383 protein-coding genes, 7 tRNA genes, 3 other RNA genes and 20 pseudogenes (1 of these 413 only partly in view) are annotated in these 461,373 nt (G+C 36.0%); 243 read left to right on the forward strand and 170 right to left on the reverse strand.

Features of this window, described 5'->3' with window-relative positions:
- Positions 1-670: 670 nt before the first annotated feature.
- From dnaA to cyoD, 7 genes are all read left to right on the forward strand, one after another.
- Positions 671-2,245: a chromosomal replication initiator protein DnaA gene (dnaA, locus tag Bra60_RS00005; protein WP_078688216.1), complete on the forward strand. Its 1,575-nt coding sequence runs from the start codon at positions 671-673 to the stop codon at positions 2,243-2,245.
- Positions 2,246-2,455: 210 nt separating this feature from the next.
- Entirely contained in the window at positions 2,456-3,577 is a 1,122-nt protein-coding gene (gene dnaN, locus Bra60_RS00010; protein ID WP_078673497.1) for a DNA polymerase III subunit beta, read from the forward strand.
- Positions 3,578-3,589: 12 nt separating this feature from the next.
- Positions 3,590-4,741 carry a DNA replication/repair protein RecF gene (recF, locus tag Bra60_RS00015; protein ID WP_236823920.1) on the forward strand — a complete coding sequence of 384 codons (1,152 nt, stop codon included), beginning with the start codon at positions 3,590-3,592 and terminating at the stop codon, positions 4,739-4,741.
- Positions 4,742-5,341: 600 nt separating this feature from the next.
- Positions 5,342-6,313, forward strand: coding sequence for a ubiquinol oxidase subunit II (cyoA, locus tag Bra60_RS00020; protein ID WP_078688217.1), 972 nt, complete (start codon positions 5,342-5,344; stop codon positions 6,311-6,313).
- A gap of 78 nt (positions 6,314-6,391) precedes the next feature.
- Positions 6,392-8,410: a cytochrome o ubiquinol oxidase subunit I gene (cyoB, locus tag Bra60_RS00025; protein WP_078688218.1), complete on the forward strand. Its 2,019-nt coding sequence runs from the start codon at positions 6,392-6,394 to the stop codon at positions 8,408-8,410.
- Entirely contained in the window at positions 8,407-9,078 is a 672-nt protein-coding gene (locus Bra60_RS00030) for a cytochrome (ubi)quinol oxidase subunit III (protein ID WP_078688219.1), read from the forward strand. The genes cyoB and Bra60_RS00030 overlap by 4 nt, the downstream gene beginning before the upstream one ends.
- Complete coding sequence (gene cyoD / locus Bra60_RS00035) at positions 9,078-9,560, forward strand: cytochrome o ubiquinol oxidase subunit IV (protein ID WP_078688220.1); 483 nt, start codon at positions 9,078-9,080, stop codon at positions 9,558-9,560. Before Bra60_RS00030 ends, cyoD begins: the two co-directional genes overlap by 1 nt.
- Positions 9,561-9,746: 186 nt before the next feature.
- Here cyoD and fabI read toward each other — a convergent pair whose 3' ends face one another.
- The 3 genes from fabI to fabA are packed head-to-tail and all read right to left on the reverse strand — an operon-like array spanning position 9,747 to position 12,423.
- Positions 9,747-10,586 carry an enoyl-ACP reductase FabI gene (fabI, locus tag Bra60_RS00040; protein ID WP_078673500.1) on the reverse strand — a complete coding sequence of 280 codons (840 nt, stop codon included), beginning with the start codon at positions 10,584-10,586 and terminating at the stop codon, positions 9,747-9,749.
- Positions 10,587-10,634: 48 nt separating this feature from the next.
- Positions 10,635-11,855 (reverse strand): beta-ketoacyl-ACP synthase I, encoded by a 1,221-nt coding sequence (gene fabB, locus Bra60_RS00045; RefSeq protein ID WP_078688221.1) that lies wholly within the window; start codon positions 11,853-11,855, stop codon positions 10,635-10,637.
- A 58-nt stretch (positions 11,856-11,913) separates the two neighbouring features.
- Entirely contained in the window at positions 11,914-12,423 is a 510-nt protein-coding gene (gene fabA, locus Bra60_RS00050; RefSeq protein ID WP_078688222.1) for a 3-hydroxyacyl-[acyl-carrier-protein] dehydratase FabA, read from the reverse strand.
- A gap of 221 nt (positions 12,424-12,644) precedes the next feature.
- On the opposite strand from fabA, the gene irrA reads away from it, so the two are divergent.
- The gene (gene irrA, locus Bra60_RS00055; RefSeq protein ID WP_236823921.1) at positions 12,645-13,139 is read left to right on the forward strand and encodes an iron response transcriptional regulator IrrA; all 495 of its coding nucleotides are present in this window, start codon (positions 12,645-12,647) and stop codon (positions 13,137-13,139) included.
- A 61-nt stretch (positions 13,140-13,200) separates the two neighbouring features.
- Here irrA and Bra60_RS00060 read toward each other — a convergent pair.
- A pseudogene (locus tag Bra60_RS00060) lies at positions 13,201-13,757 on the reverse strand (SH3 domain-containing protein).
- Between the two features lie 622 nt (positions 13,758-14,379).
- Here Bra60_RS00060 and Bra60_RS00065 point away from each other — a divergent pair.
- Complete coding sequence (locus Bra60_RS00065) at positions 14,380-17,280, forward strand: autotransporter outer membrane beta-barrel domain-containing protein (RefSeq protein WP_078688224.1); 2,901 nt, start codon at positions 14,380-14,382, stop codon at positions 17,278-17,280.
- Positions 17,281-17,763: 483 nt separating this feature from the next.
- On the opposite strand, the gene Bra60_RS00075 is transcribed toward Bra60_RS00065, so the two are convergent.
- The 4 genes from Bra60_RS00075 to Bra60_RS00090 form a co-directional block, all read right to left on the reverse strand.
- Complete coding sequence (locus Bra60_RS00075) at positions 17,764-18,606, reverse strand: C40 family peptidase (protein WP_078688226.1); 843 nt, start codon at positions 18,604-18,606, stop codon at positions 17,764-17,766.
- A 109-nt stretch (positions 18,607-18,715) separates the two neighbouring features.
- Positions 18,716-20,089, reverse strand: a complete 1,374-nt coding sequence (locus Bra60_RS00080) for a leucyl aminopeptidase family protein (RefSeq protein ID WP_078688227.1) — start codon at positions 20,087-20,089, stop codon at positions 18,716-18,718.
- Between the two features lie 13 nt (positions 20,090-20,102).
- Positions 20,103-21,101 carry a type I pantothenate kinase gene (gene coaA / locus Bra60_RS00085; RefSeq protein ID WP_078688228.1) on the reverse strand — a complete coding sequence of 333 codons (999 nt, stop codon included), beginning with the start codon at positions 21,099-21,101 and terminating at the stop codon, positions 20,103-20,105.
- Between the two features lie 110 nt (positions 21,102-21,211).
- Positions 21,212-22,201, reverse strand: a complete 990-nt coding sequence (locus tag Bra60_RS00090; RefSeq protein WP_078689010.1) for an asparaginase — start codon at positions 22,199-22,201, stop codon at positions 21,212-21,214.
- Between the two features lie 211 nt (positions 22,202-22,412).
- Here Bra60_RS00090 and hslV point away from each other — a divergent pair, with 211 nt between their 5' ends.
- Positions 22,413-22,994 carry an ATP-dependent protease subunit HslV gene (gene hslV, locus Bra60_RS00095; protein ID WP_035005574.1) on the forward strand — a complete coding sequence of 194 codons (582 nt, stop codon included), beginning with the start codon at positions 22,413-22,415 and terminating at the stop codon, positions 22,992-22,994.
- Positions 22,995-24,302 carry an ATP-dependent protease ATPase subunit HslU gene (hslU, locus tag Bra60_RS00100; RefSeq protein WP_078697970.1) on the forward strand — a complete coding sequence of 436 codons (1,308 nt, stop codon included), beginning with the start codon at positions 22,995-22,997 and terminating at the stop codon, positions 24,300-24,302.
- A 20-nt stretch (positions 24,303-24,322) separates the two neighbouring features.
- Here the strand turns inward: hslU and Bra60_RS00105 are convergent, their stop codons facing one another.
- The 3 genes from Bra60_RS00105 to rpsO form a co-directional block, all read right to left on the reverse strand.
- Entirely contained in the window at positions 24,323-25,321 is a 999-nt protein-coding gene (locus tag Bra60_RS00105) for a class I SAM-dependent methyltransferase (protein ID WP_078697971.1), read from the reverse strand.
- A gap of 72 nt (positions 25,322-25,393) precedes the next feature.
- A complete protein-coding gene (pnp, locus tag Bra60_RS00110; RefSeq protein ID WP_078688231.1) occupies positions 25,394-27,595 on the reverse strand; it encodes a polyribonucleotide nucleotidyltransferase in 2,202 nt (733 codons plus the stop codon).
- Between the two features lie 227 nt (positions 27,596-27,822).
- On the reverse strand, positions 27,823-28,092 hold the full coding sequence (rpsO, locus tag Bra60_RS00115; protein ID WP_078688232.1) for a 30S ribosomal protein S15: 270 nt from the start codon (positions 28,090-28,092) through the stop codon (positions 27,823-27,825).
- Positions 28,093-28,404: 312 nt separating this feature from the next.
- On the opposite strand from rpsO, the gene Bra60_RS00120 reads away from it, so the two are divergent.
- Positions 28,405-30,027, forward strand: a complete 1,623-nt coding sequence (locus Bra60_RS00120) for an MFS transporter (RefSeq protein ID WP_078688233.1) — start codon at positions 28,405-28,407, stop codon at positions 30,025-30,027.
- Between the two features lie 102 nt (positions 30,028-30,129).
- Here Bra60_RS00120 and truB read toward each other — a convergent pair whose 3' ends face one another.
- The 23 genes from truB to Bra60_RS00230 form a co-directional block, all read right to left on the reverse strand.
- The gene (truB, locus tag Bra60_RS00125) at positions 30,130-31,089 is read right to left on the reverse strand and encodes a tRNA pseudouridine(55) synthase TruB (protein WP_078688234.1); all 960 of its coding nucleotides are present in this window, start codon (positions 31,087-31,089) and stop codon (positions 30,130-30,132) included.
- Positions 31,086-31,502, reverse strand: coding sequence for a 30S ribosome-binding factor RbfA (rbfA, locus tag Bra60_RS00130; RefSeq protein ID WP_035005589.1), 417 nt, complete (start codon positions 31,500-31,502; stop codon positions 31,086-31,088). The genes truB and rbfA overlap by 4 nt, the downstream gene beginning before the upstream one ends.
- A 125-nt stretch (positions 31,503-31,627) precedes the next feature.
- On the reverse strand, positions 31,628-34,171 hold the full coding sequence (infB, locus tag Bra60_RS00135) for a translation initiation factor IF-2 (RefSeq protein ID WP_078688235.1): 2,544 nt from the start codon (positions 34,169-34,171) through the stop codon (positions 31,628-31,630).
- Positions 34,168-34,803: an RNA-binding protein gene (locus Bra60_RS00140; RefSeq protein WP_035005592.1), complete on the reverse strand. Its 636-nt coding sequence runs from the start codon at positions 34,801-34,803 to the stop codon at positions 34,168-34,170. The genes infB and Bra60_RS00140 overlap by 4 nt, the downstream gene beginning before the upstream one ends.
- Positions 34,804-36,417 (reverse strand): transcription termination factor NusA, encoded by a 1,614-nt coding sequence (nusA, locus tag Bra60_RS00145; protein WP_078688236.1) that lies wholly within the window; start codon positions 36,415-36,417, stop codon positions 34,804-34,806. It abuts the gene before it with no gap.
- Positions 36,418-36,466: 49 nt separating this feature from the next.
- A complete protein-coding gene (gene rimP / locus Bra60_RS00150) occupies positions 36,467-37,093 on the reverse strand; it encodes a ribosome maturation factor RimP (RefSeq protein WP_078689011.1) in 627 nt (208 codons plus the stop codon).
- A 145-nt stretch (positions 37,094-37,238) separates the two neighbouring features.
- A complete protein-coding gene (locus Bra60_RS00155) occupies positions 37,239-37,940 on the reverse strand; it encodes a tRNA (guanine(46)-N(7))-methyltransferase TrmB (protein WP_078688237.1) in 702 nt (233 codons plus the stop codon).
- A complete protein-coding gene (gene metK, locus Bra60_RS00160) occupies positions 37,937-39,205 on the reverse strand; it encodes a methionine adenosyltransferase (RefSeq protein WP_078688238.1) in 1,269 nt (422 codons plus the stop codon). Before metK ends, Bra60_RS00155 begins: the two co-directional genes overlap by 4 nt.
- Positions 39,206-39,320: 115 nt before the next feature.
- Entirely contained in the window at positions 39,321-39,734 is a 414-nt protein-coding gene (locus tag Bra60_RS00165) for a helix-turn-helix domain-containing protein (RefSeq protein ID WP_035005602.1), read from the reverse strand.
- Positions 39,735-39,876: 142 nt separating this feature from the next.
- A complete protein-coding gene (lnt, locus tag Bra60_RS00170) occupies positions 39,877-41,472 on the reverse strand; it encodes an apolipoprotein N-acyltransferase (RefSeq protein ID WP_078697972.1) in 1,596 nt (531 codons plus the stop codon).
- 3 nt (positions 41,473-41,475) lie between these two features.
- Positions 41,476-42,498, reverse strand: a complete 1,023-nt coding sequence (locus Bra60_RS00175) for a hemolysin family protein (protein WP_078688239.1) — start codon at positions 42,496-42,498, stop codon at positions 41,476-41,478.
- 101 nt (positions 42,499-42,599) lie between these two features.
- A complete protein-coding gene (gene ybeY, locus Bra60_RS00180) occupies positions 42,600-43,076 on the reverse strand; it encodes an rRNA maturation RNase YbeY (protein WP_035005607.1) in 477 nt (158 codons plus the stop codon).
- On the reverse strand, positions 43,073-44,197 hold the full coding sequence (locus Bra60_RS00185) for a PhoH family protein (protein ID WP_078688240.1): 1,125 nt from the start codon (positions 44,195-44,197) through the stop codon (positions 43,073-43,075). The genes ybeY and Bra60_RS00185 overlap by 4 nt, the downstream gene beginning before the upstream one ends.
- 112 nt (positions 44,198-44,309) lie before the next feature.
- Positions 44,310-45,692, reverse strand: a complete 1,383-nt coding sequence (gene miaB / locus Bra60_RS00190) for a tRNA (N6-isopentenyl adenosine(37)-C2)-methylthiotransferase MiaB (protein WP_078697973.1) — start codon at positions 45,690-45,692, stop codon at positions 44,310-44,312.
- A 31-nt stretch (positions 45,693-45,723) separates the two neighbouring features.
- A complete protein-coding gene (gene rimI, locus Bra60_RS00195; RefSeq protein ID WP_035005611.1) occupies positions 45,724-46,215 on the reverse strand; it encodes a ribosomal protein S18-alanine N-acetyltransferase in 492 nt (163 codons plus the stop codon).
- A complete protein-coding gene (tsaB, locus tag Bra60_RS00200) occupies positions 46,215-46,898 on the reverse strand; it encodes a tRNA (adenosine(37)-N6)-threonylcarbamoyltransferase complex dimerization subunit type 1 TsaB (protein ID WP_078673514.1) in 684 nt (227 codons plus the stop codon). The genes rimI and tsaB overlap by 1 nt, the downstream gene beginning before the upstream one ends.
- A gap of 241 nt (positions 46,899-47,139) precedes the next feature.
- The gene (locus Bra60_RS00205; RefSeq protein ID WP_078688242.1) at positions 47,140-48,141 is read right to left on the reverse strand and encodes a YeiH family protein; all 1,002 of its coding nucleotides are present in this window, start codon (positions 48,139-48,141) and stop codon (positions 47,140-47,142) included.
- 119 nt (positions 48,142-48,260) lie between these two features.
- The gene (gene recR, locus Bra60_RS07190; RefSeq protein ID WP_194284815.1) at positions 48,261-48,866 is read right to left on the reverse strand and encodes a recombination mediator RecR; all 606 of its coding nucleotides are present in this window, start codon (positions 48,864-48,866) and stop codon (positions 48,261-48,263) included.
- A gap of 36 nt (positions 48,867-48,902) precedes the next feature.
- Positions 48,903-49,226, reverse strand: a complete 324-nt coding sequence (locus Bra60_RS07195) for a YbaB/EbfC family nucleoid-associated protein (RefSeq protein WP_194285021.1) — start codon at positions 49,224-49,226, stop codon at positions 48,903-48,905.
- Between the two features lie 14 nt (positions 49,227-49,240).
- Positions 49,241-51,121 (reverse strand): DNA polymerase III subunit gamma/tau, encoded by a 1,881-nt coding sequence (locus Bra60_RS00215; protein WP_236823983.1) that lies wholly within the window; start codon positions 51,119-51,121, stop codon positions 49,241-49,243.
- A gap of 303 nt (positions 51,122-51,424) precedes the next feature.
- An RNA gene (gene ffs / locus Bra60_RS00220) (signal recognition particle sRNA small type) lies at positions 51,425-51,522 on the reverse strand.
- 170 nt (positions 51,523-51,692) lie between these two features.
- Positions 51,693-52,097 carry a hypothetical protein gene (locus tag Bra60_RS00225; RefSeq protein WP_078688244.1) on the reverse strand — a complete coding sequence of 135 codons (405 nt, stop codon included), beginning with the start codon at positions 52,095-52,097 and terminating at the stop codon, positions 51,693-51,695.
- A 147-nt stretch (positions 52,098-52,244) separates the two neighbouring features.
- On the reverse strand, positions 52,245-52,976 hold the full coding sequence (locus Bra60_RS00230; RefSeq protein WP_035005622.1) for a 3-deoxy-manno-octulosonate cytidylyltransferase: 732 nt from the start codon (positions 52,974-52,976) through the stop codon (positions 52,245-52,247).
- 108 nt (positions 52,977-53,084) lie between these two features.
- Here Bra60_RS00230 and Bra60_RS00235 point away from each other — a divergent pair, with 108 nt between their 5' ends.
- From Bra60_RS00235 to Bra60_RS00250, 4 genes and pseudogenes are all read left to right on the forward strand, one after another.
- Positions 53,085-53,624: a c-type cytochrome gene (locus Bra60_RS00235; RefSeq protein ID WP_078697975.1), complete on the forward strand. Its 540-nt coding sequence runs from the start codon at positions 53,085-53,087 to the stop codon at positions 53,622-53,624.
- Between the two features lie 134 nt (positions 53,625-53,758).
- Positions 53,759-54,879, forward strand: a pseudogene (locus Bra60_RS00240) (microcin C ABC transporter permease YejB).
- A complete protein-coding gene (locus tag Bra60_RS00245; RefSeq protein WP_078697976.1) occupies positions 54,879-56,018 on the forward strand; it encodes an ABC transporter permease in 1,140 nt (379 codons plus the stop codon). The pseudogene Bra60_RS00240 and the gene Bra60_RS00245 overlap by 1 nt, the downstream one beginning before the upstream one ends.
- Positions 56,018-57,628: an ABC transporter ATP-binding protein gene (locus Bra60_RS00250; protein ID WP_078688246.1), complete on the forward strand. Its 1,611-nt coding sequence runs from the start codon at positions 56,018-56,020 to the stop codon at positions 57,626-57,628. The genes Bra60_RS00245 and Bra60_RS00250 overlap by 1 nt, the downstream gene beginning before the upstream one ends.
- Here Bra60_RS00250 and Bra60_RS00255 read toward each other — a convergent pair.
- Entirely contained in the window at positions 57,574-58,362 is a 789-nt protein-coding gene (locus Bra60_RS00255) for a molybdopterin-synthase adenylyltransferase MoeB (RefSeq protein ID WP_078673519.1), read from the reverse strand. The two genes, Bra60_RS00250 and Bra60_RS00255, sit on opposite strands and share 55 nt — an antisense overlap.
- Positions 58,363-58,450: 88 nt before the next feature.
- On the opposite strand from Bra60_RS00255, the pseudogene gshB reads away from it, so the two are divergent.
- The 17 genes and pseudogenes from gshB (at position 58,451) to Bra60_RS00340 (ending at position 78,703) form a co-directional block, all read left to right on the forward strand.
- Positions 58,451-59,388 (forward strand): annotated as a pseudogene (gshB, locus tag Bra60_RS00260) (glutathione synthase).
- A gap of 101 nt (positions 59,389-59,489) precedes the next feature.
- Positions 59,490-60,536, forward strand: coding sequence for a PstS family phosphate ABC transporter substrate-binding protein (locus Bra60_RS00265; protein ID WP_078688248.1), 1,047 nt, complete (start codon positions 59,490-59,492; stop codon positions 60,534-60,536).
- A gap of 62 nt (positions 60,537-60,598) precedes the next feature.
- On the forward strand, positions 60,599-62,047 hold the full coding sequence (gene pstC, locus Bra60_RS00270; RefSeq protein ID WP_078688249.1) for a phosphate ABC transporter permease subunit PstC: 1,449 nt from the start codon (positions 60,599-60,601) through the stop codon (positions 62,045-62,047).
- Complete coding sequence (gene pstA, locus Bra60_RS00275; protein ID WP_078688250.1) at positions 62,044-63,336, forward strand: phosphate ABC transporter permease PstA; 1,293 nt, start codon at positions 62,044-62,046, stop codon at positions 63,334-63,336. The genes pstC and pstA overlap by 4 nt, the downstream gene beginning before the upstream one ends.
- Positions 63,337-63,378: 42 nt before the next feature.
- Complete coding sequence (gene pstB, locus Bra60_RS00280; RefSeq protein ID WP_035005638.1) at positions 63,379-64,137, forward strand: phosphate ABC transporter ATP-binding protein PstB; 759 nt, start codon at positions 63,379-63,381, stop codon at positions 64,135-64,137.
- A 27-nt stretch (positions 64,138-64,164) separates the two neighbouring features.
- Complete coding sequence (phoU, locus tag Bra60_RS00285) at positions 64,165-64,881, forward strand: phosphate signaling complex protein PhoU (RefSeq protein ID WP_078688251.1); 717 nt, start codon at positions 64,165-64,167, stop codon at positions 64,879-64,881.
- Positions 64,882-65,319: 438 nt separating this feature from the next.
- Positions 65,320-66,168 carry a cell wall hydrolase gene (locus Bra60_RS00290; RefSeq protein WP_078697977.1) on the forward strand — a complete coding sequence of 283 codons (849 nt, stop codon included), beginning with the start codon at positions 65,320-65,322 and terminating at the stop codon, positions 66,166-66,168.
- Positions 66,169-66,199: 31 nt separating this feature from the next.
- Entirely contained in the window at positions 66,200-67,447 is a 1,248-nt protein-coding gene (locus Bra60_RS00295) for an aminopeptidase (RefSeq protein WP_078697978.1), read from the forward strand.
- A gap of 29 nt (positions 67,448-67,476) precedes the next feature.
- Positions 67,477-68,352 carry a bifunctional DNA-formamidopyrimidine glycosylase/DNA-(apurinic or apyrimidinic site) lyase gene (mutM, locus tag Bra60_RS00300; RefSeq protein WP_035005644.1) on the forward strand — a complete coding sequence of 292 codons (876 nt, stop codon included), beginning with the start codon at positions 67,477-67,479 and terminating at the stop codon, positions 68,350-68,352.
- Between the two features lie 75 nt (positions 68,353-68,427).
- Positions 68,428-69,843 carry a dipeptidase gene (locus Bra60_RS00305; protein ID WP_078689012.1) on the forward strand — a complete coding sequence of 472 codons (1,416 nt, stop codon included), beginning with the start codon at positions 68,428-68,430 and terminating at the stop codon, positions 69,841-69,843.
- Positions 69,815-70,435 (forward strand): ribonuclease D, encoded by a 621-nt coding sequence (locus Bra60_RS00310; RefSeq protein WP_035005646.1) that lies wholly within the window; start codon positions 69,815-69,817, stop codon positions 70,433-70,435. The genes Bra60_RS00305 and Bra60_RS00310 overlap by 29 nt, the downstream gene beginning before the upstream one ends.
- Before the next feature lie 640 nt (positions 70,436-71,075).
- Positions 71,076-71,399, forward strand: coding sequence for a hypothetical protein (locus tag Bra60_RS00315; protein ID WP_153300864.1), 324 nt, complete (start codon positions 71,076-71,078; stop codon positions 71,397-71,399).
- Between the two features lie 374 nt (positions 71,400-71,773).
- Entirely contained in the window at positions 71,774-72,667 is an 894-nt protein-coding gene (locus Bra60_RS00320; protein WP_078697979.1) for an outer membrane protein, read from the forward strand.
- Positions 72,668-72,903: 236 nt separating this feature from the next.
- On the forward strand, positions 72,904-73,692 hold the full coding sequence (locus Bra60_RS00325) for an outer membrane protein (RefSeq protein WP_078688256.1): 789 nt from the start codon (positions 72,904-72,906) through the stop codon (positions 73,690-73,692).
- A 136-nt stretch (positions 73,693-73,828) separates the two neighbouring features.
- Positions 73,829-74,749 (forward strand): outer membrane beta-barrel protein, encoded by a 921-nt coding sequence (locus Bra60_RS00330; protein ID WP_078697980.1) that lies wholly within the window; start codon positions 73,829-73,831, stop codon positions 74,747-74,749.
- A 245-nt stretch (positions 74,750-74,994) separates the two neighbouring features.
- Positions 74,995-77,910 carry an isoleucine--tRNA ligase gene (gene ileS, locus Bra60_RS00335; protein ID WP_078697981.1) on the forward strand — a complete coding sequence of 972 codons (2,916 nt, stop codon included), beginning with the start codon at positions 74,995-74,997 and terminating at the stop codon, positions 77,908-77,910.
- Between the two features lie 226 nt (positions 77,911-78,136).
- Positions 78,137-78,703, forward strand: a complete 567-nt coding sequence (locus Bra60_RS00340; RefSeq protein WP_078688259.1) for a hypothetical protein — start codon at positions 78,137-78,139, stop codon at positions 78,701-78,703.
- 117 nt (positions 78,704-78,820) lie between these two features.
- On the opposite strand, the gene Bra60_RS00345 is transcribed toward Bra60_RS00340, so the two are convergent.
- The gene (locus tag Bra60_RS00345; protein WP_078688260.1) at positions 78,821-79,273 is read right to left on the reverse strand and encodes a nucleoside deaminase; all 453 of its coding nucleotides are present in this window, start codon (positions 79,271-79,273) and stop codon (positions 78,821-78,823) included.
- Between the two features lie 273 nt (positions 79,274-79,546).
- On the opposite strand from Bra60_RS00345, the gene Bra60_RS00350 reads away from it, so the two are divergent.
- From Bra60_RS00350 to lpxK, 9 genes are all read left to right on the forward strand, one after another.
- Positions 79,547-80,926: a pseudouridine synthase gene (locus tag Bra60_RS00350; protein ID WP_078689013.1), complete on the forward strand. Its 1,380-nt coding sequence runs from the start codon at positions 79,547-79,549 to the stop codon at positions 80,924-80,926.
- A 1-nt stretch (position 80,927) separates the two neighbouring features.
- Entirely contained in the window at positions 80,928-81,485 is a 558-nt protein-coding gene (gene rsmD, locus Bra60_RS00355; protein WP_035005657.1) for a 16S rRNA (guanine(966)-N(2))-methyltransferase RsmD, read from the forward strand.
- A 390-nt stretch (positions 81,486-81,875) separates the two neighbouring features.
- Positions 81,876-82,718 (forward strand): patatin-like phospholipase family protein, encoded by an 843-nt coding sequence (locus Bra60_RS00360; protein ID WP_078688261.1) that lies wholly within the window; start codon positions 81,876-81,878, stop codon positions 82,716-82,718.
- 90 nt (positions 82,719-82,808) lie between these two features.
- Complete coding sequence (locus Bra60_RS00365; protein WP_078688262.1) at positions 82,809-84,137, forward strand: TldD/PmbA family protein; 1,329 nt, start codon at positions 82,809-82,811, stop codon at positions 84,135-84,137.
- On the forward strand, positions 84,124-84,927 hold the full coding sequence (locus Bra60_RS00370) for a 3'(2'),5'-bisphosphate nucleotidase CysQ (RefSeq protein WP_078688263.1): 804 nt from the start codon (positions 84,124-84,126) through the stop codon (positions 84,925-84,927). The genes Bra60_RS00365 and Bra60_RS00370 overlap by 14 nt, the downstream gene beginning before the upstream one ends.
- Before the next feature lie 44 nt (positions 84,928-84,971).
- A complete protein-coding gene (locus tag Bra60_RS00375) occupies positions 84,972-85,217 on the forward strand; it encodes a DUF4170 domain-containing protein (protein WP_035005662.1) in 246 nt (81 codons plus the stop codon).
- A gap of 75 nt (positions 85,218-85,292) precedes the next feature.
- A complete protein-coding gene (locus tag Bra60_RS00380) occupies positions 85,293-86,048 on the forward strand; it encodes a lysophospholipid acyltransferase family protein (protein ID WP_035005663.1) in 756 nt (251 codons plus the stop codon).
- A gap of 10 nt (positions 86,049-86,058) precedes the next feature.
- Positions 86,059-87,369 (forward strand): lipid IV(A) 3-deoxy-D-manno-octulosonic acid transferase, encoded by a 1,311-nt coding sequence (waaA, locus tag Bra60_RS00385; protein WP_035006648.1) that lies wholly within the window; start codon positions 86,059-86,061, stop codon positions 87,367-87,369.
- Positions 87,370-87,371: 2 nt separating this feature from the next.
- Positions 87,372-88,394 (forward strand): tetraacyldisaccharide 4'-kinase, encoded by a 1,023-nt coding sequence (lpxK, locus tag Bra60_RS00390; RefSeq protein WP_078673533.1) that lies wholly within the window; start codon positions 87,372-87,374, stop codon positions 88,392-88,394.
- A 44-nt stretch (positions 88,395-88,438) separates the two neighbouring features.
- Here the strand turns inward: lpxK and Bra60_RS00395 are convergent, their stop codons facing one another.
- Positions 88,439-88,672 (reverse strand): DUF2093 domain-containing protein, encoded by a 234-nt coding sequence (locus tag Bra60_RS00395; protein ID WP_035005667.1) that lies wholly within the window; start codon positions 88,670-88,672, stop codon positions 88,439-88,441.
- Between the two features lie 119 nt (positions 88,673-88,791).
- The gene (gene mutL / locus Bra60_RS00400; protein WP_078688264.1) at positions 88,792-90,630 is read right to left on the reverse strand and encodes a DNA mismatch repair endonuclease MutL; all 1,839 of its coding nucleotides are present in this window, start codon (positions 90,628-90,630) and stop codon (positions 88,792-88,794) included.
- A gap of 326 nt (positions 90,631-90,956) precedes the next feature.
- Between mutL and Bra60_RS00405 the strand changes: the two genes are divergently transcribed.
- Both Bra60_RS00405 and lldD read left to right on the forward strand, forming a co-directional pair.
- On the forward strand, positions 90,957-92,045 hold the full coding sequence (locus Bra60_RS00405) for a 2'-deoxycytidine 5'-triphosphate deaminase (protein WP_078688265.1): 1,089 nt from the start codon (positions 90,957-90,959) through the stop codon (positions 92,043-92,045).
- A gap of 89 nt (positions 92,046-92,134) precedes the next feature.
- On the forward strand, positions 92,135-93,313 hold the full coding sequence (gene lldD / locus Bra60_RS00410; RefSeq protein ID WP_078688266.1) for an FMN-dependent L-lactate dehydrogenase LldD: 1,179 nt from the start codon (positions 92,135-92,137) through the stop codon (positions 93,311-93,313).
- Positions 93,314-93,887: 574 nt separating this feature from the next.
- On the opposite strand, the pseudogene Bra60_RS00415 reads toward lldD, so the two are convergent.
- The 5 genes and pseudogenes from Bra60_RS00415 to Bra60_RS00435 form a co-directional block, all read right to left on the reverse strand.
- Positions 93,888-94,441, reverse strand: a pseudogene (locus Bra60_RS00415) (biotin transporter BioY).
- Positions 94,442-94,445: 4 nt separating this feature from the next.
- Positions 94,446-95,068 (reverse strand): annotated as a pseudogene (locus Bra60_RS00420) (energy-coupling factor transporter transmembrane component T family protein).
- Positions 95,065-95,742: an energy-coupling factor ABC transporter ATP-binding protein gene (locus Bra60_RS00425; protein ID WP_078688268.1), complete on the reverse strand. Its 678-nt coding sequence runs from the start codon at positions 95,740-95,742 to the stop codon at positions 95,065-95,067. The pseudogene Bra60_RS00420 and the gene Bra60_RS00425 overlap by 4 nt, the downstream one beginning before the upstream one ends.
- A gap of 37 nt (positions 95,743-95,779) precedes the next feature.
- Entirely contained in the window at positions 95,780-97,213 is a 1,434-nt protein-coding gene (locus Bra60_RS00430) for an amino acid permease (protein ID WP_078688269.1), read from the reverse strand.
- Between the two features lie 774 nt (positions 97,214-97,987).
- Positions 97,988-98,194: a SlyX family protein gene (locus Bra60_RS00435; protein ID WP_035005680.1), complete on the reverse strand. Its 207-nt coding sequence runs from the start codon at positions 98,192-98,194 to the stop codon at positions 97,988-97,990.
- Positions 98,195-98,660: 466 nt separating this feature from the next.
- Here Bra60_RS00435 and Bra60_RS00440 point away from each other — a divergent pair.
- From Bra60_RS00440 to Bra60_RS07375, 3 genes are all read left to right on the forward strand, one after another.
- Positions 98,661-98,736: transfer RNA gene (locus Bra60_RS00440), tRNA-Thr, on the forward strand.
- Between the two features lie 1,571 nt (positions 98,737-100,307).
- On the forward strand, positions 100,308-100,751 hold the full coding sequence (locus tag Bra60_RS00450; protein WP_078673538.1) for a type II toxin-antitoxin system HicB family antitoxin: 444 nt from the start codon (positions 100,308-100,310) through the stop codon (positions 100,749-100,751).
- A gap of 537 nt (positions 100,752-101,288) precedes the next feature.
- Positions 101,289-101,669 (forward strand): hypothetical protein, encoded by a 381-nt coding sequence (locus Bra60_RS07375; RefSeq protein ID WP_236823922.1) that lies wholly within the window; start codon positions 101,289-101,291, stop codon positions 101,667-101,669.
- 200 nt (positions 101,670-101,869) lie between these two features.
- Here the strand turns inward: Bra60_RS07375 and Bra60_RS00460 are convergent, their stop codons facing one another.
- Together Bra60_RS00460 and Bra60_RS07700 are read right to left on the reverse strand one after the other, a co-directional pair.
- Positions 101,870-102,331: a hypothetical protein gene (locus tag Bra60_RS00460; RefSeq protein WP_236823923.1), complete on the reverse strand. Its 462-nt coding sequence runs from the start codon at positions 102,329-102,331 to the stop codon at positions 101,870-101,872.
- Between the two features lie 853 nt (positions 102,332-103,184).
- Entirely contained in the window at positions 103,185-103,394 is a 210-nt protein-coding gene (locus Bra60_RS07700; RefSeq protein WP_335617765.1) for a hypothetical protein, read from the reverse strand.
- A 104-nt stretch (positions 103,395-103,498) separates the two neighbouring features.
- Here Bra60_RS07700 and Bra60_RS00475 point away from each other — a divergent pair, with 104 nt between their 5' ends.
- Together Bra60_RS00475 and Bra60_RS00480 are read left to right on the forward strand one after the other, a co-directional pair.
- A complete protein-coding gene (locus tag Bra60_RS00475; protein WP_078698200.1) occupies positions 103,499-104,149 on the forward strand; it encodes a lysozyme in 651 nt (216 codons plus the stop codon).
- A gap of 29 nt (positions 104,150-104,178) precedes the next feature.
- Positions 104,179-104,370: a hypothetical protein gene (locus Bra60_RS00480; protein ID WP_371326059.1), complete on the forward strand. Its 192-nt coding sequence runs from the start codon at positions 104,179-104,181 to the stop codon at positions 104,368-104,370.
- 295 nt (positions 104,371-104,665) lie between these two features.
- Here the strand turns inward: Bra60_RS00480 and Bra60_RS00490 are convergent.
- Positions 104,666-104,741: transfer RNA gene (locus Bra60_RS00490), tRNA-Phe, on the reverse strand.
- A gap of 751 nt (positions 104,742-105,492) precedes the next feature.
- Here Bra60_RS00490 and Bra60_RS00495 point away from each other — a divergent pair.
- Positions 105,493-106,782, forward strand: a complete 1,290-nt coding sequence (locus Bra60_RS00495; protein ID WP_035005682.1) for an adenylosuccinate synthase — start codon at positions 105,493-105,495, stop codon at positions 106,780-106,782.
- 221 nt (positions 106,783-107,003) lie between these two features.
- On the forward strand, positions 107,004-108,437 hold the full coding sequence (locus tag Bra60_RS00500; protein ID WP_078688272.1) for a hypothetical protein: 1,434 nt from the start codon (positions 107,004-107,006) through the stop codon (positions 108,435-108,437).
- A 79-nt stretch (positions 108,438-108,516) separates the two neighbouring features.
- Here the strand turns inward: Bra60_RS00500 and rpoH are convergent, their stop codons facing one another.
- The 3 genes from rpoH to Bra60_RS00515 all read right to left on the reverse strand — a co-directional run bounded on the left by rpoH (position 108,517) and on the right by Bra60_RS00515 (position 112,060).
- Positions 108,517-109,434: an RNA polymerase sigma factor RpoH gene (rpoH, locus tag Bra60_RS00505; protein WP_078688273.1), complete on the reverse strand. Its 918-nt coding sequence runs from the start codon at positions 109,432-109,434 to the stop codon at positions 108,517-108,519.
- A gap of 156 nt (positions 109,435-109,590) precedes the next feature.
- Positions 109,591-110,592, reverse strand: coding sequence for an RluA family pseudouridine synthase (locus Bra60_RS00510; RefSeq protein ID WP_194284817.1), 1,002 nt, complete (start codon positions 110,590-110,592; stop codon positions 109,591-109,593).
- 37 nt (positions 110,593-110,629) lie between these two features.
- Positions 110,630-112,060, reverse strand: a complete 1,431-nt coding sequence (locus Bra60_RS00515; RefSeq protein WP_078688275.1) for an aldehyde dehydrogenase family protein — start codon at positions 112,058-112,060, stop codon at positions 110,630-110,632.
- Positions 112,061-112,329: 269 nt separating this feature from the next.
- Here Bra60_RS00515 and Bra60_RS00520 point away from each other — a divergent pair, with 269 nt between their 5' ends.
- Positions 112,330-114,906, forward strand: a complete 2,577-nt coding sequence (locus Bra60_RS00520; protein WP_078697982.1) for a DNA translocase FtsK — start codon at positions 112,330-112,332, stop codon at positions 114,904-114,906.
- 437 nt (positions 114,907-115,343) lie between these two features.
- Here the strand turns inward: Bra60_RS00520 and mscL are convergent, their stop codons facing one another.
- Complete coding sequence (gene mscL / locus Bra60_RS00525) at positions 115,344-115,757, reverse strand: large conductance mechanosensitive channel protein MscL (protein ID WP_035005692.1); 414 nt, start codon at positions 115,755-115,757, stop codon at positions 115,344-115,346.
- A 431-nt stretch (positions 115,758-116,188) separates the two neighbouring features.
- Here mscL and Bra60_RS00530 point away from each other — a divergent pair, with 431 nt between their 5' ends.
- The 5 genes from Bra60_RS00530 (at position 116,189) to pgl (ending at position 121,687) form a co-directional block, all read left to right on the forward strand.
- Positions 116,189-117,277, forward strand: a complete 1,089-nt coding sequence (locus tag Bra60_RS00530) for a quinone-dependent dihydroorotate dehydrogenase (protein ID WP_078688277.1) — start codon at positions 116,189-116,191, stop codon at positions 117,275-117,277.
- A 102-nt stretch (positions 117,278-117,379) separates the two neighbouring features.
- A tRNA-His gene (locus Bra60_RS00535) sits at positions 117,380-117,456 on the forward strand.
- A 202-nt stretch (positions 117,457-117,658) separates the two neighbouring features.
- A complete protein-coding gene (locus tag Bra60_RS00540; RefSeq protein ID WP_078688278.1) occupies positions 117,659-119,062 on the forward strand; it encodes a glutamine synthetase family protein in 1,404 nt (467 codons plus the stop codon).
- An 11-nt stretch (positions 119,063-119,073) separates the two neighbouring features.
- Positions 119,074-120,357: an NAD(P)/FAD-dependent oxidoreductase gene (locus tag Bra60_RS00545; RefSeq protein ID WP_078688279.1), complete on the forward strand. Its 1,284-nt coding sequence runs from the start codon at positions 119,074-119,076 to the stop codon at positions 120,355-120,357.
- 607 nt (positions 120,358-120,964) lie between these two features.
- Entirely contained in the window at positions 120,965-121,687 is a 723-nt protein-coding gene (gene pgl, locus Bra60_RS00550) for a 6-phosphogluconolactonase (protein ID WP_078673547.1), read from the forward strand.
- A gap of 535 nt (positions 121,688-122,222) precedes the next feature.
- On the opposite strand, the gene folD is transcribed toward pgl, so the two are convergent.
- Complete coding sequence (gene folD / locus Bra60_RS00555) at positions 122,223-123,122, reverse strand: bifunctional methylenetetrahydrofolate dehydrogenase/methenyltetrahydrofolate cyclohydrolase FolD (RefSeq protein ID WP_078688280.1); 900 nt, start codon at positions 123,120-123,122, stop codon at positions 122,223-122,225.
- Positions 123,123-123,445: 323 nt separating this feature from the next.
- Here folD and Bra60_RS00560 point away from each other — a divergent pair, with 323 nt between their 5' ends.
- From Bra60_RS00560 to Bra60_RS00570, 3 genes are all read left to right on the forward strand, one after another.
- Positions 123,446-125,338 (forward strand): AsmA family protein, encoded by a 1,893-nt coding sequence (locus Bra60_RS00560; RefSeq protein WP_078688281.1) that lies wholly within the window; start codon positions 123,446-123,448, stop codon positions 125,336-125,338.
- 484 nt (positions 125,339-125,822) lie between these two features.
- On the forward strand, positions 125,823-126,599 hold the full coding sequence (locus Bra60_RS00565) for a 16S rRNA (uracil(1498)-N(3))-methyltransferase (protein ID WP_078697983.1): 777 nt from the start codon (positions 125,823-125,825) through the stop codon (positions 126,597-126,599).
- A gap of 33 nt (positions 126,600-126,632) precedes the next feature.
- A complete protein-coding gene (locus Bra60_RS00570) occupies positions 126,633-128,006 on the forward strand; it encodes a glutamate--cysteine ligase (RefSeq protein WP_078697984.1) in 1,374 nt (457 codons plus the stop codon).
- A 356-nt stretch (positions 128,007-128,362) separates the two neighbouring features.
- On the opposite strand, the gene rpsU is transcribed toward Bra60_RS00570, so the two are convergent.
- Positions 128,363-128,596, reverse strand: coding sequence for a 30S ribosomal protein S21 (gene rpsU, locus Bra60_RS00575; protein WP_035005704.1), 234 nt, complete (start codon positions 128,594-128,596; stop codon positions 128,363-128,365).
- Positions 128,597-130,029: 1,433 nt separating this feature from the next.
- Between rpsU and Bra60_RS00580 the strand changes: the two genes are divergently transcribed.
- Complete coding sequence (locus tag Bra60_RS00580) at positions 130,030-131,958, forward strand: BID domain-containing T4SS effector (RefSeq protein ID WP_153300957.1); 1,929 nt, start codon at positions 130,030-130,032, stop codon at positions 131,956-131,958.
- A gap of 267 nt (positions 131,959-132,225) precedes the next feature.
- On the opposite strand, the gene Bra60_RS00585 is transcribed toward Bra60_RS00580, so the two are convergent.
- Positions 132,226-132,302 (reverse strand) — tRNA-Arg (locus Bra60_RS00585).
- Positions 132,303-132,700: 398 nt separating this feature from the next.
- Here Bra60_RS00585 and Bra60_RS00590 point away from each other — a divergent pair.
- The 3 genes from Bra60_RS00590 (at position 132,701) to pgi (ending at position 138,811) form a co-directional block, all read left to right on the forward strand.
- Positions 132,701-133,807 (forward strand): efflux RND transporter periplasmic adaptor subunit, encoded by a 1,107-nt coding sequence (locus Bra60_RS00590; protein ID WP_153300866.1) that lies wholly within the window; start codon positions 132,701-132,703, stop codon positions 133,805-133,807.
- Positions 133,808-133,840: 33 nt separating this feature from the next.
- Positions 133,841-136,975 carry an efflux RND transporter permease subunit gene (locus Bra60_RS00595; RefSeq protein WP_078688285.1) on the forward strand — a complete coding sequence of 1,045 codons (3,135 nt, stop codon included), beginning with the start codon at positions 133,841-133,843 and terminating at the stop codon, positions 136,973-136,975.
- 189 nt (positions 136,976-137,164) lie between these two features.
- Positions 137,165-138,811, forward strand: coding sequence for a glucose-6-phosphate isomerase (pgi, locus tag Bra60_RS00600; protein ID WP_078688286.1), 1,647 nt, complete (start codon positions 137,165-137,167; stop codon positions 138,809-138,811).
- 213 nt (positions 138,812-139,024) lie between these two features.
- Here pgi and Bra60_RS00605 read toward each other — a convergent pair whose 3' ends face one another.
- On the reverse strand, positions 139,025-139,891 hold the full coding sequence (locus Bra60_RS00605) for a YopJ/AvrA family T3SS effector serine/threonine acetyltransferase (RefSeq protein WP_078697985.1): 867 nt from the start codon (positions 139,889-139,891) through the stop codon (positions 139,025-139,027).
- A 1,292-nt stretch (positions 139,892-141,183) separates the two neighbouring features.
- The gene (locus Bra60_RS00610; RefSeq protein ID WP_078697986.1) at positions 141,184-142,491 is read right to left on the reverse strand and encodes a YopJ/AvrA family T3SS effector serine/threonine acetyltransferase; all 1,308 of its coding nucleotides are present in this window, start codon (positions 142,489-142,491) and stop codon (positions 141,184-141,186) included.
- A gap of 149 nt (positions 142,492-142,640) precedes the next feature.
- Here Bra60_RS00610 and Bra60_RS07385 point away from each other — a divergent pair, with 149 nt between their 5' ends.
- The 6 genes from Bra60_RS07385 (at position 142,641) to Bra60_RS00635 (ending at position 146,230) form a co-directional block, all read left to right on the forward strand.
- Positions 142,641-143,039 (forward strand): helix-turn-helix domain-containing protein, encoded by a 399-nt coding sequence (locus Bra60_RS07385; protein WP_236823924.1) that lies wholly within the window; start codon positions 142,641-142,643, stop codon positions 143,037-143,039.
- Positions 143,040-143,270: 231 nt separating this feature from the next.
- On the forward strand, positions 143,271-143,663 hold the full coding sequence (repC, locus tag Bra60_RS07390) for a replication initiation protein RepC (protein ID WP_236823925.1): 393 nt from the start codon (positions 143,271-143,273) through the stop codon (positions 143,661-143,663).
- 109 nt (positions 143,664-143,772) lie between these two features.
- Complete coding sequence (locus Bra60_RS00620) at positions 143,773-144,078, forward strand: hypothetical protein (protein WP_078688289.1); 306 nt, start codon at positions 143,773-143,775, stop codon at positions 144,076-144,078.
- A gap of 70 nt (positions 144,079-144,148) precedes the next feature.
- Positions 144,149-144,604: a hypothetical protein gene (locus tag Bra60_RS00625; RefSeq protein WP_236823926.1), complete on the forward strand. Its 456-nt coding sequence runs from the start codon at positions 144,149-144,151 to the stop codon at positions 144,602-144,604.
- Positions 144,605-145,166: 562 nt separating this feature from the next.
- Positions 145,167-145,850, forward strand: a complete 684-nt coding sequence (locus tag Bra60_RS00630) for a ParA family protein (RefSeq protein WP_078688290.1) — start codon at positions 145,167-145,169, stop codon at positions 145,848-145,850.
- Complete coding sequence (locus Bra60_RS00635) at positions 145,847-146,230, forward strand: hypothetical protein (protein WP_078688291.1); 384 nt, start codon at positions 145,847-145,849, stop codon at positions 146,228-146,230. Before Bra60_RS00630 ends, Bra60_RS00635 begins: the two co-directional genes overlap by 4 nt.
- A 38-nt stretch (positions 146,231-146,268) precedes the next feature.
- Here Bra60_RS00635 and Bra60_RS07705 read toward each other — a convergent pair.
- From Bra60_RS07705 to Bra60_RS00650, 3 genes and pseudogenes are all read right to left on the reverse strand, one after another.
- Positions 146,269-146,583: pseudogene (locus Bra60_RS07705) on the reverse strand (HigA family addiction module antitoxin).
- Positions 146,584-146,688: 105 nt separating this feature from the next.
- Positions 146,689-147,045: a helix-turn-helix domain-containing protein gene (locus Bra60_RS00645; protein WP_078688292.1), complete on the reverse strand. Its 357-nt coding sequence runs from the start codon at positions 147,043-147,045 to the stop codon at positions 146,689-146,691.
- A complete protein-coding gene (locus Bra60_RS00650) occupies positions 147,042-147,356 on the reverse strand; it encodes a type II toxin-antitoxin system HigB family toxin (RefSeq protein ID WP_078688293.1) in 315 nt (104 codons plus the stop codon). The genes Bra60_RS00645 and Bra60_RS00650 overlap by 4 nt, the downstream gene beginning before the upstream one ends.
- A 160-nt stretch (positions 147,357-147,516) precedes the next feature.
- Here Bra60_RS00650 and Bra60_RS00655 point away from each other — a divergent pair, with 160 nt between their 5' ends.
- From Bra60_RS00655 to Bra60_RS00665, 3 genes are all read left to right on the forward strand, one after another.
- The gene (locus Bra60_RS00655) at positions 147,517-148,158 is read left to right on the forward strand and encodes a recombinase family protein (RefSeq protein ID WP_078688294.1); all 642 of its coding nucleotides are present in this window, start codon (positions 147,517-147,519) and stop codon (positions 148,156-148,158) included.
- 69 nt (positions 148,159-148,227) lie between these two features.
- Positions 148,228-148,533 (forward strand): hypothetical protein, encoded by a 306-nt coding sequence (locus Bra60_RS00660; protein ID WP_078688295.1) that lies wholly within the window; start codon positions 148,228-148,230, stop codon positions 148,531-148,533.
- A 106-nt stretch (positions 148,534-148,639) separates the two neighbouring features.
- Positions 148,640-149,074: a hypothetical protein gene (locus tag Bra60_RS00665; protein ID WP_371326060.1), complete on the forward strand. Its 435-nt coding sequence runs from the start codon at positions 148,640-148,642 to the stop codon at positions 149,072-149,074.
- 229 nt (positions 149,075-149,303) lie between these two features.
- Here the strand turns inward: Bra60_RS00665 and Bra60_RS07400 are convergent, their stop codons facing one another.
- Genes Bra60_RS07400 through Bra60_RS07200 form a run of 4 tightly spaced genes read right to left on the reverse strand, consistent with a single transcriptional unit; the run spans position 149,304 to position 150,691 of the window.
- Complete coding sequence (locus Bra60_RS07400) at positions 149,304-149,522, reverse strand: hypothetical protein (RefSeq protein ID WP_236823929.1); 219 nt, start codon at positions 149,520-149,522, stop codon at positions 149,304-149,306.
- Position 149,523: 1 nt separating this feature from the next.
- Positions 149,524-149,868, reverse strand: coding sequence for a hypothetical protein (locus tag Bra60_RS07405; protein WP_236823930.1), 345 nt, complete (start codon positions 149,866-149,868; stop codon positions 149,524-149,526).
- Positions 149,869-149,900: 32 nt separating this feature from the next.
- Positions 149,901-150,248: a nucleotide-binding protein gene (locus Bra60_RS07410; protein ID WP_236823931.1), complete on the reverse strand. Its 348-nt coding sequence runs from the start codon at positions 150,246-150,248 to the stop codon at positions 149,901-149,903.
- Positions 150,245-150,691 (reverse strand): hypothetical protein, encoded by a 447-nt coding sequence (locus Bra60_RS07200; protein WP_194284818.1) that lies wholly within the window; start codon positions 150,689-150,691, stop codon positions 150,245-150,247. The genes Bra60_RS07410 and Bra60_RS07200 overlap by 4 nt, the downstream gene beginning before the upstream one ends.
- Before the next feature lie 81 nt (positions 150,692-150,772).
- Between Bra60_RS07200 and Bra60_RS00685 the strand changes: the two genes are divergently transcribed.
- From Bra60_RS00685 to Bra60_RS00860, 54 genes and pseudogenes are all read left to right on the forward strand, one after another.
- Positions 150,773-151,102 (forward strand): DUF6290 family protein, encoded by a 330-nt coding sequence (locus tag Bra60_RS00685; RefSeq protein ID WP_078697987.1) that lies wholly within the window; start codon positions 150,773-150,775, stop codon positions 151,100-151,102.
- Positions 151,099-151,848 carry a TraI/MobA(P) family conjugative relaxase gene (traI, locus tag Bra60_RS07415; RefSeq protein WP_236823932.1) on the forward strand — a complete coding sequence of 250 codons (750 nt, stop codon included), beginning with the start codon at positions 151,099-151,101 and terminating at the stop codon, positions 151,846-151,848. The genes Bra60_RS00685 and traI overlap by 4 nt, the downstream gene beginning before the upstream one ends.
- A 2-nt stretch (positions 151,849-151,850) precedes the next feature.
- Positions 151,851-151,934, forward strand: coding sequence for a hypothetical protein (locus Bra60_RS07720; protein WP_371326061.1), 84 nt, complete (start codon positions 151,851-151,853; stop codon positions 151,932-151,934).
- Between the two features lie 244 nt (positions 151,935-152,178).
- A complete protein-coding gene (locus tag Bra60_RS07420; protein WP_236823933.1) occupies positions 152,179-152,676 on the forward strand; it encodes an LPD7 domain-containing protein in 498 nt (165 codons plus the stop codon).
- A 465-nt stretch (positions 152,677-153,141) separates the two neighbouring features.
- Positions 153,142-153,435, forward strand: coding sequence for a VirB8/TrbF family protein (locus tag Bra60_RS07640; RefSeq protein ID WP_250638147.1), 294 nt, complete (start codon positions 153,142-153,144; stop codon positions 153,433-153,435).
- The gene (locus Bra60_RS07645; protein ID WP_250638148.1) at positions 153,432-153,818 is read left to right on the forward strand and encodes a type IV secretion system protein; all 387 of its coding nucleotides are present in this window, start codon (positions 153,432-153,434) and stop codon (positions 153,816-153,818) included. Before Bra60_RS07640 ends, Bra60_RS07645 begins: the two co-directional genes overlap by 4 nt.
- A 46-nt stretch (positions 153,819-153,864) precedes the next feature.
- Positions 153,865-154,116: a hypothetical protein gene (locus Bra60_RS07425; protein ID WP_236823934.1), complete on the forward strand. Its 252-nt coding sequence runs from the start codon at positions 153,865-153,867 to the stop codon at positions 154,114-154,116.
- Between the two features lie 12 nt (positions 154,117-154,128).
- Positions 154,129-154,728 (forward strand): TrbG/VirB9 family P-type conjugative transfer protein, encoded by a 600-nt coding sequence (locus Bra60_RS07430; RefSeq protein ID WP_257787867.1) that lies wholly within the window; start codon positions 154,129-154,131, stop codon positions 154,726-154,728.
- Positions 154,729-155,067 (forward strand): hypothetical protein, encoded by a 339-nt coding sequence (locus Bra60_RS00705; RefSeq protein WP_236823935.1) that lies wholly within the window; start codon positions 154,729-154,731, stop codon positions 155,065-155,067.
- 10 nt (positions 155,068-155,077) lie between these two features.
- Positions 155,078-155,209: a hypothetical protein gene (locus tag Bra60_RS07665; RefSeq protein WP_257787864.1), complete on the forward strand. Its 132-nt coding sequence runs from the start codon at positions 155,078-155,080 to the stop codon at positions 155,207-155,209.
- Positions 155,206-156,021, forward strand: a complete 816-nt coding sequence (locus Bra60_RS07435) for a hypothetical protein (protein ID WP_194285022.1) — start codon at positions 155,206-155,208, stop codon at positions 156,019-156,021. Before Bra60_RS07665 ends, Bra60_RS07435 begins: the two co-directional genes overlap by 4 nt.
- A 5-nt stretch (positions 156,022-156,026) precedes the next feature.
- Positions 156,027-156,278 (forward strand): TrbI/VirB10 family protein, encoded by a 252-nt coding sequence (locus tag Bra60_RS07650; protein ID WP_250638149.1) that lies wholly within the window; start codon positions 156,027-156,029, stop codon positions 156,276-156,278.
- Positions 156,241-156,501 (forward strand): TrbI/VirB10 family protein, encoded by a 261-nt coding sequence (locus Bra60_RS07655; protein WP_194285030.1) that lies wholly within the window; start codon positions 156,241-156,243, stop codon positions 156,499-156,501. The genes Bra60_RS07650 and Bra60_RS07655 overlap by 38 nt, the downstream gene beginning before the upstream one ends.
- 286 nt (positions 156,502-156,787) lie before the next feature.
- Entirely contained in the window at positions 156,788-157,039 is a 252-nt protein-coding gene (locus Bra60_RS00715) for an AbrB/MazE/SpoVT family DNA-binding domain-containing protein (protein WP_078688296.1), read from the forward strand.
- Positions 157,036-157,432 (forward strand): annotated as a pseudogene (locus tag Bra60_RS00720) (type II toxin-antitoxin system VapC family toxin). The gene Bra60_RS00715 and the pseudogene Bra60_RS00720 overlap by 4 nt, the downstream one beginning before the upstream one ends.
- A 335-nt stretch (positions 157,433-157,767) precedes the next feature.
- Entirely contained in the window at positions 157,768-158,073 is a 306-nt protein-coding gene (locus Bra60_RS00725; RefSeq protein ID WP_078688297.1) for a hypothetical protein, read from the forward strand.
- A 25-nt stretch (positions 158,074-158,098) separates the two neighbouring features.
- Entirely contained in the window at positions 158,099-158,623 is a 525-nt protein-coding gene (locus tag Bra60_RS00730) for a hypothetical protein (RefSeq protein WP_078698202.1), read from the forward strand.
- 92 nt (positions 158,624-158,715) lie between these two features.
- Positions 158,716-159,852, forward strand: a complete 1,137-nt coding sequence (locus tag Bra60_RS07445; protein WP_236823936.1) for a type IV secretory system conjugative DNA transfer family protein — start codon at positions 158,716-158,718, stop codon at positions 159,850-159,852.
- 58 nt (positions 159,853-159,910) lie between these two features.
- A complete protein-coding gene (locus tag Bra60_RS07450; protein ID WP_236823937.1) occupies positions 159,911-160,363 on the forward strand; it encodes a type IV secretory system conjugative DNA transfer family protein in 453 nt (150 codons plus the stop codon).
- Complete coding sequence (locus Bra60_RS07455; protein WP_236823938.1) at positions 160,353-160,508, forward strand: hypothetical protein; 156 nt, start codon at positions 160,353-160,355, stop codon at positions 160,506-160,508. Before Bra60_RS07450 ends, Bra60_RS07455 begins: the two co-directional genes overlap by 11 nt.
- Before the next feature lie 538 nt (positions 160,509-161,046).
- Positions 161,047-161,151, forward strand: coding sequence for a S26 family signal peptidase (locus tag Bra60_RS07460; protein WP_236823939.1), 105 nt, complete (start codon positions 161,047-161,049; stop codon positions 161,149-161,151).
- Between the two features lie 14 nt (positions 161,152-161,165).
- Complete coding sequence (locus Bra60_RS00745) at positions 161,166-161,381, forward strand: conjugal transfer protein TraD (RefSeq protein WP_236823940.1); 216 nt, start codon at positions 161,166-161,168, stop codon at positions 161,379-161,381.
- Positions 161,378-161,725, forward strand: a complete 348-nt coding sequence (locus Bra60_RS07465) for an ArdC-like ssDNA-binding domain-containing protein (RefSeq protein ID WP_236823941.1) — start codon at positions 161,378-161,380, stop codon at positions 161,723-161,725. The genes Bra60_RS00745 and Bra60_RS07465 overlap by 4 nt, the downstream gene beginning before the upstream one ends.
- Positions 161,614-162,051, forward strand: a complete 438-nt coding sequence (locus Bra60_RS07470; protein WP_236823942.1) for a zincin-like metallopeptidase domain-containing protein — start codon at positions 161,614-161,616, stop codon at positions 162,049-162,051. Before Bra60_RS07465 ends, Bra60_RS07470 begins: the two co-directional genes overlap by 112 nt.
- Positions 162,048-162,338, forward strand: coding sequence for a DUF5710 domain-containing protein (locus Bra60_RS07475; protein WP_236823943.1), 291 nt, complete (start codon positions 162,048-162,050; stop codon positions 162,336-162,338). The genes Bra60_RS07470 and Bra60_RS07475 overlap by 4 nt, the downstream gene beginning before the upstream one ends.
- A gap of 165 nt (positions 162,339-162,503) precedes the next feature.
- Positions 162,504-163,802: a toprim domain-containing protein gene (locus Bra60_RS07480; RefSeq protein WP_236823944.1), complete on the forward strand. Its 1,299-nt coding sequence runs from the start codon at positions 162,504-162,506 to the stop codon at positions 163,800-163,802.
- A 63-nt stretch (positions 163,803-163,865) separates the two neighbouring features.
- The gene (locus Bra60_RS00755; RefSeq protein ID WP_078688299.1) at positions 163,866-164,171 is read left to right on the forward strand and encodes a hypothetical protein; all 306 of its coding nucleotides are present in this window, start codon (positions 163,866-163,868) and stop codon (positions 164,169-164,171) included.
- Positions 164,172-164,603: 432 nt separating this feature from the next.
- Entirely contained in the window at positions 164,604-165,422 is an 819-nt protein-coding gene (gene trbB, locus Bra60_RS00760; protein ID WP_236823945.1) for a P-type conjugative transfer ATPase TrbB, read from the forward strand.
- Between the two features lie 102 nt (positions 165,423-165,524).
- The gene (locus tag Bra60_RS00765) at positions 165,525-165,923 is read left to right on the forward strand and encodes a TrbC/VirB2 family protein (protein ID WP_236823946.1); all 399 of its coding nucleotides are present in this window, start codon (positions 165,525-165,527) and stop codon (positions 165,921-165,923) included.
- Positions 165,923-166,228 (forward strand): conjugal transfer protein TrbD, encoded by a 306-nt coding sequence (gene trbD, locus Bra60_RS00770; protein WP_078688301.1) that lies wholly within the window; start codon positions 165,923-165,925, stop codon positions 166,226-166,228. Before Bra60_RS00765 ends, trbD begins: the two co-directional genes overlap by 1 nt.
- Positions 166,228-166,446 (forward strand): hypothetical protein, encoded by a 219-nt coding sequence (locus Bra60_RS07485; protein WP_236823947.1) that lies wholly within the window; start codon positions 166,228-166,230, stop codon positions 166,444-166,446. The genes trbD and Bra60_RS07485 overlap by 1 nt, the downstream gene beginning before the upstream one ends.
- 9 nt (positions 166,447-166,455) lie before the next feature.
- The gene (locus Bra60_RS07490; protein WP_236823948.1) at positions 166,456-167,616 is read left to right on the forward strand and encodes a hypothetical protein; all 1,161 of its coding nucleotides are present in this window, start codon (positions 166,456-166,458) and stop codon (positions 167,614-167,616) included.
- A gap of 140 nt (positions 167,617-167,756) precedes the next feature.
- On the forward strand, positions 167,757-168,287 hold the full coding sequence (locus tag Bra60_RS07495) for a hypothetical protein (RefSeq protein WP_236823949.1): 531 nt from the start codon (positions 167,757-167,759) through the stop codon (positions 168,285-168,287).
- Positions 168,271-168,459, forward strand: coding sequence for a hypothetical protein (locus Bra60_RS07500; RefSeq protein WP_235692193.1), 189 nt, complete (start codon positions 168,271-168,273; stop codon positions 168,457-168,459). Before Bra60_RS07495 ends, Bra60_RS07500 begins: the two co-directional genes overlap by 17 nt.
- Positions 168,460-168,473: 14 nt before the next feature.
- Complete coding sequence (locus Bra60_RS07505; RefSeq protein ID WP_235692192.1) at positions 168,474-168,671, forward strand: hypothetical protein; 198 nt, start codon at positions 168,474-168,476, stop codon at positions 168,669-168,671.
- A gap of 424 nt (positions 168,672-169,095) precedes the next feature.
- A complete protein-coding gene (locus tag Bra60_RS07510) occupies positions 169,096-174,816 on the forward strand; it encodes a Vomp family autotransporter (protein ID WP_078697988.1) in 5,721 nt (1,906 codons plus the stop codon).
- A gap of 633 nt (positions 174,817-175,449) precedes the next feature.
- A complete protein-coding gene (locus tag Bra60_RS07095; RefSeq protein ID WP_153300829.1) occupies positions 175,450-175,623 on the forward strand; it encodes a hypothetical protein in 174 nt (57 codons plus the stop codon).
- Positions 175,624-176,654: 1,031 nt separating this feature from the next.
- Positions 176,655-193,397, forward strand: a complete 16,743-nt coding sequence (locus tag Bra60_RS07520; RefSeq protein ID WP_236823950.1) for a YadA-like family protein — start codon at positions 176,655-176,657, stop codon at positions 193,395-193,397.
- A 493-nt stretch (positions 193,398-193,890) separates the two neighbouring features.
- A complete protein-coding gene (locus Bra60_RS00790) occupies positions 193,891-203,163 on the forward strand; it encodes a YadA-like family protein (protein ID WP_078697990.1) in 9,273 nt (3,090 codons plus the stop codon).
- 17 nt (positions 203,164-203,180) lie between these two features.
- The gene (locus Bra60_RS00795; protein WP_078688305.1) at positions 203,181-203,753 is read left to right on the forward strand and encodes an invasion associated locus B family protein; all 573 of its coding nucleotides are present in this window, start codon (positions 203,181-203,183) and stop codon (positions 203,751-203,753) included.
- A gap of 548 nt (positions 203,754-204,301) precedes the next feature.
- Positions 204,302-204,472, forward strand: coding sequence for a hypothetical protein (locus tag Bra60_RS07100; RefSeq protein ID WP_153300868.1), 171 nt, complete (start codon positions 204,302-204,304; stop codon positions 204,470-204,472).
- Positions 204,473-204,999: 527 nt separating this feature from the next.
- Complete coding sequence (locus Bra60_RS00800; RefSeq protein ID WP_035006307.1) at positions 205,000-205,722, forward strand: RlmE family RNA methyltransferase; 723 nt, start codon at positions 205,000-205,002, stop codon at positions 205,720-205,722.
- Positions 205,723-205,887: 165 nt separating this feature from the next.
- The gene (obgE, locus tag Bra60_RS00805) at positions 205,888-206,901 is read left to right on the forward strand and encodes a GTPase ObgE (RefSeq protein ID WP_078688306.1); all 1,014 of its coding nucleotides are present in this window, start codon (positions 205,888-205,890) and stop codon (positions 206,899-206,901) included.
- 9 nt (positions 206,902-206,910) lie between these two features.
- A complete protein-coding gene (gene proB, locus Bra60_RS00810) occupies positions 206,911-208,050 on the forward strand; it encodes a glutamate 5-kinase (RefSeq protein ID WP_371326052.1) in 1,140 nt (379 codons plus the stop codon).
- Positions 208,051-208,088: 38 nt separating this feature from the next.
- Positions 208,089-209,345, forward strand: coding sequence for a glutamate-5-semialdehyde dehydrogenase (locus Bra60_RS00815; protein ID WP_078697991.1), 1,257 nt, complete (start codon positions 208,089-208,091; stop codon positions 209,343-209,345).
- A 29-nt stretch (positions 209,346-209,374) separates the two neighbouring features.
- Entirely contained in the window at positions 209,375-209,968 is a 594-nt protein-coding gene (locus tag Bra60_RS00820) for a nicotinate-nucleotide adenylyltransferase (protein ID WP_078698203.1), read from the forward strand.
- A 69-nt stretch (positions 209,969-210,037) separates the two neighbouring features.
- Positions 210,038-210,481: a ribosome silencing factor gene (gene rsfS / locus Bra60_RS00825; protein ID WP_078688309.1), complete on the forward strand. Its 444-nt coding sequence runs from the start codon at positions 210,038-210,040 to the stop codon at positions 210,479-210,481.
- Position 210,482: 1 nt separating this feature from the next.
- A complete protein-coding gene (gene rlmH / locus Bra60_RS00830) occupies positions 210,483-210,965 on the forward strand; it encodes a 23S rRNA (pseudouridine(1915)-N(3))-methyltransferase RlmH (protein ID WP_078688310.1) in 483 nt (160 codons plus the stop codon).
- Positions 210,966-211,119: 154 nt separating this feature from the next.
- Positions 211,120-212,340, forward strand: coding sequence for a murein hydrolase activator EnvC family protein (locus tag Bra60_RS00835; RefSeq protein ID WP_335617766.1), 1,221 nt, complete (start codon positions 211,120-211,122; stop codon positions 212,338-212,340).
- Complete coding sequence (locus Bra60_RS00840) at positions 212,330-213,640, forward strand: S41 family peptidase (RefSeq protein WP_078697992.1); 1,311 nt, start codon at positions 212,330-212,332, stop codon at positions 213,638-213,640. The genes Bra60_RS00835 and Bra60_RS00840 overlap by 11 nt, the downstream gene beginning before the upstream one ends.
- A 29-nt stretch (positions 213,641-213,669) precedes the next feature.
- A complete protein-coding gene (locus tag Bra60_RS00845; RefSeq protein WP_371326053.1) occupies positions 213,670-214,221 on the forward strand; it encodes an RNA pyrophosphohydrolase in 552 nt (183 codons plus the stop codon).
- A gap of 107 nt (positions 214,222-214,328) precedes the next feature.
- Positions 214,329-214,886, forward strand: a complete 558-nt coding sequence (locus tag Bra60_RS00850) for an invasion associated locus B family protein (protein WP_078688314.1) — start codon at positions 214,329-214,331, stop codon at positions 214,884-214,886.
- A 336-nt stretch (positions 214,887-215,222) separates the two neighbouring features.
- Positions 215,223-215,516 carry a YggT family protein gene (locus Bra60_RS00855; RefSeq protein WP_035006297.1) on the forward strand — a complete coding sequence of 98 codons (294 nt, stop codon included), beginning with the start codon at positions 215,223-215,225 and terminating at the stop codon, positions 215,514-215,516.
- 30 nt (positions 215,517-215,546) lie between these two features.
- Positions 215,547-215,852 (forward strand): DUF167 domain-containing protein, encoded by a 306-nt coding sequence (locus Bra60_RS00860; RefSeq protein ID WP_078688315.1) that lies wholly within the window; start codon positions 215,547-215,549, stop codon positions 215,850-215,852.
- A 53-nt stretch (positions 215,853-215,905) separates the two neighbouring features.
- On the opposite strand, the gene ppa is transcribed toward Bra60_RS00860, so the two are convergent.
- The 3 genes from ppa to mgtE all read right to left on the reverse strand — a co-directional run bounded on the left by ppa (position 215,906) and on the right by mgtE (position 219,867).
- The gene (gene ppa / locus Bra60_RS00865) at positions 215,906-216,448 is read right to left on the reverse strand and encodes an inorganic diphosphatase (RefSeq protein ID WP_078688316.1); all 543 of its coding nucleotides are present in this window, start codon (positions 216,446-216,448) and stop codon (positions 215,906-215,908) included.
- A gap of 67 nt (positions 216,449-216,515) precedes the next feature.
- Positions 216,516-218,339, reverse strand: a complete 1,824-nt coding sequence (gene typA, locus Bra60_RS00870; RefSeq protein ID WP_078673574.1) for a translational GTPase TypA — start codon at positions 218,337-218,339, stop codon at positions 216,516-216,518.
- Between the two features lie 148 nt (positions 218,340-218,487).
- Positions 218,488-219,867 (reverse strand): magnesium transporter, encoded by a 1,380-nt coding sequence (gene mgtE, locus Bra60_RS00875; protein WP_078688317.1) that lies wholly within the window; start codon positions 219,865-219,867, stop codon positions 218,488-218,490.
- A gap of 315 nt (positions 219,868-220,182) precedes the next feature.
- Between mgtE and Bra60_RS00880 the strand changes: the two genes are divergently transcribed.
- Entirely contained in the window at positions 220,183-222,201 is a 2,019-nt protein-coding gene (locus tag Bra60_RS00880; RefSeq protein WP_078688318.1) for a M3 family metallopeptidase, read from the forward strand.
- A gap of 439 nt (positions 222,202-222,640) precedes the next feature.
- Here Bra60_RS00880 and Bra60_RS00885 read toward each other — a convergent pair whose 3' ends face one another.
- Positions 222,641-223,897: a lytic murein transglycosylase gene (locus Bra60_RS00885; RefSeq protein ID WP_078688319.1), complete on the reverse strand. Its 1,257-nt coding sequence runs from the start codon at positions 223,895-223,897 to the stop codon at positions 222,641-222,643.
- Positions 223,898-224,151: 254 nt separating this feature from the next.
- Here Bra60_RS00885 and galU point away from each other — a divergent pair, with 254 nt between their 5' ends.
- Both galU and Bra60_RS00895 read left to right on the forward strand, forming a co-directional pair.
- A complete protein-coding gene (gene galU / locus Bra60_RS00890) occupies positions 224,152-225,042 on the forward strand; it encodes a UTP--glucose-1-phosphate uridylyltransferase GalU (protein ID WP_078689021.1) in 891 nt (296 codons plus the stop codon).
- 39 nt (positions 225,043-225,081) lie between these two features.
- Entirely contained in the window at positions 225,082-226,077 is a 996-nt protein-coding gene (locus tag Bra60_RS00895; protein ID WP_078688320.1) for a KpsF/GutQ family sugar-phosphate isomerase, read from the forward strand.
- A gap of 242 nt (positions 226,078-226,319) precedes the next feature.
- On the opposite strand, the gene Bra60_RS00900 is transcribed toward Bra60_RS00895, so the two are convergent.
- Positions 226,320-226,694, reverse strand: coding sequence for a hypothetical protein (locus tag Bra60_RS00900; protein ID WP_035006288.1), 375 nt, complete (start codon positions 226,692-226,694; stop codon positions 226,320-226,322).
- Between the two features lie 212 nt (positions 226,695-226,906).
- Here Bra60_RS00900 and Bra60_RS00905 point away from each other — a divergent pair, with 212 nt between their 5' ends.
- The 3 genes from Bra60_RS00905 (at position 226,907) to guaB (ending at position 231,848) form a co-directional block, all read left to right on the forward strand.
- Positions 226,907-228,289, forward strand: coding sequence for a sigma-54-dependent transcriptional regulator (locus tag Bra60_RS00905; protein WP_078697993.1), 1,383 nt, complete (start codon positions 226,907-226,909; stop codon positions 228,287-228,289).
- Positions 228,290-228,628: 339 nt separating this feature from the next.
- Positions 228,629-230,200, forward strand: a complete 1,572-nt coding sequence (locus Bra60_RS00910) for a phospholipase D family protein (protein ID WP_035006286.1) — start codon at positions 228,629-228,631, stop codon at positions 230,198-230,200.
- Positions 230,201-230,348: 148 nt separating this feature from the next.
- Complete coding sequence (gene guaB / locus Bra60_RS00915) at positions 230,349-231,848, forward strand: IMP dehydrogenase (RefSeq protein WP_035006285.1); 1,500 nt, start codon at positions 230,349-230,351, stop codon at positions 231,846-231,848.
- 165 nt (positions 231,849-232,013) lie between these two features.
- Here the strand turns inward: guaB and Bra60_RS07340 are convergent, their stop codons facing one another.
- Both Bra60_RS07340 and Bra60_RS00920 read right to left on the reverse strand, forming a co-directional pair.
- Positions 232,014-232,163: a hypothetical protein gene (locus Bra60_RS07340; RefSeq protein WP_194284820.1), complete on the reverse strand. Its 150-nt coding sequence runs from the start codon at positions 232,161-232,163 to the stop codon at positions 232,014-232,016.
- 249 nt (positions 232,164-232,412) lie between these two features.
- Positions 232,413-233,279, reverse strand: coding sequence for a universal stress protein (locus Bra60_RS00920; protein ID WP_078688322.1), 867 nt, complete (start codon positions 233,277-233,279; stop codon positions 232,413-232,415).
- Between the two features lie 243 nt (positions 233,280-233,522).
- Between Bra60_RS00920 and Bra60_RS00925 the strand changes: the two genes are divergently transcribed.
- The 3 genes from Bra60_RS00925 to Bra60_RS00935 all read left to right on the forward strand — a co-directional run bounded on the left by Bra60_RS00925 (position 233,523) and on the right by Bra60_RS00935 (position 237,377).
- Complete coding sequence (locus Bra60_RS00925; protein ID WP_078697994.1) at positions 233,523-234,809, forward strand: RsmB/NOP family class I SAM-dependent RNA methyltransferase; 1,287 nt, start codon at positions 233,523-233,525, stop codon at positions 234,807-234,809.
- Between the two features lie 125 nt (positions 234,810-234,934).
- Entirely contained in the window at positions 234,935-236,491 is a 1,557-nt protein-coding gene (gene guaA, locus Bra60_RS00930) for a glutamine-hydrolyzing GMP synthase (protein WP_078688324.1), read from the forward strand.
- 163 nt (positions 236,492-236,654) lie between these two features.
- A complete protein-coding gene (locus tag Bra60_RS00935) occupies positions 236,655-237,377 on the forward strand; it encodes a glycerophosphodiester phosphodiesterase (RefSeq protein ID WP_078688325.1) in 723 nt (240 codons plus the stop codon).
- A gap of 57 nt (positions 237,378-237,434) precedes the next feature.
- Here the strand turns inward: Bra60_RS00935 and Bra60_RS00940 are convergent, their stop codons facing one another.
- The 7 genes from Bra60_RS00940 to Bra60_RS00970 all read right to left on the reverse strand — a co-directional run bounded on the left by Bra60_RS00940 (position 237,435) and on the right by Bra60_RS00970 (position 244,519).
- Complete coding sequence (locus tag Bra60_RS00940; RefSeq protein WP_035006280.1) at positions 237,435-238,472, reverse strand: sn-glycerol-3-phosphate import ATP-binding protein UgpC; 1,038 nt, start codon at positions 238,470-238,472, stop codon at positions 237,435-237,437.
- A 2-nt stretch (positions 238,473-238,474) separates the two neighbouring features.
- Entirely contained in the window at positions 238,475-239,326 is an 852-nt protein-coding gene (gene ugpE / locus Bra60_RS00945; protein WP_078688326.1) for a sn-glycerol-3-phosphate ABC transporter permease UgpE, read from the reverse strand.
- A 10-nt stretch (positions 239,327-239,336) separates the two neighbouring features.
- Positions 239,337-240,221, reverse strand: coding sequence for a sn-glycerol-3-phosphate ABC transporter permease UgpA (ugpA, locus tag Bra60_RS00950; RefSeq protein WP_035006278.1), 885 nt, complete (start codon positions 240,219-240,221; stop codon positions 239,337-239,339).
- Positions 240,222-240,319: 98 nt separating this feature from the next.
- Positions 240,320-241,645 carry a sn-glycerol-3-phosphate ABC transporter substrate-binding protein UgpB gene (gene ugpB / locus Bra60_RS00955; RefSeq protein WP_078688327.1) on the reverse strand — a complete coding sequence of 442 codons (1,326 nt, stop codon included), beginning with the start codon at positions 241,643-241,645 and terminating at the stop codon, positions 240,320-240,322.
- Positions 241,646-241,968: 323 nt separating this feature from the next.
- Complete coding sequence (locus tag Bra60_RS00960; protein ID WP_035006276.1) at positions 241,969-242,880, reverse strand: metal ABC transporter solute-binding protein, Zn/Mn family; 912 nt, start codon at positions 242,878-242,880, stop codon at positions 241,969-241,971.
- Entirely contained in the window at positions 242,873-243,763 is an 891-nt protein-coding gene (locus Bra60_RS00965) for a metal ABC transporter permease (protein WP_035006275.1), read from the reverse strand. Before Bra60_RS00965 ends, Bra60_RS00960 begins: the two co-directional genes overlap by 8 nt.
- Positions 243,764-243,778: 15 nt before the next feature.
- Positions 243,779-244,519 (reverse strand): ABC transporter ATP-binding protein, encoded by a 741-nt coding sequence (locus Bra60_RS00970; protein ID WP_078697995.1) that lies wholly within the window; start codon positions 244,517-244,519, stop codon positions 243,779-243,781.
- 699 nt (positions 244,520-245,218) lie between these two features.
- Here Bra60_RS00970 and nrdH point away from each other — a divergent pair.
- The 4 genes from nrdH to nrdF are packed head-to-tail and all read left to right on the forward strand — an operon-like array spanning position 245,219 to position 248,956.
- Entirely contained in the window at positions 245,219-245,440 is a 222-nt protein-coding gene (nrdH, locus tag Bra60_RS00975) for a glutaredoxin-like protein NrdH (protein ID WP_035006273.1), read from the forward strand.
- A complete protein-coding gene (nrdI, locus tag Bra60_RS00980; protein ID WP_035006272.1) occupies positions 245,440-245,838 on the forward strand; it encodes a class Ib ribonucleoside-diphosphate reductase assembly flavoprotein NrdI in 399 nt (132 codons plus the stop codon). The genes nrdH and nrdI overlap by 1 nt, the downstream gene beginning before the upstream one ends.
- Positions 245,820-247,970, forward strand: a complete 2,151-nt coding sequence (nrdE, locus tag Bra60_RS00985; RefSeq protein ID WP_078688329.1) for a class 1b ribonucleoside-diphosphate reductase subunit alpha — start codon at positions 245,820-245,822, stop codon at positions 247,968-247,970. The genes nrdI and nrdE overlap by 19 nt, the downstream gene beginning before the upstream one ends.
- Before the next feature lie 11 nt (positions 247,971-247,981).
- A complete protein-coding gene (nrdF, locus tag Bra60_RS00990; RefSeq protein ID WP_035006270.1) occupies positions 247,982-248,956 on the forward strand; it encodes a class 1b ribonucleoside-diphosphate reductase subunit beta in 975 nt (324 codons plus the stop codon).
- On the opposite strand, the gene prmC is transcribed toward nrdF, so the two are convergent.
- The 4 genes from prmC to secA form a co-directional block, all read right to left on the reverse strand.
- A complete protein-coding gene (prmC, locus tag Bra60_RS00995) occupies positions 248,953-249,819 on the reverse strand; it encodes a peptide chain release factor N(5)-glutamine methyltransferase (RefSeq protein ID WP_078673588.1) in 867 nt (288 codons plus the stop codon). The two genes, nrdF and prmC, sit on opposite strands and share 4 nt — an antisense overlap.
- The gene (gene prfA, locus Bra60_RS01000) at positions 249,816-250,895 is read right to left on the reverse strand and encodes a peptide chain release factor 1 (protein WP_035006268.1); all 1,080 of its coding nucleotides are present in this window, start codon (positions 250,893-250,895) and stop codon (positions 249,816-249,818) included. Before prfA ends, prmC begins: the two co-directional genes overlap by 4 nt.
- Before the next feature lie 184 nt (positions 250,896-251,079).
- A complete protein-coding gene (locus Bra60_RS01005) occupies positions 251,080-251,493 on the reverse strand; it encodes a Fur family transcriptional regulator (RefSeq protein ID WP_078697996.1) in 414 nt (137 codons plus the stop codon).
- A 16-nt stretch (positions 251,494-251,509) separates the two neighbouring features.
- A complete protein-coding gene (gene secA / locus Bra60_RS01010) occupies positions 251,510-254,224 on the reverse strand; it encodes a preprotein translocase subunit SecA (protein ID WP_078697997.1) in 2,715 nt (904 codons plus the stop codon).
- A 407-nt stretch (positions 254,225-254,631) separates the two neighbouring features.
- On the opposite strand from secA, the gene Bra60_RS01015 reads away from it, so the two are divergent.
- The 4 genes from Bra60_RS01015 to Bra60_RS01030 all read left to right on the forward strand — a co-directional run bounded on the left by Bra60_RS01015 (position 254,632) and on the right by Bra60_RS01030 (position 259,097).
- Positions 254,632-255,585, forward strand: coding sequence for a peptidylprolyl isomerase (locus Bra60_RS01015; RefSeq protein ID WP_035006265.1), 954 nt, complete (start codon positions 254,632-254,634; stop codon positions 255,583-255,585).
- A gap of 79 nt (positions 255,586-255,664) precedes the next feature.
- Positions 255,665-256,903, forward strand: coding sequence for a bifunctional glutamate N-acetyltransferase/amino-acid acetyltransferase ArgJ (gene argJ / locus Bra60_RS01020; protein ID WP_078688333.1), 1,239 nt, complete (start codon positions 255,665-255,667; stop codon positions 256,901-256,903).
- 132 nt (positions 256,904-257,035) lie between these two features.
- Positions 257,036-257,449 (forward strand): 8-oxo-dGTP diphosphatase MutT, encoded by a 414-nt coding sequence (gene mutT / locus Bra60_RS01025; protein WP_035006710.1) that lies wholly within the window; start codon positions 257,036-257,038, stop codon positions 257,447-257,449.
- A gap of 292 nt (positions 257,450-257,741) precedes the next feature.
- Positions 257,742-259,097, forward strand: a complete 1,356-nt coding sequence (locus Bra60_RS01030) for a cation:dicarboxylate symporter family transporter (RefSeq protein WP_078697998.1) — start codon at positions 257,742-257,744, stop codon at positions 259,095-259,097.
- A 1,174-nt stretch (positions 259,098-260,271) separates the two neighbouring features.
- Here Bra60_RS01030 and Bra60_RS01035 read toward each other — a convergent pair.
- The 8 genes from Bra60_RS01035 to Bra60_RS01070 all read right to left on the reverse strand — a co-directional run bounded on the left by Bra60_RS01035 (position 260,272) and on the right by Bra60_RS01070 (position 267,717).
- Positions 260,272-260,766 (reverse strand): F0F1 ATP synthase subunit B, encoded by a 495-nt coding sequence (locus tag Bra60_RS01035; RefSeq protein ID WP_035006261.1) that lies wholly within the window; start codon positions 260,764-260,766, stop codon positions 260,272-260,274.
- Between the two features lie 11 nt (positions 260,767-260,777).
- Positions 260,778-261,323, reverse strand: a complete 546-nt coding sequence (locus tag Bra60_RS01040) for a F0F1 ATP synthase subunit B (protein WP_236823968.1) — start codon at positions 261,321-261,323, stop codon at positions 260,778-260,780.
- Between the two features lie 227 nt (positions 261,324-261,550).
- The gene (locus tag Bra60_RS01045; RefSeq protein WP_006589457.1) at positions 261,551-261,781 is read right to left on the reverse strand and encodes a F0F1 ATP synthase subunit C; all 231 of its coding nucleotides are present in this window, start codon (positions 261,779-261,781) and stop codon (positions 261,551-261,553) included.
- Between the two features lie 54 nt (positions 261,782-261,835).
- The gene (locus Bra60_RS01050) at positions 261,836-262,594 is read right to left on the reverse strand and encodes a F0F1 ATP synthase subunit A (RefSeq protein WP_078697999.1); all 759 of its coding nucleotides are present in this window, start codon (positions 262,592-262,594) and stop codon (positions 261,836-261,838) included.
- A gap of 2 nt (positions 262,595-262,596) precedes the next feature.
- On the reverse strand, positions 262,597-263,022 hold the full coding sequence (locus Bra60_RS01055) for an AtpZ/AtpI family protein (protein WP_078673594.1): 426 nt from the start codon (positions 263,020-263,022) through the stop codon (positions 262,597-262,599).
- A 278-nt stretch (positions 263,023-263,300) separates the two neighbouring features.
- A complete protein-coding gene (gene der, locus Bra60_RS01060) occupies positions 263,301-264,734 on the reverse strand; it encodes a ribosome biogenesis GTPase Der (protein WP_078688337.1) in 1,434 nt (477 codons plus the stop codon).
- 4 nt (positions 264,735-264,738) lie between these two features.
- Positions 264,739-265,410, reverse strand: a complete 672-nt coding sequence (locus tag Bra60_RS01065; RefSeq protein ID WP_078688338.1) for a DUF2659 family protein — start codon at positions 265,408-265,410, stop codon at positions 264,739-264,741.
- Between the two features lie 534 nt (positions 265,411-265,944).
- A complete protein-coding gene (locus Bra60_RS01070; RefSeq protein ID WP_078673597.1) occupies positions 265,945-267,717 on the reverse strand; it encodes an SLC13 family permease in 1,773 nt (590 codons plus the stop codon).
- Positions 267,718-268,077: 360 nt separating this feature from the next.
- On the opposite strand from Bra60_RS01070, the gene Bra60_RS01075 reads away from it, so the two are divergent.
- Both Bra60_RS01075 and nhaA read left to right on the forward strand, forming a co-directional pair.
- Positions 268,078-269,784: a hypothetical protein gene (locus Bra60_RS01075; RefSeq protein ID WP_078688339.1), complete on the forward strand. Its 1,707-nt coding sequence runs from the start codon at positions 268,078-268,080 to the stop codon at positions 269,782-269,784.
- Positions 269,785-269,934: 150 nt separating this feature from the next.
- Positions 269,935-271,284: a Na+/H+ antiporter NhaA gene (gene nhaA / locus Bra60_RS01080; protein ID WP_078688340.1), complete on the forward strand. Its 1,350-nt coding sequence runs from the start codon at positions 269,935-269,937 to the stop codon at positions 271,282-271,284.
- A gap of 726 nt (positions 271,285-272,010) precedes the next feature.
- Here nhaA and Bra60_RS01085 read toward each other — a convergent pair.
- Positions 272,011-273,264, reverse strand: coding sequence for an aspartate kinase (locus Bra60_RS01085; protein ID WP_078688341.1), 1,254 nt, complete (start codon positions 273,262-273,264; stop codon positions 272,011-272,013).
- 184 nt (positions 273,265-273,448) lie between these two features.
- On the opposite strand from Bra60_RS01085, the gene ubiG reads away from it, so the two are divergent.
- A complete protein-coding gene (ubiG, locus tag Bra60_RS01090; RefSeq protein ID WP_078688342.1) occupies positions 273,449-274,192 on the forward strand; it encodes a bifunctional 2-polyprenyl-6-hydroxyphenol methylase/3-demethylubiquinol 3-O-methyltransferase UbiG in 744 nt (247 codons plus the stop codon).
- 20 nt (positions 274,193-274,212) lie between these two features.
- Here ubiG and grxC read toward each other — a convergent pair whose 3' ends face one another.
- Together grxC and Bra60_RS01100 are read right to left on the reverse strand one after the other, a co-directional pair.
- Positions 274,213-274,470, reverse strand: coding sequence for a glutaredoxin 3 (grxC, locus tag Bra60_RS01095; RefSeq protein ID WP_078688343.1), 258 nt, complete (start codon positions 274,468-274,470; stop codon positions 274,213-274,215).
- A 43-nt stretch (positions 274,471-274,513) separates the two neighbouring features.
- Positions 274,514-275,257 (reverse strand): ComF family protein, encoded by a 744-nt coding sequence (locus tag Bra60_RS01100; RefSeq protein WP_236823952.1) that lies wholly within the window; start codon positions 275,255-275,257, stop codon positions 274,514-274,516.
- Positions 275,258-275,493: 236 nt separating this feature from the next.
- Here Bra60_RS01100 and Bra60_RS01105 point away from each other — a divergent pair, with 236 nt between their 5' ends.
- Positions 275,494-276,363 carry a methyltransferase domain-containing protein gene (locus tag Bra60_RS01105; RefSeq protein ID WP_078688344.1) on the forward strand — a complete coding sequence of 290 codons (870 nt, stop codon included), beginning with the start codon at positions 275,494-275,496 and terminating at the stop codon, positions 276,361-276,363.
- A gap of 232 nt (positions 276,364-276,595) precedes the next feature.
- Here Bra60_RS01105 and glyS read toward each other — a convergent pair whose 3' ends face one another.
- The 4 genes from glyS to Bra60_RS01125 form a co-directional block, all read right to left on the reverse strand.
- Positions 276,596-278,824: a glycine--tRNA ligase subunit beta gene (gene glyS / locus Bra60_RS01110; protein WP_078698000.1), complete on the reverse strand. Its 2,229-nt coding sequence runs from the start codon at positions 278,822-278,824 to the stop codon at positions 276,596-276,598.
- Complete coding sequence (locus Bra60_RS01115) at positions 278,824-279,768, reverse strand: glycine--tRNA ligase subunit alpha (protein WP_078673605.1); 945 nt, start codon at positions 279,766-279,768, stop codon at positions 278,824-278,826. The genes glyS and Bra60_RS01115 overlap by 1 nt, the downstream gene beginning before the upstream one ends.
- Before the next feature lie 44 nt (positions 279,769-279,812).
- Positions 279,813-281,489, reverse strand: a complete 1,677-nt coding sequence (locus Bra60_RS01120; RefSeq protein WP_078688346.1) for a tetratricopeptide repeat protein — start codon at positions 281,487-281,489, stop codon at positions 279,813-279,815.
- 99 nt (positions 281,490-281,588) lie between these two features.
- Entirely contained in the window at positions 281,589-282,602 is a 1,014-nt protein-coding gene (locus Bra60_RS01125; RefSeq protein WP_078688347.1) for a polyprenyl synthetase family protein, read from the reverse strand.
- Between the two features lie 213 nt (positions 282,603-282,815).
- On the opposite strand from Bra60_RS01125, the gene Bra60_RS01130 reads away from it, so the two are divergent.
- From Bra60_RS01130 to serS, 8 genes are all read left to right on the forward strand, one after another.
- Positions 282,816-283,604, forward strand: a complete 789-nt coding sequence (locus Bra60_RS01130; RefSeq protein ID WP_078688348.1) for a tRNA1(Val) (adenine(37)-N6)-methyltransferase — start codon at positions 282,816-282,818, stop codon at positions 283,602-283,604.
- An 82-nt stretch (positions 283,605-283,686) separates the two neighbouring features.
- Entirely contained in the window at positions 283,687-284,544 is an 858-nt protein-coding gene (locus Bra60_RS01135; protein WP_078688349.1) for a S49 family peptidase, read from the forward strand.
- Positions 284,545-284,786: 242 nt separating this feature from the next.
- Positions 284,787-285,695 carry a 4-(cytidine 5'-diphospho)-2-C-methyl-D-erythritol kinase gene (locus Bra60_RS01140; protein WP_035006237.1) on the forward strand — a complete coding sequence of 303 codons (909 nt, stop codon included), beginning with the start codon at positions 284,787-284,789 and terminating at the stop codon, positions 285,693-285,695.
- A 1,130-nt stretch (positions 285,696-286,825) separates the two neighbouring features.
- Positions 286,826-287,857: a beta-N-acetylhexosaminidase gene (gene nagZ / locus Bra60_RS01145; RefSeq protein WP_078689023.1), complete on the forward strand. Its 1,032-nt coding sequence runs from the start codon at positions 286,826-286,828 to the stop codon at positions 287,855-287,857.
- A gap of 205 nt (positions 287,858-288,062) precedes the next feature.
- On the forward strand, positions 288,063-288,359 hold the full coding sequence (tatA, locus tag Bra60_RS01150; protein WP_035006701.1) for a twin-arginine translocase TatA/TatE family subunit: 297 nt from the start codon (positions 288,063-288,065) through the stop codon (positions 288,357-288,359).
- A 71-nt stretch (positions 288,360-288,430) separates the two neighbouring features.
- Positions 288,431-288,874: a Sec-independent protein translocase protein TatB gene (gene tatB / locus Bra60_RS01155; RefSeq protein WP_078688350.1), complete on the forward strand. Its 444-nt coding sequence runs from the start codon at positions 288,431-288,433 to the stop codon at positions 288,872-288,874.
- The gene (gene tatC / locus Bra60_RS01160; protein WP_035006235.1) at positions 288,871-289,650 is read left to right on the forward strand and encodes a twin-arginine translocase subunit TatC; all 780 of its coding nucleotides are present in this window, start codon (positions 288,871-288,873) and stop codon (positions 289,648-289,650) included. Before tatB ends, tatC begins: the two co-directional genes overlap by 4 nt.
- A gap of 56 nt (positions 289,651-289,706) precedes the next feature.
- Positions 289,707-290,984 (forward strand): serine--tRNA ligase, encoded by a 1,278-nt coding sequence (gene serS, locus Bra60_RS01165; RefSeq protein ID WP_078688351.1) that lies wholly within the window; start codon positions 289,707-289,709, stop codon positions 290,982-290,984.
- Positions 290,985-291,319: 335 nt separating this feature from the next.
- Here serS and Bra60_RS01170 read toward each other — a convergent pair whose 3' ends face one another.
- Both Bra60_RS01170 and Bra60_RS01175 read right to left on the reverse strand, forming a co-directional pair.
- Positions 291,320-293,344, reverse strand: coding sequence for a BID domain-containing T4SS effector (locus Bra60_RS01170; protein WP_194285023.1), 2,025 nt, complete (start codon positions 293,342-293,344; stop codon positions 291,320-291,322).
- Between the two features lie 585 nt (positions 293,345-293,929).
- The gene (locus Bra60_RS01175; RefSeq protein WP_078698002.1) at positions 293,930-295,606 is read right to left on the reverse strand and encodes a BID domain-containing T4SS effector; all 1,677 of its coding nucleotides are present in this window, start codon (positions 295,604-295,606) and stop codon (positions 293,930-293,932) included.
- Between the two features lie 1,464 nt (positions 295,607-297,070).
- On the opposite strand from Bra60_RS01175, the gene Bra60_RS01180 reads away from it, so the two are divergent.
- From Bra60_RS01180 to Bra60_RS01220, 7 genes are all read left to right on the forward strand, one after another.
- Positions 297,071-297,730 (forward strand): protein-L-isoaspartate(D-aspartate) O-methyltransferase, encoded by a 660-nt coding sequence (locus tag Bra60_RS01180; protein ID WP_078688354.1) that lies wholly within the window; start codon positions 297,071-297,073, stop codon positions 297,728-297,730.
- A 164-nt stretch (positions 297,731-297,894) separates the two neighbouring features.
- Positions 297,895-299,097, forward strand: coding sequence for a M23 family metallopeptidase (locus Bra60_RS01185; RefSeq protein WP_078688355.1), 1,203 nt, complete (start codon positions 297,895-297,897; stop codon positions 299,095-299,097).
- 1,674 nt (positions 299,098-300,771) lie between these two features.
- A complete protein-coding gene (gene yajC / locus Bra60_RS01195) occupies positions 300,772-301,230 on the forward strand; it encodes a preprotein translocase subunit YajC (RefSeq protein WP_078673614.1) in 459 nt (152 codons plus the stop codon).
- A 444-nt stretch (positions 301,231-301,674) separates the two neighbouring features.
- The gene (locus Bra60_RS01200; RefSeq protein ID WP_078698003.1) at positions 301,675-302,061 is read left to right on the forward strand and encodes an Mth938-like domain-containing protein; all 387 of its coding nucleotides are present in this window, start codon (positions 301,675-301,677) and stop codon (positions 302,059-302,061) included.
- 614 nt (positions 302,062-302,675) lie between these two features.
- Positions 302,676-303,125, forward strand: coding sequence for a hypothetical protein (locus Bra60_RS01205; protein ID WP_078698004.1), 450 nt, complete (start codon positions 302,676-302,678; stop codon positions 303,123-303,125).
- A gap of 95 nt (positions 303,126-303,220) precedes the next feature.
- Entirely contained in the window at positions 303,221-304,330 is a 1,110-nt protein-coding gene (locus Bra60_RS01210; protein ID WP_078698005.1) for a N4-gp56 family major capsid protein, read from the forward strand.
- Positions 304,331-304,949: 619 nt separating this feature from the next.
- Entirely contained in the window at positions 304,950-305,810 is an 861-nt protein-coding gene (locus Bra60_RS01220) for a phytoene/squalene synthase family protein (protein WP_078688358.1), read from the forward strand.
- A 244-nt stretch (positions 305,811-306,054) separates the two neighbouring features.
- Here the strand turns inward: Bra60_RS01220 and Bra60_RS01225 are convergent, their stop codons facing one another.
- From Bra60_RS01225 to Bra60_RS01235, 3 genes are read right to left on the reverse strand one after another with little or no spacing between them, the layout of a single operon-like run.
- Positions 306,055-307,026, reverse strand: coding sequence for a WD40 repeat domain-containing protein (locus Bra60_RS01225; RefSeq protein ID WP_035006218.1), 972 nt, complete (start codon positions 307,024-307,026; stop codon positions 306,055-306,057).
- Positions 307,027-307,036: 10 nt separating this feature from the next.
- The gene (locus Bra60_RS01230; protein WP_078689024.1) at positions 307,037-308,071 is read right to left on the reverse strand and encodes a CobW family GTP-binding protein; all 1,035 of its coding nucleotides are present in this window, start codon (positions 308,069-308,071) and stop codon (positions 307,037-307,039) included.
- A gap of 11 nt (positions 308,072-308,082) precedes the next feature.
- Positions 308,083-308,826 (reverse strand): creatininase family protein, encoded by a 744-nt coding sequence (locus tag Bra60_RS01235; protein WP_078688359.1) that lies wholly within the window; start codon positions 308,824-308,826, stop codon positions 308,083-308,085.
- Between the two features lie 2,133 nt (positions 308,827-310,959).
- On the opposite strand from Bra60_RS01235, the gene Bra60_RS01240 reads away from it, so the two are divergent.
- A complete protein-coding gene (locus Bra60_RS01240) occupies positions 310,960-313,824 on the forward strand; it encodes an autotransporter outer membrane beta-barrel domain-containing protein (protein WP_194285024.1) in 2,865 nt (954 codons plus the stop codon).
- 117 nt (positions 313,825-313,941) lie between these two features.
- Here the strand turns inward: Bra60_RS01240 and Bra60_RS01245 are convergent.
- Positions 313,942-314,100: pseudogene (locus tag Bra60_RS01245) on the reverse strand (M24 family metallopeptidase C-terminal domain-containing protein); the annotation flags it as partial.
- Between the two features lie 113 nt (positions 314,101-314,213).
- Between Bra60_RS01245 and Bra60_RS01250 the strand changes: the two are divergent.
- The 5 genes from Bra60_RS01250 to Bra60_RS01260 all read left to right on the forward strand — a co-directional run bounded on the left by Bra60_RS01250 (position 314,214) and on the right by Bra60_RS01260 (position 322,112).
- A complete protein-coding gene (locus Bra60_RS01250) occupies positions 314,214-317,276 on the forward strand; it encodes an autotransporter outer membrane beta-barrel domain-containing protein (RefSeq protein ID WP_236823954.1) in 3,063 nt (1,020 codons plus the stop codon).
- A gap of 281 nt (positions 317,277-317,557) precedes the next feature.
- On the forward strand, positions 317,558-320,536 hold the full coding sequence (locus Bra60_RS01255; RefSeq protein ID WP_236823955.1) for an autotransporter outer membrane beta-barrel domain-containing protein: 2,979 nt from the start codon (positions 317,558-317,560) through the stop codon (positions 320,534-320,536).
- 97 nt (positions 320,537-320,633) lie between these two features.
- Positions 320,634-320,783 (forward strand): hypothetical protein, encoded by a 150-nt coding sequence (locus Bra60_RS07105; RefSeq protein WP_153300869.1) that lies wholly within the window; start codon positions 320,634-320,636, stop codon positions 320,781-320,783.
- Between the two features lie 148 nt (positions 320,784-320,931).
- Positions 320,932-321,087, forward strand: a complete 156-nt coding sequence (locus tag Bra60_RS07110; protein ID WP_153300824.1) for a hypothetical protein — start codon at positions 320,932-320,934, stop codon at positions 321,085-321,087.
- A gap of 722 nt (positions 321,088-321,809) precedes the next feature.
- Positions 321,810-322,112, forward strand: a complete 303-nt coding sequence (locus Bra60_RS01260) for a hypothetical protein (RefSeq protein WP_153300870.1) — start codon at positions 321,810-321,812, stop codon at positions 322,110-322,112.
- Positions 322,113-322,725: 613 nt separating this feature from the next.
- On the opposite strand, the gene Bra60_RS01265 is transcribed toward Bra60_RS01260, so the two are convergent.
- A complete protein-coding gene (locus tag Bra60_RS01265; protein WP_035006210.1) occupies positions 322,726-323,265 on the reverse strand; it encodes a helix-turn-helix domain-containing protein in 540 nt (179 codons plus the stop codon).
- A gap of 359 nt (positions 323,266-323,624) precedes the next feature.
- On the opposite strand from Bra60_RS01265, the pseudogene Bra60_RS01270 reads away from it, so the two are divergent.
- Positions 323,625-324,658, forward strand: a pseudogene (locus Bra60_RS01270) (DUF475 domain-containing protein).
- Positions 324,659-324,724: 66 nt separating this feature from the next.
- Here Bra60_RS01270 and pncA read toward each other — a convergent pair.
- Both pncA and Bra60_RS01280 read right to left on the reverse strand, forming a co-directional pair.
- Positions 324,725-325,333 (reverse strand): bifunctional nicotinamidase/pyrazinamidase, encoded by a 609-nt coding sequence (pncA, locus tag Bra60_RS01275; RefSeq protein ID WP_078688363.1) that lies wholly within the window; start codon positions 325,331-325,333, stop codon positions 324,725-324,727.
- Between the two features lie 50 nt (positions 325,334-325,383).
- Positions 325,384-325,920, reverse strand: coding sequence for a hypothetical protein (locus tag Bra60_RS01280; protein WP_078688364.1), 537 nt, complete (start codon positions 325,918-325,920; stop codon positions 325,384-325,386).
- Positions 325,921-326,062: 142 nt separating this feature from the next.
- Here Bra60_RS01280 and ettA point away from each other — a divergent pair, with 142 nt between their 5' ends.
- Entirely contained in the window at positions 326,063-327,712 is a 1,650-nt protein-coding gene (ettA, locus tag Bra60_RS01285; protein WP_078688365.1) for an energy-dependent translational throttle protein EttA, read from the forward strand.
- Here ettA and Bra60_RS01290 read toward each other — a convergent pair.
- The gene (locus Bra60_RS01290) at positions 327,702-328,058 is read right to left on the reverse strand and encodes a DUF2293 domain-containing protein (protein ID WP_078673624.1); all 357 of its coding nucleotides are present in this window, start codon (positions 328,056-328,058) and stop codon (positions 327,702-327,704) included. The two genes, ettA and Bra60_RS01290, sit on opposite strands and share 11 nt — an antisense overlap.
- A 1,203-nt stretch (positions 328,059-329,261) precedes the next feature.
- Complete coding sequence (locus Bra60_RS01300; protein ID WP_078688366.1) at positions 329,262-329,609, reverse strand: hypothetical protein; 348 nt, start codon at positions 329,607-329,609, stop codon at positions 329,262-329,264.
- A gap of 560 nt (positions 329,610-330,169) precedes the next feature.
- Between Bra60_RS01300 and Bra60_RS01305 the strand changes: the two genes are divergently transcribed.
- The 22 genes from Bra60_RS01305 (at position 330,170) to Bra60_RS01410 (ending at position 356,677) form a co-directional block, all read left to right on the forward strand.
- Positions 330,170-330,688, forward strand: a complete 519-nt coding sequence (locus Bra60_RS01305; RefSeq protein WP_078673626.1) for a lytic transglycosylase domain-containing protein — start codon at positions 330,170-330,172, stop codon at positions 330,686-330,688.
- Between the two features lie 96 nt (positions 330,689-330,784).
- An RNA gene (rnpB, locus tag Bra60_RS01310) (RNase P RNA component class A) lies at positions 330,785-331,173 on the forward strand.
- 213 nt (positions 331,174-331,386) lie between these two features.
- On the forward strand, positions 331,387-332,427 hold the full coding sequence (rsmH, locus tag Bra60_RS01315; RefSeq protein ID WP_078689027.1) for a 16S rRNA (cytosine(1402)-N(4))-methyltransferase RsmH: 1,041 nt from the start codon (positions 331,387-331,389) through the stop codon (positions 332,425-332,427).
- Complete coding sequence (gene ftsL, locus Bra60_RS01320; RefSeq protein ID WP_078688367.1) at positions 332,424-332,831, forward strand: cell division protein FtsL; 408 nt, start codon at positions 332,424-332,426, stop codon at positions 332,829-332,831. The genes rsmH and ftsL overlap by 4 nt, the downstream gene beginning before the upstream one ends.
- Positions 332,831-334,582, forward strand: coding sequence for a peptidoglycan D,D-transpeptidase FtsI family protein (locus Bra60_RS01325; protein ID WP_078698008.1), 1,752 nt, complete (start codon positions 332,831-332,833; stop codon positions 334,580-334,582). Before ftsL ends, Bra60_RS01325 begins: the two co-directional genes overlap by 1 nt.
- A 17-nt stretch (positions 334,583-334,599) precedes the next feature.
- Positions 334,600-336,054 (forward strand): UDP-N-acetylmuramoyl-L-alanyl-D-glutamate--2,6-diaminopimelate ligase, encoded by a 1,455-nt coding sequence (locus Bra60_RS01330; protein ID WP_078688368.1) that lies wholly within the window; start codon positions 334,600-334,602, stop codon positions 336,052-336,054.
- Positions 336,051-337,469, forward strand: coding sequence for a UDP-N-acetylmuramoyl-tripeptide--D-alanyl-D-alanine ligase (locus Bra60_RS01335; protein ID WP_078688369.1), 1,419 nt, complete (start codon positions 336,051-336,053; stop codon positions 337,467-337,469). Before Bra60_RS01330 ends, Bra60_RS01335 begins: the two co-directional genes overlap by 4 nt.
- Before the next feature lie 23 nt (positions 337,470-337,492).
- The gene (mraY, locus tag Bra60_RS01340; protein WP_078689028.1) at positions 337,493-338,563 is read left to right on the forward strand and encodes a phospho-N-acetylmuramoyl-pentapeptide-transferase; all 1,071 of its coding nucleotides are present in this window, start codon (positions 337,493-337,495) and stop codon (positions 338,561-338,563) included.
- A gap of 4 nt (positions 338,564-338,567) precedes the next feature.
- The gene (gene murD / locus Bra60_RS01345; RefSeq protein WP_078688370.1) at positions 338,568-339,974 is read left to right on the forward strand and encodes a UDP-N-acetylmuramoyl-L-alanine--D-glutamate ligase; all 1,407 of its coding nucleotides are present in this window, start codon (positions 338,568-338,570) and stop codon (positions 339,972-339,974) included.
- A gap of 126 nt (positions 339,975-340,100) precedes the next feature.
- Entirely contained in the window at positions 340,101-341,258 is a 1,158-nt protein-coding gene (locus Bra60_RS01350; protein ID WP_078674088.1) for an FtsW/RodA/SpoVE family cell cycle protein, read from the forward strand.
- The gene (murG, locus tag Bra60_RS01355; RefSeq protein ID WP_078688371.1) at positions 341,248-342,384 is read left to right on the forward strand and encodes an undecaprenyldiphospho-muramoylpentapeptide beta-N-acetylglucosaminyltransferase; all 1,137 of its coding nucleotides are present in this window, start codon (positions 341,248-341,250) and stop codon (positions 342,382-342,384) included. The genes Bra60_RS01350 and murG overlap by 11 nt, the downstream gene beginning before the upstream one ends.
- Positions 342,368-343,795, forward strand: coding sequence for a UDP-N-acetylmuramate--L-alanine ligase (murC, locus tag Bra60_RS01360; protein ID WP_035006186.1), 1,428 nt, complete (start codon positions 342,368-342,370; stop codon positions 343,793-343,795). Before murG ends, murC begins: the two co-directional genes overlap by 17 nt.
- Positions 343,773-344,750: a UDP-N-acetylmuramate dehydrogenase gene (gene murB / locus Bra60_RS01365; protein ID WP_078698009.1), complete on the forward strand. Its 978-nt coding sequence runs from the start codon at positions 343,773-343,775 to the stop codon at positions 344,748-344,750. Before murC ends, murB begins: the two co-directional genes overlap by 23 nt.
- A gap of 225 nt (positions 344,751-344,975) precedes the next feature.
- The gene (locus Bra60_RS01370; RefSeq protein ID WP_078688373.1) at positions 344,976-345,896 is read left to right on the forward strand and encodes a D-alanine--D-alanine ligase; all 921 of its coding nucleotides are present in this window, start codon (positions 344,976-344,978) and stop codon (positions 345,894-345,896) included.
- Complete coding sequence (locus Bra60_RS01375; protein WP_442856035.1) at positions 345,863-346,792, forward strand: cell division protein FtsQ/DivIB; 930 nt, start codon at positions 345,863-345,865, stop codon at positions 346,790-346,792. The genes Bra60_RS01370 and Bra60_RS01375 overlap by 34 nt, the downstream gene beginning before the upstream one ends.
- The gene (gene ftsA / locus Bra60_RS01380) at positions 346,789-348,084 is read left to right on the forward strand and encodes a cell division protein FtsA (RefSeq protein ID WP_078688375.1); all 1,296 of its coding nucleotides are present in this window, start codon (positions 346,789-346,791) and stop codon (positions 348,082-348,084) included. Before Bra60_RS01375 ends, ftsA begins: the two co-directional genes overlap by 4 nt.
- Before the next feature lie 66 nt (positions 348,085-348,150).
- Entirely contained in the window at positions 348,151-349,902 is a 1,752-nt protein-coding gene (gene ftsZ / locus Bra60_RS01385; RefSeq protein ID WP_078688376.1) for a cell division protein FtsZ, read from the forward strand.
- 205 nt (positions 349,903-350,107) lie between these two features.
- Positions 350,108-350,974, forward strand: a complete 867-nt coding sequence (lpxC, locus tag Bra60_RS01390; protein WP_078688377.1) for a UDP-3-O-acyl-N-acetylglucosamine deacetylase — start codon at positions 350,108-350,110, stop codon at positions 350,972-350,974.
- 156 nt (positions 350,975-351,130) lie between these two features.
- Positions 351,131-352,024, forward strand: coding sequence for an outer membrane protein assembly factor BamD (locus tag Bra60_RS01395; protein WP_035006174.1), 894 nt, complete (start codon positions 351,131-351,133; stop codon positions 352,022-352,024).
- Positions 352,025-352,030: 6 nt separating this feature from the next.
- Positions 352,031-353,698: a DNA repair protein RecN gene (gene recN, locus Bra60_RS01400; protein WP_078688378.1), complete on the forward strand. Its 1,668-nt coding sequence runs from the start codon at positions 352,031-352,033 to the stop codon at positions 353,696-353,698.
- A gap of 106 nt (positions 353,699-353,804) precedes the next feature.
- Positions 353,805-355,982, forward strand: a complete 2,178-nt coding sequence (ligA, locus tag Bra60_RS01405) for an NAD-dependent DNA ligase LigA (RefSeq protein ID WP_078688379.1) — start codon at positions 353,805-353,807, stop codon at positions 355,980-355,982.
- Positions 355,983-355,990: 8 nt separating this feature from the next.
- On the forward strand, positions 355,991-356,677 hold the full coding sequence (locus Bra60_RS01410; RefSeq protein ID WP_078698010.1) for an autotransporter outer membrane beta-barrel domain-containing protein: 687 nt from the start codon (positions 355,991-355,993) through the stop codon (positions 356,675-356,677).
- Positions 356,678-356,858: 181 nt separating this feature from the next.
- Here Bra60_RS01410 and Bra60_RS01415 read toward each other — a convergent pair whose 3' ends face one another.
- The 3 genes from Bra60_RS01415 to Bra60_RS01425 are packed head-to-tail and all read right to left on the reverse strand — an operon-like array spanning position 356,859 to position 360,173.
- On the reverse strand, positions 356,859-358,685 hold the full coding sequence (locus tag Bra60_RS01415) for an aminopeptidase P family protein (protein WP_078688381.1): 1,827 nt from the start codon (positions 358,683-358,685) through the stop codon (positions 356,859-356,861).
- Positions 358,686-358,702: 17 nt separating this feature from the next.
- Positions 358,703-359,572 (reverse strand): 50S ribosomal protein L11 methyltransferase, encoded by an 870-nt coding sequence (locus tag Bra60_RS01420; protein ID WP_078688382.1) that lies wholly within the window; start codon positions 359,570-359,572, stop codon positions 358,703-358,705.
- A gap of 1 nt (position 359,573) precedes the next feature.
- Positions 359,574-360,173, reverse strand: coding sequence for an SCO family protein (locus Bra60_RS01425; RefSeq protein WP_078698011.1), 600 nt, complete (start codon positions 360,171-360,173; stop codon positions 359,574-359,576).
- 376 nt (positions 360,174-360,549) lie between these two features.
- On the opposite strand from Bra60_RS01425, the gene Bra60_RS01430 reads away from it, so the two are divergent.
- A complete protein-coding gene (locus tag Bra60_RS01430; protein WP_236823956.1) occupies positions 360,550-363,579 on the forward strand; it encodes an autotransporter outer membrane beta-barrel domain-containing protein in 3,030 nt (1,009 codons plus the stop codon).
- 181 nt (positions 363,580-363,760) lie between these two features.
- Here the strand turns inward: Bra60_RS01430 and Bra60_RS01435 are convergent.
- Positions 363,761-364,738 (reverse strand): annotated as a pseudogene (locus Bra60_RS01435) (M24B family metallopeptidase); the annotation flags it as partial.
- A 256-nt stretch (positions 364,739-364,994) separates the two neighbouring features.
- On the opposite strand from Bra60_RS01435, the gene Bra60_RS07345 reads away from it, so the two are divergent.
- Positions 364,995-366,602, forward strand: a complete 1,608-nt coding sequence (locus Bra60_RS07345; RefSeq protein ID WP_194285025.1) for a hypothetical protein — start codon at positions 364,995-364,997, stop codon at positions 366,600-366,602.
- Between the two features lie 346 nt (positions 366,603-366,948).
- Here the strand turns inward: Bra60_RS07345 and Bra60_RS01445 are convergent, their stop codons facing one another.
- The 4 genes from Bra60_RS01445 to ssrA form a co-directional block, all read right to left on the reverse strand.
- Positions 366,949-369,396, reverse strand: a complete 2,448-nt coding sequence (locus Bra60_RS01445) for an ATP-dependent helicase (RefSeq protein WP_078688385.1) — start codon at positions 369,394-369,396, stop codon at positions 366,949-366,951.
- 347 nt (positions 369,397-369,743) lie between these two features.
- On the reverse strand, positions 369,744-369,923 hold the full coding sequence (locus Bra60_RS01450) for a DUF4169 family protein (protein ID WP_078688386.1): 180 nt from the start codon (positions 369,921-369,923) through the stop codon (positions 369,744-369,746).
- Between the two features lie 12 nt (positions 369,924-369,935).
- Entirely contained in the window at positions 369,936-370,481 is a 546-nt protein-coding gene (locus tag Bra60_RS01455) for an SspB family protein (protein WP_035006160.1), read from the reverse strand.
- 169 nt (positions 370,482-370,650) lie between these two features.
- Positions 370,651-371,010: a transfer-messenger RNA gene (gene ssrA, locus Bra60_RS01460) on the reverse strand.
- An 86-nt stretch (positions 371,011-371,096) separates the two neighbouring features.
- Between ssrA and Bra60_RS01465 the strand changes: the two genes are divergently transcribed.
- Positions 371,097-371,402 (forward strand): DUF2853 family protein, encoded by a 306-nt coding sequence (locus Bra60_RS01465; RefSeq protein ID WP_035006158.1) that lies wholly within the window; start codon positions 371,097-371,099, stop codon positions 371,400-371,402.
- Between the two features lie 79 nt (positions 371,403-371,481).
- Here Bra60_RS01465 and Bra60_RS01470 read toward each other — a convergent pair whose 3' ends face one another.
- The gene (locus tag Bra60_RS01470) at positions 371,482-372,789 is read right to left on the reverse strand and encodes an MFS family transporter (protein ID WP_035006156.1); all 1,308 of its coding nucleotides are present in this window, start codon (positions 372,787-372,789) and stop codon (positions 371,482-371,484) included.
- A gap of 182 nt (positions 372,790-372,971) precedes the next feature.
- Here Bra60_RS01470 and Bra60_RS01475 point away from each other — a divergent pair, with 182 nt between their 5' ends.
- The 12 genes from Bra60_RS01475 (at position 372,972) to Bra60_RS01530 (ending at position 388,494) form a co-directional block, all read left to right on the forward strand.
- Positions 372,972-373,766, forward strand: coding sequence for a thymidylate synthase (locus Bra60_RS01475; RefSeq protein ID WP_078688387.1), 795 nt, complete (start codon positions 372,972-372,974; stop codon positions 373,764-373,766).
- Positions 373,763-374,272, forward strand: a complete 510-nt coding sequence (locus tag Bra60_RS01480) for a dihydrofolate reductase (protein WP_035006153.1) — start codon at positions 373,763-373,765, stop codon at positions 374,270-374,272. The genes Bra60_RS01475 and Bra60_RS01480 overlap by 4 nt, the downstream gene beginning before the upstream one ends.
- A 131-nt stretch (positions 374,273-374,403) precedes the next feature.
- Positions 374,404-375,534 carry an FtsH protease activity modulator HflK gene (gene hflK, locus Bra60_RS01485; protein WP_078698012.1) on the forward strand — a complete coding sequence of 377 codons (1,131 nt, stop codon included), beginning with the start codon at positions 374,404-374,406 and terminating at the stop codon, positions 375,532-375,534.
- Positions 375,535-375,536: 2 nt separating this feature from the next.
- Positions 375,537-376,460 (forward strand): protease modulator HflC, encoded by a 924-nt coding sequence (gene hflC / locus Bra60_RS01490; protein WP_035006150.1) that lies wholly within the window; start codon positions 375,537-375,539, stop codon positions 376,458-376,460.
- A gap of 128 nt (positions 376,461-376,588) precedes the next feature.
- Complete coding sequence (locus Bra60_RS01495; protein WP_078688389.1) at positions 376,589-378,073, forward strand: Do family serine endopeptidase; 1,485 nt, start codon at positions 376,589-376,591, stop codon at positions 378,071-378,073.
- A 73-nt stretch (positions 378,074-378,146) separates the two neighbouring features.
- Positions 378,147-379,022: a tRNA (adenosine(37)-N6)-dimethylallyltransferase MiaA gene (gene miaA / locus Bra60_RS01500; protein WP_078673645.1), complete on the forward strand. Its 876-nt coding sequence runs from the start codon at positions 378,147-378,149 to the stop codon at positions 379,020-379,022.
- 276 nt (positions 379,023-379,298) lie between these two features.
- Complete coding sequence (locus Bra60_RS01505; RefSeq protein WP_078688390.1) at positions 379,299-380,420, forward strand: ATP-dependent DNA helicase; 1,122 nt, start codon at positions 379,299-379,301, stop codon at positions 380,418-380,420.
- 80 nt (positions 380,421-380,500) lie between these two features.
- Positions 380,501-381,235 (forward strand): pyridoxine 5'-phosphate synthase, encoded by a 735-nt coding sequence (locus tag Bra60_RS01510; RefSeq protein ID WP_078688391.1) that lies wholly within the window; start codon positions 380,501-380,503, stop codon positions 381,233-381,235.
- Between the two features lie 486 nt (positions 381,236-381,721).
- A complete protein-coding gene (locus tag Bra60_RS01515; protein WP_194285026.1) occupies positions 381,722-382,525 on the forward strand; it encodes an outer membrane protein in 804 nt (267 codons plus the stop codon).
- 152 nt (positions 382,526-382,677) lie between these two features.
- Positions 382,678-383,529, forward strand: a complete 852-nt coding sequence (locus tag Bra60_RS01520; protein WP_078698015.1) for a YopJ/AvrA family T3SS effector serine/threonine acetyltransferase — start codon at positions 382,678-382,680, stop codon at positions 383,527-383,529.
- Between the two features lie 413 nt (positions 383,530-383,942).
- Positions 383,943-385,568 (forward strand): BID domain-containing T4SS effector, encoded by a 1,626-nt coding sequence (locus Bra60_RS01525; protein ID WP_194285027.1) that lies wholly within the window; start codon positions 383,943-383,945, stop codon positions 385,566-385,568.
- Between the two features lie 2,074 nt (positions 385,569-387,642).
- On the forward strand, positions 387,643-388,494 hold the full coding sequence (locus Bra60_RS01530; protein WP_442856037.1) for a YopJ/AvrA family T3SS effector serine/threonine acetyltransferase: 852 nt from the start codon (positions 387,643-387,645) through the stop codon (positions 388,492-388,494).
- A gap of 1,376 nt (positions 388,495-389,870) precedes the next feature.
- Here Bra60_RS01530 and Bra60_RS01540 read toward each other — a convergent pair.
- Positions 389,871-390,551, reverse strand: a complete 681-nt coding sequence (locus Bra60_RS01540) for a lysozyme (protein WP_078698017.1) — start codon at positions 390,549-390,551, stop codon at positions 389,871-389,873.
- A 142-nt stretch (positions 390,552-390,693) separates the two neighbouring features.
- Between Bra60_RS01540 and Bra60_RS01545 the strand changes: the two genes are divergently transcribed.
- Both Bra60_RS01545 and Bra60_RS01550 read left to right on the forward strand, forming a co-directional pair.
- The gene (locus Bra60_RS01545) at positions 390,694-390,918 is read left to right on the forward strand and encodes an antitoxin MazE family protein (protein ID WP_078688397.1); all 225 of its coding nucleotides are present in this window, start codon (positions 390,694-390,696) and stop codon (positions 390,916-390,918) included.
- A complete protein-coding gene (locus Bra60_RS01550; RefSeq protein WP_078689029.1) occupies positions 390,918-391,241 on the forward strand; it encodes a type II toxin-antitoxin system PemK/MazF family toxin in 324 nt (107 codons plus the stop codon). Before Bra60_RS01545 ends, Bra60_RS01550 begins: the two co-directional genes overlap by 1 nt.
- 65 nt (positions 391,242-391,306) lie before the next feature.
- Here Bra60_RS01550 and Bra60_RS07530 read toward each other — a convergent pair.
- The 11 genes and pseudogenes from Bra60_RS07530 to Bra60_RS01605 form a co-directional block, all read right to left on the reverse strand.
- Positions 391,307-391,498: pseudogene (locus Bra60_RS07530) on the reverse strand (late control protein); the annotation flags it as partial.
- Positions 391,499-391,602: 104 nt separating this feature from the next.
- Entirely contained in the window at positions 391,603-392,025 is a 423-nt protein-coding gene (locus tag Bra60_RS01560; RefSeq protein WP_078688398.1) for a type II toxin-antitoxin system VapC family toxin, read from the reverse strand.
- On the reverse strand, positions 392,026-392,289 hold the full coding sequence (locus Bra60_RS01565; RefSeq protein WP_078688399.1) for a type II toxin-antitoxin system VapB family antitoxin: 264 nt from the start codon (positions 392,287-392,289) through the stop codon (positions 392,026-392,028). It abuts the gene before it with no gap.
- Between the two features lie 129 nt (positions 392,290-392,418).
- A complete protein-coding gene (locus Bra60_RS01570; protein WP_078688400.1) occupies positions 392,419-393,726 on the reverse strand; it encodes a contractile injection system protein, VgrG/Pvc8 family in 1,308 nt (435 codons plus the stop codon).
- Entirely contained in the window at positions 393,723-393,947 is a 225-nt protein-coding gene (locus Bra60_RS01575; protein WP_078688401.1) for a tail protein X, read from the reverse strand. Before Bra60_RS01575 ends, Bra60_RS01570 begins: the two co-directional genes overlap by 4 nt.
- Complete coding sequence (locus tag Bra60_RS01580) at positions 393,944-394,324, reverse strand: phage tail protein (protein WP_078688402.1); 381 nt, start codon at positions 394,322-394,324, stop codon at positions 393,944-393,946. The genes Bra60_RS01575 and Bra60_RS01580 overlap by 4 nt, the downstream gene beginning before the upstream one ends.
- A gap of 5 nt (positions 394,325-394,329) precedes the next feature.
- Positions 394,330-396,212: pseudogene (locus Bra60_RS01585) on the reverse strand (phage tail protein).
- Positions 396,209-396,325: a GpE family phage tail protein gene (locus Bra60_RS07670; protein WP_078688403.1), complete on the reverse strand. Its 117-nt coding sequence runs from the start codon at positions 396,323-396,325 to the stop codon at positions 396,209-396,211. The pseudogene Bra60_RS01585 and the gene Bra60_RS07670 overlap by 4 nt, the downstream one beginning before the upstream one ends.
- The gene (locus tag Bra60_RS01595) at positions 396,322-396,606 is read right to left on the reverse strand and encodes a phage tail assembly protein (RefSeq protein WP_078688404.1); all 285 of its coding nucleotides are present in this window, start codon (positions 396,604-396,606) and stop codon (positions 396,322-396,324) included. The genes Bra60_RS07670 and Bra60_RS01595 overlap by 4 nt, the downstream gene beginning before the upstream one ends.
- A 3-nt stretch (positions 396,607-396,609) precedes the next feature.
- Positions 396,610-397,116, reverse strand: a complete 507-nt coding sequence (locus Bra60_RS01600; protein WP_078688405.1) for a phage major tail tube protein — start codon at positions 397,114-397,116, stop codon at positions 396,610-396,612.
- Positions 397,116-398,507 carry a phage tail sheath subtilisin-like domain-containing protein gene (locus Bra60_RS01605; protein WP_078698018.1) on the reverse strand — a complete coding sequence of 464 codons (1,392 nt, stop codon included), beginning with the start codon at positions 398,505-398,507 and terminating at the stop codon, positions 397,116-397,118. Before Bra60_RS01605 ends, Bra60_RS01600 begins: the two co-directional genes overlap by 1 nt.
- Positions 398,508-398,902: 395 nt before the next feature.
- Here Bra60_RS01605 and Bra60_RS01615 point away from each other — a divergent pair.
- The 3 genes and pseudogenes from Bra60_RS01615 to Bra60_RS01625 form a co-directional block, all read left to right on the forward strand.
- A pseudogene (locus Bra60_RS01615) lies at positions 398,903-399,433 on the forward strand (antA/AntB antirepressor family protein); the annotation flags it as partial.
- Positions 399,394-399,597 (forward strand): annotated as a pseudogene (locus tag Bra60_RS01620) (hypothetical protein); the annotation flags it as partial. The pseudogenes Bra60_RS01615 and Bra60_RS01620, both read left to right, overlap by 40 nt.
- A 174-nt stretch (positions 399,598-399,771) precedes the next feature.
- On the forward strand, positions 399,772-400,023 hold the full coding sequence (locus Bra60_RS01625; protein ID WP_078688408.1) for a type II toxin-antitoxin system Phd/YefM family antitoxin: 252 nt from the start codon (positions 399,772-399,774) through the stop codon (positions 400,021-400,023).
- An 81-nt stretch (positions 400,024-400,104) separates the two neighbouring features.
- Here the strand turns inward: Bra60_RS01625 and Bra60_RS01630 are convergent, their stop codons facing one another.
- The 9 genes and pseudogenes from Bra60_RS01630 to Bra60_RS01670 form a co-directional block, all read right to left on the reverse strand.
- Entirely contained in the window at positions 400,105-400,401 is a 297-nt protein-coding gene (locus tag Bra60_RS01630; RefSeq protein WP_078688409.1) for a HigA family addiction module antitoxin, read from the reverse strand.
- A gap of 240 nt (positions 400,402-400,641) precedes the next feature.
- On the reverse strand, positions 400,642-400,884 hold the full coding sequence (locus Bra60_RS01635; protein WP_078688410.1) for a hypothetical protein: 243 nt from the start codon (positions 400,882-400,884) through the stop codon (positions 400,642-400,644).
- A gap of 9 nt (positions 400,885-400,893) precedes the next feature.
- A complete protein-coding gene (locus Bra60_RS01640; RefSeq protein WP_078688411.1) occupies positions 400,894-402,192 on the reverse strand; it encodes a Bgr_08870 family protein in 1,299 nt (432 codons plus the stop codon).
- 13 nt (positions 402,193-402,205) lie between these two features.
- Positions 402,206-405,360 (reverse strand): annotated as a pseudogene (locus Bra60_RS01645) (DUF4815 domain-containing protein).
- 1 nt (position 405,361) lies between these two features.
- Positions 405,362-406,468: a phage tail protein gene (locus tag Bra60_RS01650; protein ID WP_078698020.1), complete on the reverse strand. Its 1,107-nt coding sequence runs from the start codon at positions 406,466-406,468 to the stop codon at positions 405,362-405,364.
- Positions 406,468-407,292: a baseplate J/gp47 family protein gene (locus Bra60_RS01655; RefSeq protein WP_078688414.1), complete on the reverse strand. Its 825-nt coding sequence runs from the start codon at positions 407,290-407,292 to the stop codon at positions 406,468-406,470. The genes Bra60_RS01650 and Bra60_RS01655 overlap by 1 nt, the downstream gene beginning before the upstream one ends.
- A complete protein-coding gene (locus Bra60_RS01660) occupies positions 407,289-407,630 on the reverse strand; it encodes a GPW/gp25 family protein (RefSeq protein ID WP_078688415.1) in 342 nt (113 codons plus the stop codon). The genes Bra60_RS01655 and Bra60_RS01660 overlap by 4 nt, the downstream gene beginning before the upstream one ends.
- Positions 407,627-408,316, reverse strand: a complete 690-nt coding sequence (locus Bra60_RS01665) for a phage baseplate assembly protein V (RefSeq protein ID WP_078688416.1) — start codon at positions 408,314-408,316, stop codon at positions 407,627-407,629. The genes Bra60_RS01660 and Bra60_RS01665 overlap by 4 nt, the downstream gene beginning before the upstream one ends.
- Positions 408,297-408,845 carry a hypothetical protein gene (locus Bra60_RS01670; RefSeq protein ID WP_078688417.1) on the reverse strand — a complete coding sequence of 183 codons (549 nt, stop codon included), beginning with the start codon at positions 408,843-408,845 and terminating at the stop codon, positions 408,297-408,299. The genes Bra60_RS01665 and Bra60_RS01670 overlap by 20 nt, the downstream gene beginning before the upstream one ends.
- A 54-nt stretch (positions 408,846-408,899) precedes the next feature.
- Here Bra60_RS01670 and Bra60_RS01675 point away from each other — a divergent pair, with 54 nt between their 5' ends.
- Complete coding sequence (locus Bra60_RS01675) at positions 408,900-409,172, forward strand: toxin HicA (protein ID WP_078698022.1); 273 nt, start codon at positions 408,900-408,902, stop codon at positions 409,170-409,172.
- Complete coding sequence (locus Bra60_RS01680; RefSeq protein WP_004856761.1) at positions 409,162-409,479, forward strand: type II toxin-antitoxin system HicB family antitoxin; 318 nt, start codon at positions 409,162-409,164, stop codon at positions 409,477-409,479. The genes Bra60_RS01675 and Bra60_RS01680 overlap by 11 nt, the downstream gene beginning before the upstream one ends.
- A 183-nt stretch (positions 409,480-409,662) precedes the next feature.
- On the opposite strand, the pseudogene Bra60_RS01685 reads toward Bra60_RS01680, so the two are convergent.
- From Bra60_RS01685 to Bra60_RS01730, 10 genes and pseudogenes are all read right to left on the reverse strand, one after another.
- Positions 409,663-414,616, reverse strand: a pseudogene (locus Bra60_RS01685) (DEAD/DEAH box helicase).
- Positions 414,617-414,770: 154 nt separating this feature from the next.
- Complete coding sequence (locus Bra60_RS01690; protein WP_078688418.1) at positions 414,771-415,130, reverse strand: head-tail joining protein; 360 nt, start codon at positions 415,128-415,130, stop codon at positions 414,771-414,773.
- A gap of 1 nt (position 415,131) precedes the next feature.
- On the reverse strand, positions 415,132-416,208 hold the full coding sequence (locus Bra60_RS01695; protein WP_078688419.1) for a major capsid protein: 1,077 nt from the start codon (positions 416,206-416,208) through the stop codon (positions 415,132-415,134).
- 12 nt (positions 416,209-416,220) lie between these two features.
- On the reverse strand, positions 416,221-416,613 hold the full coding sequence (locus Bra60_RS01700; protein WP_194284828.1) for a head decoration protein: 393 nt from the start codon (positions 416,611-416,613) through the stop codon (positions 416,221-416,223).
- Positions 416,583-416,849: a hypothetical protein gene (locus Bra60_RS01705; RefSeq protein ID WP_078688421.1), complete on the reverse strand. Its 267-nt coding sequence runs from the start codon at positions 416,847-416,849 to the stop codon at positions 416,583-416,585. Before Bra60_RS01705 ends, Bra60_RS01700 begins: the two co-directional genes overlap by 31 nt.
- Positions 416,846-417,916 (reverse strand): S49 family peptidase, encoded by a 1,071-nt coding sequence (locus Bra60_RS01710; protein WP_078698023.1) that lies wholly within the window; start codon positions 417,914-417,916, stop codon positions 416,846-416,848. The genes Bra60_RS01705 and Bra60_RS01710 overlap by 4 nt, the downstream gene beginning before the upstream one ends.
- Positions 417,906-419,455, reverse strand: a pseudogene (locus Bra60_RS01715) (phage portal protein). The gene Bra60_RS01710 and the pseudogene Bra60_RS01715 overlap by 11 nt, the downstream one beginning before the upstream one ends.
- A gap of 8 nt (positions 419,456-419,463) precedes the next feature.
- Positions 419,464-419,712 (reverse strand): phage head-tail joining protein, encoded by a 249-nt coding sequence (locus tag Bra60_RS01720; RefSeq protein ID WP_078680032.1) that lies wholly within the window; start codon positions 419,710-419,712, stop codon positions 419,464-419,466.
- 3 nt (positions 419,713-419,715) lie between these two features.
- On the reverse strand, positions 419,716-421,662 hold the full coding sequence (locus tag Bra60_RS01725; protein WP_078698024.1) for a phage terminase large subunit family protein: 1,947 nt from the start codon (positions 421,660-421,662) through the stop codon (positions 419,716-419,718).
- Entirely contained in the window at positions 421,652-422,221 is a 570-nt protein-coding gene (locus Bra60_RS01730) for a hypothetical protein (protein WP_078688423.1), read from the reverse strand. The genes Bra60_RS01725 and Bra60_RS01730 overlap by 11 nt, the downstream gene beginning before the upstream one ends.
- Positions 422,222-422,288: 67 nt before the next feature.
- Between Bra60_RS01730 and Bra60_RS01735 the strand changes: the two are divergent.
- Together Bra60_RS01735 and Bra60_RS01740 are read left to right on the forward strand one after the other, a co-directional pair.
- A pseudogene (locus Bra60_RS01735) lies at positions 422,289-422,588 on the forward strand (type II toxin-antitoxin system RelE/ParE family toxin).
- Positions 422,589-422,604: 16 nt separating this feature from the next.
- On the forward strand, positions 422,605-422,901 hold the full coding sequence (locus tag Bra60_RS01740; protein WP_078688424.1) for a HigA family addiction module antitoxin: 297 nt from the start codon (positions 422,605-422,607) through the stop codon (positions 422,899-422,901).
- Positions 422,902-422,945: 44 nt separating this feature from the next.
- Here Bra60_RS01740 and Bra60_RS01745 read toward each other — a convergent pair.
- From Bra60_RS01745 to ssb, 10 genes and pseudogenes are all read right to left on the reverse strand, one after another.
- A pseudogene (locus Bra60_RS01745) lies at positions 422,946-423,224 on the reverse strand (hypothetical protein).
- Positions 423,221-423,952 (reverse strand): antA/AntB antirepressor family protein, encoded by a 732-nt coding sequence (locus Bra60_RS01750; protein WP_078688425.1) that lies wholly within the window; start codon positions 423,950-423,952, stop codon positions 423,221-423,223. Before Bra60_RS01750 ends, Bra60_RS01745 begins: the two are co-directional and overlap by 4 nt.
- 921 nt (positions 423,953-424,873) lie before the next feature.
- Positions 424,874-425,191, reverse strand: a complete 318-nt coding sequence (locus tag Bra60_RS01760; RefSeq protein WP_078688426.1) for a hypothetical protein — start codon at positions 425,189-425,191, stop codon at positions 424,874-424,876.
- A 571-nt stretch (positions 425,192-425,762) separates the two neighbouring features.
- Positions 425,763-426,479, reverse strand: a complete 717-nt coding sequence (locus Bra60_RS01765) for an enterotoxin A family protein (RefSeq protein WP_078688427.1) — start codon at positions 426,477-426,479, stop codon at positions 425,763-425,765.
- 228 nt (positions 426,480-426,707) lie between these two features.
- Positions 426,708-427,292 carry a hypothetical protein gene (locus Bra60_RS01770; RefSeq protein WP_078698025.1) on the reverse strand — a complete coding sequence of 195 codons (585 nt, stop codon included), beginning with the start codon at positions 427,290-427,292 and terminating at the stop codon, positions 426,708-426,710.
- The gene (locus tag Bra60_RS01775; RefSeq protein WP_078698026.1) at positions 427,289-427,615 is read right to left on the reverse strand and encodes a hypothetical protein; all 327 of its coding nucleotides are present in this window, start codon (positions 427,613-427,615) and stop codon (positions 427,289-427,291) included. Before Bra60_RS01775 ends, Bra60_RS01770 begins: the two co-directional genes overlap by 4 nt.
- A gap of 311 nt (positions 427,616-427,926) precedes the next feature.
- Complete coding sequence (locus Bra60_RS07540; protein ID WP_236823958.1) at positions 427,927-428,079, reverse strand: type II toxin-antitoxin system RelE family toxin; 153 nt, start codon at positions 428,077-428,079, stop codon at positions 427,927-427,929.
- Between the two features lie 162 nt (positions 428,080-428,241).
- The gene (gene relB, locus Bra60_RS01785; RefSeq protein WP_236823959.1) at positions 428,242-428,406 is read right to left on the reverse strand and encodes a type II toxin-antitoxin system RelB family antitoxin; all 165 of its coding nucleotides are present in this window, start codon (positions 428,404-428,406) and stop codon (positions 428,242-428,244) included.
- A gap of 77 nt (positions 428,407-428,483) precedes the next feature.
- Positions 428,484-429,025 (reverse strand): annotated as a pseudogene (locus tag Bra60_RS01790) (hypothetical protein).
- A 10-nt stretch (positions 429,026-429,035) separates the two neighbouring features.
- Complete coding sequence (ssb, locus tag Bra60_RS01795) at positions 429,036-429,488, reverse strand: single-stranded DNA-binding protein (protein WP_078688430.1); 453 nt, start codon at positions 429,486-429,488, stop codon at positions 429,036-429,038.
- A 191-nt stretch (positions 429,489-429,679) separates the two neighbouring features.
- Between ssb and Bra60_RS01800 the strand changes: the two genes are divergently transcribed.
- Genes Bra60_RS01800 through Bra60_RS01810 form a run of 3 tightly spaced genes read left to right on the forward strand, consistent with a single transcriptional unit; the run spans position 429,680 to position 430,572 of the window.
- On the forward strand, positions 429,680-429,979 hold the full coding sequence (locus tag Bra60_RS01800; protein ID WP_078688431.1) for a BrnT family toxin: 300 nt from the start codon (positions 429,680-429,682) through the stop codon (positions 429,977-429,979).
- Positions 429,957-430,262, forward strand: coding sequence for a BrnA antitoxin family protein (locus tag Bra60_RS01805; RefSeq protein ID WP_078688432.1), 306 nt, complete (start codon positions 429,957-429,959; stop codon positions 430,260-430,262). The genes Bra60_RS01800 and Bra60_RS01805 overlap by 23 nt, the downstream gene beginning before the upstream one ends.
- Positions 430,263-430,278: 16 nt before the next feature.
- Positions 430,279-430,572, forward strand: coding sequence for a HigA family addiction module antitoxin (locus tag Bra60_RS01810; protein ID WP_078688433.1), 294 nt, complete (start codon positions 430,279-430,281; stop codon positions 430,570-430,572).
- 11 nt (positions 430,573-430,583) lie between these two features.
- On the opposite strand, the gene Bra60_RS07675 is transcribed toward Bra60_RS01810, so the two are convergent.
- The 5 genes from Bra60_RS07675 to Bra60_RS01830 all read right to left on the reverse strand — a co-directional run bounded on the left by Bra60_RS07675 (position 430,584) and on the right by Bra60_RS01830 (position 433,374).
- Positions 430,584-430,718, reverse strand: coding sequence for a hypothetical protein (locus Bra60_RS07675; RefSeq protein ID WP_257787866.1), 135 nt, complete (start codon positions 430,716-430,718; stop codon positions 430,584-430,586).
- A 26-nt stretch (positions 430,719-430,744) separates the two neighbouring features.
- Positions 430,745-431,218: a hypothetical protein gene (locus Bra60_RS01815; RefSeq protein ID WP_371326057.1), complete on the reverse strand. Its 474-nt coding sequence runs from the start codon at positions 431,216-431,218 to the stop codon at positions 430,745-430,747.
- 153 nt (positions 431,219-431,371) lie between these two features.
- Positions 431,372-431,821: a hypothetical protein gene (locus Bra60_RS01820; RefSeq protein ID WP_194284829.1), complete on the reverse strand. Its 450-nt coding sequence runs from the start codon at positions 431,819-431,821 to the stop codon at positions 431,372-431,374.
- The gene (locus tag Bra60_RS01825; RefSeq protein ID WP_078698027.1) at positions 431,781-432,905 is read right to left on the reverse strand and encodes a DUF1376 domain-containing protein; all 1,125 of its coding nucleotides are present in this window, start codon (positions 432,903-432,905) and stop codon (positions 431,781-431,783) included. The genes Bra60_RS01820 and Bra60_RS01825 overlap by 41 nt, the downstream gene beginning before the upstream one ends.
- Positions 432,895-433,374 carry a crossover junction endodeoxyribonuclease RuvC gene (locus Bra60_RS01830; RefSeq protein ID WP_078698028.1) on the reverse strand — a complete coding sequence of 160 codons (480 nt, stop codon included), beginning with the start codon at positions 433,372-433,374 and terminating at the stop codon, positions 432,895-432,897. The genes Bra60_RS01825 and Bra60_RS01830 overlap by 11 nt, the downstream gene beginning before the upstream one ends.
- A gap of 128 nt (positions 433,375-433,502) precedes the next feature.
- Between Bra60_RS01830 and Bra60_RS01835 the strand changes: the two genes are divergently transcribed.
- Positions 433,503-434,351, forward strand: a complete 849-nt coding sequence (locus Bra60_RS01835; protein ID WP_236823960.1) for a hypothetical protein — start codon at positions 433,503-433,505, stop codon at positions 434,349-434,351.
- On the opposite strand, the gene Bra60_RS01840 is transcribed toward Bra60_RS01835, so the two are convergent.
- Both Bra60_RS01840 and Bra60_RS01845 read right to left on the reverse strand, forming a co-directional pair.
- Positions 434,289-434,654: a hypothetical protein gene (locus Bra60_RS01840; protein WP_078689032.1), complete on the reverse strand. Its 366-nt coding sequence runs from the start codon at positions 434,652-434,654 to the stop codon at positions 434,289-434,291. The two genes, Bra60_RS01835 and Bra60_RS01840, sit on opposite strands and share 63 nt — an antisense overlap.
- Before the next feature lie 99 nt (positions 434,655-434,753).
- Positions 434,754-435,086: a hypothetical protein gene (locus Bra60_RS01845; protein WP_078688435.1), complete on the reverse strand. Its 333-nt coding sequence runs from the start codon at positions 435,084-435,086 to the stop codon at positions 434,754-434,756.
- A gap of 94 nt (positions 435,087-435,180) precedes the next feature.
- On the opposite strand from Bra60_RS01845, the gene Bra60_RS01850 reads away from it, so the two are divergent.
- The 6 genes from Bra60_RS01850 to Bra60_RS01875 all read left to right on the forward strand — a co-directional run bounded on the left by Bra60_RS01850 (position 435,181) and on the right by Bra60_RS01875 (position 438,733).
- Positions 435,181-435,492: a transcriptional regulator gene (locus tag Bra60_RS01850; RefSeq protein ID WP_078688436.1), complete on the forward strand. Its 312-nt coding sequence runs from the start codon at positions 435,181-435,183 to the stop codon at positions 435,490-435,492.
- A gap of 192 nt (positions 435,493-435,684) precedes the next feature.
- The gene (locus Bra60_RS01855) at positions 435,685-436,065 is read left to right on the forward strand and encodes a hypothetical protein (RefSeq protein ID WP_078688437.1); all 381 of its coding nucleotides are present in this window, start codon (positions 435,685-435,687) and stop codon (positions 436,063-436,065) included.
- 71 nt (positions 436,066-436,136) lie between these two features.
- Positions 436,137-436,862, forward strand: a complete 726-nt coding sequence (locus Bra60_RS01860; RefSeq protein ID WP_078698029.1) for a phage regulatory protein/antirepressor Ant — start codon at positions 436,137-436,139, stop codon at positions 436,860-436,862.
- An 85-nt stretch (positions 436,863-436,947) separates the two neighbouring features.
- Positions 436,948-437,739, forward strand: a complete 792-nt coding sequence (gene bet / locus Bra60_RS01865) for a phage recombination protein Bet (RefSeq protein WP_078698030.1) — start codon at positions 436,948-436,950, stop codon at positions 437,737-437,739.
- Between the two features lies 1 nt (position 437,740).
- The gene (locus Bra60_RS01870; protein ID WP_078698031.1) at positions 437,741-438,388 is read left to right on the forward strand and encodes a lambda exonuclease family protein; all 648 of its coding nucleotides are present in this window, start codon (positions 437,741-437,743) and stop codon (positions 438,386-438,388) included.
- A gap of 87 nt (positions 438,389-438,475) precedes the next feature.
- Positions 438,476-438,733: a helix-turn-helix transcriptional regulator gene (locus tag Bra60_RS01875; RefSeq protein WP_078680061.1), complete on the forward strand. Its 258-nt coding sequence runs from the start codon at positions 438,476-438,478 to the stop codon at positions 438,731-438,733.
- Positions 438,734-438,927: 194 nt separating this feature from the next.
- On the opposite strand, the gene Bra60_RS01880 is transcribed toward Bra60_RS01875, so the two are convergent.
- Positions 438,928-439,013 (reverse strand) — tRNA-Leu (locus Bra60_RS01880).
- Between the two features lie 1,127 nt (positions 439,014-440,140).
- On the opposite strand from Bra60_RS01880, the gene Bra60_RS01885 reads away from it, so the two are divergent.
- Complete coding sequence (locus Bra60_RS01885; protein WP_078673654.1) at positions 440,141-440,671, forward strand: hypothetical protein; 531 nt, start codon at positions 440,141-440,143, stop codon at positions 440,669-440,671.
- Between the two features lie 265 nt (positions 440,672-440,936).
- A complete protein-coding gene (locus Bra60_RS01890) occupies positions 440,937-442,184 on the forward strand; it encodes a DEAD/DEAH box helicase (RefSeq protein ID WP_078698032.1) in 1,248 nt (415 codons plus the stop codon).
- A 758-nt stretch (positions 442,185-442,942) separates the two neighbouring features.
- On the opposite strand, the gene Bra60_RS01895 is transcribed toward Bra60_RS01890, so the two are convergent.
- Positions 442,943-443,017, reverse strand: a tRNA-Asn gene (locus tag Bra60_RS01895).
- A 183-nt stretch (positions 443,018-443,200) separates the two neighbouring features.
- On the opposite strand from Bra60_RS01895, the gene Bra60_RS01900 reads away from it, so the two are divergent.
- The 5 genes from Bra60_RS01900 to Bra60_RS01920 all read left to right on the forward strand — a co-directional run bounded on the left by Bra60_RS01900 (position 443,201) and on the right by Bra60_RS01920 (position 449,176).
- A tRNA-Cys gene (locus Bra60_RS01900) sits at positions 443,201-443,274 on the forward strand.
- A 191-nt stretch (positions 443,275-443,465) separates the two neighbouring features.
- Positions 443,466-444,140 (forward strand): protein-L-isoaspartate O-methyltransferase family protein, encoded by a 675-nt coding sequence (locus tag Bra60_RS01905; protein WP_078698033.1) that lies wholly within the window; start codon positions 443,466-443,468, stop codon positions 444,138-444,140.
- 59 nt (positions 444,141-444,199) lie between these two features.
- Positions 444,200-445,492, forward strand: a complete 1,293-nt coding sequence (locus tag Bra60_RS01910) for a TolC family outer membrane protein (RefSeq protein WP_078698034.1) — start codon at positions 444,200-444,202, stop codon at positions 445,490-445,492.
- 242 nt (positions 445,493-445,734) lie between these two features.
- Complete coding sequence (locus Bra60_RS01915; RefSeq protein ID WP_078688441.1) at positions 445,735-446,289, forward strand: DUF2497 domain-containing protein; 555 nt, start codon at positions 445,735-445,737, stop codon at positions 446,287-446,289.
- A 163-nt stretch (positions 446,290-446,452) separates the two neighbouring features.
- Positions 446,453-449,176, forward strand: a complete 2,724-nt coding sequence (locus Bra60_RS01920) for a valine--tRNA ligase (RefSeq protein ID WP_078688442.1) — start codon at positions 446,453-446,455, stop codon at positions 449,174-449,176.
- Between the two features lie 475 nt (positions 449,177-449,651).
- Here the strand turns inward: Bra60_RS01920 and Bra60_RS01925 are convergent, their stop codons facing one another.
- The 5 genes from Bra60_RS01925 to xth form a co-directional block, all read right to left on the reverse strand.
- Positions 449,652-450,398 (reverse strand): amino acid ABC transporter ATP-binding protein, encoded by a 747-nt coding sequence (locus Bra60_RS01925; RefSeq protein WP_035006097.1) that lies wholly within the window; start codon positions 450,396-450,398, stop codon positions 449,652-449,654.
- Between the two features lie 14 nt (positions 450,399-450,412).
- Positions 450,413-451,120 (reverse strand): amino acid ABC transporter permease, encoded by a 708-nt coding sequence (locus Bra60_RS01930; protein WP_078688443.1) that lies wholly within the window; start codon positions 451,118-451,120, stop codon positions 450,413-450,415.
- Between the two features lie 2 nt (positions 451,121-451,122).
- Positions 451,123-451,875, reverse strand: a complete 753-nt coding sequence (locus tag Bra60_RS01935) for an amino acid ABC transporter permease (RefSeq protein ID WP_078688444.1) — start codon at positions 451,873-451,875, stop codon at positions 451,123-451,125.
- A 140-nt stretch (positions 451,876-452,015) separates the two neighbouring features.
- The gene (locus Bra60_RS01940; RefSeq protein ID WP_078688445.1) at positions 452,016-452,921 is read right to left on the reverse strand and encodes a transporter substrate-binding domain-containing protein; all 906 of its coding nucleotides are present in this window, start codon (positions 452,919-452,921) and stop codon (positions 452,016-452,018) included.
- A gap of 125 nt (positions 452,922-453,046) precedes the next feature.
- Complete coding sequence (gene xth, locus Bra60_RS01945) at positions 453,047-453,829, reverse strand: exodeoxyribonuclease III (protein ID WP_078688446.1); 783 nt, start codon at positions 453,827-453,829, stop codon at positions 453,047-453,049.
- A gap of 453 nt (positions 453,830-454,282) precedes the next feature.
- Between xth and rpsL the strand changes: the two genes are divergently transcribed.
- The 9 genes from rpsL to rplB all read left to right on the forward strand — a co-directional run.
- A complete protein-coding gene (rpsL, locus tag Bra60_RS01950) occupies positions 454,283-454,654 on the forward strand; it encodes a 30S ribosomal protein S12 (protein ID WP_035006089.1) in 372 nt (123 codons plus the stop codon).
- Between the two features lie 21 nt (positions 454,655-454,675).
- Positions 454,676-455,146: a 30S ribosomal protein S7 gene (rpsG, locus tag Bra60_RS01955; protein ID WP_035006087.1), complete on the forward strand. Its 471-nt coding sequence runs from the start codon at positions 454,676-454,678 to the stop codon at positions 455,144-455,146.
- A 31-nt stretch (positions 455,147-455,177) separates the two neighbouring features.
- Positions 455,178-457,262, forward strand: coding sequence for an elongation factor G (gene fusA, locus Bra60_RS01960; RefSeq protein WP_078688447.1), 2,085 nt, complete (start codon positions 455,178-455,180; stop codon positions 457,260-457,262).
- A gap of 75 nt (positions 457,263-457,337) precedes the next feature.
- Positions 457,338-458,513: an elongation factor Tu gene (gene tuf, locus Bra60_RS01965; protein ID WP_035006025.1), complete on the forward strand. Its 1,176-nt coding sequence runs from the start codon at positions 457,338-457,340 to the stop codon at positions 458,511-458,513.
- Between the two features lie 67 nt (positions 458,514-458,580).
- The gene (gene rpsJ, locus Bra60_RS01970) at positions 458,581-458,889 is read left to right on the forward strand and encodes a 30S ribosomal protein S10 (RefSeq protein ID WP_007477064.1); all 309 of its coding nucleotides are present in this window, start codon (positions 458,581-458,583) and stop codon (positions 458,887-458,889) included.
- Between the two features lie 27 nt (positions 458,890-458,916).
- Positions 458,917-459,657 (forward strand): 50S ribosomal protein L3, encoded by a 741-nt coding sequence (gene rplC, locus Bra60_RS01975; RefSeq protein ID WP_078688448.1) that lies wholly within the window; start codon positions 458,917-458,919, stop codon positions 459,655-459,657.
- The gene (gene rplD, locus Bra60_RS01980; protein ID WP_078688449.1) at positions 459,657-460,277 is read left to right on the forward strand and encodes a 50S ribosomal protein L4; all 621 of its coding nucleotides are present in this window, start codon (positions 459,657-459,659) and stop codon (positions 460,275-460,277) included. The genes rplC and rplD overlap by 1 nt, the downstream gene beginning before the upstream one ends.
- Positions 460,274-460,567, forward strand: coding sequence for a 50S ribosomal protein L23 (locus Bra60_RS01985; protein WP_078688450.1), 294 nt, complete (start codon positions 460,274-460,276; stop codon positions 460,565-460,567). Before rplD ends, Bra60_RS01985 begins: the two co-directional genes overlap by 4 nt.
- A 20-nt stretch (positions 460,568-460,587) precedes the next feature.
- A protein-coding gene (gene rplB, locus Bra60_RS01990) for a 50S ribosomal protein L2 (protein WP_078673667.1) crosses the window boundary here: on the forward strand, positions 460,588-461,373 show its 5' portion. 48 nt of this gene lie beyond the right edge of the window; 786 of the gene's 834 nt are visible here — the first part of the coding sequence; the start codon lies at positions 460,588-460,590; its stop codon lies beyond the right edge, outside the window.

Consider the following 461,373-nt stretch of genomic DNA (forward strand, 5'->3'; position numbering starts at 1 on the left):
AGCATCTAAATCGGTGCTGGTTTTTTAATTCATTTTTCTCAGGAAAGTGATTTATTGATTACTTTCAAATAAGTATTGTTGTTTTTTATATTTAGGTAGTTATCCACAAGTGTTGTGGATTTCTATAGAGTCGTTTTTTGTCAAGCTTTTTTTATTTTTTATTTTTAATACATGAAATCTTTAATTATCGGTAAACTTTACAAAAAAAAAGTTATTTGAATCAATAGTCTTTCTTATTTTCTTTTTGCAAATACAAATTTATAGTCGTTTTTTATGATCTTTTGATTTCATTTTAGCCTCTTGCATTTTACCTGTGCTGTTTTGTATGTTCCTTATGAAAATTGAAAATACGCAAGGTTTACGTCAGGTAAGTGTTCTATATCATATTTTATAGAGAATGCTTTATCTTATGCTCTGTTTGTGGATGCATGTTAAGCAGTTTTTAGCGGTGTTTTTTAATTTTCATTATTGATTGTTTTCAGTTTCGGAAAGCGTATCATACAATTAAACAAGATAAATCTTATTGATCATCTTTGTTAGTAGGGTTGTACTAAGACTATCCTAAGGAGAGGATGAATAATCTTATTTGGGGAAGGGTGTGTCTCTGCTTTCGCCAGACAGATTTTAGCTGTTTGGTAGGGTGGGATTATAGTTTTTTTTGGGATAAAAAATGGTGAATAAATTGAATTCTAAAGCTAGTTCCTTTAAAAAGGTTGCAGTGGATATCCTATCGACAGAGAAAATGATAAATGAAATGATGAAGATAAAAGGGCCAGTTAGTGTTAAGTCCTCTTTAGGACCTCTAGTTTTTTCAGAGGAAGAGGGTGCTGCTGCTTTTGCACGTGTAACGGCGCAGTTAAAAGCCCAAATTGGTGTTGAGGCTTATACGAGTTGGTTTGGCCGTTTGAAACTTGCTGAGTATAATCGCAATCTTGTAAAACTTTCTGTTCCTACAGCGTTTTTACGTTCGTGGATCAATAATCATTATAGCACTCTTTTAACTACTTTATGGCAGCAGGAGAATTCAGCGATTCTTCGCGTTGAAGTTATTGTCCGAAGTATGGAACGTGTTTCAAAAGGTTTTTTATGTGGATCTAATAAAAGCTCGATTGTGATTGAGCCTGAAGAGCAACCTGTTTCTTCTTTAGTTGAGAGTTATGCCGAGCAATCAGTTAAAAGTAATCAAGAGGGTGTTTTTGGTTCTCCACTTGATTCTCGCTATACTTTTGAGAATTTTATTGAAGGTACTTCGAATCGTGTTGCTTTGGCTGCAGCGCGCTCGATTGCAGAAGGACATAAAAGTTCTTTACGCTTTAATCCCCTTTTTATTTATGCGTCTGTTGGTTTAGGAAAGACACATTTGCTTCAGGCTATTGCAGCAGCTGCGCTTAAACGTTTGACACCTGCGCGGGTTATTTATTTGACTGCTGAATATTTTATGTGGCGTTTTGCTGTGGCCATTCGTGATAATGATGCTCTTTCATTCAAAGAGCAATTGCGTGACATTGATCTTTTAATTATCGATGATATGCAATTTTTACAAGGGAAATCAATTCAACGCGAATTTTGCCATTTGCTGAATATGTTACTCGATAGTGCCAAACAAGTTATTGTGGCTGCTGATCGTCCACCAGCAGAATTAGAATCGCTTGATCTTCGTGTGCGCTCTCGTCTTCAAGGAGGTGTGGCTCTTGAAATTGAAACGCCAGATTATGAGATGCGTTTGGCAATGTTGCGCCAACGATTAAAAGTTGCACAACAAGATGATAATATGATTACAATTTCTGATGAGATTTTGGAATATATTGCTAAAACGGTTTTAGGATCAGGTCGTGATATTGAGGGAGCTTTTAACCAGTTGTTATTTCGTCAATCTTTTGAAGTTGATTTATCCTTAGAGCGAATTGATGAATTATTAGGTCATTTGACACGTTCAGGTGAATCGAAACGTATTCGAATAGAGGAAATTCAACGTACTGTTGCACGTCATTATAATGTTTCTAGGCAGGATTTATTGTCTAATCGTCGAACACGTACAATTGTGAAGCCACGGCAAGTTGCGATGTATTTGGCAAAAGTTTTAACACCTCGTTCATTACCTGAAATTGGACGTCGTTTTGGGGGGCGTGATCATACGACTGTTTTACATGCTGTACGTAAAATTGAAGATTTAGTTTGTGATGATCAAACTTTAGCTAAAGAGCTTGAGTTACTTAAGCGATTAATAGGAGAGCATGCCGCATAGTATTATAATCTTTTTCTGATTATTAATAAGATCAGAGAAGATTGATAAAAATAATAATTTTGGTTTGTATTAAATTTGTATTAAAATCTTGCTATTTTAAAAGAAGTTTATTAAAATTTGAGCATATGGCAATTGTAAGTCAATTGATTGCTTTTGGTTTATCGGATTCCTATAGTTATTTTGGATAATAAGTTATAAACAGGGATTTTTATGCGCGTTACAATTGGTCGCAGTCAGCTGCTCAAATCTCTTAGTCGTGTTCACCGTATTGTGGAGCGTCGTAATACTATTCCTATTTTATCAAATGTATTGATAGATACAAGTGATGGAAGGATGCAATTAAAAGCAACAGACCTCGATCTAGAAATCATAGAAACTTCTTCAGTCAATCTTGAACAAGCCGGGGCAATAACTGTTCCAGCACATTTGCTTTATGATATTGTTCGCAAACTTCCTGATGATAGTGATGTTATTTTAGACGTTAATGAAAATCAGGCAAGTACTATGTCTATTACCTCTGGGTGTACTAATTTTCAGTTGCAGTGTCTTCCTAAGGTAGATTTTCCGGAATCACTTCCAGGTCAGTTTAGTTGTCGCTTCTCTTTGTTAGCATCAAGATTGAAATATTTACTTGATTGTACGCAGTTTGCTATGTCTACTGAAGAGACACGTTACTACCTGAATGGTATTTATTTTCATGTCATTTATGATGATATTTTGAAGTTGCGTTTGGTTTCTACTGATGGTCATCGTTTAGCACAGGTTGATATAGAAGCACCTTCGGGAGCTGATGGCATGCCAGGTGTTATCATTCCTCGTAAAACTGTGGGAGAGTTGCAAAAACTTCTTGGGGAAGAAGCCGATAACGATGTGTGTATAGAGCTTTCAGATACAAAGATTCGTTTTTCTGTTGGGTCTGTGATTTTAACATCAAAGCTAATTGATGGAGTATTTCCAGAATATCAACGTGTTATTCCATTAGGAAATGATAAAAAGTTGATTATCAATCGGCAAGATTTTTCTGCTGCAGTTGATCGTGTCTCAACAATTTCAAGCGATCGTGGGCGTGCAGTAAAATTGACGATTGAAAAAGGGATTGTAAAGCTTGTAGTGAACAATCCTGATTCAGGGAGTGCAAAAGATCAATTGGTTGCAGATTATGTATTTGATCCCCTTGAGATAGGTTTCAATTCAAGATATCTATTGGATATTGCAGCACAACTTTCAAGTGATGAAATGATCTGTATGTTTGCTGATTCTGCGGCGCCAACATTGATTCGTGGAAATGGTGATACAAATGCGCTTTATGTGCTGATGCCTGTTCGTGTTTAAGGATAATGCGTTTTGCGAAGCAGTAGAAGCAGTATTGGCCATATACATAAAGTGGCTGTTAGACAACTGAAATTAGAAAATTATCGTAATTATTGTTCTTTAGTTCTTCATTTATTAGGTCATCATGTCGTTTTTACAGGTCGTAATGGTGCTGGCAAAACCAATCTTTTAGAAGCACTGTCTTTTCTTTCTCCTGGTCGTGGTTTGCGGCGTGCAGCTTATTCTGATATTAGTTATTCTGAGGGAAGTGGTACGGGGTTTGTTGTATTTGCGCGTCTTCAGTGTGCACTTTATGGTGAAGCAAATATTGGTACAGCTTTAGAAGTTAATGATGGTGGTAGAAAAGTACATATTAATGGTGTGAATGAAGCAAGTGATTGCTTAATGGACTATTGCCATATTAGTATATTGACACCTTCTATGGATGGGCTTTTTATAGGGCCTGCACTTGGTCGACGTCGTTTTTTAGATCGTATGGTTTTATCTATTGATTCTTCGCATGGCCGTCGTATAGTTGATTATGACAGAGTTATGCGTGCACGGAATCGTTTATTTTTAGATGGAAATAATGATCGTGTTTGGTTAGATGCTTTAGAGGTTCAAATGGCTGAACTTGCAACAGCCATTGCAGCAGCGCGGGTTGATGTTATTCAGCTTTTAAATGATACGTTTGTGCAAGTTTCTTCTTGTGTACCTTTTCCAAGAGCTTTTTTACAAGTTGATGGTTTTTTAGAAAAAGCGCTTAGAGAAATGTCTGCTATTGAAGTTGAAGAGCAATTTTTGAATCGATTGCGTAACAATCGTGCTATAGACTGTGTTGCTGGCCGGACATTAGAAGGTCCACACCGTACAGATTTACAAGTTTTTTACGCAGATAAAAATATGAACGCGACATTATGTTCAACTGGTGAACAAAAAGCTTTATTAACAGGCTTAGTTTTGTGTCATGCACGTTTAACAAGTATGATATCTAATATGACGCCTATTTTCCTTCTCGATGAAATAGCTGCTCATTTTGATTCTCACCGACGCGCTGCTTTATTTGATATTCTTGATGATTTAGGTGGGCAAGCATTTATGACAGGGACAGATCATATTTTATTTGACTCTTTAAAAGGACGGGCAGAGTTTTTTGAAATTGAAAATGGTGTTTTATTGCAATAAGCAATGTATTAATAACTTTTTATGAGCAAATAATTGAAATAAAAGGCTTATCATATCTACGATTATAATGGTTTTGAATGATCCTAATTTAAACTTTTTAGTACACATGGGCTAGAAATTTATAGCACTGCGACTTTAGAAGATAGTGAAAGATCATGTAAAGATCGAGCAGTAGGATTTATAATAACATTACACTTCTTATCAAATTATCAAAGTAATTGTGCAAATCAACTCGTAGATTGGATATAAACAGTCATTGAAGTGAGTGTCAGATTGATTATCAATTCAATTACTTATAGTTATACGTCTTTTGCAGTTTTTGATGTATTAAAAATATTTTTAGAACTCACTAGAATTAATGGGAAAAGTTCATTATTTTTACAGCAATAAATGGGGTTATTGTTGGATGCTGTTGTGAAGGATATTAGCTTATATTTAAATATATTGATAAGCATTTTAATATAGTTTAAAAGGCTAAAACTGGTTAATGGCAATAAATTTGCTTGATAATTTTTGTTTGAATAAATAAGATACATTTAAGAGACATTATTGTTGTATATTAATGAGAACTGCTAGGGGGCATGTACGGGGAAGATAGGAATGAGAGACTTTATTCAACAAATAAAGATACTCACGGTTTTATGGATGGCATTGCTTTTATCTAGTTGTAAAGTTGATGTTCTTCAGCCTGCGGGATATGTTGCGCGCCAACAGCTTATTTTAATTATTTTATGTGTTGTTGTTATGTTATGCGTTGTAATTCCAGTAATGATTGCAGTGGTTTTTTTAGCTATAAAATATCGTGCTTCGAAAACAACAGAAGATTATTTACCGGATTGGGGACACTCAAATAAAATTGAAGCTTTTATGTGGGGCATTCCAGTTATTATTGTAATGGTTTTAGGGCTATTAACAGCGCATTACACTTATAAGCTTGAACCCTCAAATGCTCTTCCTACGGATGTTGTTGGTGAAGAAAAGCCTTTGCAAGTGGATGTTGTCGCACTAGATTGGAAGTGGTTATTTATTTATCCTGAATATGGTATTGCATCGGTTAATGAAATTTATGCACCACAAGGTCGTCAAGTATTATTGCAAATAACATCAGAGAGCTCAGTTAATGCGTTCTGGGTGCCAAAACTTGGTACAGTTATTTATGCTATGCCACAGATGAATGCTAAATTACATTTAATGGCTGATAAACAAGGTGTATTCAATGGCAGCTCAGCAAATTATAGTGGTGATGGTTTTGCAAATATGCGTTTTAAATGGCATTCTGTACCATTGAATGATTTCGATAACTGGGTTGCTAAAGTTCGGGCAAATGGTCAAAAGCTTGATCGTTTATCTTATCGTCAACTTTCTGTTTCTCCTCTTATGGGTGATATTGCTGCGAAAGAGAAAGACGCTGAAGTGCGTTATTTCGCTCCTGTTGAAAAACAGCTTTATTATCGTATTGTCAATCGGTGTGTTGGTGAAAATGTCATCTGTAATGAAGATTTAATGAAGCGAGCTGCTGCTCAGACGCTTTGGGGTACACTTTGTTCAGTTTTTGATCGAAGTGCTATTTAGGAAATAGTTAATCGAGAAAGAAACCATTTTTAAATAAGGATTCTTTTCAATTAGAATTAAATTTATATAGGATAGAAAATGTTTGGAAGACTTACAGATCCTACAGCAGCTGCTTTTCATGCACTTGCGCATGAGCCAATTGTTCTTTATACGTGTATTGCAATTATTTTGGGCGGTTTAGCTGTTATTATTGCTTTAACAGTACTTGGTTGGTGGAAAGTTCTTTGGCAAAATTGGATTACGACTGTTGATCATAAACGAATTGGTATTATGTACATCATTCTCGGCATTATTATGCTTGTTCGTGGTTTTGCTGATGCAATTATGATGCGAACACATCAGGCTTTAGCGTTTGGAAGTGAAGCAGCAGGTTATTTACCTCCTGAGCATTTTGATCAGATTTTTTCAGCACATGGTGTGATTATGATTTTCTTCATGGCTACACCAATTTTATTTGGTCTTTTCAATTATCTTATACCACTTCAGATTGGTGCCCGTGATGTTGCATTTCCATTTGCGAATAATCTAGGATTTTGGATCACAGTTGCGGCAGCAGTATTAATTAATATATCTCTTGGTATTGGTAATTTTGGTCGTGGTGGTTGGTTAATGTATCCACCTTTCTCAGAATTGCAAAATAGTCCAGATACAGGAGTGGATTATTATTTATGGTCTCTTCAGCTTTCTGGTATTGCAACAACGATGGGATCAGTCAATTTTGTGGCAACCATTATCAAAATGCGTGCTCCTGGAATGACGATGATGAAAATGCCTGTTTTTTGTTGGTCTGCTTTTGTTAGTAACATTCTTATTTTAGTTATTTATCCTGTTTTAGCTGTTGCGTTTGTACTCTTGGCAGCTGACCGTTATTTAGGCATGAATTTTTTTACTAATGTTGCTGGTGGGAACCCAATGGTGTGGATTAATTATGTTTGGGTTTTTGGTCATCCAGAGGTTTATGTTTTAGTTGTGCCTGCCTTTGGAATTGTTTCGGAAATCGTCTCAACATTTTCTTCAAAGCGCCTTTTTGGTTATGCCTCAATGATATGGGCAATTGTAGTGATCTTGGTTCTTTCGCTTCTTGTTTGGGGGCATCACTTCTTTACAATGGGAGGAGGTGAAGCTGTGAACACTTTCTTTGGTATTGCTACGATGATCATAGCAGTTCCGACGGGTGTTAAAGTCTTTAATTGGTTATTGACTATGTATAAGGGGCGGATTCGTTTCGAACCTCCAATGCTTTGGTGCATGGGAATGATTTTTACGTTTGTTGGTGGCGGATTAACCGGTGTTTTGATGTCGATTGTTCCTGCTGATTGGCAGTTTCATAATTCTTTATTTTTAGTTGCTCACTTCCATCATACGATTATTGGAGGTGTTGTTTTTGCTTATTTAGCTGGGTTAGCCTTTTGGTTTCCAAAAGTTTTTGGCATTAAACCAAATCGTATATTAGGTATTGCATCTTTTTGGTGCTGGTTTATTGGTTTTTACCTTGCTTTCTTTCCAGTTTATCTCCTTGGATTAATGGGTGCTACGCGTCGTCTTCAGCATTATATTGAGCCAGGTTGGCAGCCGATGTTTATGGTTGCTGCAGTAGGTGCTTTTATTATTCTTCTTGGTATACTTTGTTTTGTATTACAAATGCTTTTAGCAATTTGGTATGGTATTAAGCATAAAGGGCGTTTGCCGGTAACATCAAATGATCCTTGGGGAGACGCACGAACACTTGAGTGGTCTATTTCTTCTCCTCCTCCTTCTTATAATTTTGCAATTATTCCAGAAGTGCAGAGTGAGGATGCCTATTGGGATATGAAAAAGAGAGGTTATCAGCGTCCAACAAGTGGGTTTGCAAAGATCCATATGCCTTCAAATACATCAGCTGGAATTATTGCAGGCTTTTTCTCATTAATTGTTGGTTTTGCTCTTGTTTGGCATATTTGGTGGCTGGTTATTTTAGGATTAGTTGGATTTGTTACAACGATTATTTATCATTCATTAATGGGTGATCATCATGGTTATTATATTTCAGCCGAAGAGGTGCAAAAAACAGAAGATATCTTCACAGCTGTTTTAGAAAAACAAGGGGTAAAAGTATGAGTGCGACAACAATGAATCATGTATGCACGGACGAACATTATCATGATCATCATAGTAGTTCAATAATGATATTTGGATTTTGGGTTTACATTCTTTCAGATTTAATTTTGTTCTCAACATTGTTTTCGAGTTTTGCTGTATTTTCTGCTTCTTATGGAGGAGGTAAAGCTGGTAATGAGTTTGTTAATTTAAACTTTGTTTTGGTTGAAACAGCAATTTTATTATTATCGTCAATTACTTATGGGTTTGCTATGGTGTATGCTCATAAGGGATCTCTTGCTAAGCTACGCGTTTGGATGGCAATTACCTTCGCGTTTGGATTATGCTTTGTTGGAATGGAAATTTATGAATTTTATGAACTGCTGAATGAGGTGTTCTATTACGATCCTAATGCTTATGCTGGTGTTGATCCTACAACAGGCATAAAATCTTTTGGGCGAAATGTTCTATCTGCTTATTGGTCAGCATTTTTTGCGTTGGTTGGTACCCATGGTCTTCATGTGAGTGTCGGTTTATTGTGGATGGTTGTAATGTTTTTTCATCTGCGTCGTAGTGGTTTGGATCAGGATAATAAAACACGTTTAACGTGTCTCTCAATTTTCTGGCATTTACTTGATATTGTTTGGGTTGGTGTCTTCACCATGGTTTATTTGCTAGGAGCACTGTAATGAGCGTGTATGATAAAAATCATGAGCCAAGTATTGGTTCTTATCTAGTTGGCTTTATTTTAGCTGTTCTTTTTACTTTAGGTTCTTTTATTCCTGTAATGTATGGATTATTAGATAGTTGGGCTATTAGTACGAAGGTTATTTATCTTATTGGGATGGCACTTATACAAATTATTGTACAAATTGTTTTCTTTTTGCATTTGAATTCTGGTCCAGATGCCAGATGGAATCTAACAGCTTTATTGTTTACAGCTGTGTGTGTTTTCATTATCATCGGTGGTACTTGGTGGGCTATATCTCATTTGAATTATAATATGATGGGCGGTTCGGGGCGTATTGTTGGACCAGATATCAATACAAATATATTAGAAGAAAAATCCATTAATGTACCAGAAACAATAGAGCAGCCCTCTAACACTTTCGAGACGATTGAACAAACTCCAGAAACAATAGAACAGCCTTCTGAGATATCAGATCAATAAAGCAACTTTTTTGAAGAGAAGAAAATCAGTAATCAATTGTTAAAACTGTTATTGTGAAGATAGAGCCTTTTAATTTTAAAGCTTATAACGTGGCTTTTTGGTTATTAAGGGGTGTTAAATACATTTTTAAAGTTTAAGGTACTTTTCAACTTTATAGTTTTTTACAATAGACGTTAGACGTTGCTGCTATTTTTCGTTGTGTGAGTTTTTATTTTCTTGAGCTTCTTCGCTTTGTTTTAGTTCTTCAAGTGTTGGCATAGACAAGACGTTATAGCCTGAATCGACATAATGAATTTCACCTGTAACACCTGATGATAAATCGGAGAGTAAGTAAAGAGCCGCATTTCCAATTTCATTAATATTTACAGTACGACGTAGAGGTGCATTACGGCGTTGGTATGAGAAGATTGCTCGTGCAGATGCAATGCCATTACCAGCTAATGTCCGAATAGGTCCAGCTGAAATTGCATTAACACGAATATTTTGAGGCCCAAAATCTGTCGCTAAATAACGCACCATAGCTTCTAAAGCTGCTTTAGCTATACCCATGACATTGTAATTAGGAACAACTCTCTGTGAAGCTCCATAAGTGAGTGTTAATAATGCACCACCATTAGGCATGAGTTTACCTGCGCGTTGAGCAATTTCAGTAAAGGAATATGCTGAAATAACCATTGTACGATTAAAATTTTCACGTGTTGTAACATCAACATAACGCCCCTTTAATTGCGTTTTATCTGAGAAACCGATAGCATGGACAACAAAATCAATAGTTTCCCACTCTTTTTCAAGATATTCAAATGCACGATTGATACTTTCAACTTTTTCAACGTCACATTCTAATAGTAATTTACAACCAAGCTTTTCTGCTAGTGGCTGGACGCGTTTTCCAAAAGCTTCTCCTTGATATGTAAGAGCCAGCTCAGCTCCTGCATTTGCTAATTGACATGCAATACCCCAAGCAATCGAATGGTCATTTGCAATTCCCATAATAAGACCTCGTTTGCCCTTCATCAAACCTTTCATATTATTCTCCATAGACTATGCTAGTTTCAATACACTAAGAGTTCCTGCTTATGTATAGCGTTGGAAAACAAGCGTTGCATTGGTACCACCAAAGCCAAAAGTATTTGATAATACGGTATTAAGTTTTTGGTTATCGAGACGTTTACGAACAATTGGCATATCGGAAAAAGCTGGATCAAGTTCTTCAATATGAGCACTTTCACAAATAAAATTATGATTCATCATCAACAGTGTATAAATTGCTTCTTGAACACCTGCTGCACCTAAAGAATGCCCAGTTAAAGATTTTGTGGCGGAGATGGGGGGACATTGGTCTCCTCCTCCAAAAATACGACGAATTGCATCTATTTCAGAGGAATCACCAACAATTGTTGCTGTTGCGTGAGGATTAATATAATCAATTTTATTTTTTATGGTTGCAAGAGCCATACGCATACATCTTTCTGCTCCTTCACCAGATGGAGAGACCATATCATGACCATCGGATGTAGCACCATAACCAACAATCTCGCCATAAATTTTAGCACCACGTGCTTTAGCTAATTCCAGTTCTTCAAGAACCAAAACACCAGCTCCACCAGCAATGACAAATCCATCACGATTAATATCGTAGGCACGTGAAGCTGTTTCTGGTGTATTATTATATTTGCTGGACATAGCACCCATAGCATCAAATAAAACAGATAATGTCCAATCCAAATCTTCGCAACCACCTGCAAAGATGCGATTTTGCTTACCGTATTGTATCATCTCATAAGCATTTCCAATACAATGATTGGATGTAGCACAAGCTGAGGAAATTGAATAATTGATCCCTTTAATTTTAAAAAAGGTTGCGAGAGTTGCTGAAGCTGTAGAACTCATTGCTTTGGGGACAACAAAAGGTCCAACGCGCTTTGGACCTTTTTGGCGTGTAAGATCAGCAGCTTCAACAATTGATCGAGTTGATGGTCCTCCAGAGCCCATAATAATACCAGTATATTCATTTGATACTTCATTAGGTTCTAAACCTGCGTCAGCAATTGCTCTATCCATAGCAATCTGATTCCACGCTGTTCCATAGCCATGGAAACGCATGGCTCGCCGATCAACAAATTCTTCTATGTCAATATTCGGTTTAGCATAGACTCTACTCCGGAAACCTAATTCAGCGTGCTTGGGTGCGTAGCAAACTCCTGATTTTGCTTCATATAAACTCGTTAAAACAGTTTGAAGCTCATTTCCAATTGCGGAGATAATACCCATTCCGGTTACAACAACTCGATGCATTCATACCTCCTTGTTTCCTATAGAGTAATAAAATACCTTTAACTTGTTGAAAGAATGTCTAACTTTCTTTAAACAAAGCGACGCGTAAATCATTGGCTTTATAGATTGTTTCTCCATCTGCTTTTAACCATCCATCTGCTATTCCTAAAACCAAATGTCCACGTCGAATACGTTTAAAATTTATTTCATATTGAAGCAATTTAGTTTGCGGAGTTACCATGCCTGATAATTTTACTTCTCCTGTTGAAATAGCACGTCCTTTTCCTAGTTCACCTAACCATCCAAGAAAAAAACCCGTCAATTGCCACATACCATCTAAACCAAGACACCCTGGCATAACAGGATCGTTGATGAAATGACAATCAAAAAACCATAAGTCTGGAGTAATGTCAAATTCAGCACAAACTACTCCTTTGTTATATTCTCCACCAGTTTCACTGATTTGAGTGATTCGGTGAATCATTAACATTGGAGGTGAAGGTAATTGTGCATTACCTTTACCAAACATTTCGCCGCGAGCGCAGCTTAAAAGCTCTTCATAAGTGTAGTGAGACTTTTGTTCAGCCATTGTTATTTCCATATTTCTTTTTTATGCCTCTATCCTAATCTACTTTTAGAGCAAATTTTCAGGAGAGGGAAATGATTTATATTATTTATGGTGAAAAAAGTTTTTTATGTTTCTTATTACAAAGGATTATCATTTAAAATATTTATTATCTTGTTTTTTCATTGTGTTTAAATTGCAAACCAAACTTGCATATGCATGTAGGAAGATTTATAATATCCTAGATGAGTACTGATGACTTGAGATTGAATAAAAAAGAACGATTTATCGGAAATCGTAAGGAAGTTGTGAATTGCCATTCGTTATCTGAGTTAAAAGAGCGTTTGCGTAAAAATGGTTTGCGGCCAACGCGCCAACGATTAGAACTGGCTAATATGATTTTTTTTCAAGGTGATTGCCATGTGACTGCTGAGGAGTTATATGAAGAGGCAGTTAAGTCCGGTGTGCCTGTGTCTTTGGCGACAGTTTATAATACTCTTCATCAGTTTACAGAAGCAGGTTTATTACGGATTATTGCTGTAGAAGGTTCGAAAACTTGGTTTGATACGAATACATCTAATCACTATCATTTCTATGTTGAGGGTGAAAATCGTATTCTTGATATTCCTTGTAATTTGGAAGGTTCTCCTATCATTGAAAATCTCCCTCAACCACCAAACGATATGGAAATTTCACATGTCGATTTAATCATTCGTTTAAGGCCAAAGAGTTCTATTTAATTTTACGGATTTCAAGGATTGTATGAAGAATAAAAATAAAATGCTGATAGTTTAAGCTTTTTTAATTTTTAATTTTTTCGTCAGGATAAATTCCCCATAATTGGGTTTGATAAAGCCAGCCACGAGCGTTACGGATGTCTAATTCACACCAGATTCCATTACATTGGCGAATAGTACCGATGATATTAGGTTCTATTTCTGCTACAATTTTCTCATTATCTCCTGGATTTTTACGTAACATGAGTCTGTGTGTTTTGTCCTTTTGCCACGGAATAGTTATTGCAGTTCGTTTTCCTGATAAGAGTGACTGGTAAATCCATCCTTCATCTCCTTCTGCATCACGGACTTTGCGCCATTGATCATATTCTTGGATAATTTCAATAGGGAGTCCCTGCTTTTGATAAGTAAAGATAACAGAATAATTATTTCCTGGCCCAACACGCATATTAACACGAGCAGATTTTATCGAAGCAAATCGTGGAAGTGGTAAACCACTAGGACCTAAATCTTGATTGAGTGTTTGCGAATGTGAAAAGGAAAGAGACCCAAATAGAAGCCCTCCTGTCATTAATATACATGATAAGAGTACAAAAAACGAAACCAAATAAAATGTTTCATATTTACACCTCTTTTTCTTCATTTATGTAATTTGCCATTTGAGATACGGAGGATAGATTCGAAACTTTATTCGAGCATGGCATACATTTGGTTAAAAAGGTCTAAATACTCCGAATATTATTATAAAAAATAGCTCAAATAGTATATAGGTTTGAAAATTTTTATGTCAGTTCAATACAATCAATCAGTCATATATTTGCTATGAAATTTTTTCTACAAAGTAGTAAAATATATGATTTTTTTCCTGTTTATGAAATGTAGTGCCACTTTAAGGCGTAGCGCTTAAATTAATATCATAAACTAGATATCTTGATATGATACAAATTCGTTTCCAAGTAAAGAGTAATGATTTTTGCATAGAAAGATGATCTAAGGTAATCGATGATATCGAGCATGAAAAAGTTTTGTTTCTTGCAAAATAAGATATCTCATTAGGAACATCTGACAATTTATTTCTTGCTTTTTATTTCTTGCTTTACATAAAATACATAACGTATTAAATAAAACACATAATGTATTAAATTAAGACAATTGCAAAGATATGATAATACACTTTTTAGTTGTTAAGATATATCTTTCGAGATGTTAATTTTGATTGGAAGGAAAAAATTGAGGCAAAATTATGCTTAAAGTTTTTAAAAATTACACTTACGTTTGTGCTTGTACAACAAGCGCCTTTTTCTTTTTACAAAATATAGATGTTAATGCGACATCTGAAATGACAGATTGTTTAGAGAGTAGTTCTTTTCTTAAATGTTCTGATGGTAAAACACATACTTTTACGAGTAAGAGTTATCAATTAAATGAGCAGAAGGGTTCTTCATTTTCTAAGGCAGTATCCGCAGAAAAATCAGGGACAGTTATTAATGCGGAGAACATTACCATTACTAACTCTAAAACAGGTGTATTTGCAAAAGAGTATGGAAAAGTTATTTTGCAGAATTCAACTATCAAGGAAGTAGCAGAAGGCCTTTCCGCTAGTGAAAATGGGGCAATTAAAATGGTGGGTGGAACAATTAATTTGAATTATTATGAGAGAAGTATAGGAGTAAGCTCGTGGAGTAGTCAAGGAATAGAGTTAGAGAATGTGAATATTACATTGAGAGAAGGGAAGGAACAGCGTGCTAATATGGGTTTATATGCTGGATGTTCCCTTAATAAGATGTGTAATGCCAAAATTACAATGACAAATGGGTCAATAGATGTTGTTGGTACAGGTGCTGTAATAGATAAGTCATCTCAGGGTGAGATTTCCTTAACTAATGTAAAAATTACAGTGAAGAGTGGTGGAAGTAATGAGTACCCTTATGATTCTTTAGGGATGTATATCGCCAATAATAACAGTAAGCTTGAAATGATAAATGGGTCAATTGATTTTACAAATGGAGTCGGGGTGCTTGTAGGAGAAAAGGGACATGCTGATTTAGATGGTGTCATAATTACTGGAAAAAACAACGATGATGAGGGAACAACAGATGATAGAGGTGGATTGTATCTAGATACAGGGGGATCTATTTTTTTAAAGGATGGGCGAGTTTCTGTTTCTAATACTTATGGTATAACAATGTATCAGTCTGTAAACAGAAATATGGTGGGAGAAAAGGTCGATATTGAAAACTCAACTATTACAGCTGAAAAATATCCAGCGATTTATATCACAAAACAAAATTCTTTAATGGAAAATTTTTATGCTCATGAGAAAATATCTATTGTTAAATTATCAAAAAATTCTAATATCTCTGGCGATCTTTTATTAAAAGCCAAGGGAGGAATTATAGAAATTCAGGCTGATCAGTCTACCCTCAAAGGGGGGGTTTCTATCGCTAACGGAGCTCTTGTAAATTTTAGTTTGAAAAATAATTCAACCTGGACTTTGACAACAAGAAAAAATAACAATTTTACAGATCAAAGGCATTTGAATAACATCGCATGGTTTATAACATCTTTAGAATTGAATCATAGTATTGTTCAGTTTGATCCACCAAAAAATTTTGTTTATCAAACACTTAATGTTGGAAAAGGATCGGGTGTTGTTTATAATGCTGTGAATGATGCAAAGCTTTACTTGAACGTTTTTATTAGTAAAGAAAATAACATTAACGACCAAAAGACTGATAGGCTTTTGATTCATGGCAATGTGTCTGGTACGACCACTGTTTACATTACTGGCCAAAATGGAAGTTCGAAAGATGATATAGGGAGGAATGGGAATACTCAGGGTATTTCGCTTATTCAGGTTTCCGGTACGGCACAAGAACATTCTTTCAAATTGGAAGGTGATTATATTACAATTGATGGTTCACCTTATCAGTATGTTCTTTCTGCTTATGGTCCAGGTTCTTCTCGTGGTCAGGCTAGTCTTGATCAAAAGTTAGTTAGTGGTAATGGAAGTAATTTTTGGGATTATCGCCTGCAGAGTAAATATATTTCTCCACGAGTACAACCATCACCACCAAAACCAGCGCCAGTACCACCGGAATCATTACCACCGGTACCGGAACCACCAACGCCATCCAAACCACAGGATCCCAGAACACCAGATTTACCTGGAAAAAGAATACCGGCGGTTGTGCCACAACTCCCAAGTTATTTGCTTTTACCTCATGCTTTATTTCATACAGGCTTGGTAGATGTAAGTAATCAACATGAACTGTTGGAAATCATACAAAATGCTTCTCATGAGCCTGATAAAAATAGAAAGACAAGCTTTTTTATCCGTGGTTATGGTAGTAACCATCATTATACTTCAAATTTATCCGTTTTTGAACATGGTTATGGAGCTGATCTTGACTATAATAATGTGACAATAGGTATTGTATTAAATACATTAGAGAGTAAACATAGTGCTTCGTCTTTTGGAGTTATGGGCAGTTATGGTCAGCTCTCTCTTCAGCCTCGTGCGGTTAAACAAAGTCAAAAGAGTGTTTTTAATAAATGGTCGGGAAAGCTTTATGCTAATTTGCATCATGATACAGGCGTTTATGCAAATGGCTTTATCTCTTATGATTTTTTTAAGGGCGATGTTGTCACTCTTTCTCGTGGAAAAACAGCAGAATTAAAAGGGGGGCTTTTGAATGCTTCTTTGATAGGCGGTCACGCAATTATAACAGGCTATAATGGTCTTATTATTGAGCCGCAGCTTCAAGTTATTTATCAGTCTCTCATGTTTGATCAAGCGCGTGATATTGATCGGTTTGATATTGATTTAGGAAGCCATGATCAATTGATAGGGCGGATTGGTGGTTGTTTAACGAAAGTTGTTTCTGCTTCCGAAAAAGCACATGTTGTTTCCTTTTATACCAAACTTCATGCTGCGCATAGTTATGAAAAGAAGCGGATAGTGCATTTTAAAGACGCTTTTCAGTTAGGTGCATTTGGTTCTACAGTTGAAACAGGGATGGGTGTTCATGCTCAATTGTCTAATACTATAACATTCCATGGCGATTTGTTATACCAACATAAATTAACCAAAGCCGGCTTTTCTGGAATTAGTGTTTCGGGTGGCTTGCGTTATCAATTTTAGCCTTTAAAGATTAGTCTTGTTTTTATTTTGAACAATTATTTGTGAGTTTCGTTAAGTTGTTTAGCCAAACTCACAGAGATTCTAATTTCCAGGAATATTTCTCTTATATCTTATGGCCATATCAAGGTGTTAACAACATATTGAATAGTAGTTTACACATTTAATTTAATGACAGCTTATGCAAAAAGATGAAATTATTTATGTTAAAAATAACTTCATTTACCCCTAAAAGAGTCTATAAATATAAGGCTTTTAATAAATTATATAGAGATAAATTAGAAATATTTCATTTTGTTTATATGATTCTTATTAAAAAAATAATCTATAATATCAAAAGATTAAATATAGAAAAATTTGTTATTAAAAGAATTATAGAGTGTATTTACAAATATTAAAAATTTAAAGTAATTCGATAAATAAAATGTTCTAAAATAGCATTTAAGATATTACGCTATTAAATTTTGTAAGATGTTATTGATGTTATTAAAGTGGTCGACGTTTTGCTACAGGATATTTGTGATTTTTAGCAATTCGTTCAACTGCTTTTTCTAAAGGTTCAACCATAACATCCATAGAATAACCATTTGCATGAATAATATTTTCATAGTCAATCATAATTGCAACATGACCTTGCCAAAAAATCAAATCACCTCGTTCAAGAGTATCAGTATCTGTTAGTGGTTTTCCTACAGTTTGCTGTTGCATACTAGTATCACGTAAAATTGCTTTCCCTGCCATCATCATAGAAAGTTGAACTAGTCCAGAGCAATCAAGACCAAAACCACTAACGCCTCCCCAAAGATAAGGTGTGCGAATAAAAGTTTGAGCAACAGTTACATAATCTTTGAACGTATGTTGAATAGGATGAAGATGAGAAGAAATAATAGCTGTTCCATTTTCAAGAATAGAATACATTGTACCACGTGTTTCAGTTACATCAACAACGGTTACTTTACTTCCCATAGACAAAGCACGTTCTACAGCCTTTTTTAAATCAGCTTGCGAATATTGGAAAGTACGAGGAACTGAAACAATATGCGTTTGTTTTATGGTTGATGTGCAAAGAATTTGTGTATCAATATAACCTACATAACCATCTTTAAGCGATTCTACCTTTGACATGGTTTCATCTTGCTCAAGGAGTAAGATTTCTTCTCCGAAGAGGCATTCTGTTTGCTTTTCGCTTTTCTTACTGTTTTCTTTAAATAGACCTGCAACAGCTGTATTAACGCGTCTTTTTTCTCCTTGGACAGAACATGGAGTTTCAAATTGCTGATTTGTGAGGATATCTTGAGATATATGCAACGGTGAATTTTTATAAGGCATTTTTTACCTCTAATGGACTAGCAGCAAATATTAATGGATCTCTTATCCAATAGAAAGAATAAAATTATAATTTGTCTAAATTATTGTACATCCTTACCAATTATTTATATCAAATTTGATCTTTGAAGAGTTTATAAAGAGCACGAATAGCTTGCGCGGTTCCACCAACAGGATAACCTGGTGTTTCTTTTGGAGACCATCCATAAAGGTCAAAATGAGCAAATTTTTCTGCTTTTTCGACAAAAGAATTTAAAAATAAAGCGGCAGTTATAGAGCCAGCAAAGTTATTTCCGGATGTATTATTAATGTCCGCAATTTGTGATGATAACATTTGTCTATAGGGTTTCCAAAGTGGCATTTGCCATAGAGGGTCAGTAATGGAATTTGCTGATTGAGAAATTTTCTGTGCCCATATTGGGTTGCTACAATAAAATGCAGGGAGATCTGGCCCTAATGCTATGCGTGCTGCTCCAGTTAAAGTAGCCATGCAAATCATGAACTGGGGGTTTTTTTCATCACCATAGGTTAAGGCATCAGCAAGAATAAGTCGGCCTTCGGCATCTGTATTGCCAACTTCAACAGTTAATCCCTTACGGCTTTGAAGGATATCACCTGGCCGGAAAGCATTAGCAGAAATGGCATTTTCAACTGCAGGAATTAAAACACGCAGACAAAAAGGAAGTTTTGCATCCATGATTAGTTTTGCTAATCCCAAAACATGCGCACTACCACCCATATCCTTTTTCATTAATAGCATATTATTGGCAGATTTAATATCTAATCCTCCGGAATCAAAAGTTACTCCTTTGCCAACCAATGTGATTTTAGGATGGTTTTCTTGTCCCCATTGTAGTTCAATGAGTCGTGGTGCAATGTTGCTTGCTCGTCCTACAGCATGAATCATTGGAAAATTTTGTACTAAAAGATCATCTCCACAAATACTTGTAACATGAGCATTATAAGTCTGCCCTAGTTGGCGTGTTGTTATTTCGAGAGTGTTAGGATCCATATCATTAGCTGGAGTATTGATAAGATCACGGACCCAAAAGACAGTTTCATAAATTCGTTTAAGTTCATCTAGATCAATTGCGTTATGTACATGGATCGATAGTGATTTAGAAGGGGATTTTTGACGATAGCGGTTAAATTGGTAACTCCCAAATGCTAATCCAAGATAGGTATTCATTTCATTTGAGGTAGTTCCTTCTAAATGCCAATGGCCAGTGGGGAGATTTTTGGGAAGGAGTCCTGTGATGAAAGGATTTTCTTGGTCACCAAGTCCAAATAAAACTTGTTTTAATTGTCCTGTTTCGTGGGGAACAAATAACATTTGTCCTGCTTTTCCAGTAAAGCCATTAACTTTCATCCATGAGGTTTTTGATGAATCAAGAGTTAAATTAGCAAAGTTTTTTGTATCAATTAAGAGGATAGGGCAGCTCTTATCAGAACGTGTAGCAGTGAAATTAATTTGATGTTGAAGCATGTGTTTATAATCCTTATAGTTTTCGAAGTGCAACATATTCAACTAAATGATTTTTTCCCTTTCGTAGAATAAGATCAGCTCGCGGTCGTGTTGGTAATATATTTTCTTGTAAATTTTTTAGATTAATTGTGTACCAAAGGTTTTCAGCAATTTTTAAGGCCTCTTCTTCATTTAACAGTGCATAACGATGAAAATAAGATTCGGGTTTTTGAAAAGCTGTTTTACGTAACTGTTTAAAACGCTCTAAATACCATTGATGGATCACTTCTGTTGCAGCATCTACATAGATTGAGAAATCAAAAAAGTCTGAAACAAAAGGTACAATTTTTCCATCTTTAGGATAATCACTAACTTGAAGCACATTAACACCTTCTACAATTAAAATATCGGGCCGGTCGATAATAATTTTTTGATTTTCTAGAACATCGTAGATCATATGCGAATAAAGCGGTGCACTAACATTACCAATGCCTGATTTTACGTCAGAAAGAAAGCGCAGTAATTTTTTAATATCATAGGAATCAGGAAATCCTTTACGATTCATACGATTTTTTGCTTGTAAAATGGCATTAGGGTAGAGAAATCCATCGGTTGTAACAAGATCAACTTTAAGACTAGATTTCCATCGTTTCATGAGTTCTTGAAGAATACGTGCGGTTGTTGATTTTCCCACCGCAACAGAACCAGAAATTCCAATAATAAAGGGTGTTTTTTTGGTATCTGCTTGATGCAAAAATATTTGACGTTTTCGGAAAAGTTCCTGTACGGCTTCAACATGGTATGATAAGAGACGCGCTAAAGAAAGATAAATACATTGCACTTCTTCTAAATCGATAGGATCATCGATTGATCGTAAGCGTTTAATTTCATCAAAAGTTAAGGTAAGCGGGGTATTTGCGCGAAATTGAGACCATTCTTGTACAGTAAAAAAAGTGTAGGGAGAATATTGATCAGAAACGTAATTGATCAAGTTATCTTCTTGATTGTTTTTGAATTGAGTAGTATCAAGCATCTTTATTGGCCAAGAGTTTTTAGATTATTTTTTAGAAATTGTCATGATTGAGAGCAGAACGACAGGCTGTCTTTTGTTTAAAAAATCATGTTTTGTTTTAAAATAGTGAATTAACTTATAGTCCAATCATTCCAGCGTGCAATGATTTGTTTTTGTGATAGATCTTCTGCCAAAAAAGCCCATAAAAGTAAACGTGCTTTTACTGCTGACAAATAGCCAGACATTAAAGCACCAGAAGAAATCATATCAATTTCTGAACCTTTATAACCGTAGGTTGTATGAGTTGTTGGACCATGATAAGAACGGCTTGCAATTATGATTGGTATTTTTTTTGCGTATTTTCGTACTATATCCGCTTCTTGAAAACTGCAGTGGCCTGAACCAAAACCTGCTATGACAAGGCCTGCATAATGTCCACTTTCAAGGCAAAATTTCATCAAGTGTGTATCAGATGATAAAGAGGAATATAGCAGCGCAACTTGATGATCATTTTTTTTAGGAGCTGTGAAAGTTGTAGGAAAAAAATTTCGATCGTTAAAATAAAAGAGTTTTCCTTCTAAAATTGTTCCTAGAATGCCTGTTAGACCTGATTGCAGCGTTTCGACTTTAACAGTATAGCTTTTTTGTACCCAGTAGGGTGAATGAATAGTATCATTCATTACAACTAGGACTCCTCTATTACGGCTTTGTGGATTAGCCGCGACGCGGGTTGCAGCCAAAAAATTAGCAGGTCCATCAGCGCTTGCTTCACAGGGTATACGCATAGCACCAGTTACAACAAGTGGTTCAGCTCTATTCCAATAAAGGGAAAGAAAAAAAGCTGTTTCTTCTAATGTGTCGGTTCCTTGCGTTAAAACAATACCATCTGCACCCATTTTAATTTGCTGTGTTGCCCATTCTATTGTTTCAAGCAGAATTTTAAAAGATAGAGATCCACTTGGTAGTTGTGCTAATGTGTAACTCTGAATATCAGCAATTTTTTCTAAATCAGGAATATTTTTTATGAGTATATCTGATGTTAAAGTCGGCTGCATTTGGCCCAAATTATTGGCTGTCATTGCAATTGTTCCACCTAATGTGCCTACTGCTATTCTTTTCATAATTTTCCCCTGTAAGAAGGCAGATTGCTTATATAAAGCAATATAACAATAATTCGAGTATACAACAATGATGTCATTTTTTATATTTTTTATATTGAGAAAAATTGAAGTGCGCTCAAGCATTGTGTTTTGCAATATATATTATTAAATAAAGGAATTAGTGATTTTATTTTATGTATGATAAAAGGGAGCCATGTTAAGGAGTTTTCTTATGACAGAGCATAAGCCTGATATTATGTATGGTACGACAATCGTAACTGTAAGAAAAGGTAATAAAGTAGTTATGGCTGGCGATGGTCAAGTTTCACTTGGACAAACAATTATGAAAAGTAATGCGCGCAAAGTTCGTCGTCTTGGGAAAAGTGGAGCAGTGATAGCTGGTTTTGCAGGTGCTACAGCAGATGCTTTCACACTATTAGAAAGATTAGAGACAAAACTTGAGCAATATCCTGATCAGCTTATGCGTGCATGTGTAGAGCTTGCAAAAGATTGGCGTACCGATCGTTATTTACGTCGTCTTGAAGCAATGATGCTTGTGGCTGATCAAAAAACTACTTTGGCGTTGACAGGTCTTGGTGATGTCTTAGAACCAGAAGATGGAGTGATGGCAATTGGTTCTGGGGGTAATTTTGCTTTGTCGGCTGCACGGGTACTGATGGACATGGACTTAGATGCAGAAACTATTGCTTCTAAAGCTATGAGTATTGCTGCTAAAATTTGTGTTTACACCAATGATAATTTTACAATAGAAACATTGGATGCTGAATTACCTCCTTTAGAGAAAGCTATTTGAATGTGTGTTGTATTTTCCCCTCGTGAAACTGTTTCTGAACTTGATCGTTTTATTATTGGACAAAATGATGCTAAGCGTTCTGTTGCTATTGCACTGCGTAATCGGTGGCGTCGACAACAGCTTGAAGGGCAGATGCGTGAAGAAGTGATGCCTAAAAATATCCTGATGATAGGGCCAACAGGTGTTGGTAAAACAGGAATAGCTCGTCGATTAGCAAAACTTTCTGGAGCTCCTTTTGTTAAAGTAGAGGCCACTAAATTTACTGAAGTGGGCTACGTGGGTCGCGATGTTGAGCAAATTATTCGTGATCTCGTTGAAATTGCAATTTCTCTTGTGCGTGAAAAAAAACGTGATGAAGTAAAAGCAAAAGCTCATTTTAATGCTGAAGAACGAGTTTTAAATGCTCTTGTAGGAAAAACCGCGAGTCCTGCTACCCGTGATAGTTTTCGTAAAAAATTGCGCGAAGGAGAATTGGATGACAAAGAAATTGAAATTGAAGTAACTGATAATAGTAATAGTGCTCCAACTTTTGATATTTCTGGTATGCCTGGTGCACAAATGGGTATTATGAATTTATCAGATATTTTTGGAAAGATGGGTGTTCGTACAAAGGTACGCAAAACGACTGTAAAGGACGCTTTTAAACCATTAATTGATGATGAATCGGAGAAACTCCTAGATCAAGATCAAATTATTCAAGAGGCACTTCGTGTTGCTGAAAATGATGGAATTGTTTTCATTGATGAAATTGATAAAATTGCAACTCGTGATGGTGGGGCAAGTGCTGCTGTTTCACGTGAAGGGGTTCAAAGGGATCTTTTGCCTTTAGTTGAAGGGACAACAATTGCGACTAAATATGGGCAAATAAAAACAGATCATATTCTTTTCATTGCTTCTGGTGCTTTTCATGTATCTAAGCCCTCTGATTTATTACCAGAGCTGCAAGGTCGTTTGCCTATCCGTGTAGAATTAAATGCTTTAACAAGGGAAGATTTACGGCGTATTCTTACTGAACCTGAAGCTAGTCTGATTAAACAATATATTGCTTTAATGGCAACAGAAGAAGTTCATTTAGAAATTACTGATGATGCAATTGATGCGTTAGCTGATATTGCTGTTGATTTAAATGCGAGGATCGAGAATATTGGCGCACGTCGTTTGCAGACGGTTATGGAGCGTGTTTTAGATGAAATTTCTTTTACGGCACCTGATAAAGCCGGTACTTCATTTAAAGTTGATGCTGATTATGTCAGAAAATCTATAGGAGAGCTTGCTTCTGATATAGATCTTTCACGTTTTGTTCTTTAGAGACCTTTGCACATAGTGATCTATCGATGTGCTTCTATGATTTTGTAGCCATGAACTTCTTCATGGATAAAAACTGTGCAGAAGAGCTTTTTTAATAGTGTTTCATAAGGTAGATGGCGATTTGCAACGAGAAGCAAGCGACCTTTAGGTTTAAGGTATTTTGCAGCATTTATAATAAAATGCTGCCCTAATGAAATGTCTGTTGTTTGTTGTGTATGAAATGGTGGATTTGAAATAATTGTATCATAAAGATTTTTTATAGGCTCATAAATAAGATCATGCCAATAAAAGCCAATCGGAAGAGAGGTTTTTATATGCTGTAGATGTTTTTTTGCTGCCTCTAAAGCGTTATAGTCGGCTTCATAAAGGTCGAGTGCAGTTAAGTTTTTGCTTACTTCAAGTGCAGTATAAGAAAGAAATCCCCAGCCCGCTCCAAAATCAGCTGTTTTTCCAAAAATGACTTTATGTAAATAAGGTATAAGTGCAGCAGACCCTGGGTCAATACGACCATGAGAAAACATACCAGAAGTAGTTTGAAATTTATTTCCAAAACTGAGTGGTGATGAGCGAAAATGAGCAATATTTTGTTTATCTATTTTTTGCGGTACTTGCAACCAGAAGATATGGCTATGATTTTTGGATAATTTTTTACTAATAGGAACAAGAGTGTTAACCCATTTCATCATTGAGGCAGAACCAGCAGTTTTTTCTCCACTAATGATGATCCATCCACCAGGTTTGACTCGTTCTAATAGATCAAGAAAACGATTTTGATTAAGATCACGATATTTACTAAGTTGTAGCAGTCCTCCATCATAGATTATGGTTTGATTTATTTGGGGGCTACATTGAAATTTAGCATTGGTAAATTTTAAAAAGTCTTGTCGCCAAGGGGTTACAATTTCAAGATTTTTTATCCATTGTTTATCAGGAATTTTAGTTAAACCAAAACCTAAAAAATATTGGTTCGAACAAGGTCTAGGGAGATCATAGCTTTCAAAAGGTAAAAATAGAGACACATTTTATTCTTTCAAAGAAATGCCTCTCCAATATTTTAGAATGGCATTTTATTTTACAGTAAGAAAATAAAATTAATCTTCTTTTTTCTTACGACGGTTTTTCTTTTCAGATCGATTCCTTTCATGAATATTACCGCCTTTTTCTGTTTCTATTGAGTCATCATGGATAAGCTCTTTTCCAGTTTGTTGATCAACGACTTTCATCGATAACCGAATTTTACCACGTTCATCGAAGCCCATTAATTTAACCCAAACCTTATCACCTTCTTTGACAATATCAGTTGTTTTTGCTACCCGTTCTACCGCGAGTTGAGAGATATGAACAAGTCCATCGCGAGAACCAAAAAAATTAACAAACGCTCCAAATTCTGCAATTTTAACAACTGTTCCTTGGTAAATAGCACCGACTTCAGGTTCATCAACAATTGAAAGGATCCAATTTTTTGCTGCTTCAATGGTTTTTAAATCAGAAGAAGCAATTTTAATTGTTCCATCATCCTCAATATTAATTTTAGCTCCAGTTTTTTCCACAATTTCTCTTATTACTTTACCACCAGAACCAATAACATCACGAATTTTATCTACAGGAATATTCATCATTTCAATACGTGGAGAAAATTCGCTGAGTTCACTACGTGCACGAGCTAAGGCCTTTGCCATTTCATTGAGAATATGGATTCGACCATCCTTAGCTTGTGCAAGTGCGATTTTCATAATCTCCTCAGTAATACCGTCAATTTTTATGTCCATTTGCAGAGAAGTAATTCCGTTTTCTGTACCTGCTACTTTGAAATCCATATCACCAAGGTGATCTTCATCCCCTAAAATATCTGATAGAACGGCAAATTGTTTACCTTCTTTAATCAAACCCATTGCAATACCAGCAACAGGGTTGGCTAAAGGAACACCTGCATCCATGAGTGCTAGTGAAGTTCCACAAACAGTTGCCATTGAAGAAGATCCATTTGATTCAGTAATTTCTGATACAGTACGAATAGTATAAGGAAATGATTCTTTTGTCGGCAACATGGGATGAATAGCACGCCACGCTAATTTACCATGACCAATTTCACGGCGGCCAGGAGAACCAATACGGCCTATTTCACCTACTGAAAAAGGTGGAAAATTGTAATGGAGAAGAAATGTTTCTTTATACATACCTGTCAAGGAATCTATATATTGCTCATCTTCTCCAGTTCCTAATGTTGCTATGACAAGTGCTTGTGTTTCACCACGAGTAAATAATGCTGATCCGTGTGTGCGAGGTAAAATACCTACTTCTGATTGAATTGAGCGAACATCTGAAAGATTTCGTCCATCAATGCGTTTTCCCGTATCAAGGATGTTTTGGCGAACAATTTTTGCTTGCAACTGTTTGAAAACAGTTGCAATCTGATCTGTATTAAATTCACAGTTTTTTTCTGTTTCTTGTGTGAATTTATTGATGACTTCTTCTTTAAGAAGATCAAGTGCAGCATGACGTTTTTGTTTATCAGTAATTGTATAAATGTCTCTGAGATCTTGTTCGACCATTTCAAGCATATCTTTTTCAAGGATAGATAGATCCTCTGGAATAAAGTCGCGGGGCTCTTTAGCAGCTACTTCGGCAAGTTTGATGATTGCATTAATTACAGGTTGAAAACTTTTTTGGCCAAACATGACAGCGTCTAACATTACATCTTCAGGTAATTCATGTGCTTCTGATTCAACCATTAGTACAGCATTTTCTGTTCCAGCAACAACGAGATCAAGTTTTGATTCAGGCATCTCGTCAATATTAGGATTAAGAATATATTGTCCATTGCAGTAACCAATACGAGCAGCGGCAATTGGGCCCATAAAAGGAATACCTGAGAGAGTTAGTGCGGCAGAAGATGCAATTATAGCAAGAATATCAGGGTTGTTTTCTAAATCATGCTGGATGACAGAAACGATTACTTGTGTATCATTTTTATAACCATCAACAAAGAGCGGGCGAATTGGACGATCAATTAACCGTGAAATTAAGGTCTCACTTTCACTTGGACGGCTTTCGCGTTTTAAATAACCTCCAGGTATTTTACCAACTGCATAGTTTTTTTCTTGATAATTAACGGTGAGCGGAAAAAAATTTTGATCTGGTTTCGGAGTTTTTGCTGAAACGACAGTTGCCAAAACAACAGTTTCACCATATGTAGCAAGAATCGCGCCATCTGCCTGACGTGCAATTTTTCCTGTTTCGAGGATAAGTGGCCGGCCGGCCCATTCAATTTCTACCTTATGGGTTTTAAACATTTTTTATCCTTAATGACCTAATATTTACATTGTGATTTTGTGTTATGTTTCAAAGTTATGGGTAATACAACAAGACATTTCTATATTTTGCATAGAGAGAAATAAATGACAGATCAAATGGAAACACCCGGCAATCTTGCTCACGATTCTTCATTAGTCTTTGATTACGAGCAGTATATTAAAGTAAAAGAGTGATTTTTCGTAAAAAAATACTCACTTACTTTTCTTCAACGGCGTAAGCCTAATCTTTCGATAAGTTTCTGATAGCGATCTTGATCAACACCTTTTAGGTAATCAAGAAGTCGGCGGCGTTGGGATACCATCTTTAAAAGACCCCGACGAGAATGATTATCTTTTTTGTGAGATTTAAAGTGGTTGGTTAAATTAGAAATGCGTTCAGAAAGAACAGCAACCTGAACTTCTGGTGAACCTGTATCACCGATTTTAGTTTTATATTCTGTAATAAGAGCTTTTTTACGCTCAGCAGTAATCGACATCGTATTGTCCTTTCAAAAAATAAGCAAAAAATACCTCTAGCCAAGATGTCGTCCAGCAAAGGCTATAAAAGAACAAGAAGAGAGAAAATCTTACTTGCTTTGATACTGATATTTGGTACTTATATAGGAAATAAAGTTAAAATACTAGCCCTTGAAGATTTTCTTTATATAAGTTTATTTTGGCAAATATTTATTTTAAGATTTTTTATGAAAGTTTCTTAAAGAATTATTATTCTAAATAGATAAGATAATAACTTTACATGATGTACTAATAGTAAAGGGACGAATGAACTGCTGATTTGGAGACAAAAGATGCAGAAGGTTTCAACATTAGAGATTTTTCATAATTCAACATTCAGAAATTTATGGGTCGCTACTCTTGTAGCGAATTTAGGTGGCCTTGTACAGGCGGTGGGAGCAAGCTGGATGATGACATTGATTAGTCCTTCTCATTTTATGGTAGGGCTTGTGCAAAGTGCTACGACATTACCTCTTGTTGTTTTTTCTCTGATGGCAGGTGCATTAGCTGACAATTTTAATCGGCGTCATATTATGCTTTTTGCTCAAATTATTATGATGATTGTTTCAATTAATTTGGTTATTTTATCTTATATGGGATTAATTACCCCCTGGCTTCTCTTATGCTTTACATTTTTGATTGGATGTGGAACCGCTTTGTATAATCCTTCTTGGCAAGCAACAATAGGGGATATTGTGAACCGAGAAAATATTTCTACTGCCGTTAGTTTGAATAGTGTTGGTTTGAATTTGATGCGCAGTGTAGGACCTTCTATTGGAGGAGCTATTATTTCTACTTTGGGTGGTATTACAACTTTTTTTGTCAATGCGCTCAGTTATATTCCTTTGATTAGCGTTTTGTTTTTGTGGAAGCCAAATTACAAGAACAATACATTACCAAGGGAGAGTTTTTTAGGAGCTATAGCAGATGGTCTCCGTTATGTAGCAATGTCTCCCAATCTTTTGAGTATTATGATAAGATCATTCCTTTTTTGTGTTGGTGCTGTTTTTGTTTTTGCGTTACTGCCAAGCGTTGTACATGAATTTTTTGAAGGGAATGCACTGTTTTATGGTACATTACTTAGTTGTTTTGGTCTGGGAGCTATTACAGCTGGCGTGATTAATTCGTTTGTACGAAGCAATTTTAAGTCAGAAATAATTGTTGCAAGTGCATTTGTTGGATTGTCCTTTTCTTGCTTTGTTTTAGCAATGAGTCGTTCGTTGTTTATAAGCCACTCTGTTTTATTTCCTGCTGGTTTATGTTGGGTTTTGGCATTATCACTCTTTAATACATCTGTACAGCTTTCTACACCACGTTGGGTTGTTGCGCGTGCTTTAGCCCTTTATCAAACTGCATCTTATGGTGGTATGGCTGTTGGAAGTGCAATCTGGGGTGTATTAGCTGAGGTTTATTCTTTAACAGTCGCTTTGAATGTTTGCGCGATATTCTTAATTTGTGGAGCTCTTGCGGGTATTAAATTTAAAATTCAAGAAATTCCTCAAATTAATTTTGAGCCGCTTGATCAATTTAGAGGGCCAGAGCTTTCATTAGATCTAGCAGGACAAAGTGGTCCAATTATGATTATGACTTATTATCAAATTAATGAAAATGATCTTGCAGAATTTCTTGAAGTTATGAGACGTTGCCGTCATATTCGACTACGTGATGGAGCACGCCAGTGGATTCTTTTGCGTGATCTTGAGAGGCCGGAATATTGGATAGAATCTTACCATATACCAACTTGGGTAGATTATTTGCGCCATAATCGCCGTTGCACAAAAGCAGATATAGAGGTTAACAAACATCTTGATAGATTAAATCGCATATCCAATAGCGTAAAGGTTCATCGCATGATTAAGTGGCAAACAGTACCAAAGATTAATGAGATACATTTAAAACTATCCAATAATCAATAATTTGAGTGTTATAAAATTGAAATATAAAATAGAAAATAGCTATTAGTGTAAAAAAACAGCCTTCTATACTGGGCTTAGCTTAGTGTTAGAAATAGCAGCTCATTAAATTGTGAAAATTCGTTTTGGTTTGAATTGATTTTTATCAATTGTACCTATAGCAAGAAGCTGATCTTTGTAAGTGACATAAACATTTTCTTCATCAATAGAGATGTTATTTTCAAATAAGGGTACTGACTTACCCACTTTTATATGCATTGCTTGAGTTTTATTGAGAGTGTAGTGTGATAGGTAATGTAATGCAGCATCTGTTTTAATCAATAACTGATCAAGTACAGAGAAATCTCTCTTCGGTAGAGTACAATTTTCATCTGCTGTTTCTTTACAAGGCATTGCAACTTTTAATTCATCCCATGTAATGAGATCATTTTCTTTAAAAGGCGTGACTTTTATACGGCGTAGGTCAGAAATATATCCATAACAACCGAGATCGTGTCCCATATCACGTGCTAAGGAACGCACATAGGTTCCTTTTCCACATGTCATTTCAAAAATAGAATGTCCTTGAGCAGTAGTATCGATAAGCTTGAGGGTTTTAATTTCTACTTGACGAGATGAAATTTCAATATTTGTACCTTTGCGTGCTAAATCATAGGCACGGTTACCAGCAATTTTAATTGCTGAAAATTTTGGAGGTTTTTGCCAAATAATACCTGTATATTTTGGTAAAAGAGCAAGAATATTTTCTTGTGTTGGGCGTATCGAAGATGTTTTAGTAATTTCACCTTCTAGATCATCTGTGGAACGCTCTTCTCCCCAGGCTACACAAAAATGATAAGTTTTGGTACCTTCCATAACATAAGGAACAGTTTTTGTTGCTTCTCCCAGCGCAATAGGCAATAAGCCAGAAGCAAGTGGATCAAGTGTCCCTGCATGTCCAGCCTTTTGTGCGTTAAAAAGCCATTTGATTTTTGAAACAGCTGCTGTCGAACTCATTCCTTTGGGTTTATCTAGGATGATCCAGCCGGAAATAGAACGACCTTTTTTTGTACGTTGTCGTGTCACGTTTTTTGATCTTTAAGTTTATCATTATGAAGATCACGCGCAACCTCAGGTGATCGGAGTAAAGTATCAATTTTTGCAAAATTATCAAAACTGTTATCGAATCGAAAACGGAGTGCAGGCATGTATTTCATTTGCCGTAACTGATGACTGATCGCTCCACGGATAAAACGACTATTTTTATTTAAAGCGCTAACGATAGCATCATGAGAAGTTTGATCGACGGTATTGAGAAAGGAAACAAAGCAAGTAGCAATTTTCAAATCTGATGACATACGCACTTCAGAGACAGAAATAACAATATTTTTAAAGGTATCATCAAGCAAAACACCTCGTTGCAATATATGAGCTATTGCGTGGCGAACCTGTTCTCCTACTCTTAATTGCCGTTGTGATGGATGTATATTTTTTACCAAAATTATAACCTTTTATATCCTGTTTTCCTTTTGTTCTCTTAAAAGATAAGAAAAGATAGAAAGATTGTATTAAGTTTAATACTTTTCTTTTTTAACTATTAGATAAAGAAAGCTCTTAGGTGACCTTATAATGTACGATTAATATGCTCGACTCGGAAAGTTTCAATAATATCACCCGCGCGAATGTCATCATAGTTTTCAAATGCCATTCCACATTCTTGACCAACTTGTACTTCACTGACTTCATCTTTGAAGCGTTTGAGTGTTTTAAGTTTTCCTTCATGAATAACGATATTGTCTCGAATTAGCCGGACGCCAGCTCCTCGTTCTATTTTTCCTTCTGTAACCCGACAACCAGCAACTTTTCCGGTTTTTGTAATGTTAAAGATTTCTAGAATTTCGGCATTACCGAGGAAGGTTTCGCGCTGTTCTGGTGATAGCAATCCTGACATAGCTGCTTTTATATCGTCAACAAGATCATAAATGATGTTATAATAACGGATTTCAATTCCTTGAATTTTAGCTGCATCTCTTGCTTGTTTATTCGCTCGAACGTTAAAGCCAATAACAGCGGATTGAGAGGCTTCAGCGAGAGAAATATCACTTTCAGTAATACCTCCAGCACCGGAGTGTACGACGCGTGCACGCACTTCCTCATTGCCTAGTGTTTCTAACGCTGAAGTGATCGCTTCAATAGATCCTTGGACATCTCCTTTGATGATAAGTGGGAATTCTTTTACACCAATAGTTTGTAATTTTGTCATCATTTGTTCAAGAGAACCACGAGAGCTAGTTTGTCGAGCTACAGCTTTGTCACGAGCTAAGTGTTGGCGGTATTCAGCTATTTCTCTTGCTTTTGCTTCATTTGTCACTACAGCAAATCGGTCACCAGCTTGTGGTGTACCTTGCATGCCTAAAATTTCAATTGGTGTAGAAGGCTCTGCTTTTTTGATATGACAACCACAATCATCAATTAAAGCACGAACACGTCCCCATTCATTGCCTGCAACAATAATGTCAGAAAGTTGTAATGTACCTTTTTGGATAAGAACAGTTGCAACAGGCCCCCGTCCTCGATCAAGTTTAGCTTCAATAACAACGCCTTCTGCTGTTCGCTCTGAGTCCGCTTTAAGATCAAGAAGCTCAGCTTGAAGAAGAATAGCTTCCAAAAGTTTATCAAGATTTTGTCCAGTTTTGGCAGAAACTTCAACTTCTAAAGTTTCACCACCCATGGCTTCAACAAAAACTTCATGTTGCAAAAGTTCTGTACGTACTTTTTGTGCGTCGGCAGTTGGTTTATCAATTTTGTTAATAGCAACAATAATGGGAACATTAGCGGCTTTTGCATGATTAATGGACTCAATTGTTTGTGGCATCACACTATCATCGGCGGCGACTACTAAAATAGCAATATCAGTTACTTGAGCACCACGAGCACGCATAGCTGTAAAAGCAGAATGTCCAGGCGTGTCGATAAAGGTAATCTTTTGACCATTTTGCTCAACTTGATAAGCACCGATATGCTGTGTAATTCCACCTGCTTCACTGGAAACAACATTGGCTTTACGAATAGCATCAAGAAGAGAAGTTTTTCCATGGTCAACATGACCCATAATGGTTACAACAGGTGGACGTGGACGCATCTTTAATGGATCATCACTGATATTGAAAATACCATCTTCTACATCAGATTCTGAAACACGTTTAACTGTATGACCAAATTCAACAGCAATGAGCTCTGCAATATCCGCATCGATGACATCACCAGGCTTCATCATTTGTCCTTGTTTCATTAAAAATTTAATAACATCAACCGAACGTTCGGTCATGCGCTGAGCGAGCTCTTGGATGGTAATGGTTTCAGGAAGAGTAACTTCACGAGAAATTTTTTCTCTTGGTTCTTGATTTTGTGCACGTTTGAATTTTTCCTGTCGACGACGCATTGCTGCTATTGAACGTCCACGTCCACTTCCTTCTTCATCCAACGCACTATGAAGAGTAAGTTTTCCTCGACGACGCTCATCAGCTCCTTTTACAACTTTAGGTGAACGCATTTCTGGTTTAGAAGAATTAGTGCGTCGGTTATGTTTGTCTTCATTATCATGATCATCTATAATACGTTTTTCTGCTATGGGTATATTTTTAAGCGGAATAGCTGCTTCTAATGCTTTTATATCTATTGCTTCGATAGATTCTGTTGAGGGGAGTGTAGAAGTATGAGTTGGAATTTGATCTGTGGTGTTCTTACTTTCTCGTAATGTTTGCTTTTCTTGATGAGTTTGTAAATGCAAACGTTCTTCACGTTCTTTGTCACGTTTTTCTTTTTCAGCTTGTTTACGTATTATTTTTTCTTGGATATGTGCTTCTTCTAAAGCACGGCGCCTCGCTTCTATTTCTGCTGATGAAAGGTTGCTCGGCGCTATAGGTTTACTGGGCGGTATTTCTTCAAATTTTGGTTTGGAGTGTTGAGCTACATGCGGTTTAGTAATAGGCTGTGGTGCTTCAGTTTTTTCGTCCGGGCGTGTAATTTTGCGTCGTTTAGTTTCGACAACCACAGCCTTTGTACGACCATGGCTGAAATTTTGTTTGATCGTACTAGTTTCTAATCCTGATCGTTTTAAGGTCAGTGTTTTTTTAGCTGTTATTTTGTCATTGTTTTTTTCACTCATTGTATTTCCTTCACGGCCTTTGCCGTTATTGCACTAAGCTTACTATATTTATCCTCACGATAGGTGATTAATTTGTATATCGTTTTGATAAATCCCTCTGCAGCTTTCGTATTCAATAAGGCAGCATGTATCACAGGATTAGTTCCAAAAGCCATACTCATTTCATCACTTGTAAATAAAGATATAACTTTTATATTCTGATTTACTTTTTTTTGTATTGCGTGGATGGCTTGTGAAATTTTGCGTTTTCCATCTTCTTTTGCTTCTTTTGCATGGAGAACAAGAATAACCTGACCGGTCCGAATAGCAGAAACAACTTTGGTTGATCCTGTAACAATAGTCCCTGCTTTTCGAGCCATAGAAAGGCTTGAAAGTGCAGCTTTTAGTAGTAATTTATCCACAATATGAGCGAGGTTTTCAGAAACCTCAACATCTGTTTTAAGATTTTTGCTAAAAGCTTTACGTTTGACTGCCTCTTCTATGATAGTGTGATGCGCAGAAACCCAAAGACCACGTCCGGGTAAATTAGCTTTAAGATCAGGGATAATTTGATTATTTGGACCAATGACAAAACGGATCAGCGCTGCTGCTGAAGCACTTTTCTTTGTCACAATACAAGTCCGCTCATTCATTTAAAATTTATCCGCATCCAAATTATCTGTTGCTTCATCTTCTACAGGATGTTGTTTAATAAGATCAGCTTGATTTATCCAACCTGCTTGCACGCGTGCTGCTAACACCATGGCTTCTGCATCTGCACGGGTAATGTCAAAGGGTGTCAAGATGCCAGGAAAATTTTGTGTTTGACCTTCTTTACATTCTCTCCATCCAACGAGATCATCAACTGCATAGCCTGCAAAATCCTCTATTGTTTTTACACCATCCTCACCTATAGCAACTAGCATAGCATTTGTTATACCAGGCAGTGTTTGCAATTCATCTGAAACACCAAGCTCTTTACGCTTTTCGTTGAATTCTTTTTCTTTACGTTCTAAATATTCACGTGCACGATTTTGGATTTCTGAAGCAGTATCATGATCGAAGCCGTCGATAGACTCTATTTCTTCAAGATTAACATAAGCGATTTCCTCAATTGAGGTGAAACCTTCTGAAGCCATAACTTGCCCAACCATTTCATCAACATCTAAAGTTTCCATGAAAAGCTTGCTACGTTCAGTGAATTCTTTATGACGATTTTCAGATTCTTCTTGTTCTGTTAGAATATCAATATTCCATCCTGTTAATTGCGAAGCTAAACGCACATTTTGTCCACGTCGACCAATTGCAAGACTAAGCTGATCACCAGGTACGACGACTTCAATACGTTCTGCATCTTCATCAAGAACAACTTTCGAAACTTCAGCGGGCTGCAGTGCATTGACGATAAATGTTGCAGCATCAGGTGACCAAGGAATAATGTCAATTTTTTCGCCTTGTAATTCTGCAACAACAGCCTGAACACGGCTTCCTCGCATTCCAACACATGCACCAACGGGATCAATTGAGCCATCGCGTGAAACAACAGCGATTTTTGCACGTGAGCCTGGATCACGAGCAACAGATTTAATTTCTATGATACCATCATAAATTTCTGGGACTTCCATAGTAAAAAGTTTTGCCATAAATTGAGGGTGTGTCCGTGAAAGGAAAACTTGTGGTCCTCTTGGTTCACGGTGTACGTCATGAACAAACGCACGAATGCGATCTCCATAATGAAAAGATTCCCGCGGAATTAATTCATCACGTCGCACGATAGCTTCTCCACGACCTATATCGACAATAACATTGCCATATTCCACACGTTTAACGGTACCAGAAATAATTTCACCAATTTTATTTTTGAATTCTTCAAATTGGTGATTACGTTCTGCATCACGTACTTTTTGCACAATAACCTGTTTAGCAGATTGTGTTGCAATGCGTCCAAAATCCATGGGAGGTAAAAGATCGGAAAGAAAATCACCGACTTTTGCGTCTTCTTTGCGTTTTAGGGCATCAGATAAAGCTATTTCAGTTGTATAATCTTCAACGACATCAACAACTTTAAGAAAACGTTGTAATTTAATTTCACCTGTTTTAGAATTGATCTCAGCACGGATGTTGGTTTCTTGTCCATAACGAGAACGTGCTGCTTTTTGAATAGCATCAGCCATTGCAGAAATGACAATTTCACGGTCAATTGACTTCTCACGTGCAACAGCATCTGCAATTTGCAGAAGTTCAAGCCTGTTAGCGCTTATAGCCATTGATTTTCTCCTTTTTTATGTCACATGAGGGCAGGGGGTCTGTTAATATTTAAGTGTTATATTTGTTTTCGTTCTTGAGAGGTTTAAGATTATCGTTCGAAATTAATTGTTTGTCTAAATCTTTATTTTTTTTCAATGTATCACGAATAAGTTCATCGGTGAGGGTCAAGTGCGCGTTAGTAATATTAGAAAAAGAAATAAATATATTTATTTCTTCTCTGTGAGCTGTTTTCTCGATATTTAAAGTAAATCCATTTTGTGTAATATCTTTAAGCTTACCACGCAATTTTTGACGTCCATCAATAACAGTGTTGGTTTCAATTTTTGCGAAATGCCCTTGCCAATGAACAAAATCAGATTTTCTTACGAGTGGGCGATCAATACCAGGAGATGAAATTTCTAAGTGATACTTGCGTTCAATAACATTTTCTATGTCAAGGAGAGGGGCAACAGCTCGACTAACTATTTCGCAATCTTCTATTGTCATGGTGCCATTAGTGCGTTCAACCATAATCTGAAGTGTTAAACCATTTAAGCCCAAAAGTTTTGTGCGAACTAACCGAAAACCTAAAGGTTTTAGTAATGGTATAATAAGAGCAGAAACACGTGCTGCAACGCCATCTTCTTCAAATAAACGCGGTTCATCAATATCACCCATTCTTTCAATTTCATTCATATGGTTCATCCAAATTGTTATCGAACTTACAATAAAAAAGAGTGGCTCCAACTGGACCACTCCTCATCATAAGGCCGAAAATCTATCTCTTTATACTCTTAAACAGAGAATTTTACAAGTTATTTATAGTAAAGCATTTTATCTTTTATTGTTTAATAAAAGTAAGGTAAGTGGGTGTTCTGCCTTCACATAGGGCTTTGGCTTCATATCGGGTGCTTGGCCATAGTGGATAGGGAATTTTCCAGTCTGTAGGTTTTTCTGCGAGCCATTCAAAACTATTGTGTTGAATACAATGATAAAGCGTCCAATTGATATAGTCATCTATATCACTAGCAAAGCGGAATTTTTTACCGGCTTTAAGAACTCGAGAAAAACGGTTTAGATTTTTTTCATTAATGAACCGTCGTTTCCAATGCTTTTTTTTAGGCCATGGGTCAGGATAAAATAAATCTATTCCATCAAGAGATTCTGTTGGTAACCAATCAAGAAAATGTGTAGCATCATCGTTATAAAGACGAAGTTGATTTTGATATTCTTTGTGCTTTTCAGTGTATGATAATATTTTTGCCATTCCATTAATAAAAGGTTCTATACCGATAAAACCAGTGCGTGGAAAATGCTTCATTTCATGGAGTAGATGTTCTCCGCTACCAAAGCCAATTTCAAGTCGAACTTCTTCCACTGGATTGGTGAATAAAGATACTAACTTTAAAGGTGCAGGTTTGCTTAAATCAATGTTAAGAGTAGGAAGAAGCGTATTTATAAGTGTAATTTGATTGTTTCGTAGCCGTTTTCCTCGTCGGCGACCAAAAAAAGCTTCACTCATACGCGTTTTATGTGTAGTCATGATATTTTAATCATTTTTTTAAGTTGTCCAACTAAATCAGTTTTTTCCCAAGAAAATGAACCATCATGCTCTGGTTTGCGTCCAAAATGGCCATAAGCTGCTGTTTTTGCGTAAATAGGTTTGTTGAGATCAAGATGCTTTCGGATGCCTGTTGGTGATAAATCCATTATTTTTGGAATTGCGGCTTCAATAGCACTTTCATCTACTTTTCCTGTTCCATGGAGGTTAAGATAAATGGACAAAGGTTCTGCAATGCCAATTGCATAGGAGAGCTGAATAGTGCATTGATCTGCTAAATCAGCTGCAACAATATTTTTAGCTAGGTAGCGTGCAGCATAAGCTGCAGAACGATCAACTTTTGTTGTATCTTTACCTGAAAAAGCCCCACCACCATGAGGTGCGGCACCACCATACGTATCCACAATAATTTTCCGTCCTGTTAATCCCGCATCACTTTTAGGACCACCAATAACAAATTTTCCTGTTGGATTAATATACCATCTGCATTGATTGGAGATTGGGATATCATGTAAAGCTTGCAAAATATAGGGTTCAACAATTGTACGGACTTTATTCGAATCCCAGCTTTCATCAAGGTGTTGTACTGAAAGGACAATAGATGTCACTTCCGCAGGTTTGCCATTTTTGTATTCTATTGTTATTTGGCTTTTAGCATCTGGTCCTAATTTACCAGTTTCTCCCTCTTTTCTATGACGGGCTATTGCAAGATGTTCTAAAATCTTATGTGCATAATAAATTGGTGCAGGCATGAGATCTGGTGTTTCACGGCAAGCATATCCAAACATAATGCCTTGATCACCTGCTCCTTCTTCACCATGACGATCAATGGCATGATCAACTCCTTGTGCGATATCAGCTGATTGAGGGCGTAAAAGAACATCAATTTTAACGGTTTTCCAATGAAAATCTTCTTGTTCGTAGCCAATAGCACGAATGACGTGACGTACAACTTTACGAAAAGGGGTAGGATTAACAATAAGAGAACCAGCCTTATCGCGTATAAATTGACCGTTTTTATCTTTTTTTAAGAGTGTATCGGGAACACGTACCTCACCAGCTATGACAACACGATTGACACTTACTAAAGTTTCACAAGCAACTCGTATTAACCATGGATTAGTTTTGGCTTTGTGAGATTCTCTGTAAACCATATCAACGATTTCATCAGAAATACGGTCACAAATTTTATCAGGATGTCCTTCCGATACCGACTCACTTGTAAAAAAATAATTTTGATGCGGCATAGGAACTCTCTCAAATAAAAAAGAAGTCAATATTTCATGTTTGGTAGACTCAAATTTGCTTTATTTGCCAATCCTATGCCAAATCGTCAATAATAATGTAAAAAAGAATATAATTTTATATCTCATCGTTATGATCTTCTTCAGAAAGAGCCTTCGCTAAATCAATAATTTTTCGGCGCACTTTAGCATCAGATATATTGGTAAAAGCACGCATTAATTGAATGCCTTCACTACTAGAACAAAAATCTATAAAATTATTATCACTTTCCGTAAAACCTTCTAAAGATTGTATACCAATTCCTTTATCAAAAAAATAGGAAACTGGAACATCCATAATTTCTGCAATTGCTTGGAGGCGGCTTGCTCCAACACGATTTGTTCCTTTTTCATATTTTTGAATTTGTTGAAAAGTAATACCTAATTTTTCACCGAGTTTTTCTTGAGTAAGACCTAATATATTACGACGCAAACGAATACGGGTTCCAACATAAATATCCATTGGATCGGGTTTTTTTCTAGTTTTGGTCATAATGCAACTCTTTATTTTCAGCGCTTTGTTTTTAAACAAACATTAGGTGCATGTGAGGTTAGTTTATTATAAATGAAAATTATATAATACTTTTCTTGACGTTACTGGTACACATAACATGATATTGTACATAAGTACTCAATCATTCAAGCTGTTTTGTAGAACCAAAACTAATACGATACAATAGCATAAGAATGAATAAGATGAAAGTAGAGAATGTTCTGTATTTATTGTTCCAAATAGTGGTAATTGGTTGTGGGATCGGTGCATCAAGTGCGCCAATAATATTATATTCAAGGGAAGAAACAATTCTTCCATAAGGATCAATAACAGCTGATATTCCATTATTTGCTGCTCTAATAAGAGGTATTCCCAATTCAATGGCACGAAGTTGCGCTTGTTGAAAATGTTGATATGGGCCAGGCGTTTTACCAAACCATGCATCATTTGTTATATTAATAATTGCTTGAGGGGGGGAACCTTTAAAAGCCGTTATATTAGGAAATATCGCTTCATAACAAATAAGTGGAAGGTAAGAAAAACCATTTGGCATCATAACGGTTCTTCGCACATTGGCAGCAGTATATCCATCAATGGTGTCAGCGAGAACATGCAATCCTACCTTTTTTAGTAAATTTTGATAGGGAAGATATTCACCAAAAGGGACGAGATGAAGTTTATCAGATATGTGAAGAATATCACCTTTGGCATCAATTACTGCAATTGTATTAAAATATTGTATTTGGGTATAAGGAGGGGAAGCATCACCGGTTCGGATGGCACCGATAATAGCCCATTGTTGGGGTTTTAGAAAAGAACCAATATGCTTTGTAAGAATAGAAGGCGTATTACTAAGAATATAAGGAAGAGAAGCTTCTGGCCATATGATAAAATCAGGCTCTGGATTTTGGCTAATAGCTGTTTTAATACTTAAGTTTAGATGAGCTGCAAATATATCGTTTCTTTTTGTATTGTTCATTTTGGTGGCTTGTTGGATAGAGGGTTGAACAATACGAACCCAATGGTTATTATTGCGGTACTCTGCTATATTCGGTGCTGTTTTCAAACGATAAAATCCAAATCCACTATGGGCTAATATAAGAAGAAAACAAAGTAAAAGCGCTGAAATTTTTTTTTCATTTGTTAATAAAACAGTTGGTAAACTATAGCATAAAATAGCAAGGATATTCATTCCATAGAGTCCTACAATCATATCTGATTGCATAAACATTGGGGTTGGCATAGCTGTATAACCGAGAGCATTCCATGGAAAACCCGTCAATAGGATAGCACGTAACCACTCTGCTAATCCGAGTGAGAAGGCTAATACAAAGAAGCGTGCTATGTTTTTTGTCCATAATAAGGAAACAATTATACCAGCAAAAAACCAATAAAAAGAAAGATAAACAGGAAGACAAAAAATAGAGAATGGTAATGCCCAAGCAAAAGAGATTGGATCTATTAATAATGCATTACTTAACCACCAAAGGCTACAAAAAAAATAACCAAAGCCAAAATTTCCAAAGGCTAGCGCATTTGTTAAAAGACGTTTTTTGTTGTTGTGGATAGTATTGATTTTATCGAGAAAAATAATGAAAATAGGAAATGTTAAAAAACAAATGGGCGTTAAATAAAAGGGGGGAAGTGCAAAAGACGTTAAAGCACCGCATAAAAAAACACATACTTGCTGTTTCCAACCAGTAATGGAAAGCAGGAGAAGGTTGAGATTCTTTAACAATAATTAGCTATCCTTATAAGATTGTTGTTCCTTAAGATTTTCATTTTCTGAGATACGAAAAATGCATAATCGTTTAATTCGACGTTTATCAGCTTCTAAAATACGGAAACGATAACCTGGTACAGTTTCAATAATTTCACCTTTTGAAGGGATGCGATCAAGAATGGAAAAGATTAAACCACCAATGGTATCCACTTCATCTCCGTATTCTCCCACGACAAAATCAGGACCAAGAGCTTTTTCCAAATCTTTTAATTCAGTCTTTGCATCAACCAACCATTTATTATCAGGTTGGCGTATGATAGCGTTATCAATATTATCATGTTCATCTTCAATATCTCCAACAACCAATTCGACAATATCTTCCATAGACACCAAACCATCTGTACCACCATATTCATCGATCACTAAAGCCATTTGTGTTCGTGTGGTTTGCATACGTGTTAATAATTTGCTTGCGAGCATAGAACGAGGTACAAAGAGAACTGTTCTAATAAGGTCTAGTTCACCGATAGGGTGTTGTAAATCTTTATGATTCAGTTGTAGAGAGTCATATTTTTGTTCATTTCGAGTAGAGCTGGTAATAAAAGAGGTTATATAATTGAGGATATCGTGGATGTGAATCATACCTCGTGGATCATCTAATGTTTCAGCGTATACAGGTATGCGTGAATGTCCAATTTTTGCAAAAAATTTAAGAGCTTCGCCGAGAGGAGTATTGATTTCCAATGCTTCTATTTCGGAACGCGGAATCATAATATTATCAACACGTGCTTCTCGTAGGCATAAAATATTATGAAGCATAGTGCGTTCTTCAGGAGAAAAAAGAGTCGTTTCCTTCTCGTTATCAGCAGCAAGTACATTAGTAAGACCATCACGTAGTGATGTATGGTTGCGTCTACGTAAAAATGAAAATAGAGAGCTTAGCAATGAATTTTTCTTTGTATAGCTTATTTTTTGTAGAGAATATTCTTCAGGATTAGAAGATATTTGAGTATTATTTTTTGTATTAATTTTATCCGCCATAGCTTTAAAAATTTTCTAAACTTTCTCAATTATAATAGCTGCGCCAATTATTTTAAATTTTATTATTTGTAAACCTAACCTTAAGTTTAACTTTTATCATTTTATAACAACTTAGTATAGGGATCTTTTATAGTTAGCTTTTGAAGTATTTCTTTTTCTAGTTTTTCCATTTGATTAGCTTCATCATTTGTTTCATGATCATAACCAAGAAGGTGGAGGATACCGTGAATGATTATATGCGTTAAGTGATCCTGAAATGATTTTTTTTCTTCTTCTGCTTCTCGCATAACAGTTTCTTGCGCAATAACGATATCACCAAGCATAAGCTTAGGATTTTGTCCAGCTTTAAGAGGAAAAGCAGGAAAGGATAAAACATTTGTGGGTTTATTGTGATTACGCCATCGTGCGTTAATTTGCGCCATATGCGTATCATCTGTAAAAAGCAGGCTGAGCTCACTCGTTATTTCATTTAATGATAAATGCTGCAATGTGGTAACTAGAGCTTTTTCAGTGATATTATAAAGCATTTTCTCATTATTCCATTTAGCACTTTCAATAGTTATATCAATAGAAATCATGAGAAATTGCACTCATTTTTTTTACGGAAAGCCTGTGAGTTGTATTGCTTTTTTTGTTCAATAGAATCACGATCATAAGCTTGAATGATGGTGGAAACAAGAGGGTGCCGTACAACATCTTTTTCATTAAAATGGATAATTTTAATATTTTCTATATCTGAAAGGATGCGAATTGCTTCCACTAAACCTGATTTTTGTCCTGCAGGCAAGTCAATTTGGCTTAAATCACCCGTTATAATCATCCGTGATCCTTCTCCAAGGCGTGTAAGGAACATTTTCATCTGCATAGGTGTAGTATTTTGTGCTTCATCGAGGATTATTGCTGAATGAGCAAGTGTTCGACCACGCATGAACGCTAGAGGAGCGATTTCTACAACTCCAGAGGCTAAAATGCGTTCTACTTTTTCAGCAGTTATCATATCATACAGAGCATCGTAAAGGGGACGTAAATAGGGATCAACTTTTTCTTTAAGATTACCGGGAAGGAAGCCAAGATGTTCTCCAGCCTCAATGGCTGGACGTGAGAGAATAATTCGTTCAATGATACCATATTTAAGAAGCATGACAGCATGAGCAACGGCAAGATATGTTTTTCCAGTGCCTGCTGGACCTATTCCAAAAATAAGTTCAGCATGTTCCATGGCACGCATATAAACGTCTTGTGTTAAAGTACGAGCATAAATTGTTTTTTTATGGGTATTAAGTTGTGCTAGTGTATGTTGTGCAGAAGGTTGAGTTATTTGAAGTTTTTCTTGTTGTTCATCGGACAAATTTGCCATAGCGATTGCACTTTCCATATCTGATAGAGTAAGCTCTGGATGTGTTTTTGCTTTTTGATAAAGCTGATCTAATACATAGTGTGCTTGTTGTACGGCAATAGCTGCTCCATAAATTAAAATTTTGTTACCGTGTGGACGGATATCAAGCTTGAGTTTTTTTTCAAGATAAGCAAGATTTTCATCAAATTTACCAAAAACTATTTTTGCAGTATTGTTGTTTTCAAATGTTAAAACAACATGGTTAGTATTGACTGTATTAGCTTTTTTAAAGATATTTGTATTTTGAGAGGGAATACCTTTTATCTTTGGACTTTGCTTCGATTTTTTGGTTGATGCTTTCAACCCTTACTCCTTATCTGTTTATATCATAGCTTTAATATAAGCACTTATCTTTAAAAGTGAAATAGCTTTTTAAGATTATATTTTTAAATAGAACTATGAAATTTCTTTAATATTAACATATGTCGGTTTTTTCACCGATGAAACTATTAGAGCTTGCATTTGTAATACGAATTTTCATAATAGTTCCAATGGAGGCTTGTGTATTTACGACAACAGGTAAAAGCCAAGGGGAGCGTCCTATCATTTGCCCAGAGTGACGACCAATTTTTTCAATAAGAACATCGGTTGTTTGACCAATTTTAGAGTGTAAGAATGTATGCTGTTGGTCGAGAAGAATGGCTTGTAAATGCTGGAGGCGAGCATTTTTGACCGTTTCATCAACGTGATTTTTCATTGTTGCACCGACTGTACCAGGTCGAGGTGAATATTTAAAAGAATAAGCCGAACTATAGCCTACTTGTTGAATAAGCTTGATAGTTTCTTCAAAATCTTCGTCAGTTTCACCCGGGAATCCTACAATGAAGTCGCCTGAAAAAGCAATATCAGGCCTTGCAGCACGGATCTTATCGATGAGATTAAGATAATGAATACTTTTATGTTGTCTATTCATCGCTTTCAGGATACGATCTGAACCTGATTGAACAGGAAGATGCAGATAAGGCATAAGTATATCAAGATCTCGATGTGCAGCAATAAGACTGTCATCCATATCGCGTGGATGACTTGTTGTATAACGTAATCGTTTTAAACCATCAATTTTAGCTAGGTGATGGAGAAGATCTCCAAGGCGCCAAGTTTTTCCATCGATACTCTGTCCATGCCATGCGTTTACATTTTGCCCAAGAAGTGTAATTTCTTTTACACCTGCTTCAACAAGTTGGTACGCTTCAGCTGTGATTTGCTTAACGGATCGGGATATTTCTGCTCCCCGTGTATAGGGAACAACGCAAAAGGTACAAAATTTATCGCAACCTTCTTGCACTGTTAAAAATGCACTAATGCCTCTTTGTCGAACAGCTTGTTTGTTATGAGGTGGTAAATGAGAAAATTTATCTTCAACGGCATAATCTGTTTCAATAACTTTTTTTCCTTGTTTGACTTGTTTTAATAGTTCCGGTAACCGATGATACATTTGTGGTCCAATGATAAAATCTACGGTTGGTGCACGTCGCAAGATTTCATTGCCTTCGGCTTGCGCAACACAACCTGTAACACCGATCATCAAAGGTTTATCATGTGTACGTCCTTGACGTATTATTTGTAAGCGACCAAGATCAGAGTAAAGTTTTTCTGCTGCTTTTTCTCGAATATGGCAGGTATTAATCAGAATAAGGTCTGCATCATTTGGTGTTTGTGTGGCAATATAACCTTGAGCACTTAAACTATCATTCATTCGCTGGCTATCATAAACATTCATTTGGCATCCATAAGTTTTAATAAAAACTTTTTTGGGGCCACTGGGAAGTATATTTTTAGAATTTGTACGATGATCCATATTGCGTTTCTAAACGTTTTTTTTTTTAATCTCAATCTATTTGCTTGAAAGTTTTTTGCATGATGATTGCATCTATGAGTCCATTGTGTGATTGATAGTAGGCTGGGCGTTTAGCAATCTTTTGAAATTTAAATCGTTTATAAAGGGCTAAGGCAGGAAGATTGGTTTCTTCTACTTCTAGAAAAAGTTTCGTTGCACGTTTACGACGAAGATGGCGAAATATGTTATCAATAAGAAAATGACCAATTTTTTGTTGACGGTTATTAGAATCAACTGCAATCGTTATAATTTCTGCTTCACCAAGAATAAGACGGCAGAGACAAAATCCTAAAATTTGATGAGATTGTCCAATGAGATGGGCTTTATAGCCAAAGATAGAATGATCTTTTAAAAAAGTCTCAAATGTTTGTTGTGTCCACGCTATAGAAAAACAATTTTTATGAATTTGATGAAGAAAAATACTATCTTTAGAGCTTAATGGTGCGATTATAAAATTTTTTTTTGTTAACAAAGATTTAGCCATTATTGTTTTCGCGGTAAAGCAAAATCAGTTTGTTGTTTTGCATCAGCATCGCGTAAGTAGAGGGGATGCGGTGGTATTGGGGGCTGTTTATTTGCAGCTAGGTATGCATAAGTTAAAACGTCTGCAGCATCACATGGAATGGAATCCAGTATAATTTTTTTGCTCATTGTATTGTTTTTAATATAGAGAGTAATAATTTCAGCAGCTGGGCCAGTAAGCATAGTGTGTTCGGATAGATCTGCGATAATATTTTCAGGAGTTTTTAGGCTGGGCATGCTTAAAGCTATAAGATTTTTGTTGAAATTTTGATGATAGAACATTCCTCTACCGGCTTCAATAACAACAGTAATAATTGATGTGATATGTTTATTAGCTACTTGTGCAGCTAATGCTTCAAGTGAGCTGACTCCAATAGCTGGAATTTCTAATGCTAAGGCCAAAGCTTTTGCTGTAGCAATGCCTACACGTATACCTGTAAATGATCCCGGTCCAATATTGACGGCAATGCGATTAATCTGATCAAGCTTAATATTTGCTTGATGAGTTAGCTGTTCGATTTGACCAATGAGTTTCTCAGCATGACCTTTGCCAATACATTGACTGATGCGTGCGATAACAGATTTATGTTGAACAAGTGCGACAGCACAATAAGTTGAAGCAGTATCTATAGCAAGAATAAGCATAAATGCTTTTTAGCGGAATATAGTAATAAATAAAAGATAAGTTTTGATTTTTAAAAATTTTCTTTATCTCTAGTGAAATATTAAAAAATAATGAGATCAGTAGGATATATAATTGTTTTGAGCTGTATTTGAGCATAGCGTATCTTTTATCACAGAAAGACAATACATGTGAAATAGGTTCAATATTTTACGTTGTTCTGTAAGCTATATTTAAGAAAGTGAAGTATTCGATGTAAATTTTTTAAAATGTTATGTGATCAAAATTAAAAAATTTTATCATAAGAATACTGAAGACACTAAGGAAAAATATAGAGGTGATTGAAGCACATATCACGCGCCATCCTGCTTTTTTTAATGAACGAATATCAACACTTAATCCTAATCCTGCCATTGAAATAATAGTGAAAAGTTGAGTAATAAAGTTGATAGGAGTAAGAGCAGTTGTAGGAATAAGTTCTGCTGAGCGTATAAGCATCATGATAATAAAGCCAATGATAAACCATGGAATGAAATTATGTAAACGTAGATGATGTCCTGGCCGAGGGTAAATGATTGCTAGAGTAAAAATGATCGGACCTAACATTAAAACTCGCACTAATTTAACAAGAGTTGCTATTTGAACACTCACAAAAGATACAGATGTTGTTGCTGCTAAAACCTGTGGAACAGCATAAACGGTCATACCTGCTAATATACCATATTGATTAAATGATAAATTAAAGAGAGGTTGTAAAGAAGGCAGAATGAAAATAATAATAGCTCCTAGGAGAGCAGTAAATGCAATTGATGCAGCCACTTCTTCACTTTTTGCATTAATAACAGGCGCAGTGGCTACAATAGCTGAATTACCACAGATAGCATTACCACAAGCGACAAGCATGGCTAAATTTTTAGAAAGTCCATAAAATCGTCCAATAATAAAACTGATAAAAATAGTAAGAAATACAATAACTATAATACCAACAAGTAAAGTCCAACCGGCGGAAAGTACTGTGTGGACACTAACGCTTGCACCTAGAAGAACAATAGCGATTTCCAGAAGTATTTTTGCGCAAAAACTTATACCTTTATCAAAATATTCTGGAAGAGAAGAACAACTACGGACAATAGAGCCTAATAAAATCGCTAAAACAAGAGTTTCAATCCATGCTTCTGCAAGGAGTTTCTTTTCTATAATTTCTAAACTATAAGCGGATGCCGATATAAGCGCACAGATTAAAATTCCTGGTCCTAAATTGACTATAAAAGATAAATTTTTGGCATTTTAGAAGTTCCCCTGCCGCGCATTATACAAAATATTGGCCTTTAAGATCCTTCTATCATAAAATTTAGGGATTATCAAAAAACGACCGAGAAATAATTTCAAAAATTAGTTCTTGCTTGTAAAGCAGCAGCTAACGTTCCATCATCGAGATAATCTAGCTCACCACCTACTGGTATTCCATGGGCAAGGCGGGTGATTTTAATGGAAAACTGGGAAAGTTGATCGGTAATATAGTGAGCTGTTGTTTGTCCTTCAACTGTAGCATTAACGGCTAAGATGATCTCTGTAATTGAATTATTAGTAACGCGGTTGATTAAAGAGGCGATGTTTAGTTCATCAGGTCCTATGCCATCTAAAGGAGACAGTCGTCCACCTAAGACATGATAACGTGCTGATAAAAATTTTGCACGTTCAAGAGCCCAGAGATCAGAAATATCTTCAACAACAATGATTATTGATTCATCACGGTGAGGATCTATACAAATTGAACAGGGATTTGTTGTGTCTACATTACCACAAACAGAACAAATTTGAACTTTATTTGCAGTTTCTTGTATTGCAGATCCTAGAGGTTCTAACAGAGTTTCTTTTTTCTTGATGAGATAGAGAGCGGCACGACGTGCTGAACGTGGTCCGAGACCTGGTATCCGTGCTAAAAGCTGAATAAGGTGTTCAATTTCGGGGCCTGCAATATGTTTAGACATACTATTATACCAAGAGATTAAAATATAATTTGTTTATCAAAACGGAAATTGAAAACCCAGTGGGATTGGCATTCCTGCAGTCACGCTTTTAGTTTTTTCTTCAATAATTACATCAATTTTACTTTTAGCGTCAGTATAGGCAGCTATCATAAGATCTTCAAGAATTTCTACGTCTTTAGGATTCATCAATGAAGTATCAATGTTTATGGCTGATATAGTATTTTGACCATTAAGAGTGATTTTGACAAGACCTCCACCTGCTATACCAGTTGCTTGCAGATTGGCCAATTCACTTTGCATTTGCTGCATTTTTGTTTGCATTTCTTTGGCTTTTTTCATTATATTCATCATATCACGCATAGGGATGAGTTTCCTTATTCATCATTTGTATTGTTATCAGTGTCAAAGATATTAGGGATTAAATCAAGATCATTTTCTTTTTTATTGAAGCGAATATCAATGATTTTTGCTCCTGGGAAAGTATTGAGGATTTTTGCAATATCAGGGTCCGTTTGTGCATCGGCAAAAAGAGATTTTTGTATAGCAACACTTTCTTCTTGTAGAGTTGGTTTTCCTCCTTCATTGACAAGAGTTATAGTCCAGTGTTTTCCAGTCCATTGGTACAGCATTTTTTTTATATCACGTTCAAGGGAGCGTGGGGCTTCTTCAGCGAGTCTTAATGTTATGTGCTGCGGTTCAAAAGAAACAGGATGAACGAATTCTTTGATCAATAATTTGAAATGTATTTCATTATGCTGGTCAGCTAGATCAACAATATCTTGCAAAGAATCTATGATGATTTTTTCTTTTGTAGCTTTTGTGTCTAATTGGGGGTCAATTTGAGATGAATTGATTATATTTTTATTAAGTTGATTCGTTTGAACATTTTCACGAGTTTCAATCTTATTACAAAAATCGATCTTTTCAGAAGTTTTAATCTTTATATATTCGGGAGAGCAACTAGATTGGTTTTGCAGTGTATCTGAAATTGGAGAGGAAGTGTAACTATGTGCAACTTCTGTTTTTATAAGATTGCTTTCATTTATTGTTTCTTGAGAAGAATGATTTTCAACAATTATAGGTGTTTTTTTTTCCTGTGTGAGTTTTGTTAAAGCTTCGTCAAGAGTTGGTAAATCAGCAATGTGGGCAAGACGAATCAATAACATTTCGGCAGCTTGAATAGGATGGGGAGCTTGATTGACTTCCTGTAGGCCTTTGAGAAGCATTTGCCAACTGCGTGAAAGAACACGAATAGAAAGTTTTTGTGAAAAATTTAAGCTTCTTGAGCGTTCCTCTTCTGTAAGTGATAAATTCTCTATTATTTCTGGTGTCAAACGTAATCGTGTAATTAGATGATTAAAATCAGCTAGTTCTGTTAGTATAACAAAAGGATCTGCACCTCTATTGTACTGATTGCGTAATTCGTGCAATGCATTAACAATATTTCCTTTCATAAGGGATTCAAAGAGATCAATAATGCGAGATTGATCCGTTAATCCTAACATGAGGCTTACTGCAGTGGCATCAACTTTACCATTACCATAAGCAATTGCTTGATCAAAAATAGATAACGCATCACGGACAGATCCTTCTGCCGCACGGGCAATCATGAATAACGCTTGATCTTGCGCTTCAACTTTTTCCAGTTGAGCAACTTTGCGTAAATGAGTGACCAAAACAGTTGTTTCAATACGCTGCAGATTAAAACGCTGACAGCGTGAAAGAATTGTAATAGGAACTTTACGGATTTCTGTCGTTGCAAAAATAAATTTCACATGTGGAGGAGGTTCTTCAAGTGTTTTTAATAGACCATTAAATGCTTGTGTTGAGAGCATATGAACTTCGTCAATAATATATATTTTATAACGTGCAGAAACGGGGCGGTAACGGATTTGTTCAATAATTTCACGAATATCGTCAATACCAGTATGCGAAGCAGCATCCATTTCTATAACATCTATATGGCGACCTTCAATAATTTGTGCGCAATGCTCACCAAGTGTATCGAATAGGGTGGTTGGTTGATCAATATCTTTGGTTTTGTAGTTAAGAGCTCGAGCTAAAATACGTGCTGTTGTGGTTTTTCCTACTCCACGAATCCCCGTTAACATCCATGCTTGTGCAATACGTCCTGTTTTAAAGGCATTATTGAGAGTACACACTATTGCTTCTTGGCCAATTAGGTCAGAGAAGTTTTGAGGTCGATATTTGCGAGCAAGAACGCGATAGGCTATTGTTGCTGGCGTATTTTCTATTAATTGTTCCAATTTTGAAGCTCTTTTTGATAAAGACTCAATAATAAAAAGAGGTAGATTAACAGAAATCTCTTTAAATATTAAGAGAGTTTTTTAATGAGTTTATTTTAAGACTAAAATTTTTTGAATTTAAGAGAGCTCAAAATTTCTCTTCTTGTGAGACAGAAATGTTATCCTAAAAGGCTAAAAATTGTAGTTGAAAACTGTTCCAACTGTTATTAAGAGACCTAAAGTAAGTTTGTATCTCATACTAAAGACCTTATTCTCCTCCAAAATCAATGTAGAGGGCCATTATTTAAAAAGTAAGGAGGTTGGCACGATGACCCGTACAAAAACTCGTTAGGGCTGCTTCTTTCCAGACCTGACCCGGTTGGCGAGCAGTTCGTCCATCACCAACCTCCCTCTATCTAGATTATCGATTTAAAATAAAAAATCAAGCAAGAACCAAAAATATGATACAGATGATTAAAATTTGTATCTGAATTTGATGAATTTTCAGGAAGCGCTATAAAAGCGTACTCACATAGAAATAAATCTTTCTTAATTTTAAAATTTTAAGGTATACTTATCCTTATTTATACAATCCTGTATCACAGTTTGTTCCTACAATTTTTTTGTCAGTTATATTTTCAAAAGTATAAGGTCTTCCTATCCAAGGGAAACCTACGTCAAGGGATTCAACATTATTAATGATAAATACTTTTTTGTTTTTGTTATGAGTTACTTGACTTGGATTTTCAGAAATAATTTTCAGATCTTCTAAGCCACGAGGATCCGTATATGTTAAACGAAATGTGGCTGCAGGATTGAGGTTTTTGCAACCATATTCCACCCCGTGTCTAAATTCCTCGTTTTTTTGAATTACAACCTTTTCATGAGGTGCAAATGTCCATTCATGTTCGCTAAATCCAGCAAAAGCATCATTACAGATCAAAATACTTACAAAAGTTAGCCCTTGAGATAGAAGTTTTTTCATTTATATATTCCCCTTTTAAGTTATTTAGAATGATCACATCTGATTGATAATACAACATTGCTTAAGTTTAAGATATACCAAAAATAATATAGCAATTAATTCTATATTTTTTTGAAAAAAGGATTGTGTTGATTATTGCAGTTAGTTTTACACTAGAATTTTACGGACTCTTTCAAGATCATTTTGTGTGTCAACACTTAAAAAAGTTGTATCGATTATCTCCACATCAATACGCATATTATTTTCTAATGCGCGTAATTGTTCAAGATTTTCACGTTGTTCAAGTGTGGAGGGTTTCAGTGTGACAAATTGTTCAAGAGCTTCACGTCGGTAAGCATATAATCCAATATGATGGTAAAAAGGTCCATCTCCATAAGGTGCTGTTGCACGAGTGAAATAAAGAGCACGAAGGCGATTGTGAGCAATTGGTGTGCCAATAATTTTCACAACATTTGGGTTGATTTTTTCATTCTCTTCAATCAGTTTCGTTCCCAATGTTGCAATATCAGTTAAATTATTTTCTAGAGGTCGTAAGGTACTTAAGATGGCATTAGGCGTGATTGTTGGCAAATCACCTTGTACATTCAAAATGGCATTATAGCGTCGTTCAGGATCAATTTTGGTTAAGGCTTCATAAATGCGATCAGATCCTGATTGATGGTGGGTACAGGTTATGATACATTCATGGCCATAAGCTGTAACGGTTTGAGCGATTTTGTCGTGATCTGTTGCAATGATAATACGCGTTAGCCCAGTTTTTTTTGCCTGTTCAGCAACATGAACGATCATAGGTTTTCCAGAAATTTCAGCGAGAGCTTTACCCGGTAAACGTGTTGATTCCATGCGAGCAGGAATAAGAATGAGTGGTTCAAGAGTCATTATAGAGTTCCAAATATTATAAATTTGATGCTTTTATAATATTGTACATGATAAGGGAAAAGCTTAAACTAAAAATAATAATAATAGAAAGATGATTTTAAAATTCTTATGAAACGATTGACCTTCATTTATTTAATGTGCGCGTGTTTATTTTTGTTGATTATTTTAGTGGGTATTTTCACGATCAGCGATATGATTTCTAATGATTCAGTGCAACATTCTTCTAAAATTACTGATAATGATAAGCTTAAAGAAACACAAAATATATCTGACAAATCTTTATTGTTGAGTGATCTTCTTAAACAAGGTGATCTTGAGAATGGACGGAAGATTTTTCGTCAGTGTGCGATCTGCCATGCTTCTAAACCTGGTGGATCTAATCGTGTTGGTCCATCACTTTGGGAGATCGTGGACCGTCCTTTTGCAAATATAAAAAATTTTTCTTATTCAAAAGTGTTACGTGCGAATTCTGATAAAAAATGGGATTTTTTTACTTTAGATCGTTATATTCAATCACCACGTCAAGCATTTCCAGGAACAATTATGTCTTTTCGTGGGATTAAAAATGATCAAGATCGTGCTGATCTTTTGCTTTATTTGCGTAGTTTATCTGATTATTCTGTTCCTCTACCAGAGGATGATGAATAAGATTAGTTAATGTTTTAAAAAACATAGGCCTAGATTTTATTTATAATTTTGTTGTTTTGAATTTGTCAAAAATCATTATTGATGCGTCATTAAAATAATATGATACGTTGTTATTGAAAAGGAAATACAAATAAATGGCAGCTTATATTATACGACGTTTTTTTTTGATTATACCAACACTTATTGGTATTTTAACAGTAACATTTATCATCGTTCAATTTACTCCAGGTGGGCCTATTGAAAATATCATTGCTCAATTACAAGGAATAGGGGGAGATGGTACAGGGCGTATAGCAGGTGGTGGAGATTTTAATTTATCTTCTGATGTTATTGCTAATGGTGCTCATGTTGGGTCATTATCGTCCGGATCTTCTCAATATCGCGGTGCACAAGGATTGGATCCAGAGTTTATCACAAAACTTGAAAAACAATTTGGTTTTGATAAGCCTCCTTTGGAACGTTATTTAACAATGCTTAGTCGCTATGTGCGTTTTGATTTTGGGGAGTCTTATATACAGGGGCGTTCAGTTATTGACCTTATTAAAGATGCATTACCTGTATCTCTTTCTCTTGGTTTTTGGCATTTATTAATTTCTTATGCTATTTCTATACCATTGGGAATTCGTAAAGCGCTCAGAGAAGGGTCTGCTTTTGATGCGTGGACAAGTACTGTTATTGTTATTGGCTATGCGATTCCAAGTTTTCTTTTTGGTATTTTTTTAATGGTTTTTTTTGCTGGGGGTCCTTTTTCGATTGGTTTCCATTGGGTCATTTAACTTCTGATAATTTTGAGACATTATCTTTTGGAGAAAAGATTTTGGATTATTTATATCATTTAGTTTTACCATTGACAGCGATGGTTATTTCTTCTTTTGCGACAACGACATTATTGACAAAAAATTGTTTTTTGGAAGAAATTCGCCAGCAATATGTTATTACCGCTCGTGCTAAGGGTTTAAGTGAGCATTCAGTTCTTTATGTCCATGTATTTCGCAATGCGATTTTGGTTATCATAGCTTGTTTTCCTGCGACTTTTATGGGATCATTTTTTAGTGGATCTTTATTAATTGAAATGCTCTATTCATTAAATGGTATAGGCCTTTTAAGTTATACGTCTATTGTTAGCCGTGATTATTCTGTTGTATTTGCTTCTCTTTATATTTTTTCGTTAATTGGTCTTATTATAAGCCTCATTTCTGATGTTGTTTATATGATGGTTGATCCACGTATTGACTTTGATAAAAAGGACTTGTGATGGAAAAGGAAAGAGACAATAGATTGTATGATGATAAATTGAAACGATGGACTTTTCTTTCTCCATTAAATGCTCGTCGTTGGCACAATTTCAAGCAGAATCGTCGCGGGTGGTGGTCGTTATGGCTCTTTTTATTTTTATGTGTTTGTTCTTTTTCAGCAGAATTTATTGCTAATGATCGTCCGATTATTGCTTCTTATAAAGGAGAGCTTCTTTTTCCTATTTTTTTTGATTATCCTGATGAAAAATTTGGTGGAAATTTGGCTAAAACTGATTTTCGTGATCCTTTTATTCAAAATGAAATAGCCCAACATGGTTGGGCATTGTGGCCAATGGTTCGTTATTCCTATAATACGGTGGTAGGGAATAAAACTGTAGCATTAGCGCCTCCTTTTTGGCTTCAAAGCAAAGAGGAGCGTTGTATTCATTATGCACAGGGAAGTGTTGATCCAGAGTGTACTATTCATCAATGGAATTGGCTTGGAACTGATGATTTAACGCGTGATATTTTTGCGCGAGTTTTATATGGTTTTCGTGTATCGATAATTTTTAGTATTCTTTTAACAGCTATTTCTGCAATTATTGGTATTACAGCTGGTGCAATTCAAGGGTATTTTGGTGGTTGGATTGATTTAATTTGTCAACGCTTGATTGAAATATGGTCTTCTGTACCATCACTTTATTTAGTGATTATTATGGCTGCAGTTTTAGCGCAGGGCTTTTGGATGCTATTGGGTGTTATGCTGCTTTTTCAATGGGTCGTATTAGTTGGTGTGGTACGGGCAGAATTTTTACGAGCACGAAATTTTACCTATATTAATGCTGCACGCGCGTTAGGCGTTCCTAATAGGATTATTATGATACGTCATTTGTTGCCTAATGCTATGATTGCTACTTTAACTTATTTGCCGTTTTTATTGACATCAGGGATTTCATTGTTAACATCGCTTGATTATTTAGGTTTTGGCCTTCCCCCTGGTTATGCTTCTTTAGGAGAGGTAATGCGGCAGGCTACCTCTAATTTAAATGCTCCTTGGATTGGTATCACAGGTTTTTTTGTTATTGCTGTGACATTGTCTTTGCTGGCATTTATTGGTGAAGCAGCTCGAGATGCTTTTGATCCACGAAAGATACAATAATGACAGAATTGCTTTCAGTCCGTGACCTTTCGGTTGCATTTTGTCAGACAGAGACAAAAAAATATATTCTTAAACAAATTTCTTTCGATGTTCGGGAAGGGGAAACAGTAGCGTTTGTTGGGGAATCAGGTTCAGGAAAGTCAATAACAGCACTCTCTATTTTACAATTATTATCTTTTTTGAAAAGGCTTGATCAATCGGGTGAAATTCTCTTTAATAATAAAGATTTAATGAAGCTGAAAGAAGAAGATTTGCGTAAAATTCGTGGCAAAGATATTGCTATGATTTTTCAAGAGCCGATGATTTCTCTTAATCCTTTACATACCGTAGAGCGTCAAATAGGTGAAGTTCTTAGAATGCATGCAGTGATTTCTGATCAAGTATTGCGCATGCACATTATTGATTTACTGAAACAAGTAGGTATTAGTGAACCACAAAAACGTTTGGATTCATTCCCTCATCAATTATCAGGGGGTCAACGACAACGTGTGATGATTGCAATGGCACTTGCGAATAATCCAAAATTATTGATTGCTGATGAGCCAACAACTGCATTGGATGTAACTGTTCAAGCACAAATTCTTGAATTATTAATACAGCTTAAAAAGCATCGCAAAATGTCAATGCTTTTTATTACGCATAATTTGTCTATTGTGCGCCGTATTGCAGATCGTGTCTACGTTATGAAGGAAGGAAAAATTGTTGAAAATGGTTCAACAAATGAAATTTTTAAAAATCCTCAACATCCTTATACCAAGCAATTATTAGCAGCGGAGCCTAAAAATCATCCTCTTCAAGCTGATAATAACGCACCTATTTTGATACAAGCTCAGAAAGTACAAGTTTGGTTTCCAATTAAAAAAGGATTGTTTCGACGGACCGTTGATTATGTAAAAGCTGTTCAGGATATCGATGTTATAATTCGTTCTGGGAAAACGCTTGGTGTTGTAGGAGAGTCGGGATCAGGAAAAACAACATTAGGACTTGCGTTGACACGAATGCTTTCTTCTAAAGGTCAAATCATTTTTGATGGTGTAGATATAAGCAATTTTAATTTTAAACAGATGCGTTCTTTGCGTCGTCATATTCAGATTGTTTTTCAAGATCCTTTTAGTTCACTTTCTCCACGGATGTCTGTCAGTGAAATTATTGCTGAGGGATTATCAATTCATGAACCTAAGCTTTCTTATTCTGATCGTAATGATCGCGTGATTGAAGCTTTGTGTGAAGTTGATCTCGATCCTAAGACCCGTTTTCGTTATCCTCATGAGTTTTCTGGTGGACAGAGACAGCGGATTGCCCTTGCGCGTGCAATTATTCTTAAACCACGCCTTATTATGCTTGATGAACCAACATCCTCTCTTGATATGAGTGCGCAGGCACAAATTGTTGATCTTTTACGTTATTTGCAACAAAAATATCATTTAGGTTATTTATTTATTAGTCATGACTTGAAAGTTGTTAAAGCGCTCGCCCATGAAGTGATTGTTATGCGTCATGGCAAAATAGTTGAATATAGTTCTGCTGATCGTATTTTTTCTTGTCCAAAAAATCCTTATACGCAAACTTTGATGTCTGCTGCATTTGCGTTAGAAGCTGATCGTTTATAGGAAATTATATCAAATTGTGCTGATAATCCGTTATAAAGAAGAAGTTTTCCTACTAAAGGTTTACCGATATTTGTGATCAATTTAATTGCTTCCATTGCTTGTAATGTACCGATAACTCCAGGCAAGGCACCGATGATTCCAGTTTCGGCACATGTCGGTGTCGTATCTGGAGCTGGTGGATTAGGAAATAAATCCCGATAGTGTGGATTATTGTCTTTATAAGGCATAAGTACTGTTAGTGAACCTTTGAATCGGTGTATAGCTCCGCTTATTAAAGGCTTAGAACATTGGGCAGCATGATCTGCAAGGAGATAGCGCGTGGAAAAATTATCGCTACCATCAATAATGATGTGATAGGCGTTAAGCAGTTGATCCACATTATTTTCATTCAGTCGAAAGTTGTATTTTTTAACTTTAACATGAGGGTTTATTGCTTTTATTGTTGTTTCTGCACTGATGGTTTTGTATTGGTTAATTGTGTTTGTGCTGTGAATAACTTGACGTTGTAAATTGGATAATGAAACAATGTCATCATCAACAATTCCAATAGTTCCAACCCCTGCTGCAGCAAGATAGAGTAAGACAGGAGCTCCAAGACCACCTACACCAATGACAAGAACACGTGCAGTTTTAAGTCTTTGTTGTCCTATTCCACCAATTTCAGGGAGGATGATATGGCGTGCGTAGCGTTCGATTTCTTCTTTACTTAATTTTTTATCACTTTCTTTTATCATAGGCTCTCTCTTGTCATAGTTTCCTTTACTGTTTAATAAATTTATGTTTGCTTGACCAGTTGGCAGTCAGCGGTAGGAGGTTTTATTAATGAAAATTGCTATTCAGATGGATCATATTGCGACGATTGAGATCCAAGGAGATACTACGTTTGCACTTGCTTTGGCAGCTCAAGAACGTGGACATTCTCTTTTCCATTATACACCGGATTCCTTATTTATACGTGATGGGTGTGTGATTGCTCGGTTAGAGCCACTAACTGTACGTGATGAAGAAGGATCTCATTACCAATTAGGTGAGTCTGTACGTACGGAATTAATGGATATGGATGTGGTTTTGTTACGACAAGATCCACCTTTTGATATGCATTATATCACTACCACTCATTTTTTAGAACGTATTCATCCTAAAACATTAGTTGTGAACGATCCAATGTGGGTGCGTAATAGTCCGGAAAAGATTTTTGTGACTGAATTCTTTGATTTAATGCCCGAGACAATCATTACAAAGGATATTGAAGAAATAAAGGCATTTAGATCTAGATTTGGCGATATCATTCTTAAGCCACTTTATGGGAATGGAGGGCGGGTGTTTTTCATTTAAAACATGACGATCGCAATTTCGCATCACTGGTCGAAATGTTTGAAAAAAGTTATAAAGAGCCTTTTATTGTGCAGCGTTATTTAGAGGGCGTACGAAGGGGAGATAAACGAATTATTTTGCTTGATGGTGAGCCAGTTGGGGCAATTAATCGAATTCCTACAGCTACCGATGTTCGTTCTAATATTCATGTTGGAGGTCATGTAGAATATATTGGTTTGACAGAACGTGATTATGAAATTTGTGCACGTATTGGCCCATCTTTAAAAAAACGTGGTTTGCTTCTTGTAGGGATTGATGTGATTGGGGACTATATAACAGAAATCAATGTTACATCTCCTACAGGAGTTCGTGAAATTAAACGCTTTGGAGGCGCAGATATCGCTTCTCTTTTTTGGGATATTGTTGAACTTAAACGCTTAAATTAAAAATGACTATAACATAGTTTATCATATGACTGATATGAATTAATTTTGTATGCTACGGTAATGCAACGATAGATCTTGAATTAAATTTAAAGGAATTATAAATGAGGAAATTGTTATCAATTGGAATAGGATTTATTTCCTCTATTATATTATTGGTTGATATTAGTTATGCTCGCAATCGAGTTCATATTGTAGGTTCATCGACAGTTTTGCCTTATGGGAAAATTGTTGCTGAGGTCTTTGGAGAAATGTACTCTGATTTTAAAGTTCCTGTTATTGAATCGGGAGGTTCAGGAGCTGGTATTAAGGAATTCTGTCGTGGTATTGGGAAGAAAACAGTTGATATTGTTCATACTTCGCGAGCAATGAAATCAGATGAATTACGATCTTGTTTTGATGCTGGCGTAAAGGATATTGAAGAAATACGTATTGGGTATGATGGCATTGTTTTTGCGACAGATATCAATGGTCCTGATTGGAAATTGCAGCCAGTAGATTTGTATAGAGCATTAGCTGCGCAGGTTATTGTGGATGGAAAATTGCAACCAAATAAATTTATGAAATGGAGTGCAGTCAATAGTGATCTTCCTGATTGGACAATTACAGCTTATATTCCTGGTGAAAAGCATGGAACTCGTGAAGTTCTTGAAGAAAAAGTGCTTTCTATTGGCTGTAAAGCCAGTGGTGCAGTTGAGCAGATGAAGGCTTTGGGAATGAGTGATAAGGCTATTAATGCTACTTGTATTGCTGTCCGTAAAGATGGAAAAGTTATTGATATCGATGGTGATTATTCTGAGACATTTGCTCGTCTTACTTCTTCTAAAACAGGAATTGGGGTTTTTGGTTTGTTTTTTTATGAAAACAATGCAGATAAACTTAAGGTTGCATCTATTAATGGTATTTATCCAACTGTTGAAACAATTTCTGATGGTACATATTTGATTGCACGTCCGTTGTTTTTCTATGTTAAGAAATTGCATTTAAACATTGTACCAGGTATGCAAGAATATGTTGATTTCTTTCTTTCTGATCAAATGATTGGTTTACATAGTCCATTAACTGAATATGGTTTAGTTCCTCTTTCTGAAAGAGAAAGACAGCTGCAACGAGACGCTTTTTCTTCTGGTAAAGTCATGGTTTTGCAGTAATTTTTTATATTGATGATGTGGAATTATTTTATGTTTCTTTTTTACAGAAATTGAAAAACAAGATGGCTATTTCTTTCATTATTTTTCTCTTGTTGACTTTTAGTATCATTGGCTTTTGCATTTCTTATATGCGAGCGCGTTGCCTTGAACGTTCAGGATTTAAGATGCATTCTCGTGCACATTATTATGGTTGGTGGACATTTTTAATAACTATTATTCCAGCTCTGATTTTTTTAATTTTTTGGAATGTTGGTAGTTCTGCTTATTTGGAATATATTGTTTCACGAGAGTTGGAAGCTCATATGGTGTCTATGATAGAAACAGATAAGCATGGGCTTATCCGCGGGTTAATCAAAATGATGCCTCACTTTAAAGGAGCTCTTACCGCTACTTTATATGAGGATGTGAGAGCTCAATTGTTAGTGCAAGGATTTGTTTTACCCGTAACAGTGCCAGATTATATATTGAAAATTACAGAGTTATGGCATTTTTTTTATGATAAATTGCAATTTATTGGTCATATTTTGTTTTCTATTATTACATTTTTCTGTTTTATTTTTGGTATTATGCAAGTTTCTCCGCGCCAACGTGCCCGTAATAAAGTTGAGCGTTTGATTATTATTGGATTGGTTTGTGCATCTACAATTGCTATTTTAACAACGGTTGGTATTGTGGTTTCTATGTTTTTTCAAACAATGAATTTCTTTCAATCTGTGTCATTATCAAATTTCTTTTTGGGGACAGTATGGGATCCCCGTTTTTCAATGAATCATGCAGAAAATAGTGTGGGACAATTTGGTTTAATACCATTATTAGCTGGTACGCTTTATATTGCTTTTATTGCTATGCTTTTTGCTGTACCTGTTGGGTTATTTGCTGCTCTTTATATGGCTGAATATGCTTCAATTCGATTACGGTCGATTGTGAAACCATTAGTAGAAGTACTTGCTGGCATCCCAACTATTGTGTACGGTTTCTTTGCTTTGAAGATTGTTGGGCCTTTTTTGCACAATCTTTCACTGTCTCTTTCTGGTGGGGTTAGTTTTATTATGGCTCAAAGTGTTTTGACGGCTGGTATTGTTATGGGAATTATGTTGATTCCTTTTGTTTCATCTTTATCAGATGATATTATTACTGCTGTTCCACGTTTTTTACGTGAAGGTTCTTATGGTTTAGGAGCAACACAATCTGAAACAATTAAAAAAGTAGTTATACCAGCTGCTCTTCCTGGGATTATGGGAGCACTTCTGTTGACTGCATCACGTGCAATTGGAGAGACAATGATTGTGGTATTGGCAGCTGGTGTTGCTGCAAATTTTACTTTTAATCCATTTGAAGCGATGACAACAATGACGGTTAAAATTGTTAATCAATTAACGGGTGATTTTGAGTTTAATTCTCCACAGACACTTGTAGCTTTTGCTTTGGGAATGACACTTTTTATTCTGACTCTTTTAATGAATATTTTAGCTCTTTATATAGTACGTAGATATCAGGAACGATATGAATGAGTGAAGCTTTTTTTTCGCATCATCGTAATATTGACCTTAAAGGTCGTTATCGAGCTGAACGCCGTTTTCGTATTTATGGTTTAAGTGCTATCTTTATTAGTTTGTTTTTTTTGGCAATTCTTTTATGGTCTATTGTTAGTCAAGGTTATACAGCTTTTTTTCAAAGTGAGATGATTTTATCAGTTTATTTGGATGAAAAAGTGATTGACCCTAGTGGTCAGCGTGAGAGTAATCCAAAGATATTAGTAACTGCTAATTATCCACTTCTTGTACAGAATGCTTTGGCAACAAAACTTGGGGTCGATCTCGATGATCAGATATCTATGCGTAATGTTAACCGTATGTTTTCGCAGAGTGTTCGTGTTCAGTTGCGTGATATAGTGGTGAAAAATCCTCATTTAATTGGAACAACGCAAAAAGTTAAAGTTTTAGCTGCGTCAGATATTGATTCAGCATATAAGGGGCAGATTAATTTACATGTACCAGAAAAAAATCGTAAAATTTCTGATCAACAGATACAATGGATGAAATATTTAATTAATGACGGTACTCTTTATAAGACTTTCAACCGTCATTTTTTTACATTTGGTGCATCAAGTCGTCCTGAGGCTTCGGGTTTAGGTGTCGCGATGATTGGTTCTCTTTATATGATGATTATTGTTTTAGTAATTTCATTGCCAATAGGGATAGCGACAGCTCTTTATCTTGAAGAATATGCACGAAAAAATAAATTCACAGATTTTATTGAAATTAATATTAATAATCTTGCTGCTGTTCCTTCGATTGTTTTTGGTCTTCTAGGACTTGCTGTTTTTATCAATTTTATGGGGATGCCGCGTTCAGCATCATTTGTTGGAGGGCTTGTTTTGGCTCTTATGACATTACCAACAATTATTATTGCTACGCGTTCTGCTTTACGAGCTGTTCCATTCTCTATTCGTGCAGGAGCTTTAGGGTTGGGTGCATCGAAGACGCAAATGGTTTTTCATCATGTGATTCCTTTAGCAGCTCCTGGTATTCTGACAGGCACAATTATTGGTTTGGCTCAAGCACTGGGTGAGACAGCGCCTTTGCTTTTGATTGGGATGGTTGCTTTTGTTGTGGATATTCCCATTACGCCAATGGATCCAGCAACAGCTTTGCCTGTTCAAATTTTTATGTGGGCAAGTGAAGCAGAGCGTTCTTTTATGGAGAAGACATCAGGTGCTATTATTATATTAATGATTTTTCTCATTTTTATGAATATTGCAGCTGTTCTTTTACGCCGGCGGTTTGAACGACGTTGGTAATTTTTGAGAGAGTTGATGCATAACACTAAGGTTGAATCGAGTATGAAGATCAAAATGCGTGGTCAAGATGTTCGTGTTTTTTATGGAAAGAAAGAAGTTATTCACGGCATTACTCTTGATATTATCGAACATCAAGTCACTGCATTAATTGGGCCTTCAGGTTGTGGAAAATCGACTTTTTTACGATGTTTTAACCGTATGAATGATACAATTGAAGGCGCCAAAGTAACAGGTTTGATTACTTTAGATGAGGAGGATATTTATACCTCACGTATTGATGTTGTAGAATTACGTGCGCGTGTTGGAATGGTTTTTCAGAAACCTAATCCTTTTCCAAAATCTATTTTTGAGAATGTTGCTTATGGACCGCGTATTCACGGTTTAGCGAAATCTCGTGTTGAATTGCAGGAGATTGTTGAAAAAAGCTTGATACAAGCGGGATTATTCGAAGAAGTGAAAGATCGCCTTCATATGCCAGGAACAAGTTTATCAGGCGGACAACAACAACGTTTATGTATTGCACGTGCTATTGCTGTAAGTCCTGAAGTTATATTGATGGATGAGCCCTGTTCAGCTCTTGATCCAATTGCAACGGCACGTATTGAAGAGCTGATCGATGCGTTGAGACAAAGTTATACAATTGTGATTGTGACACACTCTATGCAGCAGGCGGCACGTGTTTCTCAATATACGGCTATGTTTCATGTAGGGCACTTGGTAGAAGTTGGCGCAACAGAAATGATGTTTACATCACCAAAAGAGCAACAGACGCAGGATTATATTACTGGACGTTTTGGGTAAGTGAATTGAAGGGTATAAGGGACTATCATGAGTCATATTGTTCATTCTTATGATATAGAATTAGAATATTTGGAATCCAAGATTTCAGAAATGGGTCGCCATGCTGAAAGAATGATTGAACGTTCTGTGGCATCAATTGTGTGTGATGATTCTGAGTTAGCAGCTTCAGTTATTGCCGATGATTTATTTTTAGATGAAGCAGAACGTGATCTTGATGAAAAAGCGATTACCATTATTTGTAAACGCCAACCAATGGCTGTTGATTTACGTGAAATTGTTGGAGCTATCCGGATTGCTTCTGATCTTGAACGAATTGGAGATATGGCAAAAAACATTGCAAAGCGGACAGTTGCTATTTCTGAAATCCGTCAACCTGCAGCTTTTTACCGTGGGCTTGAAACGATTACAGTTTTAGCGCGCAATCAGTTAAAGGAAGTCCTTGACGCTTATAAGAGTCGTTTATTGGATCGCATTGATGCAGTACGTGAAAGTGATGATAAAATTGATGCTTTATATACGTCTCTTTTTCGTGAACTTTTGACTTATATGATGGAAGATATGCGTAATATTACAGTTTGTACACACCTACTTTTGTGCGCAAAAAATATTGAACGGATTGGTGATCATGTGACTAATATTGCTGAAACACTTCATTATATTATTACAGGCAATCATATGACATTTGGTCGTCCCCGTGATGATATGACGTATAAAGTTGGAGTGAATGAGAAGAAAACAGATTAGGTTTTTATTTTCAATGAACCAATTATTAAGGAGTGAGATAGGTTTTATTATTAACTGGCGTGCTCTATAAGATTTCTTAATCTGTTTTGAATTGCATTTGAGTTTGGTAAAACTTTTTATGTAAAAAGTTTTTTAAATGGTACTCAGGTGTGGTGTTTAGTGGTTATCAAATACTATAGTCAGTTATAGAGATATTAGTGTTTGAGGATTATTTTAAAAGCTTAAGATTAACACAATATTCATTGAATCATTTAGGCAATAAGAGATGTTTTGAATTAAGATTTTTTTATTGTTTTTTGTGTAGAAGCATTTTTTGACGATTAAATTATTAGATTATATATGTGAGCAATTAGCAATTAATTGTATATTTTTTTGATTTGTATTTAAAAATTCATTTGAATTTTAGATATTTGAAGACATAGGAATATATTGTATAAAATGAAAAAAAATCAGTGGTTTATTATTGTTCTTTGCGTTATATCATTCGTTATTGTAGGGTGCTCATCAAATCATGTGAAGCTTCAAAAAACGGACGATTATAAAAACACTAAATCAGTCGATTATCCATTAACAGAACGCCAATGTCTTATGCGTGCGATGTATTTTGAATCAAATCGTTCAAGTCGTGAAGGAATGATTGCTGTTGGAACGGTTGTTATGAACCGTGTGAATTCAAGTGCTTATCCAAAGACTATTTGTGGTGTTGTTGGCCAGCGCAAGCAATTTGCTCCCGGTGTTTTAACCCGCCCTATGCTTGAGAAGGCATCTGTTGCTCGTGTTAAAGAGGCTGCTGATGCTGTTTTACGTGGTGAGCGAGATAAGAAAAGTAAAAATGCTATGTTTTTCCACACTGCTGGTTTATCTTTTCCTTATAAGAATATGCATTATGTTCGTGTTGCGGGAGGTAACGCTTTTTATGAAAAACGTTCCCGTAATGGATCACTTCAAGTTCCGGTTAATGACCGTCCTTATGATGTTGCGTTTGCTTTTTCTCAAGAACGTTCTGATAATATGTCCAACTTTATAAACTCAAGTGTAGACAGTGGAGAAGTAAAAACAGAAGAAATACAGGAAGTACCTGTTTCAATAGAGATTGCGCAAGCAGATAAAAAGAGTTTTACACCTTTTGTTGTTGCACAGCTTGATAAAATTCCTATTCCTACATCTGCACCTCGTTATGGAGATGAGCTAAGAGAAAACACAACAATTGTGGCGTATGCTATGCCTTCACAACATCAATTAAATGCAGTTGTTGCAATGTTAGAAGAACGGTATAGAAGTCGGTAATTTTTTTCGCAGTTGAATAAGGATAAGGGTTATGCGTTTTGATCGTGATGAAATGATTTCTCCTGAAATGCTTGACCGCCTTGCAGAAGTTACAATAAAAGTAGGGCTCAATTTACAAGAAGGACAGGATCTTGTTTTGACAGCTTCAGTTACGGCTTTACCTTTGGTTCGACAGATAGCCCTTCATGCTTATAAGGCTGGTGCTGGTGTTATTACACCACTTTTTGGTGATGAGGCATTATCACTTATTCGGTTTGAAAATGCGCATTCTGCTAGTTTTGATCGTGCACCTTCTTGGCTTTATGAAGGAATGGCAAAAGCATTTGAAAATGGAGCTGCACGTTTGGCAATTGTTGGTGATAATCCATTGTTACTTTCCAACCAAGATTTGAATAAGGTTTCACGTTTGAATAAGGCCACTTCGATAGCTTATCAGCCAGCTCTGAACAAGATATCGAATTTTGCGATTAATTGGTCGATTATCGCTTATCCAACAGCGGGATGGGCTACGGCAATGTTTCCTGATTTACCTCTTGAGCAAGCAATTCAGAAATTAGCAGGAGCTATTTTTTCTGCTTCACGTGTGACACAGGATAATGCTGTAGATGCTTGGCATGCGCACAATGCCAATTTAAAGCAACGTTCATCTTGGCTTAATGATCAACGTTTTGCTGCTTTGCATTTTACCGGTCCAGGAACCGATTTAACAGTTGGTTTAGCTGATGAGCATGAATGGCATGGGGGTGCCTCGATTGCTCAAAATGGTGTTATCTGTAATCCTAATATTCCCACTGAAGAAGTATTTACAACTCCTCATGCTTATAGAGTTGATGGTTTTGTTCGTTCAACAAAGCCACTTTCCTATCAAGGAACGCTCATTGATAATATTGAAGTGCGTTTTGAAGCAGGCCGTATTGTCAATGCATCAGCTTCAAAGGGGCAAGAAGTTTTGCAAAAGGTTTTACAAAGTGATGAGGGTGCTAGTCGATTAGGTGAAGTCGCTCTTGTCCCGCATTCTTCACCTATTTCTAAGAGTGGTTTACTTTTTTATAATACATTGTTTGATGAAAATGCTGCGTGTCATATTGCTTTAGGGCAATGTTATTCTAAGTGTTTTTTAAATGGGGCAGCATTGACGCCGGAAGAGATTGCGATGCGTGGTGGGAATAAGAGTATTATTCATATTGATTGGATGATTGGATCAGATGAAATCAACATAGACGGTGTTATGCAGGATGGTACAAAAATTCCTGTATTTCGTCAGGGTGAGTGGGCTTAATTTGCACATGTGTAATCATTGGGGAGATAATGCCTGAACTTCCTGAAGTGGAAACGGTTCGCCGTGGGCTTGATCCGTTTTTAACTGGTGCAAAAATTATATCTGTTCAACTTAATCGTAAAAATTTGCGTTTTCCTTTTCCAGAAGCATTTTCTGAGCGATTAGTAGGCAGAACGATTATACAACTTAGTCGTCGCGCGAAATATTTATTATTTTCTCTTTCAAACAATGAAACGATTTTGAGTCATTTAGGTATGTCAGGATCGTGGCGTATAGAGGGTGAATTTTTAAGCAAGGAGCATTCTTCTATAAGCAAATTAGTTGAGCATGATCATTGCATTATAAATATTCGGGCAAAAGATGATAAAATTTATCGTCTCACTTATAATGATGTTCGCCGTTTTGGTTTTATGCTTTTAACAGATACAACAAAGCTTTATGAACATCCATTTTTAAGAAGGCTAGGGGTTGAGCCTATGAACAATACGCTTTCTGGTGCTTATTTAAAAAAAGCTTTTGCTAATAAAAAAACATCTCTGAAAACAGCTTTGCTTGATCAATCTATTGTTGCTGGCCTTGGGAATATTTATGTTTGTGAAGCACTTTGGCGTAGTCATTTATCACCACAGCGGAATGCATTTACATTGGCGTTAGAAGATGTACATACACTGGAATCTACAAATTTTCTTGCACAAAATATATGTAATGTGATTACTGAAGCAATTGCTTCTGGGGGGACTTCTTTACGTGATTATATGCATGCAGATAGTTCACTTGGATATTTTCAACACCATTTTTCGGTTTATGGACGTGAAGGAAAAGAATGTTTGAATTGTAGGGTACCTATTGTGCGTATTGTACAGTCAGGTCGTTCAAGCTTTTATTGTCCACAATGTCAAAAATGAAGAATGTGTCTTGCAAAATTTTATAACAAGCTTAAAGTCATATTTATAATTTTGCGAAGATTGAAAGGTTTTTTTATGCTTAATAAAGTGTTAGAGTATCTTGATAAGAATCTAGAAAAAAACCTTGAACATCTTTTTTCTCTTCTACGTTTTCAATCTATTTCTACAGATCCAGCATATAAAGATGAATGCCGTAAAACAGCTGATTGGTTGGTGGAAGATTTGAAAAGTATAGGTTTTACAGCTTCACGTCGCGATACACCTGGTCATCCAATGGTTGTTGGTCATCATCCAGGACCTTTTGATGATTGTTTGCATGTGTTATTTTATGGGCATTATGATGTACAACCAGTTGATCCATTGGATTTATGGGAAAATAATCCGTTTGAGCCTTCTTTAAAAGAACAAAATGGAAACAAGATCATCTGTGCTCGTGGTGCTTCAGATGATAAAGGCCAGCTCATGACTTTTATTGAGGCATGTCGTGCTTTTAAAGAAAAAACAAAACAGCTTCCTGTAAAGGTTACCATTTTGTTGGAAGGTGAAGAAGAAAGTGGTTCACCTTCACTTATTCCTTTTTTAAAGGAAAATGCTGATGAATTGAAGGCTGATTGTGCATTAGTTTGTGACACCTCAATGTGGGATGCGAATACACCATCTATTTCTGTGGGTCTTCGAGGAATTTTAGGAGAAGAGGTTGTCGTTACGGCTGCTAATTGTGATCTGCACTCAGGTTATTTTGGAGGCGCAGCAGCTAATCCTATTCGCATTTTAGCTAAAATTTTGGCTGGGCTTCATGATGAAAATGGTAGAGTACAACTTCCTGGATTTTATGATGGTGTAGAAGAGACGTCTTTACAGATTTTACAATCATGGGATAAACTTGGTTGTAATGCTGAGACATTTCTTAGTCCTGTTGGTCTTTCTATCTCTACTGGAGAAAAGGGACGAAGTCTTTTAGAACAAGTATGGGCTCGTCCTACAGCAGAAATTAATGGCATGAGTGGGGGATATGAGGGTGAAGGATTTAAGACGGTGATTCCTTCTCAAGCGTCTGCAAAAGTTTCTTTTCGTTTAGTGCATAAGCAGAATCCAGAAAAGATACGCCAAGCTTTTCGTAATTATGTGCGCTCTCTTATTCCTGCAGATTGCACAGTTGCATTTAAAGAACACGGTGCTTCTCCGGCGGTTCAACTTCCTTATGATTCACCTTTTATTCAAGCGGCGCAAGATGCTTTATTTCAGGAATGGGAGACACCTGCTTTGTTAACTGCTATGGGAGGATCTATTCCGATTGTCGGGGATTTTCAATCAATTTTTAATATGGAAACTATTTTAGTTGGATTTGCATTAGCTGATGATCGGATTCATTCACCTAATGAGAAATATAATTTAAAATCATTTCATAAGGGGCAACGGTCTTGGGTACGCATTCTTGCAGCCCTAGCAAACAGGAGAATAAATGGCAGAAATTCGTGTTCATCAAGGTGATTTACCAAATTTGGATAATTATTGTGTTGATTCTATTGCAATTGATACTGAAACTTTAGGATTGCAACCACACCGTGATCGTTTATGTGTGGTTCAACTTTCTTCTGGAGATGGTACTGCTGATATTATACAGATTGCTAAAGGACAAAATAGCGCTCCTAATTTAGTTACGTTGCTTGAAGATAAAACAATTACGAAAATATTTCATTTTGGGCGTTTTGATCTTGCTATTTTAGCGCATACATTTGGTGTGATGCCCGATGCTGTTTTTTGCACGAAGCTTGCTTCAAAACTGACGCGTACTTATACTGATCGTCATGGCTTGAAGGAAATTTGTAGTGAATTATTGAATGTTAATATTTCTAAACAGCAACAATCATCAGATTGGGCAGCAGATGCTTTATCTCGTGCACAAATTGAATATGCTGCATCTGATGTTTTGTATTTACACCGTTTAAAGAGTATATTTGAAGAACGTTTAAAACGTGAAGAACGCGAAGATATTGCAAAAGCGTGTTTTCAATTTTTGCCTGTAAGAGCAAAGCTTGATCTTTTGGGATGGTCAGAAGTTGATATTTTTGCGCATGTTTGAACTTTAAAATTTATTTCTAAAATTGAAAAGAAATAGTTGATCTCGTTAGTACAGAATATTTGTACGTTGCAAATCTTTCTTTACTCATTTTCCTGTATCATTTTGAGGAATATCAATTACCAATTTTACAAAAAGTAAATAGATTATATTTTTATAAAATATAATGAAATAGTAGGTTACAAATGAATCTTTTATGAAGATGAGATTTCGTATTGTTGTTAGAATTATTTTTAGGAATATGATTAGTAAGTAAATGTACTACTCAGAAAAATGAATTTGGTAAGATATTTTTCAAATTAAATTGAACTTATCAAAACCTTATTAAACTGATTATAAGATAGATACAATAAAAATACCTTCTGGTTTTCTAAGGTTATCCTTCATTTTAAGAGTCAAGCGATAACATTGAGCGTACAGAATATCATTATTCAGATTTTATTTAAAATTCAAAATTTTCTTTATTAATGATTTTTGCATTGGAAGATCTCATAAATTTTAATGTGTTATGAGAATAAATTATAGGGAGGCTTTGTTAAAGACAAGGCTTTTGTTTTTTCTGTGTTTACACCATTTTTTCATAGATATGTGTGATGAAATAGTTTATAAAATACATTTTGTATTTTTAATATGGAGATAAGTTGTGAATATGAAGTATTTTATTACAGTTTCGAGTTTTACTATGATGACAGCTGCTACGGTTCAAGGATCTGATCTTAAAGAGGAGATACCGCTTATTTCTCCAACTTTTCGTGTTAGTGAATGGAATAAAGACCCTTTACTTTTAAAAGATTCTTTTGGTCGTGTTGTCTACAGCAAGTGGGAAAAAATGATAGAACCAGTACATGTGGCTTTTGCATCGAGTGGTTCAAAAAAGTCAAAATCTAAAAAAAAGAAAAAGCCAGAGACATCTAATCATAAAAACAAAAGACCTAATTTATTTAAGCACAGTCCATTCAGTTTTTAGTTGATAAGTATACAGTTTTTACGTGTGCTTTTTTATTAGGTTTATTAGGAGATATATTTTGTTATCACTTGTTGGAAAGGCTTAGTTTTATTTCTAGTCAGTGAGAAAAGTGGCTGACTAGAACGTGTTTTTGGTGACTGAATATAACTTAAGATGTGATTTAATTATATTCATGATATTGGTGACTTCATAATAATCAATATAACTGCGATATTTTGTAATTGCGTTTTTCATTATTTATAATAACCGTAAAATAAAACCGAAAATTATATCATATAATTGTGGTTTTTTTATGTTTGTATCATTTTTACTACAGATCTTTTGAAGGAAATGTGTAACTATGTGTATATGAACATTAGCTATGGAGCAAATTTATGAATAATATGAAATGTTTAATTACAACATCTGTTGTTGCTTTGATAACAGCTTCTGCAGTGCAAGCAGCAGATATTAGAGTTCCTCAAGAAATAGGAGAAACAATTGTTGTTGCTCCAGCTTTTTCTTGGACAGGTTTTTATTTAGGTGCCCAGATTGGTGGTTTTTCTAGTAAGACTTCTTTTAGTGGCCCTGCTGATGATGATTCTAAAAAGTGGCTTCCGCTTGATAAAAAATTGTCGCCTAAGCCTTCAGGTTTCATAGGTGGTTTCTATGCAGGTTCTAATGTTGATTTAGGGAACGGTCTGATTCTAGGTGTTGATACGGATGTTGTTTTTTCTGGGCAGAAAGACACAAAAAATGACAAAGTAACATCTGAATTGGATAAAGACAATAATAACAACAACGCACCTGCAGGCGCAAAAGATAATGGAAAGCCTGAAGCAGGGAAAGAACCAGAGAAAGAACCAGAGAAAGAAAAAGACGTTAAATTTACAAAATACGATCATACTTTAAAAGCGAAGTGGGCTGGTGCTACACGCATTCGTATTGGTTTTGCTGCTGATCGTATTATGCCTTATGTTGCTGGAGGTGTTGCTTATACACAGCTCCAAGACACCTTTACAACGTTAACTGGTATAAAGAAAGTTCCTGCGCAAAAAGCTGAGGGAACAGACAAAGAAACTTTTGGTAAGAGTAATACAGTTGATGAATCAAAAACAATGATTGGCTATACTCTTGCTGCTGGTGTTGATTTTGCAATGGCTGACAACGTATTGCTCCGTGCAGAGTATCGTTACTCAGATTTTGGTAAAAAGAAATTGCATAATGACAAATTTGAAGTTAATTATAAAGCCAATGATTTCCGCGTTGGTGTAGCTTACAAATTCTAATTTATAGGCAAAATTTAAACTATAAAGAGGCTCTATCTCTGATAGGGCCTTTATTTTTTGCGAAAAGTGTTATTTGAGTTACAGATATTTAAAATAAAATGTTTTATAAAGACCAGTCTGGATTATTTGGAATTATTGGATTATTTGGAATTATTGGATTATTTGGAATTATTGGATTATTTGGAATTATTGGATTATTTGGAATTATTGGATTATTTGGAATTAGGAGATATTATATGAATATAAAACGTTTACTGGTTGCATGTAGTTGGACTTTTATTCCGGTTTCTATGGTGCAAGCAGCTGATATTATGAGACCGCATCAGTCACAGAGCCATCAGCCGGTACCGGTGATTTCCTCTTCTAACAATTTTTCTTGGACGGGTTTTTATGTAGGCGCTCAGGTTGGTGGTCTTTCAGGTGAAGCTACCTTAAGTCCTATTCAAGATAGTGTGGAGGAGGATAGCGAAGGTCAAGGATTTTCTGAAATAAAATCACCCAAACTTTCAGGTTTTATAGGGGGGATTTATGCAGGTTCGAATGTTAGTTTGAGCAAAGACCTTATTTTAGGTATTGATACAGATATGGTATGGTCTGAAAAAAAAAATACGAAAGTATTTGATGTACAGGATATGAGCATAGATATGAGCATAAAAGAAAAGTGGGCTGGTGCTGTGCGGATGCGTGTTGGTTTTGCTGTGGATCGTGTGATGCCTTATGTTTCTGGTGGTGTTTCTTATGTGCAGCTTCAAAATGTTTTTACAGCGGAGGGATTAGCTGAAGCAGTAGTAAGAGAAAGAAGGAACACTTCACCTTCTGATTCTAAGCTAAAATTCTTAGATGAAACAAAGATTCTAGTTGGTTATAGTGTTGGTGGTGGTGTTGATGTTGCAATGACTGATAATGTTATTATGCGTGCGGAGTATCGTTATTCAGACTTTGGTAAAAAGAAATTTGCGAAGGATAATGTGGATCTTAGTTATAAAACCAATGACTTCCGTGTTGGTGTAGCTTATAAATTCTAATTTACTAGAAGATTGAACTATAAGTGAAATCTCTGCTTTACAGCAGAGATTTTTTTATTGTGTTATTTTTACTACAGATTTTTAAAATTAAAACGTTATATAAAACACACTCTGAAATTTATATGGAGATAGATCTGTGAATATTAAATCTTTTTTTATTACATTGGCTATTACTTCAACTTGTATTCCTGTAGTACAAGCATCAGGAAGTGTGTCTTTTCAAGAGTCATTGTCACCAGCTTCTTTTCAATCTTCGTGGACTGGATTTTATATTGGTGGTCAGATTAGTAGTTTTTCAAGTACGGTTTCTGCAAGCTCTTTGGATTTTGAGGTTCCTCTAATAGGTGGTGCACAGAGTTCTGGACGTAATAATAAATGGGCACCAGTTGATCCGAAATTTTTGCCTAAACCCCTGGGGATGAGAGGTGGTATTTATGCAGGATCCAACGTTGATCTTGGTAATAACCTTATTGTAGGTGTTGATACGGATATAATGTGGTCCGGAAAAGAAGATAGCAGAAATTTTATCATTGATGATAATGGTATTCCAACGTATCGATCAGGTAGAGCAGGCAGTGAAACAGGTGTTAACTCTGCACGACAACCTCAAATGGAAGAGAGAGCGATACTTAATCCTATCGGAGGTTTTAGAAATAAGCGTGTAATGTATTATTATATGGCTCAAGCAAAAAATAACGCACAAACAGGTATCGTTTTTAATCACTGTTTAAAAGAAAAATGGGCTGGTGCTACACGAGTACGTATTGGTTTTGCTGCTGATCGTATTATGCCTTATATTGCTGCTGGTGTTTCTTATACGGAGCTTCAAGATACTTTATCAGTATTGGTATCTAGAAGAAACGCTGAAGCAGATGAAGAAAAGAAAATGGTTGGTTACACCTTTGGTGGTGGTTTTGATATAGCAATCGCTAAGAGTTTTATTATGCGCACTGAATACCGTTATTCAGACTTTGGCAAAAAGAAATTTGCAAAAGGAGAAGTTGAGCTTAGTTATAAAACTAATGACTTCCGTGTTGGTGTAGCTTATAAATTCTAATTTATTGAGAAATTTATATTTTTATTGCGAAAAGATTCTGCTTATGCAGGGTCTTTTTTTTGAGAGTTATTTTTTGTTTTCTTTTTTAATAGTTTCATGATAAAATTTACAATATTATGTATTCTTGATCACTGCTGAATACGAATTATTAGTCCAGACTCCTTATAGAGTGGGTAGCTATAGTTTCAGGGTTCAGGGAAATGATACAAAACTAAAATAGTAAAAGTGGACAGGAATATTTCACAATGTCTGTGAAAAATGAAGTAATAGATTACTCAAAAACTCTTTATTTGCCCAAAACTGATTTTCCTATGCGTGCAGGGTTACCACAAAAAGAGCTTGAATTAATAAGACGATGGGAAGAGATAGATCTCTATACTCAATTGCGGCAACAAGCAAAAGATCGTCCATTTTACATTCTTCATGATGGTCCACCTTATGCAAATGGCAATATTCATATTGGACATGCTTTAAACAAAGTTTTAAAGGATGTTATTGTCCGTTCGTTTCAAATGCGGGGTTTTAATGCGAATTATGTTCCTGGTTGGGACTGTCACGGACTTCCAATTGAGTGGAAAATTGAGGAAAAGTATCGCGCGCAAGGGAAAAGTAAGGATGATGTTCTTCTTAGTGAATTTCGTCAGGAATGTCGCGATTTTGCACAGTCTTGGATAACAGTTCAAAGTGAAGAATTTAAGAGACTTGGTATTATAGGAAATTTTAAAAATCCTTATACAACAATGGCATTTCATTCAGAAGCACGTATTGCTAACGAATTAATAAAATTTGCTATGTCTGATCAACTTTATTGTGGTTCAAAACCTGTGATGTGGTCTGTTGTTGAGCGTACAGCTTTGGCTGAAGCAGAAATTGAATATCATGATCATGAATCTGATGTTATCTGGGTTAAATTTCCTATTTTGGAAACGTGTTTTCATGATTTATATGATACCTATGTTGTAATTTGGACAACGACGCCATGGACAATTCCTGGTAATCGTGCGGTTAGTTATTCTTCACAAATTTCTTATGGCGTTTATCTTGTTGAAAGTGCAGAAAATGATTTTGGACCTCAAGCTGGGGAAAAGCTTCTTTTTGCTGATGCTTTAGTTGAGAATTGTGCAGCAAAAGCGAAACTTATTTTAAAACGTTTGCGTTCTGTGTGTGCTGATGAACTTAAAACTCTTATTCTTTCTCATCCGCTTAAAGGTTTGGCTGGGGGATATAACCATAAGATTGCGATGCTTGATGGCTCCCATGTGACAGAGAGTGCTGGTACAGGTTTTGTCCATACAGCACCTAGCCATGGGCGTGAGGATTTTGAAATTTGGAATGCTTATAAGTCTGTATTGGAGCAAGCTGGTATTGACACTACTATACCTTTTCCCGTTGATGATGCAGGTTTTTATACGAAGGATGCTCCTGGTTTTGGACCAGATCGTAAGGAAGGGGCTATCCGCGTTATTGATGATAATGGAAAAATGGGGAGTGCTAATAAAGAAGTTATTAATGCTTTAATGAAAGCAGGACTATTATTTGCGCGTGGTCGCTTAAAACATTCTTATCCTCATAGTTGGCGTTCAAAAAAGCCAATTATTTTTCGGAATACGCCTCAATGGTTTATTGCAATGGATAAAGACCTTGGTGATGGTTCAACCTTACGCAGCCGAGCTTTGGAAGCTGTTATGACGACACGTTTTGTTCCACCTTCCGCCCAAAATCGTTTGGCTTCTATGATTACAGATCGTCCAGATTGGGTGCTTTCTCGTCAGCGTGCTTGGGGTGTTCCAATTTGTATTTTTGTTAATGAAGATGGGCTTATTCTTAAAGATGAGCGAGTGAATAAGCGTATTTTACAAGCTTTTGAAGCAGAAGGGGCAGATGCATGGTTTGCAGAAGGGGCTCGAGAGCGTTTTTTAAATGAACGTGCCCATGAGAGTTGGGTACAAGTGTATGATATTTTGGATGTTTGGTTTGATTCTGGAGCAAGTCATAGTTTTGTGCTAGAAGATCGTGCTGACTTGAAATGGCCTGCTGATGTTTATTTTGAGGGATCTGATCAGCATCGTGGATGGTTTCAGTCTTCTCTTTTAGAAAGTTGTGGGACACGAGCTTGTTCACCCTATAAAACTGTTGTTACACATGGTTTTACTTTGGATGAGAATGGCAAAAAAATGTCTAAGTCTTTGGGCAATACGATTATGCCACAAGATATCATTAAAACATCTGGTGCTGATATTTTTCGTCTTTGGGTGATGACAACTGACTATTGGGAAGATCAGCGTTTGGGTAAAAAGATTCTTCAAACAAATGTGGATTCATATCGCAAATTGCGAAATGCAATTCGTTGGATGCTTGGTATTTTAGTGTATGATGAAGGAGAAGAAATACCCTATTGTACACTACCGGATCTTGAAAAATTGATATTGCACCGACTTTATGAACTTGATCAGTTGATTAATCGATCTTATGATGAGTTTGATTTTAAGAAAATTATGCGTGCATTATTGGATTTTTCAATTGTTGAGTTATCTGCGTTTTATTTTGATATTCGTAAAGATACTCTTTATTGTGATCCCCCTTCATCAAAAAAGCGTAAAGCTTCTTTACAAGTTATTCGTGAGATTTTTGATCGAATGGTAACATGGCTTGCTCCAATGTTACCTTTTACAATGGAGGAAGCATGGTTAGAACGTTATCCAGAAAGTTGTTCGGTGCACTTACAACAGTTTCGCCCTATACTGACAGAATGGAAAAATGAACTTTTAGCAGAACGTTGGAAAAAAATCAGACAGGTTCGTAAAGTTGTAACAGGTGCTTTAGAGATTGAGCGAGTAAATAGACGGATTGGATCATCTTTAGAAACGGCGCCTATTGTTTTTATTTCTAACCCTGTTTTATTAGAATCTTTGAACAATTTAGATATGGCAGAGATTTGTATTACCAGTGCTTTAACAATCGTTCAAGATATACCTCCTGCGGATGCTTTTATTTTGAGTGATGTTGAAGGTGTCGGTGTCTGCTCGAATAAGGCGGTGGGTACTAAATGTGCTCGATCATGGCGTTATACACAAGATGTTGGGAGTGATCCAAATTATCCTGATGTTTCTGCTCGTGATGCAGCTGCTTTGCGAGAATTACAAGCACTTGGCAAAATTTAAGAGGTTTAGCATATATCAGTAGAAGATGCTTTGAATAGGGTCATTTGAAAGGGTAGTATTCAATAAATTTAACATCACTTAGATTCTATCATTGATGAAGAGGAAATTTATGTTAGAAATGAAATGCGTTGTTTTGTCTATGAATAGGCGATTTGTGTGTTGTTGGCAGTCTCCAAAGAGTCATAATAATGTCAGTGAACTGTGCGCTTAAGGAAGTGAGTGAGCAATGAATAGATATGCAATGAAAATATTTTTAGCAAGCACGCTGAGTGTATGTTGTATATTGACGGGGTGTAATTTGTCTGCTCCTACTTATGGTACAGATAAAACGGCTTCATTACAATTTTTTGATGATATAACTAATCTTGCTTCCTTAAGATCAAAAAATAAAAATAGTCAAATTGTGATGAAACAGCGTTCAAAACTTGTCTTCCCAGAACCTAATGCACATGTAGTTTTACCTCCACCTCAGATAGATAGTACGGAGATTAATTCTCATAATGAGATGGAGGTGTCAGGACAGTTTCAGAAGAATTTGCGAGGCGGAGTGGAGGCTAATAGAGTAAATTCTCATGGTAATTCTTCAGATAAAAAATTAGTAAGAAAAGATCGTACAAATCTTGATGATCCAGAGGGTATTGTACAGCTTAATGAGAAACAACAACGTGAGGAATATTTGCGTCGGCGGAAGGAGGCTGCTGGTGGGAGTGCAAATTATCGTCGGTATCTTAGTGAGCCGCCTTTAATTTATCGTCAACCAGCAGTAACCGCACCTGCAGGGCCAAAAAGGTAAAGAACAAGAAATAAAAAAATATGTGAAAAAGGAATATCCGTTTGCCAGTAGAAAGCAATAAGGGGTTAAAAAAGGGGGATGTCGTTTAAAGATTAGAGATTCAGGTTGAAATAAAGTTTATTTTTGATGTCGTTTTTGTATAAAAAAATCTTTAAGCAATTGAGAGGCTTCTTTTTCTTTAAAACCAGAATAAACATTAGGCCTATGGTGGCAGGTTGGTTGTTGGTAGAAACGCGGTCCGTGTTCAACAGCGCCACCTTTTGAATCGCTCGTTGCATAATACAGGTTTCTTATGCGTGCAAATGAAATGGCTGCGGCACACATTGCACATGGTTCGAGTGTTACATAAATATCGCATTCAGGAATTCTTTCACTTTTGAAAATTTGACAAGCTATACGAATAACACGCATTTCTGCGTGTCCTGTAGGATCGTGTGGGTTTTTTATGTAATTACCGGCACGTGCGATGATTGTTTGACCATGTGTGATAACTGCCCCTACGGGGATTTCATCTTGTTTTTTTGCTGATTGTGCTTCTAAAAGAGCTATTTCCATGGGAGTAAGTCTCATATTATTCTTCCATTGAAGTATAAGTAACCAAAAAGCTATATTAAAGAGGTCTACGAAGTGAGCAAGCTTTTTTATTATGTCTCATTTGGTAATGAAATGGTTTCATTACATCTTAAAAATGTTAAGAGCTGCTTTAAAAGTAAATGGGACCTTAGGGATATCAAAGGATAAAATATGATGACTGACTGCACTTCTCCTTCTGTTCAGAATAAACGACATAGTATGCGTGATAAATTTTCTATACAATTTGAAAAAAATAGAAATGAAAAGAGAGTGAGTGAAAAGAGTGAAAGTGAACGAATTGCTAAAAGGTTAGCGCGTGCTGGATTAGCATCACGCCGTGACGCAGAAATGATGATTGCTGCAGGTCGTATTGTTGTTAATGGTGCAGTTGTCACTACGCCTGCTTTTAATGTTACTCGCTCTGATGTTATTATGGTTGATGGTAAGCCTTTACCTCCTATAGAACGAACGAGGCTATGGCTTTATTACAAACCAATAGGATTTGTTACGACTAATCGTGATCCTCAAGGGAGACCAACAGTATTTGATAATTTGCCAAAAGGTATGCCTCGTGTTCTTTCTGTGGGGAGGCTTGATATTAATACAGAAGGACTTTTGCTTTTAACCAATGATGGTGGTTTAGCACGTGTATTAGAACTTCCTTTAACGGGATGGGTGCGCAAATATCGGGTTCGTGCTCATGGAAAAGTTAAACAGAGTGCACTTCAAGATTTAAAGAATGGTATTGCAGTTAATGGGATTTTTTATGGTTCAATTGAAGCTTCGATTGAACGTGAGCAGGGATCAAATGTATGGCTTTCTGTAGCTTTGCGTGAAGGAAAAAATCGTGAAATCAAGAATGTTTTGGGAGCTTTAGGATTATCTGTTAATCGCTTAATTCGGGTGTCTTATGGTCCGTTTCAGTTGTCTGATTTAAAAGAAGGTGCAGTTCGTGAATTAAAAGGTCGAATGTTGCGTGATCAATTAGGAGAGCGTTTGATTATGCAAGCTAATGCGGATTTTGATGCGCCTATTTTAAAGCCTTTTTCAAATTCTGCTGTTAGTGAAAAACAAAACATTACAAAACCTCCTGTGATTAAGGATAATTGGATTGTTTCTAGCAAAGAAAATCTATCGTATGGGAAAAAAAGCAGATTTTTAGGGCACAGTCAGGTACGATTGAGTAAAAAAATTGATGAAAAATTAAGGGGTAAAGAGCAAAACAAAGGTGGGAAGGAAGAGCGTGCTTTTTTACGTTCACGTTGTTCTAATGTCTGGATGGCTCCTGGTGCTTGTCCGAAGATTGTACGTAAAAAGTCCTCTTCTGATACAGATAATTATTATGATCGTAAAAGTAATTGGGTTGGTAAGAGATCTACTGATAGAGGGAAAGAAAAACGATCAGAAAGACAAGTAGAAAAAGCTAAATGCATTAATTTTTCTAAAAAACATAGCAAAACATCCTCTGTTGAATCACGTATTTTTAGCAAGAAAGATCAATTATTAAAAAAAGAGAGAAAGGTTATTCAAGACGATCGTGATGAACATTTTTTGAATAATAAGAGGAAATCTAGGCCATTTGATAAGGCCATGAAAAAATTTAAGAAATATAATAATGGTGCAAGAGTATCTCAGCGATCTGGAGGATAAAGTGCGGGTTATCGGTGGTAAGTTTTCGGGGCGTATTTTGGCAAAACCTCTTGGTCTATCCATTCGCCCAACAACTGATCGTACGCGTGAAAGTCTTTTTAATATTCTTACGAGTCGGGAAGAAAATTTTTGGGTAAATAGGCGTGTTCTTGATCTTTTCGCTGGCACTGGTGCTTTAGGAATTGAAGCGCTTTCACGTGGAGCAAAGACCGCTGTTTTTGTTGAAAATACAATAGAGGGGCGCAGTTTAATTCAAAAGAATATTGAAACTTTAGGGTTGCAAGGCGTTGGGCGAATTTTACGCCGTGATGCAACCAAACTTGGAAATATTGGGACAATGCTTCCATTTGATGTTATTTTTGCGGATCCTCCTTATGGTTTTTCGTTGGGTGAGAAGGCTTTTATTCAAGCTCTTAAAGGAGGATGGGCAAAAACTGAAACACTTTTTATTCTTGAAGAAGCAAAAGAAGCGATTATCAATTTGCCCGATCCATTTTATTTGGATGATGAGCGTTTTTATAGTGATACAGTAATACGGATCTATAGACTTCAACAGTAATGTATATTTGAGAAATTTTTTTTATAAAGTGACACAAGATTATTCTACATAGTTTTACAATATTTCTTTATAAAGCAGTTATTCCGTTATTGCAGGATTTTTTCTGGTTTGGTTAAAGATTTTGAGGAAAAGAAAATAGCTATTTTTGCAAAAGAGTTTCATTTTGATCAATGAATAAAGATAGTGTGATTGAGGAATTGGTATTCGAGTTATCACTCAGATCACCTGGCATTATCTGAGATTAGTGGATGAACTAAAAGGAAGATAAAGAGTGCATATTTTTATTGTCGTTTCTCAAAGACTTCTATAAACATAAGAAATAGTAACCATAGAAGGCAACATTTCTTTTGTATTTACTTGGGAATTGAAGCACGCTGTAGGAGAGATAGAGTGAAAATTGGTGTGGCATTCGGTGGTGGAGGGGCTCGTGGTTTAGGTCATCTTCCAGTGATTGGGGCATTCGAAGATTTAGGCTTGAAACCAAATGTTATTGCAGGATCTTCTATTGGTTCTATTGTTGGTGCTGGTGTGGCTTCCGGAATGACAGAGACTGATTGGAAAGAGTATTTTTTATCAACTTTTTCTAACTCAAATGATATTTTAAAGCGTTTATGGTCTTTAATGCCGACGTCATGGAGAGCGCTTTGTGAATGCAGTTTCCATCTTTTTCAATTTAATTTGGAGTTAATTTTAGAAAATTTTTTACCATTGAACTTTCCGAGAGATTTTTGTGCATTAGAAATTCCTTTTTGTGCTGTAGCTTCAAATTTAAAAACAGCAGAGATGGTCATTATTCAAGAAGGAGATTTGCGTTCTGCTTTGGCAGCTTCTTCTGCTCTTCCTGGTTTATTTAGGCCTGTTTTACGCAATCATGATTTTTTGATTGATGGGGCGATTTGTAATCCAGTCCCTTTTGATTGTTTTACTGAATCAGTTGATCTTTCAATTGGTGTTGATGTTACAGGGCTTCCGATTATTGAATGTAAAAATGGACACTTTTCTGTTTCTGAAAGTCTTGTTGCTACAGGTATTATAGGACAACAAGCGCTTGTGACAGCACGTTTGCAGTGTGCAAAATTAGATCTTTTATTATGTCCTCCTGTTAATGGGATCCAAATTTTAAATTTTTTTGAAGTCAAAGAAATTTTAAAACGTGTAGAGCCGTTTCGTGAAAAAGCTAAAAGGCAAATTTCTGAATTAGTTGAAAGAAAAATGATACATAGTGGCTTATAACTTTTAACTATAAATAGACAAAAATTATATTTTTCATTTAAAATTTCTTATTAAGAATGAATAATTACTATTTAAAGGATATTTAGGAAGATGAACAAAAAACAGCTTGATAAAGCTAGTTCGTTGGTTGAAGCGGCAAAGCGTTTTGGAGCAGATGCTGCTGATGCTGTTGTTATCCACTCAAATTCTGTTTGTGTAGCAGTTCGTCTTGGCAAAGTAGAATCGACTGAAGCTTCAGAAAGTGATGATTTTACATTGAGGGTTTTTGTTGGTAAAAAAGTGGCAAGTGTTTCTGCTAATTTTGTTGTTAATCCGCAAGAATTAGCAGAACGTGTTATTGCAATGGCTAAAGCCTCGCCTGATAGTTTATTTGAAGGTTTGGCGGATAAAGAGTGTTTAGTTACTCATCCTAAAGATCTTGATCTTTTTGATCATTTTGTTCCACAAAGTCATTTTTTAACACAAGATGCTTTGCAAATGGAAGCAGCAGCCCTTGATGTAAAGGGTGTGAGCAATTCTGGCGGTGCAGCAACAGCTTATGGCAAGAATGGGTTTGTTCTTGTGAATAGTGATGGTTTTTATGGATCTTATTGTTCCAGCTATTTTTCGCGTTCTTGTAGTGCTCTTGCTGGTGAGGGAACGGAAATGGAGCGAGATTATGATTATACGACGGCTTTACATTTCTCTGATTTAGAATCAGCAGATACGGTAGGTAAAAATGCTGGATTAGGAGCAGTTCGACGTTTAGGAGCAGTTCGTGCAGAAACTGGGGTTGTGAATGTTGTTTTTGATCCACGTGTGGCTCGTGGAATTGCGGGTCATATTGCGTCTATGGTTAATGGAGCATCAATTGCTCGCAAAACAAGCCTTTTGCAAAATTTAAGGGGTGAAAGGGTTATGAAGGCGGGTATTAATGTTATGGATCAACCTTTAAGATTACGCGGAAATGCTTCTCGTCCTTTTGATGGTGAAGGGGTAGAAGGACATACACTGAATATTATTGAAAATGGTGTTTTAAAAAACTGGCTTCTTTCATCATCTTCAGCTCGTGAATTAGGACTTAAAACAAATGGCCGTGGTGTACGTTCTGCATCCCTTGTTCAGCCAGCAAGCACTAATTTTTCTATTGAACCAGGTTTAGTATCACCTCATGATATGATAAAAAGTGTGCAAAATGGTTTTTATGTTACAGAATTGTTTGGGCATGGTGTTGATTTTATTACAGGGCAATATAGTCGTGGAGCTTCTGGTTTTTGGATTGAAAATGGCGAAATCACTTATCCAGTGAGTGAAGTAACGCTAGGATCTGATCTCCTCCATATGTTAGCGCATTTAGTCCCTGCGAATGATATTGATCGACGTTATGGTACATCGGCACCGACATTATTAATTGAAGGAATGATCCTTGCAGGAAAATAATGCACATTATTATGCCGACTTAAATCTTTTGCTCGATGTTTGTTGGGAGGCAGGAGATTTAGCAATGAAGTATTTTGGATGTGAGTTCGATGTTTGGTTTAAAGATGGTAATTCACCAGTTAGTGAAGCGGATGTTGCTATAGATGTTTTTTTAAAAGAAAAACTTCTTAGTGCACGTCCGGATTATGGCTGGATTTCAGAAGAAACAGAAGATAAGAGGGGAGAAGCTATTTATAAACGCTGTTTTGTAGTTGATCCCATTGATGGGACTCGAGGTTTTCTTTCTGGAAGTATTGAGTGGTGTATTTCTGTTGCTATTATTGAGAATAATCGTCCTATTGTAGGTGTTTTACAATGTCCTGCTAAAGGTGAAATATATGCAGCTGTAACAGGGGAAGGGGCAACATTGAATGGCGTTAAGCTGCCCCTTTTAAAACCTAATATCAATCGAAAATATAGGATTTCGATTGATCGATCAATTGCGCAAAAATTACCATATGATTTTAGCAACCGAATCAGTTTGTTTCGTTATATTCCTTCTCTTGCTTACCGTATTGTTCTTATTGCTCAAGGTGAAATTGATATTGTATTGGTTCGTCCGAATTGTCATGATTGGGATATTGCTGCTGCTGATCTTGTTTTACAGGAGTGTGGTGGATGTCTTATGTCGCTTGAGGCGCCATTTATTTCTTATGGAATTGAAGCTTATCAAGATGGTTTTTTAGTTGCTGGTGAAAGTAATTGTTGTCAAAATATGATACATGTTGTTCGTCAAGCAAAGTTAGTTTAATCAAATAAAAAATCTTAAATTTTAAAACGATACGGAGGGTAAATATGGCTGAAGTCAACGAAAAGAGACAATTATTGCATCTTGTGTTTGGTGGGGAATTAAAAGATCTAAATGATAATCAATTTAGAGATCCCAGTAATTTGGATGTGGTTGGGATTTTTCCAGACTATCAATCAGCTCAGGAAGCATGGCGGGCAAAAGCGCAAAGCAGTGTAGATAATGCATTACAACGTTATTATGTTGTGCCTTTACATCAGTTTCTTGATTACTCAACAAGCGATAGATCATAAAGTTTAAATATTCAATTATTGTTTTTTATTCTACGAAAATACTACAAGATTGAGTTTGCTAATTTTAATGTCGTTATGAGAGAAGCTTTTAACAAGAAAAAAAATGGAATTTTGAAAAAAATTTGGCGGGATAATCGTCATTCATTAATGAAAACATGGTTTGTAAAAGTTTTTGTTGTATGGATTTTGACGAGCTATCTGCGCTTTGTTTATTGGACGAATCCGCGGTTAAAATGCTCAGATGATATGAGCAAAATATATAATGCTTATAATCCGTTTATTATAACCTTTTGGCATGGACGTCATATTATGGGGCCTTTTTTACGTTCTCAAGGTGAGGAAGTTATTGCTATGTTTTCTCGTTCTGCTGATGCAGAAATAAATGCACAATTGGCCCAAAAATTAGGACTTGAAATTGTTCGTGGTTCAGGGGGGCGCGGTAAAACCCAACACACTCATAAAGGAGGAGCAAAAGCATTGTTAACGCTTAAAAATGCTCTTAAATCTGGTAAAACAGCTGCTATGATTGCAGATATCTCGTGTGGAAAAGCACGTGAGTCGGGAAAAGGAATTATTTTATTAGCTAAATTATCTGGCCGTCCTATTATACCTTGTGTATATGCGTTTTCGCGAGAAAAAATTCTTGAAAAAACATGGGATAAAACTGCAATTCCACTTCCTTTTGGGCGTTCAATTGTTCTCGCAGGTGAAGCATTTTTTGTTCCTAAAGATGCAGATGATTCTTTGTTAGAAGAAAAACGTATACAATTAACAAGCATAATGAATCATTTGACAGATGAAGCTTACAGCTATCTCAAAACAAGGAAATAAGGGGTTTAAAATGATGGAGTTAAAGGCACGTGTGGCTCTTTCAATCTATCGGATAGTTGGCTTTTGTTTACACCCTGTGGTACCACTTTATTTGTTTTTTAGAGCGATGCGTGGGAAAGAAGAACGAGGACGACATAAGGAACGTTTAGGTAAAAGCAAAAAAGCACGTCCTCAAAGTCCGTTAATTTGGTTTCATGCGGCGAGTATTGGAGAAACAGTAGCTCTTTTACCACTCATTAATTACATTTTATCTTTAAAGATACAAGTATTATTGACAACATGTACTGTGACATCTTCTACTCTTGTTAAGAAATATTTTGGCAATCGATTAATTCATCAATATGCTCCATTAGATTTAGAATTAGCTGTGCGTCATTTTATTAGTCATTGGAAACCTGATTTGGCATTGATTTGTGAATCTGAGATTTGGCCTTTACGTATTAAAGAACTTGCTAAAATGCGCATTCCACAGATTTTGGTTAATGCCCGTATGTCGGAACAGTCTTTTAAAGCTTGGCACAAACGACTCTTTCTTGCTAAACATATTTTTAAACATATTGATGTGGCTATTGGCCAAAATGAAACAGATGTAACATATTATTATACACTTGGTGTAAAATCAGTTGCACTTTCTGGTAATCTTAAGGCTGAGGTGTGTCCGGTTGAGGATCAGGAATTACTTGCGCATTATTGTAAGGCTATCGGTAATCGTCCAGTTTGGGCAGCTGTTTCAACCCATGAAGGAGAAGAAAAAATTGCTTGTGAAGTTCATAAAATGCTCAAGAGTTATTTTCCAGATTTATTAACGATTATTGTTCCACGTCATCCTGAACGTTCAGAAGATATTATTAGAGTATGTGATCAAGAAGATTTGCGTTATGTTCTTAGAAATAGCAATATCGTTCCAGATATAGATACGGATATTTTATTAGGGGATACGATTGGAGAAATGGGTCTTTTTCTTCGTTTATCGAAAGTTGCTTTCATTGGTAAATCATTGTGTGACTATGGTGGGCATAATCCATTAGAGCTTGCTTTGCTTGGAGTAGCTATTTTAACAGGGCCTCATATCGCAAATTTTCAAAATACATTTGAGCGATTTTTATCCTGTGATGCGGCTTATATAGTTGAAGATACAATGCAACTTGCTGTTCAAGTGAATAAATTTTTAACAAATGAAACCTTGCGAAAAGAAGTGACCGATAAGGCTTATGAAGTAGCAACAAGTATGGCTGGTGCACTTGAGTGTACATTAAAGGTTCTTGATCCATTTTTGCAACCACTTGTGATACAGATGGGTTTAAGGCAGTGTCAAAAATAGGCATGCATATTTGTTCTCCACGCTTTTGGTGGAAAAATAAAAGCTTTTTGCGTTTTTTATTAGCACCAATTGCTGGAGTTTATGGTTATTGTGCACGATTCTGTATGGAAAGAGAGCCTCTTGCTATTGATTTGCCAGTTTTGTGTGTTGGAAATTTTACATTAGGCGGGGCAGGTAAAACACCTGTTGTTATTGCTTTTGCCCAGGTGGCTAAGGAACTTGGCTTAATACCTGGTATTGTATCACGTGGTTATGGTGGAAGAGTCAAGAAAGTACATCTCGTTGATGTTAAATGTGATAATGCATGCGATGTTGGTGATGAGTCGCTTTTACTTGCACGTCACGCTTTTGTTGCTATATCACCTGATCGTTATGCAGCAGCACAACGGCTTAAAGAAAATGGATGTAATTTTATTTTAATGGATGATGGTTTTCAAAGCCGTCGCCTTTATATGGATTATGCATTGCTTGTTGTGGATGCAATGCGTGGTTTTGGTAATAAAGCTGTTTTTCCAGCGGGACCTTTACGTGCACCATTAAAAACGCAATTATCTTTCATGGACAGCGTTTTAGTCATTGGTTGTTTGGATGAGAGTGATGAGGTAGCTCTTTTTGTTTCACGCACCGGAAAACCTTTGCGTTATGGGCATTTTAAATCACATGTTAATGATGAAGTTGCTGGAAAATCTTTTTTAGCATTTGCAGGTATTGGCAATCCAGATAAATTTTTCAAATCCATTAAAGAAATGTCTGGTCATGTTGTGCAAGCTTATTCTTATCCTGATCATTATTTTTTTACAGCTACGGATCTAAAGAATTTGGCACGGAAGGCCAAAATTCATAATCTGTGGCTAGCTACGACTGCTAAGGACTATATACGCATACAGGCTAACAATTTACATAAAATCTTAGAAAATCTTATTGTCTTTGATGTTAAAGTTGATTTTGTTCAAAGAGATTTTTGTCGTATGCTTCTTGAGGAGACTATTGCTCGTTTTAAGAAACGAAATATCACCTTTAATTGATATATTTAAAAGCATATGGATACTATTTTAGAGTTTCTTATAGGTTATTTTATGTTTTTTAGTAATTGACTAAGATATGGATTACACTCAAGTTCACGCTGATAGGATAATTCACAACTGGCATATGCTTCTTGACGCTGATGATTCCAGTATTTGAGATCATCGATAGGGATTTTTTGTCCACTAACTGCACAAATAGTATAAGTTCCATATTTAACAATTTTATAACTATTATTAAAATAATGGATTGTTGCTTCGCATTCATTATGAGAGAACATATTTTATGCGCCCTTTCTATGTATTTATGAAAAAATAATGCTGATAAAATATTATAGATATTTTATAAAGTTGAGCATAAATGAAGCAAGTAGTTTTTAGTCAAAATAGTTATGAAATTTTATTTTCTACCAAAAAGGCGTTCTATATCAGCGAGTTTAAGTTCAATATAAGTAGGACGTCCATGGTTACATGTGGCTGAATTAGGCGTTGCTTCTATTTGTCGTAAAAGTGCATTCATTTCTTCAGGATGCAAAAGACGTCCTGAACGTATTGAACTATGACAGGCCATAGTTGCTGCAACATAATCAAGCATTCCTTTTAAATTATCTATTGTGTCATATTCAGCTGCTTCATCGGCGAGATCTTTAATTAAAGCTTGGACATTAATTTCTCCTAACATCGAAGGTGTTTCGTGTACAGCGACTGCCCCAATTCCAAAGGATTCAATTCCTAATCCAAATTTTTTTAAAGCATCTTTGTGAGATAAAAGGCATGTGGCATCTTCTTCAGAGAGTTCTACAATTTCAGGAATAAGTAATAATTGTGAAGGAAGTGGCTTAGAATACAGAGCATTTTTAAGTGCTTCATAAACCAGTCTCTCATGAGCAGCATGCTGGTCTACAATGACAAGACTATCTTGAGTTTGAGCGACAATATAGTTTTTATGGATTTGCGCTCTTGCTGCCCCTAAAGGATAATGTAATTCTTCTGATGTTAGTGCATTAATTGTAGCGCGTGTATCACCACTTGGTGTGCTAAGATGCTCCATAATAGGAACCGTATCTTCTTGGAAGTCAATAGAGCTGTTTATATCTAATGGTTTATGAAATATTGATGTAAGGTTTGGATCAATATGGCGTGGTCGTGCATCATAAGAAAAAGGTTGATGCATTTTTGCAGTTTCTAAAGGTTCTGTTCGAAACATAGCCAACATGGCTTCAGAGCCTGTTGATGTAGGGCGAATGCCAGTTTGATGCAATGCTTCACGGATCGCTCCAATAATTAAACCACGAATGAGACTTGGGTCGCGAAACCGCACGTCCATTTTTGCAGGGTGTACATTAACGTCTACATCAGTGGGTGGTAAATGAATAAAAAGAATGGCTACAGCATGACGATCTCGAGCAATAACATCGGCATATGCTCCTCGGATTGCTCCCCACAGGAGTTTATCACGTACTGGACGCCCATTAACATAAGCAAATTGATGAAGGCTGTTACTGCGATTGAAAGATGGCAAACCGATAAAACCGGTTAGATGAACAGATTCACGTTTAGCATCGAGGATAAGGCTGTTTGGAGCAAATTCTTTTCCCATAATTTGTGTAATGCGTTGTAATTGCCCTTGGGTATTTTGTTCCATAGCAGGAAATTCCATGGGAGCTCGATCTATACCGGCCAGAGAAAAACGGATATGTGGAAAGGCGATTGCAATTCGTTTAATTGTATCCGTGATAGCAATTGTTTCAGAACGATCAGATTTCATAAATTTCAATCGTGCTGGTGTAACAAAAAAGAGATCACGCACTTCAACGATAGTTCCAGGATTAGCAGCAGAGGGTTTTGGTCCTTCAATTTTTCCCGCATTAACAATAATTTCAGCTGCGCTATCGGAATTTTTTGTTCGTGAGGTCAGTTTAAGTTTTGAAACAGAACCAATAGAGGGCAATGCTTCTCCACGAAAACCAAGAAAACAGATATTATGTACATCATCAGTAATTTTAGATGTACAATGCCGAGAAATTGCTAAAGTTAATTGATCTTCTGGGATACCACAACCATTGTCACTCACTCTTATCAGGCTTTTTCCACCATTTGCTATGACAATTTCGATACGACTTGCTCCTGCATCAATAGCATTTTCAATAAGCTCTTTAACAACATTAGCGGGTCGTTCAATAACTTCACCTGCTGCAATTTGATTAATAATAGTTTCGCTAAGATGACGTATAATCATATCTGAATTTTAACGAGTTTTTCTCTTATTGTATAGAATACTTTCAACTATAATAACACTATTTATCAACTTTTATGCAAAAAAAGCTGAAAATGTATTCTAAAAAATGAGTATATAGGTTGTGAGTAAAAAGTTATCTATGATGAATTCTAGAGTTTGTCCTACGGAAGAGCACTTTACCGAATGCTGTTTTATAGGTTAAAATCATTTATTACGCTTGTGAACCAAGTCGTTAAATTTAGAATAAACCATTGGTTATTTTTGAAAGGGTTTGCTCCAGTTAATAATACTGATAAAAAGGGAGAAAAAGATGGAAGGCACAACATATGATGCGCATGAATGGTATTCTTGCTGATAGTGATATACATGATTTAATTAACAATGGTATGGTTCATGCCATTGACTCTCTTGATGAGAGGCAAATACAACCTGCAAGTCTTGATTTACGTTTAGGAAATAAAGCATATCGTATACGCGCTTCTTTTATGCCAGGGCTTGATGCAACCGTTATTGATAAACTTGAACGATTAAAGTTGCATGAATTTGATTTACAAGATGGAGCGGTTTTAGAAACGGGTTGTGTTTATATCGTTCCTCTTTTAGAAAATTTAGCCTTATCAAAAGTTTTGTCTGCGGTTGCTAATCCTAAAAGTTCTACGGGGCGGTTGGATGTTTTTACGCGCGTGATTTCAGACTACGCTCAGGAATTTGATAAAATTTGTTCGGGTTATCATGGTCCACTTTATCTCGAAATTAGTCCACGAACATTTCCGATTTTGGTCCGTACGGGTTCACGCTTATCACAACTTCGATTTCGTAAAGGGTATAGTTATTTAAAAGAAGTTGAATTATATGCGTTGCATAAAAGTGAAATGCTTGTATCTGATGATACTCCTAATATTAACGATGGTGGTATTGGAATTTCCATTAATTTAGAAGGCCATGAAAATGGACTTATTGGGTATCGGGGTAAACGTCATACTGGTGTTATCGATGTTGATAAAAGCGCTGTTGCTCCTATTTTAGATTTTTGGGAACCTATTTATGATGATGGAACAAGAGAAATAGTTCTTGATCCCCATGAATTTTATATTTTAGTTTCACGAGAGGCTATTCATATTCCTCCCTTTTATGCCGCTGAAATGAAACCATTCGATCCCTTAGTGGGAGAATTTAGGGTACATTATGCAGGTTTTTTTGATCCAGGATTTGGGAGTATGGCAATAAGTAGAAAAGGAGCGCATGCAGTTTTAGAAGTAAGGAACCACGAAGTTCCGTTTATTTTAGAGCACGGGCAAATCATCGGCCGTTTGATTTATGAACATATGCTTAATCGGCCAGTGAAACTTTATGGAGATGGTATTGGATCACATTATCAAGAACAAGGGTTAAAATTATCTAAGCATTTTAAATGAGTTTAACAATATAAATTTTAACAAAATATATACAAGAGATTTGCCGTTGAAAAAATCTTTTTGTATTTTACTGGGGTAATGGTGTTACTATGATTATTTCTTCAACAGTTGATTATCGCGAAGCAGCAAAACGCCGCTTACCTTCTTTTCTATTTCACTACATTGATGGTGGTGCTTATGCTGAAGAAACAATGCGGCGTAATTGTACAGATCTTCAAGAACTTGCATTACGTCAACGGATTCTAAAGCAAGTTGGTGACGTTGATCTTTCAACGGAGATTTTGGGTCAAAAACTTGGTATGCCAATTGTACTTGCGCCTGTCGGGTTGACTGGTATGTATGCACGTCGTGGTGAAGTAAAAGCTGCACGTGCAGCTGTTGCGAAAGGTATTCCTTTCACTTTGTCCTCAGTCTCAGTTTGTCCTATTTCAGAAGTACATGCAGCAGTTGGAAAAGAATTTTGGTTTCAACTTTATGTTCTTAAGGATCGTGGGTTTATGCGGGATGTACTGGAAAGATCCTGGGCTTCTGGTGTTCGTACCTTGGTTTTTACAGTTGATATGCCAGTTCCTGGAGCACGTTATCGTGATGGTCATTCGGGGATGTCTGGGCCTTATGCTGGATTGCGACGTATTATACAGTCTATTTTTCACCCACATTGGGCTTGGAATGTTGGTGTTATGGGGCACCCACATGATCTTGGAAATGTTTCTACTTATCTTAAAAAGAAAACGACATTAAAAGATTATATTGGTTGGCTTGGTGCAAACTTTGACCCATCAATTAGTTGGGGTGATTTGCAATGGATTAGAGACTTTTGGAAAGGAAAAATGATTTTAAAAGGTATTCTTGATCCAGAGGATGCACGTGAAGCTGTACGATTTGGAGCTGATGGTATTGTTGTTTCCAATCACGGTGGGCGTCAGCTTGATGGGGTATTGTCAACAGCGCGGGCATTGCCGAAAATTGCGGATATTATAAAAGGCGATTTAACCATTTTAGTTGATTCTGGTATTCGTTCTGGCCTTGACGTAGTTCGTATGATAGCGCAAGGTGCGGATGCTGTTATGATTGGTCGTGCTTTTGTTTATGCGCTTGCCGCAGCGGGTGAGAAAGGTGTTACTCATCTCTTGGAACTTTTTTCTCAAGAAATGCGTGTGGCTATGACATTAACTGGTGTACGTACAATTAAAGAAATTACACGTGAGAATTTAGTTCGTCCAGAGAATCTAAAGGGTGATCAAGATAAGAAGAGTTTAGTGTTGTAGATTACCCAAAGTTATTTTTATTAAATACGATAAAGAGTATGACATATTGTTGTGTGATGCCCTTGTACTCTTATCAGTAATTTTTGATAAATTTTATAATGTGCCTTCAACACATTATGTTATGGTATTTTTGCAAATAGATCGATAATTTTTTCTAAAAATTAAATCTATTTAATAAAAACAATAACTTCCACAAGATAAAAAAAGATATTAATAGGTTTGTATTAATATGAAAAATATTTTATCTTTTATAAAAAATCCTGCAACTGCTCTTAAATTGGAAAAAAATTATATAATTAGCGCTACGACAAAAATCTCAGATTATAAAGATAGTCGTGTTGTAATGGAGTATGTGAATAATTTATTTAGATTGTAGAAAATTAATTCTGGAATATTGAAATTCTCATTCAAAATTTTATCCATAATTTTAAAAATAAGAATTCATTAATTCTAAGAATTAGAAGTCAAATGGCTTAAATAAATCATCAATATATTTTCATATGGTTTGGAAATATTTTAATCATTTTTTTCCGATCCTTAAGAATAAAATCCTTGCAGTTGATGTGAATGGCTATTACTTTTTTGAGGGAGTAATGAGTGGAACGGATTTTTTGACTGTAAGTGCAATAAATGACGCAATCAGAACTTTAAAAAAGTCACCTACCATAAATCCTAATGACATTGTTAAAGCTGTCAATAAAGGAATTTTAGAAATATAAACGATCCAAGATATTCCAAAGAGATAGACAACTCCAATTCCACCTATACTATTTATTATAACCAATTTTATAAAATTTAGTCGTCGCCAAAACAATTTAACCATAAGACCAATAAAGAATGCTGCAAATGGATAACCAATCATGTAGCCACCACCAGGTCCCCAAAAACACCAATGCCTCCACGTCCACCAGCCAACAGAGGTAAGCCGATAGCGACCAGAAAAAGAAATAATGCTGATGCTGCAGCGCCTCTTTTTGCTCCAAGGATAGATCCAGCTAACATTGGCCCCATAGATTGAGCAGTAATAGGAAGGCCAAGAAAAAAAGGAAGAAAAATAGGAGGAAAAAAACCTAGAACTGCATAAAGGGCGGCAAATAAAGAAATATACGTTAAATCCTTGGTTGTCACTGAATTATTTCCTTAAATACAATCGGTTATCATTAGAATCATAAGAGCGCGCATCTAATGCTTCTGCTACTTCTGATGCCATTCTTATTATTCGAATAATTAAGGGTATTGCAAGAGCTATAATGTTTATATTAAGTCCACGCGCTTTCTGTGCTTCACATATCTCATTGAATTTTTCATTAATAACTGGAATAAATCTAATTGCCATAGATAAGGCAATACTTAATTTTGATGGATTAACACCGAAACATTGAAAGAATCGAAACCCTGCTTCAATTGAAGCTATCATGTCTGAAACTTTTGTTGTGAATGAAATAAGTGACGCTAGAGAAATAAGAATAATAAAGCGCAATATAATCGCAAAACCTGTAAACCAATTATCAAAAATAGCTTGAAAAATAAATATAAAGACTAAAAATAGCCATACCGATTTAAACTGTTTTATTATTTTGTTGAAGGGAATTTTAGCTATTTTATATAATAAAGATATAAATAATAAAAAAATAAAAAAGTAGATACCGATGAAACCATAAAGATAATAGTTCCACACAGGATAAGAAGTGATAATTTAATCCCTGGTCTAAGTTGGTGGATGACTGTATCTTGAGAGATATATAAACTAATCATGACATTCTTTTCATATATTCTTTGATTGCAACCAAGGGTATATCATCAACTGCTATTTCTCCTTTATCAAAAACAAGTACTCTATCAAATTCTTTTAGGAATTCCAAATCGTGTGATACAACGATAGTTGTTTGCGGTAATTCTTTAATGGCTTGGGTAACGCGGCGTTTATTTTGTAAATCAAGAGATGTTGTTGGTTCATCAAAAACGATATAGCTTGGTTTCATTGCTACTACACTTGAGATAGCAATTAATTGTTTCTGTCCACCACTTAATAAATGAATGGCATGGTTTCTGAATGCTTGTAGGTTATAATACTGTAAAACTTCATCTACTCGTTTTTTAATTTCATCCTTACTTAATTTTAAGTTTTTAAGCCCAAAAGATAAGTCTTCTTCTACCAATGGTAATACAATTTGATTATCGGGATTTTGAAAAACAAATCCTACTTTCAGTCTTATTGCTTTTGCATCATGTTTTGTATCCAATCCATCAACATTAACAGACCCCCTTGATGGAAGTTGTAAACCATTAATAAGGCGAACAAATGTACTTTTTCCAGAACCGTTTGCACCAATAATTGCAATTCGTTTTTCCGTGAGATTTACGGTAATATTTTTCAAAACACATAAATCATCAAAAATCTGCGTTACCTTATCAAATTTTATCGCCAATGTTTATTCCAATCAATTCCTTTATATGATTTCAGAACTATCGTTTGAGTTTATATCCTAATAATAAAAGTGAACACCATATAGGAATGATAATAACTGCTAAACTCATATCAGGCATTTGTGTAGGAATATAGGATTCAATAAAGCTTATTTTTATTCCTATCATTTCAAAGAGTTGGGTAATTAACCCATTTTTTCCTAAACCACTTATAAACATAACACAAAACAATAGTGCAAGAAAAAAAAGACAAAGATAATTTGCATAAGGATAGAAACCAAACACATAAACGAAGGATTTTTCTTGACCTTTATGTGCTTTTCGAAACTTGAAATGCACAATAACAATAATAGCCCAAGTAATAGCTGCTGTTACCGTTGTAATAGCCATGATCCGCATAAAACTATTATTCGGCATAAGAACATTAATGACAATAATTGTTGCAGTACAAATTGATGAAAAAAGAATAGCAACATAAGGAACACAAGTAGCATTAAGTTTACTAAAAATATGCGGTGCATTTTTTTGCATCGCTAAACTATAAAGTATACGACCATTTGAGTAAATACCGCTATTATAGACTGAAATAGCAGCCATAATCACCACGAAATTCAAAATATGACCAGCCGCAGGGATACCTATAGTTTCAAAAATAGTTACAAAAGGACTCCCGTTTTTTTTAATCATATTCCATGGGCTTATCATCATAATTACACTTATAGAACCGATATAAAAAATGATAACACGCCACATAACTTTACGAATGGCTGATGGAATTGTTTTTTGTGGATCTGATGTTTCTCCTGCGGCAATACTAATAAGCTCTGTGCCACCAAAAGAGAACATGAGTACAGCAGTAGCAAATATAACTCCTGTTGCGCCATAAGGAAAAAAACCACCATGATTCCAAAGATAGCTGATACTGGCCTGGCTTTCACTTATCCCCGTTATAATGATAAAAGTTCCAAATACGATCATACCAATAACAGCAATAACTTTAATTAAAGCTAGAGCAAATTCAAATTCTCCGTAAAAACGTACATCTATAAGGTTAATCGATGTGACAAACAAAAGAACCAACAAAGATGATTTCCAATGATCAATCAAAATCCAGTGGTCAAGATAAAACCCAATAACTGTTAGTTCAGTCATACCAACAAGAATATAAAGAAACCAATAATTCCAACCTGTTATAAAACCAGCAAGGCATCCCCAATACTTATAAGCAAAAAAGCTAAAAGCACCTGAAGTTGGTTCTTCTGCTGACATTTCACCAAGTATTCGCATAATAAGATAGATAATGAACCCTCCAACAAGATATGCTAAAATGGTTGAAGGGCCAGCTAATTGAATAGCTTCTGTTGATCCATAGAAAAGACCTGTTCCAATAACACCTCCTAAGGCAATCATTTGAACATGACGATTTTTAAGTCTCCGTTTTAATTCATCGTGTTTTAGCTCAACATTTTTCATTATTCTGATGTATTCAACCTAAATTTTATATAAAAACAAAATACAGTTTCTACATATTTTTGTTCTAGATAAAAAATTACAATAAAAATGAATTCATGTTTATTGTCATGATAATGCAACTTTCTATTTTTTATAACTTATATCAAATATTCTATTAAAATAATAGGAATAAGATATGTTTTACTCTTTAGTTAAATTAATGACGCTTATTTTGTTACATTGACATATATGATAATTCGTTATTGATGGCGTATGTTCTATTAGCACATTAAGCTGGATTATTAAATCCATTTAGTGAAATATTGGCAGTTTCTTTTTTCAGACAGGTATTAATAGTCTCAATCAATTTATATGTAACATTGTATCATTTCTTCTATCTTCAATGCTATTCTTAATAATTTCCCAGCGTGATTTATATTTGGCATTTTGACAATAACATTCTTATATTTTAAGTTACTAACTATAAAAATCGTTTCATAGAATTGCCTGTCAATAAGGAAAATATATTCAATATTAAAGAATTTTTTTTAAGATTTATTATATTTACTCATAAAATAATTTCTCGAGCATTCACATTTTTAAAAAATAACGGAAATTGGCTGTTTTAGTAAGTCCAAATTAAAGATATTTTTTACACTACATTAAAGAAAAATTATAATAAATATAACAACAAGAATAATAATTTGATTCAGTCACTAAACAGACTTTTTAATAAAACACAAAAAATACTTTTATAATTTTGCGAGGGACGAGTATACTAATTTTACTATACTTTTACCAGTGAGGAGGGCGTTCAACAGGAATTTCGGAAGAATTTCGCTCTTCTAAATCGAGTAATCGTTTTGTTAAAGCATTTAATTTTTTAGATATTTCATCTAAACTTTTCCATTGATCAGTCACCACACAAGAAAGTTCTTCAACAAGCTTTTCTTGATGAGCTAGTTTAATCTCTAATTCTGTCATTCTATTGTCATGTGACATCGTCTTCTGACTCCATTTAACTTGATATCTCTAGGTCCAGAAATGAGGAACACTTTTCTATCCAATAATTATCATACTAGTATGCTTTGGATTGTATAAAAACACAAACACTCTTATTTTTTCCATCCAAAAAATAACTTGTCAAATAATTTTTTCACTCTTCGCAAAATTATAAACACTCTTCTAAACAGAACATTTAGCATCATTTCGTTACACAAAAATTTTACTTTCAGTCCTACTTTTGAAATTAGATATGATCATAAATTGAAGAAATATTTAATTCATTTTTAAACAACAGAAACTCAAGAAATGTAGCTTTAATCCTTTTGCTTATAAGGATTTATTGTTTTATTTTAGTAACTGTTGCATTTATGAATTATTGAAAAAATTACCTGCTTGCTTTTATATATACTTTTAGTTATTACCCTCGAATTAGCCTTTAGTTTTAAATAATGTACAAGTTTATGCCGTATTAGCTCAGTTGGTAGAGCACATCATTCGTAATGATGGGGTCGCTGGTTCGAATCCGGCATGCGGCACCATAACTTCTTTAAAAATTAAAATACAATATCTTTCCTTTAATTCGCTATTTTAGGGCTATTTTTTGCAATTTATACAATTTTACATAATTTATGCTTATTTGCTCTGTATTGTTCTTTAATTGATTATCTTGCTATATCTAATGTAGAGTATAGTCTTTAAAAAGACATCTATGTGAGGAATTTCCTTAATTTTAGTAAAATTCATGAAATCTTTACCTTATTGAAAATTGTATTCTTAGAATGCAATAAATAATTCAAACTATAAAACGTTTTATAGCTAAAAATGTGTGCAGTTCACCTCTATTTATGATTTGAATAGTTTTCTGATTAATTATTTTTCTGAAAGTATTCATGATACAGTTCATTTCTTAGTCAAAAGCTGTTGAGGCTGTTTATAGAGAATTGCATAAGATATGAAATAAATTTTAACTAAAGCTACTTATTAATTATATGGAATGTGCTTTTGTAGTCTCTTAGAGTACACTATCGATTCATATAATATAGCAAAATAGAAAGCAATTAAGATAATATTGATTGATCTGTTACGATATGTGAATAGAGGCTGCTTTTAAACTTATTAGTGAAAACCACTCTGCATTGATTTTGCAAAGGCTATTTCTGTTACTTTGGTTATGGTGGAGTATTTGAGATCGAGAAAAAAAGAGAGCTTAGCATTTATTCTAGAAGAAAATACAGAGCAAATAATAACAAATTAGGTAACATTGTATAAATCATAAGAGGTAATCTAAAAACAGACAATTAAAGAAAAATTTATATATTTCAATATACTAAAAATAAAAAATGTTATCTAAATGCGGCAGGCGGGGGTATAGCAACGGAATTCAAGTTATGTAAATATGTGTAAGAGCGTATAGATGTGTACATTTTTTAGTATTGGCGGTGAATTTTTGCGGCCTTGCAGGTTATAGAGGCTTATTTAAAAGAATTTGTTATTACTTTTTGAGCTGACGGATTTTTTACAGCTCTAGTATTAAAAGATCAATTTAAAATGATGAGCAATTACAAAGAAAGCAAATGTTAAACAAATAACAAATTGATTTATTATTAGAGAATATTCTTTTTACCAATAATTATTATAGCGTATCCCTCTCTTATTCTTCAATAGAAAAATATTATAAACAATTGAAAATAATAGTTTATTTATCTTTTTATTCTTTTCTTTTTGTTGTGTTTTTCATCGCTCTTCAAAAAATATCTTCTATAAAATGCTATATCAAACTTTTTTATTCGATTTATTATTAATTATCGAACTTTTTTGTGCGATCTTTATTTTATAAAGATGAAGGAGGATGAGTTGGAACGAGAAGTGCTGCTGAGATAATTACGTAAAGAGGCCAGAAAAGAAGTGTTCATTACAGTGAAGTTCCTGATACAGGTAAAGATCACATTATTTGGTAACTTTTGGAGACAAAATAACTGTTATAAAATCTGGTGAATTAACTCCGCTTTACGTGAAAATAATAAAAAAGAATTGGAGGTACGAGTCACTCTCTTAAGTGCTTTTATCTTTTGTTTCGAAGGTATTTCGATTACGGTGAGGAGATTTAAATATGGAATATGCTTATCAAGTAAAATTTGAAACTGATCCTGATGATAATTTTTTTGTGACTTTTCCAGATGTACCGGAAGCAATTACAGCTGGAGAAAATAGAGTTGAAGTACTAGAAAATGCTAACGAAGCTTTAGGATTAGCACTGCGTAGTTATCTTATGCGTGACCTACCTTTACCCAGACATCAGCAGTATAAAGACCTTGTAGAGGTAATGCTGGATGCATGGAATGCTCTGAAGTTCGCAGTGGCAGAATCTTTTAATGAAGCGAATATCAAAAAAACAGAATTGGCTCATCGTCTTGGCAAGAAAGAAACAGAAGCAAGACGCATTCTTGATCTAAACTATCCAACTAAACTTCAGACACTAGAGCAAACACTAACTGTTCTTGGAAAGAAAGTTGTTATTAAAACAAAGATGCTGCTTGATTTCTTTTCGACTTAAAGGCGGGTAAAATGATCTTACTTCCTTTAAACTTAGCAGCTTTTAAATAGATTCTTCTAAAACTCATATTGCTTCTACAATTAAAATTTTATAGCCCGCGCTTTTTAGTTGAATGATTCTAAAAGACACAAAATATTTTAGATATAAACCATCTACTTTGATAATCACCGAGATAACTTGAATAGCGTCTTCCACCCATAAGACTACGAACGTTGTAATTGTATTAGCTTTATGAATACCATTAAATTCCTTTCTTATAAATATGAAATAGATACAGACTCAAAATTAGTTAATACAAATTGTATTGATAAATTTTTACAGGAAGGAACTTACACTCTTACCGTTAAGAATCAATGTGCTACCTTAACAATTGAGAAACTTTCTGTAGAATCAATTACCTACTATTGAGTTTATGTTTTAACAGGAGAAGAAAGTCCTTATAATCCTGAAGTTATTGATTCCGAAAATGGTTTTCAAAGCGTTCCTAATCCGCATTCTAAAAAACAAATTGAACAAAATCAACAATATTTTGGAGTTTTGATTCCTACAAAATTCCTTCTTTTTTCTTCAAGTAAAAAGTTAAACCAATGTTTACAGTCATACTACAAAGAAAATTTCAAGGAAGAAATTAATATTTTACCTGAGCTTATTGATAAGGAAGATTTCGAAAAAAAATTGCATTCAATTAAAGAAATAAAACTAAAATATAAAAAACAAAAACAATTAGAACTTTTTGGAAAACAATCAGAAAAGTATTTAGTGGAGTTGGCTAAAAATTCTCTTGATGGGCTTCCCACTGATGATGTTACTGAAATAGAACTTATTTTAGATATCAAATTTAAAGAAGAAAATAATTTAAGGGAGTATTTGTGGAATTTTTTAAGAAAAGATAAAAAAAACCCATATTACACAAATTAAATTTTGTGGGAAATACATATGATAAGTTTGATGTAATATTTAATACTGAAAGTTTTCAGCATAAAATCTCTATTAAAGCATTTAAAGATGATAATGGCAGATATAATAAAGATTTTGTAAAAGAAGAATTAATATTTGAAATCGGAAATTTCATTGTTGCTTGATAATCGAAGACTGTAGCGTAAGGATAGATATATTTATTAAACTGCGTGTATACAACATAAGAAAAAGTACACGGCATAAAAATAATACCAAAGTACAATATTTAAATACCAAAGAGCAATATCTGAGTACCAAAGTACGGTATCTAATGAAAAAGGAAACTTGTGTTCCACATACCTAGAAATGACAGGCAAAGAAACAGTGTCTTTATAACTATTTGGGAAAATTAAAGCGATAAGCGCTAAAATTATTGTATTTAAGAGTCTGTGCATATACTGTTGTAAATCGCATGTTAGTTTCACCCAACCCGTTGTACCATCATCTTTATATTTTGGGTTATTCTGCAACTCAGAAGGAATATTAGAATTGCATAAAATTGCAAAAATAGTTGTTACTATTATTAAACCAACAGACGCAAATGTTAAAACACCCTGAATAAATTCAAGGTTTTTTGTTATTCCTGAAAAACATAAAAATATAAAAGTTATAATACCAAACAAGGCTCTTAGTTACTTATCTGTAAACATACTTATTTCCTGTGAAAAATAATGATTTCAATTTCTTAAATTATTTTCTGATAGAAGCTATAAACTAACTTTAGTTTTTTCGCGTTTGCTTTTCTTTTAATAGCAATGTCTTTTATTAAAGCCAGTTTCTTTTAGTTAACCTCATCTATGGTTTATCTATAGTTGATGATCGCTTTAAGCACTAAAATCCCCTAACCTTTCATAAAGATTAGAGAAACACTCTGTTATTTCAAAAGTACACGAAAGAACTTCATGACTAATGCAATATTTTTTACATTGATATTGGCTGTTTATGCTTTTTTAACAAATACTTTGAAATTTACACATCCTAAAATTCTTAATTTGTATTATAAGGATTCATTTAGTTTATAAATCTGATACTATATACAATTTCAGGAAAATATTATATCTTAAAAAACTTTTTAGTTACTCTTAAAAACGCATATAAAATCATAAAACAATCAGCAGTTCTCACTAATTTGCTGAAACTTCCCTTCCAAATCTACTTAAAGATATTTGCAAACTTTTTGTGAAAAATTGCAAACGCGTGTGAGCGTTCCAAAATCTTCTCTAATTGGTGCTTTTTTGTCGTATATACGAACAAGAAGTATTATATAAACATCACGTTATTCCAATGTTATGCTATCTGTCCTACTTATCCAGTCATCCAAATGGAATCTTATCCATGGCATTGCATTAGATATGTATTTCCTCTTTTTTCCTTAAATATAAAATTGCCAAAGCATCTACTTCATTATCATCTTGAAGCGTATGCTTTTGGCATATACTGTTTTCATCATCTCTTCTTTCGAGGCATTTCTTTTCCCTATTGTCTCTTTCTTACATAAGGGATATGATAATACTTACACTGCGTTGTTAAGGTTGCTAATAAGTTACCACAAACCCGTGCTGCATTTGTCCTTATACGTTGGCGTACTTCTTCAAAATACACCGCATCAATTTTTCCTGCCGTCAGCTTAATTTCATAATGCTCAATAATCCGTTTGCTATTGATGATATTGCTGACCCAAAGCAAATCCGGGTTCTTTTTTATGTTAGCCGTAGAATGGTTTATGCGACCTTAAATAAGATCATTGCTTTGATTAAAAAGGATGTTCAGCATGTTTTTTAAGCGCTTTAATGGAGCACCAAAAAGCAACAGATGAATGCTTGGAAGCCCTGCAAAAAATGATCGATGAACTGCGCTTGCAGGGTTTTCCTTCCACATTCCTCAAAAATGAACTTAAGGAATTGAATACCATACTTCCTCTCCATCATCTTTACGAAAGAAGAGCCGAAATGATGCTTTTAACTGATTTGCGTCAATATGAGCGAGCGGTAGAGAAAGCGGTTTATGTTGACTTAAGTGATGAGCAGTTTGGAGCTCTTGTTTCTTTTTGTTATAATATAGGGATTACAGCTTTCCAAAATTCTACCTTATTGAAAAAGCTTAATAAAGGCGATTACGAATCTGTCCCCATTGAATTGCAGAAATGGACAAAAGCGGGAGGCAAGCGTTTAAAGGGCTTAGTGTACCGTCGTGCAGCAGAAGCAGGATTATGGGCGAAGAGCGCTTATGTTTCGTCTAATTATCAGCTTGTTGAAAAACAAGAATCACCCAAGCTTTTAAAAGCAGAAATTCTTGCTCCTCTCATAGCTTCTTTTTCGGGAATTGCAGAATTGTTAGAAGGAAGTGGACCTGTGCAATGGGTTTTAGCAACGATTATAGTTCTTGCGTCCTGTGTGGGGTTAATCTTGATTGCTAAGCGCTTACGGGAGGAAGGTTTGTGATCGTGTGGGGAAGAAAATATTGTGTGGTGATGACGGCGGCTATAGCCGCTTTTTTTATAGCCTTAGTAAGAGCTTTTCGTTTAGGCAAGAAGACTGAACAGCAAAAACAAACAGAAACCCTTATCAAGAGAGCAATAACCCGGCTGGAAATAGAAAATGAAGTTAATAAGCAAAGTGATGGCGATGTGCGTTCTGATCTTTCTCAGTGGGTGCGGAAGTAGAAGTTTTTCTTGTATCGGTTGGTCTCCCCTGTATTTAGATCAGAAAGATCTCACTGTCATCAGTATCAACTTGGCCAAACAAATCTTGAAGCATAACAAATATGGTGAACAGCTGTGTGGATGGAAACAGGTCCAAAAAGTTAAAACACAAAGATAAAGAGATCAAAAAACAGGATTAATTTGCCATAGATTTTAGAGAAGAATCTAAAATCCTATTCCCTCACCTTTATTTTGGTATCCCTCACCTTAAAAAAGATAAATAAAATCAATAAGTTATGTGTTTCTAAAAAGCAGATGGTGCCCAGACGCGGATTCGAACCACGGACACGCGGATTTTCAGTCCGCTGCTCTACCAACTGAGCTATCTGGGCATATCTCAACAAATTCATAGAGTTCGTGAGGTTATAACATCAAAATTTTTTCTGTCTAGTCGCCAAAATAAAAATAATCTATTTTTTTAAATTTATTCTTTGGTATCTATTTCAGAATGTGAAGCTACACTATATTCTATTTTTTCATATATTAAGAGAAACATTCAAGTATCCCAAATATAAAGTGATCATCAAGATAATAAATTCAGAATAATATATAATGTAGGTTAGAAGAAAGTTTATTATTAGTATAATGAGAAATTTTTAAAAATTTTTTAAAGAGAAAATATTCTAATATTTTTTTCCTTAATGATTGATTTGTAAAAAGCCATAATAATATTATTAAGTTTAAAACTGGAACTTTAGATTTTAGGGAAGTTTGATCGTCTTTAAGTTACATTGTTTTGTTATTAGGAAAGGTTGTGGTCGGTAGTGATGATGGTTTGACCTTATCTTTAAGAAAAATTATCCAAATATGTATAATACTTTTATTGTGCAACGATTATGGTCTTTGTTATTGCTGTTGTGAATATTAGAGTATAGGCTTTTTAAAGAGTTGTGATGTGTTTGAATGAAAAGAGGTATTTTTTAATATTGACGTGCAGTCTATTTTGGTGATTTAAAAATGCTTGTTCATATGAAAATAAGCAAAAAGTTGAGATGAATAGGCACACTTGCTATAAAATTTTATTATAAAGAACCATTTGTTTTTGAACACTGGTGTTATTTTCCAAATACAACGGAGAAAGTTATGGCCAATGTAGTAGTTGTCGGCACACAATGGGGAGATGAAGGCAAGGGTAAAATCGTAGATTGGTTGTCTGAGCGGGCGGATATTGTAGTAAGATATCAAGGTGGGCACAATGCTGGTCATACATTGGTTATTGATGGGATTAGTTATAAATTATCACTGTTACCATCTGGTGTAGTTCGTGGAAAGCTATCAATTATCGGGAATGGTGTAGTTATTGATCCCCATCATTTTGTTGCAGAATTAAAAAAATTACGTGCTCAGGGTATAAAGATTACACCGGAAATTTTGCGTGTTGCTGAAAATGCTCCTTTGATTCTTTTTGTGCATCGTGATCTTGATACAGCTCGGGATAGTAATGTTTCTGGTTTGATAATTGGTACGACAAAACGTGGTATTGGTCCTGCTTATGAAGATAAAGTAGGTCGCCGTTCCATACGAGTAGTAGATTTGGCAGAGGCTGATACTTTAATGCCAAAGATTGAAAGGCTTATGGGGCATCACAATGCTTTACGTCGTGGTATGGGGGTTGCAGAAATTGATCCACAAACAATTTATGATGAATTGATGCAAGTGGCAGATGAAATTTTACCCTTTATGGAGTGTACGTGGCGTCTTTTGGATGAAAGTTATCGTATAGGGCGGCGTATTCTATTTGAAGGTGCACAGGGTGCATTATTGGATAATGATTTTGGAACTTATCCCTATGTAACCTCTTCTAATACAGTTGCTGGGCAGGCTTTTATTGGCTCTGGTTTGAGTCTTAGTTCAATTCATTATGTATTGGGTATTGCAAAGGCTTATACAACGCGTGTGGGAGAAGGACCATTTCCGACGGAAGAAATGAATAAAATTGGTGAATTTCTTGGAGAGCGCGGAAATGAATTTGGTGTTGTGACTGGTCGGAAACGTCGATGTGGTTGGTTTGATGCCGTTTTAGTGCGTCAAATGGTGACTATTGGTGGCGTCAATGGTCTTGCACTGACAAAGCTTGATGTTTTTGATGGTTTAGATGAAATTAAAGTTTGTATTGGTTATGAACTTGATGGTAAAAGAATAGATTATCTGCCATCCTCTATGGGAGCGCAAGCCCGTGTTCAGCCTATTTATGAGACATTAGAGGGTTGGAAAGAAACAACAGCGCGTGTATCAAATTTGACAGAACTACCAGCGCAAGCTATCAAATATGTGCGCTATATTGAAGAATTAATTGGTATACCAGTAGTTTTATTATCAACTAGCCCTGAGCGAAAAGATACAATCCTCATTGCTGATCCTTTTGGGGATTAAGTTTTATCTTATACCTTAATGATAGCAAAAATAAGCATCTAAGACTATATAATAGACAAGGTACAAAATAGCGTTGTTTATTTTTGTACTCATCTAGATTGCTATATCGTTTCTACTAATGTCAATTACGTTAGTTGAGGGCTAAAGTAATGAATGATTAGCGCTTTAATTTTGTAAACTGAGGAGTTTTCCTCTTAAGTTTAAGAAAGACTATACAGAATATGATAGATTTCGTTGGGATCTTAAAAAATAAAATTAATGCGCAAAAAGATATTACGCCCAGATTACGTAAACAAATTTATGAGCATGCTACTAAAACATTAGAGCATACAATCGTAAATATGAAATTGCCAAAAGAAGCAATAGCAGCGCAAAGAAGTGCTTTGCAAAGTGCTATTACGATTGTTGAAGAGGAATATTTAGCTGTTGAAAAAGAACAACTTTCTTTAATTATAGGATGGAATTGTACAGACAGAAACAGTGGTGAGAAAAATGAGCAAAGCTCTATATCATCATTAGAAAATAATGCTTCGGTTTTGGCTACAGAAAAACAGCAACAATTATCTATTCCTCATTTAGTTGATAATGAGATTTGTGATGAGGCATCTGTAATGTCAGATATACCGGATGCGGAACTTGTTAAGTTAGACGCTTTTAATGCCCATGAAAGGGATCAGAATATTAAAAAAGATATGTCTAATAATGCTCTTTTAGTGTCTACTTCGCAAGTGGATAATGCTCATATTGTGTCACATATCTTTTCGCAAGCTTTACGGCGCGCTAATCGTTCATCGCTGCAGAAGCATATTTTAGTAAGTGTTGTTTCTTTTTTTATTATTATTATTTTGTTTAGTGGTATTTTTTTTGTTAGTGGACGCATATTTATATCGGGCAATAAAAATTTGCAGGAGAAAAATATTCAAACGTCGAACGCACTACAGAAAGCAACTCAAACAAATCGAAAATTAACACAACGCTTATTAGAGGATGGAAGTGAGGTTGATGTTGGTCCAGCTGAAAGAACCGAATCTCCAAGTGCAGAAGGGACATCAACAGTTGTTGCAACTAATTTAAAATCGTTTGGGCAGGTAGGTGAGGCTGTATTATATCAAATGGCTACCAAACATGATTCAGGAAAAGCAACGACGGGTAGTGTATCATGGTCATTGATAACAGAAGATTCTGTTAAAGGGATTCAAGGAGAATTGGCTATAAGAGGTGATATTACAATTCCAGATGAAGGGTTATCATTACGGTTAACTTTACGTCGTAATACTGATGAAGCTTTGCATGCCGCTTATATTATAGATCTAATTTTTATTATTTCTGATAAATTTTCAGGACAAGCAATCAATAATATTAAATCATTGACTTTTAAGGAAAGTAGAAAATCGATCAGTCAAACTTTAGTTGGAACTGTAACTGCTAAGATTGATAATGATTTTTTCGTTTTTGCATTGGTTGGCAATCACCCGTTTCTTGATAGAAATTTACAGCTGATACGTGATCTAGATTGGTTTCATTTAGTGATAAGCGATAAAAATGGCCGTATGCATGAATTAAATTTTGCAAAAGGACCAGCAGGCCAAGCCATTTTTAAAGAGGTTATTGGAAAATGGCTTATGAAAGAAAACAATCATAAGCCTTTGATGTAAAAAACATTGAAGTTGTTCTCAACCTACTTTAAATAAATCATTTTGTAGTATGAATATACGTTATGATGCTAAGTTTCTTTTACTTTTCAAATTTATGCAAATCAACCTGATTTCGTGCTTTCTTCTGGAATAAAGCAGAGGTTTTAATGAAATTTCGTATTTTTTCAAATGCGCGCGCTTCAATCTGTCTAACGCGTTCTCTGCTAATGTTAAATTCATTTGAGAGTTCTTCTAGCGTTAGCGGATCATCTCTTAAACGGCGAGCTTTAAAAATACGTTTCTCGCGTTCATTAAGATTATCCATAGCGTGTATTAATATGGAATAACGATTCTCTAATTCATTTTGCTCAATTAAAGTTTGTTCTTGGTTATTTGAATCATCAACTAACCAGTCTTGCCATTCATAACTCTCACCTTTATTTGTAAGAAGAGGAGCATTAAGAGAAGCATCACCATTAAGTCTACGGTTCATTGATACCACTTCATCTTCTGTAACTTTTAATCGTGTTGCAATTTCTTTAACTTGTTGCGCATTGAGATCACCGTTATCAAGCATCTGAAGTTTATTTTTTAATTTACGAAGATTGAAAAAAAGACGCTTTTGATTAGCAGTCGTTCCTATTTTCACTAAACTCCATGATCGCAGAACATATTCTTGAATTGATGCTTTAATCCACCACATTGCATAAGTTGCAAGCCGAAAACCACGTTCTGGCTCGAAACGCTTAACAGCTTGCATAAGTCCAATATTTCCTTCTGAAATAACTTCTCCAATGGGTAAACCGTAACCTCGATATCCTATTGCAATTTTCGCTACAAGACGTAAGTGACTGGTTACCAATTTATGCGCTGCTTTTGGGTCATTATATTCACGATAACGCTTAGCTAACATGTATTCTTCTTGTGGCTCAAGTACTGGAAAACGGCGAATTTCTTCTAAATAACGGTTCAGACCATTATCATTTGCTGTAAATGATGGTAAATTTATATGGGCCATAGAGCACCCTCCTTTTGCATGAATTCCCTTAAAGGCGAATTTTATTTACAAACATTATACATATAACACATTTCTTTCTTTATTTACACTATTATAATTCTTGATTTTATTCGAAACTGGATATTTTATTATAAAATCTTGTAATGATTAAAGGTTTCAATTAAGTTTTTTTAAATGGTTGAGAAGGTCAGCCAGATCTTTTGGAAATGGCGAGGAAAAAGACATAATTTCACTGTTAGCTGGGTGCTCAAAGGTAAGACTAGTTGCATGGAGCGCTTGCCGATTAAACTGATCGATTGTATTTTTAATTTCAGGATCAAGAGTATTTGATTTTGTTTTAAAAGCGTTTCCGTATACTTTGTCTCCTATAAGGGGATGACCAATATGAGACATATGGACGCGAATTTGGTGTGTGCGCCCGGTTTCTAGACGACATTCTAGAAGACTAGCCAAAGATGTTGTATCATTACAGGTTCCGTATTTCTCTAATAGAGAAAAATGCGTAATAGCACGGCGAGCATGAGCATATTCACTATGAACAACAGTGCGCTTTGTTCGATCACGAGAAGAACGAGCAAGGAACGTATCAATTGTCGCAATATTGCGATTAGGAGAACCCCAAATGACAGCATGATAACGTCGGTCTAATGCGCTAGTTCGTCCATGATCAGCAAATTGTGCATTAAGGTTTCTATGGGCAAGGTCGTTTTTAGCGATAACCATAACACCGCTTGTGTCTTTATCAAGACGATGAACAATACCAGGACGCTTAATACCTCCGATACCAGATAAACTATCACGACAATGATAAATAAGTCCGTTTACTAAAGTTCCTGTCCAATTACCATTGCCAGGATGGACAACAAGACCAGCTGGTTTATTAATAACAATAATGTGATTATCTTCAAACAAAATATCAAGAACTAGAGCTTCACCTTGAGGTTGTGCCTCATTAGGAGTCGGTATTGTTAATTCAATGATTTGATTAGATTTTAATTTTGTTTTTGGTTCCTTTATTAATTGACCATCAATTTTTAAATAACCCTCGCGGATTAGAGTTTGCAAACGTGAACGTGATAATTCACCTTTATATTGTTTAGCGAGCCACTGATCAATTCGTTGTCCACGTGCGTTTTCATTCGTTATGTGTTGTGTCACTACATGATCCTCTTTTTGAGGTTTTTTATGGGATTTTTTACCAATATGAAATCGCTTTGGTATCTAAAAATTCTTCAATTCCCCAACGGCCACCTTCACGAGCACGTCCAGATTGTTTTACACCCCCAAAATAACTGCCATCAGGCAAATCGTATCCGTTAATTTCTACCATACCAGAACGTAGTTGTGTAGCAATACGTTGACATCTATTTCGGTCTTGTGATTGTATATAATTGGTGAGACCATATTCTGTATTATTGGCTAAGGTTATAGCTTCTTCCTCTGTATTAAAGGGAATAATTGAAAGAACTGGACCAAATATTTCTTCTCGGAAAATACGCATGTGCGGTTTCACATCAGCAAAGACTGTTGGCCGTACATAATAACCTCTTTTCATATTTATAGGGAGACCTGTACCACCAGCAACAAGAGTTGCTCCTTCGTCGATTCCAGATTGAATAAGCGCTTGAATTTTATCGTACTGTTGTTTTGATACTACGGGACCAATATGATTTCCTGATTGAGAACTTAGTCCTACTATTGTTTTTGCAGCAATATGTTGTGCTATTGTTACAGCTTTATTATAGATCGAATGCTCCACAAGCATACGTGTTGGTGCATTGCAGCTTTGCCCACTATTATGAAAACAGTCGTTTACGCCACGTTGAATCGCATCATCAGAAGCATCAGCAAAAATAAGATTAGCCCCTTTCCCTCCTAGTTCTAAGCAGACCCGTTTTAAGGTATCACTAGCATTTTTAGAAATAGCTTTTCCTGCTCTTGTTGAGCCAGTGAAACTAATCATTTCTAAATCTGGATGTGAAGATAAATAAGAGCCTACATTGATTCCATCACCGTTGATTAAATTAAAAACACCAGCAGGTAAAGCAGCTTCATCTAAAATTTCAGCGAAAAGCATTGCAGAAAGAGGAGCAAGTTCAGAGGGCTTTAAGATCATAGTACAGCCAGCCAATAATGCAGGAGTAACTTTTAAAGTTATTTGATTCATGGGCCAATTCCATGGTGTAATCAATCCGACAACACCAATAGGGTCATATTGCAAAACTGCATGATTACAGCCTTTTATTAAAACTTTTTGAAAAGAAAAGTCTTTGAAAGCTTTAATAAAATTGCGAATATGGTAGCTACCAGCAGCAGTTTGAGAATTTCGCGCCATATCAATAGGTGCACCCATTTCCATTGAAATAGTTTTTGCAATATTTTCAGAGCGTTTTTCGTAAATTTCTAAAACTTTTTCAATAAAGGCAAGACGTTGTTTTGGTGTAGTTGTTTTCCAATTTTGAAAAGCATTTTTGGCAGCTGTAATTGCTTTATCTACGTCTTTGATATTCCCAACACTAATAACAGCACAGATTTCCTCTGTTGATGGGTTAATAACATGAAGATCATTGTTTGTATTTGGATTTTCCCATAGACCGTTGATATAAAATTGTCTCTTATTTAACATAATCTATTTACCATTTCTTTGTCTGTAAATTATAGAATACAGTTTGCTTTTGTAACAAGAGGTTTTTCAATGAAAAGCGAACAGGTTTAAAGCATAAGAGCAGTATCACATTACCATATCAGTGAATTATATTTTTCTTTAATTAATTTCTTTTATTGCGAATTTTAAAAAATTTGACGTTTGGCAAAAGGTTATTAACCTTCATAATATAAAATTACTTATTCTCTTTGTAAAATAATTATTCTCATTTCTATAATTTGTTGGTTATCATGCGTCATTTGAAAACAAAATCTATTTCTACGTCTTGTCCTGCTGATAAAAGTGAAGAAGATGTATCAAAAAAAGATTCATCAGCGAATGTTGTTGAAATGCTTTCTTATCCTGCGGTGTGGAAAAAAGCATTTTCTCTTGGGCAGAACGTACGTTTTACCCGAACACCAGAAGTAGAGATTTTGCGTCGTCGTATAGAAACAGATCCAATTTTTGCAAAACAATTTAAAGGTTTTACGGGGAAAAAGCAGCAAAGATTTACGGATATGACGAAATTAGATAGGGTGGAAATGGAATCTCAATTGACAGAAAATGAAATAAATATTTCGTTGTCTGAAAAGAAAGCATCACTTTATTCTTCAGCTGCTTTTAAACAATTTATACAACAGACTATGGTTACGCCAATTGAAGAAAATAGAGTACATCATTCATCTGTGATAGAAGAAGAAAACGTAACCCAAAAAACAGATCATACGTTATATCTATCTGATTATTTGTCTGATGATGCATTTTTTGAGTGCGATCCTTTTATATTAGGACAAATTAATCAGAAGACTTCAAGAGAAGAAGCATTGGTTAATTTTATTCATAATAAAGATTTATTGGAGACTGATTCTGTTATTGATGAATCAATTACTGCTTTTTATCGTGTGTTTGAATTTCATCATCCTCAGCTTTGTAATATGGGTGAATCAAAAGCTTCAACAGGAGAGATCAAGGATTCTGAAAAAATTTTTGATTTGAATTATACGGAAAGTGAAGTTGTTCAAGAAATTCAAATGTGTCATGTTGAATCTTCTTTGAAAGACGAAGATAATGAAGTTATAAAGAGCCAAGATTCTTCTGTCGTTGAAGAATCTATTTATGAAGCAAACAATATAACGGATGCTGTAGCGCATAATAACTTGTCCCATGTTACTGATTGCATAACAGTAAGAGAGGATATAGTGAATGCTTCTCCAATGAGAGAAAAAGAAAGCGGACAGAAAACGACAGGTGTACCATTTCGTGGTCGTGATTCAGCTTTTGTACCAAGTTTGCATTCTGTAAACTGCGGTGCTTATGAATTTCCTCCAATTGATTTATTACAAGAGCCTGTTTTTAAGGATGGCGCAATTATTTCGCAAGAAACATTGGAGCGTAGTGCAGGGCTTTTGGAAAGTGTTTTAGAAGATTTTGGCATTAAGGGTGAAATTATTCATGTTCGCCCAGGGCCAGTGGTAACAATGTACGAATTTGAACCAGCAGCTGGGGTTAAATCATCACGTGTTATTGGCCTTTCTGATGATATTGCTCGTTCTATGTCTGCTATTTCTGCTCGTGTTGCTGTGATTCCTGGACGGAATGTTATTGGAATTGAGTTGCCAAATGCAGTTCGTGAGACTGTTTATTTGCGCGAACTAATTCAATCAAGTACTTTTGGTGATAGCGAATTTAAATTAGCTCTCGCTTTAGGGAAAGGGATTAATGGTGATCCTGTAACAGCAGAATTGGCAAAAATGCCTCATTTATTAGTTGCTGGAACGACAGGATCAGGAAAGTCAGTTGCTATTAATACAATGATTTTGTCGATTCTTTATCGACTTTCGCCAGAGCAGTGTCGTTTGATTATGGTTGATCCTAAAATGCTGGAATTATCTATTTATGATGGTATTCCGCATCTTCTAACACCTGTTGTAACTGATCCTAAAAAAGCTGTAACGGCTTTAAAATGGGTGGTTCGTGAAATGGAAGAACGTTACCGAAAAATGGCTAAATTGGGTGTACGTAATATTGATGGTTTTAATGCACGGGTTGCGCTTGCTGTGGAAAAAGGTGAGACAATTATGTGTACTGTACAGTCGGGCTTTGATAAGGAAAGTGGAGAAATACTTTATCATGAAGAAACTATGGATTTGACACAGTTGCCTTATATTGTTGTTATTGTTGATGAAATGGCGGATCTCATGATGGTAGCAGGTAAAGAGATTGAAGGCGCTATTCAACGTTTAGCACAAATGGCTCGGGCTGCTGGTATTCATCTTATTATGGCTACACAGCGCCCTTCTGTTGATGTAATTACAGGCACAATTAAGGCAAATTTTCCTACTCGTATTTCTTTTCAAGTTACATCAAAAATTGATAGTCGTACAATTTTAGGTGAACAAGGTGCTGAAACCCTTTTAGGGCAGGGAGATATGCTTCACATGGCTGGTGGTGGCCGTATTGTGCGTGTACATGGACCTTTTGTTTCTGATAAAGAAGTAGAGTCAGTTGTTGCACACCTTAAAAAGCAGGGGAAACCTGATTATTTAGCAACAGTAACAGATAGTGAGGAGGATGATAACGATTCTGAAGTTGCTGATTCTGTTTCTGAAATTGTTGCAGCAGGAAATTCTAGTGAAGATGGTGAAGAGCTTTATGTGCAAGCAGTTAAAATTGTATTGCGTGATAAAAAATGTTCAACGTCTTATATTCAGCGTCGTCTTTCAATTGGCTATAATAAAGCGGCTGCTCTTGTAGAACGAATGGAAGAGGAGGGTATTATTGGGGCTGCTAATCATGTAGGGAAACGTGAAATTTTGCTTAGTAAGTGATTTAAAAGCGATATTAATATCTTATAACTATCAGATCTATATTAGAGCTAAATGATTCATTTTTAAAAGCTCATATTTTATGGTAAATCTTCATAAGATTGAATAAAAAGTGGTAGAGTAAAAGAACTATTTGAAGATTTCAGTTTAATAAATTGTCACCCATCTATTCTTATAGAGGAAAAACAGACTTCAAAATTGTAATGAGAGATAACAGTTGCAATAGAGACGATAAGAAATTGTACGAACGATATAGCTTTATGATCAAATAGATAGTAGGCATTGTGTAAGCGCTTATTGGAACCAGTTTCGATTTTATTAGGTGCCAAATAGTGTAAAAGGGATTGGGAATCAAACTTATTATTTTAAAAACTTAATCACGGAACAAAGGTCAGAATTATTTTTCTATGTTCCATGACTAAAGAGCTATATATGTAAACTTATTTTTTATTGGCTAATAAATCGCGGATTTCTGTTAAAAGTTTTTCTTCAAGAGACATGTCTGTTGGATTTTCTGCTTCTTTTTGTTGACGGCGAATTTTATTGATACCTTTGACAAAAAGGAAAAGAACCCAAGCAATAATCAGAAAATTGATAAGAAGTGTTATAAAATTTCCATAGCTAATGGTTGCTCCTGCTTCTTTCGCAGCATTTAGGGTTGCTTGTTTTTCACCCGCGAGTTGAATAAACATATTAGAGAAGTCAATACCACCTGTGATAAGACCAATAACTGGCATAAAAATATCATTAACAATTGAATTAACTAGACCACCAAAAGCGCCTCCTATAATGACACCGATAGCTAAATCAATCATATTTCCTTTTAAGGCAAATTCTTTGAATTCTTTAAGCATTGTGTTTTCCTATTTATATTTGCGACGTATAACAATTTTAACTATCGCTTTTAATAAAAAAGAAAAGAGTAATTTTAATTTTCTTGCTCAATTATAGTGTAGATATCAACAATATTTTACAATATTCTTATGATAATGAAAATGCTCTACTAAATGTTTTATTTTACGCTAATATTAAAGATATTTTATAGTGAAATACCTATATTAAAAATCATGAAAATATGTTAGATGTATAAGTTCACTTCGATGATTTATCTGACTTTTTCAATATTTATAAGAGTAAAGTTAATCCCTTAAATTATATTGTACATTTTTGTACTATAGAGATTTATTTTATCATTTGTATGCTATTTTGTCTTTATTGGTGGTTTTTGATGTCAAAAATTTCAATAAAATGCAAAAGATAGATTTTATTGTATAAAGGCAGATTTATGGGTTTCTTTCGTTGTATTGGTCGTTCCGCTTTATTTATGTTAGATCCAGAGCGTGCGCATCATTTAGCTATTTCTGGATTAAAAAGTGGACTGGATTGTTGTCAAAAGATTTTTGATAAGCGTTTATGTGTCAATATTTTAGGACTTACTTTTGAAAATTTTATTGGCCTTGCTGCAGGCTTTGATAAAAATGCAGAAGTTGTAGATTCTATTTTACGCTTAGGGTTTGGTTTTACTGAAATTGGTACAGTTACACCAAAACCACAGGTTGGGAATCCAAAACCACGGCTTTTCCGCTTGATAGAAGATGAAGCTATTATTAATAGAATGGGTTTTAATAATGACGGATACCAAACTGTTTATCGTAAGCTTTGTGCACGGAAACGCGTTGGTGTTGTAGGAGTCAATATTGGTGCGAATAAGGATACAGTAAATAGGATTGACGATTATGTTTCTGGTATTGCTTGCTTTTACGATGTTGCTGATTATTTTGCGCTTAATGTTTCTTCACCTAATACACCAGGTTTACGTAATTTGCAGATCCGTGATAGCTTGCATTTTTTGATTCAAGCAATTTCGCAAGCGCGTAGCGAACAAAAGGAAAAACATGGATTCTCTATTCCGATTTTTTTGAAAATTGCTCCTGATTTGACGGAGAAGGAATTAGATGATGTGGCTCAAGAAATAAGTGCTTCTGATTTTGATGGTTTAATTATTTCTAACACGACTCTTTCGCGTAGGAGACTCACAGATAGCAGGTGGATTGATGAAGAAGGTGGGCTATCAGGACGTCCATTATTTGAACATTCTACTGTTGTTCTTGCAAAAATGCGTAAAAAATTAGGAAAAGATATTGCAATTATTGGTGTCGGTGGTGTGAGGGATGCACAAACAGCTTTGGAAAAAGTTAAAGCTGGTGCAGATTTGATACAAATTTATAGTGGAATGATTTATGAAGGACCAAATATTGCTGTAACCATTATGAAAGAAATTTTAAAGTTGATGCAGCAAGAGGGTGTTGATAATATAACAGCTTATCGCGATTATAATGTTGACAATTGGGCAAAATGTGCACTCTCTTTATAATAAAATTGTTGTTTTTTGATAAAAAATGTAAGTTTTGTTTAAAGGGGCTTGCAAACTCTTTTGATCTTCCGTATGTCACACAAACAAAAAGTAAGTATTTATGCGGTTGTAGCTCAGTTGGTTAGAGCGCTGGTTTGTGGCACCAGAGGTCGTAGGTTCAAATCCCACCAACCGTACCATTTTTCACTGTGTTTAGTAAAATTAAACGGTATTTTAGAAAACCGTTAGATGTATTTTCCTTGATAAGCGTTATTATGTTCTTTAAATAAAAATTAAGCTGATGCAATTTTTGCATAATATTGATTATATAAAATGATGTTATAACAAAGAGAGCTGAGTTTTTTTTGAATTGGTGTGTTATGACTGTGAAAAAGTAAACAAATGAAGAATGAAAATTGTAAGTCTATTTCTGATTTTCTTGAAAATTTACGTGGTGTAAAGGATTGGAAGCAAGTTTCACAATGGCTTGCATTTCGCAACGTAGAGGATATCGAGTGTATTACACCCGATCAAGCAGGGGTAGCACGTGGCAAGATGATGCTTTCTAAAAAGTTCACATCGGATACATCATTAGCATTACCTTCGTCTGTTTTTATGTCAACAATTTCAGGAAACTATCCAGAAGATAGCAATGGTTTTGAGTATCCAAAAGCAGACGGTGATTTACGCCTTGAGCCTGATCTTTCTACATTGACCATTGTTCCATGGGAAGAGGCTCCTACAGCACAAGTGATTTGTGATCTTATCTATCAAAATGGACAGGCTGTTGAGTATACACCGCGTAATGTTTTGAGAACAGTGATTGATTTTTATACTCGGATGGGTTTAAAGCCAGTTGTTGCACCAGAAATTGAATTTTATTTTGTACAAAAGAATCCCGATCCTGATTATCCTTTGGTATTTCCAGTTGGTCGCTCTGGGCGTGCAATTGGGGGAGGGCAAGGATATTCAATTGCTGGTGTGAATGAATTTGATGAAGTGATTGATGATATTTATCATTTTTCAGAAGCACAAGGATTAGAAATTGATACACTTATTCATGAAGAAGGGGCTGGTCAATTCGAAATTAATTTACGTCATGGTGATCCTATTGAATTAGCTGACCAAGTTTTTATGTTTAAACGAACTATCCGTGAAGCAGCACTTAAACATAATATGTATGCAACATTTATGGCAAAGCCTATCCAGGGGCAGCCAGGATCTGCTATGCATATTCATCAATCTGTGATCAATCAAGAGACAGGTGCGAATCTTTTTACAAAAGAGGATGGTGGAGAAAGTGTATATTTTCGCTACTTTATTGGTGGATTACAAAGGCATATGGCAGGAGCTCTTGTTATGCTTGCTCCTTATGTTAATTCTTATCGGCGGCTCATGCCTGGAATCTCAGCACCGGTGAATTTGCGATGGGGATATGATAATCGTACAACAGCTTTTCGTGTGCCAAGTTCTGTTCCACAAGGACGGCGTGTTGAGAATAGAATTCCTTCATCAGATGCTAATCCTTATTTGGCACTTGCAGCTTCTTTGGCTTGTGGCCTCATTGGTTTGCAACAAAAAATTGAGCCGGATAACCCAACAATAAAAACTGTAAATGCTGATAATATCGAATTACCGCGTGGTCTTATTGAAGCTGTTAATTTATTTGAACAAGATAAAGAATTGCGTGCTATTTTGGGAGATACATTTGTGAGCACTTACGCTGCTATTAAACGACAAGAATTTGAAATTTTTATGGAAGTTATTAGTCCATGGGAGCGTGAATATCTTCTGCTGAATGTTTAAGTATTTCTATTATGAGTGATTATAATCCCGTTTCTCCTGGACATTCTTGGTATGAAGATACTTTAAAAGAACGTCCTTCGTATCCATTCGTTGACGAACAAGCACAGTGTGATGTGGTTATTATTGGAGGTGGTTTTACCGGGCTTTCAGCTGCTTATCACTTAGCTAAAAATGGAGTTAGTGTTATTTTATGTGAGGCTTCACGTTTTGGCGATGGAGCTTCTGGAAGGAATGGGGGGCAATTGGGAACAGGGCAACGACAATGGGTAGAAACGTTAGAGAAAAAATACGGTTTTGAAAGAAGTAAAGCACTGTTTGATTTAGCTGAAGAAGCTAAAAAAGATATTTTTTCTTGGTGTAGTAGGCCTGATTGTAAAATTGATTTTATGATAGGGCAGCTTTCAGTTATCCATAAAAAACGTGAAATTATAACTTATCAGCAGCATGTTGAGACATTACAGCGTTATGGTTATTCTAACCTTACTTTTATGAATAAAAATGAAACCGCTGAGCGACTTGGCTCATCTTTTTATCATGGTGGTCTCTATGATGCAGAAACCGGTCATATCAATCCTTTAAAATTTGTTGTTTGGTTGGCAAAAAAAGCAAAAGAGGCTGGTGCTAAACTTTATGAAAAAACCCAAGTAACAGGGATAGAACGAAAGAGAAATCAGTATGTAGTAAGAACAGAGTTGGCGAACATTACGGCTGAGAATGTTTTATTAGCAACCAATGCCTATAAACTTGGGCTCCAACATTTTGTTGAGAAGAATATTGTTTCTATTCGCTCATATATTGGAGCGACAGAGCCATTACCAAAACATAGTTCAATTCTTTCAAACGGTGAAGCTGTAGATGATTCTCGTTTCATGGTTCGTTATTTTCGCAAAAGTATTGATAATCGCTTATTATTTGGGGGAGTAGAAAGTTATGATCATCGGTATCCGGCTAACTTAAATGAGCGTATATATCGGCAAATTATTGAAATTTATCCTCAATTACGGTCTATAAATTTAACTCATTGTTGGGGGGGGACAGTAGCTATTACAGTTGAACGTATGCCTTATGTTCGCCAAATTATGCCAGGTTTTACTTATTGTGGAGGATATTCAGGACATGGGGTTATGCTGGCCCCCTTTATAGGGAAATTATATGCTGAATGGTTGTCTGGAAAGCATGAGCGTTTTGCATATTTTCAAGATTTAAAAATTTCTTCTTTTCCAGGTGGAAAATTTTTGCGTTATCCACTTATATTTTTAGCTATGAATTGGTTTTCGTTGATGGATCGTTTTTAATTAGTCATGATTTGAAATGAAGAAAGTTAATGATTTATTTCGTGTCTATCTGCTTTGTAGTATGGTTTTTGTAAGACTATATTTATATGGTTTATGAAAAGAGGTAAGTGATAGAGAAACATTATAGTTCGTAAGATTATGATGAATAATTTTTTATAAACGAAGACAATTTTTATTTATAGATAGATAAGAATATGTCTAAATTTTCTGTGATTTTATAACTTATTTTTCATAATACTTTTCATATGCATGTAAAAAAATTCTAATCGGTTAAATAGTTATCTATAATTTGATAATGAAGGATTCAGTTTCAATAAATCTGTAGTTTTATTATATATCATGAAATCTGAATTTTCAGATGCGTTTTCTGAGAATAATTTCTAGCGTTTGTGAACGCTTATTGATTGAGGTTATATGCAAAATAAAACATTTTTTGTGCATTGTGATGAAGTTATTGGATGTTGGATTGACCCAATTCTTAAAGAATGAAAGACAATCAGCCCTTCTATGCATGAGCAAATTCTCGTTCATTGAGAGGATATTTATTTTAACTATTTTGAATGAACGTGATAGGTGCGTGTAGAATAACTTATTTGGGATGATAATAATGTATGAAATGAATATCAACCGTTTAAATTTTGAAACACCTTCTGCTTTAGCATTGGCGTTAACGGATAGGGTTGCAGCAGAGCTTAGCATCTCTATTCTTGAGCGTAAACAAGCAATTTTAGCTGTTTCTGGTGGAAAAACACCAGAGCTGTTTTTTCATTATTTGTCGAAAGTTGATATTGATTGGCAAAATGTTATTATAACTTTGGTTGATGAACGCTTTGTCCCTGTTAGCGATGAGCGTTCAAATGAGTATTGTGTACGGCGTTATTTGTTACAAAATTTTGCTGCTAAAGCACGTTTCGTAGGACTTTATCATAAAGCAGTGACTGCTGAGCTTGCGGCTTTTTCAGCGGCTAATCGTGTGAACACTTTGCCTATGCCGTTTGATGTTACTGTTTTAGGAATGGGTATTGATGGACATACTGCTTCTTTTTTTCCAGATAGTGATCGTTTAGAGCAAGCCCTTGATCTCCAATCACAAGCACTTGTTTTACCTATTTATGCTAGGAGTGCTATTGAACCAAGATTGACATTGACTTTGCCGGTTATAATTCAATCTCGTTTTATTGCTCTTCATTTTGAAGGGGCTCAAAAATATGCTTGTTTCGAAGAAGCTTGTCAAAATGGATCTGAAATGGAAATGCCTATCCGAGCAGTTTTGCAGCATGCCCGTCACCTGATTCAAGTCTACTGCTCACCTGCCGAAGATGAAATATAAGAAGTAAAAAATAATGAAAATATCGTAAAAATGAAATGCTTTTTCTGACAATTAAATATGCAAGTTAATAAGAAATAGAGATATTTTTTCAAAAACAATTTCTATGGTTAAGTAAGGTGTTTGTTAGCATTTTATGCTGGCGCTAAAATCTTCTTTAGCTTGAGATGCAAAGAAAACTTCTCTCAATGTATTATTGGTGGAAATGATTGCGCTGCAGATGATTATATATTCAAAGTATCCAACAACAATCCATCTCTTATAGCATTAAACACTTTTGATGATATTTCTGTTGTGTTGATGGAGAGCGGTAATGCGATTTTCTGTGATGTTTATAGGATTATTTAATCATTGCAGGTAATCAGGTAATTGAACGTCGGAATAATCATATCGTAAGATCTTTTAATAATAGATATAGCATAAATATACGTGCATTATATATGAATATCAGTACGCTGTGCGGCTCAAAAATATTTTCTATTATAGCATTATTAAAATATAAAATTTATTATTCATGTAATAAAGGTGCGTAAAATTTTTAGAATTCTGGTACAGGTAATTTATGGGCTCGGGCGGCAGCCTTAAGTGTATTGACCATAAGCATGGCAATGGTCATAGGGCCAACACCTCCTGGCACAGGAGTTATGGCAGTGGCTATTTTCCTAACTTCTTCAAAATCAACATCGCCAACAATATGGGGTTTCATTGTATTTTTTTCTGATGTTTCAATTCGATTAATACCAACATCGATAATAACTGCTCCTTTTTTAACCCATTCCTTTTTAATCAACCTTGGACGACCAACAGCTACTACTAAAATATCAGCACTACGGCACACTTCATCAAGATCACGGGTACGACTATGCGCAATTGTTACTGTGGCATTGACGGCTGTTAAGAGGGCCGCCATGGGTTTGCCAACAATATTAGATCGTCCGACGATGACGGCATCAAGACCGGATAAATCTTTGCCACATTTTTGTTGAATCATCATCAAGATCCCAGCTGGTGTGCAAGGAACGATTGTGTCTTCGAAGATGTTTGCTGCAAGTTTTCCTATATTTATATAGTGGAAACCATCAACATCTTTCTCGACAGCGATAGTTTGTGTTATATTGTTTGTATTGATGTGAGTAGGGAGAGGCAGTTGCACCAAAATGCCATGGATTTTAGGATCAGAATTTAATGTTTCGATAAGCTGAAGAAGCTCTTTTTCTTTTGTTTCTTTGGGCATCACATGTTTGACTGAAAGAAAGCCGCATTCTTCAGCCTTTTTACTTTTTGATGAAACATAAATTTGGCTTGCGGGGTCGTCTCCTACAATAATAACAGCGATACCAGGTTGTATTTTATAATTATTGTAGAGTTTTTCTGTCTCATTTTTAACTTTGACAAGAATGTCTTCGGCAAGTTTTTTGCCGTCAATAATATTATCCATAAGAGGGATCCTTTCGGTAAGGCTATTTGGTTTTGTATAAAGCATTTACTGATTATAAAATAGAGTTTTATAGCAATGTTTAAGTTGGAATAAAAAAAGCGGCTCAACGGTTCTTATGTGTTTTTTTAACATGATGAAGGTATTTAAAATGAATTGTTTGATGAAAAGATAATAATATCCCTGTTCCAATAAGATTTCGATAAAAATGGAAATAATTCAACTTTTAATATATATAAACAGATTTCAAGATCCTAAAAAATTTTCTGAACTTTCATTTTATTTGATTTTAGTTTGTGATAAGAACGAAAGCTTAGAGGAAAATTGTGCGCATTAAAATAATAAAATTTTTAAGTGGAATTTTTATCGCAATTGTTTTTTTAGTTGGGGCTGCAGTTATTATTGTGCCCTATATTGTATCAACAGACGCGATTCGTATCCGTTTGGCACAGGATTTAAGCGTATGGACTGGCTATAGTGTTCAATTACGTGATCTTCCAAGATTGAAAATTTTTCCTTATCCAAAAGCATTTCTTTCAGGAGTTACTTTAACACCAAAAATGGAAAGTGCTGCATCTTTAGCTGCACCTTTAATGGAAGTAGAATCGATAGAAGTTGATCTTTCTTTGGTTTCTCTTCTTTGGGGGCGTATCTCTTTTTCAGAAACACGAATTATGTATCCAAAATTTATTATGGATAAACCTGCTAAAACGATATCTGATTTTTTTGATACACTTTTGCGATCACAAGGTGCATTCGGTTTGGCAATACAGAGTGCTCGTAAAATTATTAAGCGTAATCCTGATAATCCAGATGTAGCGAGCCTTTTAAATCAACCTTTTGGACGTATTGTTATTGAAAATGGTACATTGATGTATCGTGATGATGCTTCTGTTGTAATGGAACAAATAACAGGATTAAATGCATCAATAGATTGGCCTGGATTAACACAGGCAATGCAGTTTCGTGCAAAAGCTCGTTGGCATGGAGAGCTGACCGAATTATTCATTAATGCTGATCAAGCTTTGTTGCTTTTAGCAGGAGGAAAAAGCTCACTTCAGGTGAGTTTCAATTCTGTGCGTGGTGGTATAACTTTTAAGGGACAGGCACGGTTATCTGAATATTATATTTTTGATGGGAAGGTTTCGCTGCGTTCTCCTGGTTGGGATCAGACAGTCGCATGGATTGGTGGTAATCAGCTTTGGGGGCATGGGTTAAAGATGCCTATTGTATGGGAATCTGATTTTTTAGCACAGCCGGCACATGTCCGAATGAGCAATGTTATATTTACAATGGGCACAGCAAATGCACGTGGAGCCTTAGAATTTGATTTTAAAAATCACGTACCTGTTCTCATGGGGTCTTTAGGTTTTGATAAGCTTGATTTTGATATTTTGAAATTGTTACTTTTTTGCTCTGAACAGAAAAATGAATTTTTTGATGTCGCTTTTTTAAATCGTACAGGATTAGATATACGACTTTCCGCCCCACAAGCAAAAATAGGTGGTATTGCATTAACCGATTTGGCTGCAGTAATCCAAATTAAAAATGGACATGGCATTTTTGATCTTGGAAATGTAAATATTTTTGGTGGTTCTATTCAAAGTAACATCCAGATTATTCCAGATGGTAAAAGAGCAAACATTAAAGGAAGTGCTACGGGCACTTCTGTTGATGCGCATGCTATTTCATTAGCTTTAGGACTTTTTCCACTTTTACAAGCAAAAACCAACTTCATTATGACAATGCAGATGTTTCCTGGTTGCTGGCCAAAAATTCTTACTCAGATGCAAGGGCAGTTAACATTGAATATGTTTTCTGGTCAAGTGATAGGGCATAATCTGAATGATTTGCAAAATAAACTTTCAAAAAATGAACAGTTTCTTTTAACGTATGATCAGAAGCATTCAATAGATTTTGATCGTTTGGATATTAAGGCGAAATTGTTAGATGGTACAATATCTGTAACAGAAGCATTAATGCATACTAAAGATTGGAATTTGTTTATTCATAGAGCTATAGAAACTTTTGACACTAAGAATGGACAGAATGATTTGATATTACGAGCAAAATTGCAGAAAAATAATCGTTCAGAGACTATATGCAAAGATATTGAGTGTCTCAATAATAGTCTTGTACAACCTTTAATTTTTTCATTCAGTCCCACAGAGAAAATTTTCGGTAATTTTTTCGTCAAGAAAAATATTCATGAAAATTAGTATTTTTTCATTATTAGGTGGTAATGTGAGGAATATTTAGGAAATATTGTTTTATATAAAATTTTAAGAATATACTTACGTGTCTATTTATGCTAATGTATCTACATTGTACTGAAGTGAGTAGAAATACAGTAGCCATCTTGGATAATTGCGCAAGTCTCATCTGCTCCAACTGAACTAATTCCTATAGTAACTAGAATAAAGGCTAGAATTGAGGTAATAGTGATAATAGTAGCCTTTTGAACAGACATATTTCTCTCCAATTACAAGATGGTTTATCGGTACAATACTGTTATTATTAATTATGAATTTTTATGAAACTAAAAATCGTTTAACATTTTATTTGTTCCAGCTATATCTTATAAAAGTAAAAAAATTTTATCTTTCTTTCATAATTTAGTTTTTATAGATTTTATTTTTTATTGATTATTCTTTATTGCTGCACTCTTTTGACGATTTTAAAAAGCTCTGGTAAAAACTTTTTATGCGTGCAAATTATAAATTGAAAAGACTATTTGTTCGGCAATTATTGGCTTTAAACGAAGAAATAGTAATAGAGGGGCAACAAGCTTCTTATCTTATACATGTTTTGCGTATGAAAGAAGGCGCTGAGATTTTGCTTTTTAATGGACAGGATGGTGAATGGCTTGCCAAACTTCTTTTTATTAAAAAAAAAATTGTGGTGGCTCGTCTTATACGTCAAGAGAGGTTGCAGCCAATACATTCGGATCTTTTTTATTGCTTTGCTCCCCTTAAGCATATGCGTTTGGATTATGTGATACAAAAAGCTGTAGAAATGGGGGTATCTGTTTTATATCCCGTTATAACCCATCACACACAAGTTACTCGTATTAATATGGCCCGTATTGAGGCCAATATTATAGAAGCTTCTGAACAATGCGGTATTTTATCTTTGCCAAAATGTGCACCTGCTGTATCATTAGAAACATTTTTAGAAAATTGGGATAAAACGCATGCTTTATTTTTTTGTGATGAATTGAACGAATCGTATAATCTAATTCCTCTTTTAAGAAAGCATGGAACAAAGCCTTTGGGCGTTCTTATTGGTCCAGAAGGTGGTTTTAGTGAAGAGGAGCGAGTTTTTTTAAAGAAATATCCTTTTGTATTTTCTGTATCATTAGGCCCGCGTATTTTGCGTGCTGACACCGCAGCTGTTGCTGCACTAACTCTTGTTAATGCTACGATGGGGATTGGTCAATTGGTCAAGAGACTTGCAATATCATTCAAAACAATTCATTGAAATAGTATACTTAGATAATAGGATAAATAATTTATGGCACTTGATACAACTGATGAAAGTGAAATTAACGGCTTAGATTCTTTAGTCCGTTATTTCGAAGAGGGCTGTAAAACAGAGGATGATTGGTGTATCGGTACAGAACATGAAAAGTTTCCATTTTATTTAGATAGTTTGCGTCCTGTTCCATATGAAGGCGCAAGAGGAATCCGAGTGTTATTGGAAAAAATGCAAGGAGCTTTAGGATGGGAGGCTATTTTAGATGAAGGGAATATTATTGGAATCCTAGGATCAGTAGATCAAGGCGCTATTTCTTTAGAACCTGGGGGACAGTTTGAGTTATCTGGGGCACCCCTGAAAACAGTTGGTCATACTTACTGTGAAGTTATGAAGCATTTAGAGCTTCTCAAAAAAATTTCACAGCCGCTAGGTATTGGTTTTTTAGGTATGGGAGCTAGTCCAAAATGGACATTGGATGAAACACCAAGAATGCCCAAATCACGTTACCAAATTATGACCAATTATATGCCAAAAGTTGGTCATAACGGTCTTGATATGATGTATAGAACAGCAACTATTCAGGTGAATCTTGATTTTTCATCTGAGACTGATATGCGACGCAAAATGCAAGTAGCAATGAAGTTACAATCTATTGCAACAGCATTATTTGCTAGCTCCCCTTTTACTGAGGGGCGCCCGAATGGTTTTTTATCTTGGCGTTCTCATATTTGGCATAATACTGATAATCAGAGAACAGGAATACTCCCTTTCGTATTTTCTGAGTATTTTGGTTTTTCTGATTACGTTGAATGGGCACTTGATATACCAATGTATTTCGTTGTGCGTGATGGGCATTATTATGATTGTACGCATATAACTTTTCGCCAATTTATGAATGGAGCTTTAAGAAGGCAGATTGCGAATTTTGCACCGACGATAGGAGATTGGATTAATCATTTATCGACTTTATTTCCAGAAGTACGGTTAAAACGCTTTTTGGAAATGAGAGGCGCTGATGGTGGTTCTTTACAGCATATTTGTGCATTATCTGCTTTTTGGGTTGGTCTTCTTTATGATAGTGAGGCACTAAATGAAGCAGAGGCTTTGACGAAAGATTGGTGCTTTGAAGAAGTTTTAGAAATGTATACACGCGTTGCTAAAGAGGGGCTAAAAACACCTTTTCGTCAGACTATAATTTTAGAATTAGCACGTCATGCCCTTGCTATTTCACGTAAAGGTTTAAAAAATCGCCATCAGTATGATATTGACGGTTTTGATGAGACAGATTTTCTAGCTCCTTTGGAGGAAGTGGTAGCAATGGGAAGAACAAATGCTGATAAATTTTTATCTAATTATCACTCTATTTGGGGTAGGTCTGTGGAGCCAGTATTCTTAGAGTATGCTTATTAAATTATTTAAAATCAAAAAGCTCTTTTTGTTAATAATCTACATAGTATAATTATTATTTTTTATATTTAGTTTCAGCACAGCCTTATATCTGAACGATTCAGATTTATATGTATAATGTTCATATAAAAAATAGGGATATAAAACTCTACCGACACAAAGAATCATAAAGAATACTTTGCATATAGTTACTTTGTCCTATAAGATGAGTGTAATGATCTCCTAAAAAATAACCAAATTATTTTATAATACTTAGCCATTAAAATAAAACAGTTTGCATTACAAAAGCAGTTACGCACAAACTCCCACACCTATTTATGTTTCAGTTAAACCACTGTATTATATCAATAAAAATAGGCTTATCGCGCAGAACAAGTACGACTGCCACTGATCAGCCCTTCTCTTTGTGCATGTTTACGAGCAAGTTTACGTGTGCGGCGAATAGCCTCTGCTTTTTCACGAGCACGCTTTTCTGATGGTTTTTCGTAGTATCCACGCATCTTCATTTCACGAAAGATACCTTCACGCTGCATCTTTTTTTTCAACGCACGCAATGCTTGCTCAACATTATTATCACGAACGAGTACCTGCACAACTTATCCTACTTTGTTTTAATATTAAAAATAAATAAGCAATAACCAAACTCTCTTAAAACTATTAGGTCAAAAGATCAGATATAACAAAGTATATACCATATAAATAGGATGCTTGTCTATATTGCTTTTCAAAAACTCTATTCTTTTTGCTATCATTTGCTAATGTACTTTTCTTTCTAGGGTATGACTAGGTTTGTAATACAATTTTTGTCATTTTTATCCTGATAATAACTTCATTTTATCTTAAATGATAATAATAGAAGCAATACTTTGCTATATTAACTTACATGTTGATGATATAATCATACTCTTGTTGTTCGATCAATTAGCGTTGGAGGGTCAATTCTTTTGACTGTTTTATTTGTACAAGAACAACAAGGGAGAACAGTAAACATTTTCTACGGATATAACGGCTGTTGAAAAGTTGTTTATTATTTGTTTCAATGCCATGAGTAGCTGTTGTTATGATATTGGAAAGATTGGTGGAGATTGGATCAGCATTATGATTTTGCAGATATCGGAAGGTGATAATCTGCGCATAAGAATAGATTTTAATTTGTTACGAAATTCAGATGGAGCTTACTCCAACACACTTAAGAAAAAATAGCAATTCATTATGCAATGCGGTAAATGAAACGTATGTCTAAAAATTATGTGTTAATTGGAAAATTTTGTCATGAAAGTTTAAGATAAAGAACTCATCATATTTTCCGGAATTATATGTTTTCTGGTGATCATAGGATATATCTGTATTTTTTAAGTATATGGAAGAAGTGATAGCGTAAGCACTTCTTAAATGATCGGTGACTCTTTTAAAACAATAGAACAGATCTCGGGATTATTTTGAAAATCCAAAAATAACAGATAGTGTTAAATCTCCAAGCAATAGTTAATCTAAAAACCAGTTTTATATTTGAAAAATCGTTAATAATAAGGTGATAATATCTTTTTTTCTGATCTTATATTTTAGATATTTGCTTAAAATCTATATCCAATGTTCATAAAAGTTATGTTTGCTTTGTTCTAATTTAATTGTTTTTAAAATGATTTTTTGCCAAGGCATTCATTATCTAAAAATTGATCTCTATATAATTGGTTTAGAAACAAAAGCTATTAATCATTCTAAATATATAATTAATATTTTTTATAATAAAAAACATATTGACAATAAGTTAAATGATATTTAGAACACTTTGTATTTGTTACTGTAAATAATAATCGTTAAGTTTTAAAAAAGCTGAAAGGTGTGCGCTGATCGTTTAAGGTGTGCGCTGATCGTTTAAGGTGTGCGCTGATCGTTTAAGGTGTGCGCTGATCGTTTAAGGTGTGCGCTGATCGTTTAAGGTGTGCGCTGATCGTTTAAGGTGTGCGCTGATCGTTTAAGGTGTGCGCTGATCGTTTAAGGTGTGCGCTGATCGTTTAAGGTGTGCATGGAAAAATCTCCTAGTTCTAAAGCTTTTACATCACAGAAGTACGAAAACGGAGTGATTAGTATAGGCAATAAATCGAGTACAGAGTCGATAGATATTTCTCAAGAGGAACTACGAAAGTCTGTAGAGATGTCTATCAATGTATATATGATTAAAGGGCTTTACATTCTTCCTGAGGAGTTTGCCTTTATAAAGGGGTATGTGACTGCAGCTGATAGTTTTTTACGCGATGATCTCTCATCTAGTGATTTTTCACTTAAAGATTTTTTACTTAGAGATTATTTGTTATTCAGAGATCTTACACGGAAGAAATTTAATATTCCGGTGGATAAGGTTTTGCTAAATGGCTATGTCTATGCTAATAGTTTAACGTTGAAAAATAAATATGAATTGCAGGGCATAGAGTTTCGAAATATGTGTGCCTATGATGTATCAGAAGCAGAGTACAGGCTTAAAAAAGAACCGCTACCAGAAAAGTTTGATTCATCTTATCTAAAATATCTTCATAAATGTTTGTTTGAGAAAACGTTCGAATGGGCTGGGCATACCTGTGATATTCCATTTACATTTTTAGATGGCACAGTTACCACGGTGCCAGTCAATAATAAAATTAAAGACGGTTTAGAGAGAATCGATCAAATACTAGCCGAAAAGAATAATTTGAAAGGTTTATCACATAAAGAGTTTGTTTATGAAGCATCGATGATATTTGCTTTGTTTAGTAATTTAAGACCTTTTGCAGTTGGAAATGGATGCGCACAACGGATATTTATGGAACAAATAGCCGAAGCAGCAGGGTATAGGCTTGACTTCTCGGTTGTAACAGAACGACGCATGCGATCTGCTAATAATGCTGCGTTACCACGTGGTGGCAGAGCTGTAGGCAATATCGCTCCTATGTGTCGTCTATTTGAAGATATCTCCAATCCAGAAAAAGTGGATGTTTTAAGAGAATTCTTCATGAATGTCATAAGGAATGCGGGATCTTTTGATGAGTATGCAAAGGTGACAAATAGGGTTGTTGTAGTGCCAAATGAAGGTTCTACCTATACGGGTATTTGTAAAGGTTATAGCCCAGATTCCATCATGCTCATGATAAATAATAAGTATGTTATATGCAAAAAAGATTATTTTGCACCAGAAACATTAACAGCATTACGGCTTGGTGACAAACTTACTTTTAGAGCTTCTGTGCCAGAAAACTTTGAGAATATTCTTATTCCAGAAGAAAAAGTAGCTCCTTTGACGGAAAAAGAAATTGTTGCAAGAATTGCAGGTGATATTTTCGTTCAAAAGAGTCGACAAAAAATCAAAACTTTATCAAAATCTGTCTATAAAAGCTCGAAAATATTGGATGCTGATATCAATCTTGTTAATATAGATTCAGGTTTCGGTGAACAGTATATCAGACAGAATATGAGTCTTTTTAAATATATGTCTAAATTGGCAGGTACGGAAATATTGGGCATTGACAGTCCACGGCGCAAACAAGCTAAGAAAGATTACTTTAATCTCACTCAGGAATTTGATAATTATATAAGTATTGTAGTCTCTCGTAGAGAGCACATTCTTCAAGAGCACCAAGAAAAACAAGAACGTTGTCAGCAAGCGATAAAAATACCTAGTCAAGCAGTGCAAAATATCCTTTCTATGTCTGAAGAAGATCAGATCAAAGCTTTAAATGCCAATCCCTCACTTTGCGGAGAAATTACAGGTCTTGTGGATAAAGTCAAAGATCGTCTTACATTTTGGGAGTATCAAACCCTTGATGATAGAGATTATGAGAAGCTCGCTGAAAGTGTCGGTATATCATTCAGTAGAGCACAGAAAGTCACAGAAATTATTAAGAAAGCTCAAAAAGTATGTCGGCTAACTAGAAGCAGAGCTCATGAATCGAAAAAAATGGAGCATAATCTATTACAAATATAAGATTTACATTTTTTATTTTTTTATATTCATGGAGGCAAAGCATTTGTGTAAAGTTTGTATTTATCTCGATTGTAATAATCTGAGGTACCATAATTTTTTGTTCAGTCAGTATTGGATTTATCAAAACAAAAAATAGCTCGGAAAGAACTTTCAATTTATAATGAGCTAAAAAGGAAAATGTAAGATTCTATTTCCTTACCTTTAATTACACTATCTTTAATATTTAAAAAATATAAACGAAATTAACATATTATTCACAAAACCTATTGGCGCACCCGAAGAGATTCGAACTCCTGACCCCCAGATTCGTAGTCTGGTGCTCTATCCAGCTGAGCTACGGGTGCACACTCAGTTCTTTTAGTTAGGATATGGAATTCTTAATTGTTTCATTAGCGAATTACAAGTGAAACTTGGCAAAAATAGAGATTTTTATCTATTAGTCCATTATATTCTATTAGTTTATTATATATTGTTGTTTAAATACTGTTGTAATTTTTTGATTGCTAGAAAGTTTCTCCATAATATTTATATCATTGTATCATAATAGAGTTCCAATATGAACGATAGTTAACTTGACGGTCTGATCTACGAAAGATAGTCAAGTATAGATGAGATACGTTTTTGTGCTGAAAGTTTAAGAGACACTATCTGTAATTTGGTTTTTGATAAAACTTAAATATTACACAAAATTATTTCATACAGATGTGTGTATTCATTATAAATCAAGGATAGAGGTGTCAAATTGTGGAAAAAGACTGTTCCATTAGTCCTTTTAGCTTTCGTTTTGATTATTTCTTATTGTAAATCAAAATACAGTTTAGAAAATTCTACTCATGCAGTAAATCAAGTAAAAAATGTGCCCCATAAAATACTAAAATCACCGACAAATATGTCGGCAGCGAAAGTTATTGTTGATTCTGTTCAGGTTAAAAATTTTAATGAAACGCTCAATTTAATTGGCAACGGAAAAGCTATTGCAGCAGTAGGATTAACTCCTTGGTCGGTAGGTGTTATTGATAAATTTTTTGTATCAGCTGGAGAAAAAGTGCAAGCTGGTGATTTGATTGCAAAACTTGATTCTAAAAAGGAAGAGATAGCCGCTGCAAGAGCTAAGGTACAACGTGATAATAGTGCTTTAACGCTTTCGCGTATTCTGAAGTTACGTGCTACTAATACAGCAACAGAGGTGCAAGAACTGACAGCACGCTTAGAGCTAGATAATGCAAATTTGGCTTTGCGCGATGCTGAATTAGCACTTGATCGGCGGACAATTCGTACACCAATTAATGGAATTGTTGGTATTTTACCTATTGATGTAGGGAATGCTATTGCTCTTAATACTGAAATAGCTCGTATTGAAAATAGAGAGCGCATTTTAATCGATATATGGGTACCTGAACGATATGTATCACGCATTAGCAAAGGAGATGAAGTAGTTGTATCTTTAACAACACAGCCGAATGAGACTTTCGTTGGTTATATTCATGCGATTGATAATATAGTTGACGTTGCAAGCCGTACATTTCGCGTTCAAGTTGAGATCGAAAATAAAAAAAATACACTTATGTCTGGTATGTCTTTTTCTGTGACATTTCAATTCGATAGCGGCGTATTTCCTGTTATTAATCCCCTGGCGGTTCAATGGGATAGTAAAGGGTCATTTGTATGGTGTGTAAGAGAAGATAAGGTAGAACGTATTCCAGTATCGATTATTAAGCATAAAACAGATCAAATGTTTGTAAAAGCGTTTTTAGAGAATGATGATCAAGTTGTTATACAAGGGGGGCAAACGCTTTATCCAGGTAAGAGTGTCATTGTTGAAGACTCAACAGGTTCCAACAGTAATTAAGTAATTATGAGTAATGAATAAGCGGGATGTATAATGAGTCAAGAGCTTCAAACAAAACAATTTGTAACAGAGCCAGAACAAGGTAGTATGATCGCATTATTTATTCGGAGGCCAGTTTTCACTTTTGTTGTGAATGCTATGATCATAATTACAGGACTTTCTGCATGGATGAATGTTGATGTACGCGAATTGCCCGATGTTGATATTCCAGTAACGACGATTATGACAATTTTTTCTGGTGCATCAGCAGAAACAATTGATCGTGAGATTACGAAAGTTATAGAAGATGCTGTTGCTCGTGTTTCAGGAGTTAAAACAATTTCTTCAACTTCTTCTTTTGGTCGTTCTCGTGTACAAATTAATTTTAATGTTGGTGTTGATTTAAATGTTGCAGCATCTGATATTCGTGATGCTATTTCTCGCATTACTTATTCTCTACCAAAAGATGCAGATTCACCTTTAATTATTAAAGCAGATTCAAATGCTGCTTCGATGATGTATTTAGTTGTGACTTCACCAACAATGAATATTGATGATTTAACAACGATTGTAAATGATCAAATTATTGATACGCTTTCCGCTGTTGATGGTGTTGGTGATGTGCAAGTTGATAGTGCTCGCACGAAAATTTTTCAGATTGATGTCGATCAAGTGAAGCTTGCTAGCTATGGATTGACTGTGGGTGATATTTCGCGTGTTCTTGCTGATATGACAACTGATGCTCCTGTAGGATCATTGCGCAATTCTAGACAAACCTTAATTGTACGTGCGACTGCTCGCTTGACAACACCTGAAGCTTTTGAACAAGTTATCTTAAAGCCTCATGTGAAACTTGGAGATGTTGCACGTGTTACTTTATCCCCTGATGTGGAAACAGTTATTCTTCGCGTTAATGGGAAAACAGGGATTGGGATAGGGATTGTGCGTAAAGCGCAATCCAATACTCTCAATATTTCTAAAGGTGTTCGCACGGTTCTTGAACAACTTAAAGGTGTTTTGCCTCCCTCTGTGCATATGAGTATTCTTAGTGATGATGCTATTTTTATTCAAAGTGCTCTTTATGAAGTCGAGGTTGCTTTAGCCATCGCTATATTAAGTGTTATTTTAGTTATTTTTCTTTTTCTTAGAGATATTCGTGCAACACTTATTCCTATTTTGTCTATTCCAGTTGCTCTTATAGGGACAATTGCAGCGATTTATCTTGCAGGGTTTTCATTGAATATCTTGACATTTTTAGGACTTGTTTTGGCAACGGGACTTGTTGTGGATGATGCAATTGTTGTTCTTGAGAATATTGTTCGAAGGCGTAATATGGGATTAGGATCTCGATCAGCAGCAGTAGTAGGAACACAAGAAGTATTTTTTGCTGTTTTAGCAACGACATTAACTTTAGTTGCTGTTTTTGTACCTATTTCTTTTCTTCCTGGACAGGTTGGAGGACTTTTTAGAGAATTCGGTTTTGTTTTAGCTATTTCCATTTTGCTTTCTTCAGTTGTTGCTTTGACGCTTTGTCCTATGCTTGCTTCACGCTTTCTTAAACGATATGTTGAAGACAGTAAAGAAAAAGCGCATTATTTTGCTCTTTTGGATAAATTAGGTACTTTTTTTAGCAGGAACTACGCTTATAGTTTACATAAATGTTTAGAACGTCCTTGGACTGCTGTACTGGTTTCGTTTGTTTTTGCAAGCCTTTGTCTTGGAGGCTACATGAAATTACAACAGGAATTAACACCAACAGAAGATAGAGCCGTTGTTTTTTTAGTTATTAATGGGCCACAAGGGATTTCAGTGCAATATTTGAATGAGCAGGTGAAGCAGATTGAAGAGAGCTTAGAGCCTTTGCGTGATGCTGGTGAGATTGTTAATAGTTACTCTGTTGCTGGAGTTGGTGGTTCACCTAATAGTGCTTTTCTTGTTTTGTTGCTTTCATCTTGGGATCAACGTTCTCGGAGCCAGCAAGAGATTGTAGAAGATATTAATGTGAAGGTTAAAGCATTTCCGGCAGTATTCGTATTTGCAGCTCAAGGAAATTCATTAGGAGTCCGAGGAACTGGTCAAGGATTACAATTCGCAATTCTCGGAGATAATTATACAAAATTACAATCTATTGCTGGCGAGCTGATTAAGCTTTTGCAATCTGATACGCGCTTTATTCGTCCGCGGCTTACGGTAGATGCAACACAACCACAATTTTTTATTGAAATTGATCGAGAAAAAGCTTCTGATTTAGGTATTGATATTACTAATTTGAGTAATACGCTACAAGCAATGTTAGATGGAAGAAAGATCGGTTCTATTTATGTAGATGATCATTCTTACGATGTTAAACTGACATCGCGTAAGAACCCCATTACTGATCCGTCTGATCTGGAGAATGTTTTTTTTAAAACTACAGACAATAAATATGTTCCTTTATCCGTTATTGCAAATTTGCACGAAAAAGCTATTGCACCACAGTTAAAACGAGAAAAACGTATGAGTGCAGTTGTGTTGAGTACAAATCTTGCTCCGGGTGTTTCTTTGGGAAATGCGTATCAAGCTATAGAAAATATTGCTTCTCCTTTATTAGTGGAAGGAAATTATATTATTCCTTTGGGTGAAGCTGCAACACTTAGTGAGACATCTTCTAGTTTCATGAGTGTTTTTGGTATCGCCTTTGTGATTATTCTGTTGGTTTTAGCTGCGCAGTTTGAGAGTTTTATTTCAGGTTTTATTATAATAGCTACTGTACCATTAGGACTTGGTTGTGCTGTAATTGCTATGCTTTTTAGCGGTGTTAGTCTGAATATTTATAGTCAAATTGGTTTGATTTTATTGGTGGGAGTTATGGCAAAAAATGGTATTTTAATTGTTGAATTTGCAGATCAGTTACGTGAGCAAGGTAAAAGTGTGCGTGAAGCTGTAGAAGATGCGGCAAATATTCGTCTTCGCCCAGTATGTATGACAATGATTTGCGCTATCTTAGGAGGAATTCCTTTAGTTTTAGCAAAAGGTGCTGGCGCAGAAGCACGTATAGCTTTAGGATGGGTTATTGTTGGTGGTTTAGGTCTAGCAACGATTTTTACTCTTTTTATGACGCCAGTTGTTTATCTCTTACTTGGACGTTTTGTACAACCAAAAGCAGAACAAGCTCTGCGTTTAAAAGACGATCTTAGCCACATTGACTGATTTTTTTAAGAATAAAAGGTGAATAGATTTTTAAATTTTTTATTTGAAAGATATCATTTTAGTACTTTATCTTTTTTATTTTTGCGTAGCTTTATTTTGTAAGTATGCAATAAAAAGTAAGTTGAATAGTTTTCTATCTTGTTACCATTAATGTTTAAAATTCTATTATCAATGGTTAGGGAGATATAATTGATAATTCGTAATGAAAAAGCTTTTAATGAGACTTTGAAGGCGCTAAAACAGCATCTTATAAAAGATAGGGTTTGTGATATCCGTCAACATTTTACAGAAGATGCACAACGTTTTACTCATTTTTCTTTAAAACTTGATGATTTTCTTTTTGATTTTTCAAAGTGCGGTGTAACATTTAATACTTTGCGACTTTTGGATAATCTTGCTGTTGCAACAAATGTATTAGGCTGTTGTAAAGCAATGTTTTCTGGTGAAATTATTAATAAAACAGAACAACGTTCAGCCCTTCATGTTGCATTGCGTTTTTCTGTCGATGAAATTTTTATGTTAGATGGATGCAATATTGTTCAAGATATTCAAGCTGTTTTTTCCCGCATGGAAACATTTTCTGAAATGGTCCGCGATGGAAGCTATAAGGGAAGCAGTGGTGAGAAAATACTTGATATTGTGAATATCGGTATTGGGGGCTCTGATCTTGGGCCTGCAATGGTTACGGGTGCCTTGAAGCCATATCATAATGGTCCACGTTGTCATTTTGTTTCTAACGTTGATAGCGCACATATTTCTGACACTCTTGCTAATTTAAATCCAGAAACAACGTTATTTGTTATTGCCTCTAAAACTTTTACTACAGTTGAAACAATGCTTAATGCTCGTGTTGCACGTCAATGGATTAGTGCGCATTTAGGTGAGGAAGCGATAAAAACGCATTTCGTTGCTGTATCAAGTGCAGTCGATAAAGTGATAGAATTTGGTATAGCTCCATCAAAAATTTTTAGATTTTGGGATTGGATAGGAGGGCGTTATTCAGTTTGGTCAGCAATTGGCCTTGTTATTATGTTGGCAATAGGTGGTCAGAACTTTCGTCAATTTCTCGAAGGCGCTCAGCAAATGGATCAACATTTTAAAAGTGCGTCTTTACATCAAAATATTCCTATTCGGTTTGCCCTTTTAGGATTCTGGCATCGCGTGATTTGTGGTTATACATCACGTGTTGTTGTTCCTTATGCGCAGCGTTTGGAGCGTTTGCCAGCTTATTTACAACAGCTTGATATGGAATCAAATGGCAAGCAAGTTTTTTTAGATGGTAAGCCAATGAATTTTCCAAGTGGGCCGATTGTTTGGGGGGCTTCAGGGACAAATGGACAACATGCTTTTTTTCAGTTCTTACATCAAGGAACAGATATCGTTCCTGTAGAATTTATTTTATTTGCAAAAGGGCATGAGCCAAATTTATGTCATATGCATGATATGCTGGTGGCTAATTGTTTGGCACAGTCAGCAGCTTTGATGAAGGGTCGCGATATTAAAGAGCGACAACATATTATTCATAGACCTGATAATACTGATGTGGCTAATTTAGCTCTTCATAAAAGTTGTAAAGGAAATCGACCTAGTATTATCTTGCTTCAAGATTTATTGACGCCTTTTACTCTTGGTCGTTTAATTGCACTTTATGAGCACCGTATTTTTGTTGAAGGCATTTTAATGAATATTAATTCATTTGATCAATGGGGCGTTGAATTTGGCAAAGAGCTAGCAAATGAACTATTGCCAATGATTGGTGGAGAAGGTGAAAATAATGATCACGATAGCTCAACATTAGGATTATTAGCGCATATTCAAAACAGGCGTATTAAATAAAACGTCTGAATTTGAGTATGTGCATGTGTAATAGAAAAATCTTTAATAGATTAATTATCGAATGTATAGAAATATCACTTAAAACTATAAATATTACACAACTCTTATAACGTAGCACTTATAATATCAATTTAAAACTCTCAAATACAGAAAAAATACACAAAAATTAACACTAATTTTTATGTAAATGATCAAACGTTAAAAATGACATCACTACCTCATCAAAGATTTATATTCAACAATCCTTTTTTTGTGTGCTGATACAGACATAGCTTTACCCCCTGTTACGACTACATGTCTTCCAAATCTCTCAAAAATGACTTCATTTTTTTTGTTAACGATTTCTTCTTCAGATCCAGGATTTCTTTTCACATATTGCTCAAGACGTCTGAAACCTTGCACGTGTTTATAAAAGTCGATTGGAAGATATGTATCCAACAAACCAGGAGATAAATGCACTTCCCTATCCCACCGATCACCTTTAATATTATCTCTATGTAATTTTTCTAATTTGTCAGATCGAAGATAAAGTTTTTTAGCGAGAGATAAACTAAAAATTCCACATTCAGACATACTTCGCTGAATATCCATTTCCGCCATAGAAAAATAACAGTGAGGTAATCGAGATTCCATGATTGATTGCATTTTTGCTCCCAGAATTGCTGGTAATGGAAGATCGAATCTCGCAGGTTCAAACAATATCAAAGATATCTTATTATCGATAGTTTGGTGATCAACTGTTACAAAATGAATGCTATTATCCTTTCCTCCTACGTTAATTATATATCTAGAAGACCTAATTCCATTCTCAATTGTTTTTTTGATTGATGCGACGAAATCTATAGGTTCTTTAACCAATGTAAGATTCATTTCTGGGTATTTATTATTCGCCTGCCTTATCAAGGCACGCATCATTTTAGAATCTCTTTCTATATAACTAACATCAGGCCAATAAAGATTAAAAACGTCACGTTCTAAACCTGCAATAACGTTTGTTAGCGATTCACTACTTAAATCAACATCATCTTCGGTATTAGATAAACCAACAGCACTTTTTATCGCACTCAATAATTTCCGCATTAAATCATTTCACATTATAAAAATTTTTAATAATCTTGAATGGTGTAACATTATTGTGATTACATTATGTCATAGATTAATTTTCTCTCTTTCTGAAAAAAGAAGGTAAAATTAATATTTTAAATCTAAAAAGATTTTATGATAAGTTTTGAAGAAATTTATTTCTCCATGTTAATTAGTTAACATGATTAGCAATTTTTAAAAACAGTGTTACAATCTCATCGCCAATGGAGCTATCATAACGAATTCTACTATGGACATCTTAAGCCAAAAATTCAATCTCTGTAGTTCTGAAAAATGAAAAAGCCAATGCAAATGTCATAGGAAGCTTTAAGTGTTTTATGTGGATTGTTGAAAGAAGTATGTTCAAAATAATATTTATAGGATTTATTATTTCTAGTTGCGTAGCTTGAATAATTAACAAAAGCGTAAATTTATCCTTACTTTTTATTACTAATGCTGGTATTACTTGGGATTTATGGATTTATGAAATTGATATGTTTAGGTTTTATAGGAAGCTTGATACTTGGATCATTGTTAAGTTCGGAATCTAGATCTGGATAGACAGCTTTAACAAATGGAAAGAGCTTTTTCTATCCAGATGTTATTTATCTTAATTGTTTGTTTTTGTATTCTATCCAAAGTGAAATACTCGCATGGATAGTAGTAGCCGGTAAGAGAGCTTATAGATAAGCACTTAAATATCGTTAGCATTCTTCGCTACCTCTATTTCGAAATAATTATAATTAAATGGCTTTGTAAAAATAATTGGATACTAAATGTTTTATTGTTTAAAAAAAATTATTAGGTTAGATGATGGTGTTTAATACACTAACATTCTCCGTATGATTACTGTAACCACACTCTATACACTAAAATTTGGGGGACTTAATAATTTTTTAGCAGTATGATTATAACTAAGTATGATTATAACTAAAAGAGTGTTGTGCTTTTGAAGCAGAATGAATACGAAAGTGGGGATACTCATTTTACGAATTACAAGTATATTTTTTATGAATTATAGAAAAGTAGTAGTAGCCGATTGTAAAAAGCTGAAGACTTATATTCTAATAGAATATTCAAAAAATCTCATCTTTCGGAAGAATTATACAGCGACAAACTGTTATTACTTTACTTAATTTATTAGCACCAGTTAAGGTGCCGTACTTAATATTATTAATCGATTTATCGACCATCAGAAAGCCTCTGATTAATAAAAATTTAAACACACCACCTAAATCACATAGAATGATATTTACGGCATAGCAAATACCTTAATCAGAGATTTATATTTATCTTACTAGAGCTTTATATTTCTGAATTCTTTTTTTCTGTGATGAACAAGATACAACTTTATCCTCTAATAAAACTGAATGTCTATCTAATCTGTGATGCAGAATTTCATCCTTATTGTTAATTTTTTTAATAAAATACTCCCGATTTGTGTCTACATATTTAGCGATACGTTTTCCTGTTTGTGCATGTTTATAAAAAGTTCCTGGAAGATACTCATCTACTTTATGATAAGGTAAAGGAACTCCTCGTTTACATAAAATACCACTAATATTATCTTGGTGCATTACTTTTAATTTATCAGCTTCGAGATGAAGTTTTTTGGCAAAAAGCAAACTTATAATTCCGCTTTCAGAGGAGTCTGCTTGAAGATTCATTTCCGCCATAGAAAAATAACAATAAGGTAATTTGGCTGCTTCAATGGCTGATTTCACTATTACTCCCAGTATTTCTGCATTCATATGCGTGAATTTTGTAGTTTCAAACAATATTAAGGATGTTCTATTAGCAATGGTTTGCTGATCAATTATCGCAAAATGAAGGTCATTACCTTCTAGACACATTAGAAATCTAGAAGATGGAATCCCCTGATTGACTACTTTTTGTATTGATTTCACAAGTTTCTCAGGACTTGTAATGAATTGAAGATTGATCTCTGGACATTTATCATTTTCTTGCTTGACCAACCTAGGCATCATTGTTAAGTCCATATGTGCATAGTTGGCATCGACGAAACTACTATTAGTAATGTCATTTTCTAAATCTGAAATAACACCTTTTAATGCTTTCTTATTGAATAGGATACTTGGTTTTTCTGTTGCTTCATTAGCCTTCGAAGTTTCTAAATGCGTTATGAGCTCTTCCAGTGTTGTACTACTATTTAATGGACTACTGGTTTGAATTGGACCGCTTGCAAAGAGTTCTTGGTTTAGACCGCTGGCTTGGTCTTGTCCGCTGGCTTGGTCTTGTCCGCTGGCTTGGTCTTGTCCGCTGGCTTGGTTTGTAGCCTCCAAAGCTTCTAAACGGGTTATAAGACTTTCTAATGTTGTACCACTATTTAATGGGCTACTAGTTTGAATTGGACCGCTGGCAAAGAGCTCTTGGTTTAGAACGCTGACTTGGTCTTGATCGTTGGCTTGGATTGTAGTCTCCAAAATCTCTAAATGCGTTATAAGATCTTCTAATGTTGTACTACTGTTTAAGGGACTACTAGTTTGAATTGGACCGCTGGCAAAGAGGGCTTGGTTTAGACCGCTGGCTTGGTCTTGACTACTAGCTTGGTCTGTTAAATCTTTTGATTTAGGCATAATTAATCTCCATTTTAATAATTAATACAAGATAACAGTTTTTTGGGGCTAAAAGATGTTTATATTGGCTTCTTCTGGGCGCCGAAGAGTGAAATTAAGTGTAGTCTTTTGGGTGTACTTCAATATCTTGCTTGCCTTAATGTTATTCTATGTGGAGCCATGTCGTTTTCAAAAGCAATAAACGGCTTAGTTATGAAATTGGCCGTAGTGAATCGCGTGTGAGTTTTTTGCTTTCACGTCTTTATGATTTTGGTTTTATAGTTATGCGGGACTCTAGTAACTTTAAACGGTATTCTTTATGTAATCATAAGACGACTGATTTCATAACAGCTTGTGGTATTGATTTACGTATTCTTGTTGCTCGATATCATGAACTTAAGGAAAAAGTAGACCAAGCACTAGAAACTCAAAAAAAACATGAAAAAGCTTTGCATTGTTTTCGCGGATTAGTGCGGCAAATTAAATCCTCTTACGCCTCAATTGAAGCTACACCATTTGCATCATTGCTCTTTTCTCGAATGCAAAAAATAGTTCAAATTATTGGTTGACCAGCTAAAGCTTTCTTTCATAAATTACAGAAAGCAATTCGTCTTTTTGAGTGGATTTTGAAAAGTTTTTTTCACCAAAAAACACAAAAAACAAGATACAGGCATTTTGCTAGCAAGATACACATAGAATCTACAACCCTTAACTATATTTGTAAGAGTAACAACAAAAAGGAGTGTTCAGAAAAATCTGAACACACTCAAATAACTGACGTGACCTTCGGTCACGATAAAATGGCTTATGAAAAAAAAGAGAAAGGCAAAAACGAAACTTCACTTCCTTCAAAAGGCAATACATTGCCTCAAATTCACCCAGAGATACTAGCTAAAGCATTGCCAAATACAATCATGTTTCTTAAACATGAACTGCAATCTGAACGCGATTTAACTGGTTCTATGGAGTTCTTAGCTAAAATGTCCGGTATCTCTTCCCATGCCGTCGAAGAAGCTAAAAAAACTATGGGATTTAAAAAGGCAGCGCTCGCTATTGCTATTATCGTAGAAAAACATTGCAGACAGATCATAAATTCTCCTGGTGGATATCTCCGCGGCATGATTGCTAAAGAAAATCGTAGTGAATTATATCTGGAACGTTCGCTCTATGCTTTAATGAAGGAAAATTCTTAAAAAACACCAAAAAATGAAGAATTTTATGCGTTCAAATCAGGTTGAACAAAGTCCTGAAAACTTTTAAAATACCTGAACCAAAAATGGATATTACAGAAAGGAATTTCCTATGAAAAAGAAATTACCCAAAAGTTATATGACTGATGCTGAACGTGAAGAGTTGCGAGCAGGTGGGTTAAATCAAGATTGTATCTATCTTGCTGAATCAGAAGCAGCTGACCGTGCTAATGATAGCCAAGCAGCATGGGAGTGGTTGGCGATGACAGAACCTCCAGCTCACACACTTTTATTTCTTAAAAAACGGCATGGAGCACAATTTATTCGTAATATGGGGTTTTCTACTAAAGATGCTGATGAAGAATATGGTCCCGATTGGTTAGATAAAGATGTTGTCATAGGAGGTCAACATTTCTAGAGAATTTGAGAAGTTAGAACGTATTTTTGTTCGCGAAAATGGTTATATAAAAAATCTCAATAAAGCATTGATGACCAAGAATTTACATAGTTTATGGGATAATTTATGTGATTATGTTCGTAATGTCGGAAAGAGTGATGATTTATCATTACTTCTTAATACGGAACGTAGTCTTGTAGAAAACGATTTGCTTCGTTATGCTAATAGTCAAGGGATGATAAGTAGCCTTAAAACGGCAATAGCTGAAATAGATGTTGTTAAAGATCACATAAAAATCGTTTCTAATTCTGAGACATATGACGTGATCAATAGAGGTTATAGTTTACCAAAAAATCGTAAAGGTAGTTTACCTTATGATGAAGCACGCCAAGCAATGGCATCACATTACGCAAGGTTAGGAAATTGGGACAAAGCGCGTTTAACAGACATTGAAAAATCAATTCTTAAAGTGCGAAGAGAAAATATAAAAGTAATGCAAAAACTCTACGAGAAGATGCAAGCCAAAGCTATTGGTATAGATCTATGATCCAATAAAATAATCATAAAAAACTTTTTATTAATTTATACATTCATCTTTATACAAATTAACAAGCTTTTTTCCGTATAGGTTGGTCACTACAGCGCTATATGGGGGCGCGTTCCCTTCCCTATACGTCACTTCGCTTGTAAGATGAGAGGCTATCCGCCTCTCAAACTCTCTGGACCGCTCACCAAAATCATGAGATCAGATCCGCGTTTAATGAAGGGACTAACAAGCCTTAGTTCTTAAAGTCAAGGAAACCATTTCATGGCGTCTAACGACGTCCTTGACCCAGAACTAAACGGCTTATTATCTCCTTCTTACGCGGCTCCGAAATCATGAATGAAAGGCGAGATCTTTAATGCAAAAACGCCTATATTGCTTTTCTAATGGTCGCAATTTTCCAGTATAAAAATAAAACACATACCATATGTATAACATACGTTATATATATGTAAGGCATATGTACAGCATACATAAAACTTAAACAGTATGTATGTTAAGCATATGTTAAATGTATGCTGTGTATACATATAGCATCTGTAAAACATAAGTAAGGCTTTTGTGTATGCCAACAATTGTATTTTGCTCAACAAAAGGTGGTGTTGGAAAATCAACATCGGCGCTTATTCTTGCACAAGTTTTGGCTCAACATGGATCAAAAGTTAAAATAATTGATACTGATCCTAATCAACCTATTGCTGATGAGTGGTGGCAAAATACTAGCACTCATGATTCACTTAATATAGATGTTCAAGGAGGGATTAATGAAAACACTATTCTGGATGTTATAGATGAAGCAGTTAATACTCATAGTTTTGTTATTGTTGATCTTGAAGGATCAGCAAATATAACAGCGTCATATGCTATTAGCCGTTCCGATATGGTTATTATTCCTATGTCTGGAACAAAACTTGATAGTCGTGAAGCGGCAAAAGTTGTTTCTTTTATAGCTCGCGAGGGAAGGGCCAGACGAAGTAATATCCCTTATCGCATTATGTTCTCAAAAAGCTCTGTTATACAAACTCGAGAAGAAAAAGAAATTCGCAAAGAATTGACTGAAGCAAAACTTCCTGTTTTAGAACATGGAATGATGAATAAGGCTGCTTTTTCTTCTATCTTTAGTTTTGGATGTACTCTTTATCAGCTCAATAAAGAGGATGTATCAAACGTTGCGTCTGCTATAGAAAACGCTGAGCAAGTTGCTGTTGATATTGTGCAAGCATTAAAAATCGAAGGAATAATGTCATGATAAAAGAACGTAAGCCAACATTTTCAATTTTGAATAATTTATCCACTTTAGAACCTACAACAAAAGCTCTCAAACGCAATAAACAAGATATTGATAAGATTGCTCAACAAAGTGGTTTTACAACCCGTCATGGATCTTTTGAAAAGGTAAAGGAGTTTGTTTTAACTAAATCTGGTTCTGTTGATGGACGTTCTAAGCGTCGCAGTATGAGAACAAACCGTATCACTCTTGCAGTACGGCCAGAGGTTGATGAAGAATTTCGTGCACTTGCTGAAAAATTGACACCGCCCGGACAAAATCTTTTAACTCTCGGTGATGTTTTACAGTTTTTAATCCATTTCTATAATAACTCTGGAAAAAATGATAAAAAGAAAAAATAGATTTTAAGTTTATCCTTTCCGATATAAAAATTCGTCCTTTATGATTGTAGAGGAGGTTGAAATGGAATATGACAAAGAGGACGTACTACGGGCTGGGTATTTTTTAGCGCCTGCGCTAAATCGTAGTTTGTTTGCATAGCTAGCCAAGCACGTGCAGTGCTTACACCAGTCATTTCAAGTCTAATAGCTAAATTAGGACTAATAGCGGCTTTTTCATTGAGAACCTGTCAAAGCCCTAGAAAATGCAACACGAGATACACCAAGTCTCTTAGCGGTTTCAGTAACTGATAAACCAAGTTCTGCAATTACATCTTCGCGCAATAATTCACCAGGTGTGGAGGATTTTTCATCATTGTTAAGCACTCCTTTTTGGTGATAATCTAGATAATCAATTAATTCAACATCCATATTGCTAAAGCGAGATATTATACGCCAGTTTCTATAAGAAAATAATTAAGTTAAGCTATTAGGCTTTCCAATGGAATATTAAACTGTTGGTGCAAATTTTTAATCATGCGCAGTGTGAGTTTTCTTTTTCCACTCAAGATTTCATAAACGCGATTTAAATGACCAATTGCAGGAACGAGATCTTTAGCACTTAAGTTCATTTGTTCCATTCTAAATTTAATAGCCTCAATAGGATGAGGGGGAGAAACAGGATAGTGTTCTGCTTCATACGCTTCAATTAACAGCACAAGAACCTCCATTTGATCAAATTCTGGAGTATTCTCTTTAGGTTGATTGTCAAACATAGCAGACACAATTTCTAAAGCTTCTTGGTAATCCGTTTCAGTGCGGATAGGTTTGATATTCATTTCTTAAGTTCCTTTAGTTCTACAGTATTAGCATCAATAGCATCATACTGTTTATGCGTTCCTATAAATTTTATATAAAGCCAACCTGCTGGATAAAAAATTGAAACAATTAAACGATAGTCATTACCTCTAATATTAAAAACAACACGATTATTTTTTAATATGCTTGCATTTTTATACTTCTTTTTAATGTCATGAGGAGAACGCCATTGTGCATTTTTAGCTTCATCTATCCATGCTTTTAATGGTTGTTCAGCATCAGGATATTGAACACAAAAAGTTTGAAGTGTAGAGATTTTAACAATTTTCATAGATTGTATCCTGATTTTTATTAATTATAGTACCATTTTGGTACTAAGTCAAATATTATAATATTTGATACTTTCCAGAAAGAAGGAAAAAGATGTATCATAAATCATTATTTTATATTATGATACTAATTCTGTATCAGAAACGATTTATGAGACTAAAATGGCTCTTTTAGGATATGCTAGAGTATCAACTAATCATCAGAAATTAGAATTGCAGGTAGCTGAACTTAAAAAGGTTGGGGTACGGGACGATCGTATTTTTACTGATATGATGACAGGAGCTACAGATAAACGTGAAGGCTTACAACGGCTCCTCAACCGTGCCGAGAAAGATGATATAATCATTTGTACAAAAATGGATAGGCTTGGCCGTAATACTGCAGATATGATTCATATTGTTGGTGCCTGTTATAAAAAAGGGATTGCTATACGTTTTTTGGAAAATGGTTTGAGTACCGAAGGTACCATGGGAAAGATGATCATTCAGATTTTGGCTGCTGTAGCAGAAGCCGAACGTGCACGTATTTTAGAGCGAACCAATGATGGAAGAGTTGCTGCAATGGCAGCAGGTATAAAATTTGGTCGAAAGCCTCATCCAAAGAGAGAGATAGCATTTGCACTGATTAAGCAAGGAGTATCATCTAGAATTGTTAAGGAAAACACAGGAATATCACATGCTACTTATTTCAGATTAAAAAAACAAATAAATGGAATGAAACAAGATGAAATAAAAAGAAAACCAATATTTATTGATAATAAATATCAAATGGATATTGAGGATTTTACCGACAAACTGTCATGAATATTCAGTTGTCCATTCTTAATTTTTAGATTAATTATTTTATATCTTCTCTATAAGGAGGCTTTCACTATGAAAAAGAAATTACCAAAAAGTTATATGACCGATGCTGAACGTGAGGAATTGATAGATGCTCATGCTTCTCAAGATTTTATTTGTCTTTGTGAATTACGGGCAGTAGATAAAGCTAATGATAGTAAAGCAGCATGGGAGTGGTTAGCAATGGCAGATCTTCCAGCGCATACGCTGTTGTTTCTTAAGTCTCAAAATGGAGCCAAGTTTATTCGTGATATGGGATTTTCTACAAAAAATGCTGATGAAGAATATGGTCCAGAATGGTTAGATAAAGGTGTTGTGATAGGAGGTCATCATTTCTGAGAAAATAAAACGGATTCTAGCACAAGAAGATGTAAGTATACAGATTTGTAGTGCCACCTTGGCGATCAAGAAATTACAAGATGTGCGAAGTGATTTACGTAATTATATGTATGATATCAGTAAAAGTGGGGATTTATCGTTACTTCTTGAAGAAGAGCGTTGTTTAGTAGAGAATGATTTTCTTCGATATGCTAATAGCAAAGCTATGGTTGGTAGTCTTAAAACAGCATTAACTGAAATTGGTGTTATTAAGAAGCATGTGGAGCTTGTTAGTGATCCTATGCAATATAAGGCGATAAATGAGGCTTATAGTTTACCAAAAAATCGTAAAGGTGGTTTACCTTATGATGAGGCACGCCAAGCTATGGCGTCGCATTATACACGATTAGGAAATCTCGATAAATCTCGTTTAACAGACATTGAAAAATCGATTATTGATGTACGAAGAGATAATATGAAAGTGATGCGCAAACTTCACGAAAAAATGCAAGCCAAAGCTATTGGTATAGATCTTTCACACGATAAAGGTCATTCACTTTAAGAAGCCAAAAAGAACAGATACGATGTTTTCGTTAGCACTATCAACTATAGAGAGTAACATAGAAAAGATAAAGTTTAAGGTAAGTAATAGTGAATTAAAATAGCAAAAAAACATAAAATGTTTGCAAATAAACTAGCATCAATAAATATTGTATAAAGCTTTATTTCTTTTGTAAAACTTTTAAGATTTTTATTTATTTCTTTTTTTATGTATGTAGCCGCTTCAGTTATTAACTTTCCTGCCGTTTTTTTTCCTCTTCTATCATAGCATTACGAGCTGTTAGAATATGATTTATCATCATACTTTGTTGCTCATGAAGTGTTTTTAAAGCTGCTTTTAAAACTGTGTCGGATAAAAGGACAGTCATAAGAATTGGATCATTTGGAGGGATCAATTGATTAAATTCTTTAGCTACTTTTTGCCGAATGGCATCAATATCAATTGACATTTTAAATTCCTGGAATAATAGCTATTTGTTCAAATAGCATGTTTTTAACACGCGCTAAACGGCTTTTAGTCATGATGCTGAATTCGTTTGAATCAGTGATTTCATTAAAAGTTAATTTTTTATCGAGCATTGTTTTGATATCTTCACAAAAAGTACTAGATGTTCGCTGTGGAATTGTAATGACCGCAGAGATTCTATCTTTCGTTTCTTGAAATATTTTCATTTCTTCAAAACTTTTTCCATTTGCGACAATAGGACCAAAAAATTCATTTTTCCAAACAACAATATTTGCTGTGGGGGGAATTTGCGTACAGACAGAAAATAACCCAGTGAGGGTATCTCCCAATGCTTGGCCACCTGTAATAATTGTATGAATGATTACATTTTTTTAGCAGTAGCCAACATATCAAAAGCTTCATTTTCTTTCAAATAATAGGCTAAAGGTAAAAATGTTGTGGCTCCATTATCGATAACATATTGGCATTTAGAATTAAGTAGTTCTTCCATAAGAGTATCAAAATTACGTGGAATTACTACACTTTGGTCAAGAAGTTTTAGATGCGTTACATTAAAGTTTTTGTAGCTTGCAAAAGTTTGGTTGACTGGATCTGTGTCAATCCCTTTAACTTCTACTTTTCTTTCTAAGAGATACTGCATCAGAAGACTGTCCACAGAGGATTTCCCTACACCGCCTTTTCCTTGTAAGGTCATATGAATGTTACTCATATCATGTCCTCTAGTTTTTTGTTTGTGTTGTGTTCAAATACATGCGGCATTGATTTTTTTTTAATAGGATCAACAGAAATAGGGAGAGAGGTTTGGGTTATTATTGCTGCAGGTTTAGTTTTAAAATATTTTCGAACATACGACGCTAAAGCATCATAAGATATATCTAAAGTTGGATTTTTTCTTAAAATTTCTTTTAATGAATACCCTTTTTCAATAAGGCTTAGGATTAAATCTTTGTTGGCTAAAAAAACCACACGCATTTTCCCCCACTCTTTTTTTGTTTCATTTATTTTCCAAATTTTTCTAAAACTTATAAAAACTTCCCAAAGCTTACCAAATTTTTCCAAAAAATAAATATTAATATTGGTTTTTATAAAGATTTTTAAAATTTTAATTTTAAAAGTATGGAAGATGTGTAATGTAGCGCTACGCTGAAACATTACATTACTTATTCGCATAAATTCTCAACGTATCTTGCTCTACGAGGTATTATTGCTGCCGCAATTTAAAAGAGGGGGAAAATGGCAAGGCCACGGAAATTTAGGTTAAGTGTTTGGTGCACTTCCAGTGAGAAGGAAACTATAGAAGCTTATGCAAAGCAGACAGGTTTATCCATTTCTACTTATTTACGCACTACTGGGCAGATTGAGCCAATAAAAACTGATATTGATTATGAAGCTGTTAAAGACCTTACTAAATTACAAGGTGATTTGGGTCGAGTAGCTGGTTTATTGAAATTATGGTTAGTTACCAATAACAGAAAAGGTGGGGTTCCAAGCGATATAAACCAAATGATGGGTGATTTTCGTCAACTTCAAAAACAAATCTTTGAAAAAATATCTTCTTTATGATTGCTAAACGTATTGAAAGAGAAAAAGCTACATCAAATATGGCGCGTTTAGCTCGTTATATTATGGATATCAGGGGAGGTGTTTTGCCAAGGGATTGGAAACTTATATGTGATTATATTCTTGATAAAGATGTGCAACATAGTAGGAAAGTAGCGGCGATAAGAGTTACAAATTGCTATACAGATGACCCTGTTATGGCCACTGAATTTATTTTAAAAACTCAAAACCAAAATAAAAGATCAAAAGCAGATAAAACATATCATTTGGTTCTATCTTTTCCTATAGGGGAAAGACCAGAAAGAGAAATACTTTATGAAATTGAAGACAAGTTTTGTCTCGCTTTAGGTTATAATAAGCATCAGCGAATTTCAGCAGTCCATCAAGATACAGATAATTTACATGTTCATATTGCTATTAATAAAATCAATCCTGAAAACTTTCGTAATCATGAGCCTTTTTTTGATAAACGTACATTGATGAAAATGTGTCGTCAAATAGAACAGGAATATGGGTTGATTAATACTCCTCACGGCTTTGATGATGAGGCAAAACAATATTCCAAAGATAAAAAGGGTGATAATATAAAACGGTCAAAAATAAAGAATTTTGAAGATAAAACAGGGATGCAATCTCTCGCAACTTATGTCGGAAACATTATTAAAGAATTTCATTATTCGGACTGGCCAGAACTTCATAAAAATTTTGCAAAACATGGTCTCGTTATAAAAAAAGAGGTAATGGATTAGTTATAGGAGCAACCAATCTTGATTTATGGGTTAAGGCAAGTAGCTGTAATAGGGCTCTTTCTTTATCTACTCTTGAGAAAAATTAGGCTCTTATCAGAGTATGACGCTAAATATGCAAAAACAATATATACCCTTTTCTAATGGGAAAAATAATCAAACTAAAGCTCTTTTATATTCTAGGTATGAAAAACAAAAAAGGCCAGCGATTTAAAAAGGCAAAAGCGATATAAAGCGTTATATGCGCAAAAAGTTTTTTTCTATCATCAACTTTCCGTTTGGTACAAACAGCAATCTTTTTCACTGAGATTAACTCCTAAAAATTTTCGTACTGTGATACGCAATGCATTAAAACTACAGAAAAAACTTCGTCAAAAAGAATTAAGAGAAAGACAGGCAATAATTAAGAGAAGACTGATGGAAACTAGATTTCCAATTTGGCGTGATTGGCTTCATCAGCAAGCAAACTCTGGAGATAAAGATGCAGTAGATGTGCTTCGCTCAATGAATGAGCGTTGTGCTTCTTTATCAAATAATTTGCTGACGGCAAAAACTGCTCAAAAGACGGGGAATTTTTTATATAAAAACTTAACTTCTCATTTTATTAAAAACGGAAATATTGTGTACAAAAGTGTTGATGGTGGTGTTGTCGTTGACGCTGGAGAGAAGATTCATGCGCAAAAATTTACCACAGGATCTGCTTATATAGCATTAAATATTGCCGTTGAAAAATTCAAAGATCAACCTCTTGTGCTCAACAGGACCGAAAAATTTAAAACAGAAATTGCTCAATTGGGCAGGTATTCATGGTATAAATGCTGTATTTTCTGATCCCTACCTTAATACACTTAAAGAAAAGGGAGAAAAGTCTCGTGAAAACAATATTAATAATCCTATTGAAATATGGCTTAATAAGTGTAATCAATATGCTAAAAATCTTCTACATGTTATGTGGGATGGAGAAGAAGATATTTAAAAATATGTTGGACGCAGGAGGATTGAAGAAAGAAACGTTCTCCTTTTTGAGTCTATTAATGGTAAGAAAGTAATTTTTATAAAAGAAGTCCCAAAAAGAGCTTTTATACAAGCTCAATATTGGAAGATAGGTGAAAAAATTAAAGTTACAAAAGATGGTTATCAAAAATTCTTAAACGGAGAAATAGAGATCTAAATATGTTTTTTATAAGTAAATCTGTTGCTTTATTAAATTTTCAGTGAGTAAAAAATCTTGTCATCTTCCCATTCAAATAAAAATGTTTCATAATAAAAATTATATTACGTTGTTAGGAGGCATACGTGAAGAAAACAAAAAATCATGAAAAAGAAAAGTCATTAAATCCTTATATTTTAGCACGTAGGGAGTGGATGGAACGATATGGCGACTATATTCAAGCTGCCAATAATTGGCGTCTTGCAACCTTTGGAATGATTATTGTGACAGGTATGTCGGTAGGAGCTTTCATTTGGAAAGCAAAAGAACAAACTGTTGTTCCTTATATTATACAAACCAATTCAGTTGGTGAAGTAGCGCATTTTGAAAAGCAAATATTGCATCAAAACCCAATGCAACGCACATACGAGCAGTGTTGAGAAATTGGTTAATTGGCGCACGCACTGTCTATGTAGATATGAGAGCGGAACAAGATCTTATTCAACAAACATATTCAATGACTTTGCCACAATCACCGGCTTATCGAATGTTGGTTGAATATCATCAACAAAATGATCCTTATTCTCGCTCTGCTAATGAAACAGTTGAAGTTCAGGTGAATGCAGTTATTGCTATTTCTGATGATACTTGGCAAATCGAGTGGACTGAAACGACAAGAGCGAGAACTGGTGCTGTTAATGAAACAAAAAACTGGCAAGCTACAGCTACAGTTATTTTAGCAACCCCTAAAACTGAGCAACAGATAATGGCTAATCCAATTGGATTATTTGTTAAACAATTTGCTTGGACGCAGAGACTCTAGAAAAAATGTAAAATAAATAGCAATAAAACTATGTAGCGGGGATTTTATGTTTAAAAAATGTATTATAATCACAATAATTGCATTCGTAACATCGACAGCAATGGCAAGTGATTTATCATCTAATATTAGTATTATTTCACCACAAAAAATCCCTCTAGGACTTAAACTTGCTAATCAATGGAAAAATAATCCAACAAAGCCTATTCGTTCTAGTGATGGGAGTGTTAAATACTTATATGGAGCTACACTTCCTACGCTTGTTTGCACGCCTTTAGAAATATGTACTATTCAGTTGTAAGTTGGAGAAACCATCAATAGCCTTCACGCAGGGGATACAGCTCGATGGAAAATTAGTCCCAGCATAAGTGGAACAGGAGCAACAGAAACAACTTATGTTGTTGTAAAGCCCACAGATGCTGGTTTGACGACAAATCTTTTTATCACAACAGATAAGCGGACTTACATGATTAAGCTTGCCAGCACTCAAAATTCATCAATTCCTGTCCTCTCTTTTGCTTATCCAGATGATACAGATCAAGATTGGGCTGCTTATAAGGCTGCAACAGATAAACATCGTACTACATTGCCAACAGGGCAAAACATGGCTGCGCTTGATTTCAACTTTCGTATTACTATAAGTGATCCAAAAATTAAATGGTATCCAAAACGAGTTTATACAGACGGTTTCAAAACCTATATTGAATTGCCTGGTGATGGAATTAGAGGTGAAGCACCTGCTTTAATTGCCATTGGCGATGATGGTCGTCTTTTTAGAAAACCAAGTGAAAAACTAATAAACTACCGCATTATTGGCAATCGATATGTTGTTGATACGGTTATTACCAAAGTTGCTCTTATTTCCGGTGTAGGAAATCAACAACAAAGAGTAACAATTACAAAGGGGGTTTAAATGTCTAAGTATTTCTTATTGCTCTCCTTTGTATTTGTAACTGGTTGTTCTACGATCGGTATTCATAGCAAGCAAACGCCGTTAGTGAATTATATTGATCAAAATATTACGGAAAAAGATATTCAATTTATTGCTCATGATCTTGTTGGTTATCTCAAAGATCCCTTACCGCCAGCATCAACAACATTTATTATAAAGTTAAATAACACACAGGATCCATTTACCCCTCTGCTTATCAGTATTTTACAGCAAAATGGTTACGGTGTCATTTATAATGATCAATTAGAAAAATCCAAAAACACCGGTATAACTTTATCTTATTATAACTTTATCTTATAAAGTGATGCCAATGGATGACGGTATAATATTAGTTGCTCGATATGGTTTAACAGAAGTAACACGTTATTACGTTCATTCAGTAACTGGAGATATTGTATCATCATCAGCCTTTTTAACACGTGTAAATGACGGAGGGCAATGATGAAAGAAAAGATAGACTTTTCTTCTGAGAACTCTCCCAATTTTTTTACTTCAAAATCGGATGGACGACAAATTCGCCGTCTTAACAATATGCCATGGATAAGTGCTATAGGAGTTATTGTCTTTGCACTTATTGGTATTACTTATACTTTTATATTGTGTCAAAAGACAAACGCTATCATTGTGGAGGATAAAAAACTCCTATTGGTAGATGCAACCCCTTTACCTGTTCGTCCACAAAGCAATGATTATGTTCAGGCAAAATTACCAGAGCGTTCATTATTAGAGCCTACAGAAACATCAAAATTAGTTGACCATTCCTCAGAACAGAAAATATCCGATAAAGTTACTAATGAAACAGAAGAAGCACAAAAAAGATTTTTAATACATCTTACAGAACAGCGTTTAACTAAAATGGAAGCTGCTTTAGACGCTGATTCTGCGATTTCCTTTACACTGAACACAAAACCAACACTTGCTTCTAAAACTCAAAATAATAATTCTCAAACAAAAATTCCTGAAAGTTTATTTAATAGATATGGAGTAGAGAAAAACTCACTATCATATCAAGGAAACGGTATAGTTGATCCTAATATGCAAGAGCAAAAAATTGCTTTTTTATCACGGTCTTCTGATGCTGATATTTATCTAAAAAATACACACCAAGAAGCTATTAAAGCAAATCTGGAAATTAAAGCAGGAACAATTATTCCTAGTGTTATGATTAGTGGTGTGAATAGTGATTTTCCTGAACAAATTATAGCACAAGTAAAAAAAGCGTTTATGACTCCGCTACTGGACAAAATGTTTTAATACCTATTGGATCAAGACTTGTTGGCACCTATGATAGTTGTGTCGCAACGGGTCAAAAACGTGCACTCATTGCCTGGTCTCGAGTTATTTATCCTGATGGTTCTTCTTTGTCTCTTGGAAATATGCCTGGAGTTGATCAGTCTGGTTATGCGGGATTTCAGGACAAAGTAGATAACCATTATCTAAAAGTTTTTGGAAATGCTCTCTTAACTTTCTGTTATTTCTGGTGCTTCGCAATTATCACAAAATTCAAGTAAGATAAGTCATGTTAATAGTAATACTGAAACGGTCAAGGAAATGTTAGCTGCTGAACTTGGAAGACAATGGGGTGAGGTTGGTATGGAAATGACGAGAAAAAACCTCAATATTCAGCCAACAATCACTATCCGTCTTGGTTATAATTTTAATGTTATGGTCACAAAGGATATTATTTTACCTGCATGGCAAGGCCATCCAATGGCAATTCTTCCTCTAAAATAAAGAATAAATATTTATTATTTATGTATAAAATACATATTAAATATTTAAAAAATAATTATTATATAGAGGTTTACAAGAATTTCCGTTTTTTAGCGTGAGAAGGAAGTGAAGACGACAAAGTCTTTTAAAAATACGTTTTGTAGCTTCAGATGCATTTTCAATGATTGAAAGTAATAAATGAGAAGGAGCATCTATAAAATATTGTTTGCCTATTTTAAAAAAGTAATTGAATTTTACATTCTTTGTGCATACTTAATAAGTATATTTATGGTAAGAGGATTTTTCCATGACTTCACTAACGGTTACGGCAAAAGGACAAATTACGCTAAAGCGAGAGCTACTACAGCACCTTGGTATTAAACCAGGTGAGCGGATTAACTTTGACAAATTACCAGGTGGTGAACTTCGTATAAAGGCAGCACAACCCACAATTACGATTGATAGCTTTATCGGACGGTTTGCTGGAAAAGTAAAAAAGACACTGACTATTGAAGAGATGAACGAAATTACTGCTTCTAGTTGGGCAAGAAAAAAATGAAGATTGCTGTAGATACAAATGTTTTAGCTCGTGCAGTTTTACAAGATGATAAAAAACAGGGTGAAGTGGCAAGCAAGATTTTAAGAGAAGCTTCTTTAATAGCTATTTCCTTACCTTGTTTATGCGAACTTGTTTGGGTACTTCGTCGAGGTGCAAAATTATCAAAAGAAGATGTCGCTGGGATGCTACGTGATTTGCTAGCAACGAGTAATATAGTAATGAATCGACCAGCTTGTTGAAGCGGGGATTGCTATTCTTGAAGCTGGTGGGGATTTTGCTGATGGGATCATATCTTATGAGGGTAATAGGCTTGGTGGTGAAACCTTTGTTTCATTTGATAAATTAGCGATTGACTTATTAATACAAAACGGAAAATCTGCAAAGCTCCTTTAGTAATTGAAACTATAGCTTATTTAAGTTCTGTGAAAGAAGAGGCTACTATATAAATATAGATGGAGCAAGGAAGGTTAGGCTTCCAAAAAGTCCTCATTATCATTAATTAAACAATAAATATTTATTATTTACGTACAATATATAGTAAATATTTAAAAAGTATTTAAATATTAAATTGTTATCCTTTATGGCATAAAAGTTCGTTTTTAAAGTTAGAATGGATGTTTGTCATGCATCACCGGTAGATTTCTACAAAGAAGCTATCGGTATTTTTTGTTGCTCAGATTTAATCATTATATTAACATGTTTCTCTCTATCGTGGTAAGGAGATTTTGATGAAAAAGAAAATGCCTAAGAGCTATATGACGGATGCTGAACGCGAGGAATTGCGAGCAGGTGGATTATCTGAAAATGGTATTTATCTTGCTGAATCAGATGCAGCAGATCATGCTGGTGACGATGAAACAGCATGGGAATGGTTATCAATAGCTGATTTACCAGCACACACACTCTTATTTCTTAAATCTCAAAATGGTGCGCAATTTATACGTGATATGGAATTTTCTACCAAGAGCGCAGATAAAGAATATGGTGCGGATTGGCTAGATAAGGATATTATGATAGGGGGACATTATTTCTAAAGAATTGAAAAAGTTAGAACGAATTTTGTCCCGCGAAGAAGGTTATGTGAAAGATCTCAATGATACATTAATAACCAAAAAATTACATGGTGTACGAAGTGATTTGCGTAATTATATTCATAACATTGGGAAAACGGGAAATTTATTATCACTTCTTGATATAGAGCGTAGCATAGTGAAAAGTGACTTGCTTAGGTATTCCAATAGTAAAGCAATGTCCAATAGTCTTAAAACAGCATTAACTGAAATAGATGTTGTTAAGAAACACGTGGGGCTTGTTAGTGATCCTGTACAATATAAGGTGATAAATAAAGCCTATAGTTTATCCAAAAATCGTAAAGGTGGTTTGCCTTACGACGAAGCGCGACAAGCAATGGCATCGCATTATACACGATTAGGAAATCTCGATAAATCTCGTTTAACAGACGTTGAAAAATCGATTATTGATGTACGAAGAGACAATATGAAGATCATGCGGCAACTCTACGAAAAAATGCAAGCTAAAGCTATCGGTATTGATTTTTCTAGAGATAAAGATTTTTCTCTTTGAGGAGCAAGGAGTGTAGTTTTATACTTGGTTTGTTTGTATTTTTAGTATATAGAACTGTATAGTAAATACTGGAATTTTATGGGGATGGAAAATTGGGGGTCCAGTCTACATGTGCATCAAAAAGCAGCTCTTGGTTAATATTTTTATTTTCTTTATATTTTGTTGTTCTTAATCAGTGTTGTACGCAATATTTAGCATATATTTTTCATTATAGCTCTTTTCTTGGTTCTCATTTCTTTGGTTTTTATTTACCCTTTTCTTGGTTTTTTTGGATTTTTAAATTTTATGATTACGCGCCACATCAATGCAATTTGACATTTGTTTTATTCTGTATTGGCACTTTAATTGGTTTGGCAAGTTTTTCTATTTGGGCAGGTTTTGGGTCAAGAAGTAATAAAAGTACAGATGATCTTCATGGGACAGCGCATTTTGCGACTTTTGATGAAGTACAAGAGACGGGTCTTCTTCCACGAAAAAAGCAAAAAGGGCAGGGTGTTTATTGTGGAGCGTTTAAGGATCACAAAACAGGAGTTTTACATTATTTACGTCATGATGGTCCTAAGCATATTATAGTTTTAGCGCCCACGCGTTCTGGAAAAGGTGTTGGTCTTGTAGTGCCTACTCTTTTAAGTTGGCCGCATAGTCTTTTTGTTCTTGATACAAAAGGCGAGAACTACGCTATGACAGCAGGATGGCGGAAACAATACGCTGGGAATAAGATTTTAAGATTTGATCAAGCAGAACCCGATATTGGGTGCTCATGGAATCCCTTAGGAGAAATTCGCTTTCGAACCCGCCACCAAGTGGCGGATACTCAAAATATAACGTTAATGGTTATTGATGATGGTAAAGGGATTGCTGGAGATCATTTTAGATCTGCGGCTTTTGAACTCTTAAATGGTCTTATTCTTCATGCTCTTTACAAATCAAAAGAGATTGGCCGCTTACCTTGTTTGCAAGATTGTGCTCATATGTTAACTGGGGTAGGAGAATTTTCAACTGTGCTTCAAGATAGTGATAATTTTGATTATGATGGGGATCCTAAAACACTTTCTTCTTTATTCCGTGAAATGGAATATCTTGAGATAAAAAGTGAAAATCCTCTTTTCAAACAAGCTGATCAGGAAGCAAGACTTGTTATTAATGGTGTTGGCCGGCGTATGGCCGGAACACCAGCACGTGAATTAGGATCAATTATTTCAACGGCCAATAATGCTTTATCTCTTTAATAGAGATCCTATTGTCGGGGAAAATACAAAATATTGCGACTTTTACGTCAGTGATTTGATGGATTCAGAAGATTCTGTGTCCCTATATTTTATTACTACACCGCGTAATTTAGATCGGATGAAGCCATTGGCACGGTTGCTTTTAACACAAATGGTTCTCTCTCTTTCAGATCGAATGGAATTTGATGATGGAAGATCAAAGACAATTCATAAACATCGGCTACTTTTGATGCTTGATGAGTTCCCAATTTTGGGTAAATTAGAAATTTTTGAAAAAGCGCTTGCTTATATTGCTGGATATGGGCTGAAAGCTTACATTATTACCCAAGACGTACAGCAACTTTACAAAATTTACACAACGAATGAAAGTATCATTTCTAATTGTCATATTCGTATTGCGTATGCCCATAATAAGGTTGAAACAGCAGAATGGATGAGCAAAATGGCGGGGGAAACAACCATTGTTAGGGAAAACTTCTACTTCTGGAAAACGTTTTGGTATGATGCTTGAGCAAGTTTCAACCTCTTATGAAGAAATAAAGCGACCATTGATGACAACTGATGAGATTATGCGCCTGCAGGGCGCTAAAAAAGACCATTCAGGGAATATTATTGAGCCAGGTGAAATGCTTATTTTGTCGCTGGGAACAGCGTGATTAGAGGTACCCAGATTCTTTATTTTTTGGATCCATTTTTTTCAAGTGCTTCAAAGATTCCTCCTCCTGTTACAGATTATTTACATCCGAGAAATGAATCGAAAAAAGACGAAAAAGGATTTGTTTTTTGATCAAGCAGTTAATTATTGTTTTTATTGTATGTTTTCTTGCAAGTGCATGCTGTATCCTTTTTGCTTTTTCGCAAGGGTTTAGAGTGAATTATTCACATTCTGCTCCTAGAGGACTTTGGAAAATTAATTATTTTCAAAAGGATTTGAAAAGGGGATCTCTAATGGAAATTTGTTCTCCAGATGTGCCTCTTGTCAAGATGTTCGTTAACAAAAGGTTATCTTCGCTCCGGTGTTTGTCCTAGTGGTTCTATTTCATTTTTAAAACCATTAGTAGCTATTGCTGGTGATGTGGTTCATGTAACGGAAAAAGGCGTGAGCGTTAATGGAAGCTTATTAAAAAATAGCCAAAAAAAGGAGGGATTATCATCTTTACCAAAGGGAAAATACCGAGTTCAAGAGGGATATGCTTGGTTCTTTCAAGTTTTGATCCAGTTAGTTTTGATAGCCGTTATTTTGGTGCGGTTCCAATAGTCAACATTATAGGTTCAGCAGAGCCTATTTTAACCTTTTAAATAGAAAGATTTTTATGATGAAAAAAACAACTCTGAAAGTAAGTCCTGTCTATTCTAGGAATATGAATGATATTTATGTGCCTGGAGTCAAAATTGTATTAAGCCGAGAAGAAGCAGAAAGCTATGGTGTTTTTGAAGAAACTGCTCTCTCAGAAGAAGAGGCTTGGGAATCCAATGTTACAGATACATCGAATATTGATATGTTTTTAGATGCAGAAGACCAATCATGACTTCTGAATATGAAAAAACAGTAGCAGATCGCTTAATTATGCAACTTCAACAAGGAAGAGCACCATGGCAACAAACATTCTCTCCAGGATGTATGAAAATGCCTTATAATGCAAAAACCGGTGATATCTATAAGGGTATCAATAGTCTTTGGCTTTTAAGTCAAGAATATACCGATCCTCGTTGGCTTACATATAAGCAAGCAAATGAAATGGATTGTAAAATTAAAAAGGGATGCAGGCTACAAACATTCTTTATTGGAAACAGAGCGAGACAAGCGATCAATTCTGTATTTTTTTCGGAAAAGTTTTTAACGCTGAACAAATTGATGGACTTCCACCCTTAGAATTACATCCTCTCCCTTCAGAAAAAACAAGACATGCACGAGTAGAAGCACTTTCAACAGCGTCAGGGGCAAAAATTGATATAGGAAATAGAAACCGTTCCTTTTATCGTGGTGGTGACATTGATACTATTTATTTACCAGAGCAACATCAGTTTATTTCAATGGATAATTTTTATGCTGCTGCTTTACATGAAATGGGACACTGGACGGGTCACTCCTCAAGACTTAATCGTGATATAATATATCCTTTTGGTTCTTCTGGATATGCTAAGGAAAAACTTCGAGCATCTATTGCTTCTCTTATGATAGGGGAACAGTTTAGTTGATAGGGGAACAGTTTAGTGTAGGTTATGATCCGGCGCCTCACTCTTCCTATGTTTCTTCATGGATTGAGATTATACAAAAAGATCCAAAAGAAATTTTTAGAGCTTCTTATGCTGCTGAAAAAATTAAAACTTTTATTATAGAATTCGAAACAGTCAAAGTTATCGATGTTGAAAAAAAGTCATTTCCGTCGGTGAGGAAAAAACATGAATTAGATAATCAGAAAAAAATTTACTTAAATGTTCCTTATTCGCAAAAGGAAGAGGCTAAAAATGCTGGTGCTCAATAGGATAAAGAAGCTAAATCTTGGTATGTTCCTGCTGGTACAAATTTAACTGAAAGAGGTCTTTCTCGTTTTTCTTTTGAGCATGCACACTCAAACTCAATTTTACCAATTGAGCAACAATTTAAAGAAGCTCTCTATTCGGCAGGTTTACTTGTTGATGATCCACTTATGGATGGAAAATTACATAGAGTTCCTGTTAAAAATGACAAGAAAAGTCAAAAAAGTGGAGCTTATGTTGGTTATTCCTCTCCTTCAGGAGGAGGATATATTCAAAATTTTCGCACTGGCGAAAAAATTTATTGGAAACCTGAGAAGATTGTTTCCTCTCTTTCTGTAGAACAAAAAAAGAAGTTGGCCATTGAAATTCAAGAACGGCGAAAAATTTTAGAAAAAGAAATTGCTGAAAAACAAGAAAATGCTGCAATATTTGCTTCATGTATATGGGAAACGAGTAAAAGAGCAACTCCAGATAATGCTTATTGCAAACTTAAGGGCATTATAAAAACAGATGATTTAAGAGAAATTCCCGAGGATTTTCCAGATGATCTTAAGGAGCAAGGTGTAAGAGTTGCTAAATCCCCTGAAGAGGCTAAGAAAATAAAGCAAAGTAATTCTAATATTAGAACATTTTTAGTGGGTGATTTAATTATTCCATTGAGAGATAAAGAAAACAATTTAAGGACACTGCAAATAGTTAATCCCACTTTTAAATCCTTTATGAAAGATGGCAAAAAGCATGAAAGTTTTACGATTGTAGGCGCTGAGAGTGTGGGAATGTCTGCTCTTAATGATGATTTAGAAAAACCTATTTTTATTGCAGAAGGATATGCTACAGCTTCTGCCGTCGCAGAGATGGTTCAGATGCCTGTTGTAGCTGCTTTTGACGCTGGAAATTTAAGAAATGTAGCTAAAGTGATGCGTGATCAATATCCAGATCGTATGATTTTATTTGTTGCAGATAATGATCATGCTTCACAAGCTCATGGCAAAAAATCTATGAATGTTGGCATTACAGCAGCTTATAGTGCAGCATTAGATATTGGTGGAGGAGTGATTTATCCTGAGTTTCAGGAAGAAGAACGAGATTTTTCTGGTTGGGATGATTACAAAAGAGTGCATGGAAATAAAAAAGCTAAAAAAGATTTTTTATCTAAAATGAGAGTAGCTGAAATAGAAGCAAGAATTGCTGTTGAACGATTTCAAATGCTTGCTAATATTCAAGATCAATATGCTGTTGATGATCCCACCACTTCACTTGATGATCGCTATGTTAATGATGAACGTTATGCTGCTAATCAACTCCGTCAAAGAGCAGCAGCTCTTAATAGACGAAATATCAATTCCAACGATAAAACGATGATTTCACGTGTTAGATCTCGTCTTTCGCAAGATAAAGAACAAAGGTTATCTCAAAAGCCAAGTACAATTCTATATAGAGCAAAAAATAGTCAAGAAATGGAGCTTTAAATAAGTAGAAAATGAAATTTCGTATTGTTTAAATTCGGCTATTAAAATGCTGAGGAGATTTTGATGAAAAAGAAAATGCCTAAGAGCTATATGACCGATGCTGAGCGTGAGGAATTGCGAGCAGGGGGATCATCTGAAAATGGTATTTATATGGTTGAAGCAGAGGCAGCAGAAAAAACTAATGACGACCAAACAAAATGGGAGTGGTTGGCGATGGCTGAATATCCTGCGCATGCTCTTTTATGTCTTAGAAAATGGCGTGGAGCACAATTTATTCGTGATATGGGGTTTTCTACCAAGAATGCCGATAAAGAATATGGTTCAGATTGGTTAGACAAAGGTGTTGTGATAGGAGGTCACCATTTCTGATAAATTACAACATTTTCTTTGTGATTTTTGCATAGTATAGCCATCCAATGGAAAGAAAATAAATAATAAATATTTATTATTTACGTACAAAATATATAGTAAATATTTAAAAAGTATTTAAATATTATCATTTGTGTCATAAAAGTTTGTTTTTTAGGTTAGGATGGATGTTCATTATACATCAACGGCAGATTTCTACAAAGAAGCTATCGGTGTTGATCTTACAAATGATAAAGATTTTTCTCTTTAGAAAACCAAAGTGGGGATAAACTCTATTAGATAGGTATTTTTTATTGATCAGATTCATCTTGTAGATTAACACTCAAATTTTGCTGTATACGGGGATTTAAGCGTTACATTGGGGGTAATTTATCCATAACTGCATTGAAAAATAAGACGGATTCTGGACAAAGGAGACGGCTTATTAAGAAAATGTATTTTGAATTTGGGCAGCAGGTATGCAGTTATCTGCGAGATCCAACAGTTATAGAGATTATGCTGAACCCTGATGGAACTTTATGGGTTGAACATTTAGGTGAAGCAAAAAAAACAGTAGGGATGATGGAAGCCCATTGGGCTGAAGCTGTAATGGGAACAGTAGCCACTTCTCTTGGTACTCAAATCACTAAAGAATGTCCTATTCTTAAATGCGAACTTCCGATAGATGGAAGCCGTTTTGAGGCGGTAATCCTACCCATTATTGCAGCACCAGCATTTACAATTCGGAAAAAAGCAACACAGATTTTTACGTTAGATGACTATGTTGAAAAGAATATTCTTACTCCACAGCAGAGATTGCTTTTAAAGTGTGCAGTGAAAAATCACAAAAATATTCTTGTTGTTGGTGGAACAGGAACGGGGAAGACAACTTTAACGAACGCAATCCTCAAAGAAATAACCGATACCTTTCCGGAAGAGCGTTTTGTGATTATTGAGGATACTGCTGAGCTTCAATGTGCTGCGCCCAATACAGTAACATTTCGTGCTGTTGAATATATAGATATGACGCGATTACTTAAAGTAACGATGCGTATGGCTCTTGATCGCATTATTGTTGGTGAAGTAAGAGATGGTGCGGCTTTAGCTCTTTTAAAAAGCTGGAATACAGGTCATCCAGGGGGCATAGCAACGGTTCATGCTAATGATGCTTCAACTGGTTTAACAAGAATTCAACAATTAATAGCAGAAGCAACGATTGCTCCTATGCAACAACTGATTGCTGAAACAATTGATGTCGTTTTTAAGTATTGAGAAAATTTCTTCTGGCCGAAAGGTTAAAGAAATTATTGAAGTGTGTGGATACGATCACACAGCCAATAAATATGTAACTAATCTCATTTATTAAAGGAAAAAATGATGCACTTATCCTCAATTTATAAAAAGAATAATTCTTATAATCAAATGATAATTTTATACGCTGTAGGAGTTTTTGTTCTCTTATTTTTTCTTTTGAGAGATATGGTTTATGCCTCTGATGCGACAGCTGGAGGAGGTGTAGCTTTACCCTGGGAAACACCTCTTGAAAAACTAAGGAAATCAGTTTCAGGACCTGTTGCTTTTGCTGTTTCCTTAATGGGACTTGTGGCGGGTGGAATTGCTTTGATTTTTGGGGGTGAAGTTGGCGAATTTGTGAAGCGAATTATTTATCTTGTTCTTGTTATTAGTGTTATTGTTTTTGCGAACACTCTTCTTACCGGCGCTCTCTTTTCTGGTGCTGTTGTGCCTGCAAATGTGTTGGTTGGAGGATTATAATGGGGGGTAAAAGACAAACGCAATTATTTCGTTCTCTTCATCGTCCTCAACAAATTATGGGGGGAGAGCGGGAATTAATGCTTCTTTCGATGCTTTTGACTGGTATTCTTATTGTTTCGGCCATGAATATTGTTGCGGTTAGTGTTGGTCTTTGTATTTGGTTTATTTGTCTTTATGTGCTGCGAAGAATGGCAAAATTTGATCCTATTTTGTCTCGAATTTATATTCGTCAATTGAAATATCGTCGCTATTATGCGCCTTTTTCAACGCCCTTTCGTGTTGCACAGTCAGTAAGACCTTATTAATGCTTAAATTAAAACATTTTCGTTCATCCTTAGCAGGTCTTCCTGATCTTCTGAATTTTGCTGCATTGATTGATGATGGCATTGTTTTAGGCAAAGATGGTTCTTTGTTAGCTGGTTTTTTTCTTCGTGGGAATGATCCCATGTCAGCGACAGATACAGAAAGAAATTATATAGCGGGACTAGTGAATACATATCTTTCTCGTTTTCATTCAGGATAGGCCATATGGGTGGATGCTATCCGTGTAGAGTCTCCCGGTTATCCGGATGCAACATTATCACATTTTCCAGATTCTATTACGGCGTTGATTGATGCAGAACGACGCTCTTACTTCAAGCGCAGTGAGATGCATTATGAAACAGAATATGCTTTGTTGATCCAGTATCTTCCTCCGACACGCAAATCATCTAAGTTAGGGGAAATCGTCTATGACGATGATACGGTTGAAACGACAACTCCTGCTGAGCGTTTGCTAGAAGAATTTAAAAAGAAAATAGAGGATCTCTTTATTGGTCTTGGTGATCTTCTTAAAATGCATCGCATGAAAACTGTCACTCTGAACAATGGTGCAGAAACTTATCAAAGTGATCAGCTTGTTAATTATTTACATTATGCCATTAATGGGGAAGCCGTTACTCTTCGAATACCCAATTGCCCCATGTATTTGGATTCATGGCTTGGTTATACTGATTTATGGCCAGGAGATACACTACGGCTTGGAGATAAATTTATTGCCTGTATTTCGATCGATGGTTTTCCAGCAGCCAGTTATCCGGGTATCTTAGACATTCTTGATGGTTTACCTTTGCATTATAGATGGTCAAGCCGCTTTATCTTTATGGATCAGCATGAAGCTATTACAGCCTTAAATAAATACCGATTGAAATGGCAGCAAAAAGTCAGAGGATTTTTTTCTCAAGTTTTTAAAACCAATAAGGGAACTATTAATATGGACGCTTTGTTGATGACACAACAAGCGGAAGTTGCCATGAATGAAGCACGATCAGGTCTTGTTGCTTATGGTTATTATTCTCCGACTATTGTTTTAATGCATGAAGATCGTGAAGTTTTGATCGAAAATGCCAGACTGGTAAAACGGGAAGTTGAACATAAAGGTTTTTCTGCGCGCATTGAAACACTTAATACAATGGAGGCGTGGTTAGGATCCATTGCTGGACAAACTTATCCGAATATTCGACGGCCATTAATTAATACGCAAAATCTTGCTGATATGTTACCTCTTTCGAGTGTATGGCCAGGATTGCAAAATAATCCTTGCCCTCTTTATCCTGATAATTCTCCTGCTTTATCTCAAGTAGTTACAACAGGGGCAACTCCTTTTCGTCTTAATTTGCATGTTGATGATGTTGGCCACACTCTTGTTTTTTGACCAACTGGTGCAGGAAAATCAACTCTTCTTGCTTTTTTACTTGCGCAATCATGTCGTTATTGGTCAAAAGCAGTAGATGAGAATGGTAAGCACCTTCCTGCGCATATAACAGCTTTTGATAAAGGGTGTTCCTTATTACTTTGTGTCATGCTGTAAGTGGCCGTCACTATGATATTGGAGAAAGTGATAGCAGTTTGAATGCTCTTATGCCTTTAGCAGATGTTGATACGGATGCCGATAATCTCTGGGCTCAAGAATGGGTTTCAATTTGTTATGAACTTCAGACAGGACTTGCTCCAACACCAAAACAAAAAATGGAAATTCATCGTGCAATGCAACAAATGAAGCAGACGCCTAAGCATATGCGTTCATTAGGCAATTTTGTCACGACAGTTCAGGATAAGGAAATTCATCAAGCTCTTTTGCATTACACACTTTCTGGTGCTATGGGGCATTTATTGGATGGTAAGAAACCACTTGAAGAAGAGCACAATTTCGTTGTTTACGAAATTGATGAATTGATGAAGTTAGGAGATAAAAATGCTTTACCAGTTTTGCTTTATCTTTTTAGGCGTTTTGAAAAAAGTTTAAAAGGACAACCATCTATTCTCTCGCTAGATGAAGCATGGATTATGCTTGGCCATCCTGTTTTTCGTGAAAAAAATTCGTGAATGGTTGAAAGAATTGCGTAAAAAGAATTATCTTGTCCTTATGGCTACGCAAAGTTTATCAGATACAGCACGTTCTGGTATTCTTGATGTTCTTCTTGAACAATATCCTACAAAAATTCTCCTGCCTAATGAGGAAGCAGAGACGAAGGTACTGATGGTATTTCGGGAGTGATAGATTTCTAGAGAATGATTGGTCTGAACGACAAAGAAATTCAAATTATAAAAACAGCCAAAAAGAAAAGGCAGTATTACTATAAGTCTGTTCTTGGTCGTCGCCTTTTTGATTTAGGATTAGGAGAGATTGTTCTCTCTTTTGTAGCGGTTTCTAGTAAGGAAAATCTTTCTGAAATACAAAAACGTATCATTGCAAATTTGCAGGTGTGATGCATTATGAAAGTATTTTTTATGGTTGATATAAAATGAATTTTTTAGGGTGAAGAAAAAATTATTCATTTATACACTTGCCATTTGGTTTATGTGCTCCATCTAAAGGACAAATTGTTCTTTATTGAAAATGATTTTTATCGAAGGAAGGATCGCATTGCTCTCTGATAGAGAGGACAGAGTAATTTCAAATTTTTATTGATTTATTTTAAGACTTTAGGATGGAAAGGTTTTAGGCCTTTTGTGAAATTCAGAGTTTTAAAATGATACCACAATAGATTTCGGCATTGGCGGGGTAGCTTTCAGATTTTTATGAATTTTTTAGTACGCAAAAGTGGTTTTGCGGAGGGGTTGCTTTTGCTCTTTTTTGTGAGGCTGGGCTTTGTTTTTAGCATTGAATGTGTTTTTTATTGAGGGGTTTATTATGAAAAAAAAATCAACACAAAATATCATTAAAACGGTTTCATTAGGAGCAGCGGTATCTGCTCTTTTGTCCAGTACTTCTCCTGTTTTTTCAGCTAATGTTGCAATAACAGGAGCGACTATTTACAGTTCAAATGACCCTGCTTCTGCTTATATTGCTTATATAAAGGGGAGTCATGGTAGTATTGTTTTAAACGGTGATAATGATTATTGTGGTGTTGATAATGTTGCCGGTCGCGGTGGTGCTCAAAAACCTGGGACGGCCATAACTGCAGAAGAGCAATATGAGAGGTTTATTAATAACGAAACATTTTCTGGTCGGAATCCTTATGGCTCCTCAACAAAAAAAGTTAATTGGACTGGAGGAGGAAATTCTGTTGCAGTTACTTCTTATGGTATTGCTGGTTATGATCCTAGAGTTAACGGTAGCTCGGCGATAAATGATTTTGTATGGAAAAGTACTAAAGGCGTAGTCAGTGTTGGTAATCCTCAGAATGGCGTAACTAGACAGATTGTGGGAGTAGCGGCTGATACTGATTTGTCAGATGCAGTGAATGTTGCACAGTTACAAGCATTAAGAGAGATGATTCTTACAGGGGGTGATAGCCTTATTCAACAAGATGGGCAGACAGGTCTGATTACCATTGGTCGTAGTGTTAATGGAGATACAATCGATATTATAAACAATGAAAAGCAATCGCGGAAGATTTCTGGTCTTGGGGGTGGAGAAGTTTCTGAACATTCAACTGAGGCAGTAAATGGATCTCAGCTTTGGGAGACTAATGGAAAAATTTCAGAATTAGAGACTGAGATTGATAATATAGAGACGAATATAACTCAGATTCAGGCTAATGTAACAAAAGTTGCGCAAAATACATCAGCATATTTTGGAGGTGGTGCGGATATTTTGAATGATAAAGCACCAACGTATACCGTTAATGGCTCTAAGTATAATGATGTTGGCTCGGCGTTTGAAGGTGTTGATAATAGTTTTACGGAAATTAATAATAAAATCTCCGATATCACGGAAAATAGCCTTGTTCAGCAAGATGCGGCTCAGGATAATCTTATTACAATTGGAGCGGAAACAGGTGGCATTGAAATACATGTTAATAACAATGCAGGTAAAAGGCGGAGGATTGTTGGTGTTTTGGGAGGAGCGATTACCAAAGGATCCTCTGAGGCAGTGAATGGTGGACAGCTTTGGGATACTGAACAAGATATTGAAGAATTGGATTATAATACATCAAAGTATTTTGGAGATGGTGCGGATGTTTTGGTTGGTAAAGCGCCGACTTACACAATTAGTGGCTCTGAGTATAATGATGTTGGTTCAGCATTTAAAGGTGTTGATACGACTTTTACGGAAATTAATAATAAAATCTCTAATATAACGGAAAATAGCCTTGTTCAGCAAGATTCAGCTCAAGATGATCTTATTACTATTGGAGCGAAAACAGGTGGTACTTTAATTGATATTACGAACAGTGAAGATGAATACCGGAAAATTACTGGTGTTGATGATGGAGATGTTACTGAGCAATCAACGGATGCAATAAATGGTGGTCAGTTTTGGCGGATTGCAAGCAATATATCAGAGTATTTTGGAGGTGGTGCGGATGTTTTGGGTGGTAAAAGACCAGACTATGAAATTGATGGTATTACCTATAATGATGTTGGCTCGGCGTTTGAAGGTGTTGATGTTGCTTTTACGGAAATTAATAATGAAATCTCCAATATAACGGAAAATAGCCTTGTTCAGCAAGATTCAGCTCAAGATGATCTTATTACTATTGGAGCGAAAACAAATGGTACTGTAATTGATATTAAAAACAGTACAGGTGATCTACGGAAGATTACTGGTGTTGATGATGGAGATGTTACTGAGCAATCAGTGGATGCAATAAATGGTGGTCAGCTTTGGCAGGTTGCAAGCAATACATCAAAATATTTTGGAGGTGGTGCGGATATTTTGAATGATAAAGCACCAACGTATACCGTTAATGGCTCTAAGTATAATGATGTTGGCTCGGCGTTTGAAGGTGTTGATAATAGTTTTACGGAAATTAATAATAAAATATCCAATATTGCAGCAAGTAGCCTTGTTCAGCAAGATGAGGCTCAGGATAATCTTATTACAATTGGAGCGGAAACAGGTGGCATTGAAATACATGTTAATAACAATGCAGGTAAAAGGCGGAGGATTGTTGGTGTTTTGGGAGGAGCGATTACCAAAGGATCCTCTGAGGCAGTGAATGGTGGACAGCTTTGGGATACTGAACAAGATATTGAAGAATTGGATTATAATACATCAAAGTATTTTGGAGATGGTGCGGATGTTTTGGTTGGTAAAGCGCCGACTTACACAATTAGTGGCTCTGAGTATAATGATGTTGGTTCAGCATTTAAAGGTGTTGATACGACTTTTACGGAAATTAATAATAAAATCTCTAATATAACGGAAAATAGCCTTGTTCAGCAAGATTCAGCTCAAGATGATCTTATTACTATTGGAGCGAAAACAGGTGGTACTTTAATTGATATTACGAACAGTGAAGATGAATACCGGAAAATTACTGGTGTTGATGATGGAGATGTTACTGAGCAATCAACGGATGCAATAAATGGTGGTCAGTTTTGGCGGATTGCAAGCAATATATCAGAGTATTTTGGAGGTGGTGCGGATGTTTTGGGTGGTAAAAGACCAGACTATGAAATTGATGGTATTACCTATAATGATGTTGGCTCGGCGTTTGAAGGTGTTGATGTTGCTTTTACGGAAATTAATAATGAAATCTCCAATATAACGGAAAATAGCCTTGTTCAGCAAGATTCAGCTCAAGATGATCTTATTACTATTGGAGCGAAAACAAATGGTACTGTAATTGATATTAAAAACAGTACAGGTGATCTACGGAAGATTACTGGTGTTGATGATGGAGATGTTACTGAGCAATCAGTGGATGCAATAAATGGTGGCCAGCTTTGGCAGGTTGCAAGCAATACATCAAAATATTTTGGAGGTGGTGCGGATATTTTGAATGATAAAGCACCAACGTATACCGTTAATGGCTCTAAGTATAATGATGTTGGCTCGGCGTTTGAAGGTGTTGATAATAGTTTTACGGAAATTAATAATAAAATCTCCGATATCACGGAAAATAGCCTTGTTCAGCAAGATGTGGCTCAGGATAATCTTATTACAATTGGAGCGGAAACAGGTGGCATTGAAATACATGTTAATAACAATGCAGGTAAAAGGCGGAGGATTGTTGGTGTTTTGGGAGGAGCGATTACCAAAGGATCCTCTGAGGCAGTGAATGGTGGACAGCTTTGGGATACTGAACAAGATATTGAAGAATTGGATTATAATACATCAAAGTATTTTGGAGGTGGTGCGGATGTTTTGGTTGGTAATGCGCCAACTTACACAATTAGTGGCTCTGAGTATAATGATGTTGGTTCAGCATTTAAAGGTGTTGATACGACTTTTACGGAAATTAATAATAAAATCTCTAATATAACGGAAAATAGCCTTGTTCAGCAAGATTCAGCCCAAGGTGGTCTTATTACAATTGGTAAGAATGTGAATGGTACTGAAATTAGCATCCTAAACAATAAAAAGAAGCAACGGAAGATTACTGGTGTTGCGGATGGGCTTGTTTTTGAAAAATCAACCGATGCCGTGAATGGTGGACAGCTTTGGAAAACAAATCAAGATATTGAGAAACTCAATCATAGTGTAGAAAAAGCAGAGACAGATATAACGAATATTCAAGGTGATTTATCAAAGGTTGCAGTGTATACATCGAAATATTTTGGAGGTGGTGCGGATGTTCTGAGTGGTAAAGCACCAACCTATACCATTAATGGCTCTAAGTATAATGATGTTGGTTCAGCATTTAAGGGTGTTGATGGTTCTATGAAGGATATTCGTAATGAAATCACTAATATCACGACGAATAGTCTTGTTCAGCAAGATATAGATACGAAACTTATCACCATTGGTGCAAGAAGAGGCGGCACTAAGATTGATATTTCAGATCGGCCAGGAAAAGATAGAACTCTTTCTGGTGTAAAAGCTGCGGTACAAGGCAATGAAGCTGTTAACAAAGACCAACTTGATAAAAGTTTAAGAGAGATTAACAAAGATTTTGAGACTATGAGTGCTGCTGCAGTTCTTTACGATAAGAGGCCAAATGGTAGTATTGATTATAAAAACATTACTTTAGGTGGACAGAAGAGTAAGGGACCAGTTGCTATTCATAATCTTAAAGATGGTGTAATTTCTAATGAATCGAGTGATGCTGTTAATGGAAAACAGATTAATAAACTCTCTGGAGATATTGCGAACATTTTTGGTGGTGTTACAGAATTCAGCAATGGTGCTTTTACGCGACCAGTTTATGATTTATCGCATGTGACAACGGAAGGAATTGTAACAAGAAAGATCTATAATGATGTTGGTTCGGCTTTTGCAGGGCTTGATGCGAATATTAAAAATGTAAATGCGCGCGTACAGTATGTGATTGACGACTTTAATGACAAAATTGCCAATATTTCTAGTGATGCTTTGTTATGGAGTGAAAAAGAAGGAGCTTTTGTTGCACTTCATGGATCTAAAGGCCAAGCAAAACAAAATAGCAAACTGACATTTCTTTTAGATGGGGAAATTGATATTAATTCGACAGATGCTATTACAGGGAAACAGCTTTTTCAGATGAGTAACAAGCTTGCTTCTTATTTTGGTGGCGGTGCTAAATATAGAGATGGAGAATGGACAGATCCTACTTTTACGATTTATAAGTTTGGTGCCAATGGTTCTACTTCTGAAGCGGTCTATAAGGATGTTGCCAGTGCTTTTGCTGGTGTGAATGGCGGGATGTCCATTTTAAATGACCGAATTAAAAAGCTTGAAAAGCAAGGCGGACAAGGTGGTCCTGGTTCAGATGCTTTACAATGGAATGAAGAAAAAGGCGCTTATGATGCAAACCGAGAAGGAAAGGACAGTAAGATTACTGGTGTTGCAAATGGTAAAGTTGAAAAAGACTCGAAAGAGGCAGTTAATGGTGGGCAACTTTGGGATACCAACGAACGCGTTACGAATGTTGAAAATAAAGTAGACCATATGTCTAACACGATTAACGGTATAGCTGAGAATACTGTTCAATATGACAAAGATGCAAATGGCAAAAAGACTAATAAAATCACTTTAGCAGGAGGTGATGCTGGGCAACCTGTTGTCATTGACAATGTTGCAGATGGTAAGATTGAAGCAGGCTCGAAAGAAGCAGTTAATGGGGGGCAGTTACATGACTATACCAAGCAACAGATGGAGATTACTCTTGACGATGCAAAAAAATACACAGATGAAAAGGTCAAGAATATTGTTGTCGATGCTATTGATGACGCAGTAGAGAAGGCAAAAGACTACACGGATATGAAGTTTGATGCTTTAAATTATAACATTGAGGGAGTCCGAAAAGAAGCAAGACAAGCTGCAGCAATTGGTTTAGCAGTCGCTAACTTGCGGTATAACAATATTCCTGGTGCATTAAGTGTTGCATTTGGAACTGGTTTATGGCGTAGTCAATCTGCTCTTGCTTTTGGTGCTGGTTATACATCTGTAAATGGCAATATCCGTTCTAATGTGTCTGTGACAGGTGCGGGAGGTCATTGGGGTGTTGGTGCAGGAGTCAGCTTTACCTTGCCAGTGCGTTAATAGTCTATAGAAGCGCACGGTATGATTATCGTGCAGCGATATTAAGAGAAATGCATTAAGATTAAGACGGATATTTTCTTAAATCTCTTTTACGTCTTTCCTTCAAAAATGAGGGAAGGGCGTAAGTTTTTTATAAAGAGAAAACTCTATAGATTAATAGAGCAATCTTTTCTTTTATAGAATTTATTTTGTAATCTTATTCACAATAAATACATGATCTGATTTTGTTGGGATGTCTTTTTTTAATTAAGGGATTCATATTTAATTTTTTGCTTTCTATGCTCTATATTGGTTCTCTCATTATGGGCTATTAAAGATAAAGCAGACTATGTTTGGAAATGTGAAGGATTTTTCTATGTTTTGTAGAGGTTATTGTGTGTATCGAACAGTTATCCAATAATTCTTAATTTGAGTGAAGAGGCAGTAGACTTTTTGAATAAAGAAGTGTGAGTCTAAAATTTTGAATTCAAGTATTATTATAAATCAAGTATTATTATAAATAAAGTCTTATTCTAGATGCTTCTGGTGTCGGTGTCTCAGATATATCTTAAGGCAATTCATTCCTAAAAATACGATTTTGGCGGAATCAAGATAAGCTCAGATGTTTCTATTGGTAGATTCGATTGAAATATTATGAGAATTGAAGATTTTATAATTGGTGAGAATGTGCTGGTAAATAATGATGGTAATAAAACTATGGAAAACCTAAATAATCATTTCGATAATATCGAAAAGAAAATAAAGCATGATGATTTAAGTGGAATGCAGGGACCTATGAGGTCATGTCATAATGGTGCAGCATGGTAAATGAGCGGTGTGGCAGATGGTAAAGTAGAAAAAGGCATTGAGTGATGTGGTTACAGGAAATTAGCTTTGAAAAAATCAAAAAGCGGATGATCTTGAAAACACATTTGAGAGTTTAGTTCAATACAATAAAGACGAAGATAGCAAGAAAACCAAAAAATCACTTGAGCAGGAGAAGATATAAATACTCCTGTTATGATGAAGATATGGACAATGATAAAGTCACGAAGAATCTGAAAGAAGCTATTAATGGAGAACAATTGCATGAAAAACTAAAAAATGTTCTCGATGATGCAAAATGCTACTTCTAAAGCTAAAGATTATACCAATATGAATTTTGAAAGCTGAATTATAATATCAAGAGTGTAAAAAAGAAGAAAAATAAACACTATCGCGGTTATTAATTCGTTCTAAGAGATCAGCTTTAAAACTAAGCATAACAAAAATACGGCAATATCAATTTCCATTTATCTTCACTGCTAAAGACTCTCCTTACACTACCTCTATAACTCCTATCAGAAGATTCTTAGAGCATAAAAGAAGACATCTATATTCACCCCTCAATTCGAATAGATACACTGAATAAGAAAAAATAATCCTTGAAATTTTATTCTTTGTGCTCTATGCATTGAAATAAAATACACGTATAGAAAACAACAAAACCCCCAATTGTATACTCAACTGAGGCTAACATAACAAAAAACACTAAAGGAATCAGAATAAGCTAACTCCAGGAAACAGAATCACTCTTATCTTAAAAAATATCTATAAACCCTATACAACATCCATAACACAGATCTCTCTTCTTAAATTTAGCGCCTAAACCTTAATATAACGTAAATATGTCTTTTTAATGTCAATCACTCTAACCAAAAAATTTTTATAAAATGCACCAAACCCTAAACCAAAAAACTACAATCTCATTAATTGAAGAATTCTTAAAATGACTACTACCTCATCTCATGTTCTTCAATAACCCCTAAATGTGTCTTTTTGATGTCAAAAAAACATTTTTTATTATTGGAGGATTTCTTATGAAAAAATCATATCTTATCTTAAAAAGCGGTGATTTAAGGGGATATTCTTTTTCTCGTCGTTCACCTTTGTTGAAAGCTGCTTCATTAGGAACAGCTATGGCAGCGCTCCTATCGAGTGTTGCGCCTGTCGTTGCATCTAATTTTTCTCCAACAGAGCAGCAAACAACGATACAAAGTTCACAGAGTCTTAAGGGCACAGGTGTGATTTCCTTAAAAGCTCCTGAGAAAGCTTCAAAAAAATCTCGTGATTCTGTTTTTGCGAGTAATCGTTACTGTGGTATCGACAATATCGTTGTTTCTAATTCCTCTGATTCAAAGAAGATAATCAGTGAGGAAAGTTATGTAAATCTTCTCACACATCACAAATTTGATAATTGGTGCTCTCGTGGTTTTGGAGTTCAACAAGCCACTTGGACTGTTGATGGTAAAAATACAGTTCTTGATGTGTATGAGACACGTGTTTTGAATAATAGGTTGGGAGATGAATGGCTTCCGAGAAGTACGGAAGTTTGGATCGGTTCTGGGGCTGAAGCGGCAGGTGATTTTTCTATCGCTATAGGTCATAATGCTTATGCCGATGCAGCCCGCTCGATTGCTTTAGGTGCTGGAGCTCGTGTCGTTATAGAACGCTCGGTTGCTTTAGGTGCTGGATCTGAGGTTGGTGTAAGCGTAAAGCAACCAGGTTATGATCCTTGGACAGATAAGTTGTCGGTAAAAAGTAATCATATATGGAAATATAATGACGGGATAGTCTCTATTGCTGCTCCTGTTGCTCGTATACCAACCTCACGACTACTTACCGGAGTAGCAGCTGGGATACAGGATACTGATGCTGTGAATGTTGCTCAGCTGCAGGCTTTAAGACAATGGACAGTAATGATTGCGAAGAACGCTTCAACCTATTTAGGAGGTGGAGCGGACATTCTTAGTAATGAAACTCCAACTTATAAGATTCAAACTTCAGGTTATAGTGATGTAGGATCGGCATTTAAGGGTGTTGACAGCTCGATTAGTGATCTTTATTCAAAGATTGGGAATGTAGCAGGGAATAGCCTTGTACAGCAAGAAGGAGGGGGTAGCGGTCGTATCACGATAGGTTTGAAGACGGGTGGCACGGAAATTAATTTTATGAACCAAGTACTCCAAGGTCGTACGCTTTCTGGTTTGGCGGATGGAAAGCTTTCCGACAGTTCGACAGAAGCGGTTACAGGCAAACAGCTTTATAAAGTCCAAGGAGAAGTCGCAACGATTGCGAAGAATACCTCTGCCTATTTAGGAGGTGGAGCGGACATTCTTGGTGGGAAAGCTCCAACTTATAAGATTCGAGGTTCAAATCATCATGATGTCGGTTCAGCATTTGTTGGTGTTGATGGTTCGATTACAGATCTTTATTCAAAGATTGCGATTGTAGCAGGGAATACCCTTGTACAGCAAGAAGGAGGGGAGAGCAGTCTTATCGCGATAGGTTTGAAGACGGGTGGCACGGAAATTAATTTTATGAACCGAGCACGCCAAGGTCGGAGGCTTTCTGGTTTGGCGGATGGAGAACTTTCAGACAGTTCGACAGAAGCGGTTACAGGCAAACAGCTTTATGATGTTGATACCAAGCTCACTAAAACCACACAAGATGTTACAAAAGTCCGAGGTGATATTACGAAAATCCAAGGGGATGTTACGGAAGTTCAGGGGGGTATTACAAAAGTTCAAGGAGATGTCTCAACGATTGCGAATAATACCTCTGCCTATTTAGGAGGTGGAGCGGGCATTCTTTCTAATGTAGCGCCGACTTATAAGATTCAAGGTTCAAATCATCGTGATGTAGGATCGGCATTTAAGGGTGTTGATGGCTCGATTAGTGATCTTTATTCAAAGATTGCGAATGTAGCAGGGAATAGCCTTGTTGAGCAAGAAGAAGGGGAGAGCGGTCGTATCACGATAGGCTCGAAAGTTGGTGGAACAGCAATAGATCTTACGAATAAAGAAGGCCAAGGTCGGAGGCTTTCTGGTTTGGCGGATGGAAAGCTTTCCGACAGTTCGACAGAAGCGGTTACAGGCAAACAGCTTTATGATGTTGATACCAAGCTCACTAAAACCACACAAGATGTTACAAAAGTCCGAGGTGATATTACGAAAATCCAAGGGGATGTTACGAAAGTTCAGGGGGATGTTACAAAAGTCCAAGGAGAAGTCGCAACGATTGCGAAGAATACCTCTGCCTATTTAGGAGGTGGAGCGGACATTCTTGGTGGGAAAGCTCCAACTTATAAGATTCAAGGTTCAAATCATCGTGATGTAGGATCGGCATTTGTTGGCGTTGACGGCTCGATTAGTGATCTTTATTCAAAGATTGCGAGTGTAGCAGGGGATAGCCTTGTACAGCAAGAACAAGAAGAGAGTAGCAAAGGTCGTATCACGATAGGCTCGAAAGTTGGTGGAACAGCAATAGATCTTACGAATAAAGAAGGCCAAGGTCGGAGGCTTTCTGGTTTGGCGGATGGAAAGCTTTCCGACAGTTCGACAGAAGCGGTTACAGGCAAACAGCTTTATGATGTTGATACCAAGCTCACTAAAACCACACAAGATGTTACAAAAGTCCGAGGTGATATTACGAAAATCCAAGGGGATGTTACGAAAGTTCAAGGCGATGTTACGAAAGTCCAAGGAGAAGTGTCAACGATTGCGAAGAATGCTTCAGCCTATTTAGGAGGCGGAGCAGATATTCTTAGTGGTGAAGCTCCAACTTATAAGATTCAAGGTTCAAATCATCATGATGTCGGTTCAGCATTTGTTGGTGTTGATGGTTCGATTACAGATCTTTATTCAAAGATTGCGGGTGTAGCAGGGGGTAGTCTTGTTGAGCAAGAACAAGAAGAGAGTAGCAAAGGTCGTATTACGATAGGTTCGAAAGTTGGTGGCACGGAAATTAATTTATTGAATAATCAGTCAGTTGTACGTGTTCTCTCTGGTTTGGGTGATGGAGCTATTTCGGAAGGCTCGAACCATGCAGTTACTGGAAACCAACTTTACCTTACGAATAAGAAGGTCTCTGAATATTTAGGTGGTGGAGCAGGCTATGAAGATGGAGAATGGGTAGATCCTACTTTCACGATTAATGTGCTACAAGAAGATGGTTCTACAGAAGAGAAAGAATATAAGAATGTAGCGGATGCATTAAAAGATATTAGCAGCTCCTTCACGACGGTTGTAGAGACAAACCTAATTCAACAAGAAGAAAGTGAAGATGAAAGCGGTCGCATCCTGATAGGTTCGAAGGTTGGTGGTACGGAAGTTAATCTTACGAACAAAGACGGAGAAGGTCGTACGCTTTCTGGCTTGAAGGATGGAAAGCTTTCCGACAGTTCGACAGAAGCGGTTACTGGAAAGCAGCTTTATGAGGTTGATACTAAGCTAACTGAAAAAGTTTCTGATGTGAGCAAGAACGTAGCTGATCTTTCCACGAGTATGGATAAAGTTCAAGGCGATGTTACGAAAGTCCAAGGAGAAGTGTCAACGATTGCGAAGAATGCTTCAGCCCATTTAGGAGGCGGAGCAGATATTCTTAGTGGTGAAGCTCCAACTTATAAGATTCAAGGTTCAAATCATCATGATGTCGGTTCAGCATTTGTTGGTGTTGATGGTTCGATTACAGATCTTTATTCAAAGATTGCGGGTGTAGCAGGGGGTAGTCTTGTTGAGCAAGAACAAGAAGAGAGTAGCAAAGGTCGTATTACGATAGGTTCGAAAGTTGGTGGCACGGAAATTAATTTATTGAATAATCAGTCAGTTGTACGTGTTCTCTCTGGTTTGGGTGATGGAGCTATTTCGGAAGGCTCGAACCATGCAGTTACTGGAAACCAACTTTACCTTACGAATAAGAAGGTCTCTGAATATTTAGGTGGTGGAGCAGGCTATGAAGATGGAGAATGGGTAGATCCTACTTTCACGATTAATGTGCTACAAGAAGATGGTTCTACAGAAGAGAAAGAATATAAGAATGTAGCGGATGCATTAAAAGATATTAGCAGCTCCTTCACGACGGTTGTAGAGACAAACCTAATTCAACAAGAAGAAAGTGAAGATGAAAGCGGTCGCATCCTGATAGGTTCGAAGGTTGGTGGTACGGAAGTTAATCTTACGAACAAAGACGGAGAAGGTCGTACGCTTTCTGGCTTGAAGGATGGAAAGCTTTCCGACAGTTCGACAGAAGCGGTTACTGGAAAGCAGCTTTATGAGGTTGATACTAAGCTAACTGAAAAAGTTTCTGATGTGAGCAAGAACGTAGCTGATCTTTCCACGAGTATGGATAAAGTTCAAGGCGATGTTACGAAAGTCCAAGGAGAAGTGTCAACGATTGCGAAGAATGCTTCAGCCCATTTAGGAGGCGGAGCAGATATTCTTAGTGGTGAAGCTCCAACTTATAAGATTCAAGGTTCAAATCATCATGATGTCGGTTCAGCATTTGTTGGTGTTGATGGTTCGATTACAGATCTTTATTCAAAGATTGCGGGTGTAGCAGGGGGTAGTCTTGTTGAGCAAGAACAAGAAGAGAGTAGCAAAGGTCGTATTACGATAGGTTCGAAAGTTGGTGGCACGGAAATTAATTTATTGAATAATCAGTCAGTTGCACGTGTTCTCTCTGGTTTGGGTGATGGAGCTATTTCGGAAGGCTCGAACCATGCAGTTACTGGAAACCAACTTTACCTTACGAATAAGAAGGTCTCTGAATATTTAGGTGGTGGAGCAGGCTATGAAGATGGAGAATGGGTAGATCCTACTTTCACGATTAATGTGCTACAAGAAGATGGTTCTACAGAAGAGAAAGAATATAAGAATGTAGCGGATGCATTAAAAGATATTAGCAGCTCCTTCACGACAGTTGTAGAGACAAACCTAATTCAACAAGAAGAAAGTGAAGATGAAAGCGGTCGCATCCTGATAGGTTCGAAGGTTGGTGGTACGGAAGTTAATCTTACGAACAAAGACGGAGAAGGTCGTACGCTTTCTGGCTTGAAGGATGGAAAGCTTTCCGACAGTTCGACAGAAGCGGTTACTGGAAAGCAGCTTTATGAGGTTGATACCAAGCTTACTGAGACCACGCAAAATGTTACGAAAGTCCAAGGAGAAGTGTCAACGATTGCGAGGAATGCTTCAGCCTATTTAGGAGGCGGAGCAGATATTCTTGGTGGAGAAGCGCCGACTTATAAAGTCCAGGGCAATGATTACAATAATGTAGGATTAGCATTTGCAGGCGTTGATGATAGTCTTTCAGATATTTATAAAGAACTTTCGGGTGTTGGAAGTAAGAGCCTTGTACAACAAGAAGAAGGGGAGAGTGGTCGTATCACGATAGGTGCGAAGACGGGTGGCACGGAAATTAATTTATTGAATAATCAGTCAGTTGCACGTGTTCTCTCTGGTTTGGGTGATGGAGCTATTTCGGAAGGCTCGAACCATGCAGTTACTGGAAACCAACTTTACCTTACGAATAAGAAGGTCTCTGAATATTTAGGTGGTGGAGCAGGCTATGAAGATGGAGAATGGGTAGATCCTACTTTCACGATTAATGTGCTACAAGAAGATGGTTCTACAGAAGAGAAAGAATATAAGAATGTAGCGGATGCATTAAAAGATATTAGCAGCTCCTTCACGACAGTTGTAGAGACAAACCTAATTCAACAAGAAGAAAGTGAAGATGAAAGCGGTCGCATCCTGATAGGTTCGAAGGTTGGTGGTACGGAAGTTAATCTTACGAACAAAGACGGAGAAGGTCGTACGCTTTCTGGCTTGAAGGATGGAAAGCTTTCCGACAGTTCGACAGAAGCGGTTACTGGAAAGCAGCTTTATGAGGTTGATACTAAGCTAACTGAAAAAGTTTCTGATGTGAGCAAGAACGTAGCTGATCTTTCTACGAGTATGGATAAAGTTCAAGGCGATGTTACGAAAGTCCAAGGAGAAGTGTCAACGATTGCGAAGAATGCTTCAGCCCATTTAGGAGGCGGAGCAGATATTCTTAGTGGTGAAGCTCCAACTTATAAGATTCAAGGTTCAAATCATCATGATGTCGGTTCAGCATTTGTTGGTGTTGATGGTTCGATTACAGATCTTTATTCAAAGATTGCGGGTGTAGCAGGGGGTAGTCTTGTTGAGCAAGAACAAGAAGAGAGTAGCAAAGGTCGTATTACGATAGGTTCGAAAGTTGGTGGTACGGAAGTTAATTTTACGAACAAAGATGGAGAAGGTCGTACGCTTTCTGGCTTGAAGGATGGAAAGCTTTCCGACAGTTCGACAGAAGCGGTTACTGGAAAGCAGCTTTATGAGGTTGATACCAAGCTTACTGAGACCACGCAAAATGTTACGAAAGTCCAAGGAGAAGTGTCAACGATTGCGAGGAATGCTTCAGCCTATTTAGGAGGCGGAGCAGATATTCTTGGTGGAGAAGCGCCGACTTATAAAGTCCAGGGCAATGATTACAATAATGTAGGATTAGCATTTGCAGGCGTTGATGATAGTCTTTCAGATATTTATAAAGAACTTTCGGGTGTTGGAAGTAAGAGCCTTGTACAACAAGAAGAAGAGGAGAGTGGTCGTATCACGATAGGTGCGAAGACGGGTGGCACGGAAATTAATTTATTGAATAATCAGTCAGTTGCACGTGTTCTCTCTGGTTTGGGTGATGGAGCTATTTCGGAAGGCTCGAACCATGCAGTTACTGGAAACCAACTTTACCTTACGAATAAGAAGGTCTCTGAATATTTAGGTGGCGGAGCAGGCTATGAAGATGGAGAATGGGTAGACCCTACTTTCACGATTAATGTGCTACAAGAAGATGGTTCTACAGAAGAGAAAGAATATAAGAATGTAGCGGCTGCATTAAAGGATATTAGCAGCTCCTTCACGACGGTTGTAGAGACAAACCTAATTCAACAAGAAGAAAGTGAAGATGAGAGTGGCCGCATTACGATAGGTTCGAAGGTTGGTGGAACGGAAATTAATCTTACGAACCAAGATGGCGAAGGTCGGACGCTTTCTGGCTTGAAGGATGGAAAACTTTCCGACAGTTCGACAGAAGCGGTTACTGGAAAGCAGCTTTATGAGGTTGATACCAAGCTTACTAAGACCACGCAAAATGTTACGAAAGTCCAAGGAGAAGTGTCAACGATTGCGAAGAATGCTTCAGCCTATTTAGGAGGCGGAGCAGATATTCTTAGTGGTGAAGCTCCAACATATAAAGTCCAGAATACAGAGCATCATGATGTAGGCTCAGCGTTTGCTGGTGTTGATGGTTCGATTACAGATATTTATTCAAAGATTGCGAGTGTAGCAGGGGGTAGTCTTGTTGAGCAAGAACAAGAAGAGAGTGGCAATGGTCGCATCCTGATAGGTTCGAAAGTTGGTGGTACGGAGGTTAATTTTACGAACAAAGATGGAGAAGGTCGTACACTTTCTGGCTTGAAAGATGGAACGCTTTCCGACAGTTCGACTGAAGCAGTTACAGGCAAACAGCTTTATGAAGTTGATACCAAGCTTACTAAGACCACGCAAAATGTTACGAAAGTCCAAGGAGAAGTGTCAACGATTGCGAAGAATGCCTCATCCTATTTAGGAGGCGGAGCAGATATTCTTGGTGGAGAAGCGCCGACTTATAAAGTCCAGGGCAATGATTACAATAATGTAGGATCGGCATTTGCAGGCGTTGATGATAGTCTTTCAGATATTTATAAAGAACTTTCCGGTGTTGGAAGTAAGAGCCTTGTACAACAAGAAGAAGGGGAGAGCGGTCGTATCACGATAGGTTCGAAGGTTGGTGGCACGGAAATTAATTTATTGAATAATCAGTCAGTTGCACGTGTTCTTTCTGGTTTAGGTGATGGTGCTATTTCGGAAGGCTCGAACCAGGCAGTTACTGGAAACCAACTTTACCTTACGAATAAGAAGGTCTCTGAATATTTAGGTGGCGGAGCAGGCTATGAAGATGGAGAATGGGTAGACCCTACTTTCACGATTAATGTGCTACAAGAAGATGGTTCTACAGAAGAGAAAGAATATAAGAATGTAGCGGCTGCATTAAAGGATATTAGCAGCTCCTTCACGACGGTTGTAGAGACAAACCTAATTCAACAAGAAGAAAGTGAAGATGAGAGCGGTCGGATCACGATAGGTTCGAAGGTTGGTGGCACGAAAGTTGATCTTACGAACAAAGATGGCAAAGGTCGTACGCTTTCTGGCTTGAAAGATGGAACGCTTTCCGACAGCTCGACAGAAGCAGTTACAGGCAAACAGCTTTATGAGGTTGACACCAAGCTTACTGAAAAAGTTTCCGATGTGAGCAAGAACGTAGCTGATCTTTCCACGAGTATGGATAAAGTTCAAGGAGATGTTACAACGATTGCAAAGAATGCCTCATCCTATTTAGGAGGTGGATCGGATATTCTTGGAGGTATAGCACCAAGTTATAAAGTCCAGGGTAGTGATTACAGTAATGTAGGAGAAGCATTTGCAGGTGTTGATGGTAGTCTTTCAGATATTTACAAGGAACTTTCCGGTGTTGGAAGTAAGAGCCTTGTACAACAAGAAGAAGGGGAGAGCGGTCGTATCACGATAGGTTCGAAGACGGGTGGCACGAAAGTTGATCTTACGAACAAAGACGGCAAAGGTCGGACGCTTTCTGGCTTAACGGATGGAACGCTTTCCGACAGCTCGACAGAAGCAGTTACAGGCAAACAGCTTTATGAGGTTGACACCAAGCTTACTGAAAAAGTTTCCGATGTGAGCAAGAACGTAGCTGATCTTTCCACGAGTATGGATAAAGTTCAAGGAGATGTTACAACGATTGCAAAGAATGCCTCATCCTATTTAGGAGGTGGATCGGATATTCTTGGAGGTATAGCACCAAGTTATAAAGTCCAGGGTAGTGATTACAGTAATGTAGGAGAAGCATTTGCAGGTGTTGATGGTAGTCTTTCAGATATTTACAAGGAACTTTCCGGTGTTGGAAGTAAGAGCCTTGTACAACAAGAAGAAGGGGAGAGCGGTCGTATCACGATAGGTTCGAAGACGGGTGGCACGAAAGTTGATCTTACGAACAAAGACGGCAAAGGTCGGACGCTTTCTGGCTTAACGGATGGAACGCTTTCCGACAGCTCGACAGAAGCAGTTACAGGCAAACAGCTTTATGAGGTTGACACCAAGCTTACTGAAAAAGTTTCCGATGTGAGCAAGAACGTAGCTGATCTTTCCACGAGTATGGATAAAGTTCAAGGAGATGTTACAACGATTGCGAAGAATGCCTCATCCTATTTAGGAGGTGGATCGGATATTCTTGGAGGTATAGCACCAAGTTATAAAGTCCAGGGTAGTGATTACAGTAATGTAGGAGAAGCATTTGCAGGTGTTGATGGTAGTCTTTCAGATATTTACAAGGAACTTTCCGGTGTTGGAAGTAAGAGCCTTGTACAACAAGAAGAAGGGGAGAGCGGTCGTATCACGATAGGTTCGAAGACGGGTGGCACGAAAGTTGATCTTACGAACAAAGACGGCAAAGGTCGGACGCTTTCTGGCTTAACGGATGGCACGCTTTCCGACAGCTCGACAGAAGCAGTTACAGGCAAACAGCTTTATGAGGTTGACACCAAGCTTACTGAGAAAGTTTCTGATGTGAGCAAGAACGTAGCTGATCTTTCCACGAGTATGGATAAAGTTCAAGGAGATGTTACAACGATTGCGAAGAATGCCTCATCCTATTTAGGAGGTGGATCGGATATTCTTGGAGGTATAGCACCAAGTTATAAAGTCCAGGGTAGTGATTACAGTAATGTAGGAGAAGCATTTGCAGGTGTTGATGATAGCCTTTCAGATATTTATAAAGAACTTTCCGGTGTTGGAAGTAAGAGCCTTGTACAACAAGAAGAAGGGGAGAGCGGTCGTATCACGATAGGTTCGAAGACGGGTGGCACGAAAGTTGATCTTACGAACAAAGACGGCAAAGGTCGTACGCTTTCTGGCTTGAAGGATGGAGAACTTTCCGACAGTTCGACAGAAGCGGTTACAGGCAAACAGCTTTATGAGGTTGACACCAAGCTTACTGAGAAAGTTTCTGATGTGAGCAAGAACGTAGCTGATCTTTCCACGAGTATGGATAAAGTTCAAGGAGATGTTACAACGATTGCGAAGAATGCCTCATCCTATTTAGGAGGTGGATCGGATATTCTTGGAGGTATAGCACCAAGTTATAAAGTCCAGGGTAGTGATTACAGTAATGTAGGAGAAGCATTTGCAGGCGTTGATGATAGCCTTTCAGATATTTATAAAGAACTTTCCGGTGTTGGAAGTAAGAGCCTTGTACAACAAGAAGAAGGGGAGAGCGGTCGTATCACGATAGGTTCGAAGACGGGTGGCACGAAAGTTGATCTTACGAACAAAGACGGCAAAGGTCGTACGCTTTCTGGCTTAACGGATGGCACGCTTTCCGACAGCTCGACAGAAGCAGTTACAGGCAAACAGCTTTATGAGGTTGACACCAAGCTTACTGAGAAAGTTTCTGATGTGAGCAAGAACGTAGCTGATCTTTCCACGAGTATGGATAAAGTTCAAGGAGATGTTACAACGATTGCGAAGAATGCCTCATCCTATTTAGGAGGTGGATCGGATATTCTTGGAGGTATAGCACCAAGTTATAAAGTCCAGGGTAGTGATTACAGTAATGTAGGAGAAGCATTTACAGGCGTTGATGATAGTCTTTCAGATATTTATAAAGAACTTTCCGGTGTTGGAAGTAAGAGCCTTGTACAACAAGAAGAAGGGGAGAGCGGTCGTATCACGATAGGTTCGAAGACGGGTGGCACGAAAGTTGATCTTACGAACAAAGACGGCAAAGGTCGTACGCTTTCTGGCTTAACGGATGGAAAGCTTTCTGACAGCTCGACAGAAGCAGTTACAGGCAAACAGCTTTATGAGGTTGACACCAAGCTTACTGAGAAAGTTTCTGATGTGAGCAAGAACGTAGCTGATCTTTCCACAAGTATGGATAAAGTTCAAGGAGATGTTACAACGATTGCGAAGAATGCCTCATCCTATTTAGGAGGTGGATCGGATATTCTTGGAGGTATAGCACCAAGTTATAAAGTCCAGGGTAGTGATTACAGTAATGTAGGAGAAGCATTTGCAGGTGTTGATGATAGCCTTTCAGATATTTATAAAGAACTTTCCGGTGTTGGAAGTAAGAGCCTTGTACAACAAGAAGAAGGGGAGAGCGGTCGTATCACGATAGGTTCGAAGACGGGTGGCACGAAAGTTAATCTTACGAACAAAGACGGCAAAGGTCGTACGCTTTCTGGCTTGAAGGATGGAGAACTTTCCGACAGTTCGACAGAAGCGGTTACAGGCAAACAGCTTTATGAGGTTGACACCAAGCTTACTGAGAAAGTTTCTGATGTGAGCAAGAACGTAGCTGATCTTTCCACGAGTATGGATAAAGTTCAAGGAGATGTTACAACGATTGCGAAGAATGCCTCATCCTATTTAGGAGGTGGATCGGATATTCTTGGAGGTATAGCACCAAGTTATAAAGTCCAGGGTAGTGATTACAGTAATGTAGGAGAAGCATTTGCAGGTGTTGATGATAGCCTTTCAGATATTTATAAAGAACTTTCCGGTGTTGGAAGTAAGAGCCTTGTACAACAAGAAGAAGGGGAGAGCGGTCGTATCACGATAGGTTCGAAGACGGGTGGCACGAAAGTTGATCTTACGAACAAAGACGGCAAAGGTCGTACGCTTTCTGGCTTGAAGGATGGAGAACTTTCCGACAGTTCGACAGAAGCGGTTACAGGCAAACAGCTTTATGAGGTTGACACCAAGCTTACTGAGAAAGTTTCTGATGTGAGCAAGAACGTAGCTGATCTTTCCACGAGTATGGATAAAGTTCAAGGAGATGTTACAACGATTGCGAAGAATGCCTCATCCTATTTAGGAGGTGGATCGGATATTCTTGGAGGTATAGCACCAAGTTATAAAGTCCAGGGTAGTGATTACAGTAATGTAGGAGAAGCATTTGCAGGCGTTGATGATAGTCTTTCAGATATTTATAAAGAACTTTCCGGTGTTGGAAGTAAGAGCCTTGTACAACAAGAAGAAGGGGAGAGCGGTCGTATCACGATAGGTTCGAAGACGGGTGGCACGAAAGTTGATCTTACGAACAAAGACGGCAAAGGTCGTACGCTTTCTGGCTTAACGGATGGCACGCTTTCCGACAGCTCGACAGAAGCAGTTACAGGCAAACAGCTTTATGAGGTTGACACCAAGCTTACTGAGAAAGTTTCTGATGTGAGCAAGAACGTAGCTGATCTTTCCACGAGTATGGATAAAGTTCAAGGAGATGTTACAACGATTGCGAAGAATGCCTCATCCTATTTAGGAGGTGGATCGGATATTCTTGGAGGTATAGCACCAAGTTATAAAGTCCAGGGTAGTGATTACAGTAATGTAGGAGAAGCATTTACAGGCGTTGATGATAGTCTTTCAGATATTTATAAAGAACTTTCCGGTGTTGGAAGTAAGAGCCTTGTACAACAAGAAGAAGGGGAGAGCGGTCGTATCACGATAGGTTCGAAGACGGGTGGCACGAAAGTTGATCTTACGAACAAAGACGGCAAAGGTCGTACGCTTTCTGGCTTAACGGATGGAAAGCTTTCTGACAGCTCGACAGAAGCAGTTACAGGCAAACAGCTTTATGAGGTTGACACCAAGCTTACTGAGAAAGTTTCTGATGTGAGCAAGAACGTAGCTGATCTTTCCACAAGTATGGATAAAGTTCAAGGAGATGTTACAACGATTGCGAAGAATGCCTCATCCTATTTAGGAGGTGGATCGGATATTCTTGGAGGTATAGCACCAAGTTATAAAGTCCAGGGTAGTGATTACAGTAATGTAGGAGAAGCATTTGCAGGTGTTGATGATAGTCTTTCAGATATTTATAAGGAACTTTCCGGTGTTGGAAGTAAGAGCCTTGTACAACAAGAAGAAGGGGAGAGCGGTCGTATCACGATAGGTTCGAAGACGGGTGGCACGAAAGTTGATCTTACGAACAAAGACGGCAAAGGTCGTACGCTTTCTGGCTTAACGGATGGCACGCTTTCCGACAGCTCGACAGAAGCAGTTACAGGCAAACAGCTTTATGAGGTTGACACCAAGCTTACTGAGAAAGTTTCTGATGTGAGCAAGAACGTAGCTGATCTTTCCACGAGTATGGATAAAGTTCAAGGAGATGTTACAACGATTGCGAAGAATGCCTCATCCTATTTAGGAGGTGGATCGGATATTCTTGGAGGTATAGCACCAAGTTATAAAGTCCAGGGTAGTGATTACAGTAATGTAGGAGAAGCATTTACAGGCGTTGATGATAGTCTTTCAGATATTTATAAAGAACTTTCCGGTGTTGGAAGTAAGAGCCTTGTACAACAAGAAGAAGGGGAGAGCGGTCGTATCACGATAGGTTCGAAGACGGGTGGCACGAAAGTTGATCTTACGAACAAAGACGGCAAAGGTCGTACGCTTTCTGGCTTAACGGATGGAAAGCTTTCTGACAGCTCGACAGAAGCAGTTACAGGCAAACAGCTTTATGAGGTTGACACCAAGCTTACTGAGAAAGTTTCTGATGTGAGCAAGAACGTAGCTGATCTTTCCACAAGTATGGATAAAGTTCAAGGAGATGTTACAACGATTGCGAAGAATGCCTCATCCTATTTAGGAGGTGGATCGGATATTCTTGGAGGTATAGCACCAAGTTATAAAGTCCAGGGTAGTGATTACAGTAATGTAGGAGAAGCATTTGCAGGTGTTGATGATAGTCTTTCAGATATTTATAAGGAACTTTCCGGTGTTGGAAGTAAGAGCCTTGTACAACAAGAAGAAGGGGAGAGCGGTCGTATCACGATAGGTTCGAAGACGGGTGGCACGAAAGTTGATCTTACGAACAAAGACGGCAAAGGTCGTACGCTTTCTGGCTTGAAAGATGGAAAGCTTTCAGGTCGTTCAACTGAAGCAGTTACCGGGAAGCAGCTTTACAAGGTTGACACCAAGCTTACTGAAACCACGCAAAAAGTTTCTGATGTGAGCAAGAACGTAGCTGATCTTTCTACGAGTATGGATAAAGTTCAAGGAGATGTTACAACGATTGCGAAGAATGCCTCATCCTATTTAGGAGGTGGATCGGATATTCTTGGAGGTATAGCACCAAGTTATAAAGTCCAGGGTAGTGATTACAGTAATGTAGGAGAAGCATTTGCAGGTGTTGATGATAGCCTTTCAGATATTTATAAGGAACTTTCCGGTGTCGGAAGTAAGAGCCTTGTACAACAAGAAGAAGGGGAGAGTGGTCGTATCACGATAGGTGCGAAGACGGGTGGCACGAAAGTTGATCTTACGAACAAAGACGGCAAAGGTCGAACCCTTTCTGGCTTGAAAGATGGAAAGCTTTCAGGTCGTTCAACTGAAGCAGTTACCGGGAAGCAGCTTTACAAGGTTGACACCAAGCTAACTGAAACCACGCAAAAAGTTTCTGATGTGAGCAAGAACGTAGCTGATCTTTCTACGAGTATGGATAAAGTTCAAGGAGATGTTACAACGATTGCGAAGAATGCCTCATCCTATTTAGGAGGTGGAGCAGATATTCTTGGAGGTATAGCACCAAGTTATAAAGTCCAGGGTAGTGATTACAGTAATGTAGGAGAAGCATTTACAGGCGTTGATGATAGCCTTTCAGATATTTATAAAGAACTTTCCGGTGTTGGAAGTAAGAGCCTTGTACAACAAGAAGAAGGGGAGAGCGGTCGTATCACGATAGGTGCGAAGACGGGTGGCACGGAAATGAGTTTATTGAATAATCAGTCAGTTGCACGTGTTCTTTCTGGTTTAGGTGATGGTGCTATTTCGGAAGGCTCGAACCAGGCAGTTACTGGAAACCAACTTTACCTTACGAATAAGAAGGTCTCTGAATATTTTGGTGGCGGAGCAGGCTATGAAGATGGGGAATGGGTAGATCCTACTTTCACGATTAATGTGCTACAAGAAGATGGTTCTACAGAAGAGAAAGAATATAAGAATGTAGCGGCTGCATTAAAGGATATTAGCAGCTCCTTCACGACGGTTGTAGAGACGAACCTAATTCAACAAGAAGAAAGTGAAGATAAGAGTGGTCGTATCACGATAGGCTCGAAGACGGGTGGATCGGAAGTTAATCTTACAAACAAAGACGGAGAAGGTCGGACGCTTTCTGGCTTGAAGGATGGAAAGCTTTCAGACAGTTCGACAGAAGCAGTTACAGGCAAACAGCTTTATGAAGTTGACACCAAGCTAACTGAAACCACGCAAAAAGTTTCTGATGTGAGCAAGAACGTAGCTGATCTTTCTACGAGTATGGATAAAGTTCAAGGAGATGTTACAACGATTGCGAAGAATGCTTCATCCTATTTGGGAGGCGGATCGGATATTCTTGGAGGTATAGCGCCAAGTTATAAAGTCCAGGGTAGTGATTATAGTAATGTAGGTGAGGCCTTTGCTGGCGTTGACACAACATTGACAGAGATCCGTCAAGAAATGACTGAAAGTACTGAAAATGTTGCACAAAATAGCTTATTGTGGAGTGATAGTGAGCAGGCTTTTGTTGCACGTCATGGTAAAAAAGGACAAGAAAAAAATAGTAAACTTAAGTTTCTTCTTGATGGAGATATAGCAGAGGATTCGACTGAAGCGATCACAGGAGCACAGCTTTATAAAACAAACAAACGATTTGATGAAGCAAACATGCAACTTGCTGAATATTTAGGAGGGGGAGCTGGATATAAAGATGGTGTATGGACTGCTCCTACGTTTAATATTGTTCAATTTAATTTTGGTGGTAAAGCTAATGGACCGGAATACAAAGAGTATAATAGTGTAGCTGGTGCTTTTGATGGTGTTAATCAAAGTCTGAAAGATTTGAATAATCGTTTAGGTGATGTCGAAAATCAGACAGAACAGGCAAAAAATGATACGATAAAATGGGATGAGAATAAAGGTGCTTATAACGCAAAGCATAACGGTAAAGAAGCAACAATTACTGGTGTGAAAGATGGTGATGTAAGCGAAGGCTCTACTGAAGCAGTTACCGGGAATCAGCTTTGGAATACGAATCAAAAAGTTGATAAACTTGAAAATGAATTTAATGATTTTAAGAATGAAACTGGTCAGAAGGCAGAGGGAGCAGTTCAATATGATAAAGATAAGGATGGGAAGAAAACCAATAAAATTACGTTAGCAGGAGGCGATGCCAGTGCACCTGTTGTGATTGATAATGTTGGTGATGGTAAAGTTGAGAAAGATTCGAAAGAAGCTATTAATGGAGGTCAATTGTATGAGAAAATGGCAATTGTTCTCGATGATTCAAAGAAGTATACAGACGAGAAGGTGCAGGAAGCTAAAGATTACACTGATAAGAAGTTTGAGAGCCTGAATTATAATATTGAGGGCGTAAAAAAGGAAGCAAGACAAGCAGCAGCTATCGGTCTAGCAGCAGCTAATCTTCGTTATAATGAAACGCCTGGAAAACTAAGCGTTGCGGTTAGTAGCGGTTTATGGAGAAACCAATCTGCCTTTGCTTTTGGTGCTGGCTACACATCCGAAAACGGCAATATACGCTCTAATATTTCTATAACAAACTCAGGCACAAACTGGGGTATAGGTGGAGGTATACAATTTACACTTAATTAACCCCCTAAATAACAGCCAATTTCAAACAAAGAACTTTCGCTTTTATAATCAAAAGCGGAAGTTTTTTTTGGCAAAAAAAATATCCAAACACTTAAAAAAAACATAAAATCCAAAAAAATACTTGAGATCTAACCCTTTATGCTCTATATGACACGTAATGGCAATAACAATAGGCACAACAAAACCTACTGTTAATTTCTATAACTATAATTAAAATACACTCTGTTATTAAACCAAAAATCAACCAACCTCTTAAAAATAAACTCTATAAAACCACAATACAAACCACTAAAACAAAATTATGTCTTTTTAATGTCAATCACCCTAACCAAAAAATTTTTATAAAATGCACCAAACCCTAAACCAAAAAACTACAATCTCATTAATTGAAGAATTCTTAAAATGACTACTACCTCATCTCATGTTCTTCAATAACCCCTAAATGTGTCTTTTTGATGTCAAAAAAATATTTTTTATTATTGGAGGATTTCTTATGAAAAGATCATATCTTATCTTAAAAAGCGGTGATTTAAGGGGATATTCTTTTTCTCGTCGTTCACCTTTGTTGAAAGCTGCTTCATTAGGAACAGCTATGGCAGCGCTCCTATCGAGTGTTGCGCCCGTCGTTGCATCTAATTTTTCTCCAACAGAGCAGCAAACAACGATACAAAGTTCACAGAGTCTTAAGGGCACAGGTGTGACTTCCTTAAAAGCTCCTGAGAAAGCTTCAAAAAAATCTCGTGATTCTGTTTTTGCGAGTGATCGTTACTGTGGTATCGACAATATCGTTGTTCCTAATTCCTCTGATTCAAAGAAGATAATCAGTGAGGAAAGTTATGTAAATCTTCTCACGCATCACAAATTTGATAATTGGTGCTCTCGTGGTTTTGGAGTTCAACAAGCCACTTGGACTGTTGATGGTAAAAATACAGTTCTTGATGTATATGAGACACGTGTTTTGAGGGATGATACGTTGGGTACGTTGCTTCCGAATAGTATGGGAGTTATGATCGGTGAGAATGCTAAGGTAATGCCGCGGTCTAATTCTATCGCTATAGGTTATAATGCTTATGTCAATATGAACAACTCGGTTGCTTTAGGTACTGGATCTACAGCTTCTTTTGTTGTTCAAAGAGGAGGTTATGATGCTTGGAAAGATGGTTCATCGGATAAGGAGGATCATATATGGAGATTTAATCACGGGATAGTCTCTATTGCTTCTCCTACTGCTGCTAGACCAACCTCACGACTACTTACCGGAGTAGCAGCTGGGATACAGGATACTGATGCTGTGAATGTTGCTCAGCTGCAGGCTTTAAGACAATGGACAGCAAAGATTGCAAATGATGTTTCTACCCATTTAGGAGGTGGAGCGGACATTCTTTCTGGTGTAGCGCCGACTTATAAGATTCAAGGTTCAAATCATCGTGATGTAGGATCGGCATTTAAGGGTGTTGATGGCTCGATTACAGATCTTTATTCAAAGATTGCGAATGTAGCAGGGGATAGCCTTGTACAGCAAGAAAAAGGCAATGGTCGTATCACGATAGGCTCGAAAGTTGGTGGAACAGCAATAGATCTTACGAATAAAGAAGGCAAAGGTCGGACGCTTTCTGGTTTGGCGGATGGAAAGCTTTCGGATAGTTCGACAGAAGCGGTTACAGGCAAACAGCTTTATGATGTTGATACCAAGCTTACTAAGACCACACAAGATGTTACAAAAGTCCGAGGTGATATTACGAAAATCCAAGGGGATGTTACGAAAGTTCAGGGGGATGTTACAAAAGTTCAAGGAGATGTCTCAACGATTGTGAAGAACGCTTCTGCTTATTTAGGAGGTGGAGCGGACATTCTTTCTGGTGTAGCGCCGACTTATAAGATTCAAGGTTCAAATCATCGTGATGTAGGATCGGCATTTGTTGGCGTTGACGGCTCGATTAGTGATCTTTATTCAAAGATTGCGAATGTAGCAGGGGATAGCCTTGTACAGCAAGAACAAGAAGAGAGTAGCAATGGTCGTATCACGATAGGCTCGAAAGTTGGTGGAACAGCAATAGATCTTACGAATAAAGAAGGCAAAGGTCGGACGCTTTCTGGTTTGGCGGATGGACAGCTTTCCGACAGTTCGACAGAAGCGGTTACAGGCAAACAGCTTTATGATGTTGATACCAAGCTTACTGAGAAAGTTTCTGATGTGAGCAAGAACGTAGCTGATCTTTCTACGAGTATGGATAAAGTTCAAGGAGATGTTACAACGATTGCGAAGAACGCTTCAGCCTATTTAGGAGGTGGATCGGACATTCTTGGTGGAAAAGCGCCAACATATAAAGTCCAGAATACAGAACATCATGATGTCGGTTCAGCATTTGTTGGTGTTGATGGTTCGATTACAGATCTTTATTCAAAGATTGCGGGTGTAGCAGGGGGTAGTCTTGTTGAGCAAGAGCAAGAAGAGAGTAGCAATGGTCGTATTACGATAGGTTCGAAGGTTGGTGGCACGGAAGTTAATCTTACGAACAAAGATGGCGAAGGTCGTACGCTTTCTGGCTTAACGGATGGAAAGCTTTCCGACAGTTCGACAGAAGCGGTTACTGGAAAGCAGCTTTATGAGGTTGATACCAAGCTTACTAAGACCACGCAAAATGTTACGAAAGTCCAAGGAGAAGTGTCAACGATTGCGAAGAATGCTTCTGCTTATTTAGGAGGCGGAGCAGATATTCTTGGTGGAGAAGCGCCGACTTATAAAGTCCAGGGCAATGATTACAATAATGTAGGATCGGCATTTGCAGGCGTTGATGATAGTCTTTCAGATATTTATAAAGAACTTTCCGGTGTTGGAAGTAAGAGCCTTGTACAACAAGAAGAAGGGGAGAGCGGTCGTATCACGATAGGTTCGAAGACGGGTGGCACGAAAGTTGATCTTACGAACAAAGACGGCAAAGGTCGTACGCTTTCTGGCTTAACGGATGGCACGCTTTCCGACAGCTCGACAGAAGCAGTTACAGGCAAACAGCTTTATGAGGTTGACACCAAGCTTACTGAGAAAGTTTCTGATGTGAGCAAGAACGTAGCTGATCTTTCTACGAGTATGGATAAAGTTCAAGGAGATGTTACAACGATTGCGAAGAACGCTTCAGCCTATTTAGGAGGTGGATCGGACATTCTTGGTGGAAAAGCGCCAACATATAAAGTCCAGAATACAGAACATCATGATGTCGGTTCAGCATTTGTTGGTGTTGATGGTTCGATTACAGATCTTTATTCAAAGATTGCGGGTGTAGCAGGGGGTAGTCTTGTTGAGCAAGAACAAGAAGAGAGTAGCAATGGTCGTATTACGATAGGTTCGAAGGTTGGTGGCACGGAAGTTAATCTTACGAACAAAGATGGCGAAGGTCGTACGCTTTCTGGCTTGAAGGATGGAAAGCTTTCCGACAGTTCGACAGAAGCGGTTACTGGAAAGCAGCTTTATGAGGTTGATACCAAGCTTACTAAGACCACGCAAAATGTTACGAAAGTCCAAGGAGAAGTGTCAACGATTGCGAGGAATGCTTCAGCCTATTTAGGAGGCGGAGCAGATATTCTTAGTGGTGAAGCTCCAACATATAAAGTCCAGAATACAGAACATCATGATGTCGGTTCAGCATTTGCTGGTGTTGATGGTTCGATTACAGATATTTATTCAAAGATTGCGGGTGTAGCAGGGGGTAGTCTTGTTGAGCAAGAACAAGAAGAGAGTAGCAATGGTCGTATTACGATAGGTTCGAAAGTTGGTGGTACGGAGGTTAATTTTACGAACAAAGATGGAGAAGGTCGTACGCTTTCTGGTTTGAAGGATGGAAAGCTTTCCGACAGTTCGACAGAAGCGGTTACTGGAAAGCAGCTTTATGATGTTGATACCAAGCTTACTAAGACCACACAAGATGTCACAAAAGTCCAAGGAGAAGTGTCAACGATTGCGAAGAATGCTTCAACCTATTTAGGAGGCGGAGCAGATATTCTTGGTGGAGAAGCGCCGACTTATAAAGTCCAGGGCAATGATTACAATAATGTAGGATTAGCATTTGCAGGCGTTGATGATAGTCTTTCAGATATTTATAAAGAACTTTCCGGTGTTGGAAGTAAGAGCCTTGTACAACAAGAAGAAGGGGAGAGCGGTCGCATCACGATAGGTTCGAAAGTTGGTGGCACGGAAATTAATTTATTGAATAATCAGTCAGTTGCACGTGTTCTTTCTGGTTTAGGTGATGGTGCTATTTCGGAAGGCTCGAACCAGGCAGTTACTGGAAACCAGCTTTATGAAACAAACACAAAACTTGCTGCATATTTAGGTGGAGGAGCAAGCTATGAAGATGGGCAATGGGCAGATCCTACCTTCACGATTAATGTGCTACAAGAAGATGGTTCTACAGAAGAGAAAGAATATAAGAATGTAGCGGCTGCATTAAAGGATATTAGCAGCTCATTTACGACGGTTGTAGAGACTAACCTAATTCAACAAGAAGAAAGTGAAGATGAGAGTGGCCGGATCACGATAGGTGCGAATACAGGTGGAACGGAAGTTAATCTTACGAACAAAGATGGCGAAGGTCGGACGCTTTCTGGCTTGAAGGATGGAGAACTTTCCGACAGTTCGACAGAAGCAGTTACAGGCAAACAGCTTTATGAGGTTGATACTAAGCTAACTGAAACCACGCGAAAAGTTACAAAAGTTCAAGGCGATGTTACGAAAGTCCAAGGAGAAGTGTCAACGATTGCGAAGAATGCTTCAGCCTATTTAGGAGGCGGAGCAGATATTCTTAGCGGTGAAGCTCCAACATATAAAGTCCAGAATACAGAACATCATGATGTCGGTTCAGCATTTGCTGGTGTTGATGGTTCGATTACAGATATTTATTCAAAGATTGCGAGTGTAGCAGGGGGTAGTCTTGTTGAGCAAGAACAAGAAGAGAGTAGCAATGGTCGTATTACGATAGGTTCGAAAGTTGGTGGTACGGAGGTTAATTTTACGAACAAAGATGGAGAAGGTCGTACGCTTTCTGGTTTGAAGGATGGAAAGCTTTCCGACAGTTCGACAGAAGCGGTTACTGGAAAGCAGCTTTATGAGGTTGATACCAAGCTTACTGAAAAAGTTTCTGATGTGAGCAAGAACGTAGCTGATCTTTCTACGAGTATGGATAAAGTTCAAGGAGATGTTACAACGATTGCGAGGAATGCTTCAGCCTATTTAGGAGGTGGAGCAGATATTCTTGGAGGTATAGCACCAAGTTATAAAGTCCAGGGTAGTGATTATGGTAATGTAGGTGCAGCTTTTGCTGGCGTTGATAGTTCCCTTTCAGATATTTATAAGGAACTATCAGGATCTGGAAGTAAGAGCCTTGTACAACAAGAAGAAGGGGAGAGCGGTCGCATCACGATAGGTTCGAAGGTTGGTGGCACGGAAATTAATTTATTGAATAATCAGTCAGTTGCACGTGTTCTTTCTGGTTTAGGTGATGGTGCTATTTCGGAAGGCTCGAACCAGGCAGTTACTGGAAACCAGCTTTATGAAACAAACACAAAACTTGCTGCATATTTAGGTGGAGGAGCGAGCTATGAAGATGGGCAATGGGCAGATCCTACCTTCACGATTAATGTGCTACAAGAAGATGGTTCTACAGAAGAGAAAGAATATAAGAATGTAGCGGCTGCATTAAAGGATATTAGCAGCTCATTTACGACGGTTGTAGAGACTAACCTAATTCAACAAGAAGAAAGTGAAGATGAGAGTAGCCGGATCACGATAGGTGCGAATACAGGTGGAACGGAAGTTAATCTTACGAATAAAGATGGAGAAGGTCGAACACTTTCTGGCTTGAAAGATGGAGAACTTTCTGACAGTTCGACTGAAGCGGTTACTGGAAAACAGCTTTATGAAGTTGATACCAAGCTTACTAAACAAGTTTCTGATGTGAGCAAGAATATAGCAGATTTGTCTACGAGTATGACACAAGTCCAAGGCGATGTTACGAAAATCCAAGGAGATGTCTCAACGATTGCAAACAATACATCGAAATATTTGGGAGGCGGATCGAATATTCTTGGTGGTGAAGCTCCAACATATAAAGTCCAGAATACAGAGCATCATGATGTAGGCTCAGCGTTTGCTGGTGTTGATGGTTCGATTACAGATCTTTATTCAAAGATTGCGAGTGTAGCAGGGGGTAGTCTTGTTGAGCAAGAACAAGAAGAGAGTGACAATGGTCGCATCCTGATAGGTTCGAAAGTTGGTGGCACGGCAATTGATCTTACGAACAAAGATGGAGAAGGTCGTACACTTTCTGGCTTGAAAGATGGAACGCTTTCCGACAGTTCGACTGAAGCAGTTACAGGCAAACAGCTTTATGAAGTTGATAACAAGCTTACTAAGACCACACAAGATGTTACAAAAGTCCAAGATGATGCCAAAAAGATTGCGAAGAATGCCTCATCCTATTTAGGAGGTGGAGCAGATATTCTTGGAGGCATAGCACCAAGTTATAAAGTCCAGGGTAGTGATTATGGTAATGTAGGTGCAGCTTTTGCTGGCGTTGATAGTTCCCTTTCAGATATTTATAAGGAACTATCAGGATCTGGAAGTAAGAGCCTTGTACAACAAGAAGAAGGAGAGAATGATCGTATTACAATAGGTGCGAAGACGGGTGGAACGGAAATTAGTTTATTGAATAATCAGTCAGTTGCACGTGTTCTTTCTGGTTTAGGTGATGGTGCTATTTCGGAAGGCTCGAATCAGGCTGTTACTGGGAACCAGCTTTATGAAACAAACACAAAACTTGCTGCATATTTAGGTGGAGGAGCGAGCTATGAAGATGGGCAATGGGCAGATCCTACCTTCACGATTAATGTGCTGCAAGAAGATGGCTCTATGGGAGAAGAAAAGTATACAAATGTAGCGGCTGCATTAAAGGATATTAGCAACTCCTTTACGACGGTTGTAGAGACTAACCTTATACAACAAGAAGAAAGTGAAGATGAGAGTGGCCGCATTACGATAGGTGCGAAGACAGGTGGAACGGAAATTAATCTTACGAACAAAGATGGAGAAGTTCGGACGCTTTCTGGCTTGAAAGATGGAGAGCTTTCTGACAGTTCGACTGAAGCGGTTACTGGAAAACAGCTTTATGAAGTTGATACCAAGCTTACTAAACAAGTTTCTGATGTGAGCAAGAATGTAGCAGATTTGTCTACGAGTATGACACAAGTCCAAGGCGATGTTACGAAAATCCAAGGAGATGTCTCAACGATTGCAAACAATACATCGAAATATTTGGGAGGTGGAGCGGATGTTCTTGGAGGCATAGCACCAAGTTATAAAGTCCAGGGTAGTGATTACAGTAATGTAGGTGAAGCTTTTGCTGGTATTGATACAACATTGACAACGATTCAACAAAATATAACTGAAAACACTGAAAATGTTGCACAAAATAGCTTATTGTGGAGTGATAGTGAGCAGGCTTTTGTTGCGCGTCATGGTGAAAAAGGACAAGAGAAAAATAGTAAACTTAGGTTTCTTCTCGGTGGAGATATAGCAGCCGATTCAACTGAAGCAATCACAGGGGCTCAGCTTTATGAAACAAACACAAAACTTGCTGCATATTTAGGTGGAGGAGCGAGCTATGAAGATGGGCAATGGGCAGATCCTACCTTCACGATTAATGTGCTGCAAGAAGATGGCTCTATGGGAGAAGAAAAGTATACAAATGTAGCGGCTGCATTAAAGGATATTAGCAGCTCCTTTACGACGGTTGTAGAGACTAACCTTATACAACAAGAAGAAAGTGAAGATGAGAGTGGCCGCATTACGATAGGTGCGAAGACAGGTGGAACGGAAATTAATCTTACGAACAAAGATGGAGAAGTTCGGACGCTTTCTGGCTTGAAAGATGCAGACCTTTCTGACAGTTCGACTGAAGCAGTTACTGGAAAACAGCTTTATGAAGTTGATAGCAATCTGAAAGAGACAAAAGAAACAGTTTCTAATTTGAGCACGAGTATGGATAAAGTCCAAGGAGATGTCTCAACGATTGCAAATAATACGTCGAAATATTTAGGAGGCGGAGCGGATATTCTTGGAGGCATAGCACCAAGTTATAAAGTCCAGGGTAATGATTACAGTAATGTGGGTGAAGCTTTTGCTGGCGTTGATAGTTCCCTTTCAGATATTTATAAGGAACTATCAGGATCTGGAAGTAAGAGCCTTGTTCAGCAAGAGAAAAGTGAAGATGGGAGTGGTCGTATCGCGATAGGTGCGAAGACGGGTGGAACGGAAATTAGTTTATTGAATAATCAGTCAGTTGCACGTGTTCTCTCTGGTTTGGGTGATGGAGCTATTTCGGAAGGATCGAACCACGCAGTTACTGGAAACCAACTTTACCTTACGAATAAGAAGGTCTCTGAATATTTTGGTGGCGGAGCGGGCTATGAAGATGGAGAATGGGTAGACCCTACTTTCACGATTAATGTGCTACAAGAAGATGGTTCTACAGAAAAGAAAGAATATAAGAATGTAGCGGATGCTTTAGAGAATATTAGCAGCTCCTTCACAACAGCTTTAGAGACTAATCTTATACAACAAGAAAAAAGTGAAGATGAGAGTGGCCGGATCACGATAGGTGCGAATATAGGTGGAACGGAAGTTAATCTTACGAATAAAGATGGAGAGGGTCGTACGCTTTCTGGCTTGAAAGATGGAACGCTTTCAGCGAGCTCGACTGAAGCAGTCACAGGAGCACAGCTTTATAAAACAAACACACGATTTGATGAAGCAAACATGCAACTTGCTAAATATTTAGGTGGGGGAGCTGAATATAAAGATGGTGTATGGACTGGTCCCACGTTTAATATTGTTCAATTCAATTTTGGTGGTAAAGATGGTGGACCGGAAGACAAAGAGTATAAGAGTGTAGCTAGTGCTTTTGATGGTGTTAATGAAGGTCTGAAAAATTTGAATAATCGTTTAGATGATGTCAAAAATCAGGTAGAACAGACAAAAGATGATACGATAAAATGGGATGAGAATAAAGGTGCTTATGACGCAAGCCGTAAAAATAAAGATGGAAAAATGGAAAGCACAACAATTACTGGTGTGAAAGATGGTGATGTAAGCTTCGGCTCTACTGAAGCAGTTAATGGTGGACAACTTTGGGATACGAATCAAAGAGTCGATAAACTTGAAAATGAATTTGACAAGTTCCAGAATGAAACTAATCAGAAGGCAGAGGGAGCAGTTCAATATGATAAAGATAAGGATGGAAAGAAAACCAATAAAGTTACGTTAGTAGGAGGCGATGCCAGTGCACCCGTTGTGATTGATAATGTTGGTGATGGTAAAGTTGAGAAAGATTCGAAAGAAGCTATTAATGGAGGTCAATTGTATGAGAAAATGGCAATTGTTCTCGATGATTCAAAGAAGTATACAGACGAGAAGGTGCAGGAAGCTAAAGATTACACTGACATGAAGTTTGAGAGCCTGAATTATAATATTGAGGGCGTAAAAAAGGAAGCAAGACAAGCAGCAGCTATTGGTCTAGCAGCAGCTAATTTGCGTTATGAAGATGCTCCTGGTGCATTAAGTGTTGCATTTAGTAGCGGTTCATGGCACAGCCAATCTGCAATTGCGTTCGGTGCTGGCTATACATCTGAAAGTGGAGATATTCGCTCTAATTTCTCTGTAACAACTGCGGGTGGTCATTGGGGTATAGGCGCAGGTATAAGTGTAAGACTGAAGTAATGATGAGATAAATAATAATGATAAAACGTTCGAGTATTTTTGTAAGTATTTTTTTCCCCTTTGCCTTATTAGGCAAAGGGGAAAGCTTTGCTCATGAAAAAAATAATACATATACAGTGCAGCCACCTCAATTGTCTGTTCCGTCAGGAAAACCTGGAGAAATACGACGACTCATTATGCAGTTTTATAATTGGACCTTAATTTGTGATGAAAACACAATCTTGAACCAAGGTGTATGTAATGTAACGCAAACGGTCCATGATGAAGAAGATAATACAGTTTTTAGTTGGTCTCTTGTTTCTACAAAAAATGGTCAACCAGCTATACTCTTCCGTACATTGCCAAATGCTGATACGACTGTCCCTATAAAAATATTTATGGAAGGTATTAAAGAACCTAGTTTGGTTCGTTATACGCAGTGTGATGAAACAGTCTGTTTAGCACAGTCAGGTTTAAGTCCTATCTTAAGTGATCAAATAGAAAAAAAGAAGAGTGTACGTATTTCTTATAACCTTAAAGAAGGAAAAACACTCTCTTTTATTTTACCATTTAATGGGTTGAGTGAAGCACTACTTTCTTTACAACGATAAGAGATGTAATAAGCTGAAGAAAAAAGAGATTTTTATTTTAGCTAAGTAGTCATTATTTTTTTTGAATTGAAATAATAAAATAAAAAAACTGATCAGCTATATTTACTTTTAAGTATATATAATATCAAGAACAATTGCATTTTATTTTTATAGATAAGTTTAATAGATTTTAGAAAAAGAGTATATTTTTGTATATCAATTTTACATGATAAACACTCTTAAGAAGAAAGTGTGTATTTTCGTAGGAATGCTTAAATAATCATTTTGTGTTGTGGTAGATAAAGTTAACTTTATTTTATTATGAAGCAACAGCAACCACGCAAGAAATGGTGGAGATCAATATTCTTATTCAACTGGATAGAGTGCATAAATTGTATGATTAAATAATTGCAGTTGTAACATCAAAAATTTTTCTCATTTAAAATCTTTATCTTTTATGTGGCAATTGGTTTGCAAACCAGTAATTGTCGTTTTCTTATCGCGCGACTTGTTCATTGATTTTAAGGTTAGAAAAAAGATGATTTTTTATTATAAAAACAATAAATTATGTGACTGAAGGGTTAAAAGTTTGTCGTTTAAAATTGAAGAAAAGACTCATTAAATGTTGTCGTTTAGTTGCAGTGGATACATGCTGTTTTATTGAGCGTATTTTAGATGAAACTGGTCTTGAATTAAAGATTGTTGAGAAGAAACAGATTGGGTATTTTTTATTTATTTGAGTTGTTATGCTCATTCAATTTTTTAATTTTTAGAAAAAAGATATGTGGTCAGATGGTTTCAGATCCTTGAAAAATTATGTGAGAATTTTTCAGATCCTTATAGATGGGACATTTTATTGCAAGGCTTAAAATTTTATCTTTTGGGAACTTCTGGAATAATAATGATTTTATTGAGTAGGGATCCATCTCAATTACAAAGAGTATGATCAGAGCCAAATTGAGGATTTTTTGATCAAGAGCTTAAGTAGCTACGATCCTTATGATAAAAAATTTATTGTCGTAGGATATAGAAAAATGGGTAACTACTTTTTGTATTGAAGACAAAAGGAGAAATGTAGTTTGAGCGAGTTGTGCTATTTTAGATGGTATTTAAATTTTATTCAGTGAGTGATTCAAGAGTCGCAGCTTATGAAGCAAAGTAAGAAATTTTACTACAACTGAATGTTGAATGATAGTGTTTGGGATATCATCATAAAAACAAGTGTTTTAAGTATTAAAAATTATCAGAATGTAGAAATAGTAAGTTTATGAAAAAAACAACATCAAAAGGTGGTAGAGGTGGTTCGGGATCACATGTGCTATATCAGCGTGTGAAAAAGAAAGCAGGAACGATTAAAGCATCATCACGGCGATGGTTAGAGAGGCATTTGAATGATCCTTATGTTCATCAATCAAAAGTGGATGGTTATCGTTCACGGTCCGCTTATAAACTTATTGAAATTGATGAGCGTTATAAGATCTTCAAAAAAGGCCAGAAAATCATTGATCTAGGAGCTGCTCCTGGGGGATGGTGTCAGGTTGCAGCCCGTAAAGTGGAATCAAGTGATCAAAAGCCTAGTGTTGTTGGTATTGATTATTTACCAATGGATCCACTACCGGGAGTTGTCATATTGGAGATGGATTTTTTACATGAAAATGCACCGCAGAAGTTGATGAATGCTTTAGGAGAACAGCCAGATATAGTGCTTTCTGATATGGCAGCACCAACAACGGGGCATCGTCAAACGGATCATTTAAGAACAGTATATTTATGTGAAGTGGCTGCGGATTTTGCTCTTTCCGTTCTTAAACCTGGAGGTCATTTTTTAGCAAAGGCTTTTCAGGGAGGAGCAGAGAATACTCTTCTCACTACATTAAAACAGAATTTTAAAACGGTTCATCATGTCAAACCTCCTGCAAGCCGAGCAGAATCAGTTGAACTTTATCTTTTAGCTCTTGAATTTAAGGGTATAACTGAAACACAAAAATAGCTTTTATATATAAAAAGCTAAAAGTTATTTGATTTGATTGATAACACAAAAACTTTTTTAATCAATTTATAGTAATTATTGTTTGTTTTTTGTATAGAATAAAAACCCATAAAATAAACGTATTTTTGTATAAATAGAAAAAGCGAATTCCTCAATGAGCATTTTATGAAATTTCTTGATCAGGCTAAAGTTTATATTCGTTCTGGTAATGGTGGAGCAGGAGCAGTATCATTCCGTCGTGAAAAGTTTATAGAATTTGGAGGTCCAGATGGAGGGAATGGCGGACGTGGCGGTGATGTGTGGGCTCTTGTTGTCGATGGGCTCAATACACTGATTGATTATCGTTATCAGCAGCATTTTAGAGCAAAAACAGGAGGGCATGGTAAGGGGCGCAATATGACAGGCGTAAAGGGTGATGATGTCATTCTTAAAGTGCCAGTTGGAACACAGATTTTTGAAGAAGATAATAAAACATTGATTTGTGATTTGATAGAAGTTGGTCAACGTTATCGTCTGGCTAAAGGAGGCAATGGCGGTTTCGGTAATCTTCATTTTACAACTTCTACGAATCGAGCACCTCGGCATGCAAATCCAGGCTTGAGTGGAGAAGAACGTACATTTTGGCTACGTTTGAAATTAATTGCTGATGGGGGGCTTATTGGTTTGCCAAATGCTGGAAAATCAACTTTTTTGGCGGCAGTAACGGCCGCAAAGCCGAAAATTGCTAGTTATCCTTTTACTACTTTGCATCCTCATCTTGGTGTTGCATCTGTTGATGCTCGTGAATTTGTTTTGGCTGATATTCCTGGTTTGATAGAGGGAGCTCATGAAGGTGTGGGAATCGGTGACCGCTTTTTAGGGCATGTGGAACGTTGCCGTGTTTTACTTCATTTGGTTTCCGCTCAAGAAGAAGATGTGGCAAAAGCTTATCACACTATTCGCCATGAGCTCACGCTATATGGACATCATTTGAGTGATAAAACTGAAATTGTGGCTTTAAGCCAAATCGATACTCTGCCTATTGAAGAGCGTGTCGTCAAACAGGAAATGTTGCAAAAGGCATCTGGTAAATCGGTTATGATGGTTTCTGCGGTAAGTCATGAAGGCTTAGATCATGTATTGCGTGCTATTGCACATATCATTGAAAAAGAACGAACAAATAATGTTCGTGAAGCGTAAATAGGATTCATGACGGTGACCATTGGAATGCGAAAACTTTCACAATATGAGCGTATTGTGATTAAAGTTGGTTCTGCGCTTTTAGTGGATCCTCAAAAAGGTTTACGCGTTGAGTGGCTTAAAAGTTTAATTAATGATGCTGTTCAATTACGCCAAAAAGGTGTTGAGGTTTTATTTGTTTCTTCTGGTGCTATTGCTTTAGGGCGTACCTCACTTCATCTCTCTAAGGGTGTTTTAAAATTAGAAGAGAGTCAGGCGTGTGCTGCCTTAGGTCAGATTGAACTTGCTAAAGCTTATAGCGATGTATTGGCCCGACATGGATTGAGAACAGGTCAGATTTTGCTGACATTATCCGATACCGAAGAACGTCGCCGTTATCTTAATGCACGTGCTACTATTGATACACTTTTACGTTTTGGAGTCGTTCCTGTTATCAATGAAAATGATACCGTAGCGACAAGTGAAATTCGTTATGGCGATAATGATCGTTTAGCAGCACGTGTTGCAACGATGATAGGGTCGGATCTTTTAATCCTTTTATCTGATGTTGATGGTCTTTATACGTGTTCTCCTCATTTGAATCCAGATGCTGAATTTATTTCTTTTGTTTCATCAATTACACGTGATATTGAGAACATGGCAGGTGTTGCTGCTTCAGAGTTTTCACGGGGTGGAATGAAGACTAAACTTGAGGCAGGGAAAATAGCTACTGCTGCTGGAACAGCAATGGTTATTACTTTAGGAAAGCGTATGAATCCCCTTTTAGCAATTGACAAAGGAGAACGCAGTAGTTTTTTTGCTGCAAGTGAGAAGCCGGTAAATGCTTGGAAAAAATGGATTTCTGGTCATTTAGATCCATCGGGCATTTTGACTATTGATCAGGGGGCCATTAAAGCGCTTGAATCTGGAAAATCATTACTTGCTGCCGGAGTTGCTGCGGTTGAGGGAGTGTTTGGTCGTGGCGATATGGTTGCAATTGTTGATAAAAATGGAATTGAGATTGCTCGTGGTCTTGTAAATTATGGGGCAGATGAAGCGAGAGTTATTATAGGCCGTAAGAGTGAAGAAATAGACTATATTCTTGGGAATGGAGTGCGTTCCGTTGTAGTGCATCGCAATGATATGGTTTTACGTTGCTTATCGGATTGAATATAAAAGTTCTTCTTTTTTTGTGAATGAGTGATGATATGACTTTAGCAGAACAGATGAGAGTTATGGGGCAGAAAGCACGTGATGTTGCTTCAATACTTGCAAGTGCTTCTGCTGACCAAAGAAAAAGTGCTTTGGAAATGATTGCTCTAAATCTAGAATCTCGGTCGGTTGAAATTTTATGTGCTAATCGTCAAGATTTAGAAAATGCTGCTGGGAATAGTTTATCATCCGCGATGATGGATCGGCTGAAGTTGGATGAATCGCGTTTACATGCAATAATTGATAGTGTTCGTCAGATCGCTTGCTTGCCGGATCCTGTCGGAAAAGTGATTAGTGAATGGACGCGTCCAAATGGGCTTCATATCCGTCGTGTGCGAACACCACTTGGTGTCATCGGTATTATTTATGAAAGTCGGCCAAATGTTACGATTGATGCAAGTGCTTTGTGTTTAAAATCTGGAAATGCTGCAATTTTGCGTGGTGGTTCAGATAGTTTTCATTCTGCACTTGCGCTTCATTCGGCATTAGTAAAAGGGCTGGAACAAGCAGGCTTGCCTAAGAGCACTATTCAAATAGTGAAAACAAAAGATCGTGATGCTGTTGGAGAAATGCTTAAGGGTTTAGATGGCGCAATTGATGTTATTATACCCCGTGGTGGGAAAAATCTGGTAGCACGTATTCAATCTGATGCGCGTGTTCCTGTTTTTGCACATTTAGAAGGCCTTTGTCATATTTATATTGATAAGTCAGCGGATTTAGATATGGCACGTGAAATTGTATTAAATGCAAAATTACGGCGTACAGGTATATGTGGAGCTGTTGAGACAGTTTTGATTGACCGTCAGGCATTAAAAAAGTTTCTTCCTGTTCTCATTGCTTTACAGGAGAAGGGATGTGAAGTTCGTGTGACAGAAGATATCATCTCGCTTATGCAAGGAGCTAGATTAGCCTGTGAAGAAGATTGGTCTTGTGAATATCTTGATGCAATTTTATCTGCTAAAACGGTTGATGGTATTGAGGGAGCCATTGCACACATTCAGCGTTATTCGTCAGGACATACTGAATCAATTATTAGTGAGGATATGGGAGTGGTTAAAATGTTTTTTGATCGTTTAGATTCAGCCATTTTGCTTCATAATGCATCAACACAATTTGCTGATGGAGGGGAATTTGGTTTTGGAGCAGAAATTGGTATTGCAACAGGGAAAATGCATGCACGTGGACCGATAGGGGTTGAACAGTTGACATCATTTCAATATCACATTAGTGGAAATGGGCAGGTTAGGCCTTGAAACAACTTTTTTTTCCATGGGAAAATCGTATACCACATGTTGAAAAGTCCAATGTTGTTGGCCTTTTTGGTGGATCATTTAATCCACCACATGCGGGTCATCTTCTTGTTGCAAAAACTGCAATTTTGCGTTTGCGTCTTAATCAATTATGGTGGATGATAACTCCAGGAAATCCTTTAAAAGATTGTATACAATTGCCATCTTTGCATAAGAGAATGCAGTTAAGCTCGGAATTTCTTAATCATCCCAAAATTCGCGTAACAGGTTTTGAAAAGACTATAGGAAGTAAAATATCAGTTGATACGATTTCTTATATCCTTAAACGTTATAGGAGAGTGCATTTTGTGTGGGTTATGGGAGCAGATAATTTAGCAACGTTTCATTATTGGCATAGGTGGCGGGATATTATGTCTATGATTCCTGTTGCAATCATTGATCGCCCTTTAGCACAGATGTCAGCACTTTCTTCTCCTATGGCTAGAACTTATTGTTATTCTCGTGTGGATGAGAGAGTAAGTACGCTATTGCCTTTTATGGCACCACCTGCTTGGATTTATTTACATGGGCCTTTATCTTTTCAATCTTCAACAAAGCTGCGTTTAGAAGGAAATGATTCTTCTTGAAGATTTTATAGGATTCTGCAACTATTTTAGAGTATTCTTCTTTTACTCTTAACTCTTATGTTTTAAATAATAATAAGAAAGGATATTAGTCTGGAAAAATTTGTACAAAAACGTTGTAATATTATTGCTTCTTCAGCAGAAGAAAAATGCTTGTCAGTTACGAATGGTCTTAAAATTATTCTGAGTAGTTTAGAAGATATAAAAGCAGAAGATATTATTTCTATTGATCTACGGGGAAGGTCTTCTTTAGCTGATTATATGGTTATTGCTTCTGGGTGTTCTCAGCGTCATGTTTTGGCTATCACTGATCGTCTTTTATCTGTTTGGAAAGGAAGTGGATATGGTAACGCGAGGGTAGAGGGAATGGCTGGAGGGGATTGGGTACTAATTGATGCAAGCGATATCATTATTCACCTTTTTCGTCCGGAAATTCGCACTTTTTATAATTTAGAAAAAGTATGGCTTGATTCAGGTTTGGAGAATATTGAATCAATTCTTGTTGGAGACAACTGATATGCAAGTTTCTATTTTTGCTGTTGGTCGTATGAAACAAGGTGCTGAACAGATATTAGTTCACCGTTATTTAGATCGTTTTTCTAAAAGTGCTGGGGCTATAGGTTTTCAGTTTGGAAAAATGCAAGAAATATCGGAAAGTCGTGCTCAGATGCCCTGTCAACGTATGAAAGAAGAAGGAAAAAAACTTTTTGAGTATTTACCTGAAAAATGCCGATTAATTGTATTGGATGAGCGTGGAAAGTCAATATCATCATCTATTTTTGCTGAGAAATTAGTATTTTATCGTGATGAGGGTGTTCGTGATTTAATACTTGCTTTAGGAGGACCTGATGGGCATAGTGAACAAGTTAGAAACCACGCTGATTTTATTTTATCTTTTGGGTTTATGACCTGGCCGCATCAGATCGCACGTATATTACTTACAGAACAGCTGTATAGAGCCATAACAATTATTGGTCATCACCCTTATCATCGTTTTTAAATTTTATTTTTATACCTATTCATGCACTTGTTAACATTGTTTTAGGTGACAGCATTTAAAGCATTGTTAGTTTATATAATTGAGTTTGATGGTTGGATAAATGAAGAGGTTTCTTCATGAAAAGATAAAGATGCAATATTTATGCAAGAAGTGCATGATATTGCTGTTGCTGATATTAAGTACGGATATTCAGACATCTATTTCATATGCTGAAGATATGGACAGTCGCGAAGTAGTACAAAAAACATTAATGGATATTCGCAATAATATTTCTGTATCGCGTAAACATATTGCTTCATTGATACAACAAGTTGACCTTTTGAAAAAAGATCAACGTGTTTTGACTGATGAACTCATAAAAGTTGCTAAAGTAGAGCGTAATTTAGCAAATGATATTATTGAAAGGGAGAAAAAGCTTAAGCAACTTTTAGAACAGAAGACGCAAGTGTATCAAAATTTAAAAAATCGCCAGGCTGAATTTTCAGAGATATTAGCTATTTTAGCACGGACAGGATTAAAACCACCTCCTGCTCTTATAGCGCAATCTAAAGATATTCTTGCCTCTATACGCAGCTCTATTTTATTGGGAGCTATCATTCCTGATATGCAAGAAAAAACACAGAATTTAACAAAAAATCTAAAAAAATTAACTAATTTAGGTCATGTTATTGCTATGGAATGCGTAGATTTGAGAGCTAAAATGCAAAATCAAGCAGAGCAGCTTAAATATTTAGAGTTTTTGTTAGATGAAAAAGAAAAATTACAGAAAAGATCACAAAAAGAGCTTATAATGCTGCGACAGAAAAATATTACTCTTATTAAGAAAGCGCAGTCTTTAGAAGAATTAATTTTAGAGCTTGATTATCAAGCACAGTCTGATTCCACTTCATCAGAGAATATACGGAAAAGTTTACAATTATTAGAGCAGAGAGATCTTCAAAATAAAAAGGGTCATTTTCTTTTACCTGTTTCAGGAAAAAAAATTCAACATTTTAATAATAGTTCGCATGTTGCGCGTTTTGGTGAAATTATTGCAACAGAACCAGAAGCTATAGTTATAGCTCCCGCTGATGCCCTTGTGGCTTTTTCTGGATCATTTCGTTCTTATGGACAATTAATTATTCTTAATGTTGGACATGGTTACTATATTACTCTTATCGGAATGGCTAAAATCAATGTAACACAGGGGCAGTTTGTTCTTTCAGGTGAACCTATTGGTATGATGGGAACGGAATTTATTGCGAATACTATTGCATTGGATATAGGCAAAAAGACTCCAATGCTTTACATTGAGTTTAGAAAGCATGGAAAACCTGTGGATCCAAACCCTTGGTGGCAGACTGAACAATTAAAAAGGAACAAAAATGATTCGTAAAGTTATACTTTCGGTCGCTATGATATTGCTCAGCGTCAGTTCAACGATTATAGTGCAATCTGTTGCTGCGAATAATGACAGTAATATTTATAAACAGTTGGCTATATTTGGTGATATCTTTGAACGAGTGCGGATGCACTATGTTACAGTTCCAAATGATAAAAAGCTTGTTGAGAATGCTATTAATGGAATGCTTTCTTCGCTTGATCCTCATTCCTCTTATATGGATGCTGAAGCCGCTAAAGACATGAGAGCTTCTACTAAGGGAGAGTTTGGTGGTCTTGGTATTGAAGTAACCATGGAAAAGAGTCTTCTTAAGATTGTTTCCCCGATGGAGGATACACCAGCTTCAAAAGCTGGTATTTTAGCAGGAGATGTGATTTTAAAGATTGATGGTAAACAGGTAAAAGGTCAGTCTTTGAATGAAGCTGTGAATCAAATGAGAGGTGCTGTTGGTACACCGGTTACGCTAACAATTATTCGTTCTAGTGTTGATAAACCTCTTGAGATCAAAGTTATTCGTGATATTATCAAAGTGAAGGCGGTTAAGTATCGTGTTGAAAATGATATTGGTTATTTAAAACTTATTCAATTTTCTGAGCAGACTTTTGGTGATCTTCAAGCTGCAGTTAAAGATATTCAATCCAAAATTTCTCAAGATCGTTTGAAAGGGTATGTGCTTGATTTACGCCTTAATCCTGGAGGCCTTTTAGAACAGGCGGTTAGTATTTCAGGTGCTTTTCTTAATAGAGGCGAAATTGTATCGATTCGTGGTCGTAGAAAGAAAGATGTGACGAGATTTGATGCTAGACCAGGAGATCTGATTAATGGGAAGCCTCTCATTGTTCTTATTAATGGTGGTTCAGCAAGTGCTTCTGAAATTGTTGCAGGGGCTTTACAAGATCATCGTCGCGCTACAATTTTAGGAACACAATCTTTTGGTAAGGGATCTGTTCAAACCATTATTCCTTTAGGTGAAAATGGAGCTTTACGTTTAACGACAGCGCTTTATTACACCCCGATGGGTACATCAATTCAAGGAACTGGGATTACCCCTGATATTATTGTTGAGCAGCCATTGCCTGAAAAATATAAGGGTTATGATGTAACGCTTGGTGAATCTGAGTTAAAAGGACATATCAAAGGAAAACAAGAAAGTGAGAAAGGCTCTGGTTCAGCTGCTTTTGTTCCTAAAGATCCTAAGGATGATGTGCAATTGAATGAAGCTTATAAGCTTTTACGGGGTGAGATAACGCATAAGGCATTTCCACCAGATCCTCATCAAGGTATTTTAAAATAAGAAGAAAGCTGTACAGCTTATAGTTTTATATGAGCTGTATTTTTATAAGGGATAATGAGGTGGATACAATTGTTGGTTTTAAAGCTCTCCCTTATCGGAAATGTGTGGGAATTCTTGTGTTTAATCATGAAGGTAAAGTTTGGGTTGGACGCCGTTTGATGGCAGTTGCTGACGCACAAGTTGACATGTCCAAACTTTGGCAGTTACCACAGGGGGGAATTAATCCAGGAGAAAAGCCGATAGATGCAGCACGACGTGAACTTTATGAAGAAACAGGTATCCAATCCATTAAGTTGATTAAGGAAGCTCAGGATTGGTTTAAGTATGATTTCCCACAAGAACTTATGGGACATGTTTTAAATAATAAATATCGTGGTCAAATACAAAAATGGTTTTCTTTTCAGTTTACGGGAGAGACTTCTGAAATTACCATTAATCCACCACCTGATGGTAATACGGCAGAGTTTGATCAGTGGAAATGGATTGATTTGGAAGAGATTCCTTCAATTGTTGTTTCTTTTAAAAAGCATGTTTATACAAAAGTTGTGAAAGAATTTCGAAATAGTGCTAGATATTTATAAATCTTATAATTGTAAAAGCTATTTTTTCTTAAGAAGCTTTGTATTATGTCTTGTTATCAGAAATAATAGCAGTGATTCTATTGTGCGTTTAAAAATTAGGATGTGAGATGAAAAAAATATTTAATTTCTTTATAACTTTTACACTCTTGAGTGTTTCTGTTGCATTTGCGCAGAGTACAAAGCCGACTACAACAAAGCTTTCTGAAGCTTCATTGCCGAACGGTGCTTCTTCTTTAACCGAGACTTATGGTTTGTGGAATGTTAACTGTAATCTACAGGACGGAAAAAAAGTTTGCTTTATGTATCGCCAAGAAGTTAATGATCAAAATCGTGTCATATTAGCTATGAACATTTCTTCCAATTCTGATGGTACTTTGACAGGAACTTTGACAGTTCCTTTTGGTATTTTAGTTTCTAAACCTATTCGTTTACAAGTAGATGGTGGAAAGAATGTTATTGAAACAAACATTCGGACTTGTATACCAGCAGGTTGCATTGTTCCAGTAGCTTTTGACAAAAGTTATGTAGCAGCTTTACGTGCAGGAAAAAAGTTGAATTTAGCGATGACAGTTTCTACTCCAGGAGAGCCAGCTCTGAACGATTTGTTTGTGCAATTAAGTGGTTTTAGCGATGCACTGAATCGTTTTATTGCTTTGCAAATGTAATTTTATAATAAAAAGAAAATCGGCCTTTAAAGGCCGATACTATTTAGAATAGTTTATGAGGAAAACAAAAATTAATTAGCCAGCTGACTAATTATTAGCCAGCTGACTAATTAAATGAAGGATGAGAACTTTTGTAAATTCTTTTTCTATTTTGGTGTATTATTGCTTCACTTTAATATTTTATGACATTGCGGTATGATGATATATGCTAAAAATATTAATTTTTATTTGAAATGAAAAAGAAGAATAATTGGTGAGACTATTTTAATAAAGACTTTATTTGCATAAAGTTTTCTATATGAACCTCCATTCTATTGATTGGTAAAGGAAATACGAATGATCTATGCTTTTCTTAGTGTGCTGGATCTAATCTTTAGTATTTACATTGCTATCTTAGTAGCTCATGCTATTTTTTCTTGGCTTTATACATTTAATATTGTCAATACCCGGAATGTTTTTGTCACTATGATCGGTAATTTTCTATATCGTACAACAGAACCAATTTTATGCTATATTCGACGTTTTTTACCTAATCTTGGGACAATTGATATTTCACCTATTGTGGTTTTTATGATTATTTACTTTATTCGTATTTTCATGTGGCGTGCTTATGCAGGAATGCTTTTATAAAAGTGAAAATATTTCCTTAGGCGAAATAAGATGTTTTATCGAGTTGATGCTCATCGTTTGATTTTATTTGTCCGTTTGATTCCAAAAGCCTCAGTTGATAGTATAATAAAGGTTGAGAATAGAGATGATGGGAAACAGTATTTAATTATACGTCTGCGTGCTATTCCTGAAAACGGCAAAGCAAATAAAGCATTGATTAAATTTCTGGCGAAGCAGTGGAAGATACCATCGTCTTGCATCTCTCTTGGAAGTAGAGCAACATCACACTATAAACAGCTTTATTTTTCAAAATATTTAAAAGAAGTAGAGAAAATATTACAATCTTTTAGAGTATAATCCTATAAAATTAAGAAGATGACAGCCTGTGAAGATACAGGCTGTGTTTTTATTTAAAGCGAACAGTTATGTTGTTTATTACGTTCAATCGCTTTTTTAATCAATTCATGTGCATAGTCTTTATCGCGCCAACCTTCAATTTTAACCCATTTTCCAGGTTCAAGATCTTTGTAATGTCCAAAAAAATGCTCAATTTGTTTTAATGTGATTTCTGGAAGATCTGTATAATTATGAACATTAATGTAGCGTTTTGTTAATTTTTGAGCAGGAATAGCGATAATTTTTTCGTCTTTGCCGCCATCATCTTCCATCATAAGAACACCGATTGGGTATACATTAATGACACAACCTGGAATAAGAGGACGGGTGCTACTGATGAGAACATCAACGGGATCACCATCTTCCGAAAGTGTATGCGGGATGAAGCCATAATTTCCAGGATAAGTCATTGGTGTATGGAGGAAACGGTCAACAAATAATAATCCAGATTTTTTATCCATTTCATATTTTATTGGTTGACTATCAATAGGAACTTCAATGATAACATTAACATCTTCTGGTGGATTTTTGCCGATAGGTATTTCATTAATGTTCACGTAATTACCCTTTCTAGAATTAAATAAAATCAAACAGAATAGTACATTAAGGTAAAGAGATGCATCATCAGGCAAGTGATGAACGTGTTTTTTCGAAACGTTTACGTTCATTTGGATCTAGGTAGAGTTTACGCAAACGAATATTTTTAGGCGTCACTTCTACTAGCTCGTCATCTTGTATCCATGACAGTGCACGTTCTAAGGTCATTTTGATTGGAGGGCTTAATTTTACGGCTTCATCTTTACCAGAAGCACGCATGTTTGTTAGCTTCTTCCCTTTTAAAACATTTACTTCTAAGTCATTATCGCGTGAGTGTATGCCAACAATCATACCTTGATAAACTTTTACGCCAGCATCGATCATCATAGGGCCACGATCTTCAAGATTAAAAAGCGCATAGGCAACAGCTTCACCATTATCATTTGAAATCATTACACCATTGGTACGGCCACTAATTTCTCCCTTATAAGGCTCATAGGCATGGAAAAGACGATTCATAATTGCTGTACCACGTGTATCCGTTAAAAGTTCAGATTGATAGCCAATAAGTCCGCGGGTTGGTGCATAAAACACAAGGCGTACACGATTTCCACCTGATGGACGGAGTTCAATCATTTCTCCTTTGCGTTCTGACATTTTTTGAACAATGGTTCCGGAATATTCTTCATCAACATCGATTACAACTTCTTCAATTGGTTCTAAAGTTATTCCATTTTCATCTTTTTGCATAACTACGCGTGGTCGTGAAACACTTAGTTCAAATCCTTCACGACGCATATTTTCAATAAGGACCGCGAGCTGTAATTCTCCTCGTCCTGAAACATAAAAAGAGTCTTTATCATCTGATTCTTCAATTTTAAGAGCTACATTTCCTTCTGCCTCTTTTAACAAACGGTCACGGATAATTCGACTTGTTACTTTATCTCCTTCTGTACCAGCAAGGGGACTATCATTCACAAGAAAGCTCATAGTAACAGTGGGTGGATCAATTGGTTGAGCAATAAGAGACTCATTGACGGAAAGATCACAGAAGGTATCAGCAACAGTTCCTTTTTGGAGTCCTGCAATTGCTATAATATCTCCAGCAGCACTTTCTTCAATAGGTTGTCGTTCTAATCCACGGAATGCTAAAATTTTTGAAATACGCCCAGTTTCTAAAAGTTTTCCATCTTGTCCCAGAACTTTAATATTTTGATTGGGTTTAATTGAGCCCGAATGAACGCGTCCTGTAATGATTCGTCCCAAAAAAGGATCGGCTTCAAGGATAGTACCGATCATGCGGAATGGTCCTTCAGCAATGGTTGGTGTAGGTACATGACGGACTACAAGATCAAACAAGGCACTTAATCCTTGATCTTTGGGTCCTTCAGGAGATACAGCCATCCATCCATCACGACCTGATCCATAAAGAATAGGGAAATCCAATTGTTCATCGGTTGCATCAAGAGCTGCAAAAAGGTCAAAAACTTCATTGACAACTTCATCAGCTCGGGCGTCAGGTCGATCAATTTTATTGATTGCAACAATAGGACGTAATCCTACTTTTAACGCTTTTCCAACAACAAATTTGGTTTGTGGCATAGGACCTTCAGCAGCATCAACAAGGACAATAGCTCCGTCTACCATATTAAGGATACGTTCTACTTCACCACCGAAATCGGCGTGACCAGGGGTATCAACAATATTAATTCGGGTATCTTTCCAAACAACAGATGTTACTTTTGCTAGAATTGTAATACCGCGTTCTTTTTCGATATCATTTGAATCCATCATGCGCTCGCTTGTGCGCTGGTTATCACGAAAATTTCCTGATTGTTTGAGGAGTTCGTCTACAAGTGTTGTTTTACCGTGGTCAACGTGGGCGATGATAGCAATATTACGCAATTGCATAAATTTTCTTCTTTTCGTTTAATGAAATTCTCTTTGAAGTAAAGCTTTTCTCTTTACAGTTTCAGGTCTTTTACAGTTTTTTTTAGACTTTGGGAAGAGGAAGAACATTTTTTATAAAAATGAAGGAGAGATTTTAATACGTGCCATATTAAAGTAAGATTCCAGTTAAAATAAAAGAAGCAACGGAAAAGTAAATTATAATACCCATGACATCTACTAAGGTCGCAACAAAGGGAGCCGAAGCACTTGCCGGGTCAAATTTTAAGCGTTTAAGAATAAAGGGCAGCATAGATCCGACTAAAGAACCGAATGTAACAATTCCAACTAAAGCTATTCCTACAGTTATAGCAATAAAAAACCAATAATCACCATAGTTATAAATTCCGAGTTGTTGCCAAACAGCAATCCGTATAATACCGATGATTCCGAGTAAAATACCAAGGGAGATGCCTGTTGGAATTTCACGAATAATGACTTTCCACCAGTCTTTGAGTGTGAGTTCCCGTAAGGCTAATGCACGGATAATAAGAGACGTTGCTTGTGAACCAGAGTTTCCTCCTGAACTCATAATAAGAGGAATGAATAATGTAAGAGCAATTACTTTTTCAAGTTCTGTTTCGAAATATTGCATGGCGCTTGCTGTTAACATTTCACCCGTAAAGAGTAAAGCCAGCCAGCCACCGCGTTTTTTCATCATTCCCAAAAAATTTATCTGCATATATGGTTTATCTAAAGCTTCCAATCCTCCAAATTTATAGGCATCTTCACTCATTTCATCGACCATAGAGTCAAGTACATCGTCAACTGTTACAATACCAATCACATGATTGCTGTCATCAATAACTGGTACAGAAAGAAGATCATGACGTTGAAAGAGACGAGCAATATCTTCGTGGTGTGTAAAGGGTGATATTGTGATAGGTGTATCGTGTGTGGAGACGTTTAAAATTTTATCATCAGGTGAGGCAAGAATAAGGTTACGGAGAGAAACGGCTTTGAGAAGGGTACTTGTTTTCGGATCAATGACATAGCTTGTGTATACTGTCTCACGTGTTCTTTCAACATCCCGAATATGATCTAAAGTTTTTTTTACAGTCCAATTCGCTGGTACTGCTATAAACTCTGTTGTCATCAATGCACCAGCTGTATGATCTGGATAACTGGTAAGTTTTTTGAGTTCAGTCCGAGTTAAAGATTTTAGTAAAGCATAAAGCCGTTTACGCGTTTCTTGATTCATTTCTTGGAAGACGTCCGCAGCAGCATCTGCAGACATACCGTCAAGAATTTCGACAGCAAGATTCACGGGCAAAAGTTCAAGAATAGCAGCTGGGCTTTCAAGTTCTGGTTTGTCAAAAAGTTCAATGACATAATCAATAGGCAAAAGACTGAGGATAATTACCCGTTCCATAATATCAAGACCATTAATGATATCAATCGAGTCGGCAAAATGAAGATTTTTTAATTCTTCAGCAAGGGCTTCAGAAGGTAAATCTTTGAGGTTGCTAGTAGATGTTTTGATTTCAGTCATAGCGAAGTGCCTTCTAAAAGATTAGAGATATGTAGATAGAATGAATCAAAATTATAGACAACTTAGAATACAAGTTTTTCAATTGTTAATATTCAAAATAAAGTCAAGGATAGATTGCAATTTGTAAAAACTGTAAACAATTTCATGAGGCCAGAAAAAGAATTTTTTGTGCATATTCCAAAATAATAAAATAATATTTTTATATAAAAATTTAAATTTACAAGGCTATTTTAGAGTATAAAGTTATTATTAATAGGCCATATCACATAGGTGACTATTTGATTTTAAATTTACTAATGTAGGCAGTATAATATTATGACACAAGCAGCAATGTTCGACTGGATGGAATTGTCAGGTTTTCCTGATTTTTCTTCAATGAATGATGATGATTTTAAACCTGCTTTTGAACAGGCACTGAAAGAGGCTGAAGAGGAAATAGAAGTTATTGCTGCTTTGGAAGAATTACCAACACTTGAGAATTTTTTGCAGCCTTTTGAGCTCGCTGGTAAGAATCTTGATCGCGTATGCTCTATATTTTTTCTGCGTGCGAGTGCACACAGTAATGAATTGATTCAAAAATTAGAACAAGAATTTGTTGTTAAACTTTCACGTTATTCTTCAAAAATTATGATGGATACGCGGATATTTGCGAAAATGGATATGCTCTATAAAAAAGCACAGCAAGGTTTGTATGACCATGAAACTGAACGTGTGCTTGAATTAGGGTGGAAGAGATTTGTTCATAATGGTGCAAAACTTGATGAAAAGGGTAAAAAACGTCTTGTTGAAATTGATGAAAGGCTTGCCCTTTTAGGTGCTACTTTTGGTCAGCATATCTTAAAAGATGAGGCTGAATGGATTTTGTTTTTGGAACAAACAGATTTATCTGGTTTACCAGATGATCTTATTGCTTCTATGAAAGAAATTGCTTGTGAGAGAGGCCGTGATAGACTGTATGCATTAATCTTAACGCGCTCGATTGTTGAACCTTTTTTAAAATTCTCTCATCGTCGTGATTTGCGTAAAACAGCTTTTCAAGCTTGGTCTCAACGGGGTGAAAATACTCATGATAATAAAGCAATTATTGTGGAGATGATTGCACTTCGGAGAGAAAAGGCAAAATTGTTGGGGTATAAATCTTTTGCGGATTTAAAGCTTGACAATACTATGGCTAAAAATGTTGATGCAGTTATGAATTTGCTTATCCCTGTATGGGAGCGGGCAAAAGTTAAGGCTGCTACTGAACAAGCTGAATTACAAAATTTTGCAAAAAATCAAGGAGATAATGAGCCTTTAAAAGCTTGGGATTGGCGTTATTATGCTGAAAAGTTGCGCACTGAGAAGTTTTTATTTGATGAAACAGAAGTAAAATATTATTTGCAGCTTGATCGCATGATTGAAGCAGCTTTTTTCGTTGCAAAAAAACTTTTTGGGATTTCATTTGAAGAAAAAACTGATGTTGCACTTTGGCATCCTGATGCACGCTTATGGGAGGTCAAAAAATCTGATGGAAGTTTACTTGGGCATTTTATTGGTGATTATTTTGCACGTTCTTCAAAACGATCTGGAGCGTGGATGAGCAGATTACAATCACAGCATAAATTGAACGGAGGGCAAAAGCCTATCGTTTACAATGTATGTAATTTTGCGAAGCCCTCTAAAGGGAAGCTTGCTCTTTTATCGCTTGATGATGCACGCACACTTTTCCACGAGTTTGGGCATGCATTGCACGGTTTGCTGTCTGATGTTACATGGCCATCTGTTGCGGGAACATCAGTTGTGCGTGATTTTGTTGAGCTTCCTTCTCAACTTTATGAGCATTGGCTCATTGTACCAGAAGTATTGCAATCATATGCTACGCATGTGGAAAAAGGTACTTCTTTGCCGCAAGCTTTGTTGGATAAAATTTTGTCAGCACATACATTTAATGCTGGTTTTAATGCTGTTGAATTTCTTTCATCTGCTTTAGTAGATATGGCTTTTCATCAAGAAGAAAAAGTGGTGGATCCAACATTTTTTGAACGTAAGGAATTAGAAAAATTAGGAATGCCTGATACAATTATTATGCGTCATCGTCCTCCGCATTTTGCACACATATTTTCAGGTGATGGTTATGCGGCTGGTTATTATTCTTATATGTGGTCAGAAGTCCTTGATGCTGATGCTTTTCAAGCTTTTGAAGAAACAGGTGATGTTTTCAATCCAGAACTTGCTAGTCGATTAAAGCGTTTTGTCTATTCTGCTGGAGGAAGTTATGATCCTGAGAAACTCTATGAATCTTTTCGAGGGCGATTACCTTCACCAGAATCAATGATAAAGAAACGTGGATTGTAAAGATAAAGTAGGGTGTCGATATACGATTTTATCTGCGGATAAATTAAGACATTGATGAAATACTGTGATTTTTGAGATCTGGAACTAAAATTTTGTATGTTATCTATTTTAATTTTAGCTTTAACTAAAGCTCATATTTCTTATGGTATTATTAAATGATAAATCTATAGTTTTAAATAATTTTATTAAAATTTTTAGAGATATGATTGTATTTGAATAATGCAACGAAGTCTTTATTTTTGAAAAGCATAGTCAGCAGTTATAGCATTTTTTCTAATTGCATGATGCGTTTCATAAAGTGCAGGTTTCACTTCAATTTATTTTAGAAATCTTTTTATAAACAAGACAATCACCCTAAAACTAAGAATTTTTTTCAATTTTAAGATGTTAGATAATCATTAAGGAAAATAAACCATGAGATAAGTGTTTGACTTTAAGGTTATTGTTTTCTGATATGAGAGAGAGTTTCGTAGCTTGGATATCCATTTCCTTCTAAACCATGACGTAGCTGAAAAGCTTTAATCGCTTTCTTGGAAGCTATACCAATTTTACCATCAATTTCTCCTTCATAATCTCCAAGTTTTGCTAAACGAGATTGCAATTCTATACGCTCTTTGAAAGTAATAGGTTTAAATGGTCGATTCCAATCTTGGAATAATTTAGGATGTCCAGCAATACGATCAGAAAGAAGGCCAACAGCGAAAGCATAACGATCTGCATTATTATAACGTTTAAGCACAAAGAAATTTTTTGTTACCAGAAATGCAGGTCCTTTTGGACCGTCAGGAAATTTCAATATTGCTTGTTCAGATAAAGAAGGAAAAGGTTTTCCATGTGCGTGTTGAACGCCTAACTCTTTCCATTGTTTAAAGGATAACCAATTTTCAGGTAATTTTTCGTTATTTGGTAATTTAACTTCAATTCCCCAGACAAGATTAGATTGCCAACCATTCATATAGAGAAGGTTAGCAGAAGTAGCAAGTGAATCAGGAATCGAATTCCAAATATCAGAGCGCCCACTTCCATCCATATCAATAGCGTAGATGAGATAACTGCTTGGAATAAATTGTGTATGTCCTAGTGCTCCTGCCCAAGATCCCACGAGTTGAGAGCGGTGAATTTCACCTCTTTGTAGAATTTTCATTGCTGCAATAAGTTGCGTGCGCGCGTATTTTTGACGTTTTGGGTCGGCATAAGCTAAAGTTGCAAGTGAACGGATAGTATCACACATTATGCCTTTATTTGTTAAAATTTTTCCATAGTTGCTTTCCATCGACCAAATGGCGAGGAGGAGATTACGATTAACACCAAAACGCTTTTCGATTTTTTGTAACCACTGTTGCCATTTTTTAGCTTGCTGTTTTCCTTCTACAATTGCATCGTCATGAATGCGATTGTCAAAATATTCCCATGGCATATCAACAAACTCTGGTTGATATGCTGCTTTTTTTAAGACTTCTTGGTCAATTGTATGAATTGTTTTAAAAGCCATATCAAATGTGGATGGTGAAATATTGTTGGCTAAAGCCGTTTTTTTGAATTCATTAATCCAGTGTTGAAAACTACTATCGGCATATGTAGGCGAGGAAAAAACTATTAGAAGAGTGGCAAAGGTAGAGAGTAAGCGAATGAAAGATAACCTTTGATTTATAGTTTTTTTTAAAAAAAATAATGGATTAAATTTTATTGTTTTCATTTTCTAATTTTTATCTATGTAAAAGTGTTCGGATGTGCAGTTATTTTATTTTCGTATTTAATAAAATCTATATCAGATCAAGTAAAATTTGTCTTAAAATGAAACAATTTAATTAATTATTGCGTCTTTTCTATGTTTATTATATGAAAATTTAGAAAATAGAACATTTTTATTTATTTGTAGTTAAAATATAATGATAAATTGTATCAGAGGATTATCTAACAAATATTGTATTGGTAAGTAGGAAGATGAATGTGTGTAAAATCCGTAAGGCAGTATTTCCTGTAGCGGGTCTGGGTACTCGTTTTCTTCCAGCAACAAAAGCAGTTCCTAAAGAAATGCTAACTGTTGTTGATAAGCCTGTTATTCAATACGTGGTAGATGAGGCACGTGAAGCAGGTATTGAGCATTTCATTTTTATTACTGGGCGCAATAAGGCAGTTATTGAAGATTATTTTGATGCTCAGGTTGAATTATATACAACTCTTGCTGAATGTAAAAGAATAGAGGAGCTAGAGCATTTAAAAAATTTGCAATTGCAGCCAGGAATGACTTCTTTCACTCGGCAACAGCAGCCTTTAGGATTAGGACATGCTGTTTGGTGTGCGCGTGAGCTTGTTGGAAAAGAGCCTTTTGCTTTATTATTACCGGATATGCTCATGCAAACTAAAAAAGGTTGTCTTTCTGAGATGATACATCTTTATGAAAAAACAGGAGGAGGTAATATTATTGCTGTTCAAGAGTGCAATCATGAAGAAGTATATAAATACGGTATCGTAGGAAAAGGAAAGCAGGTCGCAAATGGTTTTGAAATCACACAAATGGTAGAAAAACCAGCTATAGAAAAGGCTCCATCTAATCTGTATATTAATGGACGTTATATTTTGCAGCCAGAGATTTTTGATATTTTATCTGATCAAAAACGAGGAACAGGAAATGAGATTCAATTAACAGATGCTATGGTGAGACTTTCAAATGAACAAGCTTTTTTTGGTTTTCAATTAGATGGGCGCACTTTTGATTGTGGATCTAAAATTGGCTTTATTGAGGCTAATGTTGCATTTGCTCTTTCACGTACTGATATGCATCAGCAACTTTTTACATCGCTGAAAAACTTACTTGAAAAAATTAACGTTGAAAAATGATATAGACTTTAAGAGTGATTTCATTTATCGAATTCAGTTATGACGATACAGTCTTCTAATACGTTAAATCTACAAAATGCAGTTATCTTAGCGCTTAAGACTATCTCTATTGAAAAACGAGGGCTTGAAGTTCTTGAAAAGGCTTTTCAGGAGAAGCTTGCAGATTCTTTTAAAGCAGCTGTCCAAGCCATTAGCAATGCAAATGGTCACGTGGTAATTACTGGACTTGGTAAGAGCGGTCATATAGGAACAAAAATTGCTGCGACTTTAGCTTCAACTGGAACACCTGCTTTTTTTATCCATGCTGCGGAAGCTAATCATGGTGATCTTGGTATGATTTGTTCTGATGATGTTATTCTTGCTTTATCGTGGTCTGGGGAAACTACAGAGTTAAGTGGTATTATAAGCCATGCTGCACGTTTTCGTATACCACTAATTGCAATAACATCTGGTGAGCACTCTATATTAGGACGGCAAGCTGATATTGTGTTATTATTGCCAAAAGTAGAGGAAGCTTGTCCTCATGGTCTTGCTCCGACAACTTCAACAACTATGCAATTAGTGATAGGAGACGCATTAGCTATTGCTCTTTTGGAAATGCGAGGTTTTACTGCGACTGATTTCAAAATTTATCATCCTGGGGGATCTCTTGGGGCAAACCTTAAATACGTGCGTGATATTATGCATCAAGGGGATCGTGTCCCTCTAGTTACACAGGGAGTGCCCATGACAGCAGCTATGGAGATTTTGGTTGAAAAACACTTTGGTTGTGTTGGTGTTGTAAATCCAAGAGGTGAATTAATTGGAATTATAACAGATGGTGATCTTGCACGCAATATTCACAATGATTTGTCACAATTCAATGTTGATGAGGTAATGACTAAAAATCCAAAGACTGTTGGCCCAGATACACTCGTTGGTGCAGCAACAGCATTTATTAATGATCATCATATTGGAGCATTTTTCGTGATTGAAAATAAAAGGCCTATTGGAATTGTTCATTTTCACGATCTTTTGCGTATTGGTGTGGCATAAGTTAATTAATATTGAGAGGCCAATATATTTATCAGCAAAAAATGATGAGATAATAGCAGTAATCTTTTTAAGAGGAAGAATGCTTGAGATATATCTATTGGTGAATGGTTATTTGTTAAGTTTATGGTAATGTAAGATCATAGATATAGTAATATCTTTTAATAATAATTTCCCCACAGGAAGAAAGAACTTTCTCCTGTGAGAGTGCTTTTTATATTTTTATAAAAAGTTTTAAATTTTATTTAGGTTTTGCGTTTGAGGAAGAATTGTGAACCAGTGTTTGATGTACAGAGGAGTTGCATTGTATCATTAGATATTGTGCAACTTGCTCTAGAAACAGTTCCACGAACAAGCGAATATATCTCAATTTCTACGTGGTGAGTGTTGATATAATTGTAGGTACCTTCTGAAAGCTTTTCTTTTGTATCTGCTGCTCGTGTTTCAAAAATACCACTACGAAAAGAAGAAATAATACCGTTTGTGTCGATCCATTCTCCATCGATTCTAGTTGGCATATTGTTGATAAATAAGAATTTATTGCGATTTTGCGAAGGATTGCAAGCAACTAATATTAAAGCAATTATTGTCAGGTATAAAATACAGCAAATATGTTTCATGTTTTTTACTCTATATGTTTTCGTTTTCTTTATTACTTTTTATGACAAGTTTAAAGTAAAGGCAAAAAATTGAAAAGACTCTTAAACATTGTGTTTAATGAATAATTTGGTAAAATTAGCATGCCGGTTACAAAAGGTAAAATATATTTTGTGGTTTGTAATGAATCTTATTATAAATATATTTAGTAGTCTCAAAGGAGATTATTAAAGCTATGGTTGGTCCTATTCTCGTTGCGGGGGAAGATCACGGAAAGCGTGCAGAGCTTTCTACTATGCTTCGAGGATTTGGCTACCGCGTTATTGAAGCAGAAAATAGCTTACGCATAATTGATCTTTTATATAGGCGTAAAAATATTACGCTTGTGTTGCTTGATGTTACTATTAGTGATTTAGGCGTAAGTGATCTAATTAAAATGATTAGAATGGCTCGAATCTCTATTCGAGTCATTGTTATAGCAAAGCAAGATAATCAAGAATTAATTCAAAAAGCTTTAAAAGCTGGAGCTATTGATTATTGGTTCTATCCAGTTACCCCATTACGGTTGAGAGTTACTTTGAATAATCTTGCGTTCATTTCCGCATTAGAAAATGAAATTCAGTATGTTCGTAGGCAAAAAGAAAATCATTTACGATTTTTTGATATCTATAAAAAAAGCACTGTAATGCAGGCCATTTTAGAACAATCAAAAAGTGCAGCAACTTCTTTTCAGAATCTTTTGATAGAAGGTGAAGTAGGGACTGGTCGTGAGAAATTAGCTCGTATCATTCATGATGAAAGTTTTTTTTCAAAGGGGAATTTTGTTCGCTTCCAATGTTTACCAGTTTTTGATCCAGAGGAAGAGAATCGTTTTTGGTTTAAAGAGTTTGTACCGCTAGTTTCTTCTCTTAAGCATGGGACGCTTTGCTTATGTGATATTGATCGATTAGAGCCAATACAGCAAAAACGTTTTGCGCATTATCTTCAAGAGAGAGCAGAAACAGCAAAAGATAAAAATCTGCCTTTTCGCATTATTGCTCTTTCAACATCGCGTCTTGCAGATTTAGTCCAGGTAGGTTTTTTTACACATAGTTTTTTTGAAAAAATTTCCCAATTATATATTAATATACCTGCTTTGCGAGAGTTGAGAGGTGAACTTCCAGAAATTTCTCAGTGTTTGATTGACTATATTATTGCTGAAACCGGGCAATCGCATGTGCATGGTTTAGGAGGGACGGTTATTTCTATGTTTATGCAGTATGATTGGCCTGGTAATTATAGAGAACTAGAAAATTTGCTATTTCGTGCGGTTTTGATGAGCGAAGGACCATTATTAACTGTGAGAGATTTTCCGCAACTAATAAAAAATCCACACATGAATATTTCAAAGATAACTGATAATGATATTCAAGAACGCTATGAAAGAAAATTTATACGACTTTTTAATGTTGATGGGCATGTACGCACTTTTTCTGAGATGGAGTGTGATATTATTAAAAAGGCAGTTGCACATTATAAAGGACGTATGAGTGAAATTGCTCGACGTCTTCAGATTGGGCGTTCTACTCTTTATCGTAAAATAGAGGAATTGAAGACAATAAATAATCAAAAGCAGTAATAAAATTTTTAACAAAACATCTGTATCTACGAATTATAATAGTTCAACAGAGTGTGATTGTTTTATCATCAAAAAGAAGTCTTTTTAGCCATAAAAATGAAATATCATTTATTGTAATAATTTGTTTGTTTCAAATATTTTCGGACAACAATAGTAAAGTTGCTTAGAATTTTTGAATATGAACATCAAAGTTTTAAAAATAATGATGTTTTTTGTTATATCTTATAGAAAATGATCATATTCTTTTTTCTACAGATTAAAAGATAGAACCATTGATTCTAATGTTTCTTTACGTATTTATTGAGTGTATGATATTTTTTAGAAAGAAAGTTTCTCTCTTTGACGTTATTAAACATCATTGTTGGCTTCACTGCACTTTTCGTTATTGCTTCTATGTTAGCAATTTATACTTATGGTTGTTTCATTAGAAGTGCTAGAGGAGAGTCTTCTTATGCACTAAATGTTGAGAAAAGTGAGACTGAAATTGATCGTATAGTAAGCAGATTAGCAAAAGAGACAAATGGAGTGGGAATTGATAAGGATGCTCTTTCACTTATTGTAAGCAATTTAGATGCATTTTGTGTTCGTGCGATAGGTGCAGCAAAAGCTGGACGCAGTCTTGATCTGATGTATTACATTTGGAATGATGATTTAACAGGCCGTTTGCTGCTTAGCGAAGTAGTTAAGGCAGCTGATCGTGGTGTACGAGTGCGTCTTCTTTTAGATGATATTAATGCTCAGGGGCGTGATCCGGCTTATGTTGCACTTGATAAACATCCTCATATTGAGGTGAGAGTGTTTAATCCAGGGCGCGTACGTAAAGGTGGTTTACGCCGTGGTTTAGAGATTATATTACGGGCGATTATGGTAACGCGCAGAATGCACAATAAAGCCTTTATTGTTGATGGGCGTGTAGCTTTAGTAGGAGGGAGAAATCTTTCAGATGCTTATTTGGGTGTAAATAAACAGTCAAGTTTTCGAGATTTAGATCTCATGTTAATTGGACCATCGGTTAAAAAAATAGAAACGATCTTTGATAATTTTTGGAATAGCGCTGTGGTTTTACCGATACATACTTTGGTTGTTCCTGACAGAGAAGGAGATCTCGATATTTGGAAAGCTAAATTACGTAAATTCCGTAACTCAAAAGTTGCCAAAGTTTATTTAACTTATGTCAATAAGCATATCAATTTTGAATATTTTATTCAAATAGGTAAACGATTATTTGTAGCAGATAAAGTAGATGTTCTTTCAGATCCTCCAGAAAAGGCATTACGGAAGCATACGGCAAATTGGTTGATGGAAGCTCTTTCACAGGTTATTGATAGCGCAAAAAAAACAATTCAGATTACATCGCCTTATTTTGTTCCGGGTAAAGAAGGAACACGGAGTTTCCGCAATTTGGTATCAAAAGGTATTAATGTCAAAATTCTTACTAATTCTTTGGCAGCTACTGATGTGGCCATTGTACATGGAGGTTATGCGCCTTATCGTAAAGTGTTATTGAAAAGTGGTGTTCAACTCTATGAACTAAAACCAGATGGAGGAACTCACCGATTGCGGTTGTTTAGATCTAATAAGGCGAGTTTGCATACAAAAGCTTTTTTAATTGACTGTAAAACTGCTTTTATTGGATCTTTAAATTTTGATCCTCGTTCCGTTTCATTGAATACAGAAATGGGGATTCTTTTTGAATGCCCACCAATAGCAACGAGATTAGATTTGCTTTTTTCTGAAGAAACGACCGGTGAAATGAGTTATTGTTTACGTCTTGGTGATAATGATCGTATTTACTGGGATTTTGTTGAAAATGAGAAAAAATACAGCGTTGATTATGAACCAGAAAGTAATTTGAAGCGTCGTGCATTTGCAAAAATAATGAGTTGGTTACCCATTGAGTCGCAGTTATAGATTGTACACGTTCTATTTTAGAAAAATATTTATTTTCTCTTTTCATTTTATTGGTCACATGGCATAATTGACCGCCAATTCGTGACTTAAGAGAACTAAAGTTGCCCCTATAACTGTCACAGTGTTTTAGTATTAGAGGAATTTGGCTATGGCAAAAATTATTGAAACAAGCACAGGTGCATTGGCACTAACCTTTGATGATGTGCTTTTGCAGCCAGGTCATTCTCTCGTTATGCCTAGCCAAGTGGATCTTAAAACCCGTATTGCAGCAGATATTGAGTTGAATTTACCACTCCTTTCTGCTGCAATGGATACGGTTACAGAGTCTCGTTTAGCAATTGCTATGGCTCAAGCGGGTGGTCTTGGTGTTATTCATCGGAATATGTCTCCTGCGGAGCAAGCTGAAGAAGTACGTCAAGTGAAGAAATTTGAATCCGGTATGGTTGTTAATCCAGTGACCATTGGTCCTGATGCAACACTTGAAGAAGCTAAGGATTTGATGCGTGCTCATAGTATTTCAGGTATTCCAGTTGTTGAAAGTGGTGCTAAAGGCAAAATTTCTGGTCGACTTGTTGGCATTTTGACGAATAGGGATGTGCGTTTTGCATCAGATCCAAAACAAAAAATCTATGAATTAATGACGCATGAAAATTTAATTACAGTGCGTGAAAATGTTCAACTAGATGAAGCAAAATATCTTTTACATCATCATCGTATTGAAAAGTTACTTGTTGTAGATGAACAAGATCGCTGTGTTGGTTTGGTGACAGTTAAAGATATTGAAAAGGCACGATTAAATCCGAATGCTGCAAAAGATTCTCAGGGTCGTTTGCGTGTTGCTGCTGCGAGTAGTGTGGGGAATGAAGGAATCGAACGTGCTGAACACTTAATTGATGCGGGCGTTGATCTATTAGTAATTGATACGGCTCATGGTCATTCTCAACGTGTATTGGATATGGTTAAACGTATTAAAAAAATGACCTTTTCTACGGTTGTTATTGCTGGTAATGTAGCAACTCCTCAAGCAACACAAGCTTTGATTGATAGTGGTGCCGATGCGGTAAAGGTTGGTATTGGGCCTGGTTCTATTTGCACAACGCGAATTGTTGCAGGCGTTGGTGTTCCTCAACTTGCAGCTATTATGGGAGCTGCAGAAATTGCTGATAAAGCAGGCATTCCTATTATTGCTGATGGGGGTATCAAAGCTTCCGGTGATTTTGCTAAAGCTTTAGCAGGTGGTGCTTGTGCCGCTATGATTGGTTCTCTTCTAGCTGGTACAGAAGAAAGTCCAGGAGAAGTTTATCTCTATCAGGGCCGATCCTTTAAGGCTTATCGTGGTATGGGGTCAGTTGGTGCTATGGCAAGGGGATCAGCAGATCGTTATTTTCAGGCTGAAGTTCGAGATACACTCAAATTAGTGCCTGAAGGTGTTGAAGGGCAAGTGGCGTATAAAGGCCCCATCGCATCAGTTTTACATCAACTGGCAGGTGGATTGCGTGCTTCTATGGGGTATGTTGGAGCACAAAATTTAGCTGAGTTTCGTGAAAAAGCAACTTTCGTACGTATTACCAATGCTGGTCTTTATGAAAGCCATACACATGATGTTGCTATTACGCGTGAAAGTCCGAATTATCGCGGACCTATTTGATATGTAAAGGTTATCAGTACTTAGAATGAAATAATTAAGGTGTTGATTACTTTGTAAGGAGTTTTCCTCTTTAATTATTTCAGACTTAATAAAAGGAAAGAATTGGAGTATTAATTTCCAATTCTTTCTGGAAGTTGTAGTTATGTAGAAGTTATATAAATAAAGTTAACTTTTTACGTTCTTCCGTCCTGTTTTTGATGCATATTGGCTATTGTTAGCCATATCACCTTGGACGGATTTCTTGCTACCGTTTGAGGGCATTTTATTTTGGCTGCTTTTGGATGCAGTTGTTTTTCCATGACTAGAAGTCTTCATTATTTTCTCCTTTTTAATTATTTGGCATATACCAATTGTAAGACAAACGGTCATGCTAGAGAGTAGTTCCAATAATTTTCTAAAAAGTTCGTTTATGCTTTTTGAGGAGGAGAGATAAATCTATAGAATGTTTTCAAATGTATTTTCATTTTTCACAGAAAAATAAAATTCTGCAGAATATCATCTTTTGAATATTTATAGTTGCCTATTTAGGCAATCAATGTTTGTTTTTACTGATTTGATAATAATTTATAATTCTCTCATAATCATGACCGGAATAGGTGCGTTGTGGATGATAGTTTGACTTTTAGAGCCAAATAAAAAATTGTGCATTTTAGAATGATGGAAAGCACCCATAAGGAGCATATTCAGATTAAGTGGTTTTATATTATGAAGAACCATTTCTTCGAAATTAATTTCTGTTCTAAGTGGTTCAACATTAAATCCTGCAGATTGTAACCGCGTTAAGGTTTCATTAAAGCTATTTTGTATGGTTTGTGTTTGCTGTTCTGCCATCCCTAATATAAAGGTTACATTTTTAAAAAATTCTTGTGTGCAAATAAAATCAATAGCTTTCATAATTAATGGGCCACCATCAAAGGCTATTAGAATTCGTTGAATATTCTGGAAATGACGGGAGGCAACTAGAATTGGAAGTTCAGAAGAGCGTACGATATTTTCGAAGTTGAGTCCTAACCGCTTTTTATCAAGTCCTGTTTGTTCACCGCGTTTTCCAATTACAATCATTGATGATTGTTTCGTATAAATATTTAATGCATCTAAAAGAGTTCCATGACGCAGGCGTATTTCAACTTCGATTTGACTTTGAGAATTGAGATAATTTTTGGCTTCTTCTAAAGCGGTTTGTCCGATTTTTTGAGCAAGGAGCGCTTTAGCAAGAGTGGGATCTTGTTGTGCTAGGAGAGATGGATTCAGGATATTGCTATTAATATCCATTTGTTGTGTATCTGGTAAATGAATTTCTTCTTCTGATTTATCTAATACATATAACAATCGAATTGTTGTTTGCATAGATTTAGCAGCCCATAAAGCTAAATCACATACAGGATTTGCATATATTGAAGAATCAATAAGAGCGAGTATTGGTTTTGTCATTGCTAGTTTCTCAATGTTGTCATGTTATAGAATACTTCATTAGTTTCATTAAGGTTTATAAATTATAAGATGATTGCCTCTCTTTCACATTAGAATAAGACATTCTAGGTTATAGTACTAGCACTATTCGGTTTTCGATATCCATTTTTATTGTTTTAAAGTTAATGCTAAAAAATAAGTACGATAGTTTTTGTTTTTGAGTTAAATCATTTAGATTGTATAGAGATTGAATAGGAGAAGTAAATGCGATTGGGTGGGCGATTGCAGGCCGCAATAGATATTCTACAAGAAATAGAAACGTGTTATCGCCCTGCGGGTGAAGCTTTAAAAGATTGGGGACTTTCTCATCGTTTTGCTGGGGTAAATGATCGTGCAGCAATTGGGACGATTGTGTATGATGCTTTAAGGCGGCGTTATTCATTGCAATGGCGTATGGATAGCAATAATATTCGAGATGTAGTTTTTGGTACTTTGTTCGATTCTGGTATGTTAACGATTGAGCAAGTTGATAAAGTTTTAGAGGGAGATCGATTTGCACCGCAGTTATTGGCACCTCAGCAGAGGAAAGCATGGCAACAACGTCAGCTGGTAAATGCACCAGACTATATTCGCGCTGATATTCCCCAATGGTGTAAAGCTCATCTATATCCTTTATTTTCAGATAATTGGATTAAGGAAGCAGCTGCTTTAGCAACACGTCCTCCTTTAGATTTACGTGTGAACAGTTTAAAGGCAACGCCTAAGAAGGTTCTTAAAGCCTTAGAAAAAACAAAGGTTAAGCCTTTTTCATGGTTTCAGCAAGCATTAAGGATTGAACCGATTGAAAAATTTGAGCGCCATCCTAATGTTCAAGCTGAGGCCGCTTTTCAAAAAGGATATTTTGAAATACAGGATTTGGGATCTCAACTTGTTTCTTATCTTGTAGAAGCAAAAGCAGGTATGCAGTTATTAGATTATTGTGCAGGAGCTGGGGGGAAAACATTAGCATTAGCTGCCAATATGGAGAATCGAGGCCAAATTTATGCTTATGATTCAGAGAAGATTCGCTTGGCTCCTATCTTTAATCGACTTCAACGGGCTGGTATTCATAATGTACAACCACGAGTATATAAAGAAGAATTAAAATCATTAATAGGTCAAATGGATATCGTTTTATTGGATACTCCATGTAGTGGGACAGGAACATGGCGCCGTCGTCCAGATGCGAAATGGCGTTTGACCTTACAAAAAGTGCAACAACGTCAGGAAGAACAGTTCGCTATTTTGAATGAAGCCTTAATTTATATAAAGCCAGGAGGGCGTTTAGTTTATATTACCTGTTCTCTCTTTAATGATGAAAATGAAGAACAAATTTCTCGGTTTCTTCAAAAGCATTCTAATTTTCTTCCAATTAATATGCAGAAACTTTGGTATAGACATTTTAGTTCCTCAATTGTGCAACCGGCATTTTCAGATTATGGACTGACTTTATCACCAGCAGCAACTAAAACAGATGGTTTCTTTTTATCTATTTTACAAAAGGAATTCTAATGCGTATCTTGATTTTTTTCGCGCTTGTATTGGCAATAACCTTTTTCTTACGTCAATAGACTTGTGAAAAGAGAGAGATTGAATAATACATTTTTTTATTTTAGGTAATTATTGATTGGTTTTTTATGAGCACATTGCGTTCAGATACTATTCTTATCATTGATTTTGGTTCACAAGTTACGCAACTTATTGCACGACGGGTGCGAGAAATAGGTGTTTATTCTGAAATTGTTCCTTTTCAATCTGCTTTAGAGGGATTTAAGCGAATCGAGCCTCAAGCTGTTATTTTATCAGGCAGTCCTTATTCGACTGTCGATGATGGTTCGCCACGTGTTCCAATGGAGATTTTTAATGCTGGTATTCCGATTCTTGGTATTTGTTATGGTGAACAAGTTATGTGTGTTCAGCTTGGTGGAAAAGTTGAAAGAGGGCATGAACGTGAATTTGGACGCGCTTTGTTAGATATAAAAGAAGAAAGTGCTCTTTTTGATGGTGTTTGGGAGAAAGGATCGTGCCATCAAGTTTGGATGAGTCATGGTGATCGTGTGGTTGCTTTGCCAGAAGGCTTTCATGTCATTGGAGCATCACAAGGAGCTCCTTATGCTGCTATTGCTGACGAGAAACGTCGTTTTTATGCAGTGCAATTCCATCCTGAAGTTGTTCATACAACAGATGGAGCAAAACTCTTAAAAAATTTTGTTCATAAAATTTCTGGTCTTAAAAGTAATTGGTCAATGGCTGCTTATCGTGAACAGGCAGTTACTGCAATACGCGAAAAGGTTGGAAAAAGTCATGTAATTTGCGGTCTTTCAGGTGGTGTTGATTCATCTGTTGCAGCTATATTACTTCACGAGGCTGTAGGCGATCAGCTAACGTGTGTTTTTGTCGATCATGGGTTGATGCGTAAAAATGAGGCAGAAGAAGTTCTTACGCTTTTTCGAGGACATTATAACATAAAGCTGATTCATGTGAATGCTGCTGATATGTTTATTAATGCGCTTGAAGGTGAAACAGATCCAGAAAAAAAGCGGAAAATAATTGGTCGCCTTTTTATTGAAGTTTTTGAAGAAGAAACAAAAAAAATAGGAGGCGCCAAGTTCTTAGCACAAGGAACCCTTTATCCAGATGTCATTGAAAGTGTTTCAGCGATTGGTGAAGCCGTAACGATTAAAAGTCATCATAATGTAGGTGGGCTACCAGAACGGATGAAAATGCAACTTGTAGAGCCATTGCGTGAACTTTTTAAGGATGATGTTCGTTCTTTAGGGCGAGAATTAGGTTTACCTGAGCAGTTTATTGGGCGTCATCCTTTTCCAGGACCTGGTTTGGCAATTCGATGTCCGGGTGCAATTACACGCGAAAAATTAGAAATTTTGCGTGAGGCAGATGCTATTTATCTTGATGAAATCAGAAAAGCTGGCCTTTATGATAAAATTTGGCAAGCTTTTGCTGTTCTTCTTCCTGTTCAAACCGTTGGTGTAATGGGTGATGCACGTACTTATGAGTTTGTCTGCGCTCTTCGTGCTGTAACATCTGTAGACGGTATGACCGCTGACTTTTATCCGTATGATATGGAATTTTTGAGTAAAGTGGCAACACGTATTATTAATGAAGTCGAGGGTATTAACCGTGTTGTTTACGATATAACTTCCAAACCTCCTGGGACTATTGAGTGGGAATGATTGAAATTAAGAATAGTAAAGATATAGTTTTTTAGGATAGAGCATTTCAGAAAATTAGAAAAAATAAAAAAAGAAAATTGTTAAAGGCTTTGTATTAATGATTTTTAATCGTCATTAATCCTATTTAACGAATATTATTTGAAATTAAGAGAAGTTTGAAAATATGCTTAAAAAAAAAATTATAGCTCATCGTGGTGGAGCTGGTCTTTATTCTGAAAATACACTTTCAGCATTTCGTCATGCGATTGCATTGGGAGTGGACGAAATTGAATGCGATATTCACCTTCTTAAAAGCGGTGAAATTGTTATATTTCATGATTTCTTCCTTGAACAATTGATTGGGAAAAAAGGATATATTCATGAGATCGATAATGACACACGTCAGCGACTCCGCGTGAAAGGGAGTACTGAAGCACCTCCTTTACTAGAAGAGCTACTTGATCTTTTGGTGCCAACCAATGTAGCGCTTCATCTTGAAATCAAAACATGTGGTGAAATTGAGCGTGAAACTCTTTTATCTCAAAGAGCGCTTGAATTGATCAAAAGTCGAAACTTAGAAAAACGAGTTTCAGCAATTAGTTTTGATGCTAGGAGTCTTCGTCCTTTTATTGAAGCAGGAATAACATCTGGGCCATGTATTGATAGTTTTAAAGGTGATATGTCTTGTTGTTTTTCTGAATGGAAAAAATTAGGGTATTCTGATCTAAGTTTGGATAGCTCTATTGTATCACGAGACTTTATTGAATCGGCTCTTGATTCTGGCTTCAATGTAGGTGTATGGACAGTCAATGGAGTGTCTCGTTTGGCTCATTGGCTTGATATGCCAGTGCATTATATTACAACCGACCAACCTGATCTTGCTTTACGATTACGTTCGCAAAAATGAAAAAAGAGAGCTTTTCTTACTGATTAAGTAATCTGGAAGAAAATTTTTCTAGGTTGGTTATGTGCGTTTTCCTGTTTGTTTATTAAAAGTGTGAAAATTCTGATTGGGAACAGTGAAGCTTAGTTTTTGTCCATAATCATTTGTAAGACGTTCTTTGATTTCAACAGTGAAAATAATATTGTTCCAACGTGTTAAAACATGGCATCCTGTGCCTACAGGTTTTATAAGTTCGATATGTGCATGAAAAACAGGCCCTTGTTCCGGATATTCACCCAACAAAGTCGCTTCTGGCCTAAATGCTAAAATATCAGTTTCTTTGTTACAAGAAAATGAGAAGCCTAAATATTGCTCTAAGATTTGACGATCAAGAAAATTAATAGGTGGAGAACCAATAAAGCCAGCAACAAAGATTGTAGCTGGGTAATCATAGATTTCCATTGGCGTTCCAATTTGTTCAATACGTCCTTTATTCATGACAACTATTCGATCAGCTAATGTCATAGCTTCTAATTGATCGTGTGTGACATAAAGGCTCGTTGTTCCTAATGAACGCTGGAGTGTTTTAATTTCAATGCACATTTGAGCGCGTAATTTTGCGTCAAGATTTGAGAGTGGTTCATCAAAGAGAAAAACACGTGGTTGGCGAACAATAACACGTCCCATTGCAACACGTTGGCGTTGTCCTCCTGATAATTGTCGCGGTTTACGATCAAGAAATGGTTCTATTTCTAAAAGTTTTGCAGCATGAGCAATACGTTTGTTCATTTCCTCTTTAGGCGTTTTTCGATTCTTGAGGCCATATTCTAAGTTTCCACGTACAGTCATATGCGGATAAAGTGCGTAGTTTTGAAAAACCATAGCAATGTCACGATTTGCAGGTTCACGATTATTAATAAGCTCATTGTCAATATAGAGCTCACCAGAGGTAACTTGTTCAAGTCCTGCAATAATACGTAATAGGGTTGATTTTCCACATCCTGATGGACCAACAAGAACGAGAAGTTCTTTATCAGAAACAGTTAAATTCAAGTCATTAATAACCAGACTATCATTATCATACTGTTTCATTATATTAAATAGTTGGATTGTAGCCACAATTATTTCTCCGTTTCAATGAGACCTTTGACAAAAAGCCGCTGCATGAAGATAACGACTAAAACAGGCGGAGCCATAGCAACAACCGCTACTGCCATAAGGATATTCCATTGAGGATCATGTTGAAATGATTCAACAATGAGTTGTTTTAAGATAACAAGAACAGTTTGATGGTCTTGATCTGTTGTAGCAATAAGAGGCCAGAGATATTGTATCCATCCGTAAATGAACATAATGATGAATAAAGCAGCAATATTGCTTTTGCTAAGAGGGAGAAGAATATCCTTAAAAAATTTCAATGGTCCTGCACCATCAACGCGGGCAGCTTCTAAGAGCTCATCAGGGACAGTAAGGAAAAATTGACGAAATAAAAATGTAGCGGTTGCTGATGCAATTAATGGAATAATCATTCCACTATAAGTGTTTATCATTCCCAATTGTGCAACTATTGTATATGTTGGAATAATGCGGACTTCTATAGGAAGCATTAATGTAATAAAGATAAGAGCAAAAGCAGTTTTACGAAAGGGAAAACGCATATAGACAATTGCATAAGCAGAGAAGAGTGAAATAGTAATTTTTCCAATACTAATGCCAATAGCCATAATAAATGAGTTCATTAAAAGTGGCCAGAGACGTGGAAGACCAAGTTTTACAAGGCCATCACCAAAAATTGCTTTATAATTTTCTAAGCCATATTGTCCTGGTAAGAGTGGAAGTGTCCCTCCATTAAATGTTGCTGAATTATGTGTTGATGCAATAATGGCAATATAGACTGGAAAACAGATGATAAGAATACCAATAATGAGAATGAAATGAGTTAAAAAGTTCAAAAAAGGGCGGTTTTCAACCATAACTTCTCTCCTAATATTGGACCCGACGTTCAATCCAGCGGAATTGGATTAATGTTAAAATAATAACCATCAGCATTAATATGGTTGATTGTGCAGCTGATGCACCAATCATTTGATTTTTAAAGCCATCTTCATACACTTTATAGACGATTGTGCTGGTTGCTCGTGCAGGTCCTCCAGAAGTCATGTTATCAATAATGCCGAATGTATCAAACATGACATAATTGATATTGATGATCAGTAGAAAAAAAGTTGTTGGTGAAATTTGTGGAAAGATTATCGTCCAAAATCGTTTAAAAGGACCGGCACCATCAATGGCAGCTGCTTCTATTTGCGAGTGAGGAACGGATTGGAGACCAGCAAGGAAAAAGAGAAAATTATAGGAAATTTGTTGCCAGCTAGCAGCAATTACAACCAGAATCATAGCTTGCACACCGTTAATACGATGGTTCCATATAATACCTATTTTTTTAAGGAGAAAAGGAAAAGTACCGATAGTTGGATGGAAAATAAACAACCATAATACACCTGCTAATACAGGAGCAACAGCGTATGGCCAAAGTAAAAGCATAGTATAAGCTTTTTTTGCACGAATAACACGGTCAACAGAAACAGCTAGAAGAAGTGATATTGTCATCGAAACAAGTGTGACAGAAATAGAAAATATGATCGTTGTCAGCAGTGATTGTATATAAGTAGTATCAGAAAAGATAGTTATGTAGTTTTCAAGACCAATAAAGGTTGTTGAGAAACCAAAAGGATCTTCACGTTCAAAGGACGATTTTATTGCTTGAGCAGCGGGCCAAAGAAAAAATAAAAAAGTTACCACAAGTTGAGGAAAAAGTAGCCAATAAGGAAGGAGGCTATTTCTGAAATATGCATGTTTTTCTTGCATGTGCAGGGCTCTTTAATAAGAGTCATCGGGAAAAAGGAATTGAAATATATCGTTTTTCAAGATCTAATTTTTCAACTTTGAACAATGATCATGAAACGTTAATGATTGGCTTTTTCAAATTCACGCAAAAGTTTATTACCACGTTCAACTACTTCATCTAATCCCTCTTTTGGTGATTTAGAACCATTTAGAACAGCCTCTAATTCTTGATCAAGAATCGAACGAATTTGCGGTAAGCTACCAAACCTTATTCCTTTTGAATTTTCTGTTGGTGGATTTAAATTGATTTGTTGAATAGCAATATCTGCACCTGGATTCTTATCATAAAAATTTTGTTCTCGACTTAATTCGTAAGCGGCGTTTGTGAGAGGAAGGTATCCTGTTTTTTGATGCCATTTAGCTTGATTATTTGTTTGTGAGAGGAATTTAAGAAAAGCTGCTGCACCCGCGTATTCTTTAGATGTATGACCTTTCAAAATCCAAATAGAAGCACCACCAATAATTGAGTTTTGTGGTGCATCTTTTACATCATCATAATAGGGAAGCATACCAAATCCAACATTAAATTGGGCTTCTGAAACGATTCCACCACGTGATCCTGATGATTGTATTAAAATTGCACAACTTTGTGCCATAAACATTGGTGTTGAATCGAGTGCACCAGCTGGGCCACCGTAACGAAAAATACCTTTATCTGACCACCTTTTAAAATCTGTCCACATGCGTATTTGCAAAGGACTGTTCAATGTTAGTTCTGCATCAAGTCCATCAAGTCCATTTCTTTTTGTTCCTACAGGAATGTTATGAAATGCTGAAAAATTTTCTACGCCAATCCATTGTGCAGCATAAGTCATTGTAAAACCACAACTTGCAGCTTTACTATCAAGAATTTTTTGTGAAAAATCTTCTATATCTTTCCATGTTTTGGGTGGTTGTTCTGGATCAAGCCCCGCTTTTTTAAAAATATCCTTATTATAAAAAAGAATTGGAGCTGAAACATTAAATGGCATAGAGAGCATACGTCCTTGCGTATCAGAATAATAGCTACTGATAGCAGGTAAATAGTCTAAGGTATCAAATTCTTGCTTTGTGTCAGCCATGAGTTGATAAAGTGGATAGATCACACCTTTTGCAGCCATCATAGTACTTGTGCCAATTTCATAAATTTGAGCGAGAACCGGTTGTTTTTTCCCTCGAAATGCTGCGATAAGTGATATCATGCTTTCTTCATATTCCCCACGAAATGAAGGAATAATTTTGTAATCAGATTGGCTTTTATTAAAATCATTGATAAGATTTTCAGTTTGTTTTCCTAGATCTCCACTCATAGAGTGCCAGAAGCTAATTTTTGTTTGTGCAAAACCGGCTGTTGCTGCAGTTATAGCAATCATAAATGCTGCCGAGGAAAGATAAAGACGATTCATGATTCACCCTTTTTGAATTGATTGAGCACGGTTTTTCCAGAACTATTAATATAATTCATAAATATATCATGATGGTTCTATTTCGCAAAGATGCCATTTCATTTAAACATGAACCATGCAAAGGTCAAACGAATTTGTGTAAATTGACCAATTTTACAACTTTTATGATTGTCTGGATGTAGCTGTAACGGTTGCATTATAAAATGACAATAATTCTAAAAAAAATGAAAAAGGTAATGAGAGAGGCAAACAATTAAGGACATTTAGATGAAGTGAGATAGTCTTTAGGGTTATTGTTTAACATTCCAGTAATATTATGTGCCCTAACATTTGTTTATTGCGTTAATGATGGTGTTAACATTGTATTCCATCATATCAAGATAAGTCGCAGCAGGACCCTCTTTTTCGGATAATGCATCGGAATAAAGTACGCCCCCGATTTTTAAACCTGTTTCTTTTGAAATTTGTTCTATAAGACGAGGATTAGAGATGTTTTCAACAAATAATGCGGATACTTTATTGTTTTTAATTTGTTTAATAAGTTTGGCAACATCTGCTGCAGTAGCTTCTTTTGAAGCATTTTCAGGAGCAAGGATGGTGAATCCATATTCATGAGCAAAATAACTAAAGGCATTATGAGATGTGATAATAGTTCGCTTGTCTTTCGGGATAGTAGAAATTTGTGTTGTAATAGTTGTATGCAGTGCTTTTAGTTTTTGAATATAAGTCTGAGCGTTTTTGTTATAATTTTCACATGATTGTTGATCTATTTTACAGAAAGCAGCAGCAATATTCTTAACGTATGTTTCAACATTGGGGATAGTTTGCCAAGCATGTGGATCAATACTACCGTGGTAATGTGTCTTGTTACGTTGTTCATGTTTAATTTCTAATGGGGAAATATTAGCACTAACTTCTACAAGAAGTGCTTTTGTTCCAGTTGCTATCGTGAGCCGATTAATGAAATCTTCTAAATACAGACCGTTGATGAAAATAATATGAGCGTTTTTAATAGTTTTTGCATCACGGGGTGTTGGTTCGTAACTATGGATGCTTGTATTAGGACCAACAAAGGTGGTGATTGAGATATGATGGCCTCCTACATTTTTTACTAAGTCTGTAAGAATAGAAAAGCTTGTGACAACATTAATTTTTTGATGTGCAATGGCAGAAAGTGGGAAGAGAAGTAATAGAAGAGAGATCAGACGAAAAAATAGTTTAGCAAATTTATGCATGCTGTTTCCTTATGATGGAAAGGATGTATAGAAAAAGACGAGGAAACCAGGTTGCAATGAGTCCACGTGGACTTATAAGACAGGTGAGAAGATAGATAGAGCCTGCAACTATAATAATAGACGCACCAGAGGGTAGGGATTTATGAAAAGAGAGCAGGAGGCCAAATACACTGGCAATGATTCCTAAAATAATCGATAATATACAAATAGAGCCCAAACGCGAAAGCCAAAAACGGGCAGTGATGGCTGGAATCATCATAATGCCGACGGACATAAGTGTTCCTAATGATTGAAAACCGCCAACAAGGTTTAATACCATGAGCCCAAGTAATAACATGTGAACATATTTTCCTAGTGGAGAAAGTGATTTTAAAAATAGTGAATCAAAGCTTTCTACTACAAGAGCTCGCCAAAAAATACACAGACTACTTATTGTTATGAGCATTATAACAGTAATAAGCAAAATGGCTTGTATATTAATAGAAAGCACTGAACCGAATAAAAGATGCAATAAATCAATTGTTGATCCTTTGAGTGAAATAATTATGACACCTGTTGCCAATGCAAAAAGATAGAAGACAGTCATTGAGGCATCTTCTTTTTGAAAACTATTTCTTGAAATTAAAGTAGTTGCTAATGAAACAATAATACCAGCTCCAACTCCACCAAGAGTCATGAATATTGGAGAAAAACCACAGAAAAGAAAAGCAATGGCAACACCAGGAAGAATAGCGTGTGATATTGCATCACCTGTTAAGCTCATACCACGTAACATTAAAAATACCCCAATGGGACAAGCACTGATCGTTAATAAAACAGAACCAATTAAAGCATTTTGCATAAATTGGAAATCAATAAAAGGCGCGAAAAAAAATGCGTACACGTGTGATGATCCAGTTTAGATAAAATTACTTGACCGCAAAGGCTTGTTCTTGTGGAATAACATGGAAAAATTGGATATGAGAGATGGCGTAACAAGATGATTATTGGCGCTTAATAACTGTGTCGTTTCTCCATAAAAAGCATGCTGTTTATGGATATGAATCATTTGTGGAAAATATTCTTGAACAATAAAAGGATCATGAAGCGCTATAAGAATTGTGCGGCCTTTTTGTTGCCAATGAGTGATCAGTGTTAGGAGATCCTTTTGGGTTTTAAGATCCACACCATTGAAAGGTTCATCAAGCAATATAATATCCGAATCTTGGACAATAATACGTGCAAAAAGAGCACGTTGTAGTTGTCCATTTGATAGTGTATTCAGGGAGCGGTGAGCGAGCGCTGCAAGCCCAACTACTTCTAGCGCATTTTGAATTTTATATTGATAGGAACGCTGGCTTTTCCATAATCCACAGAAAGACCATAGTCCCATTTTAACGAGCGTTTCTACATCAGCTGGGAATGTTCGATCAATATCACAGTATTGACCTAGGTAAGCAATGCGGCTTTTTGTGAGTTTTGTAATTTTACCACTGATAGGTTTAATTAATCCGGCAATAGTTTTGAGAAGTGTAGATTTCCCAGAACCGTTATCACCGGTTATGGCGATTAATGGATTTGTTGTCAGTTTTGCTGAAAATTTTTTTATAACAATTCTGTTTGTGTAACCGAATGTCACATTGTTGAACTGTAAGCTCATATTGATACCATTCTCTATCTTTTAATATTTTAAAAGGTTATGTTATATAATTACATATGTCAATAAAATATTATATTATTTTCTTATGTTTTTAAGAGACTTTGCATGGTAATGGGAAGATCGTGGAAAATTAAAAATAGCTTTGAATTTCTCTTGACGAAATCATGTGTATGTATACTATATATAGTACTAAAATGATCGGTGATTCAAAATAAACGCTAAATGTGAATACATTGTTCATTTTATTGAAACTAGATTATTTCACAGTAAAGTGTTATTATTTTTAGAGTAGCAGTTCAATTAAAGTATCGCCTTAGGGGAGTTTTTTTGTTCATTGTCTGTATATTAAAGTTTTTTGCGATGAAAAACAGATGAAGACGCTAAAAAAATGGCTGCAAAGGCTACGAGGTTAATTGGCTTTATGATACGTTTAATTAAAAAATAGCGAAACAAGAAAAATGCTAGTGAATAGTTGTTGTGTAACGAAGAACAGTTATTAGGATCGCAAGGCCTTTCTTCGTTTGTCCTATGTTTTTTAAAGAAAATGTAGTGATTTAAAGATGCGTTCGACAGTTTATAAGTCATTTTAACTAAAATATGACTAGGCGTTTTGTATGTAATTATTGTGTAAATATTGTGAGATTATCAGAATTAATGTTTTTCTGAGTTATTTTTTTTGAATTGTGAAAGTTGAAAAGAATGATCACTATTTATAGTAAACCATCTTGTGTTCAATGTGATGCTACCTGTCGTGCTTTTGATGCTAAGGGTATTGATTATAATGTTATTGATATTTCTTGTGATGAACAAGCGTATAATTTTGTTCAGTCTCTAGGATATCGCCAAGTGCCTGTAGTGATTTGCGGTGATAATCATTGGTCGGGTTTTAGACCAGATATGATTAATGGTCTTTGTAGCTAATGGGGCTTATTGTTTATTATTCGAGTGCAACGGGTAATACTGAATATTTTGTTTCTCAGCTTGGTCAACGGCTTTTCAAAATTGATAAAAAAAATCCGTCAATATTGGTTAGAGAGCCGTATGTGTTAGCTGTACCTACTTATGCAGATGGTGAAGGTAGATTGGCTGTGCCAAAAGCAGTTATTCATTTTCTTAATGAGGAGGAAAACCGCAAATTGGTTCGTGGTGTCATTGGTGGCGGAAATCGTAATTTTGGTCGTTATTATAATTTAGCGAGCAAGATCATTGCAGAGAAATGTTGTGTACCTTGCCTCTATCGTTTTGAGCTGCGAGGAACTAAGGAAGACGTTATTTGTGTTAAAAAAGGATTGGAAAAGTTTTGGAAACAACAAGTGTAAAAAAACTGGAGACGCCAGATCAAATTACAGATTATCATGCACTCAACGCAATGCTTAATCTTTATGATGAGAATGGTCATATTCAATTTGATATGGATAAACTTGCTGCTCGGCAGTATTTTCTCCAGCATGTTAATCAGAATACGGTTTTTTTTCATAATTTAAAGGAGAAAATAGATTATTTGATAGAAGAAAAGTATTATGAGAGAGAATTATTTGAACTTTATGATTTTTCTTTTGTCAAAAAGCTTTTTAAGCGTGCTTATGCATTTAAATTTCGTTTTCCTACTTTTCTGGGTGCGTTCAAATATTACACGAGTTACACGTTAAAGACTTTTGATGGTAAGCGCTATCTTGAACGTTATGAGGATCGTGTTTGTCTTGTTGCTTTATATTTAGCACAAGGGAATAAATCCCTTGCTGAGGGCTTAGTTGGTGAAATTATTACGGGACGGTTTCAACCAGCAACACCAACATTTTTGAATGCGGGCAAGAAGCAAAGAGGAGAATTGGTATCGTGCTTTTTGTTACGCGTTGAAGACAATATGGAATCGATAGGCCGTTCGATTAATTCAGCCTTACAGCTTTCTAAACGCGGTGGAGGTGTGGCCCTTTGTTTAACGAATTTGCGAGAAGCAGGGGCACCAATTAAGAAAATAGAAAATCAGTCATCGGGTGTTTTACCTGTGATGAAAATGTTAGAAGATGTCTTTTCTTATGCTAATCAACTTGGTGCGCGACAAGGCGCTGGTGCTGTTTATTTACATGCACACCATTTAGATATTATGAAATTTTTGGATACAAAGCGAGAAAATGCTGACGAAAAAGTCAGAATTAAAACGCTTTCACTTGGTGTTATTATTCCTGATATCACTTTTGAGCTTGCTCGTAATAATGAGGATATGTATCTTTTCTCATCGTACGATATTGAGCAGGTTACAGGAAAACCTTTTAGTGATATTTCTTTGACGGAGCATTATCGTTCTTTTGTTGATAATTCAAAGATACGCAAAAAGAAAATAAGTGCGCGGGTTTTCTTTCAAACGTTAGCAGAAATTCAGTTTGAATCAGGATATCCATATATTTTATTCGAAGATACCGTCAATCGGGCAAATCCAATAGCAGGCCGTATTAGTATGAGCAATTTATGTACAGAAATTTTGCAAGTAAGTGAAGCAAGTGAACTGGAAACAGATTTAACTTATCGTGCTGTTGGCAATGATATATCTTGTAATCTTGGCTCGATGAATATTGCAAAAGCAATGGAGAGTGACAACTTTGGGAGGACAGTGGAAATAGCTGTGCGTGCCTTAACAGCTGTTTCTGATATGAGTAATATTGCTTGTGTGCCTTCTATTGCAAAAGGCAATGCCGAGAGTCATGCGATTGGTTTGGGGCAAATGAACTTGCATGGTTTTCTAGCACGTGAAAAGATCTATTATGGAACACCGGAAGCAATTGATTTTACTAATATCTATTTTTATACAGTTACATATCACGCATTACGTGCTTCTAATTTAATTGCGCGTGAACGTAAGGAAGTGTTCGTAGGATTTGAAAAATCAGCTTATGCAGATGGACATTTTTTTACAAAGTATATTGATAAAGAATGGAAACCGCAATTTGAACTAGTACAAAAGCTTTTTACGCGTAATAATATCGTTATTCCGAACCAAAAAGACTGGCAAGAGCTGAAGCAATTAGTTGCTCAATATGGGCTTTATAATCGCTATCTTCAGGCTGTACCACCTACGGGATCTATTTCCTATATTAACTATGCGACTTCTTCTATTCATCCGATTGCTTCGAAGATTGAAATTCGCAAAGAGGGAAAAATTGGACGTGTTTATTATCCTGCCCCTTATATGGATAATACGAATTTAGAGTTTTATCAGGATGCTTATGAAATTGGGCCTGAAAAAATTATTGATACTTATGCTGTTGCTACGCAGCATGTTGATCAGGGGCTTTCGTTAACGTTATTTTTTCCAGATACAGCAACTACACGTGACATTAATCGTGCGCAAATTTATGCCTGGAAAAAAGGCATAAAGAGCCTTTATTATGTACGGTTACGGCAGATGGCATTGAGTGGAACAGAAGTTGATGGTTGTGTTTCATGTAGCTTATAGGAGATGATTATATGACCAAAATTACAACAAAAAATCCTGTTGTTTGTGCTGTAAATTGGAATAGACTCTATGATGAAAAAGATCTTGAAGTTTGGAATCGTTTAACTGGTAATTTTTGGTTGCCTGAGAAAGTACCGTTGTCCAATGATATTCCTTCATGGGCTAGTTTGACTGAGGAAGAACGAAAACTGACAATTCGTGTTTTTACAGGCCTTACTCTCCTTGATACGGTTCAGAATACTGTGGGTGCTATTTCTCTTATGGCCGATGCTGTAACAGAACATGAGGAAGCAGTATTAACTAATATTGCATTTATGGAAGCAGTTCATGCACGTTCTTATTCCTCTATTTTCTCAACTTTATGTTCGACAGTGGAAGTTGATGATGCGTTTAGATGGTCGGAAGAAAATACCTATTTGCAGAAGAAAGCGAGATTAATACTTGAACATTATGAAGCAGATGAACCACTAAAGAAAAAAATTGCTTCGACTTTCCTTGAGAGTTTTTTATTTTATTCTGGTTTTTATTTGCCCATGTATTGGTCAAGTCGCGCTAAGCTGACGAACACGGCTGATTTAATTCGGCTTATTATTCGTGATGAGGCTGTTCACGGTTATTATATCGGCTATAAATTTCAATTGGGGTTTGCAAAACTTGATGAAGCTAAAAAACAAGAAATAAAAGATTTTGCTTTTAATCTACTTTTTGATCTTTATAATATTGAGTGTAAATATACTGAAGATCTTTATGATGCTATTGGGTTGACAGAAGATGTTAAGGTTTTTCTTCATTATAACGCAAATAAAGCATTAATGAACTTAGGCTTTGAGGCTCTTTTCCCGCCTGAAGTGTGCCGTGTTAATCCTGCCATTTTAGCAGCTTTGTCACCGAATTCTGATGAAAATCATGACTTCTTTTCGGGATCAGGTTCTTCTTATGTTATTGGTAAAGCAGTAGCAACTGTCGACGAGGATTGGGCATTTTAATGCGTGAAGGAAAAAAGAAGTGCACGGGGTATTTTATTTAAATCTTCGCGTATTTTAAGACATTTAAATCCATTTTTTTCAAATAAATCACGAACTTTTTTTTCTTGAGAATAGCCAATTTCAACGGCGATATAACTTTTCTCTTTTAAATAATTCGCTGATTCATAAGCCAATTTTCGATAAAAATAAAGGCCATCTTCTCCACCATTTAGAGCGCGCCAAGGGTCGTGTTGGCGTACTTCTTTTGCAAGGTTTTTAATTTCTTTTTCTGGAATATAAGGCGGATTAGAAATAATGAGGTCAAATTGCCCTTTGATGGAATCAAACCAATTACTGAGAAGAGGTGTAAAACGATGGGCAACATTCGCATGCTGTGCATTTTTTGTAGCTGTTTTTAAAGCATCTTCGGAAATATCAACAGCTACAGCATAGGTTTGAGGGATTTGTTTGAGAATCGCAATAGCGATAGCTCCACTTCCTGTTCCCATATCAAGCAATGTAGCTTGTTCTGATTTCTCTAGATGTGATTTGAGGATTGGTAAAACAAGATCAACGAGTGTTTCTGTATCAGGACGTGGTTCTAACGTATCTTTAGACAAAGTAAATGGTATACCATAAAATTCTCGTGTTCCGATAATACGATAGACCGGTTCACCTGCAATACGTCGATTTATAGCTTGTTCTAATTGTACGAGCTGTTGAGAAGATAGATACATATTTGGTTGAAGAATTCTATCAGATGCAGTGGTTCCTGTTATCCATTCAACGAGTATTTTTGCGTTAAGATCGGCTTCAGAAATTCCTTGATGGCGCAATTTTTCTTGTGTTGTTTGGATGACCTTACTAAGCGAATGATCATTCATCTACTATGATCCATTTCAGTAAGGAGCGTTGTCTGATGATCAGAAATGAGTGCATTAATCAACTCATTTAAATCTCCTTCCATGATACGATCAAGTTTATAGAGAGTCAGATTAATACGATGGTCAGTTACTCGTCCTTGTGGAAAATTATAGGTACGGATACGTTCTGATCGATCACCAGAACCAACTTGAGTTTTTCGGGATGCTGAACGTTCACTCTCTGCTTTTTGCCGTTCAATATCGAATAAACGCGCACGTAAAATTTGGAGAGCGCGTGCGCGATTTTGATGTTGTGATTTTTCTGCTTGAACAACCATAATTCCTGTTGGAATATGCGTAATACGAACAGCTGAATCAGTTGTATTGACATGTTGCCCACCAGCACCAGATGCGCGCATTGTATCAATACGGATATCTTCTGGGCGAATTTCGATATCAATTTCTTCTGCTTCTGGTAAAACTGCAACAGTGGCGGCAGATGTATGAATGCGTCCTCCTGTTTCTGTTTCAGGGATGCGTTGCACGCGATGGACACCTGATTCAAACTTAAGCTTGGAAAATACACCTTTTCCTGAAATGGTTGCAATAATTTCTTTATATCCACCAACTTCACCATCACTCAAAGAAATGATTTCAACTTTCCAGTTGTGAGTATTTGCATAACGTTCATACATACGAAAAAGATTTCCTGCAAAAAGTGCTGCTTCTGATCCTCCTGTTCCTGCTCTAATTTCAATGATAACACTTTTTTCATCAGCAATGTCTTTAGGCAAAAGAAGAATTTGGAGTTCTTGCTCAAGTTCTTGAATTTTTTGAGATAATGATGATAGCTCTTCTTGAGCTAAATTACGCATTTCTGTATCTGTTTGTGTATCACTTATTATAGTTTCGAGCTCTGCTATTTCTTTATGGAGAGAATTTAATGTTCGTATAGGAGCTATAATTGGCTGTAATTCTGCGTATTCGGACGCTAGTTTTACATATGTTTCCGCATTTGGATTCTCAGCCATTTGGCTTTCGATTATTTTGAAGCGTTTTTCAAGTTGCTTCATGCGGTCTTGTGGCAAAGAAACCATGGCAATATTGGCCTAATTTATTGAGTGTTAGATAGTTGATAATATTATATATTATATTATTACAGGGGGTGATAAAGAAGAAAAATGCTCTTGCCAACCAAATTTATAGAATTTTAAAATAAATTTATGTAAAAATTTGGTGTGCATAAATAATATTTTTCATTATACATATGGGTCTATTAATTTAGGAATTGCGTTTTTTCCCGTAAATTTCAAGACGATGATAAACAATATCATAACCAAGGGAATGGGCAATTTCTTCTTGCAGTTTTTCAATGATAGCAGAATGAAATTCAATAGCTTCTCCTGTGTCTATATCAATAAGATGATCGTGATGCTCGCCTTTTGCTTGTTCAAAACGAGAAGGTCCTCCATTGAAGATATGGCGATGAATAGTTCCATTTTCTTCTAATGTTTTCATTGTGCGGTAAACAGTTGATAGCGAAATACTAGGATCTATTTTATGAACACGTTGAAAAATTTCAAATGCATTCGGATGATCATCTGTGTCGGCTAAGACGTCAAAAATAATACACCTTTGACGTGTTACTCTTAAGCCGGCAATTCGTAATTCTTTTTCATAAGTTTGTTTATTCATTTAATTATTTGACTTTTCAGATAAATGATCCATGACAATGCTTATATTTTTTGCCTGAACCACAAGGGCAAGATTCATTTCGTCCAATTTTTCCCCATGTTGTTGGCTCATTAGGATTGCGTTTTTCGGGATTAACTAACCTATTTTCGTTTATCTGTGCCCATGCTGTGGTGTTATTTTTTGCATTCTGAGTATTAGAAGGATACTGGGAGCGTGATCTTTCAGGTGTTTGCGATTCTACGGGTTTTTGAATAATTTCAAAATGCATGAGTTTAGAAATAAAATTTTTACGGAGATTGATAAGCATAGTTTGAAAGAGTTCGAATGACTCTGTTTTATACTCATTGAGAGGATCTCGTTGTGCATAACCACGGAAGCCAACAGCAGAACGTAAATGATCTAAATGAACCAAATGCTCACGCCATAGTGTATCAATTGTTTCAAGTAGTATAGCTTTATGAAAATAAGCGATTATTTCTGGGCTATAGCGTTCAGAGCGTTCCTTTTCAAATTTTTCAACAGCCTTTGTTATGCGTTCTACAATTTGCTCTTCAGCAATTCCTTCTTCGCTTGCCCATTTTTCTATTGGAAGGTTCAAATTAAAAATCTGATATAGTGCTTTTTGTAAATCTTTCACATTCCATTTTTCTGCGTATGCTCCATATGGAATGTGGGTTTCTACTAGATCTTCAATGACTTCATTACGCATTTCAACAGTCATTTCAGTTAAATTTTCCGTATTCATAACTTCCATGCGTTGTTCGAAAACAACTTGGCGTTGATTGTTCATGACATCGTCATATTTTAAAAGATTTTTACGAATTTCGAAATTTCGTGCTTCAACCTTTTTTTGAGCTTTCTCAAGAGCTTTATTAATCCATGGATGGGTAATGGCTTCATCTTCTTTTAGTCCAAGCTTTTGCAGCATACTATCCATACGGTCAGAACCGAAGATACGCATGAGATCATCTTGAAGAGAAAGAAAAAATTTTGAACGTCCAGGATCACCTTGGCGACCAGAACGACCGCGAAGTTGGTTATCAATTCGACGACTTTCGTGGCGTTCAGTAGCAATAACATAAAGACCCCCAGCAGCTAATGCCTTCTCTTTCAGTTGTTGAACATCTTTCTTGATTTCTTCAATTTTAGCAGTTCGTTCTGGGCCTTCAGGTACATTCTGCAATTCTTGCCGAATACGTATTTCAACATTACCACCAAGTTGTATATCGGTACCACGACCGGCCATATTGGTGGCGATAGTCAACGCTTTAGGAACACCTGCTTGTGCTATAATATGTGCTTCCTGTTCATGATAACGAGCATTTAAAACTTGAAAATCAGTGATACCTTCTTTCCGTAAGCGCTCTGCTAACTGTTCCGACTTTTCAATAGAAGTAGTTCCAACCAGAATAGGTTGTCCTTTTTCGTGAGCTTGACGAATATCGCGAACAATGGCTCGATATTTTTCTTCTGCTGTTCGATAAATTTCATCATCTTCATCGCGGCGTTGAACAGGTAAATTTGTAGGAACTTCAACAACCTCAAGATCATAAGTATTACTAAATTCTTCAGCTTCCGTTGTAGCTGTTCCAGTCATACCGGATAATTTTTTATACATACGAAAATAATTTTGAAAAGTAATAGAAGCTAAGGTCTGGTTTTCTGGTTGGATAGTGACATGTTCTTTGGCTTCTAATGCTTGATGTAATCCTTCAGAGTAACGTCGTCCTGGCATCATACGACCAGTAAATTCATCAATGATAACGACCTCACCATTTCGGACAATATAATCTTTATCACGGATAAACAATTTATGCGCTTTCAGAGCATTATTAACATGGTGGACAATTGTAACGTTTTCTATGTCGTAGAGGCTTTCATTTTTGAGATGTCCAGCTTTTTTTAGCATTTCCTCAATTTTTTCAGTACCAATTTCAGTAAAAGTTGTGGTTTTTTGTTTTTCATCTATTTCGTAGTCTTCTGGTGTTAGGAAAGGAATAAATGCATCAATAAGATTATAAAAGTCAGTACGATCTTCTAAGGGACCAGAAATAATAAGAGGGGTTCGTGCTTCATCAATAAGAATTGAATCAACTTCATCAATAATTGCATAATAGTGACCACGCTGTACCATTTGGTTACGGTCAAAAGCCATATTATCGCGAAGATAATCAAATCCTAATTCATTATTTGTTGCATAAGTAATATCACATGCATAAGCTGCTCGGCGAGAATCATTATCAAGATGATTGAGAATAACACCAGTTGTCATACCTAAAAAATCGTAGATTTTACCCATTGTTTCAGCATCACGACCAGCAAGATAATCATTAACTGTAACAACATGGACCCCTTTTCCTTCTAGGGCGTTAAGATATACTGGTAAGGTTGCCATTAATGTTTTACCTTCACCAGTACGCATTTCAGCAATTCCTCGGTTATGAAGAACCATCCCACCAATAAACTGTACGTCAAAAGGGCGCATGCCGTAAACACGTTTTGCTGCTTCACGGACAGTTGCAAATGCTTCTGGTAATAGCGAATCAACCGTTGCACCTTCAGTTAATCTTTTACGAAACTCAGCAGTTTTTTGGCGTAATTGCATATCGCTTAATTTTTGCAATTGTTCTTCTAAGGCATTAATCTGTGTTATTTTTTGGCGAAATGCTTTAATACGGCGTTCATGAGCCGAACCAAAGAATTTATGCGCAAGAGCACCTAAGTTGACCATTTCTGGTCCTTTCTTTCATTTGTTATCACCATAATGGGTGTTTATTGAATTGTATCTATGGCTCTGCACCGTCTAAAACGTTTGGTATAATTAGACGCATGCAGTGCTTTATGGTAACTGACGTATAATGTTTTTTCATTTTTTATAAAATAGAGATTAAGGGGCTAAAACCATTGTGTCAACTTTAGTGATATTATTTGAATAATTAAGGTATGAAGTAATTTAGGGTATAATGTGACATTTTTCTATATTATCATGTTTTGTATTATCTGGAATCAAAATGTAATAAAATGGAAGGATCATTTTTTATTTTTGTGAAATAAAATTTATCTATGTTTAGATTTTAAAGTGCTATGGTAAAAAAATTAAATTTGAAAGTACATTGATTTTAAAAAGGGAATATATTTATGAGATTCAATTTTAGGGTACTATGTTTGGCCTCAACTTTATTAGTTGGCATACATGCCGGTGTGATAGCTCAAGAAAGCGTAAAGTCTGCAAAAAATGATTTAAGTACTTTGGAGAACGCTGCTGAAAAACCAGTTCCTCTTTCTCATGTAATAGCAGTGATTGATGGGAAAAATATTACGGCCGGGCAGTTAGATGAGCTAGCACTCGAAATAAATCCTAATTTAGTTCGTGTTCCAGATGAAAAACGCCGTGTAACAGTCTTAAAAGCGTATTTAGATATGCAGGCACTTGCTAAAGCAGCACTGCAGAAAGGTCTAGATAAGACAGAAGCCTATGATAAACGTATGGCAATAATGCGTGATAATATTCTTCAGCAGCTTTATTTTAAAGAGATGGTTGTTGATAAAATTGCAGATGCTGATGTGAAAGCTCTTTATGATAAGGAAATTGCTGCTTTACCTAAAGAAGATGAAATCAAAGCGCGTCATATTTTAGTCAAAACAAAAGAAGAAGCAGAAAAAGTTATTAAGCGTTTGAATAAAGGTGAAAGCTTTGAGGAAATTGCAAAAAAAGACTCAACAGATGGTTCTTCTGCCGTTGGTGGAGATCTTGGCTATTTTAGTCGCGGTCAGATGGTTAAGCCATTTGAAGAGGCTGCATTTAATTTGAAGGTGGGAGAATATACTAAAAAACCTGTTGAAAGTCCATTTGGTTGGCATGTTATTAAGATAGAGGATCGTCGTTTAAAACAACCTCCTGTCTTTGATGATGTTAAGGATGTATTGCGTACACAGCTTATAAGAGAACATTATCAAACACTTATTACCGATTTACGGGGTAAGATTAATGTAGAGTATCCTGATTCTAATATTGCAAAACACATGCAATCGCTTAATGAAAATGAAGCACCATTTCTAGGTGAAACATCCAATGTAGAGGGTGGGGAATAATTTTTTTATGCTGGGTCATTTTATAAAGCCCAGCACTTTTATTAAAGTATATTCAATTGCATTTATGGAAAAGCATTTAATGGCTGTAAAAATATCGCCTTTTTCACATAAACAACCACCAGAACTTCCACTATTATCCGGTGTGCGGATAGCTACAGCTAAAGCTGGTATTAAGTATAAAGATCGTACAGATCTTCTTTTAATTGTATTTGATAAGCCAGCTAATGTGGCAGGTGTTTTTACACGTTCAAAATGTAGATCTTCCGCTGTAGATCATTGTCGTGCGTCCCTTCTTCATGGGATTGCTAGAGGTCTTGTTGTTAATTCTGGCAATGCCAACGCTTTTACGGGGCACAAAGGTAAGCAGACGACAAATGCAATAGCTCATTCTGCATCTAGTATTTTGAAAGCGAGAGAAGATGAAATTTTTATAGCTTCTACGGGTGTTATTGGTGAGCCAATGGATGAGGCTTGTATTTTAAATCTTTTACCTGATATGGCTTGTACAGCAGAGGAGGGATGCTGGTTAGAAGCTGCGAAAGCTATTATGACAACTGATACGTTTCCAAAACTTGCAACGCGTCAATTTGACTTTGGGGGAGAGCTTGTTACTATTAATGGGATTGCAAAAGGTGCTGGTATGATTGCACCAGATATGGCAACGATGCTTTCTTTTGTGGTAAGCGATGCAGCGATTTCTTCAGATATACTCCAAATGATGTTATCAGAGGCTGTTCAGGAAACTTTTAATTCAATTACTGTTGATAGTGATACTTCGACGTCTGATACATTAATGATCTTCACAACAGGAAAAGCGAAGAGTTGCCTTCCTTGTTTGACAAGCCAATCAGATCCTCGTTATTGGATATTTGTAAAGCACCTGCGTGAGCTTTTGCACGAACTTGCATTACAAGTTGTTTGTGATGGTGAAGGAGCTCGCCATTTAATTGAGGTATCTGTTATTGGTGCTACAACAAATAGTGCTGCTAAGACTATTGCTTTATCAATTGCAAATTCACCACTTGTAAAAACAGCTATTGCAGGCGAAGACGCTAATTGGGGAAGAGTTGTTATGGCGATTGGTAAGGCAGGTGTTGAAGCAGATCGTGATCGATTAAAAATTTGGTTTGGTGAACATCGTTTGGCTGTTAATGGTGAACGTGATCCTCATTATAGTGAGGAAGCAGTGAGTGCTTATATGAAAGGTCAACATATTAAAATTTGTGTTGATATTGGTCTTGGAAGCGGAAAAGCAACAATTTGGTCTTGTGACTTAACAAAAGAATATGTTGCGATTAATGGTGATTATAGAAGTTGATTCATAAAATATAAACTCGAATATTTAGTATTTATATACTTTTAAAGAATACTGGATATTTAGTTGTTTATTCTGGAATAGGGCTTTACAATAGCAAGAATGATAGTTATCTGTTATTCTTTTGGTCATAGTATGCATATAAAAAATTCACTCCTTCTTGTTGTTGCATGTGCTTTATTAGACCATGATAATCGAGTGTTGCTTGCGCAACGGCCTCAAGGAAAATCGCTAGCTGGTTTATGGGAATTTCCCGGTGGAAAAATTGAAAATGGTGAAACGCCAGAGACATCGTTAATTCGTGAGTTAGCAGAAGAGCTTGGTATTCATGTTCGGCAGGATAATTTATTACCCTTAACATTTGCAAGCCATAATTATGAAACCTTTCACCTGTTAATGCCATTGTATATTTGCCACCGTTATGAGGGCGTTCCAAAAGGACGAGAAGGACAAAATTTAGAATGGGTTTGCATGAGCAGTCTTGATGAATATTCTATGCCTGATGCTGATAAGCCATTGATTCAAGCTCTAAAAAATTTTGTTCTTTAATATTCTGATAAAGAGAAAATATTTATAAACAATGCGAAATTTCTTTTACTAAATATTTTCTGATCAAGGAATCTTAAGTGGTTGTATTTTAAAAGTAAGGCCTTTGAGATAAATTGTTTGATTATTTTTGCACATTTGATTGTGCACTGTTTTGCGTTGGATTACGAGAGTTATTGTGCGTACATTTATTTTTATTAAGTTACGTTATTTTAGATAAAATAATTATTAGAAATAAATTATTTGTAGATAAAAAATATTTTTAAATTTAAAAAAATAATACTAGGAATAAATAATGACATTTAGTTTTTTTATTAATTTATTTTTATTTATTGTTTTTTTGTTATGTCTTTTCCATTACAGAAAAATTAAAAAAAATCTTACATTGCAAGTTATACTAGGTCTTATAGTTGGTTTAATTTTTGGTAGTATTTTGCAGATTATTTATAAGGAAGGCAATCCTATTCTATTAGAGTCTGTTGAATGGTTTAACATTGTTGGCGATGGATATATATCGTTATTAAAAATGATTGTTATACCATTGGTTTTTGTTTCTATTGTTTCTGCAGTAGCACATTTACATTCTATTTATGCTGTTGGCAGAATTGGCATAATAACAATTTCAATACTCCTTTTAACGACATCTTTTTCTGCATTGATTGGTATCTTTATTGTTAATTTCTTCGGATTCACTGCAAGTAGTCTAGTACATAAAGGAGAAGATATATCTACTCTTCTTGGAAGCCATATTTCTCAGCTTGAAAATATCAGTATACCAAAGTTGATTTTATCATTTATTCCTCAAAACTTATTCGCTGAGTTAATAGAAACAAAGTCTACATCAATTATTAGTGTTGTTATTTTTTCAGCTTTTTTAGGAGCAGCGGCTATTCTTTTAAAAAAGGATGAACCGGATAAAGGAGAGAAAGTCCTTTTATTGATTCAAATTATGCAGTCTTGGGTTATGCGATTAGTGCGTATTATAATTTCTTTAACACCTTACGGTGTTTTTGCTCTAATGACTAAGGTAGGAGCAACTTCAAATGCTGCAGATATTTTAAAATTACTGGTTTTTATTGTTATTTCTTATGTTGGCATTACCCTTATGTTTGCAATTCATGGTATATTACTGAGTATCTCAGGTATTAATCCATTCCGTTTTTTCAAAAAAGTTTTTCCCGTTTTAACATTCGCTTTTAGTAGTCGTTCAAGTGCTGCTAGTATTCCTCTGAATATCGAGGCACAAACTCAATGGATTGGTGTCCCGCAGACAATTGCAAGTTTTGCCGCTTCTTTTGGTGCAACAATTGGTCAAAATGGTTGTGCAGGACTTTATCCAGCAATGCTCGCGACTATGATAGCCCCTTCTGTTGGCATTAACTCTTTCGATCCTCTCTGGATAGCTACCCTTGTTGGTGTTGTAACATTAAGTTCTATTGGTATTGCTGGTGTTGGAGGAGGAGCCATTTTTGCCGCATTAATTGTTTTACCAATTATGGGACTTCCTGTTACTTTGTTAGCTGTACTCATTTCTGTTGAACCTCTAATTGATATGGGCCGTACGGCTCTTAACGTAAATGGCTCAATGTTAGCTGGAACTATGACAAGTCAGATATTGCATACAACGGATAAAAGCATTTTTGAAGGATGATTTTCATATTGAGATGATCGCTTTTCATGTTTATTTCGATATAATCTCTGTCATTGATTAATAATTTTATTTTCTTATAGAGTAGCTTTTTTCCACAAAATATAATATCTCACAAAGCTGCACATTATCACAAATATAGTTTTGTGGTAAATCTGAATTTTTATAACCTTAGGACTATTATCTTAGCTCTTTTATCAATTTTAATGTTTCTGGAAATTTACATACTTTTAAAATTTTGTTATCTTCATAGATGCTAGTTTGGAATAGATCAAGCAATTGCTTTTGTGTGGTAGCTTTTTACTTTAGAAAAACTTACTGAAGTTACCTTCTTTTATATTTCTGAAGTCTTTAGGAACTCTAGTACAATAAAGTTTATAATTATTAGTTATTATTTGATTTCTTCTAGAAGTTCATATTTTGGATTGCGGGTTTTTAGATATAAGATATCTTTTTTGTATGTAGTAACTTAATGTTTAATGTATTAAATGTTTATAATCCGTGAGCCAAGGAGATACTACTTTTTCTTATTATAATAAATAAATTATAATGCTATATTATAATTGCTCACTTTAATGCCTATTGTAAGATGGTCGTTTCTATCTTGACTTGATAAAAATTGACTACGATTATAAGATTTTGCCATTGGTAAAAGAATATTATTAAAATGGTTTTATCTAGTAAATTTGGATTTCATTTCTAATATTCACATAGTAGCTGATGCGCATTATAAAATGCTTTTTTATAAGGCTATGATTAAAACTCTAATTTTAATATTGTTTTCTGAATTAAGAGTATTTCTCTTTTTCAAAAGAGAGGTCTTTAGTATTGAGCTCTTATATCACACTTGTGGCAAATAAAGCTTTTATTATTAATCAGATTAAAGCGCTTTGTTATTTAAACTAGAAATTTCTAGTCATAAAGCAAGATTTAAATTAATCATTACCTTACTTATTTTAAAATTTGTGATAAAATTGAAATAAGTAAAAATCAAACGATCAATTGCTTTTTTATTAGCTCAACTTAATGATTTATAAAGTAATTTTTCTCTTAAGATTCTATTGATGATAGAACAGATTTTACCTCAATGATATATCTAAAAAGCCAAAAATAACCTTGATAATTAACAAGGACAATATCTACTTTCAATATTTTAAAAAATGCTAATAAAAACATATCAATTAAAATATGTTTCAATCTTTTTTAGAGATTCTTTAACAAGGGGCTCTTTAATCAAGCTATTAGCTTGTTCAGCATCTAATTCTTTCATAAGAAGCCTATTTATAGCAGAGATTGCTAAATCAACAGCAGTTGAAGAAAGCGTCCGAATTGCATTTGCTTCAGCTTGAGCAATTTTTTGTTCCACTAACCGACTGTGATTTTTTATATATTCCTCTGTTTTTATGCGAGTTTCAGAAAGCATAGCTTCAACTTTATCTTTAGCATCAGCAATTATCTCTTGTGTTTCTTTTTCTATTTCCAAATGTTTACGCTGATATTCAGCAAGCACTTTCTGTGCCTCTTCACGAAGACGAAGAGCTTCATCAAGTTCATCTTTAATGTGTTTGGCACGTGTATCAAGTTTACGTATTATTGCATTGGGAACTTCAAAATAGACTAAAAGAGCCAAAAAAAGAACTAATCCAATAAAAGCCCAAAATGTATCAGTCATTTCCGCAATCCTTAATGACTTACAGCTTTAATAGCTGAACTAATAGATTTCTTACTAATATCAACATCAATTAACTTCTTAATGATTTCAAAAGCAATTTCTTCTGCGATTAAATTAACATTTTGCATTGCTTTGTTTTGAATCTTTCTTATTTTATTTTCAGCATCTTCTAATTCTTTCTCCAAAGCTGCTTCGATTTTTTCTCGCTGGAGCTCAGCTTTTAATTTAATTTCATTATTTGCTACCTGTATTATAGTTTTTGCTTCTAAACGAGCTTCTGCTAATTTCTTTTCGCAAATTTCAATTACAGTATCCGCTTCTTGTTTCATCCGCATTGCCTGATCTAAATCGGAAACAATTCGATCTCTACGTGTTTCAATAACACTACCGATACGTGGTACGATTACACGAGAAATGAAGAGATAAAAAAATCCAAAAGAAATAGCTAACCAAAGAAAATGCGAACCAAAATACACAAAATCGAAAGGTGGAAAGGTACGACTCGCATGCTCCGTAATACTATTAAGCTCTCCCTTACCATCATGACACTCTAGCATTTCAGTATTATCATGATCAAATTCTGTCCCATCATCAAAATGATCTGGCATTTTAGTATCTTCTACATCATTGCTGGCAATTAACATTTTATTTTCCTTCGAAATAATCACTCTGTCTCTATTAAACCAAAGTTTCTGATAAGCAGTAACTTTCTTTTTATTTAAGAACTAAAAATTGTACCTGTTCTCAAATAATTTATAAAACAGACATGCTTTTTTGAAGGTAATTAGACGGCGAAAAGCAGTAAAAGAGCAATAAGCAATGAAAAAATACCTAAAGCTTCTGTAACAGCAAAACCAAATACTAAACGACCAAATTGACTATCTGCTGCTGATGGATTTCGTAAAGCACCAGAAAGGTAGCTTCCAAAAATATTTCCAAGACCTAATGCGGTTCCAGCCATACCAAAGCAAGCAAGACCAGCTCCAATATATTTTGCTGCAAGTACTAATTCCATATCATTCTCCTTTAAAACGAAATTGCATAATTTGACGGAAATCCGTCGGTTTTATTAATGTCCTGGATGGACTGCATCATTAATATACATACAAGTTAGAACTGTAAAAACATAAGCTTGAAGAAAAGCAACCAAAAATTCAAGAGCCGTAATTGCTACAGTCATAGCAAGTGATAAAATTGCACCGCCCAAACCTATGATTCCAACCCCAACCATTGAAACAATGAAGCCAGAAAATACTTTAAGTGTAATATGACCTGCAAGCATATTAGCAAACAGACGAAATGAAAGACTAATAGGACGAGATAAAAAAGAGATAATCTCAATCATTGTAACTAAAGGCAGTATGATCACAGGAACACCACTAGGAACAAAGAGTTTTAAGAAATTTAACCCATGTTTATAAAAACCGTACCCAATTACCGTTAAAATTACCAACATTGCTAGCGAAAAAGTAATTACAATCTGAGAAGTAATTGTATAAAAATAAGGGAATAAACCAATAAAATTAGCAATAAGAACAAAAACGAATAACGAAAAAACTAAAGGAAAAAATTGCATTCCCTGTGTACCAGATGATTCTCGCAAAGTTGATGCCACAAATTCATAAAGCATTTCGGAAACAGATTGCATTCGTGTTGGAACTAATCGTCGACTTGATGATGAAATGAAAAGAAATAATGAAGAGAGAATAATTGTCAAAACGATAAAAAATGATACATTTGTAAATGACAAATCCATGTTTCCAATGGAAATATTAATCAATCGTGAAACCTCAAATTGATGTATAGGATCCGGAGCGTGCGATGTCACTTTTAAACCTCTTTATTATCTTCTTTACTTTGTTGCAAAGTCCTACGTTGTTCTAATCGACTGGGAGCAATATATTTTACAGACCGAAGAACACTTAGTATACCAGCAACGAATCCAAGAAAAAGAAAAAATACTAATCCCCATGGTAACGAACCTACTAATTTATCAAACCCAAATCCTAAAACAGCTCCTACGATAATATTTGCCAGAAATTCACTTGACAACTTAACAGCATATGCCATTTTTTTTTGTTGCTCTTGTCCTCCGACTTTAGACTGCTCTTTCGTTAATATTTTTTTACTGATTAAAGCTAACTCTAAATTCCGGCTGCGACATTCTAAATCTTCTGAATAAAGAGAAGAGACTCGTTTGTGTTTGCGTCTCTCAACATCCTTTTGTGGCATATCGGGTTCATCGCCCTTCGCCATAATTGGCTCCTTAATCAAAAAAAGGTTAAAATACACTGTATTAGACTTTATTTAGCATATTGCTGTCAGATTTATTCGTCAAGTCCTCAAAAGAGCTCTACCACAAAGATTTTTGTATATAAATAAAAACATCTAAAATTTATTTTATTAGGTAGAAAATCAAATAAAATAAATATCATATCTTAAATTTCAACAGATTCACAAACACTTATTTTTGATAATAAGTGATCGAATATCGATTTTTAATTTTATAAAATTAAACAATATGTAAAAGAGAATCACTTCTTTTTTGCTTGTTTTGCAAAAGGATTACCGGATGTTCGCAAAGATAGACGAATTGGTACACCTTGCATATCAAATTTGTCTCGCAGTCCATTAGAAAGATAACGCAAATATGATTGAGGCATTTCTTCTGATTTTGAACAAGAAATAACAAATCCAGGAGGCCGTGTCTTAACTTGTGTTATGTATTTAACCTTAAGTCGACGTCCAGAAACGGCGGGTGGTGGATAATTAATAATCATCGTTTCAAGCCAGCGGTTCAGTTTTCCTGTAGAAATACGACGGTTCCATACACGGTGCATCATCGTAATATTTTCCATCAATTTATTAATTCCTTGACCATATAGACCTGATAAAGGAACGGCTCTTAAGCCACGCACTTGAGGAAGAAGGCGAGTACATTTTTCATATAAAGTATTTAATGCTTCATGACGATTTTCAATAAGATCCCATTTGTTAAAAGCAATGATAGGAACACGTCCTTCACGAATCACAAGATCAGAAATTTGTAAATCTTGTTTTTCAAAAGATGTCGTTGCATCAAAAACAATTACAACAACTTCCGCGAAACGGATTGCACGTAAGGAATCCACAACAGAAAGTCTTTCTAATTTTTCTTGAACTTTTGATTTTCGACGCAAACCTGCAGTATCAAAAAGTTTAATGCGACGATTATTCCATTCCCAATCTACAGAAATAGAATCGCGAGTAATACCAGCTTCAGGCCCTGTCAGTAAGCGATCTTGTTTCAACATGCTATTAATAAGTGTTGATTTCCCTGTATTTGGACGACCAACAACTGCTATCCGTATGGTTTTTTTTTCATCGTAAACAGGATCTTCTTCTACTGTGTTATCAATATTATCACTAATAGATGAAATCTGTGCAGTAGTATAAGTTTTTTCTTTTTCTTGCCTCAGATTAAAAACTTTATCTGCACCAATAGCCGCTACAATAGCATCACGAAGGTCAGAAAGACCATGACCATGTTCAGCTGATATTGGGCAAGGTTCACCCAATCCTAATGACCATGCTTCATATTCTCCTGCTATTGCTGTTTTTGACTCAGATTTGTTGGAAACAAGTACGATTGGTTTTCCTGATTTACGAATGAGTGAAGAAAAGTCCAGATCACTTGGTGTTATTCCGCTTTTAGCATCAAGAACAAATAAAATAAGATCTGCTTCATCAATGGCAATTTTTGTCTGAGCACGCATACGTCCTTCAAGTGTATGATTATCTGCTTCTTCTAACCCTGCTGTATCAATAACATCAAAATGTAGATCCTGAAGCTTAGCTGAGTGGATACGTCGATCACGGGTTACGCCTGGTTGATCATCAACGAGAGCCAACTTTTGTCCAACCAAACGATTAAATAGTGTTGATTTCCCAACATTAGGTCGACCAACTATAGCAATGGTAAGGCTCATCAATTTATTCCTTATTTACCTTTCCACTTGCTTGAATAAGCTCAAGCATAATTTTCGCTCGATCTGTTATTTTAAATCCTAGAGCGTTCTCTTCAACAATTTTTTTGAAATAATAAACTGCCTTTTCCATTTTATTCGCTTTATAAGCAGCTAAGCCTAAGGCTTCTCTTGCAGACATGCGCATAGGATCAATATCATTGGCCATTTCTTTAACACGTTGCATTACATCGTCAAATGTTCCTATATCAATTAAAATATAAGCTGCTCGAATTTTTGCAACTTCCCGTAAAATCTGTGGTGCTTTTTCATCTGCTGCGATCATATCAAACATTTTTACTGATTTAGCATTATCACCTCGTTGCTTCCACAAAGAGGCTTCAAGTAAACCTGCAAGAAAAGGATATCCACCAAAATTAGATTGTTTAACACTTTCTAATTTTTTAATTGCTTCATCGAAATGATGTGCATCAGCTAAATCAAGGCTTGTTATAAATATATCACCAACATTATTGGCTTTATTTATCTGCTGCTGCTGATAAATTTGATAGACAATGATCGTCAAAACAAAAATAATAACTGCACCAATAACCAAAAAACCATAACGTTTCCAAAAATTATAGAATTTTTCTTGACGGAGTTCTTCATTAACTTCATAAATAAAATTATCATGTGTCATATAGTTTGCCTTGAAAAAAATATTCTGCGTTTTTACATAAAATGTATAAAATTAGTAATCTTAATCAACAAAGAATTCTATAATTTGGACTGACAAAATTAGAATGAGTGTCTGTTTTTATCAATTGAATTTTTTAATTATGTACTACTTAAAATTTCTGTAAAATTTGTCGATTGATATTACGGTGTTGATGTGCTTGACCTCTATAAAAGCATGAAAAGCTATTTTCAATGACTCATTCAAATACATTGCAGATTATTTAATTCTTTATTATTTTTTGCAATAAATCTGTCATGATAATGACTGAATACACAGGTACGGCGTAAGTTAATCTTATTATCGATAGTTTTTATTGTTTGTAAAAATTTTATACGAATAATTTTATAGAGAATAAATACTTAAATATAGCATTTAGATGAAAATAATCATATTCAGTTTATATAAGTTTATACAATTTCAATAATATTATCCCATCTCGCTTTTTTTATCTAAGCGGTTTTTTCTACGGCGTACATCTATTATCTAAAAAGTATTTTATTGTAGTGGCCACACCCACATTAACATGGGAACAGAGACGACTGCTATTAATATAGCTAATGGGATACCAAAACGTGGATAATCACTAAAACGATAACCCCCTGGCCCCATTACCAACATATTACATTGATGTCCAATAGGTGTGAGAAAATCACATCCAGCACCTATTGCGACAGCCATTAGGAAAGCTTCAGGTTTATAATGGAGAGAATGCGCAAAGCTTGATGCAATTGGCGCTATTACCATTACTGTAGCTGCATTATTCAAAAATGGTGTCACCAACATTGCTGTAATTAAAATAAGCGCCAATGCTCCAGATGGTGGTAAAAATACAGCTAATTGACTTAGCCAATGACCGATTAAATTTGTACATCCTGTTTTTTCTAATGTTTCACTTACTGGAATGAGAGCAGCCAATAATATCAATATTTGACCATCTAGAGTTTGATATAAATTTCGTATCGGAAGGACACGAAAAACAACCATTGCGACGGCTGCTGCAAAGAAAGATAATGCAACTGGAATAATCTGAAAAGCGGTTAAAGCAATTGCTATAAATAAAATAGACAAAGCTGCAAGACTATGTCGTAAATTACCAAACATAATATTACGCTTTGCTAATGGTAGGCATTTTAATTCCCGTAACAAATTTGGAATAACTATATCTTGCCCTTGTAAAACAATTACATCTCCAAGACGGAAAACAATGTCATTAAGCCTTCCTCGAATCCTTTCATGTTGACGGCTTAATGCAAGAATGTTCACATCATAACGCTCAAAAAGTGAAAAATTTTTAGCACTAATGCCGATAAGAGGTGAGTCATGTGAGATAACTGCTTCAATAATATCAATTTCACTGTCTTTATCATTTGTAGGTACAGTACAGCCATTAAAAAACTCCAAACGGGAAGAATTAATGACAATATCTAAACCTTTATGTGATCCCTCCAATAACACAATGTCTCCTTCAGAAAAAACAAAATCCGGTAAGGGAGAAATAAAGCATTTATTTCTAATAATTTGTAGAACCATAACTTCACCATTTGATGGTTTAACAAGATCAATAATGGTTTTGCCAATAATTGGAGAATAAGCTGGAATATGTACTTCTGAAACATAGTTACGAATATCAATAGCATCATCAAATGATACATTTGGATGTGTACGGATAGGCAGCCGCCAGGAAAAAAATACCAAATACAATACTCCAGAAATAGCAACTACTATGCCAACTGGCATGAAATCAAACATAGTAAAAGGAACTCCTGTCAAACGTTCTTGCATAGCTGAAATAACGATATTAGGAGATGTGCCTATTTGCGTCATAAGACCACCCAATAAAGAGCCAAATGCCATCGGCATTAAAAATACTGATGGTGTAACCTGAGAACGACGAGCAAACTGAAAAGCTATTGGTAGCATGATAGCCAAAGCACCAATATTTTTAACAAATGTTGATAAAAGCATGACAGAGAGAACTAAAAAAGCAAGCTGAAGCCGTATCGATTTCACATCAGGCCATATATGTTGAATAATTAATTCCATCACACCAGAGCGTGATACAGCTGCACTAACTACAAATACACTACCGACAATAATGACAATATCATTACTAAAACCACTAAACGCTTCTTTTGGACTGATAAGACCTACCGTGCAAGCAATCAATAATGTACAAACAGCAACAAGATCATAACGAAATCGATCCCAAATGAAAACAATCATCATGAGACAAATGAGAGAAAAAGCCATTATTTGATCTTCTGTCATGACATTTATCTTTTCCTGTTTTAGCATTATTACAAATACACATATCGTTTTTAACTGTTCCTATCATTAGAAACAAGATCAAACCAAACATGATTGTAATTAATTAAATGGATGATTAAAAATGATCAAAAGATAATATTTGCATATATTTTCTTGTTAATTGTCATAGTTTTTGCAAAAATTAAACTAAAGAAAATTTAGTGATAGTTAATAAAAGTTTATTGAAAGAAATGAAATAATAACTCTACATGGATAAAGTGATAAAAATCGACTGTTGTTTAATGGATGCTATAGCTTCTCTGAATTGTAAGGTAAGTTATCTGTATTTAGTTATGAATGATAAAACTGGAAGAAAAAAGAATGGCCAATTTTAATAGTCAATATCAAAATGACCACAAGAACTGGTCGATGTATATCATTGGATTTATCTTTATTTTAGTTCTCATATTTGTTGGGGGATTTTATATAACAAAACCCTATCTAGATAGCTTTATAAAAAAACAAATGGTTCGTCATTCTATCTATGCCGAAACATCGGAGGTTAGTATTATAGGAAAAGTTAACTTAACCAATATTATTTTACCAACTCCTACAGGCATATCACTTAAAATTGGTGCTATTTCAGCTCGTCCACCGATTACCTTCATTCCAGGGAGTTTCACACTTTATAATATTGATTTAAAATATGATAATATTCATTTAAAAATACCAAAAATGTTTATTAGTAATGTGTCTTTAAAGGAAAAAGACATCACAATTAAATCTCGTATCTTGCAACCGCTTATGCGTCTTAATGTTGCATCAATTTTTGCACCAGATCTGTTTTTTTTCATAAACAATGGTAATAAATCAACTGAAGAAATAAGCATAAAGAACTTTCAAATTTCTGATTTTAAAAATGGACAAATTCGTTCTATTGGTATCGACAATATAATAACGAACATAAATCTTGCATCAACAGCTGAAAATGATACTCGGCAAATAGGTTTAATCATTAAAAGTGATGCAATGAAAGCCTATAATATCAATGTTGGTTATACGCACTCTATCATTTTTGGTACAAGTAAAACGAAGAAAAGCAAGACTGTTATTGGATCTATTGTCTTGGATAATATGATAGTCGATCTCTTTCAGGAAAAAGACAAAAATATCTCTTTTTCTCTTGGCAAGTTTAAAACATCTTGTCTGAAAATGAAACCAATGGCTCACTCACCTGAGCAACTTATTAAAACCTATCTTAATGCAAGAAAGGAAAATAATCAGGAAGGTGTAAAAGCAGTGCGGAATTCTGCTCTCTTAAATAGTCTTTCAGCGATAACTTCTATTAATTTGATCATTAATAAAGCAGCAATTGATATGCCACAGCTTAAAACACAACTTGAGTCATTTGAATTAAGACCAAGTCAATGGCAGCAATCTATACCTCAAAAACTTTTAGTGTCTCTGAATGGTCTTTCAATGGTATCTAAAAGAATGGAAAAAAATGATTTAGATTTTCTTAAAAAAATAAATTTTGAATCTTTAAATCTATCAGGAAAAATTGATGCTTCATATAACGAAGAAAAGCGTACACTTTTCCTAGATGCAATGTCTTTTAATATAAAAGATATAGGGTCTGGAAATATATCAGCAAAAATAATAAATATTGATAAAGCATTTTTCTCAGGTCAAAAAGACGCAATGATTTTTTCTACCCAAGATCTTAGTATACCTGAAATTGATTTGCATTATAAAGATGCTGGATTCATTGATAAATTTTTCTCTTATCTTGCACAGAATCTCAACGATAGTGATAATGAGCATAATCTTAAAGAAGAGCTTTATGATTATTTTTATTTAATAGTAACCGAAAGTTTGAAAATGTTATTAAAAGATCATGATGAATATGAAAATATTTCAAAATCTTTTGGGGACTTTGCTAAAAATCCACAAACATTAACAATTAAAATGAGGGCGAAGGATAATAAAGGTTTTACAGCTGTTGATCTTAAAAATATTTTACAAAATGATTTATCAAATATTTTAAATAAAATGAATTTAACTGTAAAAAATAAAGCATCTTTTTAAAACATGTAATTAATTTCAAATCATTGAGGTGTAAATTAAAAAGCTATCGTTTCTCTTTTCATCTTTATATGATATTATCAAAAATATTACGAAAGCAATCTATAAACAAAAATATATATTAGCAAAATTGTTGATATTTGGAGTTGTTTTATGCCTAATTTATCATCCAATCGCTTACCTAATCGTGCTTCTATTGTAACTAAGAGAGCGCTTTTTGCTGTTGAAGGTTTTCTCCATATAGAAGCTCTTAGCGGGATTGTTCTGTTAGTTGCGGCGACTGCAGCTCTTATTTTTGCCAATTCTAAATATATTGCTCTTTATGAAGCATTTTGGCATACATCCCTTGGTTTTAATTTTGGTCATTTTAATCTTTCATGGGATCTACATTTCTGGGTCAATGATGTGCTTATGACTGTATTTTTTCTTGTAGCAGGAATGGAAATTCGGCGAGAAATTCACGAAGGAGCTCTTGCAAATTTCAAACAAGCAGTTTTGCCAATTGTTGCAGCAATAGGAGGTGTTTGTTTTCCTGCGGTTATTTATCTTAGCTTCAATTTAAATGGTGGACACACTTATGGTTGGGCTGTCCCAACAGCTACTGATATTGCTTTTGCTTTAGGGATTCTTGCTCTTCTTGGAAAAGCTATACCTCCCAATCTTCATATTATTCTTTTATCATTAGCTATTATTGATGATATAATTGCTGTCTTAATCATTGCATTTTTTTATTCAACCAACCTTGATCCTAGTGGTCTAGCCATTGCATCAGCAGGTATTGTATTAGTTTTATTTTTTCAGTGGATCGGATTTGCATCAGCATGGCTTTATATTGTACCAGGTGCAATTATTTGGTGCGGTTTAATGGTAACAGGGGTTCATCCATCACTTTCTGGTGTAATTTTAGGTATGATGACTCCGGTTTTTCCTACTCGTCATTTCGTAGCTCCGCTCACAATGCTCAGTAATGCGGTAAAATCTCTTCAAGAAAAAAATGATGTTAAAGATCTACACTACGTCTCAATGACATTAAAAAAAGTACGCAAAGGACAACGTGATATGATTGCGCCCGTCATTCGTGTTCAAAAAGCCCTACATCCATGGGTAGCATACGGTATAATGCCAATTTTTGCTTTTGCAAATGCTGGCGTTAGCTTTGCAAATTTTGATCTTTCTTCTGATAAATCATTCTTTATTGTTTTCGGTATTATTATTGGCTTACTTGTTGGTAAACCGCTGGGTATTATAACTGCTAGTTATCTTGCTGTAAAATCAGGCCTTTGCCGTCTTCCGCCTCACATGACGTGGGAAGGAATTTTATTGATTGGATTTTTAGCGGGTATTGGTTTTACGATGTCTATCTTTGTTTCAATGCTTGCTTTTAAAGATATTGTGCAGCTTGATTCTGCAAAAATTGGTGTACTTTGTGGGTCTGGTTTATCTGCTTTTCTCGGTCTTGGATATGGCTTCTTTTATATCAAAAAACATAAAAAAAATATATGATAGATTTTAATTAAAGAAAATAATGATACAATTTTAACCAGATCCTTTAAGAGGGGGGGGGCTGTATTTAACTGATATATAATTTTCTCATAATCCTAAAAAATATAATAGTTAACTCTCATAAGTGAGAGCACAATTCCACTGCATAGGGTAACAATTAAACTTACAAGCTGTATAAACTTAAAAAATCCCAAGTATGTAAGACATAATAAGAATAAAATTCAATAGCTGCGTTTTTCTTTATTTTGCGAACAATACGCTGAAATTATATTTTAAGATTCAGCTTCAGAAGTATATATTTTATAATGTAGAAGGGTAAAGATATAGTAGTTTTCTGTTTTTTTTCAGAGTTAAAAGCTATTGTATTATTATTATTTTTCTTATAATTTTTTTATTTCTTATTGAAAGAAAATTTTTATTTGAGGTGTAATAATATTAAGTTTAGCTATGCAAATATAAAAGGACTAATGCGTTACCTTATATTTAAGAAAGCTAGTAAAAACAAAGCTGATGTTATGATTAAAATTGTATTTCAATTTAGATAGTGCATATTATTTAAGAATAGAGAGTAAAGTTTTCAAATTTAAGTTTAGCACAACCATTTTTGATATTTTGTATATATGAAGATATTTTACAGGATATCTATGGGGTATTAAGAAGAGAATAATACGTATATTAAGCAGAGAATACATACCTAATTCTGGAGATTTTAAAGAGAAAAAATGCCTATTCTTTATCAAGGTTATAAACACCATGTAATGTTCTAACCGCAAGTTCAGTGCAAGCGCTATCAATCAGAATAGAGATCTTAATCTCTGAAGTAGTGATTGCTTGAATATTAATACCTTTTTCCGCTAAAGCCTTAAATGCTGTAGCAGCAACACCTGCGTGGCTACGCATTCCAATCCCAATAATAGAAATTTTTGCAAGATTACTTTCAGATTGGATAACATCAAATCCAATTTTTTTACGATTTTTTTCAAGAAGTCTAACCGCTCTTTCTACATCTGCGGATGGTACTGTAAAAGTCATATCAGTTTTTGAACCATCTTCAGAAATATTTTGTACAATCATATCAACATTAATATGCTCTTCAGCTAAAGGACAGAAAATTGCTGCAGAGATACCTGGACGATCTGCAAGTCGGCGTAACGAAATTTGTGCCTCATCTTTGGCAAAGGCAATACCAGTAACAGTTTGTTGTTCCACAATTTCATCCTCACTACAAATAAGTGTTCCAAGGGGGGTAATTGGATTGTCCATGCTAAGAGCATGAGGATCCTCAAAACTTGAGCGCACAAAAATCCAAACTTTATGAACTATAGCTAGTTCAACAGAACGGACCTGCAAAACTTTTGCTCCAAGAGAAGTCATTTCAAGCATTTCTTCAAAGGCTATTTTGGGTAAACGACGTGCTTTAGGTTCAATACGGGGATCGGTTGTATAGACACCATCTACGTCCGTATAAATATCACAACGATCAGCTTTTAATGCGGCTGCCATCGCAACGGCACTTGTATCTGATCCGCCACGCCCTAATGTAGAAATCCGATTATCTGGAGCTAAACCCTGAAAACCGGCTATTACTGCTACTTTACCTTCCTGAAAATGCTGTATCAAAGAAGATCCATCAATATTTGTAATTCGTGCGCTACCATGAGTATTATCAGTATGAATAGGAATTTGCCAACCAAGCCATGAACGCGCGTTTATTCCCATTGACTGAAGTGTAATAGCCAATAAACCAGCTGTTATCTGTTCACCAGAAGAAACAACGACATCATATTCATAAGCATCATTCAATGGTGCAGCATCACGCGTCCATTGCACAAGTTTATTGGTTGTACCAGCCATTGCTGATACCACCACTGCAACCTCATTACCTGCATCTACTTCCCTTTTAACATGTTGTGCAACATTATGAATACATTCAATGTTTGCAACAGATGTTCCACCAAATTTCATGACAATACGCATTATTTATGACACTCTTACGATTTTTATTTTAGGTACCAATGGGAGTAAAGCTTTATGCTATATTAAGTTTCCATTTTGACATAACCAATATCTATCATTTTCACAAGTCTGATATGTTTATGTAAATTTATGCTTGACTTTAGAAAAAATTCACATGACTTGATAAATCAAGTAAAAGGAGAGCTATATGATAAACGAAACGCCTACAACAATTGATCAGAATGAAATTGATCATTTTTCGCGTATTGCTGCTGAGTGGTGGGATCCACAGGGAAAATTTCGATCACTTCACAATTTCAATCCAACACGCCTTGCTTATATAAAAGAAAAAATCTGTTTGGCATTTAATCGTAATCCTGTTTCGCTTACGCCTTTTGAAGGTTTGAAAATTCTTGATATCGGTTGTGGAGGTGGTTTGTTATGCGAGCCAATGGCACGTCTTGGAGCTACTGTTATAGGAGCTGATGCTGCGCAAACAAATATTGAAGTCGCAAAAATCCACGCCATTCAAAGTGGTCTTTCCATTAATTATCGCACTACTACTGCAGAAGCTCTTGCAAATGAAGGTGAACAATTTGACGTAATTCTTAATATGGAGGTTGTTGAACATGTTGTGAATGTTGATTTTTTTATAGAGGCTACGGCTAAAATGCTTAAACCACAAGGACTCATGTTTATTGCAACACTAAATCGCACATGGAAAGCATGGGGGCTTGCTATTGTAGCTGCTGAATATATTTTAAAATGGCTTCCAAAGGGGACACATGACTATAAAAAATTTTTAAAACCTCATGAGCTTAAAAAAATATTGTGCAAAAATTCCTTATCTATTATTGATAAAACCGGGATTATTTATAATCCATTAACTGATAGCTGGAATCGCTCATGTGATACGGATGTTAATTATATACTTCTTGCAAAACGGTTTTAATAAACACATCACAGAAATAATTATTGAGCATCTTTCAGAAGAGAATCAAGCTTGCCTTCAGTATCTAAAGCATAAAGGTCATCACACCCCCCAACATGATAGTCTCCTATAAAAATTTGCGGAAATGTATCACGGCCATTGGCTCGTTGCACCATTTGTTGACGAAGAGAAGTTGATGCATCAATATCAGTGTATTTTACTCCTTTTTGATCAAGCAAAGCCCGTGCTTTTATGCAATAAGGGCAGTTAGGACGTGTATAAAGTGTAATTTCTCTCATGATACTCTCCAAATTTCTATATAGATATACTTTAAATAGATTTTCAAAAATAAGGCAAAGAAAAATTATTTTTTAAGACACGCGAAAATGTTAATACATTAACCTGTCGTGCACCTGCATGTTTTAATGTTTTAGTTGCTGTAGTAACTGTCACACCTGTTGTCAAAACATCATCAATAAGCAAAATAGAGCGTCCCTCCAAATACTTTTTAACTTCATTAGGTACTTTAAAAGCATTCTGCACATTCATTTTGCGTTCTTTGGCGGATAAACCAACTTGTGGGCGTGTGTAACGATAACGCACAAGCCAGCCAGGTTTAAAAGGTTTTTTCTTTTTTTCTGCAATGTAACGAGCAAGCTCAGCAGATTGGTTATAACGTCTCACGAAAAAACGACGAAAATGTAAAGGGATAGGAATAATAAAATCACAATCATTTATAATTTCATGTCCAGCAAATATCATCCAGTTTGCCATAAAAGGTGCTAATTCCAAATGGTCACCATATTTCAATCGTGTTGTTAAAACTCGTGCTAAACCTTTATGAACAACAGCTGAGCGTAAAGACGAAAAGGGAGGAGGATTCTGAATAGCTTCACCGCTAAGAAATCCTTCTCCCATATCATATGCAAAAGGAGTTCCCATAACAGGACAATAAGGTTTTGTGATGAACTGAAGATCTTTCCAGCAATCAGAACAAATAGTTCCATAAGCGGAAACAATTTTTGCACATCCATGACAAGTTGGTGGATACAAAATTTTTATTAGGCGCTTGATTAATTTATTCAATATATCACCATTAATCAAAAAAATGTCTTTAAAACACTGTAAATAAGCTATCAAATTACTATAATAATGTGCAGAGTTTATTTCATATTTTAGAAGAATAAAATTTAATTTTTAACTATTCTTCCCTTTTATAAAATCTTTTTTCTTTTCTTTTTGTATTATGCAATTGATATAGTATGTATGAAATAATCCTATTTTAAATCTTATCATGCCATAAATTAATCGTGCTATAAAATATGTCTCATCCTTTGATTTTTGATTACAATTGTATGGAACAATTTCGTCAACGTGCTTTCAAAAGAGCAAAAAAAGGACATGATTTTTTACTTTCTTATGTGGTTGATGATTTCTACAAACGTCTAGATGCTGTGAATCGTAATTTTTCATTAGCTTTAGATTTACATGGTCATACAGGTCTTGCGGTAACAATTTTAAAAAAATTGGGTAAAATTGGTTCTATAGAACGTGTTGAAACCAATATGCTTTACCAAAATTACGACAATCCATTTCATTTGCGTCATCGAGAATTTCTTGATTTTCCTCAACATTATTGTGATCTTATTGTTTCACTTCTTTCTCTGCAGTTAACCAATGATACTCCAGGAGTTCTCAGCCAAATAAAAAATATCCTTAAGCCAGATGGTCTATTTCTCGCTGTTATGGCTGGAGCTGGTACGTTAAAGGAGTTGCGTGAAAGTTTGCTACAAGCTGAAAATGAAATTTACGGTGGTGTTAGTCCAAGAATTTATCCTTTTGCAGATATTCGTGATGCAGGATCTCTCTTACAGCGTGCAGGTTTTGCTATGCCCGTAGTAGATGTTGAAGATGTCATTATACGCTACAATACGATGTTTGATCTTATGTCTGATCTTAGAGCTATGGGAATGCAAAATGCACTTATTAGTCGTTCTCGACGTTTTGTATCTAAGCGATTTTTCTTTCTCGCTAACGAAATTTATGCAAAAAAATTCAGTGACTCCGATGGTCGTATTCGTGCGAGTTTCTCTTTTCTTTGGCTTTCTGGTTGGGCTCCTGACCAAAAACAACAAAAGCCTATACCTCCAGGATCAGCTCAAATATCTCTTGTAGATTTTTTTAACAAATAACATGCTAATGTATAAAAATAGTCCATCATGTATTATGTTAAATTAAAGTTGAAAAAAGAATATTTGCTTATTTTAAGACAAGAAAAACTATTTATTCGCATATCATTAAAGAAATTGATGAGAGAATAAAATTGTTTGAGCAATTATATTATAGCTTTTCATTTAAGATATTTAGTGCAAAAAGCACTAAAAATAAAAGAGATGCATCATGATTTTTTCATCGAGAAGTGCATTATATTTTAGACTGTAATTTCGAGAAATCTCCAACATTTTGTGTAACTATCCGAATACGGTCAAGAAGAGCAAGACGATTAGCTCGAATATTGATATTATCATCATTTACAAATACTTTTTCAAAGAATGCGTTAATAGGCTTTTTGAGGAGTGCTAAACTGTTCAGTGCAGATGATAATTCTGTTATATGAATATGATTAGCAATCTTTTTTTCTGTTTTAAGCATTGCTTGATAAAGCTGTTTTTCTTCTGTTTCAATAAAAAGCTCAGGTTTAATTTTGTTTATTATTGTCGTTCCTTTTTTGGTTTCGTTTTCAAGAATATTAATGGCACGTTTTATTGCAATTAAAAGGCTGTCTCCATCGTTGGAGTTGATAAAGAAAGTGAGTGCTTCAACTCGACGTGTAATTAATAAAATATCATCGGCGTCTTTTGTTAAAACGGCCTCAATAATATCATGACGTCCCCCTTCATCTTTGAGATAACCTTTTAGTCGTTCATGAAAGAATGCTAACAAGTCGAGTACAATATTTTCTTTTTTTTCTACAGGCATGTTTTGAAGGTGTGCGCTTTCTGTTTCAGATGTTGCATACTTAACTCTTTGTTGTAATAAAAAATTCATTGCCTGATAGAAAAGCGGTATAAGTCTTATTTTCAAATCATTTGAAAGCATAAGTTTGATAACTCCTAACGCTGCTCGTCTTAATGCGTAGGGGTCTTTTGAGCTTGTTGGTTTTTCATTAATGAACCAAAAACCAATGAGTGTATCAATTTTATCCGCTAATGCGACTGTTACCGCGATAGATTCAGTTGGAATACGATCTTTAGGTCCTAAAGGCTTATAGTGGTCTTCAATAGCTTCAGCTACAAGAGGATTCTCTCCTTGAAGTAATGCGTATTTTCGTCCTATCAATCCTTGTAGTTCAGGGAATTCACCAATAATTTCCGTTTGTAAATCAGCTTTTGCTAATACTGCTGCACGTTTAGCTAATATAGAATCTGCTTGTACTAAGGGTGCAATTATTTGTGTTAAAGCAGCAATTCTTTCTATTCTTGCGCCTTGTGTTCCTAATTTAGCATGGAAAGTAACATTTAAATAGTCAAGGTGTGCTACTCGCTGATCAAGAGGTTTATTTAAGTCAAGATCAAGCTTTTTAGCTGAAGATTCTAAATGTATAGTGTTAGGTAAATTACACTGATCTGTTTCCCAAAAATAGAGCGCATCAGAAAGACGAGCATGTACAACCTTACTATTTCCCTTAGAAATTTCTATTCCTTTGTCACTGGCGAGGATATTAGCAACGAGAATGAAATAGTTAGAGAGTTTGCTCTTTTCACCTCGTTTGCGTGTTACAAAGCATTTTTGATGCGTTTGAATAGTCAAGCGAATAATTTCTGGAGGAATACTGAGAAAAGTTTTGTCAAAAGTGCCCATGAGGACAACAGGCCATTCAACGAGTCCTGAAACTTCTTCTAAAAGAGCCTTATCTTCAACTAGTTCCAAGCCATTTGCAAAGCAAAGATTTTGAATATCTGCTAGAATAATGTCTTTTCGTCTCTCTGCATCTAAAATAACTTTATGGTTTTCAAGTTGTGAGACATAGTCATCAAAATAGCGTACTTGGATAGGTTGTCCATTACTTAAGAAACGATGACCATAGGTTAAATTATTACTTTTGAGGGAACCAACTGTAAATGGAATAATTTTTGTTTCACCTATTGCTGATCCCAAAACACACAGAATGTTTTGTAAAGAGCGTATCCATCTTAAGGAGCCATTTTTTGCTGACTCTTGTCCCCAACGCATCGATTTTGGCCATGGAAAATTATAAATAATATCAGGTAAAATATCTGCAATAATTTCTTCGGCTAAACGACCTTTTTTAGTTGTTTTAGCGATATAAAAGTTACCTTTTTTATCATCATGTGCAATGTGCACTTTGGAAATGTCATTTAGACCTGTAGCACGTAAAAAAGCATCAATAACTTGTTGTGGTGATTGTACATTAGGTCCTTTACGTTCTTCATGAACATCTGGCGAGCTTTTAGAAAGACCACGTATATTTAATGTTAATCGACGAGGAGTCCAATATTCACAGGCTGCTTTATAAGTTAAGCCTGCATTAATAAGTTTATCTGTGACACATTTTTTAAGATCAGAAGCAGCTTTGTGTTGCATTTGAGCAGGGATTTCTTCACTAAAAAGCTCAAGCAGGAGATCAGGCATTATACATCTCCATTTGTGGTTATATTACCAGCTTCTGTTAATAAAAAGGCTTCACCGCAGCGGCGTGCAAGATCACGAACACGAAGAATATAATTTTGTCGTTCAGTGACGGAAATAACACCACGTGCCTGTAAGAGATTAAAAATATGGCTTGCTTTAATACATTGATCATAAGCTGGAAAGACGCATAAGTGGAAGTTATTTTCTTTATTAGGTTTTCCAGCATCAAGAAGTGCGATACATTCACGTTCTGCGTCAATAAAATGTTGTTGCAAAAGATCGATATTAGCAAATTCAAAATTATAATGTGAATATTCTTGTTCGGCCTGTAAAAAAATATCACCATAACTTATTCGATCTGCACCATCTAAGCCATTAAAGTTAAGATTGTAAACATTACTGACATCTTGAATATACATTGCTAATCGCTCAAGCCCATAAGTGATTTCTCCTGAGACTGGAGCACATTCAATGCCACATACTTGTTGAAAATAAGTGAATTGAGAAACTTCCATTCCATCACACCAGCATTCCCATCCAAGCCCCCAAGCACCAAGTGTTGGACTTTCCCAATCGTCTTCAACAAAACGTATGTCATGAAGTTTTGTGTCAAGGCCAATAGCTTGTAGAGAGCCAATGTAAAGCTCTTGTAAATTGGGAGGAGAGGGTTTGAGAAGCACTTGAAATTGGTAATAATGTTGCAGACGATTAGGATTTGTACCATATCGGCCATCTGTTGGACGTCGGGTAGGTTGGACATAAGCTGCTTTCCAAGGACGTGGGCCTAATGAACGTAGTGTTGTCGCTGGATGAAATGTTCCAGCTCCTACTTCCATATCGTAAGGTTGCAAAATTGCACATCCATGTTGAGCCCAGTAATTTTGCAGACTTAGAATAAGTCCTTGAAAAGAACGCTTGGGATTTAAGTTTGAGGGTAGATTCACTCTTTGAATACCATTTTAATGTTTAACCGATAATTCAAGATCTTTTATAGACCAAACTTTATTTTTTCTTTAATTTTTTCCGGATTGTTTGCTTCTCCATCAATTGCATGGTTCCATTGAAATATTGCCTCACGTTTACGTCCAACTTGCCAATAAGCATCACCCAAATGGTCATTAAGTATTGGATCACTAGGTTGCAATTTAACGGCGGTTTCTAATGTTGTAACAGCTTGGGGATATTGTTTCAGTTTGTAATAGGCCCATCCTAAAGAATCGAGGATATAACTATTTTGAGATTGTAACATAACAGCTTTTTTAAGCATATTTAATGATTCTTCAAGTTTTTGATCACGATTGATAAGGGAGTAAGCTAAATAATTGAGTACTTGCGGTTGATCAGGAACAAGTGTAAGTGCTTTGCGAAAATCAGTTTCAGCTTTTGACCATTGGTTTAAATAATTAAATGCAATACCACGTTGATAAAAAAGTCTCCAATTATCTTGTTGAAGGTCTGTTATTTGCGCGATAGCGTGATCTATGATTTTGATCGCTTTAGGAAAATTATTTATCTGCATATAAATAGCAGCTAGAGCGATAAAAATATGATGGTCATTAGGAAATTTTTTCTCTAATAACGTTAATAATTTAATAGCTTCATCGTAAGCACCATTTTCAGCAAGAGTCAACGCAAGTTGGAATTGTCCATCTCTATAATAAGGGGAGCTAAGTGGTAAAGAACGATAAATTTTAATGGCTTGATTAAAATCATCTAATTTTGTAGAAATTTTTGCTAATTGAAACAGGGCTGCTTCATTTTTAGGATGCAGAGCTAACGAAAATTGCTGAAAAATACGTGCGATCCTTTCTGAGCCTTTTTTGTTAAGAGTTGTTCCAAAATTATATAATACTTCACCAATTCCCTGTTGAGGTGTTATAATAGGATTTTCTATATTAGCTCCTTTTTCAACTTTTTTACGGATATTTTCGAGTGTTTTGTGCCCTGATAATATCTTTTCTCCATGTAGGAGAGTTTTTATAGCATCGCTGCGCATATTCTGACGTAATTGGAATGAGGCATAGGCTATAATAATACGTTCATAGGTATAAGGAGCTGTAATAGCTCCTTGTTGATTGTTGAATGCTTGAATAAAGTATTTTTTTGCGTCTTTTGGATTTTTTGCTAAATCATTCATAAGAGCAAGATGATAAAGAGTATACCAAGAGGGCTTTGAGTGTTTTTCAAGTTTAGCGATTGCTTTAATATGATTACCTGATCCGAATTCAGCCCAAGCATTGGTCAGCTCAAATATTGGATTATTATCAGGAGGAGATTTTTGAGTTTGTAGAAGCAGTTGAGCTTCTTTATAATTTTTTTTGATAAGATTTTCTATTGATAATGTTAAGGAAATGAGTGGCGTAATAATACCTTTTTCTTTCAATTTTTTTGCTTGTTGAACAGCTTCTGTGAATGCTCCTACATTTAGCATTGCCTGAAAAATTTCTTTTTGTGTCTCAAGATTATTAGGTTCATAAGTGAGCGCTTGTTTAAAATAGTGGATAGCAAGATTCATCTTGTTTTCATAATTCGCAATTCGTCCTGCTAGATAGGAACCTGTAAATGAACTTGGATTAAGAGTTTTTTCAACTGCACTGTAAGTGGGCAGTGGTATCAGTATGATTCCTATGAGAGTAAAAAAACGCGATACTATTGCCCTGCGCATAAAGTTAATCCTTCTTAAAGATAATCAATTATTTCTATAGTTTCTAAAGTATTTCTGAGTGTTTTACTAAAAACATTATATTGTGATTCTTACAAAGAATTAGTTTACGCGTTCAATACAAAAATCGATAATATCAATTAATGCATTTTTAGCAGGATTGTCCTTTATTGAGGAAAGAGCATCAGTGGCACGTTTTCCGTAAATTCGAGCTTGCTCTATTGTATCGGTTAGACCATCGTATTTTTCTATTAATTGTTGCGCATGCTTTAAGGCTTCATCATCGTTATGGTTATTTTCAAGAGCTTGTTTCCAAAATATTTTTTCTATGTCATTTCCGCGTGTGTATGATAAAATAACAGGCATTGTAATTTTACCTTCACGAAAGTCATCCCCAATATTTTTTCCTAGATATTGAGCACTGCTACTGTAATCAAGAACATCGTCAATCAATTGGAAAGCTAACCCTAATGATAGACCATATTGATGTAATGCAGAGCGTTCTTCAGGCCCATAACCAGCAATAATGGGTCCGACTTCAGCTGCTGCTGAGAAAAGAGCAGCTGTTTTTGCATCTATAATTTTGAGATAATCGGAAACATTAGTTTCTATATTTTTTGCAGCAGAAAGTTGCATAACTTCCCCTTCAGCGATGATCGCAGCAGCATTTGATAAGACAGAGAGTGCGTCCAAAGAACCAACGTCTACCATCATTTTAAAAGCTTGTCCTAATAAAAAATCACCAACAAGAATACTTGCTTGATTGCCCCAAATCATTCGTGCTGTAGACTTTCCCCGTCGTAACGCGCTTTCATCAACAACATCGTCGTGTAATAGGGTTGCTGTATGCATAAACTCAACTGCTGTTGCGAGTTTTATATGTTTATCGCCTTGATAACCAAACATATGGGCGGTTGCTAAGGTAATCATTGGACGTATTCGTTTACCACCCGATGAAATAAGATAATTAGAAATTTCAGGAATCATCGCAACATTCGATTTAGCCATAGAAATAATCAATTGATTTACACACTCCATATCTTCTTTGGTAAGACTGAAAAGAGGATGGAGGGAGTCTTGTTTTTTTTTATGCTGCAGTTGTGTGGTGGCTCCCAATTTGTTCACTCCTAAAATATTTCAGATAGACATCCTTATAGCATAAAGAGGGATGAGTTTTGACTCAAGCTTTGGCGCTAGTTGGAAATAAAAATTTTAATGATATTGAAAAAACATTTTTTTTTATACTAATCATATCAGTTTAAATAAGATAGTTTAAATAGCAATTTCAAAAATATGAATGAAATAATCAGGATAATGTTAAGCTTTTAGATGAGTAGAGTAAACAATTATAATGATGAAACAATAGATGGTTTTCATCGTGGTAAGTTTTATTTAGTACAACCACGTTTACGAGGGCATCGGTCTGGTATGGATGCTATGTTGCTTGCTGGTTTGGTTCCTAGTGGTTTTAAAGGAAAAGTTGTTGATTTAGGTGCAGGCGCTGGTGCAGCAGGATTAGCGGTTGCTTCACGTTGTGATGAAGCTCATATTACATTGGTTGAACGGTCTTCTTTTATGATATCTTATGCTCAGAAAACACTTATGCTACAACAAAATGAGAAGTTAGCGAGCAGAGTTTGTTTATTAAAAGTAGATATTACCTTAAGAGGTAAAGAACGCTTGAAGGCAGGACTGGTGGATAATGCATTTGATTTTGCAATTATGAATCCTCCTTTTAATAGTTCAGAAGATCGTAAAACACCTGATGAGGAAAAATTAGAAGCACATGTTATGTCTGAAGCAATGTTTGAGAGTTGGTTTCGGTGTGCGTCAGCAATTGTTAGACCAGGTGGATATTTAGGATTAATTGCACGTCCGCAATCTCTGAATGATATATTATGTGCTTTAAAAGGGCGCTTTGGTAATGTATGTATAGTTCCTGTTCATTCTCACGCTGAGACAGCAGCGATTCGCATTTTATTTTATGCAAAACGTGGGAGCAGAGCTGGCTTGTCTATATTGCCACCATTGGTTATGCATGAGAGTGGTAGCCATGTTTTTTTACCGCGGGTTAATGCGATTAATAATGGATATATCAGCTTGTGGGAAAGTTTTTAATACTTGCGTTTTTAAATTTATTTCTTAAATTTAGATAAGAATTATTTTGCTTTTTCGATTTTTATAGGGAGCTTTTATTTTTATGGATTGTATAAAGAATTTAATATCACGTTGTTTTCGTTCTAATACGGTTCAAATCCCTGTAGTAAGGCTTCAGGGGGCGATTATATCATCAAATTCGTCGATATCACGTACATTGTCATTGGCGAGGTGTGCAAGCCTTTTGGATAAAGCTTTTTCTTATAAAAAAGCACCAGCAGTTGCTTTAGTTATCAATTCTCCTGGTGGTTCTCCCGTGCAATCACGTCTTATTTTTCAGCGTATTCGCGATTTAGCAAATGAAAAAAACAAACAGGTTCTTACATTTGTTGAAGACGTAGCTGCATCAGGTGGTTATATGATTGCTTGTGCTGGAGATGAAATTTTTTCTGATCCTTCCTCTATTGTTGGTTCTATTGGTGTTGTCTCAGCTTCTTTTGGTTTTCCTGAACTTTTGAAGAAAATTGGTGTGGAGCGTCGTGTTTATACAGCAGGAAAAAACAAGGTTACATTAGATCCATTTCAACCAGAAAAGAAAACAGATGTTGATCATTTGAAATCTTTGCAACTTGAAGTTCATCAAACTTTTATTGATTTGGTCAAGGAAAGACGTATGTCAAAATTATCAGATGATTCAAATATTTTTACAGGAATGTTTTGGAGCGGAAAAAAAGGCGTTGAACTTGGCTTAATTGATGAATTAGGTGATATTCGTTCTGTTATTAAAAAACGGTTTGGTGATAATGCAAAGTTACGCTTAATTTCTCCTCCAAAAAGTCTTTTGTCTTCTAAAGTACCTTTAGGTATTTCTGCTGATACCGCTTATACGGCAGTGGATGGTGTTATGATGGCAGCAGAAGAGCGAGCGCTTTGGCAACGTTATGGCTTGCAATGCCAATAGCGTTTCATTAAATGCTTAAAAAGTTGATAGTGACTTTAGAAAGTGCTCACAGGAGCAGAAATGAATAGTGGTGAGTTTTATTTTATTTAGTTTGCCATATACCATAGCTTTTTATAGCTTTATGTATTGAAATATCATTAAAATGGGTATCTCAGTATATTTTCATTCGAGAGTTACACTATGCGCAAATGTAAAAAAGGAATGCACGTGAAAGATTCTTGTATAGGTGAATATTACGTTCAATGACATCAAATATACATATTTCGCTTAAAAAGTGTTCTTATGTATTTACACCTATTAAGTTGAACTTAGCTTTGCATGTTGTGGGTCAGCGTGCCGATGGCTATCATTTATTAGAAAGCTTGGTTTATTTTAGTCTTAGCGGTGATTGTTTAGGTTACGCGCCTTTTGAAAGTGATCGCTTTGTTGTAACAGGACCTTTTGCAAATAGAATTATTGCAGGCACAGAAAATTTGGTTATCCGCGCTCGTGATTTTATGCGTGAGAAATTTCCTAAAAGTGCTAAACCTAGTTTTTTTAGGCTTGTTAAGACATTGCCCGTTGCATCAGGTATTGGAGGTGGATCAGGTGATGCTGCAAGTGTATTACATATGTTACGTCGGCAATGGAAGCTTGATTGTTCTTGTGAAAAGTTAGCAGAAATGAGTTTAGTTCTTGGAGCTGATGTGCCGATGTGTTTATTTGCATTGGAGTATCAACAGCCACTTTTTGTTAAAGGAATTGGCGAGGATATAGTGCCAATAAAAGGAGCTTGTTCTCTTGCAATGGTATTGGTTAATCATGGTCAACACATTGCTACAGAGACTATTTTTAAAGCTTTAGAAAAGTGTAATCATTCGCGTTTAAAAATTCATTCATCTGCTTTTAAGACGGTTTTTTCGTTGGTTGATTCTTTGAAAAAAACGCGTAATGATCTTTTTATTCCTGCATTAAAAATAGCTCCTCAGTTGGCTGAAGTCTTATATGCGTTGGATAAAAGTGGTTCTCTTTTTTCTCGTATGTCTGGTTCAGGTGCGACATGTTTTGGGATTTTTAAAAATCAGCAGGCAGCGCAAAAAGCAGCTTTTCTTATTAAATCGATGTATCCCGATTGGTTTGTGAAACCTATCATAACTCTAGGTACGCGATAACAGTAATCAGAAAAAGAATTTTGGTCTTTTTTATTGGGTATATAAAGGAATATTTTTAGCTGAGTGCTCATTGAGCTAGATGCTTATGGACTTTAGTTTGATAGATTTAATTTATGGCAGGAGTTTTTTTAAGTCTAACAAAGATAGTGGCTTATTATTTAAGTAGTGAAATATTAGAAAAGAAAAATGATAACGAAATAGAACTATCAATAAAGGAAAAAACTCTTTAGTGAAATGATCATAATTTCTGATAGCGTTACACTTATGTCTCATTATGTGAAATAGTTTTATTTCTTTCACCTATCTTAATACGATTAAATGTAAGATCATCACTTTTGTAAGTGTAGTTTAAAATAGTACCTACTTACTATGGTTTAAATGCAAGTATTTGGATGTATCCAAAATCATTAATCACGTTATCATATCATATAGTTTCATATAGTTTGTTTTAGCTGAAATTATGAGAAAGCTAATCAATTTATATTGTATCTTATAAATCTGTTCTGCATGATGTGTTGATATCTGACATTATAAGCTTTGCTAAAACTAAGGAAGATTATTTCGAATATATGATGTTAGAAGATTGTGAGTATATTGCTGCAATATATAAATTGGAGAATTTTTATTTATGGGATTTGGTTCCAATGATAAAAGTAATTTAAGTGGTTATGTCCAGTTATTTTCTAATATATTGCTTCAGAGTAGTTTAGTATCAACATAAATTGAAAAAGTTTGGTTTTGTTGAACAAATTTTAAAATGGAGTGTGTTATCAATTTTAATCGGTTTATCTGAAGCAGTTTTTGTGAGTTTAAGATAAAGTATTGTATTTACCATTATAATAATTCGTTAGTAATTATTTTGTGCAAATTTAGTGAACAGTTATCCATTGTCTTTATTTATATTTTTCTCACTTACAATTTGCCAGATGATAAGTTTATAGGAAATGACTTATTATTTAAGGGATAATTTTTATATTAAGCAACGGCTTTTTGTGCATAATATTTGTGCATAATATATGATATCTAAGATATAGCTTTTAAAAATTGGTGTGGGATATGAAATTATTTTAGCTAAAATAGAATTTTTATAAAAATCTCAGAGAAGTCAATATTGGGGAGGTACTATTATGATGTCAGGAATAAAAGCTATAATTTCTGGTATTTCTGGTACTTTTTTAGAAGATTATGAAAAAGAATTTATTATTGAACATAAGCCTTGGGCTTTTATTTTATTTGCGCGAAATATAGGAACAGCAGATGAGTTGAAAGGACTTACTACTTCTTTACGAGAGATAAGTAAACGCGATGATGTTTTTATTTTTATTGATCAAGAAGGTGGAAGAGTACAGCGTTTACGTCCGCCTTTGGCACCGGATTATCCAGTAGCTAAAACTTTAGGAGAAATTTATAGAAAAGATCAAGATAAAGGACTTCGTGCTGCGTGGATTATGTCACGGCTTCATGCTTTTGATTTGATGAAATATGGTATTAACGCGAATTGCCTCCCTGTTTTAGATGTGCCGGTGGTAGGAGCTCATGATGTAATTGGAACGCGCGCTTATTCTCAAGATCCACAAGTTGTTGCTGCGTTAGGGTGTGCTGCTGCTCAAGGGCTTTTGGATGGTGGCGTTTTACCAGTGATAAAACATATACCTGGGCATGGGCGAGCATTTTCTGATACGCATTTGGAATTAGCATACGTAGATATGCCACTTGATATTTTGGAGCAGAGTGATTTTATTCCATTTAAAAATTTAGCTGATTTACCAGCTGCAATGACTGCTCATATTGTTTATAAAGCGATTGATGATAAGTTACCAGCGACGTTATCTAAAAAAGTTATTGAAAATATTATCCGTCAAAAAATAGGTTTTGATGGACTTTTAATGTCGGATGATTTGTCAATGAAAGCTCTTTCAGATAGTTCATTATCAGAAAATCTTTCAGATCTAACAAGTAAAATTTTTGCAGCAGGGTGTGATATCGTTCTTCATTGTCATGGTCAACTACAGGAGATGCATACTGTTGCTGATGCTGCTCCATTTTTGGAAGGAAAAGCATTGGAGCGTGTATGTAGTATTCGCTCTAAGGTTACAACACCAGATCATTCGAATGAAAGTGCTTTAAGAGAGGAATTTTCAAGTCTTTTAGCCCTTGTTTAAATGAAAAAGGTAATTTTAATATTTTTATCTATGATAATATGATGTGCAGAATTGAAAATGTTCTTTTAAAGTGGTCGTTTTATTGCCTTTAATTTATGCAGAGAATATAATATTAATTAGAACATAAGGCTATAATAATATTTATTGATGTACGTCTTTCTTCAAAAAAATGAGTATGAACCAATTTAGGGGTATAGATGAAGCTATGGGTAATATTTTTTCGCCAACACATTTAATTGTAATTTTGTTGATTATCCTTATACTTTTTGGCCGTGGTAAGGTTTCTGAATTAATGGGTGACGTTGCTAAGGGTATAAAAGCTTTTAAAAGTAATATGAAGGAAGAGGAGGGAAGTCCTGAAAGCGAGTTTGAAGTAGCTGATTACTCTAAAACAATAGATGCTGCTCAGTATTCTCAGCCGTTATCAGAAGAGCATGTGGTAGGTTTAAAAAACAGTACCTCTTCAAATAAGGCGAGAAAAGATTCTGCTAAGAAAGAGTAATGTGCGGGGTGATTAAAGACGAAATCATAATTTAGCAATAGTCTTTTAAATGGAGAAGTTGAGTATAAGCGATGTTTGGGATTGATGGATCAGAGTTTCTTGTTATCTTGCTTATTTTCATCATCGTGGTTGGACCAAAGGACTTGCCTAAAATGCTGAGAGTTATAGCAAGAGCGATTGCGTATATGCGTTCAACAGCTAATGAATTTCGTCATCATTGTGATGATGCGATAAAACAAGCTGAGTTAGATGATTTGAAAAAGATATTGCCGAATACTAGTGATCTTAATTCTAAAAAAGAATTTAAAAAATCTTGTGACTCAAGATATAATAAAAAAGGAGATATTTCAGGTAATTTTAATGTTGGTACTGCACTCCATAAATCAGAAAAAGATATAGAAATCTTTGAATTTGGTACAAATGAAGTCAATGAAGATTTAACTGTGTCTACTTCTCATAGCCATAAAATTATCTATGCAGATTTTAAAGATAAAGATAAGGAAAATATATCGTGACTTCTAAAAAAGATGAAGTTGATGTCAAAGTCACTCTTTTAGAGCATTTGATTGAGCTTCGTCAGAGAATTATTGCAGCTCTGATTGTATTTTTTATAGCTTTTACTTTGTGTTTTCTTATCAAAGATTATATTTTGAATTTTTTGATATGGCCCTATCAGTGGGCGATGAAGATATCAGGTAGTTATCCTGGAAATATTCGTCTTCAATCAACACAAGTGTGGGAGACTTTTTTAACGAAGATGAAACTTGCTGCGTTTGGTGCAGTTATTTTATCATTTCCTTATATGGCTTTTCAGCTTTATAGTTTTATAGCTCCAGGACTTTATAAAAATGAGCGTCGAGCTTTTTTACCATTTCTTATTAGCGCACCAATTTTATTTATTGTAGGAGGAACATTTGTTTATGGTCTCTTAGCTCCGTTAATGCTGTGGTTTAGTCTTTCTCAGCAGGCTTTACCGGATTTGCGTTTAAGGATAGAGTTTATAGCTCGTATCTCAGATTATTTAAATTTTATGATATCTTTTATTTTAATTTTTGGTTTAATTTTTCAATTGCCTCTTATCATAACTCTTTTAACGAGAGTCGGATTATTGACAAGCCACATGTTAACATCAAAACGAAAGTGGGCTATTTTAATTTCTTTTATAGTTGCTGCTATGGTGACACCATCAGATTTTTTTACTATGTTTGCAGTAGCTTTACCGACTGTACTTCTTTATGAGATCTCAATTTTTATTGCACGCTGGATAGAAAAAAACAAGAAATCTTCGTAGTGAAGTTATTTTGTACAGTAAGAAATGAATAAAAATGATGCAAAAAAGGGATTTAAATGCTTGATATTAAATGGATTCGTGATCATCCTGAAGAATTGGATAGAGCGCTTGCAAAGAGAGGTCTTGAACCTCAAGCTGAAAATTTGCAGAAATTTGATCGTGAGCGTCGCTTGCATGTTTCTAAAGTGCAACAGGCCCAAGAGTTGCGCAATTCAGCTTCAGAAAAGATAAGGCAAGCTTTAGCTGTTGGTGATAAAGAAACTGCTAATCGTGTTAAGGCTGAGGTTGAAGAAATAAAAGTTTTTCTTTCTTCTGCGGTTTTAGAAGAAAAGCGGTTAACAGATAGATTAGAAGAAGCTCTTTCAGCAATACCTAATATTCCATTAGATGATGTTCCAGAAGGAAAAGACGAAAACGATAACGTTGTAATGCGCTATTTTGGTATACCACAAACGTTTGATTTTCTACCAAAGGAGCATTTTGATCTTGGTCAAAATCTTAAGCAAATGGATTTTGAACGAGCTAGTCGATTATCAGGTTCACGTTTTACAGTTCTTTCAGGTTCATTAGCACGTTTAGAACGTGCTTTAGGCCAATTTATGCTGGACATGCATGTGGATGAACACGGTTATCAAGAGATTTCAGTTCCTCTTCTTGTTCGTGATGAGATTGTTTACGGAGCAGCCCAATTGCCTAAATTTTCTGAGGATCTTTTTCGAACAATAGATGGCCGATGGCTTATTTCTACATCAGAAGTACCCTTAGTCAATTTAGTTAACAGTGAAATTCTTGATATTACAGAGTTACCTTTGCGATTTACATCTCTTACTCCTTGTTTTCGTTCAGAGGCAGGAGCTGCAGGGCGTGATACACGTGGTATGTTACGTCAACATCAGTTTAGAAAAGTAGAATTGGTATCGATTACCACAGAGGAACAATCCTTAGAGGAATTAGAACGTATGACGGAATGTGCAGAAAATGTTTTGAAGCGTCTTGGTTTGCCTTTTCGTACTGTAGTTCTTTCTACTGGTGATATGGGTTTTGCAGCACGTAAGACCTATGATATTGAAGTATGGCTTCCAGGGCAAGAATGTTATCGTGAAATTTCAAGTTGTTCGATTTGCGGTGATTTTCAAGGACGGCGTATGAATGCTAGATATCGTTTAGAAGGTGAAAAAACATTGCGCTTTGTACATAGTTTAAACGGCTCTGGGACAGCTATTGGTCGTTGTCTTATAGCTATTCTTGAAAATTACCAACAAGCCGATGGTTCAATTATTATTCCGGATGTTTTACGACCTTATATGCGAGATATGAATTATATTACAGTTTAATTTTACAAAAAGAAATAAGGTACACATTTGCTATTTATAAATAATACCTAATTTAACTAATAATTCATCATCTTTATCATCCATCAGCACTTAAATAGGATCATATTCTCTCATTTTAAATTTTTTTATTTTATATCAAGAGAAACTATCTATTTACGTATCAAAAAAGACCATTGAAGTACAAATGAAATCCCTTTATCATGTTTATAATATCTTTACATATTATTCATATCCAAGAGCTTTTTGAATTATAAAAAACTTTCCACTAAGTCTAAAGTAAGATTATATTTTTTATAATGCCCTCTTTCTATAAAGATCAAAAGAAGGGACTACTTTTAAATAGCTACAGCTAACGATCTTTCCTTCTGCGGAGATATTATATCTTTAATTTCTTGTTGAAATGTTTTTGCTTCTTTAACAAGATTTATAATTTTCTGTGCTTGAACTTCTGACACCTTAATACTGCTAGCAAGTGCCTGACAATCATTTTCTTTAATTGCTATACGTTCGTGTATTGAAAGACGAGAATTAACTTGATTTAAAAAAACAGAAAGTTCCTTGTTAATTTGAGAAGTATTTTTTTCTCTTAAAATATTTTTTCGCACATCACTTGGTAGATTTAAAAGATGCTGTATTTCATTACTAGGCATTACTACAGATTTGCGGATCCGTTCTTGCTCTTTTTCATAGTTTTTAAGAATTTGTTTCTGACACATTTCTACAATTTCTGCATATTTTTTAGTTGCTTTACAGAGCTCTGGGACATTATTTTCTGCCTTTATACGCTGCAAACTTTTAATACCCAATATTTTAAAACCTGCAAGTCTGAAGAAGGATTCAGGAGAGTTTTCGAGTTTTTGGCTATATGTTTCTCCTAATTGTGGATTCTTAATGATTTGTGTTAGATAGTTGTTCAATAATTCCCGGTTTCCAAATACGAGTTCTGAAAGATTTTGCACTTTTTCCGCATACTCTTGAACAACAGAATCAATTTTAATTTTATTAATAACTTCATTCTGGGTTAAAGGAGCTAATGCTTTTACCGGAATAAGAAAACGCTTAGAATTCTGTGTTTGAACTTCACTTGAATTATAATTTTCGTAGATATTTTCCTCTTCGCTTCTTAGGTTCTGTGTTTGAGCATCCGGATTATCATAAACATGAGTAGTGCCATAGACATCCGAGTATTCTCCTTCGCTTCTCAGCCTCTGTGTTTGAGCATCTGGATTATCATAAATATGAGTAGTGCCATAGACATCCGAGTACTCTCCTTCGCTTCTCAGCCTCTGTGTTTGAGCATCCGGATTATCATAAATATGAGTAGTGTCATAGACATCCGAGTACTCTCCTTCGCTTCTCAGCCTCTGTGTTTGAGCTTCACGTGGATTATAATTTGCGTAGATACCTTTTTGCTTGCTTCCCAGCTTTTGTGTTTGAGCTTCATATGGATTATAATCTTCGTAGATATCTTCTTCTTCGCTTCTTAGGTTCTGTGTTTGAGCATCCGGATTTTCATAAATATGAGTAGTGTCATAGACATCCGAGTACTCTCCTTCGCTTCTCAGCCTCTGTGTTTGAGCTTCACGTGGATTATAATTTGCGTAGATACCTTTTTGCTTGCTTCCCAGCTTTTGTGTTTGAGCTTCATTTAGACTATACGTGATTTTTTGGAAAAGGTTAATTTCTTCCAGTACTTTTTTGGCTTTTGTAACAACATCTATCAATTTCAGCGCTTGATCGTCTGATATACCTATACTTTCAGCAAGAGGCTGACTCTGATTTTCTTCAAGCATCTGGAGCTCATTTTCTGAAAGACGCATCTCAACTGAATTTAAAAACAACCACACCTCTTTACCAAGTTGAAAAGTATCTTGATTTTTGAAAACATTACACAGTTCATCATGTGATAAAGCAATAAGAGATTGTACATTATCATTAGGCATTAAAATTTTTCGTATGCAACGCGCTTGTTCCAAGTTATTACGGTAAATAATTGCATCTTTGACATTTTTTATAGTATCCCCGTACTTGTGAATTGCTAAACTAAGCTGCAAAACATGTTGTTCAGCCCTTATACGTCGCGAACTTTTAAAACCAAATATTTTAAAACCTGCAAGTTCAAGGAAGGATTCAGGAGAGTCTCTAAATATATTCGCCAACTCTGATGCAGAATTTGGATTATCATTTATCCGTTGTATTAAGGAAGGTAATGCTTGCCAGTTTTTAGATACAATTAGTGACAAACTTGTAATTTCTTTTTGTATGTCTTCAATCAAAGGATCACGTAAAGCCCGTTTAATAATCTCATCATCCGTTAGAGAAGGTACCTCTTTTGATGGGACAAGAACATAATTAGGCATTTTTTTCTTTTCTCCAAAATTCATATAAATTGATACATTAGCTTCAGATGACTCAATAACAATTGTTTTATTTGATATTATCTAAATAGTTTCAATGAAATAATGTTTTTGTTACATGCTTCTAATTTTTTATTATATTTTTAAATCACTATGGCTGTTACTCTCTAATAATGAGATTTGAAAAACTTGATTAAGTTAATTTCTTTTCAACACACTCGTGTCCTCTAATGATATTTATATCTTGCGTGCTTTAATTTCTAATACCTTAAATATTGCTAACGAATGCCTGATAATCATTCTGCTTAATTATATTATTGAAAAACCTTTAATTTCATTTCTCTTTATGTTGAAAAAAATATTTATATTTTTTTATTCTCTTTGAGTCATTTATGAAATATTTGTAACTACCATCTGATAATTCAGCTTATTTTGCATTTATACACTATCTATACTCAATAAAGCACATAATAACTTACACACAAAAAATCTCATTACTACATTTATCTTAAGGAAATACGCTTTATTTAATTTCTTATTTCTAAATATTCCCCTCCCCTAGATATTAAAATGAAAAGATTTACGTCCTTAGCTGGCTATAGCTACTGTTTGTTGACGAGGTTCTCTAATTAACATTGCTTGCTTTTGTACAATTTTGATCTGTTTAATGGTATCAGTAATTTGTTTTGCTTTGTCTTCCGGAATACCAATGCTTTTAGCCAAAGATTCATAACTACCACTGTCAACCATTTTACGTTCACTTGCCGAAAGACGAGAATTAACTTGGTTAAAAAAAGCGCTAATCTCTTTGGAAATATTAACATTTCCTTCTGTTTTTAAAGCACTTTCACGTTCTTCTTTTGACATACCAAGATAACGCTGTATCTCTTTGCTAGGTAAACTTACCTCTTTTGCAACACGGTATTGTTCTTCTCTATGTTCTCTCAAAACTTCTTCTTTAGAAGCTTTCAAATCACTCCCATATTTCAAAATTGCATCACTGAGTGCAGAAAGACTTTTTTCAGCTTTATTACGTTTTGGACTGTTTATTCCATATCGTCCAAAACCTGCAAGCTTAGCAACAGATTTAGGGTTGTGTAAGATAGTCTCAGAAAGCATTTTCGCTGAATCTGGATTATCATGAATTCGTTCTAGACGATTGGTTAATTTTTCACGGTTTCCATATACAATTCTTGTCAAACGTTCAATTTCTTTTCTTTGACGTAGAACATAAGAATTACATACGGTCCCTTCCATAATTTTAAAGTCTGTTAAATCGCGTAATTCTCTTCCTGGGATGAAAACATCCTTAAGCTGACTAAGAGCTTTAAAGCTGATTTCATCACCTAGCTTTAATTTTCGGAACTGCTCCCTTGGAATAGCAGATTTATCGCATACAATCATAGAATCCCGTGTTTTTATCACAACAGTATCTAATTGACGACTTTTATAGACACCTTTATAGATTTTTCCTGGGATTGGTGTTGTAATAATTCCTCTTGCAATCTCTTGCGCTTCTTCAGGTTCCATTCTATTTATAGCTGTTTTCAAAACCTTGATGTTTTCTGGATTAGAAGCATCTTCAAACAGATGTTGCATAGGCCGTAAATCGTTATTTGCTGCACTAACAATTGCATCTTCCATACGCTTTTGTGTCACAACTGAAAAATCAAGCTTTTGATTCTCAGCTTGAGAGAGTTTATCCACAAATAACCGTTGTGTAATTCCATTGCCCTCTACGAAAGGACGTGCATGACCAAGTAGTGCATAAATAGTTGTTATATCTTCACTAAGCGATTCATTTTTATCTGAAACTTTTTTTTGTGAGGTATTTCCTGCTTCGTTTCTTTGGGCTCTTTGAGCAAGCTTTGCATCAAGTTCATTTAAGCATTTTGAGAGCTTTTCATTAGATGCAAAGGGAGAATTTTTATCATTCACTAACATGGTAGCAATTTTACCATTTGACATTTTAACCGGATTATTACGGGTTTGTCCAGCCCAATCAAATACCTTTCCAAATAAGCGTTTGTGAAGCTCTTTTAGGTAAAGGTGATCAACTTTTTTAGGTATCGGTTCTTGATGCACATTAACAAGTTCTTTCGCCACTTGATGTGCACACTTCATCTTAAATTGCTCGTGATCTTCTATCCCAAATTTATTTATTAACGTATAGGTATCTCCAGATCCAGTATGGGCATAGTTAAGACTGTTTCTCAGTAATGATCTTTCTGCGTTTTTGAAAGCTTGAGAATCTCTTATCGACATGATTTCTCCTCTATGACGTTATGTTAAAAAGTATTAAACCAACTTGTAGTAAATACCCCCCTTTGCGTATCTTTCTAAAATTTCAAATGCTGTTAAAAGAAAGTCTCCTTTCTTAATTATGTGATTACCAATAGCTTAATGACTCCTTCACTATATTTTCGTAATTGTTGCAATATGATAGAAATCAAATCAACATTTACATTTAACTTCCACATAGTCTTTTTTATCTTGTAATCAGTTTTCAATTCATAAAACAGGAAACATACCACCGTTTATACTATTATTATATCCTTAGAACTAAAGAATTAATAAGAAGCATTTTGTTCTTTTCCTTTATAATAGTAATATTGTCAAGTAGTAGAATCTTTTTTATTCTTTTATCGATTGATCTTACTGTTCAATAATTTTTTGCCATCTATGGATGCTATTTTAGGATGATAGGTGGAATATTAAAATTATAAGAATGCCTAGAAATATATTGATATCTGTAAGGAATATCCTATGAATGCTAATTAGCTTTTCAGCATGAGATTTTATAATTGAGCTGGAATTATTTAACAGAAGAAGTAAAAATTCTTAGTGATCAGAATTTTTCACAAGGGTTTTAAAATTGAATTTTATAATATTTTTTGTAAACAATTTGTATTTTTTTAGCTTTTTGTTTCATTTTTATCACTGTTTTTTAATTTGATAAAGTTTATTTTGTTTGTAAAATTAGAGGGAGCATTGAAATATAATGCTAAAGTGATTCCATAACTTGTTTTAAGATCTCTTTAAATACGCTTTTATCTTAGCATGCTCAATTTGAAGGTAATAAAGGAGTGTATTTCGAAGGTCACATTAAGTTTTATTTTAATGATTTTCTCGAAAAGTGGGAGTATGTATACATTTAAAATTAATACGTACATAATATAGGCGTTGTATAAAATCAAAAGATCCAAATCCTTTATGTGTAAACAAAGGAAGGACTTCAGGGGGCTCGAATTTTAATTTTTATAAAATTGTGTTTTCCTGCAAATCCTATGATTTGTTGTGATTAATAAACCTACTTCTTAATTAAGGTGAGAGCTTCAAAGATTAAGATTACTTAATTTGTATGAACATGTTCAAACTACTGGAGACTTAGCAATTTCTATAATGTTATGATATAAGAGGACATTATAATGAGAGTTATTTTGTGTTTATACGCTTAATTCAATATTCATATACATCGTGGTAATTATGTCATTATTTTTTCCTTTTATACTTGGTAGTTTTTTATAAAGAATTGAGGTATGCATTAGAGCATGGGGTCTGAGGGGAAATTAAAAAATCAAAGTAAACAATTAATTGGTTTTATTGTGTTTTTATGTATAGAAAATTATTAATGAATTAATGATATTTATATTCAAGGTTTAATTGTTTATGATCGGAGAACTCGTCTATACAATAAGATAGCCATTGTATTGGAGATCGAATGATATTATGGAGCAAAAAGGCATTTTACGATTTCGTGAAGAGTTAGCAAGCCTTGTGTTGAAAATGCGCAGTAAAGGCATTGATGATATAAACTTTTTTGCAGCATTAGAGAAAGTTCCTCGTCAGCAATTCGTTTCTGCTTCTTGGCTTAATAGTGCTTATGATAATAAAGTTATACCGATTGAATGTGGAGAATATATTGAGCGTCTAGAGGAGCAGCTTTTGATTCTTTCCGCATTATCGTTGAAAAAAATGCACCGTGTTTTAGAAATTGGTACAGGTTCAGGTTTTTGCACTGCCCTTATGGCTTGTCTTAGTGATCGTGTGACAACAGTTGATCGTTATAAAACACTTATTGATTTAGCACGGCAAAGATTTCAGCATTTGGGAATTGAGAACATCATTATACGGCAGATTGATGGAAGTCGGGGCGTTACAGGTTTGGGATCATTTGATCGTATTCTCATTTGGCCATCATGCCCTAATGAACCAAAAGAATGCCTAGAACTTCTGGCGGGAAATGGGATTCTCATTCAAGCTATTGGGCCAGATGAAGGGGTACAAAAAGTGATGCGTTATACAAAGATTGGTAGCCAGTTTGAACGCTCAGAAATGTTTCAAGTACGTTATCAACCCTTCATTGAAAATATTGCGGAAATTTTGTAATTGTGAATTTAAGATATTGCTAAATATTTTGTCTATTCTACCTAATAAAAAATACATTTTGATTTTATTAAGGGGTATTTATGGATATTTTTTTAATTTTAACTCTTAGGTAAGATTAGGAAGCTTTAATAGAATGATTTAAATATTGGCTAGTGAGCAAAACTATGTATATAAGGGTTTCAAGTAGCATTTTGAAGTGTACTTTTCTAAAAGCTGCTCTTTTGATGGTGATATTAATAGCTACTGGTTGTAGTTCCAGTACGCAGCGTTTTTCTGGTGGTTCTTATAATAATACTACTCCTACCCAGTCAACTACATTCATGACTATGACTGATGATCCGCGAATGTTATCACAAAATGTTGAAATACAAAGCAGTGAATTGCCACCTGTAGAATCAAGTAGTATTTCAGACGCTGATTACAATTTCCCATATAATAATTCTTCAAGGCAAAAGGAAGTTTTTTATCCTGATAAGAACAAGCATTTTTCTGATGGTCAGGTTATGGGGATACCGCCTCAAAATCTTGGAACTCTTCCTCGTTCACAGGTGAATAATGGTTCTGTTTTTAAAAAGAATTCTTATATTGTGCAGAGTGGGGATACATTATTAAGTATTGCGCAACAGTTGGGTGTCAGTGTTGATGCGTTAAGGTTAGCTAATGGTATAAACGCTAATTCTATTTATATTGGTCAGTCATTGATTATTCCAGGTCAAAGTACAAAGATGGCATCAAATATTCAAAATAATATTTCAGATGCATCAAAAAATGTATCTTCATTTCAATCTAAGACTGTATCTCCTGTTAAACAGGGTAAAGCTCCTACATCTGTAGCTCAGACTTCCGTAAAAACTATGCCTGTAGTTAAAAGTGATACGTTAAACATTGAAAAAAATTCTCCTACACAAGCAACAACACATAAGTCTATAAATGATACGTCAGATCAAATTATTGACCCAAATGATATTATAACTCCACAATCGACAGGTATTTCTAAGATGCGGTGGCCTGTGCGAGGACGTTTGTTGAGTCATTTTGGCGAAAAGAAAGGAACTGCAGTTAATCGAGGAATAGATATTACGGTTCCTGAAGGATCATCAGTAAAAGCTGCAGAAAATGGTGTTGTTATTTATGCAAGTAATGGGTTGAAAGAGCTTGGTAACGTTGTCATGATTCGGCATGAAAACAATATTATTACTATTTATGGGCATAATAGTAAGCTTATTGTTAGTAGAGGGCAAAAGGTACGACGTGGTGATGAAATTGCAAAGTCAGGTTTTTCAGGAGACGCTAAAACACCACGCGTTTATTTTGAAGTACGTAAGAATTCTCTCCCTGTTGATCCTGCTGAATACTTAGAAAATTAAATCGGTTGCCGTTTTATCTTTTCACTATAAAACTTCATCCTTTAGATTGGAGATATTAAGGTGTGTATTACTTCATTCGAAAGCCTATGAAGTAATTGCATAAGCGATCAGCAGGAGGAGGAACATGCAGGAAAAGGTTTATATGTTTCAATATAGGTTCTGTTTATAGTAATTCTCATCTTTTAAGATATAGAGGAGATCAATTAAAATAATTCAAGATCATATGAATTCATCTGCTTTGTTTCCAAATATAAGCTTCCTTGTGATGTTATTTAAGTTCTTGTGTGATTAACTTAAATAGTATTTCAATCGTTAAGTGGTATTGGTTGTCGAGGATAATTATTTATTTAATAGGTGAGATAAGAGCGTTATTTCGAGTTGTGTTATTATTGATAGTCATTGAAAGAATAGGCTATTCTAATTCAGTTCTTCTAAATTTTACGGTTAGGAAGAAACTAACAAAGCACGACAAAATACAGATTCTACAAGTGTAGGATCTTGTGAGAATATGGTTGTCAATAGGAGGTACAGTAATTATTATCTTAAGTTATATGATAGTTCTCATAAAGATTTAGCAAACGTTTTAAATGAAGGGTGAAAGACATTTGATAATATTTTGTTCAAGCATTAAAATGGACAAAAAATATGGGTTTACTTTAAACGTAATCGTGCAATCTTTCATAAATAGTTTTTAAATTATCAATTTTTATAAAAGTATGAAAAACTATTGCATTAAAAGTTCTACAGCGAACCACAGTAGGAGCAACTGGTTAAATAAATGACTCATAAGTACACCTCCGCAGCTTACTATTCCAACTATAAAAAAAGCTGTAAACCATGATTTTAAAAATATGACAATAAAAGAGATGATAGAAGAGATGATGAATGCGTGAGTAATAAATGTTGGTTTCAAGAGAAAACAATTGAAAATAATTGAAAAAGTGGCCCATATTCCAATACCACACATAATGAAAGCTAAGGGGATACTTATTGTTATTGTTTTTGAAAGTAACACTAATTTCATATAAATGGCATTCCTTTTGTTGATAATCAGTTTCTAAGCCTTTTATAGATGATTCATATAGATTTTATCAATATATAGTATTTTTCTATTGACAATGTTTCAAAAATAGTGTCTAAAAGCATCATATTGTTGTCTGTATTGTAAAATTCTGAGTCTATAGTTCTCGAAAGTTCTTGCTTTCGGGTTTTTTTTTGGAATATATTAAGGATCTTGTTATCTAAGAAAGTGCAAATGCTATTCTTTTTAATAGAATGAATAGTATTCTTCTTGGTATTTAGCTAGAGCGTTTAAGGAGAACGTAAATTAAGAGTACGTGTTTCTTGGAGGACTCTATTTTAAAATAACTGAGAAAGTCAGTAAAAATATGCAAAAAATGGAATGATTGCTGTATTTGGAATAACATAATTTTCAAGTATTGTGCTGTTTAATTTAGAGAAAAGCTGGTATTTATATGATATCCGGAAAAACGAATGAGATCTATTTTGGAAACTTTTGTTCGTTGCTTTCTTTTTCTTAAAATTTTATTCCTTTTGAAAAAGTTACAACTATCTGATGTAGTTTTACAGTATTTAGATGGGCTTTTTTCTTCCGAAGCAAAAACTTATTTGTAAAGTGAGAGATACTTGAAGTTTAATCTATAGGAGATAAAAATGTTGATTACTAATGCTTATGCTCAGGCTGTAAGTCATACGTCGAATGGAACATCATTTATTACCTTTGTCCCTTTCATTTTAATTTTTGCAATTATGTATTTTTTAATTATTCGTCCACAGCGTGCGCAAATGAAAAAGAGACAGGAAATGCTTAATGCTGTGCGTCGTGGAGATACAGTTATAACGGGTGGAGGTATTCTTGGTAAGGTTACAAAAGTTTATGATGAAAGTGGTGAGCTAGAAGTTGAAATTAGTGAAGGTATACGTATTCGCGTTATTCGTTCAACATTAGCAGATGTTCGGATTAAAGGTGAGCCATTATCGGAAGAAAAATCAAAACCTAGCTCTAAGATAAAAGCACCCAAAACTTCTGAAAGTAAGGTGGAAGTGAAGAAAAGTGTTTCTGCACCTAAAGTAAAAAAAGTAATACAAAAGAAAAATAAACCAAAAACATAGTTATGTTATATAATTATTTGAAGAGTTACTTTTTATGGATACCTTAGGGCTTGATTAGGAATAAATGGAATTGGATTTCTATTTATTTTTATAGGGATTATTTTTAATAAATTAATTTAATTGATGAAGTATTACAGCAGTTTATAATTATTTTATTATTCAAGGTATTTGTTATGTATAATCAAGTTTTTTGAAGAAAACAGATAGGGATGATTTTATTTGTTTATGGTATGGGTGTTCGTTATATTTTATTGCAAACTTTTTGATATTATTTGCAATTTTGCTTAGGGTACTGTCTTCTTCTTATTTTGGTAATATTGGTGTCAAATATTTTACGCATCTTTGGTGATGTGTTATAATCTACGTTAGTTAGTTTATTATTTCCTCTTACTAATTTAGGAGAGAAAAATGCAATTGGGTTTCCAAAAATAAAGAATGCCTACTATGTCATATGCAATTCAGATTCGTGAAGCACATTTTCCAGGGCGAGCGCCTATTGATGCTTATGGGAATGGAGGATTTCGTTTCGCAGATATGTCTCATAAGGGTTCGATTATTTGTTTACCATCAGGTATTTATGGTATCGACATGGCAGGACCTCTTCCTACACAGGATAATCTTTCTCGTATTTTGGAAGAAGCAGATAAGATTGAGATTTTATTGATAGGTACTGGACTTGAATTATTGAGTTTACCTAAAAAATTGCGGTGTCTTTTATGGGAAAAGCATATTTCGACAGACACAATGAGCACGGGAGCTGCAGTACGTACATTTAATGTTTTGTTAGCTGAAAATCGTTCAGTTGCTGCGTTGTTATTTGCGATAGAATGATATAATTAATAAAATCAGTATGTTAATTAAATATGAGGGATTTTCGTAATTATTGTTCTATTGGATCTTTTTGTTCTTGTCTCTTTTTTTTAGAGTGTTTTGATCGCTTCTAAAGCTAACTTTTTATGGTTTGCCCCCTATCGTGTAAAGAGAGGCCATATTGTTTTATAAAAGATCTTGTTGAATTGCCCATTTTAAAAGGTTGTTCATTATTCTCTGAAAGCTTTTGGTGTTTTCTGGTGTTTTTGTGTCGTTCAACTTCTGCTATAAATGACATTTTATAGAGGATATTTTTTGAAGAGCAATAGACAATAATAAAATGATGAATAACACAATAAAAAGAAAAAATAAAAAGATAAATAAATTAATTTTTTCAGATATTTATAATGTTTTTCTATTGAAAAGTTAGAAGGTTATATGCTATATAAAAAGAGTATTTTTGTGTACACAAATTTCATTTAGTGAGTTCTTTGTTTTCCTTCAAAAAGGATACAAACATGCTTAATAAAGTATTTTAATTGGCTATCTACGAGTAGATCCAAAAAGAAAAATGATGTCTTGCTTTATAAAGTATTACCGTTACAGGTTACGGGAGAGGATAGGGGGTGACCCAGATGATAGGGCACGTGAAAATAGCGCCTTTGGTTCAAGACAAATATCCAGATTTAGAACAGATCACAAATTATCTTCATGAGATTGCGGATAATTCATTAAAAGTGCGAACAAGTCTTTATCCACAGTCGGAAGATTCTGCACTGAGAGAACAACAAATTGGTGCTGAATTGCGTCAAATCTGTCAGCAGGCCAAAAAGCCGGCCTTAATCCCATCGATGTGCTTGTGCAAAAAGCAAAAGCTTTTGGCTATAGCGGCCCCCCAGAATAACAATGAGGTTGAAGCTCTCCAAGAGCGTAACACAGCAGCGTGGATTTTAGCCGCATGTGGTAGGCAGGTTCCCTTGGTCGGTATTGATATGAGAACACTTTCTTCCATGTCGGAAGATAAAACTGCTGCATGGGTTGAGAATAATAAAGAAAAATTTGAATACATCATGGACAGGGTGTGAAGAGATGCGCAGTGGTGCAGAAGAGATAACCAAGTGGTTGTGGCTGCTTGGTTATGCCGTAAGGCTCATTTGAAGACAAAGAAAGGCATTTTAAAATGGCAACAACAGAAGCAAAAAATATCAATCATCCCTTAGCCGTTAAGATTTGGTCTAAGCTGCTTAGCGCAGAAAGCTCAAAAGCGACATCAATAGCTCCTTTGATGGGAACAGATGAAAATAGTATCATTCAAGTTGTGGATGGTTTGAATAAAACAGCGGGTGATGCAGTCAAAACTAGATTATGTGCTCAGCTTATAGGAGGTGATGTGACTGAAGGGCAAGCACTGGAAGGGAATACAACACTTCTTCTGAATGAAACAGTGCGGCTCAATGAGCTTTCTCATGCTGTGCGTTTTAAAAATAAAGAGATAATTGATCAACAGCATATTCCCTTTAATTTGCGTGAATATGCCAAGGATGGATTTGTTGATTGGTATGCTGATCGATTGAGTATGATGTTCTTTATCCAAGCTGCTGGGTATACAGCTTCGTGGATGAAGTTTGATGGTTATACAACAACGATAAAACCAGTGCATTATGGTTTTAATGAGCCATTAGAGCCGAGTAAATTGCGCATTTTTTGCTCAGGGAATAAAAAGGCTGATGAAGAGCTCACAAAAGACGATGAGTTTACATTATCTCTCATTGATGATGCTGTGAAACGTGCAAAATTGGCTAATCCTAAGATTAGATCGGTACATGTCAATGGAGAAAGTGTTTATGTGATGTATCTTCACCCAGAACAGGTGATGCAGTTACGTACCAATACAGATGCTAGCCAGTGGCTTGACATTACCGAAGCGGTTTGTAGTGAAAGCCGCGCTAAAACCCCGATTTTTGATGGTTCGTTTGGAATGTATAATGGTACCATTTTACGAGAGTCTGAATATGTTCCTCATGGTGTTCATTCAAAAACGCAGGAGCCTGTTCTTTCTGTTCGTCGTGCTGTTTTGCTTGGTGCGCAAAGTGTCATCTTAGCTTATGGTCGTAAGGATGAGCCGCGTTATCATCTTGTAGAGAAATTATTTGATTATGATAGCGAATTTGGCATTGCTGCCAAAACCATCATTGGTATGAAAAAATCACGTTATACTTTGGCTTATTCTACGCAAGGAGCGCAAGATTTTGGCACGATAGTTATCCCCTCTTTTTCTAAAGAAATATAAAAATATTGAGCGCATAAATAGGATTTAAACTATAAAAAAACATCTCAAAAAGAAGTCATTATTTGCAATAATTGAAGAAAGTTTCAAAAATATTTGTTAAAATCAAGAGAATATTTTTTTCTAACAAGACTTTTAAAATGCTTACATCATTTGACAAAATCTTATGCAAACTTCGTATTGATCACTCAGAATGCCTTTTAGATATGGCTAAAAATTAGATTTATCTGTAGCATTTTTTCCATCGAGATTAGAAAAATCTATACCTGTTTTAATAGAACAAACGATCATCAAGCTCTACGCTTTAAATCAAGCAACAGCTTATCTTTTAAGAAAAGAAATAGATGCTTGGAGCAAGAGCTTGATAAGCAAATCTTCTGATTCATGTGATCGTGAAATTGTTGGTATATTTATTAGAACATTTGATAATTTTTCATAACAGAACTTAGAAAATTTAAAAAATTATTAGAGAAAGGTGGCAAAAAATGGTATGTTTTGTAGAGGCATATTAGGAACTCCTATTCCCTTTTCTCTCACATTTATTTGAGAATTTCTAAATTTAAAAAATATAATAAAAAATAATTTGTATGATATAAAAAAGGTATTGATGGTGTGATAGAGAATGGCAAATTTTCTTCCTTATTGTCTTGATATTTTACGTAATACAGATCGTGATCGTTATATATCAGTTTTATTTGCACCCAAACAAAAACGCAGAGCATTAGCCGCTCTTTATGCTTTTAATGCAGAGATTGCTCGTATTCGCGAAAGTGTGCGTGATCCCCTTATGGGAGAAATACGATTACGTTGGTGGCGCGATTCTATTGCTAACGATGAACAACAAAATAGTGAGAGTAATCCGATTTTAAATGATTTATTAAAAACAATTACTTTGTTTAAGTTATCCAAGATAACTTTTTTACACTATTGTGATGCGCGTATTTTTGATCTTTACAATAATCCGATAGCAACTATTCACGATCTTGAAGCTTATTGTAGTAAAACAGCAAGTACAATATTGCAGTTGTCTTGCCAGATATTAGATTTTGATGTGGCACCAAATTTTACAGATGCTTGTAAATATGGGGGAATAGCTCAAGCGTTAAGTGGTATATTACGTCTTTTACCATTGATGCAATTACGATATCAATGTTATTTCCCTACCGATATGTTGGAGGCTTTGGGGATAAGTCGGGAAGAGCTAAATTCTAATTGTATCAATGATAAACAAAAACAACAGATTATTGAGACTATGGTAGCATTATCACGAGATTACTATCTTAAGTTTTATGATTATTCTGTTACTTTGCCTAAAACGCTTAAACCAGCATTTCTCCCACTAGCAGTTACGCCGGCATCTTTGCAAAAAACAGTACAGTTGGGAGCAAAAGTTTTTCAGGAAAATACAACTTCATTATTACTGTATCGCTATTGGTTGATCACAAAAGCAGCGATTAGTGGTCATTTTCCAAAATTATTTTAATAATAATTTTCAGCTAGTTAGCATTTTAAGTATATTTTATAATTAACTTCATGTGAGTATAGATTATTAACAACTATATTCAGTAGTAGAAAAGGGGGCTTTTATACTCAATTATTTGCTCATATGCCCTTGATAGTGATTGAGCATATCGATCAGTGGATTACAGCGGTCTTGTTTAGAGCAAATATTGATAGAGAGTATATGATCAATTTAAAAGCATAAGAGGTAATTTATTGTTATGTTTTTAAGTGGTTATATTTATGATGCCGCATTCACCATTTTCACTGCCAAAGGCAAGGTAATGGCCTGTTTTATCCCAATTGAGTGCTGAAATAGCGCTCTTGCTACAAAGTTTAAGAAATATTTCTTTTCCGTCACTAAAATGTACACATGAAATTATTCCATCATTAAAGCCAATAGCTACAATTTCTTTACTTGGATGGCATGCAACTATACTAACAAGCGCATTTGCTCGTATACCAAGTTCTAACGGTGCTTTGCCTATTGGACCATCTTTCGTATGAAAAGGCCAAACGATTGCAGCTGATGCACCTGATGTTGCTAACCATTTTCCTTTTGTGCTCCAAGACCAGCTTTTAACTTTGCTTGGATAGCCACTCATGCGTAAATGTTGTTTGTCAGCAAGACGCCAACCATGTAAGGCATTCTCTTGCATTGTGGAAATTACATAATGATTATCTGGTGAGAAAATAACATCACAGTGTGCTCCTTTCCATTCTAATGTGGTTGGCACTGTTTGCGTCAACAACCAATGAAGGGTAACACCATTATAGTGAGCAACTGCAAGTCGTAATCCCTTCGGAGCGAAAGCTAAACCTTCTACACTGTATTTATGATAAAACTCTTGTAAACCTTTACCAATATTAGTTACCATCAAACGCGAAGATGCAAAAGCAAATACATTATGTGGGCCGAAAGAAACACTGTTTATCCATTTGCCTTTTTGTATGCCCAATATCTCTATGCGACCATCTGTTGTTGTTTTACATATTTTCCCATCTTCTCCACCTGTTATAATAGCTGTCTTATCAGGAGAAAAATGGCTTGAAATTATGCCTTTATGCACTTCAATAATTTGTGGGTTTGGTTGAAGGAAAACAATCAAACCTTCTACTGAAACAAAAGCTGGCTTATCGTTAATAAAACCACAAGATAAACAATAACTTTTGAGATTGTAAGGAGTAATACTTGGCATTTTGACTCGCTTATATGCAATTTTCAAAATCAGTTTTTAATTTCTCAGCATCGAGAGAACGACCAATAAAAACAAGCCGGCTTTCACGTTTTTCATTTTGACGCCATGGGCGTTGATGTTGTCCTTCAAGAAGCATATGTATACCTTGGATCACATAACGATCGTCATCTCCGTGAAATGCGATAATACCTTTTAGACGTAAAATGTTAGGACCTTGTTCTTGGGTAACTTGTTGAAGCCATGAGAAAAATTTTTCTTTTTGAAGAGCACCTGTTTTTAAACTTATAGAGGTTATCGTAACATCATGCATAAGTGATTTATGGCTGTGCCCATGATGATGTTCATGATCACATTCGGGACTACATACATGATCGGGATTTTCATGATTAAGAAAATGAGGATCGTTTTCTAGAATTCGTTGTAAGTCAAATGAACCACGATTAAGAATTTTATTAAGAGGAATGTTTGCACGTTCTGTTGTATAAATAATGGCATTGGAATTAATGGTATAAATAAGTGATTCAATATGTGCTCGTTCTTCTGCACTGACAAGATCAATTTTATTAAGCAAAATGATATCAGCGAAGGCAATTTGATCTTCTGCTTCACGGCTTTCTTTCAGCTGAAGTGGCAGGTGTTTTGCATCAATTAACGTAATGACACTGTCAAGGGCTGTTTTATCACGTACAGTATCATCCATAAAAAAAGTTTGTGCAATTGGAGTAGGATTAGCAATTCCTGTGGTTTCTATAATAATAGCATCAAATCGATTAGAGCGTTGCATTAGGCTTTCCAAAACGCGGATAAGATCGCCACGCACTGTACAGCACACACAACCATTGTTCATTTCATAAATTTCTTCTTCTGATTCAACAATCAGATCATTATCAATACCAATTTCACCAAATTCATTGACAATAACTGCGTAACGTTTGTTATGATTTTCATTTAAAATACGATTAAGAAGGGTAGTTTTTCCTGATCCAAGATATCCTGTAAGGACTGTAACAGGAATTTTAGGAGATGTATTGGGTATTGTTTCCATAATTATATCTTTCATTGTAATGCATCTATTTTAAATTTCTTGATATCGTCAAGTAAAGCGCGAAGTCCACAGAGAACATGGGAAAAAATTGCTTTACCTGCTTGTGCTGTTGCTTGGCTTGCATTTCCTGCTACTCCTTGTTCATTAAGATCATGCATCATCCATCCAAAAGCATGAGGTCCATAGGCTCGTAAATATTGATAATTTTGAATCATCTCAGCTTGCCTATTATGAAAATTTTCTGTTTTTTCCATATGTACTTTTTCTGGTGCTAAATAGAGCATTAAGGAGGTTTCAATAAATCCACCATGGATATCAAGATGTATCTGAGATGGGTCCATTAAGCCTTCTGGCAATCCGAAACGACTCCAACTTGTAGCTACTGCAAGCATTGAAAAACGTTTTCTTAATTCTGTAATGACGATATTCATTAAAGGCGCATTGCCTCCATGAGCATTAAGGATAAGAAAACGCCTGATGCCTTTATGATAACAATGTTCACCAATGTTGATCCAGCGTTCTATAGCCCCAGAAAAGGTCAATGTTTGTGTACCAATAACATTCATATGTTCTACAGAATAACCAATTTTTTCAACTGGTAAAAGTGTGATTTGAAATTGCTCTTTTGTTTCTAAGGTAAGTGCTTTTGCAAAAGATTCAGCAATAATCCAGTCTGTTTCAAAGGGAAGGTGATTGCCATGATATTCATGTGCGCCCAGAGGTAAAAGGGCGAGAGGAAGGAGATCAGATACCATAAATTCATTGCCAAAAAGAAGTGAATAGATTCACATGATACAATATGATGGAAATAGTTTTCTTTAACTTTAGTCCATATACAGAAGAAACGCAAATATAGAGTGTTTTTTGCATCGAAATATGTATGAAGTAAAATCAAACTTTATTTGAGGTGATATTATGAATTATTTAGGTAGCCTCCTTAATTTTAGAGCAATTAATTCTGAGGAGTATTAAATATTCTGGGTAGAATTATGCTGCTAAAGGTAATGTATATTTATATATTTGAAAGATAGAAATTTCTTTTCGATTTATATGAAGAGAAAATATAAAGTTTATACTAGAATTATGATTAAGAAATTTATTAAATATCAATAATAAAATATTCATTTATTTATAAAAAAGTTTAAACTTTCCAAGGAAAACCGATACAGAAAATAATGTAAAAATTGCTAGTAACTTAATAACGTGTTTCACCGAAGGTTTTAGAATCTATAAAGAGGGGCTATTCTAAAAAATATATTAAGAGCGTTCAATATCTTATCTAAAATAATTGAAATAACTCTAGAACAATGAGCTTTTAATGTTGAGAATTCAAGATTCAACTATAAAATGAGCGATGAGAAAATTTATAATATATAATTATTTTAATAATGACGATGGCTTTATAATCGAGATAGAAAAGCTAAGAAAGTAGAATGAAGCATGAGTAAAATTGATTAGTTTAAAAGATCATTTTCATAGTTATTAAATTTCGTAGTTATTAAATAATGTGGTTATTGTTTATATTTTTACTTTATAATTAAGATAAGAAAAATCATATAACTATTTGAAAATAAGATTTTATTTTTTCTTTTAAAAGCCAAGATTTGTCTTATGATAGCTGAGTCTGGTTAATTTACGTTTAAAGTGCTGCTATTTTTAATAGAATTGCAGTAAATTTTCATTTGAAAATAGCTTAATATCGATTTTGGTAGCAAGAAAACATCTGATAAATATACGCTTTATTATTATAGTTCAAAATTTCTTTAGGGATAGACGGATAGTATACAAAGATTGTTAGGACATAATGAGGAAGGAGAAAATAGATTTAACTAAGAATGTTTGAAATTATCGTGTTCAGAGTGAATATACTTGCTACATATTACGAGCGATTACGAGGCAATGAGAAGACAAACTTTTTCATATTTAATCACAGTCGAAAAATCGCTATGCTTCAAATCTATTTTATCTTTCAATGTGGGTAATAAAGTTAACTCTATAACAACGGATGTTGTATTCAATACATTAGAGAGTGATGCATAATGATATACCATGTCTTTTGCCAGGTTGGAAACTTTTGATACATTATCTCTTTAATCTTAGGATAGTCAAAGGATAGTCAAAAAAAACAAAACATTACCTTTAAAGAGGTGATCGGGAATAATGAATGACACACTGTGGCACATGTTTTATATGAATGAACTTCTGTCGATTAAGAGAAATATGATAGTTTAAAGCGGCAATAAAAAGGAATATTCAAAGGTGAGTTTGTAAGTGCTTCTTTAACGAGAATAAATTTTTATAATGATTTATTGTAGTTGTTTTATTTTTGAAACGCAATTGTTGTAGGTTGTTTATTAGCCTCTTGGTTACCTTTTACAATGATCAAAGAGGTGTGTTGTTATTTTCTGTATAGAAAATTTCCTATGCACATAGTTACGAAATAAAATGGGTTTTGCATTTTAAGATGCGTTCTAGTTGGAAAATATTGCTTCAACAATAGAAATATTGTTAGATATTTGGTCCAATGATTTATCAATATAGTGTTTCATAGTAAGCTGATATATAAGCATAAATTTACTGAAGCAGGGCTTTGTAGGAAGAATGCTTTGGCTAGAGTCTTTATCAATTCTAACTTACCTGTCTGATAAAGCTTTTGTGCGATCTTTTTTATTGTAGATTTATCTTTACATAAAGCACAAAACGTATTAAATTAAAAACGAAATGTGTTAAATTATGTAGAATTTACTTAGCTTTGTATTTCTCATTTTGAGTGGGAGCTTTTCATATTTAAATGCAGGGGAGAAAGTTCGAAATGAATTATGATCAAAGTATTTAATAGTTATTTATATTTTTTTGCAGCAACTATTTTTTGTTTTTTTCAGAATAGTGTGAAGTCAACCCCCAACCACTCATCTGAGTGTGATGAAAATAAGGTAGATTCTGCGTCAACTTATAAATGTACTAATAGCGGGGAAAAAATAATCAGCGATAAGAATTTTCAGGCAATAATAGCAGAAGGGAAAGGTGTAGATATTAAGGGGACGAATATAACCCTTGGTGGTGTAGATGAAATGCCCAAAAAGGCTGGGAAGACCAAAAGTGATATATATGGTGTTGATGTATTGAAAGAAGGAAAAGTCGTTTTAACGCAGTCGGTCGTGAGCAATACACATGTAGCGCTTAATGTAAGCAATGGAATAATTGGTATGTACAATGGTGTGATTAAAGAGAGCAACGTAGCTGTTCAGGCGTTGGGAAAACCAACGAATGTTATTTTAGTTAATCCACAGATTAAGACCAAAGACGGGAAAGCAAGCCTTGTGAGTATGGGGGGAGCAAATGTTGAGGTTAAAAGTGGTGGATTAATTAATTTTACAAACAGTAATGGGGCTTATACCGCGTTGGGAGGGAAAGTCACTTTCGATAGTACTCATATTACCGGAACAGGTATGACAAAAGGACAAAAAAATTACGCTGTTTTTTATATAGATCAGGGCGGTTATATTGATTTTAAGAATGGCAATATTAACGTTATTGATGCTTTTGGCCTATTAATCGACAATACGGTTGCTACTTCTAATTCTATTTCATTGGGTGAAAATTTACAAACTGATAAAAGTAATATTAACATGACGAGAGCCAATATCGAAGGAGCAACTATCGAGGTAAAAGGAGATGAATTCTACGGTATATATTTTAGAGGAGAGAATCCAGCAGGCAATACAATAGAGAGAGTAGATAATGCAATAGCAGGAGTCAAAGAGGATGAGAAAAATTTAGATATTGCAGATATTAAATTTCCAGTACGACTTGTTAATTTAAAAGATACAAAACTGAACGTTGTAGGTGGTTCAGCTATTTATAGCACCGGTGCTGCAGGAGGTAATCTTAGTTTGTTTAACAGTTCTATTAGCGCTGATCATTTATTGTTAATGGCTGAAAAGAAATCTTCTGTTCTTGTCTTAGCTGATAATTCTTTATTGATAGGGGGGAGCCATGTTGATGAGAGCTCTACTGCTGAATTTTATTTGAGCGGTAATTCTGTATGGTTTTTAACACAAACAAAACAGAAAAATTCACAAGATTTAGACAATTTTTATATTTCAGTACTTGGTCTTGATAATAGTTCTATTAATTTTAAGAGATTCAAGTCTCCTGAAGCCTATAATTATAAAACACTTCACATTGGGAAAGGGGGTGGCGATGTTTATATTGCAAAGAATAATGCGCAGATTCATTTAAACGTGAGTTTAAGTTTTAATGGTTCGTTTGATAGTCAGAAAACTGACAGAGTTTTGATCCATGGTAATGTTTGTGGGGAAACTACAATTGATATACAAGCTATTTCAGAAAATCGAAGGGGAAATGTAAGTATAAGCACGAATAATATTGGAAATACTCAGGGTATTTCGCTTATTCAAGTTTCAGGTAAAGCGCAAGAAGATTCCTTCAAACTGAAGGGTGATTATATTACAGTAGATGCTTCTCCTTATCGATATAAGCTTTTTGCTTATGGTCCGAATTCTAAGTTAGGGCGATCGGATCCGAGACAAAAATTGGTTGGAAAGAATGAGGAAAAAGAAGGTAAACCTAATAATAATTTTTGGGATTATCGGCTGCAAAGTGAATATATTTCTCCATCAGAACCAGAACTAGAACCAGTACCACCAGTGCCATCGCCAGAGCCATTACCACCATCGCCGAAACCAGCACCAGCACCAGCACCAGAATCACCAGTGCCCTCAGAACCTGAGGATCCGATAAAACCAGATTTACCTGTAAAAAGAGTACCGGCAGTTGTGCCACAACTCCCAAGTTATTTGCTTTTACCTCATGCTTTATTTCATACAGGTTTGGTCGATGTAAGTAATCAACATGAACTGTTGGAAATCATGCAAAGTGCTTTTCATGAAGCGGCTAAAAAGAGCAAGACAAACTTTTTCATCCGTGGTTATGGCAGTAACCATAGTTATACTTCCAATTTGTCTGTTTTTGAATATGGTTATGGAGCTGATCTTGACTATAATAATGCGACAGCAGGAATTGTATTCAATACATTAGAGAGTAAAGATAGTACTTCGTCCTTTGGAGTTATGGGCGGTTATGGTCAGCTCTCTCTTCATCCTCGTGCAGTTAAACACAGTCAAAAGAGTGTTTTTGATAAATGGTCAGGCAAGCTTTATGCGAATTTGGATCATGATACAGGCTTTTATGCGAATGGCTTTCTCTCGTATGATTTTTTTAAGGGCGACGTTGTCACTCTTTCTCGTGGAAAAACAGCAGAATTAAAAGGGAGACTTTTGAGTGCTGCTTTATCGGGTGGTCAGGCCATTATCACAGGCTATCATGGTTTTATTGTTGAGCCACAGCTTCAAGTTATTTACCAGTCTCTCCTGTTTGATGAAGCGCGTGATATTGATCGGTTTGATATTGATTTAGGAAAGCATGATCAATTGATAGGGCGGATAGGTGGTCGTTTAATAAAAGCTTTTGCTTCTTCCGAAAAGGGACATGTTGTTTCCTTTTATAGTAAACTTCATGTTGCGCATAGTTATGAAAAGAAGCGGATAGTGCATTTTAAAGATGCATTTCAGTTAGGTGCATTCGGTTCTACAGTTGAAACAGGTGCGGGTGTTCATGCCCAATTGTCTAATGCTATAGCACTTCATGGTGATTTGCTATACCAACATAAATTAACCAAAGCTGGCTTTTCTGGAATTAGTGTTTCGGGTAGCTTGCGTTATCAATTTTAAAAGCAAGGATTGGTTTTATATTTATCAGTTGTGCTCAAGCCCTGGAAAAATTGGGTGATGAAGCTTTATCTCTTTTGAAGATTCCTTTAGATATTTAATTTAAAGATGTCTTTACTCTCAAAGAGGCATTGTAGCTTTTTTCAGCCATTTTTTATCTCTTTTATCAAGGTAGGGTGCATTAACTTGATAAACACAGGCATGATAGTTGTTAAGCCACTGTTTCTCTTGTGTTGTTAAAAGTTCTATGTAAAGCTTAACTCTATTTATTGAATAGTTTTTATTTAGTAAATGTTAATAGAGAAATCCAATACGTAAAAATTTACTTTTATGATAAATAACTTGAAATGTGTTTATCTATTTAGTATAATCCATAATGTATTCAGTTTATTTTGAAAGATTATTGGTATTTTAATGTTGCGCGTTTCTTTTTTCTTTCTTTCTTTCTTTCTTTCTTTCTTTCTTTCTTTCTTTCTTTCTTTCTTTCTATTCCTTTAGCTAGTCCTTCTGATCCTGTTAGTTCGTCTGAATCTGTTAAGAGGTGTCAGAAAAGTAGAGCTGCGAAGAAAGTTAAATCTTCTTCAAGTCAGAAGACCACTATGGAATTGGGTAGCCGTACTTTCATTGTGGAAGAGTGTAAAGAAAGTATAAATGGACAGATAAGTGACCGAACATATCAAATGAGAAATAATTCTAAACGGAATAAAAGTAGTAAGAAAAACAGTGAAACTTCTGAAACCAATGGAGTAATTGGTATATATTCGAGTTCGAGTGATGAAGAGAATAAAAAAAATACGACTAGTGATGTTAATGTAAATAGAGTGCAAATTCTAGGCCCCGTACGCAGTGATAATGATATTTATATTGGTATACTGCTCGGGGAATGGGGAACAATTGTTGCTAATAAATTGACCTTAAAAGACCTAACGATAGGTATTTCTGTTGTAGAAAATAGTTCGGTAAACGCAGATGAGACATTGATAAGTAATAATAAGATTGCTGTTAAAGCTAAGGGTTCAAGTTCTATAGTTGAGCTATTGGATACAAATATTTTAGTATTAAAAGGGGATAAAGGTCTTTTCACTACAAAAGGCGGCTCGATTCAAATGCAGGGTATAGATAAATCGGATGCAGGCATTAATTTTATCGAAGGTTACGCAGTTTATATGAATACAGGAGAGGTTTCTTTAGAGAAAGTTAATATTATTAATGATACTATTAATGATAATACTTCTGGCCAGACGAACGAGAATGTAGGTTATAGTAGTAGTGCTGCCGTTTATATGCATCCACAGAGTACTTTTGAGATGAAGGAAGGGAAAGTTCATCTCAAAAGTGGGAATGGATTTGTGTTTGACTTTTTACCATATGAGGCTACAGAAGATTATGAGACAGCAGATGAAGATGAGAGTGACGATGAAGAAGATGATGATGAGGAGAAGAAAGAGAATGTAAATCTTGAAAATGTAGACATTAAAATAGAGGGTGATAAATATTATGGCATGTATGGAGTACCTTCTGTTAGTGATAGCGAGGGCGGGGAGCTCGCTGTTAGTGATAGCCAGGGCAAGGGGCTCGAAAGATTCGCAACTATTTCTTTGAAAAAAACAAATTTTATTGTTCCTAATGGTACCGCTATTTATAATGGTGTTGAGGCGGAGCTTACTTTTAATTTATCAGATACAAAACTTTCCGGTGGTCTTTTGCTAGAAGGTACTAGCGGGATTATAAACATTAAAGCTAATAACTCACAGCTCGAAGGGGGTGCTTTAATTTCTGGTTCAGCTGAAGCGCGTTTGAAATTAGAGAATAACTCGATGTGGACTTTAACAAAAAGAAAATCACGGGGTGATCGAGGGAATGAGGGAACTGATAATAATAAATCATTTATTTCTACTGTGACACTTAAGAATAGTAAAATTATTTTTGAAAAGCCAAGCGATAATGTTTATCAAACACTCTCTATTGGCACAGGGAATAGTCTTGTTTATACAACAGAGGGTAATGCGGAGCTTTATCTTAATAGTTATTTAGATCAAAGTAACTCGGATACAGATCGGCTTTTAATCGATGGTGATGTATCTGGTGTTACTGTAGTTTCTGTTTCTACAACAGTAGGAGATCTAGGAGATAAAACGGGTTCAGGTAATACCCAGGGTGTTTCGCTTATTCAAGTTTCAGGTACAGCGCAAGAAGATTCCTTCAAACTGAAGGATGATTATATTACAGCAGATAATTTACCTTATCAGTATGTTCTTTCTGCGTATGGTCCAAGTTCCCAATTAGGGCAAGCGGATCCAGGACAAAAGTTGGTTGGTCAGAATGGAAAAAAAGGTGAGCACTCTAGTAGTAATTTTTGGGATTATCGGCTGCAAAGTAAATATATTACTCCATCAGAACCGGAACCAGTGCAACCAGCACCATCGCCAGAACCACCAGTGCCCTCAGAACCTGAGGATCCGATAAAACCAGATTTACCTGTAAAAAGAGTACCGGCAGTTGTGCCACAACTCCCAAGTTATTTGCTTTTACCTCATGCTTTATTTCATACAGGTTTGGTCGATGTAAGTAATCAACATGAACTGTTGGAAATCATGCAAAGTGCTTTTCATGAAGCGGCTAAAAAGAGCAAGACAAACTTTTTCATCCGTGGTTATGGCAGTAACCATAGTTATACTTCCAATTTGTCTGTTTTTGAATATGGTTATGGAGCTGATCTTGACTATAATAATGCGACAGTAGGAATTGTATTCAATACATTAGAGAGTAAAGATAGTACTTCGTCCTTTGGAGTTATGGGCGGTTATGGTCAGCTCTCTCTTCATCCTCGTGCAGTTAAACACAGTCAAAAGAGTGTTTTTGATAAATGGTCAGGCAAGCTTTATGCGAATTTGGATCATGATACAGGCTTTTATGCGAATGGCTTTCTCTCGTATGATTTTTTTAAGGGCGACGTTGTCACTCTTTCTCGTGGAAAAACAGCAGAATTAAAAGGGAGACTTTTGAGTGCTGCTTTATCGGGTGGTCAGGCCATTATCACAGGCTATCATGGTTTTATTGTTGAGCCACAGCTTCAAGTTATTTACCAGTCTCTCCTGTTTGATGAAGCGCGTGATATTGATCGGTTTGATATTGATTTAGGAAAGCATGATCAATTGATAGGGCGGATAGGTGGTCGTTTAATAAAAGCTTTTGCTTCTTCCGAAAAGGGACATGTTGTTTCCTTTTATAGTAAACTTCATGTTGCGCATAGTTATGAAAAGAAGCGGATAGTGCATTTTAAAGATGCATTTCAGTTAGGTGCATTCGGTTCTACAGTTGAAACAGGTGCGGGTGTTCATGCCCAATTGTCTAATAGGATAGCACTTCATGGTGATTTGCTATACCAACATAAATTAACCAAAGCTGGCTTTTCTGGAATTAGTGTTTCGGGTAGCTTGCGTTATCAATTTTAAAAGCAAGGATTGGTTTTATATTTGTCAGTTTTGCTCAAGTCCTAGAAAATTGACTGATGGGCCTTTTGCTCATCAGCCTTTTATCTATGCGTTTAATTCAGCTTTATAAATTTATTAAGAAATGCTTTTTTGTATTCAGTGTAAAGCTTAACTTTATTTATTGGATAGTTTTCATTTAGTAAATGCTAATAGAGAAATCCAATACGTAAAACCTTACTTTTATGAAATAACTTGAAATGTGTTTATTTATTTAATATAATCCATAATGTATTCGTTTTATTTTGAAAGGTTATTGGTATTTTAATGTTGCGCGTTTCTTTTTTCTTTCTTTCTTTCTTTCTTTCTTTCTTTCTTTCTTTCTCATACTTAATACTCTTTTAGTTAGTCCTTCTAATGTTTCTTTTGCTAATGAGGCTGGTTCTGTTAAGAAGTGTCAGAAAAATGAAGCTAAGAAGGCTGCGAAGAAAGGTAAATCTTCTCCAAGTCAGAAGACCACTATGAAATTGGGTAGCCGTACTTTCATTGTGAAAGAGTGTAAAGAAAGTGCAGATGGACAGATAAATGACAAAACATATCAAATGGGAAATAATTCTAGACGGAATACTAGACAGAATAGTGGTCGTAAGAAAAACAATACAACTTCTATAACCAATGGGGTAATTGGTATATATTCGAGTTCGAGTGATGAAGAGAATGAGAGTGAAGAAGAGGATGAAAAAAATACGACTAGTGATGTTAATGTAAATAGAGTGCAAATTCTAGGCCCCGTACACAGTGATAATGATATTTATATTGGTATACTGCTCGGGGAATGGGGAACAATTGTTGCTAATGAATTGACCTTAAAAGACCTAACGATAGGTATTTCTGTTGTAGAAAATAGTTCGGTAAACGCAGATAAGACATTGATAAGTAATAATAAGATTGCTGTTAAAGCTAAGGGTTCAAGTTCTATAGTTGAGCTATTGGATACAAATATTTTAGTATTAAAAAAAGGGGATAAAGGTCTTTTCACTACAAAAGGCGGCTCGATTCAAATGCAGGGTATAGATAAATCGGATGCAGGCATTAATTTTATCGAAGGTTACGCAGTTTATATGAATACAGGAGAGGTTTCTTTAGAGAAAGTTAATATTATTAATGATACTATTAATGATAATACTTCTGGCCAGACGAACGGGAATGTAGATTATAGTGGTAGTGCTGCCGTTTATATGCATCCACAGAGTACTTTTGAGATGAAGGAAGGGAAAGTTCATCTCAAAAGTGGGAATGGATTTGTATTTGACTTTTCACCATATAAGGGTACAGAAGATTATGAGACAGCAGATGAAGATGGTGATGAAGATGAGAGTGACGATAAAGAAGATGATGATGAGGAGGAGAAGAAAGAGAATGTAAATCTTGAAAATGTAGACGTTAAAATAGAGGGTGATAAATATTATGGCATGTATGGAGTACTTTCTGTTAGTAATAGCCAGGACGGGGAGCCCGAAAGATTCGCAACTATTTCTTTGAAAAAAACAAATTTTATTGTTCCTAATAGTACCGCTATTTATAATGGTGTTGAGGCGGAGCTTACTTTTAATTTATCAGATACAAAACTTTCCGGTGGTCTTTTGCTAGAAGGTACTAGCGGGATTATAAACATTAAAGCTAATAACTCACAGCTCGAAGGGGGTGCTTTAATTTCTGGTTCAGCTGAAGCGCGTTTGAAATTAGAGAATAACTCGATGTGGACTTTAACAAAAAGAAAATCACGGGGTGATCGAGGGAATGAGGGAACTGATAATAATAAATCATTTATTTCTACTGTGACACTTAAGAATAGTAAAATTATTTTTGAAAAGCCAAGCGATAATGTTTATCAAACACTCTCTATTGGCACAGGGAATAGTCTTGTTTATACAACAGAGGGTAATGCGGAGCTTTATCTTAATAGTTATTTAGATCAAAGTAACTCGGATACAGATCGGCTTTTAATCGATGGTGATGTATCTGGTGTTACTGTAGTTTCTGTTTCTACAACAGTAGGAGATCTAGGAGATAAAACGGGTTCAGGTAATACCCAGGGTGTTTCGCTTATTCAAGTTTCAGGTACAGCGCAAGAAGATTCCTTCAAACTGAAGGATGATTATATTACAGCAGATAATTTACCTTATCAGTATGTTCTTTCTGCGTATGGTCCAAGTTCCCAATTAGGGCAAGCGGATCCAGGACAAAAGTTGGTTGGTCAGAATAGGAAAGAAGGTGAGCAATCTGATAATGATTTCTGGGATTATCGGCTGCAAATAGTATCGACAGTTGTGCCACAACTCCCAAGTTATTTGCTTTTACCTCATGCTTTATTTCATACAGGTTTGGTCGATGTAAGTAATCAACATGAACTGTTGGAAATCATGCAAAGTGCTTTTCATGAAGCGGCTAAAAAGAGCAAGACAAACTTTTTCATCCGTGGTTATGGCAGTAACCATAGTTATACTTCCAATTTGTCTGTTTTTGAATATGGTTATGGAGCTGATCTTGACTATAATAATGCGACAGCAGGAATTGTATTCAATACATTAGAGAGTAAAGATAGTACTTCGTCCTTTGGAGTTATGGGCGGTTATGGTCAGCTCTCTCTTCATCCTCGTGCAGTTAAACACAGTCAAAAGAGTGTTTTTGATAAATGGTCAGGCAAGCTTTATGCGAATTTGGATCATGATACAGGCTTTTATGCGAATGGCTTTCTCTCGTATGATTTTTTTAAGGGCGACGTTGTCACTCTTTCTCGTGGAAAAACAGCAGAATTAAAAGGGAGACTTTTGAGTGCTGCTTTATCGGGTGGTCAGGCCATTATCACAGGCTATCATGGTTTTATTGTTGAGCCACAGCTTCAAGTTATTTACCAGTCTCTCCTGTTTGATGAAGCGCGTGATATTGATCGGTTTGATATTGATTTAGGAAAGCATGATCAATTGATAGGGCGGATAGGTGGTCGTTTAATAAAAGCTTTTGCTTCTTCCGAAAAGGGACATGTTGTTTCCTTTTATAGTAAACTTCATGTTGCGCATAGTTATGAAAAGAAGCGGATAGTGCATTTTAAAGATGCATTTCAGTTAGGTGCATTCGGTTCTACAGTTGAAACAGGTGCGGGTGTTCATGCCCAATTGTCTAATGCTATAGCACTTCATGGTGATTTGCTATACCAACATAAATTAACCAAAGCTGGCTTTTCTGGAATTAGTGTTTCGGGTGGCTTACGTTATCAATTTTAGCCTTTAAAGATTAGTCTTGTTTTTATTTTGAACAATTAAACAGTTATTTGTGAGTTTAGTTAAGTTGTTTAGCCAAATTCACAGATATTTTGATTTTATGCGTAGTTTAATTTCAGTAGTTAATCATTTTGAAATTCTTGTTATTACTTTTGATCATTCTATGAATGGGGCTAAAGTTGAAACGCATATTGCTTTTAATAATGTTGAAGGTGGTAAAATAGCTGCTGGGGTTTTGTTTGAAATTTAGGTGGAAAAGAGAAAGTTATCGAACTAGAATTTCTTGAGCGTTCGTCGCACGTGAACGAGGACAGGGTTTTAATGAAGCAGGAGCTTCTTTAGAATTGAATATAACTGCAAAGTAATCAGCAAATTTTGATCGTATCCAAGGGATTAATATGACTGAAAATTTTTTACAAATGTATAAGGATGTTTATACTATTTTTGCACAGAATGAAGAGATGGCTTTGAGAGAGGAGTGCTTTCTATATAGGCGTGGACGTCACATTATAGTGATTGGTTTTGAGGGCACAGATGAGGAGGTAGCTTCGTAAATTAGTATGCTTTATGCAACGATTTTTTAGAAATTAAGTGAAATTTTGGACATTAGGTGTGGAAAATAGTATATAAACTCATTACAGGTAAAGCAGTGGAAAATTAATTTCTATTTCATTAAAATTAGTGATAAAGAATAAAGAAAAGGACAGTAAATAAAGTTGTATGTTTCTCATAGAGAGCTTTCTAGAAAAATAAGGCAAAAAATTATATATGTCTACACTTTTTATCGCTGTTTTTAGCAATGTTGACATTGATATTATATGCTAGGTTTTTGATTATCTCTTAAAAGACGAGATACTTCGTTTAAAAATTTTTTTTATGGAAGTAGGAGGGAAGGAAGCTAATTAAAACCGTTGCGATGAGTAGAAGAGGTCTGTCTATCGGGCTTGCTAGTTAGAGTGGGAATGATGCTTTAAGAATGTTTGCTTGTTAGTACTTTGAAAATCTTCTGTTGATTTGAGCTGCAGATTTTCAAATTGCATGTTAATCCGAAGTGGAGGAAATACAATTATTATTGCAGGGGATATCTAATATGGGTGTTAAGTTAGAAGATATCGAGTAGACAAGAAAAGTAATTTGTTGTTCTAAGATTTTGATGATGCAGCTAGAAAGTTCAATGGATTTAATATTGGCTGCAGCTAGAGTTGAGTATGACACTTAGTAGAGATTCAGTATCTGTAAATGATTTCCTCAAGAATTTTATCATTTGGCTCGTGTTATGACACTTGATGAAACAAAAACCAAGAAATTAACAGATATTTATCCAGCGGATATAAAAACAGCTCATTTAGTGGTAAAAAGTATTTTTAGAGCGTGGATTAGAAATATTTGTTATAAACATGGGGAACGAAGGAGTCTCTTTTTCACAAAGAGTAAAGCCGTTGTTGTTCTTTCTTTTAAGCTAAAGAGAATTGATACTGTTGCAGCTGACAATAGCTTTAATGTTGGTTTAGTTACTGGTTTAATAAAAAACATGCTTTTGCAGAAAGAATTCGTTTGGCAGCTGCATGTGGTTCTTTAGCAACTGCAAAAAAGGAGCATCTGATTCCGCTCTATCGTGGGAAGAAATTAATGCTCTTCTTCAAAGTCAGAGCGTAGTACAAATTCAATACATAAGATAAAAATTTTTTATTGCTGCGTTCATAAATATTAAGGTCGCAATTCTTTAATAGAAGTATTGCGTGTAACTTTTTTAATTTATTCAATTTCCATTAAGGTGTCTTTTTTGTTGAATAGTTTCGACTAGAAAAAACAAATTTTTCTGGCCTTTTGAGATTGAATGCCAGTACAGTACCATTGATTATGAACATCCTGAAATACCTAAAAACATATTGATTTTTCACAATAGTTACTTGAAAAAACTTTCAATATATCTCCGATCTCAAAAGAGAGACGAATATGATAGAAAATCAATATGTTTTTTAAACTTCTGTGATTTTAAACAAAATTTTTGGAAATGATTTGTAATATGTAATTTTTTTAAATTATTACCAACAGATGCAGATAACGCTTAATTACTTTTCCATACATAATGGTGAGATGCCATAAAAAAGCTAATTTTACCAGGTAATAAAGACCAAAAGCGTCCTTATTACCTGATAATAAGGCAATCATGTATATTTAAAATATAAAAGCTATTGATTAGAAAGTGTTTCTTTATGTGCTATACTACGAATGAGTAAATCGATGAATAAACTAAGAGCGTAAGAGTTAGCTAGCTTTGCTTTCATATTAACGAGGGAAGTTGCTGCTTTAGGATTAAGACCGTTAGGAACACCTTGTGATAATAAGTATTGCTGTAATTTCTCATAAGAGCTTTCGATTTTTTCTTGATTTGGCTCATCGCTATTTACACTATTTGTGAGAATATCTTCAAGCCCTTCGATTTTTTTAATGAAATAGTCCCAGTCAAATTCCCCTTTAGTGTATTCAGTATCGAACATTTTACCTTGCCCAGTTAAAAGCCAATTGATATTGACCCCATACAACATACGATATGTTTGTAATACACTGAGATTAGGCTCTCTTTCTCCACGCTCATAAAAAGCAATAGAGTTTTTTGTCATATTAAATTGTTTGGCTAACGTTTCACGCGGTGGATCACCTAAGGCAATACGTATATGACGTAGACGTTTTCCAAATATAGTTTTCGCTTCTGTTTCAGGACGCGCCATGAATTATCTCCCTCAAATAAATCATTACGGTGTGGGCTTTTGTCCATAAAGGCACACAATGTACCATTATACCATTACTTTATAATAACATTTGTAGTCAACATTTATAATTTTAGTTTTCTTATTTTTTTAACTTTTTAGTGAAAATTAAAAAAAACTATAAATTTTTATTAGTATTTTATAATTATTTATCTTTCTTATCTTGAAAAAAATAAATTTGTCAAATTTTCTCTTGTTTTTTCTCAAAGAGATTCCATATAATTCCTTCTGTGTGTATTATGCATTTTATATTGTGTCTTACGATACGGTACTTCGATTATACAAATGTAGGTTGAAGAGATGGACTTTGAGGAACAATCATGGCCCTGTTAGGTTATTTTAGATGGGCTTTTTTCTTCACAATTATCGGTATTTTGGGAGGAGGGCTTATTGGTTGGCTGGAAACAGGGGCCATTGTTGGCTGTTTTAGATATTTTTTTATTTGCTGTGTTTTAGGAATTTTAGAAATTTCTTTATCTTTTGATAATTCTATTATCAATGCACGTTTTCTTGGAAAAATGAATCAATTATGGCGTCATCGTTTTTTGACATGGGGCATTTTGATCGCGGTGTTTGGTATGCGAATTATTTTTCCATTGTTGGTGGTTGCTGTTGCTGCTTGGATTAATCCAATTGCTGCAGTTCAATTGGCAATATGGGAGCCTCATCAATATGCTGCAATTTTAACGGATGCTCATGACAGTATTGCAGCTTTTGGTGGAACCTTCCTTATGATGGTTGGCTTAAAATATTTTTTTGATCCAGAAAAAAAAGTACATTGGCTGACTTTTATAGAAAAGCCAGCTCAAAGGCTGAATTCATTCGTGAGGATTGATATTATAATTATTCTGATTCTCATGTTATTTTTTCAGGTCAGATTGTAGCAGAAAATAAGTTAACTGTTTTATTAGCAATGCTTTATGGGCTTTTGACATTTTTGATTGTCGAAGCAACTTGTTCACTTTTGGATTCTCAAAAAAATACTTTGATTACAGTTTCTAAAGGAGGAGCAGGTTTGTTTCTGTATTTAGAAGTTTTAGATGCTAGTTTTTCTTTTGATGGTGTTGTAGGCGCTTTTGCCTTTTCTCATAATCTTTTTATCATTGCTATTGGTCTTGGTATTGGTGCATTTTACGTAAGAGCTATAACGATTATGTTGTTTGAAACAGGAACATTATTGCATTATCGTTATCTAGAGCATGGTGCTTTTTATGCAATTTTAGTCTTGGCTGTGATTATGTATATGCAAATTATTATATCTATTCCTGAAGCATTAACAGGGTTCATTGGCATATGTATTATTGGAATAGCATTTTATTCTTCTCTTCGTTTTAAATCTAATAATCTCAGATGAATAAATTACATTGCAATAATAAGAATATGAAGACTTTTTATTGCTATCATAGTAGTTGGAGGGAGATTAAGAGACCATCAATAATTCTACACCAACTTCATTCATAGCTTTGAGCATCGTATCGAGTGATCCATTTAGATCAATACCAGCACAAGCGTTTAACAAAACCTTGACTTTAAAACCGCATTTTACAGCATGTAGTGCAGAGAATCCAACACAGAAGTCAGTTGCTAAACCGCACATAACTAAAGTTGTAAAATCATGTTCTTTAAGATAACCGTGTAATCCTGTTGGTGTTTTCTGGTCATTTTCAAAGAAGGCGGAATAACTATCAATTTCTTTATTATAGCCTTTCCGAAGGATAAGTTGCGCTTTTTCAACTTTGAGAGATGGATGAAATTCCGCTCCTTGTGTTCCTTGTATACAATGATCAGGCCAAAGTATTTGAGGGCCATAGTCAAGATTAACAGTATCATAAGGAGTTTTCTCTGGATGAAAAGACGCAAAGCTACAGTGGTTTTTGGGGTGCCAATCTTGGGTGAAAATAATATGATCAAAACGAGCTATAAGGTTATTGACAGCAGGGATAATGGCATCGCCTTGTGGTATTGCAAGTGCTCCGCCTGGTAAGAAATCATTTTGAACATCAATAACGATTAAGGTTTGTTTTTTCATGAACTTATTCCAGTTCCAGTGAGCTGGTAGACGCTTTGTGTTTTAAAAGATTATGTTTCATCATGAAGTTTTGAAATGATATGATGAATGTCAGTACTCATTTTATTATCATCAAACCAAAAAAAAGGAATAGATAAATCTTTACGGTAATTGTGATAATTTTTTATCAATTGTAACCATTTGCCAATAGATAGAGAATGGTAGTCAGTAACTGCCATATGTTTGCGCAGAGCTTTGTTAATCATAGGACTTTGGACGTCAGATCCTAGGAGATAGCATTCGTTTTTTAAACGCAGTTTGTACCACATTAAAGGAAAGAATGAATCCCATTTTGGTTTATGACACAAGAGCGAAGAAAAGAGATAGGGATTTTTTATAGCATATTGTATAGCCCATAGGATAAGGAAAGAAGGGGCATAAAGGATAGGCTTATCTTGTAGTTCTGTATGGCATTGATAGATTGGTTTGATACGGTAAGAACATAATTTCAAATCTGGTATAGCAAAAAGAGATGATTTTTGATAACACGTCTCAGGCAGAGCTAAGAGTATTTGCTTTTTTCTTTTCAAAGGAATGTTTTTTTGCATTTAAAGTCGCAGTAGGGCTTGTGAGATCAGAAAAAATATACCAATATAGAACAAGGAGCTATTAGAGCAATAATTAAATATTATGCGTTACAAAATTTAAGAAAAGCTTCATAACGCAAGTTGCAATAATAAAGAGAAATTTATGGCACGTCAATTTATCTATCATATGGCTGGGCTTAATAAGGCTTATGGCAATAAGAAAATTTTGGAGAATATCCATCTGTCTTTTTATCCAGATGCAAAAATTGGTATTTTAGGTCCAAATGGTGCAGGTAAATCAACCATTTTACGTATTATGGCTGGATTAGATAAAGAATATACAGGAGAAGCATGGCTTGCTGAAGGAGCACGTTGTGGCTATCTTCCGCAAGAACCTGTTCTTAATACACATAAAGATGTGCGTGGAAATGTGATGGAAGGGCTTGCTGATAAGCAAGCAATTGTAGATCGTTACAATGAACTGATGATGAATTATAGTGATGAAACAGCTGATGAAGGTGCTCGACTTCAGGATATTATTGATAGTCAGAATCTTTGGGATTTAGAAAGCCAAGTAGAAATGGCTATGGCTGCTCTTGGTTGTCCATCAGGGAATGAGGATGTGACAAAACTTTCAGGAGGTGAAAAACGGCGTGTTGCCCTTTGTAAATTGCTTTTATCAAAACCTGACTTATTGCTTTTGGATGAACCGACAAATCATTTAGATGCTGAAACAACAGCTTGGCTTGAAAGGCATTTACGTGAATATCCAGGTGCAGTGCTTTTAATTACCCATGATCGTTACTTTCTTGACAATGTAACAGGTTGGATTTTAGAATTAGATCGCGGTAAAGGAATCCCTTATGAGGGTAATTATTCTGCTTATTTGGATGCTAAAGCTAAACGTATAGCACAAGAAAGTCGCGAGGAAGTTGCTCGCCAGCGTGTATTGTCACGCGAGAAAGAGTGGATAGCCTCTAGTCCAAGGGCTCGTCAAGCAAAATCGAAAGCCCGTATTAAGGCTTATGATACATTGGTTCAGGCAGCGCATGAGCGTCATCCTGGGGAGGCGCAGATTATTATTCCTATTAGCGAAAGATTGGGACAGGTTGTTATTGAAGTTGATAATTTGTCAAAAGCATATGGTAATCGTGTATTAATTGATTCTCTTTCTTTCAAGTTGCCTGCAGGCGGTATTGTTGGAGTTATTGGTCCTAATGGTATGGGAAAATCGACCTTATTTAAGATGTTGACTGGGCAAGAGAAATTAGATTCAGGACAGATCCGTATTGGAGAAACAGTTCAAGTGAGTTATGTTGACCAAAGCCGTGATGCATTGGCAGGTGATAAGACTGTTTGGGAAGAAATTTCCGGCGGAAATGAAATCATTAAGTTAGGTAAACATGAAGTGAATAGTCGTGCTTATTGTGGTGCTTTTAACTTTAAAGGTACAGATCAACAGCAGAAAGTAGCGCAGCTGTCAGGAGGACAGCGCAATCGTGTGCATTTGGCTAAACTTTTGAAAGAAGGAGGAAATGTTCTTCTTCTTGATGAGCCAACAAATGATCTTGATACAGAAACATTGGGTGCGTTAGAAGATGCATTGGAGAGTTTCGCTGGTTGTGCGGTTATTATATCGCATGATCGTATGTTTTTAGATCGATTAGCAACACATATTTTGGCTTTTGAAGGAAATGGCCATGTGGAATGGTTTGAAGGTAATTTTTCTGAATATGAAGCAGATAAGGTTAGCCGTCTTGGGCCAGATTCTATTAATTCTAGGCGTGCCAATTACAAACCTCTTACACGTTAAAACTATTTGTTTTAAGTGGTACTGAGGTGATATTGATATCGTTCGTGCTTTCTTCACGTTTTAAAAGGCGATTTGCGCCCCATTCAATGAGTGTTTTGTTAATTGCATCAAAGACAAAAAAGAGCGCTGAATCTCGATCATAACCTTCACAAAGTAAATTATCATACTCTGTATGTTGATGTCGTATATGAGCAATTGTTGCGAGCCAAACTGCAATGGAAGGAGGAAGATATTTCATAGAGGTTCGTGTAGCAGCAGTATAAATACATTGGCTATCAAGGTATGGAACTTGTGGGATAAGAGTTATTAGTTCTTTAGAAATTTTCTGTTTTCTGCGTATTGTCATAGGAGTTTATTTTCATTTTATTTGATAACACAAAAATGGTACTTTAATTGATCATTTAATGGCTAGTGTGTTGATTAACACATTTTATTTATAGATTTTAGTATCAGTAATTTGGCGCTTAGGAATATAAAGTATATAGTCAAATATATTTTTATAGAAATAAAGATAATTTTTTTAGCGTGTTTATCGTTAAACTTATGTGATGTTTGCTCTAATAGCTAGGTTATGTCGCAATTTCATATTAGGTATTTGCCATTTTATCATCCTATGGAAGAGAAAAGAAGCATGTGTATTTATCAGTAGTTTATTACAGCTTATTACTGGTTTAGACAGTTGTTCATAACAATTTTAAATTGTAAAAAAATTTGGTGAAATTTTAATATTTAGTGAAGTTTTTATAAAAGTTAAGATGATTAGAAAGAGTCTGATGACAGATTTTTGAATGGATTTGCTCCAAATTGGATCATTTTTGAATATTTTTTGCCTTAATTTTTCCATTTTTATACTCAAATTGCAATTTTTTTTATGTTTTTTATAAACAATCATAAGAATTTCTTGTCGTTTAAAATATTTTATATAAAAAAACTGTGTCATTTACTTTAATGAGTGATGCGAGCAGACAATCAGGGAACCTCTCCCCCCCCCCGCGTGGATCCCTCAGATTGTCTAACCCGGCTGGAAGAATCTTTCAGTCGGGTTTTTTATTATATGAGTTCTATAACTTTATTCTTGAAAAAAGAAATAGGCTATCTAAGAATTTTGTTGAGTATAACAGGACAACCACGTTAATTAAGTACAACAAGCATAGGTTCGTATCAAAATTTATAAGGTTGGTTTTTAATTTCACGAAAAAATAGAAGAGGTTTAATGATATGAGACTTCGATATTTTATAGTGGATAGATTTTGTTTCTCTTAATATATGGATTATATAGAACATAGTATTCAATCTGTGCAGAAAATCTTGAACGGTAAACAGAGCAAAAAGGTGATTAATCAACTTCGTTTTTTAGAAAGAAAAAGAGAGCGTTATAAAAGATAAGTTTTGAGTACATGTTATATCTTGATTGTACTTTCTTAATATAAGAATTAAAATTTTGAGTTTAGTGTGTCTCTATGGTTTTTAGAATTAGTGAAGAATATGGAAAAATAGACTTAAAATCATTGGTAAACATATAATTGTCTTAAAATTATGCAGAAAATAATTAATAAGAGTTTACAGTAGAAGGATGTAAAATTTCTTCTGATACAGTTCTGATAACGATTTCAGCAAATTTTTGAGCTTGTTCATTATTTTGTCCGCTTGCAAGAGCAGAAGAAATAGCATCTTTACGCGCTTGATAAACAATTCCTTGTTTTTGTTGATCATTCATTTTGAAAAGGTGCATTGTAACATTCGGGAAAGATATTGCTTCTTCTAACTGCATATTCTTTGTTTTATTCATCTGGTGAGAAACAATTATTCTATTAAATACAAAGCGATAAGCTAGTAAACCAGCTATCAAGATAAATAGCAAAATCAGAATAATGTTACGCCAGCGGAATTTGATCATTTCTAAATCCTAAAATTATAACGTATAAGATTACATCTAAATCACATAATTTTTAAATTATAATTTCATATCTGCTATTTTGGAAATAATATATAAAAGACATATATTGTTCTTTTAAGATAAAATTCAATTATATTTTTATATGAATGTGTATTTAAAAATATTGATTACAATAAGTAATTTTTTGAGCACTGGTTTTTAGCCATTATATGCGATGAATGGAAGATTTCAGTTGATCTGATCACAATAGAGTGATGAAATTATTACTAATAAAACCTTGATAAGCTTGTGTTGTAAGTAATCGAATTGTCTCGGTGCTATTTTTCTAATTTAAATTTATTATCATAAGATATCAATGATAAATGTGTTATATTTTTTACTGTATAAAATGAAAAATATAATCAAAATTTTAAAAAATCCTTCTCTAACTATTAGAGATGTCTTGAAATTATCTTAATATTTTCATTTTTATGACGTTTTTTGGCTTTTTTTATTCAATAAAATACATTTTTAAAATCATTATGGTTCAGGTTACGAATGTATTAGTGAAGAGAGAAAGAATGCAATTTTTAAAAATCTTTTTTAGTACAGCATTTGCTGTATTTTTTGTGTTAAATATTAAAATAGCTTTTGCAGTAATTAGTATTGTAGATTCAAGTAAGAACTTAGAGTTCTCTTCTTCTAATTCTAAGGCTTCTGTTCGTCCTTATGAAGATCTTATCAAAAAAATTGCAATTAAACACAAAGTTCCTATAAATTTGGTGCATGCTGTTATCAGTGTTGAGAGCAACTATAATGCTCATACAAAAGGTTCTTCTGGTGAAATAGGATTGATGCAAATTAAACCGTCTACTGCACGATGGTTGGGTTTTAACGGTTCTGTAAAAGATCTTTATGAGCCTGCAATTAATCTTGAATATGGTATGCGTTATTTAGCGCGGGCGCATAAACTTAGTAGGGGAGATACGTGTCGTACAGTTCTTAAATATAATGCAGGTCATTCTGCAAAAAAAATGAATTCTATTTCAGCGAGATATTGTTCAAAAGTTAAAACATATTTAGCTTCATTAAAGCAGTAATATGCTTTGTAAGTAGTCTAATTATTTTGATAAGGCTTATAAAATATCCTTTTGTTGCTATTTTCACTTGGTGAAAAATATTGTATAAATAAAAAATCAGTCGGCTGGGCAGCCGCGCCTATTAAATATTAAAAAGTAATAGGTGAGGAAAGTCCGGGCTCCATGGAAAAACGATGCCGGGTAACACCCGGCGGGGGTGACCCTAGGGAAAGTGCCACAGAAAGCAAACCGCCTATTTTTATAGGTAAGGGTGAAAGGGTGGGGTAAGAGCCCACCGCACACTCAGTAATGAGTGTGGCAAGGTAAACCCCATCGGGAGCAAGACCGAATAGAAATGATGCGCAAGGCTTGACTTGCAGCCAGTTTCCAGGCGAGTCATTTGGGTAGGTTGCATGAGGCGGATGGTAACATTCGTCCTAGATGAATGGTTGCCATGTAAAGCATAACTTTACTAACAGAACCCGGCTTATAGGCCGACTGATATTTGATATATAATAAAAAATTTACATATATTTTGATAAAAGTGCATATTTTGAGAGTTTTTACGCTCAAAAATAAAGCATTTTTTTAAAAAATTATAACATTTCTTTAAGTATTAATAAGCCAATGTATATAGTGATTCAGCTTTAACTTGACTTGCTCTTTGTAGTAAAAATGAGAGTTAAAGTTTTGGCATATGATAATCTCATATGCCGTCGATGGTTAATGATTTTGTAAAACATAGATCAAGATGGGGTATTTTGAGAAGGCAGGATAGTGGAGTCGAACGCCATATTCCAGTATTGTTGCAGTCAGTATTAGCTGAGCTTGCACCATTAGCTGGATCAAAAGTGATTGATGGCACTTTTGGTGCTGGTGGTTATTCATGCGCCCTATTGAATGCGGGTGCAGAAGTTATCGCTCTTGATCGTGATCCTCATGCAATTCGTGAGGGACAAGCACTTGTTAATCAATTTTTTCCACGTCTCCGTTTAATTCAAGCAGAGTTTTCACAGTTGGATCATATAGTAGAAGAGAAAGTCGACGCCGTTATTCTTGATATTGGTGTTTCTTCCATGCAACTTGATGAACCTGAACGTGGTTTTTCTTTTCAAAAAGACGGTCCATTAGATATGCGAATGGGGCAGATTGGTTTTACAGCAGCTGATGTTGTTAATTATTTAAAGGCGGATGATTTGGCGCAACTGTTTAAAACATTTGGGGAAGAGCGTTACGCAGTTCGAATTGCTCGGATGATTGAGAAACGTCGTTGTATTCGCCCTTTTTTGCGTACAATTGATCTTGCTCATGCTGTTGAATCTTTAATAGGAAGAAAACCAGGCGATCATATTCATCCTGCAACGCGTGTATTTCAAGCATTACGCATTTATGTTAATAATGAGCTTGCCGAGCTTGCATGTGGTTTATTTGCTGCTGAGCGTGTTTTAAAAGCAGGAGGACGATTGGCAGTCGTTAGCTTTCATTCTCTTGAAGATCGCATGGTAAAAAAATTTTTCTCTGCTCGTTCTGGTCATAAAAAAGGATCACGTTATCTTCCTGAAATAAAATCAGCTCCAGCAACCTTTATTCCTTTGTTTAAAGGTGTGAAAACCCCAACTCAAGAAGAGTTACAGCAAAATCCTCGTGCACGTTCTGCGAGGTTGCGTATGGGGGTACGGACTCAAGAAGTTGCTATTGCAGCAGATATGAAATTATTTGGTTTGGCAGAAATTGTTCGTTTTGAAGGCAGTAAGAAATGATAATTTTTCGCACATTCGATATGATTTTAGTAGTGGTCATGATTTGTATAGCGGGCCTTACTTACAAGGTTAAATATGGGGTCCAAAAACAGATTGGTGAAGTGAAACGTATTGAGCGGGAAATTGCAGAAGAAAAAAATATGGTTAATTTGCTTCATACTGAATGGGCTGTAATGATTGATCCTTCACGCATGAGAAAACTTGCAGAACGTTACAAAAAAGAACTGAGTTTAGAGTTAATACGGCCACGTCAAGTTGTAAAGTTAAAAGATATTCCAATGCGTTTGCAAGATAAAATTGAAGAATTGATCAAGCAGAATACCTTTGAAGACGATGATAAAGCTTTTTTAGCTGAGAATCGTAGTGTTCATAGAAACAGTTTTGTTCAAAAAGGTGGGCGGTGATGCAATTGTCGTTCTTATTTTCACAAAAGAACAATTATTCAAATAATCAGTTAAAATCTTTACCTTCTTCTATGTATCAGCCGTATTCTAATCGTCCACGTTTGATTTTTGCTTTATTGTGTTTTCTTTTTCTTTATGGGCTTATAGGGAAATGCCTTATTTTTTATGGGATTAAAGGTGGTCAAATTGAAGGGGGAAAAGGGCCGTTGATAGTGCAATTAGCTTCTCGACCTGATATTGTTGATCGCAATGGGCGTTTATTAGCAAAAGATATTACAACTTATTCGCTTTTTGCTGAACCACGTCGTATTATTGATGTAGATGAGACGATCGAATTAATCTCAACAGTTTTGCCAAAACTGAATTGGCAGGAAGTCCATAAACGTTTAAAAAGAAATTCTGGTTTTTCTTGGATCCAACGTGGATTAACTCCAACGCAAAAGGCACAGATTATGGAACTTGGCATTCCAGGTATTGGTTTTCGTACTGAAATACGTCGTTTTTATCCAGGAGGATCTATAGCTTCACATATTCTTGGTATGGTCAATGTTGATAATCAAGGCTTAGCTGGCATGGAAAAATATATTGATGATAATGGATTGAGTGTTCTTCGTGCTACCGGTCTTGCTACAGAGGAATCATTGAAGCCAGTGCAACTTTCTATTGATATACGTGTTCAGGCAATTGTACATGATGAATTGATGGAAGCCATGAAACGTTATCGAGCAATTGCTGCGGGTGCTATTATTTTAAACATTTATACAGGTGAAGTTTTAGCATTGGCATCAGTGCCAGATTTTTCTCCTGCAAATCCTGTTGATGCTCTTAAAAGTGACCGCTTTAATCGCATGACCGCTGGAACTTTTGAAATGGGGTCAATTATTAAAAGTTTCACCACAGCAATGGCGCTTGATTCAGGGCTTTTTGATTTAAACAGTATTATTGATGCTTCCCAACCAATTCAAGCAAGTCGTAATCATTTTATTCGTGATTTTCATGGGAAAAATCGCCTTTTAAAATTGTGGGAAGTTTTTATTTATTCTTCTAATATTGGTTCTGCCAGAGAGGCATTGGCAATAGGAGTAGATGGACATCGTAATTTTTTAAAACGACTTGGTTTACTTGAGCGTATATCAACGGAATTGCCTGAAGTGGCCCAACCGATTTATCCCCATTATTGGAAGGATATCAATTCTATGACGATTTCTTTTGGACATGGTATGGCAACAACGCCATTGCAAACAGCAGTGGCTGCTGCTGCTTTAATGAATAGTGGTTTGTTAATTGATCCTACATTTTTAAAACGCTCTAAAAAAGAGGCTTTGAAATATGCTAAGCAGGTTCTTCATCCTCAAACAAGCCAAGATATGCGTTATCTTTATAAGTTAAATAGTGATATTGGTTCGGGGCGTAATGCAAAGGTAGTAGGTTATCGTATTGGTGGTAAGACAGGAACATCTGAAAAAGTTGAAAATGGAAAGTATTCTAAAGTAAAGAACTTTAATAGCTTTTTGGCTGCTTTTCCTATAGATAATCCTTCTTATATTGTCTTAACAATTATTGATGAGCCTAAGCCAGAAGATGGAAAACATTCAGCAACAGCAGCAATGAATGCAGCTCCAATGCTTGCCAACATCATTCGACGTTCAGCTATTTTTCTTGGAATAGAACCGGATTTTAAAAAAGAGTATCAACCAATTGTAAGAACAAAAAGCAATTTGAGATTACCGAAAACAACAATGAAAAACTAATATAAAGGTAAATAGCCGTGTTGCTTGGAGAATTATTTATAGAGTGTATTAAAGATGATTGTCTTGCCTCAATCGAAATTACAGGGATAAGTGCTGATTCTCGTCAAGTATTACCGGGTTATGTTTTTGTGGCCCTTAAGGGAAATCAAAGCGACGGCAAAAAGTATGTAAATGATGCCATACAGCGTGGTGCACGGGTCATTATTACAGATAATAATTTTGTTTTCGAGAACTTATCTATTCCCGTTATTCATGTGTTGGATGCACGTCATAAATTAGCTATAGCAGCTGCCCGTTTTTATAATTCTCAACCTGAAACAGTGGTTGCTGTTACAGGTACAAGCGGTAAGACATCGGTTGTGTCTTTTGTTCGGCAAATTTGGGAATATATTGGTTTTTGTGCTGCTAGTATAGGAACAGTAGGCGTTGTATCACCTAAACGTCATGATATTGGTTCTCTAACCACACCTGATCCAGTAATGTTACAGCGTTTATTATGTGAAATTGCTAATGATGAAGGTGTTACACATGCAGCCTTTGAAGCTTCTTCACATGGGCTTGATCAATGTCGGATTGATGGAGTGCATTTAGCGGCAGCTGCTTTTACCAATTTAGGGCGTGATCATATGGATTATCACAAGTCCATAGAGCATTATTTCCATGCTAAGATGAGACTATTTCATACGCTTTTACCGCAAGATGCACCTGCTCTTATCTTTGCAGATGATGTTTACTCACAAAAGGTTATCGATACTGTTAGACAAGCTCACCGGCAAGTTCTGACAATTGGTCGCACAGGAAAATTCATCACGCTTAATCGTGTTGAACATCAACGATTAAAACAACGTGTTGAATGTCGGATGGGAAATAATATTTATACATTTGATTTGCCACTTGCTGGTGATTTTCAAGTAACTAATGCACTTATGGCTGCAGGTTTAGCGATTGCGACAAATGCACCTCCAGATATGGTTTTTCGTTCTCTTGAAAAATTGCAAGGGGCACCTGGCCGATTAGAATTAGTTGGAAACACAGAAGATGGTGCACCTGTTTATGTCGATTATGCGCACAAGCCAGAAGCTTTAGAGCAGGTGTTACTTTCTGTTCGTCCTTTTACACAGGGATGTTTAATTCTTGTTTTTGGTTGTGGTGGTGATCGTGATCAAGGAAAGAGAGCTTTGATGGGAAAAATTGCAGGAAATAAAGCTGATATTGTGATTGTAACCGATGATAATCCTCGCACGGAAGCACCGGAGAAAATTCGAAAAGATATTTTACAAGCAGTGCCGGAAGCAATAGAAATAGAGGATCGTGGTCAAGCAATTGAGTATGCGGTGGGATTGCTGAAAGCTGGAGATACATTAATTGTTGCAGGTAAAGGTCATGAAAATGGACAAATTATAGGCCAAGAGATATATCCTTTTTCAGATCGTTTGAAAGTGATTGCTGCTTTAAAGGAGCGGAATAAGTGATAGCTTTATGGGATAAACAGGCACTCATTTCTGCAATGGATGGTTTTACAGTTGGATGTTTACCAGAAATTTTTTCTGGGGTTTCTATTGATAGTCGGACTCTTGTTGCAGGTGATGTTTTTTTCTGCATTAAAGGGCACCATCTTGATGGTCATGATTTTGCGGCGCACGCCTATGCACAAGGTGCTGGAGTTTTAGTGGTTGCACAAAATCGTTTAGACGAAATGAAAAAAATAACAGCTCCATTGATTGTCGTTCCCGATGTTTTGCAGGCATTAGAAAAGCTCGCGCAAGCAGCACGTAAACGTTCAAAAGCTAGAATTATAGCTATTACAGGCTCTGTGGGAAAAACAACTACAAAAGAAGCTCTTAAACAAGCACTTGAAACTGTTGGAAAGGTTCATGCTAATCTTGCTTCTTTGAATAATTGTTGGGGTGTTCCACTGACTTTGGCACGAATGCCTATAGATAGTGATTATGGTATCTTTGAAATTGGTATGAATCATAAAAATGAAATTCGTCCCTTGGTGAAGTTGGTTTGTCCGCATGTGGTATTAATCACTCGTATTGCAGCTGGGCATATGGAATTTTTCAAAGATCTTGAAGAAGTTGCAGATGCCAAGGCTGAAATTTTTGAAGGATTAGACAAAAATGGTATAGCTCTTTTAAACGCAGATGATCATTTTTTTTCTTATTTGCTTAAAAAAGCAAAACAATGTGGTGTGAAAGAAATTCGAAGTTTTGGCCGTTCTAATTCTGCTGATTATCAAGTGAAGGAGGTTCACCTTTTAGAGAATTGCTCTTGTATGGTTGTACATTTTGATCAGAAAGATATGATGATTAAAATTGGTGCGCCTGGTCAACATATGGTACAAAATGGTTTAAGTGTTCTTGCAGCTTGTGATACGGTTTGTGCTGATTTGGCACATGTTACGCTCGCTTTGGGTCGTTTTTCTCTTCAAAAAGGCCGTGGAGCTCTTTATAAGCTGTCTTTATCAAATGGTGGTATGTTTCATTTAATCGATGAAAGTTACAATGCTAATCCTGTTTCTATGAGGACTGCTCTTGATCTTCTTGCAACAGGACCAATAGGTGTAGGTGGGAGACGAATTGCTATTTTGGGTGATATGCTTGAATTAGGAGACCGTAGTGAAAAATTACATCGTGATTTGTTGGAACCTATTCGTGTTTCTGGTGCTGATTTGGTTTTTTTGGTTGGTAAAGAAATGGGCGTTTTAGCCAGTGACCTTTCTGCTTATGTTACTGTTTATCATGCTGAAAATATTGAGGAAATTGTTCCGCTTGTTTTTTCAGAAATTTCAAATGGGGATCTTGTTATGATTAAATCATCACACCATATTTATTTATCAAATATTGTGACTGAAATTCTTAACCGCTATAAAGTCATTTCTTGATAATTTTATTAGGTTTTTTCGCTATGATGCTATTTTTTTCCTTGCTGAATGATTGGATTCCAGGTGTTAATGTTTTTCGGTATATTACTTTTCGAACTGTTGCAGCTATCTTGACATCAGGTTTGATTGTTTTTTTGTTTAGTCCAAGTATTATTGCTTTTCTCAAAAGTCGGCAGGGGAAAGGACAACCAATTCGAACTGATGGACCTCAAACTCACTTTAAAAAAGCTGGAACACCTACTATGGGTGGATTAATGATTTTAATTGGTATTATGGTATCGGCATTTTTATGGTGTGATTTATTAAATATTTATTTTTGGGTTTCGTTATTTGTTATGCTTTCTTTTGGGATAATTGGTTTTTATGATGATTATCTTAAAGTGACAAAGCAAACGCATAAAGGTTTTTCTGGAAAAGCGCGATTAAGTTTGGAATTTGTAATCGCAGTCATTGCGTGTTTTATTATTTTAAAAGTTGGCTCACCAGGATTAGCTTTGCCTTTTGTAAAGGATTATTTTATTAATTTGGGTTGGTTTTTTATTCCTTTTACTGCTTGTGTTATCGTAGGTACTGGTAATGCTGTTAATTTAACGGACGGTCTTGATGGGCTTGCTATTGTTCCTGTGATGGTTGTCTCTTTATCTTTTGCATTGATTGCTTATCTGTCTGGGAATGTGAATTTTGCTGATTATTTACAAATTCATTATGTGGCAGGCACGGGTGAGTTAGCTGTTTTACTTGGAGCAGTTTTTGGTTCTGGACTAGGCTTTTTATGGTATAATGCACCTCCAGCAGCTATTTTTATGGGAGACACTGGTTCTTTGGCTCTTGGCGGGTTGCTAGGTGTTATTGCTGTTGCCACGAAGCACGAAATTGTTTTAGCTATTATTGGTGGACTTTTTGTTTTAGAAGCGATATCAGTTATTATTCAAGTAGGTTGGTTCAAACTGACGAAAACGCGTGTGTTTCTTATGGCGCCAATTCACCATCATTTTGAGAAAAAAGGTTGGACAGAAAGTCAGATTGTGATACGTTTTTGGATTATTACGATTGTCTTAGCATTGATTGGTCTTTCAACACTTAAATTGAGGTGAAATCTTGATTTCTGTTGAGTGTTATAAAGGTCAAAAAGTTGCTGTATTTGGGTTAGGGAAATCAGGAATAGCTACAGCAAAAGTTTTAATTGCTTGCGGTACAGAAGTAGTTGCTTGGGATGATAATTGTTCTAGTGTGGAAGCTGCTTGTGAGGAAAATATTCCCACAAAGAATCTGTATTATGAAGATTGGACAGAATTTGTTGCGTTGATTTTAGCTCCTGGAGTGCCTTTAACTTATCCAAGGCCACATTGGGTTGTTGAAAAAGCGCGTCAAGAAAATATCGAAATTATCGGTGATATTGAGCTATTTGTTCGTGCACGTAATCTTTTTTTACAGCAAAATGGTTTTGATGACCAGGATGTTCCATTTATTGCTATTACAGGTACAAATGGTAAATCAACAACCACTGCTTTACTTGCTCATCTTTTAGAAAAAATGGGTTATGATGTGCAAATGGGAGGTAATATTGGAACAGCAATATTAACGCTTAAGCCATTTGTAAAAAAACGTATTTATGTTATTGAATGTTCGTCATTTCAAATAGAATTAGCTCCGTCTCTTCAGCCAACTGTTGGTCTTTTGTTGAATTTAACACCTGATCATATTGATCGCCATGGTAGCTTTGAACGCTATGTGCAGGTCAAAGAACGCGTTGTTTCTAGAGCTTCTCGTGCTCTTATTTCAATTGATAGTTTGGTTTGCTGTGCTTTATATCAAAAGCTTTTTGATGAAGGTTATCCAATTGATCCAGTGTCTAAAGAGCATGTTGTTAAAAATGGTTTTTATGTAGAAGGAACAAAACTTTTTGCTATTTATCATGGGCAACATCATATGCTTGCAGATTTGGCAAATATAGCTTCGTTACGTGGAAGTCATAATGCAGAAAATGCTCTTATGGCTTTAGCAACTTTGCAGATATTAAAAATTACTACCTTAGATATAGAAGAGCATTTAGCAAGCTATTTAGGGCTTGCGCATCGAATGCAACAGGTGTGTAAAATTGGATCTATTTTGTTTATTAATGATAGTAAGGCTACCAATGCAGAGGCATCTGTTCCTGCACTGACTACTTTTAATAATATTTTTTGGATTGTTGGAGGGCAGGCAAAAGAAGGTGGGATTGATGCTCTTAAAGGATTTTTTTATAAAATTCGTAAAGCATATTTAATTGGTAGTGCAGCGGAAAATTTTGCGCGCATTATCGGTTCTGCTTTTCCTTTTTCGATGAGTTTGACTTTAGAAAATGCAGTCCGCGAAGCGGCTAGTGATGCAGCCCGTGATATGGAGAAAGAAGCTGTGGTTCTGTTTTCTCCAGCTTGTGCAAGTTATGATCAATTTAAGAATTATGAGGTACGTGGAGAGACTTTTGTTTCTCTTGTTATGCAGTTAAAGAAGCAAGAATTGTAAAAAGTTATTTTATGTTAACCGTCGAGAATCTTTTTGAGTGTAATTTAGATTAAATTGCTCATCAAAGATATTAGGAAAATCACATTATTTCTTTTAGATGTGATTATAAAAGGTAAAGTGAAGATGATGATAACTCGTGCAGATCGAGGCCCAATCTCTAATTGGTGGTGGACAATTGATCGCTCTATCTTTACTGCTTGTTTGATCCTTATGGGAATTGGTATCATGCTATCTTTTGCAGCTAGCCCCTCTGTTGCAAAAAAAATTGGAATTTCTGATAGTTTTTATTTTGTTCGTTGGCATATTATTTTTAGTATTCCTGCATTTGTGATCATGATTACTATTTCTTTTTTTTCGCCTCGTAATATTCGCCGCTTATGTATTTTGTTATTGTTTGCAACGCTTGTACTTATGATTGCAACTTTATTATTTGGTCTTGAGTTAAAAGGGGCACGGCGTTGGATTTCTGTGTTTGGTATTTCTTTACAAGCATCGGAATTTATGAAACCGGCTTTTGTTATTATATCTGCTTGGCTTTTTGCGGAACAGCTACAGCGTAAAAGCGTTCTTATCTGTATATTGGTTATTGCACTATATGTGATTTGTTGTACGCTTCTTATTTTGCAACCAGATATTGGTCAAACACTTTTAATAAGTGCAACATGGGGTGGCTTATTTTTTATTGCAGGTATGCCTCTTATTGTCGTCTTCTTATTTCTTATTTTGGGCATTTTAGGAGGCTTTTTAGCTTATTTTTTTGTTCATCATGTCCGTGAACGTATCAATGGTTTTTTAACAGGGGAAGGTAATACATTTCAGGTTGATGTAGGGCGTGAAGCTATTTTAAATGGTGGATGGTTTGGTAGAGGTCCTGGTGAGGGTACAGTGAAACGTATTATTCCTGATAGCCATACAGATTTTGTATTTTCTGTTGCAGCTGAAGAATATGGTATTATTTTGTGTTTATTGATTACAGCACTTTTTGGTTTTATTGTTATACGTTCTCTTTATATAGCGTTGAACACTCGTGATATCTTCACACGTTTTGGTATTGCTGGTATAGCAATGATAATTGGTTTTCAATCAGCAATTAATATGGCGGTTAATCTTCACCTAATGCCTCCAAAGGGTATGACGCTACCCTTTATTTCTTATGGTGGCTCATCTATGGTAGCAATTGCAATTTCGATAGGTATTTTACTGAGTTTGACACGTCGTTGGCCAGAAGCGCGTATTTCAACTGTTTTATCAACTTTTGTTTCGGATACTGCTGATGACACATAAAAAAGTTATTGTTTTATCTGCTGGTGGTACAGGTGGGCATCTTTTCCCTGCAGAAGCGCTTGCTGTTGAACTGAGAGAACGTGGATACGATGTTCATTTGATGACAGATAAAAGAGCTAAGCGTTTTATCCGCCATTTTGATGAGAAACATATTCATGTTATTTCATCGGCAACCTTTGTAAGACGTCATCCTTTTGCACTTATAAAAACATTTTGGTATTTGCTAAAGGGAATGTTTCAATCATGGATGCTTTTTTATAAATTGCAACCTGTTCTTGTCGGTGGGTTTGGTGGTTATCCTACCTTTCCACCACTTTTAGTTGCTACCTTAATAGGATATAAGACATTTATTCATGAGCAAAATGCTGTTATGGGACGTGCTAATAGATTATTGGCGTCTAGAGTCAATGCTATTGCCGGTGGTTTATTATCAGCTAACAGTGTTTATGCTCATAAAACATTCATAACAGGTAATCCTGTTCGTAAGGCTATTCTTCAAGCTGCAAAGATTCCTTATTGTCCTTCTATAGGTGAGCAACCATTTCATTTTTTGGTTTTTGGTGGAAGCCAAGGGGCAGCTTTTTTTTCACAAGTTGTTCCTGGAGCAGTTACCTTACTTGATCAAAGTATACGGAAACGTTTACGCATTGTTCAGCAGGTTTATGATGAAACCATAGATCTCATGAAAATTTATCATGATATGGGAGTGCAGGCAGAAGTTGCACGTTTTTTTGATAATATAGCTGAACATATCGCTCAATCCCATTTTATTATGTCACGTGCTGGTGCTTCGACAGTTTGTGAAATAGCTGTGATTGGTCGGCCAGCTTTATTTATTCCATATCCTTACGCTCTAGATCACGATCAAGCAGAGAATGCTGCTAAACTTTCTGAAATAGGAGGAGCACAGATTATAGTAGAAAAAAATTTAGATACGCAAAGACTTGCTTCTCTCTTGACAAAAGTTTGTTGTGAGCCACACTTATTGGAAAAACAAGCACTGTCTGCAAAAAAAGTTGGGCAACCTTATGCAACCGTTATTTTGGCAAATATGGTTGAAGCATTGATTTTAGAACGATCATTATTAGATATTAAAAAGGAGTTATTTGATGAAAATGCCGCTTAATATTGGCCTTATCCACTTTGTAGGAATTGGAGGTATAGGTATGAGCGGAATTGCTGAAGTTCTTCATAATCTTGGTTATAAAGTTCAAGGATCTGATCAAACTTATAACGCAAATGTTGAACGCTTACAGAATAAGGGAATTAATATTTGTATAGGACATCGTGCTGAAAATTTAGGAGCAGCGGAAGTTGTTATTATTTCTACTGCTATTAAGAAAACAAATCCTGAATATATTGCTGCCCAAAAAAGGCATTTACCAGTTGTTAAGCGAGCAGAAATGCTTGCTGAGTTAATGCGTTTTCGTCGGACAATTGCTATTGGTGGTACGCACGGAAAAACAACAACTACGTCAATGGTAGCTGCACTTCTTGATGCAGGTCATTTTGATCCGATAGTCATTAATGGCGGTATTATAAATGCTTACGGGACTAATGCACGTATGGGAGATGGGGATTGGATGGTGGTTGAGGCTGATGAAAGTGATGGGACGTTTTTAAAATTGCCAGCTGATATAGCAGTTGTTACCAATATCGATGTTGAGCATTTAGACCATTATGGCAATTTTAATGCTATACGTGAAGCTTTTCGGCAGTTTGTAGAAAATGTGCCTTTTTATGGTTTTGCCGTTATGTGTATTGACCACCCAGAAGTTCAGACATTAGCTAGTCGTATTCATGATCGTTGGGTGATTACGTATGGCGCAAATCCACAAGCAGATATTCGTTTTCTTAATCTTTCAATGGAGGGTCAAAAAGCGTGTTTCGATATTCTTATTCGATCACGAAAAACAGGTGAAAAAACTGAAATCAACAATTTGATTTTGCCGATGTCGGGGAAGCATAATGTTTCTAATGCTACTGCAGCAATTGCTATTGCACATGAACTCGGCATTTCACCTGAAGCTATAAAGAAAGGATTAGCAGAGTTTGGTGGTGTTAAACGGCGTTTTACGAAAACAGGGAATTGGAACGGAGTTGAGATATTTGATGATTACGGGCATCATCCAGTTGAAATAAAAGCAGTTTTGCATGCAGCACGTGAGAGCGCAAAAGGAAATATCATTGCGATTATGCAACCACATCGTTATACGCGCTTGTATCATCTATTTGATGATTTTTCTACTTGTTTTAATGATGCGGATACAGTGATGATTACACCGGTTTATGCAGCTGGTGAAGAGCCAATAGCTGGTTTTGGTTCTAAAGAATTAGTTGAGCATATTCAGATGGCTGGCCACCGTGATGTGCATCTGATTAATAGTTTAGAAGATATTATTTCTATTGTATCTAGGTTAGCTAAATCTGGTGATTATGTGGTTTTTCTGGGTGCTGGTAGCATCACACAATGGGCTTACGCACTGCCCGATCAATTAATGGTACTTGATAACAATGACAAATTTTCGGCCGATTGATGGTGAAGGGCTGTTAAAGAAATTACAGCCGGCGTTACGTGGTATACGAGGCAAATTAATGCCTAATGTCAATATGCGTAAGGTAACATGGTTTCGCACCGGTGGACTCGCTGAGATTTTTTATCAACCTTCTGATGAAGCAGATTTAGTTTTATTTTTTCAGTCTTTGCCTGAAACCATTCCTGTAACGATTGTGGGGATTGGTTCTAATCTTCTGGTCCGTGATGGAGGTATCCCTGGTATTGTTGTTCGTCTTTCCGCAAAAGGTTTTGGGCAGTTGAAGCAAGTGTCATCAAAACGCTTTTTGGTTGGTGCTGCGGTAGCGGGTAAACATTTGGCTGCAGCAGCTTTAGAAGCGGAACTTTCTGGTTTTCATTTTTATCATGGTATTCCTGGTGGTTGTGGAGGAGCATTAAAAATGAATGCTGGAGCTAATGGTATTGAAACTGCTGAGCGTGTTGTTGAAGTTTATGCGCTTGATCGTAAAGGACAACGCCATATATTGAGTGTGAACGATATACATTATTCTTATCGTTTTTGCGATGTTCCTGATGATTTTGTTTTTGTTGCTGCCTTATTGGAAGGGGAGCAAGGGAATAGACATCATATCCGCGCAGCTATGGAGGAAGTTGCTTTGCATCGGCAGAAGGTACAACCTATTCGTGAAAAAACAGGTGGATCCACTTTTCGTAATCCTGTAGGTACATCTGCATGGCGTGTTATTGATGAGGCTGGGTGCCGTGGTTTAAAAATTGGGGGTGCTCAAATGAGTGAGATGCACTGTAATTTTATGATTAATATTGATCAAGCAACAGGTTATGATCTTGAAAAATTAGGAGAAACAGTACGTGCTCGTGTTTTTGCTCATTCAGGACATTTATTACAGTGGGAAATACAGCGTATTGGCCAATTTGAACAAGATCGTATAGTCTCTCTTTTTGATCAGAATAATTGATTTTTTTATAACTAAAAAAATTGAGTCATTTCAAAGAGATAAGAAAAAAAATCTATTAAAAATCAATAAATTAACAGAGAAGCTCTTGCATCAAGCCCTTGAGTCTGATTCATTAGGGAGGACGCTAGGCTATTGATTCGCAAAGATAAATCTAGCTTTTTCCTATATATAGTATTTTTATTTTTATATATTCTGTATTTAGTATATGAAGAAGGATAAGTCGTTATGAGAGGTAAGCATATAGCTGTATTGATGGGAGGACTTTCATCAGAACGGTCTGTAAGTTTATCTTCTGGTTCTGCTTGCGCTGATATTCTTGAAGCTCATGGCTATTCTGTAACTCGTGTAGATGTTGATAGTCGTATTGCTTCTGTTCTTGAGAAATTACAACCACATATAGTTTTTAATGCATTACATGGTTCGTTTGGTGAAGATGGATGTGTTCAAGGCATTCTTGAATATTTGAAAATTCCTTATACGCATTCTGGAGTGATGGCGTCAGCATTAGCAATGGATAAAGGGCGGGCAAAAATTATTGCTGCTAGTGCTGGTGTTCCTGTTGCTCCTTCTTATGTAATGGATCGTTGTGCAATTGGATCACAACATCCTTTGGAACCACCTTATGTAATTAAACCTGTGCATGAAGGATCGAGCATTGGTGTTATTATTGTGAATGGCGATGAAGCATTTCCACCTCATAATATAGTAAGCTCTGAGCGGATGGATAAAGATGAGGTAATCGTTGAAAAGTATATTCCTGGTCGGGAGCTTAGTTGCGCTGTTTTGGGTGATGAAGTTTTAGATGTCTGTGAGATTATACCTGATCAACATTTCCAGTTTTATGATTATGATTCAAAATACAAGTCCGGAGGTTCTATTCACATTTGTCCTGCACAACTTTCATTAAATATTTACCAAAAAGTGCAAAGAATGTCTTTAGCAGCGCATCAAGCGATAGGTTGTCGAGGTGTTAGTCGTTCTGATTTTCGTTTTAATGAAGAAACGGAAGAGCTGATTTGGCTCGAAATTAATACGCAGCCTGGTATGACATCAACCTCTCTTGTGCCAGATATTGCAAAAGCAAGTGGTCGTACTTATAGCGACATTGTTAAATGGATAGTGGAGGACGCGTCATGTATGCGTTAAATGTTGGCGAAATGGGAATTTTAAAGGCGCTATCAACGCCAATTTTCCCACGTTTTTATCGTTGCTTTCTCCGATTTATATTGCAATTTGTATTTTCTGATATTCATGTGCCGCGTTATTTTGGCTCTTTTGCTGTTTTTTCTTTTTTCTTGCTTTCCTTATTTTATGGCATTGTTTCTAGCGGTCATGTGAATAGAATTATAAGGCTTGTGACATTAAATTTTGGTTTTGTGATTACTCATGTTGATATGAGTGGCAATAAAAATATGACAAAACAATATATTTTGAAGCTTTTAGGGCTTGATGTTCATCCATCAATTATTAGCTTTGATGTTGATAAAGCACGTTCTACTTTAGAACAACAAATTTGGATTCAATCGGTTGATATTCGGAAAATTTATCCTAACCGGATATGTATTTCAATGGTAGAGCGTGAGCCATACGCAATTTGGCAACATGATGGTGTAATGGATGTGATTGATGATACAGGGCGTATTATTTTACCATTTCAGGCGGGTTTAGTTCAGAATTTACCACTTGTTGTTGGTCAGGGAGCGCAAAGAGCAGCGAAGTTATTTATTCAGTCGTTGTTACCATATTCGCAATTCCGTGATCGTATTCGTGCTTATGTGCGTGTGGGTGATCGACGTTGGGATATTTTTTTAGAAAATGGGGTGCGTATTATGTTGCCTGAGCAAGGCGCTGTTGAAAGGCTTGTTGCTCTTTTAAAGACAAATACGGCAAAAGATCTTTTTTCTCGCGATGCTTTAAGCATTGATTTACGTCTTTCTGATCGAATAACGATTGCTTTGTCAGATGAAGTGTTAGCACAGCATCGTGCGACGGTAATGGAAGAAGAACGTATTTTAAAGGTATTAAAAGAAAGGAATATATGATGTTTTTGAAATCACATCATGGGAGGGGGCGCAAGACGCGTTTTCTAACAGTTCTTGATGTGGGTTCAAGTAAGGTTGTTTGTCTTATTGCTTGTTTACGTCCTTTGAAATATCCGCAACATTTACACGGTCGTACACATTTTATGGAGGTTTTGGGTTTTGGTGTACAGCGCTCGTGTGGAATTAAATCTGGTGTTGTTATGGATATGCTTGCAGCGGAACAATCAATACGTTTAGCTGTTAATGCTGCAGAGAAAATGGCTGGTTTGGTGGTAGATTCAGTTATTGTAAATTTTTCCTCAAACCGATTAAAAAGTACTTTTGTTAACGGTACAGTACATTTGGGCGGGCGTGAAGTTACTGCGCGTAATATGCGTATGGCCTTGGCAAATGTTTCGCGTAAAGCTTTTGAGGCTGAACGGCATATTATGCATTCCGTTCCGATATCTTATATATTGGATGGAGATAAAGGAATCTCTGATCCCGTTGGAATGATGGGTGAATTGTTTGGGGTGGATGTGCATGTGGTGACAGCAGAAACAGCATCTTTACGTAATTTGGAAGCTTGTATTAATCGTGCTCATTTAAGTGTTGAAGCAATGGTCGCAACACCTTTTGCGAGTGGTCTTGCAGTTTTGATTAATGATGAGGCACGTTTAGGAGCTGCATGTATTGATTTTGGGGCTGGAACAACAACATTTTCAATATTTTCTGAAGGGAAATTTGTTCATGCAGATACACTTTCAATTGGTGGGCACCATATAACTCTTGATGTTGCACGGGGATTGTCTATGTCTATTGAAGAAGCAGAGCGTTTAAAAGTTATGTATGGTTCAACGCTTTCAGAAAGTACTGATGCTCATCATATGATTAATGTCGCTGAAATTGGAAATGAGCGAACTCAATATCCATGTGCAGTTCTTAGTCGTATTATTCGGGCGCGTGTTGAAGAAATATTAGAAATGCTTCGTGATTGTTTGAGTTGTTCTGGGTTTGGTCATATTGTTGGTAAGCGGGTTATTTTAACTGGAGGAGCAAGTCAGTTAATTGGGTTGCCAGAGATGGCGCGTAATATATTAGGAAGAAATGTTCGTATAGGGCGGCCTTTAGGTGTTTCTGGGCTTCCTGCTTCTGCAAAAGGAGCGGCGTTTTCGTCAGCTGTTGGATTGTTAATCTATCCGCAATTAGCGGGTTTTGAAGAAAAAACAATTCATACAACAGTGAGACAATTATCAACTGGCACAGGTGGGTATTTTCAACGTGTCGGTCAGTGGTTGCGTGAGAGTTTTTAGTAGGTCTATTTGGGTATTAATTTTCATCGCTTTGGCTTGCGGTGTTTTATGAGAAGGAAAAAAAACATGACAATTAATCTGCACCGGCCAGATATCGCGGAATTGAAGCCACGTATTACCGTTTTTGGTGTTGGAGGTGGTGGCGGAAATGCCGTGAATAATATGATAAATGCTGGTCTTCAGGGAGTTGGCTTTGTTGTTGCTAATACAGATGCACAGGCTTTGGCTATGTCAAAAGCTGAACGTGTGATCCAGCTAGGTGCAGCAGTAACAGAAGGTTTAGGTGCTGGTGCTTTGCCAGAAGTTGGTCAAGCTGCTGCAGATGAATGTATCGATGAAATTATCGATCATCTTGCAGATTCTCATATGGTTTTTATTACAGCAGGTATGGGTGGAGGCACGGGAACCGGAGCCGCACCTGTTGTTGCTAATGCGGCACGTGAAAAAGGTATTTTGACTGTTGGTGTTGTGACGAAGCCTTTCCAATTTGAAGGTGCACGTCGAATGAAGACAGCAGAAGCTGGCATAGAAGAATTACAAAAATCGGTTGATACATTAATCGTTATTCCGAATCAAAATCTTTTTCGTATTGCGAACGAAAAAACAACATTTTCTGATGCTTTTGCTATGGCCGACCAAGTTCTTTATTCTGGTGTTGCTTCTATTACAGATTTGATGATTAAAGAAGGATTGATTAACCTTGATTTTGCAGATGTTCGTTCTGTTATGCATGAAATGGGTCGTGCAATGATGGGAACTGGAGAGGCATCTGGTGATGGACGTGCTTTGGCTGCTGCTGAAGCTGCTATTGCAAATCCGTTGTTAGATGACACTTCTATGCGTGGAGCCCGTGGCCTTTTGATTTCCATTACGGGTGGTCGTGATATGACCTTGTTTGAAGTGGATGAGGCGGCTAATCGTATTAGAGAAGAAGTTGATGCTGATGCAAATGTTATCTTTGGTGCTATTGATGATGAGTCACTTGAGGGTGTTATTCGTGTATCGGTGGTTGCTACTGGTATTGATCGTGAGATTAATGATATAATACAACCTTCACATCCTAAATTTCATCGGCCTGTAGCTTCAATGCGTAAAAATGATACTGGAGTAACGCAGACTGCTTCTCAGTCATCATCATCTTTGCGTTCTGAATCAATGGTAGAAGTTATAGAAGCGCTAGAAGTAGAAATGAAACAGCCAATTGAAGAGCCATTTTGTCCAAAAAGTCAATTTTTTGTGCAGACTACAGATACAACATATACTCCACGAACTGTAAACACTGCTCCTTATGGGCAAAATATACATGCAAAGACATCAAGTTCACTACGTATGCAGGCTGGTTGTGTTTCTCAACAGCCTATGGCTAGAGCAGTGGGAATGGAAGCAACAGCACATGTTCTTGATGACAAGGTTGGAGTTGCAGAACAGAAGAAAAAACAAGTGCAAACACAATCTTGTTCAACGCCGGTGCGTATGCCTGAGTTAAAAGATTTTCCGTCTTCTATTCGGAGTCAAAGTACAAATTTTTCTAGTGTCGATCAAGGACCACGTAATCTTTGGCAGCGTTTGAAACAAAGTTTGACGTATCGTGAAGAAATTGAACCAGAAGCTCGGTTAGAGCCTGCTGTCAATTCTTCTTCGCATAAAGATTTTCATATTTCTAGTGCCAATCCTCAGGATCTTTCTCAAGATACTTCTGTTTATATGCCTCGTTACTCTACCGAGTCGCAGCAACCTGCATCGCAGGATCAAAACATTTGTATCAGTGAAGAGGACGAGTTGGAAATACCAGCGTTTTTGCGTCGTCAAGCAAATTAATGTATAGAAAATTGAAATAAGAGAACTCTATATTTCTATCCATCATACAATGGAAGCTTTATTATAGTAAAATTTGTGGAGTTTTTATAGAAAATAATAAATCCATTCATTAAATGGGTTTATTATTTATTGTAGAGATAATTTTTGATAGTCTTATGAAGATTCCAAAAAATTATTAAGAATATTAATGAAGTGGTATTATTAATTGGGACAGAAATATCAATCGACTCTTAAAGATACATTAATATTTGAAGGGTGTGGTGTTCATAGTGGACATTTATCTGTTATGAAGATTGAGCCAGCTGATATTGAATGTGGTATTGTTTTTAAGCGTTATGGCATAGATGGAAAAGAGCAAATATTTCCAGCGCATGCATCGCAAGTTGGAGCAACTGAATTATCAACAGTGCTTGGACATGGAGATATAAGAGTTGAGACAATTGAACATTTGATGGCCGCAATTGCTGCGTATAATCTGGATAATCTCATCATTGAGGTGTCAAGTAATGAAGTTCCTATTTTGGATGGTGCTTCATGGCATTATTGTCAAGGTTTTGAAAAGATAGGTATTGTTCAGCAAACAGCATTGCGATCTTATTTTGTTATAAAAAAACCAGTGCGTGTTGAAACAGCAAGTGGTATGGCTGAGTTTTTACCATTTGAGGGGTGTCGTTTTGATGTTACAATTTCTTTTCCTACTCCTGTTATTGGCAAACAACATTTGAGCTTTGATCTTACTGCACAAGGGTTTAAAAATGATTTGTCTTGTGCACGCACTTTTGGTTTTGTGAAGGATGTGGAAAAATTATGGACTTCTGGAAGAGGAATAGGCTCTTCTTTAGAAAACTCTCTTATTATTGGTCTTGATGATCAAATTATTAATCCAGCTGGCGCTTATTTTGAAAATGAGTTTGTTCGACACAAAATGCTTGATGCTATTGGTGATACTGCTTTACTTGGTGCACCTTTTATTGGATTATTCCGTTCTTATTGTAGTGGGCATGCTCTTAATTCAAAATTAGTTAAGGCTGTTTTACAGGACGAATCGTGTTACGAAAAAAGCAATATGTAAGTAGGAAAAAAATAAAATTTACTTTATTTTATATAATTTAAAGGCGGATTATAGATTTAAAGTATATAGATTTTGTTAGTCGTTTTGAAAACGATATGATACAAAATTTAATGAGTATTTTTCTGTAAAATGATATTTTCTGGAGGCTGAGAGATTATGAAAAAACCTGATAAGTATATTGGGAATATAGCGCATAGAAAATTGACCATTGTACGCAAAGTTTTGATTGGGGTTCTTTTAGGAGGAACTTGCTTTTTGGCAGGTTGTTTAGGTAAAGGAAAAAATATCCTTGATCCATCTATGCATGTTTTAAAAATAGATCCACCAGATGTTTTATATAATCAAGCACTTGCTAATCTTGATGTGGGGCGGCTTAGTGAAGCAGCAAAAAAGTTTGCTATTATTGAAAAACAATATGCTTATACTGATTGGGGTCGTAAATCGTTAATAATGGGTGCTTTTACAAATTATCGGTTAGCTAAGTATGATGATGCAATTTCTATGGCACAGCATTATATTTCTCTTTATCCGCTAGCGGATGATTCTGCCTATGCTTACTATATTATTGGTCTCTCTTCTTTCCGTCGGATTCCTGATGTTACACGTGATCAGCAGGATACGAAGCGTGCTATTGCTGCTATGCAGGTTTTGATAGAGCGCTATCCAGAATCAGAGTATGTCAGCGATGCTAAGGCTAAAATACGTTTTGGCCGAGAGCAATTAGCTGGTAAGGAAATGCAGATTGGTCGTTATTATGAAGAAGGTCAGCGATATTTAGCAGCAAGTAGAAGATTTCGTACTGTGATTGAAGAATATCCAGATACAAATCAGATTGAAGAAGCACTTTTCCGATTGACAGAAGTTAATTTTGCTCTTGGTTTAACTATGGAAGCGCAGACAGCCGCAGCGATTTTGGGGCGAAATTATCCAGAAAGTAAATGGTATAAATTTTCTTATGATTTACTGCAAAAGAATAGTATATCGCCTAAAGAGCACAAATCTTCTTGGATTTCTCGTGCTTTGAGTGGCAATAAGAGCAAGGTGAATTAATTTCATATGTTGGTCCAGCTTTCGATTCATAATATTGTTTTAATCGAAAGACTTGATATTCATTTTACAGAAGGTTTGTCCGTTTTAACTGGGGAGACTGGAACGGGGAAATCTATTTTGCTTGACTCTCTATCGTTGGCTCTTGGTGGACGTGGAGATTCTTCCCTTGTGCGTCATGGTATGACACAGGGGCAAGTAACGGCTGTTTTTAATGTTCCTGTTTCGCATCCTGTGCGGCGGCTGATATGTGAAAATGGTTTTGATTGTGAAGGTGATATCATTCTACGACGTGTACAATCGAGTGATGGTCGTAGTCGTGGTTTTCTGAATGATCAAGTGATTAGCATTACATTGATGCGCGATATTGGCCGTATGTTGGTCGAAATTCATGGACAACATGATGATCGTGCATTTGTTGATATTAGTACACATCGTCAATTATTAGATGCTTTTGGTGGTCTTGAAAGTGAAGTAGAAAATTTGCGCGAGTGCTATCGCATATGGCATACGTTAAAAGAACGTGTGCAACAACAACATGTTAAAGTTGAAAGTGCGGTACGTGAAGTTGATTATCTTCGTGCAAGTGTAGAAGAACTTGATAAGTTTGATTTTAAAGTTGATGAAGAAGATGCTTTGTCTCTTCGTCGGGCTGATATGCTTAAATTAGAAAAGATAGCAACAGATATTAGAGAGGCTGATGATCTCTTAGGAGGTTCAAAATCACCAATCCCTGTTCTTGCTAATTTGGTAAGACGTTTGGAGCGGAAAATTCCTGAAGCGCAGGATTTGATTATACCTATAGTGAAATCTATTGACGATGCATTGCGTGCACTCACAACAGCGCAAGATTGTATTGAAGCTGCAATGCAAGCATTGGATTTTGATACTAACGAGTTAGAACGAATAGAAGAACGTCTTTTTGCACTTCGAGGCTTTTCTCGCAAATATCATGTTTCTGGAGATGAACTTGCTCAGTTGTGCGATAAAATGTGTGCTGAACTGGCTGATTTTGATTCTGCTCAAGCAACACTCGTTCATTTAGAGACTGAAGCTCAAAAAGCGCAAAAAGAGTACGATATATTGGCACAAGCGCTTTCGATAAAACGTCAAGAAGTAGCGCGTCGTTTATCTTCAAGCGTTATGGATGAGCTACCAGCGTTGAAATTGGAGAAAGCAGAATTTATCGTTGAAATACAGAGTGATGCTGAAAAATATAGTCCAGATGGTATTGATCGTGTTGAATATTGGGTGCGTACAAACCCTGGAACACGAGCAGGGCCGATATTAAGTGTGGCTTCTGGTGGTGAATTGTCTCGTTTTTTATTAGCATTGAAGGTTGTATTAGCTGATCGTGGATCAGCACCAACATTAATCTTTGATGAAATTGATACAGGTGTTGGTGGAGCTGTTGCTGCTGCAATTGGACAACGATTGCTGCGTTTATCAAAAAATATTCAAGTTTTTGCTGTCACGCATGCACCGCAGGTAGCATCTAAGGCCCATAATCATTTTTTGATTTCAAAGGTTGAAAGCGGCGATACAGGATGCTTTGTTACGAGTGTTAATAAAATAGAAACTCACGAACGTGCAGAAGAAATTGCACGCATGTTAGCAGGAGAACAAGTTACTGAAGAAGCACGTGCAGCAGCCCAAAAGCTTTTAGCGCAGACATAATTAAGAAGTAATGAAAATACTAACAAACAGATGTTCATTTAGATTCTTTTTATAATAATCATTGGGATTTGTGTATAATCATCATTCAAGATTTGGAATAGAATTTATGGACAAAAATGTGATTAAAAACTTAACCGCTCTTGAAGCAGCAAGTGAGTTGGAATGGTTGGCAAAAGAAATTGCACATCATGATGTGTTGTATCATCGTGATGACCAGCCTGAAATTTCTGATGCAGAATATGATGCTCTTTGTCGTCGTAATGAGGAAATTGAAGCTCTTTTTCCTGAATTAATTCGTGCGGACTCTCCTTCATCTAAAATTGGTGCACCGATTTCTGAAAAATTTGAAAAATCTATTCATGCACAGCCAATGCTGTCTTTGGATAATGCATTTAATTTTGAAGATGTTAGTGAATTTATTGAACGTATTCGTCGTTTTTTACGATTGCCAGAAACACAGACAATAGAAATGACAGCCGAACCAAAAATTGACGGTTTATCTTTATCTTTACGCTATGAGGCAGGAAAACTTGTACGTGCTATAACGCGTGGAAATGGATCCATAGGTGAAAATGTCACTACAAATGCGCGAACAATTGCTGATATTCCAGAGATTTTACAGGGTAATTTTCCTGATATTATTGAGGTTCGTGGTGAAGTTTATATGGGACAGAAAGATTTTCAGTTACTCAATATTAACCAACAGAAAGAAGGGAAGTTAGTTTTCGCAAATCCTAGAAATGCAGCAGCTGGTTCCTTACGTCAGCTTGATTCACGGATAACCGCTAGCAGAAATCTTAAATTTTTTGCTTATGCTTGGGGTGAAGTAAGTGAAATGCCTGCTGAAAGCCAAATAGGAATGATGAAAAAGCTTAAAGAATATGGCTTTATTATTAATCCATTAACAAAGGTTTTTGAAAAAGTAGAAGATCTTATTTCATATTATCATTCTATCGAAGAATGTCGTCAATCACTAGATTATGATATTGATGGGATTGTTTATAAAGTTAATGATTTAATGCTCCAAACGCGTTTAGGGTTTGTTGCTCGTTCACCACGTTGGGCAATTGCACATAAATTTCCAGCAGAAAAAGCTATAGCATTTTTAGAAGATATTGATATTCAGGTAGGTCGAACTGGGGCATTAACCCCTGTTGCTCGTCTTACACCTATTACTGTAGGTGGGGTTGTCATTACTAATGCAAGTTTGCACAATGAAGATTATATTAAAGGAATCGGTCATAAGGGTGAGCTAATTCGTGAAGGACGTGATATCCGTGTGGGCGATACTGTGATTATACAACGTGCTGGCGATGTGATTCCCCAAATTGTCGATGTCCTTGTTGAAAAGCGTTCAAAAGATACTCCTGCTTTTATTTTTCCTCACGTATGTCCTGTTTGTGGGAGTCATGCTGTTCGTGAAGAAGGTGAAACAGTTCGCCGATGTACGGGTGGACTTATTTGCTCCGCACAAGCAATTGAGCGAATTTGTCATTTTGTTTCGCGTAATGCCTTTGATATTGAAGGATTTGGTAGAAAACAAGTGGAATTTTTTTTTCATGCTCAAGATAAAACGCTTTGTATTCGTTCGCCGGTGGATATTTTCACTTTACAACGACGTCAAGAGAATTCTTTGAGACGTTTGGAAAATATGGAAGGTTTTGGAGTTGTTTCAGTTCGTAAACTTTATAATGCTATTAATGCTCGTCGTGAAATTTCTTTAAGTCGTTTTTTGTTTGCGTTAGGCATTCGTCACATTGGTGAGGTTAAGGCACAACGTCTTGCTCGTGCTTACCAAAATTACATTGCTTTTGAAACTGCAGCGATGACGGCTATTATGCCGCCTGATAAAAACAGTGAAGGTAATGAGATTTGGAAGGAATTAACCAATATTGAGGGAATTGGATCTCGTGTTGGTGAAGCGATTATTGATTTTTATCAGGAGGTGCATAACCGTGATGTTTTATCGGCCTTACTTAAGGAAGTAACTCCTCTTCATGAAGCGCCTATTGCAATAGATTATTCACCAATAGTAGGGAAAATCGTTGTTTTTACGGGAAATTTGGAGCATATGTCAAGGGACGAAGCAAAGTCCTTGGCAGAACGGTTAGGTGCTAAGACATCGAATTCTATTTCTAAAAAGACTGATCTTCTTGTTGCAGGTTTCGGAGCAGGATCGAAACTAGTTAAAGCACAGCAATTAGGTATTGAGGTTCTGGATGAAAAAAACTGGCTCAAGTTAATTGATGGGCATTATATTGAGAATTTTCATCTCAAACAGTGATTCCCATAATGTTATTATCATTGTCCTTTGGAGTTATGGGCGGTTATGGTCAGCTCTCTCTTCATCCTCGTGCAGTTAAACACAGTCAAAAGAGTGTTTTTGATAAATGGTCAGGCAAGCTTTATGCGAATTTGGATCATGATACAGGCTTTTATGCGAATGGCTTTCTCTCGTATGATTTTTTTAAGGGCGACGTTGTCACTCTTTCTCGTGGAAAAACAGCAGAATTAAAAGGGAGACTTTTGAATGCTGCTTTATCGGGTGGTCAGGCCATTATCACAGGCTATCATGGTTTTATTGTTGAGCCACAGCTTCAAGTTATTTACCAGTCTCTCCTGTTTGATGAAGCGCGTGATATTGATCGGTTTGATATTGATTTAGGAAAGCATGATCAATTGATAGGGCGGATAGGTGGTCGTTTAATAAAAGCTTTTGCTTCTTCCGAAAAGGGACATGTTGTTTCCTTTTATAGTAAACTTCATGTTGCGCATAGTTATGAAAAGAAGCGGATAGTGCATTTTAAAGATGCATTTCAGTTAGGTGCATTCGGTTCTACAGTTGAAACAGGTGCGGGTGTTCATGCCCAATTGTCTAATGCTATAGCACTTCATGGTGATTTGCTATACCAACATAAATTAACCAAAGCTGGCTTTTCTGGAATTAGTGTTTCGGGTAGCTTGCGTTATCAATTTTAAAAGCAAGGATTGGTTTTATATTTGTCAGTTTTGCTTAAGTCCTAGAAAATTTGGTTGATAAAGCTTTAGCTCTGATTTCTAGGAATGAGAGTATTTTATTTTGCACTCTATTTATAGAATGAAAATGAGTTTTTTGAAGATTTCTTTAGATTAGATATTTAATTTAAAGGTGTCTTTACTCTCAAAGAGGCATTGTAGCTTTTTTCAGCCATTTTTTATCTTCTTTATCAAGGTAGGGTGCATTAACTTGATAAACACAGGCATGATAGTCGTTAAGCCATTGTTTCTCTTGTGTCGTTAAAAGCTCTATCAGAATTAATTGTCGATCAATAGGACAATATGTGAGCGTTTCAAATGATAGCATATCTATATCGCCATTAGTAATTTTTTGTGCTGGTTTGACAATCATCAAATTTTCAATACGAATACCAAAAGCTTTTTCACGGTAATATCCAGGTTCGTTAGAGATAATCATACCGGGAATAAGTTCTTGGCTTCCATAGCGTGAGAGATTTTGTGGTCCTTCATGAACAGAGAGGTAAGAACCAACTCCATGGCCAGTGCCATGTGCATAATCAAAACCAGCTTTCCATAAAGCATTACGTGCTAAAACATCAATATCTTGTCCGCGTGTCCCTTTCGGAAATCTTGCACTTGAAAGAGCAATCATGCCTTTGAGAACAAGGGTAAAACAGCGCTTTTCTTCTTCTCCAATGTTTCCAATCGCTACCGTACGAGTCACATCTGTTGTGCCCTCTCGATATTGTCCACCTGAATCAACAAGATAAAGTTCACCTGCATTCAGTCGTTTATTTGTCTGAGTGGTTACACGATAATGAATAATTGCACCATTTTTACCTGCTGCTGAAATCGTATCAAAGGAAAGATCTTCGAGTTTCATTCCCATTTCTTGTGTTGTTATAATACGAAATTTTTCTAATTTTTTAGCAGCTGAAATTTCATCAATTGTACCTGGTATTTGTCTATCGAGCCAGGACAAAAAACGAGTAAGAGCTATACCATCACATAAATGTGCTCTGCGTGAACCATTGAGCTCTGTAGTATTTTTAATGGCACGTGGTAAGATAACAGGATCCCTTAGTCTAACGAAAGACCCTCCTGTATCTTCAATAACAGTACGTAACTTTTCGCACGTTAAAAATGGATCTAAAGCAAAAACAGTACCTTGTTGAACATGATCTTTGATATTTGAAATAAGTTCTTCTGGTTCATATAGTTTTGCATAACTTTTTAGGTACTGTCTTTGCTTACTACCAACTTTTTTACTATCAATAAATAAGATTGGTTTTTCTGTAATTGAAATGATAGCAAAACAAAGGGAAAAGGGAGAATTAGAAACATCTTTGCCACGTATATTGAATGTCCATGCAATAGAAGACGGATCTGTAAAAATAAAAGCATTTGCACCAGATTGCTTTATGTTTTTGCGAATTTGTGATAGCTTTTCATTGGTGCTGCACCCTGTATATTTGAGAGGATGAATTGATAAAGGAGTTTGTGGATATTTGGGTTGATCATTCCAAATAAGATCAATGAGGTTGGTTTCACTTTCTATAAGTTTCCCACCTATTTTCAATTCTAATGCTTGCCTCAATATAGCTGTAGCATTAATAGTATGAAGCCATGGATCAAAACCAATTGAAAGTTTTTGTTTATTTTTCTCGAGCCATTGTGCTGGTGAGCAGATTGCTAAATCTTCATAATTAAAGATACAGGAATCTGTTTGTTGACGGACTTGAAGTTTATAACGCCCATCTGTAAATATAATAGCCTGATCTTTTAAAATCAATGCTATACCAGCTGATCCAGTGAAACCAGTAAGCCAACCAAGACGTTGAGCATGTTTAGGAACATATTCTCCTTGATGTTCATCTGTATGCGGTACTAAAAAGCCATCTAGTCCAAAGTGATCAATTTTTTTACGAAGAGCCGCAACGCGTTTTGCAGCATAAGTGGGATTTGTGCTTATTTCAAAAGATTGATACATAAAGATGTTCTTTTCTTTTATTTCAGATGCAAAGTAATCCACCCTTGTTGGGAATATGTTTCAATATGTTTTAAACCTTGTTTTACGTAAGCTTTTAAAACATCATCATGCTGCTCTTCAATAATTCCAGATAGTATAATAGATCCACCTTTTCGCAATGCTTGCACCATATTATGTGCAAGCTCGATTAAAGGGTTTGCAAGAATATTAGCAACAATAAGATCAAAGGGAGCGCGTGATGCGACTTTATTATCGCTAAAACCTGTAATTGTAATAGCTGTAACATAGTCTGTAACACCATTAAATCTGATATTTTGTTGTGCAACTTTAATAGCTATTGGATCTATATCAGCTGCAAGCACAACAATAGGTTTAAGCATCGCGATACCAATAGCTAATATTCCACTACCTGTACCGATATCAAGGGCATTTTTCGGGTTTTCATTTTGTATTACTTTGGTAATCATTTCTAAGCAGCCAAATGTCGTTCCATGATGACCTGTACCAAAAGCTTGATTAGCTTCAATTTCGATAGGCAAAACATTAGGTGGAATGTTTTGTCGTTCATGGCTACCGTGAATAAAAAAAGGACCAGCACATACCGGTTTCAATTCTGCAAGACTTTTTTTTACCCAATCAATATTAGGCAAGATTTCTATATTAATTTTATGTGGATCTATTGCAAGAATGCTTGAAAAACGTTGAGAAGCACTTTTCTGATTTTTTTGATCAACATAGAGTGAAATCTCATAAATAGCATTTTTATCGTCTATTTCTGCAAGAGCAAGAGGATAACCTTCCTCTTCAAAGGCTACTTCCATACGAGCGTAAAATTTCTCTGCTTCATTTTTAAGAGCTGTCCAATATAGACGAATTTGTTGTGACATACTATTTTTTATTAGTGGAACTTGAAACGAGCTTTTTAAGCCGTGTAATAGCAATATCGTCTTTTAATTTATTCTCGTTTTCTTCAACATTATATGGAATAATTCCGGCTAGTTTACCACCTTTTTTTAGCAAAAAAATGGCAGCTGTGTGGTTATAGGTATAGTTGCTGTCATCTGTTCCGATTACTTTTTCAGAAACAATATTAAAAGAGGCAACCATCTTATGAACCGCGTTAGGATCTCCACTTATACCAATAATTTTATCAGTAAAATTGCTTAAATATTCATGAAGCACCTCTGGTGTATCGCGTTCAGGATCAACCGTGACAAACCATACACCCAATCTATCTGCATCTGGACCAATTTCCATAAGCCACCGATTAAGATCCATAAGTGTAGTAGGGCAATTATCAGGGCACATAGTATAACCAAAAAAGATTACTGCAGGTTTATCTCGTATGTCGGCTTCAGTGACGATTTTACCATTAGAAGCAACGAGCGTAAAATTCTCACCTAAAGGCTTATTTCTAAACGCATCATAGGTGAAAACACCAGCAAGAAATATAACAGTTAGTCCTAGTATCCGTATTATATTTTTCATAAATTAACTCTTTACATATACAAAAACTATAGCAATTATAACTTAATTTTGCAATCACTGTTTTGGATAAAAAGTGTGTATGTTGATGAGTACCCAAAAATATATAAACAAAGAGATATTTTATCTAGATAAAATTGCATACTACCGTTTCGTATATTTTATTGCAAAAGCAATATGTGAAAAATGAATAGGTATTCGAAAGAATTTTTTGTATTTAAGTGTAAAGTTTAACTTTATTTATATTTATTCAATAAATGTTAATAGATAAGTTCAATATGTGAAAAACTTATGTTATGATAATAACTTGAAATGTGTTTATCTATTTAGTATAATCCATAATGTATTCAGTTTATTTTGAAAGATTATTGGTATTTTAATGTTGCGCGTTTCTTTCTTTCTTTCTTTCTTTCTTTCTTTCTTTCTTTCTATTCCTTTAGCTAGTCCTTCTGATCCTGTTAGTTCGTCTGAATCTGTTAAGAAGTGTCAGAAAAGTGGAGCTGCGAAGAAAGGTAAATCTTCTTCAAGTCAGAAGACCACTATGAAATTGGGTAGCCGTACTTTCATTGTGAAAGAGTGTAAAGAAAGTGTAAATGAACGGATAAGTAACCAAACATATCAAATGAGAAATAATTCTAAACGGAATATGAGAAATAATTCTAAACAGAATAAAAGTAGTAAGAAAAACAGTGAAACTTCTGAAACCAATGGAGTAATTGGTATATATTCGAGTTCGAGTGATGAAGAGAATAAAAAAAATACGACTAGTGATGTTAATGTAAATAGAGTGCAAATTCTAGGCCCCGTACGCAGTGATAATGATATTTATATTGGTATACTGCTCGGGGAATGGGGAACAATTATTGCTAATGAATTGACCTTAAAAGACCTAACGATAGGTATTTCTGTTGTAGAAAATAGTTCGGTAAACGCAGATAAGACATTGATAAGTAATAATAAGATTGCTGTTAAAGCTAAGGGTTCAAGTTCTATAGTTGAGCTATTGGATACAAATATTTTAGTATTAAAAGGGGATAAAGGTCTTTTCACTACAAAAGGCGGCTCGATTCAAATGCAGGGTATAGATAAATCGGATGCAGGCATTAATTTTATCGAAGGTTACGCAGTTTATATGAATACAGGAGAGGTTTCTTTAGAGAAAGTTAATATTATTAATGATAATACTTCTGGCCAGACGAACGAGAATGTAGGTTATAGTAGTAGTGCTGCCGTTTATATGCATCCACAGAGTACTTTTGAGATGAAGGAAGGGAAAGTTCATCTCAAAAGTGGGAATGGATTTGTGTTTGACTTTTTACCATATGAGGCTACAGAAGATTATGAGACAGCAGATGAAGATGAGAGTGACGATGAAGAAGATGATGATGAGGAGAAGAAAGAGAATGTAAATCTTGAAAATGTAGACATTAAAATAGAGGGTGATAAATATTATGGCATGTATGGAGTACCTTCTGTTAGTGATAGCGAGGGCGGGGAGCTCGCTGTTAGTGATAGCCAGGGCAAGGGGCTCGAAAGATTCGCAACTATTTCTTTGAAAAAAACAAATTTTATTGTTCCTAATGGTACCGCTATTTATAATGGTGTTGAGGCGGAGCTTACTTTTAATTTATCAGATACAAAACTTTCCGGTGGTCTTTTGCTAGAAGGTACTAGCGGGATTATAAACATTAAAGCTAATAACTCACAGCTCGAAGGGGGTGCTTTAATTTCTGGTTCAGCTGAAGCGCGTTTGAAATTAGAGAATAACTCGATGTGGACTTTAACAAAAAGAAAATCACGGGGTGATCGAGGGAATGAGGGAACTGATAATAATAAATCATTTATTTCTACTGTGACACTTAAGAATAGTAAAATTATTTTTGAAAAGCCAAGCGATAATGTTTATCAAACACTCTCTATTGGCACAGGGAATAGTCTTGTTTATACAACAGAGGGTAATGCGGAGCTTTATCTTAATAGTTATTTAGATCAAAGTAACTCGGATACAGATCGGCTTTTAATCGATGGTGATGTATCTGGTGTTACTGTAGTTTCTGTTTCTACAACAGTAGGAGATCTAGGAGATAAAACGGGTTCAGGTAATACCCAGGGTGTTTCGCTTATTCAAGTTTCAGGTACAGCGCAAGAAGATTCCTTCAAACTGAAGGATGATTATATTACAGCAGATAATTTACCTTATCAGTATGTTCTTTCTGCGTATGGTCCAAGTTCCCAATTAGGGCAAGCGGATCCAGGACAAAAGTTGGTTGGTCAGAATGGAAAAGAAGGTGAGCACTCTAGTAGTAATTTTTGGGATTATCGGCTGCAAAGTAAATATATTACTCCATCAGAACCGGAACCAGTGCAACCAGCACCATCGCCAGAACCACCAGTGCCCTCAGAACCTGAGGATCCGATAAAACCAGATTTACCTGTAAAAAGAGTACCGGCAGTTGTGCCACAACTCCCAAGTTATTTGCTTTTACCTCATGCTTTATTTCATACAGGTTTGGTCGATGTAAGTAATCAACATGAACTGTTGGAAATCATGCAAAGTGCTTTTCATGAAGCGGCTAAAAAGAGCAAGACAAACTTTTTCATCCGTGGTTATGGCAGTAACCATAGTTATACTTCCAATTTGTCTGTTTTTGAATATGGTTATGGAGCTGATCTTGACTATAATAATGCGACAGTAGGAATTGTATTCAATACATTAGAGAGTAAAGATAGTACTTCGTCCTTTGGAGTTATGGGCGGTTATGGTCAGCTCTCTCTTCATCCTCGTGCAGTTAAACACAGTCAAAAGAGTGTTTTTGATAAATGGTCAGGCAAGCTTTATGCGAATTTGGATCATGATACAGGCTTTTATGCGAATGGCTTTCTCTCGTATGATTTTTTTAAGGGCGACGTTGTCACTCTTTCTCGTGGAAAAACAGCAGAATTAAAAGGGAGACTTTTGAATGCTGCTTTATCGGGTGGTCAGGCCATTATCACAGGCTATCATGGTTTTATTGTTGAGCCACAGCTTCAAGTTATTTACCAGTCTCTCCTGTTTGATGAAGCGCGTGATATTGATCGGTTTGATATTGATTTAGGAAAGCATGATCAATTGATAGGGCGGATAGGTGGTCGTTTAATAAAAGCTTTTGCTTCTTCCGAAAAGGGACATGTTGTTTCCTTTTATAGTAAACTTCATGTTGCGCATAGTTATGAAAAGAAGCGGATAGTGCATTTTAAAGATGCATTTCAGTTAGGTGCATTCGGTTCTACAGTTGAAACAGGTGCGGGTGTTCATGCCCAATTGTCTAATGCTATAGCACTTCATGGTGATTTGCTATACCAACATAAATTAACCAAAGCTGGCTTTTCTGGAATTAGTGTTTCGGGTAGCTTGCGTTATCAATTTTAAAAGCAAGGATTGGTTTTATATTTGTCAGTTTTGCTTAAGTCCTAGAAAATTTGGTTGATAAAGCTTTAGCTCTGATTTCTAGGAATGAGAGTATTTTATTTTGCACTCTATTTATAGAATGAAAATGAGTTTTTTGAAGATTTCTTTAGATTAGATATTTAATTTAAAGGTGTCTTTACTCTCAAAGAGGCATTGTAGCTTTTTTCAGCCATTTTTTATCTTCTTTATCAAGGTAGGGTGCATTAACTTGATAAACACAGGCATGATAGTCGTTAAGCCATTGTTTCTCTTGTGTCGTTAAAAGCTCTATCAGAATTAATTGTCGATCAATAGGACAATATGTGAGCGTTTCAAATGATAGCATATCTATATCGCCATTAGTAATTTTTTGTGCTGGTTTGACAATCATCAAATTTTCAATACGAATACCAAAAGCTTTTTCACGGTAATATCCAGGTTCGTTAGAGATAATCATACCGGGAATAAGTTCTTGGCTTCCATAGCGTGAGAGATTTTGTGGTCCTTCATGAACAGAGAGGTAAGAACCAACTCCATGGCCAGTGCCATGTGCATAATCAAAACCAGCTTTCCATAAAGCATTACGTGCTAAAACATCAATATCTTGTCCGCGTGTCCCTTTCGGAAATCTTGCACTTGAAAGAGCAATCATGCCTTTGAGAACAAGGGTAAAACAGCGCTTTTCTTCTTCTCCAATGTTTCCAATCGCTACCGTACGAGTCACATCTGTTGTGCCCTCTCGATATTGTCCACCTGAATCAACAAGATAAAGTTCACCTGCATTCAGTCGTTTATTTGTCTGAGTGGTTACACGATAATGAATAATTGCACCATTTTTACCTGCTGCTGAAATCGTATCAAAGGAAAGATCTTCGAGTTTCATTCCCATTTCTTGTGTTGTTATAATACGAAATTTTTCTAATTTTTTAGCAGCTGAAATTTCATCAATTGTACCTGGTATTTGTCTATCGAGCCAGGACAAAAAACGAGTAAGAGCTATACCATCACATAAATGTGCTCTGCGTGAACCATTGAGCTCTGTAGTATTTTTAATGGCACGTGGTAAGATAACAGGATCCCTTAGTCTAACGAAAGACCCTCCTGTATCTTCAATAACAGTACGTAACTTTTCGCACGTTAAAGTAGCCAAAGAAAATTACTGCAGTTTTGTTTCGGATGTAGACTTCAGTGACTACTTTGCCATTAGAAGCAGTGAGCGAAAATTCTCACCTAAAGGCTTATTTTAAAACGCGTTATAGGTGAAAACACTAACAAGAAATATAAATAATTTGTGCTGCGTAAAGAACATTTTGACACTTTTGGCAAAAAATTGTAGAAAAGCGGGATGTATAAGAGTAAAATTTTTAGTTTAGAGATTAAATTAAGAGAGTTTCTTGATGTCTAAAAAATATGAATCTGTAGATGGAAGCACAATAGTTGACAATAAGTTGAATCATACTAAAGCTGTTAAACGTTCTAAACATATCAGTTCAAATGATTTTGATGATTTGATTGGAAAGACTGAGAGTTTGTCAGATGAAGGGAAACTTCGGGTTGCTACTGCTAACGCTCAAGTATCTGAAGAAAATCAGATTAAATCCTATGATAAACTCAAGAAGTATGAACTTACAGACGAGGAGGTATCATACGGTTTTATTCAACTTTATCGCATTAGAGCCCTTAGGGATTTTGGAGATATAAAGGCAGGTGATCTAGGGGGATTTATTGAAGATGAATGCAATCTATCTCATGAAGGCAATTGTTGGGTTGGTGACTTTGCTCAAGTTTACCACAAAGCTCACGTTTCTGGTGATGCCATAATTTCTGATAATGCTACAGTTTGTGATTATGCTACCGTTTCTGGTGATGCCATAATTTCTGATAATGCTACAGTTTGTGATTATGCTACCGTTTCTGGTGATGCCATAATTTCTGATAATGCTGCAGTTTATAGTTATGCCAAGGTTTCTGGTAAGGCCAAGGTTTCTGGTAAGGCTAGCATTTCTGGTGCATCTGAGGTTTATGATGCTGCTAAGGTTTATGGTGCTGCTAAGGTTTATGGTAATGCCGAGGTTTATGGTAATGCCGAGGTTTATGGTAATACCGTAACTTATGGTGATGCTGAGGTTTATGATAATGCTAAGGTTTATGATAATGCTTTAGTTGAAGATTGTAAAGTTTTTGGTAATGCTAGGATTTTTGATAATGCTATAGTTATGAGTCAAGCTGAGATTTGTGATAGTGCAATGGTTTATGGGGATGCTGAGATTTGTGGTTCTAAGATTTGGCATAATGCCAAAGTTTATGAAAAAGCTCGGATTTTATATTATGCTAAGATTTTCGAAAACGCTAGGATTCATGGTAAGGCCTTCATTATTGATAATGTTCAAGTTTCTGGTAATGCTGAGATTTATGGTGATGCTCATCTTTGTAATAATGTCGTGATTTTTGGTAATGCTGCAGTTTATGATAAAGCTATAGTTAAAAATAACGCTAAGGTTTATGATAGTGCTAAAGTGTACGGAAACGCGAGGATTTGTGAGGATACGCAAGTTTATGGAAATGCTGAGGTTTATGATGATACTTTGATTATAGGTAATATTGAGATTTTTGGTAACGCTATGATTTTTGGTAATGCTAAGATTTACCATTGTGCTCAGATTTTTGGTAATGCTAAAGTTTTTGAAGCTGCGAAGGTTTATGGTACTGCTAAAATTTTTGAAGACGCTAAGATTTCTGGTCGTTCGATAGTTAGTGGTAATGCATATGTTTATGGTAAAGCTCAGATTATGGACAATTCTGTGATTTACGAAAATGCAAAAATTTATGATAATGCCAAAGTTGGTGATAAAATACAAGTTCGCGGGAATGTTGAAATGTGTGGTGATGTTGAGATTTTTGGTGACATAGAAATTTGTAACAATGATCAAATTAACAAAAAGAAAATTCGCAACAATATTAAAATTCGTAAACCTAAATCTAGATGGCGTTCTCTAAGCTTGTAGTAATATTAAAACTGTTAAAAATGTTATAGTTTACATAGAGTTGTAATTTAAGGTGTTGTTCATTGTACAAATAGAAGTCACACTTTTGTAAGATAGCATGAAATTTTATGGTTTTTTATGCTAAAAATCAGTAAAAAATTAAGTCGAAAATTTTTTCTTAGCATAGAACAGAGATTATCTGTTTAAACAATGAGCAGAGGATGCATGGTATTGTTCTGTTTTAACCAAAGTAACGGATTATCTTTATAAATCAACGATTTATAACTAAAATACAATTAAGTGATTGAAAGTTGAGCTTCTATAAAGTTGAGCTTCTATTTGGAAAGATAACTTATATTACACCACACTAAGCTTTTATTACAAAATTATCAAGAACACGTTTTTCTCCGGTTTTATCGAAGAAGATAGTTAATTTGCTGCCATCTATTGCTTTAATTTGACCATAACCAAATTTTATATGAAAAATCCGATCATTTATAGAGAAAGCTGAGGATTTATTAGAGACTGATTTTGCAATGATAGTTCCTTCAATGTTTTTTTGTTGGCGGAGTTGTTTAATTCCAAAGTTTAAATCGATATCACCATAACAAATTTTTTCAACATGAGCAGCCGATTGTTTTCTCCAATTATTATGCGTTGTTTTTGTTTGATTTTTTTGAGCATGCTGCCAGCCTGGTGTTGAATAATTATTACGAAAAGGATTTTGCTTTTTAAAGTGTGTTTGGTTATAATTACCATAAGATGTTTCAATTTCTGTTATTTTTATATGCTCTTCTGGTAATTCATTGAGGAAACGAGAAGGGATTGTAGATTGCCAAAGTCCATGAATTCTTCGATTGGATACACACCATATATGTAAGTGTTTTTTTGCTCTTGTTATTCCTACATAAGCAAGGCGACGTTCTTCTTCTAATCCTGAATGACCACCTTCATCTAATGAGCGTTGATGCGGAAAAAGACCTTCTTCCCAACCAGGAAGAAAGACAGTTTCAAATTCAAGACCTTTAGCAGAATGAAGAGTCATGATATTAACTGCATTCATGTTTTCATTGCTTTCAGAATCCATTACTAGTGAAACATGCTCTAAAAAACTACGAAGATTTTCAAATTGTTCCATAGAACGGATCATTTCTTTAAGATTTTCTAGTCGTGTTGGTGCTTCTGGTGAACGATCTTCTTGCCACATTGCGGTATAGCCTGAATCATCAAGAATTGTTTCGGCAAGCTCTGTATGTGGTGTGTGTTGTAACATGCTTTGCCAGCGGTAGAAGTTTTCTACAACATCTCGTAAAGCATTGCGTATTTTAGGCTTTAGCTCATCTGTTGTAATTATTTCAGCTGCGGCGACAAAGAGGGGAATAGAGCGCGCACGTGCACTATTATAAAGATGACGAAGTGTTGCATTTCCTAGGCCGCGTTTGGGTATATTGATAATACGCTCAAAAGCTAGATCATCAGCTGGTTGAACAACAACACGTAAGTAAGCCAAGGCATCACGTATTTCCATTCGTTCATAAAAGCGCGGACCACCAATAACGCGATAATTGAGACCAAGTGTGACAAAGCGATCTTCAAATTCACGCATTTGGAATGATGCTCGCACCAATATAGCTATATGATTTAAGGAATGACCCGCCCGTTGTGCTTGTTCAATTTCTTCTCCAATAGCACGAGCTTCTTCTGCTGAATCCCATGCGGCATGAATTTTTACTTTTTCATCGTCGCTATTTATTTGGTCAGAAAAAAGCGTTTTTCCAAGTCTATTTTGATTATGAGAAATAAGATGAGAAGCAGTTTTTAAAATATGTGATGTAGAGCGATAATTGCGTTCTAAACGGATAATTTTTGCAGGAGAGAAATCTTGTTCAAAGCGCAATATATTATCAACTTTTGCTCCACGCCACCCGTAGATAGATTGATCATCATCTCCTACACAACAAAGATTAATCTGTTTTTCATGGCGTTGAGCCAAAAGACGGAGCCAGAGATATTGTGCTATATTTGTATCTTGATATTCATCTACAAGAATATAGCGAAATTTATTATGATATTCGCGAAGAATGTCTGGGTTATTTTGAAAGATGGAAATAGAGTGCAGCAAAAGATCGCCAAAATCACAGGCATTAAGATTTTTAAGTCGATCCTGATAATTACGATAAAGTTTTCGTCCTATTCCATTTCCAAAAGAATAAGCATCACCCTCTGAAATAGAATTAGGCAAAAGTCCTTGGTTTTTCCAAGAATCAATCATCATTGCTAGGTTACGTGCTGGCCAACGTTTATCATCCAATCCTTCAGCTTGAATGAGTTGTTTTAAAAGACGAATAACATCGTCACGATCAAGAATGGTAAAATTGCTTTTTAAGCCAACAAGTTCTGCATGACGACGTAGAATCTTTGCTCCAGTCGAATGAAATGTTCCAAGCCAAGGCATATTTTCGACAGTTTCACCAACAAGCTCACCGATACGTGTTTTCATTTCATGTGCAGCTTTATTGGTAAAAGTAACAGCTAATATTTGTTTAGGGTGTGCAAGTCCGAGATGCAAAATATGAGAAATGCGAGTAGTAAGAACACGGGTTTTTCCAGTACCTGCACCCGCAAGAACTAAAACGGGTCCTTCTGTATTGATGACAGCTTGTTTTTGTTCTGGATTCAGCTTTTCTAAATAGTTAGGCTTATATTGCGTGTTTTTTCTTTCTGATATATGCGTCATTAACCTAGAATTATTTTCAGGCTTATGAGGAGATACGTCATTTTTAAGAGACGTTATATGATCGGAAAAGTCATTCATTATAACTTTATCTAGTATTTTTTTGATTTGAACGCCAGATAAAAATTATTTTCTTAAAAAACACGACACATTTATTTAAATAAAAATATAGAGATCACAGGAGGAGATAAAGACATAGTGCTATGATAAGAAGCTACCAAAGATATATATACGAAATGAAGTTACAAGCTTATTTTCAATTATAATGGATACATAAAAAGTCACAACATAAAGAAAAATAAGGCTTTATCTTAGTATAAGTTTACATTGAAATTATAGAAAAATCATATTTTGCGAGGAAATCAAAAAAGATTTCTTGGAGAAAAAAGCTTTTGATTAATGAATAGTATCATTCTTCTCTGTTTTCATTAATCGCTAGAGAGATGATTTTGATCAAGAAATTTTTGGGCTTTTAGACTTTCTTTTTTATCAAAAAGTTTTTCAAGCTTTGTTCGTCCAAAACGGTAGCGATTTTCTTCTGCATGAATAGCTAGTTTTGTACGTTTTTTCTGTTTTCGAAATTGACGAAGATTAATTATTGTAACCATAGAGTCATTCATTTATTTTTTTCGGAAGGAGTCCAAAGAAACAATATCAGCACTTTGCTTAGAATCATTATTTGATGGCTCTTTTTCCGTTTTAAGATTTGATATTTTTGTAGATATATTTTCCTTTTTTTGTTTATCTGAAGGAGTAAAAGGAGAACACGAAGCAGTTTCTGGATTTTGGTTCTCTCCTGAAATAAGGCTAGGGGGAAGATCAAATGCTGTTTCAAAAGCTGCTATAGGATCATAGAAGACTTGGATAGAATTAAAAGGAATAACCAGTTTTTCAGTAATTTCTCCAAAGGAAAGTGTTACTTCAAAAGCAGTTTCTGATACACTGAGATCTCTAAATTGGTGCTGCAGTACGATGGTCATTTGATCAGGATAGCGTTTTTGAAGTCTAGGAGAAATTTTGATTCCTGGTGCGTTTGTTAAGAAAGTGATAAAAAAATGATGATTACCTGGAAGTCCTGCTTTAGCTACTTCCAATAAAACTTTTCGGATGACTCCGCGAAGTGCATCCTGAACGAGAATGTCGTAACGGATCTGATCTTGAACCATCGAAGTTTATTCCTCCTAAATTTAGGTAGTGATTAAATATGAATAATACAGTGCAATAACATGTTTTTTTAAGCTAGCAACATTTTACTTACTATGCACCTAATTAATCAAGAAAAACACGAATTTATTTTAAATACTTTCTGACAGCTCAAAAATAAATAGGTCTAAAAGTGAAGGCTTCTGTTGCCAGGTGCCTTCGAACCCCGCTTAGACCTGCGACGGTTTAAGACTTAGTTTGAAGCTTTCGCATCGCTTAAGCAGCGATGAGACGTGCTCCCGCATAGTTGTCATTTGCAACTACTCATTTAGTCCGATAACGGTGGTACAATGCCGAGTAAAAGAGCAATCTTTACACCCTTGTCGATCCTGTTTCGCCCCCATAAAAATATAATCTTTATTTTATTGTATTTTGGTGGAGGCGCCGGGTACCGCCCCCGGGTCCAATTGGTTTATTTCATTGTCCATTTATTACCATAGCTGAAAAGACAGCTTTTTAAATATAAACGAATAACAGTTTTTAGAAAAGGGGGATTGTTAATATTTTAAATCCCTAATTATTGAGATAAAAATATAATGTGGTTGTGTATAGTTACTGATTATGAGAGGGATTGCAAAATGGTGAATGATCTAGAAAATATTAAATTATATGATGTAAATCCTGATGAAGCTGTAATAGAACGACTTAGACGTCGTTTAACTTTGGTAATGAGACATCAAGATGCATCGTTAGTTTCTACATCAGATCAAAAAGAGTTAGAGCGTGTTGTAAAATGGGCGCAAGATGTATTGGATGTTGATAAGGAAAATGCACAAAAAGCTGTCGCAAAAGTTGCTGAAATGATGTCAGGAAACCGCAAAAAAAATCGTGTTACTTTTTATTATTTGCTTGCCAAGCAAGTTAATGCGCTTGATAAAATTTAAATATTTGAAACTAAATTTGTATCATAATTTTCAAAAAAGTCTAAATTTCTTTAGACTTTTTTATTTACTATAAGAATATTTAGTGAATATCATCACCTTGGAGATATCCACTTTTTCGAGCGTCAGGCATTAAAAGAACTGCTATGAATGCAACAGTCATCATGCCAGTTACATAAAGATAAAAGATAAATTCATATCCAATATCTTTTAATAAAAGCGCTACAGATTCGGCTGATCCACCAAATAAGGCATTGGCAATAGCATAAGATAAACCAACACCCATTGCTCGTATTGAAGATGGGAACATTTCTGCTTTAACGATACCAGAAATGGATGTATAAAAACTGATAATGCATAACATTCCAATAAGGATTGATAATGCAACCCATGAATTGTTAGTATTGCCAATCATATAAAGTCCAGGAATTGTGAAGATGACAGATAAGACACTCCAAATAATAAGTGAAGTTTTTGTTCCAATTTTATCAGCTAAAGCACCAAATGCTGGTTGAAGTAACATAAAAACAAAAAGTGCAATAGTCATTATAGTTGTAGCTGTATGCTTATCAAAGCCAGTAGTTGTAATGAGATATTTTTGCATATAAGTTGTATAGGTATAAAATGTTAGTGATCCTCCTGCTGTGAAACCAATCACTAGAAAAAAGGCTTTCCGATGGTTACGCCAAAGTTCTCTAATACTACCAGCTTTTTCTTTAGAACGATTCTCTTTAGTTGTTGTTTCATGAAGTGAACGACGGAGATAGATTGCAACAATGGCTCCTAATCCACCAATAGCAAAAGGAATACGCCAACCCCATGCTTTTAGTTGTTCCTCTGTAAGATAAAGGGCTAAAATAAATATAACAAGGCTGGCAAGAAGTTGACCACCAATCAGTGTAGTATACTGAAAAGAGCTAAAAAATCCTCGTCGGTTTTTAAGAGCAATTTCGCTCATATAAGTTGCTGTTGTTCCGTACTCACCGCCAACAGAAAGTCCTTGAAGCATTCGGAGTAAAAGTAAAAGAACTGCTGCTGAGGCTCCAATAGTTTCATAGGTAGGAAGTATGGCAATTAGGAATGAACCGCTACACATCATAAAAACAGAAATAAGCATTGATCGTTTACGTCCATAACGATCAGCAATGAATCCAAAGAGCCATCCACCGATTGGGCGCATAAGAAAACCAATAGAAAAAACTATAGCAGCTTTAAAAAGCTGGAGTATAACGTTGCCGTCTGAAGGGAAAAATTGCGATGCAAAATAAATTGAAGTAAATGAATAAACATAAAAGTCATACCACTCTACTAAATTACCTGAGGCACTAGATATGATAGACCGAATACGTTTTTTCGCATCATATAGTGCTAAAGTTTCTTCATTCTCCATGGAGACCGTCCCTCTTTAATTAAGTTACTTACAATTTGCTTTTTACAATTTGAATCATCAAAATTCAATCGTATAATGGTAATTTCTTGTAAACAGATCATTTTAAGGCGCATTACATTGTATTTTTGTGAGTTTTAAAGTTTCTGTTTTAACAGTATGCAGAATCGGGCATAAACATTAATATGAAAGCATATCTTGATCTCTTATTTCATGTTTTAAACAATGGTATTGATCGTTTCGATCGGACTGGTGTTGGGACAAGGTCGGTTTTTGGATATCAAATGCGATTTAATTTACAGGATGGGTTTCCACTGTTGACAACAAAAAAACTGCATTTGCGTTCAATTATCTACGAGCTTTTATGGTTTCTTAAAGGTGATACAAATATTACATGGTTAAAAGAGCATGGCGTATCTATTTGGGATGAATGGGCTGACAAAAAGGGGGATCTTGGTCCTATTTACGGTTATCAGTGGCGCTCTTGGCCTACATCGGATGGGCGTCATATTGATCAAATAAAAAATCTTTTAGCTATGATTAAAAAGGATCCTTATTCACGTCGTTTAGTTGTATCTGCATGGAATCCTGCAGCGATAGAGGAAATGGCTTTACCTCCCTGTCATTGTTTGTTTCAATTTTATGTTGCTGCTGGTAGATTATCTTGTCAACTGTATCAGCGTTCAGCAGATGTTTTTTTGGGTGTTCCATTTAATATTGCCTCTTATGCATTGTTGACAATGATGATTGCTCAAATAAACCATTTACAAGTAGGAGATTTCATTCATACTATTGGTGATGCTCATCTTTATTTGAATCATTTTGAACAGGCAAAACAGCAATTATCTCGTACACCGAAAGCGTTACCAACGATGCTTATTAATCCAGAAGTAAAAAATCTTTTCTCTTTTAAGTTTAAGGACTTTGAGTTGCTTAATTATGAAGCTTTTCCACATATCAAAGCACCGGTGGCGGTATGACTCTTTCAATTTGTTTGATTGCAGCTGTTTCACAAAATAATGTTATAGGTTGTGCGGGTGCGATGCCTTGGCATTTATCAACAGATTTGCAACGTTTTAAAACTTTAACTTTAAATAAGCCTATTGTTATGGGAAGAAAAACTTGGGATTCTCTTGGACGCCCTTTACCGGGTCGTACGAATATTGTTATTACTCGCAATCGTATGTTAATGCCTAAAGGTGCTGTTATTGCTCATTCTTTATCTCAGGCTTGTCATATTGCAGAACAGGTTGCTTTTCAAAGTGGTGCAGATGCATTTTTTATTATTGGGGGTGGTGAAATTTTTCAACAAGGATTACAAATAGCTGATAAAATATTTCTTACTGAGATCCTAGCTTTTATTGAGGGCGATAGTTTTTTTCCTGTTTTTGATAAAGAGAAGTGGACTATGATTAAAACACAATATATTCCAGAAGGTGAGAAAGATGATTATCCAACACGTTTTGTGATTTATGAACGGAAATGATCGTTTGAGATATTGAAAGCATTTATTATTTACATTGTGAGAAAATAATAAGCGCTTTAAACTGAAATCAGAGATCAAGTTTTGTAAATTATTAAGATTTGATTAATAACATTAATCTAAATGAGGTGATAATGCCCTGGACAAATCAAAATGGTAGTAGCCCATGGAGTGGCGGTAGAAATAAATCCGATGGAGATAAAAAATTATCGCCTAAGAAACCTTTTGGTTCTGGTGGTAGTAATGGCCCTAATATTGATGATATTTTTCGTAAGGGGCAGGATCAGATCAAACAGTTTGGTGGCGGTGGTGTTTTTATTATATTATTTCTGCTTGTTTTATTTTTTTGGTGTTTTCAATCTATGTATATCGTTCAACAAAATGAACAAGCTGTGGAATTGCGTTTTGGCGTTCCTAAAGAAGGCATTATCAGTGATGGTCTACATTTTCATTTTTGGCCAATTGAAACTTATATGAAAGTTCCTTTAACAGAAAAAACTATTGCTATTGGTGGTCAGTCTGGTCAATTGCAACAAAGTGAAGGTTTGATGCTTTCAAGTGATCAAAATATTGTTAATGTTAATTTTTCTGTTTATTATCGCATTTCAAATCCCAGTCAGTTTTTGTTTAACGTGAATGACCAAGAAGGTACAGTTCGTCAAGTTGCTGAAAGTGCAATGCGTGAGGTGATTGGTTCGCGGCCAGTTGATGATGTTTTGCGTGATAAAAAAGAAGAAGTTGCTGATGATGTCAAAAAAATTATCCAATTGACTGCAGATAAATATCAACTTGGTGTTGAAATAAATCGTGTGTCAATTAGTGAAGCTGCGCCTCCTACTAAAGTTGCTGCTGCTTTTAATTCTGTTCAACAGGCAGAGCAGGAACGAGGACGAATGATTGAAGAGGGTAATCGTGTACATTTTACTAAGATGGGTTTAGCTAATGGTGAAGCTGCACGCACACGGGAAGTTGCAAAAGGTGAAAAAGCGCAGATGATTGAAGAAGCAATAGGACGTTCTGAACGTTTTCAAGCTATAGCGCGTGAAGCTGCGATTGCACCAGAGGCTGCTCGCTATCGTCTTTATATGGAGACGATGGGACGTATTTTTTCTTCTCCAAGAAAGATAGTTTTGGATCAAACAGCTTCTCCGACGGTATCTTATTTACCTTTAAACGAATTGCTCGGCAGTTCATCAAATAAAACAATAACAAAGTCAAAGCGTTCTGTAAGACTATCGGATTCTAACGCTTCTGAGGGATACTAATTATGCAGCAATCTCGTTTCTTTTTTATTTTAGGAACTGTCATATTTGTTTTTATAGCCTTATGGATGTCTGTTTTTATTGTTTATCCTCGTCAACAGATAGCTATTAAGCGCTTTGGACAAATTGTTAATGTAGAACCTAAACCTGGTATTTATTTTAAGGTTCCTTTTTTTGATCATACTGTTATTATTGATAATCGATTGTTGCGTTATGATTTACCTACACAATCTGTTCAGGTTCGTGGTGGTGCATATTATGAAGTGGATGCGTTTTTTATTTACCGGATTACGAATCCGAAACTATTTTTACAACGTATTGCATCTGGTCGTCCACAGATTGCTGCGCGTGAAAATCTTGCACCGCGTTTTATTGATGCTTTGCGTGCTGTTTATGGTAAGCGAGAATTTAAAGCGGCTTTATCGGATGAACGTGGAGCGATGATGGCTGAAGTACAGCGCCAATTTTCTGTAGATGCAGGATCTTTAGGGATTACTATTGTTGATGTGCGGATTCGTAAAACTGATTTAACTGATGCTGTTTCAGAGGATGTGTATCGACAAATGGCAGCTGAACGTGAAGCTGCGGCAGAAGATATTCGTGCTCGTGGTCAGCAAGAACGGGATCGAATTATTGCAGAAGCTAATCGTAAATATGAAGAAATCGTAGCAGCAGCGAAACGTGATGCTGAAATTACCCGTGGTGAAGGGCAGGCTGAGAGTATTCGTCTTTTATTGAATGCACGAAGAGTTAATCCATCATTTTACGATTTTTGGTTAGCAATGGAACAGTACAGGAATTTAGAGAACACTTCGATGGTAATTTCGCCACAAGAGGACTTCTTTTTTTATTTCCGTAATCCACCACAAGCAAATAAAATATTTGCACCTGTAGAGGTCTTGGATAATAAGATGGTGATTGATAAATAGTAACGTTATCATAAGATTTATCATTTTATGAAAAACTTGATCCGTGGATTCTTTCTTTGATGATGAAAGTGGTATGATATTGTAGAATGCATGTTAATTTCATATAAATGTGTATTATAGGTAAAAATATGTTTCTTAAGTGTTTTTCTACGGTAGCTACTACTATTTCTGTAGTTTTGTGTTTATCGGGATCAATAAGTTGGTCTAGTGTTGTTTTGCAACAAGATGCACCATTATCAGTGCCTGATTTAGTTACAACGCTTTTAGATACTGTAGTGAATATTTCTACAGTGCAAACAGTTGATGGAACTGAGCAGGATGAAGATACTTCTTTGCCAATCGTTCCAAAAGATTCATTATTACAAGAATATTTTGATGATTTTTTTACACCTGGAGATGATAAGAAAGATAGCCAATTTCAAAAAGTGCGTTCTCTAGGGTCAGGTTTTGTAATTGATGCACAAAAAGGGCTCATTGTTACAAATTATCATGTTATCGCTGATGCTGATTATATTGAGGTTAATTTTGTTGATGGTACAAAGTTAAAGGCAAAATTGCTTGGGAAAGATAGCAAAACAGATTTGGCTTTGCTTCAGGTCGATCCAAAAGGAAAAAAATTAACAGCTGTACGTTTTGGTAGATCAGAAAACGCACGTATTGGTGATTGGGTTATGGCTATAGGCAATCCTCTTGGTTTTGGTAGTAGTGTAACGGTTGGAATTATTTCTGCACGTAATCGTGATCTTAATGCTGGTCCTTATGATAATTTTATTCAAACAGATGCAGCGATTAATCGAGGTAATTCTGGAGGCCCATTATTTGATAGAAGTGGTCAGGTGATTGGCATTAATACAGCAATTGCTTCTGGATCGATAGGTATTGGTTTTGCCATACCTTCTGATATGGCTCTTTCTGTTATAAATCAGTTACGTAATTTTGGAGAAGTAAAACGTGGCTGGTTAGCTATCCGAATTCAACCGATTACAGATGATATTGCAAAAAATTTAAAACTCGATAAGGCTATTGGAGCATTAGTTGTAGGCAAAATAGAAAATGCGGAAGTTGATAATAGTCAGCTGCATATTGGTGATATTATTCTTTGCTTTGGAAAGACAAAAATTAAAAATATGCATGATTTACCGCGTTTAATAGCAGAAGGCTCAGAAGGGCAAGTAGTCAACGTTACAGTTTTGCGTAATGGACAAGAGAAAACAGTAAAAGTTAAACTTGGTCGTTTGGTTGAAACAGATTTGGATGAAAATATAATAGAAAAGTTTGATGATAAAGAAAATGATAATGTACCCAAAAAGATGATAATGCAACATATGGGAATGACGTTATCAGAATTGACAGCTGATTTGCGGCAACGTTACTCAATTTCAGATAAGCTTAATGGATTAATTATAACATCCGTTGCACAAAATAGTGTAGCTGATAAAAAACGTCTTCGTGTTGGTGAGGTAGTTGTTGATATTAATCAAAGTACGATCACAACAATTGAAGATGCCAAAAAACGTCTTCGTAAATTACGTGAAGCTGGGCGTAAAAATGCTTTATTTGTTATTGCTCGTCCAGATGGAGAATTGCGGGTTGTATTAATCCAAATGGATTAATGCTGTAGTATTTTTGTCTGTTATTGCTCATTAACAGAAACATTTGCAGAAAAAGATGAAGGCATTGCTTTTCATGACACAAAGGACAATCACATTGATAGCGGGTCCAACTGCAAGCGGTAAGTCAAAACTTGCGTTAAAAATAGCTCAAGAAAAAAATGCTGTCATTATTAACGCTGATTCAATGCAAATTTATAATACTTTGAATATTTTGACAGCACGACCAACAGAAGATGATATTATAATTTCTCCTCATTACCTTTATGGTTATGTAAGTCCTTCTGTTAGTTATTCTGTAGGGCAATGGTTGCGTGATGTAGAAAAGCTTTTAAATGTAATGACATCGAAGTCACTTATTTTTGTTGGTGGAACAGGTCTTTATTTTCGTGCTCTTTTGGAAGGAATTTCAGAAATTCCGGATATTCCAGATGTCTGTCAACAAAAGTGGCGTCGTCGACTTCAAGAAGAGGGGGTTGAGAATCTATATCGTCAGTTATTACAAGTTGATGCTGAGCTCTCTAAGCGTATTTGTGCGCAAGATGGTCAACGCATTATACGCGCTTTGGAAGTTTATGATGTGACAGGTAAAGCACTTAGTTGGTGGCAAAAACAAGAAACAACATCTTTGATTGCAAAGGATTGTTCAGAAAAGATTCTTCTTATTCCACCGCGTCAACAGCTCTATGAAAACATCAATAAGAGATTGGATCGTATGGTTGAACAAGGAGTTTTAGAAGAGGTTCTTATTATAAAGCAACTTATGCTTTCTCCTTTATTACCAGCGATGAAAGCGATTGGTTTACCTGAATTTATAGCTTATTTAGATGGACATTTAAGTTTTGAGAATGCTATTGAGACAGCAAAGACAAAAACTAGGAGATATGCAAAAAGGCAAATGACTTGGTTTCGTAACCAATTAAATGAAGAATGGAAAATTATCGCTGCATAAAAATATTAAAAGTTTGAAGATAGCTTAAAGAGAAGAGGGTATTTTAGATGAAATTTCTTTTGAAGATAATCATATGAAGAAAGAAAATCGTGACAATTAAGATTTAAAATATTTTATTTTAGTTGCTTTATTTAGAAATGATTTCAAATATGCATACAGGTGTAACAATAATAGATTTTAGCTTAGCAAATATTATACGTATAAAATTTTTTTACTTACAGTAATGTCAATTTTTAGAGTGCTTGCACTTTTTGTACGAATCTCATTTTATAGGTTATGCAGTTTTCATCAGAACAGGATAATGCATTAAAGACTGTAGCCGCGTGGTTGAAAAATGGGAAATCACCTATTTTTCGGCTTTTTGGTTATGCAGGAACTGGAAAAACAACACTTGCTCGTTATTTTGCTGAAACAGTTGATGGTCCTGTTCAATTTACTGCCTTTACAGGTAAGGCAGCCCAAGTTTTACGTTCTAAGGGGGCTAGTAATGCTCGCACTATTCATTCATTAATTTATTGCCCTCGCGGTGAAGAAGAAGTATCTGATGAAATAACAGGTAAAACATCCCTTACACCAACATTCGCATTGAATCGACAAAGTCCAGTTGCACAAGCTAAACTTGTTATTGTTGATGAATGCTCAATGGTTGATGAGCAATTAGCGCGTGATTTAATGAGTTTTCGAACACCAATTCTGGTTCTTGGTGATCCTGGTCAGTTACCTCCCATATCGGGAGGAGGTTTTTTTTCTGAAAGCACGCCAGATTTTCTGTTATCAGAAATTCATAGACAAGCACGTGATAATCCGATTATTCGTTTAGCTATGGATGTGCGTGAGGGACGTGATATTTCTTATGGAGATTATGGTTTAGCACGTGTTGTTACTCGTAAAGAGGTTAACCAACAATTAGTACTGGAAGCTGATCAACTTTTAGTAGGTATTAATCGAACGCGTTATCTTTATAATAAACGTTTACGTGAATTAAAGGGATTTACAACGGATTATCCACAGGCTGGAGATAAACTTGTATGCTTACGAAATGATCCTACTAAAGGTTTATTGAATGGTTCTTTATGGAAAGTTATGACTTCACAGAAAGAAACTGTTAAACCAGGTATAAATCTTATTATTAAGCCGGAAGATAGTGAACGTGGGGTAGCAAAAGTTAAGCTTTTAAAAGCAATCTTTGAGAATCCTGATAATCAGATTTCATGGCAATTAAAAAAACGATATGATGATTTTGATTATGGATATGCTTTGACAGTCCATAAAGCTCAGGGATCTCAATGGGATAATGTGGTTTTGTTTGATGAAAGTTTTGCATTTCGTGATATGTACGCACGATGGCTTTATACAGGAATTACACGGGCAGCAGAGCGCTTAACAATTGTTCGATAGCACAAGATATTTTATTGTTTGATATTATGTTTAGATATGTTTCTTCTTAACATCAGAGTATTATAGAAGTGGGATAGTGTGTGGCAATAAAACTTTCAGTTAATCTTAATGCTGTTGCTGTTTTGCGCAATAGGCGTAATCTTCCATGGCCAAGCATTGAAAACATTGGATATATAGCGCTTTCTGCTGGCGCAGCAGGCTTGACGGTCCATCCACGTCCGGATGAAAGACATATCCGTTTTGTTGATTTACCAAAAATACGTTTTTTAATGAATAATGCTTTTCCTAATGCTGAATTTAATATTGAAGGTTATCCAAGTGATACATTTTTAGATTTAGCAGAAAAATATGCTGATCAAATTACTCTTGTTCCTGACACTCCAGATCAGTCCACTTCCGATCACGGTTGGGATTTTGCTAGCAGTGCAGAATTTTTAGCGCCTGTTATTCAGCGCTTAAAAGCAAAAAATATTCGTGTGTCATTATTTGCTAATACAGTTTTAGACGATCTCGATATTGCTAAAGCTATTGGCGCTGATTATGTAGAATTTTATACTGGACCTTATGGTGGTGCGTTTGATGATGAAGAAAAACAAACACAGGAGTTAGATAAATTAGCTTTGGCAGCACAAAAAGCAAGAGAATTACAATTACATATTAATGCAGGCCATGATCTAACAATTGCTAATCTTCCTGCCCTTGTTAATCGGATTCCTTGGATTAATGAAGTTTCTATTGGACACGGACTTATTGCTGATGCATTAGAATATGGAATGCATGAAACTGTTCAGCGTTTCATTCGGTTATTGGCATAAGTTATCTATTCAAGGCAATGTAACGATCGATTGTATTTAGTATCTAAATACTCTTATGTCATTATTGAAAAGTATTATTTATTGTGTAACAATTTGAATTCTTACTTAGTTATAAAATTACTGCTTGCTGCTTTAATTAAGATCTGACAGATAACGCTTTTTCTAAAAGTAGGTTAGTTGCAGTTCGAATATATCTATTTTGAATTAAAAACCTCCTAATTTCTAATAATTAAAAGCATAGGTAATGCTTTGTTTAATTATCTCAAGCATTTAAAAACATTTTGTAGTTATATTATATTTTTAGAAATCAATATGTTATTAATAAATAATATTGATTAATGCCTGATGGCTTTATTATAGAACTATAGAAAGCTATAAATTCAGCAATATTTTAATTATTTTCTATAATTGTGTTATTTGTGCTGCAGATTTGTTGAAAGAAATATGTAACATTATATGTCTGTAGTTTTATTTTCGGAGTTTTGTATGAAATATTTAACAGCGTCTGTTTTTACATTGTTCTCAATTTCTATAGCTCAGGCAACAGACTTTGTGATTCCTTATCAATCATATACTGCTTCACCTGTTGTTTTGTCGTCTACTTTTTCGTGGACAGGTTTTTATTTTGGTGGGAAAATTGGTGTTTTTTCAGGTCAGAGTACGTCGAGTTTTATAGACTCAAATAATGTAAAGCGTAACATTATATTTCAAAATCAATCATCACCTAAGCTCTCAGGTGTTGTAGGTGGTCTTTATACAGGTTTAAATATTAATATTAACAATGGTTTTGTTTTGGGCTTTGATACCGATATAAATTGGTCTGGCGCAAAGGATGCAAAAGTTATTGATAGTATTGCTTCTTTAAAAGCTGATAATAATAAGAAGAGTCAGATAGATTTTGATATAAAACAAAGCTTACAACAAAAATGGCTTAGTGCTATACGCGGGCGTATTGGGTTTAGTTTTGATCGTGTTATGCCTTATATTGCTGGTGGTATTTCTGTGACACAGCTTCAGAGTACTTATTTAAAGTTTTTTGTGCCATCGAAAAATAATTCATTGACAAGAAGTTCATTAGAAAAGGCGCCCCCTGTATTATTAACTTCCAATTCAAAGATAATGAATGGTTATACCATTGGTGGTGGTTTAGATTTTGCAATAACTGATAATTTTATTTTACGTGCAGAATACAATTATTCAGATTTCGGTAAAAAGGAATTTGCAAATAATAATATGAACGTTAGCTATAAAAGCAATGCCTTTTATTTTGGTGTAGCTTGTAAATTTTGAATTTTAGATTAGCTCATTGAACAGTTCTATCAACGATGACGTTTTTGTTTCTGTACATTTTGTCGTTGTTACTTTTCAGCATATGAGACTTTAATACGAAATGTCTTTAGTTTGAGTGCAAAACTCAATTATTTGATATGGAGGTTTGTGTTATGTTGCAGTCATCAAGTCCAATTACTCAGGCTAATGACTCCTTAATCGCTGAAGGAAATGAGACATTAGAAGATCTTATTATTCGTTTGGAGAATGATATCTTTAATGGAAAGTGGATAGAAGAAATTTATTCAGATATCGATTTTAAAATGATGCCTGCTTTAATAAAGCAGGCAAACAATAAATACCCAGAGATGAATCTTAGGCTTGTTACGACATTTGAAGATTTGAGGGCATCTGTGCAAAAAACAATCGGTGATGGGATTCAATCTTCGAGGTTTATAGTGAATGTACTGACTGACGTTATGCCCCATTTTGTAGTAATTGATCATAAAACTATCAACAATAAACTTTCCTTTATATTATTTGAGTGCGCAAGATGTGATAATGAGGTTTCTTTGGTACTAATATCAAAGGTAAAAAAAGCCATTGAAGGTTTCCAATTGCCTGATTTTTATTGTTCTATTGTAGAAATGGACATTCAGCGAAGTATGTCTGAATGTGGAATTTTTAGTTTAGCTCTCGCTAAAAAACTTTATCTTCGATCTGATAAATTAGAAAAACTGCATAGAGATAATATTAAAGGTGATCGGTGGGATAGAGATGTTTATTTATCTCATGATTTATTAGATATATATCTTCCAATCGACTTTTATAAACACGTACAAGGTTTGAAGCGTCTTGAGGAATATGTGAAAAAAAATCCAGGATCTGAAAAAGAAATCGTTAACAAAAAAAATGAAACCATTTTTGAGAGATTTGAAAGACATACAATGGTAAAAAGGGGTAAAAATATGTCTGCATCAGCACACAAAAAAAGGATTACTGAATATAAATCATTAATGAGATGATAAAATTTCTTAGATATTATTAGCTAATATGAATGAAGAAAAAGTTATGGATTAAGACCTATTAATTTGGGGAAATTCACTTAGTTTTATGCATTTTGTTTGTAAATTAGGAAAATATTTACTACAATCAAGTGTTTAGTATTAGTACAGTATAGAGTGCAAAGTATAAAGATATATCTTTTTATACAAGCGAATTAAAAAGCAAATCAGAGTGTATGAAAATATTAACTGATGATTTTATAATTCTTAACACTTCAATATAAAAAATTACAATTGTGTTACAAATTAGTGAATATAGATCATGAGCTTTTATTGTAAATGGACAAGGTGTATTTTCTTATCTTAAAAGATTTAAAATTTGATGAAGATATATGAGGGGGTGTTGTATAGATCTAAATTATCAAGGTGTTGTTATGAAGAAAAGTGAAATGATGATAAAGTTGGAGAATATTAACATCCCTTCTCCTGAAAATTATGTCTATCCTGGCAGTATGACGTTGAAGAATAAATATGGAATCATGGAGCTTCAAAAGTTCGAGGAGAGAATGGCGCATGATGCATTAAAAGAAACTGTTAAGGTGCTAGAAGAACCTGCTCCAGAGCGGTTTGATTCTTCTTATCTAAAGTATTTGCATAAACGTTTATTTCAGCATGCATTGGAATGGGCTGGGTGCACCCGTGATGTTCCATTTACATTTTCAGATGGTACAAGGGGTGTGATGCCCTCCATGTCAAAGTCTGATTCCGATTTTGGTTTTGCATCTGGTTCAAAGATTAAGGAAGGTTTAGATTTCATCGATCAAAAACTCGCTGAGAAGAATTATTTTAGAGGCTTATCGCGTGAAGAATTTGTTCATAATGCAGCAAGAATATTTGGCTCTATCAATTATATTCATCCTTTTAGGGAAGGTAATGGACGCGTACAAAGATTGTTTTTTGTAAAGCTAGCCAGATCTGTAGGCTATAAACTTGACTTTTCCGCTACAACAAACAAGCGCATGACATATACGAGTGTTGAGGCTACAAAAAACGCATATATGGAGCCTTTGCAACATTTGTTTGAAGATATTTCCAATCCAGAAAAGGTCGGTATTTTAAAGCAATTCATAAGCAATGCGAAAGAATATAATATCTTTGATTCGGATGAAAAGCTTATTACAGTAGCGAGAGAAGGTGAAACCTATAAGGGGATTGGTAAATTCCTTGCTTCAGATTTTATTGTAATAGAAGTGGGAGATACTTGTATCCTCTCCAATAAAGATTCCCTTACACCAGAACAATTAAGGACATTCAAACTTGGTAGTGATTTCATTTTTACAGCTTTAGATACTAAAGACCTTAAAGAAATTTTTATCCCAGAAGAAAAATTAGCTGCTTTGAGCGAAGATGAAATGATTGGAAAAATTTTAGAATGTAGTTCTGTTCGAGAGCAGCGAGATAAAATCCAGCATTGTGCAAGATTTATTTATGGACGTTCGGATCAATTGAACGAGATAATAAACATGATTGATATGGATCCGAATTTAGGGGAGGTGTTTTCTGAACAGATTATGACATGTTATGATAACAAAAAGTATTTCATAAGTAAAAAAACTAAAGCTACTAATCAAAGTTTTTGTAAACTGAGTAATGAAATTAAAAATTATGCAAATATTGTAGAAGATTCTAGAAATCAAATCTTAAAGGAGTATAAAGAAAGACAAAAACGTTGTGGACAGGTAGTAAAAATGCCCAGCAAGGAAGTGCAATGCATTCTTGATATGCCAGAAGATATGCGGGAAGAAGCTCTGAAATCACGGAGTCTTTCATTTCTTAATAAAAGTATCTCTGATTTTATCATTAAAGTTAATCACCGTCTTTCACCATGTGAATGTAAGGCAATCAGTGATAAGAACTATGAAGAACTTGCTAAAAGTATTAGCATATCAGAAAGTAAAGCAAAGGCAATTATAAAAACTATTGGGGAAGTCAAAGAAATACAAAAGAAAATACGAGTACTTAGAGCGAATGCTTTAAAGGTGACAGCTATGGCTTGTTAAAATGTGTTTTTCCATTTCATTTATAGGAGTTTTTTTAAGACCTTTCAAGTTGGAGGGGGGCTAAGCGTTAGGTGTTATCTCATTCAGATGTGAAGAGAAGTGCTATGATTAGTCTTTTATTGTTGAATTCAAAGAAAGAGTGTTAGACAGCTTGAAAGATTCAGATAGCGCTCTTGATTTTATTTAAACAGAAAAATTTAGAAGTGTGGAGGGGAATGTTAATCTGCAATTTTACATGATTAGAATCCATTTAATGATGTTATGGTGGCATTAAAAGATAGTTTGAAAGTAGTCTTTAAATTATGTTAAGGGAAAATTTATACAAAATGGCACTGATGACGAGAAAACTACTTAAACTAGTTTAGGAAGATCTTTCTTTAACATACATTGTTGATTATTCTATAAAGATTTTTAAAAGCTCATTTGAACAAATTAATTATTAGCTTGGAAAATAGAACTTTATCAGTACACGAGCTGAAGAAGAATTTAAAAATTACAATGAGATTAGGATAGACTCTATAATCTAAAGTTTTTGAAGTATTATATAATTTTTTTACAACAGTAAGTTGTTTTAATATTCCTGATCAAGATTTTTGTAAAAATGAGATGTAGCGATTCCTAATTTTTTAGGAATTGATTCCTTAAACCGTGCAGTAATGATATCTTTAGCTGTATCAATACTAATAATTCTTTAAGATTTTTAGATGAAATGAAGAGGGTGAGCTAGTTTATTTATTTTGAGAAATTATACTATTGCCTTTCTCTTCAGATCAGTTCCAAGATAACTAACCAAAATAAATTAATAATAATTTGATTTTATATAATCTTTATTTCTTCATTGATGAGTGGTTTGTATTTAAGTTTATTTATAAGCGTTTGCTTCTTCATAAATCTACATTTATTTATATAGCTATACCTGGTATTATAATCTAAAACCTTATAAATATTATGATGTTGATAGTTTTTAAGCTCTCTCTTGTGCCGTCTTTATGTTCCTACAATTTATAAAACGCTTATCTATTTCCAATACTTTACAACAAATGTTTCATGTTATTTCTATGGAATTTTTGCATTGTATTTTGTTTTCTAAGAGTTAACTGTACAATGCATTTTTCTTTTCTTACTTGTATTAAGAAACTATGGAATCGCTTTTCATAATTTAAATATGATTAGCATTTTTGAGTAAGATTTTGAAAATTATTCTTTTATTAGTATGGTAACGCTCTGCCAAATTTCTAAAAATACTGATTTTTGAATAAGGATCAGCATTTGAAATGCTAGCAACAAACACACAAGGCTTTCTTGGTAAGACATCAGTATGAAGAGTTTGAAGATAGGCTTTATTTACGAACACAATCTGTTTATTATAGTGATAAACAAGTTAATAATTGTTCTGTTGAAGATATCAAAGGCCTATTGAGATATTGAATAAGCAAATAAAATCTGTTTAAGAGTACAGGTATTCTCATATTTTCTATTTTATATGTCACGATATTATGAATGGCTGGTTTTATGAATAAGATTACGGACTTTTTAAAAACCTTAGTAGTTATAGCTCGTATGAGGGATTTTATGCGTTCTTGTTTTTCAAACAGTATAGGATAATAATTGTTTGTTTTGTTTGCAATATAAAAGCTTTGCGCTGCTGCTTGAAATAGCTGACGCAAGAAAAATCTTTTAGCTGAAAAGAAGAAATTCATACAGGCTTGAAAACACGATATATGGCCTGGCTGAATGTGATTTTAATTTTGGTAGGTGAGCCTGAAGGAGAGTACAAAGACGCTCTAGCATGTGGCTTAATTTTCAATACAGATATAATGGTAGGACTTTCTTTAGTAAAAGCTAAGCGATTGTTCTGAAAATTCAGATTTTCCTTTAGAAAGCAGCTTAGTTTTTACAAAACAATTTCATTGCCTCATTTTTTAGAATGAAAAAGAGATTAAAGCATAACATTGTAAAGTCATAAATGAGGTTCATTATCTAGTGATAATTCTCAATATGGAAATTAATATATGCCCAAACTAAAAGATTTACTAAACATAATTTGTTGTTCAAAAAAAATAAAAGCGATGTTGTGTGTCAGAAAAAAGAAAATACTAGATTTAGAAAAAAGTATAATTTTATATTTTGGAATGCTGAACCATTAAAAAGTACTATTATGCGTCTAGAAAACGACATGATGCATGGTAGTTGGTATGACATGCTTTATGGAGAGCTTGATTTAGCAATGATGCCCTCTCTGATAAAGAAAGCAAATGAAAAATATCTACTAATGAACCTTAAATTCTCTGCAACACCTGAGGATGTTCCTATATTAATAAAAAACACAATAGATAATAAGATTCAATTTTCTAGATTGATAGTTAGCTTAGGAGATAACGAAATCCATTTTGCAGTTCTCGATCATCGAATGATCAATGAGAGGATGTCTTTGATATTATTTGAGCCTGTATCATTCAAGCATATGAAGCCGGTGGTACTAGCAATGAGAGTAAAAATGGCTATTGAAGAAAGTCAATTACCTAATTGTCATTTTTCTATAGTAGAAATGGATATTCAACGGAGTGCTTCTGAATGTGGGATTTTTAGTTTGGCTCTAGCTAAAAAGCTTTATTGTGAAATGGATAAATTAGAAAAACTACACAGAGATAATATTAACAATGTCTTATGTAAATCAGATTTTTTTGTATCTTATGATGAGCTAGACAAGTATCTTCCAGCCACTTTTTACAAACATACGCAGAGCGTAAACCGCCTTAATGAATATATAGAATCAAATCCGAAAGCTAAACGGACAATTATTAACAAGAAGGGCGAAGTTATTTTGGAGAGGTTTGATAAGAATTCAGTCGTGGTAGATAATAAACGGATATCTTGTTCGCTACATAAAAAAAGAGTTTATGAATATAAATCTTTGATAAGGTAAATATAAATCTTGGATCAAATTATCAATCTTAAAAAATATATAAATTCAGGATTAGGCTTTTGTGGGGTGTTTATGTCTGCCGTGTTAAAGAGTAGTTTTTATTACTTAATAAAGTATACACAATGTATATAGGTGCTAAGAAGCAAGCGTTTAAGGAACGCTGAATTATTAGCATGGGTTGTGGAAACTATTTCTTTTCTGCAAAAAATTAAAGAGTTTAGCCGTTGCATGCTTGAGTATATAATGATGTTATAAAATTTACATTAATGATGTTAATCGGTTTTTTGGGAGCTTTTAGTATTGCGTTCTGCATAAAACAGAGGAGTTAATAGAAAAGATCGAGTCAATTTCCATTAACTTAAAGGAATGTTAGGAACAAAAGAATCTTTTGAAAATAACTATTTATTGTTCGTAGAATTTATGGCACTTTTAAATTACAACAATAAATCTAGAAGCATTAAAAATGCTCGTTCATTTGAAAGAAAAGATTATTGAATGTATTTGTGATATAAGTATATGAAATTCATTTAATAAAGTTAAATACAAGGAAGTTTTTATTAAATTGTGAAAAAATAAAAATACTTCTCATATAGATTCTCTATATTTAAAAAAGTGAGAAGGTTGTAACACATTGTATTATCAATTTAAGGACAAACGAAATTTAAAAGATATCATCTTTCAATACACAAAAGTATTTTGTGTGATTACTTATGACAATATCACTAAAATTAGATTTTGTATAATCAATATACTAAAGTAGGATTTGATTAAAATATTCTTTGCAATAAAAAGATCACCGTATAAAGCTAGTGATGTTATCCTCGAAACCAATAGGCCCTCATTTTTAGAAATGAATACTATTGTTCAAAGCTATTTCTGATATAAAAGATGTTCTACAGTACGTGATAAATATAAACTGAATCACTATACTTGAATTGATTTACAACTTTGCAGAATTATAATTCTGTTTAATAGTGTTATGACAGCTTCACAAAGGGAGCTCTGTTGTTTAATCAATTTATTGAAAAATGGTGCAGACGGCGTGCACCATTTTTGCACTAATTTTTTGTTCCCTTAGAACTCTCTACAATATCACCTGATAGCGCGGTTTATCTTTTTTTCTATTTAATAACTATTTGTTTTTATTTAATTTTATTTATTAAATTGCCTTTTGTATATAATCTTGGTACCAGATGAAAGTGCTCCAAGCGCAATTCAAAAGGTGGTTCAAAAGGTGGTTCGGAGAATAAGAACGCGTGATAGATTATCTGTCTTATCTGTAAAAAATCTATCTAAAGGCAAATATGCTGACGGAGCTGGTTTATGGCTTATCAAAACTGAACCAGATCAAGGATGGTGGATTTTTAGGTTTGATCTCAATAAAAGACGACGAGAAATGGGATTAGGTTCCTGTCGCAATTAGCAACAAATACTAATCCCAGACAGGACGCAAAAACTATAATCGTCGCTAAAGCATATTGTACAGGACCATTCCCTTCTAATAATTCTGCAAGTCCTGAAACAGAAGCTATGATCGGAGCAAGAACTTCTACTTTTAAAATTTTTGTTGGTTCTTGTGCTTCTACTGTTTGATAATTAGAAGAAACATAAGCGCCTTTTGCCCATAAGCCTGCTTCTGCTGCACGCCGGTGTACGAGACCGTTCAAACGCTTGCCTCCTGCTTTTGTCCATTTCTGTAATTCGGATGGCACCGCTTCATATTCACCTTTGTTTAGCTTTTTTAACAGTGTAGAATTGCAAAAAGCTGCTGTTCCTACATTATAGCAAAAGGATACTAATGCCGCGAATTGTTCATTTGTTAAGGAAACTATAACAGCGCGTTCAACGGCGTCCTCAAATTGTCTTAAGTCTCGGCAAAGAAGTTTTTCTGCTTTCTTTTCAGTGATTGTCATGCCTTCATAAACAAAAGGTTCTCCAGCAGCGTTGGTGTGTCCATAACCGATTGTCCACACACCAATGGCATCTTTATAGGCGTTCAAACGCAAACCTTCCCATTGTTTGATAAGTGCAAGTCCTTCTGGTGATATTTTTCGCATATGCTTCTCCATAAAAAAGCCCCACATAACGTGAGGTTAAGTGATATCTTAAAAATTGTAATTATTGCATTTTATTAAAAATCTCGTTTCATGTAACTTTTTTCTGTGTTATACGTTACATGAAACAAAAGGAGATTTTATTATGGGTACAATGCATGTTAATGAACGTGTTCAAAAACATCGCAACGCACAAAGAAAAGCGGGATTGCGCTTAATGCAAATTTGGGTACCAGATACACGCCAGCCAAATTTTGCAGAAGAGTGTCGCCGTCAATGTCGCTTAGTAGCAAAAATCGATAAAGTTGATACAGCTATACAGTTGTTTATGGATCAATCTTTAATGGATGTTGATGGTTGGACAGAATGATGCGTGGTTCTCTGATAACAATAGCGATACAAGGTGATTTTGGTAAACCAAGACCCGCATTGATCATTCAAGCTAATCAATTTAGTGAACATACCAGCATGACGGTTTTACCAATTACAAGCACACTTGTTGATGCGCCATTACTCCGCATTACGATTCAACCAAACACCAAAAATGGCTTACAAAAACCTTCGCAAGTAATGATTGATAAGATTATGACTGTAAGGTGTGATAAAATGAGTTCCATTTTTGGTTCTCTTAAAGAAAAGGAAATGCTAGAGATTGAACGGTGTTTGGCTGTATTTTTAGGAATAGTAAAATAAAAATTGGATTTCTTTTTTCGGGTAGGAATATGCTTTTTATTATCATTAGATAAGGTAGCTTTTATTCATGTGCCTTCCTCATCCATATGGATGACATCATCACTTTCATCACATGCGTCTGGTTGAGCATTTGGATCAAGGATATCATCTTTGTCTGGTGTTGTGTTTGCAACGTTTCTAGCGGTATCTTCTTGTGCTTTATCAAAAAGTTCGCAGTCTATTTTTGTTGTGTAGCCTCCTGTCTTATTAAGTTTGTGACAACAAAGGAGAGACTGGAGCAGGCCGAGACACCCAGTTGTACTAAGATTCGTGCAATTATGTTTACGTAAATAAACCAGTCAAGTCCTTTGCTCGTAACAGATCATATTTTTTCAATATCTGTATGAATAAGATCGTTTCCTTTAAATAACAGTGGTAATTCATAATTTTTGCTACAAGCATAAGCAAAACAATCACCCATATTAAGTCGTGCTTTGCTGCCTGTTCCCTTACCAAAATTCATATAAGCATGAATAGCAGTTTGATATTCGTGACTCTCAATAGTGACAAATTGAATATTGTAAAATTCTAGAAAATCATCAACTAAAGCTTTCGCTTCTAAAACTGTTGAGCGTGCAATAGGTTTTCCTTCTTGTGTTTTCTCAAAGCAAAGCCCAGCGACAGCTTCCCACACAGCTATTGCTGACGTATGATTTTGCTGAGCTTTTTCCATCTTTTCGATAAAAATAGGTGCTTCTTCCTCACCTAACAAAATAGCAAGAATAGCCGAAGCATCAAGAAACATTTAAAAGCCTCCGCTTAAATCATCAAAAAACGCCTTGCGTTGTTCTTCCGTATAAGAATTATATTCTTTACCTAAAAATTTTCTTGTCCGTTGCTGAAACTCTATAGCCTTTTCCTGATAAGAAACTTCTTTTTTCTTAGCTTCTTTTAACATCAAAAGTGCAGCTTCAATTGTCTGAGTATAAGTATTATAACCATAAAGATTTTTGACTTCATCAGCTAATCTTTTAACATTTTTATTGGGAACAAAAAGTGTATCAGACATTTTCTAACCTTCAAAACTAATGTTAATTTCTTAATGTTATAATATCATAAAATTAATATTAGTTCCAGTATTTTAAAAAATCTCAAACAACTCTCTATCCTTCATACGGAGAGAAACATTACAATTTTTTTAAAGATCCTCCTCATCCATATGGATGACATCATCACTTTCATCACATGCGTCTGGTTGAGCATTTGGATCAAGGATATCATCCTTGTCTGGTGTTGTGTTTGCAACGTTTCTAGCGGTATCTTCTTGTGCTTTATCAAAAAATTCGCAGTCTATTTTTGTTGTGTAGCCTCCTGTCTTATTAAGTTTGTGCTTAACACTTTTGATACGCCATTCTGCTGGAATATAGGGACGGAAAGGGGGCTCTTGAATAAGTTTTGCTTCTGCTTGAACAAACGGATTACCGCCGATATCACACGAAAAAGAAGATTTTCCACGAGATGATTTATTGCGATAAGCGGCAATGGCTGCAACAGCTTCTGATTGGTTATGGTAGGTATATTTGAGTTCATGAAAAGGTTCTTTACCAACCTTGACTTCCTTTTTTTCACCAGTGCGGATGTCGTGATAGGTTGCAAGGACGCCTCCTTTTTTCTCTTCTTCTTGTTCTTGCTTTTCAGGTGTTTCTGCTGCTATCTCTGCTTCATGCAAACCGTCGGTGTCATTTTCATCCATATGAATAACATCTTTTCCTTCATCAATTTCTTCGGCTTCTCGTGCGTTGGCAGCAGCCTTTTGATCATTCCCCGCATCTGTCTTTAAGCCATTGGCCATACCGGCCTCATCCCGTGAACTGTATTTAAAATCCCAAGAGATACATTGTTTTTCATGAATGATAACAACGGGGATGGTTTCGCCGGTTATAGCTTTGCCTTTACCTCGTTTAGCAAGCACTAATTTACCATCAACAGGCTTTGCTACTGCATCATATTCTTCTGCAAGGCGTGTGGCAAAAGCCATATCGCTTTCTGTTGTCTGATCAATGTGACGCACAACAATTTTTGCAAGAGCAGGATCAACTTTTGGTGTATAGCCATTGCGCTGTGCTATCTCTTGAATAATATTGCCTAAAGTTTGCTGGTGATAGGATTGGCTTTTAGGTGTTCTATAAGATGTGTTCATGGAGGCGGCGCGCCCTGTAACACTTAAGGTCTGTGGTGGGCTGCTTACAGAGATTTCATCAATTAGATAGGCTCCCATATCACGGTTTTTACCGCCTTCATAACCAAGAGTTATAGAAAGGATTGTGCCAATTAAAGGAATATCAAGAAAGCCATTATCGCACTCACGCGCACGATCATCAAGCTCTATGGTGATACGATCACTTTTGTCTTCTGCTTCATCGGTAATTTCAATCGACAAAACATAGTCCATAAGTATGCGCGTAATATCCTCTCCATTTGCCATCACTGTGCAAAAAGGTTTCATTGTTTGTTGCCCCAAATTCTGATCACAGGTGTGGCTTTAGGATAAGGGAGGGATGGTAAGAGTATCGTGATACCTGCTTTTAAAATGGGTCCATAGTCTGCAAGACCAAAATTAGCCGCGTAGACACGTTCAACAGCAAGCGCTTGTTGACCTTTGGCATAGTATTTCCAGCAAATGGCATTCACCATATCGCCATCTTTAGTCATATAAAGGTCACTCATAGATCTTCACCATATTCTCTCAACTTTATCGTAAATTCTTGTTTTTTGGGTGTACCATCATAATGAAAAACACTTTGTTTTTCCTCTACGGAAAGGATGACAAACTTACCTAAAATTTTCCCTTGACCAGTCACAAGGATGTGAGGACCGTTATGCGCCATTTGCCGTAAATGTTCTATTTGTCCATGACCGCCTTTGAAATCTGGATAAACGATACCTTTTAAAGAAAAAGCAGCATTTGCAGCAGCTGGCAATTGAAGCGCTGCTTTACGTCCCAACCGCCCTTGTTCAACCCATGGAATGTCATAGGTCATATCGAGGACTTGATAGGCTGCTGTTTCAATGGAAAAAATAAAACCACCTAAAGCTAACATCATAATGATTAATCCGAAAGACTAGAAGCAATAGCCAAGCGCTGTTGTTTGGCATAGTGTTCAAGGGCTTGATTTACAGCAGTGCGGATTTCGTCTTTTAAACCATTGGGAACGGAAATATTTAAATTTGAAATCATTACGCGGGCGTCTATTTCTACCGGCTTATGAACTGTGATGGGCTCTGGAACCTTGAAAGATTCAACCTTTACATTTTTAGCCTGCATTTGTCCTGTTTCAACTACGCCTGTATTGGAACTGCTTTTGCTTCTTCCAGATGGAGAATAGGGAACAATTGCTGTATCAAGCATTCTTTTTGCACGAGCATTGGTTTCATCGGTAAAGGTTTTAATAGTTTGGGTTGAAGTTTTGTTGATTGAAACATTAAAGCCTAGCTTTTCTTTCATCCAGTTTGGCATCCAACTGGTTAGTCCATTCATCATATTGCCAAATTCGTTATACAGATCATCCCATTTTTTTTGATACCTTCCCAAAAACCGTTAATCAGGTTGGCTCCTGCCTCCATTAAGTCGACGCCAAACAACCATTTAATTAGTTCATTAATTTTTTTTGCTATCCAAGTGAGTGGTGAAAAGTTTTTAAAAAGAGTAAAGAGTTGACCAAAAACGTTACTGCATAAGCTAGCAAAAGAATCCAATAACTTGCTTATGAAGCTTATGACTGTATCCCAGTTTTTGTAGAGCAGATATCCAGCGTAAACAAGAGCTGTAATACCACCAAGTATCCAACCGATAAGTGTTGTTATAATTGCATAGCCAAGCGTGACAAAAGCTGCTCCCACTGCGGCTAATGCGGCAATGAGTGGACCAAAAATAAATGAACCAAGTGCGATAAGACCTACCTTAAAGAGAGTTATTTCACCAATCAAAGGTTCTAGCCAGAAAAACCAACTTTTAATTCTCTCTGTAAGATCACTGATGCTTTTTCTCAAATTAGAGGTAGGGTTAAGCAAATCATTAAAGACTTTTTTTACGCTTTTAGCCCATCTAGAAACTGTTGTTTGAATGAGGTCACGGTTTTCATCAATCAACTTTGAAAAACCGTCAATCATATCATTGATCACCGGCATGAAACGTGCACCAATAAAGTTCGCGATACCTCCTATTTTTTTCTTAAACGCTCCCATTTTATCACTTAAATCTGCTGCATAGCTTGCAACATCGGAGCCTATCAGCCACTTTCCTTTTCTTGCCTTTGCAAACAATTCTTTGATTGGTGCCATCCCTTGCGCAAGCATAGCTGCCATTTCCTTGCCGTCACCACCAAACAGCAGAGCAGCAATATGCTGTCTTTGCGCTTGATTTTTCATTTTACTCATCTTGTCGGTAATTTCTTCCAGTAAGACAGAGTTTGATTTGAGTTTTCCGGAAGCGTTTTTGACTGAAATATCAAGTGCCTCAAAGCCCATAATGCCTCTTTTTTGCCCAGCATATGCTTGTGCAGAACGTCTATTTAAAGTGGCTAGGGATTGTTGAAAGAGTTCGGCAGAATATCCTGAATTATCCGCTGCATCTCCCCATAATTGAAGTGATGCAACACTCATCCCTAAATGGCGTGATGCATGGTGTAAACTATCACCCATATGCATGGTTTTCATAGTAACAGCAGTTAGACTGGCCACAAGACCACCACCAGCAAGTCCTAAAGCACCAGTAAAGACTGAAGCACGGCTTGCCGCTGTACCAAGAGCATTTTGAACGCCATGAAGGCTCGTTGTCATGTTTTTTACAGCAGCAGAAAAGCGCGGAATACTCAATCTATGTGAGAGTGTTTTTGACAATGTATCGAATTTTTTTTGCACACGTTTTAAAGGCGTGGAGAGTTCGTCTTCAAGAGATAACTTCACTTTTGCATCAGCAACTTTTTTACTCATTTTGTTTTATACCTTTCTGCTGCTTGTTTTCGCCAAAAGAGCAATTCTTTTGGTTCCATTTCCATCATCTCTGAAAGGGACCAATGGAACACAATGGCGATATCGGCTATCAATTTAGCGGCGGTTCCCCAGTCGAGGTTGCCCGCCGCTTGATAAAAGACTCCAGAATCTCTCCAAGACTTGCCATGTCGCTACCATCAAGTTCCAAAACAGCTTCATGTGGCCATTCAGAAAGGCGTGCGATCATAGTTACCACCTGATCAGTGCCCTCCTTTTTATCAATGGCTTGCATGTCTTTTACTTTGATACGCCGTAAGGTAATTTCGGTGTGTTCTTTTCCTTCAAAGATCACAGGGACAAGTAATTTATGTATAATGCTTTTTTGTATAGTCATTTTTTATAATCCTAAGTTTTCTCTATGGTCTGCTAATTGATTGATACCATTGAATTTCCTGATCATGTTGAGGGCGTCTATCTCAACAATTTCAACGTCCTTCTGGACATATTTAAAATATTGCAATGTGAAGGTAGCTGTGGATGTTGCTTTGCTCCCTGGTTGCCATTCTGCCATTTCAAAGCCTTTGCATAATCCTCTCATGGTAATGACAACACCTTCCGCTGGTGTCCCTTGTGCTTGCATTGAACTACGTAATGAAATGTCAACATTAGTGCGTCCTAACAGTGCCATCAACTCTGGAGAGCAATCAGAAATGGTCATGGTAAGCGTGAGAGTTTCAACGCCAAGATCAATTTCAATGGAGTTGTCCATGCCACCTCCGCGATAACTTTCAACAACCAAATTCAAATTCGGTAATGTTACGCTTTCACATTTTGCTTGATAGGGAATTCCATCGACAAAAATGTTAAAATATTTCAAAACTCTTGGTAAAACGGGTATGGCCATTAAAAAATCTCCTCTAGGTAATCATTGATGATTTGTGAGCGGAACGTGATGTGTTCTGCTGGTGTGGTTGGGGTGAATTCCACATTGAAATAGACTCGGCCGTCTTGAATGGCGCTTGCTGTGTTCAACTCTGGGTCAGGTATACAGCGCCCACCAAGAATGGCACCTTGCGCTTTTAAATCACGTAAATAAGCGTTGACGCTTTCACTTACATCGTTCAGGTATGTCCTTTTGATGTTACGATCAACTGCCCATAGATGTCCGCGCAAAATAGCGTCATTGATCATATCCGCGGTTCTCACCACCGATAAGAAAGCAAATTTTGTATCGCTTGAAAGGGTGCGATTGCCCCAAAGACGATAACCGTTTTTGCGGATAATTGTTGTGATATTTTTTTCGTTGAGAAGGTTGGCACGGCTTGATCTATCACCAATGGAAAAATCAATCGGGCGGGCAATTCCTACAATGCCATTGATTACTTTGTTTGAAGGTGAATGCCAAAAGCCATTTGCAAAATCAATTTTAGCAATGACACCAGCAACCGCTGCACTTGCTGGCTCTTCTAAGATTTTGCCATTACGATTAACTTTTACAAATGGATCAATAAGAATGGCGCGTTTTGAATCAAAATCCTTTGCTGTGCTAAGGGCCGCTTCATCTGTCGTGTTTGGTGCATCAATCACCACAATTGCGCGCAAACGTTCCGCAATGCCAATGAGTTCTGCCGCTACAGGATTAGAAGTGGTACTGATTTCGGCTTTAGCTGTCGCACCGGTTCCATCACCTTCAATCGTTACATTGGGGACGGTTTGATAATCAAAGCCATTGTCTTTGAGAACAAGTGAGATCACTTGTCCATTGGCAAGGATTGCTTCTGCTTTTGCACCGCCAGCAATTTTAACAGTTGCTTGGGTATAACCACTGCCTTTGTTGGTGATCTCAATCTTGCTAAGGCTAATAGGGCGTTGATGTGTAAAGCCTGGAGCAATCAGAATACGTGGTGTTTGTCCCACAACAGATTGTGCTCCAATGAAAGCATGAACACCTTCGTAGGCTCCATTTTCGTTTACACCGCCTAGAATATTGGTGAGTGTTGCGTTTTCATTGTTACCTTCTTTCACACGGATGACAACAACAATTGCTCCCACTTGCTTAAAAATAAGATCAAGAGCATTGGGTAAAGTACCGCGTCGTTTGCCTGTTTTGTCCAGTTTTGCTGCCTGTGAAAGAGAGCCTGCTATCAGAACCGGTGTGTTAAGAGGAAAGACTTGTTCATCCGCATCGGGTGCTGTACCGATAATTCCAATAACAGCAGACTGAACTGCACGAAGAGGGCGGGTGCCGTCGTCAACCTCGACAACTTCAACACCGTGTAGAAAACTTGTTGCCATACTTTATGCTCCTTTAAATGAGTGGCTAATGAAGTGAATGTGAAAAATGGGGGATGAAGAGCTGTGTTTTTCAATGCTCGGCATCCAAAGATGAAATAAAGAAATTATGGAAATCTGCTTGACATTATTTCCGTAATGTTTATTTTCGAATCAGGTGCCTAAGAAACACCTTAAAGCAACAAGCGGATAGATTGCCGAAACAGTCTCTTCTCCGCCGATTAAAAGTTTTGACTTGTCGTATGCATATAGCATATAAGCGAATTTGTCGGGTGTGGTTACACCATACAATACCCTTGCGGGGAAAGTGTAACGACGGACTTGTTGCCGTGTTTCTTAGCACCCGGCATTCCTCTGGAGTGTCAATAAGAAGCCTTTAACAACAAGGAGCCAAATTCATGGCACAATATTTAATTGATATAAATCAAACCACTATTGATGGCGATACTGTTCAGACAGTGAATGCGCGTGATTTGCACGCATTTTTGGGAATTACATCAAAGTTTGCAGACTGGATTAAAAATCGCATTAAAGAATGCAAATTTCGAGAAAATATAGACTTTGTAACACTTTCTAAAAATTTAGAAAACGGTGGAAAGATAAAAGAATACTACCTCACCTTAGACATGGCTAAGCACCTTTCGATGATTGAGCGTAATGATAAAGGTCATCAAGCAAGAGAATACTTTATCGAATGTGAAAAGCTCGCAAAACAAGTAACAACACCACAAGTTGACTACTCTAAACCCGAAGCATTACTTGGTGTCTTGAACCACCTACAAAGCCAAATTGAACAGAAAGATCACGTGATTGCAGAGTTAACACCAAAAGCAAAAGCACTTGATGGTTTAAAACGTTCTGATGGTTTGTTCGGTCTGATAGAAGCTGCGATGAAGAGTGTAACACACTGGTGCAGGTCATATACATGGTAGAAAAAGCTTTGATTGTAAAACTTCAAGATGAAGTACCAAATATACTTAAAATCTTGACAGTTCTAACAGATTTTGGAGTTTCAGAACTACCGCATAGCATGGATTCTTTGTTGCGAACCTATGCTCCTACTTTGGAGTGCCCGATTACAAAAGTAGCTTAGACCTACAATATAATTTTATCTCCTCGTTTCAGAAGCGGGGAGGTATGTATTCCTTATATGCTACACGCATATAATGACCCTATCGGGTGTGGTTATGCTATTAGCATGAAATATCTTTACATAATACACATTATACGTATAATACGTATTATACATTAAAGATAGGATATGCATATGAAAAAATATAGTTTTACAGATGTAAACCGCGGGGCAGGCGATATTTTAGACGAGGCTATGTCTACACCTGTAGCTTTGACAAAGCGAGGGCGTGAAAAAATCGTTATGCTTCCTGTCGATTTATATAATGAATTAATAAAATCCCATTCTGGTGTACAATCTTTTGTTTATGCAAATGCGCCGAAGAATATATTAGATGATTTAGATCGTGGTTTAGATGATATTTTAAATGGCGACGAATATGTTTAAGGCAGAGGATGTTGTTAGACATTACTATTTATCCAGCATTCCATAAAGTATCGTCTCTTTCTCTTCAGAGTGAGGAAGAGATCAAACAGCGTGAAGTGTTGGAACTTTGCTAACATTTGTTTCGCGTTCCGCATGCCAAGCGTCATAATTGGCTTGCATACGTAACCATATGGCATCTCCATCACCAAACATTTTTCCAAGACAAGCAGAAATAGCAGGAGAGACAGGCTTTTTTGCCTTCAGGATATCATAAAGATGCTGGCGCGATATACCAAGCATCTGTGCGATTTCTGTCTTCGTTTTGCCAGTTTCAGGAATAATTTCTGCTAAAACTTCTCCTGGATGAGTAGGACAACGATTAGGATTGCGTGTAGTCATGGATAGCCTTCTTTGCAATTAACTTAAAAATCATTACAATTTAAATAGTATAACATCAATACTTTGTAATTTAAGAAATGAATATCAAACCAATTCGTACAGAAAGAGATTACCAAGAAGCTTTAGAAATTGTGTCTGCGATGTTTGATAATCAACCTAAAGAGAGAATACTCCAGAATTTGATAGAATGAAAACTCTTGTTTTGTTAATTGAAGCTTATGAAACAGAACACTATCCTGTTTAAATTTTCTCTTGCGGTTTTTTTATGGGCTCTACGGATGCGTCTGTTTCTGCCATTTCAGTAGATGAGATCTGTTGTGTGCTTTCATCAACAACGGGCGGGAAAAACTGCCCATCTTTGTAAATCCAACCAATTTGTGCTTCCTTTGACCGAATTGCTTCGCCATCAAAGTCATGAACATAATCTTCTGAGGCTACGATAATATTTGTTACCACACCATTTTCAACAACTGCATATTCCATGAATATCTCCTAGATAAAAAATTTTAACAAAATAGCTCCATCTCCGCCATCTCCGCCAACTTTGTCACTTCCAGGTTTTCCACCAAAATGCCCACCCCCTCCACCACCATAACCTTTGCTACCATTACCCCCTTTACCGCCTTTGCAACTTTCACCACCTTGACCTATGAGAGAACCTTTGCCTTGAGCGCCACCACCACCACCGCCGCCAAAAAAAGAGCTTCCACCGCTACCAGCTGGGCTACGTCCATCTATTCCACTCCCTCCACCATTCCCACCAGAGAAGATAAAACTTTCGCCGCTAGCGCCCCCTTTTCCTGCCCCACCATCGCCACCTTTGCCATTTGCCATAACTCCATGCATCGATATAGAATATCCCCCTTCTGCACTAAGAACTTGTTCAATCGTTGTTTTGCCTCCATTACATAAAATATTACTACTGTTTCCTTTTCCTCCACGACCAATTTTAGCAGTTTGTGATTTTTTAAGATCAGAGCCTTTAATTTTTACACGCACACATTGACCACCGCCGCCGCCGCCATCCTTGGCTCCTCCACCCCCTGCGCCCCAAGCCCATATTTCAATTTCTGTGTCATCAGTGACACCTTCGGGCAATGGAATGGTACCGCTTTCTGTCATGAGGATTTCGACAGGTTTTTTGGTGAATAAAGCCATCAATTTATCTATTTCACTTTTCGTATAAACAGCTTCACCATCGACTTTAAGCGGTCCTTTAAGCTTGCTTTCCGTTGTGCTTAAACTTGTAACCACTTCACCGTTATGGGTGAGGTTAAGCGAGGAATTGCCAGTGAGTTCCACATCACCATTCATAGTCACTTTGTTGTTAAATTTGTTATCATTTTGCCATTCATTGGCTTGTGCCAAACGTCCATAGGCTGTGAGGTCTTCATTGATTTTTGTTCTAAAGTCATCAAGACCAACGATATCTTCGGTTTTATGTTGATGCATGCCTAACAGGGATATTGTGCTACCAAAGGTAAAATGATTATTGCTTGATTTATAGAGAACATAATTGTTGGCAGCATCTTGTGCACCCTCGATATCGCTTAAATCAGCAAATGAGAAGGTTTTATCAGCTGCCATTTTACCTTTAAGAGTTGCTTCAAGATCTGTAACATCACCTATGCTATGCGTATGCTTTAAAGGTGCTTTTTCGTCTATTTTTTCCTCAACATCGGCAATGGCTTGATCAATTTTGGTCAAGTTTTCCCGCAAGATTGGGAATTCAGAACTGATAAAGCGTCCTTCTTTTGGCAGTTCCATGTCGAGTTTTTTGGTTTTGGTCATGTCTGTTCTCCCATTATAATATGCCAGCGCCGAAATCACACACCATAGATCGTGCTGCAGGTCCACCAGTGAGTGTGAGTTTGAGGCGCGCTTGAGGCGCGCTTGTTGTGCTGATTTATCATCACTGATAAATTTGCATTCTGTCCAAAGAGGTTCCGATAACTGTTCTGTTTCGTTTAGTTCCAAAGGGCTAAAAGCGCCGTCATCCAGTTGCATCTCTAGTGTAAAGGATGAGCCCCCTGGCAAAAAGGTCTTGATATAGCTGGTAAGCCTCGACTTTTCACCAAAGGCAAAAGCTCGGGTGATATAGGTTGCTTCTTTATGAATTTTTCCTGCAATTAATTGAACAGGAGCAAATAACACGGGTGAAAGCTTTTCCGTGCCTTTGAGAATGGCGCGGAGTATAACTTTTTCACTGATATATTCAGTAAGATTAAGCAATTGAAACGGCAGGAGTTGATAAATTGTGCCGTTGTTGCGTTCAATTTCAAAGATGACAGAACACTGACTTGAAGGCAATTCAATAGCTGCGCGTATTTGCAAATCAGAGCAGTCAACAAGATCAAATTCACCTAAAAGAACGGTTTTTTCTGTTTTTGTGTAGCGAGCTGCTAACACTCGAAACGCTAAGGCTTCATCTTGATGGGCTGTCCAGCTTTGTGCGTTGACAGAAGAAAAGCGTGGACCCGTCACATAGGGGTGACTTGAGACATATCTTTGGTTCTCTGCATCAAAATCACCAAGTTTGGCCAGTGAAACAGAATGGTCACCATCATCAGTTTTAATGACAAAAGCGGTCAGACGATCATCGGGGATTAATAAGGGAACATCATAGCGTGCTTTTGCCCATCCGGTTTTTGCATCTTTCATAGGATAGGATGTTTGGGCTTGAATATCGGAGGTGGGATAGCCGTTTTCAGTGGTAACCAAATCGATCATTAAATCATGAGAAGGATTACCAATTTTACAAAGATGGAAATCAATTTCTGTGATTTGTCGTGTTTCATCAGGGGTAAAGACTTGTGCTTGTGGGTCCACTTTTGTCCATATTTTTACTGTGGTGGTGCGCCGCATCACCTTCACATCAATCACACCTTGTCCGGTAAAAAGACCTGTTGCAATTGCGCCTCCTTTGCCCTGTGCGATAACATTTTTTGTGCCAGCAGTAATATTTTTAGGAATGGTAAAGGTTCCTTCGAGCATACCTTTAGCGTCGGCAACAAGGTGGCTATTTGGCAAGACATTAACACCATCAAAGGTAAGGCTTTCTAAGGTTTCTCCTTTGGCAAAACCTTCAATCTTAAAGTTCAATGTAATTTGCCTTAAAAAGTCAATTTGCTCTTGGGTTGCATGCACCAAATCATCACTGATTTCTGTCTTACGGATGCTTCTCCCACGGTTTTTCCCCATATTGAGTTGATTGGTCACACTTGAGAGCCAATCAGTGCGCTGTTCATGCCAAAAGTCTGTTGCGGGGGTAAGAGTGACTGTCCCAGGCAAAGGAGAAAAGTTTTGATAAGGATTGATTTTTTCGCAAGCCGTTGTCAACTCTTGCGCAATAATGACTTCATTTGTCCAGTCAAGGGTGACAGGCGCTTTTAAAGGAGCAGTATAGAATGTTGGGTCAATGGCGAGTTGTAAAATGCCATTGCCTACAGCGCCGGTTTGTTTAAAGCCTTCATCTCTATAACTGTCATCTAGAAATGGGTCCGCAAACATTCCTTTTTTGGCAACAGGTTCTTTAGAGTCGACATTGCTTTTAATGCGCTCTAACTGCATCAACCGGTCAAGCGAAAGCACGCGTTGAAAATAACGCCAGATCTCATCATAAGGTGCGACGCGCGTCCCATCATTGACAACAAGCGGCATTTCAAGCCAATTGTTGCGAATGGTTGCAAGGGATAAGACATCATCAGGAACACTTGGTGCCATAGGTTGGTCTGCCGAAATGCCCTTGATATAAACCGCATCGCCTCCTGCATTCAGTCCTATGCGGTCAATGCGTGGCAATTTATAAGTGTAACTGACGATAATATCACCGTTGTCAGCACCATCTGAGACGGTAATTTCCTGTGCTGTTACCTTATCAGCAGTTATTGGTGCACGGTAACGATAAGTCACTTTGTAGGTGCTCTCCGGAGCAGGTTCATCTCCTACGGGAGACCAATCAATGGTATCTCCTGTTTTCTTAAAATCTGTTTCTTCTTTAAATTCCTTGCTTCCTTGAACGACTTTGATGAAAGAGGTGATGCTTTTATCAGGGACACCATCACGCCCTGCGGCAACTGCGCCGCGGGTGATGTTAACGGTCTTTTCTTTTGTTAACAAAAGAGACTGAATATCGGCAATAGGAGAATAATAGGATTTAAAAGTAAAGCTTTTTTTTCCTTTTTGAGGTGCAAAAATATGCGTTTCGCTAGGAACAACGCTTGTCGAGAAATCTTCTGGTTCTTCATGCCGCAAAGCCGCTAAGCGCTTGCGTTTAAAACCATTAATATTGGCTTCCCCTTCTTGAATGCTAAAGATTTGACAACTGTTGTTTGATCCTAAAGCGCTCACACGGCATCCACTCACGATATAATGCCCATGAGCGCGGTCATAAGTGGCAATGGCTTGCATGGCCGGTTCAAGTAGTGAGGGTGATTTTTGATCAATGAGAACACCATCTTGCAAAATGTAGACAGGAAAAAACGTTCCTTGCTGCCCATCATCTTTTAGAGCCCAAACAAGCTTTGCAATCTCACGGGCAGCACCGGGTTCTCCTTCTGCTAAGGTTCCTGGAATTTGCCCCAAGAGTTCCGGATCATCCTCGTGGGTATTCCAGCTTTTTTGCAGTTTCACACCGATTTCCACGCGTCCAATCATGGAAACATTGTTGAGAACGGTTGGTGAAATAGGGAAAATATCACCGGCTATAAAAATCTTACCGTCGGTTAAAGTTACTGTTTGCGTATCTTTGTTGACAAACGCATCTGCTCGTTCAACACGGTCTCCTTCTTTGGCAACAAGGCGTCCTAAACGATTATGACGGCCTCTTATGATGGTTTGAACTTCATTCAACTCACCACTTTGCAGAAAGGGGCGTTGTCCATAAAACACAACACTTTGTTGTTCATCTTTGCCGATAGATCTGTCAATTGCAAACGGCAAGCCACTTTCATGTTTCATGTTAAAACCTCAATAAAATCTTGAATTGTTCACGAACATCAGCGCGCAAAGGGATGTTAACGGCTGTTTTGAGTATCTCCACACCACCATTCAGTTCATTGGCGTCACACCAAAGCTTGCCAAGAGGGACGTCTTGTTTTGGAGAAGCATGAACGAGAATGGAAACAAATGCTGCTTGTTTTCCATCAACATCCTGAAAGTCTGTGCGTGCTGCTAGAAAAAGTGCTGTACCCATCGGGGAGGGTTGGAACCCGCCGCCTGAATGGCTGTACACACCGTCCAAAGCCTGTTTGACAGGCGCTACAGCATAGCATTTTCGAATGCCAATCACGGCATTTTGAGTGTCTCTTAATACGAGATAAAGCGTGCGGCCATGAAACCACTTTGCCATCAGTATATCGCGTTCATGTTTTTTAACCGAAGACCACGGAAAGTTTGCCATGTCCCATAGGTAATCAATTTGATCGAAGCTTAATTCTTCATCCCCATCATCTATCCAATTGCCAATAAGCCTGCCTTCTTCTTTTTCCAGCGTGTGATTAATTTCTGTTGTGCGCCCAAAGGAAAACAAAGTGCCCCCAGCTGTTAACCGAATACCGCTCTCATACTCCAACATGCTGTCATCAAGGCGTGACATATTGCCTTCGGCTGCCTCAACGTTATAACCATAAACACTACGGCGAAAATCAGAGCGCAAACTTTTGGAAAGATCTGTGATTGCTTCAATGGCTTCAAGGCTTTTCTGTTCAGGCAATTGATCAAAGTAGAGTTGAAAGGAATTCCACCATACTCGCCCTGTCCAGGCGGGCGTAAAACGTGCCGAAATTCCTAGCCATTCAAGCCCCATCTCTATTGCCGCAAGGGAGCCGCGTACCCGCTGCCATTGAAGCCCCTGATCAATCAAATCATAAAGGTTTGGAACATAAGGAGTAAGCTCTCCAAGTCCATATTCTTCAATAAGCCATGGTAAAAAACGGGGAGGGCGTGTGATCAATTTTGTCTGTGAAATCGCCAAAATAGAATTATCCACATCTTGATGAAAATCACATGCCGCAGCGAGGCGTTTTTCAAATTCTGTTGCATTGGTTGGGAGTAAAGAGCCAACCATTAGCGTGCACGACCTTTGAAGTTTAAGATGATTTTTCCAATTGCTAAAACTTCTTCATCACAAACTGCACTGTCTTGTGTTGGTGCAATGGCACTTACTTTCTGGACACCAGCAATCATGAGTTTTGAAATCCACCACGAGAGACTTAATTCACGACCAATGGCTTGTTCTTTTTTCCATGCTGCTCTTAAATTTTCTTCCATTTGCATGAGAATTTTCAAAGATGTTTCTGGTAACAGCCAAACATCTGCTTCCAAATCCACTACTTTTTTGACAGCAGCGTGAACAATGATTGTATCATTGGTCATGATGATATTTTTTCTGTGAAGTGCTTGTGAGACTGTTTGTATGAGATCTTCAGAAGCTGTCCCTTCTTCATTTTTGCCAAAAAGAGCAACGTAGATAGTTGGATCTTTGCCTTTGCGATAAATAATCGCATCCTTAACACGGTTATCCGCTGACATAGCTATAAGCTTGTAATAAGGTTCTGTTCCGCTCGTTTTGCCACCACGGGCATGAAGTCGAATACGTTCACGATATCTCTCATCACTTTCATCCTCCATGCGGGCAATACCATGCCAATTTCCCAAAGCATCAAGGGATTCACCAGTTGCAAAATCAAGAATATTATTGCGTGCTGCTTCATTAATACGCTGCCTTAAAAGCAGTTCTCGGTAGCTAAAAGCTTCAATGATTTTAACTGCGGGGTCACTTTCAAGAAAAATGTATCGGGGCAAAAGCTCTTTTAAATGTTCAATGTTTGCTGCGCGGATTTCTTCAAAGGAAAGTTCTGAGATGATTTCGAGATTGGAAAGGTTCTTCATTGTATCAGCACTCCTTCCATGGTAATAGGCTTGCCTGATGGCAAGTAGATGCCCGCAAAGGACAAGGATATTTTTCCATCTTCAATTCTTTTAAAATCTATTTTTTTCAGTTTAAAACGCGGTTCCCACTTGTCTAAAGCTTCGGCAACGGCGGCATAAAGAGCAACGGCAAAGGCATTATTGGATGGCGCATCAATCAATTCCGCAACACGTGAACCATAGTCACGTCGCATGACCCGCGTGCCAATGCGTGTTGATAAGATATCAATAATCGACTGACGCAAATGATCGATACCAGATAGGGGTTTTCCTGTTGTGCGGTCCATTCCACTGTTCAATTTGGACCTCCTGTCATGGATCCACCAGGGGAAACACCACCATGAATATGGCTGTTTCCAATATTGGTACCATTATGCTTTAAGTTACTTGAATTAATGGAAATATTATTCCCAGAATGAAAAGAAATACTATCATTCGAATTCAGTGAAACGCCACTATCTGCCTTCAAAGAAATGTTGCCTTTTGCGTTTAAACTTATATCGCTTTCTGAAACAATCTTTATGCCATCCGGCGCGGTAAGCTCTAGTTTGCCACTTTCACCTTTTAGTGATACGCCATCAGCGATTGTCAGGATAAACTTTCCACCTGACTTGATGTGAATGCTATAGCTGTTTTGTTCATCATCATATTCAAGGCTGGTTCCATCAGGATATATAGTTCGGTGAATGCTGCCGTTATCGGCTGCTTGATTAGCATCTGTATGAATGGAGCCAACAATCACACCCTGTGATAAATCTCCTGATGACGAGAGAACAACTACTTGCTCTCCAACATCGCGTCCTTCATAAGAGCGTGTTTTACCGGCGCGGGCTTGTGTGTCTGGAATCCAGTCACTGACAAGATTACCACTTTTAACCCGATAACGTGCATTTTTATGGTCGACATGGCTAATCTTGCCCACCACAACCATATTGGCTACACGTCTCTTTAGATCTGTGATTTCTTTATCGCGCCGCTCTAACATGAGTAACCTCGATTTTATGATATTTGTCTTTGTTTTTCACGCCTGTTTCGGGTTCAAAACCTAGAAAAGGTTCAACGAGTCTTGCTGTTACACTGCCTTCGTTTTCATCCATGTTGGGGATATTTGTCATATAAGTGACTTCAAAGGTTAAAATTGCACCATGGAGTGCTAGGGCGCCATTATCTCCAAAGGCAAAAGCAATATTTTGCAGGCGGCATGTCTCAACTGTGTTGTTGAGATTGGGATTGGCATAGAAAATCTCCTCCACTTCCCATGCTAGTTGATCAACAAAACGCGCTCCATCTTCTCGTGTATCATAACATTCAACATCTACTGTTAAAATACGCCGCCTTACTCCATAATCATATCCATCTTCAATGATTTCACTTTGTGTTGAAATATTAATGGCCGGCATTTTCTCAACGGAAAAGTTGAAATCACGCATATTAAAAACATTGTCACCAGCAGCTGTTTTTGCTGCTTTGATCAACGCAACAAAGCTTTCCCTTATCGTTTCTCTGGGGTGCATAAAAGCTCCTGTTTAGTTGATGTTAGCTCTAAAAATAATTGACTAGGGTTAATAATGATACTATTGTTGGTTATGAACAATAAAGTTGAAAAAATAATCAGCTTGATGAAAGCATCACCAAAGAACATCAAGTTTTCAGATTTGTTGGCTGTATGTATACATTTTTTTGGAAAACCACGGAACAATGGTACAAGCCACTTTGTTTTTAAAACACCGTGGCTTGGTGATCCCCGTGTGAATATTCAAAAAGATTCTGGCAACAAAGCAAAAGCCTATCAGGTCAAACAAGTCTTACAAGCGATAGAAAGGATGAAACATGAACAATAATCATTATACATATCGTGTTTTGTGGTCGCAAGAAGATGAGGAATATGTTGGATTGTGTGCAGAATTCCCATCCCTTTCATGGTTAGATGCTCAAGCAGAAAAAGCTTTAAAAGGTATCATGGACCTCGTTTCAGAAGTTGTTGAGGATATGCAACATAACGGAGAAGAAGTTCCTGTGCCTTTGTCGCATGGTAAATACAGTGGAAAATTTCAATTAAGAATACCACCAGAACTCCATAGAAAACTTGCAATACAAGCTGCTGAAAATGGTGTGAGTTTAAACAGATATATTTCTTCTAAACTTTAAAGCTTTGAAAAGTCTATACGCACTAAAAAAGTAATTTTTATGAAAACCTCTAAATTAAAACAAATGCCCATTTTTTAGACAGATGAAGAAGCAGAAAACTTTGTTGATACTGATGATCTTACAGATTATGACTTAACTGGTTTTAAGCCTGTTCATTTTGAATGCTTATCCTCTTGTGTTGTTTTACCGCACAATGAATAAGTTGACATTTTTAGTTTCTCTTAATTCTAATTTTGGAAGGTTTTTAACAATCTTTATAGTTTCTAAACTTACTGTAATAATCCTTTGAAACAATTCTAAAGGATAAGCAGGGTTTCCAATGGTCTCAACAGCATAGCAATTGGCATCATTAACAATTCCACTATTTTTATCAGTTTTGACAACCTGCCGTCCCATAACCCATTCAAGAGCGGGTCTACCATTTATAACATAATCATAGGCTTCAAGAGGGATATCTGTCATGATGATATTACTGTTGTAAATAACTGTAGACTTGTCTTTTTCTTTACCTGCTTTTGCAAATTTCATTTCTGTAACGTAATAAAACTTCTCAGGGTTAGTGATATCTGTAAGTTTAGGATCACCTTTTTTAAAGATAACAGGATAAGGCTCTACAGTTTCATAATTTACGTGCAAATTGCCTAATTTACTCCCTGCTGTCACAAACATCCAAAAATCTTCAACACTTTTTACGCAAGGGATGCGAGGGAGCTCTTTAGAGAGGTTATCAGCGTAACGAGCACGGTAATCTTCTGAATGTAACAATCCATAAACATAATAGAATAAATCATCTTTCGTTATGGTTTCATGGGGATAAGCAGCTTTAAAATGGGCTAATCCTTCCTCCGTAATGGCATCACGCCTTTGCAAATCAGCTGTTTCGCTTTCTTCTATAATATTTGTAAATAAATGTGACTGTTTCTCATTTTTATTTTTTGCAACCGTAACATCTTCATAGAAATAACGTGGAAAACATTGACTTTTCTCTATTGAATCCAAGTTAGGTAAATTTTGACTCATCAAAACAGAAAAGCCTTTCATCACTCCTATCCCTGTAACTTGTATTGCTCTATTATCAACCGCTTTTCCCATTGGGAATATACGCGGCATTTGATAGACTCTCTCATTGAAAGTGCGATTATAGTATAGCCATTGTCGTGTAAAAAGACGGTAGAGGCTTTGCGTAAGACAGCTACCTTCAAACCTGAAGTGCTTTCCTTTTAGCAATTCTTGCTTAACATTATGGCTCCAACTTATCTTTTTTTCATCCGAATTTATAAAGTTGTTTACAATCCTTATACGTGTTTTGTGATCAGTATGCGGATGGGCATCATTAAAACGTTCGACTTCGCTATTATAAAAGGCAATCATATTGCTCATATTATTCGCTAAAGCTTCACAACTTGAATTGTATGCCCAAGCATCACGGCTTGTTGCAATACCACACGAAAAAGTTTCAAAGAGTTTTTTATTATTAGTCTTTTTATCACCTATAGCTAGGAATGTTTTGAAACTGTCATCACGTTGATTTATCCAATCGCCATGCGCACCTGGTGTAATGATTTGCCAGCCGTGTTCACGTGTAATGCCAGAAATGCTACGAAAGGACGCGATTATAGCAAGTTTCTCTTGTCTAGTGAGATAATCTCCAATGTCATGAAAATATATTTTACCATGCTGTTGGGATTCTGGATTTTTTACGAGAATAGAAATTGCAATAGGTGCTCGAGATCCGGAACCAAAAATCTTCCCACCTTCTTTTCGCGAAAGCTCTCCAGAGGTTCGTTGATTACCACGTAAATGGAAAATATAAAGGCTGCTAAATTCTGCAACAAGACATTTACGTAGACCTGTCATAGAATTTGCATCTACAAAACTTGCATCTGTAACAAAACCAATAACACCACGGTCTTTTATACGGTCACTTGCCCAGCGAATGGCTTTTATATAGTTATCATAAAGATTTCGTATAAGACTTGCATTTGACTGAACAGCATAAGTTTCACTGATCCGTTTCTCTAATAGTGGATAAGAAGTATTTTTTGCATTGTCATTTTCATTTTTTTGTCCAACGGAATAAGGAGGATTCCCAAAAATCACTTCAATATTCAGTTTTTTCTGAAGTTCTAAATATTCGCTATTTTCCTCTAGTAAACCCTTCATCAGATCTTGTTTTTCAACCATCTGAAACGTATCAGCCAAACCAATATGCTTAAAGGGAATATAATCTCCTTTCATAAGATCATGATAGGTCGATTCAATATTAATGGCAGCTATGTAATAAGCTAGGAGAACAATTTCATTGGCATAGATATCATGACGATATTTATATTCCATATCTTTTGGTTTTATCAGACCTGATTGTAAAAGCCGCGTGATAAAGGTACCTGTTCCCGTAAAAGGGTCAAGAATAGAAACATCTCGAGAACTCAAGCTTTTTCCGAATTCCTTTTGTAAAATATTATCAACAGAATGAATAATAAAATCCACAATCTCAACGGGGGTATAAACAATGCCTAGTTTTTCTACTGTGCGTGGAAAGCATAACGGAAAAATTTATCGTAAAGCTCTACAATCAACTTCTGTTTTGCTTTTAGATCCGTAATTCCACTTGCTCGTAATTTTACACTCGCGTAAAATTTCTCAAGATCTTTGGATTCCTTATCGAGATTTTTCTCATCAAGCACATCCAGCATACGCTGCATAGCGCGCGATACAGGGTTCTCCTGCGTGAACTGATACCCTTCAAACAATACCTGAAACACCGGACGCGTGATAATATGCTGCACCAACATTTCAATCGCATCAGCTTCTGTAATCCCATCATTTAAGTCATCACGTAGTTCTGCCACAAACTGGTCAAAGGCTTGACGCGCCTTGGTATTTGGCTCTGCAAGAATGCCTGTTAAACGCGTGATATGGTTTTTAGCAATCTCAGCAATGTTGCTCGCCCAATCCTCCCAATAATCACGTGTCCCACATTTCTTGACGATCTTTGCTATAATCGCACGAGAAAGTTCATTTACGGGGAAACAAAGTTCCCCTTGTATTTTCTCTGTAATAGTGAAATCATACTCCGGTGTTCCAATTCCCGCTCGTGCGGGTTGTGAACGTGTAGGAAGATCCTCTACAACAGCAGTAACAGCCTGCAATTCAGTGCTCTTTGTCACTCCAATAATCTCAATCACATGACTCACATTTTGTCCTAGGGATGCCTTATTAATCGTAGCATCAAAACGGTCATCATGGGCACGCAAAGCATTTAAAATTTGCCAAACAACCCGATATTTTTCATTGTTATTGAGAGCTTGTTCTACGGGAGTGCCAGCGGGAATACCAATCGGCAGAATGACATAGCCCATCTTTTTGCCCTCAGAGCGGCGCATCACCCGCCCAACAGCTTGAACAACATCAATCTGGCTCTTGCGTGGATTTAAAAACATAATAGCATCAAGAGCCGGAACATCCACTCCCTCAGACAAACAACGCGCATTGGTCAAAATACGATAAACATTCCTCACCGCTATCAGCTCTCAACCAATCGAGCAATGCACCACGATCCTTAGTATTGAGACGACCATCAACATGTTCGATTTCACATTTCAGAAGTGGCTTGTTTGCGGTATTTTCTTTGCTGATATAATCAAGGTATTCTTGAACAACCGCCGAAAATTCATCACGTACCAGTTTAGAACTTTCAATAGTCTTACAAAACGCCAAAGCACGATGCATGGGATAGGGATCAGCATTAACATCAGCCTGCATATCTTGTTTTATAAGCGCCTTATAACAACCAATAATCTTTGTTGCATCATCAAGAACAAGTCCGGATTGGCTATCGCTAAGCCGCTTCTGAACAGCTGAACTCACGAGTTCTTCGTCCATTGCTAAAACAATAACTTTGTAATCCGTTAACAGATTATTTTGTACTGCCCATGAAAACCCCCGATAAAAAAGTGTTTTACCAAAAAGCTTTTCATCATCCATTGAAGCAATGGCAGCATTTTCTTCATGTGCTCGACTTTTTGCATTATCACCAAAAATACGTGGTGTTGCTGTCATATAAAGGCGTTTCTTAGCACAAATAACATCATTAGAATGCACTTTAACAAAATGAGATTCATCCTCTCCAACAAGCGTTGCACCTGTTGTGCGATGCGCTTCATCACAAATAATAAGGTCAAATGTTGGAAAACCAAACTTTTTTTGAGCATCAGCCACAACCTGAATGGATTGATAGGTCGCAAACACAACGGTCATTTTATCTGCTACAACATTATTTGCATGTTCGGCAAGTTTAGCGGCATCGGTTGTTGCTGGAAACGCAAGATCAAACACATCAATTTCAGCAACATCATCACTTCTTTTACGACGCTTTCCCACTTGTGTGTCTGAACAGACAGCAAAAGATCGTAATCCGATTTCTGTATCGGTTGTCCATTCACGTATTGCCTGTGACATTAACGCAAGGGAAGGGATAAGAAACAAGACAAACTTTCCTTTACCCATCAAATCTTCAGCAATTTTAAGACTGGTAAAGGTTTTTCCCGTTCCACAAGCCATAATAAGCTTGCCACGATCTGCTTCAGTAAGTCCAACACGCACACAATGTAATGCATCGCGTTGATGTGGATGCAGTTTCTTTTTATCCTTCAGCAAAACTTTACCGTTAGCTGCAAAAGTTTCCCAATAAATTGGGCTTTGTTGTATATCGGAAAGACCAATGCGTATAACAGGAATATCCTGCCCCCGTATCATTGTTTCGGCGTTTTCACTCCAAGCACTTTCAGTACTGTCTATAACAATACGGCGTGTAAATGGAGCTTTCCCTGATGCCGCAATAAAACTATCAATATCTGCTTTTCTAATCCGATATGCTGCATCATAAAATTTACATTGGATTGCCGCAAAGCCCTCTTCACTCCGAATCTTTGCCACAAGGTCAATACCGGTATCACGACCATCCCAATCATTTTCACGAGCCCAATCTGTAAAGCTTTGAACCTTTTCATATTGTTCAAGCTGGAGAGGATCATATCTCAGATAAGCAAGTGCAAAACGCTCAAAATATTGTCCCTTTGTCTCGTTCGGTACGCGCTTCATCACGATATGTCTGTAAAAGCGATTGTAATGTCATGACCCTACCCACCACATTAAAGTATTTTTAGTTATTGAATTTAAACAAATTCGTCAATGCTTATTACCATCCTCCCTAAAGGATTTTAAACGGCTTCATCTCCTCATTCTCTACAATGAAATATTTTCTAAGCAAGAATGATCAAAGCTCCTTGCTAGATATAAGGTGTATTCCTTAAAATAAGTTTATACATACCGGATTCAGAGGCTTGGACATCTGTAACAGTAAAATGCTCTTGAGAAGAGGGGGCTTTGCTGTTTTCAGGCGCCATCACAACAACGCTATCTTCAGGCTTTGGTGGTAAGCCTCCGATATCATTGATGCAAAGATCAAGTTCCTTTCTTGCAATTGTTGTGGGGATTCTGCCACCGGGGTCCGATTCCGAATGTTTGATGCCGTAAATCGCTGTGATATGAAAAGATTGCTGGTTGTCCTTTCGCGTATAGATGATGGGCTGCCCAAAAGTGTTGCGCACATCTTTAACCATTTGGTTTAGCAGCCCATGCCATCGCATCTTATTTTGCTCCAATCACTGCTTTAAATAGCATTTCAGGGCGTGTGCAGATGTAAAGTGGATAGCTGTACACTTCAGGCTTCACCCATGCATTACGGTCGTGATCGACGATTAGCATTGTGTAGAGAGGCTTTCCAACTGTGTTAGCAAAATCTAAGCTTTCACCAGGGGCAAAGGTTTTTTGGAATACACCAGGTGCATCAACAGGAAAGAATTGACATTCATTAGGTTTAATTCCTATGGCGCGTTTTGTTCCAGCCTTCGCACTCACATTATAGTTGTGAATACTTCGGTAATTAATGAAAGTGATACCAGCAAAGTCAAAACTGCCAAAACTCCCCGAGCCAAGAGCGCTTGGTGTTGCAACACCTCCTGCGCTATTGAGTGTTTGTGCTAAGGTTGTATTTAAATAGGTTTCACGAATTGTTTTATGGTTTTTCAACTTGGAAAAGAATTCATTTCCGCAAAGCCCAATAATCCGTGAACGATCAGAAAATGCTCCTTTTGAAGCCTCAATCATCCTTATAATGACTTGGTCAACATTGTCAGCAACATTGGTGGTTTCATTATTCAGTTTAAAGTCAATGGGCTTTGGTGGCGTGATTTCCCATTCTTTGTACCAATCGACAATTACCGAGCCATCAGCATCAAGGACAACACCTTGAACAGCACCGAGTTGCATATTCTCCCATGTTAATTCGATTTCAGAAATCAGTTTCTTTTGTTTTCTGGCAATATATTTCATTGCTGTTTCTAACTGATCTTCTGTGCCAAATTCACGTCGGTTTTGGATTTCTTCTGATTTCACTGTATCACTTTTGGCAATCCTTGTTGTTTTGAAAAACCGGAGATTACGACCATCTCTATTACCTTCTTCTAAAGGTGCCCCGCGTTCACTGGTTTGAATAAGCGAAAATGTATTATCACGCCGTTCAATCCCAACCACTGTGGTGCTTGTTTCCACTTCCTCAAAAAGATTAAGAGAGCTCACAAGACCAGGTTGAAACTCATAGTTTTCGATGGCTTTCATCATTGTAATGCTTGAGAAAGCATCATGTTTAAAAAAATTCATATCCATGTGTGCGTTCTCCTATCGCAATAGAATGTTGTTTTTGTCTTCTAAAGATTGAATGGCTTCTTTCTTTTGCTCATCTGTGATGGCATCTGGCCATAGCAGTTCAGAAGCTTTTACAGTGCATAAGCGTGCTGTAATCACGGCGCGTTGATCTGCGTCTGTTGCGTCAACAGTGGCAAAAGAAATCCCTGCCGGTGTTTGACTGCCATCTGATGCTGCTGGATTAAGGGGGATATATTTTTCTGATGCGGTTATTTGTCCCATGACAGTTCCCGCTTCAATAAATGCTCCTGATGCAAATATTACTTCTTCGTTTGACATGTCAGGGTCGTATAGACCAAGATAAGCGCCATTGCGTACGTCTTCATAAATAATATTCATTTCACTGCCCTCCAAGCTGCTTCCCATTTTGCATGAATCTTTGCCTTGCTCTCTCCATAAGCATGGGGAACATAAGGCGATACCTTTAAAGACGCGCTTTGAGAGGTAGCAGCTGTTAACACACACTGGCGTGCTTTTTCAATGCTCATACCTTTTTGAATAGCTTGTGCGGCATCAAAAGAAACGCCTAGGCGCTTTGCTTGCTTTTCGAGGGTTGTTAGTATTTGCGCGCGCTTTCTTTCTTTTTCAAGTATGGCTTTCATGTCTTTGTGCTTGTCCTCATTGTCTTCATCCTCATCTTCGTTTTCTTCGTCGTCAAAGACTTCAGCGTTTTTGTTGATATCGCTGTTGTCTTCGTCTTCTTCCTCGTCATTGATGATGTCGACAATCTTTTCATCATCATCTTCTTCAGCGCGGTATTTTGTGTGTGCCATGTGTTTTGTCCTTCTTTTGCTGTTGATGTTGGGTTTTGTGATATGGAATCCGTTAAGGCTTCCAAAGCTTGCGCAAGGGTGCCTTGCACATCTGCTAATCCAAGCGTGAGAGCTTGGGTGCCTATAAAAGTTTCTGCTTTTGTGTTGCGAATTGCATCAGCACTTAAGCGTCTGTTTTGCACTACCAAATCGACAAACATCTCGTAGAGTAGGGCGCAATCTGCTTGCATTTTTATTTGTGCTGTGTCGGCTAACGGTTCGTGAGGATTGCCATGAACCTTGTGATCACCTTCAAAGACAAAAGTCCATTTAAGTCCATGTTTCTCATCTGCCCGGGATTGGTCAGGATGGGCACAAACAACCCCGATTGAGCCCACAACCCCTGTGCGAGCAACCCATATTTGAGAGGCAGAGCAAGCAATGACATAAGCTGCTGAACAGGCAAACTCATTGGCATGCGCCCAAATTGGCTTATTGTATTGTTTTGAGAGTGTTTGAAACTCTTCAACCAAATCAAACACACCGCCAGCTTCTCCCCCACCGCTGTCAATATCAAGTAAAACAGCGCGAACATCAGGTTGTGCCATAGCTTCACGAAAAGAAGCACTTAAACCCTCATAAGAGGTTAACCCTGAGAGAGCGCCAAGCCATGCACTGCAGCGCACAAGTGTGCCATGAATTGGTAGGATGGCAACATTATTGCGTACCACGTAAGTTTCAGGTGGTTTGAAAGATGCTGTATCTCCTTGTGAAAAAGCCTTAGGGGTAAACTTTTCTCCTGCAAAAAGACGCGGCGCAAGAGCATTAAGAATGACATCAAGCTTTGTTGAGGCAAGCATATGTGGAACACCAAAAAGCCGTGATGCCAAAAACGGCATGTCAAGATTATTCGTCATTTTTGTGAGCCTCACTGCTTTGGTTGCTTTCATAGGAATCGCTAGCATCAGAGTTTGTGGAATCCATCGTTTTCTGTGCACCAGAAGGATCCGCCATATCCGTATCAAAAGATAAACCACGTGCACGAGCGTCTATGTGTTCTTCCTCAAGTTCGGCATGAATGCTGTCAATATTAAAACCACGTTCAGCAAGTGCCATTCGTCGTGTTTTTAAACCGGCGCGAATTTCTTCTTTTTCCGCTGAGATATCCTTGTTTGGATCGATCATTTCAAGTGGTGGTGCAAAGCTTTCACATTGAAGCCATGGCAAGGGATTTTCTTCCCACTCTGGCAAATTGACGCATCCAGCAAGTACTGCCATTTCAACAAAGCGCTCCCAAACAATGCGATTGAACTGAAAGGAAATGATATGTTCGCGCCATTGTTTGACGTGACGTCTAAACTGAATGATGGAGGTGCGCACATTGGAAAAATTGCCGCGCGTAACGTCTCCAGTAACAACGGCATAAGGCATATTGAGAGCTGAGCAAATTTTCAAGATATTGCGAAATTGAAAGGCTTCATAAGAACCTCCAACCTCAACAGGATTTGAGAATGTAACCTCTTTATTCTCTCCTAAATAAAGAGATGCACCGGGCACAATGACAGGTGCTTTGTATTCTTCTTCAACGTTGTTTTATCACGATTATCGGATAATTTTTCGACGTTTGGTGAATTGTCCTTGACAAACGCCGCGAAAAGAGCCGCCGTCCTTTTTCTATCTAGTTCTGCATCATCATAGGATTCGAGTTGAAAGATCTTTGTCATACAGCGTGTTATTTTAGGAGAACCGCGCAATTGTCCCGCAATACGGCGCTCTTTGATATGAATGACCATTTCAGCAGGCACGGATATGCGCACGCGCTCTTGGCTCTTAAATGCTGTGTTTTCAGGGCGATCATCATAGGGGTGATGTTCCCAAAAATGATAAGCAACACGTTTACCACTGGTATTGAATTCAATTCCCATGCGGATGTAATTGCCCTTAATTTCAGCAGGTCCATTGTAAGTTAAATCCAGCATTTCGGTTGGATAAACTTGCAATTGAAGTGGCACACCAGAGCGTCCATAAAGGTCGACATAGTGTAGTCTTACAAAGCATTCGCCGGTTAAAAAGACTTCTCGTGCAATCGTTGCTTGCAGACCATAAAAGTTAGCATCTTCATCATAATCTGCCTCATCAGCCCATTGCCACCATAAATCTAAAAGCTTTTTCTTTTCTTCTTGAAAGCCTTCAATACGAGGATATGGCTTAATTCCATCGCTAACAGCCGCGGAGACCCATTCTTCTGTTGCAGAACCATAAAGAGATTCATTGTCATAAAGCCATCTTGAACGAGAAACAATGGTTTCACCGCATTCTTCAATCGCTTTATTGATGTGTTTTTTTGCAGGGTCAAAACCACCCATGCGACGACTTTTGCTTGCTGCTTCAAAATGAGGACTGTGTTGACGAGAAATTGTAAAAAATTCCGTAATTTTATTTAAAAAGCCAGCCATTAATAGCATTAATAGCCTCGTGATATATTAAAATAGAAAACGCGTGAATGCTTGCGTCCTTCAAGGGAGGCTATTTGTGTGTTCAGCATCTCAAGTGCTCTGCGAAGTTCCTCAACAGAACGGTTGCTTACTTGCTTATCGCCATGGCGTACCGATTGTGCACCTGAATAAAGAGCCTCTTCAATTTGTTCGCGCCGTTTTTTTAAACTTTCAAGTCTCTCAATTTTGCTGTTAAATTGCCCTAAAGTTTCATCCACAAATTACCTCCAATCCCCTCGCATATAAGGATTTATTATTGTTCTGAATTGCTTCTTTTGAGGCTGTGCTGTCTGAGATCTTCTTGTAGCAGGAGAGGGTTGGTGTTCTGATATTGGCTGCTCTAAAGAGCTTTCAATTTTAAGTTTTTCCAAACGCTCTTCTAAGATATCGACTTCTCGATTAAGGTTTATTTCTGCTGAAATCAGACCTTGTAAAGCTGCATAAGCATAGACCCTACAATCCAAAGCCTCGTTTCTTGCCTTTTCGCTTTTTTGCCATTCAATGCGCTTAAAGCCTTTAAAATATTTGATGACTTTTCTTTCAGCGGTCAGCTGGTCAAAATATTCTCGATCAAGGTTTTTGTGAAAATGCGTTGCACCAGCACCCGATGCTTCAGGACCGGATTTTTTAAACCGTGCCGTGATAATATCTTTTGCTGCATCAACACCAACAATATAGAGATTAATCTGTTCTTTGTTGTTTCTACTTGGACGGCGCGGCCATACTGCACGCCATCCCGCCTGTCCCTTAATTCCCCAGATACGTCGTCCCTCACGGGGGCGTACATAATTATAAACCGCTTGTGTGTGTCCACCACCGGTATCAATACAAGCAGCCGTTATTCTGATGCCATCTTTGTAACCTGGATGTGGCCAGCGTCTTGTAAGATATTCATCCAGTTGGTCCCATACTTCAAAAGAAGAGGGATCACCAGGAATAACGTGATAATCAATATGCCAGCTTTCTTCACTGCGTCCCCATCCCACCACTTCAAGTTCCAAGCGGTCATTTTGAACATCAATGCCTGCTGTCAATACGACGGCTTGTTTTGGTGCTAAAGGATAATCTTCGCGTTTTGCATAGAGGCTATCAGTATCGATGACCTCTCCCGTTCTATCTTCCCAAGGCTCTCCAAACACTGTATTAATAAAAACCTGCAAAAGAGCAGGGTCTTCTTTGGCTCTTAAAAATTCGCGTGCACAATCGCTCCAAGTAAGCCATGGCGAATAAAGCGCTGAAATATGGTAAGAACGCAGACGAGGCTTACTTGACTCCTGTGTTGCGATCCAGCAAGCACCGTTTTCTTCCGCCATTAAGGTCTCTTTGCGATGTTCGGCATGTTCATGACTACAATGCGCACAAACAAAAACAGCTTTTTCGGGGGCGCCTTTTTGCCACTTGATTTGTGACCAAATAATCGGCTGTAGCGTACCACATACATCACAAGGGACGTTGTAATATCTTTGATCACCAAGCACGAAATCTTTGGCAATACGGCTTGTGTCACGGTGTGTCGGTGTGGACAATTTAAAAATTTTACGTTGAATAAAAGCAGAGGTTCGCTTTTCAGCAATTGTTATAGGATCGCCTTCGTTATTCACATTCAATGGATAAGCATCGACTTCATCCAAAACCAAATAGCGAATAGGAGAAGAACGCAATCCAGCAGCACTATTTGCTCCGGTAATCATCAATGTTCCCCCATAAAATTCCTTTGAAAACATTGTATTTCCACTGTCTCGTGTACGAGCAGGGGCAATGCGTTCACTTAAAGCAGGGCTAGCTGAAATCATCGGATCAAGACGAGACTTTGACAGTTTCTTAGCGGTCTCAACTGTCGGCATCACATACAGTGCCGGTCCTGGACTATGATGAATAGCATAACCACAAAAGTTCAACGCTGCTTCCGACATTCCAAACTGAGCCTCCTTCATCACAACCGTTGTTTCAGTCGGATCATAAACAGAAAGATTATCCATGATTTCGCGCAAATAAGGGGTACGTATAGTTCTCCATAATCCAGGTTCTGCACTCGTAACTGTGCTTAAATAACGATTTTTATCAGCCCACTTAGAAACAGTATAAGGCGGGTCAGGATGGCGTCCTTCATTCGCATAGCAAAAAAAGAGCCCAGCACCAGAGGATGAGGGCGAAGCATTACTTATTATGTTCTGGATTCTCTTCTAAAATGTTAGGATCGTGAAAAGAGACAGGGACGACATTTTCCATTAAAGCTTTGCGCATATGATGATCGATAGCTCCAATAAGGCTAGCAGCATCACATCCGACTTGCGCCGCAATTTCAGCACCAAAGCGATAGGCAAAATTGAGCATTGTATCTCGATGCGCTCTTCCAAAGTTCCATGCTTCTTTTCTTACTTCTTCACGATCAACAGTTGTTTCCCGTAACTTTTCCAGAGCAATCTTTTCTTTTGCTAGCGCAACCTGCATTCGCTCCAATTTGATCTCAAATTCATTGGCTCCATCTGTCGAGGCTTGTTTGATCTTTGTCCGCCGTTGTCCATCAGGTGCTAAAAGTGAGGCAGGGCGCTTTGTTGGGTTCTCATTCCAGATAGCTGTTGCAAGAGCTTCATTGACAGAACCATCTTCAAAAAGAGCCGCATCAAATTTACCTGTCTTAAATCGTGAAACAACCGCATTAGGGGAGACACGCATCTTTTTCGCAAAGGCTCGAACCGAGAGACCATCACGATGCTTCTTGTTCATTTTTATTTCCGTTATTAAACATTTATTCTTTTCTTTAGATTGGTATCATGATACGATACATAAAAGAATGAATGAAGGTGATTTGGTGATTGAATCTTTTGCGGATAAGCGATGTAAAGATCTTTTAGAAGGCAATTCGCCTAAAGGTTTTTCCACAACTCTAGTACGTATAGCTCAAAGAAAATTATTTATGCTTGATAAAGCAGTTGATCTCAAAGATTTACGCAGTCCTCCGGGAAATCGTTTAGAGGCATTGAAAGGAGAGCGTAAAGGTCAATATTCTATTCGTATTAATGACTAGTTTCGTATTTGTTTTGAATGGCGTTCTAATGGCGCCTATGAAGTTGAAATCGTAGATTATCATTGATCTACAGGAGGTCGAGATGAGAAATTATATAGCAATACATCCCGGAGAAATTTTACGGGAAGAATATTTAAAAGAATATGCTCTCTCTGCTTATGCTCTTGCAAAAGCATTGAATGTTCCACGCACGAGGATAGAACGGATTGTTGCTGAAAACAGTCCAGTTACTCCCGATACAGCACTAAGATTAGCCTATTTTTTTGATACAACAGCTGAATTTTGGCTTAACATGCAAGCTGCTTACGACGTTAGTATATTACAAACTGAAAAAGCAGATGAATTTTCTAAAATCAATAAATTTGAATGTAGAGTTTAACCACCTCCCCATTTTAAGAACGGGGAGGGGAGTTCTGTTTTAACTTAAGCAACCTTTTTAATGGGGCACTCCAAAGTAGGAGCATAGGTTCGCAACAAAGAATCCATGCTATGCGGTAGTTCTGAAACTCCAAAATCTGTTAGAACTGTCAAGATTTTAAGTATATTTGGTACCTCATCTTGAAGTTTTACAATCAAAGCTTTTTCTACCATGTATATGACCTGCACCAGTGTGTTACACTCTTCATCTCCAATGCTTTGATGATTGGAAAACTAAGACAATGCTATCCATAAATTGCACAAAAAGTCTATATCCATTTTCATTGTACACCTCCGTGGATTTGTTCTCTCAAGCACGCTAATCCTCTGGATGTGATTTTTGTTGAAGGAAGCACCTTTTCTGTTCCATCCGGTCTTTGAATGGTGATGGCAGGGCAATCCATAAAACCTTTTTTGATCTTATCCTGATAAGGTAACAAAGGACCACTTGGAGCTCGTCGATAGACCCAATCATTCTTACGGAGGTAATTAGTTAAATCTTTTGGCCGTACCTCTAATATCTTTGCAGCTTCTATCAGACCGAACAAACCATCAGAACGTTTTAAACCATCAAGTGCTTTTGCTTTTGGTGTTAACTCTGCAATCACGTGATCTTTCTGTTCGATTTGGCTTTGTAGGTGGTTCAAGACACCAAGTAATGCTTCGGGTTTAGAGTAGTCAACTTGTGGTGTGACTACTTGTTTTGCGAGCTTTTCACATTCGATAAAGTATTCTCTTGCTTGATGACCTTTATCATTACGCTCAATCATTGCAAGGTGTTTAGCCATGTCTAAGGTGAGAGCATAATCTTTAGAAGGACGTCCACCTGAACTTTCGCTCAAAAAAGAGCAAAAGTCATATCCTTCCTTAAATTTACAATCTTGAATGCGCCTGATAATCCAATCTTTAAAACTGGTTTTCACTTCCAAAAACGCATGTAATTCACGCGCGTTGACCGTTTGAACAATTTCCTGTCCAATAGTTTGTTCTGATATTGTTATAAGAGTGTTCATGATGAACTCCTTATCGTTAGATGTTTTTGATTGACACTCAATAAAAGAGTGCCGGGTGCTCAAAAACACGGCGATAAGTCCGTCGTTACACTTTCCCCACGAGGGTATTGTATAGCGCAACCACACCCGACAAGTCATTTATATGCTATGCACATATAATGAGTCAAAGCTTTTAATTGGCGGTGAAGAGACTGTTTCGGCAATCCATCCGCTTATCGTCAAGGTGTTTTTGAAGCACCTGATTCGAAGATATATGTTACAGAAATAATGTCAAGTATCTTTCGATAATTTTTGTCTTTAAATAATCATATATTGTACAGTACACATATTGAAATCGTTATTTATCAATAGCTTATGTGTACAATGTACAGTCAATTTGAAAAATTCTAACGCTAGCGATAGTTCGCGCTGTTCAGCCCCGCAACAGACCTAACCCGCTGGAAAGTACCTTGTGCATTGATTTTATTCGATTTTTTTAGAGATAGGAGAGGTATAATTGGCAATCTTTTTTAAATTAACATCCTCTCCACTTTAAAAGTGGAAAAGATGAAATTGTATTTTAAATTTAAGCAGTTTTTGTGACAGATCTAGTCTAACATCTATTTAGCTTTTTTGATTAAGGCTTGATATTTTCTTTGTCTCTTTTGAAGGAAACAATAAAATGAACATGAATTGGATCTAAAAGATATCAAGCTTTTTACCAAGTTTCATACCCTTTCAATAGGTTATAAATCAAAGCGTGTATTATTATCATCTAATTCCTCTCAACCATGGAAAGCTCTTAGGTTTTTCTAAATTTTTAGTAAAATTCACAAAGTCCTTGTTGGTTGATATATTTTTTTCCTATAGCAGAGAAGAAAATAATATCTAATACATTTGCAGAAGTATCAGCATTCCTAAAATCAATTTCGATTATTGACTTTATTTCAAAGTAATACCTAATACCGGTTTTGCTTCGTCTTTACTACTCATAAAAACTACCTCTACTGGTCTATCTAGTATGGTTGCTATTTTAGCCAGATCAAGAATGGCTTTTCCTGGTGTACTATCACAACGCCAAGTTCCCAACTGTATATCTGGACTGGATTTATAGATTACTTTTAAAGTACAGTTAAATGTTTGTAGATCAACTCCAACTGAACCTATATAACCCGGTTGTACATAAGGTCCGCTGATAGATGGTTTTATCATTAAGATTGTTATAATCAAGGATAGAAATATTTTTCCTTTAATTTTCATGATAGTTTCCCCCTTTAAAATTTAAAATAGTAGAATTTAATTTCTTTTTTCATTACACAAAGATAAAGACTTTTAAGATCTCTAACCTATAAGTAACTAGCTTCTTTCGGTAGGTTCTTACTGCTGCTTACTGATGCAAATCACTTCATAGGGTTCTATGGGCAAGTCTTCTTTTCCATAATTATAGTATTTGTTTAGCATGATTGCTATGCAAAAATATATTCAATATATAAACATTATCTATATGATCATTATGTTCTCCCTTTTACATATTTAAAATTTGCTTGTGTGTGCAGTGATATTAATATTAATAAATCATCTTTCTATTCACTCTTTGTAAGCAGATCATTATCTACGCTCACATCAAGATTAATCTCAGATAGAGTAAAAATGACTTCTGTTTTGTTTCCTCAGCTTTTCAAGCTACCTTTTGTAAGTTTAATTAATGCACATCTTATATTCATATCCTAAAAAAAGATTTTACACTATGAAGGATAAAACTATTCTGTTATTATTTATGTAGTATTTTATTTATAAAAAATATATATAATTTTGTTATAATGGGATATATTTATAATTCTTCAAGAATAATAACTAATACCGTAAGTATATCGTAATAAGATTTCCAAAACCAATCCGTTCCAAATTGTTGTGCTGATTTCTTAGGAGAACAGGATGATTTTAATGCGCACTCGGCATGTGCAACCCATGGCTGTTGCGCCCAAGCTGGATGCCCATCAGGGAAAGCCGCTAACTGTGGTTGAGCTCCTCCTCCTGAAAGATATGCATATAATTCCTCTCTGTAATCTGGATTCCGAACAAAATCACCAACAGTTATTCCTCTCACTCTTTCCCATCCTATAATTTGATTCCAATGTATCACACCTAATGCAGCCATTTCTAGCTCTCCTGGATGTGGAGAATAATTCCTTAACGATGCATTGACATCAATGAAATTAGGAGTAGCTCTAATATGATAAACATAACCATTATGATTAAGGTGATCATTTACCCAATTAATTGCAAATCCTCGAGAGGTTGACGTAGATACATAGCCAGAATTATGGCGTGACAATCCTGTTTCAGCTCCATGCACATGATTCCATAAACTTATATTTACTGGAGGTTGATTAGGGCGTGTTCCATCCATCCCTCGCGGTAAGAATCCCCCCTCACGCTTTATTTCTTCAGGAGATTGCATAACCGCCCGATAGACTTTACGAACCTCATCCGCAAAGACAGATTGCGAAAACATAACAATTATTACAGAAACAAATAATTTAAGCATCTTCTTCCCCCCATCCTCATCCTTAAAGATGAGTTGATCATTTTATAAAACATATGAGTAAGTTCTTACTTTTCTCATTAAATGTTTCATGTACTTTTTTAATATAAAAATTTAAGTGAAACAAGAGTAAAATTCTCATTGATTTTTAAAAAAAATCAAAACAAAAGTGATAATCTGCTTTAAAAATTACAATTAAAGTGAGGAGTGTGTAAGTACAGCTTAAGAATATTATTTAGCTTTTTTGTTAGCAGCGTATTCTTGACGAGCGAGTTGGTGTTGTATGTTTTTGGTTAATCGTTCATTGGCATATTGTGCAATAGCATTTGCAATTTCTGGCTTTGACATCACCCCAGCAATTGAGGGTCCTTCTTGTTTTGCAATGGGAAATTTATCTTCATCCACTCTTTGAAACACATTACCTTTCATCTTTTTTAATTCAACACGTTTTGGAAAACTCCCACCTTTGATAAAACCATGAGGCAAGATTTCTTTTTTTCCAAACATTTTGTAAATTACACCGCGTTTTGTTTCTTTAGCTTGAAAAAATTTAAGAGGTATCGGTGTTCCAGAACCAATGATATCCGTCTCGAGAAACTTTGCTGTAGCCTTTTCTTTAATATAAATGCCTCGCTTGATATGCTTTGATTGGGCAGATGTAACGTCAGCAATTTGTTTTTCGGCAAAGCGTTCGACTTGTTTTGCAGAGGTATTTACAGCATTACGCAAAGCCCAATTAAGGCGTGGTGCTTGAAGATTGGTAAAAGTATCTTTTACTTGTTGAAGATACCATTTTTGATGGATGATTAATTTCAACTTTTAAGCTTTTGGGCAAGAGATGTTGATGATTTAGAAGCTTTAGGTGTTTCGGTTTGTTGAAGTGAAGTTTCTTCTACATCTGGTTCAGAGGGTGTCTGTATAACTTCTTTTTCTATTGGCTTAGTCTGTTCAATTACCTTTTCAGGTTTTATTGTTGTCTTGACTCCAACAAAAGGTTTTGCGGCGTTTGCTCGTTTAAGTCGAGCATAGACTTGATTGGAAACTTCAACAAATGGATTATTGGATGTTGATGGTTCAAAGCGAACAGTGCTTTTATTATCGCCAAGAACACACATTGGCTTAGTGATGACAGCTTTCATCATTGCTCCTTTTGGGGAATTATTTAATGACATAATGATGTCAAATATTAATTTTTATTCTTTGGAAAATAGATTAGCCCAAATTACCAAGAAAACAGGACTTTTCAGCCATTATTTAAGCTTATATTTTACTGAATTTTGAGGGGATATTTTTGAATTTTAGATACAATTCAACTACTGCAATGGTGTCATTAAATACGACTTTTCACATCACGTCAACAAAAAAATCATGTTCTTGTGTTTTTTTTATTTTTTTGCCTAAATATAGTATTTTAAAAGGCAAAAAATAATACGCATTGCCGCTGTTATCTTCAACCTTTATATATATTTTTCCTATGTCCAACAGCCAAAACTAACACGACAAGCTCTTTATCATAAAGATCACAGAGTATCCTGTAATCTCCTACACGATACCTCCATAAACCTGATAATTGGTCTCTTAACGGCTTATCTATTGCATGCACATCTTCAAGAGAAGCAACATGCTGATCTAAAAAATCAACAATCCTCTATGCTTCTTTTTTATCACACTTTTTTAAAAAACTGAGAGCTTTTTTTCATATCTAATCGTCCAAGCCAAGCTCTTTCCTCACCTCTTCAGAGCTATAAAAAGTAGCTTCTCCTCTTTAAATACGCTCTCTTACTTGTGAGGCTAAATAGTAATCTTCTGCTTCCTCTATTCCACGTTCAATAATCTCACGCAAATAAAAAGATTTTGTACGTCCTGTCTTAGAAGCTAAATTATTTAAACGTGTTTCAAGATCACTTGGCAAACGAATAGATATTGTCATAACTCAATCCTCATATTCGTATTCACTGTAATACAAATACAACGTATTGTACAGAAAAACATTTTACGTCATGCTTTTTACCTTGTTACTGTGAAATGTTTATAAAGCGCATTAAGAACAACATACAGTGAACCGATAAGATGTGGCAATGTTTGATCTTCTACAACAAGATGTTGTAATGCTGCATAAAAATTATGCTGTCGATAAAGGCATTGTGTTTCTTGTACTATCTCTTGCATAGCTTGATAATAATTGGTTGCTTTTTGTACCCATTTTTCTCTTGCTCCGTCATCAGAAGTTACAGGTCTTTCATCATAAACAGCATTAGGCAATCCTTTTGCACAGAGGTAATTGTTTCTCACTTCAAGATACTTTTGTGCAGCATCATATTGCTCTTGATTGAGTTTGCCTTTCAAACAAAGCCGACCAACATAAGTACTGGAAAGTGGATTTTTTGCTTCTTCTATGGTCAAGGCAAAGCGTTTGGCACGCATTTCAATTGCCAATTTACCATGGGTTCACGGAGTTTTTTGGTTCTTGAGATACGTCCATTTGGTTCTCTTAGACGTCTCTTAAGTCTTGGGCGTCCACGTTTTGCACGTTTCTTTCTCTTTGTCATATTTTATCAATCAAAATGGCATGTTATCCTTAAGATCTGTACTATAATCAGCAGCTCTTGAAGCGGCGGCATAACTTTGAGAAGTGATAGATGAAGGGGTAGGAGATGCAGGTTGATTTTTCTTTGCATCAAGTAAATACAACTCACCTCTGTATTGAGGTAAAACAATTTCTGTTGTGGAATGATCTTGTCCATTTTTATCTTGCCATTTACGCGTCTGAAGCTGTCCTTCAAGATAAACTTTACTTCCTTTCTTGAGATACTGAAGAGCAATTTTTGCTAAATGTGGATTAAAAATCACCACAGAATGCCACTCTGTTTTTTCTATTTTTTGATGGGTTATTTTGTCCGTATAGCTCTGCGAAGTGGCCATACGAAAATTCACAATCTCCGAACCAGAAGGCATCATTTTTCCTTCTGGATTAGCACCAAGGTACCCAATTAATGTCACTTTATTCAGCATGTTTGTAGCCTTATTTGATTTGCGTTTTAATTATAACAAACTTTAGCATAAGTTAAATATTTTTCAATTTTTTCAATTTATTAAATACTATTTTAAAAGTATTAAATTATATTCAATATATAAAAAACATAGGGAGTTCAGTAGTCATTTAAAACTCTTGATATACATACATAAATGTATTAACATGAGATATGAAAATAAGATTTGAATGGGATGAAACTAAAGCAAAAAGTAATCTTAGAAAGCATCGTGTAAGTTTTGAAATAGCTGCACGTGTTTTTGCAGATCCATTTGCCATGGTTAAACAAGACCGTATTGAAAACGGAGAATATCGTTGGCAAACTTTAGGCCTTGTGGACGGCTTTTTACTATTGCTCGTAGCGCATACTGTTTATAACGATAATGATGGCATAGAAGTCATCCGTATCATTTCAGTGCGGCGAGCAAACTTAAAAGAGAGGAAACGTTATGAAGAAGAAAGTTCATTATGAAATTGATTTAGGTAACTTATCACCTTTGACAGACAAACAGAAAGCTGAAATTAATAAACTGGCTGCAATGCCGGACAGTGCAATTGATCATAGTGATATTCCATTACTAGATGATGCATTCTGGAAAAACACCGTTCGTAATCCATTCTATAAACCAACGAAAACTGTCACAACTGTACGTGTGGATTCAGATGTGCTAGCATGGCTTAAAAGCCAAGGGAAAGGATATCAAACGCGGATTAATGCTATTTTACGTGATGCCATGCTTCGTTCAATGCGATAAATAATCCATAAATCTTATGATGTACAATCCTCCACATCCTGGTGGCATTTTAAAAGAAGAATTGCTTGATACATTAGGATTAACAATAACAGAAGCAGCAAATCATCTCGGCGTTGCACGTTTAACTTTATCCCGTGTCCTAAATGGTCATGCAGCCATCAGCATTAACCTTGCTTTACGATTAGAAAAGGCTGCTTTAAATGATGCCGAATTTTGGCTTAAATTACAACAAAAGCATGATCTTTGGCAAGCACGGCATAACAATCCACTCCCTAATATTTTATCCTTAGAGCAAACAGGACATCTTTAGTATTAGAAATTCTATAATAAATTAATAATTTTTTGAACAGAGTCAGCAACAGCACCTGTTCCTTCAGTAGCATTACGAATTTTCAGAAAGATTTCTTTCCAGTTTTTGCCGAAACGCTTAGCCTGATTTATTACAATCTTCTCCAAAATAGGTTCAAACCCTCTCAGTACTATCAAATTTCTTTTGAAATACTTTTCTTTTTGGGGGATTTCTCAAATTCTTGCTGAAGAGCTTTTTCTATCTCTTTCTCCATTTTTTTCAACATAGGTTCATCATCTCGGTCGTCCATCACCATTTGCACTGAATGTTTTTTGATATTTTTGTTCACCTCTTCTATGAGAGGCTCAACATTCAGAATATTCCTTGGCACATTTCCACCATAGACCCAGGCCTTTACCTGCGCTTTGGTACTGAAATCCGCATTTTCTGGTATGGTGTAATACTGGCCACCATCAAACTTTTCACACTCTCTTGTGCCATCTTCATATTCGTAAAGATTGTAAAAATATTCCGCTGCTCCGTCCCCCCAAGGCACATGACCAACTGCCGTTGCTACAAACTTCTTTTGCATCGGTTGTTGACGGTTTGTTAAGAACAACTGTTTTAAATTTGAAATTTGCATCTTTTTTCCTAATTTTTGCATCATGCTCTGTTTGGCTCAAATTTAACCACACAGTGCTATTCGTGTTTATCATGTGGAATTTCAAAAAACTATCAAATCTCTCTCTATGATGCCTTTCTGTCGATTTAAACACATAGCCAATCACAAAATGATCACCACTTCTCACTATTTTGCTGTTTATCCTTCAATCCCTTTTAAAACCTCTTCAAGCTCTTTTTGAAGATTTGCTATGCGTTCTGATGATATCGGAGGCTTGTGATAACTTGCCTTTATCTCAGGCTTTTCAAGATTCTTTAGAAGGCAATTAGCTTGCAAGCGAATGCTCTTTTCAAGATTTTCGCAATAACGATAAAAATCTGCTGTTGAGGGCATAAAGGTCGTGTTTAAGCCCTCTGCTTTGCCTTTCAAAGCGTTCTTTGTTGCTGTTTGCAATACCCAACTGCTTATGCCTTCAAGGGTGTAAAGATACGCAAGCGCTGTTGCTTTTTCGTCTGTTTGTAATTGGCTTTTGAGACCATTGGATAGCACAAGATACGTTGTTTGAATTTCCTCTTCAGTGGCTTTTTTCTCAAGCTTTTTCAATGCGTCATGGACTAATGAAGTAATTCTCTCCGCTTCTGCAATCAATGGTTTTTGCCCCGTTTTCCAAAGGAATGGTGGTTCGGTTGTCATCCTCGAATAAAAATTTGTACACACTGTCTGAATTTTTGATATCGGACATGTACTGTGCAATTCGATAAGTTTTGCTACGCTGTTCTCCTGTGTGATATCCGTTGCATTTCCCATAGTTTTTTCCTTTTTCTAAATCGTCAATTGCTTTTCGCACCCAATTACGCCACGTCGCTTTCCAATCAGTTTTGCATGCATCCTTGCCTGCTTTAGCTTTCCAAAAATCTCGAAATTTTGCTTTCTCGATGTTCACACGCTCTGGAGGCAAGCCTTCTGCAATGGCAAACTCGTAATCAGGCTCAAAATCCTCAGGCAATCGACAGCCTCGATCACTTCTCGACCGTTTTGCTTTTGGGGAAACGTTCTCTTGCTCGTGAATGGGAGGTTGGTTTTCAGATATCGTTTCGATTTGCTCTGATACGGTCTCAACAGCAGCAACCTCTGTTGGCTCATCAACCAAATCGATAGGTTCTAAACTTTCAGAACAAATTTCTTTTTTTGCTAATACGATAGTATTAGTTTTTTTATTATATATGTTTATGTTATTGTTATTGTTAATGGCATCATTAAGCATTGCTTGAGCATTGCTAAAATCATTACAAGCATCATGCTTAGCATCTTTAAGCATATCGTTAGCATCATGCTTAGCATTTTTAGCATCTTGATCATCACTGATTGTTTTTACTTTATGATGTTTTGCCCATTTTGCTTGCGCTGCTTTCTGCGCTCTCTCTGAAAATTTATTTAAAGTTTCATCTGAATTGTTTAATTCTTCTTCAACATCTGAAATCCACAAACGACCATTTTCTAAGCAAATGATATGTCCAGATCTAAATAAATAATCTAATGCCTTTTCAAATCTTTTTGCTGAACAACACGTAAAATGAGATAATATTTGTGTGTCGTTTACAAGAGACTCTCTAGTGCGCAACATTTGCAATCGCAACCGCATATAAACATTGCCTTCAATTGCAGGTAAACAAGCAAGATCAAGAAGCCACTTGTCTGCAAAAAGTCTCGTCCAAGGTAATTTACTGGACATATACATCCCCTTCTTTCTTTAAATATAAAATTGCCAAAGCATCGGCTTCATTATCATCACAAGGCATATGCCCTTTGGAACACATTGCCTCTATCATCTCTTCTTTCGAAGCATTTCCTTTTCCTGTTGTTGCTTTCTTTATCGTACCAACAGGAATGCCTTTATACGGGATCTGATGATGTTCACACCACGCCGTTAATGTTGCTAAAAAGCCGCCATAAACATGGGCAGCATCCGTCCCTATATGACGTCTCACCTCTTCAAAATACACCGCGTCAATTCCATCAACGGACCGATTTATCTCCATAAGCCACTGCTTAAAACGCAGATAACGCATCCCTCCACCTTCAAAGCGGCGTGATGGGAAATGTTCTGTATCACTTATTATATGACCATCTGCACCGCAGAGCGCCCAACCAGTCTTGGTGCCTAAATCAAGGCATAAAATGTTTCGTGCGTTAGTGATCATAATCCCCCCTTAAGGCTTTACGTATTTATATGTGTGCTATGACAGAGCGTGTTGTAATTGCTTGTCTTGTAAAAATGTTTTTGAAAAAGTAGCCTCCCAACGATTCTAAAAAAGTGGGGAGGGGAAAGATGCAAGAATGGGTAGTTGATGAGATTATATTCTTATTGCACTGGATAAACGATAGTGCTGTATTTTTGCTGCACTGGATAAATAATAATCTTACGATTGCTCCTATCATTGCTACGATAGTTACTGGAATGGTGACGCTTTTTGTGCAACAACGAAGCTTAAAAAAACAACTTAAAATCTTCCAACGACAAACTATAGCATCAGAAACCCAGACAGCTATTCTATTAGAAGATAAAAAAGCGCGGGATTTGGGACCATATTTGGAATTGAAGGCAGTATTCTTCCCACAAAAATATGAAGGCACTTCACGCGTTAGGGTGAGATTGGGCATTAAAAATCTTACTAAAGAAGATATAATGATAAGGAATATACGCATATCGAAAAAAAGTCCCTTTAAGTTTGTTAAAAATGCTTGCCCTTTCGTTAGATGGCCATCTAAAACTTCAGGTGAACACCTCGTCATTAAAAGAACAACTCCAAAACTCATTGCTTTATGTCCCCAAAATATAAAATCAAATGCTTCATCAGAGTATACTTTGAACTTTTTTATTATACGTGCTAAATGCTACACTTTTTTAGATTTCATAATTAGCTGCCGTAAGCCTAATTCCCGTAACATTGCAAATTTTACACTTGACCACACTTCGATTGTTAACCCAGAGGAAACATTCACCGTTCATTTTTGGGCCTCATATCCACGCTCAAAAGATACATATGATGAACTTGGCTCTGAATATTCCTTTTTGGCTGATAATCCTCATTTGTGGTTTTTTTTGATGCCAAAATTAAAAGCATTCTCCTGCGAAAGCAAAATCCAGCAATCCAGGTTCTTCTTTTTTGTTAATTAAGAAAATGATTTCATTATTTAATTTATCAATTAGCTCCATTTGTGAAGCCAACTTTAATCTTTGTTCATACAGTGTCTTATTTTTTTGCTTAATTAAAGTGGATAGGTTTTCAAGTACTATTTGCTGTTGTTCAATTGACTTATCTCGCTCTGCAAGGGTTGCTTCATGCCATCTCATCCAACTATCAAATTTTGACTTATGCCATTCTTCTTGTTTTGCAAGAATTTTTGTATGAGTTGTATGTCGTTTCATAAGATTTTCTATGCTGCGTTCACGATTTGGTATCCACTTAAATTCTTCCATCCTTCTATCTCCATCCTCGATTTTCGTATGACAACCTATTAATCTACAAATCCGTGTGTTGAATTTCTTCAATATTCTGTTTCTCATGATTTTTCTTCTTTAAGAGTGTGAATGTTGCTGTTGATTCTCGTTGTTATTTCTGCAATCAGAAAAATCATCGCAAAATGAAAAGGAAGGGGATGAGCTTTCTTGAATTAATGCTTGTAATCGTTCAGGATAAAAAAAATCATCCGGACGTAGATCAATATTATTTTTACGAGCATAATGGAGTAATTGTATTTGATAAGTTGCGGGAAATAGTCCATTAGAACCGCCTCTTTTTTTAGGATAAGTAATGCGATAAACTGCTCCCTTGCATTTGTGTAAAATGCGTGCAACCTTACTAGCTCCTCCCAAATATTGTATAATAGTATATGCAGGTTCTTGTCTCATAACAACAATATTTCATAAATCATGAATTTTATCAAGAGAAAATTTCAGAATTTATGACATTGATTTTTCATTCAATCTAAAAGAGTTTTATTTTATGGAACGTGAACAATTAAGATTATGGCTTAATGAGCAATTAGCTAAAAAGGGGCATGGCAGCAAAAAAATGCTAGCTGAGCATTTAGGAATATTGCCTTCTACCCTTACTAGCATATTAAGTAACTCAGGCGCAAACCGCTCAATAAAAGCAGATGAATTAATAAAAATTATTAATTTTATTGGTGAAATACCACCTTTTTTAATTGAGGAATCTGGTCAATTTATTCGCCTTTTTTATCAAGCAAAGCCTGAAGTTCAGCAAGCTGTTTTAACGATTCTTCAGAATTCTGGCCAATTAGACAAAAAATAATAGCAGCTATCACCTTTTTATCCCCACATTTCCAAAGTTTTTCTAGCGTTTCTTTATCCACTATTAGCCTCCATATGCAGATATTTCATTTTTTATGAAATTTATAATTAACATTTTTCATTTAATATGAAATATGAATATTCCATAAACTAAAAATACACAACAGCCGTGAGGCATTAGAGGGGGCAAATAATGAAAAAGCTGATTTTTATTAATTCAGATGAAATTCTTTTAGCAATGTGTAGTAATGAAAGTGAAAACACTGCACAGTCTGGACCTTTTTATGATGAAACAGAAGTATTGAACTTTTTATCTGGCATCGATGATGTGGAAAGAATTATTCGCATCGAGCTCTCAACAAATCGATGGGAAGATATTTCTGAAGAAATTGCTAAAGAATATTTAGATCAAAACAGCTGGTTGCTTGATGAAGAAAGCGATGTTCCTCCTTTTGTAGAATACAGTAATGCCTATGAAATCTTTAAAAAAGATTTAGAAGATCAAAAAATTGATGATGAGATTTATGGCACTTATGAAGAGCAACACCGTCTCAGACTCTCTGATGTGATTTAAAATTATTAAAAGCGCTGAGGTTTAAGCACTTCCTTTTAATATTCTCCTATCAAATCAATATGAGGTTCATAATGTATAATCTTATGAAATCAGAAAGCAATTTTAATAACAAAGCAGTTCAAACGATGTCAAGCCGCGAGATTGCTGAATTATGTAGTAAGCAACATGCACATATTATGCGTGATATTCGACAAATGTTAGGAGAGCTATACCCTGAAGGGGGTCAATCCAAATTTGGATCCACCTATTTGGACAAACAAGGTAAGTATCAAAACTGTTATAATCTTCCCAAGCGTGAATGTTTAATTCTTGTTTCAGGTTATAGCATGACATTGCGTGCTAGGATTATAGATCGTTGGCAAGAACTGGAAAAACAAGTGGCAGTCCCACAGATTGATTACTCCAGTCCGCAAGTAATGCTTGGAGTGTTAACCCATTTAAAAGATGAAAATGAACGAAAAGATACTCTTATTGCTGAACTAACACCGAAGGCAATGGCTCTTGAAAGCTTACAGCGCCATGATGGGCTTTTTGGTCTTACTGAAACTGCTAAAATATTAGAAAAGCAGCCAAAAGCTTTGATCAGCTATTTAATCCAATACAATTGGATTTACCGTCGGGCTCCTGGTGCTCCTTTACTCCCTTATCAAGATAAAATCAAAAGAGGCCTTATGGATTGTCCTACCATAATTATACAAAAATCTGATGGAACTGAAAAAGTTATTCCTTCTGCAAAAGTCACCACAAAAGGAATGGGCATTTTATCTCAAGAATTACAAAAACAAATTGTGCATTAAACATTAAAAGTCAGAAGATAATTCACTTTAAGACATACCTGTTTCATACCACGGGTAGAGTGCATGCAAATGAAGGATTCCTCCCATGACACATTCTCCTTTAGCCGTTATTTCGCAAAAATATGGCTTCTCAGAACAAGAGTTTCGTAAAACCATTATTAAAACCTGTATTAGCCATAACTTCTCTGATGAAGAGTTTGCTGCTTTTATTTCCGTCGCTAATACTTATGGATTGAACCCACTCACAAAAGAGATTTACGCTCTTCCTAAAAGAGGGGGAGGCATCATCCCTGTTGTCTCTATTGATGGATGGATTAAGATCATCAAATCAAATCCTCAATTTGATGGAATGACCTTTCAAGATCAACTCAATAAGGATGGCCAGCTGATAGCTATCAAATGTGCTATTCGTTTGAAAGAAATTAAAGATCCTATTGAGGTCACTGAATATCTTAACGAATGTAAACAAAAAACTGATCCGTGGCAAAAGTATCCTGCACGCATGTTGCGTCATAAAGCAGTTATCCAATGTGCCCGTTATGCTTTTGGATTTTCTGGTATTTATGACGAAGATGAAGCGGAACGGATTAATCAAAGCTCTCATTCACAAAGGCAGCTTGTATCCGAGGAAATGATCATGGAAATCCAAGGCCTCATGCATGAAACACAAACAGACGAAACAAAAGTTTTGAGCTTTGCAAATGTCAGAAATATAACAGATCTTTCTCTTCAAGAAGGGCAAGTTGTTTTGCAGCTCTTACAGAAAAAAAGAGAAAAACAAACCCCTCAAGAACAACAGCCAGTTGACATTGTCTATGACTATGATGACATCTACAGTCAAGACCGTGTTCATCCCCCAGAGCAAATGGTGGTGTAAAATGAAGCAAAGAACTGCAGAATGGTTTCAAGCACGTTTAGGGAAGGTCACCTCTTCAAATATTTACAACGTCCTTAGTCGAACCACTAAAAACTTGCCCACAAGCAAATATGAAGACTACAAAATCAAACTCATGACAGAACGTTTAGTCAATGAAATAAGCCAATCTTATACAACAGCAGCGATGCAATCTTATACAACAGCAGCGATGCAATGGGGCATTGAACATGAAGAGAATGCATTAAAAGAATATGCCTTCATTTATGATACAGAGGTTACTCAATGTGGTTTCATTCAACATCCTACACTCCCAATGGCCGGAGCAAGTCCTGATGGGCTCATTGGTGAGGACGGGTTAGTTGAGATTAAGTGTCCTCAGTCTGTAAACCACCTTCGTTTCTGGATGACAGAAACAATCAAACCAGAATATTTAGCACAAATGCACTTTCAAATGGCTTGTACAGGACGTCAGTGGTGTGATTTTGTGAGTTATGATCCCCGGTTTTCAGGACAATCCGCTCACTTACGTCTTAAGGTTCAGCGCATTCATCACAATGATGAGCAGATTGAATTCATCAATCAAGCGGTTGAAACCTTTTTAGAAGAAATCGAACAGGACATAAAACAGATTACAGCTCAAGCTGCTTAAAGTTATGGGGACGCTTCCACCATCACCCCCTAGCGTCCCCGCCCATTATAATTATTCTCAACATATTGATGATAAGGAAAATTTCAAATGAATGAAGAAAAATTAACTGCTTCAATAGAAAAAATAAGTTTATTCGAACAAGCTTTACTGTCAATGCGCTTGCAACGACTTGTTAATATACAAGATCTCTCAATTTATCTCGGAATGTCAATGACCTACATTAGAGAACTTGTGAAAATTGGAGCTTTTCCTAAGCCTATACAAGAAGGACGTTATTTAAAATGGGATATTATTGAAATTGATCGTTATATTGAAGCCAAAAAAACTGAAAGAGATTCAGTATAATTGTCCTAAAAGATGAGGAGGAGATCAAAATGCTAAAAAGGTACCTCAAAAAGTAACAATGATTCGCATTTTAGCATCATCGTGGTGCCGTCTGGTAGCGTTATAATGGAGTTGCAAAAGGTGGTTCAAAAGGTGGTTCAATTTTTTATGATTTTTAATAAACCATTGAAAAATATGGAGAAATTCAGATGTGCTGGTGCGGACGGCGGGACTTGAACCCGCAAGGCCTTAGGCCAGCAGATTTTAAGTCTGCTATGTTTACCGATTTCATCACGTCCGCGGACAATTTCTCATAAGCTATATCTTCTATTGAATCAAGGATTAATAATAAAAGCTGAGATATTCGACTTTTAATAGAATTCTTGACAGAAAACTTATAACTTTTATGACAGAAAATCTGTAGGATGTTCGTGATAAAAGAGAACAATTTGTGCTATGAGTGAACTTGTTTATAATATAACTAAAGCTATGATATTTTACATAATTTTTTGAAAATGTTGTTTCAGTAAAATGATTTTTTTAGTCAAGAATATGATGCAGATGTTTATTGAAAATATAAAGATTTAATAATTAAACTCCGGTCATATAAAATTGTGGTACTTTTTGATTTTGATAATTCTTGATAGATCGCAAACAATAGTTTGATGCTAAGCTGGTTTATAATAAAACTCTAATGAGAAAAACAAACTAGATTTGATGATTTTATCTGTATGAAAAAGTGGTCTGATTAGTGATGTAAATAATTTATTTTTTAATATGGCTGGTAAGCAGAGTTTTTTTTTATTAGATTATGGAAGTTGATTTCTTTATTTAAGTAGTGAAAAGCATATAAAATTAGAAAATATAATATATTTGTAGATGAGACTATTATAGCTGAAACGAGCATAATTAGATTGTGGGATATTAGAACGGTTTTTACGTATTCTGTTATTATAACTCCTAAAAATTGAATTTTTTTGACGATGATTGAAATGTTGAATTTTGAAGGTATTGTTTTTGAAATAGTTATTGTTGATTGATGCTCTCAAAAGTCTTTTTTTATAAAGAGAAAAATTTTTTTAATTGTTTCTAATGGTAATGATTTTAAATATTTTCTAGGTATTAAAGAACGATTTCACATTTTCAGGGGTAGAGCAATATTTTATTTTAGTTTTTGGTGACCTTTTATAAAGGACATAGTTTTGGGCTCGAATTGTTATTTTGATGATGAGACTATACATTTTTGGTATCTCAGAAATGAGTTATAAATTTTTATATTATTTTTATTTTTGTTTTAAAACAAATTAGTTTCAGTGACTTATAAAGATAAATTAAAGAATTTTATTAGAAATGTTGCGATATTGCAGACGGTTATAGAGTTGCTTGGTTTTGTCATTTGAAGTTTTTTTAAACGAAGGAATATAGAAAATGAAGTCCATTTTTTGTTTTATGCTGAGTGTATCTTTATTATTAGCTATTGGGACATATAATGTAGCGGCTGAGCTAACAATAGTGCAAAAAAATGCGCTTTCAAATTTAGTTGTTGATATTAATAAAGCCATGAAAAATAAAAATTTTTCTATTGTTGCTGCTCATATGTCTGATAGGCTTTATAGGGAAATAGCACGCCGGCTAAATGCAACAGAGGATAGTTTACGTAATAATTTTCTTGAGCAACTTCATATGCAGTTCGCAAATTTGTCTACTGATGCTTACCATTTAGATGAAAAAGAAATAGACTATCAGCAAATTAATAATGATATTTTTTATGCTTTGATTCCAACTGTTATTGAGACAAAGGATCGTATCATAAAATATAAAACCTTAGCGATTTTTGATAATGGTAAATGGTTTTTAGTTTATGGGGGACAGAAGACTATACAAAATACAGTTTTTTTGGAGATTTATCCTGATTTTAAGGGAATAAATATGCCAAAGGAAACAGTAATAGAAAAATAAATAATTTTGCAAGGTAATTGCTTTTTATGTTAATTCAGTAATATTGCCTATTAAGGTGTTTGCGCTGGTGAATTAGGTTTTTACACAAAAAGGTTTTATACATCTTATTTTGGGTTAATATGCCCATGTATGGTGTTTGATGGCTTATTTTTATTTCAAGCATTAGTCCACAAAATTAAAATTATGACTCTATTGTATGGTTTCAGAAATACTACAATTTAGCTTGTAATTTATTGATAATTATAGAGTTAGGGAAAATTTTATTTTGAGTGTAAGTGAAGAAAATGTTTTTACAGAACTAGGTTTGTCCTCTATTTTAGTTAAAAACCTATTTAGTGCTGGTATGAATAAACCTAAGTTTATTCAAGAGAAAGCTATCCCAGTAATGTTAAAAGGGCATGATATTTTAGGGATTGCACAAACTGGTTCTGGAAAAACATTGGCATTCAGTTTACCTATTTTGAACCGGATTTTAACTTTAGGTGATAAGCGTTATCCTAAAACTGCGCGAGCCTTAATTTTGGTTCCTACGCGTGAGCTTGCTATTCAGATTGAGGAAGCAATTAGTGCTGTTGCAAAAGGAACTCATCTTTCAACATGTTTGATTGTAGGGGGAATGTCACGCTTGATACAAATTAGACGGATGGCAAAGGGTGTTGATATTTTGATCGCAACACCTGGACGTTTAATGGATCTTATCCGTAGTAAATATGTTGATCTTTCTCAGTCTCGTTTTTTTATTCTAGATGAGGCTGATCGTATGTTAGATATGGGTTTCATTAGTGATGTGCGACAAATTGCAAACTTTTTGCATGAGAAATGTCAAACGGCACTTTTTTCTGCGACAATGTCAAAAGAAGTTAATGTGCTTGCAGATAATTTACTTAGGAAACCGGTAAAAATAGAAGTTGTTTCTCAAGGAACCACTGCTGCGGAGATTACTCAAGTACTGTATTGTGTTTCTACAAGTGAAAAAAAGAGTATTTTGAGTAAACTTTTGACAAATCCTGCTTTGACTTCAGTTATTGTATTTATACGTACTAAGCACGGAGCTGATTCTGTTGCGCGTAGTTTAGCAAAAACAGGATATTCTGTTGCTACAATTCATGGAAATAAATCACAAAATGCTCGGCAGTGTGCGTTAAAAAATTTTCGTGAAGGACTGGTAAGAGTTCTGGTTGCGACTGATATTGCTGCACGTGGTATTGATATACCTGGAATCAGCCATGTTATTAATTATGATTTGCCAGATAACGCTGAAAGCTATGTGCATCGCATTGGTCGTACGGGACGTAATGGTGCATCTGGTGATGCTATTACACTTTTTGATGAGAAAATAGAACAGGTACGTTTGTGTGCTATAGAGCGTCTGATTCGTATGAAATTAAAACGAAAAGAGATTCCTCTGCAGTTTGCGTCATTGCCTGAAAAACTGTCTGAACCGAAAATTTACAAGCGAGAAGGTAGTAAAAAACATCGCTTAAAAGGATTTAAAGGTTGGAAAAAATCTTGAATGGAATCGATAAAATTGCACAATCAAAAAGTAAAAAATCTGATTAAAATAAAAAAACACAAAATATATGGAATTATTGCGTTTTCAAAGTTAGATAAATAGTAGAACTTTACAAAGAATTACTAAAATTTATTTTTATACATTGTTGGATATAAAACTATTATTATTTAGATGTAGTAAGCAAGATGAATACGTTACTATAGGTATATTAATGTGAAATCAGCTTATTTTATAATGTTGTAGGGATATTTAAGCTTTATTTGTGCTTATTGTTAATGATGACAGCCTTCGTTACTTTTTTATGATTTTAGTAAGAACTTTTTATCTTTAGGAAGAAAGTTAAACAGAAAAAATTAAATAAAGAAATCTATTAAAAAGAGCCGTAAAACGATTGAAAATAAAAAATAAAACTAACAAGAAAAATGATTTCTATACGTACACTGATTCTGTTTAATGGCTGTAGGATATCATGAATATGATTTTTGCATAAGATAGTTTTTCATTTACCTAGAGCAAAGAAACATTGTTATCATCAGCTCAAATTTAGTAAGATAAATCTTCAAGTATAACAAACAGAATAGTCGGCGCAGTTGGCAATATATATGAAAGGCTAAATTACGCAGATTATAGAAGCTATAAAACAATTCAGAAAGAAGTACTGATTCGCGATAGATTTTGGAAGAAAACGTGAAATCCTATTTCCTCACCTTAAAAAAAGATATATAAAAACAATAAGTTATATGAAGTATAAAATAAAATGGCTCCCCGGGCCGGATTCGAACCAGCGACCAACCGGTTAACAGCCGGTTGCTCTACCACTGAGCTACCGAGGAACAGTATATAACCATCCAATTTACAAAGCCTATAGCAAAGCAATATTGATTTGCAAAGAGAAAAATTATTTTAATTTTTTAAATATTCGAATTATAATGTAATAAATAAAAAGATTAGAAAAAGTTTCTTTGCCTTGACGGATGCTTTGCCTTCCCTTATTGACAGTCTTTACATTTTAATGGGGCTTCGTGGCGGAATGGTTACGCAGAGGACTGCAAATCCTTGTATCCCGGTTCGATTCCGGGCGAGGCCTCCAGCTAATTTGATTGATAATTCTCAAAATCTTAAATGAGTTGCTTGCGTATTTAGTAGAATACCGTGTACATTAAATTGGCGCAATTAGGATCTTACTTTTTTGTCGCACCAGTAAGTAGTAGAAGATGTTCATATCTTAAACTGTTTCTGCTTTGTTAGAGCTTTTATTGCGTATGGGAGAGAAGATTAGTGATGATTATAGATTTTGTAGAACTTCGCCATAAAATGGTTGATAATCAAATTCGTACAGTAGATGTAACAGATTTGTTAGTTCTCAAAGCATTTTTAACAGTGCCACGTGAAGATTTCGTTCCAGAAAATATTAGAAATTTAAGTTATTGTGATGCTGATATTGTTGTATTTCCAGCGCAGAGTAATTTATCTGTACGTCATTTAATGAGACCTGCATCTTTAGCGAAATTATTACAATTGGCAGCTATAAAATCATCCGATGTTGTTTTGGATATTGGTGCAAATAGTGGTTATTGTTCTGCATTACTTTCAAAACTTGCGAAATCCGTTATTGCCTTAGAAAGCAACAAGATCCTTGCAGAACAGGCTGCCAAGATTTTAGAGCATAATAAGTGTAATAATGTTATGGTTGTTCATGGAGCCTTAGAGAAGGGATATCCTATTAAAGGTCCTTATGATGTAATTTTTGTTGAAGGTGCTGTTGATTTCATTCCTGATGGTATTTTTGATCAAATGAGAGAAGGTGGGCGTCTTATTGTGGTTGAAGGACATGGAAATGCTGGTATTGCACGAATCTATGTAAAAAAAGAGAGTACTATTTCGGTCTGTCGTAGTTTTAATCTTTCTGTAAAACCCTTACCTGAATTTTTAAAATTGCCTGATTTTGTATTTTAATGCTGATTTTTTATGAATGAATAGATAAAGAATAGTATAATTAATTTAGGATTTATATTGTGTTTAAAATAAACAAGAAACTTCAAGTATGTTTATTTCTAATTTTTTGCATTTTTGTCTCTGAATTGGCTTGTGCTGATACATTAATGGATGCTTTTGCTAAAGCTTATCTGCATAATGCTAAATTGAATAGTGAGCGTGCGGTTGTCCGCATATCAAATGATGATGTGGTTATTGCAGGATCAGGCTTTTTTCCACAAATTGAAGGAATTGGGAGCTATAGTCGAAATAAAGCTGTTATAGCTCCTTATAGTACTTCTGGATTTATAGGAATAAGATTAAATCAAAGATTATTTGATGGTTTTATTACGCAAAATACATTTTTTTCAGCTAAATTAAAAATGCAAGCGCAGCATGAATATTTTCGTAATGCTGAGCAGAATATGTTTCTTGAAGTTGTAACAGTATACACTAATGTCTACAAAGCACGTCGTATTGCTGAACTGCGTCGAAAAAATTTGATTGCCCTTGAAGAGCAAGTTCGTTCAGATAAAGCAAAACTTGAGGTAGGGGAAGGAGGGCGTATTGATTTTGCTCAAGCACAAGCAGCTCGTTCTGTTGCTATTTCTGAGCTTAGTATTGCTCATGCTAATGTAAAATCAGCGGAAGCAATTTATCGGCAAGTAATTGGTGCTGATCCTGAAAAATTAGAACGTCCACCGATGGCAAAAGAGTTACCAGTGAATCTTGATTCCGGTTATGAAATTAGTATCGCTACGCATCCAGCGATTCTTTATGCAAGATATTTAATTGATTCTAGTTCTTACAATGTTAAAGCGAAAGAAGGAGCATTGCTTCCTAAAATTGATTTGTCTGCGACAACATCTTATAATCGGGTTTATAGAGGGCCTGGAGAGGATGGAGTTTCTCAATCCGTGGGGCTTTCGCTTAGTTTTCCAATTTTTGAAGGGGGACGTGCATCTGCGCAGATTCGTCAGGCTAAAGAACAATTTAGACAAGCCCATTTTCAGCTTGATTTGGCTCAAAATGAAGTAAAGCAAGCGCTTACTTCTGCTTGGTTTCAGTTAGAAGGAGCACGTGCATCTGTTGCAGCTTATCGTGAGAGTGTTCGTGCTGCTGACATTGCTTTTAAAGGTCGTATTCAAGAAAATCGTGTAGGGCAGGCAACCACATTAGATGTTTTAAACTCTCAGATGCAGTTAATTAATGCTCAAATTGCGCTAATAACAGCAGAATGTAATGTTATTGTTGCGAGTTATAGTGTTCAATATTCTGTTGGTAAATTGACTGCAAATTATTTGGGTTTGAAAACGGTTAAATATATTCGCTGAGAAGCGAGGATATAATTAGTAGTTTTCACATATTAAAATAATTTTAGTTTGCATAAAGAGTAGATCATAAATTAATTGTTAATATTGAAAATATGTTTTGCCTAAATAACATTTTATATGACGTTAGAAAAAAGTTGTGTGTAGTATCATATTTAAGACAAAGAGATGTGTTGACTTTGTCGTTCTTTTACTACAGTAAAATGGTAGTTTCATTTGTTTTTGCGTTTCGAGAGGTTTAAAGTATGGTACAGAGTTCAAATGCGTTACATGAGCCAAGTATGGATGAGATTTTAACGTCTATCCGTGAAATAATTGAAGAAAATACAGTTCAGTCTGATAATTTCTCAGGTGAATCTAGTGAGTCTATTGCAGCAAATGCTTCTGCAAAGAGTTCAGTAAAGCCATCAGAAGGTATTTATGATGCGACTTTATCCGTCGATGATGCGATGAAGGCTTTGGCTGATCGTATTGGTTTTTCTGCTGAAGATGGAATTTCTCCTTTTAAGGATGGTGCAAGATTGGAAGATAAGATAGATATGCAAGGGATGAATATTTCCTCTGAAGAGCAAAATTCTGTTCATAAAGTAAAACAATATGATGAGGCATTTGTATCACAGAAAAGAAATTCATCTTCTGATTGTGTAGAGTTATCTGCGTATGTTATTTCCTCTGCTGAAAAGGTTGCAAGAGATGTGTTGCGTCCCGCTATAGCGGAATGGTTACAATGTCAATTGCCTATTTTACTTGAAAAAATCCTACGTGAAGAAATTGTCAAAACCGTTAAGAATTTATCTTAAGAGCTTTTAAATTCGTTATATAATCTGCTATTTATTAACTTGGTTATCAGAGTTCTGACGTGGTTTTATAAAGCTATTTAGGTAAATAGTATTTTGATGTGATGTAGCTAGTTTTTGATCATGAATTGTTTTTTCAGCGGTATTGTGAAATTAAGTGGATAAGATGCTAGAAAAAAACTACGATGCTAGCTCTGTAGAGCCGCGAGTTGCAAAAGAATGGGAAAAGTGTGGGGCTTTTAAAACAAAGATAGATTTAGAGCTTGATGCAGAATCTTTTTGCGTTATGCTGCCGCCGCCAAATGTCACAGGCTCACTTCATATGGGCCATGCATTAAATACGACAATTCAGGATATTATGGTGCGTTTTCAACGGATGCAAGGCAAAAATGTGCTGTGGCAGCCGGGTATGGATCATGCAGGGATTGCAACGCAAATGGTTGTTGAGCGCCAACTTGCAGAACGTCGAGAGCTAACGCGTCAAGAAATGGGAAGAGAAAAGTTTATTGAATGCGTTTGGAAGTGGCGTCATGAAGCTGGAGGGATTATCACTAATCAACTCAAACGCCTTGGCGTTTCGTGTGATTGGTCACGCGAGCGATTCACAATGGATGAGGGCTTATCTCAGGCTGTCCATGAAGTCTTTGTTAAGCTTTACAAGCAAGGGTTAATATATAAGGACAAGCGTTTAGTCAATTGGGATCCAAAGTTGTTGACGGCTATTTCGGATCTTGAAGTTGAACCGAAAGAGGTCAAAGGTTATTTGTGGCATTTTAGGTATCCGCTTGAAGGAAAAGTTTTTGATCCGAATGATTCTACAACTTTTATAACAGTTGCAACAACACGTCCTGAAACAATGTTGGGGGATACGGGTGTTGCGGTTAATCCTGAAGATGATCGCTATAAAGATCTCATAGGACAAAATGTTATTCTGCCCCTCGTTGGTCGCAAGTTGTTAATTGTTGGCGATTCTTATGCCAATCCTGATGAGGGGAGTGGAGCTGTAAAAATCACACCAGCACATGACTTTAATGATTTTGAAGTAGGAAAGCGGCACAATTTAGGCTTAATTAATATTTTGACGCAAAAAGCTGAGATTTTTTTGCGTGATAATGAGGCATTTTTTAATGGCTTAGTCTTGTCTGATGAATTGAATGCGTTGGTGGAATATTTAGATAAAGTTGATCGTTTTGTTGCACGAAATCGTATCGTTTCTTGGATGCAAGAAAGAGGTTATTGTGTAACTGTTAATGAGCATCTTCATGTCGTTCCTCATGGTGATCGAAGTGGAGTACCCATTGAGCCGCTTTTAACAGATCAGTGGTATGTTGATGCTGTTGAATTAGCAAAGCCAGCGATAGAAGCTGTTCGCCAAGGGAAAACGAAATTTATTCCGGCTAGTTGGGAAAAAACTTATTTCAATTGGATGGAAAATATTCAGCCTTGGTGTATTTCTCGCCAATTATGGTGGGGACATCAGATACCTGCTTGGTATGGTCCTGATGGTATGATTTTTGTTGAAAAAAGTGAAAAAGAGGCTTTAGATTCAGCTTTATCTCATTATGGTAAAACAGTTCAATTAACACGTGATCAGGATGTTTTAGATACTTGGTTTTCATCTGCTCTTTGGCCTTTTTCGACGCTAGGGTGGCCTGATAAAACAATTGAGTTAACAACTTTTTATCCAACATCTTTATCGGTTACTGGATTTGATATTATCTTTTTCTGGGTTGCTCGTATGATGATGATGGGTATGCACTTTATGGGAGAAGTTCCTTTCCCAACTGTTTATGTACATGCTCTAGTGCGGGATCAGTATGGTGCAAAGATGTCAAAATCAAAAGGAAATATTGTTGATCCATTGGAACTCATTGATCAATACGGTGCAGATGCGCTACGCTTTACTTTAGCTATTATGGTCGCGCAAGGTCGTGATGTAAAACTTGATCCTTCACGTGTTGAAGGCTATCGTAATTTTGTTACGAAATTGTGGAATGCCACTCGATTTGCTGAAATGAATGGTGTTAGGCATGATTTGGCTTTCAAACCAGAAAAAACGAAACTTGCAATTAACCGTTGGATTTTAACAGAATTGTCCAAAACTGTTTTGGCAGTTACTAAGGGCATTGAAAACTATAAATTTAATGATGCTGCTCACGCGTTGTATCGGTTTGTTTGGAATGCATTATGCGATTGGTATCTTGAACTTCTTAAACCTGTGTTTCAAGGTTCAAATGAAGATTCTAAAAAGGAAGCACAAGCGTGTACAGCTTGGGTTCTTGATGAAGTTTATAAACTTCTCCATCCTTTTATGCCTCATGTAACAGAGGAGTTGTGGTCTCTTACGGCAATGCAAGACATGAAGCGTGAGAATATGTTAGCATTAACGCAATGGCCACAAATGACGTTTAAAGATGAAGAAGCTGCAAATGATATTAGTTGGATTATTGATGTAGTTAGTGGTATTCGTTCTGTGCGTGCTGAGATGAACGTTCCAGTAAGTGCACTGGCACCTCTCGTAATTTTAGAAGGAGGGCAAGTAATACAAGAACGTGTACATCGTTATGAGGCTATTCTTAAAAGATTAGCGCGTATCGGAGAGATTCATTTTTCTGATCAGGTTCCTGCTATATCAGCTCAAATAATTTTGGGAGAGGCAACTTTTTGCTTACCATTGGGGCAGTTGATTGATTTAGATGCTGAACGTGCTCGTTTGAAAAGGGATATGGATAAAATTGAACAGGATATTGAGAAAATATCAATTAAATTAGATAATCCAAAATTCATAGCAAATGCAAGGCAGGAAATTATTGAGCTTGAACGTAGAAGAATTACAGAGTTGTATGAAGCAAAAAAGAAAGTATCTATTGCTTTAGAACGGCTAGCTTAATTCAGATTTTTCTTATTTTTTGAAAGTTAAAAAAGATTTGAAATGGTATTGTGGGTGACTTATGCGCGTACATTGGTCACTCAATTTATGATTAAGTGGAGTTTTATAAATTAGTAAATATTCTAGATACTATTTAGGAAAAAATTAATAGAAGAAGAAAATCTTATACAGAAGTATGATAATTTTGGTTTGTAATTGAAAAAAGCGGTTTGTTTATTCGCATTATTTTTGGAAATATACTCTTTTTGAGGAAACAATCTGTGTAGAACAATATTAATTGAGATTTATTAAACAATTAATGTATAAGGTCGATATTGGGTTGTCCATTTAAGAACTCACTTTTTTATTTTTAGAGAAAATTTAAATATAATAAACAATAGCATTATGAATTGTTAAGTTTGAATAAAATTAACAATTCATAAAAGCACATAATTAAAAATTTAGGTTATGTATAAGCTGAATTACACTGTAATGATTAATAATTAAGGATTTTTGATAAAAACTCTTGAGCCCTTGGTGTTCTAGCTTGTGGGTTGGAGAAAAAGTCTTCAGATGAACAATCTTCGAGGATCATTCCTTGATCCATAAAAATTATACGTTTTGATACTTTTTGTGCGAAGCTCATTTCGTGTGTAACACAAATCATTGTCATACCTTCTTCTGCTAGGCCTATCATGACGTCTAATACTTCACCTACCATTTCTGGATCTAAAGCAGAAGTTGGTTCATCAAAGAGCATAACAAATGGGTCCATAGTTAAAGAGCGCGCAATAGCAACACGTTGCTGTTGTCCTCCAGAAAGCTGACCAGGATATTTATCTTTATGTTCGATGAGTCCAACACGTTCAAGATATAATAAGCCACGCTCAAGCGCTTCTTTTTTACTGCGTTTTAAAACTTTAATTTGTGCAATAGTTAAATTTTCCATGACGGATAAATGTGGAAAAAGCTCAAAGTGTTGAAATACCATTCCTACATGGCTACGCAATTTGGATAAATTAGTTTTTTTTGAATGAACTGGTATGCCATCAATCCAAATTTCCCCTTTTTGAAAAGGCACTAAGGCGTTAATAGTTTTTATGAGGGTTGATTTACCAGATCCTGACGGTCCACAAACTACAACTACTTCTCCTTTATTGATATTGGTTGTACAGTTTTTAAGAATGTTAACTTCGCCATACCAGTTAGAAACATTTTTCATTTCGATCATATGAGTAGACATTATTTTCTCCCCTGTTAGCGAATAATGGATATTTTTTTTTGCAAGAGTAAAACTATTTGCGATAATGTAAAGCAGATCACGAAATAGAAAATTGCTGCTAAAATATAAGCTTCTTGTTTTACACCGAAATTGTTAGAGACAATATCAAATCCATTCAAAAGGCTATTGCCACTGATTGCATAGACAAGTGTTGTATCCTGAAACAGTATAATAATTTGTGTTAGAAAGACTGGTAGCATATTTCTGAATGCTTGTGGAAGAATCACAATACGCATATTTTGCCAGTACGTCATTCCGAGAGCTTGACCTGCATGTTTTTGTCCTTGCGAAATTGAAAGTATGCCAGCACGCATAATTTCAGCAAAATAAGCGGCTTCAAATGCAGTAAAAGTAATTAATGCTGATTTATTCGCACCGATTGATGTACCTGTTATCAAAGGCAGAAGCACAAAAAACCATAAAATAACCATTACAAGTGGTATTGATCGCATGGCAGTAATGTAAATTATAGCAAGTGTAGAAAGCAATTTAATAGAAGAAAGACGCATCATTGCTAATAATACGCCAAAGATAAGACCAAATACCGTCGTAACAATCGTTAGAAAAATGCTAAAAAGCAAACCTGATAAAATATAAGAACAGAATATATCAAAAGTAAAAAACGAAAAATCAAATTCTGAAAAATTAAAAGGAGAATAGGTATTTATAAATTCTATTATCATATTTAGCGCCCCTCTGTTTGAAAACAAGGAATCCTAATTGCTCTCTCAATTATGCTCATAAGGATGAATATGAACAGAGATATAACAATATAAAGGAGTGTAACAAGTAGATAGTTTTCATAAACATGACTTACTTCTTCAATTGTTTGATATTGGAATTGCATTAGTTCATTAATAGAAACAGCGAATGCTATAGATGAATTTTTTACGATACCCATTGCTTCTGAAGTGAGTGGGGGCATGATTGTGCGAATAGCACGTGGCAATATGATGTAACGGTAGCTCTGGTAAGTGTTAAATCCCATTGCCATTGCAGCATAACGTTGTCCAGAAGGAATAGATTCAATACCGGAGCGAACTTGTTCTGCGATACGCGCGGATGTAAAAAAACCTAAAGCACAGATTATTAATAAAATGGGTGGAAAATTCATTGCAGGTGGATAAATTTTAGGTACGACAAAATACCATAAAAATACTTGAACAAGTAAAGGAATATTACGCATAATTTCTACCCAAAAAGTACCAACAGCACGTAAAAAATTATTAATGATGGAAGTTTTAGGCAGAGTACGTATCATTCCTATAATAACACCCATAAATACAGCTAGTACCAATGAATAGATAGATAATATGGCTGTATTTTTAAAACCATCGAGGAGTGTATCCAAATAGGTATGACTTATGCCAGGAGTTCCGAGACATCCGGCTACCAGTGTATGATTAAGATCATCTGTGCAAAGGAACGAAAAGTCCATTAATTGATTTTCCTCAAGTTAATTAGCTGCTAAGTAGAGAAAATAGATCAGCTATATTGATACAGGCTAAGTGTATTGAAAAATTTAGAATATGACTATACCTAATTTATAAAGAGTATAGTCATTCTCTTATAATGATTTTATAGATTATTTTCTATATAGGCTTCTCGTGGCTTATTATTTGGGTGCTCCCAAGCATATTGGGTTTCTTTAGAGAGAGGAAGATTAATGATAGTATTTGTAGGAGGGATTGGTTCCATGAACCATTTATTATAAAGTTGTTCTAGTGATCCATCACTGATTTGGCGTACGATACTATCGTTAATGGTTTGTTCAAAGTTTTTGTCATTTAGTCGGAGCATACAAGCGATAGGTTCAACAGAAAGTGTAGTGTCAAGAATTATATAATCAGATGGATTTTTTGATTTAGCAATATGCGCAGAGAGAATTGATGTATCCATAACAAATGCGTCAGCTCGACCAGATTCTAGTGATAAGAAGCTATCTCCGTGATCTTTACCGTTCACAACTTCAAAATGAATATTTTTTTGACGTTTATTTTTACGGATAAGCTGCACAGCTGTTGTACCAGTAGTTGTTGCGACTTTTTTACCATTTAAATCATCAATAGATTGAATGCCAGAATTTTTCTTTACAACGATTTTAACTGTTTCAACATAGGTTGTGTATGCAAAAGCAGCTTCTTTACTGCGAGCAGAATCATTTGTTGTTGATCCACATTCAAAATCATAAGTACCATTTTTCAGCAAAGGAATTCGGTTTTGTGATGTAATGGGCTGATAATTAACTTTGATTGGTTGACCAATTTTTTTTGAGATATCATTAATAATACGTTCCGCCATTTCAGTATGGAAGCCTGTATACTTACCGTTACCAAGTGCGTAGGCCAAACCTGATGATTCGCGAACACCTAAAGTGATTTCTCCCGTTCTTTTAATCTTCTCCAGTGTATCGTTTGTAGCGTGAGCAATGTTTGTTAATCCCATAAAAATTGCTGCAATAAATATTACAAATGATTTTCTCATTATTTCCTCCGTTTTTATATAATTTTTTATTATTGTTTGCTGTATTCAGGATATATTTCAATGTATGATGTAGCATATTTATTGTTTTAGGTGGGATTTTTTTTATATATCTTATCATATCTTGATTAATTGCAGTTGAGCTCGATCCAAATGGGAACGTGATCTGATGGTTTTTGATATCCCCTTGCCTCTGTTTGGCTATAGGCACAAATCAGCTGATCTGCAGCTTCTGGTGATAATAATAAATGGTCAATGCGTATACCATTATTTTTTTTCCACGCGTTAGCTTGAAAATCCCAAAAACTGAATGATGGAGCATCTGTTACATTTCGGATAGCGTCATAAAAACCCAAATGAGTAATACATTGAAATATTTGTCTTATTTGTGGAAGGAATAAAGCATCGTTACTCCATTCTTGGGGATTTTTTGCATCTAATGGGGTTGGAATAACATTATAATCACCGGCAAGGATTAGAGGTTCTTCATATGCAAGTAATGATTTTGCATGTGTGTACAATCTTTTCATCCATTCTATTTTATACAAGTATTTTTCACTATTGATGGGATTGCCATTTGGAAGATAGAGAGAAGCAACACGAATGCTTCCTGTATTTGTTGAATAAACAGTTTCAATATAACGTGCTTGCATATCATTATTATCACCTGGTAATCGAAGAATAACTTCATCAGGTACTGTTTTAGAAAGAATTGCAACACCATTGAAGCTTTTTTGTCCATGCGTTTCTATATGATAACCTAAATTTTCAATTGTATCACGTGGGAAATTTTCATCAACACTTTTAATTTCTTGTAAGCAAACTACATCAGGTTGATTCTGTTTTAGCCATTTACATAATGTTTCATGTCTTGCTTTTATACCGGCTATATTCCACGTTGCTATTTTCATACTGTTAGTTTTAAGTATCAGAATTGTAATTAGCAAGTTGTTCTGTTAAATATTACGTAATTACCCCCAATATATTGGGCTATTTTTATTTTATGAGTTTGTTATTTTGTGTATTAGCTTTTTTTGTTTTTTGAATTTTTACTTTTAGAAACTTTTCTGATGTTTAGTACTTGACGAATGTGTATGTTCTCGCTATTAAAAACTATTATGTTCAGTACGAAAGCGCATTGAGATTTAAGATGATCTAGTTCATCTTAAGAGAAGTTTGTAAGATCTAAAAACAAATGCTAATGCAAGGGGTTGTAACCTCCTATGCTAGTAGTCGGGTAAGCTGTTTATGCAGTCATGCCCGATTTTGTATTATGAATATATATTTATTCTGAATATTATCGGAATAGATAATAGAAGCCCAAGTGGGAATGACGAACCCAGATTGTTAAAAAGGAAGGTTGCATGCCTACCGTAAATCAGTTGATTAGAAAGCCACGTGTAGTGCCAGTTAAACGCAATAAGGTTCCTGCTCTTCAGGCAAATCCGCAAAAGCGTGGTGTTTGTACTCGTGTATATACAACGACACCGAAGAAGCCAAATTCTGCTCTTCGTAAAGTTGCTAAAGTTCGTTTGACAAATGGATTTGAAGTGATTGGTTATATTCCTGGAGAAGGGCATAATCTTCAAGAGCACTCTGTTGTGATGATTCGTGGTGGTCGTGTAAAGGATTTACCGGGAGTTCGGTATCACATTGTTCGTGGATTGCTTGATACGCAGGGTGTTAAAAATCGTAAACAGCGTCGTTCTAAATATGGCGCAAAGCGTCCGAAATAAATATTTTGAGAGACAAAGCCAATGTCCCGTCGTCATAGAGCAGAGAAACGTGAAATTAATCCAGATCCTAAATTTGGTGATTTGGTTATTACAAAATTTATGAATGCCATTATGTTTGATGGTAAAAAGTCAGTGGCTGAGCGTATTGTTTATGGCGCTCTTGATTTGGTTGAGAATAAAGTTAAGACAGATCCTGTGGCTCTGTTTCATCAAGCGTTAGAAAATGTAGCTCCACATGTTGAGGTTCGGTCACGTCGTGTTGGGGGTGCAACTTATCAAGTTCCAATTGATGTTCGTCCTGATCGTCGGCAGGCTTTAGCTATTCGTTGGTTAATTGCAGCGGCGCGTGGGCGGAATGAAACAACAATGGTTGGTCGCCTTTCTGGTGAGTTGGTTGATGCTGCTAATAATCGTGGTTCTGCAGTGAAAAAGCGAGAAGATGTTCATCGTATGGCTGAGGCTAATCGTGCATTTTCTCATTATCGCTGGTAGGTGTGTTTAGAAAAGATCTAAGGCAAAAAGAATGGCTCGCGAATATAAAATTGAGGATTATCGTAATTTTGGTATTATGGCGCATATTGACGCCGGTAAAACCACGATGACTGAGCGTATTTTATTCTACACTGGTAAGAATCACAAGATTGGTGAAACGCATGATGGTGCTTCTACAATGGATTGGATGGAGCAAGAGCAAGAGCGTGGTATTACAATTACATCTGCTGCTACGACGACTTTTTGGGAAGGTCGTGATGGTCGAAAACGACGCTTTAATATCATTGATACGCCTGGTCACGTTGATTTTACAATTGAGGTTGAGCGTTCTTTGCGTGTTCTTGATGGTGCGATAGCGTTGTTGGATGCGAATGCAGGTGTGGAGCCTCAGACGGAGACTGTTTGGAGGCAGGCTGAGAAGTACCGTGTGCCCCGTATGGTATTTGTTAATAAAATGGATAAGATTGGGGCTGATTTCTATCGTAGTGTAGAAATGGTTGCTTCTCGATTGGGAGCTAAGGCTCTTGTCTTGCAGTTACCGATTGGTGCTGAAAATGATTTTGAAGGTGTTGTTGATCTTGTTGAGATGAAGGCATTGACATGGGATGGTTCCATTGGAGCTTCGGCCGTAGTAGGTGAGATACCTGCTGAGTTAAAGGAGAAGGCAGAGGAATATCGAGAAAAATTGGTCGAGATGGCTGTTGAAGTCGATGAGGCTGCGACAGAAGCTTATTTGGAAGGGGTTGTGCCAACCAATGAACAGCTTGTGGCTCTTATTCGTAAAGGAACAGTGGAGGTTCAGTTTCATCCGGTTCTTTGTGGTACAGCTTTTAAAAATAAAGGTGTTCAACCGCTTTTAGATGCTGTTGTTTCTTATCTTCCTTCTCCTGTTGATGTTCCCGCTATTAGTGGTGTTGATGTTAAGACTGAATCTGAAACAACGCGTGAATCTTCAGATGAAGCTCCGCTTTCTATGCTTGCTTTCAAAATTATGAATGATCCATTTGTTGGGTCTTTGACTTTTTGTCGTATTTATTCTGGCAAAATCCAAAAAGGTATTTCTCTTGAGAATACTGTGAAGGGAAAGAGGGAGCGTTTGGGGCGTATGCTTCAGATGCATTCTAATTCTCGTGAGGATATTGAAGAAGCATTTGCTGGTGATATTGTTGCTCTTGCTGGTCTTAAGGAGACAACAACAGGTGATACTCTTTGTGATCCTTTGAAGCCTGTTATTTTGGAGCGGATGGAATTTCCTGAACCTGTTATTGAGATTGCTATTGAGCCGAAAACAAAGGCAGATCAAGAGAAAATGGGGCTTGCTCTTAGTCGTTTGGCTGCAGAAGATCCTTCATTTCGTGTTAAATCGGATGAAGAATCTGGTCAGACAATTATTGCTGGAATGGGTGAGCTTCATCTTGATATCATTGTTGACCGTATGCGGCGTGAATTTAAGGTTGAAGCTAATGTTGGGCAGCCTCAAGTAGCTTATCGTGAATCAATAACAAAAGTTGTTGAAATTGATTATACCCATAAGAAGCAATCTGGTGGTGCTGGACAATTTGCTCGTGTAAAAATTATTTTTGAGCCTCATGATGGTGATGACTTCGTTTTTGAGTCAAAGATTGTTGGTGGTGCCGTTCCTAAAGAATATATCCCAGGTGTTCAAAAGGGTATTGAAAGTGTTATGGGGTCAGGCCCTCTTGCAGGATTTCCTACACTTGGTGTAAAAGCTACTTTGATTGATGGTGGCTATCATGATGTTGATTCTTCTGTTTTAGCTTTTGAGATTGCTGCGCGTGCAGCATTTCGGGAAGGGGCGCAAAAGGCTGGTGCTCAGCTCCTTGAGCCAATTATGAAGGTAGAGGTTGTGACGCCAGAAGATTATGTTGGTGATGTGATTGGTGATTTAAATTCTCGTCGAGGTCAAATTTCAGGTACTGAAGCTCGTGGTATTGCGACAGTTGTGAATGCAATGGTTCCTTTGGCGAATATGTTTGGTTATGTGAATACACTTCGGTCGATGAGTCAAGGGCGAGCTCAATATACAATGCAATTTGATCATTATGAGCCTGTTCCTTTAGCTGTAGCACAGGAGATTCAGAAAAAATATGCATAATCAATATACGTAATTTATAATCGTATATTAATTTTAAACTTAGTTCATAATTTGGACAGAAAATGGAGAGCTCAAATGGCAAAGAGCAAATTTGAACGTACGAAGCCGCATGTTAATATAGGTACGATTGGTCATGTTGATCATGGGAAGACTTCATTGACAGCAGCGATTACGAAGTATTTTGGTGAATTTAAAGCGTATGACCAAATTGATGCGGCGCCTGAGGAGCGGGCGCGTGGTATAACGATATCTACTGCGCACGTTGAGTATGAAACGGAGAGTCGTCACTATGCTCACGTTGATTGCCCTGGTCATGCGGATTATGTTAAGAACATGATTACAGGAGCGGCCCAAATGGATGGTGCCATATTAGTTGTTTCTGCAGCAGATGGACCTATGCCTCAAACGCGTGAGCATATTTTGTTGGCCCGCCAGGTTGGAGTTCCAGCGATTGTTGTTTTTCTCAATAAAGTTGATCAGGTTGATGATAGCGAGCTTTTAGAGCTTGTAGAGCTTGAAGTTCGTGAGCTTTTATCGAAATATGATTTTCCGGGAGATGATATTCCTATAGTTAAGGGTTCGGCTTTGGCTGCGCTTGAGGATTCAAATAAGAGTATAGGTGAAGATTCTGTTCGTCTTTTGATGAGTGAAGTTGATAAATATATACCGACCCCTGAGCGTCCAGTTGATCAGCCGTTTTTGATGCCTATCGAGGATGTTTTTTCTATTTCTGGTCGCGGTACGGTTGTTACAGGTCGTGTTGAGCGTGGCATTATTAAAGTTGGTGAAGAGATAGAGATTATTGGAATTCGTCCTACATCTAAGACGACGGTTACCGGGGTTGAAATGTTTCGGAAACTTTTAGATCAAGGTCAGGCTGGTGATAATATAGGCGCTTTGCTTCGTGGAGTTGATCGTGAGGGGATTGAACGTGGTCAAGTATTGGCGAAACCTGGTTCTGTTACACCTCACACTAAATTTAAAGCTGAGGCTTATATTTTAACGAAAGATGAGGGGGGACGTCACACACCGTTTTTCACAAACTATCGTCCTCAATTTTATTTTCGTACGACCGATGTTACAGGTATAGTTACGCTTCCTGAAGGAACGGAAATGGTTATGCCGGGTGATAATGTTGCAATGGATGTTTCTTTGATTGTTCCAATCGCAATGGAAGAGAAGCTCCGTTTTGCGATCCGAGAAGGTGGTCGCACCGTTGGGGCCGGTATCGTATCTAAAATTATTGAATAGGTGAGATAATCATTGAGAAATGTCTTTGATTGTTGAGGACATTTCATATGTTAAGGAAATAAAGAGCATGAATGGCCAGAATATCCGTATTCGTTTAAAGGCATTTGATCATCGGATTCTTGATGCATCGACGCGTGAAATTGTGTCAACCGCTAAGCGTACTGGTGCTAATGTCCGTGGTCCTATTCCGCTTCCAACACGGATTGAGAAGTTTACGGTTAATCGTGGCCCACACATTGACAAGAAGAGTCGTGAACAATTTGAAATGCGTACGCATAAACGTCTTCTTGATATTGTTGATCCAACACCACAAACGGTAGATGCGCTGATGAAGCTTGATCTTTCTGCTGGTGTAGATGTTGAAATCAAGCTCTGAGGTTTGAAGACAGAAGGAACTGCCCCAATGCGTTCAGGTGTAATAGCACAGAAGTTAGGTATGACCCGTATTTATAATGATGCTGGTGAGCATGTGCCAGTAACTGTGCTTCGTCTAGATAAATGTCAGGTTATTGCTCAACGTACAGTTGAAAAAAATGGTTATACTGCTGTTCAATTAGGTGTAGGATTTGCTAAAATTAAAAATACATCTAAAGCTCTTCGTGGGCATTTTGCTAAAGCTGTAGTTGAGCCAAAGGCTAAAATAGCAGAATTTCGCGTTAGTCCTGATAATTTACTTGATGTTGGTACTGAAATTACAGTGGAACATTTCGTGCCAGGTCAAAGGGTTGATGTAACAGGTGTAAGTATTGGTAAAGGGTTTGCCGGTGTTATGAAGCGGCATAATTTTGGTGGGCATCGTGCCTCCCATGGTAATTCTATTACACATCGTGCTCATGGTTCAACAGGTCAATGTCAAGATCCTGGAAAAGTATTTAAAGGCAAAAAAATGGCTGGTCATATGGGACAAGCACGTGTAACAACTCAAAATATTGAAGTTGTTTCTACGGATGTTGATCGTGGTTTGATTTTAGTGCGTGGTTCTGTTTCTGGTTCTAAAGGGTCTTGGATTTTAGTGCGAGATGCTATAAAAAAGCGTCTTCCTGATAATGTACCAAAGCCTGCTGGTATTCGCCGACTTGTTAAAGAGGAAACGGGATCAACTCCCTTAATGGCGGAAATTTCTGAATCTAAGGGAGCCGAATGATGGACCTTGTTATAAAAACTCTTGATGGTAAAGAAGCCGGTAAATTGAAAGTTTCTGAAAATATTTTTGGTCTTACTCCTCGTGAGGATATTTTGCAACGTGTTGTTCGTTGGCAGCTTGCACGTCGTCAAAAAGGTACGCATCAGTCACAAGGGCGGTCTGATGTATCGCGAACAGGGGCGAAAATGTTTAAACAAAAAGGAACCGGACGTGCCCGTCATTCTTCTGCTCGGGCACCGCAATTCCGAGGTGGTGGTAAAGCACATGGTCCGGTGGTGCGGAGTCATGCGCATAACCTTCCTAAAAAGATTCGTGCTCTTGGGTTGCGTTTAGCTTTATCAGTCAAATTAAAAACAGATAATTTGGTTATCGTTAACGAGCTTAGTATTCGAGACGCAAAGACAAAAATGCTGAATATGAATTTTTCTAAACTTGGTTTCAATAATGCTTTGTTAGTTGGTGGAAAAGAAGTTGATATGAATTTTTTTCGTGCAGCATCTAATATTCCTAATATTGATGTTTTACCAGTTCAGGGGATTAACGTTTATGATATTTTGCGTCGCAGCAAGCTTGTTTTGTCAAAAGAGGCTGTTGAGACACTTGAGGAGCGTTTCAAATGACGGATCTTCGTTATTATGATGTAATTTTAAGTCCAGTTGTTACTGAGAAGTCGACTATGCTTTCTGAGTATAATCAAGTTGTTTTTAACGTTGCTCAGAAAGCAACAAAATCTGAAATTAAAGCTGCTATTGAAGCACTTTTTAGTGTAAAGGTTAAGGCAGTGAATACAATAGTTCGTAAGGGCAAAATGAGGCGTTTCAAAGGTATTGTTGGTCGGCAAAGTGATGTTAAAAAAGCAATTGTAACGCTTGTCAAAGATCAATCAATTGACTTTTTAGCAGGCTTATAGAAGGTTCAGAGGTTAGAAGAATGGCACTTAAGCATTTTAATTCGACTACGCCCGGACAGCGTCAGCTCGTTATTGTGGATCGTTCTGATCTTTATAAAGGTAAACCTGTAAAGAGATTAACAGAGGGCTTGCCGTCAAAAGGTGGTCGCAATAATCGTGGTAGAATTACTGCTCGTTTTCAAGGTGGTGGTCATAAGCGTAGTTATAGGCTTATTGATTTTAAGCGTATCAAGCGTGATATGTTTGCAAAAGTTGAGCGTTTGGAATACGATCCAAATCGTACGGCTTTTATTGCGTTGATTCGTTATGAAGATGGGCACTTGAGTTATATTCTTGCACCACAGCGTCTTGATGTGGGTGACTCTGTTATTGCTGGTTCAAATGTTGATGTTAAGTTAGGCAATGCGATGCCTCTTAGTAATATGCCTATTGGTACTATTGTTCATAACGTTGAAATGAAGCCTGGAAAAGGTGGTCAGATTGCGCGTTCAGCAGGGGCTTATGTGCAATTGGTTGGGCGAGATGAAGGGATGGCTATTCTTCGTCTTAATTCTGGTGAACAACGTTTGGTTTCAGGTAATTGTTTTGCAACGGTTGGTGCTGTTTCAAATCCTGATCATGGGAATATTAGTGATGGTAAAGCTGGTCGGTCACGCTGGCGTGGTAAGCGTCCACATGTTCGTGGAGTTGCTATGAATCCAGTTGATCATCCGCATGGTGGTGGTGAAGGTCGCACATCAGGTGGTCGTCATCCAGTGTCTCCTTGGGGAAAGCCTACGAAAGGTAGGCGTACACGTTCCAATAGA

Source organism: Bartonella sp. Raccoon60, from assembly GCF_002022585.1.
Classification (GTDB): Bacteria; Pseudomonadota; Alphaproteobacteria; order Rhizobiales; family Rhizobiaceae; genus Bartonella; species Bartonella rochalimae.

Coding starts and splice junctions, on each gene's coding strand:
- Bra60_RS00765 (WP_236823946.1), top strand. CDS start 165,525: ATGATGCACTTATCCTCAATTTATAAAAAGAATAATTCTTATAATCAA.
- pnp (WP_078688231.1), bottom strand. CDS start 27,595: ATGTTTAAAACCCATAAGGTAGAAATTGAATGGGCCGGCCGGCCACTT.
- Bra60_RS01140 (WP_035006237.1), top strand. CDS start 284,787: ATGACATCAAATATACATATTTCGCTTAAAAAGTGTTCTTATGTATTT.
- Bra60_RS00340 (WP_078688259.1), top strand. CDS start 78,137: ATGAATAGATATGCAATGAAAATATTTTTAGCAAGCACGCTGAGTGTA.
- Bra60_RS01290 (WP_078673624.1), bottom strand. CDS start 328,058: ATGACAATACGCAGAAAACAGAAAATTTCTAAAGAACTAATAACTCTT.
- Bra60_RS07095 (WP_153300829.1), top strand. CDS start 175,450: ATGAGAATTGAAGATTTTATAATTGGTGAGAATGTGCTGGTAAATAAT.
- Bra60_RS00605 (WP_078697985.1), bottom strand. CDS start 139,891: ATGCGGAAATTATTGAGTGCGATAAAAAGTGCTGTTGGTTTATCTAAT.
- Bra60_RS00580 (WP_153300957.1), top strand. CDS start 130,030: ATGGAAAAATCTCCTAGTTCTAAAGCTTTTACATCACAGAAGTACGAA.
- Bra60_RS00905 (WP_078697993.1), top strand. CDS start 226,907: ATGGTTGGTCCTATTCTCGTTGCGGGGGAAGATCACGGAAAGCGTGCA.
- rsmH (WP_078689027.1), top strand. CDS start 331,387: ATGGTTAATGATTTTGTAAAACATAGATCAAGATGGGGTATTTTGAGA.
- Bra60_RS01425 (WP_078698011.1), bottom strand. CDS start 360,173: ATGAAAAATATAATACGGATACTAGGACTAACTGTTATATTTCTTGCT.
- Bra60_RS00635 (WP_078688291.1), top strand. CDS start 145,847: ATGATAAAAGAACGTAAGCCAACATTTTCAATTTTGAATAATTTATCC.
- Bra60_RS01765 (WP_078688427.1), bottom strand. CDS start 426,479: ATGCTTAAATTATTTGTTTCTGTAATAATTGTTATGTTTTCGCAATCT.
- Bra60_RS01235 (WP_078688359.1), bottom strand. CDS start 308,826: ATGGTATCTGATCTCCTTCCTCTCGCCCTTTTACCTCTGGGCGCACAT.
- Bra60_RS00090 (WP_078689010.1), bottom strand. CDS start 22,201: ATGAAAAGAATAGCAGTAGGCACATTAGGTGGAACAATTGCAATGACA.
- phoU (WP_078688251.1), top strand. CDS start 64,165: ATGAGTCATATTGTTCATTCTTATGATATAGAATTAGAATATTTGGAA.
- Bra60_RS01600 (WP_078688405.1), bottom strand. CDS start 397,116: ATGGCCATACCCGTTTTACCAAGAGTTTTGAAATATTTTAACATTTTT.
- Bra60_RS00655 (WP_078688294.1), top strand. CDS start 147,517: ATGGCTCTTTTAGGATATGCTAGAGTATCAACTAATCATCAGAAATTA.
- Bra60_RS01055 (WP_078673594.1), bottom strand. CDS start 263,022: ATGGCGAAGGGCGATGAACCCGATATGCCACAAAAGGATGTTGAGAGA.
- Bra60_RS00755 (WP_078688299.1), top strand. CDS start 163,866: ATGAAAAAGAAAATGCCTAAGAGCTATATGACCGATGCTGAGCGTGAG.
- Bra60_RS01665 (WP_078688416.1), bottom strand. CDS start 408,316: ATGTTAGAGCGGCGCGATAAAGAAATCACAGATCTAAAGAGACGTGTA.
- fabI (WP_078673500.1), bottom strand. CDS start 10,586: ATGAAAGGTTTGATGAAGGGCAAACGAGGTCTTATTATGGGAATTGCA.
- Bra60_RS00715 (WP_078688296.1), top strand. CDS start 156,788: ATGACTTCACTAACGGTTACGGCAAAAGGACAAATTACGCTAAAGCGA.
- bet (WP_078698030.1), top strand. CDS start 436,948: ATGACACATTCTCCTTTAGCCGTTATTTCGCAAAAATATGGCTTCTCA.
- nhaA (WP_078688340.1), top strand. CDS start 269,935: ATGCCTAATTTATCATCCAATCGCTTACCTAATCGTGCTTCTATTGTA.
- prmC (WP_078673588.1), bottom strand. CDS start 249,819: ATGAATGATCATTCGCTTAGTAAGGTCATCCAAACAACACAAGAAAAA.
- Bra60_RS00140 (WP_035005592.1), bottom strand. CDS start 34,803: ATGAATGAGCGGACTTGTATTGTGACAAAGAAAAGTGCTTCAGCAGCA.
- Bra60_RS00175 (WP_078688239.1), bottom strand. CDS start 42,498: ATGGCGGATAAAATTAATACAAAAAATAATACTCAAATATCTTCTAAT.
- fabA (WP_078688222.1), bottom strand. CDS start 12,423: ATGGCTGAACAAAAGTCTCACTACACTTATGAAGAGCTTTTAAGCTGC.
- miaB (WP_078697973.1), bottom strand. CDS start 45,692: ATGGATCATCGTACAAATTCTAAAAATATACTTCCCAGTGGCCCCAAA.
- Bra60_RS00800 (WP_035006307.1), top strand. CDS start 205,000: ATGAAAAAAACAACATCAAAAGGTGGTAGAGGTGGTTCGGGATCACAT.
- Bra60_RS01870 (WP_078698031.1), top strand. CDS start 437,741: ATGAAGCAAAGAACTGCAGAATGGTTTCAAGCACGTTTAGGGAAGGTC.
- rpoH (WP_078688273.1), bottom strand. CDS start 109,434: ATGGCCCATATAAATTTACCATCATTTACAGCAAATGATAATGGTCTG.
- Bra60_RS00405 (WP_078688265.1), top strand. CDS start 90,957: ATGATGCGCATGAATGGTATTCTTGCTGATAGTGATATACATGATTTA.
- Bra60_RS01675 (WP_078698022.1), top strand. CDS start 408,900: ATGATACTATTGTTGGTTATGAACAATAAAGTTGAAAAAATAATCAGC.
- proB (WP_371326052.1), top strand. CDS start 206,911: ATGACGGTGACCATTGGAATGCGAAAACTTTCACAATATGAGCGTATT.
- Bra60_RS01930 (WP_078688443.1), bottom strand. CDS start 451,120: ATGATAATAGAATTTATAAATACCTATTCTCCTTTTAATTTTTCAGAA.
- Bra60_RS01860 (WP_078698029.1), top strand. CDS start 436,137: ATGTATAATCTTATGAAATCAGAAAGCAATTTTAATAACAAAGCAGTT.
- Bra60_RS01350 (WP_078674088.1), top strand. CDS start 340,101: ATGATAACTCGTGCAGATCGAGGCCCAATCTCTAATTGGTGGTGGACA.
- Bra60_RS01230 (WP_078689024.1), bottom strand. CDS start 308,071: ATGGAAACAATACCCAATACATCTCCTAAAATTCCTGTTACAGTCCTT.
- tatA (WP_035006701.1), top strand. CDS start 288,063: ATGGGTAATATTTTTTCGCCAACACATTTAATTGTAATTTTGTTGATT.
- Bra60_RS07400 (WP_236823929.1), bottom strand. CDS start 149,522: ATGTCAATTGATATTGATGCCATTCGGCAAAAAGTAGCTAAAGAATTT.
- prfA (WP_035006268.1), bottom strand. CDS start 250,895: ATGGTTTCTTTGCCACAAGACCGCATGAAGCAACTTGAAAAACGCTTC.
- Bra60_RS00310 (WP_035005646.1), top strand. CDS start 69,815: ATGGCAGAAATTCGTGTTCATCAAGGTGATTTACCAAATTTGGATAAT.
- Bra60_RS01985 (WP_078688450.1), top strand. CDS start 460,274: ATGACGGATCTTCGTTATTATGATGTAATTTTAAGTCCAGTTGTTACT.
- irrA (WP_236823921.1), top strand. CDS start 12,645: ATGAGTACTGATGACTTGAGATTGAATAAAAAAGAACGATTTATCGGA.
- Bra60_RS00320 (WP_078697979.1), top strand. CDS start 71,774: ATGAATAATATGAAATGTTTAATTACAACATCTGTTGTTGCTTTGATA.
- metK (WP_078688238.1), bottom strand. CDS start 39,205: ATGCCGCATCAAAATTATTTTTTTACAAGTGAGTCGGTATCGGAAGGA.
- Bra60_RS00645 (WP_078688292.1), bottom strand. CDS start 147,045: ATGAATATCAAACCTATCCGCACTGAAACGGATTACCAAGAAGCTTTA.
- rimP (WP_078689011.1), bottom strand. CDS start 37,093: ATGAATGAAATTGAAAGAATGGGTGATATTGATGAACCGCGTTTATTT.
- dnaA (WP_078688216.1), top strand. CDS start 671: ATGGTGAATAAATTGAATTCTAAAGCTAGTTCCTTTAAAAAGGTTGCA.
- argJ (WP_078688333.1), top strand. CDS start 255,665: ATGGCTGTAAAAATATCGCCTTTTTCACATAAACAACCACCAGAACTT.
- Bra60_RS01375 (WP_442856035.1), top strand. CDS start 345,863: ATGGATAGTGGAGGACGCGTCATGTATGCGTTAAATGTTGGCGAAATG.
- Bra60_RS07105 (WP_153300869.1), top strand. CDS start 320,634: ATGCGTAGTTTAATTTCAGTAGTTAATCATTTTGAAATTCTTGTTATT.
- Bra60_RS07195 (WP_194285021.1), bottom strand. CDS start 49,226: ATGCGTGATATGATGAATATAATGAAAAAAGCCAAAGAAATGCAAACA.
- Bra60_RS00665 (WP_371326060.1), top strand. CDS start 148,640: ATGTATGATATCAGTAAAAGTGGGGATTTATCGTTACTTCTTGAAGAA.
- Bra60_RS07410 (WP_236823931.1), bottom strand. CDS start 150,248: ATGAGTAACATTCATATGACCTTACAAGGAAAAGGCGGTGTAGGGAAA.
- Bra60_RS00480 (WP_371326059.1), top strand. CDS start 104,179: ATGACGGCGGCTATAGCCGCTTTTTTTATAGCCTTAGTAAGAGCTTTT.
- Bra60_RS00250 (WP_078688246.1), top strand. CDS start 56,018: ATGACAGAATTGCTTTCAGTCCGTGACCTTTCGGTTGCATTTTGTCAG.
- Bra60_RS01130 (WP_078688348.1), top strand. CDS start 282,816: ATGAGTAGAGTAAACAATTATAATGATGAAACAATAGATGGTTTTCAT.
- Bra60_RS00235 (WP_078697975.1), top strand. CDS start 53,085: ATGAAACGATTGACCTTCATTTATTTAATGTGCGCGTGTTTATTTTTG.
- hslU (WP_078697970.1), top strand. CDS start 22,995: ATGTGTGTTGTATTTTCCCCTCGTGAAACTGTTTCTGAACTTGATCGT.
- Bra60_RS01040 (WP_236823968.1), bottom strand. CDS start 261,323: ATGCTAGAGTGTCATGATGGTAAGGGAGAGCTTAATAGTATTACGGAG.
- Bra60_RS01845 (WP_078688435.1), bottom strand. CDS start 435,086: ATGAGACAAGAACCTGCATATACTATTATACAATATTTGGGAGGAGCT.
- Bra60_RS01825 (WP_078698027.1), bottom strand. CDS start 432,905: ATGTCCAGTAAATTACCTTGGACGAGACTTTTTGCAGACAAGTGGCTT.
- relB (WP_236823959.1), bottom strand. CDS start 428,406: ATGACAATATCTATTCGTTTGCCAAGTGATCTTGAAACACGTTTAAAT.
- trbD (WP_078688301.1), top strand. CDS start 165,923: ATGGGGGGTAAAAGACAAACGCAATTATTTCGTTCTCTTCATCGTCCT.
- Bra60_RS07520 (WP_236823950.1), top strand. CDS start 176,655: ATGAAAAAATCATATCTTATCTTAAAAAGCGGTGATTTAAGGGGATAT.
- Bra60_RS01690 (WP_078688418.1), bottom strand. CDS start 415,130: ATGCGATGGCATGGGCTGCTAAACCAAATGGTTAAAGATGTGCGCAAC.
- Bra60_RS01305 (WP_078673626.1), top strand. CDS start 330,170: ATGCAATTTTTAAAAATCTTTTTTAGTACAGCATTTGCTGTATTTTTT.
- Bra60_RS00625 (WP_236823926.1), top strand. CDS start 144,149: ATGACCAAGAATTTACATAGTTTATGGGATAATTTATGTGATTATGTT.
- Bra60_RS01225 (WP_035006218.1), bottom strand. CDS start 307,026: ATGCCAAGTATTACTCCTTACAATCTCAAAAGTTATTGTTTATCTTGT.
- fabB (WP_078688221.1), bottom strand. CDS start 11,855: ATGCATCGAGTTGTTGTAACCGGAATGGGTATTATCTCCGCAATTGGA.
- Bra60_RS01940 (WP_078688445.1), bottom strand. CDS start 452,921: ATGAGAAAATCATTTGTAATATTTATTGCAGCAATTTTTATGGGATTA.
- Bra60_RS01750 (WP_078688425.1), bottom strand. CDS start 423,952: ATGAACACTCTTATAACAATATCAGAACAAACTATTGGACAGGAAATT.
- xth (WP_078688446.1), bottom strand. CDS start 453,829: ATGAAAATAGCAACGTGGAATATAGCCGGTATAAAAGCAAGACATGAA.
- Bra60_RS01430 (WP_236823956.1), top strand. CDS start 360,550: ATGTTGCGCGTTTCTTTCTTTCTTTCTTTCTTTCTTTCTTTCTTTCTT.
- Bra60_RS01560 (WP_078688398.1), bottom strand. CDS start 392,025: ATGTTTCTTGATGCTTCGGCTATTCTTGCTATTTTGTTAGGTGAGGAA.
- Bra60_RS00120 (WP_078688233.1), top strand. CDS start 28,405: ATGCAGAAGGTTTCAACATTAGAGATTTTTCATAATTCAACATTCAGA.
- Bra60_RS01450 (WP_078688386.1), bottom strand. CDS start 369,923: ATGGTTACAATAATTAATCTTCGTCAATTTCGAAAACAGAAAAAACGT.
- Bra60_RS00345 (WP_078688260.1), bottom strand. CDS start 79,273: ATGAGACTTACTCCCATGGAAATAGCTCTTTTAGAAGCACAATCAGCA.
- Bra60_RS01300 (WP_078688366.1), bottom strand. CDS start 329,609: ATGATCAAATTCCGCTGGCGTAACATTATTCTGATTTTGCTATTTATC.
- yajC (WP_078673614.1), top strand. CDS start 300,772: ATGTTGATTACTAATGCTTATGCTCAGGCTGTAAGTCATACGTCGAAT.
- Bra60_RS01045 (WP_006589457.1), bottom strand. CDS start 261,781: ATGGAATTAGTACTTGCAGCAAAATATATTGGAGCTGGTCTTGCTTGC.
- Bra60_RS00165 (WP_035005602.1), bottom strand. CDS start 39,734: ATGACCAAAACTAGAAAAAAACCCGATCCAATGGATATTTATGTTGGA.
- Bra60_RS00795 (WP_078688305.1), top strand. CDS start 203,181: ATGATAAAACGTTCGAGTATTTTTGTAAGTATTTTTTTCCCCTTTGCC.
- Bra60_RS01905 (WP_078698033.1), top strand. CDS start 443,466: ATGATTATAGATTTTGTAGAACTTCGCCATAAAATGGTTGATAATCAA.
- hflK (WP_078698012.1), top strand. CDS start 374,404: ATGCCCTGGACAAATCAAAATGGTAGTAGCCCATGGAGTGGCGGTAGA.
- typA (WP_078673574.1), bottom strand. CDS start 218,339: ATGCAATTGCGTAATATTGCTATCATCGCCCACGTTGACCACGGTAAA.
- mscL (WP_035005692.1), bottom strand. CDS start 115,757: ATGCTTAAAGAATTCAAAGAATTTGCCTTAAAAGGAAATATGATTGAT.
- Bra60_RS01185 (WP_078688355.1), top strand. CDS start 297,895: ATGTATATAAGGGTTTCAAGTAGCATTTTGAAGTGTACTTTTCTAAAA.
- Bra60_RS01570 (WP_078688400.1), bottom strand. CDS start 393,726: ATGAAACCTTTTTGCACAGTGATGGCAAATGGAGAGGATATTACGCGC.
- ybeY (WP_035005607.1), bottom strand. CDS start 43,076: ATGATTTCTATTGATATAACTATTGAAAGTGCTAAATGGAATAATGAG.
- Bra60_RS01775 (WP_078698026.1), bottom strand. CDS start 427,615: ATGAAAGCTGTCATCACTAAGCCAATGTGTGTTCTTGGCGATAATAAA.
- Bra60_RS01180 (WP_078688354.1), top strand. CDS start 297,071: ATGGAGCAAAAAGGCATTTTACGATTTCGTGAAGAGTTAGCAAGCCTT.
- Bra60_RS07505 (WP_235692192.1), top strand. CDS start 168,474: ATGATTGGTCTGAACGACAAAGAAATTCAAATTATAAAAACAGCCAAA.
- cyoB (WP_078688218.1), top strand. CDS start 6,392: ATGTTTGGAAGACTTACAGATCCTACAGCAGCTGCTTTTCATGCACTT.
- Bra60_RS01525 (WP_194285027.1), top strand. CDS start 383,943: ATGAAGAAAAGTGAAATGATGATAAAGTTGGAGAATATTAACATCCCT.
- Bra60_RS01800 (WP_078688431.1), top strand. CDS start 429,680: ATGAAAATAAGATTTGAATGGGATGAAACTAAAGCAAAAAGTAATCTT.
- Bra60_RS07200 (WP_194284818.1), bottom strand. CDS start 150,691: ATGTTTCAGCGTAGCGCTACATTACACATCTTCCATACTTTTAAAATT.
- Bra60_RS00155 (WP_078688237.1), bottom strand. CDS start 37,940: ATGACTACACATAAAACGCGTATGAGTGAAGCTTTTTTTGGTCGCCGA.
- grxC (WP_078688343.1), bottom strand. CDS start 274,470: ATGAGAGAAATTACACTTTATACACGTCCTAACTGCCCTTATTGCATA.
- Bra60_RS00610 (WP_078697986.1), bottom strand. CDS start 142,491: ATGCCTAAATCAAAAGATTTAACAGACCAAGCTAGTAGTCAAGACCAA.
- Bra60_RS00845 (WP_371326053.1), top strand. CDS start 213,670: ATGAGCTGTATTTTTATAAGGGATAATGAGGTGGATACAATTGTTGGT.
- Bra60_RS01120 (WP_078688346.1), bottom strand. CDS start 281,489: ATGCGCAGGGCAATAGTATCGCGTTTTTTTACTCTCATAGGAATCATA.
- Bra60_RS00970 (WP_078697995.1), bottom strand. CDS start 244,519: ATGAGCTTACAGTTCAACAATGTGACATTCGGTTACACAAACAGAATT.
- Bra60_RS01200 (WP_078698003.1), top strand. CDS start 301,675: ATGTCATATGCAATTCAGATTCGTGAAGCACATTTTCCAGGGCGAGCG.
- Bra60_RS00900 (WP_035006288.1), bottom strand. CDS start 226,694: ATGAAACATATTTGCTGTATTTTATACCTGACAATAATTGCTTTAATA.
- Bra60_RS00935 (WP_078688325.1), top strand. CDS start 236,655: ATGCTTAAAAAAAAAATTATAGCTCATCGTGGTGGAGCTGGTCTTTAT.
- Bra60_RS01280 (WP_078688364.1), bottom strand. CDS start 325,920: ATGCAAAAAAACATTCCTTTGAAAAGAAAAAAGCAAATACTCTTAGCT.
- pstB (WP_035005638.1), top strand. CDS start 63,379: ATGAAGATCAAAATGCGTGGTCAAGATGTTCGTGTTTTTTATGGAAAG.
- ftsA (WP_078688375.1), top strand. CDS start 346,789: ATGATGTTTTTGAAATCACATCATGGGAGGGGGCGCAAGACGCGTTTT.
- Bra60_RS00540 (WP_078688278.1), top strand. CDS start 117,659: ATGAAGAATGAAAATTGTAAGTCTATTTCTGATTTTCTTGAAAATTTA.
- ftsZ (WP_078688376.1), top strand. CDS start 348,151: ATGACAATTAATCTGCACCGGCCAGATATCGCGGAATTGAAGCCACGT.
- rpsL (WP_035006089.1), top strand. CDS start 454,283: ATGCCTACCGTAAATCAGTTGATTAGAAAGCCACGTGTAGTGCCAGTT.
- Bra60_RS00920 (WP_078688322.1), bottom strand. CDS start 233,279: ATGACAAAACCAATACTCGCTCTTATTGATTCTTCAATATATGCAAAT.
- Bra60_RS00895 (WP_078688320.1), top strand. CDS start 225,082: ATGACGATACAGTCTTCTAATACGTTAAATCTACAAAATGCAGTTATC.
- Bra60_RS00855 (WP_035006297.1), top strand. CDS start 215,223: ATGATCTATGCTTTTCTTAGTGTGCTGGATCTAATCTTTAGTATTTAC.
- Bra60_RS07110 (WP_153300824.1), top strand. CDS start 320,932: ATGACTGAAAATTTTTTACAAATGTATAAGGATGTTTATACTATTTTT.
- Bra60_RS01070 (WP_078673597.1), bottom strand. CDS start 267,717: ATGACAGAAGATCAAATAATGGCTTTTTCTCTCATTTGTCTCATGATG.
- Bra60_RS01550 (WP_078689029.1), top strand. CDS start 390,918: ATGCGTGGTTCTCTGATAACAATAGCGATACAAGGTGATTTTGGTAAA.
- Bra60_RS01650 (WP_078698020.1), bottom strand. CDS start 406,468: ATGGTTGGCTCTTTACTCCCAACCAATGCAACAGAATTTGAAAAACGC.
- Bra60_RS01740 (WP_078688424.1), top strand. CDS start 422,605: ATGAGAAATTATATAGCAATACATCCCGGAGAAATTTTACGGGAAGAA.
- Bra60_RS00630 (WP_078688290.1), top strand. CDS start 145,167: ATGCCAACAATTGTATTTTGCTCAACAAAAGGTGGTGTTGGAAAATCA.
- cyoA (WP_078688217.1), top strand. CDS start 5,342: ATGAGAGACTTTATTCAACAAATAAAGATACTCACGGTTTTATGGATG.
- Bra60_RS01850 (WP_078688436.1), top strand. CDS start 435,181: ATGGAACGTGAACAATTAAGATTATGGCTTAATGAGCAATTAGCTAAA.
- Bra60_RS00290 (WP_078697977.1), top strand. CDS start 65,320: ATGAAAAAAAATCAGTGGTTTATTATTGTTCTTTGCGTTATATCATTC.
- rpsO (WP_078688232.1), bottom strand. CDS start 28,092: ATGTCGATTACTGCTGAGCGTAAAAAAGCTCTTATTACAGAATATAAA.
- Bra60_RS01680 (WP_004856761.1), top strand. CDS start 409,162: ATGAACAATAATCATTATACATATCGTGTTTTGTGGTCGCAAGAAGAT.
- Bra60_RS01065 (WP_078688338.1), bottom strand. CDS start 265,410: ATGACACATGATAATTTTATTTATGAAGTTAATGAAGAACTCCGTCAA.
- Bra60_RS01480 (WP_035006153.1), top strand. CDS start 373,763: ATGACTCTTTCAATTTGTTTGATTGCAGCTGTTTCACAAAATAATGTT.
- Bra60_RS00395 (WP_035005667.1), bottom strand. CDS start 88,672: ATGTTCTCTCATAATGAATGCGAAGCAACAATCCATTATTTTAATAAT.
- cyoD (WP_078688220.1), top strand. CDS start 9,078: ATGAGCGTGTATGATAAAAATCATGAGCCAAGTATTGGTTCTTATCTA.
- Bra60_RS00295 (WP_078697978.1), top strand. CDS start 66,200: ATGCGTTTTGATCGTGATGAAATGATTTCTCCTGAAATGCTTGACCGC.
- lldD (WP_078688266.1), top strand. CDS start 92,135: ATGATTATTTCTTCAACAGTTGATTATCGCGAAGCAGCAAAACGCCGC.
- Bra60_RS00745 (WP_236823940.1), top strand. CDS start 161,166: ATGATGAAAAAAACAACTCTGAAAGTAAGTCCTGTCTATTCTAGGAAT.
- Bra60_RS00960 (WP_035006276.1), bottom strand. CDS start 242,880: ATGCATAAATTTGCTAAACTATTTTTTCGTCTGATCTCTCTTCTATTA.
- ugpA (WP_035006278.1), bottom strand. CDS start 240,221: ATGCAAGAAAAACATGCATATTTCAGAAATAGCCTCCTTCCTTATTGG.
- Bra60_RS01210 (WP_078698005.1), top strand. CDS start 303,221: ATGGCAACAACAGAAGCAAAAAATATCAATCATCCCTTAGCCGTTAAG.
- infB (WP_078688235.1), bottom strand. CDS start 34,171: ATGAGTGAAAAAAACAATGACAAAATAACAGCTAAAAAAACACTGACC.
- Bra60_RS00850 (WP_078688314.1), top strand. CDS start 214,329: ATGAAAAAAATATTTAATTTCTTTATAACTTTTACACTCTTGAGTGTT.
- Bra60_RS00500 (WP_078688272.1), top strand. CDS start 107,004: ATGATAGATTTCGTTGGGATCTTAAAAAATAAAATTAATGCGCAAAAA.
- tatB (WP_078688350.1), top strand. CDS start 288,431: ATGTTTGGGATTGATGGATCAGAGTTTCTTGTTATCTTGCTTATTTTC.
- ileS (WP_078697981.1), top strand. CDS start 74,995: ATGTCTGTGAAAAATGAAGTAATAGATTACTCAAAAACTCTTTATTTG.
- Bra60_RS01465 (WP_035006158.1), top strand. CDS start 371,097: ATGGTGAATGATCTAGAAAATATTAAATTATATGATGTAAATCCTGAT.
- ugpE (WP_078688326.1), bottom strand. CDS start 239,326: ATGGTTGAAAACCGCCCTTTTTTGAACTTTTTAACTCATTTCATTCTC.
- Bra60_RS00520 (WP_078697982.1), top strand. CDS start 112,330: ATGCGTCATTTGAAAACAAAATCTATTTCTACGTCTTGTCCTGCTGAT.
- Bra60_RS07470 (WP_236823942.1), top strand. CDS start 161,614: ATGCAGGCTACAAACATTCTTTATTGGAAACAGAGCGAGACAAGCGAT.
- Bra60_RS00885 (WP_078688319.1), bottom strand. CDS start 223,897: ATGAAAACAATAAAATTTAATCCATTATTTTTTTTAAAAAAAACTATA.
- Bra60_RS01420 (WP_078688382.1), bottom strand. CDS start 359,572: ATGTCACAACAAATTCGTCTATATTGGACAGCTCTTAAAAATGAAGCA.
- folD (WP_078688280.1), bottom strand. CDS start 123,122: ATGGATAATATTATTGACGGCAAAAAACTTGCCGAAGACATTCTTGTC.
- Bra60_RS01670 (WP_078688417.1), bottom strand. CDS start 408,845: ATGCACCCCAGAGAAACGATAAGGGAAAGCTTTGTTGCGTTGATCAAA.
- Bra60_RS01075 (WP_078688339.1), top strand. CDS start 268,078: ATGGCCAATTTTAATAGTCAATATCAAAATGACCACAAGAACTGGTCG.
- Bra60_RS01920 (WP_078688442.1), top strand. CDS start 446,453: ATGCTAGAAAAAAACTACGATGCTAGCTCTGTAGAGCCGCGAGTTGCA.
- Bra60_RS07345 (WP_194285025.1), top strand. CDS start 364,995: ATGTCTAAAAAATATGAATCTGTAGATGGAAGCACAATAGTTGACAAT.
- Bra60_RS00570 (WP_078697984.1), top strand. CDS start 126,633: ATGGCACTTGATACAACTGATGAAAGTGAAATTAACGGCTTAGATTCT.
- Bra60_RS01605 (WP_078698018.1), bottom strand. CDS start 398,507: ATGGCAACAAGTTTTCTACACGGTGTTGAAGTTGTCGAGGTTGACGAC.
- Bra60_RS00685 (WP_078697987.1), top strand. CDS start 150,773: ATGGCAAGGCCACGGAAATTTAGGTTAAGTGTTTGGTGCACTTCCAGT.
- ettA (WP_078688365.1), top strand. CDS start 326,063: ATGGCACGTCAATTTATCTATCATATGGCTGGGCTTAATAAGGCTTAT.
- Bra60_RS01545 (WP_078688397.1), top strand. CDS start 390,694: ATGGGTACAATGCATGTTAATGAACGTGTTCAAAAACATCGCAACGCA.
- nrdI (WP_035006272.1), top strand. CDS start 245,440: ATGGGGCTTATTGTTTATTATTCGAGTGCAACGGGTAATACTGAATAT.
- ftsL (WP_078688367.1), top strand. CDS start 332,424: ATGATAATTTTTCGCACATTCGATATGATTTTAGTAGTGGTCATGATT.
- Bra60_RS01565 (WP_078688399.1), bottom strand. CDS start 392,289: ATGTCTGATACACTTTTTGTTCCCAATAAAAATGTTAAAAGATTAGCT.
- repC (WP_236823925.1), top strand. CDS start 143,271: ATGGCTTATGAAAAAAAAGAGAAAGGCAAAAACGAAACTTCACTTCCT.
- Bra60_RS00530 (WP_078688277.1), top strand. CDS start 116,189: ATGGGTTTCTTTCGTTGTATTGGTCGTTCCGCTTTATTTATGTTAGAT.
- Bra60_RS00595 (WP_078688285.1), top strand. CDS start 133,841: ATGAGTCAAGAGCTTCAAACAAAACAATTTGTAACAGAGCCAGAACAA.
- rpsJ (WP_007477064.1), top strand. CDS start 458,581: ATGAATGGCCAGAATATCCGTATTCGTTTAAAGGCATTTGATCATCGG.
- Bra60_RS01220 (WP_078688358.1), top strand. CDS start 304,950: ATGGCAAATTTTCTTCCTTATTGTCTTGATATTTTACGTAATACAGAT.
- Bra60_RS07455 (WP_236823938.1), top strand. CDS start 160,353: ATGATGCTTGAGCAAGTTTCAACCTCTTATGAAGAAATAAAGCGACCA.
- Bra60_RS00365 (WP_078688262.1), top strand. CDS start 82,809: ATGAACAAAAAACAGCTTGATAAAGCTAGTTCGTTGGTTGAAGCGGCA.
- coaA (WP_078688228.1), bottom strand. CDS start 21,101: ATGCTTGATACTACTCAATTCAAAAACAATCAAGAAGATAACTTGATC.
- miaA (WP_078673645.1), top strand. CDS start 378,147: ATGACACAAAGGACAATCACATTGATAGCGGGTCCAACTGCAAGCGGT.
- Bra60_RS00430 (WP_078688269.1), bottom strand. CDS start 97,213: ATGAAAAATGTTGAGCTAAAACACGATGAATTAAAACGGAGACTTAAA.
- mraY (WP_078689028.1), top strand. CDS start 337,493: ATGATGCTATTTTTTTCCTTGCTGAATGATTGGATTCCAGGTGTTAAT.
- Bra60_RS01705 (WP_078688421.1), bottom strand. CDS start 416,849: ATGAAAGCCATACTTGAAAAAGAAAGAAAGCGCGCGCAAATACTAACA.
- Bra60_RS01325 (WP_078698008.1), top strand. CDS start 332,831: ATGCAATTGTCGTTCTTATTTTCACAAAAGAACAATTATTCAAATAAT.
- Bra60_RS01710 (WP_078698023.1), bottom strand. CDS start 417,916: ATGACGAATAATCTTGACATGCCGTTTTTGGCATCACGGCTTTTTGGT.
- Bra60_RS00255 (WP_078673519.1), bottom strand. CDS start 58,362: ATGATAAAAGAAAGTGATAAAAAATTAAGTAAAGAAGAAATCGAACGC.
- Bra60_RS07665 (WP_257787864.1), top strand. CDS start 155,078: ATGGATGACGGTATAATATTAGTTGCTCGATATGGTTTAACAGAAGTA.
- Bra60_RS00840 (WP_078697992.1), top strand. CDS start 212,330: ATGATTCGTAAAGTTATACTTTCGGTCGCTATGATATTGCTCAGCGTC.
- mutL (WP_078688264.1), bottom strand. CDS start 90,630: ATGATTATACGTCATCTTAGCGAAACTATTATTAATCAAATTGCAGCA.
- pstA (WP_078688250.1), top strand. CDS start 62,044: ATGAGTGAAGCTTTTTTTTCGCATCATCGTAATATTGACCTTAAAGGT.
- Bra60_RS07425 (WP_236823934.1), top strand. CDS start 153,865: ATGTTTAAAAAATGTATTATAATCACAATAATTGCATTCGTAACATCG.
- Bra60_RS00450 (WP_078673538.1), top strand. CDS start 100,308: ATGGAATATGCTTATCAAGTAAAATTTGAAACTGATCCTGATGATAAT.
- tuf (WP_035006025.1), top strand. CDS start 457,338: ATGGCAAAGAGCAAATTTGAACGTACGAAGCCGCATGTTAATATAGGT.
- ubiG (WP_078688342.1), top strand. CDS start 273,449: ATGATAAACGAAACGCCTACAACAATTGATCAGAATGAAATTGATCAT.
- Bra60_RS00225 (WP_078688244.1), bottom strand. CDS start 52,097: ATGAAAAAACTTCTATCTCAAGGGCTAACTTTTGTAAGTATTTTGATC.
- recR (WP_194284815.1), bottom strand. CDS start 48,866: ATGTCTAAACATATTGCAGGCCCCGAAATTGAACACCTTATTCAGCTT.
- Bra60_RS00545 (WP_078688279.1), top strand. CDS start 119,074: ATGAGTGATTATAATCCCGTTTCTCCTGGACATTCTTGGTATGAAGAT.
- obgE (WP_078688306.1), top strand. CDS start 205,888: ATGAAATTTCTTGATCAGGCTAAAGTTTATATTCGTTCTGGTAATGGT.
- ligA (WP_078688379.1), top strand. CDS start 353,805: ATGGACAAAAATGTGATTAAAAACTTAACCGCTCTTGAAGCAGCAAGT.
- fusA (WP_078688447.1), top strand. CDS start 455,178: ATGGCTCGCGAATATAAAATTGAGGATTATCGTAATTTTGGTATTATG.
- mutM (WP_035005644.1), top strand. CDS start 67,477: ATGCCTGAACTTCCTGAAGTGGAAACGGTTCGCCGTGGGCTTGATCCG.
- Bra60_RS01410 (WP_078698010.1), top strand. CDS start 355,991: ATGTTATTATCATTGTCCTTTGGAGTTATGGGCGGTTATGGTCAGCTC.
- Bra60_RS01855 (WP_078688437.1), top strand. CDS start 435,685: ATGAAAAAGCTGATTTTTATTAATTCAGATGAAATTCTTTTAGCAATG.
- nrdH (WP_035006273.1), top strand. CDS start 245,219: ATGATCACTATTTATAGTAAACCATCTTGTGTTCAATGTGATGCTACC.
- pgl (WP_078673547.1), top strand. CDS start 120,965: ATGTATGAAATGAATATCAACCGTTTAAATTTTGAAACACCTTCTGCT.
- Bra60_RS00380 (WP_035005663.1), top strand. CDS start 85,293: ATGAGAGAAGCTTTTAACAAGAAAAAAAATGGAATTTTGAAAAAAATT.
- Bra60_RS01445 (WP_078688385.1), bottom strand. CDS start 369,396: ATGAATGACTTTTCCGATCATATAACGTCTCTTAAAAATGACGTATCT.
- Bra60_RS00030 (WP_078688219.1), top strand. CDS start 8,407: ATGAGTGCGACAACAATGAATCATGTATGCACGGACGAACATTATCAT.
- dnaN (WP_078673497.1), top strand. CDS start 2,456: ATGCGCGTTACAATTGGTCGCAGTCAGCTGCTCAAATCTCTTAGTCGT.
- Bra60_RS00835 (WP_335617766.1), top strand. CDS start 211,120: ATGATATTGCTGTTGCTGATATTAAGTACGGATATTCAGACATCTATT.
- recN (WP_078688378.1), top strand. CDS start 352,031: ATGTTGGTCCAGCTTTCGATTCATAATATTGTTTTAATCGAAAGACTT.
- Bra60_RS01505 (WP_078688390.1), top strand. CDS start 379,299: ATGCAGTTTTCATCAGAACAGGATAATGCATTAAAGACTGTAGCCGCG.
- Bra60_RS01395 (WP_035006174.1), top strand. CDS start 351,131: ATGAAAAAACCTGATAAGTATATTGGGAATATAGCGCATAGAAAATTG.
- Bra60_RS01810 (WP_078688433.1), top strand. CDS start 430,279: ATGATGTACAATCCTCCACATCCTGGTGGCATTTTAAAAGAAGAATTG.
- ugpB (WP_078688327.1), bottom strand. CDS start 241,645: ATGAATCGTCTTTATCTTTCCTCGGCAGCATTTATGATTGCTATAACT.
- Bra60_RS01885 (WP_078673654.1), top strand. CDS start 440,141: ATGAAGTCCATTTTTTGTTTTATGCTGAGTGTATCTTTATTATTAGCT.
- Bra60_RS01730 (WP_078688423.1), bottom strand. CDS start 422,221: ATGAACAAGAAGCATCGTGATGGTCTCTCGGTTCGAGCCTTTGCGAAA.
- Bra60_RS01495 (WP_078688389.1), top strand. CDS start 376,589: ATGTTTCTTAAGTGTTTTTCTACGGTAGCTACTACTATTTCTGTAGTT.
- rplD (WP_078688449.1), top strand. CDS start 459,657: ATGGACCTTGTTATAAAAACTCTTGATGGTAAAGAAGCCGGTAAATTG.
- Bra60_RS00080 (WP_078688227.1), bottom strand. CDS start 20,089: ATGCTTCAACATCAAATTAATTTCACTGCTACACGTTCTGATAAGAGC.
- Bra60_RS01840 (WP_078689032.1), bottom strand. CDS start 434,654: ATGGAAGAATTTAAGTGGATACCAAATCGTGAACGCAGCATAGAAAAT.
- Bra60_RS01135 (WP_078688349.1), top strand. CDS start 283,687: ATGGATTGTATAAAGAATTTAATATCACGTTGTTTTCGTTCTAATACG.
- Bra60_RS01935 (WP_078688444.1), bottom strand. CDS start 451,875: ATGGACTTTTCGTTCCTTTGCACAGATGATCTTAATCATACACTGGTA.
- Bra60_RS01700 (WP_194284828.1), bottom strand. CDS start 416,613: ATGGGAAGCAGCTTGGAGGGCAGTGAAATGAATATTATTTATGAAGAC.
- Bra60_RS00325 (WP_078688256.1), top strand. CDS start 72,904: ATGAATATAAAACGTTTACTGGTTGCATGTAGTTGGACTTTTATTCCG.
- lpxK (WP_078673533.1), top strand. CDS start 87,372: ATGCATATTTGTTCTCCACGCTTTTGGTGGAAAAATAAAAGCTTTTTG.
- nrdF (WP_035006270.1), top strand. CDS start 247,982: ATGACCAAAATTACAACAAAAAATCCTGTTGTTTGTGCTGTAAATTGG.
- Bra60_RS00305 (WP_078689012.1), top strand. CDS start 68,428: ATGCTTAATAAAGTGTTAGAGTATCTTGATAAGAATCTAGAAAAAAAC.
- rlmH (WP_078688310.1), top strand. CDS start 210,483: ATGCAAGTTTCTATTTTTGCTGTTGGTCGTATGAAACAAGGTGCTGAA.
- rpsG (WP_035006087.1), top strand. CDS start 454,676: ATGTCCCGTCGTCATAGAGCAGAGAAACGTGAAATTAATCCAGATCCT.
- Bra60_RS07450 (WP_236823937.1), top strand. CDS start 159,911: ATGGATTCAGAAGATTCTGTGTCCCTATATTTTATTACTACACCGCGT.
- Bra60_RS00860 (WP_078688315.1), top strand. CDS start 215,547: ATGTTTTATCGAGTTGATGCTCATCGTTTGATTTTATTTGTCCGTTTG.
- Bra60_RS00620 (WP_078688289.1), top strand. CDS start 143,773: ATGAAAAAGAAATTACCCAAAAGTTATATGACTGATGCTGAACGTGAA.
- Bra60_RS00475 (WP_078698200.1), top strand. CDS start 103,499: ATGGAGCACCAAAAAGCAACAGATGAATGCTTGGAAGCCCTGCAAAAA.
- Bra60_RS00495 (WP_035005682.1), top strand. CDS start 105,493: ATGGCCAATGTAGTAGTTGTCGGCACACAATGGGGAGATGAAGGCAAG.
- rplC (WP_078688448.1), top strand. CDS start 458,917: ATGCGTTCAGGTGTAATAGCACAGAAGTTAGGTATGACCCGTATTTAT.
- Bra60_RS00075 (WP_078688226.1), bottom strand. CDS start 18,606: ATGCCTTATAAAAATTCACCGTTGCATATATCTCAAGATATCCTCACA.
- Bra60_RS01830 (WP_078698028.1), bottom strand. CDS start 433,374: ATGATCACTAACGCACGAAACATTTTATGCCTTGATTTAGGCACCAAG.
- Bra60_RS01105 (WP_078688344.1), top strand. CDS start 275,494: ATGTCTCATCCTTTGATTTTTGATTACAATTGTATGGAACAATTTCGT.
- Bra60_RS01635 (WP_078688410.1), bottom strand. CDS start 400,884: ATGGAATATGCAGTTGTTGAAAATGGTGTGGTAACAAATATTATCGTA.
- mutT (WP_035006710.1), top strand. CDS start 257,036: ATGCATATAAAAAATTCACTCCTTCTTGTTGTTGCATGTGCTTTATTA.
- Bra60_RS07385 (WP_236823924.1), top strand. CDS start 142,641: ATGTGGAGCCATGTCGTTTTCAAAAGCAATAAACGGCTTAGTTATGAA.
- Bra60_RS00565 (WP_078697983.1), top strand. CDS start 125,823: ATGCGTGCAAATTATAAATTGAAAAGACTATTTGTTCGGCAATTATTG.
- Bra60_RS01630 (WP_078688409.1), bottom strand. CDS start 400,401: ATGACTACACGCAATCCTAATCGTTGTCCTACTCATCCAGGAGAAGTT.
- Bra60_RS01580 (WP_078688402.1), bottom strand. CDS start 394,324: ATGATGTTAGCTTTAGGTGGTTTTATTTTTTCCATTGAAACAGCAGCC.
- guaB (WP_035006285.1), top strand. CDS start 230,349: ATGGCAAAAATTATTGAAACAAGCACAGGTGCATTGGCACTAACCTTT.
- murC (WP_035006186.1), top strand. CDS start 342,368: ATGAAAATGCCGCTTAATATTGGCCTTATCCACTTTGTAGGAATTGGA.
- Bra60_RS01835 (WP_236823960.1), top strand. CDS start 433,503: ATGCAAGAATGGGTAGTTGATGAGATTATATTCTTATTGCACTGGATA.
- murB (WP_078698009.1), top strand. CDS start 343,773: ATGACAAATTTTCGGCCGATTGATGGTGAAGGGCTGTTAAAGAAATTA.
- Bra60_RS01260 (WP_153300870.1), top strand. CDS start 321,810: ATGACACTTGATGAAACAAAAACCAAGAAATTAACAGATATTTATCCA.
- Bra60_RS01265 (WP_035006210.1), bottom strand. CDS start 323,265: ATGGCGCGTCCTGAAACAGAAGCGAAAACTATATTTGGAAAACGTCTA.
- Bra60_RS00230 (WP_035005622.1), bottom strand. CDS start 52,976: ATGACTCTTGAACCACTCATTCTTATTCCTGCTCGCATGGAATCAACA.
- Bra60_RS01170 (WP_194285023.1), bottom strand. CDS start 293,344: ATGCCTAATTATGTTCTTGTCCCATCAAAAGAGGTACCTTCTCTAACG.
- Bra60_RS01815 (WP_371326057.1), bottom strand. CDS start 431,218: ATGATGCAAAAATTAGGAAAAAAGATGCAAATTTCAAATTTAAAACAG.
- Bra60_RS01575 (WP_078688401.1), bottom strand. CDS start 393,947: ATGAGTGACCTTTATATGACTAAAGATGGCGATATGGTGAATGCCATT.
- guaA (WP_078688324.1), top strand. CDS start 234,935: ATGAGCACATTGCGTTCAGATACTATTCTTATCATTGATTTTGGTTCA.
- secA (WP_078697997.1), bottom strand. CDS start 254,224: ATGGTCAACTTAGGTGCTCTTGCGCATAAATTCTTTGGTTCGGCTCAT.
- Bra60_RS00650 (WP_078688293.1), bottom strand. CDS start 147,356: ATGAAAATTGTTAAAATCTCTACACTTCAAACTTTTTGTGTTCAATAT.
- Bra60_RS07435 (WP_194285022.1), top strand. CDS start 155,206: ATGATGAAAGAAAAGATAGACTTTTCTTCTGAGAACTCTCCCAATTTT.
- Bra60_RS01640 (WP_078688411.1), bottom strand. CDS start 402,192: ATGACCAAAACCAAAAAACTCGACATGGAACTGCCAAAAGAAGGACGC.
- Bra60_RS01915 (WP_078688441.1), top strand. CDS start 445,735: ATGGTACAGAGTTCAAATGCGTTACATGAGCCAAGTATGGATGAGATT.
- Bra60_RS00925 (WP_078697994.1), top strand. CDS start 233,523: ATGCGATTGGGTGGGCGATTGCAGGCCGCAATAGATATTCTACAAGAA.
- Bra60_RS00375 (WP_035005662.1), top strand. CDS start 84,972: ATGGCTGAAGTCAACGAAAAGAGACAATTATTGCATCTTGTGTTTGGT.
- Bra60_RS01005 (WP_078697996.1), bottom strand. CDS start 251,493: ATGAATAAACAAACTTATGAAAAAGAATTACGAATTGCCGGCTTAAGA.
- nusA (WP_078688236.1), bottom strand. CDS start 36,417: ATGGCTATAAGCGCTAACAGGCTTGAACTTCTGCAAATTGCAGATGCT.
- hflC (WP_035006150.1), top strand. CDS start 375,537: ATGCAGCAATCTCGTTTCTTTTTTATTTTAGGAACTGTCATATTTGTT.
- Bra60_RS01470 (WP_035006156.1), bottom strand. CDS start 372,789: ATGGAGAATGAAGAAACTTTAGCACTATATGATGCGAAAAAACGTATT.
- Bra60_RS00790 (WP_078697990.1), top strand. CDS start 193,891: ATGAAAAGATCATATCTTATCTTAAAAAGCGGTGATTTAAGGGGATAT.
- Bra60_RS00515 (WP_078688275.1), bottom strand. CDS start 112,060: ATGTTAAATAAGAGACAATTTTATATCAACGGTCTATGGGAAAATCCA.
- Bra60_RS01520 (WP_078698015.1), top strand. CDS start 382,678: ATGTTGCAGTCATCAAGTCCAATTACTCAGGCTAATGACTCCTTAATC.
- Bra60_RS00660 (WP_078688295.1), top strand. CDS start 148,228: ATGAAAAAGAAATTACCAAAAAGTTATATGACCGATGCTGAACGTGAG.
- der (WP_078688337.1), bottom strand. CDS start 264,734: ATGAGCCTTACCATTGCTATAGTTGGTCGACCTAATGTTGGGAAATCA.
- tsaB (WP_078673514.1), bottom strand. CDS start 46,898: ATGCTTATTCTTGCTATAGATACTGCTTCAACTTATTGTGCTGTCGCA.
- Bra60_RS01415 (WP_078688381.1), bottom strand. CDS start 358,685: ATGTATCAATCTTTTGAAATAAGCACAAATCCCACTTATGCTGCAAAA.
- Bra60_RS01175 (WP_078698002.1), bottom strand. CDS start 295,606: ATGTCGATAAGAGATTCTCAAGCTTTCAAAAACGCAGAAAGATCATTA.
- ssb (WP_078688430.1), bottom strand. CDS start 429,488: ATGCTGAATAAAGTGACATTAATTGGGTACCTTGGTGCTAATCCAGAA.
- Bra60_RS07480 (WP_236823944.1), top strand. CDS start 162,504: ATGGATGGAAAATTACATAGAGTTCCTGTTAAAAATGACAAGAAAAGT.
- rimI (WP_035005611.1), bottom strand. CDS start 46,215: ATGGCTAAATCTTTGTTAACAAAAAAAAATTTTATAATCGCACCATTA.
- traI (WP_236823932.1), top strand. CDS start 151,099: ATGATTGCTAAACGTATTGAAAGAGAAAAAGCTACATCAAATATGGCG.
- Bra60_RS01515 (WP_194285026.1), top strand. CDS start 381,722: ATGAAATATTTAACAGCGTCTGTTTTTACATTGTTCTCAATTTCTATA.
- Bra60_RS00880 (WP_078688318.1), top strand. CDS start 220,183: ATGACACAAGCAGCAATGTTCGACTGGATGGAATTGTCAGGTTTTCCT.
- Bra60_RS00725 (WP_078688297.1), top strand. CDS start 157,768: ATGAAAAAGAAAATGCCTAAGAGCTATATGACGGATGCTGAACGCGAG.
- Bra60_RS01625 (WP_078688408.1), top strand. CDS start 399,772: ATGAAAAAATATAGTTTTACAGATGTAAACCGCGGGGCAGGCGATATT.
- waaA (WP_035006648.1), top strand. CDS start 86,059: ATGATGGAGTTAAAGGCACGTGTGGCTCTTTCAATCTATCGGATAGTT.
- serS (WP_078688351.1), top strand. CDS start 289,707: ATGCTTGATATTAAATGGATTCGTGATCATCCTGAAGAATTGGATAGA.
- Bra60_RS00435 (WP_035005680.1), bottom strand. CDS start 98,194: ATGTCACATGACAATAGAATGACAGAATTAGAGATTAAACTAGCTCAT.
- hslV (WP_035005574.1), top strand. CDS start 22,413: ATGACAGAGCATAAGCCTGATATTATGTATGGTACGACAATCGTAACT.
- Bra60_RS01475 (WP_078688387.1), top strand. CDS start 372,972: ATGAAAGCATATCTTGATCTCTTATTTCATGTTTTAAACAATGGTATT.
- Bra60_RS01540 (WP_078698017.1), bottom strand. CDS start 390,551: ATGCGAAAAATATCACCAGAAGGACTTGCACTTATCAAACAATGGGAA.
- nagZ (WP_078689023.1), top strand. CDS start 286,826: ATGTCAGGAATAAAAGCTATAATTTCTGGTATTTCTGGTACTTTTTTA.
- Bra60_RS01695 (WP_078688419.1), bottom strand. CDS start 416,208: ATGGATATGAATTTTTTTAAACATGATGCTTTCTCAAGCATTACAATG.
- Bra60_RS07485 (WP_236823947.1), top strand. CDS start 166,228: ATGCTTAAATTAAAACATTTTCGTTCATCCTTAGCAGGTCTTCCTGAT.
- Bra60_RS00705 (WP_236823935.1), top strand. CDS start 154,729: ATGTCTAAGTATTTCTTATTGCTCTCCTTTGTATTTGTAACTGGTTGT.
- Bra60_RS00815 (WP_078697991.1), top strand. CDS start 208,089: ATGACTTTAGCAGAACAGATGAGAGTTATGGGGCAGAAAGCACGTGAT.
- Bra60_RS01875 (WP_078680061.1), top strand. CDS start 438,476: ATGAATGAAGAAAAATTAACTGCTTCAATAGAAAAAATAAGTTTATTC.
- pncA (WP_078688363.1), bottom strand. CDS start 325,333: ATGAAAAAACAAACCTTAATCGTTATTGATGTTCAAAATGATTTCTTA.
- Bra60_RS00065 (WP_078688224.1), top strand. CDS start 14,380: ATGCTTAAAGTTTTTAAAAATTACACTTACGTTTGTGCTTGTACAACA.
- pstC (WP_078688249.1), top strand. CDS start 60,599: ATGGCTATTTCTTTCATTATTTTTCTCTTGTTGACTTTTAGTATCATT.
- Bra60_RS07340 (WP_194284820.1), bottom strand. CDS start 232,163: ATGAAGACTTCTAGTCATGGAAAAACAACTGCATCCAAAAGCAGCCAA.
- Bra60_RS07465 (WP_236823941.1), top strand. CDS start 161,378: ATGACTTCTGAATATGAAAAAACAGTAGCAGATCGCTTAATTATGCAA.
- murG (WP_078688371.1), top strand. CDS start 341,248: ATGACACATAAAAAAGTTATTGTTTTATCTGCTGGTGGTACAGGTGGG.
- glyS (WP_078698000.1), bottom strand. CDS start 278,824: ATGCCTGATCTCCTGCTTGAGCTTTTTAGTGAAGAAATCCCTGCTCAA.
- Bra60_RS01205 (WP_078698004.1), top strand. CDS start 302,676: ATGATAGGGCACGTGAAAATAGCGCCTTTGGTTCAAGACAAATATCCA.
- Bra60_RS01595 (WP_078688404.1), bottom strand. CDS start 396,606: ATGACTATACAAAAAAGCATTATACATAAATTACTTGTCCCTGTGATC.
- mgtE (WP_078688317.1), bottom strand. CDS start 219,867: ATGACTGAAATCAAAACATCTACTAGCAACCTCAAAGATTTACCTTCT.
- Bra60_RS00245 (WP_078697976.1), top strand. CDS start 54,879: ATGGAAAAGGAAAGAGACAATAGATTGTATGATGATAAATTGAAACGA.
- Bra60_RS01015 (WP_035006265.1), top strand. CDS start 254,632: ATGAGATTCAATTTTAGGGTACTATGTTTGGCCTCAACTTTATTAGTT.
- Bra60_RS01370 (WP_078688373.1), top strand. CDS start 344,976: ATGAGAGGTAAGCATATAGCTGTATTGATGGGAGGACTTTCATCAGAA.
- Bra60_RS01035 (WP_035006261.1), bottom strand. CDS start 260,766: ATGACTGATACATTTTGGGCTTTTATTGGATTAGTTCTTTTTTTGGCT.
- Bra60_RS00265 (WP_078688248.1), top strand. CDS start 59,490: ATGAGGAAATTGTTATCAATTGGAATAGGATTTATTTCCTCTATTATA.
- Bra60_RS01760 (WP_078688426.1), bottom strand. CDS start 425,191: ATGAAAATTAAAGGAAAAATATTTCTATCCTTGATTATAACAATCTTA.
- Bra60_RS01805 (WP_078688432.1), top strand. CDS start 429,957: ATGAAGAAGAAAGTTCATTATGAAATTGATTTAGGTAACTTATCACCT.
- Bra60_RS07510 (WP_078697988.1), top strand. CDS start 169,096: ATGAAAAAAAAATCAACACAAAATATCATTAAAACGGTTTCATTAGGA.
- trbB (WP_236823945.1), top strand. CDS start 164,604: ATGTATTTTGAATTTGGGCAGCAGGTATGCAGTTATCTGCGAGATCCA.
- Bra60_RS01030 (WP_078697998.1), top strand. CDS start 257,742: ATGACATTTAGTTTTTTTATTAATTTATTTTTATTTATTGTTTTTTTG.
- Bra60_RS01925 (WP_035006097.1), bottom strand. CDS start 450,398: ATGTCTACTCATATGATCGAAATGAAAAATGTTTCTAACTGGTATGGC.
- Bra60_RS01455 (WP_035006160.1), bottom strand. CDS start 370,481: ATGGTTCAAGATCAGATCCGTTACGACATTCTCGTTCAGGATGCACTT.
- Bra60_RS01655 (WP_078688414.1), bottom strand. CDS start 407,292: ATGAAGAACCTTTCCAATCTCGAAATCATCTCAGAACTTTCCTTTGAA.